The sequence below is a fragment of the Streptomyces acidiscabies genome (assembly GCF_020010905.1).
Lineage (GTDB): Bacteria > Actinomycetota > Actinomycetes > Streptomycetales > Streptomycetaceae > Streptomyces > Streptomyces acidiscabies.
Map to the genome: position 1 here is coordinate 747,960 of NZ_JAGJBY010000002.1, position 461,373 is coordinate 1,209,332.

A 461,373-nucleotide genomic window follows, 5' to 3' on the forward strand; every position below is an offset into this window, starting at 1 on the left:
AGCGCCGTGTTCATCGCCTTCGGTTTGTTCTTCGTCTCGTGGGTGTCGACGACGACGCGCACCCGGGGGTCGCGGGCGGCGGCGCGTTCGGCGACCTCGGTGGTCTCGGGGTCGTCGTGGCCGACGATCACGATGATCTCGAAGTCGGTGTGGGTCGACTCCAGGAGCCGGCGGATGGTGTGGTCGAGCACGGCCTGCTCGTGTCTCGCCGGCAGCAGCAGGGAGAACGAGGTGTGCTGGCCCCCGTCCGGCTGGCCGAAACTCGTCGAGGCGAGCACCTCCGGCGTACGCCAGGCGTGCATCTGCCACCACAGGGTGAAGGCGGCCATCCCGAAAAGGCCCAGCGAGACGGCGGATATGAAGATGGACGTGAACAAGAAAAGATCCCCCCAGATCTCAGTGCCCCCTGTCGCGACGGCGCGTCACATGCGTCGCGTCATGTGCTGACACTAAGTGGAAACTGTGAACGGGGGGAGGTCTTCCGATAAATAGCTTGTTTCAGAGCTGACTTGTTCTTAGCTGCACATATCCGGACACGTGATCTCTTTTTTGGTCGGCAATGATCAAGTGGACTGACCGTTCGGGCCGGTCAGCGCGGTGCGCAGCCGATCGGGGTCGGTCGTCGGAAGATCACAAGTGAAGTTACGGCAGACGTACGCCGTTGCTTCACTTCCCGAAAGTGGCCGGTCGGCGATCAAGGGAAATTCGTCACTGTCCGTCACCCCATAGGCCACAACAGCCCCGGGAGCCGTGGCCAGAAGCGCCTGTCGGTGTAGGTTCTTTCCGGCCGGATCGGTCAACTCCCTTGCCACTACGGCGACTTCGCGCGGTCCGTCGAGGAGTGCCTCCGCTACGGACAGTCCCCAGCCGATGAAGCGGGGGACCCGGGGGCCGAGCGCTTTGACGACGCCGAGTGCTTTTTCGGCTGCGGTGCGGTGGGGTTCGGCTCCCGTGTGGGCCGCGTACGACAGGAGTGCCGACGCCGCCGCCGTCCAGCCGGAGGGGGTCGCGTTGTCCATGGGGTCCTGGGGGCGGCGGATCAACTGCTCGGCGTCCGAGGCCGTGTCGTACAGGGCGCCCGACTCGGGGTCCGTGAAGCGGGCCAGGACGTGGTCCAGGAGCAGGCCGGCGAAGTCCAGCCAGACGCCCTCGGCGGTGACGGCGGCCAGCGCGAGGAAGCCTTCCGCGACGTCGCCGTAGTCCTCCAACACGCCCGCGTTCGCGCCGGGTTGGCCGTCCTTGCTGGTGCGGGAGAGATGGGCGTGGTCGTCGAGGTGGATGCGGACGACGAGGTCGGCGGCGGTGAGGGCGGCCTCGATCAGGTCGGGGCGGTCGAAGTAGGCGCCGGTCTCCGCGAGGGCCGCGATCGCGAGGCCGTTCCAGGCGGCCACGATCTTGTCGTCGCGGCCGGGGGCGGGGCGTTCGGCGCGTTTCGCGAGGAGGCGGGCGTGGATCGAGGCGATCTTGTCCGCGTCGAACACGCCCTCCGTCTGCGGGAGTTGCAGGACCGAGGCGCCTTCCTCGAAGGTGCCGTCCTCGGTGACGCCGAAGTAGTGGGCGGCGAGGTCCGCGTCCTCGCCGAGGGTGTCGCGGAGTTCGGCCATGGTCCACACGTAGTACGCGCCCTCTACGTGTTTCCCGGTGCCGTCGTCGCTGTCGGCGTCCAGCGCGGACGCGAACCCGCCCTCGGGTGTGCGGAGTTCGCGGACCATGAAGTCCGCCGTCTCCAGGGCGATCCTGCGGGCCAGCTCGGAACCCGTCGAGCGCCACAGGTGGGCGTACACGCGGCACAACAGGGCGTTGTCGTACAGCATCTTCTCGAAATGCGGCACGATCCAGTCGCGGTCGACCGAGTACCGGGCGAAGCCGCCGCCCAGCTGGTCGTAGATGCCGCCCCGCGCCATCCGCTCGCACGTGTCCGCCGCCATCTGCAACGCACCCTCCGAGCCCGTCCTCGCGTGGTGCCTCAGCAGGAACTCGATCACCATGGACGGCGGGAACTTCGGCGCGCCCCCGAAACCGCCGCGCTGCGGGTCGTACTCCCGGGTCAGCCCCAGCAGCGCCGCGGCCAGCTCCTCCTCGCCGGGCGGCTGCGCGTCCCCGAACGACAGTTCGCGCTCCCCCAGATCCCGCACGATCTTCCCGGCGACCTCGGCGACCTCGTCCCGGCGGCCGGTCCACGCCTGCCGCACGCCCTCCAGCACCTGCCGGAAGGAGGGCGAGCCGTGCCGCGGCTCGGGCGGGAAGTACGTACCGAAGTAGAACGGCTCGGCGTCGGGGGTGAGGAACACGGTCATGGGCCAGCCGCCCTGACCGGTCGCCGCCTGCACGGCCTCCATATAGACGGCGTCCACGTCGGGCCGCTCCTCGCGGTCCACCTTGACGCTGACGAAGTGTTCGTTGAGGTAGTCGGCAGTGTGCTGGTCCTCGAAGGATTCGTGGGCCATCACGTGGCACCAGTGGCACGAGCTGTACCCGACGCTCAGAAGCACCGGCCGCTCGCTCCGCCGGGCCTCCTCGAACGCCTCGGCCGACCAGGGCCACCAGTCGACGGGGTTGTCGGCGTGCTGGAGGAGGTAGGGGGACGTCTCATGGGCCAGTCGGTTCGGCATGGAGCCATCCTGCCGCAGTGTCCGGCCGCTCGGACGGCAGGCGTGTCCCAGACGGTGACGTCCGGCTTTCCGGTGCTTCTGCTTGGTGCGGTGACGCCGCCGAGGTAGGCGACGCGTTCCTCGCCGGTCATCAGTCAGGAGAGGTCGCCCCGCATCGCGTCAAGCCGTCCTCCAGGCAGGACACGTCCCCGGCCCGCGTGTCGCTCGGAGATTCCGCCTGACTTCCGGTGCGGCCTTCGCCTGGCAGCATCCGCTCACCGCTTGAAGCAGCTGTTCATTCACCGTGCAATTACTCCCCCACCTGGCCTACATGGACACGGCAAGGCCGCTGCCTGCAACTAGCCGGCGCCGATCACTTCCTGTGTGCACACGTCGCACTGCGCGATCCCTTACCACATAGGCCACCCGGACCTCTTGGCTAACTGACGGGTGCCACCTCATCAGAAGCTGCTACATCCCTGACTATTTAAGAGATTATAAGATGATTGCCGGAGAGGTTTAGAGGTTGTCTCATGTGGCGTGATGTTCGTGCGGCATGATGTCGGTCGTGACTGCCGATCTGTCGAAGCGGCTGGTTCCTGATGAACTCTGGGAGCTGGTCGCCCCGTTGCTGCCGTCGTTCGTCGCTCGACCGCAGGGAGGCGGGACCGCTCCGCGTGATGAGCGGGCCGTGTTCACGGCGGTGGTGTACGTACTGACCAGCGGGTGTGCCTGGCGGCACCTGCCGCCGACGTTCGGTACGTCCCCGGCGACAGCGCACCGCCGGTTCACGGCCTGGACCGAAGCCGGCCTGTGGCGCCGGCTGCACCGGGCCGTGCTCGACCGACTCGGCGCCAGGGGTGAGCTGGACTGGACCTCGGCGATCATCGACGCGGCCTCCGTCCGTGCGAAAAGGGGGGATCACTGACCGGGCCGAACCCGGTCGACCGCGGCAAGAAGGGCAGCAAACTGCACGTCCTGTCCGACGCCCAGGGCATCCCGCTCGCCCTCGCGGTGTCCGGCGCGAACCTCCACGACAGCCAGGCGTTCAAGCCGCTGATCCGGGCGATACCCGCCGTCCGCTCGCGGCGCGGACCACGAAGACGACGTCCCGTCAAGATCCGCGCGGACAAGGCGTACTTCTCCGCCGACCACCTGGCCTGGCTCCGTGAACGGGGCCTGGTCCCGCGCATCGCACGTCCGGGCATCGAGTCCGGCGAGCGACTCGGCCGGCACCGCTGGAAGATCGAACGGTCCATCGCCTGGCTGCTCGGCTACCGCCGCCTCACCGTGCGATACGAGCGGAAGGGATCGCACTTCCTCGCCTTCCTCGGCCTCGCAGCCGCCCTGACCTGCTACAAGAAGCTCGCGAAACTCACCACGTGAGACAACCTCTTAATGTAGGTCGCACTTGGAAACCTTGCGAACCACCACCATGGAGGCCGCAAGTGATTGCATCAATTGTGACGGCTGGAGCCGGTATTTTAATTGCGATCATGGCGTACTGGTTGAATCACCGGGGAGAAGTCCAGAGGTCTCTCAGGAAGGAACGGATCGACTGGGTAGGCAGTCAACTCAAAGACCTCTACGGCCCACTTCTTATTTTGGCGGAGATTAACGAGCGGGCATGGCGAGAGTATCGGAGGGCATATTTTCCATCCGATTCGACAGAATCTCCAAGGGGACCACTGGCGGAGTCAATGTCGATGCGATGGCACGTATGGGTTGAGGCAGTATTTGCTCCAAGGGCCCAACAGATAAGGGAAATCATCACTGCGCGCGGAGATCTCATTATCGAAAGAGAGATGCCACCAGTGGTACTCGACTTCTGTGCCCATGCCGCGACATATGATGCCCTACTGGCGGACTGGGATACCGTAGCCGTCAACCATTCCACGCTGATCCGTCATCCGGGAAGCAGCTTCCTGTTGTACGTACGCGAGTCGTACGTCACCCTGAAGGCCGAGCAAGAAGAATTGCTGCAATCGAGCCGACTCGATTAATGAGCCACCAGGTCTTTGGCGGCGACCACATGGGGGAGGAACCGTTCATGAAAGTATTCCTGAGCTGGTCCGGCGAGCGTTCCAGGCAAGTCGCTGAGGCTCTGAAATCTTGGCTGCCGGATGTTATCCAAGAGGTTGATCCGTGGGTCTCGACTCAGGACATCGCCAAAGGAGGCAGAGGGATCAAGGAGATTACTCATGAACTTGCCGCTACAGATTTCGGGATCATCTGCGTAACCCCAGAGAACGAGGCGTCGAAGTGGATCAATTTCGAGGCAGGCTCACTCGCCAAGGAGTTCGAAATTGCACATGTCGTTCCTTTTCTCATTGACATGAAGATTGCAGACCTAACCGGCCCTCTCTCGCAGTTCCAGGCAACCGTCGGAGATAGTCGAGAAGATGTCCGGAAGCTCATTGGGGATATGAACAAGTCGTCAGCAGGACGAGCGGTGGCAGAGGAACGCCTGGAAAGAGCCTTCTCGAGGAGCTGGAGCGAATTGGAGAGCGCGCTACAAGAGGTCCGCAGCGCACCCCCGCGAGAGGGTATGCGGAATTCAGTCGCGAGGTCCGATACGGAGATGCTCGAAGAGATCCTCTTGCTGGTCCGAAAGCAAGAATATCGCCGGACGGATCTAGAAGGAAAGGCGAATCAAGTCGAGGAAAAACTATCGTACAGTCGGCGAATCAGCGAGGACGAGTTCATCGTGGCATCATTTGCGAAGATCGGATGGCAGGTGACTGGGTCCTCACGGGAAAACGGTGGGGTAAACATTACCGCACAGCATCCGGAGGGTAGCAGTACATTCTTGTCGCGTGATTTCATCGAACGTATGGCCAAGTCTTTGGGTATGCGTGTGGTTGTGACAGGGGAGTCGGGGGATGTGCTGATGCGTAGCGGAACCCACTTTTCTTAGCATGTACGCAATTGATTCACCGTTCAAATTTAACCTCCGCAGACATTGGCATCTTCTCTGTTTTCCTGAAGCGTAGGTTTTCGATTTTTTCTTCCCGAACCCACGCATTCCATGCCTTGATGTAAATAGCTACTTGCTCGCGCATTGAATATCGCCGCTTGGAGCTCCTTCTCTGCATGTGAGGGACCTTGAGAAGGGCAAGTCGCGGGTCTCCGACCTCAAGGTTTGCACCCAAGGTTAGCCCATCGATCCAGCTGTCAACCTTCACTGCGGGGGCCGCCTCAGTCGTGACAAAGTATCCCACTGCCGCCCCCGTTTGGCTCGCAAATACGTGCTTGGAAATTTCGCGGCCCACCGCAACAGCTTCTCGGTACATATCGCTGTCCTCGGTGTATGCCGCTAGGATCCGACCGTTCGCGATTCGGGCTCCATTGCCAGTCCAGGGAGAGTCTGGCATGTTCTTGAACAGAAGAACGTGGCGAATGGTGGAGTGAAGCAGAGGGAGATACTTCTCGCCGGTAGCGGAAAGCGTGTCCACACCGCTTCGACGCTTTCCTGTATCGAGGACAGGAAACGCAGTTCTCGGAAGCCCTTCGAATACGTAAATCCACACCGGAATCCCGGCCTTGATGATGGCATTCAAGCGGTGCTGGCCGTCGAGGAGGCATCCCACGTCAAGAGGCCCATCAAGCGCGATTCCCTGGTGCGTTAGCTGCCACTCTCCGCTGACAATTGAATCGGCTAAGAAATCGACTTGTCCCCAATCCAGGCGGCGATTTACCACGGCTCGGGACAGTAGAGTCTCTGCGATCTCAGGAGTGATTTGGATGAGACGTGGCGTGGGTACGCCCTCTGCAACCCCGTTATTGATGATCATTTCAGGATTATATGGACCTTGATGATGTGACGTCACTGAAGATCTCAATTGATCGTTTTCGCACTTTCGTGTTCAAAAATAGAATGCAATAAGCGAGATTGGCGTAGCGGAAGATCTCCAATCAGCCATTTGGTCGCCAAGTGTGAATTGCGCAAGTTGGCCAGTTTTGCCTGACATTGTCTATTTTGTAACAACTGTCACGCGGAGTTGAGGGCGAGGTTGGGCCCTGCCGAAGTCGAGGGTGTAGGTCCGCCCTCAGTCAGCTCGGAATCATCCCGTCTGCACCCGCGGTGAGGGCATGCAACTGACCGGTGAGGGTGGGCTGTTGCAGCAACTGGCCAAGCGGGTATTGGAGTCCGCCCTGGAAGGCGAGATCGTCGATCCCGTCGGTTATGGAGAAGGGTGACCCGGCCAGAAAGGACAAGGGCGCCCGCGCCAAGGCCGAGCTGACTGATGTCGACCCAGCCCAGGGGGTCGGTCTCGGGGCAGGGCTCGATCAAGTTCCGTGAGTGTCCGGGGTGTTGGTGATGCCCAGGATGGCGAGTGCTCGTTCGGGTTCGTGGCGGATGGCGCGGGTGGTCTTGGCGATGTTGTCGGCTCCGAGGATCTTCAGGGTGCCGATGGCGAGGTTGCGGATGGTGGCCATGGCGCGGGGCGTGGTGCCGGCGTGAATGGTCGAGGCGTCCTCGGCGAACGTGACGTCTCGGATGTAGTGGGAGGAATTTTCGATTCCCCAGTGCCCGCGAATGGCGGTGGCGAGGTCGGCGGGGCGGGTTTGGTGGGCGGCGAGGCTGGTGACCGCGTAGACGTTCTCGCGGGTTTCGGGCCGACCGGTGGGCTTGCGGCGGCGGTGGACCCGGATGGCGAGGTGGGCGTGGGGGAAAGCGATGCCGCCGAGGTTGTCGGCGATGGCGCAGGTCTTGATCGAGCGGGACTCGCGGCGGCCGTGGGCGGTGGCGGAGGTGGTGTGCTGGACCTTGATCGACGTCCAGGGCAGGGCGGCGAGCTGGGCGTAGGCGGTGGGCTGGTTGGTCTTGATGACGGCGATGTAGTGGGCCTTCTTCGTCTCGGCCAGCCAGGTGATGTTGGCCTTCACCGAGTGGAGGGCATCGAAGGTGACGACGGTGCCGGCGAGGTCGAGTGGCGCCAGCAGGGGCTTGAAGTGGCGCACTTCGTTGGTCTTCGCACCGACCTCGACCTGGGCAATCGTGGCGACGCGGTCGTGGGTGACCGCCGAGAGCAGGTGACGGCGCGGCGCGGCCAGGCGGGCTGAGCCCCTGAGGGCCTTGCCGTCCACGGCGATGACCTGCCGCGATCGGGCCTCGGGCACTTCCGCGGACGCGGTGATGCGGTGCCGGTCGGCCAGGTAGGCGCCCACAGCCTGGTCCAGGGCGTCGCCGTCAAGTGCCGAAAGAACGCGTCCGAGAGTGACCGGCCTGGGGCTGCGCCGCCAGCCGAGCAGGTGACGGCGTACCCCGAGGGATGCCAGCAGCGAGTTCGTGGCCCGCTCGCCGAACTCGGCGAGCTCGTCGATGCTCTTCGCTCCGCAGACGGCCGCGCAGGCACACACCAGCAAGATCGCCGTCAGCGAGTACCACCGGCCCCGGCGCGAGCGCGGATCCGGAACCGATTCGAGGTAGGGACGCAGGTCAGCGATCCGGTCCGCATCCAGCGGACCCAGCTTCTCCAGCACGGCAGGGATAGGGGAAGATGCAACAGCAGGCACGGGACGTCCTCGTGATCATCTGGCTTCGACACCACAATGATCACGAACCCCCGTGCCTGCTCTGCTGTCCGCCCCTACCGGCCTGATCGCCAACCCTCCACGCAATCACGGAACTTGACGGAGCCCTGGTCTCGGGGGGCAGGTTGTGCGCGGGTTTAAGGCTTGGATCACCTCGCGCAGGCTGGCCGCGCAGATGAGCCGTTCGACCGTGCACCGCGCGAGGGTGAGCCCTTTCCGCAGGAGCGCGGCGTGGATCTCGGGGGCACTGTAGGCGCCGTAGCGGGTGCTCGGCATGATCTCGGCGTCGGTTCTTGAGGGGTCGTAGATCGGCTGGACGCCGAACGCTTCCTCGTACTGGTCGATGTAGGCGACCTTCATCGCGACGGGTGGTCCAGCTCCGCGGCGAAGGAAGCCGAGGCGGATTTCGGTATCGAGTTCGCCCGCTTCAACTCCCGGTTCCCCCCCCCGTTCCAGTTCGGCGATGCGGGCGGCGTCCTGGCTGGTGGTGCTGGGGCGTACGCCTTCGTCGGTCTCGACGCGATTGCCCCAGGTCCCCGCAGGACTTCGGGGTGGATGCCGAGAGGTACGCCGGTATGGCGGATCGCGCGCGTCCGGCCGGCAGGGTCCTCGTCCGTCAGAGGCGTCGCGCGCTGACGGACGAGTTATTCGAAATCAACAGCAGCACAAAGTGCGCCTCTGTAATGATCTGAGCACTTCGAGGCGGGACCGAGCTGGGGGAAGACGCCGATGATCGATTCCACGCTGGGCAAAGGTGAGGACGAGTCTCTGGGGCGAGCCTCCTATCTGATCGAGGGACGGAGAGTGCTGGTCTCCGACCTTGTCAACGCGGGCCTGCTGACCCCTGGGGCGCAGCTCACGTTCTGGCGTAAGCGATCCGGAGAGGCACACCGCGCCCGGGTGACCGAGGACGGCAGGATCGAGCTGAGCGACGGCCAGCGTTTCAAGTCCCCCTCCGCGGCAGCTGCCGCAGCCACGGGGCGAGGCCCTCATGACGGGTGGACGGCCTGGGCACTGGACGACGGCACCCTGCTGGACGTTCTGAGACAGAAGCTCCTGGATACAGTGGCGGAGCTGCCGTCTTCCGGCAACGTCGCGGCGGAGGGCTCCGCCGCCCGGCACGTCCGGTTGAAGAACGCGCGGAGGCAGGCTGACGCCGACACGCCGATCACTCTCACTGTGAGGGATCTGCTGGGCTGGTGGGGGGCATCCCGGCGCGGCTACCTGGTCACCGAGCAGGTAGCCGCCGAATTGGCCAACCACGGTCTGTCCACCGTGCCGGACTTCGAAGCTGTGGGGATCGACGACCGAGTCGCCTTGACCGGACCCTCCGGGGACACCGAGGACGGGGAGGACACGGAGGAGGAAACGGCTGAGCAGGAGCCGGTGGCGGGGCAGGAGCCGAGGGCGACCGGCACATCAGGGCCCACCACCACCTCCGGCGGCCAAGAGGACGAGGATGAGCCGGTCCAGGGGCAAACGGTCGGCAACCTGCCCTCGGCGCTCAAGGGAGTGGTGTCGGTGCCCTCCTCGGCGAGCTTCGAGGAGGCGTTCACAAAGATGCGGCTCAACGGGTACTCGCAACTGCCGGTCCTGAACGGACCCCGGAATCTACGGGGGGCCGTCACCTGGGAATCCATCGCACGAGCGCGCTACGCGGACGCCGCAGCCCCTTTCGCGGATGCCATCGTCGATGCTCACGCAGTCAGCTACGCCGAACACCTGATCGACGTCTTGCCGGACCTGGAGCGGTTCGGCTTCCTCCTGGTCAAGGATCAGATGAATCAGATCGCCGGAATCATCACCGTCGCCGACGTAGCCGCCGAATACGGCGCCACGGCCCGGCCGTTCCTGCTCATTGGTGACCTCGACCGGCAACTGCGCCGGGTCATCTCGCGAACTCTGGAGCTTACCGAGGTGATCACGCTCTGCGATCCGGACGGGCTCCGGAAGCTCACTGCCTTCGACCAGCTGTCCTTCGGGGATTACCAGCAAGTTCTGAGCAATCAGAAGCAGTGGGACAGGCTGGACTGGCCATTGGACCGCAAGGCTTTCACGGCCCGCCTCGACGAGCTACGAGAGATCCGCAACGAGCTGATGCACTTCAACGACAAGGACAAGGCCGGCGATTCGGCGATACCGATGCTCCGCAACATGATCGAACTACTGCGCGAGCATGGCGGCTGAGGCGCAGCGCTCGCCCGACTCCGGAGTCGGGCGAGCGCTGCGACAGAACTGCCTCCCGGCGGGCAGGCGCGGAGTGCCGAAAGCCCACGCTCTGTAATAGATGGTGTCTTACACTGGGGCTATGAAGTCGACCCGAGCCGGAAACACCGAGAACATCTCCGTATCCATGCCGGCTGAACTGGTCAGCGAACTCCGCTCTCGGACAGGCCGGCGCGGCCTGTCCAGCTACATCACCGAGGCCGTCAGACACCAGCTCGCCATGGATGGGCTCGCCGAGATCGTCGCGGCCCACGAGGAAGAGCACGGCGTGCTTACGGAGCAGGAGATCGAAGCGGCTCGTCGCGACCTGTTCGGCGACGAGAACGCCGAGGGTGTCCAGCGAGGCGCTGCGTGAAAGAACAGTCGGCCCGCTCGCTGGTGCTCGACTCCGAGGCGCTCTCTCTGCTCCTGCGCAACGACCGGAGGATGGCAGCTCGCATCGAGGCATCCCGGCAGGCCGGAGTGCCCGTCCTCGTGTCTGTGCTGACCATCGTTGAAGCTGCGCAGGGGAAGACCGACCTGGCGCGCTTGAAGTGGGTGCTCTCCCGGCTGCGCGTGGAACCGGTCAGCCAGGAGGATTCCCTGACCGCAGTGACGCTCCTTCGGGACGCAGGTGGGCTGCACGGGCACAAGTACGCGATCGACGCTCTCGTCGCCGCGCTCGCACTCCGTGCCTCGGCCCCCGTGATCGTCCTGACCTCCGACCGCGACGACTGGTCGAAGCTCTGCGGGAGCCGCGTGATCATCAGAGAGGCGTGAGCACCGGCACGCCCCGTTCCCGGGGTTCCGTGAACGACTCCGGCGACCAGAGCCACGCTCAGCCCGGCTCCCCCCGGAAACTCACCGCCTCCGCCACGATCGCCTCCAACTGCTCATGGTGCGCCCCCTTCCAGTACGCCTTCCCGCACTCCCCACACTGCGCGAACACGTCGTACGAAGCCTGCGTCCCCTCCCGCAGCCGGTCCGCGACCTCCTCCTTCGTCGCCGGCCGGAGCAGCCCGTTGCAGGAGGTGCACCGGGTCCAGGGGGACAGCGTGGGAGCGAACCGCGTGAGCGTCTCGCGGAGCTGCGTGCCGGGCGACGTGTCATAGACGTACGCCCCCGCCCACAGCTCGCGCCGCCGCAGCAGCCCCCGGTCCCGGCTCAGCAGCACGCGTTTCTCGGCCGCCGAGCGGGACGCCAGCGCGGGATCGCCGATGTCCGTCGACTCGTACGCCGTGTCCACGCCCAGCAGCCGCAGCCGCCGCGCGAGGGTGCCGAGGTGGACGTCGAGGAGGAAACGCAGGGGCGCGCCCGGGACCCGCTGGGGCAGGACATGCGCCCGCACCTCCACCGACTCGCCGGGGGAGGGGACGTACGAGGCGGGCACCTCACGGCCGTCCACCAGCAGCGCCCCCACCTCCGTGAGGGGCACTCCGGCGGACTCCACGACGTGGCCCAGCGTCGAGACGCCGTCGATCCTCAGGGTCGTGGTGGCGCGGCGGACGAAGAGGGAGAGGGCGGGGGCGACTCGGAAGTGGATCTGCGGTGCGGTCGTCACCCGGCCAGCATGGATGCGCTCGCCGGTCCGCTCAAGGGGTTTGCTGCCGCATCCCCGGCGGACCCTTCTCCAGTACGTCCATCGCGCGGTCGAGCAGGTCCATCATGTCGTCCTGGAAGTCGTTCTCCGCCCAGTACAGCGTGATCTCCGACAGCCCCGCCATCAGCGACATCGTGTACACCCGGGCCTCCAGGCTGTCCTTGTCCTGACCCGTCCGGGAGGCCACCGCGTCCGCGAGCAGCTTCCCCGTCACCGACATGCTCTCCAGCATCCGGGAGCGTACGGCGGGGACATGGGCGAGGAGGTGGGAGCGCAGGCGGGTGTTCTCGGCCTCCCCCTCCGCGAGCCCCGCTCCGACCGCCAGCCGCATGATGTGCCGCAGCGACGTCATCCACGGCTCGTCCAGCGGACGCTTCGCGAGTTCTGCCAGCAGCAGCGGGTCGAACTCGTCCGTGAGGACGATGTCCTCCTTGGTCGGGAAGTACCGGAAGACCGTGGACGGCGACACCTCGGCGCGTTCGGCGATCTGCTCGATCGTGGTCGCGTCGTACCCCTGTTCCTTCACGAGGGCGTACGTCGCGGTGCGGATCGCCGTCCGGGTCTTGATCTTCTTCCGTTCGCGCAGACCGAGGGGGGAACCGGCGTCTAGGGAGAGGTGTGCCATGTACCTCATTGTCGTGCATCGGCCTGGTCAGGAACCACGTCCGTCGTTGCGGGCGGCTCGGCCTTGGCCCCCGGCAGGAACGCCGCCGCCAGCAGCGCCGCGCCCAGCGCGCAGACGCCGCACACCAGCAGCGCGAGGTTCATGCCATGGACGTACGCACTGTTCGCGGAAGCACCGAGACCGGGAACCCCGGCCTTCTCCGCCACCAGATGCGCCGCTACGACGGACTCCCCGGCCGTGTGCGCGAGGCCGGACGGCAGTCCCGTCACGTCGAGCCGGTCGCGGAAGTCGCTCGCGAGGAGGCTGCCGAGCAGCGCGATGCCGATCGCCGCGCCGACCTGGCGCAGCGTCATCAGCAGCCCCGACCCGCTGCCCGCGCGCTCACGCGGCAGGGCGCCGAGCGCGCCGGTCATGGCGGGGACGACGGAGAAGCCGAAGCCGAGGCCGGTGATGGAGAGCCACAGCGCGGTGAACCCGTACCCGGAGTCCACCGTCGTACGGCTCCCGAGGAGCGCGGAGAACGCCAGCACCGCGAGTCCGGCGCTGACCACCGCCCGCGAGCCGAACCGCTCCACGACGGGTTGCGCGGCGCGCGCGGCGATGAGCAGGCCGCCCATCATCGGCAGCAGCCGTACGCCCGTACCGAGCGCGTCGTTGCCGAGGACGGTCTGGAGGTACAGGGGGAGGACGAACAGCAGGCCGGACAGCACGAACATCACCAGCGTCGCGGCGAGCGTGTTGAAGAGGAAGCCGCGCTGGGAGAGCAGGGACATGTCCAACATCGGCCGGGACATGCCCCGTTCGCGCAGGACCAGGCCCGTGAGGAGTACGGCCGACAGCGCGAACATCGCGACGATCAGCGGGTCGCCCCAGCCGCGCGTCGGGGCCTCGATGATCGCGAAGATCAGGGCGCCGAGGCCGGACGCGGTGAGGGCGGCGGACACGGTGTCGACCTTGGGGGAGGAGGGGTCGTTCGTCTCCGGGAGCAGGAAGACGCAGGCGGCGATGCCGATCGCGGCCATCGGTACGTTGACGAGGAAGACCGAGCCCCACCAGAAGTGGTTCAGCAGCCAGCCGCCGATGATCGGGCCGAGCGGGAGGCCCAGCGAACTGGCCGCCGAGATGATGCCGACGGCTTTCGTCCGCTCGTCCGCGCCGAAGAGGGACGGCAGGACGGACAGCGCGAGCGGGGTGACCAGGGCGCCGCCGATGCCCATGAACGCGCGGGCGGCGATGACCCAGTTGACGTCGCCCGCGAGCGCGCCGACCACGGAACCGGCGAGGAAGAGCGCGAGCCCGACGATCAGCATCCGCCGTCGCCCGAACCGGTCGCCGAGGAGCCCTGCGGGGAGCATCAGCGCGGCGAAGACGACGACGTACGCGTCGGCCATCCACTGCTGCTGTCCGGTCGACGCGCCGAGGTCTCCGGCCATCGTGGGCAGGGCGACGTTGAGGATCGTGAGGTCGAAGCCGAGGGTGAGCATGCTGGCGACGAGCGCGCCGAGGGCCCACCAGCGGCGGGGGTCTGGAGTGACAGTGTCCATGAAATGAGAGTAGCTCTCAAAAGGTGGTTGCTGTCAATCGGGCTTGACTGTCTCTTTGCTTGGAGGTCAGCAGCCGGTGTGCTCGGGTGAGGACGGTGGCGGTGACGACGAGGATGAGGTCGAGGACGGCCAGGGAGGCCAGGGGAGGGAGCCAGATGGCGACCACGCCCGCTGCGGCGAGGACGGCGGCGGCGAGGAGGCGTTCCTTCCAGGCGCCGCCGGCGGTGGTGCCGAAGAACCAGGCGGTGGTGGCGAGGTAGAGGGCGGGACCGCCGAAGAGGAGGAGGGCGAGGCCGGCGGAGCCGTGGCCGGTGGGGTGGGCGATGGCGAGTTCGCTGCCGACGGCGAGGGCGACCAGAGCGGCCAGGACCAGATAGGCGCTGTTGACTCCGAGCCGGACCGACCGGACGGGATCGGGGCTGTTGGCGACGGAGCCGGTGACGACGTCCTCGCCGCCCCCGAAGTAGGCGGCCCACAGGCACACCAGAGCGATGAAGACCGCGGCGGTCGCGAGCACGTTGGGGACGTCGACGGGGGCTTCGGACAGGGTGCGGCCGGCGGTGAGGACGGTTTCGCCGAGCAGGATGATGAAGAACAGGCGGAGGCGTTCGAGCATGTGGTCGGCGTCGAAGGCGAGTTCACGGCCGCTGAGGGTCCGGCCGGGCAGCGGGTGGGCCAGCCAGGTGCCGGTGAGGTCGATCAGGGCCGCGACCGCCCACCACCACAGCCGGGGTCCGGAGCCGGCCGCGGCGCCGATGATCCACAGCGGGGCGGACACCGCCATCCAGACCAGGGTGCGGCGGAAGTGCTCGCGCAGAGCGTCGGTGCGGCCGGCCAGAGCGGTCACGGCGCCCGCGAAGAACAGGATCGCGAGGAGCGGGATCACGAACGCCCAGGCCCGGTCGTCGAAGGCGCCGGGGATCGTGGCGTTCATGAACAGCCCGAGGCCCATGACGATGACGATCATCCACCGGGTGACGTCGCGGTGGACGTCGAGGAGGGTGGCCTCGTAGCTGGTGTAGGCCCACGTGCCGAACACCGCCACCAGCAGGACGCCCGTCTCGGCGGCGCCGCGCCAGGTGAGGTGCTCCAGGAGGTGGTGGGAGAGCTGGGAGACCGCGAAGACGAAGACGAGGTCGTAGAACAGCTCCGACGGAGACACTTCCCGCCGCGGTCTCGACGACTCTGGGACGCTGCTCATGGCTGTCAGCCCTGGTCGGCCGGCTCGGCCGCCAGGTGCTCGGCGTAGAACGGGACGGCCTCGGCGATGGCCTGGTCGACGTACTTGGGGACGTCGTAGAAGTCCATGTGCGTGCCGCCCTCGACGATGCGGAGCTTCTTGGCGGTGCGGGCGCGGCCGTGGAGTTCGGTGGACATCCACAGCGATCCGGCCTCGCTGCCGGCGACGACGAGGAGGGGCTGGGTGAGGAGGTCCTCGACCAGGTGGAAGGCGTCGAAGGTGAAGATCCGCGAGACGCTCTTGGTGAAGAGGAACTTGTTCTTGGCGTTGGGGTGCTGGGCGCGCGGGGTGAGGTAGTACTCGCCGGCCTCCACCAGGTCGCGCGGGGTGTTCTCGTCGGGCTCGGCCGGGACGTAGGGCAGGTAGGTGGGCTCGGCGCCCTGGGAGGCTTCGGCGGTGCGCTGCCGGGCGACGGCCTGGAGGGTGGGGACGGCGGCGGCGTCGGAGTCGGTGCCGTACCAGCCACGGCGGAAGTTGGTGCCGATGTTGACGGCGCTGACGGTGGTCAGGGCCTTGATGCGGTAGTCGGTCATGGCGGCGTTGACGCTGTAGCCGGCGCCGGCGCAGATACCGAGGGTGCCGATCCGCTCGGGGTCGACGAAGTCGAGGGTCTGCATGTGGTCGACGGCGGCGCGGACGTCGTCGACACGGGCGTAGGGGTCCTCCAGGTGGTGCGGCTCGCCGCCGCTGTCGCCCTGGAAGGAGGCGTCGAAGGCGAGGGCGACGAAGCCCTGCTCGGCGAGCTTGCTCGCGTACAGGCCGGCGGCCTGCTCCTTGACGCCGCCGCCGGGGTGGACGACGACGATCGCGGCGTGGCGGGTGGTGCGGTCGAGGCCCTCGGGCAGGTAGAGGCTGCCCGCCATGGTGATCTGGCCGTTGGGGAAGGTGATGGCTTCCATCGTGGTGCTCCTGTGTGGTGCGGTGGTCTCAAGAAGTGCGCAGGTGCGCGAGGTCGTCGCGGACGCGGGCCGGTTCGTCGGCCAGCGGCATGCCGGGGCTGTCCTCGACCGCGTCGAGGGCTCCGGGCTCGTCCGGAGCGGCTTCGGTGAACAGGGCGGTGAAGTCCGTGGTGGCGGGGCCGGGGCCGGAGAAGACCTCGAAAGTCCGGCCGAGCGCGGTGTCGTCGAGGAGCGCTTCGACCAGGAGCGCGCCCAGGACGTCGCGGCCGATGCCGGCCTCGCCGGTGTCTCCCTGCTCGATCCGCAGGTGCGCCCCGCCCTCGCCGGCGTCCAGCCAGCCCGGACGGACGACGGTGTACGGGGCACCGCTGAGGCGGACGAGGCGTTCGGAGCGGCGCTTCCAGTCCAGGGCATGGCCGCTGTCGTTGAAGTGGTGGTCCCGGCGGGTGACGAAGATCGTCGTCTGCAGGACGATCCGCGGGCGGCGGTCGCCGAGCGCGGTCAGTACGTTCGCGACGCCGCCGTAGTCGGTGCGCTCGAAGGACTCGGGGCGGGAGTCGTCGTCCGAGCCGTGGACGAAGATCACCGCGCCGATGTCGGCGACCGCCTTGACGAGGGTGTCCGGGGCGGTGAGGTCGCCGGTCACGATCTCGGTGCCGGCCGGCAGGACTTTTCGGGCACGGGACTCGTCGCGGGCAAGCGCCACCGGGGTCAGACCCCGGGCGGTCGCCGCAGTGACGACGTGACGTCCGGTGCGGCCGGTGGCCCCTACGACGAGGACGCGTTCGATGGCGGGCATCGGCATCCAGCTCCTTCATTACGGAGAAATTTGTGACGTGGAAATCCTGGAACCGGAAATTCGTATCGGTCCGCAAGTGATTCCCGCTCGGTCACATGAAATACGTTCGCACGTGCCGCGTTCCGTCACCAGAGGACACTTTCATCCTCGGAGCGGTCTATCCAGGGATAAAAATATCCCTGACACCGAAGTCGCGTTCGGGTACACACTGGCGACCATGACCACCAGTGCGCGCCGTGACGAACTCGGAGCCTTTCTCAAAGCCCGCCGGGCCGAGCTGAGCCCCGGCGCGGTCGGGTTGCCCGAGACCGGTGGCCGCCGCCGTGTCCACGGGCTGCGCCGCGAGGAGGTCGCCGTGCTCGCCGCCATCAGCACCGACTACTACACCCGCCTGGAGCAGGGCCGTATGCAGGCGTCCGCGCCCGTACTCGACACCCTCGGCCGCGTCCTGAACCTGGACGACGACCAGCGCGCCTACCTGCTCGAACTCGCCGGCCGCCCCGCGGCCTGCCCGCCGCGCCGCACCGCACAGAAAGTGCAGCCCCGCCTGAGAAGGCTCCTCGCCGACCTGGGCACCACCCCGGGAATCGTCTTGGGCCGCCGCATGGACATTCTCGCCTGGAATCCCCTCGCGGCTGCTCTCATCACCGATTTCTCCAAGGTTCCACAAAAGCATCGGAACTATATACGCCTGCTTTTCACCGAACCCGCCATGCGAGAGCTGTACGCCGACTGGGAGAACGTCGCCCATGCCTGCGTGGCCCAGCTGCGCAGGGAAGCGGCGCGCGACTCCGGCAGCCCGCGTCTCGCCGGGCTCGTCGGCGAGCTGTCGGTCCGGGACGCCGACTTCCGCAGCTGGTGGGCCGCCCACCACGTCGCGGCGCGCGGCGTCGGCACCAAGGTCCTGCGGCACCCGGTCGTCGGCGAGCTCACCCTCGACTGGGACACCCTCGCCCCTACCGTCGACGCCGACCAGCACCTCGTCGTCTGGACCGCCGAACCCGGCTCCCCCTCCCACGACGCGCTGCGCATCCTCGCCTCCTGGGCGGACGGGGTCACACTGGAACCATGAACAGCGGCCACGGTGACCCGAAAGAACTGGGCGTCTTCCTCCAGGCCCGCCGGGCCGACCTGGACCCCCTCCAGGTCGGTCTGCCCGACACCGGAACCCGGCGGAGGGTGAAGGGCCTGCGCCGCGAGGAAGTCGCCCAGCTCGCCGCGATCAGCACCGACTACTACACCCGCGTCGAGCAGGCCCGCATGCAGGCGTCCGTTCCCGTCCTGGAAGCCATCGCCCGCGCGCTGCGCCTCACCGGTGACCAGCGCGCCTATCTCTTCGAGCTCGCCGGCCGTCGAAGCGAACCGCCCGCCCGCTCCGGCCGGGAGATCACCGAGCACTGCCGCAGGCTTCTCGACCAGCTCACCGAGTCACCCGCCGTGGTCCTGTCCGACACCATGGACGTCCTGGCCTGGAACCAGCTCGCAGCCGCCCTCCTCACCGACTTCGCACAGGTCCCCGAAGCCGACCGCAACTACGTCTGGCTCCTGTTCAACGACCCCACTCTGCGCGCCCGCTACGAGGACTGGCCCGCAGGCGCCCATGCCTGCGTGGCCTATCTGCGCATGCACACCGCGCACCACCCCGACGCCCCTCGCCTCCAGCACCTCCTGGAACGCATGGCCCCGCATGCCGACTTCCAGCGCTGGTGGCAGAACCGCGAAGTCGCCGTCCAGGGCACCGGCAACAAGATCTTCCATCACCCTGTCGCCGGTACCGTCACCCTCGACTGGGACACGCTGACCAGCTCCACCGCACCTGACCAGCACATCGTCATCTGGACCGCCCCGCCGGACAGCCCCTCGGAAAAGGGGCTCCGGCTCCTGGCAGCGGCACAGACGGAAGCCGTCGTCAGAGTTGTCCGTGCTTGACGGCTTCCAGGAACGAGGTCCAGGGGTCCGCCGGGACGATCACGGCTGGGCCACTGAGGTTCTTGCTGTCCCGGACTGGCACGCCAGGCGCGTAGCCGTCCAAGACCTCAACGCACTCGCCTCCGGCCGCCCCACTGTACGAGGACTTGCGCCATCCACTCAGAGTGGATGCGTCCGATATGCGCTGCTCAGCCATGTTGCCTGTATTCCTTCTCTGTCGCCCTCAGCAGGGCTAGGGATTGCTGGAGCGGTTGGGCTTCGCTCAAGGCAAGAGCGTAGGCTCCTTGAATCTCCTCAACCATGGCGGGGGAGTCATGCACCGTCCCTGTACGCAGGCCCTCGGTATACGCAACGGGTGGCTGATCCGCGAACCACATCAGCATTGCCAGGCCCGCCAGCAACGAGTGCGGTGTACCGAACGGCAGCACGTTGACCCTGATCCGCCCAGACTCGGCAAGCGCCACGATGTGTGCCAGCTGGTCTGCCATGACCCTGGGGCCTCCGACGGGACGCCTGATGACCGCCTCATCCAACAACGCCCATAGTTCCGGGGTCAGCGGGTCCTCCAGCAGCTTGGCCCGCTCAAGCCGTGTCACAACGGCCTTGTGACGCTCATCCTCACTCCGGCGGGGGTATCCGGAGTCAATGACAGACCTTGCGTACTCTTCGGTTTGCAGAAGACCGGGGACGTACGACAGCCCGAAGACACGGATGTTCGTTGCCTGTTGCTCCAACTGCCGCGCACGCTCGAACCAGTCGGGGACGTCACCTTTCTGCCCCGGCCGGAAAGTAGCCAGCACATTCCCCGTACCCAGCGCCTGGTCAAGCCTCTTGGCGTCCTCTTCGCTGGGATAGCGAGTCCCGTTCTCGATCGCCGCGATGTGCGAACGGGACATGATCGCGGCATCCGCCAACTGCTGCTGCGTCCACCCCTTGGCGGTCCGCGCTTCCTTCAACCACTCGCCGTAAGTCGTGGCCATGGCCTAACTCCCGTTTGTCCCGGTGCCGTTGTAACGAGGATGCCAGTAGCGGGACCTACGGAATGGGTCGTTCCCTGAAGAGGAGAAACCTCGACCCTCAGGAGACCAACGGCGATGAACAACAGTACGCCGTACCCCCAGGAATTCATCAAGCCCGAAATCATCGACGCCTGCGACGAATGCAAGGTGTTCGTCGACAAGTGGTTCAGGCACATGATCCGCAAGAACAAGGACTACGACCCCTCCGCCGCCAGCGACGCCGCCGTCCTCTGGAAGATGCACGTCACCAACACCCACCCCGGGAAGTCGAAGTGAGGCACCCGAACGCCCGCGTGACCGCGCTGGGCGAACCCCGCCTCGTCCAACTCCTCGACGGCACCGAAGACTCCGACTGGCGAACCGAGTACGGCGGCACCCTCAACCCCGCGACCGGCAAGGTCGAACTCCCCACCCCGGCCTACACCCCCTGCCCCTACAAGAACTGCCCCGAGTGCGCCCGGGAGGCAACCCGTGGTCACCGCTGAACACATCGGCAAGACCGTCACCGACGGCCAACGCACCGGAATCCTCATGGACTTGATCACCTGGGAGAACCCCGACCTACCTCCCGCCCACCGCCGCTCGCAGCTCATGGCGTACGTCCGCCCCGAAGGCGGCGGCACCGAATGGGACGCGCCCCCGTCCACGCTGGACCCCGCATGAGGACCGTGTGCACCATCGTGGTCGTCCTCGCAGCGCTCATGTGGGTCGTGACCGTCGCATGGATCGTGACGACCTGAACCACCCCCCCCGGACATGACGAAGGCCCACCACCCGCATCCGTCGGGGCGGACGGAAGGAGCGGTGGGCCCGACCCCGTACGCCGTTGTACAGGGCCTCGCCGGTAAGTACCGCGGCCGGTTCGTGACGAACGCGTCTGGTCAGGGACTGATCGGTGAACCGGCCGCGGAGATCATGGAGTTACCCGAGGCGGTTCACCAACGCCTCGTACTCGTCCCAGAGTTCCTTCGGCGTATGGTCGCCGAACGTCTTCAGGTGCGCCGGGACCAAGGACGCCTCCTCGCGCCAGATCTCCTTGTCGACCGTGAGAAGGAACTCCAGGTCGGAGTCGGCGAGTTCGAGCCCCTTCGTGTCGAGGGACGCCTTCGTCGGGAGGACGCCGATCGGGGTCTTCACCCCGTCCGCCGTGCCGTCCAGGCGTTCCACGATCCACTTCAGGACACGCGAGTTCTCACCGAAGCCGGGCCACACGAACCGCCCCGCGTCGTCCTTGCGGAACCAGTTGACGTAGTAGATCTTGGGGAGCTTGTCCGCGTCCTTGTCCTTGGCGACGTCGATCCAATGGGCCATGTAGTCACCCATGTTGTAGCCGCAGAACGGCAGCATCGCGAAGGGATCGCGGCGCAGCTCACCGACCTTGCCCTCGGCGGCGGCGGTCTTCTCGGAGGCGACGTTCGCGCCGAGGAAGACACCGTGGTTCCAGTCGAAGGACTCGGTCACCAGCGGTACGGCGGACGCGCGCCGCCCGCCGAAGAGGATCGCGGAGATCGGGACGCCGCGCGGGTCCTCCCACTCGGGCGCGATGATCGGGCACTGTGAGGCGGGGACGGTGAACCGGGCGTTGGGGTGGGCGGCCGGTGCGTCGGAGGCCGGCGTCCAGTCGTTGCCCTTCCAGTCGGTGAGGTGACCCGGCGTCTCCTCGGTCATCCCCTCCCACCAGATGTCACCGTCGTCCGTCAGCGCCACGTTCGTGAAGACGGAGTTGCCCCACAGCGTCTTCATCGCGTTCGCGTTGGTGTGCTCGCCCGTGCCGGGCGCGACGCCGAAGAACCCGGCCTCGGGGTTGATCGCGTACAGCCGCCCGTCCTCCCCGAACCGCATCCACGCGATGTCGTCGCCGATGGTCTCGACGGTCCACCCGGAGACGGTGGGCTCCAGCATCGCCAGGTTCGTCTTCCCGCAGGCGGACGGGAACGCGGCGGCGACGTACTTGGCCTCGCCCTGCGGCGGGGTCAGTTTCAGGATGAGCATGTGCTCGGCGAGCCAGCCCTCGTCGCGGGCCATGACGGAGGCGATGCGCAGGGCGTAGCACTTCTTGCCGAGCAGCGCGTTGCCGCCGTATCCGGAGCCGTACGACCAGATCTCGCGGGTCTCGGGGAAGTGGGAGATGTACTTGGTGGAGTTGCAGGGCCAGGGGACGTCGGCCTGGCCGGGGGCGAGGGGCGCGCCGAGCGTGTGCACAGCACGCACGAACTTCCCGTCGGTCCCCAGCTCGTTCAGAACGGCCTGCCCCATCCGCGTCATCGTCCGCATCGATACGGCGACGTACGCGGAGTCCGTGATCTCGACGCCGATCGCGGAGAGCTTGGAGCCCAGCGGGCCCATGCAGAAGGGGACGACGTACATGGTCCGGCCGCGCATGGAGCCGCGGAAGACCCCCTGCGTACCCGTGAAGATCTCCCGCATCTCGGCGGGGGCCTTCCAGTGGTTGGTGGGACCGGCGTCCTCCTCCTTCTCGGAGCAGATGAACGTCCGGTCCTCGACCCGCGCGACATCGGTCGGGTCGGAGGCGGCGTAGTAGGAGTTCGGCCGCTTGATCGGGTCGAGCCGCTTGAACGTGCCCTTGTCGACCAACTCCGCACAAAGTCGGTCGTACTCGGCTTCGGATCCGTCACACCAGACGACGCTGTCCGGCTGGGTCAGTTCGGCGATCTCGGTCACCCAGGAGGCGAGCTCCTGGTGAGGGGTGGGGGGAGCCGCGATGTCGCGCGCCACGATTGCTCCTACTGGGACGAGGGTTTTTGTTTGTTGCCCCGTGGGGGCCACGACCCGGACGCTTCACTGAAGGGCGCTCATCCGGTGCCGTCCGCACTCATTTGATCATCCGCCGGGTCAGCGCATCTGTCCAGAGGGCGTCACATATGAGCGGAGTGAGGCTCGCCACGTGTTCGCGCGACCACGGAGGGGAACAGGGGGCTACGAGGATGGGGCGAACGGCGGAATTCTGCGGGTCGGCGGACGCCCTTCCGTGGGGCGCAACGCCCGTGAGAGGATGGCCACTCCGCGCCGGTCATGTTGTCGTACTGACACGTAACTTACGGTTCCGTAGGTACGATTTCGCGTATGACTGCGCCCTCCCTGCCACACCAGCTCAAGCAGCAGGCCCAGCAACTCGCCGAGCCGATCAAGCCGAAGCTGCGCGGCTGGCTGCATCTGGGCATGTTCCCGACCGTCCTGATCGCGGGCCTGTTCCTGACGGCCCTCGCGGACTCGCCGAAGGCCCGGATCGCCTGCGCGATCTACATCCTGACCGCGTGCCTGCTGTTCGGTGTGAGCGCGGTGTACCACCGGGGGAACTGGAGCCCCCGCATGGACGGCATCCTGCGACGGCTGGATCACGCCAACATCTTCCTGATCATCGCGGGCACGTACACGCCGCTGACGATGCTGCTGCTGCCGAGCTCGAAGGGCACGTGGCTGCTGTGGAGCATCTGGGGCGCGGCGGCGGCGGGCATCCTCTTCCGGGTCTTCTGGGTAGGCGCGCCGCGCTGGCTGTACACCCCGTGCTACATCGCGATGGGCTGGGCGGCGGTCTTCTTCCTCCCCGACTTCATGCGCGCGGGCGGCATCGCGGTCCTGGTCCTGGTCATCGTCGGGGGCCTCCTCTACAGCGCGGGCGGCGTGATCTACGGCATGAAGAAACCGAACCCCTCGCCGCGCTGGTTCGGCTTCCACGAGGTGTTCCACTCGCTGACGCTGGCGGCGTTCGTGGTGCATTACGTGGGGATCTCGCTGGTGGCGTATCAGCACGGGTAGACCCCGCACGACTCTCAGGGCCACGGCATTGATGCCGTGGCCTTTTTCATGCGCTCGCGCGATGCGCTAGGAGGTACAGCTGTTCGAGTGCGGTATCTACGCCCTTGGGGTGACCGGGGAGTGTCTGACCTGAAAACAGGTCGTTTCGGTTGTTTCTCTGCTGCGGAGAAGAGTGCCCCCTCGAAAGGTGTCCCATGGTCAAGTCCCGTGTGCTTGCCGCCCTGTGCGGCTCAGCTCTGCTCGCCGGTCTCGTCGCGACCACCCCGGCAGGCGCGGCGCCGGTGGTGAACGTGTGCGGCGGAGCGGTCGCCGACTACACCGGCGTCAGCGGCCTCGACATCGCGTTCACTGGCAGCGCCACCCACAACGGCATCGACCGACCCCTGACCATCACCCCCCAACTGCTCGGCAGCAACCTGGTCAAGGTGGAGATCGCCGGTGGCGCCGGTGACTCCCGCTTCGCCATTGGCAACCTGGAGATCCGCTCCAACGCCTCCGGCCGCGGAAAGATCCTCTTCCCCTCCTACGCCGGACACGGCTGGTCCACGGACCTCTCCTGCACCGGCACCCGGGTCACCCGCATCATCGGCAAGATCGAAGTCGCCGACCAGAGGGACCCCATCGACTTCACCGTCACCCGATGACCTGGGACGCGAAGGACATGACCATGCGAAAGCTCGCCACCACAGCCTTCCTCTCACTGCTCCTCACGGCGCCGACCGCCACCGCCACAGCCGCCACCCACGCAGAGGCGAAGAGCTACAGCGTCCCCACCACGAGAACCGCCCTTCCTTCAGGGACCGCACACCGATCCACCCACCACGCTTGGGACCCTGACGCCGACGCCAACCCCGCCACGGGCGGAAGCGACGGCTCCTGGGGCAGCGGCTACGCCGCCGGTATCGGCGCCGGTACGGGCGGCGGCGAGCTCGGTGGCGCCGGTGGCGGCGGTGGCAGTGGCAGTGGCAGCGGCAGCGGCGGCATCTACTAAGGCTCCTACAGTGGCTACGGCGGAGGCGGCGGCCAAGCGGGCGCCTACTACAGCAGCAGTGACGAAGGGACCTACGGCGGGAGCGGGCGCTACAACGGCTAGTGCCCACGCCCACGAGCGGGATGCCGGGTCAGGCAACGGCCACACCGGCCGGCGCCCGGCATGCCGTAGCCGACCTACTCCGGGACCTCGTAGCTGTGCGGCTCGGCGACCCACGCCGCAAGCTTCGCTCGCCATGAGACCGCCCCCTCTGGACCGGACCCCGTCACAGGGCCGGCGGGATGAGGCCGGAGCTGGCCATCTCGATGAGGTCTTCGAGGTCGTTGCCCGTCTGTTGTCCGGCGAACGCTTCGCGCAGTTCACGTTCGGTCCTGACCGACTCCGACGCGGACGCCGGGTTGGCGATGAGGAGGCCGTTCGGCAGGGGTTTGCCGGTCATGGATTCCCAGATGTCGGACGCGAAGCCGGCGCAGTTGTACGTGGCGAGGTTGTACGTCGCGTCCGTCCTGGCGAACGCCGCGTGGTACCCCAGCAGCACGGCCTCGATCCCGACACGCGCCGTCTTCTGCTCCTTGTCACCCCCGTGCCGGTCGGGACAGACGATCACTCCGGGGACGCTCTGGAGGGAAGGCTCCTGCGGGTAGAACCCGAACTCGGTGGAATCACCGAGCGGGGAGGTCACCTCGATCCAGACGTGCCCCACCGCGTCCTCGTTGCGGAACTCGGCGCTCGTCCAGGGCGCACCGGGGTCGATCTTCGCCTTGACGGTCCAGGGCTTACCGTGTGCTTCCGCCGAGTTCATGCCCTGCCGGATCACGGTTCGCAGCGCCCTCAGGCTTTTGTGGAACGGCAGTTCGGTGTCCTCGACGGTCGCGGTGGCCTCGGAACCCGAGTCGGATTCCGACTCCGAATCGGACTCGAACACCGACCGCGGCTCCTGAGCCGGTGACTCTTCCGGGGGCATGCGCTGGACGGCCGGCAGTGCGGTGGGAGGCTGCTGTCCGCCGCGCACCATGTTTGCCACCGCCGCGTTGCCGACCGCGCGCTGGAGGGACATCAGCGAGGCCGGACCGGTACGGGCGGGAGGCCGGACACGGCCGGGTGCTCCGGTGACCTGCGGTTCTTCGGGGGTACGCGCACGTGCTCTCACCGCATCACCCTCACCCGCGGGCGCCGTCCGGGGGAACAGCCGTCCATCCCTACCTGAAGGCAGCCGCCTTGCACGAAAGGGCGTTCGCGCCATCCCCGAAACAGCGGCAGAGCCACAAAAAGTGGCACCCGGCCCGCGCGTCGCTGCGGGTGCGCGCGGACCGGGGCCGATTCGGGGGCGGACCCCGTGGGGGGGAACTAGTGGACGGCGAGCGCCGCCGTGTGCGCGTCCATCCGCTGCGCCGCGAGGATCGCCGACGTCGTGTCCGCGCGGGACGCCGCCACCAGCAGGGCGCGGCCCGCGAGGGCATGGGCCCGGCGGTGCAGCGACACAGGCGAGTGGCTTGCCGCGTCCGCGTGCGAGCGCAGCGGCACCCGGCCGCCGCGCAGCCGCGTGACCTGGTGGGCCAGGCTGTGCGCCGCCTTCTCCAGGTCCGGCGTCGAGGACTGGGCGCGCAGTTCGTCGGTCACGGCGAGGAGTGCGGACAGGTGGCCCGCGAGCTGGATGTCCAGCTCTTCCTCACGCGTGCGGTGCGGGACGTCGGAGGCGTGCACAGGCGTGCTGTGGACCGACTTCGTACGGATCGGCTCGTACATGAGGATGGCCTCCTGTGCTCTGACAGGAAACCACCCTAGCTTGGATTCTGTCTAAAGTTGGCAGTACTACAGAATCGACGCCCCCCGTCACCGACGGTCAGTGCTGGGCGTACCCGTCGAGGAAACGCCCGATCCGGGTGACCGCGTCCTTCAGATCGGCGGCCGTCGGAAGCGTCACCACGCGGAAGTGGTCCGGCTCGGGCCAGTTGAAGCCGCTGCCCTGGACGACCATGATCTTCTCCCGGCGCAGCAGGTCGAGGACCATCCGCCGGTCGTCCTTGATCTTGTAGACCTGCGGATCGAGGCGGGGGAAGAGGTAGAGCGCCCCCTTGGGGCGGACGCAGGTGACGCCGGGAATCTGCGTGAGCAGCTCGTACGCCGTGTCCATCTGTTCCTTGAGGCGCCCCCCGGGAAGGACGAGGTCGTTGATGGACTGCCGCCCACTGAGCGCGGCGACGACTCCGTGCTGCCCCGGCATGTTCGCGCACAGCCGCATGTTCGCGAGGATCGTGAGGCCCTCGATGTAGGAGTCCGCGTGCGCGCGGGGCCCGGAGATCGCCATCCACCCGACCCGGTACCCGGCGACGCGGTACGCCTTGGACATGCCGTTGAACGTGAGCGTGAGGAGATCGGGCGCGACGGCGGCGGTCGCCGTGTGCGTGGCGTCGTCGTACAGGATCTTGTCGTAGATCTCGTCGGAGCAGACGAGAAGGTTGTGGCGGCGGGCGATGTCCGTGAGGCCCCGGAGCATCTCCTCGTCGTACACCGCGCCCGTCGGGTTGTTCGGGTTGATGATGACGAGCGCCTTGGTGCGGTCGGTGACCTTGCGCTCGATGTCGGCGAGGTCGGGCATCCAGTCGGACTGCTCGTCGCAGCGGTAGTGGACGGCGGTGCCGCCGGACAGCGAGACGGCGGCCGTCCACAGCGGGTAGTCCGGGGCGGGTACGAGGACCTCGTCGCCGTCGTCCAGCAGGCCCTGCATCGCCATGACGATCAGCTCGGAGACGCCGTTGCCGATGAAGACGTGCTCGACGTCGGTCTCGATGCCGAGGGTCTGGTTGTGCATGACGACCGCGCGCCGGGCGGCGAGCAGACCCTTCGCGTCGCCGTAGCCGTGCGCCGTGGAGACGTTGCGGAGGATGTCCTCCAGGATCTCCGGCGGGCACTCGAAGCCGAACGCGGCCGGGTTGCCGGTGTTGAGCTTGAGGATGCGGTGACCTGCCGCCTCCAGCCGCATTGCCTCTTCGAGGACCGGGCCCCGGATCTCGTAACAGACATTGGCGAGCTTTGTGGACTGGATCACCTGCATGTCACGGAGCTTACGGCCCGGTCACCGGGGTAGGGACGTGTTTTGCGCCACGTGGGGGTCAAAGAGGCCCGGCCGAAAACAAGTGCTTGTTCCCAGCGGTGCGGATGTTGATTATGTGCATGACAAACATCTAGCCAGCAGCATCCAGTCACAGAGGGGACCCCCACATGAGAAAGCCTCTCGTCGCCGCGTTCTTCGCCCTGGCCCTGGCCGGGGTGGGCGCGGCACCCGCCGTCGCCGCGCCGGACGCGTCGGCCGCGACCGTAGGGAAGATCGCGACCGCACCCGCGACCGCCGTGAAGGCCGAGGCCGCACCCGCGCTGAAGGCCGTCACCCTCGCCGGGACCGTCGCGCTCAGCAACTGTTCCGGTTCGGTGATCCGCTTCCCGAACTCGCTCGACACCGACCCGGCGCTGGTCATGTCCAACGGCCACTGCCTCACCTCCGGGTTCCTCGACCCGGGCGAGGTCGTCGTCAACCAGGCGTCCAGCCGGACCTTCGGCCTGCTCAACTCGGCGGGCACGCAGGTCGCGACGCTGCGCGCCAGCAAGATCGCGTACGCGACGATGACTGACACGGACGTGTCGATCTACCAGCTGACCAGCACGTACGCGACGATCCGCAACAACTACGGGATCGCGCCGCTCACCGTCCAGAACACGCACCCGACCGTCGGTACGGCGATCACGGTGGCCTCCGGGTACTGGAAGCGGCTCTACAGCTGCAACGTCGACGGCTTCGTGTACCGGCTGAAGGAGGGCGACTGGACCTGGAAGGACTCGCTCCGTTACACCTCCGCCTGCCAGACCATCGGCGGCACCTCCGGCTCCCCGGTCGTCGACCAGGCCACCGGCAACGTCGTCGCCGTCAACAACACGGGTAACGAGGACGGCGCGCAGTGCACCGTCAACAACCCGTGCGAGGTCACCGAGTCCGGCACGGTGACGGTCCGCAAGGGCATCAACTACGCGCAGGAGACGTACCAGATACCGGCCTGCTTCACGACCGGCAACCAGCTCAACCTGAACGCGAGCGGCTGCATCCTGCCGAAGCCGTAACTGTCGTAACTCCGGCTGAACTCGGGGGTGTTCCGTCCCACGGGACTGAGACGGACCGCCCCCGCCGCCGACTAGAAAAACGTCCGTACGTATTCGGCCACCGTGCCGTCCGCCTCCACCACCGGGATGAGCGGCCACTTCTCGAACGTCGTGCACGGATGCGACAGCCCGAGCCCGACCCAGTCACCGACCTCCAGATCCACGCCGGGTCCGGTTTCCAGCCAGGCGTGCTGATCGGAGAGCGCGGTCACCGAAATGCCGTCCGCCGTACGCTCGTCGCTCCCGCGCCGGATCACCTCGACGACCGGCAGCCCGAGGTCGTACGCCACGTCCCGCTTGCCCGCGTTGAGGAACGCCTGGTGCGCGGTGGGCCTCGACACGACCTGCGCCCAGAGCCTGAACGCCGGTTCCAGGGAGCCCTCTTCGGGTACGCGGTTGAAGGGTGTGCGGTCGCGGTAGTGCAGGTGGTCGTGCGTGACGTACGCCCCCGAGCGCAGCAACTTCAGTACGGGCGCCGAGAGTTCGGGCATCTCCGCGAGGACGTCCGTCACCGCGTCGAACCACTCGCTGCCGCCCGCGCTGACGACGATCTCCGGCCCCGAGAAGCGCCCCTCGCGGTCGAAGTCGACGGCCAGCGCGACGAGTTGCCGGGTCCAGTCGCGGACGGCGTCCGCTGTGGCGTCCGGCACCTGAGCCTCGTACCCTGCCACGCCCACGAGTTGGAGCGTGCGCGTCTTGGAGACCGCGTCGGCGACGACCGACGCCTCCGTGCGCACGCCGGTGCGCCCCTCGGGCCCCGCCGCGAGTTCGACGACCACTTCCAACGGGCGTACCGCACCCGCCTCTTGGAGTGCCGCGTCCATCAGCTCGACGCCGCGTACGGAGTCGACGTAGCAGATGTGGCGGAAAGCGGGGTCGGCGTCCTGTTCGGCGGCGAGCCAGCGGAGGGCGGCTGCGTCGACGAGTTCGTTGGCCAGGAAGATGCGGGAGATGCCGAACTTCCGTGCCACGCGGACCTGGTGGGGCATCGCGAGGGTGATGCCCCAGGCGCCGTGGGCGAGTTGGCGGTGGAAGAGGGCCGGGGCCATCGTCGTCTTGCCGTGCGGGGCGAAGGCGAGGTGGTGGCGGGTCGTGTACGACTCCAGGAGCGCGAGGTTGTGGGCCAGGCGCTCGGCGGAGAGGGTGAGGACCGGGGTGGGGAAGCCGCCCGTGAACAGGTTGCGGCGTTCGGCGGTCAGCTCGGCGACCGTACGGCCGTCGGCGTCCGGCGGGAGGCCCTTGAAGCGGTGGTCGAGGCGCTCGGCCGCGAGGCCGGCGAGGGGCTCCGGGGCGCCGGACGTACGGGACAAGGTCACTCCAGGTCGCGGCTCTGTCGTATAACGAAGTCGGGGCCGACTGTGTGCGGCACAGGATCTTCGACCATACTGCCCGCTGTGGAGCAGCGCATAGGACCGAGCAGCAAGCCCCTGGAAGGCGCCGGGTTCGACCCGGCCTTCATCCCCGGGCTCACCTCGCCCGTGGCGGCGAAGCCCTCCGGGGAGACGGCAGAGGAGCCCGAGGACGCGAAGCCCTCGCCGGAAGCGGCGGCTTCGGAGGACGGCGCGAAGCCTTCGGAGGAGGCCGCCGTCGAGACGGCCCTCGACGAGGAGGCTTCCGGCGAAGAGCCTTCCGGCGAAGAGGAGGAGGCGCCCGTCGACGGCCCCGTCTTCGAGGCGTCCGACCGCCGTGCCTCCTTCGTCGCCGACCACAAGGGTGTCCGCCTCGCCCTCGACGACCAGAACTGCGAGTTCCGGTGGGACGAGATCGGCGCGGTCGAGACGGAGACGACCCGCTTCGGCAAGCGGTTCACGATCACCGTCCACACGCCCGACCGCCGCTGGTACCCGATCGAGATCGAGGCCAAGTCCCGTTCCGCGTTCCCCGATTGGGAGCGCGAACTGGACGCCGTCCTCGACGCGTACTTCGAGGACGGCGCCCAGCCGGAGCAGTCTGAAGAGACCGCGCCGGAAGAGACCGAACCGGAAGAGGACTAGCAGTACTGCGCCTGCTTCCCGATCGACCGGTACATACAGTCGGAGTTCTCCAGCAGTTGCAGCACCGCGTCCCGGTTGCGCGACGTCTCCCGCTCGATCACCTCGTCGGGCGGGTAGAAGCCGCCGCCGGACGAGGACGACGGGTACATCTCGAAGGTGAACGAGAAGATCTTGTGCGTGCCCCAGAGGTAGTCGTCGATCGACCCGTCGGTGATGTACAGGTCGCTCGACTGCTCCGGGGTGTACCCGTTGCTCGCGGCCATCTTCTGCCCGACGGCCTTGAACGCCGCGTTGTCGTCGGCGGTCATGCCGGTCGTGGTGTCGGCGTTCGTGTACCCGAACGGCCACAGCACGAGCTGGCTGTACGTGTGGAAGTCGATGTTCGTCTTGATCTGCTGCACCCCGCCGACGACCCGGCTGCGGACGAAGTCGGCGACGACCTTCACCTCGGGCGCGGACTCGGCGGCCGTGCCCCGGTACGTCTCGGAGGACGTCGACCCCGAGGAGCCGCCGCAGCAGCCCCAGCGGTAGTTCCAGTTCCGGTTGAGGTCCGTACCGACCGCGCTGGAACCGGAGTTGGGCTGCCGGTTCTTGCGCCACGAGCGGTACGAGCCGGTGGCGATGTCGTACTCGCCGCCGTCCGGGTTGAGGTCGGGGACGATCCAGATCTCGCGCCCGTTGACCATGTTGGTGATCCGTGAGTCGGTGCCGTACCCGGCGCCGAGTTCGCGGATCAGGTAGAGCGCCATCTCGACGGTGAGGTGCTCGCGCGCGTGCTGGTGGTGCGTGAACAGCACCTCGGGCTCGGCCTCGTCGGTGCCGACGTTGTCGCTGATCTTGATCGCGTAGATGTCCCGGCCCTGGTACGACGTGCCGATGACGCGCTTGCTCATGATGCTCGGGTAGGCCGCGAGCCGCTGGTTGATCTCCGCGTTCATCTCGGCGTAGTTGTGGTAGCCCGAGTCCGCCGAGGGGAAGTCGTACAGCCGCAACTCGTCTTCGGCGAGCCGGTCCGGCGCGGCGCCGAGCGGGGTCACCTCGTACCCGGCCGCCTTGAGCTGCTTGATCTGGTCGCTGCGGCCCGATACGACGACGGCCTCGGAGTCCACCTCGTCGATGCTGACCCCGGCCCGCATGATCGCGGTGCGCACGGGCGCGGTGTTGTTGTGGACGTGGATCTCGTACTGCCGGATGTCGTCCGAGGCGGGGGCGGCCTTGGTGGCGCTGTCCGCCGAGGCGCTGGTCATCGACGCCGAGACGGGGGCGGCGAGCGTCAGCGCGAGGAGGGTGGCGAGTGCGGCGCTGCGTCTGCCTGATCGGGGGTTCGAGCCGCGGATGCGAAGGCGCATGAGGTCTCCTTGTGTCTCCAGTCCGTCCGGATTGTCCGGAGGGGTGGGGGTGGAGCAGGGGAGCTTTGCTGTGTACGTGCTGTGCGGCGTGTCGCTCATGGTCGGGGGTATGGCATGAGCAGGTCAAGAGCGCCTCATGGGTGGACCTCGTGCACGCCCTCTTGCCGTATACGAGACTTTGCGCATCCTTGACGTTCATGGCGGACACCACGGGAAACCCCACGACCCACGCCCCCTCCACCCCCGTTCCACGCAAGGCCAGTTGGCGCCACATCGGACCCGGCGTCGTCGTCGCCGCGACCGGTGTCGGCGCCGGTGACCTGGTCGCGACGCTCATCGCGGGCAGCAACTTCGGCTACACGCTCCTCTGGGCGGCGGTGATCGGCTGCCTCGTCAAGATCTCCCTCGCCGAGGCCGCCGGACGCTGGCACCTCTCCACCGGCCGCACCCTCTTCGACGGCTGGGCGAGCCTCGGCCGCTGGACCCTCTGGTTCTTCGGCGTGTACGCCGTGATCTGGGGGTTCGTGTACGGCGCGGCGGCGATGTCGTCCAGCGCGCTGCCGCTCCAGGCGCTGTTCCCGGACGTGATGGACCTCAAGTGGTGGGCCGTCGCCTGCGGTCTCTCCGGACTGGTCTTCGTCTGGTTCAACAAGTACGCGGTGTTCGAGAAGGTCATGACGGTGCTGGTCGGCGTGATGTTCGTCGTCACCGTCTACCTGGCGATCCGGGTGACCCCCAACATCCCTGACGCCGTCGCCGGGTTGCTCCCGGTCCTGCCCGAGGAGAAGGACTCGGTCCTCAACACGCTCGGCCTGATCGGGGGCGTCGGCGGGACCATCACCCTTGCGGCGTACGGGTATTGGGTCAACGCGAAGGGGTGGACCGACTCCGGGTGGATGAAGGTCATGCGGCTGGACAACCGGGTCGCGTACGTCACGACCGGCATCTTCGTCGTCGCGATGCTGTTCGTCGGGGCGGAGCTGTTGCACTCCGCGAACGTCGCGATCGCCAGTGGGGACAAGGGACTTGTCCAGCTGAGCGACATCCTGGAGGCCGAGTACGGCTCCGCCACCGCCAAGTTCTTCCTCATCGGGTTCTTCGCGACGTCGTTCACCTCGCTGATCGGGGTGTGGCACGGGGTGAGCCTGATGTTCGCGGACTTCGTCTCCCGGGTCAGGGGCGCCGGCGACTCGACCGCCGAGGACATCGCGTCCGGCGTCCGCGAGCGGTCGTGGCCGTTCCGCGCGTACCTGCTCTGGCTGACGTTCCCCCCGATCGTCCTGCTGTTCCAGGGGCAGCCGTTCCGGCTGATCATCCTGTACGGGGTGCTGGGCGCCGCGTTCCTGCCGTTCCTCGCGCTGACCCTGATCTGGCTGCTCAACTCCCGCCGTACGCCTGCGGAGTGGCGCAACGGGTGGCTCAGCAACGGGATGCTGGTGGTGGCCGGGGTGCTGTTCGTGGTGCTGTGCGCGAAGCAGGTGTGGGACCAGCCGTGGTCGGAGTTCTTCTGATCGGAGTTGTTCTGAGCCGGAGCCTTCCTACGGGCGCCACTTCGGGCTGAGGGCGATCGTCCGCAGTTCCTTGATGCTCAGCGCCGGGGTGGTGCGGGTGGCCGGGGTCTGCTGCGTGGCCGCGTTGAAGGCGCTGATCACGACGCGGAAGCCGTCCGTGCGCAGGGTGTCGACCGTCCACATCACGACGCCCGAACCGCCCTTCTCGCCGGGGCCCTGGTGGGTGGCCACGAGGGTGCCGTCGGGGAGGGTCTCGGCGCCGGAGCCGAACAGGTCGTCCTTCACGTCGGCCATGTTGGGCTGGACGTTGATCTGGACGTAGCTCTTGCCCTTGCCGTCGTCGACGACGACGTACGCGAACTCGGGGTCGTTGTCGGGGCTCTTGGTGACGACCTTGAGGTGCTTGGGGAGCAGGGAGGTGAGGGTTTTGCCGACGGTTCCGGTCTGGGCGGGGGGAGTTGAGGGGGCGGGTGTTCCGGGGGTGCTGCCCGCTGTGAGCGCGCGCAGTTCCGCCGAGGACACGAGCTTCGTCAACTGGGCGGGGGAGAGTGGGGGGTTGGGGCGGGTGATCTTCTCGCCCTTTTCCGCGGGGGAGTTCCACTCCGTCACGTTCACGTGCGTGCCGTCCGGGGTCGTCAGGTCCGCGTACCAGACTTTTGTCTCCTCGCGGCGATCCGGGTACTCGTACCCCTGGAAGACGGTGACCTGGGAGCCGTCCGCGAGGCGCTGGGTCGTGCACGCGTCGTTGGGGACCAGGACCGGGTCCGGGCAGCCGTCGGTGCCGCGCGAGGAGGCGGGGCCGACGGAGAGGGAGAGCGCGGCGGCGCCCTTGCCGTCGTCGAAGACGCCGGACACGGTGGAGCCGCTGTTCTGGCCGACGGTGAACGTGCCTTTCGGTAGCAGCTTCTTGAGGATCTCGGTGATGTCCGGGGAGGCGGGGTTGGACGCCGGGGTCGATGCCGCCGTCGTACCCGTGCCGACGTCCTGGGGGGTGTCGCCCGGTGAGGTCAGCAGCGCGCCGCCGACGCCCAGCGCCGCCACCCCGGCCACGCTGCCCCCGATCACCGCGAACCGCTGCCGCAGCCGCCGGGTACGGCCCCGGCGGGCGCCGCCCTCGACGAGTTCCGTGCGGTCGGTGGTGAACGTGTCGCCGGTCTCGCGGAGCGTCTCGGCGAGGTGCCGCTCGAAGGGGTCGTATTCGGGCATGGTGAACCGCCTTGTCGGTCAGTGGAGTTGAACTTCAGAACTTCAGGACTGGCAGGACTTCAGGGCCGCGCGTACTCCCCGATCCCCTCGCCCAACAGCTCCCGCAGCCGCCGCAGCGCCCGCGTACTGCGGCTGCGAACGGCCGCCGACGTCGTATGCAGCACGTGCGCGGTCTCCTCGATCGAGCGGTCCTCCCAGTACCGCAGGACGACCACCGCGCGGTCCTTGGGGGAGAGCCGGCCCAGCGCTTGCAGCAACGTCAGCCGCAGCGGCGCGTCCGTCTCGTCGGTGGCCGGCAGGTCGGGGAACGCGTCCGTCGCGCGCTCACCGCTGCTGCGGCGGCGCCGGTGCGTGAGGAAGACGCGGGTGAGGACGGTCTGTGCGTACGCCGCCGGGTTCTCGGCCTTCGAGACGCGCCCCCAGCGGACGTAGATCTTCCCCAGCGCCTCCTGCACGAGGTCCTCGGCCAGGTACGTGTCCCCGGCCGTCATCAGACACGCCGACCGGTACAGCTGCCCGGCGCGCGCCGCGGCGAACTCCGCGTACTCGTCCGCCCGCGACTGTCTCATCCGTATCCCCCTGCTGTACCGGCGCCCTCTGCCCCTGTCGACGCGGTGGCTCCCGGGAAATGTTTCAAGGAAGGCGCGCACTCCGCTTGTGGAGGGTACGTGGAGGTGAGTTGCGGCGGTTTGGGGGCAGTTGACCGGTGGCGCTCCGGAGAAGAGTTCGTTACCGGCTCACGAAAGCTGTTCTCCCCGTGGTGAGGCGTGGATACAGTGCTGAGGTAGTCACGCAATGAAGTCATCCCGGTGCACCGGAGTAACGCCGGTGGGCCGGGTCGCGGGAATCGGGGAGCTGCGCGTGCCAACTGCCATTGCGGTGACCGGCGCGGGTCTCGCGCTGCCCGCGCAGGACGAGCGGACGGTGCCCGCCGTCGTGCTGGAGGGCATCGAACGCCAGCCGCTGGAGCAGGCCGTGGCCATGGTGCAGAGCGCCGTGGAGAGTTACGGCCATCTCGTCGTCGTCTGCTCCAAGGCCGCCCCCGCCGCCGTCGTCCAACGGCTGTACACGGTCCGTTCGTTGCTGGAGAGCGACCGCATAGCCATCCTCCAGCCCGACCTCCCGCCCCTCGGAATCGCCGTGCTGGCCCGCCAGTTGAGGCAGCTCGCCTCCTGCGACCTGAGCCCCGGCGTCCTCGCGTCGGCGGGACGGCTCCTCACCCACTACATCCACGCCGGAGCCCTGCTCGGCTCGGTGGCCCGCCTGGACCACGTACCGGTCACCCTCACCTCGCACGCCCGCTCCTGGGTCCCCGGCAGCCAGTTCGCCGTACTCGCCCACCCCCAGCCGCAGTTGGTGAAGGCCGGGCCCGGAGTCACCGTCCCCGGGCCCGAGTTCGGTACGTGGCTGCTGCTCGCCAAGGGGCAGCTCCCGTCGGAGTGGGTGACCGAGACCCTCGCCCCGGCCTGGCGTGCGCAGGGCCTGCGGGAGACCCCGCTGCCCGCCGAGTCCGCCGTGTGGTGGGGGACCGGCAAGCTCGTCGAGTTCTGCGCCTATCTGCCGGATCTGTCGGTGCTGTACCAACTCGTCACCTCCGTACGGCAGTCGGTGTGCCACTGGTGCGGTGTCGACGTCATCGGCGACCGCTGCGTGTTCTGCTCCGCCACCCCGCCCCCCGTCCCCGCCGAACCGGTCCGCGCGCTCACCACGGGCGGCCCCCGCCACGCGCTCCCGGCAGGCTAGCCCGCCCCGTCCGCTGGACCCGATCCCCCAACGAGGTTGCACGGCTCATGAACTCCCGTCAGCGCCGCGGCGTGATCCTTCTGCTCCTGTCGGTCCTGTGCGCCCTCGGCGCGTTCGCCGGCGTGCTGTCCGTCGTCGACGACGTCAAATCGAAGGTCGGGCCCGAGGTCGCCGCGTACCAGGTCAAGAGTGACGTGGCGCCCTACACCGCCCTGTCCGCCGGGCAGTTCGAGAAGATCTCGATGCCGAAGCGGTGGCTGTCGGACAACGCCGTCACCGACCTCGCCGCGATCCGCGGCAAGATCGCCGTCACGACCCTCAAGGCCGGCTCCCTCCTCCAGAGCGACATGGTCGTCGACCAGCCCGCGCTGCGGCCCGGCGAACAGGAGGTCGCCATCATGATCGACGCGGCGACCGGCGTCGCCGGGAAGATCACGGCGGGCGCGTCCGTCAACGTGTACGCCACCTTCGAGGGCGCCCGCGACGCCGACCCGGACGTCTCGAAGATCATCGTCACCAACGCGCGCGTCCTGGACGTCGGCAAGCTCACGGCCCTCGAACCCGACCGCGACGACCGCTCCACCGGCCCCACGCAGGCGGTGCCGATCACCTTCGCCCTCTCCACGCTGGACGCCCAGCGGATCACGTACGCCGAGTCGTTCGCGAAGCGGGTCCGGCTCGCCCTGGTCGCGCCCGGCACCGGCACGGCCGTCCCGGAGAAGGACCGCACCTACCAGCTCGCCACGGACAAGTGAGAGGCCGACCATGCCCACGAGGATCCTCCCGGCCGTCGGCGACGCGGACGCGGTCCGCTCTCTCGTCTCCCTGCTGAGCCAGCTGCCTGACGCGGAACCGGTGCCGCCGGTCACCGACTCCACCCAACTCGTCGACACGCTCGCCCGGTTGGCCGCCGAGTCCGTCGACGAGCTGCCCGAGGTCGTCGTCGTCCACGAACGCATCGGCCCCGTACCGGCGTTGGAACTCGTCCGCGAAGTCGCCCTGCGCTTCCCGGCGGTCGGCGTCATCCTCGTCACCAGCGACGCGAGCCCCGGCCTCTTCTCCGCCGCGATGGACTCCGGCGCGCGCGGCCTCATCACCTTCCCCCTCGCCTACGACGACCTCGCGACCCGCGTCCAGGCCGTCGCCCAGTGGTCCACCGGCGTGCGGCGCCATCTGGGCGGCTCCACCGACGTGTTCACCGGCCCCGGCGGCACGGTCGTCACGGTCAGCGGGGCGAAGGGGGGCGTCGGCACGACCCTGACGGCGATCCAACTCGCCCTGGCCGCCCAGGCGTCGGGCCGTACGACGGCCCTGTGTGACCTGGACCTCCAAACAGGCGACGTCGCCTCTTACTTGGACGTCCAGTTCCGCCGCTCGGTCGTCGACCTCGCCGCCATCACCGACATCTCCCCCCGCATCCTCGCGGAGGCCGTCTTCCGCCACGACACGGGCGTGGACCTCCTGCTGGCCCCCGGCGACGGGGAGCGCGGCGAGGAGGTCACCGACAGGGCGGCCCGCCACATCGTCGGCGCCCTGCGCGCCCGGTACGAGGTGGTGGTGGTCGACTGCGGCGCACAGCTCAGCGGCGCGAGCGCGGCGGCGGTGGAAACGGCGGACACGGCGTTGCTGGTGACGACGCCCGACGTGGTGTCCGTCCGAGGCGCCAAGCGAACCGTCCGCATGTGGGACCGCCTCCAGATCCGCAAGGCGGAGGAGACGACGGTGGTGGTCAACCGCCACTCCCGAGCAACGGAAATCCAACCGGCCCTGATCCAAAAAATCACCGGAACAGCCCTGGCGACGACGGCAGTTCCGGCCCACTTCAAGGAGCTACAGGCGGCTGTCGACTCGGGCCGCCTCCACGCCCTGGACCCCAAGGGCTCGGTACGCCAGGCCCTTTGGGCTCTTGCGGGCGAACTCGGCCTCGCCAAAGCCTCGGAGGCACCACAGGGACGCAGGGCGCGCGGCGGGGACCGGGGGTCGGCGGGCCTGCGGCGGCGGAAGGAGTGAGCGCGATGGGACACCGACTCACCGGCGCGACGAGATGCCGGCCCGCCGTTGCCGCGCCACGCCGCCTCACCGGCGATCGCGGCCAAGTCGCCGTCGAGTTCATCGGCATGCTCCCCGTCATCCTCGTCACCCTCATCGCCATCTGGCAGTGCGTGCTGGTCGGTTACACGTACACGCTCGCCGGGAACGCCGCCGACGCGGCCGTGCGGGCGGGGACGGTCGTGGAGCCGGGGGCGCGGCCGGGGGTGTGCCAGGAAGCGGGGACCGAGGATCTGCCGAGCGCCTGGCAAGGGGACGCGGAGGTGGGGTGCACCGGGTCGGGGTTCGTCACCGCCACCGCCACGCTTCATGTACCCGTGCTCTTCCCGGGAGTTCTGTCCCTCCCCTTCGACGTCATCGGACGCGCGGGGGCCGTCGAGGAATGGCACGGGCCCTGACATGAAGAAGCGTCGTGGAGACCGGGGGCAAGTCGCCATCGAGTACCTGGGGTTCCTGCCGATCCTGCTGCTCGTCGGGATGGCCGTCGTCCAGCTGGGGATCATCGCGTACGCGGGACAGCAGGCCGGTACGGCGGCGCGGGCCGGGGCGCGGAGCGAGGCGCGGGAGGCCGGGACGGCGGGGCAGGCGTGCGGGGACGCCGTCAGCAGCTGGCTCGCGGACGGGACCAGCTGCGTGTCCACGAACCTCGGGACCGACGTAAGGGTCACCTCCTCCGTCGCCATCCCGTCCGTGTTCTTCGGGTGGGGCGACTTCGGCCCCGCGCAGCGGACCGCGACCATGCCGAACGACCAGCGAACGGAGTCCCCATGAGCCTCAGGGCACGGATCAACACGCCCGAGGAGAACGGCAGTCGGGGCGAGGACGGCCACCTGGTCGCGACGTACCGCGCGAAGCTCCTGGAGGAGATCGACCTCGCGGAGATGACGTCGCTCGCGGCGGCCGAACGCCGCGCACGGCTCGAACGCGTCCTCGGCCACATCATCAGCCGCGAGGGCCCGGTCCTGTCGACGTCCGAACGCGCCAGGCTGATCAGGCGAGTTGTCGACGAGGCCCTGGGGCTGGGCATCCTGGAGCCGCTCCTCGAAGACGCCTCGGTCACCGAGATCATGGTCAACGGCCCGGACGCGATATTCGTCGAACGCGGCGGCAGGGTCGAGCAGTTGCCGCTGAGGTTCGCCTCGGCGGACCAGCTGATGCAGACCATCGAACGCATCGTCTCCACCGTCAACCGCCGCGTGGACGAGTCGAATCCGATGGTCGACGCCCGCCTCCCCTCCGGCGAGCGCGTCAACGTCATCATCCCGCCGCTCTCCCTCACCGGCCCGATCCTCACGATCCGCCGCTTCCCCCGCTCCTTCACCCTCCACGAACTCGTCGGCTTCACCTCCCTCGACGAGCACATGCTGTTCCTGCTCGCGGGCCTCGTGCAGGCCAAGTTCAACGTGATCGTCTCGGGCGCGACCGGCACCGGCAAGACGACCCTCCTCAACGCCCTGTCCGGACTGATCCCCGAGGGCGAGCGGATCATCACCATCGAGGACTCGGCGGAACTCCAGCTCCAGCAACAGCACGTCGTACGGCTGGAGTCGAGGCCGCCGAACGTCGAGGGCAAGGGCCACATCACGATCCGCGACCTGGTCCGCAACTCCCTGCGCATGCGCCCCGACCGGATCGTCGTCGGCGAGGTCCGCGGCGGCGAGTCCCTGGACATGCTCCAGGCGATGTCCACGGGCCACGACGGCTCGCTCGCCACCGTCCACGCCAACAGCGCCGAGGACGCCCTCACCCGGCTCCAGACGCTCGCCTCGATGTCCGACGTCGAAGTCCCCTTCGTCGCCCTGCACGACCAGATCAACAGCGCCGTGGACGTCATCATCCAGCTCACCCGGTTCGCCGACGGCGCCCGCCGGATCACCGAGATCGCGATCCTCGACAGCCACGGCGGCGAACCGTACCGGCTGGCCACCGCCGCCCGCTTCGACGCCCTGCCGATGTCCTCCGACGGCCGCATCCACGGCAGCTTCCGCTACTTCCCCCTCCCGCGCCGCACCGCCGACCGCCTGTACATGGCGAGCCAGCCCATCCCGCAGGCGTTCGGCGTGGCCCAGACCCCGGCCGAACTCGCGATCCGAGAAGCACGCTAGGCAGGACGACCATGGACCTCGACCAGCTCACCACCCTCACGACGGGCCTGACCGTCCTGTGCCTCACCCTGGCCGTCGCGGGCCTGCACGCGTACGCCACCGGCCGCGCCCAGCGCGCCGCCCTCGTCGACCGGCTCTCCTACACCGGCCAGTTGCCGCCGCCGGGACGCCGCCGCCGCTTCCGCGACCTCGACCGCCGCATCCGCCGCACCGGCCTGGGCCGTTCGCTGGAGCGCCGCCTCGCGACGACCGGACTCGACGTCACCCCGGGCGAGTTCACCGCCTACCTGATCGGCGCGGTCGCCGGACTCTGGCTGGTCACCCAGGCCGTCCTCGCCCCCTTCTTCGGCCCCATCGCCGGTCTCGTCGCGGTCGGTTCGGCCGTTCAGTTCCTCAACTGGCAGCGCCAGAAGCGCATCGAGCGCTTCATCGGCCAACTCCCCGAACTGTCCCGCATCCTGGCCAACGCCACCCAGGCGGGCCTCGCCCTGCGCACCGCGATAGGGATGGCCGCCGAGGAGCTGGAGGCCCCCGCCGGGGAGGAACTCGCCAAGGTCGCCAACCAGTTGGCGGTCGGCCAGTCCATGGACGACGCCCTCGGCGAACTCGCCCACCGGCTCCCCTCCCGCGAACTCGTCGTCCTCGTCACCACCTTGGTCCTCTCCAACAAGGCCGGTGGCCAAGTCGTGGGCGCCCTGCGGAACTTGACCGAGACGCTGGACGAGCGCAAGGAGACCCGGCGCGAGATCCGCACCCAGCTCTCCCAGGTGAACCTCACCGCGTACGCCGTACCCCTCCTGGGCGTCGGGTCGTTGTTCCTGATGGACGGCGTCAAGGAGGGGGCCCTGGAGCGCATGACCGGCTCGCCGCTCGGCCAGGCCGCCGTCCTCATCGCCTTCGGCCTGTACGCCGTCGGCTTCGTCCTCATCCGGCGCATGTCCCGGATCGACGTCTGAGCGGGGGGAGTTGGACATGGCTCTGCTGCTCGCGCTCCTGATGGCGGCCTCCGTGTGGGGCGCCTTCACCGGCATCCGCATGTACCGCGCGGACGTCAAACTGCCCCCCGACCTCGCGCTCGCCCTGGAGGTCGGCGCGACCCGAACAGGCGCGGTGGACTCCGTAGTTGACCGCCTCGGTATGCGGTATGCCCCCGCCGTCCTGCGCCTGATGGGCCCCCGCCTGGTCGCCAAGTACCGCCGCCGCATCGACCTCGCGGGCAACCCCGGCGGCCTCACCATCGACCGCTACGCCGCCCGCCGCGCCGTCTACGGCACGCTGGGAGCCGTAGGCGCCCTGATCTTCTTCCTCCGGGGCAACCCTCTGATCGCCCTGCTGATGCTCGCCTTCGGCGCCGTGTGGACCGAGGTCGGCATCTGGTCCGCGATCCGCGTCCGCAAGGACGTCATCGAACGCACCCTCCCCGACTTCCTCGACGTCCTCGCGGTCGTCGTGAGCGCGGGCCTCGGCTTCCGGCAGGCCCTCGACCGCGTGTCGACCCACTACGAGGGCCCCTGGGCCGACGAGATCCGCATCACCCTGCGCCAGATGGACCTCGGCATGAGCCGCCGCGAAGCCTTCGCGGAACTGCGCCGCCGCAACGACTCCGAGCAAGTCGCCATGTTCGTCACGGCGTTGCAGCAGGGCGAGGAACTCGGCGCCCCCATCGTCGACACCCTGGTCTCCATCGCCAAGGACATGCGCCGCACCGACGCCCAGAACGCCCGCCGCAAGGCCGCCCGCGCGGTCCCCCGGGCCACGCTGATGATCACCACGTTCATGGTCCCGGCGACGATGCTCCTCCTCGGCGCCGGACTGCTGCTGGGGTCGGGCACCGACTTCGGCACGATCACGGGGAAGTAGGCGCCGATATGGGGGTGTTGGGACGAAAGGGGATACTCCGCACGCCGGCTCCCCTCGCTCTCCAGGTCAACGCCCTCCAGGCCATGTCCCGCCAGGTCTTCGGCTTCCGCCTCGCGATGATCGCCCTCGCCGCACCCTCCGCCCTCCTCAACGCCTCACCGGGCGTGGGCGTCCGCCTCGTCGGCACGGCCGTCGTCGTCACCTTCATGGTGTCGTACGCCCTCCTGCGCGACTGGGAACGCTTCGGCCCGCTGCTCCTAAGACACCCCAGCCTGCTGGCAGTCGACACCCTCCTCGGCTCCTTGCTGCTCGTCTCCGCCGGACCCGACACGACCCTCGCCTACGTCAGCGTCTGCACCCCCCTCCTCGCCGGAATCCTCTACGGCTGGCGCGGCGCCGCCTGTTTCGCCTCCCTGCAAGGCCTGATCCTGCTCCTCGTCCATACGACCCTGGCGGCCCGATCCGGCGCCGGGGTCGCCGAACGGCTGCTGCTCCCCGGGTTCTGCGTGATCACCGGCGCGCTCGGATCCGCCCTGCGGGGGCTGATGCTGAGGTTCGGCGAGGCCACCGAGGCGCTCGCCCAGACCCGCGCCCGCCTCGCCGCCGCCGAGGCCGTCGCCGCCGAACGCGACCGGCTGGCACGGGAGATGCACGACTCCCTCGCCAAGTCCCTGTACGGCGTCGCCCTCGCCGCCGAGGCGCTGGCCGCCGGTGCCGAGCAACCCGTGCGTGAGCAGGCCGAGTTGATCGCGGGCGCCGCCCGGCGCGCGGCCGGGGAGTCACGGGAGCTGCTGACCGACCTGCGGGGCGGGGCGGGCGAGGAGCTGGACGTACTCGACGAACTGGCCTCCAGGGCAACCGACTTCGCGTCCCGCACCGGGCTGCCGACCACCTATCGCGCGACCGGTGAGCGCAGCGCCGTACCCGTACCCCCCTTCGTGGCACGGGAGTTGCTCACCATCGCCGCCGAGGCGCTGGACAACGCGCACCGGCATGCCGACGCGAGCCGGGTCGAGGTGAGTGCGGGGGTGCACGGGGACGTCCTGCGCGTCACCGTCCACGACGACGGCAAGGGGCTGCCGCCCGGCACCAGCCTCGACGCGCTGCGGCGGGCCGGGCACTTCGGGCTGCTCGGGATGAGTGAGCGTGCCGTGGCGCTCGGGGCGCGGCTGCGGATCGGGCGGGACGGGCCGGGGACCGAAGTGAGCGTCGAGCTTCGACTCCCGCTCCAGGTGGGACAGTTCGAGAAGGGGGCTGCGTGACGGAAGGGGAACGGCGGATGAAGGTTCTCGTGGCCGACGACAATCCCGTGGTCCGCGCGGGGCTCGCCGCGCTGCTCGGCGGGGCCGGTGGCATGGACGTCGTCGCGCAGGCGGTGAACGGGCGCGAGGCGTGCGAACTCGCCGAGCTGCACCGGCCCGACGTCGTCCTCCTCGACGTCCGGATGCCCGAGGTCGACGGGCTCGCCGCGCTGCCCCGGCTGGTGCGGGTCTCGGCGGTCCTCATGCTGACGTACAGCGGGGAGTCCGAGACCGTGCGGGGTGCTCTGCGGCTCGGGGCGCGGGGGTATCTCGTGCACGGGGAGTTCGGGGTCGAGCAGTTGGTGCAGGCTGTGCGGGATGTGGTGCGGGGGCGGGCGCACTTGACGCCTACCGCTGCCACCGCGGTGCTGGAGGGGCTGTGGGGCCCCTCGGGTGAGAGTGCGACTGCACACGGTGATCTCTCCTCAACTGCCCATTATTCAGGCACTTTCAGCAAAGGACTTTCACAAGTGCAACCACTTGTGGGACAGTCTCCCTCAAGTAGGGGGAGGTTCCGGCTCAGTGCGAGGGAGGCGGAGATCATGGACCTCATCGCGTCCGGCATGTCGAACCAGCAGATCGCCGTGTCCTGTTTCATCAGCGAGAAGACGGTCAAGAACCACATCAACCGGATCTTCGCGAAGCTGCACAGCACGAGTCGTGCCGAGGCGACAGCGAAGTGGCTCGGCATGGCGCCGCCGCCGGTGCGGGGGGTGAGCTGAGCGATGCGCTCCCTTTCTTGGGCCCACATTTGGGCCCCCGGACCCTCGCGATCCGCTTGCCGCGGGGCTTACGCTGCCGCCGAACGCGGGGAGCGCGGCGCTGCGACCGGAGGACAGGGTCATGAGGAATCTGCGGGACGACAAGGGCCAGACCGCGGTGGAGTACCTGGGCATCATCGCCGTGGTGGTGGCGATCGTGCTGGCGATCACAGGGACGGACATCGGGAACACGATCTACACCGCGATCACGGACCAGATCGGCAACGTCGTGGGCGGCTGAACCGGACACGCCGGTCCGGCGACGCGGGGCAGGCCTTCCCCATCTACATCACGGTGGTGGGCGGCCTGCTCCTGCTTGCGTTCGCGTACCTCGCGGTCGGGCAGGCCGGAGCGAAACGGGGTGACGCCCAGGCCGCAGCGGACGCGGCGGCTCTGGCTGCGGCCCAGGAGACCAGGGACCGGCTCGCCGGCGCCTGGGTGGACAACGTCCTCGACCCGGCGAAGTGGGACGACATCTTCCACGGTTCCCCCTGGTACGACGGGTGCGGACGCGCGGCGCAACTCGCCGAGTCGAACGGGGCGAACCTGACCGGGTGCGTCACCCAGGACATGGGCTACACGGTCTCCGTGCAGACGGACGGCACCGTCGGCGACTCGGTCGTACCCGGCACGGAGAACACCCACGCCGTGGCCCACGCCGAGGCCGTGATCAAGTTGCTGTGCTCCTTCGACCCGCTCCCCGACCCCACCCCGACCCCCACTCCGACACCGACCCCCACTCCCACGGGAGACCCCGGCGGCGAGGAGCCTCCGCCGGTCCAACTGCCACAGCTCGACTGTGACGGTGTCGAGTGGCCCCTGGACCCGCAGAACCTCCATCTGCCGGAACCCCAGGACCTCTTCGACGTCCATCTGGTCGACTGAGACGCCACGACTTCAAGGAAACAAGGGGCATGAGCATGCGGTTCACCACGAAGGCCCGCAGGAGCGTGGTCGCACTGACCGTCGCCGCCGGTCTCGCTCTCGGGGCGACCGGATGCGGCGGTGGCGGCGACGACAAGAAGCCCGAGGCGTCGGCACCCGCCTCCAGCGGCAAGAGCGGGTCCGAGCCGAACCCCCAGCAGGGTACGGACGACCCGCCCATCGCGGAGATGAAGGGGACGAGCGGGCTGCTGCTCCAGATCACCACCGCGAGCCGGGACTCCGGCGGCTTCGTCACGGTGAACGGCATCCTCAAGAACGACGGCGGCGAACGCATCACGGTACCGGCGGCAGTCCGCGGGGACGAGACGGAGGTCCTGCGCCACGGCATGTCCCTGGGCGGTGCCACTCTCGTCGACAGCCAGGCCAAGAAGCGTTACTACGTCCTGCGCGACACGGACGGCCGCCCCCTCACCACCACCGGCTTCACCTCCCTCAAAGCCGGCGAGACCCTGGCCGTCTTCATGCAGTTCCCCGCACCCCCCGAGGCCACCAAGGAAGTCACCTTCCAGCTCCCCACCTTCGCCTCCGCCCCCCTCCAGATCACCGGCTGAGCCCGCCCATGACCCGCGCACGCACGACGCTCACCCTCACCGCCACCCTCCTCCTCACCCTCACCACCCCCGCCCACGCCACCGACGACCCCAGCGTCCCCCCGGGCACCGAACCCTCCGCCTCCGCCCCCGTCCAGGTCGACCCCAACGACCCCGACCTCAAGCTCCCGCAGGGCGGCACCCTCGCCACCCCCAAGGTGCTCGACATCAAGCAGGTCGTCGAGGACCAGACCGGCGACGAACGCCGGGAGGACACGAACGCGGACGTCAAGTTCGCGCTCCAGGCCGAGGTTCTCTTCAGCAAGGACAGTTCGACGATCTCCCCCACCTCGCGGTCCCGCATCGCGGCGATCGCCGGGGAGATCAAGAAGCAGAACGCCACCCGCATCAGAGTCTTCGGCTTCACCGACGACCTGGGCTCCTCGGCACATGGCGACGTCCTCTCCCGCCAGCGCGCGAACGCCGTACAGGCGGTCCTGGACGACGAGTTGAACGACGCGAACCTCACGTTCGACGTCCGCGGCTACGGCGAGCAGTACCCCATCGCGGACAACTCGACGGAACAGGGCCGCAAGAAGAACCGCCGCGTGGAGATCACGTTCCCGAGGGAGGGCTGACGACGTTCCCGTCGGCGCAGTTGTTGACGTGATCGCCGACCATGTCCCCGAGGGCGGGCACGACGGCGAGCTCCTGATGACAGACGACACCGGCCGCGAAGTTCCAGTTGTCGGCGGCGCTGAGAGGGCCGGTGTCGGCGTGCGCCGGCGCACCGGCGAGGGCAAGGGCAGCAAGCGGCAGAACCGCAGTAACGATCTTCTTCATGCGTACGACAACGACGCCCCCACCCTCAGGACACGCCCACCACCTCCACCCGGACCCCCGCCACGACCCCCCACCCGGCCATCACCCCCGCCTCCGCCTCCAGCACATGCCGAGCCCGCACCCGAGGCAACCCCAGCCGCCCCGGAACCATCGTCCGCACGGCGAGCACCTTCAAGTCCCGTGACAGATAAGCCACATCAATAGCCATCCGCATCCGGAACGTATGAATCCCGGACGCCGGGGACAACAACAGCGCCCCTTCGACGGACGACCGCCCCAACAACCCCTTCGTACGGGCCCGATACGACGAGGCGACCTCCAACGGCACCTCTGTCGAAGACACCCCGTGCACGACCAGCACCCCGCGCCCGTCCCGCCAGCGTCCCATCACACGCCTCCCGATAAGGAGTTGTAGCCACCCGGCCCCCTGGATAGTAAGTCCCCATGACGATCACCCTCGGTGCCATCCTCCGCCCCCAACTCCCCCCGGAACGCCTCAAGTCGGCCGTACGCCTGGCCGACGAGGCAGGACTGGACGAACTCTGGCTGTGGGAGGACTGCTTCCTGCAAGGCGGCCTCACCGCGGCGGCGGCAGCACTCGCCTGGACGGACCGCGTCCGCATCGGCGTGGGCCTCCTCCCGGTCCCGCTCAGGAACGTCGCGCTGACGGCGATGGAGACGGCGGCCCTGCACCGCATGTTCCCGGGCCGCCTGTCGCTGGCGATCGGCCACGGCGTCCAGGACTGGATGGCCCAGGTGGGCGCCCGCCCCGACTCCCCGCTGACGCTCCTGACCGAGTACACCGGCGCCCTGCGAGCTCTCCTGAACGGCGAACGCGTCACCCGCAAGGGCGTGTACGTCACCCTGGACGACGTGACCCTCGGCTGGCCCCCACAGCCCCCCGCCGAGATCCTGGTCGGCGGCGTAGGCCCCCGCACCCTGCGCCTCGCGGGCCAGATCGCGGACGGCACGGTACTGAACGAGTCGGCCACCCCGGACCGCGTACGCGAGATCCGCGCCGCAGCGAAGACCCCGCACCGCATCGTCGTGTACGTCTTCGCCGCAACCGGCCCCGACGCAGCCCCGCGCCTGGCCCGCGAGCTGGACCACCTCGGCCTGACGGGGGTAGGCGTCGCCGGAGACGCGGAGACGGTGGCAGCGGAGGTACGCCGATACGCCGAGGCGGGCGCCGACACCGTCGTACTCCTCCCGACCCCGGACGAGCCGGACCCGGAGGGCTTCCTGAGGTTCACGGCGCAGGAGGTACGGCCGCTGGTCCCATAAAAAATCAGCGGCACCCCCACCGCTCCCTTGTCACGATCCCCGTATGACTTACGAAGCTCTGGTCGCCGAAGCCGACTTCGCCCCCACCGAAGGCTGGGACTTCTCCTGGTTCGAGGGCCGCGCCACCGAGGCGCGGCCCTCCTGGGGGTACGCGGTCTCCCTGGCCGCCCGCCTGGACGCCGCCGACGCCGCGCTGGACCTGGACACCGGGGGAGGGGAGGTCATGGAGTTCGCGCTGGACCGTACGACGACCCCGCCCCGCGTTCTCGCGGCGACGGAGGCGTGGCCCCCGAACGCGGCGAAGGCGGTCCAACTCCTGCGTCCCCGTGGGGTGGTGGTCGTACGCCCCGGCGAGGACGGCGAACTCCCCTTCCCCGACGCCGCGTTCGACCTCGTCTCCAGCCGCCACCCGGTACGCCCGCCCTGGGCGGAGATCGCCCGCGTCCTCACCCCGGGCGGCACGTACTTCGCCCAACACGTGGGCCACCGCAGCGTGTTCGAGCTGGTGGAGCAGTTCCTCGGCCCCCTCCCGGAGGAGGTCAGCCGCGACCGCCACCCGGACGTCGAGACGGAGGCGGCACGGAAGGCGGGGCTGGAGATCACCGACCTCAGGGCGGAGCGCCTGCGGATGGAGTTCCACGATATCGGCGCGGTCGTCCACTTCCTGCGCAAGGTCGTCTGGATGGTCCCGGGTTTCACGTCCGCCCGGTACGACACGGAACTGAGGGCGCTGCACAGCCGTATCACCGCCGAGGGCCCCTTCGTGGCGTACAGCGCGAGGCACCTGATCGAGGCGCGCAGACCCGTCGCCGCATAAATGGCCGGGAACCGTCGCCGAGCCTCCCCGATCTCCACAGGGTTTCCACATTGTTATCGCGAACAGGTGCCCCGACCCCCCTGCGTCACGTAAATTCAGCCACGGCAATTCGCGCAAGCAAAGCTGCGTGGGCGTCACCGCGCAGTGGAGGGGACCGCGCGGTGACGCCTCCGTCAAGAAGACGCCGCGCACCACGTTCCCCCGTGCGAGGGACCCCGCTACACCCACGTTTTCCGGCCACAAAACCCCCACGAACAGGGCTTCCACCCCCGGAACGGCGTCGCCACCCAACTCCGGAGAGTAATAATTTCGCGCCGATGTGCGCAACATCCCTCACGAAGGGTTATGGTGGAAACCCCCCCTCGGGCCGGTCCGTATCCCCCCCACGGACCGGCCCGTTTTATTGGGCAAGATCGCCGGATGCTTCCTGATCGGCGGCGAGTGGTCCGACTGTCTTTTGTCTTTTAGGGGCGCGGGGCTGTATCGATTTGCGGCTCCGCCGCGTGGGCGCGAGCAACCACACACAACCCGCAGACGCACAACTAAGCACCCCTACCCCCTCGATTAGGCGCCCAACCCCCGCCCCAACTCCCAGTAGGGGTAAGCTCCCCGCCTGCGGGGACCGCCGTCGAGGAGGGGCTGAACATCACGTGATCCTGCGCGACAAACTGCGCGGCCTGCTGGTCAGGCTCTACGCGCGCCGGGTGGAAGGCCACCTCGACCACACCCAGGTGCCCAAGCACATCGGCGTCATCATGGACGGCAACCGCCGCTGGGCGAAGGCGGCGGGCTCATCCACGGTCCACGGCCACCGCGCCGGCGCCGACAACATGTCCGAGTTCCTCGGCTGGTGCGCCGAGGCGGATGTGAAGGTCGTCACGTTCTGGCTCCTGTCGACGGACAACTTCGACCGCCCGAAGGACGAACTGATCCCGCTCCTCGGCATCATCGAGGACGTCGTGAAGACGCTCGCTTCGGACGGCCGCTGGCGGGTCCACCACGTCGGCACGAAGGATCTGCTGCCCGACCAGATGCAGCTGACGCTGAAAGAGGCGGAGCAGGCGACCGAGGACGTCGACGGAATACTGGTGAACGTCGCGATCGGCTACGGCGGCCGGCAGGAGATCGCCGACGCCGTCCGCTCGATGCTCCAGGACGCGCAGGACAGGGGCGTCAGCATGGACGACCTCGCCGAGTCCGTGGACATCGACATGATCGGCCGCCACCTCTACACGAGCGACCAGCCGGACCCCGACCTCGTCATCCGTACCAGCGGCGAACAGCGGCTGTCCGGGTTCATGCTGTGGCAGACCGCGCACTCCGAGTACTACTTCTGCGACGTGTTCTGGCCCGCCTTCCGCAAGGTCGACTTCCTGCGCGCCCTGCGCGACTACGAGGCCCGCCACCGCCGCTTCGGCGGCTGACGGCAACCGCTTTCGAAGCCTCTCACCACACGCGTAACAAGCTGTTCACCAGGACGCCGTGCTTCGCCGTGGCATGACGGCGCAAATTAGAGGGCATAAGCCAAGCAGGTCGACACCCGACCCACGGGTGTCGGATCTCAGCGGACGGCACGGGGCCGTCCGCCCGGGAGGCCCTTTGCACCAGCACGACCGTGCGGTCACGGCACGGACGCAGCAGTGGAGGGCCGGTTCTCGGCCCGTGCAAACGGGTCCTGGACCGGTCCAGCTCCACTCCGTCGCTCCCCGACCTCTTCCGAGGGGGTACGTCCTTCCGTGGTGACCAGCACAAAGCGCCACAAGTCCGACCGGCGCACCTATGTTCTCGACACCAGCGTCCTGCTGGCCGACCCGTCCGCGATGGCCCGTTTCGAGGAGCACGAAGTCGTGCTCCCGATCGTGGTCGTCACCGAACTGGAGGCCAAGCGGCACCATCCCGAACTCGGTTACTTCGCCCGGCAGGCCCTGCGCCAGCTGGACGACTACCGGGTGAAGTTCGGCCGCCTGGACGCGCCCATCCCGATCGGGGAACTGGGCGGCTCGATCCGTGTCGAGCTCAACCACTCGGACCCCAGCATCCTGCCCAGCGGCTACCGACTGGGGGACAACGACACCCGCATCCTGGCGGTCGCGCGCAACCTCCAGGCCGAGGGGTACGACGTCACCGTCGTCTCGAAGGACCTGCCGCTGCGCATCAAGGCGTCCTCGGTCGGCCTCACCGCCGAGGAGTACCGCGCAGAGCTGGCCATCACGGACTCCTCCGGCTGGACCGGAATGTCCGAACTGACGCTGCCGGGCGACCAGGTGGACGTCCTCTTCGAGGAAGGCCATGTGTACGTCCCGGAGGCCGCCGACCTCCCCGTGCACACCGGCCTCACCCTCCAGTCCGAGCGCGGCAAGGCCCTCGGCCGGGTCACCCCCGAGGGCAACATCCGCCTCGTACGCGGCGACCGGGAGGCGTTCGGCATCAAGGGCCGCAGCGCCGAGCAGCGCATCGCGCTGGATCTGCTGCTCGACCCGGACGTCGGGATCGTGTCGATGGGCGGCCGGGCCGGCACCGGCAAGTCCGCGCTCGCCCTGTGCGCGGGCCTGGAGGCGGTCCTGGAGCGCCGCCAGCACAAGAAGGTGATGGTCTTCCGCCCGCTGTACGCGGTCGGCGGGCAGGAACTCGGCTATCTCCCCGGCTCCGAGGCCGAGAAGATGAGCCCGTGGGCGCAGGCCGTCTTCGACACGCTGTCGGCCGTCACGAGCCGCGAGGTCATCGAGGAGGTGACCGCGCGCGGGATGCTCGAAGTGCTCCCCCTGACCCACATCCGGGGCCGCTCCCTGCACGACGCGTTCGTCATCGTCGACGAGGCCCAGTCCCTGGAGCGGAACGTCCTGCTGACGGTCCTCTCCCGGATCGGCGCCAACTCCCGCGTCGTCCTCACCCATGACGTCGCCCAGCGCGACAACCTCCGGGTGGGGCGGTACGACGGGGTCGTGGCCGTCGTCGAGAAGCTGAAGGGGCACCCGCTCTTCGCGCACGTCACCCTCACCCGCTCCGAGCGCTCCCAGATCGCCGCGCTCGTGACCGAAATGCTGGAGGACGGCCAGATCTGACCCGCTTTCGACAGCAGTCCGGCGCCGTTCCGCAAAGGCCGAGAGCCTAGCGGGACGGCGCCGCCGCGTGTGCGCGTTCGCCGAAATCCCTTGCCCCACACGCGATGTGAGCTTTCACACCCAACTCGGAATTGTCATCGGCGGCTTGTTACGGCAGAGTCTCGGTTCTGTCAGGCCCCGCGTACGACACAGCTGTACCCCCAGCGGTTCAGCGCCCCAAACTTCACATACGACGTCGTACGCCGCCCAATCGCCAGAAGGCGCCCCCTCTTACGGGAGGGAGCGCCGGTGGGCCAGCGCTTCCCGTGACCCTTATTCGGAGGCCAGTGCCAAGGGGCACGATCGCGTCCGCCAGGGTCACCGAAGCGGGCGATGCTGGAAGGAAACCGTGTGAGCCGGGTCTCGGTCCGTGGGTTCGCAGTGGCTTCGGCCACCGCGGTCACCGCCGTCGGAAGTGTCGTGGGCGTTGCCTCGGGCAGCGTCGCCGCACCGCAGAGCAACGATGCGCAGACGACGGCGGACGACGCCATTCTCCTCGCGGACATCCCCGTGGGGCAGCAGGCGGAGATCCAGACCGCCTCCCTGACGCAGCAGGCCGCCTACCAGGCCATGGCTGCCGACGAGAGCGCGAAGAAGGGCGCCGAGGAGGCAGCCCGCAAGGCCGCCGCCGAGGTCGCCATCGCCAAGAAGGAGGCCGCCGAAGAGGCGGCGAAGGCCAAGGCGGAAGCCGAGGCCAAGGCGAAGGCAGCCAAGGGCGACTTCCCGGTCCTCAGCTCCTACTCCATCTCGGACATCCAGTCGATGGCCCGCCAGATGGTCGCCGGCGGCCAGTGGCAGTGCTTCTCGAACATCGTCGACCACGAGTCGAGCTGGAACTACCGCGCGGTCAACGCCTCTTCGGGCGCGTACGGCCTGTTCCAGGCGCTCCCCGGGTCCAAGATGTCCTCGGTCGGCTCCGACTGGCAGACGAACCCCGCGACGCAGATCAAGTGGGGCCTGAACTACATGAACGAGCGCTACGGCAGTCCCTGTGACGCCTGGTCGTTCTGGCAGGCGAACAACTGGTACTAGACCCACCGGTCTCTCAACCTTCTACAGCCCCTCCCCGTCCTTAGGGGAGGGGCTGTTGCCCTGTACGGTCTCCTTCGACGCGACTCCCGGGGAGGAGTGGTGGCTGGAACCGGGAGGACCCGGGAAACCCGGGAAAAGGGACGGACACGGATCATGTCGCGAGTGCCAGGGTGGCTCGGCCGGCTCGGCGCCGGTCTCACCGAGATCGGCGAGCGGCTCGACGAGCGGCGCGCGGAGGTCGAGCGGGACGGCGGAGTGCTGGACGAGCCGAAGCCGGAGCCCCGCACGAAGCCGACGGCACCGGACACCGCGCCGGACCCGGAGTCGTACGCCGCTCCGCGCCCCGTACGCCGTCGTCCCCGGCCGCCCGTCCCCCGTACCGACCCCGCGCATGCCGTCCCCTGGGGCGTGCGGGTCGCTGCCGAGGCCGGCTGGCGGCTGCTCGTGCTCGCCGGGACCGTGTGGATCCTCATGCGGGTCATCAGCGCGGTCCAGCTCGTCGTCTTCGCCTTCGTCATCGGCCTGTTGCTCACCGCGCTGCTGGAGCCCGCCGTCGCCGCGCTCAAGCGCCGGGGCGTGCCGCGCGGGCTCGCGACCACCCTCACCGCCGTCCTCGGCTTCGTCGTCATCGGGCTGCTCGGGTGGTTCGTCACCTGGCAGGTCATGGAGAACATCGACGACCTGTCCAACCAGATCCAGTCCGGCATCGACGACCTGCGCCGCTGGCTCCTCGACAGCCCCTTCCACGTCACCGACAAACAGATCAACGCGATCGCCAAGAACCTCCGCGAGGCGGTCGGCTCGAACGCGGACGAGATCACCTCGGCGGGCCTCGAAGGCGTGACGGTCATCGTCGAGCTGCTGACCGGCATCCTCCTCGCCGCGTTCTCCACCCTGTTCCTGCTCTACGACGGCCGCCGCATCTGGGAGTGGACCCTCAAGCTCGTCCCCGCCGCGGCCCGCGAGGGCGTCGCCGGCGCCGGTCCCCGCGCGTGGGCGACGCTCACGGCGTACGTCCGGGGCACGGTCGTCGTCGCCCTCATCGACGCCATCTTCATCGGCCTCGGCATCTACTTCCTCGACGTCCCCATGGCCGTCCCGCTGGCCGTGTTCATCTTCCTGTTCTCCTTCATCCCGCTGGTCGGCGCGGTGGCCTCCGGCGCCCTCGCGGTCCTGGTCGCGCTGGTCACGCAGGGTCCCTTCACGGCCGTCATGACCCTCGCCGTGGTCCTCGCCGTCCAGCAGATCGAGGGCCACATCCTCCAGCCGTTCATCCTCGGCCGCGCGGTCAGCGTCCACCCCCTCGCGGTCGTCCTCTCCGTCGCGGCGGGCGGGATGGTCGCGGGTATCGGGGGAGCGGTGGTCGCGGTCCCGCTGGTGGCGGTGACGAACACGGTCGTCGGCTACCTGCGCAGGTACGCGAGCGAACAGGCGGAGCTGGAGGCGGAGTTCGAGGACGACGACGGGGTCATCCCCGCCGGCCCCCCGCAGGCACCCCCATCGCCGTGAACAACTCCTCGGCGGCCCGCCGGTGTTCGGCGGACACCGATGCGTGCTCCGTCGCCCCGGCCATCCCCAGCAGCGCGTACGCCTCCTCCGAGCGGTACCCGACCGCCGACGCCAGCGCGTGGGCGTGCTCGTGCAGGGCCAGCGCTGCGGTGTGCTCGCCCCGGCGGAGCAGGAACCGGCCGACCAGGTTCTCCACCTTGGCCCGGCGCAGCGGGGAGGCGCTCGAACGGATGCGGGACAGCGCGGCACCGGCGTACTCGTCGGCCTCCTCGCTGCGGCCCAGGCGGTCGGCGACGTCGGCGGAGAGGGCCAGCGTCATCGCGGCCTGACCGGGCTCCACGCTCTCGTCGCACAGGGCGCGCGCCTGCGTCAGGCAGGCGTCGGCGGCCGGGTACTCGCCCAGGCCGGTGTGCGCGAGGGCCAGGTCCGTCAGGGCGACCGACTCGCTCTCGTGCTGCCCGAGTTGGCGGACCAGGTCGACCGCCCGGCGGGCCGACGCGGCGGCCTGCGGATAGCGGCCCCACTGTTCGTACAGCGCGCTGAGAATGGTGAGGCTCTCGGCCTCCGCCCGCGTCGAGCCCAGTTCCCGTTCGAGGGCGACGGCGCTCTCCAGGTGGGCCAGCGCCTGCGGGAACTGTCCGAGCAGGCTCCGGTACAGGCCGAGCGTGCTCTCGCTGTGCGCCTCGGTGTGCCGGTCGCCCAGCCGGACGGCGACGTCGCGGCCCTCCTGGGCGACCTCGATGCCGTACTCCAGGCGGCCGAGCTTCCAGCAGGCGACGCCGAGGTTGGACAGGCTCACCCCGAGGAGTTCGAGGTCGCCGAGGCGGCGGGCGGCGGCGACGGCGGTGCTGCTCAGCTCCGCGAACTCATCCAGATGACCGCGCCCGTTGACGAGGAAGGCCACGTTGCGGGCCAGGCACACGGTGTGGCGGTCGTGGCCGCTGCGCTCGGCCAGGGAGACGGCCGCCAGCAGGGCGGTGTGCTCGCGGGCGAACCAGGCGTGGGCCTGCGCGGTGTCGCGGAGGCCGGGCACGGGCCGGGTGGACGCGCGCAGGCCGGTGGGGCGGGCGGCGCGGCCGGGGAACAGCAGGGCGCAGGCCCGCTCGGTGGCCGACATGTAGTAGTCGAGGAGCCGCTCGACCGCCGCCGCGTCCGGCCCCCGGAGGCTGTGGGCGAAGCTGCGCACCAGGTCGTGGAAGGTGTACAGGCCGATCTCCGGCTGCTGGAGCAGATGGACGTCCAGCAGCAGTTCCAGGATCTCCTCCGCCTCCCAGACGCCCGCCGTGTCCAGCAGCGCCGCCGCCGCGTGCACGTCGATGGCCCCGCCCGGGTGCAGCGCCAGGATGCGGAACGCCGTACGGCACTCCTCGTTCAGCGTCTGGTACGACAGCCGCAGGGTCGCGGCGACACTGCGCTCGCCCAGGCTCAGCTCGTCCAGCCGTCGGGTCTCGTCCCGCAGCCGGTCGGCCAGGTAACGCACGGTCCAGCGCGGGCGGTTGCGCAGCCGGGCCGTCGCGATGCGCAGGGCGAGCGGGAGATGGCCGCACAGCCGGGCGAGTTCCTCGGCGGCCCCGGGTTCGGCGACGACGCGGTGCGCGCCGATGGTCCCGGCGACCAGCGTGGCGCTCTCCTCGGGGGTCATGACGTCGAGCGACATCCACTCCATCCCGTCCAGGTCGACCAGCCTGGCCCGGCTGGTGACCAGTACCAGGCAGCCGGGGGAGGTGGGCAGCAGCTGCCGTACGGTCGCCGCGTCGGCGGCGTTGTCGAGGAGGAGCAGCAGCTTCTTGCCGGTGAGCGCCGAACGCCACAGGGCGGTACGGGCGGCCGTCTCCTCCGGGATGCGGGCGGCCGGTACGCCGAGTGCGCACAGCAGGACGTCGAGAGCGGTCCCGGTGGTGACGGGCTGCTCGCCGGGGGCGTAGCCGCGCAGGTCGATGTGGAGCTGTCCGTCCGGGTAGTCGGCGGCGAGCCGGTGGGCGGTGCGTACGGCCAGGGTGGTCTTGCCGCAGCCGCCCATGCCGTCGATGCCTACGACTCCGGTGCTGGTGCCGTCCGTTGGCCGCGCGAACCGGAGCAGGCGCTGTGACTCGGGTTCGCGGCCGGTGAAGTCCGCGAGGTCGTGGGGGAGGGTGCACGGCGCCTCGGCCGGTGACGGGGGGCTCTCGCGCAGGATGCCCTCGTACACCGTCGCGAGCTGCGGGCCCGGGTCGACGCCCAGTTCCTCGGCGAGGAGTTCGCGGACCCGGGCGTACTCCTCCAGCGCCTCGGCCTGGCGGCCCGCGCGGTACAGGGCGAGCATCAGCCGGCCGCGCAGGGGTTCGCGCAGCGGGTGCTGGGCGATCAGTTCGCGCAGGGCCGGCACGAGCTCGGAGGTCTCGCCCAGGCGTAGGCGCAGGTCGAAGTACTGCTCGGCCGCCGCAAGACGGCGCTCCTCCAGCGCGGTCACGGCCGCCTCGATCACCGGGCCGCCCGCACCGGACAGGACCGGGCCGCGCCAGAGTGCGAGGGCGGCGCGGTAGTCGTGTACGGCGTCGGCGAGCCGGTCCTCGGCGGTCGCGGCCTTCGCCTCGCGCAGCCGGGTGTTGAACTCGCTCAGGTCGAGGCGGCTCCCGCCGAGCACCGCGCGGTAGCCGGGGCCGTCGGTGACGACGGTCTCGCCGCCGATCCTGCGGCGCAGGTCGCCGATGGCCTTGCGGACCTGGTGGACGGCGGTGGCCGGAGGGTCCTCGCCCCAGGCTGCCGCCACCAGGCGGGGGATCGGCAGGACCTTGCCGGTGTCCAGGAGCAGGGCGACGAGGATGCGTTCCTGGATCGGGCCGCTTAGCCGGAGGCGGGTTGTGCCCTCCCAGACCTCCAGCGGGCCCAGGATGTCGAAACGCAGCTGTGCCGCACCGTCCGACGTCATGATTCCCCCGCGCACAGTCCATCTGGCCTCGACAACGTCGGTGATCATAGGCCGGGCGTCAGGAGCTGTGGAGGTCGCAGCCCACGATGTGCGGGCCCCGCGCGCCGAGGACGACCGTCGTACGCGCCGACGGGACCAGAACGGGAGCCCCGTAGGACCTCTCGGGCCTAGAACTGCGGACGGCGGCGGACGAGCGCGTTGCCGCCGACCCCCACGCTGCCGAGCGGGAACCAGCACAACGCCCTATGCCCTCCCTCGCTGTACCCCCACCCCTCGCCCCGACATCCCGCGCCCCCCACGCCGCGCCCCGACATCCCGCGCCCCCCACGCCGCGCCCCGACACCCCAGCCGTACACGCCCGACGCCCCCTCCCCGAAGGACACCGTGACCACCTCGCGAGAACCGTCGCTCCTGCGGCAGCGCCCCTTCCGGCTGCTGTACGTGGGCCGGACCTCCTCCGTCATCGGCGACGCCATCGTGCCCCTCGCCCTCGCCTTCGCCGTGCTCGACCTCACCGGCTCGGCGTCGGTGCTGGGCATCGTGCTCGCCGCGCGGATCGTGCCCACCGTCGCCCTGCTGCTGGTGGGCGGGGTGATCGCCGACCGGGTCGGCCGCCGGAGTCTGATGCTCGTCTGCGACGTCACCCGGTTCTGCTCCCAGCTCCTGCTGGGCACCCTGCTGCTCACCGGGCACGCCTCGATCACCACGATGATCGTGCTCCAGCTGGTCGCGGGCACCGCCGCCGCGTTCTTCCAGCCGGCCGCGACCGGACTGATCGCCGAGGTCGTCGCACCCCGCGACCTTCAGCGGGCCAACGGCATGATGGGCCTCAGCGAGAACACCGCCTGGACGCTCGGCCCAGCCATCGGCGGCATCCTCGTCTCGTTCGTCTCCCCCGGGGCGGCCCTGATCGCCGACGGGCTGACGTACGGGATCAGCGGCGTCGCCCTGTACCTGCTGCGGATGCCGCCCAAGCCGCGCGGCGCGGACGGTCCGGCCCCCTCGATGATCCACGAACTGCGCGAGGGCTGGCAGGAGTTCAGGTCCCGCACCTGGCTGTGGACCCTGGTCGCCTGGTGCGCCGGCTTCCACGTCCTCGTCCTGCCCGCGTGGCAGGTGTTCGGCCCGTCGATCTCCAGGGCCGAACTCGGCGGCGCCCCCGCGTGGGCGGTGATCACCACCTGCGCGGGCCTGGGCTCGATCCTCGGCGGCATTGTCGCGCTGCGGATGCGCCCGCGCTTCATCCTGCGCGCCTCGTTCATCCCGCTGGGCCTCTACGGCCTGCAACTGCTGGCGCTGGCCGCAGCCGCCCCCGTCCCGCTCATCGGCGCCGCCGCCCTGATCAGCAACATCGGCCTGTCGATGTTCAACGTCTTCATGCTGACGGCCACGCAGCAGAACGTGCCGCTGGCCGCGATGAGCCGGGTGAGCGCCTACGAGTGGCTGGGCAGCATAGCCCTGCTGCCGCTCGGCCAGGCACTGATCGGCCCGGCCGCACTGGTCACCTCGCCGACGACGATGCTGCTCGCCGGGGCGGTGTGGATGTTCTGCACGCCGGTGCTGCTGTACGCGGTGCGGTCGGCGCGGAACCTGCGGGCGGCGAGCGAGCCCACACCGGAGGCCCAGGCCGTGGCTGTCGGCTGAGGATCCGTGGGGTGCGCCCGTGGGACTTGGCCGCCCTGCTCCTGCCACCGGGCCGGAACGCGACAGCCGCCGCGCCGGCCGCGTTCATGGCGGGCGCCGCCTACGCGCCGATCGACCCGGCGCAGTCCGCGCGGCGCATCGGCCGGATGCTCCAGGGCTGCCGCCCCGCGCTGTGCCTGTCCGTCACGGGCGACGGCGACGCCGGAGCAGCTCGCGGGCGGCTGGGCGCGGGCCACGGCGCCGCCCCTGGACCTCACGGACCTCCCCGGTCACCGCCTGCGACCTCAACGCGCGCGAGACGGCGGCCGTCGGCCATCAGGCCACCCGGTCGAGATCGCCTTCGGCACTGCCCCGCCCGCACCCGCGCAGCTTCCCGGAGGTCTGCCTGAGCATGAGCACGGCGATACGGAACTCGTCCGGCCACCCCTGTTCCAAACCCGTGACAATAGACCCTGACCTGCGGGAACAACCCCCAGGTCAGGGTCTACACACTCCGCGTATACACACCACGTATACACCGCATGTACAGTCCTCCCCATGTCCATCGGTCACACCCTCCTGGGACTCCTGGAGTCCGGACCCCGTCACGGTTACGACCTGAAGCGGGCGTTCGACGAGAAGTTCGGTCACGATCGGCCGCTGCACTACGGCCAGGTCTACTCGACGATGTCGCGGCTGCTGAAGAACGGCCTCGTGGAGGTCGACGGCATCGAGGCCGGCGACGGCCCCGAGCGGAAGCGGTACGCGATCACCGGTGCCGGCGTCACGGACGTCGAGCGCTGGCTCGCGACGCCGGAGAAGCCGGAGCCGTACCTCCAGTCGACGCTCTACACGAAGGTCGTCCTCGCCCTGCTGACGCACCGCGACGCGGGCGACATCCTCGACACGCAGCGCTCGGAGCACCTGCGCGGCATGCGCATCCTCACCGACCGCAAGCGCAAGGGCGACCTCGCGGACCAACTCATCTGCGACCACGCCCTGTTCCACCTGGAAGCGGACCTGCGCTGGCTCGAACTCACCGCCGCGAGGCTGGAGAAGCTCCGCGAGGCAGTGACCCGATGACCCCGACCACTCAACCGACCCCGATACCAAGGACGGTGGCCCCGTGACCGCTCCCGCCGGCTCCCTCCTCACCGCTGAGGATCTCCGCAAGGCGTACGGCCCCACCCTCGCGCTCGACGGCGCTGAGTTCTCCATCCATCCCGGCGAGGTCGTCGCCGTGATGGGGCCCTCGGGGTCGGGGAAGTCGACGCTGCTGCACTGCCTCGCCGGGATCGTGACGCCCGACTCCGGGTCGATCATGTACGACGGCCAGGAGATGGCGACGATGAACGACGCCCGGCGAAGCGCGCTGCGCCGCTCGGAGTTCGGGTTCGTGTTCCAGTTCGGCCAGCTCGTACCGGAGTTGACCTGCGTGGAGAACGTCGCCCTGCCGCTGCGCCTGAACGGCACGTCCCGCAAGGCCGCCGAGAAGACGGCACTGGGCTGGATGGAGCGCCTTGAGGTGGACGACCTGTCCCGCAAGCGCCCCGGCGAGATCTCCGGCGGCCAGGGCCAACGCGTCGCGGTGGCACGGTCGTTGGTGACGAGCCCCCGCGTCCTGTTCGCCGACGAGCCGACCGGCGCCCTCGACTCCCTGAACGGCGAGCGCGTGATGGAGCTGCTGACGGAGGCGGCCCGCACGACGGGCGCGGCCGTCGTCCTGGTCACCCACGAGGCCCGCGTCGCCGCCTACTCGGACCGCGAGATCGTCGTACGGGACGGCAAGTCGAGGGACATGGAGCGCGTCGTATGAGGAGCACGAGATCGTGGTCCCGGGACCTCGGCATGGGGATGCGGTTCGCGTTCGCCGGGGGCCGCGAGGGCTGGTCGAGGGCGCTGCTGACGGCCATGGGCGTGGGCCTCGGCGTCGCGCTGCTGCTGCTCGCGGCGGCCGTCCCGGGTGCGTTGAGCGCACGGGACGCGCGGGATGCCGCGCGCTCGGACTGGACGTACGACTCCCAGACCGAGGCGAAGAAGGCCGACAACACCGTCCTCGTCGTCCGCGCCGACACGACGTTCCGCGAGAAGGCGGTACGCGGACGCCTGGTCGAGCCGGAGGGCCCGCGCGCCCCGCTGCCGCCCGGCGTGAAGGAGTACCCGAAGACCGGCGCGATGGTCGTCTCGCCGAAGCTGAAGGAACTTCTCGACTCCGGCTCGGGCAAGCTGCTGCGCGAGCGGCTGCCGTACGAGATCGTGGGGACGATCGGCGACCAAGGCATCGTCGGCTCCCAGGAGTTGTCGTTCTACGCGACCCTGCCGGACCTCGCGAAGAAGGCCCCCGACACCCAGGTCATGCGGCTGGACAGGTGGGGACGGGCCGAGAAGCCGTCGACCCAGGCACCCGATCCGATCCTCGTCCTGCTCACGGTCATCGTCATCATCGTGCTGCTGATGCCCGTCGGCGTGTTCGTCTCGGCGGCCGTCCGCATCGGCGGCGAGCGGCGCGACAAACGGCTCGCGGCGCTGCGGCTCGTGGGGTCGGACGGGCTGATGACGCGGCGGATCGCGGCCGGCGAGGCGCTCGCGGGGGCGCTCCTCGGACTCGTGCTCGGCGCCGCGTTCTTCCTGATCGGCCGTGAACTCGCGGGCCGGATGGAGCTGATGGACGTCAGCGTGCAGTCCCGCGACCTGGTCCCCTCGCCGCTGCTGACGCTGCTGGTGGTCGTCGCGGTGCCCGCAGCGGCCGTCGGCGTCACCCTGTTCACGCTGCGCAGCGTCGTCATCGAACCGCTGGGCGTGGTGCGTACGGCGCGTCCCTCGCGGCGCCGCCTGTGGTGGCGGCTGCTGCTGCCGATCGCCGGTGCGGGGCTGCTGTACCCGATGCTCGGCCAGGGCCGCGACGGCGGCGCCTTCAACGAGTACCTCGTCGTCGGCGGCGTCCTCCTGCTGCTGATCGGCGTCACCGCGCTGCTGCCGTGGCTGGTCGAGACGACCGTCGCCCGGCTCGGCTCGGGCGGGGTGGCCTGGCAACTGGCCGTACGGCGGCTCCAGTTGAGCAGCGGTACGGCGGCCCGGATGGTCAACGGCGTGGCCGTCGCGGTGGCCGGCGCGATCGCGCTCCAGATGCTGTTCGCCGGGCTGAGCGGCGAGTACACCGAGGAGACGGGACAGGACACGACCCGCGCCGGGATGCAGGTGTCGGCGAAGTTCGACCAACTCGTCGCCTACGAGACCGCGTTCGGCAAGACCGAGGGCGTGCGGCGGGCCTCCGCGCTCGCCACGGTCTACGTGGGCAACCGGGCGTACTTCAAGCCCGAGAACGAAAGCGGCCGTTACCTCCGGGCGACGATCGGGAGCTGCGAGAGCCTGAAGGAGGTCGCCCAACTGCCGTCCTGCAAGGACGGGGACGTCTTCCGGATCGGCAGGGACGACGGGACCTACGAGAGCTCCGACTACGACGTGGGCGGCAAGGACCAGGGCCTCCTCAAGGCAGGCAGCACGGTCTACTACAACGTGGACGACAACAGCGACGAGGTGGCGCCGTGGACCGTGCCGAGCGGCGTGAAGCCCGCGCGGACCATCGACGACCCCACGGGGGACCGGCGCTACGGGGTGCTGATCACCCCGAAGGCCACGTCGAAGGGGATGGCGAAAGCCGCGTGGGGCAGCGTCTACCTCAGCCTCGACGACTCCGTCCCCGACGCGGCCGACTTCGCCCGCAACACGGCGGCCCGCCTCGACCCGGCGTCCGAGCCGATGATGTGGCACGACACCAAGGTGTCCGAGGAGTACGACAAGATCCGTACGGGTCTGCTGGTCGGCGCGGCCTGCGTCCTCGGCCTGATCGGTGCGAGCCTCCTCGTCTCGCAGCTCGAACAGCTGCGTGAGCGGCGGAAGTTGCTCTCCGCGCTGGTCGCCTTCGGCACCCGGCGCCGGACCCTCTCCCTGTCCGTCCTGTGGCAGACGATGGTCCCGATCGCCCTCGGTCTGATCCTCGCCGCCGTCATCGGCATCGCGCTCGGCGCGATCCTGCTCCGCATGACGAGCCAGAGCATCCATATCGACTGGGCCGGCGTCTTCACGATGACCGGTATCGCGGCGGGGGTCGTCCTGGTGGTGACGCTGCTCAGCCTGCCGCCGCTGCTGAGGCTGCTGCGGCCGGACGGGCTGCGCACGGAGTAACAACTCCGGTTCCCTGTCGGCGCCTTGGGCGGGACGGCGGGGGACCGGTACGGGGCGGCGTGGGGAAACAGGGCCGCCCTCGGGCGAGCGGGCCGTGGGGGCCTGCTCGCCCAACTCCCTTTTACGGCGTCCGCACCGGCAACGCCCGCAGCGACTCCCGCAACGCCGCCGCCAGTTCGCGGTACTCACCCGCCCGCGCCGCCCCCGTCCGCGTCACGAGGGCAATCCGCCGCGAGGGCGCCGGAGTTGAGAACGTCGACACCCGAAGATGCGGATTGCGCGCCGTCTCCACCGTCACCGCCGTACTCGGCAGCAGCGTGCAGCCGAGACCGCCCGCGACGAGTTGTACGAGGGTGGAGAGGCCGGCGGCCGTCGTCGTGACCGGGGTGTCGCTCCGGCCGACCTCGCGGCAGATGTCGAGGGCCTGATCCCGCAAGCAGTGCCCCTCGTCGAGGAGGAGAAGGTTCAGCTCCCTCAACTTCTCCCGGGGGACGTCCCGTTGGCCCCCGAGGGGATGGTCCAGCGGAGTCACCAGGACGAAGTCCTCGTCGAACAGCGGGAGTTCGACCACACCGGGGACGCCCAGCGGGACCGCGAGGAGCAGCAGATCCAGGCGCCCCGTCGTGAGCCCGTCCAGGAGGCTCGTCGTCTGCTCCTCGTGGACCTGGAGGTCCAGCGCCGGGTAGCGGCCGTGCACCAGCTCGATGACCGTGGGCAGCAGGTACGGGGCGACCGTCGGGATCACCCCGAGCCGCAGCGCCCCCGTGAACGGCGCGCGGACCGCCTCCGCCTCCTCCAGCAGCGACCCGACCTCCGCGAGCACCGCCCGCGCCCGGACGGCGATGCGCTCACCCGCCGGGGAGAGCAGCACCTTGCGCGTCGTCCGCTCCAGCAGCGTCACCTCCAGAGCCTCCTCCAGCGCGGCCACCGCCCCCGACAGCGCGGGCTGGCTCATGCCGATCGCCGCCGCCGCGTCCCGGAAGTGCAGGTGCTCGGCGACTGCGGCGAACGCCCTCAGCTGAGCGAGACTGGGCTGGCGCCTTCTGGCCCCGGCATTACCCACGGTCACTGATAACCACCTCCGATCAACACTCCCGAGTGTAGCTATTTCCGTAATTAATGCACCTTGTGCAAGCATCTGCGTCGTCCGACCCTCTCGCTACAAGGAGCGCTCATGCTCACTGTCGGTGACAAGTTCCCCGAGTTCGAACTGACCGCCTGTGTCTCGCTGGAGAAGGGGAAGGAGTTCGAGACGGTCCACCACAAGTCGTACGAGGGAAAGTGGCTGGTCGTCTTCGCGTGGCCCAAGGACTTCACCTTCGTGTGCCCCACCGAGATCGCCGCGTTCGGCAAGCTGAACGACGACTTCGCCGACCGTGACGCTCAAGTCCTGGGCTTCTCCGGCGACTCCGAGTTCGTCCACCACGCCTGGCGCAAGGACCACGACGACCTGCGCGACCTGCCGTTCCCGATGCTGGCCGACTCCAAGCACGAGCTGATGCGCGACCTCGGCATCGAGGGCGAGGACGGCTTCGCCCAGCGCGCGGTCTTCATCGTGGACCCCAACAAGGAGATCCAGTTCACGATGGTCACCGCCGGGTCCGTCGGCCGGAACCCCAAGGAGGTGCTGCGCGTGCTGGACGCCCTCCAGACCGACGAGCTGTGCCCCTGCAACTGGACGAAGGGCGAGGCGACCCTCGACCCCACCAAACTCCTGGCGGGTGAGTGAAGTTGAGCCTCGACACCCTCAAGTCCCGGATACCCGACTACGCCAAGGACCTCCGCCTCAACCTGAGTTCGGTCATCGCCAACTCCGAACTCCCGCCGCAGCAGCTGTGGGGTACGGTCCTGGCGACGGCCATCGCCTCCCGCTCACCCATCGTTCTGCGCGAACTCGCCCCGGACGCGCGGGAGATGCTGTCGCCGGAGGCGTATCGCGCCGCGAAGTCGGCGGCTGCGGTCATGGCGATGAACAACGTCTTCTACCGCACCCGGCACCTGCTCTCGGACCACGAGTACGGCAACCTCCGTGCGGGCCTGCGCATGAACATCATCGGCAACCCCGGCGTCGAGAAGGTCGACTTCGAGCTGTGGTCGTTCGCGGTGTCGGCGATCAACGGGTGCGGGCTGTGTCTCGACTCGCACGAACAGGTCTTGCGCAAGGCGGGAGTTGACCGCGAGGTGGTCCAGGAGGCGTTCAAGATCGCCTCGGTGATCCAGGCGGTCGGGGTCACGCTGGAGGCGGAAGAGATTCTGGGGGACTGAACATACGCGTACGGCGGCCCTGTTGAGCGGGGCCGCCGTAGTGCGTTGGTGTCGACGGCCCAACTCCCCTTCCCGCCAGGAGGGTTACGCCCCGTCCCGGAACCCCGGCCCCGAACCCCCCGCCGACCCCGGCGGCCTCCCCCTGCGCGGCAGCGGCCCCGCACCCCCCGGCAGCCTTCCCGCCTCCTGCAACGCCTTCCGTAACAGGAACTCGATCTGCGCGTTGGCGGACCGGAGTTCGTCCCCGGCCCACCGGGCCAGCGCGTCGTAGACGGACGGGTCCAGCCGCAGCAGAACCTGCTTGCGCTGCGGCCGACGCTCGCCGGGAGAGGGGGAGGAGGTCACTGGTAAAGGGTCCCGGTGTTGAGGACGGGCTGGGGCGCGCGGTCCCCGCAGAGGACCACCATCAGGTTGGACACCATCGCCGCCTTGCGCTCGTTGTCGAGTTCCACGATGTCCTGCTCTGTGATGCGGGCGAGCGCCGCCTCGACCATGCCCACCGCGCCGTCGACGATCTCGCGCCGGGCCGCGACGACCGCGCCCGCCTGCTGCCGCTGAAGCATCGCGGAGGCGATCTCAGGAGCGTACGCGAGATGCGTGAAGCGCGACTCGATGATCTGGACACCGGCGGTGTCGACGCGCTCGCGCAGTTCGACGGCCAGCTTCTCGGTGATCTCCTCGGCGTTGCCGCGCAGGGAGAGGCCGCCCTCGTCGTGGGCGTCGTAGGGGTACTCGATGGCGATGTGCCGGACGGCCGCCTCGGTCTGCGTGGAGACGAACTCCAGGTAGTTGTCGACCTCGAAGCTCGCCTGCGCGGTGTCCTCGACCCGCCACACGACGACGGCGGCCAGCTCGATGGGGTTGCCGTACGCGTCGTTGACCTTCAGCACCGGCGTCTCGTGATTGCGCACCCGCGTCGAGATCTTCGCGCGGGACGAGAACGGGTTCACCCACCGCAGCCCGTCGTCCCGCAGCGTCCCCCGGTACCGCCCGAAGAGCTGCACGACCCGCGCCTCACCCGGCGCGATCATGTTGAGCCCGCAGAGCGTGAAGAGCGCGACGACGGCGATGACGATGCCGCCGGTGATGAGTACGGCCTTGGCGGCGACGGCCGTGACACCGGCCGCCGAGATCGCCGCGCCGATGCCGCCGAACATCCCGAGGAGTCCGAGCGACAGGGCGAGCCCGCCGCCGACGCTGTGCGCCGGAAACTCTCGTACCGGATTGTCCGTCATGGTCTGTTCAGTCATGGGTTGTCCCCCCGAGGCCACTAGCGTTGGTCTAGCTAAGTGATATCACTTTTTCGGCTCGCGGCAACCCTTGGGCGTTCGGAAGCGTCGAAAACGTTGGGGAGGAACGGGTGTGCCCCTGGGGCCCGTTGTGCCCGGGTGCTCATTCTCACGCCCGTAAGAGTCCGCATCGGCGGACCTTTGTCATAGAGAGCGATGTTAGTTTTCTGAGCTGACCTGCCCACCGGGGCTGATCTGCCCCACGGGCACTGGAGTGACTGCCGAGAAGGAAGCGGAGCGAGCGGACTCATGGGACGAGCGGACGACAGACGTGCGCGACAGCGCGGTGGCCGCCGCGCCGCGCCCAGGGAACGCTCGGAGCAGGTGGTCACGGAGGAGCCGCCCGTGGGTCCTTCGTACGAGGCTCCCGGCGCTTCGGAGCCGATACCCGGCGGTCGGGCGGCAGCGCGTCGCGCGGCACAAAAGCACGGTAAGAAAAAGGGTAAGGACGCGACCGGCCCCAAGGGCAAGGACGGCCGCAGCTTCCTGCGCAGGATGTTCACCTGGAAGAAGATCCTGGGGACGTTCCTCGGCGTGTGCCTCCTCGGCATCGGCACCTTCATCGCCGCGTACATGCTGATCGACATCCCGGCCGGGAACGCCGACGCGCTCAAGCAGAGCAACGTCATCCGCTACAGCGACGGCACGGTCCTCGCCCGCGACGGCGACCTCAACCGCGAGAACGTCGCCCTCTCCAAGATCCCGAAGGACGTCCAGCGCACCTTCGTCGCCGCCGAGAACAAGACCTTCTACAACGACTCCGGCATCGACCTCAAGGGCACCGCCCGAGGCATCCTCAACACCGTCGCCGGGCGCGGCGCGCAGGGTGGTTCGACCATCACCCAGCAGTACGTCAAGAACTACTACCTCACCCAGGAACAGACGGTCACCCGCAAGCTCCAGGAGATCGTCATCTCCCTGAAGCTGGACCGCCAGAAGTCCAAGGACTACATCCTCGCCGGGTACATCAACACGAGCTACTACGGCCGTGGCGCGTACGGCATCCAGGCGGCGGCCCAGGCGTACTACCGCGTCGACGCGGACCGCCTCTCCGTCGAACAGGGCGCCTACCTCGCCGCGCTCCTCCAGGCCCCCAGCCAGTACGACTGGGCGGCGGCCACCCCGACCGGCAAGAAGCTCGTCCAGGCCCGCTGGAACTACGTCCTGGACAACATGGTCGGCCAGAAGTGGCTGGACAAGACCAAGCGGGACGCGATGAAGTTCCCGATCCCGCTGGAGCCGAAGCCGGCCGCCGGCAACAAGGGCCAGGTCGGTTACCTCGTCGACGCGGCGAAGAAGGAACTCTCCCGGCAGCTCGTCGCCACCGGCCGGGCCGCCAGCAGGTCCGACGCCGACGCCCTGGTCGACCGCGGCGGCTGGACCATCACCCTCAACATCGACAAGAAGAAGCAGGCGGCGCTCGAAACGTCCGTCAAGGAGCAGCTCACCAGCAAGCTCGACAAGAAGAAGCGCTCCGTGGACGGCGACGTCCAGGCCGGGGCCGTATCCGTCGACCCGAAGACCGGGAAGGTCCTCGCGATGTACGGCGGTACGGACTACCTGGAGCACTACATCAACAACGCGACCCGCACCGACTACCAGCCGGCGTCCACGTTCAAGCCCGTCATCCTCGCCGCCGCGCTCGACCGCCAGGCCAAGACGCAGGACGGCGACACGATCAACGTGAACTCGATGTACGACGGCACCAGCAAACGCCCCGTCGTCGGCAGCCCGATCGGGTTCGCGCCGGAGAACGAGGACGATCAGGACTACGGCCAGGTCACCGTCCAGACGGCGATGAACAAGTCCATCAACTCGGTGTTCGCCCAGCTCGGTGTGGACGTCGGGATGGACAAGGTGATGGACACCGCCAAGGCGCTGGGCATGGACACCGGCGACCTGAAGGCCGTCCCCGCGCAGACCCTCGGCACGATGGGGGCGAGCCCGCTCCAGATGGCGGGGGTGTACGCCACCCTCGACAACCACGGCAAGAAGGTCACCCCGGCGCTCATCGAGGAGGCCGAGTCCTCCACGATCACCATCAAGCCGAACCCGATCGGCGAGCAGGTCGTCTCGCGCGAGTCCGCCGACACGGTCACGTCCGTCCTGACCGGTGTGGTCGACGACGGTACGGCGAAGACGTCCGTGCGGGACAACCCGAACCGCAACGGGCAGAAGGTCGCGGGCAAGACGGGTACGTCGGACGACAACAAGTCGGCCTGGTTCACGGCCTATACGCCGGACCTGGTGACGTCGGTCGGCCTCTTCGGCGAGTCCGCGAAGCCGCCGCACCCGCAGGTCACGCTGACCGGCGCGACCGGGCTGATCCCCGGCAAGGGCCGTATCAACGGTGGTGGTTACCCGGCGCAGATCTGGGCCGACTACACGTTCGGTGTCTCCTCGAAGGTCTCCAAGTTCGACCTGGAGACGACGCAGGGCGCGGCGGTCCAGCCGACGATCACGGCGACCCCGTCCCCGAGCCCGTCGCCGACGCCGTCGCCGTCCAAATCCCCGAGCCCGTCCCCGTCGCCGAGCAAGTCGTCGAGCCCGTCGCCGTCGCCGAGCAACTCCCCGTCCCCGTCCCCGAGTCCAACCCCGAGCAACTCCCCGACACCGACACCGACGGGCGGGGACACGCTGGGAACGGGCGGGGGGAACCCGTTCGAGCCAAGAGAAGGCCAGTAACAAGGGGAAGGCGCCCGGTGCTTGAAAGCACCGGGCGCCTGTCTTGTTCTTTTAGGTTTTTAGGGGCGCGGGGAACTGCGCGAACGCCCCCCACCGGGCGGAAAGCCGAAACTCAACTCCTATTGAGCTCGAACCAAACAACCTTGCCCGTGGAGAGCCGAGTAGCCCCCCACCGCCGAGCCAACTTGTTGACGAGGTACAACCCCCGCCCACCCTCATCGGTAGCCCGAGCGTTCCGCAACCGAGGCAACTGCGGCACATCGTCCCCGACTTCACACCGCAGAACGTCGGTCCGCAACAACCTCAGAGTCACCGGCCGAGACGCATACCGCACCGCGTTGGTGACAACCTCACTCACCAACAGCTCGACAGAATCGCTGAGTTCCTCAAGCCCCCACCGAGCCAAAGCCCTCCGCGCAAGCCGCCGAGCACGCCCGGGTGCCGCATCCTCAGGCTCAAGGAACCAGTACGCGACATCACTGGGCGCAATCCCCTCAAAGCGCGCGGCGAGCAACGCGATGTCGTCGTCCCGGTCACCAGGACCGAGCATGTCGAGCACCTCGTCGCACAACGCTTCGAGCGGCGGCGGATGATCCGGCCCGGTCAACTGCGCGGTAGCGGCCAGCTTCTCGCGCAGCGCCTCTATCCCGGTCCAGACGTCCCGCAGCCGGGACTCCACGAGCCCGTCGGTGTACAGGAGCAGCGTCCCACCGGCCGGCGCGTCCAGCTCGACGGCCTCGAAGTCGACTCCCCCGACTCCGATGGGCGCGTTCGGCGGCACCTTGAGAACCTCGGCCCGGCCGCCGAGGTGCAGCAGGACGGGCGGCGGATGACCGGCGTTGGCGACGGTGATCCGGTGCGATACCGGGTCGTACACCGCGTAGAGGCAGGTAGCCATACGGTCCTGGCCGAGCCGCTGCGCCTGCTCGTCGAGGTGGTGCAGGACCTCCTGGGGCGGGAGGTCGAGCCCGGCCAAGGTCTGGGCGGTCGTACGGAGTTGGCCCATGATCGCGGCGGACGTCATCGAGTGGCCCATGACGTCGCCGACGACGAGGGCGACGCGGCTGCCGGGCAGCGGGATCGCGTCGTACCAGTCGCCGCCGACGCGGGCCGTCTCGGCGGCGGGGAGGTAGCGGGAGGCGAGGCGGACGCCGGTGGGGCGGGGGAGGTGGTCGGGCAGCATGGTGCGCTGCAACTCGTCCGCGATGTACGCCTCACGGCCGTACAGGACCGCCTTGTCGATGCCCAGCGCGCTGTGCGTGGCGAGTTGGGCGGCGACCAGGAGGTCGTCCGACTCGAAGGGGAAGCGGTCGGCGCGGCGGATGAAGACGGCCGCGCCGATCACCCGGCGCCGGCCGCGCAACGGCGCGAGAATCGCGCGCTGCCCGCCGGGGACGACCAACTGGCTGTCCTCGCCGAGGAGTTCCGGCAGCGCCGCACGCGCGGCGGGCGCGTCCGCGAACACCGGGCGTACCCCGCGCAGCACCTCCGCGAGCGCCCCGCCCTGCCGTACCTCGCACAACTCGGCGATCGCGGACGACAGTTCGGAGATCTCGGACGGTTCGGGCAGGGGTGCCGGGATGATGAACCCGGCCTCCGAGTCCTGCTCCTCGGGGATGCGGTCGGTGCGGCGCAGGCGCAGCACGAGAGGCCCGGTGGGGCGTTCGTCGCCGACCGGCAGCGGGTCGCGCAGGTAGACGAGGATCGCGTCGGAGAAGGTCGGCACGGTCGCCCGGCACAGGCCCATCACGATCTCGTCGAGGTCGATGCCGCGCGCGATGCGCCGGGTGGCGGCGCCGACGAACCTGAGCCGGTCCCCGTCGCGCCGCATCGGCGTCGGCTGGCCCGGCGGCAGGCCCTCGCCCTTGCGCCGCTCCTGCGGCACATCGCCGCCCGGCTGCGCGGGGATGGACTCCGGCGAGGGCCGGGGGCGGTGCGCGTCGGGCTCCGCGGCCACCGGCTGTGAGTGCTCGGGGTCCTTGCCCATGTCGCTCGTGTTGCCAGTGCCGCTCGTGTTGCTGGGGTTGTCACCGCCCGGCTCGTACGGCGGTGTCTCCAGTGCCGCGGTGCCCGGCGTGTGCGCCGGGGAACGCAGGAGCGCCCCGCGGGGATCCGCGGGGTCGGCGCCCTGAGGGCGTTCGAAGGAGGTCGGGTGCTCCGTCACGCGTGTCGAATCCGTCCGTCCGGGGCTGCGCGCCGTACGCGCAGTCGGTCCCGCAGAAAATCCGATACCCGGAATACGTGTCCCCGGAACGGGAAACCGGCGTGAGCGCAGGCTGTTTCCGTGCCGGCCGGTGTCGGCTCGCCGCCGCCCGGCCCGGTGTTGCCCTCGTACCCCTCGCTCACGTCCTGCCGCCCCTCGGTGACGTTCGGTCAGACCTGGTGTCTGCTCCGGGAGTTACTGCCGCACTGCCCTTCCGGACGACGATCCTACGGTTGCCGTCCCGGGGCGCATCAAGGGTCTCATGGTGAAGCATGCATGGGGGTCCGGTCCCAGTCCTGCGGCAGAACAGGGACGTTCCAGGACGGATCCGGGCGCCAGCTCTCCCAGCCGTCCCGGTAGGGCGCCCCCCAGGCGCGGATCACCTCCACTGCGGCGAGCCCCGCCGCGCGCACCCGCGCCGCCGCCTCGGGGTCCATCAGCCCGACCCGCTGCGCCTGCGCGAACTCGTCCTCGTCGAGCCATTCCCAACTCCGGTCCGGATGTACGCAGATGTCGAGGAAGTGGTCCTCGGAGTCCACGCCGCCCGCCCAACGGGCCAGCGGCTCCTCCAGATTGACGTACCAGTTCTTGAACTGCCAGCCCGGTTCCCAGAACAGCCACACCGACCACGGCTCGCCGGGCCGTGCGAGCTTCAGGACGCCGGTTCCGAACCAGCGGCCCCGCCGGAGGGTCCGGGGCTTCGTGTACCGCGTCTCCAGCGGCTCCTGGTGCACCGGGGTGCCGTCCGCGAGGCCCGGCTTCACGCACTCCGTGCCGGGCGCGAGCCAGACCGCGAGGAGGTCGGCGTCGTCCCGTACGACGGTGACGGGGCGGGCGATGTGGAAGCCCTCCGAGCCGTTGGCCCGGTAGCGCCACAGGACGGGGGTGCCCGGCGCCCAGCGGAGCGGCGGGGAGCCACCCGTCACCGAACCGTTCACGCTGCTCACCGCTCCCTCGTCTGCCATGACCAGATATTAGGTGCCCAGGCCAATCAGCGCTGTGGCTTCGGTCATGGTTCTCGCGATCTTAAAGCTGCGTCCCCGCTGGTTACGGATGTGTCATCCGCAGGACATCCAGCGCCTCGTCGAGCTGCTCCACCGTCAGATCCCCCCTCTCCACGTACCCGCCCTCGACGACGACCTGCCGGATCGTCTTCCTCTCCGCGAGCGCCTTCTTGGCGACCTTCGCGGCCTCCTCGTACCCGATGTACTTGTTGAGCGGCGTCACCACCGACGGCGACGACTCGGCGTACTCGCGCGCGCGTTCGCGGTGCGCGACGATGCCGTCGACCGTGCGGTCCGCGAGCAGGCGCGAGACGTTCGCCAGCAGGCGGATCGACTCCAGGACGTTCTTCGCGATCACCGGGAGCATCACGTTCAGCTCGAAGTTGCCGGCCGCGCCCGCCGTCGCGACCGTCGCGTCATTGCCCGTGACCTGCGCCGCGACCATCAACACGGCTTCCGGGATCACCGGGTTGACCTTGCCCGGCATGATCGAGGAGCCCGGCTGGAGGTCGGGGAGCGAGATCTCGGCGAGGCCCGTGCGGGGGCCCGACGACATCCAGCGCAGGTCGTTGGCGATCTTCGTGAGGCCGACCGCGATCGTCCTGAGCTGTCCGCTGGTCTCGACGATGCCGTCCCGCGCGCCCTGCGCCTCGAAGTGGTCGCGGGCCTCCGTGAGGGGCAGGCCGGTCGCGCGGGCCACCTCCGCGATCACCGCCGCCGAGAAGCCGGGCGGGGTGTTGATGCCGGTGCCCACCGCCGTGCCGCCGAGGGGGAGTTCGGCGAGGCGGGGGAGCGAGGCGCGCAGGCGCTCGACGCCGTACGTCACCTGTGCGGCGTACCCCCCGAACTCCTGTCCCAGCGTGACCGGGGTCGCGTCCATCAGGTGCGTGCGCCCCGACTTGACGACGTCCGCGAACTCCTGCGACTTGCGGGTCAGGGACGCCGCGAGGTGCTCCAGGGCCGGGATCAGGTCGTGCGTGACCGCCGCCGTCGCCGCGATGTGGATCGACGAGGGGAAGACGTCGTTCGACGACTGGGAGGCGTTCACATGGTCGTTGGGGTGCACGTCCTTGCCGAGGCGCTCCGTCGCCAGGGTCGCGATCACCTCGTTCGCGTTCATGTTGGACGACGTCCCCGAGCCCGTCTGGAACACGTCCACCGGGAAGTGCTCGTCCCACTTCCCCTCGGCGACCTCCCGCGCGGCCCCCTGGATCGCCCGCGCGACATCCGCGTCCAGCACCTTGAGCTCGGCGTTGACCTTGGCGGCGGCTCCCTTGATCCGCGCGAGCGCCTCGATGTGCGCGCGCTCGATGCGCTGCCCGGAGACCGGAAAGTTCTCCACGGCCCGCTGCGTCTGGGCCCGCCACTTCGCGTGCGCCGGGACTCTGACCTCGCCCATGGAGTCGTGCTCGATGCGGTAGTCGCTCATGTCCCGTACAGCGAACGGGGTCGCTCACTTGTTCCTGGCGGGACGGATGTTCACCCGATCCGGTGAGGTCGGCGGCACAGACGGAAGTGGTGTGCCTCTAAAGGCTGCCGTCCGCCGACCCGTTATTCCCGTGCGCCGCTTCCGCCGACCCCGTAATCTCCCTCGCAAGGCGGGGTCGTAGCACAGAGGTAATGCGCCGCGACATCATCTCGGAGGACGCCGGTTCGAATCCGGCCGCCCCGCCCCCTCAGTCGTACGCGTTGCTCATCCGGGAGCCGCCGGAACCGGATTCCCCGGATCGTCGAGCCAGACGGTCTCCGCGTCGGCGGTGACGGTCAGGCCGAACCGTCCGAAGCCGGGTTGCCCCCAGGGCCCCGGCGTTTGCCCGGGTCGTCCGGTTTGATCATGTGATGCCGTAGAGGCTGAGGACGAGGGTGCGTTCGGTGTGGGCTCGGCGGCCGGCGGCGGTGTTGACGTACCCGGCAAGCTTGAGCGCACCGCGGATCAGGTCGCGGACGGCGGCGAGGACTGAGGGCGTGTTGTGGGTCCTGACCTGGGACTTGTCCTCGTTGAAGGTCACATCCCGACACCAGTGGACGGTGTTCTCCACGGTCCAGTGCCCGCGAGCCCATGAAGCGATCTCGGCGGCACTCGCTTCCTCGGCGGGCAGGTCGGTGATGGCGTAGACGGTCTCGCTGGACCACTTCTTCGCTCCGTAGAGACGGCGTCTGCGCTGGATGCGCAGGACCTGGGCCGCGTGGGGAAAGAGCAGGCCGTTGACGGTGACGACCTGGACGAGACGCTGTTCGTGGCGGCCGTGGCCGCGGGCGTCGTCACGGTGGATGACGGGGATCTCCTTCCAGGGCAGGGCGTGGAGCTGACGGGCTTGGCCGCGCTGGTTGTTCTTGATGGTCAGCAGGTAGTGGGCGCCGCGTTCGTGCAGGTAGGTGGCGTGGTCGCGTTGGGCGTGGAGGGCGTCGGCGGTGACGACGGCCCCCTTGAGATCGGCGTCGTCGAGCTGGTCGAGCAGGGGTTGGAACTCGGGGATTTCGTTGGTCTTCGCGCCGATCTCGCGGGAGGCGAGGGTGATGCCGTCGCCGTGCCGGACGGCGGAGAGCACGAAGACGCGGCTGCCGTCCGGGCGCTTCGCACTGCGCAGGCACTTGCCGTCCACCGCGATGGCCCGGCGCCGGGAGCGCACCGGTTCGGCGCGGGCGGCCGCCCGGTGGGCGCGGCGCTGTTCGCGTTCGATGCCGCCGTCGGGCATGAGCGGCTCGGGAGAGTGGGACACCGTGGACAGCAGGGGCCGCAGGTGGTCGTAGCCGGCCGCGCTGACCTCACCGGGATCGAGCCGCCCCAGAACGGTGCGCAAGGTCTTCTCGCTCGGGATCCGGTAGCGGCCGCGCAACGGATGGTAGGGCAGACCGAAAGCGGCCAGTTCCTCAGGCGTCGCACGTCGGCACCACTCCGCCGCCGCGGTGATGGAGTCATGGCCCGCCGGGGTCATCGCACAGACCACCAGGGCCAGCAGCGAGGAGACCCGGTAGCGCACCCCGCACGCCCCGCGAGGATCGGTGACCGACTCGAACTCGGCAACCAGGCCGCGGACTTGGTCTCGCGCGGCATCCGAGCCGAGGGCCTCCAGGCGGGGCGCCGGAGAGACGGGAACGACGGCAGGGGATGATGGAGGAACGAACACGGCACCTTCGTGGATCTTGCAGCGTAGAGAACTCCATGATCCACAGGTGCCGTGTTCATCTGCTTCCGAGGCCCGCCAGCATGATCAACCGGCCCAGGCCGGGGCGATCCGGGCAAACGCCGGGGCCCTGGGGTTGCCCCTGCTCGTTCCACCACCTGTACGCCGATGCGGCTTCGTCCCAGAGGCGGCGCGGCCCCGCTTGCCATACGCGGGCGGGAGAGCCGTCGTGGAACACCGCGCACGCCCATGAGCGGTCGGTGAGTCCGTAGAGCCACACAGGGCGTTTCCCGTCGCGCTTTTCGGCTACGACGTGAACGCAACCCCGGAGACCCACTCCGAGCGCGAACCGGCGCGGATCGAACCGTTCCCCGAGGAATTCGGCTTCCGTGATCGTGGTGGACGACCTCTCGCGGTCTGGGGTGTCGTCGATGTAGTCGGCGTGGACGACGGGCGGGAGCCGTTGTGCCCTCGCCTTCATGAACTCGACGGGGCCGGTGAAGGGACCCGAGGCGCTTTCACCGTCCTCGGCGACCAGCAATCGGACGACGGCGTCGCCATTGCCGTAGTGCGTTCCCCAAGGGGCGACGATGACGCCGCGCGCCCTGCACTGGCGCACCCACGCGAAGGGTACGGAACGGATCCCGCACGTCGCGATGACCTTGTCGTACGGGGCTCCCTCCGGAACCCCCTTGAGCCCGTCACCCAGCACGACCCGCACGGGGAGTACGCCTCGCGCCTGAGCCGCGACTCTGGGGTCGACCTCGATGGTGGTGACGTTCCCGGCGCCGAGGCGGTGCGCCAGCAGAGCCGCGTTCCAGCCGGTGCCGGTGCCGATCTCCAGTACGCGGTGCCCTGGCCGTACGTCGAGATCCCGGAGCATCCGGAACACGACGGACGGCATGGACGCGGATGACGTCGCGACGCTCCCGGGCTCCGGGCCCACATGTGCCCCGTCGTCCCACTGCGTGACCAGGGGGACGTCCGACTCGGCATACCGGCACCAGAGTTCCGGCTCGACCGACCTCGACACGGGCACGCACCTCCCCGTCTCCATGTCGAACGGCCAGACGAGGTCGGGGAGGAACGGGGTGCGGGAGACCGCGGCGAAGGTGTCCGCCCAGTCGGAAGAGAGGGCACCTCCGGCCGCGAGGACACGCCCCAACTCTTCCCAGCTGGGGCTCAACTGACCTGCTTCTTGGGCGGGTTGGGGACACCGGGGCCGCCGTCCGGTTGTCGGTCGGCTGTTCACACCGAGCGGTCGATCTCGAACCAGATGGTCTTTCCGACCGCGTAGTGGTCGTTGACCATGCGCGCGTCGACATGCCAACGGTCGGCCAAAGCGGCCATCGCCAACCGAACGCATTTCGGATTCCTCTTCCAGCTCCACTGCACGGCATCTGAAGCCGGAGATTCCTCCTGAGTGACGTCGGCCATTCGGCCCCCTCGTCCGCCTTGTTGCTGTCCTGACCCACAGTAGTGACGAGGCAGAAGCGCATCCATTGTTATTGGCGTTGCCGGGTAAAAATCATGGACCACTCCGAGAGGAGTTCTCGGCACTCGTCTCCGAAGACGGCATAGGACTTGTATCGGTCGAAGTCGTCTCGGTATGCGTTCACGTCCCTGTGGTCGCGGAGGATCAGCGCTCCCGTGTTGGTCTCGACCTGGACCAGTCGTCGGTCATACACGGTAAAGACGCTCAGCGGAGTCTCGGCGATGGGGTCGACTGTTCCTAGAGGGATTACGCCCAGTCGGATGTTGGGAATACGTGAGACGGACGCCAGTCGGTCGAGCTGCATGGCCATGGCGATAGAGGAAGCCAGCGGCCACCGCACGGCCTGTTCCGTCAGAAGGAACGTGAAGAACTTCGACGAGTCCAACAGGACCTGCTGTCGCTCCAGCTTCTTGGCCACGATCTTGGACATATCGCCCGAGTTCCCCGCGAGGCTCGCCCGTACGTATTCGGGCGTTGCCAGGAGACCCGTAATCATCGTCGGCAGGAAGAATCGGAACTCCACGGTGAGGGATTCGAGGCGGGCCAATTCGTTCTGTTTTTTATCCAACCCACGCCGTTGCGAAGCCCACTGGTCTTGCCATTCGGTGTTGGCCGTGCGGGCCAGCCCGAGTATTTCCTCGGAGACGGGACCGTCGATCCCAAGGGCTTCAATGATCAGCTCAACGTCAAGAACGGTGGGAGTGAGTTTCCCTCCTTCGATGTTGCTGATTTTGGTCTGCGACATGTTGCAGCGCCGAGCGAGCCGGGCCTGAGTCAGCCCGACTCGCTTGCGTTCGCCGCGTAGTGACTCCGCCAGGTCCGTCCTCGACCGACCCAGGGACTCGGGTTCAAAGCTCAAGACCCTTCACGTACTCCTCGAAGGGCACCGAATCGGTCAGCGCAATGTGCTGGTATTCGAAGAACGGGGCCATGCCCCCTCGAATACTTCGCGGCTGATCTGTGCACCGTCCGCCTCGTAGTGCATGAGTACGACTTCTCGAATTTCAGGTAGTCCGTCAGTGGCCGCGTCACGATGTGCACGCGCCCTTGGATGCGGCCTTCTGCGGCTTGTCGGCGCAGCCGGTCGGTGTACTCGTTCGACATAGCTTGGGGGTCGATTCGGGCCCCCGCTTTGAACGCCTCGAACTCGGCTTCTTCCTGCGGCATGAGGTACTGGGGCAGAGTCTCAAGCCTCCACGCTTCCCGCTGGAACCCCTCGAAGCGTGCCGCCCATTCCTCACGGCGTGAACGCCCGGGAAAGGTCGCCCTGGACCACGAACGAGCCGTTGGCTGTGCGGTAGACGTTCGGGCAGTCGTCCTTGCCGCAGGTGCCGTTCCCGTTCCCGGTCAGTCGGGTCAGTTCCTCGCGCGCCATGCCGAAACCCCCTTGCGGTTGGCCCCCGTTGGAGCCTGTGGTCACGACGGTACGAGGGACCGGAATCCTCGTCCATGCGGCAATGCCAATATTCGCGTAGTCGGGTAAATCGAGGCCCCACGGGCAGCAGCAGAGCCCCCGGCGAGTGCCGAGGGCTCTGTGGGTCTATCGGGAGGCGCTCAGCCCAGCCCAGGCCCCCGTACCGGAATCGTCGTGAACGTCGGCGCAGGCGCCGGGTCCTGGAAGAAGTCGTTGCCCTTGTCGTCCACGACGATGAACGCCGGGAAGTCCTCCACCTCGATCTTCCACACCGCCTCCATGCCGAGCTCCTCGTACTCGACGACCTCGACCTTCTTGATGCAGTCCTGGGCGAGGCGGGCGGCGGGGCCGCCGATGGAGCCGAGGTAGAAGCCGCCGTGGCTGTCGCAGGCGGCGGTGACCTGCTGGGAGCGGTTGCCCTTGGCGAGCATGACCTTGGAGCCGCCGGCCGCCTGGAACTGTTCGACGTACGAGTCCATGCGGCCGGCCGTCGTGGGGCCGAAGGAGCCGGACGCGTAGCCCTCGGGGGTCTTCGCCGGGCCCGCGTAGTACACCGGGTGGTCCTTCAGGTACTGCGGCATCTCCTCACCCGCGTCGAGCCGCTCCTTGATCTTCGCGTGGGCGATGTCGCGGGCGACGACCAGCGGGCCGGAGAGCGAGAGCCGGGTCTTGACGGGGTACTTGGTCAGCTCGGCGAGGATCGTGTCCATCGGCTGGTTGAGGTCGATGCGGACGACGCCCTCCTCGTCGGCGGAGAGGTGCTCGTCCGTCGTCTCCGGCAGGAACCGCGCCGGGTCGGTCTCCAGCTGCTCCAGGAACACGCCCTCGGCGGTGATCTTCGCGACGGCCTGCCGGTCGGCGGAGCAGGAGACGGCGATGGCGACGGGGCAGGAGGCGCCGTGGCGCGGGAGGCGGACGACGCGGACGTCGTGGCAGAAGTACTTGCCGCCGAACTGCGCGCCGATGCCGATCTTCTGGGTCAGCTCGAAGACCTTCTCCTCCAGCTCCTTGTCCCGGAAGCCGTGCCCGAGCGCGGAGCCCTCGGTGGGGGCCTCGTCGAGGTAGTGCGCGGAGGCGTACTTCGCGGTCTTCAGGGCGTACTCCGCCGACGTGCCGCCGACGACGATCGCGAGGTGGTACGGCGGGCAGGCGGCCGTACCGAGCGAACGGATCTTCTCCTCCAGGAACTTCATCATGGAGGCCTCGTTCAGGACCGCCTTGGTCTCCTGGTAGAGGAAGGACTTGTTGGCGGAGCCGCCGCCCTTGGCCATGAAGAGGAACTTGTAGGCGCCGCCGTCGGTGGCGTACAGCTCGATCTGCGCGGGCAGGTTGGAGCCGGTGTTCTTCTCCTCCCACACGGTGATCGGGGCCATCTGGGAGTAGCGCAGGTTGAGGTTCAGGTACGCGTCGTAGATGCCCCGGCTGAGGGCCTCCTCGTCGCCCCCGCGCGTGAGGACGTTCTGGCCGCGCTTGCCCATGACGATCGCCGTGCCGGTGTCCTGGCACATGGGCAGGACGCCCGCCGCCGCGATGTTCGCGTTCTTGAGGAGGTCGAGGGCGACGAACTTGTCGTTGGAGGACGCCTCGGGGTCGTCGACGATCCGGCGCAGCTGCGCGAGGTGCGCGGGGCGCAGGTAGTGCTGGATGTCGTGGATGGCCTCCTCGGCGAGCTTGCGCAGCGCCTCGGGCTCGACCTGGAGGAACGTGCGCCCGTCCGGCCCCTCGACGGTGGAGACGCCTTCGGAGGTCACCAGCCGGTAGGGCGTGGTGTCCTCTCCCAGGGGCAGCAGATCGGTGTACGCGAACTCAGGCATCGACGCCCATTCCTCATTCGACGGGGTGGCGGTCGGCGCGGGGGCCGGCCTCCGTTGGCGAGCGCTGTCCAGCGTAGAACCTGCCACTGACAACGCCCCGGTGAGGCAAGGCTTAGTTCGATGATAATGAAAATCCCGTAGGGGTGTCGCGATCTATCGTGTTTCGCTACGCTGCTGTCGTGGACCTTCAGAAGAACACGCCGCCACAGCCCGCCCCGGCCCCCACCGACCTGCGCGCCTCGGACGCCGACCGCGACCGCGTCGCCGACATCCTCCGTGACGCCCTGGCCGAGGGCCGCCTCACGGCCGAGGAGCACGCCGAGCGCGTCGAGGGCGTACTCGCCGCGAAGACGGTCGGCGAGCTGGAGGTGTTCGTCAAGGACCTCCCGGCCCCCGGCCAGAGCCGTACGGCGCCCCCGCCCCGCCCGGCGGGCACCGCACTGCCCGCCGACCCGGACGACAACATCGTCGCCGTCTTCAGCAGTGCCACCCGGCGCGGGCGCTGGCGCGCGGGGCGCCGTATCCACGCGTACGCGGTCTTCGGCAGCGTGGAGATCGACCTCAGCGAGGCCCTGTTCGAGTACCAGCAGGTCGTCGTCAAGGCGTACGCGGTGTTCGGCAGCGTCGAGGTCCGCGTCCCGGAGAACGTCTCGCTGCGCGGGAACGGCGGCGGCATCCTCGGCAGCTTCGAGGTGGACACGATGGACTCCGGCGATCCGGACGCGCCGGTGGTGCATCTGGACGGCTGGGCGGTGCTCGGCAGCGTGGAGGGCAAGCCCCGGCGCGGGCGCCTCGTCGCGGACATTCTCGATCGGGTTCAGCGCAAGGTGGATCGCGGTTTGCACAAACATCTGGACCGTTGACGCTCGTGAAGGGACGGGAAACCCGCGGTTCGGAACTCAGTGCATAGGTGCGCGTACAGCGGGTAGGGCTTGCTGCATCGCCTCTCGCAATCGTCTCTCGCTCGCGAAGCCGTCGTCAGGAGTAGACCGTGCCGCAACCGCCGCATTCGTCCCTGGTAGCTGCCGTTCCGGCCCAGCGGGTGCCCGTGCGGGACCAAGACGCCCCATGGCATACGGAGGCGGTGTGCCGTCGCGACGAGGCCGGGCTGTTCTTCGCCCCCTCCAAGGAGCCCACCGCGGCCCGCCTCTCCCGCGAGGAGGCCGCCAAGCGCGTCTGCGCCCGCTGTCCGGTCATGGTCCAGTGCCGCGAACACGCGCTGCTCCAGCCGGAGCCGTACGGCGTCTGGGGCGGGCTGACGGCGGCCGAGCGCCGCGTCGTCCTCGCGCGCAGGCGCCGCAGGGAGCTGGAGCTGAAGAAGGCGACGCGGGCGGCCGACAACACCCGGGTCGCGCAGGCGGGTTGAGGAAACCCGCTCGCAGGAGCAGGAGAGGGCGTTCCCTGGGGGAACGCCCTCGTTCTTGGTCCCGCCGCTCCTACTTCGCCCGGTCGAAATCCACCGCGCTGTAGGCCCGCAGCTTCCGCAACCGATGCTCGGAGTCGATCCGCCGCACGGTCCCCGACTTCGAGCGCATGACGATCGAGTCGGTCGTGGCCGTCTCCGAGCGGTAGCGGACGCCGCGCAGCAGCTCGCCGTCCGTGATGCCCGTGGCGACGAAGAAGACGTTCTCGCCCGTGACGAGGTCCTCGGTCGTGAGGACGCGGTCGAGGTCGTGGCCGGCGTCCAGGGCCCGCTGGCGCTCCTCCGCGTCCTTGGGCCAGAGCTTGCCCTGGATGACGCCGCCGAGGCACTTGACGGCGCAGGCGGAGATGATGCCCTCGGGGGTGCCGCCGACGCCGAGGAGGAGGTCGATGCCGGTGCCCTCGCGCAGGGCGAGGATGGAACCGGCCACGTCGCCGTCGGAGATCAGCTTGATGCGGGCGCCCGCCCGCCGTACCTCGTCGATGATCCCGGCGTGCCGGGGGCGGTCGAGGATGACGACGGTGACGTCCTCCGGCTTGGCCCGCTTCGCCTTGGCGACCCGCCGGATGTTGACCTCGACGGGCGCGTTGATGTCGACGAACTCGGCGGCCTCGGGTCCGGTGACGAGCTTGTCCATGTAGAAGACGGCCGACGGGTCGAACATCGCGCCCCGCTCGGTCGCCGCGAGGACGGCGATCGCGTTCGGCATCCCCTTGGCCGTGAGGGTCGTCCCGTCGATGGGGTCGACGGCGATGTCGACCTCGGGCCCGGTCCCGTCCCCGACCCGCTCGCCGTTGAACAGCATCGGCGCCTCGTCCTTCTCGCCCTCCCCGATGACGACGACGCCGTTCATCGAGACGGTCGAGACGAGCGTGCGCATCGCGCGTACGGCGGCCCCGTCGGCGCCGTTCTTGTCGCCGCGCCCGACCCACCGGCCCGCGGCCATCGCGGCGGCCTCGGTCACCCGGACCAGTTCGAGGGCGAGGTTGCGGTCGGGGGCCTCGGAGGGGACGTCCAGCTCGGACGGCAAGTGATGGTGCTCGGACACGAGGCGCACCTTTCTGACCGATTCGACGACGGCCGGGGCGAGGTTCTGACTCCTGACTCTAACTCCAGTACGAAAAAATGAGCAGGGGACCCCACGGATGAGCGCGCGGGGCACCTGCGACGATAGGGGGCGTGGCAGGTTCGAACGGCAAGCAGAAGTCGGCCCGGGACATGATCCTCTCCCTGGGGCTCATCGTGGCGGCGGCACTCGTCATCTACCTCTTCATCCCGCACGACGACGGGGAGCCCGACCTCAAGCGGGTCGACTACACGGTGGAGCTGGCGACGGCCCGCCGCGCGGCGTCGTACCCCGTCTCCGCGCCCGTGGGGCTGCCGGAGACCTGGAAGGCGACGTCCGTACGGTTCGACGGCGCGGACTCCGACGCCTGGCACCTCGGCTTCCGCGCGCCCGACGGGCAGTACGTCCAGGTCGAGCAGTCGGCCTCGGCGAAGCGCGACCGGTTCGTGGACGACGCGAGCCAGGGCGCGACGGCGACGGACGTCACCGACGAGATCGCCGGCGCGAAGTGGACCCGCTGGACCGGCGGCCGGTACGACGCACTCGTCCTGACCGGCGCCGACGGCTCCACCACGGTCGTCGCCGGCACGGCCTCCTTCGACCGCCTCGCGGAGATGGCGCGCGCGCTCAAAACGGCCTGACACACGGTCTGACACGCAGAAACCCCCCGGTGATGATCCCGGGGGGTTTCGTTCTGCGGTACGGCGCTGATCAGACCGTCGTGACGACGTCCTCGTACGCCAGGCGCGGCGAGCGCGGGTACGAGGCGCCCTCGGCGGCGTGACCGATGTTGACCACCATCAGCGGGGTGTGGTCGTCGTCGAGGAACTCCCCCCGGACGCCCTCGAAGTCGACGCCGGTCATCGGGCCGGCCGCGAGGCCCGCCGCGCGCACGCCGATGATGAAGTACGCGGCCTGGAGGGACGCGTTCACCTTCGCGGAGCCCTCACGGGCCGGGCGCTCGGCGAAGAAGAGGTCCTTGGCCTGCGGGAACGCCGGGAACAGGGTCGGCAGCTCCTCGTGGAACTCGTTGTCCGCGGAGAGGATCGCGACCAGCGGCGCGGTCGACGTCTTGGCCTGGTTGCCCTCGGCCATGTGCTTCACCAGGCGCTCGCGGGCCTCGGCCGAGCGGACCAGGGTGATGCGCAGCGGCGTCTGGTTGAACGCCGTGGGTCCGAACTTGACCAGGTCGTAGATCGCCTGGATCTGCTCGTCGGTCACCGGCTCGTCCGTGAAGGCGTTCGCGGTGTGGGCCTCACGGAACAGCAGGTCCTGGGCGGTGGGGTCGAGAACGAGAGACATGCGTGGCTTTCCTTAGGTGCGCGTCCGGGTACGGGACGCCGTACCGGTTGACGGGTACGACCGTACGCCACGGAAGTTCAAGGTTCAACCAAATGCCGCGCAGCTCACTCCGCCTCCTCCTCGTCCCCCTCCGCCAGCGCCGCGTCCAGCCGCGCCCGCGCGCCCTCCAGCCAGCGGCGGCACACCTTCGCGAGCTCCTCGCCGCGCTCCCACAGCGCGAGGGACTCCTCCAGGCTCGTACCGCCCGCCTCCAGCCTGCGCACCACGTCGATCAGCTCGTCCCTCGCCTGCTCGTAGCCGAGGGTCTCCTGCTGGGTGTCTGTCATTCCTGTGCTCCCCGCTGCTCCTGTGTCACCCGTACCGTGAACTCGCCCTCGGCGACCCGCGCGCGCAGTGTCTCGTCCGCCGCCACCTCGTCCGGATCGCGGACCACGTGGCCGTCCTGCCGCTGGAGGACCGCGTACCCCCGCTTCAGCGTCGCCGCGGGGGAGAGGGCCACCACGCGCGCGTGCGTGTGCGACAGCTCCGAGTCCGCGCGGTCCAGGACGTGGCCCAGCGTCCGGCGCGAGCGCTCAAGGAGCGACGCCACGTGGTCCTCCCGCTCGGCCACCATCCGGTGCGGATCCTGTATCGCCGGCCTCGCGAGCGCGTGCGCCAGCCCCCGCTCCTCCCGGTCCACGAACCCCTCCACACACCGCCGGGCCCTGCCGCGCAGCATCCGTACGCGCTCCAGCTCCTCCCCGACGTCCGGCACGACCTTCTTCGCCGCGTCCGTGGGGGTCGAGGCGCGCAGGTCCGCGACGTGGTCCAGCAGGGGGTTGTCCGGCTCGTGCCCGATCGCCGAGACGACCGGCGTACGGCACGCCGCGACCGTCCGGACGAGCTGCTCGTCCGAGAACGGCAACAGGTCCTCGACGCTGCCGCCGCCCCGGGCCACGACGATGACGTCCACGGCGTCCATCGCGTCCAGCTCCTTCACCGCCTGGACGACCTGGGTGACCGCGTGCACGCCCTGTACGGCGACGTTGCGCACTTCAAACCTCACGGCGGGCCATCGGTGCCGGGCGTTCTCCAGCACGTCCCGCTCCGCCGCCGACGCCCTCCCGCACACCAGCCCGATCAACTGCGGCAGGAACGGCAGCCGCTTCTTGCGCTCCGCCGCGAACAGGCCCTCACTCGCCAGCGCCTTCTTCAACTGCTCCAGCCGCACGAGGAGTTCACCCACGCCGACGGGCCGGATCTCGGCGGCCCGCAGCGACAGCTGGCCCCGGGGCGCGTACCACTCCGGTTTGGCCAGGACGACGACCCTGGCGCCCTCGCCCACGACATCGGCGACGGCGTCGAACACCTGCCGGAAGCAGGTCACCCCGACCGAGATGTCATGGGAGGCGTCCCTGAGCGTCAGGAAGACGACCCCGGCGCCGGGCCTCCTCGACAGCTGCGTGATCTGCCCCTCGACCCACACGGCCCCCAGCCGGTCGATCCAACTCCCGATGAGCCGCGACACCTCCCCGACCGGCAAGGGAGCTTCAGCGGACGTGTTGACAGCCATGTGCCCGAGAGTATCGGCCGGGACTGACAACGGGGGTGGGCCGTTCGGCTGAGGGGCTGTCGTGGCCGGGTGCGGGCCGAGGACCCCTCAGGCCGCCGTCAGCGCCGCCAGCGCACGCTCCATCGCCGCGTTGAACTCTTCCGGCGTCAGCGGCAGCCGGGACTTGACGTCCCGGCTCCACTGGTCGGCGAGGACCTCGGCGGAGCCCGCCTCGACGCCGTCGAGCGCCGCGTCGGCCAGGTCCGACGGCGCGAGCTTGGCCACCGGCCAGCCCGCGGCCATGTCGGTGTCGGCCAGGCCGAGGTGCACGGCCGTCACGAGCGTGCCCTGTCCGGCGAGCTCCAGGCGGACGCCGTTGGTCATGGCCCAGGCGGCGGCCTTGGCGAGGTGGTAGGCGCCCGCGCCGCTGCCTCCGAACCACGACATCGCGGAGAGGACGTTGACGATCGCGCCCCCGCCGTTCCCGGCGAGCGTCGGCGCGAACTCCCGGATCATCCCCAGGTGGCCGAACACGTTGGTCTCCAGCTCGTGCCGCACCGCGTCCAGTGAGCCGGTCACCAGGTCGGTGCCCGTCTGTACGCCCGCGTTGTTGACGAGCAGTGAGACGTCCGGGGCGGCCTCGGCGGCGGCCCGCACGGACGCGGGATCGGCGATGTCGAGGCGCAGCACCTCGACGCCGGGCAGGTCCACGGTCTCCGGCCGGCGGGCCGTCGCGTAGACCTTGCGGGCCCCGCGGTCGAGCAGGCGCTGCGTGAAGGCGCGGCCCAGGCCGCGGTTGGCTCCGGTGACAAGGGCTACTGAGTTCTCGATGTCCATGCCCGGTACGCTAGAACCTGACGCTGACGTCAGAGGCAAGTAGCGCCGGGGAGAGGATCGCCATGACCGCCACAGAGCCCTCGGCCGAGCGGCTGATCCGCATCGGCGAGGTGGCACGGGGCGCCGGTGTCTCCGTACGCGCGGTGCGCTACTACGAGCAGCAGGGGCTGCTCACCGCGCAGCGCAGCGCGTCCGGCCAGCGCCTCTACCGGCCGGACGCCATCGCCCGGGTCCGCTTCTTCCAGCAGATGTACGCCGCCGGCCTCACCAGCCGCAGGATCACGGAACTCCTCCCGTGCTGGGACGCGGGCCACACCGACGCGGACCAGCGAGCGATGCTGCGAGCGGAACGCGACCGCATCCGGGCGAAGGCGGACGACCTACTGGCCACGCTGGACCGCCTGGACGAGGTCATCGCGGCCACGGACACGCACCCGTAGGGGGAGTCACCAGGGGCCGTCGGCCCCCTTCAGCTCGCGCGCACGCGCTGAGCCCCCAGCACCCCCAACCCCACCGCCAGCCAAATCGCCCCCACCACCAACGCCGTACCCGACGCCTCCACGATCACCGCAACCGTGATCGCCGCCCCCAGCACGGGCACCGCGACATGCCGCCCCCACCTCACCCGCCCGCCCGCGCGGCGCACCGCGAACCAGCCCACCACGCTCGCGTGCAGCAGCGTGAAAGCGGTCAGCGCGCCGATGTCGACGACCGAGACCAGGTGGTCCATGCCGTCGTCGCGGCGGGCGGCCCAGACCGCGGCGGCGAGGGTGATCAGTGCCGAGGTCAGCAGCGCGGGGCGGGGGACGCCCGAGGTGGTCCGGGACAGGGCCCGGGGGAGCCGCCCGTCGCGGGACATCGCGAAGAGGAGGCGCCCGGCGGCGGCCTGCCCCGCCAGCGCGGCGAACGCCGCGCCGATCGCCTTGCTGACGGCGACGAGGTCGTGCAGCCAGGTGCCGACGGACGCCTCCACGGCGTCGTAGAAGGCCGAACCCTGCCGGGAGGGGTCGGCGGACAGCCGGGCGGACGAGAGGGGCTCCAGGAGGGCCACAAGGTACGTCTGGGCGATGAACAGGACGCCCGCGAGGGCGAGGCAGAAGAGCAGGGCGCGAGCCACGCGCGCGGAGCCGCCCGTGACCTCCTCCGCGAAAGAGGCGACCGCGTCGAAGCCCAGGTACGACAGGACGGCGACGGAGACCGCCCCGAGGACGGCGGACAACGCGAACCCACCCTGCGTACCGTCCCCGGTGAACGGCGACAGCCACCCCCGCTCGGCACCGCCTCGCGCGAGGACGACGATCGCTGCTACGACGAACACCAGCAGGACGACGATCTCCATCGCGAGGACGAGGAACCCCACGCGCGCGGCGGCGCGTACGCCCCACAGGTTCAACAGGGTCGTGACGACGACGGCGAGCGCGGTCCACACCCACCGGGACACCTCGGGGACCAGGGAGTTCATCGCGATGCCGGAGAAGAGATAAGCGACGGCGGGGATCAGGACGTAGTCCAGCGAGGCCATCCACCCGGCGACGAACCCGGCCCCGTCACCGAGCCCCACACGCGCGTACGCGTAGACGGACCCGGCCTGAGGGACGACGCGCACCATCTGCGCGTAACTGAACGCGGTGAACGCCATGGCGACGGTGGCGACGACGTACACGAGGGCGACGGCGCCATGGGACTTCGCGTCGAGCGTGCCGTACACCCCCACCGGCGCCATGGGCGCGATGAACAGCAGCCCGTAGACGACGAGGTCACGGAAGCCGAGAGTGCGTCGCAACGACGCCGTATCGACGTCCTTGGGGGTGCCGGTCATCGAGAACCTCCGCTCCCGCGCGCGTAGCGTGCCGCCAGTCTCCCCGAGGAGTGGATCTCCGACCCCTTGGACGCACCCTTACGATGGGACGCATGACCGCTTCGCCGCGCCGCCGTGTCCTGCTCGCCGCCCCCCGTGGCTACTGCGCGGGTGTGGACCGCGCCGTGATCGCCGTCGAGAAGGCCCTGGAGCAGTACGGGGCCCCGATCTACGTCCGGCACGAGATCGTCCACAACAAGTACGTCGTCCAGACCCTGGAGAAGAAGGGCGCGATCTTCGTCGAGCGTACGGAGGAGGTGCCGGCGGGGAACATCGTGATGTTCTCGGCGCACGGCGTCGCCCCCGTCGTCCACGAGGAGGCCGCGCGCGGGCGCCTGGCCACGATCGACGCGACCTGCCCGCTCGTCACGAAGGTCCACAAGGAAGCCGTCCGGTTCGCCAACGACGACTACGACATCCTGCTGATCGGCCACGAGGGCCACGAGGAGGTCATCGGGACCTCCGGCGAGGCGCCCGAGCACATCCAGCTCGTGGACGGCCCGGGGGACGTCGAGAAGATCACCGTCCGCGACGAGTCGAAGATCGTCTGGCTCTCCCAGACGACGCTGTCCGTCGACGAGACGATGGAGACCGTCGACGCCCTCAAGGAGAAGTTCCCGCAGCTCATCTCGCCGCCGAGCGACGACATCTGCTACGCCACGCAGAACCGTCAGCTCGCGGTCAAGCAGATGGGCGCGGAGGCGGAGCTGGTGATCGTCGTCGGCTCCCGCAACTCGTCCAACTCCGTACGGCTCGTCGAGGTCGCCAAGCTCGCGGGCTCGCGCGAGGCGTACCTCGTGGACTTCGCGAGCGAGATCGACGAGGCGTGGCTGAAGGGCGTGACGACGGTCGGGGTCACCTCCGGCGCGTCCGTGCCCGAGGTCCTCGTCGAGGAGGTCCTGGAGTACCTCTCCGCGCGCGGGTACGGCGACGTCGAGCTGGTCAAGGCCGCCGAGGAGTCGATCACGTTCTCGCTGCCGAAGGAGCTGCGCCGGGATCTGCGGGACGAGGCGGCGGCGCTGGTGGCGGAGCGCGGCGGGAGCGGTCCGGAAGCGGCCTGAAGCCGTCTTGACGGCCTCGGCTGGGTGACTGTCAGTGGGCCGTCGTAACGTGGAGCCATGCAGATCTTCGGTGTGGACATCGGCGGTTCCGGGATCAAGGGCGCTCCTGTGGACCTGGACAGGGGCGACCTCGCGGAGGAGCGCCACAAAGTGCTCACCCCGCACCCGGCGACGCCGGACGCGGTGGCCGACGGCGTCAAGGAGGTCGTCGACCACTTCGGCTGGACGGGGCCTGTGGGGCTCACCTTCCCGGGCGTGGTGACCGGCGGATCCACGGTGCGTACGGCGGCGAACGTCGACAAGAGCTGGATCGACCTGGACGCGCGGGCGCTGTTCACCGAGCGGCTCGGGGGGCTGCCGGTGACGGTCGTGAACGACGCGGACGCGGCGGGCGTCGCCGAGGTCAACTTCGGCGCCGGGCAAGGGCGCAAGGGGACGGTCATCCTCCTCACCTTCGGCACCGGCATAGGCAGCGCCCTCTTCGTCGACGGCGCGCTCGTGCCCAACACGGAGCTGGGCCACCTCGAACTGCACGGTCACGACGCGGAGACCCGCGCCTCCAGCAAGGCCAGGGAGGACGGCGAGCTGACGTGGGAGCACTGGGCCCACCGGGTGACCAAGTACCTGGCGCACGTGGAGATGCTCTTCTCGCCGGAGCTGTTCATCATCGGCGGCGGGGTGAGCCGTAAGGCGGAGAAGTTCCTGCCGTACGTCCAGGGGATCACGGCGGAGATCGTGCCGGCGCAGTTGCAGAACAACGCGGGGATCGTGGGGGCGGCGATGCGCGCGGCGGGGTAGCGGGTCAGCGGCCGGGGGACGCCGGGTGCCTTTCTGCCGGGCGGGGCCGGAACCGGCGTACGGCGACCACCACCAGCGCGGCCAGCGTCCCCCCGTACAGCCAGCCCGCCTGCGTCGCCAGCGCCGTCACCAGGCCCATCAGGGTGGCGCCCACGCCGTCGCCGTCGTCCGTGACGAAGACGATGCCGACGGCGAAGGCGATCGGCAGCACGACCGGGGCGGAGATCAGGTCGCCGCGGCGGGTCCAGAGGGCCGTCAGCAGGCAGACCGGCAGGTAGAGCACGGCGTACACGGTCGTGGAGTCGCCGACCAGGAGGTTGACGAGGAGGCCGAGGGCGGTCATCAGGGTGGCGCTGAAGAGGCCGCTGCCCAGGCCGGTGAGGCGGGGGGTGGGGTAGCGGGGGGTGGGGGTCTGGCGGGCGTGGGGGGAGTGGGTGCGGCGGGGCGGGGGTGGCTGCGGGGTCGTGCCGGGGGTGGGAGCGGGGCGGCGGGGGGTGTTGCGGTTCTGGGCGGGGGATTTGCGGCGTACGGCGGCGAGTGGGGGATTGCTGCGTACGGGGCTGGCGTCGCCGTTGCGGCTGGCGCGTACGGGGGCGGGGTCGCCGTTGCGGTTGGTCCGTACGGGAGTTGAGGCACCCTTCCCGTCGGTGTCCTTCCCGCCAGGTGGCCGTTCCCTCTTCGCGGGGCGGGGGACGTCTCCCCTGGGGCCGAGGAGGCTCAGCGCGTCGACGGTCGCCTCGGTGAACTCGTCTGCGCCGGTGCCGTTCGGGCGGGACCTGCCGTTGCCTGCCATGCCGGGCACCTCCACGCGGTCTCGCACCGGGCTGTCACCCACGGACGGGTCGGTGCACTCGTCCACGTTAGGTCGGTTTATGTGGCGAATCCGGTGCGGGACACGCCGTCGGACCGGGCCTGTGCATGCGTTCGAGACGGACGGCGGGGCGGGGACGCGTACCGCTTAGACTGGGGGATCGGCCGGGTTTCCGGGCCGCGCCGGGGTCACCGGCCGGGTCCCACCGCCCCGGCTCCTGGCCCTCCACTCACGGGAAGTCGCAACGTGTCGCTCACGATCGGAATCGTCGGTCTGCCGAATGTCGGCAAGTCGACCATGTTCAACGCCCTGACCAAGAACGACGTGCTGGCGGCCAACTACCCGTTCGCCACGATCGAGCCGAACGTCGGCGTGGTCGGCGTCCCGGACGCGCGTCTCGCGAAGCTGGCCGAGATCTTCGGCTCGCAGAAGATCCTCCCGGCGACCGTCGACTTCGTCGACATCGCGGGCATCGTGCGCGGCGCGTCCGAAGGCGAGGGCCTCGGGAACAAGTTCCTCGCGAACATCCGTGAGTCCGACGCGATCTGCCAGGTCATCCGCGCCTTCCAGGACGAGAACGTCGTCCACGTCGACGGCAAGGTCTCGCCGAAGGACGACATCGAGACGATCAACACCGAGCTGATCCTCGCCGACCTCCAGACGATCGAGAAGGTCCTGCCGCGGCTCCAGCGGGAGTCGCGCATCAAGAAGGACATCGGGCCGAAGGTCGCGGCGGTCGAGGCGGCGAAGGAGATCCTGGAGAAGGGCGACACCCTGTTCTCCGCGGGCATCGTCCAGGGCTCCGGCAACGAGGAACTCCTCCACGACCTGCACCTCCTCACCACCAAGCCCTTCCTCTACGTCTTCAACGTCGACGAGGACGAACTGACCGACGAGGACTTCAAGAACGAGCAGCGCGCCCTGGTCGCCCCCGCCGAGGCGATCTTCCTCAACGCCAAGCTGGAGGCGGACCTCGCCGAGCTCGACGAGGAGGAGGCGATGGAGCTCCTGGAGTCGGTCGGCGTCGAGGAGCCCGGCATGGCGACGCTGGCCCGCGTCGGCTTCGACACCCTGGGCCTCCAGACCTACCTGACGGCAGGCCCCAAGGAATCCCGGGCCTGGACCATCAAGAAGGGCGCCACCGCCCCCGAGGCGGCCGGCGTCATCCACACGGACTTCCAGAAGGGCTTCATCAAGGCGGAGGTCATCTCCTTCGCGGACCTGGTGGAGACGGGGTCGGTGGCGGAGGCGCGGGCGAAGGGGAAGGCGCGGATGGAGGGCAAGGAGTACGTGATGCAGGACGGGGATGTCGTGGAGTTCCGCTTCAATGTGTAGCGGGTGACGTACCGCCACGTCACTGATCTGGCAAACATGCAGGTCAATAGGGGTTCGGCTCTTCGGGGTCGGGCCCCTGGTTTTTTTCCGTGCTGGGATGGTGCCAGGAAACCTGACCCGTCGTCACCTGCCGTCACCCCTACTCATCCCTACCGTGCTGCGGTTGTGCCGGGATGGCGGTCGGCTCCGGTGCCGAGTCCCAGGCGCGGGCCGCAGCGCTTTTCCTACTCGTTTGACACGCTTGGGGTCATGGCTGAGACGACGTACGGCATCGCGGAGGGGCCAGCGACGCGGGTAAACCTGTCGCTGCCGGAGGGGACCGCCGAGGCGATCCGGGCGCGGGTGGGCAAGCGGGAGTTCTCCGCGTACATCGCCGCGGCGGTCGAGCGTGAGCTGCGCGGCCAGGTGCTGGACGAGTACCTGGCGGACTACGAGAACCGTAAGGAGCCGGGCTCCGAGCAAGCCCGGCAGCGGGCGCGGCACGTCTTCGACGAGGTGTTCGCCGAGGAGGCCGAGTGGCCCGCCGCAAGCTGAGTCACGAGGGGACGCTGGTCCTCGGCAGCGGGGGGTTTCGAAGCTGCTCGCCGACGACGAGCAAGTGGTGGCTCTGGTTGCCGAGGCCCGCTCGCGCGGCATGGAGGTCGTTATCAGCGCGCTCACCATCATCGAGGCCGTCCACGCCCGTACGAACATGTCTTGCCTGAACCGGGTGCTTTCCGGACTGCGCGTAGTCCCGGTGGGCGACGAGGAGGCGCGGGCGGCCTCGAAGCTGTTGATGGATGCCGGCTTGCGCGGGCACACCTACGCGATTGATGCGGCGGTCGCCGAAGCCGCGCTGCGACAGCACCGCCCTGTGGTCATGTTGACGGCCCCGGCGATGTGCTGGCTGCTTGGCCGCTGGGAGTGGTGGATTGCAGGCGGTACGGGAGTTGGTGAGCGCGATCAGGCTGCAGACGTTGCGCTTTGACCAGTGGGCGCCATGTCCGACGCCGCCGGGTTCGGCATTCAGGTGCCCGCCCATCTGCCCTGGTCCGCTACGGTGACTCGCATCTGGTCAGGCAGTGCGCGCCATAGCTGACCAGCGTCGACGCCGACGCCGACGGGATTGGCTGGCGACCGCCCAGCTGCTGCTAGAGCGAATCGAGTCACGGTGAGGGCGCGCAGGCTCCGGCCTTGGGAGACGTCGTCAGCCACACCTGCGGCCATTCCCACCTCGTCTTCCTGGAGGAGTTCGACAGCCGCCGGCACTGGCGGCCGTCGAGCAGATGCTGCGGGGCGGGGTTGTAGACGCCTCATCACTTCACTGGTGGGGGTAGAAGTTGGGGCGCTGGTCGACGTTGTCGTAGTAACGGTGGAACACGGGGGTGATGCCGCCGGAGAGCGGGGGGACGATCCAGCTCCAGTCTGCGGATACGGTGCGGCCCTGGCGTTCCTCCTTGGCCAGGTGGGCGAGGAAGCGCCGGGACTCCTCGTGGTGGTCGCTGATCCGGACACCTGCGGCCTCGAAGGAGTGCAGGACGGCGACGTTGAGCTCGACCAGGGCGCGGTCGCGCCACAGGGTTGACTCGCTGGTGGTGTCCAGCTGGAGGCAGGCGGCGACGGCGGGGAGCATGTTGTAGCGGTCCTCGTCGACGAGGTTGCGGGCGCCGATCTCCGTGCCCATGTACCAGCCGTTGAACGGGGCGAGCGGGTAGTCCATCCCGCCGATGCGTAGGCGCATGTTGGAGATGACGGGTACGGCGTGCCAGCGCAGGCCCAGTTCGGCCAGGCGTGGGACGTCGGGGTGGGTGATAGGGACCTCCAAGACCAGCTCCCGCGGCAGCTCGAAGAACCGGGGTTTGTCGTCGGGGGTGTCGATGACCAGGGGCAGGACGTCGAACGGCCCTTGGGGGCAGCCCTGCCAGCCGAGGCGGAGGATGGCCTCGGTGAGGTCGGCGGTGCGCGGGTCACCGAGCACGGTGCCGTCGTCGCGGCGGTAGCCGGCGTACCGGATGAGCTGCTCGTTCCACACCTGCGGGCCGGGCCGGCCGGGGGAGTCCGGGGCGAAGACCGAAATCACCGGCCTGATGCGCCCGCCGTTGGTCGCCTGGCGCAGGTGCGTGCACAAGTGCCGGTGGATCTCATCGGGGGCTGTGGCGTCCCGGCGGTCCAGGACGCGCAGGCTGTTCCAGTACAGGCGGCCGATGCAGCGACTGGAGTTGCGCCACGCGACGCGGGCACCGTACACGAGCTCGGCGGTGGTGTGCCGGTAGGTGCCCGTGGCGTCGATGGCGGCGCGGACCTGCTCCAGGCGCCGGGCGAGCGGGACGGGCTGATCGGACTGCTCCGCGTGGAACTGGCGCAGGAACTCCTCAGCCTCATTTGGATCGGCGACGCCGCAGGACTGCGGCGTCGCCGGTTCCGCCGACGGGACCGGGCCAAGGGACGAATCGGGCCCCAGTGCCGGGCACGCTGTCGGGGACGGGGCGGGCAAGGAAGGGCCCAGAGCGACTTCGGAGGTCACGATTCCTCGCAGGGGAGTAGAGCGCTGACCTCGTCAGCGGAGGCTGAGCGGCAGGGAGCGAAGGGAGCGGAATTCGAGGTTCTCGTTCCAGATCGGCTCGCCCGCCGTCCGGATGCCCGGGAAGCGGTTCAGCAGGGCGACGTAGAACCACTTCAGCTGCAGGGAGATGAGCTGCGCGGCGAGACAGGCGTGCACCCCTTGGCCGAACGACAGGTGCCGAGCGCTGTTGGGACGGTCGAGGTCGAAGTCGTTCGGTCGCTCGAACATGTTGGCGTCCCGGTTGGCCGAGCCCAGGAACAGGGCGAGAGTCTGCCCGGCCTCGATCCGTACGCCGCCCATCTCGACGTCCTTGGCCGCGACGCGCCAGGTGAACTGGTTCGAGGCGTTGTAGCGGAGGACCTCGTTCGCCGTGTTGTCCACGCACGCCTGGTCCGCCAGGAAGCGTTCGACCTGCCGCGGGTTGCGGGCGAACGCGAGCGTGCCGCTGCTGAGAGAGCCCGGCGTCGTGGGCGCGAACAACGCGATGAACACCAGCGCCAGCTGGTGCACGGTCTGTTCCGGCGTGGTCTCGGTCAGGCCGTCCTGGGCGGCTGCCAGGCGGGCGATGACGGTGTCCGGCAGGACCTTGCCCCGCATGCCCTGGAGGAGTTCGGAGGCGTACGTGTGCAGGTCGGTGAGCTTTTCCAGGATTATCTCCTGCGTCACCGGCTGATCCTTCGGACCGGAGTGGTACGTCATGATCGTATTCACGCGCGGGATGAGGAATCCGAGGTCCTCCTCGGGGACCCCGAAGGCGTGCACGGCGGAGCGTACGGGGAGTTCGGCAGCCAGGGCGGGGACGGCGTCGATCTCGGTGGCACCGGCCGGGATGGAAGCGACCAGGTCGTGCGCGACCTTCTGGAGGACTTGGTCGTAGTGCTGGTGCGCGGCACGGGTGAAGCCTGCGCGGACGGACCGGCGTAGCGCGTCGTGGAGCGGCGGGTCCGTGTACATCACCACGTTCTTGGTCCAGCGGTGGAAGATGTTGTCCGGCGGCAGCGGCTGTCCGGGGAACTTCGCGGCCAGCACTTCCGTCCCCCGGTCGGCGGTGAGCCGGGGATCCTTCAGCCCGGCGGCGCAGTCGGCGTACGTCAAGACCGCCCAGGCGTTCAGGCGCTCGACCCAGTGGACGGGGCGGCGCTGGGCCAGGTCGGCGTAGACAGGGTAGGGGTCGGGCACGATGGACGGGTCGGCGAGCGGCGAGGGGACGGTCACAGGGGCTTCCTTGGGGTAGTCGAAAAGGGATGCGGAGCCGGGGATCGCGGCAGGAATTCCGGGATGGGAGGCGAGCCCTCGATCCCGTGGTTGTCAGTCGCGGCGCATACGTGTTGACAGGGCGGGCGGCGCGGCATCGCCGGGCGGGATCTCCGGCGACGGGGCGAGCCCGGCCACGGAGCGGAGGAATCCTGTGGCGAGCGGCGGTGATTCGCAGGTGCCGTTCGGCGCGGAGATCGGCTTCTCCGACGAGGACCTGAGCTACTGCGTGCGAGCAACGGGGCTGCTGGATCAAGAAGCGGCCCACAGGAGAACCACGCTCACATGTGTTGCCTGTCCTGGTGACGGAGGCGCCGTGGCACCGGAATTCCTCTCTCTTGAAGATCGTGCGCCGGCACACCTTCATCATGGATAGGCATCCCCGACGAAATCTTGTCGATCGGTGACTGATCCTTAGCTGTTGGATGCCAGTTCCGCTATGCACCTTTCGATACCTTCGCGGACAGGGGACCTGCGCATGGCGCGAGGTGCCGACGAAAGCTGCCGCACCACGAGGCGCCTTGTCATATCCCGGTAAAGCCGGGAGGGAATTGGAGGTTTTCCCTCGTCCTGACAGCGACTGAGCTTGTGAGGTCGTTGGCGTGAGGGACGGACCGGTTCCGGCGAGGCATCCGTCGATGAGTGGGAAACATACCGGATTTCCTCATTCCGTTTCGATGGTCCGGCTGAGGTGCTCGGAGAGTGGTGAAAGCGGTGCGGGACCGCAGCGGCGACCAGAAGCCTTCCGCCGGGTTGAGGCCGGGTGCGTAGGAGACCAGCCGGTAGCGGGTCGGCCAGTCCTGCCGGGCGATGAACTGCCGCATTCCATAAGCGAGATGAACGTTCAGGATGCCCCGATGTTGCGGCAGGCGGCAGAAGACGAGGCGGCGAGGAAGGTGGCGGTTGCATCTGACCGTATATCTCACGGGTGACGTAGCGTCTGAGACGCCGGATGTCGATGGACCGGCTCAGCCTGGGAACACGCAAGCCGCAGTCCGGCCGCACTTTCCCCGGCCGACCCGCAGACCGGGCTCTCCTGGGTCGAGTTGGTCCGTGCCGTCGTGGCTCGTTCCGCCCTTCTGCCCGGCCCGCCGCCGGGGAAGTCGCCGCTGGTCGCCCTGCACAGGCCGGCGGTCGCGGACGAGGTGTTCCGGACGCGACCGCCGGAACCTTCCGGCCTGAGACCTGGCACCGAAGGCACTCACCGTGTGTATCCGGCCGGGCCAGGCCCTCCGGCTCCGCCGAACCGGCCCACCTGGTAGGCGCCGGCCGGCTGCCGGGTGATGACCAAGGGATCGCCGTGGAGGACCTGTCGGTGGCGGGACTGGCCCGCACGAAGCTGACCAAGTCCGTGCACGACGCCGGGTGGCCATCGTTCCTCAGCATGCTGGAGTACAAAGCGGAACGGTACGGCCGCACCCTGGTCAGGATCGGCCGGTTCACACCGACCTCCCAGACCTGCTCCAGGCCGCGAGGGAGTTGCCGTAGCAGTCGAGATGCGGATCCATGGGGATCCCCTGACCGAGTCGCAGTTACGCCCTACTGACCGCGCAGCCCCGCAACGTGGGACACCGAAGGCTGTGTGATGTGGCGGGAGTTCGCGACCGGCCCGCAGGCGGTCGGCAGTGCATGAGCTGCATGACGGCTGTGCCCAGGGCCATCGATCCGTGCCGCCTAGCCCCGGGCCGCGTAGTGGCACAGCAACGATCGAGAAGGCGGGAACCCTCCGGCTTCAGCCCGAGGTGCAAGTCACATCACCTGGCCAGGAGTGCTCGTAAGTTGCGTGCGTGCCGGTGGAGGCGTCCACGGTGTCCGATGCTTCGCGCAGTGCGGGCACGTCCCGGGTGGGCGACCGAAGAGCGCACGCGAGGAGGTGCGGCGTCGGCACTCCGGTGACCAGGACGCTCCCCTTCGGCCCGGTGGAGTGACCGAGGTGTGTCGTGTGGTGGCGTCTGAGCTGCATGGTGCGGGGGCAGGCCTCCCGTGCCGGGACCGTGCTGACTCGGCTCGTCCACGACCACGTTTCGGGGCCCTGGTCCTTTCTCGGGCCGGGGTGGCGCCGGGAACCCCGTGCCGAACCGTGGGCGACACGTCGTCCCTGCCGCCGTCATGCCCTCGCCGTTTCAGGTGAAACAGTGCTGCTTCCGGTAATCGCGGGGCGACATTCCGTAGGCGCAGCGGAAGTGTCTGCTCAGCATCGCGGCATCCAGCATCCCCCAGTCCGCCGCCAGCTCATTGATCTTCCGGTGCCCCAGGCTCGGATCCCTCAGATCGCATGCGAAACGCTCCAGGCGACGGCGTTTGACATAGCTCATGACGCTTTCCCCGATCGGTCCGAAAACTCGATGTAACTGACGCACCGATATGTTGTGTTCGGCCGCGAGGGTCGCCGGGCTGATCTCGGGGTCGGCCAACTGCCGGTCGATCGACTCCTGAACCGCGATCAGAAGTGGATCGCATCCCCCAGAGTAATGCTTTCCGAGCTCGGCATATGCGATTCGCGTCGCGGAGATCGCCAGGATGCGCACGACCTCCTCCATATACGAGGACAGAATCCCATCGGTTTTCATCATCTCCACAGCCAGGGTATTCAAGAACGAAAAAAGAAATCCGGATCCGGGACCCTTGGCAGCATCCGTCACGATAAAAGTCCCCCGAGGCGACACCGGGAGTCCATCCTTCGCTTCGTCGGCGAAACGCAGTACGAGGAGTCGCGAAGCAACGGGCACATTCATCGAAAAGGGAACGTCGCCGTCCGTCATAACCAGCGTCCCCGCGTCGATCTCCGTACCGTTTCCGGTACCAGCGATGAACGCCATTCCTGACAGTACGCATATGACTGTTCTCTGCGGCGTCAAGGCCGCCTCCGAGTTGATTGCCTCGAACTCGATGACGGCTGGACCGGAATCTATGATCGTCACCTTGACCCCGCCGGCCTTGAAAGATTTTATCTGCATGCCTGAGCTCGACAAAAGGCAGTACCTTGCGCTCGGCGCGTCGGCCGGAAATCGAGTGAAGCAAGATGCTTCCCCCTTCTCGGCTCCGAGCGCGACAAACAGTTCAGAACAGGCCACGGCGAGATCCTCCGCAAGGAACGAACCCAGTCGTTCACCCGCTTAGTTTGATTGAAATTTCAACTACCAGGTCAATCGGGTCTGGCGCCGGAGGCGGGAGAATCCTGGTCACAACCCGCGGGTGCGATCGATGCTCCTCGCGCGCCGCAGACGGGTCAGGTGTGCTGACATTCCGCTGCGGACGTCTCCATCGTGGGTGCGTGGACCCTCGGATCCACGTTGGGTGACTTGCTCACCCGCTGCGTCGACCGAGGGGAGGTGCGATCTGACAGGCCTGTGGCCAGCCGTCTCCGCCGGCTGGCGTCAGGCAGTCACCCGGGTCACTGCATCGCACCGCATAAACGCTCCTGCGCCGGAGTCCGTGGCGACGCCCGAGCGAGCCTCGCTCGCACGGCATGCCGCCGCCCGGGCCAGGGTGGCCGTAACGGTCGCGCCCCGTTTCTCCATGCCGTGGCCAGCGCCTCCGGAAACAGTGCGGAGAGAGAAACTCCGTCGCCGCGATCGGGTTTCCAGGTCTGTCCGAGGCAAATTTGTCCATCAGGTTTTCCTCACTCATCACGAGGCCACGAACGGCCGTAAGGGGAAGGGGCCGTGCGCGTCTTCGCTTACTGAGTCCGTGCGAGTCCGTCACTGCTCATCAGGAGGTGCTGCGCTGTACAAGAGAGCGCTGTGGGAGCGCTCCCGCTTATTGACAGTGCCCTGCGGGTGGCAGTCCAGTCAAGTACCTACTGATTGACCGGAGTTGTGTGTTGGCTCCTGAGGGTGCGCACACAGGAGCATTGTCTTGGCGGGCGGTGCGCAAGCCACCTGCGGGATTGTCGGCGCAGCCGTACGTGCGTTCATCGAACTCGCCCGTTGGGTTTACCTCACCAGCTATCCGCTCAACTGCACTCACTCGCTACGCCGGGGTGGTTGACTGAGGCGACGGCCCGCCGGACGGACGGAGTCGTCGAGCGCGAGCGCTGCCGATGCGGGAAGTCACAGGCAGCTCCCTGCGCTTTCCTCCGGTCGCGGAAGTCTGGTCTTCCTGTGTCGAATTTGTTTGTCGAAATTTTGCGAGGTGGCGGGGGCTGCAGGACCCCGGGCGCGGATCACCACCTCACCGTTGCCCGACCCCGCTGGATCGTCGGCACGTGGCCTCCTCGCAGTAGCTCCCGCTGCAAACGGAAGCCTGGCGTCCAGAGGCAACGACGCGGTCACTGACCGACAAGACTGCGCCGCGGAAACAACCCCATGATGCTTATGTTCCAACGTGCGAGAACCATTCACAGGGGGATTCCCGGTGCTACGACACCTGCTTCATCGGGACGGACAAGACATTCTGAGAACGGTTCTCCTGCAACCGCTTCTCGATCCGGCGGCCCGTCGGCCGCACGCGGTGGCTCGGGTTCTCGTAGGAGAAGCCGGCACCCGTACCCCGTGGCCCCCCGAACCGTCGTCGCTCACCACTCCTGGCGCCACTCGGCCCCACGTAGGCCCGACGTCTTTCCCCTCCCCTGCTTCCGCTTTCCATGCCATCGGCTTGAGCGCGCCCACGGGCGGCTCGACGACAGAGAGGAACGGATACCTGTGTCGCACCTGACCGGTGAAGATCTCCCGGAGGGAGCGCTCGCCACGACGTGGCCGAGTCTCCTCGAAGCGCGGGTGGCCGACACACCTGACGCCATCGCGCTCGTCGCCGGGGACACGGCGCTCACGTACGCGCAGTTCAATGCCCGTGCGAACCGGCTCGCCCGGTGGCTGAAGTACCTCGGCGCCGGGCCGGAGCGGTCGGTCGGGCTGGTGCTGGGCAGGTCCGCGGACTTCTTCCTGTGCGCGACGGCCGTGCTCAAGTGCGGGGCCGCGTACCTGCCGCTGGATCCGAACTACCCCGTGGAGCGACTGTCCTTCATGGCCCGGGACGCAGCACCCGTGGTGCTGGTGACGACGTCGGACGTCCGGGGCGACCTTCTGGGCCAGCTGCCCACCGGCAGCCTCGTGGTACTGGACGACGAGGCCACCGAGGACGTACTGCGCCGTCTGCCGGACCACGACATGGAGGACGGGGAACGTTTGGAGCCACTGCGCCCCGCGAGTCCCGCCTACATCATCTACACCTCCGGCTCCACGGGGATCCCCAAGGGAGTCGTCGTCACCCACCAAGGCGTCGCGAGCCTGATCGCGACCCAGCGTCGTCGCCTCGCCGTCACCGGCGCCTCACGCGTGCTCGCCTTCTCGTCCCCGAGTTTCGACGCCAGTTTCTGGGAGATGTCGATGGCGCTGCTGGCCGGGGCCGCGCTCGTGGTCGGCAGGCCGGGGCGGCTGCTGCCCGACGCCGAACTGGCCGCGTTGATCGCGGACCACGGAGTCACTCATGTCACTCTCCCGCCCTCGGTCGCGGGTGCGCTGGGCCCCGACATGCTGCCTCCGAGCGTGACGCTGGTCGTCGCGGGCGAAGCGTGCCCGGCGGCTCTCGTGCAGCGCTGGCGCCCGCACCGGACGATGGTGAACGCCTACGGCCCGACGGAGTCCACCGTCTGCGCCACCATGAGCGATCCGCTGGCCGACGACGTGGCGCCGCCGGTCGGCCGGGCGGTGGACGGCACCCGGATCCATGTCCTCGACGACCGCCTCGCACCGGTTGTGCCGGGAGCGGTCGGCGAGATCTACATCGCGGGGCACAGCCTGGCACGCGGGTACCTCGAGCGGCCGGGTCTGACCGCGCAGCGGTTCGTGGCGGACCCCTTCGGCCCGGCCGGCAGCCGTATGTACCGCAGCGGTGACCTCGGCCGCTGGACCCGTTCAGGAGACCTGGAGTTCGTCGGCAGGGCGGACGACCAGGTCAAGGTACGCGGCTTCCGTATCGAGCCGGGCGAGATCGAATCCGTCATCGCCGGGTGCCGCGGGGTCCGGCAGGCCGCCGTCGTCCTGCGTGAGGACCGGCCCGGAGAGCCATACCTCGCCGCCTACGTCATACCCGAGAACGCGGCCGCCGACGAGGCGGCCGGCGAGGAACCGGACGGTCAACTCGATGCCTGGCGACGGCTCTACGACGATCTGTACGGCCGAGCCGACACCGCCGACTTCGGCGAGGACTTCTCCGGCTGGGTGAGCAGTTATGGCGGGCGGCCGATCGAGGGGATGCGCGAATGGCGTGAGCAGACCGTGCGGCAGATCCGCGAACTGGCTCCGCGCCGCGTACTGGAGATCGGCTGCGGTTCCGGTCTGCTGCTCTCGCAGCTGGCGGGTGACTGCGAAAGCTACTGGGGCACCGACATCTCCGGGGCCCTGATCGAGCGGCTGCGCGGGCAGGTCGCCGAGCGCCCCGGCCTCGCGGACCGGGTCGTCCTGCATCAGCTCTCCGCCCATGAGCTGGGGAGTCTGCCCAGCGGCGGCTTCGACACCGTCGTGCTCAACTCCGTGATCCAGTACTTTCCCTCAGGCGATTACCTGTTCGACCTACTGCGCGAGGTGTCCCGGCTCCTGGTACCCGGGGGCGCGGTGTTCCTCGGCGACGTCCGTAACCTTCGTCTGCTGCGCACCTTCCACGCCGGGGGGCTGCTGGCGGCGGCCACGCACACCGACACTCCGCAGACGGTCTGCGCGGCGATCGACCGGGCCATGGCGCAGGAGAAGGAACTGCTCGTGGACCCGGAGTTCTTCACGACGGCCGTCGGCGCGCTGCCCGGCATGACGCTGGAGTCGTGCACGCTCAAACGGGGCGGGTACGACAACGAACTCAGCCGCTATCGCTACGAGGTGGTGCTGCGCAAGCATGCCGGGCCTGCCGATGACACCGGGCCCACGGACGACGCGGGGCCGGTCGTGCGACTGCGGTGGGACGGCGAGATGGCGAGCCTGGCCGACGTCGCCGATCGGCTGCGTCGTGGGAAACCGGAGCGGTTGTGCGTCACCGGGATCCCCAACGGCCGGGTGGCCGGCGAGCATGCCGCGACACTCGCGCTGTTCGACCGGCGCCCCCTGCACGAGGTGCTGTCCCTGGGGCAGGCTCCGGCGGGCGTGGCACCGGAGGACCTGCGCCGGCTGGGCGCGGAACTGGGCTACCGGGTCGACTGCACCTGGTCGTCCGAGGACGACGCCCTGATCGACGCTTCCTTCACACGCGCCGGAGCGCTCGTGCCGCGTCCCGCCCCCCGGACCGACGCGGAGCCGGACGGTTTCTCCCCGGCCCGGTTCACCAACAGGCCGGCGTTCGCCCGCCCCGACTCCCAGACGATGGCCTCTCTTCCCGGGCAGGTCGCGGCGAAGCTGCCGGCCTTCATGGTCCCGGAGGTCTTCGTCCCGCTCGACAGGCTGCCGGTCACGGTGAACGGAAAGCTCGACCGCGGCGCCCTGCCCCGGCCGCGGCGCGCCGCCCATGCCTCGGGACGTCCGCCCAGGACCGCCCGCGAGGAGGTACTGGCGGCGATCTTCGCCGACGTACTCGCGACAGCCGACGTCACAGCCGACAGCGACTTCTTCGCCGTCGGCGGCAACTCCCTGCTGGCCACCCGACTCGCCGCCGAGGTCCGGCGGCGCCTGAACACCGAGATGCCGCTGTCGTGGCTGTTCGAGTCGCCCACCGTCGGCGCGCTCGCCGCCCGCTTCGACGCGGGGGACGAGGCCAGGCCGCTGCCCGTGCCGAGCGAGTACGCCTCCGGCAGCACGGCGCCGTTGTCGGCCCAGCAGATGCAGATGTGGCACGAGTACCGCCGAAGCCTGTGTCGCGACATGTTCAACGTGCCGCTGTCGCAGCGGCTGACCGGTGCCGTCGACGCCGAGGCACTGCGCGCCGCCCTCGCCGATGTCGTCACCCGGCACGTTCCGCTGCGCACGCTCGTCCAGGACGACGGCAGCGGTCCGTGTGCGGTGATCACGGAAGCCACCGCGGACGACATCCCATGGACGGAGACCAGGACCACGCCCGAGCGGCTGTCCGAGGATCTCGCGCACGCCGCCCGCCGCCACTTCGACCTCGAGACCGAGATCCCGCTGCGGGCCGTACTGTTCACGCTCGGCCCGGACGAGTCCGTACTGCTGCTGGTCATGCATCACATCGCCGCCGACGGCTGGTCCTTCGGCCCCCTGCTGGAGGACCTGGTCCGCGCCTACCGCGCCCGGACCGAGGGGCGCGCACCACAGTGGGAGCCGCTGTCCTTCGGCTACCTCGACTACGTCGCCTGGCAGCGCCGGCTGCTCGGCGCCACGGACGACCCGAGCGACGTCGCGCTGCGCCAGGCGGAGTACTGGAGGAAGACGCTGCACGGTGCCGACGACAGGCCGGTCCTGGAGACCGACAGCCCGGCGCCGGCCCAGCAGGACTTTGCCGGCAGGTCCCTCGATCTTCCGCTCGAAGTCGGCGGCCACCGGGTGCTGACAGCCGCGGCCCGTGAGCACGGTGTCACCGTCTTCATGATCCTGCACGCCGCGCTCGTCGCACTGCTCGCCCGCAGGGGAGCAGGAGGGGACGTCACCGTCGTGACCGCGGTGGCCGGCCGGACCGACACCCAGTTCGAACCGCTGGTGGGCCTCTTCGCCAACACCTTGGCGCTGCGCACCGACACGTCGGGCAACCCCACCTTCCGCGAACTGCTGGACCGGGTCCGCGTGACCGATCTCGGTGCCTATGCCCACCAGGACCTGCTCTTCGAGCGCCTGGCCGACGTGCCACCGCCCCAGGTGTCACTCGTCCTGCGCACGGTCGCAGCTCCGCCGGCCGACCTGCCGGGCCTCACCATCAGTCCCGGCCCACGGCCGGCGAGCGAATCCGCCCGCTATCCGGTGCTGTGGACCGTGGAGCATCTGGCCTCCGCCGCGGACGGCGGGACGCTGCGCAGCCACATCCAGTACCAGAGCGGGCTGCTGCGCGACGACACGGTCGTCCGGCTCGCCCAGCAGTACGAAGTCGTGCTGTCCCTGTTGTTGAAGGATCCCGATCTCCGCGTCCAGGACCTCCCACTGCAGTGACTCCCAGGGCCAGCCCGTCCGATCCCATCATCTGTGAGGTCCACTCGATGTCCATGCTGCCGCCGGGGCGAAGCCGCACCACGGCCTCGCCCGCCGGGGCCCAGGCCGGCCCCGAGTTCACCCCCGGCCTATGGGGACGGCTCTTCGAAGCCCGTGTCGACGCCGCCCCCGAATCCACCGCGATCAACTCCGCGAGCGAGCGGCTGAGTTACGCCGAACTGAACCGGCGGGCCAACCGCCTCGCCAGGTTGCTCATCGCACGTGGCGCCGGCCCGGAGAGCCTGGTCGGTCTCGCCCTGCCGCGCTCGACCGACTTCGTGGTGGCCGTGGCGGCCGTACTGAAATCGGGCGCCGGCTACTTCCCGATGGATCCGGACTATCCTCCGCAGCGGCTGGCGTTCATGCTCGCCGACGCCGCTCCCATGCTGGTGCTGACCAGGAGTGACATCGAGCCCGAGCTGCCGGCCGAGGCGGCCTCCCGCACGGTGGTGCTGGACGACCCGGCCGTCGTACGGACCCTGGCCGACTGCTCCGCGGCGGATGTGGCGGACGACGAACGCGGCGCCCCGCTCCGGACCCGGCATCCGGCCTATGTCATCTACACCTCGGGTTCCACCGGTACTCCCAAAGGAGTGGTCCTCACCCACCACGGCATCGCCAGCCTGGTGGGCAGCCATGCGCGGGACCTGGGGATCGGGCCGTCCAGCCGGTTGCTGCTCTTTTCCTCGCCGAGTTTCGACGGCGCCTTCTGGGACGTGTCGATGGCCTTGCTCACTGGCGCCACGCTGGTGGTCGCACCGCGTGAACGGCTCCTGCCCGGACCGGAGTTCAGTGCGCTCGCCGCCGAGGAGGGCATCACCCACTTCACCCTGCCGGCCTCCACGCTCGCCGCCCTGCCGGACGGCGCTCTGCCCGCCGGGGCCACCGTCGTCAATGTGGGCGAGGCCTGCAACAGCGAGCTGGTGCGCCGCTGGTCGCCGGGCCGGCTGCTGGTGAACGCGTACGGACCGACCGAATCGACCGTCTCCGCGACCATGAGCGGACCGTTGGCCGGGGCAGGCATCCCGCCCATCGGCCGTCCGCTCTCGGACACCCGCATCCACGTCCTCGACGAGCGGCTCCGGCCGGTACCGCCGGGAGCGGTCGGAGAGATCCACATCGCCGGAGCGGGGCTGGCCCGCGGGTACCTGGGGCGGCCCGCGCTGACCGCCGAGCGGTTCGTGGCCGACCCCTTCGGGACGCCGGGCGAGCGGATGTACCGGACCGGCGACCGGGTGAGGGTGCGTGACGACGGGCAACTGGAGTTCGTGGGCCGGGTCGACGACCAGGCGAAGATACGGGGTTTCCGAGTGGAGCCCGGCGAGGTCGAAGCCGTGCTGCGCGACCATCCCGAGGTCGCGCAGGCCGCGGTGGTGGTCCGGGAGGACACTCCGGGAGACCAGAGGCTCGTCGCCTATGTCGTGCCGGACCACCCGGCCGTGCGGCAGGCCGACGACACCACCTCGGAGCACGTCGAGGAATGGCAACGGCTCTACGACGAGGTCTACAGCGCAGTGGGAGCGCTCCCCCTGGGGGAGGACTTCAGCGGCTGGAACAGCACCTACGACGGCGAGCCCATTCCCGTGCCTCAGATGCAAGCCTGGCGGGACGCCACGGTCGACAGCATCCGTGCCCTGCGACCGCGCCGGGTACTGGAGATCGGCGTGGGCACCGGGCTGCTGCTGTCCCGCCTCGCCGGTGACTGCGAGGCGTACTGGGCCACCGACTTCTCCGCCGAGGTGATCGAGACACTCGGCAAGAAGGTGGACGTCGACCCGGTGCTGCGGGAGAAGGTCCACCTGCTGCACGGTCCCGCACACGACCTCCCCGGCCTCCCCGAGGGGTACTTCGACACCGTTGTCCTCAACTCGGTGATCCAGTACTTTCCGTCGGCCGACTACCTGGTGAGCGTCCTGCGCGAGGCGGCACGCCTGCTGGCGCCGGGCGGCCGGGTGTTCGTCGGCGACATCCGGCACCTGCGTCTGCTGCGCCCGCTGCGCAGCGCCGTCCGGCTGCGCTCCGCCACCCGGCGGGAAGCCTCTGCCTCCGCCGTCCGCGCGGCGGTCGAGCAGGACCTGGTGGATGAGAAGGAGTTGCTCCTCGACCCCGCGTTCTTCGCCGCGGTACCCCGGTGGATCCCGCAGCTCCGCGGGGTACGCACAGCGGTGCAGCGCGGCACGCACCACAACGAACTGACCCGCTACCGGTACGACGCGGTGCTCATCAAGGAGCCGGTGGAAACCGGTACCGCTGCGCCGGACGCGCAGACACTGACCTGGGGCACGGATGTCAGCGGACTGCAGGAGTTGTCCGGCCTGCTGGCCCGCACCCGCACGTCGCTGCTGCTGCGCGGCGTGCCGAACAGCCGGATCCTCGGTGAGGCATCGGCCGCGACGGCGCTGACCACGGCCCGGTCGCTCGACGAGCCGTTGCGGTTGCTGCAAGAACCGGCGGCAGGGATCGACCCCGAGGAACTGCACGCCCTGGGCGGGGGCGCCGGCTGCGAGGTCCACCTCACGTGGTCGGCGCAGGACCCCACGCGACTGGACGCCTGTTTCACACCCGTGGGCGGTGAACCGGGCGCCGTCCCGCTGGCGGAGTCCGCCGACAGCGGCAGGACGTCGCCCGGTGACCACGCCAACCAGCCGACCACGCACCGGACCGGCAACGCCCTGATGGGCAAGCTCCCCGGCTATCTGGCCGCCAGGCTCCCCGCGTACCTGCGGCCCAGCGCCGTGGTACGCATCGCGTCGCTCCCCCTCACCGTCAACGGCAAGCTCGACCGCACGGCGCTGCCCCGTCCCGCCCTGTTCCCGCGGGCTGACGGGCAGGCGCCCCGCACTCCGCGCGAGGAGATCCTCGCCAATCTCTTCGCCGATGTGCTCGGCCTGCCCGGGGTGCCGAGGGACGCCGACTTCTTCGCCCTGGGCGGCAACTCGCTACTGGCCACGCGCCTCGTCGGCCGTATCGCGAAACACCTCGAAGTCGATGTTCCGATCGCCTGGATCTTCGAGACACCGACCGTCGAGGGCCTGGCCGGGCGTACCGCTCCGGCGAGCAGGCTCCGCCCGCTGTTGCTCTGCCGCGACGAGAACCACGCGGCGGTGCCGCTCTCGCACAGCCAGTACGGCATGTGGTTCATCAACCAACTCGGCGGACCCGCGAGCCGGATCTACAACGTGCCGTACTGCCTGCGGATCACGGGCCGGGTGGACACCGGGGCGCTGCGGACCGCACTCGATGACGTCGTGGCTCGTCACGAACCCCTGCGTACCGTCTTCCCCGATGACGGTGACGGCCCCCGCCAACGGGTCCTCGCCCCCGAGGACGCCGCGGTGGTCCTTCATGAGACCGACGCCGCCGAAGACCGTCTGGCCGGCCACCTGGCGCGGGCCGCGGCGGAACCCTTCGAGCTCAGGACGGACCTTCCCCTGCGCGCACGCCTGTTCCGGCACGGACAGGACCGGTACACGCTCCTGCTCCTGATGCACCACATCACCGTGGACGCCTGGTCGCTGGCCCCCCTGACGGCGGACCTGGCGCACGCCTACCGGGCGCGGCTGGGGCAGCGGGCCCCGCAGTGGCAGCCGCTGCCGGTTCACTATCGCGACTACGCCGTATGGCACAACGAGCAAGCAGCCGAGGCGCAGGACCGCGGCAGCGGCTTCGGGCGCCAGCTCGCCTTCTGGGAGCGGACGCTGCGCGGTCTTCCGGTCGAGACGCGGCTGCCGGCCGACCGGAGCCGTCCGGCCAGACCTACCTATCGTGGCGGCACCGTCCACACCCACGTCGAAGCCTCCCTCCATCAGGAACTGCTCAACTGCGCGCGGGAGACGGGCGCGACGCTCTTCATGGTGCTGCACGCCGCGCTCGCGGCACTGCTGACCCGGCTGGGCGGCGGCACCGACATCGTCGTCGGCACCGCTGCCGCGGCGCGCACGGACCCCGCGCTGGACGACCTCGTCGGGCTGTTCGCCAACAGTGTCGTCCTTCGCGTCGACACCTCGGGCGACCCGACGTTCCGCACCCTGCTCGCTCGGACCCGGGCCGTGGACCTCGACGCCTTCACCCACCAGGAGGTCCCGTTCGACCAGGTGGTGGATCGCGTCAACCCGGCACGCCACCCGGCACGTCACCCGCTCTACCAGACGGCCCTCGTCCTGCACGCACCGCCCGGCGACGGCCATCGGGCCGACTCCGTCACCCTCACCCCCGAACCGCCCCCGAACACCGGAACGGCCCGCTTCGATCTGATGTTCAACTGGGACGAGAGCCGGGACAGCGCCGGCCTCGCCCAGGGCCTCACCGGCCGTACCGAGTACAGCTCGGACCTCTTCTCCCAGGAGACAGTCGAACTGCTCCTGGAGCGGTATCTCCTGCTGCTGTCCGCCGCGGTCCGCGACCCGGACGCACGCCTTCACACCCTGGACATCCTCACCGAGCCGGAACGGCGGGCCTTCTCACCACGGCCGTAGCCGTCCGACCCCGAATCATCGCGAAAGCCACCGAAAGCACCGTCAATTCCCGGTGCCGGGCCCTCTTTGCCGACTAGGAGAAATTCACCGTGCCCTCACCCTTCGACGACCATGACGGGCAGTTCCATGTGCTCCGCAACGAGGAAGGCCAGTTCTCACTCTGGCCGAATTTCGCCGACATCCCCTCCGGGTGGCGTTCCGTGAGCGGGCCGAGCCCCCGCGGAAGCGCCCTTGAGTACATCGAGAAGGAATGGACGGACATGCGCCCGGCGTCCGTCCGTGAATGACCCGGCCAATAACATCGAGCGGGGCCACGGGTCGCCGAGAACCGGGCCGTTTACGGCTGGCTCGGCTGGGCGACCGCCGATTCCGAGGACGTGGTGTCCCTGCCGATGGTCTCGTACGGCACCGACGCCGCACCGGCTCCGGTGGTGGTCCCGAAGGCCGGCCGGGGCCGGGCGAAGCGCTTGGGCGGTGCTGGACCGGCTGGGTGGGGCACGTCGGTGCCCCACCCAGCCGAACGCCGGACGACGGAGACGGACTGTCTCGGCGCGATGCTGGAGACCTTCCGGAAACCCGGCGAGTCCGGCGTAGGTGCCGACGAGGGTTCGTGCCTGCCATCGGGTGGGCACCCGGGAAGGAGCGCGCCTGCCACGTGTCGGCTCCGCCGCCATCAAGGGTGACCTCCATTCCGCACCCGTCGCCGGTTCTGTCGTAGACGCCGTCCTCGGCGTGTTCACGGACGGCGGGCGCAGCGGTCACGAGCGTGTGATGGCCGCGTCGACCCGGCCGCGACGGCGTCCTGGCACCTGGACGCGCAGTACTTGTTGGGCAGCCGACCGCGTCGCACGGCACCTACGGCGGATTCACCGAGCCGGACCTGCAGGACTGACGTGAGTACTACCGCGACAACGCCGCCCGGCTCTCCCGGGTCAAGGCGGCCTGTGACCCGGACCGCTTCTTCAGTTTCGACCAGGCGGTATGACGCGAGACGCCGTCACGACGCCGCACGGCCCAGGCCTGCGGTCTTGGAAAGGAAACGACACCATGGAATCTCCGGCCACCCAGGTCGACCCGGCGAACTCGCCGTTGGAGCCCTATCACATCTACCCGGAGGCCAAGTCCTGCCCGGTGGCGAAGGTCGGTCTGTGGAACGGCACGCCGGCGCACGTGTTCTCCGGGTATGAGGATGTGCGGACCGTGCTGCAGGACAGGCGGTTCAGCTCGGACTCGCGCCGACCCAACTTCACCGAACTCACTCCGACGCTCCAGTCGCAGGCCGCGGCACCGCCGTTCGTACGCACCGACAATCCTGATCACCGGCGCCTGCGAGGCACCATCGCACGCGAGTTCCTGCCCAAGCACATCGAGCTGCTGCGCCCCGCGATCCGCGAGATCGTCCAGGGTGTGCTCGACGGGCTCGCCGAGACCGCGCCTCCCCAGGACATGCTCGAGGCCTTCGCCGTACCGGTCGCGTCCGCGACCGTCTTCCGGCTGCTGGGGATTCCGGCCGAGGACCGCGCGTTGCTCACCCGATGCGTCAAGGGCGTGGTCTCGGCGGTGGGGAGCGAGGACGAAGGTGCCGAGGTGTTCCGGACACTCGGCGAGTACATCGGCGGGCTCGTCCAGGACCCCTCCGAACTGCCCGAGGACAGCCTGATCCGGCGCCTGGTGACGGGCCCGTACCAGGAGAAGCAGCTCACCTTCCACGAGACCATCGGCGTGATCCTCATGCTCATCGTCGGGGGCTACGACACGACGGCCAGCACCATCTCGCTGTCCTTGGTGAGTTATGCACTGCAGCCGGAGAAGTTCTCCGTCGTCCACGAACACCCGGAGCGGATACCCCTGCTCGTCGAGGAGTTGCTGCGCTATCACACCGTCTCGCAGCTCGGACTGGGCAGGATCGCCACCGAGGACGTCGAGGTGGGCGGCGTCACGGTGCGGGCCGGCCAGATGGTGGTGGCGGCGCTCCCCCTGGCCAACCGGGACGAGAGTGTCTTCCCGAACCCGGACGAACTCGACTTCGACCGCCCGTCCGTGCCCCATGTCGGCTTCGGTTACGGACCCCACCAGTGCGTCGGCCAGGCACTGGCCCGAGTCGAACTCCAGGAGGCCATTCCCGCGGTGATCCGACGGCTGCCCGGCATGCGGCTCGCCTGCGCTCTGGAAGACCTGCCGTTCCGGCACGACATGGCCACCTACGGCATCCATGAGCTGCCCATGACCTGGTGACCGGGCCTGCCGCGAGGCGAGCACCAGTGTCACGTGCCTACGACGCGTCGGCCGAGGGAGCAGCGCAGCGGGCGGTCATACCGGCGCGCCCGCCTCTCGGCGTCGCTCGAATCCTGGTTCTGGATCACTATCAGTGCCAGGGCCACGGAGGGCCGACAGTGACCCACTTGGTGATCTTCGCCCGAACCTGATCTTGATCTGAGGTCAGGAGGGAGAGGGTGATCTGCGTGGAGGACTGGGCGGAGATTCGCAGGCTGCACCGGGCCGAGCAGATGCAGGTCCGGGCGATCGCGAGGCATCTGGGCATCTCGAAGAACACGGTCAAGCGGGCATTGGCCAGCGACCGGCCGCCGAAGTGCGAGCGTCCGGCCAAGGGCTCGGTGGTCGACGCCGTCGAGGTAGAAGACGGTCCTCGGGGGGCCGTGCTGATTCTGTGCTGACTGGAATCTCTCAGAACCCCGTTTACGCAGGTGAGAGCCTTACTGTTAACGTTCCGGTTCAACGTGTGAGCGGATGAAACAACACCACGTTGCTGATCTGGCAAATATGCAGGTCAGGTGGGGTCGGCTCCTCCGGGGGTCGGCCCCTTTGTCCGACCGCGCAAGCGGCCCTGATGCCGGCCTCGTCGGATGTGTAGCGACGGCTTCACTCTCCGCAGCGTTGCCCGTAAAATTCCTCGCTCAGGGGGGTGACGGGAATTCCCTGGCACGGGAGAGGGCTGAGGCCCTCGATCCTGGGCCCGGGGAAGGCGCGGGGGGCGTGTCCGTGTCCGGTCCGCTCCCGAGGTGACGAGATCCAGGGAACAGTGTGACGACTCCGGGTGCCTTCGGCGGGGGAACCGACCTTGAGCGGTTCAAGGCGAAGCTGGCGGGATGGCGGACGTCCCTGGTCGATCTGAGCGGGCGCAACCGTCTGCTGAACTTCCGGCACACCCGGTCGGCGACCTTGGAGATCTCGTACCCCACGGCTGAGGAGCTGGTCGAGAAGATCGAATCGGGCTGGGACTTCGCCGTTCTCCCCGACGAGGAGCCGGAGCCCGCCGACGGGGAGCCCGGGGCGACCGGCGAGGACTCACCGGCGAAGGCGCTGCCGACCGCTCGGCGCGGCGGGATCGTGACCCAGAAGACCACGAACCCCGCACTCCTTCGCGCGCTGCGCACCCTGCGCGGCAAGTCGACGCAGCTCTTCAACGACTACGGTCTGTGGACGCTGAACCTCGGTGTGGGCATGGTCCGTTGGCGGGAGGACGGAGCGGAGTCCACCAGCGACGCACCACTGGTCCTGCTGCCGGTCCGGATCGAACGGACGGCCGCCGGACGGGTACGGCTCAGGCTCAACGACGACGAGGACGCCAAGTTCAACCCGGCGCTGCGGGTGAAGCTGGAGCAGTTCCACATCGACTGGAGCCTGGTGAGCGACCAGGACCCGCTGGACGTACCCGGAGTGCTCGCCGCCGCGGCCGACGCCGTCTCGGGCAAGAGCGGCTGGGAGGTCTCACCCCGTGTGGTGCTCGCCCTGTTCGCGTCCCACAAGGAGTCGATGTACCAGGATCTGCTGGACAACGAGGCGGACGTCCTCGCCAGCGACCTGGTGCGCGCGGTGGCCCTCGGCCCGGGCGCGAACCTCGCCGCCGACCGTTTCTCCTTCGAGGAACTCGACCTCGACCGCATCGACGAACTGAGCCCGCCGGAGGACAGCCCGCTGGTGCTCGACGCCGACGCGTCCCAGCGTCAGGCGGTGGCCGCTGCCGTGGCCGGCCGCTCCTTCGTGCTGGACGGCCCTCCCGGCACCGGCAAGAGCCAGACCATCACCAACATGATCGCGGGCCTCATGCACGCCGGCCGCAGCGTGCTGTTCGTCAGTGAGAAGGCGGCGGCCCTCGACGTGGTGCTCGACCGGCTGCGTTCGGTGGGTCTTGATTCGTACGCCCTTGCCCTGCACAGTCACAACACGAGCCGCAAGGCCGTGGCCCAGGAGCTCGGCCGCGCCCTGCTGGAGGAGCCCCGAGCACCTCAGCTCTCGCAGGAGGCCGTGTCACAGGTCCGTGAGACACGGCAGGCACTCAGCGGTTACGCCGATGCCATGAACGAGGTCCGTGAGCCGCTGGGACAGACCCTGCACGACGCCATAGGGAGGTTCGGCCGACTGGCCGACGCTCCCGTGGTGTACCAGACCCATGCCTTCCGCGCCGACCGGCTCAGCGCCCGGGACCTGCGTCTGATCGTCGAAGCGACGCAGACGATCGCCGAGGCATGGGAAGCGGTCGCCGATCCGGTCTTCCCCTGGCGGGAGCTCCGTCCCGAAGGGCCGTACCCGCGCCCGGCCCTGGAACAGGCCATCGCCGCACGCGAGGGCCTGGTGACGGCCCTGGCCCGCTACGACGACCTGGCGCCCGGCGCCGGACCGGTGCACGACCGGGCCGGTGTCGAACGGCTCGTCACCCTGATCGGCCTTCTCGATTCCCGCAGCCCCGTACCGGAGACCTGGCTGACCACGGACGACTTCGCCGTCACCGTGAACGACAAGGTCGACGCGTTCAAGACGGATCTGCGCAGAGTGCGGCGCAGCCGTGACGAGGCGCGGGCGGAGGCGGGCGAGCGCTGGTCGGAGCTCTCACGCACGCTGACGTGGGAACCCGACGACGCCGAGCGGGCGTTGGCCATGCTGACGCCGCCCGGCGCCGACCCGGCGGGTCTCACCGAGACACGGGCCCGTGAACTGGCCCGGGAGTTCGAGAACGCGTCGGACAGACTGCGGCGCACACATCAGGACGTCGCGGACCTCGGCACCCGGACCGGTGTCGACGTACCGAAGACGCTCGCGGCCGTACACGCCCTGTGCGACGTCGTCGCCCTCGCAGGTACGGACCACCGACCGCTGGAGGGATGGCTGGCACCGGACGGCGCGGCCGAGGCCGAGAGCGCTGCCGTCGCCGTCGTCGCGGACGCGCTGGACGCGTTCTTCACCCGGCGTGAACAGGTGCTGGCCGCGCGAGCGCTCGCCTCGGCCGAAGCGGGCCCCGGCTGGGCCGACCTGGGATCCGGACCGAGCGCACGGCAACCGGAGAACGAACAGGCACTCGCCGGCCTCGTACCGCCAGGACTGGACCTCACCGGTCTCACCCGCCGCAGGGCCGCCCGACTCGCGGACCGGTTCGAGTCCCTGGCCCGTACGGTGGAGTCGGCCGGACGGCACGCGGACTCGGCCGCGGCGCTGCTCGGCTGTGCCCGCCCGGCGACGACGGCCGCGGCCGACGACATCGCCGCACTGGTCGGGACCGCCACAGCCCCCGACCGGACGCCGGCCGGATGGCTCGACCCGGCCGAACGCGCCCGTTCCCGGTCCGCCGTCGGAGAGATAGCCGATGCGGCACTGAAGCTGGACGCGGCGCAGGCGGCGGCACGAGACACGTTCACACCCCGCACCGCGACCTTCACCGAGCTGCCCGAGGCGGCCCGGCGCCTCATGGACGGGGCCCGAGGCATCGGCGGACTGCTCTCCGGCACCGTCCGGGCCGACCGCAAGCTCGTCGCGGGCCTGACACACAAAGGCTCATGGCACAGCGACCTGTACGACAAGCTGCCGCTGGCCGTCGCCTGGTACACCGCCCGTGCCCGGCTGCGCGCACTCGCCGTGGACCACGCCGACGTACTGGGGCCCTACGCCACCGGCCCGGACGGTGAACTGCCGGACGTGACCGGCGCACGCGAAGCCCTCGCACACGCCGAGACCGTCCACCGTCTCGCGCCGGACACCGTCGCGGACCCCTCCTGCCGCAGCCTCCTCGCCGCACAGTTGGCCCACGGCAGCACTGCCGCCCCGCAACTGCTGGCGCAGGGTACGGAACTCCGTCGCGAACTGTCCGTATGGCAGCAGGAGTCGGACCGGGCGGAGCTGGCGCCGTACGCGACCGACCTCACGAAGCGTCGCCTCGCGGACGTGGCCGGTTGGCTGCGTGCCCACCTGGCCCCGTTGCGCCAGGCGGACCGGCTCGTGGAGACGGTCACGTCCACCGGCCGAGGCGACAGCGACCCGGACTTCGAGCACACGGTCGCCACCGCACGGGCCGCTCTCCTCGCCGCCCACGCCGCACAGCGCGAGACAGCCGCCTTCGCGGCACAGGAGGACACCGACCGCGCACTCCTGGGCCCCTGGTACCGGGCCCTGGACACGGATCCCGCGGACCTGGACACGGACATCGCCGAGTACCACGGGGTGGGACGGCTCCTGCGCTCGGCGCGCGACATGCTCCGCCACCGGCAGGGCCCCGCCACCACGGAACGCGAGCTGCTCGGTCCGTACGCGACACCGGGACGTATCGACACGGCGGCACTGCGAGCCGCCCTGGACGCCGCGGGCACGGTCGCCCGCCTCGTCCCCGAGACCCTGGCGGATCCCGGACGGCGAGCACGGCTGAGCGAGACCCTGGCGGCAGGCCGACAGGTCCCGTACGACCTGCTGCGCCAGGCGGGCACGGTACGTACGGAGCTCGACCGTTGGAGCGAAAACGCGCGTCGGCCGCACCTGGCCACCGTGGCGCCCGTCCTCGCGGAGCGCTCGCTGGACGAGATCGCACTCTGGCTGCGCGTCCACGTGGAGCCCTTCGAAGAAGCGGCCGAGCTTGTGCACGCGGTGGCACGCGTCACCGAGAGACCGGGGGACGGTCTGACTCTCACCGCTGCACGGGCCGCGGTCCGGGCCGTGGCTGATGCCCGTGCGGCGGAAGAGGAGTTCGAGCTGCGGGACGCCGGCCACCGCACTCTGCTCGGCGAGCTGTACCGAGGCGCCGACACAAAGTGGGACACCGTGCGGGACGCGGTCGACTGGGCTCAGAGGGTCCGGCGTACCGCGCACGGCGGCAGCGCCGGTCCCTTGACCGAGGCAGCCGCCCGCACGATGCTGAGCGCGCCCGCCGACCCGTCGACGACGGTGCGCCGCGACGAGTGGCAGCGCCAGAGCGACGTCCTCGCCGACTGCTTCGAGCCGCAGCGAGCAGATCGGGTACGCCGGGAACTGGGGACCTCGCTGTCCTCGGCCGGAGACCTGCTGTCTCGCCTCGACCGTGACCCGTACGGTCCGGAGGCGTGGACTTCCTGCGCGCAGGGCCTGGCCACGCTGCGCGCGTACCGTCTCGACGGGCTGCCCGAACAGCTCGCTCAGCGCGGTGTCTCCGCCGCCGGCTTCCCGTCCGCCGTGGAACGAGCCGTCCTCACCGCCTGGATCGACCATCAGCTCGCCACGGACGCACGGCTCACACCCATGCGGGCCGTGGAACGCGACCAGTTGGTGGATCGCTTCCGCACCGTGGACCGCGACCTCGTCGCGGCGGCCCATGCCGAGGTCATCGCGGCCTGCAACAGTCGTCGCCCGCGCGGTACTTCGATGGGGCCGACGGCGGTGATCCGCAGCGAGGCGGAGAAACAGCGCCGCCACATGCCGGTCCGCGTCCTCCTGGACCGGACACGCCATGTGGTCCACCGCATCAAGCCCTGCTTCATGATGAGCCCCCTGACGGTGAGCCAGTTCCTGCCGTCCGACTTCCGCTTCGACGTGGTCATCTTCGACGAGGCGTCCCAGGTGCTGCCGCAGGACGCCGTCAACTCGGTCTACCGAGGCAGATCTCTGATCGTGGCGGGCGACAAGAAGCAGCTGCCGCCCACGTCGTTCTTCAGCGCGACCTCGGGCAGCGACGAGGACGACGAGTGGGACGACGACGCCGCCGACGGCTTCGAGTCGATCCTCGACGCCTGCAAGGCGAGCGGCGTCCTGCGCAGCCTCTCGCTGCGCTGGCACTACCGCAGCCGGCACGAGAACCTCATCGCCTTCAGCAACCACGACTTCTACTCCGACGCACCGATGGTGACGTTCCCCGGCGCACTGGAGGAGAGCCCGGACGCCGGCGTCGAGTTCTTCAAGGCCCACGGCGTGTACGACCGGGGCGGACGCAAGGACAACCCGGGCGAGGCGGCCTTCGTCGCCCAGCGCGTCATGCACCACTTCGCCACCCGGCCCGGCCGCACGCTCGGCGTCGTGGCACTGTCGAAGCCTCAGGCGGAAGCCATCGAGGAAGCGGTGCAGAAGGCCCGCGCGGCCCGGCCCGACCTGGAACGCTTCTTCACGGAGGACCGCCTCGGCGGATTCTTCGTCAAGAACCTGGAGACCGTCCAGGGAGACGAGCGCGACGTCATCATCCTCTCGGTCGGCTACGGCCCCGACGCGCAGGGCAGGCTGCGGCAGGAGTTCGGTCCCATCAACCGGGAGGGCGGCTGGCGGCGGCTCAACGTGGCCGTGACCCGGGCCCGCCGCCGCATGGAGGTCGTCGCTTCCTTCCACGGCGGTGACCTGCCGGAGAGCCCGAACTACAGCGTGCGCGAGCTGAAGCGCTACCTGGAGTACGCACAGCACGGCCCGCAGATCCTCGCGACGGACGCCGCCGACCCGGACGCACAGCCGGAGAGCCCCTTCGAGGAGGAGGTCGTCGACGTACTGCGCGACTGGGGATACTCCGTGCAGCCGCAGGTCGGCGTCGCGGGCTTCCGCATCGACATGGCCGTACGCCACCCCGCCGCCGTCGGTACCTACGCGCTGGGCATCGAGTGCGACGGCGCCATGTACCACTCCTCCAGGGCCGCCCGCGACCGTGACCGGCTGCGTGAGTCCGTCCTGCGCGACCTGGGCTGGAACCTGCACCGGATCTGGGGCACGGACTGGTACCGCAACCGGCGGGAGGCGATGGCACGGCTGCGTACGGCGGTGGAGGCGGCGTGTGCGCGGGATCCGCACGGTGTGCGGGAGGCGCTGGCTGCGGACTCCGCTGCTGTCGCATCAGCGCCCGGTGGGCATGAGCGGGACACCGAGCCGCCGTCCGGCTCTGCTGTCTCGTACGCGCCGGTCATGGCCGAGGGGCCGGTGTCGTGGAGCCGCCCCTACCGGGACGTGGCGCGGGACAGCCTGGTGGAGCTGAGGGTGCAGGCGTGCCGGAGCCGCGGGTTGCCGTCGGACATCGAGCTCCAGGACCCGGAGGCCGGTCAAGCGGTTGCCGACGTGGCGCTGAGCGTTGTCGACGTCGAGGGCCCGGTCGAGCATGAGGTCATCCTCACGAGGGTTCGGACCGCGTGGGAGATCAGCCGTTCGGGCCAGGTGGTCCAGGACCGCATCGGACGAGCTCTCAGCCGCCTCGCCAGGCAGGGCCGGATCACGCGGGACGGCTCCACGTACGACCTCCCCGGCCGTGACGTGGCGTTCGCCCGGACCCCCACGGCGTCCTGCGAGCGCAAGGTCGGCCAGGTGCCGGCGGTCGAGCGGCGTCTCGTCGTACACAGGATGGTCGAGGAGAGCCCGGGCGTGCCGCGTGAGGAACTGCTGCGTGAGGTGGCGCGCTTCTTCGGATGGTCCCGCCTCGGCTCCGAGATCCGGGACGCGCTGACGGGGGACATCGACGCGCTCGTCGCGGCCGGGGGGTTGGCGGAGCACGGGGGCGGGCTGGTTCTGGCGGACGACGGGACGGAGGGCTGACCGCCGGTGCGGCTCACCCGTCCTGGGCACTGATGGCCAGGGCTGCGGAGGAGACGAGTACCTGAGCGAAGTCGGCGACCGCCGTGCTGTCCAGGCCTGCGAGAACTTCGGCGAGCCGACCCTCCCAGTCGGGACGGAAGACGTAGGCGAGCAGGTACTCCTCCCGGTGCGTGGCCGGGCTGATGCCGAGCAGGGAGTCCAGTCCTGGCGCGGGGAAAACCACGGGGCCCCGGAGGACTTTCCGTTCCGCGGCATCGGGAGCGAACTGGCTCTGGCCGAGCAGCAGAGCGGGATCCACGAGCCGTCCGGCTCCTTCGCACCAGATCGTGACGTGTCCGCGGATCTCCCCGGTCGGCGCGGCCAGCGGAGGGGACTGCCAGTCCGGCAGGTCGAGGGGGGTGCCGTCGGGGTGGATCATCTGCAAGGTCGTGGGGATCAATCGGCATGTCGTACCGAGGGATCGCAGGGCGACCGCGAAGGCCAGGGTGAGGAAGGCGGGAGAAGGCGCGGGCTGTCCGCTCAAGTGGTACGAGGACGCCCCCAGCAGGCCGTACAACGAGCGTGCCTCTGCCGGAGCGTTCCGGGCCAGGGCCACGGACATGCGCCAGGGGAACTCCGAGACCGGGTACGGCCCGCTGCCTGCCGACGGCGCCAGTCGGATGTGGGGAGGTCCGTCCGCACTTGCGGTTTCGGAGGGCTCGTCGTCGGAGTCCTGCGCGAGCAGCTCAAGGAACTGGCGTGCGTTGACCGCGAGGGGCACGTGCTCCTCTCCTGCCTCCTCGAACAGATCCAGGGCCTTCCGCATGAGGGTGCGATGCAGATCCGGTTCTTCGACCGGGTGCCCCAGGAGGTGCCGGGTCCAGGCGAGAATCGCGCGTCGGTGCACAAGGGTGGCCAATATGCCCGGTCCGGCCTCTGTGTGTGCTCTGAGCAATGCCTCGGCCTGGTCGATCAAGGACTCGGCAGCCCGCAGGATCCAGGTGTCGGTGGAGACCCCCTTCTCGTGCTGGTGATCGCTGCCGACCATCAGGGCATGGGCCACCTCCACCAAGTCGTCCGCATGAGTGCGTACGAGGGCGACGGCTGCGAGCTCCGAAGGCCGAGGGATACGAGCGGTGATGGCGAGGGCCTCTTCCAGGCAGCCTGTGGATGCCTTCACGATGGCATCCAGGAAGCGCAGTTTGACGCTCCTCTCAGCTTCCTCCGGGGCGACCCTCCTGGCGTGGTCGATGGCCATGGCCGCGTCTCCCCAGTTCTGGATCCACACGAGCACCTGCACTTGATCCAGCCGGAACCCCAGAGCGGTCGAAGGGAGGACGATTTCGTGTCGTAGGACTGTTTCGAGCCTGGCGTTGGCGCGGGCGATGTCGGCGAAGCGATCCGTCGCCACAGCCGCGCGCATCTCTGCGGAGTGGGCCAGGAGAAGGTGCTCCACATGGCCGGCCGTGAGTTCGTCCGCTCCCTCCAACAACTGCCAGGCGGTCCGCGCGGCTTCCATCGCCTCATTGAACCGGCACTGATTCAGGAGACTTTGAGCCAGAGTGGCTGTTGTCGCGCCCCGCCGGTACACAGGATCGTCGATCGCGGTGTCACTGGCGTGGTCCAGGAACTCCAGGGCCTCGCGTAGGAGCCTTTCACTGCGTGTCAGATCCCCCTGGACGTTCGAGATCGCACCCGCGACATTGGCCAACAGCGCGACGGTGTCGGAGTCTGCGTGACCGCTTCCGAGCACGTGGTGCGCCACGTGGACCGAGTGTTCGATCAGCGTGGCGGCCTCGGCCCATGCGCTCTGCTTCTGGCATTCGACCAGTTGCTTCACCAACTCGTGCTGGAAACGTCCTTGCATCATGTGGACGGCCTCGCTGTCCAACAGCGTGCGGACGATCTCCTGGACAATGCGACGGATCGCCAGCATCCCGTCACGGGAATCGACCAGCGAGAACCTGCGCAGTTCCGCCACCGCGCCGTAGACCGCTGTTCCGGTAGGTAGGCCGAGCGTCGCGAGATGCAGCGGGATGGAGTCCGGTGCCAGCAGGCAGCAGCGAACGAGCAACTCGGCGGCAAGGCGTCGTTCCGAACCTTCGGGCGAGCGTAGAGACTGGGCGATCACCTTTTCCACGCTGAGCGTGACCGTCGCGGTCAGTGTCATTCCCTCCCGGTAGTCGAGCGGTACGAAACCGTCGTCGTCGAACAACCGGGCACCGCAGTTGGCGAGTTCTGCCAGGTAGACGGGGACTGGACAATGCGTCGCGGCGATGTAGCCGATGGCCTGGGCGATGCCGAGCGGGATTCCCTCCACAGCGTCGACCAGCGCGGAGACTTCGGAACTGGTGACGTTCGGCAGGCGTTCACCTGCCCAAACCGTGGCCTCCTCGGTTGTCATCCTCTCTACGACTAGGCCGCCTTCTGATGCGGCCCATGCCGAGTCGCGGGTGGTGATCAGGACGTGCGCGCCTTCGTATGCGGGAAGGAGCGCACGCAGCTGTCCACGGTCCGCGACGTTGTCGTAGACGAGGAGCAGGCGTGTACCGAGGTGTGTAAGACGGCATGCGACCTGGGCGAGGATCTCCACTTCAGTGGCCGGTTCGGCCTCCTGCCGGTCTTCCCCCAGCATTCGCCGGTACGCGGCGAGTACGTCCTCACGTGTGTCCGACGGGATCCACCAGACGAAGTTGTACCGATTCCGGTGCTGGTGGATATAAAGCCGGGCGAGGCTCGATTTACCGATGCCGCCGAGTCCGGATACCACCACAGTGACAGATCCTGTACCCGGTTCCCCCTCGAACCGCTTGTGCAGGGCGGTCAGTTCCTGGTTCCGGCCACGTGCGCCGCTAGTGGAAGGGACGCTGCGGAACAAGGCGTGGCTCGGTCTCGGCCACATATCCGTACGGGTCCCGAATGCCGTCCGGCGTCCGTGGAGCAGCCTTGGAAGTTCATCGAGCCGGATCGTACGTCGTGGGAGCCGACGGTCCCCGGACCGCTGGAAGAGTTCTACGAACAGCGCATTGACAGTGCTGTCCACCTCTGTGGCCATGGAGGCAGGGGACCGCTGCAACAACTCCATACGCGCTTCGTGGAGAATCTGTTCCGACGAACCAATCCGAGTAGCGATTTCCAGCCGCCGCAGGAGCGCGTGATCCTCGGTGGTGAGCGGGACCGGCATGCGAAGACTCGTGCACTCCGCGAGCCACCGGTCCGGATCCGGCTCGCTCCGGGCACGTGTCGCCGCGTCCCGCACCGCCGCACCGGTCTTGTCCACCGGAGCGTCCGAGAGGAACCGCAAGATCGCGGTGCCGTCCGGGTCGGCTTCTCCCCAGCGGCGGGTGAGCCTGATCAGCTCCCGGCCGGACCACGATCCTGGCTCGATCCGGGTCTTCGCCTGGGCCAGCAGGAGCGGCTGCCCCTGCGCGTCGCGCACCTCGAAGTCGATGGCCTCGTCGGCACCTTCCACGCGGAAGGTGTCGGCCTCCGGGAAATGTTCGGGGGCACAGATCAGCTGCAGAAGCGCACATGCGGTCTGGAAGCCCATGCCCCGAGCCGTGTCGGTCCCACCCATGCCGTACCCCCCCTCGATACCGAACGGATCCAGCGTGCCGGACACTACTGACAATCCCGGGCGCACGTGTCGGCGTCCGGGCACCGTGGAGCGGATCAACTCAAGCCGAACGAAGCGATGTTGGGGCCCAAGGTTCGGGGATACGATCATTTCGGGTGAATGTGTTTCTCCGGGGGAGCCCGTGGAGGGCGTGATGGTGACACGGACGTTGAAGCAGCGGCGGGCCGAGGTGACGCGTACGGCGTTGATCCGGGCCGCTGCGGAGATGTTCGGGCAGGTGGGGTTCGAGCGGGCGACCGTCAAAGGGATCGCCGAGCGGGCCGGGCTGACGCTCGGGGCCGTTTACTTCCACTTCCGGAACAAGGAGCATCTCGCGCGCGAGATCGTCGTGTCGCAGGCCCTGTTCGTCGTGCCGCCGCACCCTTCCGAGGGCTTGCAGCACGTCGTCGACCTCACGCTGATGTGGGCCTGCCGGATGCTGTCCGACCCGCTGCTCCAGGCCGGCGCGCGGCTCGTGATGGACCAGGAGAACTTCGTCGCGCCCGAGCAGAACTCGCACCGCCAGTGGGCGGACGTCCTCGTCGAGCACCTGCGCGCCGCCCGCGCCCGCCGCGAACTGAGCCCCGGCGTCGACGTGGAGGAGCTGGCCCGCGTCCTCGTCAACGCCTGCACCGGCGCCCAGATCCACTCCCGCATCGAGACCGAGTACCAGGACCTGCCGGACCGCGTGGAGGCGATCTGGCGCTGCCTGCTGCCGGGGATCGCGACACCGGCGACGGCGGCACGGATCGAGTACGGCGCGGGGCGCGCGGGCGAGGTGGGGTGACCCGCTGTCACCTGTTCCTGACGGGTACCCCCGTGGGATGCGCCCCCTCCGTCAACGGCCCGCTGTCCAGCACCAGTTGCAGAATCCGCGACACGTCCTCCGTGGAACCCCCGCACCCCTGCTCGTCCGCCTCGGGATGGTACGCGCGCTGCCGTGCGCAGGTCTCCGAGCCGGCGATCAGGTGTGCGGCGAGGGCCGTGAGCGTCGACGGGTCGGCGCCGGGCGGGAGTTCGGCGGGGCAGACCGAGGCGAGGCGGTCGCGCAGGGCCGGCTGCCAGGCGGAGTACCAGTTCGGCGGCGTCCACAGGAGCTCGCGGGTGAGGCGGGCGGCGGCCCGTACGGTGGGGTCGTGGTCCAGGAGCCCGGTGAGCGCGAGAGTGAAGGACGCGAGCCAGTCCATGGACGACGCCGGGTGCGCGGGCAGCCCCGTGAGGGCGGCCCGCGTCGTGCTGACCCCCTGCTCGCCGACCGTCCTCGCCAGGTCCTCCTTGGACGCGAAGTGGAAGGTGAGCGCACCGAGCGAGGTGTCCGCGGCCTGCGCGACCCGGGCGAGGGAGGCGCCCTCGTAGCCGTCCCGGTCGAAGACCTCGGCCGCCGCGGCCACCAGAGTCCACCGCGTCCGAACGGCCCTCTGCTGCCTCATGCCGCCCCTCCCTGAACACACACCACCAACAGGACAAACAGCCAGTAAAACAAAATCCTCACTAACTCTAGGCAGCTGCTCCGACGCGGTGTCAGGTTCGGGGAGTTGTCCCGAAAACAAAAAAGCCATTATTCTTTCGTGCGGTCGAGATCTAGAATCCGGCCGAGACTTGTGGCGAATCGCTTGGGGGCAGCGTGGACATCAAGGTACTCGGAACGTTCTCGGTCAAAGTGGACGGCATGCCCGTCCTCCCGGCCGCCCGGCTGACCCGCCAGACGCTGGCGCTCCTCGCCGCCTACCCCGGCCAACTCGTGCCCACCGCGGTGCTCGCCGAGGAAGTCGCCCCCCAAGAGCCGCCCGGCACCGGCAGGTTGGTCGTCCAGACAGCCGCACGGGAGCTGCGCGAGCGGTTCGCCGAGGCGCTGCGCGGCGGCCGGCGCGGAGAGGACCTGCTCTCCGAACTCCCGGGCGGATACCGGCTGGAGACCGGCGCGGGCACCCTCGACACCTGGGACTTCGACCGGTACGCGGGCGCCGGCTACCGCGCGATGGAAGCGGGCGACGCGGAGAGCGCGGCCCGCAGACTGCGCCAGGCCCTCGCCCTGTGGTCCGGCGAGGCGTTCAGCGGCGTGGAGGCGGGCCCACGGCTCCAGTTGAGGATCGACGACCTGGAACGCTCCCGCAGGCGCGCCGTCGACCAGTGGATCGAGGCCGAGCTGCGCGCGGGCCGCGACCGTCAGCTCATCACCGAACTCGTCGCCGTCATCGCCCGGTTGAGGCTGCGCGAGCCGCTCTACGAGCGCCTCCTGGAGAAGCTCCACCCGGGCAACACCTCCCAGACCGCTCTCACCGCGTACTGGCAGCTCCGGCGCGAACACCCGGCCCCGACCGTCGCGGGGGCGTGACGAAGGACGACGCGACAAAGAATGACCGGCATATCCGGATAAAGAAATACGGCACGCAAATAGACCGGGCAGCGGTGGGCCGCCACGGATTTCGGCCGAGCCGCCGCCCGGAGAGCCGGTTTCACGCCACAGGGATTCAGTCCCTCATCCACCCCGCCGCGCCACCGGCCGCGCCTCACTCTACGGACGCCGCACCCCCCGGCAAGAAATGCGCGGGAACAATGTCAAGTCCTCGACCTGATGGACTCCGCCGCACCTGACGTACTGCTCACAGGCCCGTTGGCCGGGGCTCGGCAGCGGCCCAAGAATCCTGGCGAGCCGTCACCCGCATCCCGCGCCGCGCCCCGCGCCGCCGGTTTCCTCCGAGCGCGCCACGGCTCGCCCCGCACCGCAGGCCGTGACCCCTCAGCTCTACGGAGACCCCAGTGGACAACACCCTGCTCGACATCCGGCTGAAACCAGCGCGGCAGCAGCCGGCATGGGACGACCTGGAGCAACTGGAGCGCGTACGCGACGAGTTGGTCCGGCGCCCCGCACTGGTCACGGGAGCGGACGTACGGGCCCTGCGCGCCGCCCTCGCCGAGGTCGCCGCCGGGAACGCCCTGGTCGTCCAGGCCGGCGACTGCGCCGAGGACCCCGACGAGTGCACGGCCGCCCACGTCGCCCGCAAGGCCGCCGTCCTCGACCTCCTCGCGGGCACCGTCAAGATGACCGCGCACCGTCCCGTCGTCCGTATCGGACGCATCGCCGGGCAGTTCGCCAAGCCCCGCTCCCACGACACCGAGACCGTGGACGGCGTCGAACTCCCCGTGTTCCGGGGGCACATGGTCAACTCGCCCGAGTTCGACAAGGACGGCCGGCGGCCCGATCCGCTGCGGCTGCTCACCGGGTACATGGCCGCCGCCGAGATCATGGAGCACCTCGGGCGGCGCGGCGGCATCGAACCGCCCGTGTGGACCAGCCACGAGGCGCTCCTCCTCGACTACGAGATCCCCATGCTGCGCCGCGACCGCGAAGGACGGCTTCTGCTCGCCTCCACCCACATGCCGTGGATCGGCGAACGCACCCGGCAGGTCGACGGCGCGCACGTCGCGCTGCTCGCCGAGGTCGTCAACCCGGTCGCCTGCAAGGTCGGACCCAAGATGAGCGTTCCCGAACTCCTCGCGCTCTGCGAGAAGTTGGACCCCGAGCGCGAACCCGGACGGCTCACGCTGATCGCCCGGATGGGCGCCGGTACGGTCGCCGGCGCGCTGCCCGCGCTGGTTGCCGCCGTACGCTCCGCCGGGCATCCCGTCAGCTGGCTCACCGACCCCATGCACGGCAACACCGTCACCACCGCCGACGGCGTCAAGACACGGCACACCGCGACCGTCGAGCGCGAGATCGTCGCGTTCCAGGAGGCCGTGCGCTCCGCCGGGGGCGTCGCGGGCGGGCTCCACCTGGAGACCACCCCGGACGACGTCGTCGAGTGCGTCGCCGACTCCGGTTGCGCGACCGGGCGTTACACCTCCCACTGCGACCCCCGGCTCAACCCCGGCCAAGCGGTGGCGGTCGCCTCCGCGTGGCACCCTGCGAAGTGAGGAACTCCATGGACGGCATGGCGAACAGGACCGCGCTCGTGACGGGTGCGGCGGGCGGTATCGGTACGGCGATCGTCCACGCGCTCGCGTCCGCGGGGGCGCGGGTCGCGGCGGTCGACCGGGATGTGCGGGAGCTGCTCGAAGTCACCACCAAGCTCTCCACCGGGGGGCTCGACATCGCGCCGCTGCCCGCCGACATCACCGACGAGGACGCGGTACGACGTGTCGTCGACGAGACCGAACAGCGGCTCGGGGGCATCGACTTCCTCGTCAACGCGGCCGGGATACTGCGGCTCGGCACTGTTCGGGGGTTCCGTACGCAGGACTGGGCCGATACCTTCGCCGTCAACGCGACCGGGGTGTTCCATATGACCCGGGCCGTCGTCGACCGGATGATTCCTCGGCGGAGCGGGGCGATTGTCACTGTCGCGTCCAATGCCGCGCGTACGCCGCGTAGTGAGATGGCCGCGTATGCCGCGTCCAAGGCCGCTGCCGCGCAGTTCACCAAGTCGCTCGGGGTGGAGGTGGCTCGGTATGGGATTCGGTGCAATGTCGTGGCGCCGGGGTCTACCGATACGCCGATGCTGAGTTCTATGTGGGCCGATGAGAGTGGGCGGCAGAAGACCATTGACGGGTCGCCGGATGCGTTCAAGTTGGGGATTCCGTTGGGGAAGATTGCTCGGCCGGAGGATGTGGCTGCTGCGGTGTGTTTTTTGTTGTCGGACGAGGCTTCGCATATCACGTTGCATGATCTGACGGTTGACGGAGGGGCGACGTTGGGGGCTTAGGTCGTTGCCGACTGCTGCGCCATCGTGGCTGGTCGCGCAGTTCCCCGCGCCCCTTTAGGTGCGTCAACTGAGCCCCTGTCGAAAGGGAACCCCATGTCTGGTCTGCCTTTTATCCCGCCTTATCCCATGCCCACCGCCGATTCTCTTCCGCCTCGCGTTCCCTCGTGGCGCGTTGATCCTGCGCGGGCCGTTCTGCTGCTTCATGATCTTCAGCGGTATTTTCTTCGGCCCTTTCCCGAAGGGCTTCGCTCCCAACTCATCGGTAATGCCGCCGCGTTGACCTCCTGGGCTCGGGGTGCCTCCGTGCCCGTTGCCTATACCGCTCAGCCCGGCGGTATGACTCCCCAACAGCGCGGGCTGCTCAAGGACTTCTGGGGGCCCGGGATGCGTGTTGATCCCGTTGATCGGGAAGTTGTTGAGCCCGTTGCTCCTCGCGATGGGGACTGGCTGCTCACCAAGTGGCGGTACAGCGCCTTCTTCAACACCAATCTGTTGCAGCGGATGCGCGATGCCGGGCGGGATCAGTTGGTCGTGTGTGGGGTTTACGCGCACGTCGGCGTGCTGGCTACCTGCGTGGAGTCGTACACGCACGACATCGAGACGTTCCTCGTCGCCGACGCCGTCGCGGACTTCGGGGAGGGCGATCACCGGATGGCTCTGGAGTACGCGGCCCGCTGCTGTGCGGTCGTACTGCCGACGAAGGAGGTTCTGGGATGACAACTGATGCTCTGCAAAGGGTGCTTGAGGGAAACGCGGGGCCGTTCGCCGTGTTGTTCCGGCCGGAGACCGCCGGGCCGCGTTCACTGGACGTGCTGCTCGGGGAGGTTCAACTCCCTTCCACGCTCGGTGAGATACCCCTTTCCGGTGACGACGATCGCGGGCCCGGCGCCGAAGTGCTCGTCCTCATCCCCTACCGGCAAGTCGCCGAGCGGGGGTTCGAGAGTCACGACGACGGTGCGCCGCTCATCGCGATGAGCGTCACCGAACAGGAGACCCTGCCGCTCGCCGAGGCGCTCGCGCGGATCCCGGACGCCGGGATCGAGCTGACGGGGGGTCATTTCGACGTCGGGGACGAGGAGTACGCCGAGATCGTGCGGCGCGTCGTCGCGGACGAGATCGGCACCGGTGAGGGCGCCAACTTCGTGATCAAGCGGTCGTTCACGGCCGACATCACCGGGTACGGCGTCCACTCCGCGCTGACGTTCTTCCGCCGCCTCGTCGAGCGGGAGACCGGGGCGTACTGGACGTTCGTCGTGCACACCGGGGAGCGTACGTTCGTCGGCGCGACGCCCGAGCGGCACGTCAGCCTGCACGACGGTACCGCCGTCATGAACCCGATCAGCGGGACGTACCGCTACCCCGAGTCCGGGCCGACCCTGCCCGGCGTCCTCGACTTCCTCGCCGACCGCAAGGAGGCCGACGAGCTGTACATGGTCGTCGACGAGGAACTCAAGATGATGGCCCGGATCTGCGTGGACGGCGGGCGAGTTGTCGGGCCGTACCTCAAGGAGATGGCTCGGCTCGCGCACACCGAGTACTTCATCGAGGGGCGCTGCGAGCGCGATCCGCGCGAGATCCTGCGCGAGACGCTCTTCGCGCCGACCGTCACGGGCAGCCCGCTGGAGAGCGCGTGCCGGGTGATCGCCCGTCATGAGCCGCGCGGGCGGGGGTACTACAGCGGGGTCGCCGCGCTGATCGGGCGCGACGAGCGGGGAGTTCGCACGATGGACTCCGCAATTCTCATCCGTACGGCCGACATTGACGCCGGCGGCCGGGTTCGCATCGGCGTCGGTGCCACGCTCGTACGGCACTCCGACCCCCTCGCCGAGGTCGCCGAGACCCGGGCCAAGGCGGCCGGGCTGGTCGCGGCGCTGGAGGCGGGCGGGCCGACGCGGTTCACCTCGCATCCCGAGGTGCGGGCGGCGCTGGAGCAACGGAACCTCTCCGTCGCCGACTTCTGGCTCGCGGACGGCGCCGCGCAGGTCGGTTCGCGGCCCCGGCTCGCGGGGCAGCGGGTGCTCGTCGTCGACGCGGAGGACACGTTCACGTCGATGATCGAGAAGCAACTCAAGGCGCTGGAGCTGGAGGTGACGGTCCGTCGGTTCGACGAGCCGTACGTCTTCGACGAGTTCGACCTCGTCGTGATGGGCCCGGGGCCCGGTGACCCCCAGGACACCGGGCATGTGAAGATCGCCCACCTCGACGCGGCGGTGAGCTGTCTGCTGCGGGAGCGGAGACCGTTCCTCGCGGTGTGTCTGAGCCACCAAGTCCTCGCCCGGCGGCTGGGGTTGGACGTGGTCCGGCGTGACGTGCCCAACCAGGGCGTGCAGAGGGAGATCGACCTGTTCGGGGTGTCCGAGCGCGTCGGCTTCTACAACACGTTCTCGGCACGGGCGGACCGGGACCGGCTGACTCTCCCCGACGGTACGGAGGTCGAGGTCAGCCGCGATCCCGCGACGGGGGAGGTACACGCGCTGCGGTCGGGGCGGTTCGCGTCGATGCAGTTCCACGCGGAGTCGCTGTTGACGGTGGACGGGCCCCGGATCACGGCGGGGCTGCTCGACGCGTTGGTGGCGGGGCTGCCGGCGCTGGCGTCGTGAGGGGCGGGGCCGATTCCCGGGCGGGGCAGGTGAGTTGGCCCGCCGGTGAGGCTGGGGGGCGGGCCATCGGTGCCCCTGGCCCCGGCTGGCATCTCGCCGGTCCTGGCTGGCATCTCGCCGGTCCTGGCTCGCATCTCGCCGGTCCCGGCCCGCACGTCGCCGGTCCCGGGCGGGCCGATTCCCGGGCCGGGCAGGTGAGTTGGCCCGCCGGTGAGGCTGGGCGGCGGGCCATCGGCGCCCCCGGCCCCGACCGGCATCTCGCCGGCCCCGGCTGGCATCTTGCCGGTCCTGGCCCGCAGGTCACCGGTCCCGGGCGGGCCGATTCCCGGGCGGGGCAGGCGGGTTGGCCCGCCGGTGAGGCTGGGGGGCGGGCCATCGGCGACCCTGGCCCCGACCGGTATCTCGCCGGTCCTGGCCCGCAGGTCACCGGTCCCGGGCGGGCCGATTCCCGGGCGGGGCAGGTGAGTTGGCCCGCCGGTGAGGCTGGGCGGCGGGCCATCGGTGCCCCCGGCCCCGGCTGGCATCTCGCCGGCCCAGGACTGCACGTCGCCGGTCCTGGCTCGGACCTCACCGGCCTCGTCGCGCATCTCACCGGCCCCGACCCGCACCCCACCGACCCCGTCGCCGTCCTCGTCGGCCCCATGGGCGTCGGCAAGTCCACCGTCGGTCGGCTCCTCGCCGTCCGTCTCGGCACCGGGTTCCGGGACACCGACGGCGACATCGTCACCGCCGAGGGCCGCACCATCGCCGAGATCTTCGCGGTCGACGGTGAACCCGCCTTCCGTGCCGCCGAGAAGCGGGCGGTCGTCCGGGCGCTGAACGGGCACGGCGGGGTCCTCGCCCTTGGCGGCGGGGCCGTCCTCGACCCCGGTACGCGTGCTCTGCTCGCCGGACGCCGGGTGCTGTACCTGACGATGGGTGCCGCCGAGGCGGCCCGGCGACTGGACCTCGGCGCCGGGCGCCCCCTGCTCGCCGCCAACCCCCTCGACAAGTGGCGGGAGTTGATGGCCGCACGCCGCCATCTGTACGAGGAGGTCGCCACGGCGATCGTCGCCACGGACCGGCGCACCCCGGACGAGGTGACCGAAGCGGCCCTGGACGCGCTGGAGTTGAAGACCGCCACAACCCCCTTTCGAGGAGCCCCCCTTGACCAGACTCCGCTGGCTCACCGCAGGTGAATCCCACGGCCCCGCCCTAGTCGCCACCCTCGAAGGTCTCCCCGCCGGAGTCCCCATCACCACCGCCGAGGTCGCCGACCACCTTGCCCGGCGGCGGCTCGGGTACGGCCGGGGCGCCCGGATGAAGTTCGAGCAGGACGAGGTCACCTTCCTCGGCGGCGTCCGGCACGGCCTCACCCTCGGTTCCCCGGTGGCCGTCATGATCGGCAACACCGAGTGGCCCAAGTGGGAGAAGGTGATGGCCGCCGACCCCGTGGACCCCGCCGAGCTCAACGGCGTACAGCGCAACGCCCCGTTGACCCGCCCGCGCCCGGGCCACGCGGACCTCGCCGGGATGCAGAAGTACGGATTCACGGAAGCCAGGCCGGTGTTGGAGCGCGCGTCGGCGAGGGAGACGGCGGCCCGTGTGGCGCTGGGCGCGGTCGCGCGGGCGTATCTCCGGGAGACGGCCGGCGTGCAGATCGTCAGCCACGTCGTCCAACTGGCGGGCGCGCAGGCGCCGTACGGAGTCCTCCCCACCCCGTCCGACGTACAGAGACTCGACGCGGACCCGGTGCGCTGTCTCGACGCCGACGCCTCGAAGGCGATGGTCGCCGAGATCGACCAGGCCCACAAGGACGGGGACACGCTCGGCGGGGTCGTCGAGGTGCTGGCGTACGGCGTGCCGGTCGGGCTCGGGTCGCACGTGCACTGGGACCGGCGGCTCGATGCCCGAATTGCCGCCGCCCTCATGGGAATTCAGGCGATCAAGGGCGTAGAGGTGGGCGACGGCTTCGCGTTGGCGGGCGTCCCGGGTTCACAGGCACACGACGAGATCGTGCGCGGGCCGGACGGCGTACGGCGGGCGAGCGGGCGCGCGGGCGGGACCGAGGGTGGGCTGTCCACCGGTGAACTCCTGCGCGTGCGCGCCGCGATGAAGCCGATTGCGACGGTCCCGCGCGCGCTGCGGACCGTCGACATGGCGACCGGCGAACCCGCCGTCGCCCACCACCAGCGTTCCGACGTCTGCGCGGTACCGGCCGCCGGGATCGTCGCCGAGGCGATGCTCGCGCTCGTCCTCGCGGACGCGGTCGCGGAGAAGTTCGGAGGCGACAGTGTTGTGGAGATTCAGCGGAACATTCGTGGATATCTGGAAACCCTTTAACCGACCGCGCCCCGTTTTTCCGTAGAGCTGAATCTGTTTTCCGTAGGGCTGAATCTTCATCAAGTACCCTGTCCTGTCGGCCACTTCGATCGCCGAGCTGACCGTCCGCTGCCGGAGTGTCGCAGAGCGTTGACCGGTGGCCGGGCAGACCTCTACCTTCCGGGAAGATCGCATTTCGAACTACGGGGGATGGGTTGGGTGATGGAGCCGCCGAACACGGACAGTCACATACTCGCCGTACTGGAACTCCTCGCGGAGGACAGCCCGCCGAGCCGCTTCGACTCGCTGCTCGTACGGGCCCGCCGTGAGGGCCTGCCCGACGCGGAACTCGGACGCCTGAGCCGGGCCGTACAACTCGCCCGCGCCCTGCCCGAACGGCCCGGCAGACGCCGGCAGTGGGAGGACGACCTCACCGCGCTCGTCGACACCGCCCGCGACCTGATGGACGCGCCCGACGTCGACGCGCTGCTGCGGACCGTCGCGCGGCGCGCCCGCAGGCTCCTCAGCCTCGACATCGCCTTCGTCGTCCTCACCGACCTCGACGGCGAGATCCGCGGGCACGCGGCCGAGGGGTCCGTCACCGACCTCAGCACCAACGTCGACCTCGTCTCCGAGGGCAGCGTCGGGGCGCGCGTCCTGCGCACCAAATCGCCCGCGTGGACCGCCGATTGCCTCCTCGACCACACCTTCGTCACGTCCAAGGGGCTCGACGAGGCCACCCAGGCGGAGGGGCTGCGCGCCCTCCTCGCCGTCCCTTTACGCGTCGGTGACTCCGCCGTCGGCGTCCTCTACGGCGCCCAGCGCGCCGTACGGCACTTCACGCCCGACGAGATCGGCGCGATGATCCAGTTCGCCGACCTCGCGGCTCTCGCCGTCGACAACGCGCGCCTCCTCCAGCACGCCCGGCACCAGTCCACCGAGCTGGAGCAGGACAACTACCGGGTGCGCGCCGGGCTCGTCCGGCTCCAGGAACTCACCGACGCGTACGGGCGGATCATGAGCCTGCCGCTGGTGGGGGCGAACCTCGCGACGATCGTCTCGGCGGCGGGCGCCGCGCTGGACGGGCGGGCCCGGCTCTTCGATCCCGCCGGGAGGCTGCTGGCGAGCAGCGAAGGTGAGGACGAGGGCGCCGACGGCTTCGCCGGGGCCGGAGTTGGGAGTGCCCGGAGTGGAAGTGGCCCCGGGCGCGGGGGAGTTGCCGGTGCTCGCGGTACCGTCGCCGAGGCCATCCTCGACGCCCACGCCCGGCGGACCACCGTCCGTACCCCCGGCGGGGTCTGGGTCGCGCCCGTCATCGCCGGGGCCGAGAACCTCGGGTACCTCGTCCTCGACCCCGAGACCCCCCTCGTCGGCGCCGACGAGCGGCTCCTCCAACTCGCCGCGCAGGTATGCGCCGTTCAGCTCCTCATCCAGGGCAGCGCCGGCCTCACCGAGGGCCCCCAGCGCGACGAACTCCTCGACGAACTCGTCTCCGCGCCGCCCCGCGCGCCCCGCCGGATCGCCCAACGCGCGCGCCAGCTCGGCGTCGACCTCGACGAGCCGTACGTCCTCGTCGTCATGCGGCCCGAAGGCGGTGACCACGGGCGGGCCACCGTCTGGTCCCTCTCCTACGTCCACCGCATGACCGGCCTCAAGACCGAGCACGACGGCTGCATGGTCCTCCTCCTGCCCGGCACCGACGCGTCCGCCGCCGCGCGGGCCGTCGCGGGGGAGTTGTCGCCGCTGCTCGGGCGGCCCGTGTCCTGCGGGGCTGCCGGGCCCGGGCGGGGGGTCCTTGAGGTGCGGCGGGTCTTCCAGGAGGCGGTGCGGTGTCTGGACGCGGTGACCGCCCTCGACGCGCCCGGTGCCACCGCCGCGCCCCAAGACCTCGGCTTCCTGGGCGTGTTGCTCTCCGACGACCGTGACGTCCGTGGCTTCGTCGACTCCACGATCGGGCCCATCCTCCGCCACGACGAGGAGCACTTCACGGAGTTCGCGGTCACGCTGGAGGCGTACTTCGCGGCGAAGTCCAGCCCCACGGGGGCCGCCGGCGCGCTCCACGTCCACCCCAACACGGTCTCCCGGCGCCTGGAGCGCATCACCGCTCTGCTGGGTCCCGACTGGCAGAACCCTGGGCCCCTGCTGGAGATCCAACTGGCCTTGCGTCTCCACCGGGTTCGGGACGTTCTGCGCCGCTGAAGACCGGGGGGTGGGTCGGGGGTGCGGGGGTGCGGCGAGCCCGTTGCGGGGACGATGGCCGCCCGTTCCCAAGGAAGCCAGCAACCGACTGTGTAAGCAACGGGCTGCGCCGCACCCCCGCACCCCGCTCCCCGCCGTTCGCGGCTGTCCGCCGGTGGGGCGTGGGTAGGGGGTTCTGCGGTGGGGCGGCTTTCGCGTCGGTGCTAGTACGGGTACGGGGGTGAGGGGCCCCAAGCATGCAGGTGCTGGGGGCCATTGTGGGAGTATGGCGAGCGTGTCGGGGTTCGTTCTCAGGCGGCGGTCAGTTGTCGCTTTTAGGGGCGCGGGGAACTGCGCGACCAGCCACAACCCGCCCGCACTCGTCCAACAACCTCACCCCATCGGACATTTGACGTCGTACCGAACCCTGTCGGCGGGGGCTCGGTGCGAAGGCTACAAGTGGGGCGGCATCGTCAGTGCATGGTCCGCTCGTGCCAGCGACATCGCCGTGTGGGCGGCCGATGCGAGAGTCACGTGACGGTGCCAGCCGGGGAACGAGCGGCCCATGAAGTCCCGTAGGCCGCACGGTTCGCCTATCTCCGTGAAGTCCGTTTCCACCCGGCGCGGGAGACGCGTGAGGCGGACCAAGCGGCCCACCGGCGACTCGTTCAGGTTCGTCAACCACGCTGCGGACGGCGGCTGGTTGGGGTCGGACCACTCGCCGAGGAGCAGCATCGGGTGTCGCCGCCCCTGCGCGTCGGGAACCGTCACACGCACCACGGACGCCAGCGCGGAGCGCACCGCGCCGGCGTTGGCCGGGTCGGGCCACGTCACCGGTCGGCGCAGCCCCTTCGTCGCCTCCAGGATCTGCGACGCGCACAGGAGCCCGGCGCGGAAACCGGGAAGCGCACGGTCGGCGACAGCCAGCCGCGTCGCCGCCGTCACCCGGGCCAGCACCGGCACCCCGGCGTCCGTGAGCCGCGTCAGCGTCGCCGCCGTCGTACCGCCCCGGACGTCGAGGACGACCGGCCTGCGCGCGACGCTGCCGTTGCGCTGGACGACCTCCAACACGGCTTCCGCCGTGCACTGTTCGAGGCTCTCGGCGGGCGCTTTCTCCGGGACCTCCGCCCGGTCGCGGCGGCGCCGGTCGCTGACCCAGGGGTCGGTGAGCAGGAGGCGCCAGTGGACGGGCGCGCTGAGCCGTTCGGACGCGTACCAGACGCCGATCGCCTGCTGTCCGGAGAAGAGTTGGCCCAGCTGGGGTGCGAACAGCCGGTCCACGCCGACGGAATGCTCGCCGGCCTTGGGGATGTGCATGGAACGGACGACCCACGCCTGGGCCGGCGCGAGGCGTTCTGTATACGCCGCGAGCGCGGCCCGCATGGGGCGCCAGTCCCACGTGGAGCAGGAGATGAAGTGGTGCAGGCCCTGTTCCGCGCCCGGGTCGCCCAGGTGCGCGGCGATGTTCCGTACGGACTTGCGGCCGCTCGTGGTGAGCAGGCCCTGGAAGTACATCTCGGCCTTGCGCCGCTGGTCCCTTCTGCGGAACGGGGCGAACAGGACCCGGCTCAGGTCGGCGGCCACGGCGTCTACGGCCGGGGCGGGGGGCCGGCTCGTGGACGGGTGGCGTGCGGTCACGGGCCCGGCGCAGGTGGACACAGGCACGACGGTCTCCTCAGCGGTGTGTGGGGGGACAGCTACTGTCGGTCGCTGTCCCAACCGTCTCTTTGGTCACCGCCCTGTAACCAGGTGGGCCCGCTATCGACTTTGGGGCGCCCGGTGGTTGTCCCGGCCCCATGTGCGAAGCCGTGATGACAACGCCGTCAACAATCGGCTTGCACCGCGTCTGCAACGAGCGGTGTAAGTGTTCCCGGACCACACCGGCCGCCCCCGCCCGGGGTCAGCCGCCCGTCCCGCCCCCGGGTGGGGCCGCAAGCGGACGCGGGCCCACCGGACGTCTCGGGGGCGCGCGGTGGGCCACAGAGGGACGGTTCGCCGATGACGCAGGGGAGAGCGGCCGGGCCGGTACGGCTGACCTGCGGAAACGGTATGGGCCCACCTTCGGGGGACGCTCTCCCTGTGGGGCGGGGACAGTGGCGGCCCGCCCGCCTCAGCCCCGCCCCGGAAACTCGTGCCAGTCCGACGGCTCCGTCACCCACCCCGCCATCAGCACCAGCCCCGTCCCCCGGTGCACCGCGAGAAACCCGAAGGGCCGGTCGAAGCGTGCCTCGACCGTTCTGGTGGTCCAGCGGAACCGGGGGACACCGGCCGCCGCAGCGGCGACCAGCGTCACCGCAGCCGCCTCGAACCCCTCCGCGCCGAACCGGGCGACGGCGGACTGCTCGGCCGAACTCACCGCGAGGGGACGGCCGCTGACCCCGGGGAAGTGGCCGTGCGACCTGTCCTGCGCGGCCTTCAGGCCGAACAACTCCGGGGAGGACAACAGATCGTGGCGAGCCGTCAACGCGAACGGCGCGGTCAGGACGTCCAGTTCGGCAGGGTTCGGCTCCGCACTCGGCCTCTCCCGCACCCGCACGCCGGGCCCGGCGTCACCGAGGGCGAGCCGGGAGCCGGGTACGACGGGATGCTCCCCGGCGAGCAGTCCGACGCCGGCCCGCAGCACTTGGGAGGGCGGCAACTCCGGCTCGCCCAGCAGGAGATGGACGTCGAGGGACTCCGTACCGAGAACCCGCACCTCGGTGACGTACCCGAACGGCGTGGACGCGACGGCGAGTTCGTCGAGGGAGGCGGTCACCCGGCGCAGTCCCAGGTACGCGCGGCCGGTCCAGTGCGGCGAGTCCAGGAACGTCTCCCGAAACCGCTCCGCCCACCGCGTCCGCAGCGCGAGCGCACTCGCGAGGACGAGTTCGGTGCCCTGGTCGAGGGTGACCGGCATCGAGGGGATACGACCGCCGGTGTGCTCGCGGGCCCACGCGTCGAGGGCGTCCCGGTCGGCGGCGAGGTCACCGGTGAGGACCCCGCGCGACAGGCCCTCGCCCCACGACTCCCGCAGCTCCAGAGTCCGCCGCGCCCACACTCCGACCGCGCTGTCCACCCCGGCGACGTCCGCGAGCCCGGCGAGCAACTCCCGTGCCAGGGACGCCGCTTGCGAGGCCGGTACCCCCACCGCCGCCGACAGCTCTGAGCGGGCCGCCCCGTCCGCCCCGTCCGCGAGGAACGCCAGCAGCGGCCATACCCCGGCCGCCGAGAAGGCCGTACCGTGCGAGACGTCCACGGCCCCGCCCCACCGCGAGGTGAGCGCGTTCGCCGCCTGTACGGCCGTACGCATACGCGTTTCCGCCCTCGTTTACCGCTCGCTTACGATGCGCTCGCACACCTGTGTGAAAACCGGACCGTCCGAACCAGGAGCACGCTACCCGTGTCGACACCCCCGCCCGGGCCCCAGGGGCCTCAGGAGAACCCGTTCCGCGCCCCGGAGCCGGGACAGGTGCCGGTCGCCGCGCCGGCGCCGCAGGGCTGGGGGCAGGGCTGGGCGCCGGGGCCGTTCCGGCCGGTGCGGCAGGTCAACGGCGTGGCGATCTCCGCGCTCGTGCTCGGCGCGCTGTGCTTCCTGCCCGCCGTCGGGATCGTCCTCGGGATCATCGCGCTCGTCCAGATCAAGCGGCGCGGCGAGCGCGGCAAGGCGATGGCCGTCATCGGGATCGTCCTGTCGTCCCTCGGCCTCGCCCTGTGGCTCGTCGCGCTCACCACGAACGTCGCCCGCGACACCGTCCACGCCATCGAGGACGCCGCCGAGATCACCACCGTCTCCGCGCTCGACACGGGCGACTGCTTCGACCTGCCGCCGGGCGACACGATCAGCTCCGACGTGTACGACGTCGACGAGGCCGACTGCGCGCACCCGCACGACGCCGAGATCTTCGGCGTCGTACCCGTCGACGGCGATGTCTTCCCCGGCCGGGCGAAGCTGCGGGAGATCGGCAACGAGAAGTGCTACGACCTCAAGCTCGGCTACACGATGGACCCGTGGGCCGTGCCGGACGGCACCGACTGGTACACGCTGCTCCCCGAGCGCGACGGCTGGGAGTCCGGCGACCGCGCGATCACCTGCGTGTACGCGCGCTCCGACTTCGGCACCCCCATGATCGGTTCGCTGCGCCGCGACGAGACCAACCTCGACGACCGCCAACTCGCCTTCCTGACGGCCATGTCCGCGATCGACGACGCCCTGTACGCCGAGCCCGAGGACTACCCGGAGGAGGACCTGGCGGCCAACACGGCGTGGGCCGCCGAGGTCCGTGACGCGCTCGGACAGCAGGCGACGGCGCTTCAGTCGCGCTCGTGGTCCGGCGCGCAGCCCGCGCTCGACCTCCTCGTCCGGGATCTGCGCGACGCGCGCGAGTCGTGGCGCAAAGCCGCCGTCGCCGACGACGCGGACGCGTACTACGACGCGTACGACGCCGGGTACGCGTTCGTCGACGGGGCCACGACGATCGGGGCGCGCAGTGCGCTGGGGCTCGCGGTCACCGTGCCCTCGACCGACGACGACAGCGGCCGACTCGACGTCTGAGGTGTGAACGCGGCTATACCGGGAGAAAGTTCCTGCGTAAAGCTCCACCCCGGGTTTTGTCATCACATCGAGTGATTCTCTGGCCTTTGCTTGCATGGAGGAACCCACGGTTGCCAGGCTGTAGCTGTCTGTAAAGCCTGATGGGAGCGGCCTTGTGAGTATCGGTGAGCAACCGGCGTATCTGAGGGTCGCGGGAGATCTGCGCAGGAAGATCGCCGACGGTTCGCTCCCGCCGCACACGCGGCTGCCGTCCCAGGCGCGGATCCGCGAGGAGTACGGGGTCTCCGACACGGTCGCGCTGGAGGCGCGCAAGGTGCTGATGGCCGAGGGGCTGGTCGAGGGGCGCTCCGGGTCGGGAACGTACGTCCGTGAGCGGCCGGTCCCGCGCCGGATCGCCCGCTCCGGGTTCCGGCCGGTCGGGGGCGCCACGCCGTTCCGGCAGGAGCAGGCCGAGGGGGATGTGCGCGGGACCTGGGAGTCCAGCAGCGAACAGGCCGACGCGGACGCGGCCGTCGCCTCCCGGCTCGGGATCGAGAAGGGGGGGCGGGTCATGCGGACGCGGTACGTCTTCCGCGAGGGCGGGCGGACGATGATGCTGTCCACGTCCTGGGAGCCGCTGGCCCTCACGGGGCGCACGCCCGTCATGCTGCCCGAGGAGGGGCCCCTCGGGGGGATGGGCGTCGTCGAGCGGATGCGGGCCATCGACGTCATCGTCGACAACGTCGCCGAGGAGGTGGGGGCCCGGCCGGGGCTCGCGGACGAGCTGGCCGCGCTGGGGGGCGTGCCCGGGCATGTGGTGATCGTGGTGCAGCGTACGTACTTCGCGTCGGGGAGGGCGGTGGAGACCGCGGACGTGGTGATTCCGGCCGACCGGTACCGGGTGGCTTATCACCTGCCGGTCCGCTGAGGGGCCCTTCGGGGACCGGGCGGGGGCGCTCGGTCGAGGTTGTGCGCCCTGTTTGTGTGGGGGTTGGGGTGGGGTTCTTGTGGGGTTTCCCCTCCTGGCGGGCTTGTTGCATGTCTGTTGGTGAAAAGGCGTGTTCGGTGCGTGAAGGTAGGGCGTAGGCTCGGGCATATGCGTAGTGCGGTTTCCTCAGCGGGTGGGGCGTGCGGGAGGGGCGGGGCGCGATGACCGACAACAACACCATCTCCCTGCCCTGGCTGGTCATACGCCAGGACGACAACGGGAACCGGTACCGGGTGGGGCGTTACGCGACCCAGGACGAGGCGCAGAAGATCGCGGACAGCCTGGACGCCGCCGGGCATCGGCAGATGTATTGGGTCGAGCGGGCGGGCCAGCATGGGGATCCCAGCCGCAACTGACCGGCGGGGGCGGGGAGTTGCGCGGGTGGCTCGGGGGTGAGGCGTGTGAAACCCCGGCCCCTTCCCCGGCTCCCGTAGGCTCCCGCGCATGACTGAGCGGATCGTGGTGGTCGGGGCGGCGCTTCTCGACGAGGGGAGGCTGCTCGCCGCTCGGCGCAGTGCGCCGCCCGAGTTGGCCGGGCGGTGGGAGTTGCCCGGGGGGAAGGTGGAGCGCGGGGAGAAGGCCGAGGACGCGCTGGCGCGGGAACTCCGGGAAGAGTTGGGGGTGGACGCGGAGGTCGGGGAGCGGGTGCCGGGGGAGTGGCCGCTTCGGTCGCCGTACACCCTTCACGTCTACGTCGCCCGGCTGCGGCCCGGTTCACCCCGGCCCGCGCCGCTGGAGGACCACGACGATCTGCGGTGGCTGGGGCGGGACGAGGTGTGGGGCGTCGACTGGCTGGAACAGGATGTGGAGGCGGTGCGGGAAGTGGTGGGGAGGATGGGTACGGGGGTGGAGTGAGGCGGGGGTGGGGGTGACCGGCGGTGTGTGTGCCGGAGTGTGGGGGCGGGTGTGCGCCGGGTGGGGTGAAGTGCGCCAAGTCGGGTGGTACCGGGTGTGCGATATCGGGTATGTGGTTATCGAATATCTGAAATCGGACATGGCGTGCATTGCTGTGCTGGGAAGTGATCGGCGTGATCGACACCGAAGGCGACTGCGCCGAGTGGACGTTCCCGGCGGACCCGGGAGCGGTGCGCGGGGCTCGTGCGGTTGTTCGGGGGCAGTTGAGGGGGTGGCGTCTTGAGGGGGTGAGCGATGTCGCGGTGCTGCTCGTCAGCGAGCTGGTGACCAATGCCCTGCGCCATGCGGCCGGGCCGATCCGGGTACGGCTCATCCGTCCCGCCGGGCTCGGTGACGTACTCGTCGTCGAGGTCTCCGATCCGCTGCCCGACCCGCCCCGCGAGCGCGCGGCCCGGCCGGAGGACGAGGGCGGCAGAGGGCTCCAGCTGCTCGCGTCCGCGGCGAACCGGTGGGGTACGCGTCCGGACGCGTCCGGCAAGACGGTCTGGTTCGAACTGGCGGTGTCCGAGTGACCTGCGAAAATGCCGGTGCGGGCGCCTCGTCGGCGGGGTACGTCGGTTTTCGGCCAGGGACTCGTGTCGATCCGGGTGGTTCGAGGGTGTGCCCGCTGGTTAGAAGAGTGGAAGTGTTGGAACGGAACGGTCCAAAAAACGCCTGGGCCGTGCTGTGATCGTGAACACCGTGCCGTGCGGCCCCGTAGTGCTGGATACTGCGGGCAGCCGCCCCTGGTGACCGGTACCGGGCGCGGTGAGCTGGAGGGGACGGTTCGCGTGAGCGAGATACCAGCGAAGGCCACGGAGTCGCACGACGACCCGTCGGACGCCGCAGGCGCCTTCGGCGATGGCGCCTCGGCCGGTGGGACGGGGCGGAGGGACGCCGGGCAGCCGGGCGGCCCGGGCCGCGCTGACGCGGCTGAACCACGCCGGGCGGCTTCCGGCGGTGCCCGGAACGAGGCGCGGGGCGGCTCCGGCGCCGCGCACGGCGAATCTCGCGGGGTCTCCGACGCCGCGTACGGCCAGTCTCGCGGGGCCTCCGACGCCCCAGGGGGCCAGTCTCACGACGCCTCGCGCGGCGGCAGCCCCACCCACTCCAGTGCCTCGCACGGCGACACCCCGGCCCAGCCCCACGACGGCTCCGACGCCTCGCGCGGCAGCACCCCGGCCCGCTCCCGCGACACCTCCACGGACGCCCCCATCCCGCGCCGGACAGGCGCACGCGGCGGCAATCCCACGGGCTCGGGGCCGAACCCCGCAGGCGCCGCGCACGGCGAGCCCGCCGACGGCTCCTCCGCAGCCTCCCGTACGGATCCGGCGGACGACGCCCCGCAGGACGAGCCGCCGGGCGCCACCCGCCCCCGTACCGCCCCCGCGCGCGGCGAGGCCACCGCCGTATCCCCCTCAGCCCTCTCCGACATCCCCCCCGCCGACGCCGTCTGGCAGAGCAACCCCCCGGGGTCCATCTACGACTACATCCGCGTCGCCTCCTTCTCCATCGGCCCCGACGGGCTCGTCGACCAGTGGAGCCTGCGGGCCGAGCAGATTTTCGGGATCGCCGCCGAGCGGGCTGTGGGGCTGGATCCGATCCAGGCGTTCATCGACCCCGACCTGCGCGCGCGCGGGCAGCGGAAGATGGCGGAGATCCTGGACGGGCGGGAGTGGACCGGTGTGGTGCCGTTCAAGGTGCCGGAGAGCGGGGAGCGGGGGCTCGCCGAGGTCTATGTGATGCCGACGACGACGCCGGACGGCGACAGGGCCGCCGTCTGCATCGTCGTCGATGTGAGGACCTTGCGGAGCATCGAGACCGACCTCGCCGCCTCACAGTCGATTTTCGGCCAATCCCCGTTCGGGTTCCTGCTGATCGACCCGGACCTGAGAGTGCGGCGGGCCAACGAACGGTTCGCGTCGCTGTTCGGGGGGACGCCGGACGATCACCGGGGCCGCGGCGTCACGGACTATCTCCAGCGGTCGGAGGCCGAGCGGGTCACCGCGATCCTGAAGCGGGTGCTCCAGACCGGCGATTCGATCACGGACATGCACGTCACGGGCTTCACACCGGACTCGGACGAACGCAGGCACTGGTCGATCAACCTGTACCGCGTGCACAGCGGCAGCGGACGCCCGATCGGCATCGCCTGGCTCGGCATCGACATCACGGCACGCAGAGCGGCGGCCAGGGAAGCGGCTGCGGCCCGCCGCAACCTCGCCCTCCTGAACGAGGCCGGCGCCCGCATCGGCAACTCCCTCGACCTGGAGACGACGGCCCGCGAACTCCTCGACGTGGTCGTCCCCGGCTTCTGCGACCTCGCGACCGTCGACCTCTACCAGGGCCTGCTGGCCGGCGACGAGACCCCGCCCGGCCTCGCGGACGGCAGCGCGGAACTCCGCCGCGTCGCCTTCGCGTCGGCCGTCTCGGACGTCCCGTTCACCGCGACCGGCGGCACGCCGATCCCCGTCGGCGCCGTCCACCACTTCCCGTTCACGTCCTCCCGCGCGGACGCGCTGCGCACCGCACGCCCCCAGCACATCTCCGGCGAGGAGGGCGGCCTCGTGCAGTCCACGCTGGCCGTGCCGATGGTCGCGCACGACACCGTCGTCGGGCTCGCGCAGTTCTCCCGTACGAAGGGGAGCGAGCCGTTCGGCGACCGGGACCGTGACCTGGCGGTCGAGTTGGCGGCGCGGGCCGCCGTCAGCATCGACAACGCGCGGCTGTACCGGCGTGAGCGGGAACGCGCGTTGATACTGCAACGCTCGCTGCTGCCGCCGGGTGACCCGATCGCCTCCGGGCTCGACATCGCCTGCCGCTATCTGCCGGGCAACGCCGCGACGGGGCGCCCCAGCGAGGTCGGTGGCGACTGGTTCGACGTCATCGAACTGCCGGGTCACCGTACGGCGTTGGTCGTCGGGGACGTCATGGGGCGGGGGCTGCGGGCTGCTGTCGCGATGGGGGAACTCCGTACGGCTGTCCGGACGTTGGCGCTGCTCGACACCGAACCCGCCGAGGTTCTCACCGCGTTGGACGAGATCGCGCGCGGGCTCGGTACGCCGGGGGGTGTTCAGCAGGCGACCCGTGCGGCTCGGCGGCCCCGGGAGGCGGACCTCTCCGAGGTGTACCTCGCGACGTGCGTGTACGCGGTGTACGACTCCGTCACTCGCCGGTGCACGTTCGCCAACGCGGGGCATCTGCCGCCGGTGTTGGTGGAGCCGGGTGAGCCTGCGCTCATGCTGGACGTGCCGCCGGGGATGCCGCTCGGGGTGGGTGGGGAGCCGTTCGAGGAGGTTGAAGTCGAGCTGCCTGAGGGGGCGTTGCTCGCGCTGTACACGGACGGGTTGGTCGAGTCCCGTGACCATCCCCTCGATGAAGGGCTCCAGGCGTTCGTGGGGGCGTTGACCGATCCCTCCCAGCCGCTGGAGGACGTCTGCGATCACGTTCTCAACACGCTTGACTCCCACCATGGTGAGGACGACATCGCGTTGTTGATGGCGCGGGTTCAGGGGTTGCCTGCGGAGTCCGTGGGGGACTGGACGTTGCCTCGTGAGCCGAAGAGTGTGGGGCGGGCTCGGGAGTATGCGCGGGCGCAGTTGGTGAGCTGGGATCTTGAACCCCTGGTCGATACGACCGAGTTGCTGGTGAGTGAGCTTGTCACCAATGCGTTGCGGTATGGCGAGGGGGAGATTCGGCTTCGGCTTCTGCTGGACCGGACGTTGGTGTGCGAGGTGTGGGACTCGGGGTTGGTTCAGCCTCGGCGGAGGCGTGCGCGGGATACGGACGAGGGGGGTCGGGGACTGCAACTAGTGGGGTTGCTGTCTGCGGCGTGGGGCTCTCGGCGGACGCCTCGGGGGAAGACGGTGTGGTTCGAACTGCCGCTGCCGGATGGGGACTCGACGCCGGTTGACCCTGCGGAGGCGTTGTTGAGTCTGTTCTAGGGGGTGGGATCGGTTGTGGGGCGGCTGCGGGTCCGTTGTGGCTGGTCGCGCAGTTCCCCGCGCCCCTAAAAGACATGCGGTTGCCGTGTCTTGAGAGTCGCCCGGCGTTCTCGCGCCGCTAAAAGACGTGCGGTTGCCGCGCTTTGAGAGCTGCCCAGCTCCCGCGCGCGCATGCAGCTGCCGCGCCTCAAGAGCTTCCCGCACCCCTAAAACCCTCGTGACTGCCACGCCGGTACGGCTCCCCGCACCCCGCTGCCCCCCCAACGCCGCCCCCACCCGGCCCAATGCAAAAACCCCTTGGCCCAACCGACCCGCTCCGCAAGACTCCGGCGATGCACTCCCCCCGAACCCACCTCACCACCCCCGACCTCGCCCCCCTCACCCACGAAGCCTTCGGAAAGCACCGGCAGCTCCTCCACGCCGAGCGTCTTCGCGGCGGCTCCAAGAAGGGCGTCTACCGGCTTCATCTGGACGACGCCCGCACCGCCATCGCCTACATCTGGTCCCCCGACGAAAACTACTGGGACCACACCCAACCCCCCGACCCCCGGCGCCCGTTCTCCCCAGCCACCGGCCGCGACCTCCTCGTAGCCGCCCACGACCGCCTGACCGCCGTAGGCGTCCGCACCCCGCGCATCCTGTACGTCGGAGCGGACGCCGTCGTAGCCGAGGACGTCACCGGTGGCACCCTGGAGGATGTCCTCCAACGCGACCCCCAGCACCCGGCGTTGGACCGCCTCGCGGAAGCCCTGCGGGTCATGCACGCTCATGAGAATGCGCGGTACGGGAAGGTCGCCCTCGTCGATTCCGGCGGCGTTTCTCATGGGACCTCGTGCGAACAGGTCGTCTACGAAGGGATGTTGAGGGAACTCGACAAGGGTGTTGCGCTGGAGCCGCGGCTCGCCGCCGTACGGGAACCCCTCGCCGAGCGGATCGAGAGCCTTTACGAGGCCGTCCAGCCGCGCAGCCGGCACGCCTTGATTCACGGCGAACTCGGCGCCGATCACGTTCTGTTGACGGAGGACGGCGAGCCGGTGCTGATCGACATCGAGGGGCTGATGTACTTCGACCTGGAGCAGGAGCACGTCTTTCTGAAGCTGAGGTTCGGGGACTGGTACGAGCGCCTGCCGCACCCCGAACTGGACGTCGACAGGCTCAGGTTCTACCGGCTGTGCATGCATCTCAGCCTGGTCAGCGGCCCGTTGACATTGCTGAGGGGAGATTTCCCCAACCCCCGGTTCATGAAGAGCATCGCGGAGCACAATCTGGGAGAGGCGCTGCGTCTCCTGGAAGACGCCCGCTGAAACCGCCGGCCGCAAGCTTCACCGGAAGTTCATACCGGCTTCGCCATCAGGGATCCACGCGTTGGTTGTGCGGCTCATGTGCACGCCCTAGCGTCCACATCTCCGAACTCTGTGAGGGATCCTCCCTGATGCGATCGCTACTCACCAGCAAGGCCGTCCGCCGCGCGCTGCGCCCGGCGGCGGAACTCATCGACCAGCGCATCGAACGGCAGGTCCGCAAGGCCGTGAAGAGCGCGGGCCCGGCGGCAGACATCCAGCGGGAACTGAAGCAGCTCCGCGACCGCCAGCGGCCGATGGAGCTGTTCTTCGACGGCACCGGGCGCGGTGTCTCCCGGATGCCGGGCGGCGAGCACCTCGACAAGGCGATCAGGGAACTGACAGTGGTGACCGGCGACCGCGAGGGCTCCGAGCGGGCCGTCGCGCAGGCGTTCCGGCTGCTCATCGCCGTCGAGGCACTCGGCGTCGGCCGGATCGCGGGCGGCACGATGAACATCGTCGGCAAGCTCTCCGCCGTCCCCCTCCTGGACCCGCCGAACGACGAGATCCTGGAGATCGGCACGCTGTACGGCATGTTCAGCGCGGCCCTGATCCGCATGATGGAGCGCGCGGGCCGCGACCCGCAGCTCACGATCGTCGACCCGCTGGCCGGTACGCAGCTCCAGCCGGGCACGACGATGGGCGACGACGCGACGGGCACGCCGGTGCGCGGCGCGGCCGTCCGCACGAACCTCTCGCTGGCCGGTGCGGCGGGCGCCGCGGCCCGTATCCAGCAGGGCTTCTCCGAGGACCCCGAGGTCCGTGCGCTGGTCTCCGACCGGAAGTACGGCGCGATCATCGTCGACGGCGACCACTCCGCGAACGGGGTCGCGCAGGACCTGGAGTGGGTCGAGGAGATCATCGCGCCGGGCGGGATCGTCGTCCTCGACGACTTCGGTCACCCCAAGTGGCCCGGGATCAAAGAGGCGTTCGACAAGCACATGGCCGGGGAGACCCGGCTCGAATTCCTCGGTTCCGTGGCGCACTCGGGGTACCTGCGGGCGAAGAAGGCCTAAGGGGTCCGGCGGAGGATCTTGTTGCCGAGCCACACCAGCGGGTCGTACTTGCGGTCGACGGCCCGCTCCTTCAGCGGGATCAGCGCGTTGTCGGTGATGTGGATGCCCTCGGGGCAGACCTCCGTACAGCACTTGGTGATGTTGCAGTAGCCGAGGCCGTGTTCGTCCTGGGCCGCCGTCTTGCGGTCCAGGCCGGACTCCTGGGCCGCGTCCAGCGGGTGCATGTCCAACTCGGCTACCCGCATGAGGAATCGGGGGCCCGCGAACGCCGTCTTGTTCTCCTCGTGGTCGCGTACGACATGGCACGTGTCCTGGCAGAGGAAGCACTCGATGCACTTGCGGAACTCCTGCGGGCGGTCCACGTCCTCCTGCATCATCCGGTACTCGCCGGGGCCCACTCCGGCGGGCGGTACGAACGCCGGAACCTCCCTGGCCTTCTGGTAGTTGAAGCCGACGTCCGTCACCAGGTCGCGGACGACGGGGAAGGTCCGCAGCGGGGTGACCGTGATGGTCTCCGTCCGCTCGAACACCGACATGCGGGTCATGCACATCAGCCTCGGGCGGCCGTTGATCTCCGCCGAGCACGAACCGCACTTGCCCGCCTTGCAGTTCCAGCGCACGGCCAAGTCCGGTGCCTGCGTTGCCTGGAGCCGGTGGATGATGTCCAGCACGACTTCGCCCTCGTTGACTTCGACGCTGAAGTCCTCCAGGCCGCCGCCCCCGGCATCACCCCGCCACACCTTGAAGCGGGCCTCGTATCCACTCACTCGTACAGCTCCTCTTCGGCGAGGTACTTGACCAGCTCTTCCTTGTCGAAGAGGGCGAGCAGGTCGGGGCGGATGGGGGTGGTCGTCTCACGGGTCAGGGTGATCTGGTCGCGCTCGGTCAACTCGCCCTCGGGATCGGTGAGTTGGCACAGAAGATTGACGTTGCGCCAGGACCGCTCCATCGTCGGATGGTCCTCACGGGTGTGGCCGCCCCGCGACTCGGTACGCTCCAGCGCCGCCCGCGCCACGCACTCGCTGACCAGCAGCATGTTCCGCAGATCCAGGGCGAGATGCCAGCCGGGATTGAACTGCCGATGCCCCTCGACCCCGGCACGGCGAGCGCGAACCCTCAACTCGGCGAGTTTCTCGAGGGCTTGAACCATCTCGCCCTCACGCCGGATGATGCCGACGAGGTCGTTCATGGCCTGCTGGAGCTCTTGGTGGAGGGTGTACGGGTTCTCGGGGGTCCTCGGCAGGGGCCGGTGGGCCTCCGACGCGGGCCGAACGACGGCCTGCGGGGACGGGGAGACGGCCGACGGGCCCTCCGACACGGCCTCGGCGCCCCCGCCCACCGGCTCGGCTCCGTCTCCCGCCGCTGCGACCCCGGCCCTTGCCTGCGCGACCTCGGCTCCGGCCGCTGCGGCCCCCGAAGCCCCCGGCGTCGCCCTCGCCCCCGAGACCCCCGACGCGCCTGCGTTCGCCCACGTGGTCCCAGCCGCTGCCCCCTCCTCCGTCGGCTCGGCCTCGGCGTCCCCGCCCTCCGGCACGGTTCCGCCTCCCGCCGCTACGGCCTCCGTGTCCGCGTCCCCCGAAGCTCCCGGCGTCGCCCCCGAGACTCCCGACGCGCCCGCGCTCGCCGACGCGGTCCCAGCCGCTGCCCCCTCCTCCGTCGGCTCGGCCTCGGCGTCCCCACTCTCCGGCGCGGCCTCGACGTCCACGCCCGCCGGCATGGCCTCGGCGTCCCCGCCCTCCGGTTCGGCTCCACCTCCCGCCGCTCCGGCCCCGGCCTCCGCGCCCCCCGAAGCCCCCAGCGTCGCCCCCGCCCCCAAGCCCCCCGACGCGCCCACGCTCGCCCACACAGCCCCAGCCGCCCCCTCCTCCGCCGAGAACGGCCGCAGCGCCTCCGCCGCCGCCGCATCCACCGCCCCCTCCTCCACCCCCGGCCGCACCTCCAGGTCGTCCACATAGTTCGCCGCATGCCACCCCGCCCTGCGCCCGAACACCAGCAGATCCGACAGGGAGTTGCCGCCGAGCCGGTTCGAGCCGTGCATTCCGCCCGCGACTTCTCCCGCCGCGAACAATCCCGGTACCCCGCGCGCAGCCGCCGTGTCCGAGTCGACCGCGATGCCGCCCATCACGTAGTGACACGTCGGCCCCACCTCCATCGCCTCGGCCGTGATGTCGACGTCCGCCAGCTCCTTGAACTGGTGGTACATGGACGGCAGTCGGCGCCGGATCACCTCAGCCGGCATCCGTGTCGACACGTCCAGGAAGACCCCGCCGTGCGGTGAACCCCGGCCCGCCTTGACCTCGGAGTTGATCGCGCGGGCCACCTCGTCGCGCGGCAACAGCTCAGGCGGGCGGCGGTTGTTGTCGGGGTCCTCGTACCAACGGTCGCCCTCCGCCTCGGACTCGGCGTACTTCTCCTTGAAGACGTCCGGGATGTAGTCGAACATGAACCGCTTGCCCTCGGAGTTGCGCAGCACCCCGCCGTCCCCGCGCACCGACTCGGTGACGAGGATGCCCTTCACGGACGGCGGCCAGACCATGCCGGTCGGGTGGAACTGCACGAACTCCATGTTGAGCAGCGGCGCCCCGGCGAGCAGCGCGAGGGCGTGGCCGTCGCCGGTGTACTCCCAGGAGTTGGACGTCACCTTGAACGACTTGCCGATGCCACCGGTCGCGATCACGACGGCCGGGGCTTCCAGCACGAGGAAGCGGCCCGTCTCACGGTCGTACGCGAAGACCCCCGACACGCGGCCGTCCGGGGACTTCAACAGCCGTGTCACCGTGCGTTCCTGAAAGATCTTCAGATGCGACTCGTAGTCGCCGGTCTCCTTGTGGTCCTCCTGCTGGAGGCCGACGACCCGCTGTTGCAGCGTACGGATCAGCTCCAGGCCGGTGCGGTCACCGACGTGCGCGAGGCGCGGGTACTCGTGGCCGCCGAAGTTGCGCTGCGAGATCCGGCCGTCCTTCGTCCGGTCGAAGAGGGCGCCCCAGGTCTCCAACTCCCAGACCCGGTCCGGGGCTTCGCGGGCGTGCAGCTCGGCCATCCGCCACTGGTTGAGGAACTTGCCGCCGCGCATCGTGTCGCGGAAGTGGACCTGCCAGTCGTCGCCGGAGTTGACGTTCCCCATCGCCGCCGCGATGCCGCCCTCGGCCATCACCGTGTGCGCCTTGCCGAACAGCGACTTGCAGATCACGGCCGTACGGGCGCCGCGCTCGCGCGCCTCGATCGCGGCGCGCAGCCCGGCACCGCCGGCACCGATCACGACGACGTCCCACTCCTGGCGGTCGACCACGGACATTAAAAGGCCCCACTCACTAGAAGAATCGCGGATCGTCGAAAGCACCGGACGCGACCAGATACACGTAGAAGTCGGCGGCGGCCACACTGATCAACGACGCCCACGCCAGCAGCATGTGACGGTCATTCAGTTTCCCCACGAACTGCCACGCCTTGTACCGCACGGGATGCTTGGAGAAGTGCTTGAGCTTGCCGCCGACGATGTGCCGACAGGAGTGGCAGGAGAGCGTATAGGCCCAGATCAGCCCGATGTTGACGAGGAACACCACCGAACCCAGGCCCATATGGCCCCAGTTGTAGTGCTCGTCGCGGAACGACAGGACGGTGTCGTAGGTGAGGATCCCCGCGACCACCAGAGCCGCGTAGAAGAAGTACCGGTGGACGTTCTGGAGGATCAGCGGGAACCGCGTCTCGCCGGTGTACTTGGCGTGCGGCTCGGCCACCGCACAGGCCGGGGGAGAGGCCCAGAAACCCCGGTAGTACGCCTTGCGGTAGTAGTAGCAGGTCAGCCGGAACCCCAGCGGGAAGATCAGGATCAGGATCGCCGGGGAGATCCCCCACCAGCCCCCGAAAAGCCCGGCGTTGGGCCCCGAACGCATCGGGTCGCAGTTCTCCGCGAGGCACGGCGAGTAGAACGGCGAGACGTACGGCGCCGCGTAGTAGTCGGCGTTCGCGAACGCCCGCCACGTCGAGTACGCGACGAACGCGAGCAGCCCGGCGGCGGTGACGGCCGGCGCCAACCACCAGCGGTCGGTGCGCAGATGGGGTGCGGAGATCGCGGCGCGGGTCGGGGCGCGGACGCCGCCCCGGCGAGGACGAGGGTCTGTACCGGGTTCCGTGTCGGTTGCCAAGGATGACTCCCGTTCGGTGGTCAGGGTCGGTGGCGGTTGCCCACTCCCTCGTCGTCCGAGTCCGTCCACAGGGTGCTGTCGTACGGGGTGTCGGGGATGGGGACCAGGTCGGGACGGCGGGCCGCCGGGCCCGGGGTCGCCTCGCGCAGGAGCGCCAGGCTCTCGCGCAGATGGTTCGTGTCGGAGCGGACCCGGCGCAGCTCCAGCGAGCCGGGGTCGCACTGCTTCTCCAGCCGGCCGAGGGCGCGCACCAGGTCGTCGAGGCAGCGCTGGACCGACGTGAGTTCGTCGTGAACGGACATGACGCGGCCTCACTTCCGTGGGCGGACATGACGTTTCATGCGCCTGCGAGTGTCGCGCGTCACGCCACCCGGTGTGAAGCGCTGTGCACGGATTCGGTGACCGTTGGGGCGTACGGGGGCAGATTTGCGCCGGGGTACAGGACGGGAGGCGCCGCGCGGCGGGGGCGCGAGCTGCCGGACGTACGCCGGAGCGCGTGACGGCGAGGAGCGTGCGCCCCAAAGCAAGCCCCAAAGCGCGCCGTACACACCCGCCCCGTTGCGCCGTGCGAGTGGCCTTCCGCCCCGCCCCCGTCGTGTCGGAAGACCTCCGCGCACCCCGTCCTCTTCAGTGGCGGCGTACGCCCGCCCGTACATCCGATCAAGGGTTGATCGGACTTTACGTCGATCCGCGAGCGCCCCTCCCGCGGAGCCGGAGGTAACAGCGATGTCATACGACGGCGTCAGCACCCGCGCGGTCATGCGCTCGGTCGCCTTCCTCACCGCGGGTGCGCTCGCGGTCCCCCTGCTGAGCGGCTGCGCCGGCGACGAGGAGGCCACCAAGCCCCTCGCCGGCCAGCAGATCGCCGCCGCCGGCCGGGCCCTCGTCGCCGACGGCGGCACCCTGCGCTGGGCCGTCGACGACGTGCCCGACACCTTCAACACCTTCCAGTCCGACGCCGACGCCACCACCACCCGCGTCGCCCAGGCCGTCCTGCCGGCCATGTACCGCCTCGACGCGAACGGCCGCCCGCAGCGCGACGCCGACTACCTGGAGTCCGCGAAGGTCGTCGAGACCGAGCCCCAGCAGGTCGTCCTGTACCGCCTGAACCAGCAGGCCGTGTGGAGCGACGGCCGCGAGATCGGCGCCGCCGACTTCGCCGCCCAGTGGCGCGCCCTGTCCGGCAAGGACAGCGCGTACTGGACCGCCCGCAACGCCGGGTACGACCGCATCGAGAAGGTCGAGCGCGGCGCCAACGACCTCGAAGTCCGCGTCACCTTCAGCCGCCCGTACGCCGACTGGCAGTCCCTGTTCTCGCCGCTGTACCCCAAGGACGTCATGGGCACGCCGGACGCCTTCAACGACGGGGCGCGGCGCAAACTCAAGGTCACGGCGGGGGTGTTCGCGCTCACCGACGTCGACCGCAAGAAGGACGTCGTCCGCCTCACCCGCAACGCCCGCTGGTGGGGACGGCCCGCGAAGTTGTCCGAGATCCGCCTCACCGCCGTACCCCGCGCGAAGCGCTCCGCCGCCCTCGCCGCGGGCACCGTCGACCTCGCCGACATCGACCCCGCCGACGCGACCCGCATCGGCGAGGCCGCGAAGGGCACCGGCGGCCCCCTGACCGGCGCGGGCAGCGGCCGTACCGCCGCGAAGGCGCTGCGCACGGCGATGGCCCAGGCGTCGGCCGCCGCGAAGGCCGAGAGCGACGAGTACGAGGAGGAGGGCACCGACCGCAAGGTCCGCGCCGCCACCAAGCTGCGCCGGGCCATCGTGGCCTGGGAGAAGCAGCAGCAGACCCTCCAGGGCTTCGAGGTCCGCAAGTCCCTGGAGCCCGCGTACACGCAGCTCGCGATGAACGGCGAGAACGGCCCCCTCGCCGACGAACGCGTACGGCGCGCGGTCGCCCGCGCCCTCGACCGCACGGAACTGGCCTCCGCCGTCCTGAACCCCCTCGGCCTCCCCGCCGCCCCTGTCGGCTCCCACCTCGCCCTCTCGGGCCAGGACGCGTACGCCGACGGCAGCGGCGCGCTCGGCGGCCAGGACACGGCAGAGGCACAGGCCCTGCTGACGGACGCGGGGTGGGTGGCCGGGGGGCCGGTGGTCGAGAAGAAGCCGGGGGAGAAGGGGGCGGGGCCGCAGAAGCCGGCGGATTCGGACGGGGGCGGGGACGGGACGTACATCGTGGGGGAGGACGACAAGGCGCCCGCTGAGAAAGCACCGGCCCGCAAGGCCCCCTCGGACGACGCCTCGGTCCGCGCCCAGGACGGCAAGCAGTACGCCAAACAGAACGGCGCCCCCGGCGCGTACGCCCCGAAGGGCACCCCCGCCCCCGGCGGCGCCGCCGGTCCCCTCGCCAAGGACGGCAAGGCGCTCACCCTGCGCTTCGTCGTCCCGTCGGGCCCCGGCTCCGAGTCCCTCCGGGTCGTCGCCGAGCGGATCTCCCGGATGCTCGTCAAGGTCGGCATCCGCACCGACGTCACCAAGGTCCCCGACGAGAGCTACTTCAAGGACCACGTCGCCTCGGGCCAGTACGACCTCGCCCTCTACACCTGGCCGGCCTCGGCGTTCCCCGCGACGGACGCCCGCCCCATCTACTCCAAGCCGGTCCCGGCGGCCGACGGCTCCCTGAACGTCGAGCAGAACTACACCCGGGTCGGCACGGACCAGGTCGACCAGCTCTTCGACCAGGCGATCTCCACCCTCGACGCCGACGAGTCCCGCTCCCTCATCCGCAAGGCGGACTCCCGCATCTGGGCCGCGGCCGGCTCCATCCCCCTCTACCAGCGCCCCCAGCTCACCGCGGCCCGCAAGAACCTGGCGAACGCGGGAGCCTTCGGCTTCCAGACCCCGGTCTTCGAGGACATGGGGTTCTTGAGGAAGGGCGCGAAGGTCTCGCCGTCGCCGTCGGCGGACTGACCCCGCTCATGCGAAAGGCCGGTGCCCCCCGAGAAGGGGGTCACCGGCCTTTTCGCGTCAGGTCAGTTGTGCTTCGCGCGGCTCGCCGTACGAGCGCGGTCGCGCTGGTCCAGGACCACCTTGCGGATGCGGACCGCCTCCGGGGTCACCTCGACGCACTCGTCGTCGCGGCAGAACTCCAGGGACTGCTCCAGCGACAGCTTGCGCGGCGGGACGATCGCCTCGAAGGAGTCGGCGGAGGAGGAGCGCATGTTGGTGAGCTTCTTCTCCTTGGTGATGTTCACGTCCATGTCGTCGGAGCGCGAGTTCTCGCCGACGATCATGCCCTCGTACACCTCGGTGCCGGGGTCGGTGAACAGGACGCCGCGCTCCTGGAGGTTGGTCATCGCGAACGCGGTGACGGCGCCCGCGCGGTCGGCGACCAGCGAGCCGTTGTTACGGGTCGTCAGCGTGCCGAACCACGGCTCGTGGCCCTCGTGGATGGAGTGCGCGATACCCGTACCGCGCGTCCCGGTCAGGAACTCCGTACGGAAGCCGATCAGGCCGCGCGAGGGGACGACGAACTCCATGCGGACCCAGCCGGAGCCGTGGTTGGACATGTTGTCCATGCGGCCCTTGCGGACGCCCATGAGCTGCGTGACCGCGCCCATGTGCTCCTCGGGGACGTCGACCGTCATGCGCTCGACGGGCTCGTACGTCTTGCCGTCGACCTCCTTCGTGACGACCTGCGGCTTGCCGATGGTCAGCTCGAAGCCCTCGCGGCGCATCTGCTCGACCAGGATGGCCAGCGCCAGCTCACCGCGGCCCTGCACCTCCCAGGCGTCCGGACGCTCGGTCTCCAGGACGCGCAGCGAGACGTTACCGACCAGCTCGCGGTCGAGGCGGTCCTTGACCTGACGGGCGGTGACCTTGCGGTCCTTGACGGCCGCCTTCGCGTCGGCGCCCTTGCCGGAGCCGCCGCGGCCGACCATCGGCGAGGTGTTCGTGCCGATCGTCATCGAGATCGCGGGCTCGTCCACCGTGATGAGCGGCAGCGGGATCGGGTTCTCGGGGTCGGCGAGGGTCTCGCCGATCATGATGTCCCCGATACCGGCGACCGCGCAGATGTCACCCGGGCCGGCCTTCTCGGCCGGCTTGCGGGTGAGCGCCTCGGTCATCAGCAGCTCGGTGATGCGCACGTTGGTCATCGAGCCGTCGCGCTTGATCCACGTGACGGTCTGGCCCTTGCGCAGCTCGCCCTGCTCGACGCGCAGCAGCGCGATACGGCCGAGGAAGTTGTCCGCGTCGAGGTTCGTGACGTGCGCCTGGAGGGGCGCCTCCTCGTCGTACTCCGGGGCCGGGACGTGCGACAGGATCGTGGAGAAGAACGGCTCCAGGTTGTCGCTGTCCTGCGGGACCGTGCCGTTCTCCGGCTTGGTCAGGGAGGCGACGCCGTCCCGCGCGCAGGCGTAGACGATCGGGAACTCGATCTGGTCCTCGTCGGCGTCGAGGTCGAGGAAGAGGTCGTACGCCTCGTTGACGACCTCGTCGATACGGGAGTCCGGGCGGTCCGTCTTGTTGATGCACAGGATGACCGGGAGCTTGGCCTGGAGGGCCTTGCGCAGGACGAAGCGGGTCTGCGGGAGCGGGCCCTCGGAGGCGTCGACCAGCAGGACGACCGCGTCGACCATCGACAGGCCGCGCTCGACCTCGCCGCCGAAGTCGGCGTGGCCGGGGGTGTCGATGATGTTGATGGTCACGACCTCCGCCCCGTCCTTGGGGTGGTACTTCACCGCCGTGTTCTTGGCGAGGATCGTGATGCCCTTCTCACGCTCCAGGTCGTTCGAGTCCATCATGCGGTCGTCGAGCGACTCGGCGGCGTGCGCGGCGAAGGCACCGGCCTGCTTGAGCATGGCGTCGACCAGGGTCGTCTTGCCGTGGTCGACGTGAGCGACGATGGCGACATTGCGGATGTCGTGGCGCGTGGCCATAGTGGACGTACTCCCGGAGTATGAGGAAGAGGCCGACGCGTACGTCTGTGTTACGCGGACCCTGCCGGGCGGTCACATGCCACGGCCTCACCCCATCGTACGGGGCTCGGGGACGGGGTGCCTGCGGAGGGGCGGGCGGGGGCCGGGAAAGCCGGGCACCGGTTCTCGACTCTCAGATCTCGCTCAAGTGCCACGAAATCCCCGGAGTCCCGCTGCTGATTTCCTCGCACGGTTCCTCACCAGGACCGTCCGTATGGAGATGGGGGACTTCATGAAGAAGCTGCTGTCCGTCGCCGGCATCACAGGGTTCGTCGCCGCCACGGTCGTGCTGGGCCCGGCCACCGCCGCGAACGCCGCTCCGCTCGTCTGTGAGCCGGGTTACAAGAGCGCCAAGTGGACCAGCGTCAGCCAGGGCTGGGTCATTACGCACGCCAAGCAGGTCAGCATCGCGGCGGATTCGACCGGCACGTACTCCAAGACCGCGACGTACCGGAAGACCGTGACGTCCGGCCGGGAGATCACCACTGGTGTCAACTACTCGGCGAGCTGGGTGATCTCCAGCCTGGACGCCAACGTGTCGGGGACGTTGACGCGCGCGGGGGAGAAGACCAAGGAGACGAGCGAGACGATCACGTTCAACTTCAACCGGCCGGGGACGTACGCGATCTTCAGCGGAGTGAAGAGCGTCACCGGCTACTACACGGCCAAGACCTGCAACTCCCGGGGGACGGGCTGGGGAAGCGTCGGCTACGGCAAGGGACACAGCTGGAGCGTCGACGCCGAGGGTGCCGTGAAGTGCACCGAGAACCCCGCGGCGGGTACGGCGAAGCGGGCCGCGAAGAACGGGTACTGCTGACGCGTGCAGTAAGAAGAGAGTGATGAGGGCCGGGTTCCTTTCGAGGGATCCGGTCCTTGTGCGTACAGGGTTTTCCCTACGACCTGGGCGGGGTTACACGGAGCGATCGCATCGGGGGGCGGCGCGGCGCTATCGTGGCGAGGACGACGGGTCACCTGTCGGGGAACGTCACGTTTTGTTCTGCCCAGTGCGTTGAGGAACTATCTCCGCACTTGTTGGCAAATGATTTTTTTGCGCCAGCGTCCGCTATCCGGACACCTATCGTCGATAGTTGTGTAACAAGTCCGTTTCGCAGGGATCTTTCACCTAGTGCTTTGTCCGGATTTTGGAAGAAGTAGGCCGCAGGTGTGATCGAACCGAGACCTTGCGGGTGTGGTTCGGCCATGGGTGATGGCAGATAGTTAGGCGCGTAGAGCTCGGAACTACGGGTCCACGTCTTCAGGTGGCGTCGGCTCGCGAGCGCAGGGGGCACTCGACTCTTACCGACATCGGTGACGGTGCGATGTCTTGTGCTCTTCTATGCGGTGAACCTAGGGACTCATGAGGAGGAACCCATGCGCGGTGCCAAGAGCGCCAAGTGGGTGGCCATAGCCACGGTTGTGGTACTCGGCGCGACGGCCTGTGGCGGCGGCGGTGACAGCGGCGGCTCCGGCAAGAACGACGGCATCGTCTCGATGCAGATCGGCGAGCCGCAGAACGGCCTTGTTCCGAGCAACACGTACGAGACCGAGGGCGCCCAGGTCATCCACGCCCTCTTCACGGGTCTGACCAAGCTCGACGCCGACAACAAGGTCGTCGACGACATGGCGGCCTCGATCGAGACCAAGGACAACAAGGTCTGGACGTTCAAGCTGAAGCCGGGCTACACCTTCCACAATGGTGAGAAGGTCACGGCCCAGTCCTACGTCGACGCCTGGAACTACGGCGCCAACCAGCAGAACGCGCAGCAGACCAACCCGCTGTTCAACCACATCGAGGGTTGGACCGCGCTGAACCCGGGCGAGGGCAAGAAGCCCGCGACCGACAAGCTGTCCGGCCTCAAGGTCATCGACGAGAACACGTTCCAGGTCACCCTCACCGGTGCGTTCTCCGCGTTCCGCGCGCAGCTGTCGTACACCGCGTTCGCTCCGCTGCCCCAGGCGTTCTTCAAGGACCCGAAGGCGTTCGGCGAGGCCCCCATCGGCAACGGGCCGTACATGATGGACGGCAAGGTCAAGCACAACGAGTCGATCACGCTCAAGAAGTACGACAAGTACCCGGACGCGTCGAAGTACGCGGTCAAGGGCATCGACTTCAAGATCTACTCGAACGCCGACACCGCCTACAAGGACCTGGTCGCCGGCAACCTCGACCTCGACCTCACGGTCCCGAACTCGGGTCTGCCGACGTACAAGAAGGACCTCCCGGGCCGCACGCTCGACGAGTCCGACTCCGGCGTCGGTTACATCGGCTTCCCGCTGAAGTACAACAAGCTCTTCCAGAACAAGGACCTCCGCAAGGCGATCTCGATGTCGATCGACCGGAAGGCGATCGCCGACAAGATCTTCCTCGGCGCGCGTATGCCGGCAGACGACTTCATCAGCCCGATCATCGACGGCTACCGCCAGGGCGCCTGCGGCGACGCGTGCACGCTCGACCCGGCCAAGGCCAAGGCGCTGTACAAGACCAGCGGCGGCATCCCCGGCAACACCCTGGAGCTCGGCTACAACGCCGACGGCGACCACAAGGCGTGGGTCACCGCGGTCGCGAACCAGATCCAGCAGAACCTGGGCATCAAGGTCACGGCCAAGCCGTTCGAGCAGTTCCAGACCATCCTGAACGACCTGGACGCGAAGAAGTACCAGGGCGCGTTCCGCATGGGCTGGAACATGGACTACCCGGACATGGAGAACTACCTCCGTCCGATCTTCTCCACGGACGCCATCGCCAACGGCTCGAACTACGCCGGCTACTCGAACCCGGCCTTCGACAAGCTGCTCGTCGAGGGCGACCAGGCGCCGACGCCGGCCGACGCCATCAAGAAGTACCAGGCTGCGGACGACATCCTGCTCGACGAGATGCCGTACATCCCGATCTACTTCTACAAGATGAACGCCGGCTTCAGCGACAAGATCAAGTCGGTCAAGGTCGCCGGTCACAACGTCCTGTGGGACTCGGTCCAGCTCAGCTAGTACGCAACTGAGCGGTTTCCGACCAGCGCGGACCAGGGTGAGCAGGGGGAGGCGGGTCCTTCTCCTGCTCACCCCGTCTGCCGTCTCCCGTCCTGACGAGCCGTGCCCCCGGCCTCGGACGGATACAGCAACCCCCCTCTGGAGTACCCATGGGCCGATATGCGGCGCGACGCCTGCTACAGGCAATCCCTGTGCTGATAGGCGTCACGTTCATCATCTTTTGCCTGGTCTTCGCTTTGCCCGGCGACCCGATCCAGGCCCTGGCCGGCGAGAAGCGCGCCGACCCCAACATCGCGGCGATGCTGAGAGAGCAGTACCACCTCAACGAACCGCTCTACCAGCAGTACTGGCACTACATCAGCGGCGTCTTCACCGGTGACCTCGGCCAGACGTACAACGGCCGCGAGATCTCGGACATCGTCTCCGAGCGGTTCCCCGTCACGCTGAAGCTCGCCCTCACGTCGTTCGCCATCGAGGCCGTCATCGGCATCGTCGCGGGTATCTTCTCGGCGCTGAAGAAGGGGAGGTTCATCGACAACGTGGTGCTGATCTCCACGCTGGTCCTGATCTCCATCCCCGTCTTCGTCCTCGGTAGCGTGCTCCAGCTGGAACTCGGTGTGAACCTCAAGATCACACCGGTCGCCGGCATCGAGCAGGGCTGGCCGCAGAGCTACATCCTGCCCGCCATCGTCCTGGCCTCGACCTCCATGGCCTACATCGCCCGCCTCACCCGCACGAGCATGGGCGAGACGATCCGCGCCGACTACGTGCGCACCGCGGTCGCCAAGGGGCTGCCCCGGCGCCGGGTCATCGGCGTGCACGCGCTGCGCAACTCGCTGATCCCGGTCGTCACCTTCCTCGGCATGGACCTCGGAGCCCTGATGGGCGGCGCCATCATCACCGAGCGCGTGTTCAACCTGCCCGGTCTCGGCGGCCAGATCGCCCAGTCCGTGTACCTGCGCGAACGGCCCGTCGTGGTCGGTCTGGTGACCCTGCTCGTCCTGATCTACCTGGTGGCCAACCTCCTCGTAGACCTGCTGTACGCCGTGCTCGACCCGAGGATCCGCTATGAGTGAGAAGACGATAGAGAAGCCCTCTGTCCCCGATGAGGCCGCGCTGGCCAAGGAGTTGGAGGCGGAGGAGAAGGCGGCGGCCCGTCAGGCCAGCCTCCTGCGCGACGGCTGGGCGGATCTGCGCAAGCGGCCCATGTTCATCGTCACCATGATCATCATCGTGGCCCTGCTCGCGCTGGCGGTCGCTCCCGGCCTCTTCACCTCTCGCTCGCCGCTGTCCGACGGCTTCTGCCAGCTGGACAACTCCATGAGCGGGCCGTCCTCCGGGCACTGGTTCGGCTACGACGTCCAGGGCTGCGACATCTACACCCGCACGGTCTTCGGTACCCGCACCTCGATCGTGGTCGGCGTCCTCACCACCCTCGCCACCACCCTGGTCGGCGGCCTCCTCGGGATGCTCGCCGGTCTGATCGGCGGCTGGGTCGACTCGGTCGTCTCCCGCATCACCGAGATCTTCGCCTCCCTGCCGCTGATCATCGGCGGTCTGCTGATCATGTCGATCTTCAACGCGGGCAACGTCTGGGGCGTCTCGTTCATCATGGCGATCCTCGGCTGGCCACAGGTCTTCCGGATCATGCGCGGCGAGGTCATCGCGAACAAGTACCACGACTACGTCGCGGCGGCGCGGGCACTCGGCGCCGACTCGAACCGGATCGCGTTCCGGCACATCCTGCCGAACACGCTCGCCCCCGTCATCGTCATCACGACGATGAACCTCGGCGTCTACATCTCCGCCGAGGCCGCCCTGTCCTACCTCGGTATCGGCATCCAGGCCCCCAACATCTCCTGGGGCCTGATGATCTCCGACGCGCAGGACCGGTTCCTCACCTCGCCGCACGCCCTGTTGTTCCCGGCCGGATTCCTCAGCATCACCGTGCTGGCGTTCATCATGCTCGGCGACGTGGTGCGCGACGCCTTCGACCCCAAGATGCGCTAGGGAGGCGTACGTGACCACCATCGATACGACGGACGCAGTCCCGGCTCCCCGGGACGGCCAGAGCAGTGACAGCCCGCTGCTCGAAGTACGTGACCTGCATGTCGAGTTCAAGACCCGTGAGGGCGTCGTCCGCGCCGTCAACGGGGTCAACTACTCGGTGAAGTCCGGAGAGACGCTCGCCGTGCTCGGCGAGTCCGGTTCGGGCAAGTCCGTGACGGCTCAGGCGATCATGGGCATCCTCGACATGCCGCCGGCCAGCATCCCCCAGGGCGAGATCCGCTTCAAGGGCCAGGACATGCTGGTCATGCCCGAGGAGGAGCGGCGCAAGCTGCGCGGTGCCCGCATCGCGATGATCTTCCAGGACGCGCTCTCCTCGCTCAACCCCGTGCTCAGCGTGGGCTTCCAGCTCGGTGAGATGTTCCGCGTCCACCAGGGGATGTCCCGCAAGGACGCCAAGGCGAAGTCGATCGAGCTGATGGACCGGGTGAAGATCCCGGCCGCCGCGGCTCGCGTCAACGACTACCCCCACCAGTTCTCCGGCGGTATGCGCCAGCGCATCATGATCGCCATGGCGCTCGCCCTCGAACCGGACCTGATCATCGCCGACGAGCCCACCACGGCCCTCGACGTGACCGTCCAGGCCCAGGTCATGGACCTGCTCGCGGAGCTCCAGCGCGAGTACCAGATGGGGCTCATCCTCATCACCCACGACCTCGGGGTCGTCGCGGACGTCGCCGACAAGATCGCCGTGATGTACGCGGGCCGGATCGTGGAGACGGCGCCGGTGCACGAGCTGTACAAGCGCCCCGCCCACCCGTACACCCGGGGTCTGCTCGACTCGATCCCGCGCCTGGACCAGAAGGGCCAGGAGCTGTACGCGATCAAGGGCCTGCCGCCCAACCTGCTCAAGGTCCCGCAGGGCTGCGCCTTCAACCCGCGCTGCGAGCGGGCGCAGGACATCTGCCGTACGGAGCTGCCGCCGCTCGTCCCGGTGACCGAGCGGGACGGTACGGAACTGCCCGGCCGCGCCAGCGCGTGCCACTTCTGGAAGGAGACGATCCATGGCTGAGACGACCAAGGCCACCGAGCCCGAGGACGTCAAGCCGGACGTCTCCGTGTCCAAGGAGGCGGCTCCGGCGGACCGGGGGGAACCCATCCTCCAGGTGCGCAACCTCGTCAAGCACTTCCCCCTGACGCAGGGCATCGTCATCAAACGCCAGGTCGGCGCCGTCAAGGCCGTCGACGGGGTCTCCTTCGACCTCTACAAGGGCGAGACGCTCGGCATCGTGGGCGAGTCCGGCTGCGGCAAGTCGACCGTCGCCAAGCTCCTGATGAACCTGGAGCGCGCGACGTCCGGCGAGGTCTTCTACAAGGGCGAGGACATCACCCGGCTGTCCGGCAAGGCCCTCAAGGCCGTCCGCCGGAACATCCAGATGATCTTCCAGGACCCGTACACCTCGCTGAACCCGCGGATGACGGTCGGCGACATCATCGGGGAGCCGTACGACATCCACCCCGAGGTGGCTCCCAAGGGTGACCGGCGCCAGCGGGTCAAGGAGCTGCTCGACGTCGTCGGCCTCAACCCGGAGTACATCAACCGCTACCCCCACCAGTTCTCCGGTGGCCAGCGGCAGCGCATCGGCATCGCCCGCGGACTCGCCCTCAACCCCGAGGTCATCATCTGCGACGAGCCGGTCTCCGCGCTGGACGTCTCCGTGCAGGCGCAGGTCATCAACCTGATGGAGGGCTTGCAGGACGAGTTCGACCTGTCCTACATCTTCATCGCGCACGACCTGTCGATCGTCCGGCACATCTCGGACCGCGTCGGCGTCATGTACCTCGGCAAGCTCGCCGAGATCGGCACCGACGAGCAGATCTACGAGCACCCGACGCACCCGTACACGCAGGCGCTCCTCTCGGCGGTTCCCGTCCCGGACCCCGAGGCCCGCGAGAACCGCGAGCGGATCATCCTCGTCGGCGACGTCCCGTCCCCGGCCAACCCGCCCTCCGGGTGCCGTTTCCGCACCCGCTGCTGGAAGGCCCAGGACAAGTGCGCCGAGGAGATACCGCTCCTCGCGATACCCGAGCGCTTCCAGGGCGAGGACACCCCGGCCGCGCACGACTCGGCGTGCCACTTCGCCGAGGAGAAGGACATCGTCCACGCGGCGTAGTTCTTTGACCCGACCGGTTCCCGGCACCTGGAGTTCCAGGCGCCGGGAACCGGCGTTTTCGGGGGTGCTTCCGTACGGGGCCTTGTCGCGGGCCGGGTTCACGGGGACGCCCAGTGGCACGCCACCTGCGCCTCCCCCGCAGCCCCCAACACCCCCGGATCCTCCGTCCGGCACCTCCCCGCCACCCCCGCCCGCTCCGCCTCCCCGCTCGCCAGCACCGGGCACCGCACCCGGAACCGGCAGCCGCCCGGGATGCGGGACGGGTCCGGGGGCTCGCCGGTGAGGACGACGGGGGTGCCGGGCGCGTCGGGGAGGACCGACAACAGGGCCTGGGTGTACGGGTGTCGGGGCGTCGTCAGGACCTCCTCCACCGTCCCCGTCTCCACGATCCGGCCGAGGTACATCACCGCGACCCGGTCGGCGATGTTCCAGGCGAGGCCGAGGTCGTGGGTGACGACGAGGGCCGCGAGGCCCAACTCCTGGCGCAGGCGCAGCAGGAGAGCGAGGATCTCGCCGCGTACGGAGGCGTCGAGGGAAGCCACCGGCTCGTCGGCCACCAGGAGTTCCGGCTCCAGGACCAACGCCCCGGCGATGACGACCCGTTGACGCTGGCCGCCGGACAGTTCGTGCGGGTAGCGCAGGAAGAACCGCTCGGGAGGCCGCAACCCGGCCCGCGACAAGGCCCCCGACACGGCGGCGCGTTCGTCACCGCCGTACCCGTGGATGCGCAGGCCTTCGGCGACCGCGTCGTAGACGGTGTGCCGGGGGTTCAACGACCCGCTCGGATCCTGGAGCACGAGCTGTGCCTTGCGCCGATACGCCTTCAGCGCACGGGAGTTGTACGCCAGCGGCGCCCCGGCGAAGGTGACCTGCCCGGCACTGGGCCGGACCAGCCCGAGCAGGGCGCGCGCGAGGGTCGTCTTCCCGCACCCCGACTCGCCGACGAGAGCGACGACTTCACCGGCGTGGACGGCCAACTCGACACCGTCGACGGCCCGTACGGGTGGCCCGCCCCGGCGCCCGGGGAAGGTGACGTGGAGGGAATCGGCGGTCAGGAGGGCCACGGGAGGCTCCTTGCGTGGGGACGAGAGAAGGGCACAGGCGGCGGCTGCCTCAGGGGCGCTCGCGCCGGACGGCTGCCTCGCGCACGGCTCACGGCCCGCGGAGCACGCCCCTCGGCGCCGGTCACCACGGGGCGCCGGGCGTCTCCGGGCCCGGTTCGTGTGGGGCTGGTGCCCCGCACCCCCGACCGACCCCACGCGGTTCGTGAGGGGCGCGCACCCGGCACTCCCCGCCCCCGCTCGCGGACAGCCGTCACCCGCACCCCGCGCGAACAACGGCCGACGTCGACCGCCCCCCTCACCGCCCCTCTCCCACCCGCACACAAGCAGCCACCCGCCCCACCCCCGCCCCCCGCAACACCTGGTCCTCCCGCCCACAAACCTCCAACGCCACCCCGCACCGAGGATGAAACGCACACCCACCCGGCAGGTCGGAAGGATCCGGCGGATCCCCCGGCAACCCCCGCGGCGCGAACCGAGCCGCCGGGTCGCCGACCCGGGGGAACGCCGACGCGAGAGCCCGGGCGTACGGATGCCGAGCCCCCTCGAAGACCTCCCGAGCCGGACCCTCCTCCACCACCCGCCCCGCGTACATCACGGCAAGCCGGTCGCACGTCTCCGCGAGGACCGCCAGATCGTGGCTGATCATGATGAGGCTGAGGTCCTCCTCGGCCACCAACCCCTCGATCAGCCGCAGGATTTGAGCCTGGACCATGACATCCAACGCCGTGGTCGGCTCGTCGGCGATGATCAGGTCCGGCGCGCACGCGAGGGCCATCGCGATCATCACGCGTTGGCGCTGCCCACCGGAGAGTTCGTGGGGGTACGAGCGTCCGCGCGCGGAAGGCAGCCCGACCTGCTCCAGCAGCTCACCGGCCTTGCGCCGAGCGGCAGTTGGCGTCACCCCGCTGTGCAGGACGATCGGCTCGGCGATCTGGTCGGACACGCGGTGAACGGGATTGAGGGAGTGCATAGCGCCCTGGAAGACGATGGACGCCCCGGCCCAACGGACGGCCCGCAGCCGCCCCCAGTGCATCGCGAGAACATCCTCACCGTCCAGCAGGATCCGCCCCTCGACCCGTGTCCCGGCAGGCAGCAACCGCAGCAGCGCAAGGGCGAGGGTCGACTTCCCGCACCCCGACTCCCCGGCCACGCCCAGCTTCTGACCAGGCGTCAGATCAAGGTCGACGCCCCGCACCGCCGCGAACCCACCCGCGTACGTCACCCGCAGATCCCGTACCTCAAGGACGCTCAACGCCCCACCCCCAGCCGGGGATTGAGCACGGACTCGACCGCGCGCCCGCACAGCGTGAACGCCAGCGCGACGACGGCGATGGCGATGCCGGGCGGCACGAGGTACCACCAGTCGCCCGCACTCACCGCGCCGGCCTCCCGGGCCTCTTGGAGAAGTCCGCCCCAGGACACGACAGTTGGATCTCCCAGTCCGAGGAACGCGAGGGTCGCCTCCGCGAGGATCGAGGACGACACCATGAGCGTCGTCTGCGCGAGCACCAGCGGCATGACGTTGGGCAGGACGTGCCGGACCATGATGTGCCCGTGCCCCCCGCCGAGCGCGGTGGCGCGCTCGATGTACGGCCGTGACTCGACCGCCAGCGTCTGCGCGCGCACGAGACGGGCCGTCGTCGGCCAGGAGGTCACCCCGATCGCGAGGATCACCGTCCCGAGGGACCGGGACAGGACGGTCGCGAGGGCGATCGCGAGGACCAGCGCCGGCATCACGAGGAACCAGTCGGTGACCCGCATCGCGACGGTCGCGTACGCGCCCTTGAAGTGCCCGGCGGTCACCCCGATCAGCGTGCCGATGGTCACCGAGAGGACCGCCGCGAGCAGCCCGACGAGCAGCGACACCCGCGAGCCCCAGAGCACGAGGCCGAGCAGATCGCGGCCGTAGCGGTCGGTGCCGAGCCAGAACTCGCCGCTCGGGCTCTCCAGGGGCTGCCCGGGGGCGTCGGTCACGCCGGTGACGTCCGCGCCGACGGTCAGGGGAGCGGTGAGGGCGACGAGCGCGAACGCGATCAGGGCGGCGAGCCCCAACAGGCCCGCGCGGTGCGTGCGGTAGGTGTTCCAGAAGCGTACGGCGCCGAGGCGTCGCCGCTGCCAGGCCATGGTCGTCATCGGGCGGCCACCCTCGGGTCGAGCAGCGGATAGACGAGGTCGGCGACGGTGTTCATGACGATCACCGCCGAGGCGAAGAAGAGGAACAGGCCCTGGACCAGGGGGAGATCGGGGACGCTGAGCGCCTGGTAGAAGAGCCCGCCGAGGCCCGGCCAGGAGAACACCGTCTCGACCAGGATCACCCCGGCGACGGTCCGGCCGAGGTTGACGAAGACGAGGGTCACCGTCGGCAGCAGCGCGTTCGGCACGGCATGGCGGCGCCGGACGACCGCGTCCCGAAGTCCCTTGGCCCGCGCGGTCGTCAGGTAGTCGCTGCCCATCTCGTCGAGCAGCGCGGACCGCGTCACGAGCAGCGTCTGCCCGTACTCGACGGCGACGAGCGTGACGACGGGCAGCACCAAGTGGTGGGCCACGTCCAGGACATACGCGAACCCCTCCTCACCGCCCGTCTCCATCCCGCCGGTCGGAAACAGGCCCGGGATCGGACCCGCCCCGACCGCGAAGACGATGATCAGCAGCAGCCCCAGCCAGAACGACGGCACCGAGTAAAGGACCAGCGCCAGACCGGTGTTGAAGCGGTCGCCGAGTCCGCCGTGCCGCCAGGCGGAGCGGGTGCCGAGGGCGATGCCGAGGACCGTGTAGAGGATGAACGCCGTCCCCGTGAGCAGCAGCGTGTTCGGCAGGGCCTCGCCGATCTTGTCGACGACCGGCGTCCGGAACTGGTACGACGTCCCGAGGTCACCGGTCAGCGCCTTGCCGCAGTAGTCCGTGAACTGCCGCCACACCGGCAGGTCGAGCCCGAACTCCCTGCGGTACTGCGCGAGTTGCTCCGCCGACACCGGCCGGCCCCCGGTCATCGTCTTCACCGGGTCGCCCGGGATCAGCCGGAACAGGAAGAACCCGGTGACCAGTACGGCGAGCAGCGAGACGACCGCCCCGCCCACCTTGCCCGCGCCGTACCGGAGATACCCGCTCGACGCCCTTGGTCTGCGCGCCTCCCCGACGACGACGGCAACCGTGTCGCTCACTCCCGGTCCTCCGCCCCCGCGCGCCGCCGCAGCCCGAGGAACACCCCGGCCCCGGCCAGCAGCACGGCCCCGGCGACGATCCCGGCGATCGCCCCGCCGGACATCCCCGACGAGGACGTGCCGGACGACGCAGCCGGCACCGCCGACCACCAACTCCAGTACCCGTCCTGCCCGTAGATGTTCCCGGCGGCCTTCGGCATCGTCTCGATGGAGGCGATCTGGTCGGTGCGGTACGCCTCCACGGAGTTCTGGTACGCCATGACGTTCATGTACGCCAGGTCGTACAGCCGCGACTCCATCTGCCTCACCAGGTCGGCGCGCTTGGCCGGGTCGTACTCGGCCAACTGCCGTGCGTACAGGGCGTCGTACTGCTTGTCGCAGATGAAGTTGTCGGTCGCGCCGGTGTCCTTGGGGGTCGCGGGCAGGGCCGCGCAGGTGTGGATGGAGAGGACGTAGTCCGGGTCCGGGTTGACCGACCAGCCGTCGAAGGCGAGGTCGTAGGTGCCGGCGAGCCAGGGGTCGGTGACGTTGTCCAGGCAGTCGAGACGGACGCCGATGCCGAGCTTGTCCCACCACTCCTTGAGGTACTGGCCGACTGCCTTGTCATTGGGGTCCGTCGCGTGGCAGAGGATGCGGTACGTGATCGGCTTGCCGTCCTTGCCGAGGCGGCGGCCGTCCGCGTTCTTCTTGTAGCCCGCCTGGTCGAGGAGTTGGGCGGCGCGCTCCGGGGCGTAGAAGAGTTTCTGGGCGGGGGAGGGTTTCCAGTAGTACTCGATGAAGCGGGGCGGGATGTAGCCCTCTCCCTCCACGGCATGGCCCTGGAAGACCTTGTCGATCAGCGCCGTGCGGTCCACCGCGCGGAAGAGGGCCTGGCGGACGCGCTGGTCGAGGAGGGAGGGGTGGCCGTCGCCGAAGCGGGTGCCGTCCTTCGCGCGGGCGCCGGGGTTGACGGCGAGGGCGTAGAAGCGGCGGCCGGGCGCGTCGTTGACCTTGATGTTCTTCTGGGTGGAGAGCGACTTCGCCTGCGCCGGGGTGAGGTTGTTGACGAAGGAGACCTCACCCTTCTGGAGCGCCGCGACCGCCGCGTCACCGTCCTTGTAGTACTTGAGGAGGAGCTCGTCGAACTTCGGGGCGCCCCGCCAGAAGTCCTTGTTCGCCTTGAGGCGGACGTAGCTGTCGGCCTTGTAGTCCGTGATGACGAACGGGCCGTCGCCGACGATCGGGAACGACTTGTCGTTGTTGAACTTCGAGAAGTCGCCGACCTTCTCCCACACGTGCTTGGGGACGATCGGCATGTCCAGGGCGGTCATCGTCGCCTGCGGACTCTTCAGTCTGACGACCAGCTCGGTCGGCGTCGGGGCCGTCACCTGCGCAAAGTTCGTGACGTAACTCCCGTTCGCGGTGGCCGCCTTGGGGTCCGTCATCATCTTCGTGAACGTCCATGCCGCGTCCTCGGCGGTGACCCGCTCGCCGTCCGACCACTTGGCGTCCGAGCGGATCGTGTACGTCCACGTCAGCTTGTCGGGGGAGGAGGACCACTTGGTCGCCAGGCCCGGGATCGCGTGCGCGTCGGCGGGGTCGTAGTCCGTCAGGTACTGGTACGTGAGGCGCAGGAGGCTGGTGCTGACGAGGCGGGTGGCGAGGAAGGGGCTCAGGGAGTCGACGCTCTGGGCGACGGCGATGGTGAGTACTTTCGTATCGTCCTTCGCGTATGCCTCAGGTACTGCGGGCAGGAGCAGGGACGCGGTGAGGGTGGCGGCCGTCAGAAGGCGCCCGGGTCGGTTCATCGCACATGACCTCGCTTCACACGACTCGCACAGGGACCGGTTGTCGGACGGTGTACCAGGGCGCGGAAGCCGCCGTCAACGATGCGTGCACCCCGTGTGGCCTGCGGAAACGCGGCGTTGATCGGATTGTCGTACGGCAATGGTCGAGACCGGTGAAGCGTGGCTGGTGAAACGTTGACGGCTCGCCGGTGACCTCACCGGCGAGCCGTCTCACTTCACTGTCCCGTCAGGACTACTTCCACTCAAGGCCCCAGACGTTGCTGTCCTTCTTCACCGGCGCGGTGATCCACTTCGACCAGAGCTTCTTCTCGATGTACTTGCAGTGCGCGTCGTAGTGGTACGCGTACTTCGACGCGAGGAACTTCTTCGACTCGTGGAACATCGTCATGCGGACCTTGGTCTTGCCCGCCTTGTTCTTCGCCGGGATCGTGTACGACCAGCTGCTCGACTTGGTCCAGGTCTTGCCGACCGTGACGCTGAACGAGGCGCTTGCCTTGGCGAAGATGACACCGGCCTCGGTGCCGAGGGTCGCGGTGCCGCTCGCGTTGACGGCCGCCGTCGTCGTCTTGTTGTACGTGAGGGTGCCGCCGAGGTTGTCGTACATCCAGTCGCTGTGCAGGTTCGAGGACTGACGGACCGTCGACTTGTTGGTGATCGTGTACCGGGTGCCCGCGTCGGGCGGGCAGGCGGCGGAGGCGGTGCCCGCCGAGACGGCCACGACACCGCCGGCGAGGATGGCGGACGCGATGACGGAGCTGGCGATCTTCCGCACGGAATCGGTTCCCTTCGATGAGCGGTTCACCGGCGGCGGTGGTCCGGGTCGCAGGGCCCGGCGCCGTGGCGAGGTGAAGGTTGGCCGGAGGGCGGGCGGGGTGACAACCGGGTTGTGCGGGAGGGGAGTTGGGGGAGGGGTTGACAGGGCGTCGGGGGCGCTCGGCAAAACGCCCATAGTGTCGACGGGGGTGGTGGAGTTGTTGGCTTTATCGCCGATTTACCCCTATGTCTGAGCCGAATAATGTGACCTGGTTCACATCTTGGAGGTGTATGCCTTCCTCGGTATAAACCCCCTCCGGAATGGTTCCCTCCGGTGAACCTCAAGATTTGCCCAAACGAGGAACCACCCCCCGCGTCGAGGGTGTCCCCTGGGCATCGGCGCTCACTGCTTCGGCGCCGTCACCACGGGGAGATGAAGAAACATGGTCGTCCAGACCGAAGAACCACGTATCCAGCACGCCACCCGCGCCGACTCCGGCTGGGACTGCCTCGGCACCCCCCTCGGCGCCGCGGTCAAGGCCCGCCGCGTAGAACTGGGCCTCACCCAGGAGCGTCTCGCCGCCCAGGCCGGCATGAGCCAGGGCGCCCTCTCCCGCCTCGAACGAGGCAGGGCCGTCCCCACCCTCCCGCTCCTCGAACGCCTAGCCTCCGCCATGTCCGCCAACCTCCTCATCGCGCTCTCCCCGACGGGAACGGTCCAGGTGGCGTTCCGGACGCCGGGCACCCAGACGCGCCGCACCCTGCCGACGGGACGCCTGGCCGGAGTGCGCTGACCGCCGCGCCGGCGCCGTACGGGGTGGAAGTTCCGTACGGTGCCGGCGCACCCGGCGTGCGACCTGTGGCGCACCCTCCGTCCCGCAAACGGACGCCCTAAATGTGCTGTATGTCCAACCTCTGGCGATAGTGGCCGGTAACGGACAGTGCCCGCCGCCCCCGACAAGGCGCGGACAGACGCAGTGCACAGAGGGAGGCATCCATGCGTGGAGCCACGCACGCCAAGTGGGTCGTAGGGGCGGCGGCGGTCGCCCTGGTGGCGACGGGATGTGGCGGGGACGACAACGGCGGCGGGGGCGGGAGCGGCGGCAGCGGCGGGGTGCTGACCGCGTCCTGGGGCGACCCGCAGAACCCGCTGGAACCCGCCAACACCAACGAGGTGCAGGGCGGGAAGGTCCTCGACATGACCTTCCGGGGGCTCAAGCGGTACGACCCCGAGACCGGCAAGGCCAACGACATGCTGGCCGACAAGATCGAGACGACGGACTCGCAGAACTTCACGGTCACCGTCAAGGACGGGTGGACGTTCAGCAACGGCGAGAAGGTGACCGCGAAGTCCTTCGTGGACGCCTGGAACTACGCGGCGAGCCTCAAGAACAACCAGAAGAACGCGTACTTCTTCTCGTACATCGACGGCTTCGCCAAGGCGCACCCCGAGGACGGCAGCGCGCAGACCGCCGACACGCTCTCCGGACTGAAGGTCACCGGCCCGCTGACCTTCACCATCAAGCTGTCGCAGAAGTTCTCGACGTTCCCGGACACGCTCGGCTACAACGCGTTCGTCCCGCTGCCGCAGGCGTTCTTCACCGACCACGCGGGCTGGCTGAAGAAGCCGGTCGGCAACGGGCCGTACCTGATCGACTCGTACACCAAGGGCTCCCAGATGGCCCTGAAGAAGTGGGACGCCTACCCCGGCGCCGACAAGGCCCAGAACGGCGGCGTCACCCTCAAGGTCTACACCGACAACAACACGGCGTACACGGACCTGATGGCCGGCAACCTCGACCTCGTCGACGACGTGCCCGCGGCCCAGCTGAAGAACGTCAAGAGCGACCTCGGCGACCGCTACCTGAACACCCCCGCCGGGATCATCCAGACCCTCGCGTTCCCGTTCTACGACAAGAACTGGAACAAGGCGGGAGGCGAGAAACTCCGGCAGGGCCTGTCGATGGCGATCAACCGTGAACAGATCACGGACACGATCTTCCAGAAGACCCGTACGCCCGCCACCGACTGGACCTCCCCGGTGCTCGGCGAGACCGGCGGCTACAAGGCGGGCCTGTGCGGCGACGCCTGCAAGTACGACCCCACCGAGGCGAAGAAGCTGATCCAGGAGGCCGGCGGGCTGCCCGGCGGCCAGGTCAAGATCAGCTACAACGCGGACACCGGCTCCCACAAGCAGTGGGTCGACGCCGTCTGCAACTCCATCAACAACGCGCTCGGCAACGACAAGGCGTGCGTCGGCAACCCCATCGGCACCTTCGCCGACTTCCGCAGCCAGATCACCCAGCACAAGATGTCCGGTCCCTTCCGCGCCGGCTGGCAGATGGACTACCCGCTGATCCAGAACTTCCTCCAGCCGCTGTACTACACCAACGCCTCCTCCAACGACGGCCTGTGGACCAACAAGGACTTCGACAAGCTCGTCGACCAGGCGAACGCGGAGACCGACACGGGCAAGGCCGTCGGCGACTTCCAGAAGGCGGAGGAGGTCCTGCGCGACAACATGGGCGCCATCCCCCTCTGGTACCAGAACGGCAGCGCCGGCTACTCGGACCGCCTCTCGAACGTCAAGCTCAACCCGTTCTCCGTACCGGTCTACAACGAGATCAAGGTCGGCTGACCCGTCATGGGACGCTACGTCGTCCGGCGCCTGCTCCAGATGGTGCCCGTCTTCGTCGGCGCCACGCTGCTGATCTTCCTCATGGTCAACGTGATGGGCGACCCCATCGCCGGCCTGTGCGGCGACCGGCAGTGCGACCCCGCGACCGCGGCCCAGCTCAAGAAGGAGTTCGGCCTCGACAAGCCGGTCTGGCAGCAGTACCTGACCTACATGGGGAACGTCTTCACCGGAGACTTCGGTACGGCGTTCAACGGCCAGAAGGTCACCGAGCTGATGTCGACGGCGTTCCCCGTCACGATCCGCCTGACGATCGTCGCCATCCTCATCGAGATCGTCGCGGGCATCGCGCTCGGCGTCGTCACGGGGCTGCGGCGCGGCAAGCCGATCGACACGGCCGTACTCCTCGTCACCCTCGTCGTCATCTCCGTCCCCACCTTCGTCACCGGTCTGCTGCTCCAACTGCTGCTCGGCGTCGAGTGGGGGTGGATCAAACCGTCCGTCTCCACGGACGCGCAGTTCGGCGAACTCTTCGTCCCCGGGCTGGTGTTGGCGTCCGTCTCACTGGCGTACGTCACCCGGCTCACCCGGACCTCCATCGCCGAGAACCGGCGCGCCGACTACGTCCGTACGGCCATCGCCAAGGGGCTGCCACGGCGGCGGGTCGTCGTCCGGCACCTGCTGCGCAACTCCCTCATCCCCGTCGTCACGTTCATCGGCACGGACGTCGGGGCGCTCATGGGAGGGGCGATCGTCACCGAGCGGATCTTCAACATCCATGGCGTCGGATACCAGCTCTACCAGGGGATCCTTCGCCAGAACACGCAGACGGTCGTCGGTTTCGTGACCGTGCTGGTGCTCGTCTTCCTGGTGGCGAACCTGCTCGTCGACCTCCTGTACGCCGTACTCGACCCGAGGATCCGCTATGCCTGAACCCCAGGAACCCGAGGGGGTGATCGCCGGGACCGGGATGGGCGCGGCGATGGACCTCGCGGTGAGCGAGGGCGCCAGCCTGGAGGGCGGCCCTCAGGGGCCTGCCGAGAAACCCCGTTCCCTGTGGTCCGACGCGTGGCGCGACCTGCGCCGCAACCCCGTCTTCATCCTCTCCGCGCTCGTCATCCTCTTCCTGGTCTTCGTCTCCCTGTGGCCGTCGGCCATCGCGTCGGGGTCCCCGCTCAAGTGCGACCTCGGCAAGGCCCAGCAGGGCTCCTCCGGCGGCCATCCCTTCGGGTACGACGGGCAGGGGTGCGACGTCTACACGCGTACGGTGTACGGCGCGCGCACGTCCGTCGCCGTCGGCGTCCTCGCCACTCTCGGCGTCGCCGTCTTCGGCAGCGTCCTCGGCGGTCTCGCCGGGTTCTTCGGCGGCATCTGGGACTCCGTCCTGTCCCGGATCACCGACATCTTCTTCGCGATTCCGGTGGTCCTCGGCGGGCTGGTCCTGCTGTCCGTCGTCACGAGCAACACGATCTGGCCGGTCATCGGCTTCATGGTGCTGCTCGGCTGGCCGCAGATCTCCCGCATCGCCCGGGGTTCGGTGATCACGGCGAAGCAGAACGACTACGTCCAGGCGGCGCGGGCCCTCGGCGCCTCCAACTCCCGCATGCTGCTGCGCCACATCGCCCCCAACGCGGTCGCCCCGGTGATCGTGGTGGCGACGATCGCGCTGGGCACGTACATCGCGCTGGAGGCGACGCTCTCGTACCTCGGCGTCGGCCTGAAACCCCCGAGCGTGTCGTGGGGCATCGACATCTCGGCCGCTTCCCCCTACGTCCGCAACGCCCCCCACGCCCTCTTGTGGCCCTCCGGCGCCCTCGCGATCACGGTCCTGGCGTTCATCATGCTGGGCGACGCGGTGCGGGACGCCCTTGATCCGAAGCTGAGGTGAGGGGCGGTGAGGTGGGCGGGTGCGGATCGCGTCCGACGGTGCCGGGAGTTGCCGGTCCGTTCCGGGGGCGGGTGGGGGGCTGGGTCCGGGCCGGGCGATGCGTACCAGGACGGCGCGACCTGCGTCCGGCAGCCACGGGCGGCGGGGGTTCGCGTTGGTGGCGGGCGGGGTGCCTGGGCTGGGCGTGGCGGTACGTACCCCGTCGGCGCGGGCCGGGTTCGGGGGCGCTGTGCGGTGCGGCTCCGGGGTCGGCGTGCGGGTTCGGACGGTTCTACGGGGCTCGCGGTCGCGGGGCGCGTGGGGCGGGGGCGGGTGGGTGACGCCGGGGGCGGGCGGGACGGTATGTACGAGGCCGGCGCGCCGAGAGTCCAGTGGCGCCGCATGCCGTGCGCTTGCCTCGGGGTCGGTGCGCGGGGGCTGTGTACGCCGCTGGTGTCGTCCGCGTTCGGCGGTGCCGTGTGTCGGGGGTGGCGTGTTGCGCGGGCCCGCGCGAGCTTCGTACCCCGTCCGCTTCCGGTGGCCGTTTCGCCTGCTCGGTCTGCGGTTCCGGGCCTCGGTGTCCCGCGCTCCGTTCCTCCCCCTCCCGGTCCCACCCCCCTCGTCCCTGTTCTGTCCGTCTCCGTCCGAAGCTGAGGTGAAGCGGCGTCATGTTGCTCGAAGTGCGTGATCTGCATGTGGAGTTCCGTACGCGGGACGGGGTCGCCAAGGCGGTCAACGGGGTGTCCTACGGGGTGGAAGCCGGGGAGACGCTGGCCGTGCTGGGGGAGTCGGGGTCGGGGAAGTCCGTGACCGCTCAGGCGATCATGGGGATTCTCGATGTGCCGCCGGGACGGATCGGTGGGGGCGAGATCCTGTTCCAGGGGCAGGATCTGCTGAAGCTCAAGGAGGAGGAGCGGCGGAAGATCCGGGGCGCGCAGATGGCGATGATTTTTCAAGACGCGCTGTCTTCGCTCAACCCTGTGCTGACCGTGGGGGATCAGCTGGGGGAGATGTTCGAGGTGCACCGGGGAATGTCCCGGAAAGACGCCCGCGCCAAGGCCGTCGAACTCATGGACCGGGTACGGATTCCCGGTGCCAAGGAGCGTGTACGGCAGTACCCCCACCAGTTCTCCGGCGGCATGCGTCAACGCATCATGATCGCCATGGCGATGGCCCTCGAACCCGCCCTGATCATCGCCGACGAACCCACCACCGCCCTCGACGTCACCGTCCAGGCCCAGGTCATGGACCTGCTCGCGGAGTTGCAGCGCGAGTTCAACATGGGCCTGATCCTGATCACCCACGACCTGGGGGTCGTCGCGGACGTCGCCGACCGGATCGCCGTCATGTACGCGGGCCGGATCGTCGAGCAGGCACCGGTGCACGACATCTACAAAGCACCGGCTCACCCCTATACACGCGGACTGCTCGATTCCATCCCCCGTCTTGATCAGAAGGGCCAGGAGCTGTACGCGATCAAGGGATTGCCGCCCAACTTGATGAACATCCCTACGGGTTGCGCGTTCAACCCGCGCTGCCCGATGGCTCAAGACGTCTGCCGGACGGATGTACCGCCCCTGCACGACGCCGGCGAACACCGCACCAGCGCCTGCCACTTCTGGAGGGAGTGCCTCAATGGTTGATTCAACAGTTGAGCCGATCCTCGAAGTCACTGGACTGGTCAAGCATTACCCGTTGACTCAAGGCATCCTGTTCAGAAAACAGGTCGGTGCGGTCAAAGCGGTTGATGGTGTTGATTTCGCCGTCAACAGTGGAGAGACCCTCGGGATCGTAGGGGAATCGGGCTGCGGCAAATCAACTGTTGCCAAGATGCTGGTCAATCTTGAGCGCCCCACCGAAGGAGCGATCAAGTACAAGGGCGAGGACATCACCAAGCTCTCCGGCAAGGCGCTCAAGTCGGTGCGCCGGAACATCCAGATGGTGTTCCAGGACCCGTACACGTCGCTCAACCCCCGCATGACCGTCGGCGACATCATCGGCGAACCGTACGAGATCCACCCCGAGGTGGCGCCGAAGGGCGACCGGCGCAGACGGGTCCAGGACCTCCTGGACGTGGTCGGCCTGAACCCGGAGTACATCAACCGCTACCCGCACCAGTTCTCCGGCGGACAGCGCCAGCGCATCGGCATCGCGAGGGGCCTGGCGCTGCGCCCGGAGGTGATCGTCGCGGACGAACCGGTCTCGGCGCTGGACGTCTCCGTACAGGCACAGGTGATCAACCTGCTGGAGCGCCTCCAGAGCGAGTTCGACCTGTCGTACGTGTTCATCGCGCACGACCTGTCGATCGTCCGGCACATCTCGGACCGGGTCGGCGTGATGTACCTCGGCAGGATCGTGGAGATCGGCAGGGACGCGGAGATCTACGACCACCCCACGCACCCGTACACGCAGGCGCTGCTGTCGGCGGTCCCGGTCCCGGACCCGGCGGCGAGGGAGCACAGGGAGCGGATCATCCTCTCCGGCGACGTGCCGTCCCCCACGAACGTCCCGTCGGGATGCCGCTTCCGCACACGCTGCTGGAAGGCGCAGGAGAGATGCGCACTGGAGGTCCCGCTGCTGGCGATCCCGGCGGAGTTCAGGGACGTCAGAGGCCCGGCTGCACACGACTCGGCGTGCCACTTCGCGGAGGAGAAGCAAGTGGTTCCACCGGAAGACGATCAAGGAAATGCGCCCTGAAATCAACCCAAACGCACAGCAAACGCGTTAACGCGCAGGCAACTTTCCCGACCCGGTTCCGATATACGGACGCTCCAAGCTGAACAGCGTACGGCCGTGCGGGTGCCGTAAACGGGCCGGGAGCGCCATGTCTCCCGGCCCGTTGCCGTACCCGCCTCAGCCCTGGGACAACCCCAGCGACCGCCGCAGGAAGTCCAGTTGGAGCCGCAGCAGGTTCTCCGCGACCTCCTCCTGGGGCGTCATGTGCGTGACCCCCGACAGCGGCAGCACCTCGTGCGGGCGGCCGTCGGCGAGGAGGGCCGACGACAGGCGCAGGGAGTGTGCGACGACCACGTTGTCGTCCGCGAGGCCGTGGATGATCAGCATCGGCCGGTGGGCGGGAGCCGCGTCGACCAACCCGGCGTCGTCCACGAGGGAGTTGCGCCGGTAGACGTCGGGCTGCTCGGCGGGGTGGCCGAGGTAGCGCTCCTGGTAGTGGGTGTCGTACAGGCGCAGATCGGTGACGGGCGCCCCGACGACGGCCGCGTGGAAGACGTCGGGTCGGCGCAGGACGGCGAGCGCGGCCAGGTAGCCGCCGAAGGACCAGCCCCGGATCGCGACCCGGCCCAGGTCGAGCGGGAACTCCCCGGCGAGCGCGTGGAGGGCGTCGACCTGGTCCTCCAGGACGACGGCGGCGAGCTCGTCGCGGACGGCCTTCTCCCAGGCCGGCGACCGCCCCGGCGTCCCGCGCCCGTCGGCGACGACGACCGCGAACCCCTGGTCGGCGAACCACTGCGAGGTGAGGTGGGGGTTGTGCGCGGAGACGACGCGCTGGCCGTGCGGACCGCCGTACGGGTCGAGGAGCACCGGCAGGGGAGTGACACCGTCATGGTCCCGGGGCATGAGCACGGCGCACGGAATCCGGCGTGCGCCCCCCTGGGTGAGCCGAACGCGCGGGGACAGACCGGGATCTTCGGCGTACGAGGTGACGGTCGCGACGGGCTTGCCGTCCCGCAGGACGCGCGCGACGGACCCGGGGCGCTCCAGGGTCGCCGACACGAGGACCGTGACGTCCCCCGAGCGCACCGCCGAGTGGACGCCGGGCTCCTGCGAAAGGCGCTCCACGCCCAGCTCGTTGACGCGGTAGACGTGCACCTCGCCGGTCTCGGGGTCGGCCGCCTCCTCCCCGGCGGAGGCCGACACGAGCACGTCGTCGCCGGAGACGTCCAGGACCGCTCGCACATGCAACTGCGCCGCCGTCAGCGGACGTTCCCCGACAGCCAGCACGCGCGCGCCGCCCTCGTCGGCGATGCGGACGAGCTGTCCGGAAGGGCTCCAGCAGGGCACGCCGGGGAAAAGATCCAGCCAAATCCGATCTTCGTCCGCGTGCACCATCCGGGTCGCCCCGGAGTCGGTGTCGACGGCCAGGTACAACTGGCTGCGCTGGTCGCGCGCTTGTACGAGCAGCAGCGGCGCACCCGCCGCTGACCAGTGCACACGCGCCAGGTACGGGAAGCGCGCACGGTCCCAGACGACCTCCGTGCGGGACCCGTCGAGGCCCAGCGCGAACAGGCGTACGATCGCGTTCTCGGTGCCCGCCTGGGCGTACGGAATGTGCCGTGGCTCACGTTCCGGATGGGCCGGGTCCGAGATCCACCAGCGCTTCACCGGCGTGTCGTCCACACGTGCCACGAGCAGCCGGTCCGCCTGGGGCGACCACCAGAACCCCCGGTGCCGGTCCATCTCCTCGGCGGCGATGAATTCGGCCAATCCGTAGGTGACGGACGCCGATTCGGGTTCGGCGAGCGCGCGGTCGCCGTCGCCCTCCACGCCGACGACCCGCAGGGCACCGCCCGCGACGTACGCGACGTGCCTCCCGTCGGGTGCCGGACGGGGGTCGATCACCGGTCCGGCGACGGGCAGCGCGCGTGTCGTACAGGCCCGCAGATCGGCCGTGAAAAGCCGCCCTGACAAGGCGAAAGAGGCCAGCTCGACGGCCGCGTCGGTGGCGTATCCGACGATGCCGGCGCCGCCCTCGCGGGTGCGTTCGCGGCGGGCGCGCTCCTCGGGCGGAAGGTCCTCGCCGGCGCCCCCGAGAAGGGCGACGGGATCGGCCGCGAGGCGCTCGGAGCCGTCCGCCGGATCGAGGACCCACAGGGCGTTCGCACGGTCCGTACCGGAGGGCGAGCGCAGGAACGCGACACGTTCTCCGCCCGGCGCGGCGCTGAACGAACGCGGCGCGCCGAGGGTGAACCGCTGGGTACGGGCGTGCCGCCGGGGGAAGGAGTCGGCGGGAGAACCGCTCTCGATGGTCATGTCCCGACCCTACGAGGCATGTTGGCCGCGCGCCCCCTTGCGCGTCCGTGCGCCGAAGGATGCGCGCATATCCGTAGCTATGATCACTACCGCTGCGTGGGTATGAACCTGCTGGCTGTTGTATGGATTTACACGTTCTCCCGCTCTGTTCCCCTGGTACCCGGGTTCTTGGAGGTGAGCCGCCGTGGCACTCTCGATATCGGCGGTGGTGCTGCTGGCGATCGTCGTCTTCTTGCTGGTCAAGAAGTCGGGCTTGAAGGGCGGTCACGCCGTCGTGTGCATCCTGCTCGGTTTCTATCTGGCGTCTTCCACGATCGCCCCGACGATCAGCGATCTCACGACGAGCGTGGCGAGCATGATCGGAGACCTCAAGTTCTGACTCTGATGTCCGCCTGCCCGGATCGGCGCTGATCAGTCCTGTCCGTTTCGAGAGCCTCTGAGGGATCACGTTCCGGTCCCTCGTAGGCTGACCCCATGACGGATCTCCCCTCCCGCCGGCTCCTCCTGGTGCACGCGCACCCGGACGACGAGTCGATCAACAACGGCGCGACCATGGCCCGGTACGCGGCCGACGGCGCGCGGGTGACGCTGGTCACCTGCACGCTGGGGGAGCGCGGCGAGGTCATCCCGCCCGGACTGGCCCACCTGTCCGGCGCGGCCCTCGGCGCGCACCGCCGCCAGGAGCTGGCCGACGCGATGCGCGCGCTCGGCGTCGACGACGTACGCCTGCTCGGCGGGGCCGGGCGCTACGGCGACTCCGGGATGATGGGGACCGCCGACAACGACGACCCCGCGTGCTTCTGGCAGGCGGACGTCGAGACGGCCGCAGGGCAGCTTCTCGACGTCATCCGCGAGGTACGGCCCCAGGTGCTCGTCACGTACGACGAGAACGGCGGCTACGGCCACCCCGACCACATCCAGGCGCACCGCGTCGCCATGCGCGCGGCCGAACTCGCCGACGCCGAGGGCGTACCCGTCGCGAAGGTCTACTGGAACCGCGTCCCGCGCGCGGTCGCCGAGGACGCGTTCGCGCGGCTGGAAGAAGACCTCCCGGCGCTGCCGTTCGACAAGGCGGGCGAGATCGCCGACGTCCCCGGAGTCGTCGACGACCAACTGATCACCACGGCGATCGACGGCGGACCGTACGCGGACGCAAAGGCGACCGCCATGCGCGCGCACGCGACACAGCTCGAAGTGGAGCCCGAGGGGCGGTACTTCATCCTGTCGAACTACCTCGCGCAGCCGTTGTTCACGACGGAGTACTACCAACTCGCGCGCGGGGAGTGTGGCGAGAGCGCTCAGGGCCGCGAGACCGACCTCTTCGCCGGGCTGGAGGCCTGAATGTCGATCGACCTCGCCCAGCCCCTCAAACCCCCGTCCGCGGCCCGGATCGTGGCCTACGTCGGCCTCCTCCTGCTCGGCGCGGCGACCGGTGCCGCCGGTTCCCTCGTCCAGGCGGGCTGGTTCCCCGGCGGGCTCCTGCTCGCGCTCGCCGGAGCCGCGGGACTGTTCCTCGGCGGCGCGCGGGCGACCGGCACGCGCGCGGGGGCCGTCGCTCCCGCCGCCGGGTGGATGATCGCCGTCGTGCTGTTGACGGCCGGGCGTCCCGAGGGCGACTTCCTGTTCGCGGCGGGCGGCGGCTCGTACCTCTTCCTGCTCGGCGGCATGGCAACGGCTGTGATCTGCGCCACCCTTGGCGCCGGGAGGCAACCGATCGGCCCCGACGCCCGACTTGGGAAGTGACGTACCACTTCGCCGTGGCATGAGCGTGCGTATCCCGTGTGGGTTTCCCCGGCGCTCGTGGGATCGGTGGCGGAAGTGGCCAGTATGGTGGTGCGCGCCGCCGAGCTGCCCGTGAGGTCGTGGCGGGCGGCGGAGCCAACCTGGAGAAGCCTGCCTTGAGTCGTGAAACTGACACTCCGTCCTCCGGGCCCACCAACGGGCGCGGGGGAGCCGCGTACCCGTCGGGTACACCGCCGTACGGGACGCCGATGGTGTCCGACGGCGGTGCGGACGCGGGCCGTTCGGCTGCCCAGCCGGAGGAACGCAAGACCGAGACCACGGTGACGACCCGGATCCGCATCAACATCCCCGGATCCCGGCCCATTCCGCCGGTCGTCGTGCGCAAGCCCGTCGGCGAGGGAGAGGGCGACGAGCCGGCCGCCGAGCCGCAGCCGTCCGTCCCCGCGCAGGCCACCGAGGCGCCCGCGCCCGAGGCCGCCGCCGAGAAGAACGACTGGTTCGCGCCGCGCCGATCCTCGGGCCCGAAGACCAACGGCGCGGGGATGCCCGGCGCTTCGTCCGGTACGAACGGCGGACAGCCGTCCGCCCCGGGTACCGCTCCCGGTACGGCGGGTGCACGACCGGCGGGAGGCGCCATAGGCGGCGCCCGCCCCGGCGGCGTGGTCGGCTCGATGTCCGCCCCCGGCAAGCGCCCCGGCGGCACCAACGGTTCCGGTCTGCCCGGCGGCGCCACCGGCGGCCCCGTCGCGCCCGGCCACGGCGGCGGCACCGGCTCCTTCGACGTGACCGAGGTCCTCGCGGCGACCACCCCGCGCGCGAGCGCGCCGGAGCCCACCCGCGACGACCTGCCGTACTTCGCGGAGCCCGAGAGCAGCACGACGGCCCAGCACGACTTCTCCGACCAGCACAACTTCTCCGCCCCGAACGGCGGTTACCCGGACCCGAACGCGCCCACGGGACCCACCGCGGGCCCGGTGACCGGCGGTGCGGCCGTCCCCCAGGCGGGACTTGGCGCCCCCGGCACGGCTCCCGGACCCGGCGGCCCCGGCCTGATGAACGGCCTGGCCACGCCCGGCGCTCCCGGCACCGGGCGGCTCCCCGGCGGCGGACTGAGCGACGACACGGCGATCCTGACGCCGCAGAAGCTCGTCCCGAACCCGGGTCCGAACGGCTTCCGGCCCGGCGGCCCCGGCCCCGAGGGACCCTCCGGGCAGACGCTGACCAGCGGCATCCCGGTCGTCCCCCCGGCCGGCCAGAGCGCCCCGCCGAAGCAGACGGCGCCCGCGAAGGGCAAGAAGCAGAAGAAGGGCCGCAGCAAGCTGCCCCTGCTCGCCGGCCTGGTCGTCGTCGCGGGCGCGGGCGTGTACGGCGCGGGCCTGCTGCTGAACCACTCCGACGTCCCCAAGGGCACCACCGTCCTCGGCGTCGACATCGGCGGCTCCACGCGCGACCAGGCCGTCCAGAAGCTCGACGACGCCTTCGGCACGCGCGCGCTGAACACCAAGCTCCAGCTCAAGGTCGGCGACAAGCAGGTCACGCTCCACCCCGACCAGGCGGGCCTCCAGTTCGACATCCCGGCGACCGTCGACTCCGTCGCCAAGAGCGACTACAACCCGGTCTCCGTGGTCGGCGCGCTCTTCGGACAGCAGCGGGTCGTCGAGCCCGACATGCCGGTCGACGAGGAGAAGCTCCAGGCGGCCCTGGAGAGCGCCTCCGGCGGCTCGGCAGGCTCCTCGGACGGCACGATCACGTTCGAGGACGGCAAGGCCGTCGCCGTCTACGGCAAGCCCGGCCAGGGCATCGACGCCGCCAAGGCGCTGCCCGCCGTCGAGGAGGCCTACCGCAAGCAGGTCGAGACCGGCGCCGCGGCCCCGGTCACCGTCCCGACGACGACCAAGCAGCCGACGGTCTCCAACGCCGAGGTCGACCGGATGATGAAGGAGTTCGCCGAGCCGGCGATGTCGGAGCGGGTCACCATCCAGGCGCCGAACGGGAAGGGCCTCCAGTTCGGCTCGAAGTCCCTGCCCAAGATCATCAGCTTCAAGGCGGTCGACGGGAAGCTCGTCGACACGTACAACCTCGAAGCGCTCCAGGAGATCTACGGCTCGACCTTCGCCGGGGTCAAGGTCACCACGGCCACCGGCAAGCGCGACGTCCTGCCGCAGGACGTGGTCAACGCCCTGCGCAAGGCCCTGGTCGGCAAGACGACCGCGGAGCGCACCGTGACCATCGAGACCGACCCGAGCTGACCTGCGAGGACATTCGTACCGGGGTGCCGCATGACAGAAGTCATGCGGCATTCCGTACGTCCGACACTGTGCGTGACGAGGTCCGCGAAGCGACCATGGACGCATGACAACGACAGCTTCGGTGGTCGCGTTCGACCAGGTCAGCAAGGCGTACGGCGAGGTCCGCGCCGTCGACGGACTGACTCTGGACCTGCGCCCGGGGGAGACCGTGGCGCTGCTCGGGCCCAACGGCGCGGGGAAGTCCACCACACTCGACCTCCTGCTCGGCCTGAAGACCCCGGACAGCGGCAGCGTCCGCCTGTTCGGTACGACGCCGCGTGAGGCGATCGTCGCCGGGAAGGTCGGCGCGATGCTCCAGAGCGGCGGCCTGATGGACGAGGTGACGGTCGCCGAACTCGTCCGCCTCGCCTGCGACCTGCACCCCCGGCCCTACCGCCCGGCCGACGTGATGGCCCGCGCGGGCATCACCGCCATCGCCGACCGCAAGGTGAACAAGCTCTCCGGCGGCCAGGCCCAGCGCGTCCGCTTCGCCTTCGCCACGGCCGGCGACAGCGACCTGATCGTCCTGGACGAACCGACGACCGGGATGGACGTCACGACCCGCCAGGGCTTCTGGGCGACCATGCGCGAACAGGCCGACCAGGGCCGTACGGTCCTGTTCGCCACGCACTACCTGGAGGAGGCGGACGCGATCGCCGACCGCGTCCTGGTCCTGCACCGGGGCCGCCTCCTCGCCGACGGCACGGCCGCCGAGATCAAGGCCAAGGCGGGCGCCCGCCGCATCTCCTTCGACCTTGAGGGCGAGATCCCGCAGACCCTGCGCGACCTGCCCTTCCTCACCGCGCTGGACGTTTCGGGCCGCACGGTCCGCATCCAGTCCACCGACGCCGACGCGACCGTCCACGCCCTGTACGGCACCGGCCTCTACCCCAGGAACCTCGAAGTCACCGGCCTCGGCCTGGAGCAGGCGTTCGTGGCGATCACCGAAGCCGAGGAGGCTCGCACCCGATGAACAGTCTGATCCGGCTCGAACTGTCCCGCGCCCTGCGCAACCGCAAGTTCCTGTTCTTCTCGGTGATCTACCCCGCCGCCCTGTTCCTCCTGATCGCGGGCAGCGCGAACACCAAGGACAAGGTCGACGGCACGGGCCTCACCCTCCCGACCTACATGATGGTCTCCATGGCCTCCTTCGGCGCCCTCACCGCCGCCCTCACCGGCAACAGCGAGCGCATCGCCAAGGAGCGCGAGAACGGCTGGACACGGCAGCTGAGACTGACCACGCTCCCCGGCCGGGGCTACGTCCTCGCGAAGACCGCCAGCGCGGCCGTCGTGAGCCTCCCGTCGATCGTCGTCGTGTTCGCCGTCGCCGCCCTCGTCAAGGACGTACGGCTGGACGCCTGGCAGTGGATCGTCCTCACCGCCGCGATCTGGGCGGGCAGCCTCGTCTTCGCCGCGCTCGGCGTCGCCCTCGGCTATGTGGCGACCGGCGACGCGGTCCGCCCGATCACGATGATCACCTACTTCGGCCTGTCCATCCTGGGCGGGCTGTGGATGCCGACGACGACGTTCCCCGGCTGGCTCCAGGACGTCTCGAAGTGGGTCCCCACCCATGCGTACGCCGCGCTCGGCCGGGCCATCGAACAGAGCGAGATGCCGCACGCGACGGACGTCGCCGTCCTCGCCGTGTTCTTCGTCCTCTTCACGGGCGGCGCGGCGTGGCTGTACCGGAAGGACACGCTGAAGGCGTGAACACCGTGAGCGCGACGAACGACGGCACCGAGCGGCCCCAGCTGATCCCGCTCGGCCAGCCGATGGCGGGCAGGCGCGACCTGTGGCGGCGCAAGGTGCTGTGGATCGGCATCTGGCTGGTCTTCCTCAGCTCCCCGGTCCACGACCTGCTGACCGGCGACCACACCACCGCCGGCACGGCCGGCGGCTGGCTCGGACTCGGCGCGTTCGTCGCCGTCTACCTCTCCCTGCTGTTCCGCAACATGGGCGAGGCACCTTGGCCGACGGTCCGGGTCGCCTCCCTGATCGGCTTCCTCGCCGTCCTCGCGACCGTCCTCGCCCTCACCCTCGGCTCCGCCTGGCTCGGCCTGTACTGCTACGTCTCCGTGTCCTGCGGCATCGCCCTCCCGCTGCGCGCCGCGTACTGGGCGGTGCCCGGCACGGGCGCGCTGATGATGCTGGTCGGCCTGCGCGCGGGGCTCTCCGACGCCGGGGACCTGCTGATCCTCGTCCTGCTCATCGGGTTCGCGATGACCGGCGTGAGCCAGCTCGTGCGGACCACCATCGAACTGCGCCGGGCCCGCGCGACGGTCGCCCACCTCGCCGCCAACGAGGAACGCCTGCGCCTGGCAAGGGACTTGCACGACCTGCTCGGTCACTCCCTCTCCCTGATCACCCTCAAGAGCGAGCTGGCCGGGCGGATGCTCCCCGGCCACCCCGACAAGGCCGCCGCGCAGGTCGCCGACATCGAGCAGGTCAGCCGGCAGGCCCTCGTCGACGTCCGGGAGGCCGTCACCGGCTACCGCAGGCCCCGGCTCGCCGCGGAACTCGCGGGCACGCAGGTCGCGTTGACGGCCGCCGGGGTGGAGGTGCGGCTCCCGGTCGACGTTCCGCTCGACGGGGTGTCCGAGGACAGCGAGTCCGCGCTCGCGTGGGCGCTGCGCGAGGCGATCACCAACGTCGTCCGGCACAGCGGGGCGAGCCGGTGCGGCGTCGACCTCGTCCGGCGTCAGACCCTCGACGGGCCCCTCCTCGAACTCGTCGTCGAGGACAACGGCTCCGGCGGCTCGCCGGGCACGCCCGGCAACGGGCTGACGGGGCTCACCGAACGCCTGGAGAAAGCGGGCGGCACGCTGGAGACGACCGGCACGAAACACGGCTTCCGGCTCGTCGCCCGCGTCCCCGTAGGATCCGCCCCATGACCCGCACGATCAAGGTTCTCCTCGCCGAGGACCAGTCGATGGTCCGTGAGGCCCTCGCCGCGCTCCTCGGCCTGGAGGACGACATCGAGGTGATCGCCCAGGCGGCACGCGGCGACGAGGTTCTGCCGACCGCCCGCGCGCATCCCGGCCTCGACGTCGCCCTCCTCGACATCGAGATGCCGGGCGCGACGGGGATCGAGGCGGCGGCGCAACTGCGGGGCGAGTTCCCGGGTTTGAAGCTGGTGATCCTCACGACCTTCGGCCGCCCCGGCTATTTGCGCAGCGCGATGGAGGCGGGGGCGGACGCGTTCCTGGTCAAGGACGCCCCCGCGGCGCAGCTCGCGCAGGCGATCCGCAAGGTCCTCGCGGGCGAGCGGGTCATCGACCCGACGCTGGCGGCGGCGGCGTTGGCCGATGGCGCGAACCCTCTCACCGACCGCGAACGCGAGGTGCTTCGCGCGGCGGCCGAGGGCGGGACGAACGCGGAACTCGCTACGGAGTTGCGGTTGTCGCAGGGGACTGTCCGCAATTACCTCTCGATGGCGATCCAGAAACTGGCGGCGAGGAATCGGGTGGAGGCGGTGCGGATAGCTCGGGAGAAGGGGTGGTTGTAGGGGAGGGGGATGTGGGGTGGGTTCGGGGGTGGCTTCCCTGCGGGCGCGGGCGGATGGGGTGGGTGCCGGGCGGCGGCTGAGGTGAGAGGGCGGGGCCTCTGGCGTGTGTGGTGGGACGTGGGGTGGGTGCTGGGCATGGCTGGGGTGAGGGTTTGGGCCGGTGTGCGCGGCTGGGGGAGGGGTGGGTGCCAGGTGGCGGCTTGGGTGAGGGGGCGGGTCCATGTACGCGACCAGACGCGGGGTGGGTGCAAGGAACCAGGGGCGGCGTTCGGGTGTGGGGCCCGTTCGTGTCCAGCGCCAGGGGGACGGCCGGGTGCGGAGTTAGGGACGCGGCCGGGAGTCGGGGCCGGGAGTGACTCCCTGGCCCCGACTCCTCCGTCCCGGCTTCCGGCGTGTACCCCTACACGATGCCGTTCCGTGCCGCCCTGTCCGGCAGTTCCTTCGCCAGTGCCGGGGTCAGGCCCAGCGCCAAGAACGTCACCGGGGGCCTGCCGTTGCGGGAGAGCACGAAGCGGTTGAACGTCGCGCCGGCCGCGAAACCGGCGGATCTGTTCAGCGTGGTCACGTCGCTCCAGGCGACCGCGTCGCGTACGCCGCCGAGGAGGTTCGTGATGACCAGGCCGCCGGTGTAGAGGTAGCACCGGCTGAGACCGAACCGGGCCGACAGCAGGCGCCAGGCCAGCCGGAGGCCGTACGCGACGAGGACGACGGCCAGAGTGACGGTGGTCTTGAAGAGCGCGTTCGGCGGCTTGTTGACGACCTGTAGGACGACGATCAGTGCGGCGAGGGCCAGGCCCAGCCGGCGGAACATCTGGAGGACCGCGCCGATCGGCCCGGCGACGGGGTGGTTCCCGCAGTGCCGGCCGAGGCCGAGATCGATGGGCTGGCGCATGGTCACGTCACCTTTCACGGGGAGTACGAGGGGTACGAGGGGAAGGGGTACGAGGAGGAGGAACCCGGGAGTTCCCGGCCCCCGGCTCCGCGCACGGCGTACGCAGCACCGCCGCCACCAACCCCGCGAGCAACCGCGCACGCGGCACCATCCACCCCACCTCGACATGCTCTCCGTCCGCATGCGCACCCCCGCCGACCGCACCGAGTCCGTCCAGCGTCGGACAGCCCACGGCCGCAGTGCAGTTACCGTCCGAGACCCCACCGACGGCGACACCCCGAGGAGGCTCCTGACCGAGCCCCGCGGCGACCAGAGCGGCGAGGGCGAACAGCTCGCCGGAGGCTTCCATGGGCGGACGCCCCCCGAGCCCCAGCACTTCGACCCGCGCGCCGGGCGTCCGAGCGGTGAGCCCCCGCATGAGCGCGTCGACACGGCGGTACTCGTCGAGGTCGGGAACACGCACGTCCACGGAGATCCGGGCAAGGTCGGGCACGGTGTTACGGGACGTGCCGGACGACAGAAGGGTGGGCGTCACGGTCGTACCCGCAAGAACGCCACCGCCCCCGCCCTTCGCGCAGACGACACTGGCGCTAACCCCGGTCTCTGCGCTGATGACTCCGGCTCTGACCTCGGTTTCCGCGCGGACGCCCTCGGTCCCGGCCTCGGACCTCGCGCTGACAGCCCCGGCCCCGGCCCCACCCTCCGCGCTGATGACTCCGGCCCCGGTCTCCGTGCCGACGGCACTGGCTCCGACTCCGGCCTCGTGCCTTGCGCTGACGGCCTCAACCTCGGCCTCCGAGTCGACGCCCCCGGCCCCGGCCCCCGCGTCGACGATTCCGGCCCCGGCCCTGGTCTCCGCATCGACGGCTCCGACTCCGGACCTCGTGCCGATGATCTCGACCTCGACCCGGGCCTCAGCCTCCGCGTCGATGACTCCGGCCCCGGCCTCGCACCTCGCGCCGACGGCCCCGACCTCGGCTTGGGCCTCCATGCCGATGCCCCTGCTTCCACCCCCAGGCTTCGCGCGGCCGGCCCCGACCTTGGCCCCGGCCTCCGGGCCGACGATCCCGGCGCTGGCTCCGGTCTCCGCGCCGACGGCGCCAGCCCCGACTCCGGCCCTCGCGTCGATGACCTCGGCCTCGGTCCCACCTTCCGCGCCGATGACTCCGGCCCTGGCCTTGGCCCTCGTGCCGACGGCCTCAACCTCGGCCTCCGTGCCGATGCCCCCGGTCCCGCCCCCAGACTTCGCGCTGACGGTCCCGGCCTCGGTCCCGGCCTCGCCTCTCGTGCCGACGGCCTCAACCTCGGCCTCCGTGCCGATGCCCCCGGTCCCGACCTCAGACTTCGCGCCGACGGCCCCGACCTCGCCCCCGGCCTCCACGTCGACACCCCCCTCCCCACCCCCCATCCCCGCAACGGCCAACACCAAATGCGCCGCCTCCACCGCCGCATTAACCCCCCTCCCCGGCTCCACCCCCGCATGAGCCGCCCGCCCCCGCACCACGACCTCGTACCGAGCCGCCCCCTTCCGTGCCACCTTCAGTGCACCCCCGTCCCCCGCCGCCTCCAGCACGAACGCGGCGTCGGACTGCCGGGCCTCCTCCTCGATCAGTTCCCGTGACGTGTTCGACCCGACCTCCTCGTCGCCGTTGACCAGCACGCACACCCCGTCGAGGGACGGGAGAGACGCCAGCGCGTGGAACATCTGGACGAGCCCGGCCTTCATGTCGAGGACGCCGGGTCCCCGGGCGACCCCGTCGGTCACCGACCAGGGCAGCCGGCGCAGCGACCCGACGGGCCACACCGTGTCGTGATGCCCCAGCACCAGCACGCGCGGAGCCCCCGTCAACTCCCCGAACCGCCACCGCAGATGACTCACCCCACCGATCACGATCGTCTCCGGCGGAGCGCCCAGCAGCCGCGCACCCACCGCCCCGACCACCTCCGCACTGCGCCGCACCGCCGCATGGTCACCGGAGAAGGACTCGCACAGCACGAGTTCCCGCAGATCGTCGAGCATCGTCGTCAACAGCACGGTTCCCCCTGGGAGTTGGCGTACGACCGACGCTAGGACCGGACGAGACATTCCACCAGCGACTAGATTGCATGGGATCGATGAGCCTCAGGAATACCCAGGAGGACCGGTGTTCGAGATCGACGCGCTCAAACTGCTCGTGGCCGTGGCCGAGACGGGCTCCTTCACCGGCGCCGCCGCCCGCCTCGACTACACGCAGTCCGCGGTGTCCCGCAGGATCGCGACCCTGGAACGCCAGGCCGGAGGCCCCCTCTTCGACCGCCTCCCGAGAGGCGTACGGCTCAACCCCGCCGGCCGCTCCCTGCACCACCACGCCGTCGAGGTCCTCGCCCGACTCGCCCGCGCGGAACGGGAGTTGGCCGTCCTGTACGCGGGAAACGGTGGCCTCCTGCACGTGGGTGCCTTCGCCACCGCCAACATCTCCCTGGTCCCCGCGGCCCTCCGCGCCCTCCAGGAGACCCGCCCGGACGTCGAGATCATCGCCGTCGAGGGCCCGACAGACACGCTGATGCACCGCCTCGCGGACGGCACGCTCGACCTCGCGGTCGTCAGCGACTACCCGTACGGCCTCCCCTCGGCCGACGGCGTCACGACGACGCCCCTGTGCGCCGACGACCTCCTCGTCGCCCTTCCGAACACCCACCCCCTGGCCGCCGAGGACACCGTCGACCTGCGGGAACTCCGCGACGAACCCTGGGTCCAGAACGCGTACGGCGACCGCCCCACGATGCTCGCGGACGCGTGCGCGCGGGCGGGGTTCAGCCCCCGGAAGGTCATCCGCATCGCGGAGTGGGCGGGCAAGTTCGGGTACGTAGCGGCAGGACTCGGCGTCGCACTGGTCCCGTCGCTGGCGGCCTGGGCGGTCCCCACGGAACTCGCCCTACGCCCCCTGACGGACCGCACGCTGCGACGTACGGTCCATGTGGCCCTGCCGACGAGACCGCTCCAGGCAGCCCTGGAACTACGGGAGTTGCTGCGGAACACGGACCTCGGCCGGCTCACGGGACGCGCGGGGTGAACCAACGCCTCTGAAAATCAGCCCAGTTCGACAACGCCCCGAGGAAACCAGCCCAGTTCGCCAACACCCCCATGAACCCGCTCAGTTCAACAACGCCCGCGCCCCCAACGCCTCCCCCCGAACCTTCTCCGCCGCCCCCTCGTCAACCGCGCCCACAACCTCCGCGTACCCCTCCAACTCCAGCGCCCCACCCAGATAATCCCCCCGCTGCACCAGCAACTTCCCCCGCTCGTACCGCAGTTGCGCCGGATGCGAAGGCAACAGCAACCCCAGCTCCACCGCCCACAACGCGTCCCCGCTCCGCTCCAACTGCCCGCCCGCCCAGGCCCGTACGTTGTTGAGGATCCGCGCCACCACGGCCAGCGGATCGGCGGCGCCCACCTCCCGCGAGGCCGACCGGGGCCCGCCCTCCATGACACGCCCCCCGTCGAAGGGGTCCGCGACGACCCGCTCGGCACGGCTCCCGAACCCCACGACGAAGTGACCGGGCGCGGCGATCCCGTACACCGGAGCCCCCGCACGCCGGGCGACCTCGATCCAGACGACCGACAGCAGGATCGGCAACCCCCGTCGGCGTTCCAGGACTTGGGGGAGGAGAGAGGAGCCGAGGCGCTGATAGTCGGACGCGTCGCCCCGGAATCCGTACCGCTCGCCCAGCAGTACCCGTACGGCCTCGGCCCATGCGCGGGCGCCGCCGGGCCGGTACGGCAACTCCCCGGCGAGGCGGTCGAGTTCGACCTGAAGGGCGTCCAGGTCGGAGGGTCCCAGCGACGGGTCCGCCTCCGCGCCGATCAGGAAACACAGGGTCGCGAGGTCGGGCCGCTCGGCGCGGGCCTCCTCGGCGAAGAGCCGCCGTACCTCGCCGGGCGGATAGCTCACGCCGGCTCCCGGTAGTGGTGGTAGGAGTGATGGACGGCGAACCCGAGCCCCTCGTACAGCGCGAGCGCACCGGAGTTGTCGGCCTCGACCTGAAGCCAGGCAGCCGAGGCCCCCTCCTCCAACGCCCGCCCGGCAAGCACGGCCATGACATCGCTCCCGAGCCCCTCCCGCCGCCGAGCAGGATCAACCTCGACGGCGGAGAACCCGGCCCACCGCCCATCGACGACACACCGCCCGATGGCGACAACACTCTCCACGCCACCTCCGGCGGCACTCCCCGAGACATCTGGCGCGGCATCCCCCACGGGACCTCGCGAGGCATCTCCGGCAGCGCTCACCGAGGCATCCCGCCCGGCATCCCCGCCACCGCTCCCCACACCGTCCGGCCCGGCACCTCCCACGGCCCCCCGCCCGGCATCCCCGGCCCCGCTCCCCACGGAATCCGGCCCGGCATCCCCGCCGACGCCCCGCTTGACACCCCCGCCTCCCTCTCCCGACCCGCCCCCCACAGCCGCGAACCACACCGAAGGCCCACTCCCCAGCACCCGCAACGCCACGTCACTCACCCCCTTGCGCTGATACCGCCCCAGCCAAGCCGCACCCGCCTCCCGCGACAGCACAACCTCCGCCCGCACCCCCCGATCCGCCAGCGCCGCCAACCCCCCGACCATCACCCGAGCGGTCACCTCCCGCACCCACCCCCGAGCCTCCAACTCCCCGCACAGCGCGTCCCCGTCCCCGACCTGGACGTACGCCGGCAGCCCCCGCACCCCGTACCACTCCCGCACCACCCGCAACGCCTCGTCCAGCGGCACCCCCGGATCCCCCAGCGGCAGCACGGAGTTGGCCCGGCGGGTGAACCCGGCGGCGGCCCGCAGCTCCCAATCCCCGAGCGGCGAACTCTCCACCGGCAGCCAGGAACGCGCGGCGACCCGCGAGAGTTCCTCGTACGAAGTCGCAGGCACCCGGCGGCGGGCGGGAGTCGCGGGGACGACCTTGCCCGCGACGAGGGACGCTGCGGGAATCCGCACCGCGATCCCGTCCCGGCGAGTGATCACGACCACACCGTCGTCCCATGATGTGAGAACACCCACCGTGTCGGTGAATTTCCCCTCCGTCACGACGGGGTCGGAAATTCGCCGTACGGAGACGCGTTTGCCCACATCAGCAGCCGTAATGCGAACTTTGAGCCGACCTGCGCCTCGGATTTCCACGAGTCCGTCCACCCCTCCTGTTCGGATCATGCCCAAGAACGGAGATACTAGGTGGCGGGCATCGACGACGCCGCGCTCCCGCGCGCCAGGCGGCGGAGCCTGAGGCAGGCCCGCCAGCGCCCTATCGAGGAGGAACGACAGCGTGACCTACGTCATCGCGCAGCCTTGTGTCGACGTGAAGGACAAGGCGTGCATCGAGGAATGCCCGGTCGACTGCATCTACGAGGGCTCACGGTCCTTGTACATCCACCCGGACGAATGCGTCGACTGCGGTGCCTGTGAGCCGGTCTGCCCGGTCGAGGCGATCTTCTACGAGGACGACACTCCGGAGGAGTGGAAGGACTACTACAAGGCGAACGTCGAGTTCTTCGACGAGCTGGGCTCCCCGGGTGGCGCCAGCAAGCTGGGCCTGATCGAGCGGGACCACCCGTTCGTGGCCGCGCTGCCGCCGCAGGCCTGACCCCACGGGCCCCAAGCACCGTCGCCTCGGTCCCCTCCAGGGGCCGAGGCGTTTGCCGTACCAGAAAGTGAGCGTCCCGTGTCCCTCGCCGACCTTCTCCCCGCGTTCCCCTGGGACAAGCTGGCCCCCTACAAGCAGACGGCCGCCGCGCACCCCGACGGCATCGTCGACCTCTCCGTGGGCACGCCGGTCGACCCCGTCCCGGACCTGGTCCAGCAGGCATTGATCGCCGCCGCCGACTCCCCGGGCTACCCCACGGTCTGGGGCACGCCCGCCCTGCGCGACGCGATCACCGCCTGGCTCGGCACCCGCCTCGGCGCACGCGATGTCACCCACCACCACGTCCTGCCGATCGTCGGCTCCAAGGAGCTGGTGGCCTGGCTCCCGACCCAACTCGGCCTGGGCCCCGGCGACAAGGTCGCCTACCCGCGCCTGGCCTACCCCACCTACGAGGTAGGCGCGCGCCTGGCTCGCGCGGACTACGAGGTCTACGACGACCCCACGTCCCTCGACCCCACGAACCTCAAACTCCTCTGGCTCAACTCCCCTTCGAACCCGACCGGCAAGGTCCTCACGAAGGAAGAGCTGACCCGCACGGTCGCGTGGGCCCGAGAGCACGGCGTCCTGATCTTCTCGGACGAGTGCTACCTCGAACTGGGTTGGGAGGCGGACCCGATCTCGGTCCTCCACCCGGACGTCAACGGCGGTTCGTACGAGGGCATCGTCTCGGTCCACTCCCTGTCCAAGCGCTCCAACTTGGCGGGCTACAGGGCGGCGTTCCTGGCGGGCGACCCGGCGGTCCTGGCCCCCCTGCTGGAGATCCGCAAACACGGCGGCATGATGACGTCGGCCCCGACACAGGCGGCGGTGATCGCGGCACTGGGCGACGACAAGCACGTACAGGAACAACGCGAACGCTACGCGGCACGACGTACGGCGCTACGGGACGCGCTGCTCGCACACGGCTTCCGCATCGAACACAGCGAGGCAAGCCTCTACTTGTGGGCGACGAGGGACGAGTCGTGCTGGGAAACGGTGGCGCACTTGGCGGAGTTGGGCATTCTGGTAGCGCCGGGGGACTTCTATGGGGAGGCAGGGGCAAGGTTCGTAAGGGTTGCGCTCACAGCAACGGACGAGCGCATCCAAGCGGCGGTTGCCAGACTTACCTAGGGGCGCGGGGAACTGCGCGAGAACCCACCACGACCCGCAGACGACAACGGAGCCCAGAGTCAAACACCCTCTGGGCCCCGCGAGTTCAAGAAGTCTCAGACCCCCAAGGGAAGCCCCTTCAACGGCAGCGTCTCCGCCCCCTTCGTGAGGGAGTCAGTCGGCAGCCCACCCTTGGTCGTGGACTTGGCAGTCTCCCCCACCAACTCCCCCGAAGCCCCGGCAGTAGCCCCCGCAGCCTTGGACGCCGGAGGAGTCACCTTCTTAACGGCCTGCCCCCCACTCTTACCGACAACAGGAACCGCCTGCCCAGCAACCTTCGCCCCGTTCTCCCCGGCGGTGCTGGTAGCTCCCTCGGTCGCCGCATCGAGCGTGTTGGACACACTGGCCGTGTCGAGCGAGGTCAACCCACCAAGGCCAGGCACAGGAGCAGCCGGCGCGGCACTGGCGGAGCCGGCCACACCGACCCCGGCTGCCGCCCCCGCAGCGACGAGCAGCGCGGCACGGGCGATCCGACGGGTCAGGGGAAGGGAGGACATGTCGCTCCTACAAGCTGGTTCGGACTCTGACGCCGTGAGAACAGCCGTAGCCCCCAGGAAGGTTGCGGATCGGCAACGTAAAGACTTGGTAATGCGTCGCATTATCGGCTGTGAACACCCCGGGCGGCGTACCCCTCGCACTACTGACCGGTGATGATCCGCACGGACTTCTCGCGATCGGCGCGCGTCCCGCTGACCGGCTGCCACTGGCTGTCGCTGTTCCCGGCGACCCAGGTCCGCCCGGCGTAGGTGACGCGCTGGATGTGCAGCGCCGAGGAGTTGGCGACAGCCCAGTGCGCGAGCTGCCACCCCCGCTCGGGCACGGACCGCCCGGCGGAGGCCGTGTCGCCGACGACGGGGAGCGCGACGGTCTCGCCGCCGCTTATCGCCGTCGGCCCCTCGGACTGCGTACTCGCCGTGGACGTCGCCGCCGTCCCCTGGACCGCGTCGCGCCCGAAGTCCCGTACGAGGGCGGCCCGTACGGCGCTCTCGCCGGTCGCGGTGACGGTCGCGTCGGGCCGCCCCGTACACGTCAGGGTCGCGGCGGACCGCCCGGTGAGGGCGGCGGCGAGGACGGTCGCGTCGGGTTCGTGCTTGGCGTACGCGTCCGGGTAGCCGCTGCGCTGGACGCGCTGCGCGGCGACCGTGAGGGGGAGGTCCTCGTAGTCGCGGACCTTCTTGAGGTGCTTGTAGAACTCGCCCGCCGAATACGCCGGGTCCTGCACCTCCGCCTCGGTGCCCCAGCCCTGCGAGGGCCGCTGCTGGAAGAGGCCGAGCGAATCCCGGTCGCCGTGCGCGAGGTTGCGCAGCCCGGACTCCTGGAGCGCGGTCGCCAGCGCGATCGTCACCGCCCGCTCAGGCATCCCGAGGTTCGTGCCGACGGCCGTGATCGTCGCCGCGTTGACGGCCTGCTCCGGCGTGAACTCGTACGTCTTCCCGCCCTTCTGGGCGGCGGCGACCCTGCACCCCGGGTCACCGGTCCCGCCGGTGATGTACTGCACCACCACATAGCCCGCGACGGCGAGCAGGACGACGACCGCGGCCAGGGAGCGCAGCAGGCGGCCAGGGCGCTTGGAGGAGGGGGACGGGGCTGACACGCGTACAAGGTACTGGAGAGTACGGTTGCGCACGGGCCAGGTGGGAACACTGGTCCGATTGGTTGGCGCGTTAGGGTCGACACCATGGCCGACACCCCGCTTGACCTCACTCTGGATGCCGCCGCGCTCACCGCGCGTCTCGTCGACTTCCCCTCCGAGAGCGGTACGGAGGAGCCTCTCGCCGACGCGATCGAGGCCGCCCTGCGCGCGCTGCCCCACCTGACGGTCGACCGTTACGGCAACAACGTCATCGCCCGTACGGGGCTGGGTCTGCCGGAGCGCGTCATCCTCGCCGGCCATATCGACACGGTCCCGATCGCCGACAACGTCCCCTCCCGCCTCGACCCCGACGGGACCCTCTGGGGCTGCGGCACCTGTGACATGAAGTCCGGGGTGGCGGTCCAACTCCGCATCGCCGCAACGGTCGTTGCTCCCAACCGCGACCTGACCTTCATCTTCTACGACAACGAGGAGGTCGAGGCCACCCGCAACGGCCTCGGCCACGTCGCCCGCGCGCACCCCGAGTGGCTGGCCGGGGACTTCGCGGTGCTCCTGGAGCCGTCCGACGGCCAGGTGGAGGGCGGCTGCCAGGGCACCTTGCGCGTCCAGCTCCGCACGAAGGGCGAGCGCGCGCACTCCGCCCGCTCCTGGATGGGCGCCAACGCGATCCACGCCGCCGCCCCGATCCTGGCCCGCCTCGCGGCGTACGAACCCCGTCGTCCCGTCATCGACGGGCTGGAGTACCGCGAGGGGCTCAACGCGGTCGGGATCAGCGGGGGAGTGGCGGGGAACGTCATCCCGGACGAGTGCGTGGTGACCGTCAACTTCCGGTACGCGCCGGACCGCAGCGAGGACGAGGCGCTCACGCACGTCCGTGAGGTGTTCGCGGACTGCTACGAGGAGTTGACGGTCACCGACCACAGCCCCGGCGCGCTCCCCGGCCTCTCCCACCCCGCCGCAGCGGCCTTCGTCGAGGCGGTCGGCGGCAAGCCGATGCCGAAGTTCGGCTGGACGGACGTCAGCCGCTTCTCCTCGCTCGGCGTCCCCGCCGTCAACTACGGCCCCGGCAACCCCCTGTTGGCCCACAAGCGGGACGAACGCGTCGACACGGCCGCGATCCTGCACGCCGAGGAACGCCTGCGGAACTGGCTGACACGCTGACGTCCCCCGCCCGTAACCCCCGCGGATCTAGGCTGAAGTACGGAAACACCAGCAAGTGAAGGGAGCGCACATGACGGTCGAGGGAACCCCCAAGCCGGAAGAGCAGCGTCTGGGGCCGGTTCTGCGCAGGCGCTCCCAAGTCACGGCGAGCACGACGGACCAGCGCCTCCTCGACGCCGGCGGCCCCTCGGACTGGGTCCACACCGACCCCTGGCGCGTCCTGCGCATCCAGTCCGAGTTCATCGAGGGCTTCGGCACGCTCGCCGAACTCCCGCCCGCGATCAGCGTGTTCGGCTCCGCCCGGACGAAGCCGGACTCCCCCGAGTACGAGGCGGGCGTCCGCCTCGGCCACGCCCTCGTCGACGCGGGCTGGGCGGTCATCACGGGCGGCGGGCCCGGCGCGATGGAGGCCGCCAACAAGGGCGCCTGCGAGGCGGGCGGCATCTCGGTCGGCCTCGGCATCGAGCTGCCCTTCGAGCAGGGCCTCAACCCCTACGTCGACATCGGCCTCAACTTCCGCTACTTCTTCGTCCGCAAGATGATGTTCGTGAAGTACGCGCAGGGCTTCGTGGTCCTCCCGGGCGGCCTCGGCACCCTCGACGAACTCTTCGAGGCCCTGACCCTGGTCCAGACCCAGAAGGTGACCCGCTTCCCGATCGTCCTCTTCGGCACGGAGTACTGGGGCGGCCTGATCGACTGGATCAGGAACACGCTGGTCGCGGAGGGCAAGGCGTCGGAGAAGGACCTGCTCCTCTTCCACGTGACGGACGATGTGGACGAGGCGGTGGCGCTGGTGTCGAAGGAAGCGGCGCGCTGAGCTACTGACCTGGGGCGGCGGCGTGGCTCATGGCCGCGCCGCTCCCGCCGGGACTCTTCGCCAACGGGCACCCCGTCCCCACCCGCGCCTCCAACTCCGCTCGCAGCGCGGCCAGTTCCGCCATCCGCGCGTCAACCACCGAGATCTTCTCGGCGAACAACGCGGACAACGCCTCCGCCGAGTCCTCCGCCGCTCCCAACTCCGCGCCGTGCCGCGCGATCTCGGCGAGCGAGAACCCGAGCGTCTGCGCCGTCCGCACGTACCCCAGCCAGGGAACGGTCTCGACGGGGAAGTCCCGGTACCCGTTCCCGAGCCGTCGTCCCGCGACGATCCCGACCTTCTCGTAGAACCGGATGGTGTCCCGCGACATCCCCGTACGCGCGGCGAGTTCCCCGATCCGCATCTCAACCCCCGTTGCAGACTCCGGACTTGACCTTGGACAGTACTCCACTGTCTACGGTCCCCCCATGTCTGTCTCCCACCCCGGGTACCTCCGCCTGGTACGCGTCAGCGCCTGGTACGACCTCCTGATCACCGCGGGTTTCGCCACCCCCTGGACCTACCACCTCACCCACGCGGCACTCTCCTCCCTGGGCACCACCCTGCACCTGGGCCCGCTACCTCCCACCACCCTTCTCCAGACCCTCTACGCCAACCTCATGGCCTCCGTGGTCATCATCTGGTCCGTCCTGCGCATCCGCCACACCCTCCCCGTCCACGGCCTCTACGACGGCGCGGCGCGCGTCCTGTTCTCCACCTGGCTGGCGTACGCACTGGCCCACGGCATCAAGGTCCTGTGGCTGTTCCTGCTGGTGGAGGCGGCGTTCGGCATCGCGCAACTCCTGCCGTGGCGCCACGCGCGCACCGAGGTGCGGGTCGCCGGAACGCCGTCCTCCGTCACTCGATCCTGACCCACCTCACGCCAACCCCCGCCGCGCGACCGCCGGTTCACGGTGCCCGGCGATCGACGCCACCATGTCGAGCACCTGCCGCGTCTCCGCGACCTCGTGGACGCGGTAGACCTGCGCCCCCAGCCACGCCGACACCGCCGTCGTGGCCAGCGTCCCGATCAGGCGTTCCTTCACCGGCCGGTCCAGCGTCTCGCCGACGAAGTCCTTGTTGGACAGCGAGACCAGGACCGGCCAGCCGGTGGCGGTCATCTCGCTCAGACGCCGCGTCGCCTCCAGGCTGTGCCGCGTGTTCTTGCCGAAGTCGTGGCCGGGGTCGATGAGGATCGACTCGCGGGGGACGCCGAGAGCGGCGGCGCGTTCCGCCAGGCCGACGGTCACGTCGAGGATGTCGGTCATGACGTCGTCGTACGCGACCCGGTGAGGCCGTGTACGCGGCTCAGAGCGTCCGGCGTGCGTGCAGACCAACCCCACCCCGTACCGCGCCGCAACCTCCGCCAGACCCGGGTCCACGCCTCCCCAGGCGTCGTTCAGAAGATCAGCGCCGGCCTCGCAGACCGCCTCGCCGACGGACGCGCGCCACGTGTCGACGCTGATGACCACCTCGGGGAACCGGCGCCGGACCTCCGCGACGAAACCGACCGTCCGGCGGGCCTCCTCCTCGGCGGTGACCTCCTCGCCGGGCCCCGCCTTGACGCCGCCGATGTCGACGATCGCGGCACCCTCGGAAACGGCCTGCGCCACGCGCGCGAGCGCGGGCTCGTCGGCGAAGGTCGCGCCCTGGTCGTAGAAGGAGTCGGGCGTCCGGTTGACGATCGCCATGATCACCGGTTCGTGCGGACCGAATTCACGCCTGCCCAGCCTGAGCATCCCCTGTGACCTCTCCTAGTACATGCGGGACATCCGCCGCCTGAGACCCTAACTGTCAGACCCGCATGGCACGATCAGGGACAAGACACGTCCGACGTTCGAGCGGGGCCCGCCGATGGTTATGTTCTTGTTCCTGGTCATCGCGCTCGCCGTGGTGGTCGCCGCGGTGACGCTCGCCGTGGTGGGCGGCGGGGAGGGTACGGGCCCGCTGCCGGAGGAGTCGCCGCAGCGGCTGCACGACCCGCTGCCGTGGGACCGCCCGGTCACGCGGGCGGACGTCGACAGCCTCCGCTTCCCGCTCGCCGCGCGCGGCTACCGCATGTCGGACGTGGACGACGCGCTGGGCAGACTCGCCGCGGAACTCGCGGAGCGCGACGCCCGGATCGCCGACCTGGAGGCCGCGCTGACGCCCCCGCGCGTGTCCGTCGAGAAGGCCGCCCCGGAGGACACCCAGTGACCGACGCCCTCGCCGGTCCGGACGGCGTCCCGCGCTGCCCCTGGGCGCTCTCCACGCCGGACTACGTCACGTACCACGACGAGGAGTGGGGCCGCCCCGTCCACGGCGACGACGCCCTCTTCGAGCGCCTCAGCCTGGAGGCGTTCCAGTCGGGCCTCTCCTGGATCACGATCCTGCGCCGCCGCCCCACCTTCCGTACGGCGTTCAGCGGCTTCCGGATCGCCGAGGTGGCCGCGTTCACGGACGAGGACCGTACGCGCCTGCTGGCCGACCCCGGGATCATCCGCAACCGCGCGAAGGTCGACGCGACGATGGCCAACGCGCGCGTACTGGCCGACTGGACGCCGGGCGACCTGGACGAGCTGATCTGGTCCCACGCGCCGCAGGAACCCCGCAAGCCGCCGAGGACCCTGTCCGACGTACCCGCCGTGACGGACGAGTCGAAGGCGCTGGCGAAGGAGCTGAAGAAGCGGGGCCTGAGGTTCGTGGGACCGACGACGGCGTACGCGCTGATGCAGGCGTGCGGGCTGGTCAACGACCACCTGGAGGACTGCGGCGCGCGGGGTTAGCGCCCCACGTACTTCGGCTTCTCCTTGTTGACGAACGCCGTCACCGCGATCCGGTGGTCCTCCGCCGCGCCCGCGCGGGACTGCAACTCGTCCTCCTTGTCGAGCGTCTCCGTCAACGAGTGCGTCAACCCGAACGCGACCGACTCCTTGAGCGCGGCGTACGCGACGGTCGGCCCCTCGGCGAGCGCGCGGGCCACCTTCAGCGCCTCTTCCCGCAAGGAAGCCGCGGGGACGACCCGGTTGGCGATCCCGAGGTCCAGCGCGTCCTGCGCACCGATGTTGCGCGGGAACAGCAGCAGGTCCATCGCCCGGGACGGCCCCACCACGCGCGGGAGCGTCCACGAGATCCCGGAGTCGGCGGTGAGCGCGACCCCCGCGAACGACGTGTTGAAAGAGGCCGTGTCGGCGACGATCCGGTAATCGGCGGCCAGCGCGAACCCGAACCCGGCACCGGCGGCGACCCCGTTGACGGCGACGACGACCGGCTTCGCGGCACCCGTCAGCGCGCGCGTGATGGGGTTGTAGTGCTCGCCGACCGTGCTCATCACGACGTCCGACCCCTCGGCGAGCAGCCCGATGTGCTCCTTGAGGTCCTGGCCCACGCAGAACGCGCGCTCCCCGGCGGCGGTCAGCAGGATCGCGCGTGCGTCGGGATCGCTCGCAGCGGACTCGACGGCATCCCGCAGCGCGACCTTCGTCGCGACGTTCAGCGCGTTCATCGCCTCCGGACGGTTCACGGTGATGATCGCGAGCCCATCGGTCACCTCGTACAGCACGCTGTCGGCCATGGAGTTGTCCCCTCCGCATCGAAAAATAACGTCGCCAGGGACACAGCATGGCGGAGTCCGCCGTCCGAGGACCGGACGGAGCGTGTGACCTGCGTCAAAGAATACGGCCCTGTTCTCGGACGGCCTAACGCGGCGAGGCGGCGCAGTATCGCAGCCACACCGCCGAATTGGGTGGTTTTGCTCAGGCGCGTTGCCCAAGCGATGCCGTCCGAAGTTGGTCATCGGGTCCTGAGATGCGGGATAATGGCTTGGAAGCAATGTGTTCGATGCCGGTGTCGCGTGTCCCACGCAGGACCGCGCGGTGCCCTCTCCAGGGGCCGTCGGCTTTGACGGTTGAGCTGGTTTCAGGAAGGGGAACGAGCATGGCGGCCATGAAGCCGCGGACGGGCGACGGCCCGCTTGAGGTGACCAAAGAGGGGCGGGGCATCGTCATGCGCGTTCCGCTCGAAGGCGGCGGGCGGCTCGTCGTCGAGCTGACCCCAGACGAGGCCACAGCGCTCGGAGAGGCCCTCAACAAGGTCGTCAGCTGATCGCAACAAGCAGCCCCTTACGACAGTCCCGGCATCGCGTGCGGCGCCGGGGCTGTCGTTTTCACCGGGCGGGTACGTCGCTCAGCGCTTGACCGCGCACAGCAGCCCGTCGCCCACCGGCAGCAGCGACACCACCAGCTCGGTGCTCTCGCGCACCGTGCGCAGCAGCTCGCGCACGCGTACGACCTCCGTCGGCTGGGGACCGGAGTCGACGGTACGGCCGTTGGCGAACACGCCCTCGAAGACGACCAGCCCGCCCGGCCGCAGCAGGCGCAACGATTCAGCTAGGTAGTCCAGCAGCTCCAGCCGGTCGCCGTCGCAGAAGACGAGGTCGTAGCCGGAGTCGGCGAGACGCGGCAGGACGTCCAGCGCGCGCCCGGGGATGAACCGCGCCCGGTTGCTGGCGAACCCGCACGCGCGGAAGGCCTGCCGGGCGAACTGCTGGTGCTCAGGCTCGGGGTCGACGGTCGTCAGGACGCCGTCGGGACGCATGCCGTGCAGGAGATGGAGACCGGAGACGCCGGTGCCGGTGCCGATCTCGGCGACCGCCTTCGCGTCGACCGTGGCGGCCAGCAACCGCAGCGCGGCGCCCGTGCTGGGCGACACCGAGCGCAGCCCTGCCTCACGGGCCCGGTCGCGGGCCCAGAGCAGCGCGTCGTCCTCGGCGGCGTAGGCGTCGGCGAACGCCCAGCTTGCCTGCCGGTTGCCGGTAATGACCCTCTCCTGTTCCCCATGATGTGCCTCGGCGTGACTGTATCCGCTGCGGGCGGGAACCCGCAGATGGGACCGCGCGTTTGAAGGGGTGGGAACGGTGATGGGGGGACACAGTTGGATCACGGCGGCGGGTGGCGCGGCGAGTTCGGACAGACGCAGTTGTATGAGCCGTGTCAGCCCAGATCAAATTCAGGTAAAACCGCTTATCCGGAGCTAACGGGCGAGGTGGCTATGGTAGGGGCTCCACTGGACACCACCAGAGCCGACAGGGGAGGTGCGGCCCAGTCTGTGGATCGGGGAGGAGTGCTCCGGCGCTTTCTCGGATCGGCGGGCAGGCCGAAATCCGTGAACGACACCGCTGACCGCAACCACGCCGGCGACTACGCCCAGACCGCGACCTTCTCCACCGACGCGGACGGGCAGGCGTGGACTCCGCCCACGTGGGAGGAGATCGTCAGCACGCACAGCGGACGTGTCTACCGCCTCGCCTACCGCCTGACGGGCAACCAGCACGACGCCGAGGACCTCACGCAGGAGGTCTTCGTCCGCGTCTTCCGCTCCCTGTCCACCTACACGCCGGGCACCTTCGAGGGCTGGCTCCACCGCATCACCACCAACCTCTTCCTCGACATGGTCCGCCGCAAGCAGCGCATCCGCTTCGACTCCCTCGGGGACGACGCGGCGGAACGGCTCCCCAGCAAGGAGCCGAACCCGCAGCAGCTCTTCAACGACGCCCACTTCGACGCGGACGTCCAGCAGGCGCTGGACACCCTCGCGCCCGAGTTCCGCGCGGCCGTCGTGCTGTGCGACATCGAGGGGCTGTCGTACGAGGAGATCGCGGCGACCCTCGGCGTCAAGCTCGGGACCGTCCGCTCCCGGATCCACCGGGGGCGCTCCCAGCTTCGCAAGGCTCTCGCGCACCGCTCCCCGCAGGCCCGCGAGGCCGAGCGGCGGCGGACGTTCATGGCCCGTGTCCCCGTCCTGGGGGGAGGGGGCGCGACCGCGTGAGTGGACTCGGTGGCTCCAGGCCCAAACCTTCCGTGAACCACGCGGAACAGCATCTCGGTGACCGGCTCTCCGCCCTGGTGGACGGAGAGCTGGGCCATGACGCGCGCGAGCGTGTCCTCGCGCATGTCGCTACCTGCGCGCAGTGCAAGACGGAGGTCGACGCACAGCGCCGCCTCAAGGGTGTCTTCTCCGAGGTGGCTCCTCCGACTCCGTCCGAGAGTTTCCTCGCGCGCCTTCAGGGGCTGCCCGGGGGTGATGACTCCGCGAGCGGAAGTCCCCTCGGGGGCGGCGGGCTCCTCGGCGGTGAGCGGGGGGCCAGATTCGGGTCCAGAGGCTTCGCGGGGCTCGGCGGGGGCTCCGGTGCGCTCGGTGGCGGCAGAGGGTTCGGCGGGTCTTCGGGGGTTCTCGGAGGCGGGGGTTCCGTCTTCGGGGCACGGGCCGGGGAGCCGTTCGAGTTCGGATATCTGCCGGACGACGGGCATGGGGGACGGGGGCAGGGCGCCGACGCTGATGGGCGGGCCCGGGATGTTGCCGCGTCTGTGAGGGCTGCCGGTGACGCTGCCGCGTCCGTGCGGATCTCCGGGGACGCCGCCGCCTCTGTGCGGGGTTCCCGTGGTGCCGTTTCTCTCGGTGACACCGCCGCCGCGTTCTCCGCCTCCGTCGCCGAGAAGGGGTTCCGGGTTCATCCCGTCGGGCGGCACGAGGAGCGGTCGCGGAGTCTGCGGTTCGCGTTCGTCGCCGCCGGGGCCGTGTCGCTCGCGGCGATCGCGCTGGGCGGGGTGACCGGGTCGGCGCCGATCGACCAGACGACCGAGGCGCGGGGTGGAGCGGGGAGCAATGTGACGCCGTCCAGGGCTGCGGGGGCGGCCGTTCCTGACGGTTCCTCTCGGCGCCGGTCGGCCGGGCCGCTTCTCTCGCAGGGGGGCCAGGGTGTGCTGCGGAACACTCCCGCCGCTCCCACGGAGGTGGCCGCGCCGCTGCTGCCGGGGATTCCTACGCCGGTGTCCGCGCGGCACGAAGAGGCGTTGCGGGCGTTGACCGCGCCGGTTGTCGCGGGGGCGGCTGCCATGTCGCCGCTGATACGCCCGCTGTCGGTGAGCTGGCCCACCACCCCGGGGCTGCTGTCTCCTGACGCCACGTCCATGCCTTAGTTCTTTCCGCGGGCGTGAGTCGGTGCGGTCGGCCGGAACGTGACAACAGGGCCCGGGGCGACCTGGTTGAATCCCAGCGGGAACCCGTGTCCATGCCATCCCGGCCGGACGCGCAGACAACGTCCGACCAGCCGCCCGACGCGTCCGGCTCCGGTCGGCTGGTGGGGAGAGCATGGACGGGAAGCCGAGTGAACGCCGGGCTGGGGAACCTGTCGAGGGGGCGGCGGCTTTGGGGGATATGGGGGGTTCCGGGGTGCTGTCCGTCGGCGAGGACGGCGGTGACTTCGAGCTTGCTCGGCCTGAAGAGGGGCGTGGGGATGACGAGTTGAGGGAGCCGGAACGGCCGGTGGTGTCGTTGGTGAAGGGGGACGCCGGTCAGTCGGACGCCGGAGCCGCGCCGCGTGCTGTTGCCGGAGCCGCGTCGGGTCCCGTCGTAGAGGACGGGTCCGTCGAGAGCGCGCCGCGTGATGGCGCGGGCTGTGCCACGGAGACGCCCCCAGGGTCGGCGCCGGACGCCCACAGGGCCGTCGTACCCCAGTCGTCCCCCGGCGTCGTGTCGGACGCCCGCGCAGCCTCCGCACCCGAACCGCCCCTCGCGGAAGCGCCGGACGCCCCTCCGACCCCCGCCCCGCAGCCCCCCTCGGAAGCCACGCCGGACGCGCCTGCCACCCCCGTACCCGAGCCGCTCCTAGATGCCGTGCCGGGCGGCCACGGGACCCCCGTACCCGAACCGCCCCTAGATGCCGCGCCGAGCGCCCCCGACACCCCCCTCCACACCCCCGACGCCTACAGCACACCCCCCTACGGCCACCCAGGCCCCTGGGCCCCCGCCCCTCCCGTCCAGCACCCCGGCACCGCCCAAGGCGACCCCTGGGCCCGGTACGACCCCTGGGCCCCCTCCCCCCTTCAGCAGACCGGCGAGAGCGTTCCCAGTGAGCGGCAGCGGAAGCGGGAGTGGCGGAAGGGGATTGTCGCCGGGGCCTTGTTGCTGGCGCTCGTGTCCGGTGGGGTCGGGGGTGTTGTCGGGGTGCGGTTGGAGCGGCACGGGATCGGGGGGATCGAGTTGCCGCAGGCCCCGCCCGAGCCCCCGGGGAGGGACGCCGACAGTGTCGCCGGGATCGCCGCGCGGGCGCTGCCGAGTGTGGTGACGTTGCACGTGAAGGGCGGCTCGGAGTCCGGGACGGGGACCGGCTTCGTGCTCGACGACCTCGGATACATCCTCACCAACAATCACGTGGTCCAGCCCGCCGGGAGCGGGGGAGACATAACCGTCGTCTTCAATGGAGGACAGGCAGTCAAGGCGGAGATCGTCGGACGGGACGCCGGATACGACCTCGCCGTCGTGAGAGTCAAAGGCGTACGGAATCTGACCCCCCTCCCGCTCGGCAATTCCGACGGAGTCCAGGTCGGTGACCCCGTCGTCGCGATCGGCGCCCCCTTCGACCTCTCCGGCACCGTCACCTCCGGCATCATCAGCGCCACGGAACGGCCGATCACCGCAGGTGGGGACGGGAGCGACGTGTCGTACGTGGACGCGTTGCAGACGGACGCGCCGATAAACCCCGGGAATTCCGGAGGACCCCTGCTGGACGCGCGAGGGCGGGTCATCGGGATCAATTCGGCGATCCGGTCGGCGAACGGGTCGGACACCGGAACGGGACAGTCGGGGTCGGTGGGACTCGGTTTCGCCATTCCCGTCAACCAGGGAAAGCGGATCGCCGAGGAACTCATCAGGAACGGCCGCGCGACGCACCCGATCATCGGCATCACCCTCGACCTCGCGTACACCGGCGACGGCGCGCGCGTACGGACGGACAAGAGCGAGGCCGGTCCGCCGGTGACCGTCGGCGGCCCCGGGGACCTCGCCGGGATCGAACCCGGCGACGTCGTCACGGAGGTCGACGGCAAGCCCGTGCACTCCAGCGACGAGCTGATCGTCAAGGTCAGGGCGCACCGGCCCGGCGACGAACTGCGCCTCACCGTCGTCCGCGGGGGTAAGACGATGAGCCTCTCGCTGGTGCTCGGGAGTGCCGGAGGGTGAGAAAAGGGTGCGGGCGGGAACTGACAGAAACCTCACAGGTGACCGGCGCGCACCCTTACCCCTGGGCAAACATCCCGGAAAACGTCCCGGCCGGGGCGGTGAGGAATGCTCCGGGCGGTACCGGTTCGCCAGGTGTGACAGGTACCGTGGACGCGGCCCGGTCCACGGAAGAACCCGCCGGTACCGCGGAGGGCCGAGGACCGCGGACATCGCAAGGAGCTTCAGGTGTTCAATGACATAGGACCGCTTGAGCTGGTGACCCTCGCCGTCCTGGCCGTGCTCATCTTCGGTCCGGACAAGCTCCCCAAGGTCATCCAGGACGTGACGCGGACGCTCCGCAAGATCCGTGAGTTCTCGGAGAGCGCGAAGCAGGACATCCGTACGGAGCTGGGCCCCGAGTTCAAGGACTTCGAGTTCGAGGACCTCAACCCCAAGACGTTCATCCGCAAGCAGCTGGACAACGATGAACTGGGGCTGAAGGAGATCCGCAACGGCTTCGACCTGAAGTCGGAGATGGCGGAGGTCGCCGACGCGGTGCACAGCACGGCCGAGGCCACTCCGGTGTCGCCCGCGCCCACCGCGGCCGTCGACATGACGAAGCCCGATCTCGCGAAGAAGGCGGACCTCACGAAGAAGCCCGACACCGACGAGCGACCCCCCTTCGACTACGACGCCACCTGATCCGTACGCCCGGCCGGATATGCTGCCGAGTTGTTGTGCGGACCTGACGCGTGCGCCCGAAGGGGGGCGGGCCGTACGGGTCCGCCGAGAGCGAGGAGGCGTCCGGTCACATGGAGACGACGAGTCGAGCGGTCGCGCAGGCGCCGGTCGCGGAGGGCGGACAACCCGCCCCCGCCGTCCGGCGCACCGTGGACGGCTTCCTGGAGGCGCCCTTCCCCTGGTACGGCCTCGACGAGGCGTACACGGGGCGCCGGTGGCTGATGCAGGTCGGTACGGCCGCCGACGGCGCGGTCGAGCACGGTTCCATCGGACACGGCGACGAGCCGTCCGTCCGCCACGAGACCGCCGGTGAGGACCGGGGCAAGTTCGCGGTCGTCGTCACGGTCGCCGCGAACCCGTCCCGCCGCAGCGCCGACGGCACCGGGCTCCTGGAGGCCACCTCGGTCTCCTCCGCCGCCTGGCTGGCCGGCGTGGGGCTGCTGTCCTTCACCTGGCCCGGCCAGATGGACCACAGCCTGCGCGACGACTGGCTGGAGCAGCAGACGGAGACGGCGTGGGTCCTCGCGGACGACCTCGCCGGCGACGACTGGTCCACCCTGACCCTCCCCGTGGACGGGGTACCCACCCCGTTCCACTACCGCGAGTCGGAGTTCGGCTGGGTCCTCGCCGGGTCGACGCAGCAGGGGGTGCACCTCGGGGCGTACGGACGCGGGATGAGCGCGTACGGCCTGGGCTTCTCGACGGTGAAGGACATCGCGGAGTACGCGTAAACGGTCACGGCACGGACCCCGCGCGAGGTCCGTGCCGTATTCGGGGGAACTCAGAACTTGTTGCGCGGCGTGATCCCCAGCGACAGCCCCGAAAGCCCTCGCTGCCGTCCGCCGAGCTTCTCCGCGATCCCCCGCAGCGCGGCGCCCGCCGGGCTGTCCGGGTCGGTCAGGACGACCGGCTTGCCCTCGTCGCCGCCCTCGCGCAGGCGGACGTCGATCGGGATGGAGCCCAGCACCGGGACCGTGGCGCCGGTCGTCCGCGTCAGGCCGTCCGCGACCGTCTGGCCGCCGCCCGTGCCGAACACGTCGACCATCTCGTCGCAGTGCGGGCAGGGGAGGCCGGACATGTTCTCGACGACGCCGACGATCTTCTGGTGGGTCTGTACGGCGATGGAGCCCGCGCGTTCGGCGACCTCGGCCGCCGCCTGCTGAGGCGTCGTCACGACCAGGATCTCGGCGTTGGGGACCAGCTGGGCCACCGAGATCGCGATGTCGCCGGTGCCCGGGGGCAGGTCCAGGAGCAGGACGTCCAGGTCGCCCCAGTACACGTCCGCCAGGAACTGCTGTAGCGCCCGGTGGAGCATCGGCCCCCGCCACACGACGGGCGCGTTGCCCGGCGTGAACATGCCGATGGAGATGACCTTCACGCCGTGCGCGGACGGCGGCATGATCATGTTCTCGACCTGGGTCGGACGCCCGTCCGCACCGAGCATGCGGGGCACCGAGTGGCCGTAGATGTCGGCGTCGACGACCCCGACCTTCAGCCCGTCGGCGGCCATCGCGGCGGCGAGGTTCACCGTCACCGACGACTTGCCGACACCGCCCTTGCCGGAGGCGACCGCGTACACGCGCGTGAGGGAGCCCGGTTTCGCGAACGGCACCTCGCGCTCGGTCTGCCCGCCGCGCAGCGCCGTCGCCAGCTCCTTGCGCTGCTCGTCGCTCATCACGTCGAGCGTGACGTCGACCCGCGTGACGCCGTCGAGCGCGGAGACCGCGTCCGTCACGCGCTGCGTGATCGTGTCCCGCATCGGGCAGCCGGAGACGGTCAGGTACACGGTCACCGCGACCGCGCCGTCCGAACCGATCTCCACCGATTTGACCATCCCCAGCTCGGTGATGGGCCGGTTGATCTCGGGGTCGTTCACCGTCGCCAGTGCCTCGCGCACCGCGTCTTCGCTAGCCATGCCTGAAGTGTAAGGCGCCTTACAGAGCCTCTCGGCGGTCGTTCACATCACGCACAGGTGACCGTTCCGCCGGGAATACGCCCTGCCCGTCCAGCTCCTTGACGAGGTCCTGGAGCTCCGACCTGATCCAGTCCCGCGTCGCGACCTCTCCGAGCCCGATCCGCAGCGCGGCGATCTCCCGGGTCAGGTACTCGGTGTCCGCGATCGACCGCTCGTTCTGCTTGCGGTCGAGTTCGAGGTCGACCCGCGCGCGGTCGTCCTGCCGGTTCTGCGCGAGCAGGATCAGCGGAGCGGCGTACGAGGCCTGCAACGACAGCATCAGCGTCAGGAAGATGAACGGATAGTTGTCGAACCGCAGATCCTTGGGCGCGAAGATGTTCCACAGCACCCACAGGATGATGACGACGGTCATCCAGACGATGAACCGGCCGGTCCCCAGGAATCGCGCGATCCGCTCCGACAGCCGCCCGAACGCCTCCGGGTCCCACTCCGGCAGGAACCGCCGCCGCTGCGGACGGGGCTGGTCGAGCCGTACGCGCGGGCGCGTACCGGTGGTGGTCTTCTCAGGCGCCATCGCTGACCGCCCCCTCCCCGGAGTCGAACTCCGTCTCCCGCCAGTCCTCCGGCAGCATGTGGTCCAGCACGTCGTCCACGGTCACCGCGCCGAGCAGCGACCCCGACTCGTCGACGACGGGCGCCGCGACCATGTCGTACGTCGCGAAGAACCCGGCGACGACCGGCAGCGCGGCGTCCGGGTCCAGGGGCCGCAGGTCGTCGTCGATGATCGAGCCGACGAGCGTGTACGGGGGGTCGCGCAGCAGGCGCTGGAAGTGGACCGCGCCGAGGTACTTGCCGGTCGGCGTCTCGTCGGGCGGGCGGCAGACGTACACCTGCGCGGCGAGCGCGGGGGAGAGGTCCGGTTCGCGGATGCGGGCGAGCGCGTCGGCGACGGTCGCGTCCGGACGCAGCACGATCGGCTCGGTCGTCATCAGGCCGCCCGCCGTGTGCTCCTCGTACGTCAGCAGGCGCCGCATGTCCGCCGCGTCGTCCGGCTCCATCAGCGACAGCAGCCGCTCCTGGTCCGCCTCCGGCAGCTCCGCGAGGAGGTCCGCCGCGTCGTCCGGGTCCATCGCCTCCAGGACGTCCGCCGCGCGCTCCTCCTTCAGCTTGCCGAGGATCTCGATCTGGTCGTCCTCCGGCAGCTCTTCGAGTACGTCCGCGAGGCGGTCGTCGTCGAGAGCCGCAGCGACCTCGCCGCGCCGCTTGGCGGAGAGGTGGTGCAGGACGTTCGCGAGGTCCGCCGGGCGCAGCTGCTCGAACGTCGCGAGGAGGTTCTCGGCACCCTGGCCCTCCTCCTCCAGCGAGATGCCGTCGATGGCCGCCCACTCGACGGTCACCGTCTCGCCCTTCGCCCTGCGGAACGTGCTCGCCGGTTTCCCCTTGCGCAGGAAGACGCGGCTCACCTCCCACTCGCGGCGGGACGGCAGCTGGTGCACCGACAGGTCGAGGACGGTCGCCTCCTCGCCGGTCTCCGCAAGCGTGACGCGGAGGTCGAGGAGCTCGCCGAAGACGAGGCGCTCGGTCGGGCGCTGCTCGAAGCGGCGGACGTTCAGGACGCCGGTCGTCAGGACCTGGCCCGACTGCACGCCGGTCACCCGCGTCATCGGCAGGAAGACACGGCGGCGCGTCGACAGCTCGACGACCAGGCCGAGGAGCCTCGGCGCTCTGCGGTTCGTGCGCAGCATGACGACCAGGTCGCGGACGCGGCCGACCTGATCGCCGTTCGGGTCGAAGACGGCGACACCGGAGAGGTGCGAGACGAAGATCCGGGGGGCGCCGGCTGCCATGACTGGGGTTCCTTCGCTATGGTCCGGAATGTCGGCTCGGGAGGGCTTAAGGCTAGCCCGTCCCGATCGGATACGCGCTGGTGAGGGGTACGGAAGGACCGCGTCCGCCGGGTCTTCGCGACCCCGGTACGCTGCCGTACGCCGTCCCTCACGTTCACGTCGAAAGCGAGCGTCTTTCGTGACCGCATCCTCTCCGGCCCGCACCCGCACCGCGCTGCTCGGGGCGGTGTGCGCGCTCGCCCTCGGGGTGAGCGGGTGCGGTGGCGAGGATCCCGACGCGGGGACGAACGGGGTGGGGAAGCTCGGCGCGGACAAGATCCAGGACCGGGCGAAGACGGCGGCGGCCGGGGTCGACGCGGTGCGGCTCGCCGGGACCGTCGTGACCAGTGGGCGGACGTACCGTCTCGACATGCGGCTGAAGAAGGACGGGGGCACGGGGTCGGTCTCCTCGCAGGGGACGACCTTCCAGCTCCTGCGCGTGGGCGAGGCGCTGTTCCTGAAGGCCGACGCCGGGTTCTGGAAGCAGGACAGCGACGCGACGGACGCGGCCGGCAAGCTGGACGGCAAGTACGTCAAGATCCCGGCCGGGGATCCCTCGTACACGAAATTCAGCGGCTTCACGGACAAGGACCTCCTCCTCGACGGCTTGCTGACCCTGCACGGGTCCCTCTCCAAGGACGGCCATCACGAGCAGGCGGGTACCCGCACGATCAGAATCACCGGCGACAAGGGCTCCGGCGGCACGCTGGACGTCTCGCTGAAGGGCGAGCCGTATCCCCTCCTGCTCCAACGGGCGGGCAGCGCGGGTTCGTTGGCGTTCTCGGCGTGGGGGCAGGACTTCACGCTCGCCGAGCCGTCCAAGGACGAGACAGTGGACTACGGGAAGCAACTACCGGCTTCCTAGCGGGGGTTCTTCCGCTTCCTGAACAGCAGCCTCGGTACGGCTGCCGGGATCGGCTGCCTCGTCGTCGCCGGGGTCGGGAGGGGGCTCGCCGCCAGGTCGCCTTCCGGCGTCGGGAGTGTCTCCCCCGTCGGTTCCAGGCGGAGCAGTCTGCACTCCCTCGCCCAGCGTTCCAACACCGCCTCGCCGTCCGGGGCGTTGAGGCGTTTCGTCTTCAACTCCGTTGCCGCCGCCGCGTATTCGTCGGTGCCCGGTTCCAGGCGGACGACCCTCGCCGTCCAGGTGACCAGCCGGCCGCCCTTGTCCTTGCTGCGGACCGTCACCTCCGCCGTGCCCCCGTCCGCCAGCCCCGGCAGGGGCTGTTCACCGGGGCCGTCGCCCAGGAGGTGCGCCGCGCCTTCGTGCCAGGCGTGCCACAGGGGGCGGGCGGGAGCGTCGGGACCCTTGACCCAGATGAGGCCCGACTTCTTCGTGGCCTCTTCGACGAGGGCCCGGTCCAAGGGGTCCAGGGGGGACGTCATGACGTCACCTTAGAGCCAGCCGTTGCGCTTGAGGGTGCGGTGGATGCCGAAGCACATGGTCACGATGATGGCCATGACCATGGGGTAGCCGTACTTCCAGCGCAGTTCCGGCATGTGGTCGAAGTTCATGCCGTAGACGCCGCAGACCATGGTGGGGACGGCGATGATCGCGGCCCACGAGGTGATCTTGCGCATGTCCTCGTTCTGGGCGACGGACGCCTGCGCGAGGTTGGCCTGGAGGATGGAGTTCAACAGCTCGTCGAAGCCCAGGACTTGCTCCTGGACGCGGGCCAAGTGGTCGGCGACGTCGCGGAAGTACTTCTGGATGTCGGGGTCGATCAACCGCATCGGGCGCTCGCTCAGGAGCTGCATCGGACGCAGCAGCGGAGACACCGCCCGCTTGAACTCCAGCACCTCGCGCTTGAGTTGGTAGATCCGGCTCGGGTCGGTGCCACGCGGCGAGCCGTTGCGGCCCGGCGAGAAGACGTCCGTCTCGACCTCGTCGATGTCGTCCTGGACGGCGTCGGCGACGGCGATGTACCCGTCCACGACATGGTCGGCGATGGCGTGCAGGACGGCCGAGGGCCCCTTCGCGAGCAACTCGGGGTCGTCCTGGAGCCGGTGGCGCAGGGCGCGCAGCGAACCCTGCCCGCCGTGCCGGACGGTGATGACGAAGTCCTTGCCGGTGAAGCACATGACCTCGCCGGTCTCCACGACCTCGCTGTTCGCGTCGAGCTGCTCGTGCTCGACGTAGTGGATGGTCTTGAAGACGGTGAACAGGGAGTCGTCGTACCGCTCCAGCTTCGGCCGCTGATGCGCCTGCACCGCGTCCTCGACGGCGAGCGGGTGGAGCCCGAACTCCCCGGCGATACCCGAGAATTCGGCCTCGGTCGGCTCGTGCAGCCCGATCCACACGAACCCGCCGTCGCGCCGCACCTGACGCATCGCCTCGTGCGGGGTGAGGGACCGGTCGAACTGCACCCGGGCGCCGTTCCGGTAGACCGCGCAGTCGACGACGGCGGACGGCGTCGCGGGGTCGCGCGTCGTGTCGTACGGGCCGGTCAGGATGGTGTCCTTGTGGACCTTGCGCAGGGACGTGACACGGGACGGGCGGACCACGGCGGCACGCAGATCGCGGATCATGGACATGGCAGGGCTCCTTCGCATCGTTGGCCAAAAGGCCACGCCGACGGGTGGAACTGCCCGGAATGAGGACGTCCTGAGCGCTGAGATGTTTCGCACGTCCACAAAGCGGGGAGCACCGCACCGTCGCGGCGGCTTACTTCAAGGAGATGAAACGAAGTGCTCTTCCGCGTGAAGGACGCTGAGAAGCGGGATCGGCCGTCTACGGACGACAGCCGGGTTCGATCGCGTCAGCGGCGGGAAGAGCGAGTGGTACTGCACGGGTGACTTCGATCCATGACAGCCCCACCTCCTCCGGCCGGTCCCTCGTAAGGGAGATCCAGGTCGTCCGGACTTGATACGCGTGCTTCTGCAAGCTGCCCAGAACGACTTGGCCAGAGTATCAGCAGCCAGAAGTGTCAAGGTGCTGCTTTGCCCCGTACTGGCGAGTTCTATGCTCGCGACATGGTTGATGTTCTCCCTCTGGTCGAGGCCCGGTTGCACACCGCGCTGGGTGAGCCGGACGCGCGCGCGGCGGTCACCTTCCTCGGCACCGACCGCGTCGAGGTCCTCCGCTTCCAGCAGGGGGACGGCATCGTCCGGTACGCCACGCTCGGCATGTCCGCGCACCCCATGACCGACCCCACGGGCATGCTCGCCGACCCTCTCAAGGGCCCCCGCGCGGAGCTGGTCCTCTCGGTGCGAGGGGGTCTCGCCGACACCGACAAGGTGCTCCGCCCGCTCGCCGTCCTCGCCGCGTCCCCGCAGGTCGAGGGCGTCGTCGTCGCCCCCGGCGCCTCGCTGGACGTCGGCGAGCCCCTGTGGCCGGACGCCCCCTTCACCTCCGTACTCGTCGCCGAACCCGGCGGTCTCGTCGAGGACCTCGAACTCGACGCCCCGCTCGACCCCGTGCATTTCCTCCCCCTCCTGCCGATGACCCCCAACGAGGCCGCGTGGAAACGCGTGCACGGCGCGCAGGCGCTCCAGGAACGGTGGCTGACGAACGGGACGGACCTCCGGGACCCGGCCCGGAGATCCGTCCCGCTGGACTGACCTTCGTACGTGACGTCGGGGTGACTCAACTCACCGTCAGCTCGCGAAGACCGTGACCGAATCCTGCGTCGCGTGCGCGGTCTCCCGCTCCTCGGCTTCGTGCGTCAGCGCCTTGCGCCGTACGACCACAACTCCCGCCCCGATCACGGCCGTCACCGCCGCCACCACGAACGGCATGTGGATGTCCGACCACTCCTCGATCTTCGGCGCGAAGTACGGCGCCGCAGCCGCCGCGAACCAGCGGACGAAGTTGTAGCCCGCGCTCGCCACCGGGCGCGGCGCGTCCGAGACGCCGAGGGCCAGCTCCGTGTAGACGGTGTTGTTGACGCCGATGAACGCGCCGGACAGGACCGTGCAGACGATCGCGGTGACGTGGTCGCCGTATCCGAGCAGCAGGACGTCCGCCGCGAGCAGCACCAGAGATCCGCCGAGCACCTTCAGTGAGCCGAACCGGGCCTGGAGGCGCGGGGCGACGACGACCGAGAACAGGGCGAGCAGCAGGCCCCACGCGAAGAACACGGCACCCGATTTGTACGGCGTCATGTCGAGGGCGAACGGGGTGAAGGCCAGGACCGTGAAGAACGTGTAGTTGTAGAAGAACGCCGAGACCGCCGCCGACGCGAGGCCGCCGTGGCCGAGGGCCTTCAGGGGGTCGAGGATCGAGGTCTTCGTCGCCGGCTTCGGCTGCTCCTTCAGGAACACGGTGACGCACAGGAAGCCGACGGCCATCAGGAACGCCGTACCGAAGAAGGGGTAGCGCCAGCTCGCGTCGCCCAGGAGCGCGCCGAGCAGCGGGCCGCAGGCCATGCCGAGGCCGAGCGCCGACTCGTACAGCAGGATCGCCGCCGCGCTGCCGCCCGCCGCCGCGCCGACGATGACCGCGAGGGCCGTCGAGACGAACAGGGCGTTGCCGAGGCCCCAGCCCGCGCGGAAGCCGACGAGTTCGGCGACCGAGCCGGAGGTGCCGGCCAGCGCCGCGAACAGGACGACCAGGGCCAGGCCCAGCAGCAGGGTCTTCTTGCCGCCGATCCGGCTGGAGACGTAGCCCGTGATCAGCATCGCGAACGCCGTGATCAGGAAGTACGACGTGAACAGGAGGGAGACCTGACTCGGCGTCGCCTCCAGGCCCTTGGCGATCGACGGGAGGATCGGGTCGACCAGTCCGATGCCCATGAACGCGACGACCGAGGCGCCCGCCGTCGCCCACACGGCCTTCGGCTGCTTCAGGAGTCCGCCCGCGCCCGCGTCGAACGGGTCTGCGCTGTCGTCCTTCATCTCCTGTGTCCCTCCCGGTACGGATGGTTGGTGTTTACACATACTAAGTTAGGTCGGCTAATTAATGCAAGCTACATCTACTTGGGCGGGCTCGGCTTCCCGGATGGGTGATCGCGGCTTGACGCGGGCCGGGGAGGGTAGGACCGTTGGGCCCTATGAGGGGCGAACCCAGTTGCCCGAAGTGTGGTGGCCGGGTCAGGGCGCCCGGTCTCTTCGCCGATTCCTGGCAGTGCGCTGACCATGGCACGGTGCATCCGGTCCAGCCCGTGATCCCGCCCAGCGTCGAGGCGCTCGGCGTGGTGGTGCACCGCACCCAGGTGCCCTTGTGGATGCCGTGGCCGCTGCCCGTGGGGTGGCTGTTCACGGGGGTCGCGTGCGCCGGTGACGACCGCAGCGGGGGGCGCGCCACGGCCGTCGCCTGCACGGGTCCCGGGCCGCTCGGCGGCCTCGGCGAGCTGATCCTCGTCGCGGAGGAGCTGGGGGTGGGGCTGGGGGCGCGGTACGCGGGCATCGACGGGCCCGACCCCGGTCCGCATCTGGACGTCGAGAAGCCGCCGCAGGTGAAGGTGCTGGCCGCGGGGCGGCCTACGCCGTTGTGGCATGTGGCCGAGGCGCCGGATGACCGGGCGGTTTTCGCGGGGGAGGCGCTGGGGGTGTGGCTGTGGGCTGTGGTGTGGCCTGAGCAGTCGGGGATGTTGATGTACGACGAGCTGGTGCTGACGGATCTGCGGGATGCGGGGGCGGAGGTGGAGATGGTGCCTTGTGGGGCGCTGTCGCCGAGGTTGTTGGGGCCGTGAGGGTGTTTGTAAGGGGTGTCCTGAGATTTGAGGTGTGACAATCGCACCCTTCGGGACGGTTATTCTTAGGTCACCCTCGTCCCGTCAGTCACCCGTCTGGAGTCGTCCGTGCGCATCGACCTGCACTGCCACTCCACCGCCTCCGACGGTACGGACACCCCCGCCGAGCTGGTCCGCAACGCCGCTGCCGCCGGGCTCGACGTCGTCGCCCTCACCGATCACGACACGTCCCGCGGGTACGCCGAGGCCATCGCCGCGCTGCCCGAGGGGCTGACCCTCGTCACCGGCGCCGAACTGTCCTGCCGCATCGACGGCATCTCCATGCACATGCTCGCCTACCTCTTCGACCCCGAGGAGCCCGCGCTCCTCGCCGAGCGCGAACTGGTCCGCGACGACCGGGTGCCCCGTGCGAAGGCCATGGTCGTGCGGCTGCGGGAACTCGGCGTCGACGTCACCTGGGAGCAGGTCGCCCGCATCGCCGGGGACGGGTCCGTCGGGCGTCCCCATGTGGCCGCCGCCCTCGTCGAGTCCGGCGTCGTGGGCTCCGTCGACGCCGCCTTCACCGAGCAGTGGCTCTCCGACGGGGGCCGCGCGCATGTCGCCAAGCACGAGACCGACCCCTTCGAGGCGATCCGGCTCGTCAAGGCGGCCGGTGGAGTGACCGTCTTCGCCCATCCCGGCGCCAGCAAGCGGGGGCTGACCGTCCCGGACGCGGCGATCGCCGAGATGGCCGCTGCGGGGCTTGACGGGATCGAGGTCGATCACATGGACCACGACCCCGAGACTCGCGTCCGGCTGCGGGGGTTGGCCCGTGAGCTGGGGCTGCTGGTGACCGGCTCCAGCGACTATCACGGCAGCCGCAAGACGTGCGTGCTGGGGGAGTACACGACCGACCCCGAGGTGTACGGGGAGATCACGCGGCGGGCGTGGGGGGCATTTCCGGTGCCGGGGGCCGGGGGAGTCTGAGGCCGGCCGGGGTTCGCGGTTTCGCCGGGCGCATGAGCCTCACCGCCCCGGCCTGTCGACGCCCCACCCTCCCTCTCCTCTTTCCGTCAACTCCCTCAAGGCTGCTCCACCCATGTTCGACGTTGCCGTCTTCGGCTCTCTCTTCCTCACCCTTTTTGTCATCATGGATCCCCCCGGGATCACACCGATCTTCCTCGCGCTCACCTCCGGCCGGGCCGCGAAGGTGCAGAAGCGGATGGCGTTCGAGGCCGTGTGCGTCGCCGGTGGGGTGATCACCGTGTTCGGTCTGCTGGGCCACCAGATACTTGACTATCTGCATGTCTCGGTGCCCGCATTGATGATCGCGGGCGGTCTGTTGCTTCTGTTGATCGCGCTGGACCTGTTGACGGGGAAGAGCGACGAACCGAAGCAGACCAAGGACGTCAATGTGGCCCTCGTCCCGCTGGGGATGCCGCTGCTGGCCGGCCCGGGGGCGATCGTGTCGGTCATCCTCGCCGTGCAGAAGGCGGACAGCGTCGCGACGCAGGTCTCCGTCTGGTGCGCGATCCTCGCGATCCACGCCGTGCTGTGGCTGGTGATGAGGTACTCGCTGCTGATCATCAGGTTGATCAAGGATGGAGGCGTCGTGCTGGTGACGCGCCTCGCCGGGATGATGCTGTCGGCGATCGCGGTACAGCAGATCATCAATGGAGTGGTACAGGTGATCAACGCATCGTGAACCTGCTGCATACATCGTGAACCTGGTACATACACAGAGCCCCCGTACGGTGTTGGCACCGTACGGGGGCTCTGAAGTGTGGTGTGCTCGCGTGTTATGACGCCGAGCGGTCTGCCGGGCGGATCCAGAGTCGCTGACCGATGGCGGCAGCGTCCTGCACGATCCGGTTGACGGAGGCGGCGTCCACGACAGTGCAGTCCACGGGCGTGCCGTCGACGTCGTCGAGTCGCAGGATTTCGAAGCGCATGGGCTTCTCCCTTCGTCGGGTGTCCTCCTGAGGAGAATCGCTGTTACATGAGGATTCAACGGGACTCGTGTTACAAACATTCCCTACGCTAAGGAAATTTTTCGAACAGCTAACTACCAAGCGGTAGCGAAGACTGAACGGGATCGGTTGTGTTCGCTGCGTGACCGGCGGGACAATGGGGAGGATGAGTGACGACCTCGGGCCCCTCGTGGACCGCATCGACCGTACGAACGACCTGCTCAGACGGGTGCTCGCCGAGGTGGCGAAGACCCCTTCGACACATGCGATCTTCGTCGACGCGGGGTATCTCTACGCCGCGGCGGGCCGTCTGGTCGCCGGCACGGAAGACCGCAGGTCCTTCGACCTCGACGCGGAGGGCCTCCTGGAGGCGCTCATCGACCGCGCGCGCCAGGTCTTCGCGGACAGCCGGCTCCTCAGGGTCTACTGGTACGACGGCGCGAGACGCCGCATCCACACCGCCGAACAGCAGTCGATCGCGGAGCTTCCCGACGTCAAGGTTCGTTTGGGCAACCTCAACGCGAACAATCAGCAGAAGGGCGTTGATTCATTGATCCGTACAGATCTCGAATCCCTCGCCCGCCACCGCGCGATCAGCGACGCGGCCCTCCTCGGCGGCGACGAGGACCTCGTCTCGGCGGTCGAGGCCGCGCAGGGCTACGGCGCGCGCGTGCACCTGTGGGGGATCGAGGCGCCGGAGGGCCGCAACCAGGCGGAGCCGCTGCTGTGGGAGGTCGACAGCCAGCGCACGCTGGACCTCGAATTCTTCAAGCCGTACGTGTCGCGCCGCGCCGGCATCTCGTACGACGGGCCCGCCGCGAACCGGCCCACGCGCGAGGACGTTCGGTTCGTGGGGGCGCAGATCGCGGCGAAGTGGCTGGTGGAGCGGGGGCGCGAGAGCCTCGCCGAACTCCTGCCGGGGCACCCGTACCTGCCGGGTTCCGTCGACCAGGATCTGCTGGTCGAGGCGGAGGGCATCCTGCAGTACTCGCTGCGGGGGCAGGCCGATCTGCGGCGGGCGCTGCGGGACGGGTTCTGGGAGCACGTCCAGACGCAGTACTGATTCCCGGGCGGGCAGGGCTAGTTGGGCTCGCACGCGAGGTCGTCCGCCTGGTGGTGCACCGGGTTGTCCGTCTGACGCGTGCCGTGGTGTGCGCTCTGGTGTGTGTCCCAGAAGTCCGCCAGCGCCTTGGCAGTTGACGCCGGCTGATCCTGGTTCGGCGAGTGGTCCGCGCCCTCGATCACCGTACGGCGCGCGGAGAGCCGTACCGCCATCTCGTCCAGCAGAGGTACCGGCCAGGTGTCGTCGGTCGAACCCGACAGGACGTGGAACGGCAGGGCCAGCGCGGCGAGTTCGTCCACGCGGTCCGGTTCCGTGCACAACTGGCGTCCCGTGGCGCGGAGTTGGGCGGGGCTGTGCCCGGTCCAGCGGTCCCTCATCAACTCCGGTGTGCCGAAGCCCTTCGTCGGTCCGCCGACGTCCTCCGGCGGCCCCATCGCCACGATCACCTCCCACACCTCCGCCATGCTCATCACGGCCAGCGCCTCGTGCAGCATCGCGACGCGCTGCTTCTGCGAGTCGGAGATCTCCGCCGGGCCCGACGACATCAACGTCAGGCTGCGGAAGGGGACTTGGTCGAGCAGCGCCGCCGCCCGCGCGACCTGCCCGCCCATCGAGTGCCCCAGCAAGTGCACCGGCCCACCGAGGGATCGCGCCTGCGCGAGGACGTCTCTCGCCAACTCGCCCTGTGCGTACGGAGTTTCGTCCACCTCGGGCCCGTACGACTGGTACTGCCCCCGGCCGTCCACAGCGACCGTCCGATACCCCCGCGCCGCCAACGGCCCCTGGAGGAAGTGGAAGTCCTCCTTGCTGCCGGTGAACCCGGGGAGCAGCAGGGCGACACCCCGGTAGGGCACGGTCGCGACGGCGGGCGTGTCGATCGCCGCGAAGTCGCCGCGGGGCGTGCGGAGGGTGAGGGGGCGGGCTGCGGGGGGCAGGGGGAAGGTCACTTGGGGAGGGTATCCGGGGGAGGAGGGGAAGACCGGGCTGGGGGAGTCCCCTCGGGAACGCCGACGGCCCGGCCCCGTGAGAGAGGGGCCGGGCCGTCGGCGTTTGTTCGTTGCTGCTCAGCCGTCCGTGGGCTCCACGGCGGCGGCCTTCCGCGTGCGGCGCGGCTTCACGACCGGCTCCTCCGTCGCCTGCGCCGGGATCTCGGCGGCGGTGGCCGCCTTCCGGGTCGTACGACGGCGGGGCTTGGCCTCCTCGACGGCCTCGACCGGCGCCTCGGAGGGGGCGGCCGTCTTCCGAGTGCGGCGCGGCTTGGTCTCGACGGCCTCGGCCGTGTCGACAGCGGCCTCGGCGGCCTTGGTGGCGGCCGTCTTGCGCGTCCGGCGCGGCTTGGCTTCGACGACAGCTTCGGCCGTCTCCACCGCTGCCTCGCCGGCCTTGGTGGCGGCGGTCTTGCGGGTCCGCCGGGGCTTGGTCTCGACGGCCTCGGCCGTGTCGACAGCGGCCTCGGCAGCCTTCGCGGCGGCCGTCTTGCGCGTCCGGCGCGGCGCGGCTTCAACGGCTTCGGCGGGAGCCTCAGCGACAGGCGCGGCTTCGTCGGCCTTGGTGGCAGCCGTCTTACGCGTCCGACGCGGCTTCGCCTCAACGGCCTCGACGACAGCCTCAGCGGCCTCCACAACGGCCTCGGCGGCCTTGGTGGCGGCGGTCTTGCGGGTCCGCCGGGGCTTGGTCTCGACGGCCTCGGCCGTGTCGACAGCGGCCTTCGCGGCGGCCGTCTTGCGCGTACGGCGCGGCGCGGCCTCAACGGGAGCCTCGACGACAGGCGCGACCTCGGCGGTCTTCCGCGTACGCCGAGGCTTGGCCTCGACCACGTCGACCACCGCTTCGGCAGCCTCCACCGGAGCGGCAGCGGCCTTGCGGGTGCGACGCGGCTTGGTCTCGACGACCTCGGCCGCGACGGCCTCCACCACAGCCTCGGCGGCAGCCTTCCGCGTACGGCGCGGCTTCGCCTCGACGGTCTCCACGACAGCGGCAGCCGTCACCTCGGGCGCGGCGACCGGCGTCGACTCCTTACGCGTGCGCGTACGGCGACGCGGCGCCCCCTCGGCCGTCTCCACGGCGACCTCGGCAGCGACCGGCGTCGTACCGGCGGCCGACTCGCTCTCCACCACGGACGCGACGGGCTGCTCGTCACCCCTACGCGTGCGCGTGCGGCGACGCGGCTGGCCCTCGGCGGTCTCGACCGCGACCTCGGCGGCCGGCGCCTGCTCGGCGGACGGCGTCACCGGCGTCGTGACGGCCGACTCCTGCGCCCCACTGCGCGTACGGCGGCGACGGCGCGGCGTACGACCGGCCGGGGCCGTCTCCTCGACGGCGGCCGGCTGCTGCTGCACGACGGGCGCGGCGCCCTGCTCCAGCGGCGAGCCGTTGCGCGTACGGCGACGGCGGCGCGGCGTACGGGACGGGCGCTCGGACTCGGCCTCGACGGGCGGCGCGGACTCGCCACGGCCACCACGGCGGTCACGGTCACGGTCGCCGGAGCCGCCACGGCGGTCCCGGTCACTCCGGCCGCCACGGCCACGGCTGCGGCCACCCGGCTCGCCCAGGTCCTCCAGCTCCTCCGCGTCGAGCCCCGCGCGCAGGCGCTCGGAACGCGGCAGGACACCCTTCGTGCCCGCCGGGATCTTCAGGTCCTCGAAGAGGTGCGGGGACGTGGAGTACGTCTCCGGCGGGTCGTTGAAACCGAGGTCCAGCGCCTTGTTGATGAGCTGCCAGCGCGGGATGTCGTCCCAGTCGACGAGCGTGATCGCCGTACCCGACGCGCCCGCGCGACCGGTGCGGCCGATGCGGTGCAGGTACGTCTTCTCGTCCTCGGGGGACTGGTAGTTGATGACGTGGGTGACGTTCTCGACGTCGATCCCGCGCGCGGCGACGTCGGTGCAGACCAGCACGTCGACCTTGCCGTTGCGGAACGCGCGCAGCGCCTGCTCGCGCGCGCCCTGGCCGAGGTCGCCGTGGACCGCGCCGGAGGCGAACCCGCGGCGCTCCAGCTGCTCGGCGATGTCGGCGGCCGTGCGCTTGGTGCGGCAGAAGACCATCGCGAGCGCGCGGCCCTCGGCCTGGAGGATGCGGGAGACCATCTCGGGCTTGTCCATCGAGTGCGCGCGGTAGACGTACTGCGCGGTGTTCGCGACGGTCGCGCCCTCGTCGTCCGGCGACGTCGCGCGGATGTGCGTCGGCTGCGACATGTACCGGCGCGCGAGGCCGATGACGGCGCCCGGCATGGTGGCCGAGAACAGCATCGTCTGACGCCGCGCGGGCAGCATAGCCATGATCTTCTCGACGTCGGGCAGGAAGCCCAGGTCGAGCATCTCGTCGGCCTCGTCGAGGACCAGGCACCGGACGTGCTTGAGGTCGAGCTTCTTCTGGCCCGCGAGGTCGAGCAGGCGCCCGGGGGTGCCGACGACGACGTCGACGCCCTTCCTGAGGGCCTCGACCTGCGGCTCGTACGCGCGACCGCCGTAGATCGCCGTCACGCGCACGTTGCGGACCTTGCCGGCCGTCAGCAGGTCGTTCGTCACCTGGGTGCACAGCTCGCGCGTGGGGACGACGACGAGGGCCTGCGGAGCGTCTGTGAGCATCTCTGGGGCGGCGCGGCCCGCCTCGACGTCGGCGGGGACGGTGACGCGCTCCAGGAGCGGCAGGCCGAAGCCCAGCGTCTTGCCGGTGCCCGTCTTGGCCTGGCCGATGATGTCCGTGCCGCTGAGGGCGACAGGGAGGGTCATCTCCTGGATGGGGAAGGGATTGATGATGCCGACGGCTTCGAGGGCCTCGGCGGTCTCGGAAAGGATTCCGAGATCTCTGAACGTCGTAGTCAGGGTGCTGCCTCTTCTGTGTACGCGGTGCGAGGCGAGCGCGGGGGTCTTTGGCAGACCGTGCCGGGGGACGTCGGCGGCCTTACGGACCAGCCGTAGGGCACGGGACCTCTGCCGACGCTCTAGCGCTCGTACCGCTGAGGGTCCCTCCGAACGCCGTACGCGATGTGCCGTACGGAACAGGAGGGCTGTCGGGTCGGAGCCGATCGGGCCAGCGACCGGGCATCCTCATACATGGGCCTGCGAGGTACACGAGGTACCAGCAGGCGCATTACCACCATACCCCGGAATCGTGCACATGTGATGGCCGATCGGGTCACGTCCTGGTTCTCACAGGGTTCGGCCAGGGTCCGGTCCCCGCAGCTGTACGGCCGCGACCCCGCCTGGCGGCGGACTATTGTGCGTTTCATGACGACGTCTGACCACGCCAACGAGTCCGCCGAAACCCCCGAGCACACCGGCATCGCCGCCCAGAACTGGGACCAGGCCGCCACCGAGCCGCAGTACCGGGCCGCCGTCGTGGACCTCCTCGGAGCGCTGGCCTACGGCGAGCTCGCGGCGTTCGAACGGCTCGCGGAGGATGCGAAGCTCGCGCCCACCCTCGCGGACAAGGCCGAGCTGGCGAAGATGGCGTCCGCCGAGTTCCACCACTTCGAGCGGCTGCGCGACCGGATCACCGAGATCGGCGCGGAGCCCACGGACGCCATGGACCCGTTCGTCGCGGCCCTCGACGGCTTCCACCGGCAGACGGCGCCCTCCGACTGGCTGGAGGGGCTCGTGAAGGCGTACGTCGGTGACTCCATCGCCAGCGACTTCTACCGGGAGGTTGCCGCGCGGCTCGACTCCGACACACGCGCGCTGGTGCTCGCCGTGCTGGACGACACCGGTCACGCCGGGTTCGCCGTCGAGCGCGTGCGCGCGGCCATCGACGCCGAGCCGCGCGTTGGCGGGCGGCTCGCGCTGTGGGCGCGGCGGCTGATGGGGGAGGCGCTGTCGCAGTCCCAGCGGGTGGTGGCCGAGCGGGACGCGCTGTCGACCATGCTGGTCGGCGGGGTGGCCGACGGGTTCGACCTCGCGGAGGTGGGGCGGATGTTCTCGCGGATCACCGAGGCGCACACGAAGCGGATGGCGGCGCTGGGACTGGCCGCCTGAGGGGCGGCCGTCTGGAAGGGTGTCCGGGGGCGCGGGGAGTCATCCGCGCCCGCGTGGGTGTCCCGGCCGTTGGTGTCCCCGCCGTGGGTGTCCCGGCGTCACGCCGGGATCGATCGCTCCCGCAGGCGCCCCGCTGACGGGCGCAGCAGCAGCGACAGGGACGCCGTCGCCACGACCACCGCTCCCAGCAGGCTCGGCAGCAGGCCCGAGGCGAACGCCGTGTGCGTGACGAAGTCGCCGAACAGGGCTCCGGCCGTGCCGGTCGTCAGGACCAGGGAGGCGGCCGGGAGACGGTGCGGGAGGCGGCGGACCGCTGCCCACGCGAGTGCCAGACCGAGCATCGCGGAAGCGAGCGCTTCGAAGATCATGTGGGTCCCTCCCGTACGGCCGTCCCGTGCACCAAGGTCGTAGCCGTCATACCCGTGACCTGCGGAATGCAATCCTCCCCTGTGTGGGAGATGTGCTCCGTCCGTGAAGAAACGATCAAGGGCCCGGCGACTGTCACCAGTCGCCGGGCCCTCGCCGTGCATGTGCCTTACGCGCCGAAGCCCACCTTGCGCGGGGCCGGCTCGCCGAGCTCCACGTAGGCCAGACGGTCCGCGGGGACCAGGACCTTGCGCCCGTGGTCGTCCACGAGGCTGAGCAGCGACGACTGGCCCGCCAGTGCCTCGGCCACCGCCCGCTCGACCTCCTCGGCACTCTGACCGCTCTCCAGAACGATCTCGCGGGGTGCGTGCTGCACGCCGATCTTGACCTCCACGGCTATGTCCCTCCGACGGTCAGTGAGTGCGCGGGCGTCCGCGCCGTACGCTGCACACATTAGCCCGGCGGGGCGACGGACACGGCGCTGGCCACCCACGCCAGGAGCGAACACCGTCCGGGAACAAAAACGCGAGCCGTGACGTCAGTGGGTTTCCGTGCCGGACTGTTCCGTGCCGTGCTGTTCCACCCCGTGCAGCGGGAACCCGGCGATGCCGCGCCAGGCGAGCGAGGCCAGCAGCTGGACGGCCTGGTCGCGCGGGACGCTGCGGTCGCTGTGCAGCCACGAGCGGGCGACGACCTGGGCGAGCCCGCCGAGCCCGGAGGCCAGCAGCATCGACTCCGCGCGCGAGAGGCCCGTGTCCTCGGCGATGACGTCGCAGATCGCCTCCGCGCACTCGTTCGCCACCTTGTCGACGCGCTCGCGCACGGCCGGCTCGTTCGTCAGGTCCGACTCGAAGACCAGCCGGAAAGCGCCGCCCTCGTCCTCCACGTACGCGAAGTACGCGTCCATCGTCGCGCGCACGCGCTGCTTGTTGTCGGTCGTCGACGCCAGCGCCGTGCGCACCGCCTGGATCAGCGCCTCGCAGTGCTGGTCGAGGAGCGCGAGGTACAGGTCGAGCTTGCCCGGAAAGTGCTGGTAGAGCACCGGCTTGCTGACGCCCGCGCGTTCGGCGATGTCGTCCATGGCGGCCGAGTGGTAGCCCTGTGCCACGAACACTTCCTGGGCGGCGCCCAGCAACTGGTTCCGCCGGGCACGGCGCGGCAGGCGCGTGCCTCGCGGGCGCGTAGCCTCAGTCTGCTCGATGGCTGTCACGCCGCCTCCCAAAGTTGTCCACATGCGGTGTGCTGTGCTTGGCCGCGTCGCCATCGTACTTTTCGGTAACCGTGGTGTGCGCGGTGCGAGCGCAGAATTTCACGGACCGGGGCAGTGGGAAAAGCCGCGCAGAAGTGACACGAGGGGTTTCGGCCCGGCACGTTCCGGGCATACGAGGCGCTCTCGGCGGCCGTCCCGGAGGTGGCCGGCCGACTCAGCGGTAGTCGTCCTCGTCCTGCGCGACCACCCGGGCCTGCTCCAGCAGGTCCCCCTCGGCGGCGCGGGTCGGGTCCGCGTCCTCCAGGGAGTCGTCCTGGCGCGGGGTCAGCTCCGCGCGCTGTTCGGCGGCGTCGTTCTCGGGGGCCTCGACGTCGGTCTGCTCGTCGCGCTGTCCGTCGTGCTCGAAGGTGTCGGGATCCGTGGGGTCGACGGGGTCGGTGGTCATGACGGGTCTCCCTTCCGCTGGGGTTCGCGTCCACCGGGGTCCGGGTGAGGCCGATGGGCCAGGGTGATGCCGAGTCCCTTCCGAGCCTAGGAGACGTCCCGCGCGGGTGCCATGCCGCGCAGCCGGCGCGGGCGCGCGTGACGTCCGCCGACCGGTCGCGTTCCTGCGTGATCGGTTCCGTTCCCCCTTTGTGCGTTCCGTCACGCCTTCTGTGACGGCGATCGCGTGTAAGGGGGTGTGATCCTCTCGTAACATTGCCGCATGTCTTCGACCGAGGTGCCAACTCCGCCGCCCGTCAACGCCTTTCCCCAGGTGTTGCCCGTCCGGGTCGCGGAAGGCGAGCGCCTGAGGTCGGTGCGGCTGCCCGGGGCGACGCTCACGGTCCGTTCCCGGCCACCCGCGCGCGCGGGGCTGCCTCCGGCGCTGTACGTCCACGGCCTGGGCGGTTCCTCGCAGAACTGGTCGGAGCTGATGCGGAGCCTGGAGGGCGACGTCGACAGCGAGGCCGTCGACCTGCCGGGCTTCGGCGACTCTCCGCCGCCGGACGACGGCAACTACTCGGTCTCCTCCCACGCGCGCGCGGTCATCCACCTCCTCGACTCCTCGGGGCGCGGCCCGGTGCACCTGTTCGGCAACTCCCTGGGCGGCGCGGTCTCCACGCGCGTCGCGGCCGTCCGGCCCGACCTGGTCCGCACGCTCACCCTGGTCTCGCCGGCCCTCCCCGAGATCCGCGTCCAGCGCACCGCCGTCCCGACGGGACTGCTCGCCGTGCCCGGAGTGACCGCCCTGTTCACCCGCCTCAGCCGCGACTGGACGCCGGAGGACCGCGTCCGGGGCGTCACGGCGCTCTGCTACGGCGATCCCGCGCGCGTGACGCCGGAGGGCTTCCAGGCCGCCGTCGAGGAGATGGAGCGGCGGCTGCGGCTGCCGTACTTCTGGGACGCGATGACGCGCTCCGCGCGCGGGCTCGTCAACTCCTACACCCTCGGCGGCCAGCACAACATGTGGCGCCAGGCCGCCCGCGTCCTCGCCCCCACGCTGCTGGTCTACGGCGCCCGCGACCAGCTCGTCGGCTACCGCATGGCCCGCAAGGCCGAGCGCACCTTCCGCGACTCCCGGCTGCTGTCCCTGCCCGACGCCGGGCACGTCGCGATGATGGAGTACCCGGAGGCCGTCGCCGCCGCCTTCCGGGACCTCCTCGCCCAGACCGCCGACGCCGACACCGGGAGCTGAGGCGCGTGGGACGGCACAGCCGACGGGGGCCCGCGCCGAAACCGGCGAAGAAGGGGGCGGAGGCCGCGCAGGGCGGGGTTCCCGCCGATGGCGCGGCTTCCCCGCGCGGTGCGTCTCCCTCGCAGGAGGGTTCCGGGGAGCGGCCTCCGCTGCCCACGCGCAACTCCGAGGCGTCCTGGCACGAGAGCGGGGCGCCCTCCGCCGGGCCCTATCGCGGGAACGGTGCGCCCCAGGGGGGTGTTCCTCAGGGGACGCCTCCCTACGGTTTTCCCCCGCTCGACGGGACGCCCGCGCGCGGGTTCCCCTCCGTGCGCGGGGGGCATCCCGAGCAGCGGGAGGCCGGGGGCGGCTGGGGTGCGCTGGGGGAGGGCGGCGCGGGGCGGCCGTCCGTCGTGCCGAGGCCGCGGGTGGGGGGTGGACCGCGGCGGGAGTATCTGGACGCGTTCGGGGATGGGGCGGGTCAGGTGGACGGCGGCGGTCATGCCGTCAATGCCGTCAATGTGGTCAACAGGTCCGGTCGTATGGACACGGCCGTCCATATGGACGTCGATCTCATTGACCAACTTGATCGACGTGACCGACTTGACGATGTTGATCGAGGTATCGACCACCCATCGACACCGCTCAACCCGGTCGACCCGATCAACCCCGACAGTGACGCCGAGACCCCGGCCCCGACGAAGAGCGCCAAGGGCCGCGCCTTCACCGGCATCGCCGCGGCGGCCGTCACCACCGTCCTCGCCGTGGTCGTCGCCGGACAGGTCACCGACGACGGCAGCGACGACACGGCCCGCACCGAGTCGCAGAGCGAACGGTCCACGCAGGCGGGCGGCGCGGCCGGCGTCGTCCCGAGCCCGTCCGTGCCGGCGGACGTGAAGCCGCTGTCGTACGACGAGAAGATGGCCGTGAAGTACCCGCTGGCCGCGGACCTCAAGGGGTCCGGGAAGTTCGACGCGGTGCCAGGGGTCGACAAGGCGCCCGGGAAGGGCCGGAAGTACACGTACCGGGTCGACGTCGAGCAGGGGATGGGGCTGGACGGCGGGCTGTTCGCGCAGGCCGTGCAGAAGACCCTGAACGACAACCGGAGCTGGGCGCACAACGGGGCCCGTACCTTCGAGCGGATCTACAGCGGACGGCCGGATTTCGTCATCACGCTCGCGAGTCCCGGCACCACCGCGTTCTGGTGCGACAAGTCCGGCCTGGACACCACGCAGGACAACGTGTCCTGCAACTCCACCGCCACCGAGCGCGTGATGATCAACGCGTACCGCTGGGCACAGGGTTCGCAGACGTACGGCGACCAGATGTACCTGTACCGGCAGATGCTGATCAACCACGAGGTGGGGCACCGGCTCGGGTACGGGCACGAGACGTGCGACAAGGACGGCGACCTGGCCCCCGTCATGCAGCAGCAGACGAAGTTCCTGGTCTTCAAGGGGATCCACTGCCGACCCAACCCCTGGGCGTACCCGGGCAGTTGACAAACGACTCATAAGTCACGTTGACATGCGCACCGATTTTCGTTCATATTTCTGCCCATGTGGTCTAGTCATGCTGTCTCCAGCGCAGCCATCGAGCTCGCGCTCATCGGCGTGACCGCGCTCTGTGTAGCCGACATCCACTGTTGCTGACGCCCCGCCCTCATGCGTGCGCGCGTCGGATCCCCAGCCTTATGTCGTGACCAGGGTCACTTTCCTTCGACTCTCCGCCGCCGGGGCAGACGTTTGTCCGCGATCGTCTCACTCCTCGTCAATTCGTCTCGAATATCGGGACGACTGTCGAGATGCGGGACGATCCGATCAACTCGGTCCACTGAATCAACCTCGCAGTCAACACAATCAGCCCGGTCAACCCGACCGGTCCGGTCAATCGAGAGGCCCCCACCGATGCGTCAACCGTCCGTCATAGCCCGCCGCGTGGCCGCGGCGTCCGTCACCCTGGTCGTGGCAGCGGGTGTCGCCGCCTGCGGGCCGGACGACAACGACGCCAAGGGCTCCTCCGGTGCCGACGCAACGCCGCACAAGGGCGGCACCCTCTCGGTACTCAACGCCAACCCCCAGAAGAACCTGGACCCGGCCCGCCTCTACACCTCCGGCGGCGGCAACGTGCCGTCCCTCCTCTTCCGCACACTCACCACCCGCAACCGCGAGAACGGCGCCGAGGGCGCGAAGGTCGTCCCCGACCTCGCCACCGACACCGGCCGTCCCAACAAGGACGCGACCGTGTGGACGTACACCCTCAAGGAGGGCCTCAAGTACGAGGACGGCACCGCGATCACGACCGCCGACATCAAGTACGGCATCGAGCGCTCCTTCGCGCCCGAGCTGTCCGGCGGCGCCCCTTACCTGCGGGACTGGCTGGTCGGCGCCGCCGGCTACCAGGGCCCCTACAAGGACCCCAAGGGCCTCGCGGCGATCGAGACGCCGGACGCGCGGACCATCGTCTTCCACCTGAACAAGCCCGAGGGCGAGTTCCCCTTCCTGGCGACGCAGACGCAGTTCGCGCCGGTCCCGAAGGCCAAGGACACCGGCACCAAGTACGTCGAGCACCCCGTCTCGTCCGGCCCCTACAAGGTCGTCACGAACGAGAACAACGGCGAGCACGTCGTCCTGGACCGCAACCCCAACTGGTCGGCCGCGACGGACGCCGAGCGCAAGGCGTACCCGGACAAGATCGACGTACGCTCCGGCCTCGACTCCGCGGTGATCAACCAGCGGCTGTCCGCGTCCCAAGGGGCGGACGCCGCCGCGGTCACCACGGACACCAACCTCGGCCCGGCCGAACTCGCGAAGGTGACCGGCGACAAGAACCTCGCCTCGCGCGTGGGCACCGGTCACTTCGGCTACACGAACTACATCGCCTTCAACCCGAAGGTGAAGCCGTTCGACAACCCGAAGGTCCGCCAGGCGATCTCCTACGCCGTCGACCGCTCCTCCGTGATCAACGCGGCCGGCGGCTCCGCGCTCGCCGAACCCGCCACCACCTACCTGCCGAACCAGAAGTCCTTCGGCTACACGCCGTACGACCTCTTCCCGGCCGGTGCGACGGGCGACGCCGCCAAGGCCAAGGAACTGCTGAAGGAAGCGGGCTTCCCGAACGGGCTGACCGTCACCCTGACGCACTCCAACGACAAGAACCCCGAGACCGGCCCGGAGATCGCGACCGCGATCCAGGACGCGCTCAAGAAGGCCGGCATCACCGTCAAGCTCCAGGGTCTTGAGGACAACGACTACTCCGACACGATCCAGAGCGTGAAGACCGAGCCGGGCCTCTTCCTCGCCCACTGGGGCGCCGACTGGCCCTCCGGCGGCCCGTTCCTCGCCCCGATCTTCGACGGCCGCCAGATCGTCACGGACGGCGCGAACTTCAACTCCGCCCAGCTGAACGACAAGTCGGTCAACGACGAGATCGACGCGATCAACAAGCTGACCGACCTCGACGCCGCCGCCAAGCGCTGGGGCGCCCTCGACAAGAAGATCGGCGAGCAGGCGCTGACCGTCCCGCTGTTCCACCCCGTCTACAAGCGGCTCTACGGCAAGGACATCAAGAACGTCGTGATCAGTGACTGGACGGGTGTCCTGGACATCTCGCAGGTCGCGGTCAAGTAGTCGATACACACAATCAACGACGATCAAGCAATCAACATGAGTCAGGCACTCCACGCCACCCAGGCCCCCGGGACGGACACCGCCGTCCCGGGGGCTTCGGGTGCCCGTCAGTTCTGGCGGCGGCTGCGCGCACAGCGTGCCGCCATGGTCGCGGCGGCTGCCGTCGCCCTGCTGGTCCTGGTCGCGCTCGCCGCGCCCCTCCTCACGGCCCTGGAGGGCCAGGACCCCACCACCTACCACCCCGACCTGGTCGACTCGGCGCGCGGCGGCGTGCCCGTCGGCTCCTTCGGCGGCATCAGCGCCGACCACTGGTTCGGCGTCGAGCCGCAGACCGGCCGCGACCTGTTCGCCCGCCTCGTCTACGGCGCCCGCGTCTCCCTCGGCGTCGCGCTCGCGGCGACCGTCGTCCAGGTCGTCCTCGGTGTCGTCGTCGGCGTCACGGCCGCGCTCGGCAGCCGATGGGTTGATCAACTGTTGAGCCGGATCACGGACATCATCGTCGCGATGCCGCTGATCATCATGGCGCTGGCCCTGCTGGCCGTCGTACCGGACAGCTTCCCGCGCCCGGTGCTCGTCTCGTTCGTCATCGGGTTCGTCGCCTGGGGCACGATCGGGAAGATCGCCCGCGCGCAGACGCTCAGCCTGAAGGAGCGCGACTACGTCGCCGCCGCCCGGCTCAGCGGCTGGAGCACCTGGCGCATCGCGCACCGCGAACTCCTCCCCGGGCTCGCCGCGCCGGTCATCACGTACGCCGCGCTGATGGCGCCCGCCAACATCGCCATCGAGGCCGCTCTGTCGTTCCTCGGCGTCGGCGTCAAACCGCCCACCCCCTCCTGGGGACAGATGCTCACCTCCGCCAACGTCTGGTACCAGACCGCCCCGCAGTACCTGCTGCTGCCCGCGGGCGCCCTGTTCGTCACGGTGCTGGCCCTCATGGTCCTCGCCGACGGCGTCCGCACCGCCCTCGACCCGCGCGCGGCATCGCGCCTGCGCGTGGGGACGGGCCGCAAACAGGAGGCGAAGGCCGAGACCACCAAGGGGGTCGAGCAGTGAACGGCCTCATCGGATTCCTCCTGCGCCGCGCGGTCGGCGTCGTCCTCACGCTGATCGCCCTCTCGGCGGTCATCTACGTGGTCTTCTACGTCACCCCGGGCAACGTCGCCCAGATCACCTGCGGCCCGCGCTGCTCGCCGGAACAGGTCCGCCAGGTCGCCGAGCAGCTCAAGCTCGACGACCCGCTCTACCTGCGCTACTGGGACTTCCTCCAGGGCATCGTCGTAGGCCACGACTACTCGACCGGCACCTCTGTCGAGCACTGCTCGGCGCCCTGCCTCGGCATGTCGTACCAGACCGGCCAGCAGGTCACCCAGACGATCCTCGGCAAGCTCCCGGTCAGCCTGTCGCTGGTGTTCGGCGCGATGGTGCTGTGGCTGATCCTGGGCGTCGGCACGGGCGTGCTGTCGGTGTGGCGGCGCGGCCGGTTCACCGAGCGCGCGCTGACCGGCGTCACCCTCGCCGGGATCGCCATGCCGGTCTTCGTCATCGGCCTCCTGCTGATGATCGTCGTCTGCGGACAGCTCGAACTGCTGCCGTTCCCGCAGTACGTCAACTTCTCCGACGACCCCGAACAGTGGGCGTGGAACCTCCTGCTGCCGTGGCTCACCCTCGCGCTCGCGGAGGCCGCCTACTTCGCGCGCCTGACGCGTACGTCGATGCTGGAGACGCTCGCCGAGGACCACATCCGCACCTTCCGTGCGTACGGCGTTGGCGAGCGGGCGATCATCGGACGGCACGCCCTGCGCGGCGCGCTCGCGCCGGTCATCGCCCTCAACGCCAACGACTTCGGCAGCGCGGTGGGCGGCGCGGTCCTCATCGAGACACTGTTCGGACTGCCCGGCATCGGCCAGGAGCTGGTCCACGCGGTCAGCGTCGTCGACCTCCCGGTCGTCGTCGGCATGGTCCTGGTCATCGGGTTCTTCGTGGTTCTCGCCAACGCCGTCGCGGACGTCCTGTACGCGGTGGCCGACCGGAGGGTGGTGCTCGCGTGAGCCTCGTGGAAGTCAGTGACCTCACGGTCGAGTTCGGCGCCCTGAAGGCCGTCGACGGCCTCTCCTTCACCCTCCGGGCGGGCGCTGCGCTCGCTCTGGTCGGCGAATCGGGCTCCGGCAAGTCCACGGTCGCCTCGGCGCTCCTGGGCCTGCACAGGGGCACTGGAGCGCGTGTGGGAGGCTCCGTGACCGTCGCCGGGACGGCCGTCCAGGACGCCTCGGACGACGAGCTGCGGCGGCTGCGCGGCGGGAAGGCGGCGATGGTCTTCCAGGACCCGCTGTCGTCCCTGGACCCGTACTACGCGATCGGCGACCAGATCGCCGAGGTGTACCGCGTGCACACGCGTGCCACGAAGCGTGCCGCACGCGCGCGTGCGGTCGAGGTCCTGGAACGCGTAGGCATCCCCGACGCGGCCCGCCGGTCGCGGTCGCGCCCGCACGAGTTCAGCGGCGGCATGCGCCAGCGCGCGCTCATCGCGATGGCCCTCGCCTGCGAACCGGACCTGCTGATCGCCGACGAGCCCACCACCGCCCTCGACGTCACCGTCCAAGCCCAGATCCTCGACCTGCTGCACACGCTGCGCGAGGAGACCGGCATGGGCCTCCTGCTGGTCACCCACGACGTCGGCGTGGCCGCCGAGAGCGTCGACGACGTCCTCGTCATGCGCCACGGCAGGCTCGTCGAGCACGGCACGGTCGGGGACGTCCTCCGCGCCCCGAAGGACGCGTACACGCGCGAGCTGCTCGGCGCCGTCCCGCGCGTGGACGTACGCCGCACGGTCTCCGGGGCGACCGACGACGTCGTCCTCGAAGCCACCGGCCTGCGGCGCGAGTTCGGGCGCGGCAAGAAGGCGTTCACGGCCGTCGACGGCGTCTCCCTGACCGTCCGCCGGGGCGAGACCCTCGGGGTCGTCGGCGAGAGCGGCAGCGGCAAGACCACCCTGGGACGCATGCTGGTGGGCCTCCTGAAGCCCACGGCCGGCGAGATCCGCTACGACGGACACGCGCACACGCGCGTGGACCCTGCCGTCCAGATGGTCTTCCAGGACCCCGTCTCCTCCCTCAACCCCCGCCGCACCGTGGGCGAGTCGATCGCCGACCCCCTGCGCGCGCGAGGCGAGAAGGACGAGAAGGCCATCCGCGCGCGGGTGACGGAGCTCCTGGAGCGCGTCGGCCTCGAAGCGGGCCACTACGACCGCTACCCGCACGAGTTCAGCGGCGGCCAGCGCCAGCGCGTCGGCATCGCCCGCGCGCTGGCCGCCGACCCGCGCGTGATCGTCTGCGACGAACCCGTGTCGGCGCTCGACGTCACCACGCAGGCGCAGGTCGTCGCCCTCCTGGCCGAGCTCCAGCGCGAACTGGGCCTCGCGCTCGTCTTCGTCGCCCACGACCTCGCCGTCGTCCGCCAGGTCAGCGACCGGGTGGCCGTCATGCGGCAGGGCCGGATCGTCGAGGAGGGGCCCGCCGACGAGGTGTACGACGCGCCGCGCGAGGACTACACGAAACAGCTCCTGGCGGCCGTACCGGCGCTCGATCCGGGCGTCGCCGCGCGCAGGCGCGCCGAACGGCGGGAGCTGGCGGCGGCCTGAGCCGACCGAGCGCCCCAGGGTGTCACCCTGGGGCGCTTTCATATGATTTTCGGCCCGTCGGTCGGTGACCGTGTGATCCCTTAGCGCGACAGAACGCGACCCGCACGGGAAAGTTACGACCGTTCACCCCTTTTGGTGGTGCGACGGACAACCGTCCACCACACCACCGCCTTGTCCGCATACGTTCTTCCCGCTGTGAGCCGTCGGGTCAACGACGGCTCCCTGAACGGGAGATCGGGGGTGCGCTCGTGCGCATCGGACTGCTGACGGAGGGTGGCCGGCCGCATCTGGGCGGTGACGCCGGACTCTGGTGCGACCGGCTCGTGCGCGGGCTCGGGCAGCACGAGTTCGCCGTCTACACGCTTCACCCCGACGACCCCTGCGACGACGGCATCGTCCACGGCCGCCGCGCACGCGGGCGCTTCCTGGACGCGTACGGCGAACTGGCCGCCGCCATCTGCTCCGCGTCCCCCTCCACCGCAGAGGCGGACCGTTTCGGCAACGCGCTGTACACACTCGCCGAACTCGCCCGCGACGAAGGCGGCCTGCCCGGCGCGCTCCGCTCCGAACGGGCCGTACGCACCCTGGAACGCGCCTGTCGCGCGCCGGGCGCCCGCCCCGCCGCCCACGAGGCCCGCGTTCCCGACCTGCTCGCCGTCGCGGACCGCCTGGAACGGGCCCTGAGGCCCCTGTCGCTGCCCTGGTACGACGAGGACACCCTCGGGGCCGTCGACCTCTGCCACGCGGCCTCAGGCGGCGTCGTGGCCCTCCCTGGGCTCCTCGCCGGGCACTTCTTCGGGGTGCCGCTCGTCGTGACGGAGTACGGGGTGCGGTTGCGGGCGCAGTACCTCGAGAGCGCGGAGAGCGCGAGGAGTGCGGAGAGCGCGAGGAGTGCGGAGGGGGAGGGGAGTGGGGGAGGCGCGCGCGAGGGAGACGGTCCTCACCGCGCGGGTGCCCCCGTACGCGCCCTGCTCGCCGCCTTCCACGGGCGGCTCGCCGCCGAGGTGTACCGCGGGGCGGCGCGGATCACGCCCGGCAACGCGCACGCGCGCCGCTGGCAGGAGCGCTGCGGCGCCGATCCGGCCAAGCTGCGCACCGTCCACCCCGGGCTCGACGCCCGCCCCTTCGCCGAGGCCGGCGAGGCGCCCGACAGCGCCGACCCGCGCACCCTCGTGTGGGTCGGCCGGATCGAGCCCGCCAAGGACCTGGTCTCCCTCCTGCACGCCTTCGCCGAGGTCCGCAGGCAGGAGCCCGGCACCCGGCTGTGCGTCGTCGGCACGCCCGCCGACGCCGAGGGCGCCGCCTACCTCGGCCACTGCCGCGCGCTGGCCGCCCAGCTCTTCCCCGACGAGGCCCCCGGCTCCTACGCCGTCGGCGACAACCCCGTCTCCTTCGAGGAACCCGGCGGACCCGAACTCCCCGGCGCTGCCGAGGCGTACGCGGCGGGCGCCGTCGTCGTCCTCTCCAGCGTCGTCGAAGGGTTCCCCGACGGGCTCGTCGAGGCCATGCTCTGCGGGCGCGCCACGGTCTCCACCGACGTCGGCGCCGTCGTCGAGGCGATAGGCGGCACCGGGCTCGTCGTCCCCCCGCGCAATCCGCGGGCGCTCGCGGAGGCGTGCGTGGCGCTCCTGCGCGACCCCGAGCGCCGTGCGCGCCTGGGTGCGGCGGCGCGTGCGCGTGCGCTGGAGCTGTTCACCGTCGAGCAGAACGTCGCGGCGTTCGACGCGATCTATCTGGACGTCGTGTCCCGGTGCCCCGTCCGGCGTGTCGTGGTCGGCGAGGACGGGGAGCCGATGCCGTTCGGCGTGCCCGCGGAGGCGCATCTGGCGGGGCGGTGGACGGGGCGCCGGGTGCCGGGGTGGGCGGTTGCGGGGGGCGAGGCGTTCGAGGCGGCTGGGGGTGCCGGTGAGGGCACGGTTGTTGAAGGCGGGGCCTTCGAGGACGCGGTCTTCGAGGGGGCCGGAGCCGTAGGCGGGGCCGGGGTCTGCGGGGGCGCGAGGGCCGGGGCGCGTGCGGCCGTTCAAGGGACGGCTGCGGCGCGGGCCGAGGGCACCTCTCGGAGCGACGGGAGCTGCGGGGCGTACGCCGTGCCCGTGGGGGTGGGTTCGGGGCCCGTGTGTACGGCGGTTTCGGTGGTGGAGGGGGTCCTGTGAGCGGGGTGGAAGGGCTCGACCGGCCCGGGACACCGGGGAGTCCGGGAGCGTGGGACGAGCGATCGCTGGAGTGGACCGGGCGCGCGCCGGGGGAGCCGGGGCGTACGGCGCTGGGCGAGTCTCCGGCGTTGCGCGAAACCGTCGTCGCCACAGGGCCTCGGCGTACCGGCGTCGACCCCGTCAAGGCACTGCTGCACCGCCACCGGGAGCTGTGCGAACGCGCGGTGGACCCCCTGGAGATCGCCGCAGGACTGGAGGCGCAGGGGTTCACCGACCGGGACGCCGCGCGGCTGCGCCACCGGGACGTCTTCTCGCTCGCCGAGGAGATGTACGCGCGCGTGCCGAGGGAGAACACCGCGACAGAGCAGGCGCCTTCCAAACGCTTGCCCTCACCCGCCCGCCCCGCGTGGGCGCTGCTCAGCCTCCTCCCGGGCGCCCTGTGCGCCGCGACGGTCGCCGGGCTGCACCGCACCTCCGGCGCCGAACGGCAGGCCGTCCTCGGCGTGGGCGTCCTCGCCGTCGCCCTCGCGCTGCGCGCCGTACTGCGCCACGGCCCGCTGAGCCCGCGCCGGCGCCCCCGCCCGGTGCCGCACCGGACCACCTCGGCGACCTGCTGGCTCCTGCTGTACGCCGCTGTCGGCGACGGCTTCCTCGCCGCGACCGTCACCGGGGGCCCCGACGGCCCGCCCGGACTCACCCCGGACGCCCCCTGGCCGCTGACCCCCGCGCCCCTGCTGACCCTCGCCCTGGCCTGCGCGCCCGCCGCGTACTGCGCCCACCTCCTCGCCGTCCGCGCGGGCCGCAGGGTGTGCGGCAGTCGAGGCATGGAGGAGTTCGCCAGAGCCGTACGACCGCTGCTGCTCGGCACGGTCGCCCTGTACACGGCCGCCCTCACGGGCCTCACGGCGCTGTGCGGCGCGCTCCTGGGCGAACCCGCCGAGTACGCGCGCGTGGTCCCCCTCGGCCTGCTCCTGTTTCTTGCCCGCCTCCTCACGATCCACGGCTTCACGCACGCCCCCGCCGTCGTCCTGTCCGCCGCTGCCGCCGCCCTGGCCCTCGCGCCGGCCACCGTCCTCGCGGGCCGCCTCCCCGGCTGCGACGCCCTGTCCGTCCCGGTCGACACACTGTTCACCGCCTGGGGCCCCGCCGCGCTCCCCGCCCTCACCGCCACGGCCGCCGCCGCGACCCTCCTGATCCACACGGCCCGCACCCTCACGAAGGCATCGGCCCACGCGCGGACGGACCGGCCGTGCTGAGCGCCCGCCCGGCGAACCCGGCACTCGCACGCTGCACCACGGCAGCCGCACCCAACTCCAGCGTTCCGGACGCGTCGTTCCCCTGTCCGCCGTACGGCCGCGCCGGTGTCGGCCGTGTCATGGCGGCCGGACGGCGTCTCGCCCCCGTGCACGGCCCTCGTCGGCCGCCCCCCACGCGCGTGGCGAGCGCGCCCCACCACCCCGCCGCGGGCAACCGCACCACCCTCGAAGGAGAGACCAGATGACCACGCCTCGACCCGGAGCGACCCGCTCCCTGCACTTCCTGGGGGCGGCGCGATGAGGGTTCTGCTGATCGGAGCCAACGGATACCTCGGCCGGTTCGTCGCGGACCGGCTGCTCGCCGACCCGGCGGCGCAGCTCACCGCGCTCGGACGCGGGGACGACGCCGACGTGCGGTTCGACCTCGCGTCCGGCAGCCCGGGGGCGCTGACGCGCTTCCTGGACGCGGTCCACCCCCAGGTCGTCATCAACTGCGCGGGCGCCACGCGCGGCGGCGCGAAGGAGCTGATCCGGCACAACACGGTCGCCGTCGCCACCGTCTGCGAGGCGCTGCGGCGCAGCGGCTGCGGCGCGCGCCTGGTGCAGATCGGCTGCGGCGCCGAGTACGGCCCGAGCCAGCCCGGCTCGTCGACGGCGGAGGACGCCGTCCCGCGCCCCGGCGGCCCGTACGGCGTGAGCAAGCTCGCCGCGACGGAACTCGTCCTCGGCTCCGGCCTCGACGCGGTCGTGCTGCGGGTGTTCTCCCCGGCCGGCCCCGGCACGCCCGCGGGGAGCCCGCTGGGCCGCCTCGCGGAGGCGATGCGCCGCGCGATGCAGTCCGGCGACGGCGAGCTGAAGCTCGCGGGCCTCGCCGCGCAGCGCGACTTCATCGACGTCCGGGACGTCGCCCGCGCGGTGCACGCCGCCGCGCTGTCCGCCGCGCAGGGCGTCATCAACATCGGCTCCGGCCGCGCCGTACGCCTGCGGGACGCCGCCGCGACCCTCGCGCGGGTGGCCGGGTACGGGGGCGCGCTGCACGAACTCGACGTCCCCCCGGGCCCGATGCGGGCGGCCATCGGCCACCCCCGGCACGAGCACGACCCCGCCGCGCCGGTCGCGTACCCGTACCCGGACGGCTGCGGGAGCTGGCAGCAGGCCGACGTGCGCACCGCGCGCGACCGGCTCGGCTGGCGGCCCCGGATCAACCTGGAGGAGTCCCTCGCGGACATCTGGATGGAGGCCGCGTGCCGCATGTGACCGGGGCGAGCACCGGGGTGCGCACCGGCTTCGGCGTCCCCGGGTTCGCGCATCCCCTGCTGGCGCCGGGCGAGTGGGGCGAACTCGCCCGCCCGGGCACGCCGTTGCACTGGGCCGTCCTGGACGTCGCCGACGGCCCCGGGACGCGCCCCGACCCGCACTGCCTGGAGACCGCCGGCCGGCTGCGCAACGCGGGCGTGCGCGTCCTGGGCCGCCTCGACGCCGTCCATGGCACCCGCGCGCGGGGTGACCTCCTCGACGACGCGGGCCGCTACGCGAGCTGGTACCGGGTCGACGGCTTCCTCCTGGACCGCTGTCCCGTCGAGCGCGCCGGCCTCGCGGGCACGGGCCTGCTGGCCGTCGCGCTGCGGGAGTTCGCCGACGACGCCCACCTGGTCCTCGGCCACGGCACCCACCCGCACCCCGGGTACGCCGAGCACGGCGACCAGCTGGTGACCTTCTCCGGGGCCTGGAGCGACTACCGCTGGTCGCAGGTGGCGGAGTGGACGGCCGAGCATCCGCCGGAGCGCTTCTGCCACTTCGTGCACGGCGTGCCCCGCGGGCATCTCGACGAGGCTCTGCGGGTCGCGCGCTGGCAGGGCGCGGCGACCATCTGGTTCACCGACCGTTCCGACCGGGGCGGCCGGGACGACCCCTGGGAGACCCTGCCCGGCTACTGGGACGAGATCGTCTCGCGGATCGGAACAGGTGTCTCGGAATGAAGAAGTGCGTGGCAGTGTTACGGGGAGAACAACTGTAGTGATTGACCGACCAACGGAGTCCCCGTGTCGCTGCCACCCCTGGTCGAGCCGGCCGCCGAGCTCACCGTAGACGAGGTCCGCAGGTACTCCCGCCACCTGATCATCCCCGACGTGGGGATGGCCGGGCAGAAGCGGCTGAAGAACGCGAAGGTGCTCTGTGTCGGCGCCGGCGGCCTGGGCTCGCCGGCGCTGATGTACCTGGCCGCGGCCGGTGTCGGCACGCTGGGCATCGTCGAGTTCGACGAGGTCGACGAGTCCAACCTCCAGCGGCAGATCATCCACAGCCAGGCCGACATCGGCCGCTCCAAGGCGCAGTCCGCGCGCGACTCCGTCCTCGGCATCAACCCGTACGTGAACGTGATCCTCCACGAGGAACGGCTCGAAGCCGAGAACGTGATGGACATCTTCAGCCAGTACGACCTGATCGTCGACGGCACGGACAACTTCGCGACCCGCTACCTGGTCAACGACGCGTGCGTACTGCTCAACAAGCCGTACGTGTGGGGCTCCATCTACCGCTTCGACGGCCAGGCGTCGGTCTTCTGGTCCGAGTACGGCCCCTGCTACCGCTGCCTCTACCCGGAGCCCCCGCCGCCGGGCATGGTCCCCTCCTGCGCCGAGGGCGGCGTCCTGGGCGTGCTGTGCGCGTCCATCGGCTCCATCCAGGTCACCGAGGCCATCAAGGTCCTCACCGGCACCGGTGAGCCCCTCGTCGGCCGCCTGATGATCTACGACGCCCTGGAGATGCAGTACCGCCAGGTCAAGGTCCGCAAGGACCCGGACTGCGCGGTGTGCGGCGAGAACCCGACGGTCACCGAACTCATCGACTACGAGGCGTTCTGCGGCGTCGTCTCCGAGGAGGCCCAGGAGGCCGCCCTCGGCTCGACGATCACCGCGAAGCAGCTCAAGGAGTGGATCGACGAGGGCGAGAACATCGAGATCATCGACGTCCGCGAGCAGAACGAGTACGAGATCGTCTCCATCCCGGGCGCGAAGCTGATCCCGAAGAACGAGTTCCTCCTCGGCACCGCCCTGGAGTCGCTGCCCCAGGACAAGAAGATCGTCTTGCACTGCAAGACGGGTGTCCGCAGTGCGGAAGTCCTCGCCGTCCTGAAGTCGGCCGGCTTCTCCGACGCCGTCCACGTCGGCGGCGGCGTCATCGGCTGGGTCAACCAGATCGAACCGCACAAGCCCGTCTACTGAGACCGCTCCCGCTCCCCGACGGCGGGGGTCTCGCCCACCATGCGTGGGGGAGACCCCCGCCGCCGTCATGAGCAGACCTTTCCGTCCCGCGGCACCGTGCCGTCCAGCAGGTAGGCGTCCACCGTCGAGTCGACGCAGTCGCTGCCGCTGCCGTACGCGCCGTGTCCCTCGCCCTTCCAGGTGAGCAGCACCCCGACCTTCTCGCCCAGCTCGTCGGCCATCTTGCGCGCGCCCTCGTACGGGGTCGCCGGGTCGCCCGTGTTGCCGACCAGCAGGATCGGGGCCGCGCCCGCCGCGCTCACCTCCGGGGTCTCGTACTGGCCGGCCACCGGCCAGTCGTGGCACCAGCCCGCGCTGTCCCAGGCGAGGTACGGGCCGAAGACCGGGGAGATCCTCTCGAACTCCGGGAGGACCTTCCGCGTCTCGTCCGCCGTCGGACGCTGCTTGTCGTCCAGGCACGAGATGACCCGCTGGGAGTGGCTCGACGTCCCGTAACGCCCCGAGGAGTCGCGCTCGTTGTAGGCGTCGGCGAGCACCAGCAGGCCCGAGCCGTCGCCGTCCTGAGCCTTCTCCAGCGCGCGGGTGAGGCTCGGCCAGGCGGACTCGGAGTACAGCGGGGTGACGATGCCGGTGACCGCGAGCGTCTGGGTGAGCCTGCGGCCGGAGGACGCCGACAGCGGGTTCGCGTCCAGTCTCTCCAGCAGGTCCGCGATCTTCCGGGTGCCCTCCTCGGGGTCCTGCCCGGTCGACTTCAGGTAGTTGTCGAGCGCCAGCTGGAAGCCCTGGGCCTGGTTGCGGGCGTGGCCCACCGCGTCGGCGGCCGGGTCGACCACCGCGTCCAGGACCAGCCGGCCCACGTTCTTCGGGAACAGGTGCGCGTAGACACCGCCGAGTTCGGTGCCGTACGAGACGCCGAAGTAGTACGTCTTCGCGTCGCCCAGGACCTGGCGCATCAGGTCCATGTCGCGGGCCGTGTCGGTCGTCGACACGTGGGCCATCAGCTCACCGGCCGCCTTCTCGCAGCCCTGTCCGAAGCTGTCCGCGTCCTGGAAGAACGCCCGCTCCTCGGCGGGCGTGTCCGGCGTGGCGTCCACGGTCTCGGCGGCGGCGATCTCCTTGTCGTCGCGGCAGCGCACGCCCTCGCTGCGGCCCACCCCGCGCGGGTCGAAGCTCACCAGGTCGTAGCGCTCGCGCAGCGCGGTGTAGTCCGGGGCGAACGACGGCAGGGAATCGACGCCCGAGCCGCCGGGGCCGCCGAAGTTGAACAGCAGCGAGCCGATCCGCTCGTCCGCCGATCCGCTCGACTTCGTCCGCACCAGCGCGACGTCGATCATCCGCCCCTTGGGCTTCGACCAGTCGAGCGGCGCCTTCATCGTCGCGCACTGCCACGCGCCGCCCGGTGCCGAACTCCCCGTGCAGCGCCGCCAGTCGAGCTTCTGTCCGGTCAGACGGGTGGGGAGCCCGGACGCCGGGGGAGCGTCCGACGCCGGCGCCTTCCCGCCGTCGTCCGCCTTCTCCTTCGACCCACTGCCGCACCCGGCCACCACCAGCGCCACGACCGCTCCCAACGCGGCCCACCGTACGATTCGCGCCATCGCGCACCCCCCGCTTCCGCGCCGCCCGATCCGTGCGTCGAACGGCTGTGCAGCCATCGTAGGGGGAGCAAGCAGACGCTGTGTCAGCCTGTGGATAACCCTGTGACCTGCGGTTTCAGCGGGGGCAGACGGTTCCCGCCGCCGGGACCTTCCCGTCCAGCAGATAGCCGTTCACCGCGGCCTGGACACATTTGTCCTTGCTGTCGTAGGCGCCATGTCCCTGGCCCTTGTACGTCAGCTCGACCCCGACCCCCTTGCCCAGCGCCTCCACCATCCTGCGAGCACCCTCGTACGGCGTCGCCGGGTCGCCGGTGTTGCCGACGACGAGGACCGGAGCCGCGCCGGGCGCGCTCACGTCGGGGTGGCCGGCGGCGCCGGGAACGGCCCAGCCGGTGCAGCTGACCATGCCCCAGGCGAGGAAGTCGCCGAAGACGGGGGAGGCGGCGCGGAACCCGGGGAGCCCGCGCTCGACGTCCGCCGGGGTGTAACGGGGCTTGTCGTCGGCGCAGTTGATGGCGATGTTGGCGGCGGTCATGTTGCTGTACTCGCCGTTCGGGCTGCGGCCGTTCATCAGGTCCGACAGCAGCATCAGGACCTTGCCGTCACCCTCGTACGCCTGCTCCAGACCTTCGGTCAGGTACTCCCAGAAGTCCTTCGAGTACAGGGCCTGGGCGATGCCGTTCGTGGCGGCGGTCTGGGTCAGCACGCGCGGGAAGTTGCCCGGCAGCGGCTTCGCGTCGAGGCTCTTGAGCAGCCCCGCGATCCGGTCCTTCACGCCCTGCGCGGTGTCGCCGACGGGGCAGTCCTCCGTCTGGGAGACGCAGTTCTCGGCGTAGTTGTCCAGGGCGAGCTGGAAGCCCTTCGCCTGTCCCAGGGCGCCCTGTTCGGAGGTCTGCGTGGGGTCGACGACCGCGTCCAGGACCGCGCGGCCGACGTTCTTCGGGAACAGGTGCGCGTAGACGCCGCCCAGCTCGGTGCCGTACGAGATGCCGAAGTAGTACAGCTTGTCGTCGCCCAGGACCTGCCGCATGAGGTCCATGTCCCGGGCCGCGTCGGTGGTCCGTACGTACGGGAGCATCTTCCGGGAGTTCTTCTCGCAGGCCGCGTTGAACTCCTTGGTGGCGGCGAGGAGTCCGGCGCGTTCGGTGGCGTCGTCGGGGGTCATGTCCTGCTGGAAGTAGGCGTCCAGCTGCCGGTCGTTCTCGCACTTCACACCGGCGCTGCGGCCGACCCCGCGCGGGTCGAAGCTCACCAGGTCGTACCGGGTGCGGAGCTTGTCGTAGTCCGCGCCGAACGACGGCAGAGTGGTCACGCCCGAGCCACCCGGGCCGCCGAAGTTGAACACCAGCGAGCCGATCCGTCCGCCCGCGTCACCACTCGCCCGCGCGCGGATCAGCGCGATGCCGATCGTGTCCCCGTGAGGCTTCGACCAGTCCCGTGGCGCCCGCATCGTCGCGCACTGCCACGTCCCTCCGTCCGGCAGCGGAGACGGCACGTTGCCCCCGCCCTCCGCCTGCGAAGGCGCCGGACAGTCCTTCCACCCCAGCTTCTGCCCCGCAGGCTCTTCCTCCCCGGCCCCACCCCCACAGGCCGCCATCAGGGACGACAGCAGCACAACGCCGGAGACCAACACGACGGAACGTTTCGCCATGATCCCCATCCTGCTGCCGGGCCCTCCCCCGCGCGCGTGGCGCGAGCCGTACGAGGGACCGGGACAGTTCGCCGGTCATCCGGCGCGTGCGCGCGTCGGGGGCTTCGGTGTCACCGGCTCCCTACAGCGCGCCCTTGCGGGACAGGTGGTTGAAGACGATCCAGCCGGGGAGGACCGGGAGCCAGAGGGTGAGGAGGCGGAAGAGGAGGACGGCGGGGGCGGCCACCTCCTTGGGGAGGCCCACGGCGATCAGGCCGACCGTGAGGGTGGCCTCGACCGCTCCTACGCCGCCCGGCGTGGGCGCGGCGGAGCCGAGCGCGTTGCCGGCGAGGAAGACGACCGCGACGCTGGCGAGGCTGATCGACGTCGACTCGTTGCCGAACGCACGGATCGAGGCATCGAGGCACATCACGAAGCAGGCGGTCAGCAGGAGCATGCCGCCGATGCCGGTGACGAGCTTCTGGGGCCGCTGGAGGATGTCCAGCATGCGCGGGACGACACCCGCGAACAGCGACCGTACGCGCGTGGCGACGAACTTCCGCAGGAACGGCACCGACGTCACCACGAGGACGAGTACGGCGACCGTCAGCAGCCCGGCGATGACCGTTCGGGACGGCGTCAGCGACGGCGTCTTCTCGATGCCCGTCAGGTAGCCGAAGGACAGCAGCATGACGATGTGGCAGCCCAGCCCGAAGAGCTGCGAGGCACCCACGCTGGCCACGGCGAGCCCCGGCCGCACCCCCTGCCGCTGGAGGAACCGCGTGTTGAGGGCGACCCCGCCGACCGCGGCCGGCGCGACGATCTTCACGAAGGACCCGGCGACCTGCGCGGCGACGGTCCGCGGGAACGGCACCCGTTCCGGCACGAACCCCAGGAGGCTCATCGCCGCGGCGACGTAGCTGAGCGCGGAGAACGCCACCGCGGCGGCCACCCAGCCCCACTCGGCGTTGGAGATCAGCGGTCCGAACTCGATGTGGGTGAGCTGTGTCAGCAGGAAGTACGCGCCCAGGGCGCCCGCCATGAAGCTCAGCAGCGTGCGCGGGCGCACCCGCTCCAGGCGGGCCGGTTCGACCGGCGCCTGCGGGCGGATGAGCAGCACCTCGTGCCGGATCTGGGTGAGGAGGTCGTCCTCGCGCGCCTCCTCCACCGCTTCGTCCATGGCCCGCTTCTCGGCCCGTGCCTCGGCCTTCAGCGTCTTTTTGGCGGCTTTTCCGGAGGAGACCGGCTCTGGTTCCTCAGCGGCCTCCGGACGGGCCTGCTTGGCCTGTCTGGACGCCTCCAGGACGGCGTCCCGCTCACGCTGCGCCTGCTCCCGGGCCAGCCGGCGCAGCGTGGAGCGCGTGGAACGGGTCAGCGCGATCGGCTGGAGCATCGGCAGGCAGTCGGCGACCGCGTCCGGACCGAGCACGCTCACCGCCGAGGCCACCGCCCGCTCCGCGCCCACGCGCAGGCCGAGGGTCGTCACCAGTTGGGCGATGTCCATGAGCAGCAGCAGGGAGCTCGCCGCGATCTCGCCGCCGCGCAGATCGGTGAGGATCACCGTGCCGGAACGATCCACCAGGATCGCGTCCCCCGCGAGCCTGCGGTGCGCGATACGCCGCGACTGGAGCGCGCGCACCTGATGCCACGCGTTGTGCAGCACCTCGTCGGTGATCTCCGCGTCCGCCAGTGAGTCCAGCGTGCGCCCGCCGGTGTGCTCGTAGACCAGCATCACGGCGTCCGGGCCCAGCTCGGACATCGCGATCAGCTTGGGCGCGTTCGCGCCGGCAGCGATCGCCGCGTACGCCAGCAGCGCCTCCTGCTCCAGCGCCTGCCGCAGCGACTGGAGGCTGGAGCGGGTCGCGAAGCCGCGCAGCGCCAGATTGCGCCACGCGCGGTAGAAGAACCCCTGCGCCTGCTGCTCCCGGTCGACGACCGTCACGTCCAGCGGCGCGCCGTCCTCCAGGGTGACGAAGTAGCGCCGCCCGCGGTCGCTGTCCCCGGACTCCGTCGCCTCCACGCGCGCGGCGCTCACCGGCCGGAAACCGACCGTCCTGAGGCCCGCCATCAGCGTGCGCCCGGTGGGCCGGACGTTCGGCGAGCCGACCGCGTACAGCGTGCCGTAGGCGACGCTCCAGCCGATCAGCACCGTGAGGATGATCGAGAAGGGGGTCGTGTAGCCGGTGACGAGCATCGACAGCGCGTCGAGCAGCAGCACGATCCACAGCACCGCGCGCCAGCGCGGCCGGCGTGACATGCCCACGGCCGACATATAGGCGATGACCGGCGCGAGATAGCCGTGCACCGGGTCCGTGAGGGCGTGGATGTCACCGGGGGAGGGCTGGGTGAGCGCGTCCCGGATGGAGGCCGGGGCGCCCTTGGCGACCCACAGGTCCATGGCGAGCGTCACCCCGTGCGCGAGGACGGCCGCCAGGACGCCGTCGGCGATCCGCAGCCCGTCGCGCTTGACCAGCCGTTCGATCGCGAACGCGACCGGCACCAGGAGGATCGCGATGCTGGACGCCAGCCCCGCGATCTTGATCAGCAGGTCGGGCGCCTGGCCGGTGCCCTTGTTGATGTCCTGCTCCAGGCCGGAGGTCGTGCCGTGCGCGAACGCGGCGATCGCCAGGAGCACCACGATCGCGAGGACGCCCGCCAGGAGCCGCATGAGGTCCGAGGGACGGTGCACGCGCGCGGGGAGCAGCGGTTCGTCGCCCTCCACCTCGTCCACGTGCGCCACGTCCGCGTACTCCTTCGAGCTCCCGCGCGCGGGCGGTTCGCCTGTGTCCGGGCGCGATGCGCCGTCAGAGGTGCCCTCCGCGTCGTCGGAATGCACACCCTGCTGCTTCATCGTCTCTTCTTGATCTCGTATCACCGGTCACCGCCCGCACGATGGTGGCATGCCCGACCGACATCCGGTGATGTCAGGGTGCGAACGCGGGGCGCACAGTCTGCCCGAAGCGTCCTTCCGGGGCGAGGTCCACCGAGCGTCACGGGCCCGTCGCATTGTCGGTGCGGTGCGGCAGGATGGGGCGGATGAGCGAGCAGAGCCTTCCCGACGACGCCCGCGCGGAGTACACGGACGCGCTGCCCGAGTACGCCGAGCGGGTCCTCGACGTCACCGAGCTGATCCCGCCGGGCCGGGTCATGACGTACGGGGACGTCGCCGAGTGGCTCCAGGAGGGCGGCCCCCGGCAGGTCGGGCGTGTCATGGCCCTCTACGGGGGCGCCGTGCCGTGGTGGCGCGTCGTGCGCGCGGACGGCGCTCTGCTGCCCGGACACGAACTGCGGGCCCTCGATCACTACCGTGCGGAGGGCACCCCGCTCAAAGCGGCGGGCGCCGCCGCTCAGGGGCATCTGCCGCGCCTCGACATGAAGCGGGCGCGCTGGGACGGCGGCGGCGCGGACGGGCACACCTGACAGCTTCCGCCATCGCGGGAACCCTCGAAGGACCCGTGCGCCGTTCGGGTGAACCGGGGCACGCCCGGAGCATGACGTACGTTCGAGGGGCAAGGGGCGTGTGAGCCGTACGAGGCGCACGGGACCGACCGGAAGGCCCTCACCGGGGCCGGCTCCCGGCGTAGCGTCGGCCGCACACGTCCCCCTCATCCCGAGACCACCGCCCGGCACGGACGGACGGCGGCGAACCAGCACACCCACCAGGACCGGCGAACCACGTGAGCACCTCTCCCTCCACCGGGCGCCTGCCGCACCCCCAGGTACGGCAGGGGACCCGTGGCGCCTACCGACTGGTGCGCACCCCTCCGGCCCGCGAGGCTCCCCCTCGTCTGGACGCCGCGCAGCGCGCCGTGGTTGACCACACCACCGGCCCTCTGCTGGTTCTCGCGGGTCCCGGCACCGGCAAGACCACCACCCTCGTCGAGTCCGTCGCCGCCCGCGTCGAGCGCGGCGGCGACCCCGCGCGGATCCTCGTCCTGACGTTCAGCCGCAAGGCCGCCGTCGAGCTGCGCGACCGCATGGCCCTGCGCATGGGCGCCTCGCGCGCACCCCAGGCGACCACCTTCCACTCGTTCTGCTACGCCCTCGTGCGCGCCCACCAGGACAGCGAACTGTTCGTGGAGCCCCTGCGGCTGCTCTCCGGCCCCGAGCAGGACGTCACCGTCCGGGAGCTGCTCGCCGGCCAGCTCGACCTCCAGCGCCTCGGCCTCGCGCACGTGAGCTGGCCCGACGAACTGCGCGCCTGCCTCACCACGCGCGGGTTCGCCGACGAGGTCCGCGCGGTCCTCGCCCGCAGCCGCGAACTCGGCCTCGGCCCCGAGGCCCTGACCGCCTTCGCCGACCGCATCGGCCGCCCCGACTGGCGCGCCGCCGCCGTCTTCCTCGCCGAGTACCTCGACGTCCTCGACCTCCAAGGGGTCCTCGACTACGCCGAACTCGTCCACCGCGCCGTCCTCCTCGCCCAGCGCCCCGAGGCCGCCGCCCACCTCGCCGCGCGCTACGACGCCGTCTACGTCGACGAGTACCAGGACACCGACCCCGCGCAGGTACGGCTCCTGCGCGCGCTCGCGGGGGACGGCCGCACCCTCGTCGCCCTCGGCGACCCGGACCAGTCGATCTACGCCTTCCGGGGCGCCGACGTGAACGGCATCCTCGACTTCCCGCACACCTTCCCGCGCGCGGACGGCACCCCCGCCCCCGTCGAGGTCCTGCGCACCTCGCGCCGCTCCGCCGCCCGCCTGCTGACCGCCACCCGCCTGCTCGCCCAGCGCATGCCCCTCACCCGCCTCCCCGCGGACAAGGCCCGCGCCCACCGCGCCCTCGCCCCCACGCGCGAGGGCGGCGGCGTCGAGGTGTACACGTACCCGACGACCGGCACCGAGCTCGACAACATCGCCGACATCCTGCGCCGCGCCCACCTGGAGGACGGCGTCCCCTGGCGCGACATGGCCGTCCTCGTGCGCGCGGGCACCCGTTCCGTACCCGCCCTGCGCCGCGCTCTCAGCACCGCAGGCGTCCCCCTGCACACCGACGGCGCCGACGTCCCGCTGCGCCACGAACCGGCGGTCGCCCCCCTGTTGACGGCCCTGCGCGCGGTCGCGACGGCGGAGGCGACGAGCCGTACGGACACCACGGCCGACCCGGACACCGAGCCCGCTGAGCCCGCTGAGCCGCCCGTCTGGCTCGACACCGAGACCGCCCTCACCCTCCTCGCCTCGCCCCTCGCCGCCATGGACGCCGCCGACGTCCGCCGCCTCGGGCGCGCGCTGCGCGACGAGGAACGGGCCGGCGGCAACCCGCTGCCGCCGCCCTCCGACGACCTGCTCGCGCGCGCGGTCGCCGAACCCGAACGACTGGTCGCGCACGACCGGGCATACGCGCGCGGCGCACAGGACCTCGGGAAACTGCTCGCCAAGGCACGCGCGCGCCTCGCGGACGGCGGCACCGCCGAGGAGGCGCTGTGGGAGCTGTGGGCGCGCACGTCCTGGCCCGGCCGGCTCGCCAAAGCCGCCCTGCGCGGCGGCGCGGCGGGACGCAACGCCGACCGCGACCTCGACGCCGTGTGCGCGCTGTTCGCGACGGCCGCCCGCGCGGAGGCCCGCACCGGCGGCCGGGGCGCCCTGAACTTCCTGGAGGAGCTGGAGGCCGAGGACATCGCGGCCGACACCCTCACGCGACGCGTCGTACGGCCGGACGCGGTGCGCCTGATGACGGCGCACCGCGCCAAGGGCCTCCAGTGGCGCCTGGTCGTCGTCGCCGGCGTCCAGGAAGGGCTGTGGCCCGACCTGCGCCGGCGCGGCTCCCTGCTGGAGGCCGACCGCATCGGCCGCGACGGACTCGCCGAACCGCTCACCCCGGGCGCGCTGCTCGCCGAGGAACGCCGCCTGTTCTACGTTGCCGCCACCCGCGCGAGCGAGCGCCTCGTCGTCACCGCCGTGAAGGCGCCCGCCGACGACGGCGATCAGCCCTCCCGCTTCCTCACCGAACTCGGCGTCGAACCCCAGGACGTCACCGGCCGCCCCCGCCGCCCCCTGTCGGTCCCCGCGCTCGTCGCCGAACTGCGCGCGACGACGGTCGACCCGCGCGCCTCCGACACTCTCAGGGAGGCCGCCGCGCGCCGCCTCGCCCGCCTGGCCGCGCTCGCCGACGAGGACGGCCGCCCGCTGGTCCCCGCCGCCCACCCGTACCGCTGGTGGGGCATGTGGGACCGCACCGAGAGCAAGGTCCCGCTGCGCGACCGCGACCAGCCCGTCGTCCTGTCCGGCAGCGCCCTCGACCAGCTCGCCAACACCTGCGCCCTCCAGTGGTTCCTCGGCCGCGAGGTGAAGGCCGACGCGCCCGCGACCGCCGCCCAGGGCTTCGGCAACGTCGTCCACGTCCTCGCCGACGAGGTCGCCTCCGGACGGACCCCCGCCGACCTCGACGTCCTCATGGAGCGCCTCGACTCCGTGTGGAACGGGCTCGCCTTCGACGCGCCCTGGAAGTCCGACCAGGAGAAGCACAACGCGCGCGTGGCGCTCGAACGCTTCCTGAAGTGGCACGTGCTCGACCGCGCGGGACGCACGCCCGTGGCGAGCGAGCACGACTTCGACGTCACCCTCGAAGCGGGCGAGTACGAGGTGCGCATCCGCGGCCAGATGGACCGCGTCGAGACCGACACCGACGGCCGCGCGTACGTCGTCGACTTCAAGACCGGCAAGCAGACGCCCACCTCCGCCGAGGTCGCCCGCCACCCCCAGCTCGCCGTCTACCAGCTCGCCGTGCGCGAGGGCGCCGTCGACGAGGTCTTCGACGGCGTACGGCCCGAGGCGGGCGGCGCGGAACTCGTCCAGCTCCGCCAGGGCGCCGCCCGGCGCGACGGCGGCGACACGCTGCCCAAGGTGCAGGCGCAGGAGCCGCTGTCCGGCGAGTGGGTCGGCGACCTGCTCGCCACGGCCGCGGGCAAGGTTCTCGACGAACGCTTCACCCCCGACGCCGGCCAGCACTGCACCCACTGCGCGTTCCGGGCGTCGTGCAGCGCGCGGCCCGAGGGACGGCACGTGGTGGAGTGAGCGCACCTCAGGTGAGCGCACCTCATGTGACCGACCCCACCACCCCTCCCACCTGCGCATCTCCCGTCCCACCCGTCGATTTGTCCTCCGTTGTCAGTGCCGCCCACTAGCCTTCCCCGCATGTCCTCCCGCATCACCGACCCCGAGCAGCTCAAAGAGCTCCTCGGCATCCCCTTCACCCCGGAGCAGACGGCCTGCATCACGGCGCCGCCCGCCCCGCAGGTGATCGTGGCCGGGGCGGGGTCGGGCAAGACGACCGTGATGGCCGCGCGCGTGGTGTGGCTGGTCGGCACCGGACAGGTCGCCCCGGAGCAGGTCCTCGGCCTGACGTTCACCAACAAGGCGGCCGGGGAACTCGCCGAACGCGTCCGCAAGGCACTGGTCAAGGCGGGCGTCACCGACCCCGACCCGGTCGACCCCGACAACCCCCCGGGCGAGCCGGTCATCTCGACGTACCACTCCTTCGCGGGCCGCCTGCTCACCGACCACGGCCTGCGCCTCGGCCTGGAGCCGACGTCCCGCCTGCTCGCCGACGCGACCCGCTTCCAGCTCGCCGCACGCGTCCTGCGCGAGGCCCCGGGCCCCTACCCGGCGCTCACCCGCTCCTTCGCCGACCTGACCGCCGACCTCCTCACGCTGGACGCCGAACTCGCCGAACACCTGGTGGACCCGGACGACCTGCGCGCGTGGGACGCCGACCTGCTGACGGCCCTGGACGGCGCGAAGCTCAGCAACGCCGACCTGCGCAAGGTCCCCGAGACGGCCGCCGCCCGCCGCGACCTCGCCGGACTGGTCCGCCGCTACCGCACCGCCAAACGCGACCGCGACCTCCTCGACTTCGGCGACCAGATCGCCCTCTCCGCGCGCCTCGCCGGCGTCCCCGAGGTCGGCCGGATCCTGCGCGAGGAGTTCAAGGTGGTCCTCCTGGACGAGTACCAGGACACCTCCGTCGCCCAGCGCATCCTCCTCGCGGGCCTCTTCGGCGGCGGCACCGGCCACCCCGTCACCGCCGTCGGCGACCCCTGCCAGGCCATCTACGGCTGGCGCGGCGCCTCCGTCGCCAACCTCGACGACTTCCCCGAGCACTTCGCGCACGCGGACGGCCGCCCCGCCGCCCGCCAGGCGCTCAGCGAGAACCGCCGCAGCGGCGGACGCCTCCTCGACCTCGCCAACGGCCTCGCGGAGCCCCTGCGCGCCATGCACGCGGGCGTGGAGGCCCTGCGCCCGGCCCCCGGCGCCGAACGCGACGGCACGGTCCGCTGCGCCCTCCTGCGCACTCACGCCGAGGAGACCGACTGGATCGCCGACTCCATCGCCCACCTCGTGAACACCGGCACGGCCCCCGGTGAGATCGCCGTCCTGTGCCGCACGGCGACCGACTTCGCCGAGATCCAGGGCGCCCTCGTCGCGCGGGACGTCCCCGTCGAGGTCGTCGGCCTCTCCGGACTGCTGCACCTCCCCGAGGTCGCCGACCTCGTCGCCGTCTGCGAGGTCCTCCAGGACCCCGGCGCCAACGCCTCCCTGGTCCGCCTCCTCACCGGCCCCCGCTGGCGCGTCGGCGCCCGCGACCTCGCCCTCCTGGGCCGCCGCGCCCGACGCCTCGTCACCCACGCGCGCGTGGACGACGACGGCGACCCCGACCGGCGCCTCGCCGCCGCCGTCGAGGGCACCGACCCGGCCGAGGTGATATCGCTGGCCGACGCCCTGGACACGTTCCTGGACGGCACCGGGGACGACGACGGCCTGCCGTTCTCGCCGGACGCGCGCGTGCGCTTCGCCTACCTCGCCACCGAACTGCGCGACCTGCGCCGCTCCCTGTCCGACCCGCTGATGGACGTCCTGCACCGCGTCCTCGCCGTCACCGGCCTGGAGGTCGAACTGTCGGCGTCCCCGCACGCGCTCGCCGCCCGCCGCCGCGAGACCCTGTCGAACTTCCTCGACGTCGCCGCCTCCTTCACCGCCCACGACGGCCAGGCCACCCTCCTCGCCTTCCTCGCCTTCCTGCGCACCGCCGCCCAGTACGAGAAGGGCCTCGACAACGCCCTCCCCGGCGGCGAGAACACCGTCAAGGTCCTCACCGCGCACAAGTCCAAGGGCCTGGAGTGGGACGTCGTCGTCGTCCCCGGGCTCGTCGACGGCACCTTCCCCAGCGCCAAGGGCCGCGAGAAGTGGACCGCCCAGGCCAAGGTCCTGCCGCACGCCCTGCGCGGGGACGCCGACACCCTCCCGGACGTCACCAGCTGGGACGCCAAGGGCATGAAGGCGTTCCACGAGGACATGAAGGACCACCAGCACACCGAGGAACTCCGCCTCGGCTACGTCACCTTCACGCGCCCGCGCAGCCTCCTGCTCGGCTCCGGCCACTGGTGGGGCCCCACCCAGAAGAAGCCCCGCGGCCCCTCCGGCTTCCTGACCGCCCTGTACGACCACTGCGCCGCCGGACACGGCGAGATCGAGGCGTGGGCCGACGCCCCCGAGGACGGCGAGGAGAACCCCACCCTCCAGGACACCACCGCCGACCACGCCTGGCCGCTCCCCCTCGACGACACGGCCCTGCGCCGCCGCCGCGCCGCCGCCGACACGGTCCTCACCCACCTGGACAACCCCACCGCCCTGCACGACCCCCACGCCCACGAGGACCCCGACTGGCCCCCGCCCCCGGACGACGACGACCCCTACGACCCCCGGTACGACGATCCGGAGCCGTACGACGAGACGGTCCCGTACGACGCCCCTCACGCCCCCACCCCCCGCCCCGCCCCCACCGTCCCCCACCAGACCACCCCCCTCACCCCGGAGGACGCCCGCACCATCGCCTCCTGGGACCGCGACCTCGACGCCCTCACCGGCGAACTCCTGCGCGCGCGCAGGGCCGTCACCGACGTCCCCCTCCCGGCCGTCCTCACCGCCTCCCAGGTCATGCGCCTCGCGGAGGACCACGACGGCCTCGCGCAGGAGCTGGCTCGCCCCATGCCGCAGCCGCCGAAACCGGCCGCGCGCAGGGGGACGCGCTTCCACGCCTGGGTGGAGGCCCGCTGGGAGGCGCTCACCCTGCCCCTGCTGGAGCCCGAGGAACTGCCCGGCACCGAGGACGCGGAGATCGACGACGAACGCGACCTGGAGGAGCTGAAGGAAGCGTTCGAGCGCACCGCGTACGCGCACCGCACGCCCCACCGCGTGGAGGCCCCCTTCCAGCTCTCCCTCGCGGGCCGCGTCGTACGGGGCCGTATCGACGCCGTCTACAAGGAGGGCGACGGCGCGACGGCGTCGTACGAGATCGTCGACTGGAAGACCCACCGGGAGCGGACCGCCGACCCCCTCCAGCTCGCGCTGTACCGGCTCGCGTGGGCCGAGCAGGAGGGTGTGCCCGTGGAATCCGTCACAGCGGCGTTCCTCTATGTGAGGACCGGAGACGTCGTCCGGCCCCCCGAGCTGCCCGGAAGGGCCGCTCTGGAGCGGATTCTGCGGGGTGCGAAGGCCACCGGGGAGCCCCTGGCGGAGGTCCGGGCGCCCGGCGACGATGTCGGTGCGGCCGGATAGGCTCGTGGACATGAGCCAGCCCATTGACAGCGCCGTCAGTGATGTCAGCGCCGTCCGCGCGTACATCGAGGAGCACCGGGCCGCCTTCCTCGGCGACCTCGCCGAGTGGCTGCGCATCCCCTCGGTCTCCGCCCAGCCGGAGCACGCTCCCGACGTCCGCCGCAGCGCCGACTGGCTCGCCGCGCAGCTCACCACGACCGGCTTCCCGGTCGTCGAGGTCTGGCCCACCCCCGGCGCCCCCGCCGTCTACGCGGAGTGGCCCGCGGACGACCCCCAGGCCCCCACCGTCCTCGTCTACGGCCACCACGACGTGCAGCCCGCCGCCCGCGAGGACGGCTGGGACACCGACCCCTTCGACCCCGTCGTCCGCGAGAACCGTCTTTACGCGCGCGGGGCGGCCGACGACAAGGGACAGGTGTTCTTCCACACCCTGGGCGTGCGCGCCCACCTCGCCGCCACCGGCCGCACGGCCCCGGCCGTGCACCTGAAGCTGCTGATCGAGGGCGAGGAGGAGTCCAGCTCCCCGAACTTCCGCGCCCTCGTCGAGGCCAACGCCGGCCGGCTCGCCGCCGACGCGGTGATCGTCTCCGACACCGGCATGTGGGCCGAGGACACCCCCACGGTCTGCACCGGCATGCGCGGCCTCACCGACTGCGAGATCCGCCTGCACGGCCCCGACCAGGACATCCACTCCGGCTCCTTCGGCGGCGCCGTCCCCAACCCGGCCACCGAGGTCGCCCGCCTCGTCGCCGCCCTGCACGACGAGCACGCGCGCGTGGCGGTCCCCGGCTTCTACGACGGCGTCGTCGACCTCACCGACGAGGAGCGCGCCCTCTTCGCCGAGCTGCCCTTCGACGAGGAGCGCTGGCTGCGCACCGCGCACTCGTACGCCGCCCGGGGCGAGGCCGGCTACAGCACCCTGGAGCGCGTCTGGGCGCGGCCCACCGCCGAGGTCAACGGCATCGGCGGCGGCTACCAGGGCGCCGGCAGCAAGACGATCGTCCCCGCCTCCGCGTTCGTGAAGCTGTCGTTCCGGCTCGTCGCGGGACAGGACCCCGACACCGTCGAGAAGGCCGTCCGCGCGTGGGTCGCCGGTCAGGTGCCCGCCGGGATCCGCTGCGAGATCGACTTCAGCCCCGCCACGCGCCCGTGCCTGACCCCGCTCGGCCACTCCGCGCTCCAGTCCGTCGTCCGCGCCATGGGACGCGCCTTCGAGCAACCCGTCCGCTTCACGCGCGAGGGCGGCTCCGGGCCCGCCGCCGACCTCCAGGAGGTCCTCGGCGCCCCGGTGCTGTTCCTGGGCATCTCCGTCCCCTCCGACGGCTGGCACGCGCCGAACGAGAAGGTCGAACTCGACCTGCTCCTCAAGGGCGCCGAGACCACCGCCCACCTGTGGGACGACCTCGCGCGCACCTGGCGCCATGCGCCCTGACACCCGACCGCACCCGCCCCTGCCGTACGTCCCGCCGAACCAACCGCTGCACCGGGGGAGTTGGAAGTACCCGTGACCACCTGGACCGACCCGAACGCCGACCGGCCCGTGTCGCTCACCGCACCCAGCGGCATCGACCGCGCCGCCCACCACCGGCTCGACGAGGCGTGGCTCGCCGCAGCGTGGAGCCACCCCACCACCCGCTGTTTCGTGGTCTCCGACGGACAGGTCCTCATCGACGAGACGCCCGACGGCCGGACCGAACTCGTCATGACGCCCTCCTTCGAGGCACCGCTCACCGAGGCGCACCGCTACTTCCTGGGCGCCGACGAGGACGGCGTCAGCTACTTCGCCCTCCAGAAGGACGCCCTGCCCGGCCGCATCGACCAGTCCGCGCGCCCCGCGGGCCTGCGCGAGGCCGGCCTGCTGCTGTCCGCGCGCGACGTCGGCCTGATGGTCCACGCGGTCGGCCTGGAGAACTGGCAGCGCACCCACCGTTTCTGCTCCCGCTGCGGCGAACGCACCGTCATCGCCGCCGCGGGTCACATCCGCCGCTGCCCGGCCTGCGGCGCGGAGCACTACCCGCGCACCGACCCGGCCGTGATCATGGCCGTCACGGACGACGAGGACCGCCTCCTGCTCGGCCGCCAGGTCCACTGGCCCGAAGGGCGCTTCTCGACGCTCGCCGGGTTCGTCGAGCCCGGCGAGTCCATCGAGACCTCCGTGCGCCGCGAGGTCTTCGAGGAGGTCGGCGTCACCGTCGGCCGCGTCGAGTACGTCGCCAGCCAGCCCTGGCCCTTCCCGTCCAGCCTGATGCTCGGCTTCCTCGCGCACGCCACGTCCACCGACATCGACGTCGACGGCGACGAGATCCACGAGGCCCGCTGGTTCTCCCGCGACGAACTGTGCGCCGCCTTCGAGTCCGGCGAGGTCCTGCCGCCCTACGGCATCTCCATCGCCGCCCGCCTGATCGAACTCTGGTACGGAAAGCCCCTGCCGACCCGCAACTTCATCTGAGCGGGCGAAGACACGGCGAAGAACAGAAAAGAGGGGCGGCCCCGATGAACCGGGACCGCCCCTCTCGCGCGTCCGCGCTTACGCGCCGACCTTCTGCTTGACCTGCGCCAACGACGGGTTCGTCAGCGTCGAACCGTCCGGGAACAGCACGGTCGGAACCGTCTGGTTCCCGCCGTTCGCCTTCTCGACGAAGGCCGCGGAATCCGGGTCGTGCTCGATGTTGATCTCCGTGTACGCGATGCCCTCGCGGTCCATCTGCTTCTTCAACCGCTGGCAGTAGCCGCACCACGTGGTGCTGTACATCGTCACAGTGCCCGGCATGTCTCTCGCGCTCCTTCGGCGGGTCGGGGAAGTCTGCTCGCAGAGGGGGAACGTACGTGAATCCGTCACCATTCCCGTTCTCGGCGTCACCCTGACGTGACACCCGACGCACTTGTACGACAATCGGGTCCCGCCTGTGGATAACTTTTTCGCCCGTCTCCGCGGACCTGGCAGCATGGCGGTGTGACAGCAGCAACGCACTCCCCTCTCTTCCCGCAGGCACCGGACTCTGCCGACGCGGTGCTCGAAGGGCTCGACCCCGAGCAGCGCGAGGTGGCGACCACCCTGCGCGGCCCGGTGTGCGTGCTGGCCGGCGCCGGCACGGGCAAGACCAGGGCGATCACCCACCGCATCGCCTACGGGGTCCGCGCGGGCATGCTCCAGCCCTCCAGCGTCCTCGCCGTCACGTTCACCAACCGCGCGGCGGGCGAGATGCGCGGCCGGCTGCGCCAGCTCGGCGCCCAGGGCGTCCAGGCGCGGACGTTCCACTCCGCCGCCCTGCGCCAGCTCCAGTACTTCTGGCCGAAAGCGATCGGCGGCGCCCTGCCCCGCCTCGTCGACCGCAAGTTCCAGCTCGTCGCCGACGCCGCCCTCTCCTGCGGACTGCGCCTCGACCGGGGCGAGCTGCGGGACGCCACGGCCGAGATCGAATGGTCCAAGGTCACCCAGACCGTCCCCGCCGACTACGCGCCGGCCGTCGCCAAGGCGGGCCGCGACGCCCCCCGCGACCCCGCCGAACTCGCCCAGGTGTACGCCGCCTACGAGAACCTCAAGCGCGAGCGCGGCGTCATCGACTTCGAGGACGTCCTGCTGCTGACCGTCGCCGTCCTCCAGGACCGCCGGGACATCGCCGACCAGGTCCGCGCCCAGTACCAGCACTTCGTGGTCGACGAGTACCAGGACGTCAGCCCCCTGCAACAGCGCCTCCTGGAGCTGTGGCTCGGCGACCGCGACGACCTGTGCGTGGTCGGCGACGCCAGCCAGACCATCTACTCCTTCACCGGCGCCACCCCCGACCACCTCCTCGACTTCCGCACTCGCCACCCCGGCGCGACCGTCGTCAAACTGGTCCGCGACTACCGCTCCACCCCCCAGGTCGTCCACCTCGCCAACGGCCTCCTCGCCCAGGCCAGCGGCCGGGCCGCCGACCACCGGCTCGAACTCGTCTCCCAGCGCGCCCCCGGACCCGAACCGGCCTACACCGAGTACACGGACGAACCCGACGAGGCCGAGGGCGCCGCCCGCCGCATCCGCGAGCTGCTCACAGCCGGTGTCCCCGCCGCCGAGATCGCGATCCTGTTCCGCACCAACTCCCAGTCCGAGACGTACGAACAGGCCCTCGCCGACGCCGGCATCCCCTACCAGCTGCGCGGCGCCGAGCGGTTCTTCGACCGGCCCGAGGTCCGCAAGGCGACCGCCTCCCTGCGCGCCGCCGCCCGCTTCGGGGGCAACGACTCCGCGCTGGACGACGCCGTGGACCTGCCCTCGCAGGTGCGTGCCGTCCTCTCCGGCGAAGGGTGGACGACAACGCCCCCGGCGGGCTCCGGGGCCGTCAGGGAGCGCTGGGAGTCCCTCGCCGCCCTGGTCCACCTCGCCGGTGACTTCACCGCCGCCAAGCAGGACGCCACGCTCGCCGACCTGGTCGCTGAACTCGACGAGCGCATGAACGCCCAGCACGCCCCGACCGTCCAGGGCGTCACCCTCGCCTCCCTGCACTCCGCCAAGGGCCTGGAGTGGGACGTCGTCTTCCTGGTCGGCGTCGCCGAGGGCATGATGCCGATCACCTACGCCCGCACCGACGAGCAGGTCGAGGAGGAACGGCGGCTGCTCTACGTCGGCGTGACCCGCGCGCGCGAACGGCTCCACGTCTCCTGGGCGCTCGCCCGCTCGCCCGGAGGCCGCGCCAGCCGCCGCCCCTCCCGCTTCCTCGACGGCCTGCGCCCCGGCTCCGGCAGCGCGGCGGGCCGTACGGCCGCCTCGGGCGCCTCCGGGGGCGTCGAGCGCGGCACCCTGAAGGCCGCGACGGGCCGGGCGGGCGCCCTCGGCCCGTCCCCCCGGCGCCAGCGCACGCCGGCGCGCTGCCGGATCTGCGGGCGCACATTGACCGACGGCGGCGAGCTGAAGCTCCTGCGGTGCGACGACTGCCCCTCCGACATGGACGAGGGCCTCTACGAGCGGCTGCGCGCCTGGCGAGAGGTCCAGGCCAAGCACACCGGACAGCCCGCTTTCTGCGTCTTCACCGACAAGACGCTGGTCGCCATCGCCGAGGCCGCCCCCGAGGAGCCGGGCGATCTCGCGTGCATCCCCGGCGTCGGCCAGCGCAAGCTCAACCGGTACGGCACCGACGTGCTGGCCATCTGCGCAGGTCAGGACTGTGCGGGAGAGGAAGGGGAGGGCTGATGCGAAGTCGTCGAAAAAATAGTTTGCGCATGCCCCGGCAATCCCCATAGGTTCTTAGACACCGGGGACGGCGGCCTTCTCGAAGGCCCCTGATCCGTGTTGTACTTGCGTATCCGCCGGACCGGTTTCATCCCCGGTCCTTGAGACGCCGAGAGGAGGCGATTCCAGTGATCATCAACAAGACCCGCTTCACCAGCACCGTCAAACTGACCGATCCCTCGGTCGTCTCCGTGTGCATCCTCGGCGCCTCGAACCCGGGCACCGGTCTGTCCGGCCTTCGCGCCGGCCGGTCCGAGTCGCTCTCCGTCGCCCCCGCGAGTGTTCCCACCCGCGACGAGCGACCGATGAAGGCACTGGAAGCAGTAGAGGCAAAGGCCCGGTCCTATGCCTTTGCGGCAGCCGGTGCCGGAAACCCGAAGCAGACGACGCACCACCACCAGATGTGGGCCTTCCGCGGGCCAGATCCCTGGAGTGATCCAGCCTGATCGACGATCAGGCCGGCGCCTTCAGGGCCGCGGAACCCCATCCGGGATCCGCGGCCCTTCTGTTTGTCCCCACACCGGGGACGGACAGCCGAAGGAGCCTCGGGACGACAAGCCGACACCGGCCCAACAGGGCCGGTCCGACAGACGAGGAAGACGAAACCGTGCAACTCGAAGCGCACGAAACGTCCGTACCGCCTTCCGAAACGATCCCCCCGCCCGGTCTCCAGGAGGACCCCGCCTTGACTCCCCTCACCGCGCTCACCGCGCTCGACGACGCCATCGAGAACCTCGGCGTACCCGTTCCCTGCCGCTCCTACGACCCGGAGGTCTTCTTCGCCGAGTCGCCCGCGGACGTGGAGTACGCGAAGTCCCTCTGCCGTACCTGCCCCCTGATGGAGGCGTGCCTCGCCGGGGCGAAGGAGCGGCGTGAGCCCTGGGGTGTCTGGGGTGGCGAGCTGTTCGTGCAGGGCGTCGTGGTCGCCCGCAAGCGGCCTCGTGGCCGTCCGCGCAAGAACCCGGTCTCAGCATGAACATCACCGGAACCATCGACCGCCCCCTCACGCACGACCCCCAGAAGCAGGCCCCGATGAAGCCGTCCGCCAGTGAGCCCGTGGGCTCCGCGAACACAGACGTCATTACCAGCGGCGCGAACGACTCGCGCCAGAACAGGAACCGAGAGATGCAACTCATCCCAGAAGCCTTGGCTCGTGCGCATATGCATGAGCGCATGCAGGAGGCCGAGCGGGAGCGGCTGGCCGCTCGCGTGGTCGCCGCGCGGCGGATGCAGCGTCGTGCGGAGCGGGCCTCGCGGCGCGCTCGGCGGGCGATCGCCATGGCCGTCATGCAGTAAGGCGTACACACCGTACGACTGAGGTTGTTCGTGGGGCCGGTCCGGTTTCGGGCCGGCCCCTTGTGGTGGGTGGAAAAAAGGGGGGGTGCCTGTGGAGGCCGGTGGGCGGGTGCGGGTTCGTTGTGGTTGTTCGCGCCCGCGCGGCGGCAGCCGCATGTCAGACACAGCCCCGCGCCCCTGAAAGAGCGGGTTGCGGGCGGTTGTGAGGTTTTACGCCGTTATCGTCAGGAAATGAGCGATCCTTCCCCTGACGGTCAGTCCGACGTTCCGGTTGCCTGCACCCGGTGTGGTGTCCCCGCTGGTGACCCGCCGCCGCTCACCTGGACCTGTTCCGTCGAGAGCGGTGAGCGGCGGTACTTCTGTGACTCCTGTGGGCGGGAGAATCTGTGGGCTATTGAAGGGCGGTTGGATTCGGCTTGGTGGTGAAGCCGGGGAGCCACTCCTCCAGTTCCTCGCGCAGGTGGACCGTCGCGTTCAGCTGGCACAGGACGCCGATCGTGCTGAGGGTGACGCGGTGGATCAGGAGGTACGACGGCGGGAGGTTCAGCTGCTTGCCGAGCTGGTGCGCCGGTGAGCGGGGGTCGGCGATGCGGGCCGCCTGGGTGCGGATCCAGGAGCGGGTGAACGTGAACTCCTCCGCCTGGACCGGCTCGATGATGGGGAGCAGGTAGTCGAGGATCGCGTCGGGGTCCAGGTCGATGGAGTCCTTGACGAAGCCCTCCGTGCGCAGGTGCTCGTAGACCGCGCCCGCGTCACCCGCCAGGGTCATGCGCAGCGCCTCGCCTATCGGCCGGGGCAGCCCCCCGGGCAGCCGGTCGACGGTGCCGAAGTCCAGGACGCCCAGGCGCCAGCCGTCGCCGTCCGGGACCAGACGGAAGTTGCCGGGGTGCGGGTCGGCGTGCAGCAGGCCCGTGCGCGCGGGGCCCGAGAAGAAGAAGCGCGCGAGAAGCTGACCGGCCCGGTCGCGCTGCTCCGCCGTACCCCCCGAGATCACCTCGGACAGCGGCACGCCCTCGATCCACTCGGTGATCAGGACCTGGTCGGACTGGTGGACCACGGTGGGTACGACGATGTCGGGGTCGTCGGTGAACTCCTGCGCGTGCGCGCGCTGGGCGGTCGCCTCCAGGGCGTAGTCCAGCTCCTCGGAGACGCGGTCGCGCAACTCGGTGATCAGCGGCTTGACGTCCATGCCCGGCACCAGGGGGCCGAGGAGACGGGCGAAGCGGCTGAGCTGGTTCAGGTCGGAGAGCAGGGCCTCGCCCGCGCCCGGGTACTGGACCTTGACCGCGACGTCACGGCCGTCCCGCCACACCGCGCGGTGGACCTGGCCGATCGACGCGGCAGCCGCCGGCTTGTCGTCGAACTCCAGGAACAGGTCCTGCCAGTTCGCGTCCAGGTGCTCCGCCAGCACCGCGTGCACCGTGCGGACCGGCATCGGCGGGGCCGCCTCCTGGAGCTTCGTCAGGGCCGCGCGGTAGGGGCCCGCGACGTCCTCGGGGAGCGCCGCCTCGAAGACCGACAGGGCCTGGCCGAACTTCATCGCGCCGCCCTTCAGCTCGCCGAGGACCTTGAAGAGCTGGTCGGCCGTGCGCTGTTGCAGCTCGCGGCCGACGATCTCCGCCGACTCGCCCACGATCCTCTTACCCAGGCCCCAGGTGGCCCGGCCGGCGATGCCGAGCGGGAGCGCGGCGAGCTTGGCGGTGCGGGTGACCGCCTTGCGGGGAAGATCAGACATGCGCCCTCCAAGTACCCACCGGCCGCGCCGCGTTCGCCGGACGGAGTGACTCTTTCGAATGCCGTTGCCCAGCCATTGTCTCGTGCGCCCCTGTGTCCTCGACGGGGTGTTCCTCAACAGAGGGAGAAGCTTCGGCAAGAAGGACCCGGGAGGGCCCTTCGGGGTTCCCGGCGACGGCTGCTCCGCACGCGCACTCCGGGTGCGCCTCGATCGTCCTCGCCCGCCACTGGAGCGCCGGGGTCGAGATCTCCCAGCGGGTGCTGTGGGCCGGTGCGGTCTGGCCGTCGAGGAACGCCAGGGCGTGGCCGGCGGCGAGGCCCGCGACCGTGGTGGCCAGGGCGAGGTCGCAGGGGAGGGTGGGGCGGCGGTGGCCCGAGCGCCACTGGGCGAGGAGGCGCAGCCACGCCGGATCGGCGTCGCAGCGGGACTGCTGGAGGCAGCCCGCGCAGGCCGTCTCGCCGGGGAGGACGAGGGGGCCGACCATGCCGGTCGCCTCCACCACTCCGGCGTACAGGTGCGGGGTGCCCGAGGCGATCAGGGGTTCGGCGGTGGCCGGGTCCGGCGCGTACACGCCGACGTCGTCGCGCGGGGTGAGGATCACCAGGCCGAAGCCCGGCTCGGGGCCGGGTTCGCGGGACGGCGGACGGTCGGGGGACGCCGCGCGCACCGCACGCCGGGCCGCGTCGCGGCGGGGCTCGCCGATCGCGCCTGCGGGCAGGCCGCCCGGCGCCACGTCACCCGGCTCCACCCGGCCCTCGTCGGACACCTCGACCGTGCCGACGCCCGCCCCCGACAGCAGCGCGGCCAGCACCGTGCCGACCCTGCCCGCGCCCCGCACCCGCACCCGCGCACGGCGCCGGGCCGCCAGCAGCCGCATCGCCTCGCCGGGCTCCGGGGTGAGCAGCGACAGCGCGGCCAGGTCCGGGCCCAGCCGCTCCAGGGCCTCGCCCCGGCGCCGCAGCGCGTCCGCCTCCGGCCCGCCCCCGCGCGCGTCGTCCAGCAGCCCCGCCCCGGCCAGCCCCCGCACCAGCCCGTCCACATGCCCCTCCGGCAGGTCCCGCCTGCGCGCCTCCTCCCGCAGCAGCGGCAGCCCCCGCGTGCCGTCCAGCAGATCGAGGAACCCTTGCGTGGCGCTGTCCAGCGGCCCCAGCGTCAGCGCATGCGCCGGGGTCATCCCGAACTGCACGGTGCTCAGATCCCGCCACCCGCGCCGCAACGCCGGCTTCACCCTCGGATGCACAGCCACCACCCCCGTCGTCGTCATGGCCCCACGGCCTCGAAACCCGGGCCGTGCGCCCCGGAGCACGCGCCCCGGCGGACCGCCCCGAGCCCCACGCCCCGAAACCCCGGAACCACGGCCCCGGAGCCCGGCCCGCACAGGCCCCGGCTCCTCGCCGGAACCCTCGCCCCGGCCGTCACCCTCAGCATGCCCACCCCCACGAAAACTCGCCGAAAGTTATCCACAGGTAACGGCATCAGTCGTACAAGTCGGCCGCTCGGGGCACCCGGATGCCACGGGAAAGACACCGAACCGTCCCGGAGTCAAGACTTCTTCCGTGTGCAGCGGGTAACGTCAGGGCGTGTCCGCCGACCCATTGCACGCCGGAACATCACAGCGCAGCACGACGAATCCGCCGCAGAGCGGCTCGAAGGCGAGTGCGATCGAGGTCCGCAGGAGCGCCCGGCGCCGCCGGACGGTCTCCGCGTACCGCGAGGGCGACCGCACCGTCGTGCTCATCCCTGCCCGGATGTCCGAGGCCGAGGAGAAGCGCTGGGTGACTGTCATGCTCGACAAGCTGGCCGCCCAGGAGAGCAAACGGGTCCTCGGTGACGCCGAGCTCTCCGAGCGCGCGCAGCGGCTGTCCGCGCAGTACTTCGACGGGCGCGCGCGGCCCAGCTCGGTGCGGTGGGTGACCAACCAGAACACCCGCTGGGGCTCGTGCACGCCCGCGGAGGGCAGCATCCGGCTCTCGCACCGGCTGAAGGGCATGCCGGAGTACGTCATCGACTACGTCCTCCTGCACGAGCTGGCGCATCTCCTCGTACCCGGCCACGGGCCCGACTTCTGGCGGCTGCTGGAGGCCTACCCGCGCACCGAACGTGCGCGCGGGTACCTGGAGGGCGTCGTCTCCGCCGACCGGCTCCCGCATCTGCCGGGCGCGCGCGGGGAGTGACGCGGGGCGCGTGCCGTGTACCGGGTCTGTACCGACTTCCTGCGATGTCGGAGCCAGCGGTTAGCCTGGCGCGAACGAACTCGCATTCGGGAGTGGGGGACGGTCGTTGCACATGCCCAGGGAATTCCAACGCGGCCACAAGGCCAAGGTCGGCGATCTGACGGCGGGGACGGATCTGTACGTGGGGGTACAGATCTCGGCGCCCGGCCTGGCCTTCGACATCAGCTGCTTCGGACTGGACGCCGACGAACGGCTCTCGGACGACCGGTACTTCGTCTTCTTCAACCAGCCGAAGTCCCCCGAGGAGTCCATCCAGCTCCTCGGTGAGCAGGCCGGGGACACGGAATCCTTCCGGGTGACCCTGGACCGTGTCCCGCCGCAGATCCAGAAGCTGTCCTTCACCGCGACGATCGACGGCGACGGCCGGATGTCGCAGATCGCCCCCGGCTACCTGAGGATCGTCGCCGGCGGCGAGGAGGTCGCGCGGTACGCCTTCGACGGCTCGGAGTTCTCCACCGAACGCGCGGTGATGCTCGGCGACTTCTACCTCAAGGACGTCTGGCGGTTCGCGGCGGTCGGCCAGGGCTTCGACGGCGGCCTCGACGCGCTGCTGAAGAACTTCGGCGGCGAGGTCGCGGAGGAGGAACCGGCCCAGGCGCCCGAGCCCCCGGCCGAGGCCCCCGCCTTCGCCCCACCGGCCTTCGCGCCCCCGGCGGCCCCGACGACGGCCGCCGTACCGCCGCAGGCACCTGCCCCGGCGGCTCCGGCCCCCGCGCCCTCCTTCGGCACGCCGGTCCCCGCAGCCCCGCCCGCCCCGGCGCCCGCGCCTTCTTTCGGCGCTCCGGCTCCCACCACACCCCCACCGGCCCCCGCGCCCGCCTTCGCCCCCCACGCCGCCCCCACCATTGCCGCCGGCCTCCACACCCCACCCGCCAGCACGATCCCGCCCCCGCCCACCCCCACGGCGCCCGCACCCCAGGGTGGCCCGTTCACCCCGCCGGGGACGACGCCTCCCGGCGCTCCCTTCGGCACCCCGGGCACGACACCCCCGGCGGCGCCCTTCGGCCAGCCCGGCACGACACCTCCCGGTGCCCCCTTCGGCACCACCCCACCCCCCGGCGCCCCCTTCGGCGCCCCCACCTCCCTAGCCCCCGTACCCCCCGAAGCCGGCCTCCGCGCAGTCCTCACCAAGTACGCCGAGGCCCCCGTGGGCGACCGCTGGACCGAGCAGAACCCGGAGCTCGTGCGGGCGACCCTCACCAAGGGTGCCAACATTCTCGCCAAACAGGGCAGCATGGTCGCCTACCAGGGCGACATCGACTTCGCCCACAAGGGTTCAGGACTCCTCGGCAAGCTGACGGGACAGCTCACCGGCCAGGGCATGAGCCTCATGCGCTGCTCCGGCGACGGCGAGGTGTTCCTCGCGGACGAGGCGAGCCGCCTCTTCGTGATCCGCCTCCAGGGCGAGCAGCTGTACACGTCCGCGCGCGGGGTGCTCGCCTTCGACGAGGCCCTCGACACCGAGGTCCGCCGCATCGAGGGCGTGGGCCTGCCCGGCGGCGGCCTGTTCAGCATGCTGTTCTCCGGCACGGGCGCGGTCGTCGTCAAGACCCGAGGCGTCCCCGTCGTCCTCCCGGTCGGCCCCGCCACGTACGTCGACGGCAACGCCGTCATCGCCTGGTCCGCGGGCGCGCAGGCGGTCACCACGACCTCGCTGCGCCTGCGCCGCTCCGGGTACGCCCGGCAGAGCGCGGAGGCCGTCAACCTCCAGTTCCGGGGCGCCCCCGGCAACTTCGTCGTCGTCCAGCCCTTCGAGGTGTGAGGCAGACCGTGGACCTCCAGACACTCAACGCGCAGCAGCCCGCGACGGCCGGCGTACGGATGAGCGTGCACAGCTCCAAGACGCTCAAGGTCACCATGGTCACCGGCCAGGACCTGTACGCGAAGGCCGGCTCGATGATCGCGTACGACGGGTACGTCCAGTTCGACGGCGCCCCCGCGACCCTGCGGCGCAACGCCGAGGAGATGGTCAGCGGCGAGGGCGGGCGGCTGATGCTGTGCCGCGGCGACGGCGAGCTGTACCTCGCCGACTACGGCGGCGACGTACTCGTACTCCATCTCAACAACGAGGCGATCTCCGTCAACGGGCCCACCCTGCTCGCCTGCGACGCCTCCCTCGATCTCAAGATCGAGCCGGTCAAGGGGCTCGCCAAGCTCTCCGGGTCCGGGCTCACGAACCTCGTCGTGCGGGGGACCGGGTGGGTCGCGCTCGTCAGTCGGGGGGTACCGATCTCTCTCGACTGCGCCGAGCGGGAGACGTACGTCGATCCCGACGCGCTGATCGCCTGGACCGACGGGCTCGACATGAAGGCCAAGCGCACGATCAAGGCGGGCGCGCTGATCGGGCGCGGTAGCGGGGAAGCCTTTCAAGTCGGCTTCAAGGGGCAGGGGTTCGTCGTCGTCCAGCCCAGCGAGGACACCGGCGACCGATTCAAGATCCGGGGCTGAGGGGAGCCACGACAGACATGCACAGCACACTCTTCGCGCACATTCCGGTGGAGTCCACCGAGCGCTACACCCTCCAGAACCCGCAGCTCCTCAAGACGGACGTCGCGCGCGGGCGCGGGGCGATTCTTGCGCGGCAGGGGGCCATGGTCGCCTTCGAGGGCGACGTCCAGTTCGACAGTCAGTACCGGGACCGGGGGTGGCGCAATGTCGAGCGGATGACGGGGGAGCGGCTCGAACTCATGCGGTGCAAGGGGAGCGGGGTTGTGTATCTCGCGAACTTCGCTCAGCACCTGCACATCATGGAAGTGGGGCGGGGGATCACCGTCGACTCGTCGTCCGTGCTTGCGTTCGACGGGTCCCTCAATGTCGGGATCGTTGCGATCGACAGTGCGGTTGAGGTGGCTTCTGCCGGGGCGTACAACCTTGAGCTTGCCGGGGATGGGCAGGTTGTCGTGATGACGTCCGGGGAGCCGTTGGTGCTGGAGGTCGAGCCGGGGAAGAACGTCTGTTGCGACTCCGATGCGGTGATCGCCTGGTCGACTTCGCTGCGTACGCAGTTGCAGGCGCCGACGTCGACTTCTGCGGTTTGGCGGCGGCGGGGGTCTTCCGGGGAGGGGTGGGAGATGCAGTTCTCCGGGAGCGGGCATGTGCTGGTGCAGCCGAGTGAGTTGTTGCCGCCGCAGCATTTGCGGACGTCCGGGGTGTTGGGGCAGTTCGGGGTGGGGAGTGGGGGGCTGAGCGGGAACTCGTTGGGGGGTAGTCGGAACTAGCGCCTAGGGGGGTGCCGCGGAGGGTTGTGGGGCGGGTGCGGGTGCGTTGTGGCTTGTCGCGCCCGCGCGGCGGAGCCGCACATCGATACAGCCCCGCGCCCCTAAAAACCCGATGCTCACCCCGAAAAATCCGAGCCCTCCCCGCGTGTGTAAGGGGCGGCCCGCCTTGTGGGCGCCCCTTACTCCTTACACCGCCAGCCTTCTCCTTGTTTCCTCCAGCAGGCGTACTACCGAATCGTCCGCCACCCCCGCCACCTCCTCGTACGAGAACCACCGCAGGTCCAGTGACTCGTCGCTGATCTTCTCCACCGCCCCCTCCGGAGCCACCGCCGCGTACTGCACATCCAAGTGCCACGCGCACGGCGTCAAGTGGCGGTCCAGCCTCACCGGGCCGCCCGGCAGCAGCCTCAAGCCCTCGATGCCGGACTCCTCGACGCCCTCGCGGAGCGCCGAGGCGGACAGGCTCGTGTCGGACGGCTCGCAGTGGCCCCCCATCTGGAGCCACATGCGGAGCTTTTTGTGCAGGGTCAGCAGGACCCGGCCGCGCGCCGGGTCGATGACCAGCGCGCTGGCCGTGATGTGGCCGTCCGCGCAGGACTTCCACATGCCGTCCGGGTGGGAGGCGAGGTGGGACAGGTAGGTGTCGCGCAGGTCCGGCTGGGCCTCGTATCCCTTGAGGACCGAGGCCGCGTCGTCGTGCAGGGTCACTCGGTGTCGTCGTCCTTGTCGGTGGAGGGCTTCTTCTTCAGGTCGGGTCCGCTTTCCGCGGCCTCGCCGAGCAGCTTGTCCAGCTCGGAGAAGTCGAGCTGCTCGCGGTGGACGAAGCCGTCCGGGTCGTCGAGGTCGGTGGCGGTGGGGAGCATGTCGGGGTGGGCCCACAGGGCGTCACGGCCGTCGACACCGCGCGCGTCCGTGAGGGACGCCCACAGGCGGGACGCGTCACGCAGGCGCCGCGGGCGCAGCTCCAGGCCGATCAGCGTGGCGAACGTCTGCTCGGCGGGGCCGCCCGAGGCGCGACGGCGGCGCAGGGTCTCGCGCAGCGCGTCCGCCGAGGTCAGCCGGGGTTTCGCCGCCGCGTGCACCACCGCGTCGACCCAGCCCTCGACCAGGGCGAGCGCCGTCTCCAGACGGGCCAGCGCCGCCTTCTGCTCCGGCGTGTCCTCCGGCTGGAACATGCCCTGCTGGAGCGCGTCCTGGAGCTGCTCGGGGTTCTGCGGGTCGAACTGGCCGACCACGTCCTCCAGCTTGGCCGTGTCGACCTTGATCCCGCGCGCGTAGCCCTCGACCGCGCCGAACAGGTGCGACCGCAGCCACGGCACGTGCGCGAACAGCCGCTGGTGGGCCGCCTCGCGCAGCGCCAGGTACAGCCGGACCTCGTCCTTCGCGACGCCCAGGTCCTTGCCGAACGTCTCGATGTTCACCGGCAGCAGCGCGGCCTTCCCGGCCGGGCCCAGCGGCAGCCCGATGTCCGTCGAGCCGACGACCTCGCCCGCGAGCACGCCCACGGCCTGCCCGATCTGCGTGCCGAACATGGCACCGCCCATCGAGCGCATCATGCCGATCAGCGGGCCCGCCATGGCCTGCATCTCCTCCGGCAGGACGTCACCCATCGCCGCGCCGACGCGCTCGGCGACCGGGTCCACCAGCTCCTTCCACGCGGGCAGCGTCGCCTCGACCCACTCCGCGCGCGACCACGCCACCGCCGTACCCGCGCCGGACGGCAGGGACGTCGCGTCGTCGAGCCACAGGTCCGCCAGGCGCACCGCCTCCTCGACCGCCGTACGCTCCGCCGCGCCCACGCTCGCGTCCTTCACGCCGTCCTGCGTGCCCTGCGCGACCGTCTGGCGGGCGATCTGCTTCGCCATGTCCCAGTTCACCGGGCCGCCCTCGTACGACAGCATCTGCCCGAGCTGCTGGAACGCGGCCCCCAGGTCACCGGGGTTCATGGAGCCGAACATCGCGGCGAGCGGGTTGTCCCCGCCCGGACCGCCGAAGCCGCCGGCTCCGAGGCCGAATCCGAACGGGTTGGCCGGTCCCTGACCACCACCGCTCTGGGGGTCCTTCTTCTTGCCGTCGCCGTCCTCCGGCTCCTCCGGCGGAAGGCCGAATCCGAATGGGGTGTCACTCACGGGGTTCCTCGGCTGGTAAGGCCACCGGTCTCCCGACCGGCGGCGCGGCTGCCCTGCAACACCACCCAGCGTAGACACCCGGGCCCGATCGGGCCTCGGTGCTCCGCCGACTCGCGGCCTGCGGCAGGATGGAGCCACCTGGTACGTACGCGTCATCCGCGCCGTATGCCATGACAACCGCTGGAGACACCTGGTGAGTTCCCCAGATCCGCAGGTTCGCGCAGCGCGAAACCGCTCAACCGGCGCGGCCTCGCGCGGGCCCGTCGTCGCCGTCACCGGCGCGGCGCACGGGGTGGGCGCGCTGCTGACCGAGCGGCTCGCCGCGTCCGACGAGATCAAGCAGGTCGTCGCCATCGACGAGCGGCGGGGGGAGTGCGACGACGCGACGTGGCATGTCCTCGACGTGCGTGATCCGGCGATCGCGGAGAAGTTGCGGGGGGCCGATGTCGTCGTCCATCTCGCGCTGGATCTCGATCTCGGGTCCGATGGCGCCGCCCGTACGGCGTACAACGTGCGGGGTACGCAGACCGTGCTCACCGCTGCCGCCGCTGCGGGGGTTCATCGGGTCGTGCTGTGCACCTCCGCCATGGTGTACGGCGCTCTGCCTGACAACGAGCTGCCTCTTGCCGAGGACGCGGAGTTGCGGGCCACCGCCGAGGCCACCGGGGTCGGGGATCTGCTGGAGATCGAGCGGCTTGCCCGGCGGGCGCCCCGTGCTCATCCCGGGCTCAACGTCACCGTCGTGCGGCCCGCCACGCTCGTCGGTGGCACCGACACCGCCCTCACCCGGTACTTCGAGTCGCCCCGGCTCCTCGTCGTCGCCGGGTCGCGGCCCGCGTGGCAGTTCTGCCATGTCGACGATCTGTGTGCGGCTCTGGAGTACGCCGTTCTGGAGAAGGTCGAGGGGGAGCTTGCCGTCGGGTGTGACGGGTGGCTCGAACAGGAGGAGGTCGAGGAGCTGAGTGGGATTCGGCGGATGGAGTTGCCGTCCGCGGTTGCTCTTGGGGCGGCTGCTCGGCTGCATCGGATCGGGCTGACTCCGTCGCCTGCCGGGGATCTCGCCTACACCATGTATCCCTGGGTGGTCAGTGGCAGCCGGCTGCACGCTGCCGGGTGGCGGCCTCAGTGGAGCAACGAGGAGGTTCTGGCTGAGCTGCTTGAGGAGGTTGCTGGGCGGCACACCGTCGTTGGGCGGCGGCTGGGGCGTAAGGATGCGACTGCTGCGGGGGCTGCGGGGGCGACGGTTGCGTTGCTGGGGGCGGCTGCTGTGGTGCGGCGGGCTCGGAAGGCTCGGCGGCGGGTCTAGTACGGGGGGTGCGGGCCCCAAGTTGTTTTCGCCCCCGCCGCCCCTACCCGTCCCATCCTCAAGGGGCTCCGCCCCTTGGACCCCGGGGTGGGTGGGGGAGGTGGGGGCGGCATTCTGTGGGTGGGGGGTGATCGGCCCTGAAGGGGCCTCGTCCTCAAACGCCGGACGGGCTGAAAAAATGCTGGGCGCCCTTTTCTCCGTCCTGTTTCCACGAGGCACCACTCCATGAGGACCACTCCATGAGGGACCATTGGGCCATGGCTGATGTTTCTTTTGATCATCCCGGGGAAGTTGGGGCTGCTGAGCCCGTTAAGTTGGTTGCTGTTCGCGGGGAGGCTTTGTCTCTCGATGAGGTGTTTCGGGCCGTGGGGGACGATGCCGCCGGGGGGATCTCCCTGTTTGTGGGGACCGTTCGGGATCATGACGGAGGGGTTGGGGTTGAGGCGTTGGGGTACTCCTGTCATCCCAGTGCCGAGAGCGAGATGCGGCGGGTTGCCGAGAAGGTTGTCGCGGAGTTTCCTGTGCGGGCGCTCGCCGCTGTGCATCGGGTGGGGGAGTTGGAGGTGGGGGATGTTGCCGTGATCGTTGCTGTGGCTTGTGCTCATCGGGCTGAAGCGTTCGCCGCCTGTCGCAAGCTCATCGACGATCTCAAGCACGAGGTGCCCATCTGGAAGCAGCAGAAGTTCTCCGACGGGACCGAGGAGTGGGTGGGGGCCTGCTGAGGCTCGGGTTGCGTAACCGGCTGCCCCGCGTGAGCGTTGTGCTGATCAGTCAGTCCGGGGTCGGGAGGTCGTACATGGGGGCGCTCGCCTGGTTGGTGATCCCGCTGCTCGCGGCGGTCGGCGCGGGGGTGTGGGGCGGCTGGGTCAACCGCACGCGCAAGGCCCGCAGCGACGGCCCCGAACTGGACGGGTACGCCCGTTTCCGCGCGGCGATGGAGCGGCCGATCCTGCGGGACGGCGATTTCCGGTACGCCGGGTTCGAGGACGCCCACCGGAACGTCGCCGCCGACACCTTCGACGAACCCCCGCTGACCCTCGAAACCACCGCCCCCCAAGGGCCCACACCTGACGGGCCCGCCCTGACGATGCACTGACAGCCCCGTCCCGTACTGTCGACCCATGCCACGCCGCACAGCGACGATGCTCGCCTCGACCCTGATGCTGATCGCCCTCCTGTGCGTGGGGGTGTTCGTCAAGGTGCCGTACGCCGAGATGTCACCCGGTCCGACGGTCAACACGCTGGGGGACCACGACGGGGAGCCGGTGCTCCAGATCTCGGGGCACAAGACGTATCCGACGTCCGGGCACCTCAACATGACCACCGTCCGAGTGACCGGCGCCGACTACCGGATGAACCTCGTCGAGGCCGTGTACGGCTGGCTCGCGCACGACAACAAGGTCGTCCCGCACGACACGCTGTACCCGGACGGCAAGACGGAGCAGCAGTCCACGCAGGAGAACGCGGAGGAGTTCAGCCAGTCCCAGGAGAGCGCGAAGGTCGCCGCGCTGAAGGCGCTGAACATCCCCGTGCAGTCGTGGGTGATCGTCTCGACGGTCGTCAAGGGCTCCCCGGCGGAGGGCAAGCTGCACGCCGGGGACGTCATCAAGGACGTGGACGGGACGGCCGTAAAAGAACCCGGTGACGTCGCGAAGCTCGTGACGAAGCACAAGCCGGGCGAGGACGTCGTGTTCACGATCACCCCGGCGAAGGCGCAGGAGACCGCGCAGAAGTCCGGCAAGACCGCGACGGCCACCCAGAAGGTCACCATCAGGACGGCGGCCTCGGACGACACCGGCCAGAAGCGCGCCATCGTCGGGATCTCGGCGGGGACGGACCACACGTTCCCCTTCAGCATCGACATCAAGCTCGCGGACGTCGGCGGACCGAGCGCCGGTCTGATGTTCTCCCTCGGGATTTACGACAAGCTCACCCCGGGCAACCTCACCGGCGGCAAGTTCGTCGCGGGCACGGGGACGATCGACGACGACGGCAAGGTCGGCCCGATCGGCGGCATCGAGCTGAAGACGGTCGGCGCGCGCGACAAGGGTGCCCAGTACTTCCTCACCCCGGCCGACAACTGCGCGGCGGCGGCGAAGGACACGCCGAGCGGCCTCACCCTCGTCAAGGTCGCGACCATCAAGGACGCGCTCGGCGCGCTGACGGACATCAGGGAGGGCAAGACCGACGCCCTGCCCAAGTGCACGACCAAGAACTGACGGAGGGTGCCCTCTGCCAAGAAGGGCACCCTCACCGTCGTAGAAGTAAAGAAATCAGTCCTCGAACGTCGCCGACAGCGCCTCCGCGAGGCCCGGCACCAGTGCACCCCCCGTGAGAACCTCCGTCGCCGCGTCCTTCTCGCGCAGGCGCAGCGCCGAGTCGCGGGTGCCGTCGCGCAGGACCGCGACGGTCATGCGGACCTCCTGGCGGTCGGGGTGCGCCGCGACCCACTGCGCGAGCTTCTTCTCGTTCAGGTTGGACGGGACCTGGGCCTCGGCGGACGGCGGCAGCATCAGGCGTTCGACGGTCAGCGCGCAGCCGGTGACCGCGGCCGGCCAGGCGATCGTGGCGAGGAACTCGTCGAGCGGCCGGCCGGCGGGCACCTCGTCCTGCTCGATCGGGGTGAGACCGGCGGTCTCGGGCGCGTCGTCGAGGCCGAGCTGGGCCGCGATACGGGGTTCCTCGCGGCGCAGGCGCGCGGTGTCGACGAGGGCGAAGAGGCGGGCGGGCTGGTCCCAGCCGAGACCGGAGACGTACTCGTCGATCTCCAGTACGGCCCGGGTGAGCGGGTTCGCCGCCATGGGAGTGTTGGACATGGTCACAATCCTCTCTTGTTCGTGACCTGAATCGGGAACCGAGTAAACGGTGAGTAAGTTGCATAGGTGTGGGCCCGCGATCATCGGGGGTCACGAGGGGTCGGCGAAAACGCGGGCCTGAGGGATCGACAGCGAACTTCGAGGTGCCACCTTGGCTTTCCAGATGCCGGACCGCGGCGGAGGCCCGACGGGGCCACGGATCAGAGTGGGCCGCCCGTCCAGGCGAGCCAGGACCCTGCTCCTGACACTGGGCGTGCTGGCCGTGCTCGGCATGGCGTTCACCATGTTCGCCGGGTTCTGGACCGACTGGCTCTGGTACCGGTCGGTGCATTACTCGTCCGTGTTCACCACCACCCTGTGGACCAAGGTCGGGCTCTTCTTCGTCTTCGGCCTGCTGATGGCCCTGGCGGTCGGCTTCAACATCTGGCTCGCGCACCGCCTGCGCCCGCCGCTGGCCGCCATGTCGGCCGAGCAGCAGAGCCTGGACCGCTACCGGATGGGCATCGCGCCGTACAAGAAGTGGCTGCTGCTCGGGATCACGGCCCTGGTGGGCCTGATCGCGGGCGCGTCGGCCTCCGGCCAGTGGCGTACGTGGCTGATGTGGGTCAACGGCGTGTCCTTCGGCAAGAAGGACCCCCAGTTCCACCTGGACGTGTCGTTCTTCGCGTTCGACCTGCCCTGGTACCGCTTCCTGCTCGGCTTCGGCTTCGCGGCGACGATCATCTCCCTGATCGCGGCGGCGCTCACCCACTACCTGTACGGCGGACTGCGCGTCACCAGCCCCGGCGCGCGCGCGACGGCGGCGGCCACCGGCCATCTGTCGGTGCTGCTCGGCATCTTCGTCGCCCTGAAGGCGGTCGCGTACTGGCTCGACCGGTACGGACTGGCCGTCAAGTCCAGCGACTTCAAGGCCACCGACAGCTGGACGGGCCTTCGGTACGTCGACGCCAACGCCTACCTCCCGGCGAAGACGATCCTGTTCTGCATCGCCGTCATCTGCGCCCTGCTCTTCTTCGCCACCCTGTGGCGGCGCACCTGGCAGCTCCCGGTCATCGGCTTCGGCCTGATGGTCCTCTCGGCGATCCTGATCGGCGGCCTGTACCCGGCGATCGTGCAGAAGTTCCAGGTCCAGCCGAACGAGCAGGCCAAGGAAGCCCCGTACGTCGAGAAGAACCTGAAGGCGACGCGCGAGGCGTACGGCATCGACGACGCACAGGTCACCGAGTACTCCGGCAAGCCGGCGGCGACGGCCAAGACCAAGCTGCGCTCCGACGCCGCGGCGGCGGCCAGCGTCCGGATCATGGACCCGAACATCATCTCGCCGACGTTCCAGCAGCTCCAGCAGATCCGGAACTACTACGCCTTCCCGACCAACCTGGACGTCGACCGCTACACCAAGGACGGCAAGGACCAGGACACGGTCATCGGGCTGCGCGAGATCAACCTCGACGGCATCCCGAAGAAGAACTGGATCAACAACCACTTCCGCTACACCCACGGGTACGGAGTGGTCGCGGCGCAGGGCACCTCGGTCGACTCCGAGGGCCGGCCGGTGTTCACCGAGTCCGACCTGCCGTCCACGGGCCAGCTCGGCGAGTACCAGCAGCGGATCTACTACGGCGAGCGCACGACGACGTACTCGATCGTCGGCGGCCCGCAGAAGGAGATCGACTACTCCGACGACAGCGGCGAGAAGACGACCAGCTACACCGGCAACAGCGGCGTCAACCTCTCCAACCCGGTCAACCGGGCGGCGTACGCGGTGGCCTTCGGGGAGCCGCAGATCCTGTACTCCGGCGCGATCGGCGAGGGCTCGCGGATCCTCTACAACCGCACGCCCAAGGAGCGCGTCGAGGCCGTCGCCCCCTGGCTGACGATCGACGGCGACGCCTACCCGGCGGTCGTCAACGGCAAGATCCAGTGGATCGTCGACGCGTACACCACCACCAACGGCTACCCGTACGCCTCCCGTACGACGCTCGGTGACACGACGGCCGACTCGCTGACGGCGGCCAACAACTCGCGCGCGGTGGTGGCCCAGCAGAACCAGGTCAACTACATCCGCAACTCGGTGAAGGCGACCGTCGACGCGTACACCGGCCAGGTCAAGCTCTACCAGTGGGACACCCAGGACCCGGTCCTCAAGACCTGGATGAAGGCGTTCCCGGACACGGTCGAGCCGCGCGGCGCGATCTCCAAGGACCTGATGGACCACCTGCGCTACCCGCAGGACCTCTTCAAGGTCCAGCGCGAGCTGCTCACCCGCTACCACGTGAAGGACGCGACGACGTTCCTCAGCGGCAGCGAGGTCTGGCAGGTCCCGGACGACCCGACCAACAAGTCGGGCGACGCGGTCCCGCCGTACTACCTGAGCCTCAAGATGCCCGACCAGAAGGCGCAGGCGTTCTCGCTGACGACGACGCTCACGCCCAACGGCCGGGACAACCTGAGCGCGTTCATGGCGGTCGACGCGGAGGCCGGAACGGCGGACTACGGCAAGATCAGAATCCTGAAACTGCCGACCAGTACGACCGTCGACGGACCCAAACAGGTCCAGAGCCAGTTCAACTCCGAACAGGACATCGCCGAGTCGATCCGCCTCCTGAGAGGCGGCGACTCCGAGGTCGAGTACGGCAACCTGCTGACCGTCCCGCTCGACGGCGGACTGCTCTACGTGGAGCCGGTCTACGTACGCGGCGGTGGACTCAAGTACCCGCTGCTGCGCAAGGTGCTGGTGACCTACAACGGCAACACCGCGTTCGAGGACACCTTGGAGGCGGCGCTCGACAAGGTCTTCGACACGCAGACCCCGCCGCCGGTCACACCACCTGGTGAGGACGACGGGGGCGGCGGTACGACCCCGCCTCCGCCGACCTCGTCCAACCCGACGGTCCAGCAGGCCCTCCAGGACGCGCAGAAGGCGTTCACCGCCGGCCAGGACGCCCTCAAGAAGGGCGACTGGGAGGCGTACGGGCAGGCCCAGAAGGATCTGGAGTCCGCGCTCAAGCGGGCCGAGGCCGCGCAGGCGGCGGTCAAGCCGTCTCCGGCGGCCAGTCCCAGTCCGAAGCCAAGTCCCAGCTCCTCCTAGGGGCTTGAGCAGGTCGGAGGCTCCCTCCGCGCCGTGGTACGGTTGTCACAACACGGCGCGGGGTGGAGCAGCTCGGTAGCTCGCTGGGCTCATAACCCAGAGGTCGCAGGTTCAAATCCTGTCCCCGCTACTGAAGGCGAAGGCCCGGATCCTACTAGGATCCGGGCCTTCGGCGCGTCTTGGAAAGAAAATGGGTTTGATGTGTCTCTCTGTGGGCATGTCGACAAAACGCTGAAGTGACCTCACTGGCTGCGGTATACCAGATGTAACTCGGTTGCAGGTGGTGCGACGATGGACGTTATGGGGGACAAGGGAACTCTGTACGAGACAGGGCGAATTGCGCGGCCTTCGGGTGAGGCTTCCAGCGAGGCCGAAGAAGCGGCCCCGGACGAGACGGGGGAGGCCGCCGAGGAGGCGCGCCTGTGGCTCGCGGCGGAAGGCGGCGACACCGAGGCGGCCAGTGTCCTCGGTGCGCGGCTGCTGCGGCGCGGTGACCTGGACGGTGCGGAGCCCCGGCTGCGTGCGGCCACGGCCGCCGGGGACCGGGCCGCCGCCAACAATCTCGGAGTCCTCCTCCATCAGCGCGGGTACGCCGACGAGGCCGCCGGATGGTGGCGGATCGCCGCCGTCGCCGGGTCCTCGGCCGCGGCGCACGCACTCGGGCGCCACCACCGCGAGCGGGGGGACGAGCCCGCCGCCGAGTACTGGCTGCGCCAGTCCGCCGAGCAGGGGCACACGCTCGGGGCCTACGCCCTCGCCGACCTCCTTGAGCACCGGGGGGACGCCGGGGCCGGCAAATGGCTGCGCGTCGCCGCCGAGCGCGGGCACCGTGAGGCCGCCTACCGGCTCGCCCGCGGGCTCGACCGGCCCGGCAGCGGGGGGCTCCTCGGCGAGCGGAGCGAATCCAGCGCCGAGGCCGAGCAGTGGTACCGGCAGGCCGCCGCGCGCGGGCATCTGCGGGCCGCGCTCCACCTCGGCGGGATCCTGGAGCGGCGCGGGGAGGCCAAAGAGGCCGGGCGCTGGTACCTCATGGCCGCCAAGGACGGGGACGCGCGGGCCGCCTGCGCGCTCGGGTTCCTGCTGCGCGACGCCGGGGACGTCGAGAACGCCGCCATCTGGTGGCTGCGGGGGGCCCAGGACGGGGACGGGAACGCCGCGAACGCGCTCGGTGCGCTGCATGCCGAGCGGGGGCAGAACCAGACCGCCGAGCGGTGGTACCGGGCCGCCATGGACGCCGGGGACATCAACGGGGCCTACAACCTCGGGCTGCTCTGCGCCGAGCAGGGGCGGGTCGCCCAGGCCGAGCAGTGGTACCGGCGGGCCGCGTACGTCGGGCATCGGGAGGCCGCCAACGCGCTCGCCATTCTGCTGCTGCGCAACGGGGACGCGAGCGGGGCCGAGCCGTGGTTCTCCAAGGCCGCCGAGGCCGGGAGCGTCGACGCCGCCTTCAACCTCGGGATCCTGCATGCCGGGCGTGGGGAGGAGGATGCCGCGCTGCGGTGGTACGAGCGGGCTGCTGCCGCCGGGCACACCGAGGCCGCGCTCCAGGTGGGGATGGCTCGGCTCCGGGAAGGGGACGAGCAGGCCGCTGAGCGGCATCTGCGGTGTGCTGCGGGTGGGGGGAGTGCTGAGGGGGCTTATCGGCTGGCGGCTCTTCTCGACGCTCGTCGGCCTGCCGTGTCCGCGCATGAGCTGGGGGAGCCTGTTCGGGAGAAGAGCGAGTGTGAGGAGTGGTACGAGCGGGCCGCGTCCCAAGGGCATCGGCGGGCTCAGGTGCGGGTGGGGATGCTGGCTGCTGGGCGGGGGGACGTTGTCGAGGCGGCTCGGTGGTATCGCGCTGCTGCTGAGGCGGGGTCGCGGAATGGGGCCTTCAACCTTGGGCTGCTGCTGGTTCGGGAGGGGAGTGAGCCTGAGGCGGTGGTGTGGTGGCAGCGGGCGGCTGCTGCTGGGCATGGGCGGGCTGCTCTTCGGCTTGCGCTGGTGTGTGCGCGGAGGGGGGAGCTGGTTGAGGGGCAGCGGTGGGCTTCCCGGGCGGTGGAGTTGGGGCCGGGGGAAGTGGGGGAGCGGGCGGCTCGGTTGCGGGATGCTCTGCGAGAAGAGTTGAGTGCGTGATTTTTTTCGCCCCCGCCGCCCCTACCCGTCCCATCTCTGGGGGCTGCGCCCCCAGGCCCCCCGCTTTCGGCCCGAAGGGCCTCGTCCTCAAGCGCCGGACGGGCTGGATGTGGCTGAGCTTTGGGGGAATCGATTTGCCTCTTCGGCTACCCCTCGCGTAACGTTGTGTTCACGACGCGGGGTGGAGCAGCTCGGTAGCTCGCTGGGCTCATAACCCAGAGGTCGCAGGTTCAAATCCTGTCCCCGCTACTGATGACGAAGGCCCGGGTCCTGGGAACAGGATCCGGGCCTTCGGCGTGTTTGGCGGGACCGCCTTTAAGGCTTTGCGCAGTTTGGGCAGACGCCCTTGTACGTGACCTCTACCGCCTCGATCGTGAAGCCGAAGCGTTCCGTCGTGGGGAGGTCCGTGAGGGGGTTGCCCGTGGGGTGGACGTCGCGGATGGTGCCGCAGTGGGCGCAGACCAGGTGGTGGTGGGGGCGGTGGGCGTTGGGGTCGTAGCGCTTGGCCCGTTTGTCCGTGGTGACCTCCAGGACCTCGCCCAGGGTCACCAGCTCGCCCAGCGTGTTGTAGACCGTCGCCCGGGAGATCTCCGGGAGTTTCGCCACCGCTCGGGAGTGGACTTCGTCGGCCGTGAGGTGGACGTGTTCGCCGTCGAGGACTTCGGCCACGACGCGCCGCTGTGCGGTCATGCGCCATCCGCGTCCGCGCAGCCGCTCCAGAAGGTCACTCATGTTGTCCAGATTAACAGCCGGGTGCCGTTTTCCGAATAGGTGTGACTTTGGAAGCTGGCTTGACTTGGAATAAGTCCAAGATAGGATCTGGAATGAGTTCGGCGGGCGGCTGGAGGCCGTGGTCCAGGCCCTGCACGGTCGCTCCAGCACTGGACCGCTCGCCGAGGCCGGTGGGCCGGTCCCTGCGGGGGGCGGCCCATCTGTCATGCCGGTACGCGCACCTCCTCGGGCACCCAGCAGCGCACGATGTCGCGGACCGAGACGATGCCGGCGGGCTCGCCGCCGTCGAGGACGACGAGGTGCCGGAAGCCGCCGCGGGTCATCGCGAGGGCCGCCTCCTCCAGGGACATCGAGGGCGTCGCGAAGACGACGTCGGTCGTGGTGTGCGCGTGGGCGGGCTCGCGGTCGGGGTTCTGGCCGAGGCCCACGGAGTTGAGGATGTCGCGTTCCGTGAGGATGCCGATGTTGCCGGCGTCCGGGTCGAGGACGACGGCCGCGCCGACCCGGCGGGCGGACATCAGGGCGGCGGCCTGGCGGAGGGTGTGGGCGGGGCCGATGGTGAGGACCGTCGGGGTCATGGCTTCGTGGACGAGCATCGAGAGGTGACCTCCTCCTGTGATCCCCGAAAGTGCGGGGATTCACAAGTGCACAAGTGGGGGCGCCCTCAGCGTCGCAGGTAAAGCGGGGGTCAACAAGGGGGCGCGCGACGCCCATTGAGGGCGTGCGCGCTCAGATGTGCCGACGGCCTAGCGCTGGTTCAGGTACCCCAGGAGTTCCTCGTGCAGCAGCCCGTTCGACGCCGCCGCGTTTCCGCTGTGGGGCCCCGGACGGCCGTCCAGACCGGTGAACATGCCGCCGGCCTCCTGCACGACGATCGCCGGCGCCGCCATGTCCCACAGCGACAGCTCCGGCTCCGCGCACAGGTCCACCGCGCCCTCGGCGACCATCATGTACGACCAGAAGTCGCCGTACGCGCGCGTGCGCCACACCTCGCGGGTCAGGTCCAGGAAGCCGTTCAGGGTGCCGCGGTCCTCCCACCCGGAGAGCGAGGAGTACGCGAACGACGCGTCGGAGAGGTCGGCGACCCGGGAGACGTGCATGCGGGACGCCGAGGAGAGGGAGCGGCCGGTGAACGCGCCGTGGCCCTTCGCCGCCCACCAGCGGCGGCCCAGCGCGGGGGCGGAGACCAGGCCGACGACCGGCTGGTAGCCGCCCTCGGACGCCTCCGTCAGCGCGATCAGGGTCGCCCAGACGGGGACGCCGCGTACGTAGTTCTTCGTACCGTCGATCGGGTCGATCACCCAGCGCCGGGGGCCCGTCCCCTCCAGGCCGTACTCCTCGCCGAGGATCGCGTCCCTCGGCCGCGCGCGCTGGAGGTGGCCCCGGACCAGTTCCTCGGCCGCCTTGTCGGCCTCGCTCACCGGGGTCATGTCCGGCTTCGTCTCCACCTTCAGGTCGAGCGCCTTGAAGCGGGCCGTCGTGGCGGCGTCGGCCGCGTCGGCGAGGACGTGGGCGAGGCGGAGGTCATCGAGGTAGTCCGGCATGGGGGAACGGTATCCGCCGAGGTGACGGCGGGGCCATGCGCGGGGGCACGGGGCGGTTGCGGGTTGGTGTCGGTTTTCCGGTGACGCGTTCCCGCCGTATCGGGACGCGGGCTATTGACAGTGGTCCCGGCCGCGTCAAATGTGTGCGGCAGAGTTGCTCGGCCCAGGGAGGCGACGATGCCCTCAGCGCGGGAGTCTCTGCTGGACGCCGCTTTCGCGGCGCTGGCGCGGCGGTCGTGGTCGACGGTGCGGATGGTGGACGTGGCCGCGGCGGCCGGGGTGTCGCGGCAGACGCTCTACAACGAGTTCGGCAGCAAGGACGGGCTCGCGCGGGCCCTCGTGCGCCGCGAGGCGGACGGCTATCTCGCGGGCGTCGAGCGGGCGTTCGCGGAGGAGGGCGACGTGAGCGAGCGGCTCGCCCTGCTCGCCGAGTGGACCGTCGCGCACGCGCGGGAGAACCCCCTCGTACGGGCCATGCTCACCGGCTGCTGGAGCGAGCGGCTGCCCGCGCCGCCGCTCAGGGCGGTGCTGTCGGCGACGGCGGTGCCCGCGCAGCGGCGGGCGGACGGGGCGCTGCCCGCGCCGGGGGACTTCGTCGCACACGTACGGGAGCGGTCGCTGGCCGTGCTGGTTCCGGCCGGGACCGGGAAGGGGGACGCCGACGAGGTGGTGCGCGGCGCGGAACTGGCGGTGCGGCTGGCGCTGTCGTGTGTCGCGGCGCCTGCGGGGGAGGGGGGCGTCAGGGAGCTGGTGGCGGGGGCGCTGAAACAGCTTTAGCGGTGCCTCCCTTGACCGGCTTCCTCAGTGCGCCGACCCCGACAGCTGCAACCCGATCACCCCGACGATCACGAAGCTGATCGACACGAGCTTCAGCACCGAGACCAGGTCCCCCAGGAAGATCATCCCGTAGATCGCGGTCCCGGCCGCCCCGATCCCCGTCCACACCGCGTACGCCGGACCCACGTCCAGCTTTCTCAGCGCGAGCGTCAGCAGCCCGAAGCTGCCCAGCGCGAACGCCGCGAACGCGATCGTCGGCCATAGACGCGTGAAGCCGTGGGACAGCTTGAGACACACCGCGAAACCTGTTTCGAGCAGTCCGGCCACGACGACCAGCAGCCATGCCATGTGCTGTCCTCCCGTTTTGGTGTCACGTTCGGTCACGTTCAGTCGGGGTCGGTGCGATTGTGCACTTACCGGACTCAGGTACACACAAACAACACCCAGGTCAGGGACGTGTCCTGAGGGACTGTCAGTCGCCTTCCGTACGCTCGCGCGTCGACAGCAGCCGGCGCAGCGAGTACAGGCGTGCCTGGTCCGCGTGGCCCTCGGCGACCCACGCGTCCAGCGCGCAGTCCGGTTCGTCGTGGCTGCACGCGCGCGGGCAGTTCGCCGTCCCCTCCTCCAGGTCCGGGAAGGCGTGGATGACGCGGGACGGGTCGATGTGCGCGAGGCCGAAGGAGCGGATGCCGGGGGTGTCGATCACCCAGTCGTCGGCGCCGTGCAGCGGGAGCGCGAGGGCCGACGTCGTCGTGTGGCGTCCCCGGCCGGTCACCGAGTTGACGTGGCCCGTCAGGCGCCGCTTGTCGGCCGGCACCAGCGCGTTGACCAGGGTCGTCTTGCCCACGCCGGAGTGGCCGACGAACGCGGTCGTGCGGCCGGTCAGGAACTCCCGTACGCGGTCCGCCGCGTCGCCGTTCTCCAGCTCCTCGCGGTTCGTGACCACGTACGGGATGTCCAGGGCGCCGTACAGCTCCAGGAGCTTGTCCGGGGGGGCCAGGTCCGACTTGGTCATCACCAGCAGCGGTTCCAGGCCGCCGTCGTACGCCGCCACCAGGCAGCGGTCGATCAGGCGGGGGCGGGGTTCCGGGTCCGCGAGCGCGGTGACGATCGCCAGCTGGTCGGCGTTGGCGACCACCACGCGTTCGTACGGGTCGTCGTCGTCCGCCGTGCGGCGCAGGACCGAGGTGCGCTTCTCGATGCGGACGATGCGGGCCAGGGTGTCCTTCGCGCCCGAGAGGTCGCCGACGAGGGAGACCCGGTCGCCGACGATCGCGGCCTTGCGGCCCAGTTCGCGGGCCTTCATCGCGAGGACCGTGCGGTCTCCGACCAGGCAGGTCAGGCGGCCCCGGTCGACCGTGAGGACCATGCCCTCGGCCGCGTCCTCGTGCTTGGGGCGGATGTTCGTACGGGGGCGGGTGCCCTTGCGGTTGGGGCGCGAGGGGATGTCGTCCTCGTCGGTGTGCTTGCCGTAGCGACGCATGATCGTCAGTTCCCGAGCATCCCGGTCCACATCTCCGGGAAGTCCGGGAGGGTTTTCGCGGTCGTCGCCACGTTCTCGATCTCGACGCCCTTCACCGCCAGGCCGATGATCGTGCCGGCCGTCGCCATGCGGTGGTCGTCGTACGTGTGGAACGTGCCGCCGTGCAGGGGCCTCGGGCGGATGTGCAGGCCGTCCGCCGTCTCCGTGACGTCGCCGCCGAGTTCGTTGATCTCCTTGGTCAGGGCCGCGAGGCGGTCCGTCTCGTGGAGGCGGAGGTGGGCTACGCCGCGAAGTGTTGACGGGGAGTCCGCGAGGGCGGCCACCGCCGCGATGCCGGGGGTGAGTTCGCCTACGTCGCCCAGGTCCACGTCGATGCCGTGGACCTTGCCCGTGCCGGTGAAGGTCAGGCCCTCGTCCGTGAGGTCGCAGGAGCCGCCCATCGCCGTGAAGATCTCCCTCAGGGCGTCGCCCGGCTGTGTGGTGCGCTTCGGCCAGTCCGGGACCGTGACCTTGCCGCCGGTCACCAGGGCCGCCGCCAGGAAGGGCTGGGCGTTCGAGAGGTCCGGTTCGATCGTCAGGTCTCTGCCCAGGAGGGCGCCCGGGGTCACCCGCCAGACGTTGCGTTCGCCGCCTGCCTCCGGGGTGTCCACCTGGGCGCCGGCCGCGCGGAGCATGTCCACGGTCATGCGGATGTGGGGGAGGGAGGGGAGGGTCGTGCCGGTGTGGCGTACCTCCACGCCCTGGTTGAAGCGGGGGCCCGAGAGGAGGAGTGCGCTGACGAACTGGGACGAGGAGGAGGCGTCGATCTCCACGGGGCCGCCGTCCAGGGCGCCGCCGCCGTGGACTGTGAGGGGGAGGGCGCCTCGTTCGTCGTCGTCGATCCTTGCGCCGAGGGTGCGCAGGGCGTCGATCACTCCGTGCAGGGGGCGTTCGTACGACCTCGGGTCGCCGTCGAACCTGATCGGGCCGTTGGCCAGGGTGGCTACGGGGGGGAGGAAGCGCATGACCGTGCCGGCGTTGCCTACGTCCACGGTTGCCGGGCCCCTGAGGTCGGTGGGGAGGACGCGCCACGCTTCACCGGTGCCGTCCGGTCCGACCCCTTCCTCGATCCCTACGCCCATTGCCCTCAGCGCGCCTGCCATGAGGAGGGTGTCCCTCGACCGCAGGGGGCGGCGCAGCCATCCCGGTTCGCTTGCCAGCGCGGCTAGTACCAGGGCTCGGTTGGTGACGGACTTGGACCCCGGCACGTGGACCGTCGCGTCGACGGCTCCGCTCGCGGTGGGGGCGGGCCAGTGGGCGGTGTGGACGGGGTTCTGCGGCATGCGTTCACTTTAGTCGGCGGTGGGGATTCGGGTCTGCGGTGGTGGTCGGGTGCGGGTTCGTTGTGGCTGGTCGCGCAGTTCCCCGCGCCCCTGAAAAGACATGGTTGCGGTTCGAGGGTTGGGTGCGGCGCCGTTGTGGCTGGTTGCGCAGTTCCCCGCGCCCCTAAAAAAGAGGTGGTTGCGGTCCGGGGGTTTGTTGCGCCCGCGCGGCGGTAGCCGCAAATTGATACAGCCCCGCGCCCCTAAAAAAGAGGTGGTTGCGGTCCGGTGCTCGTCGCGCCCGCGCGGCGGTAGCCGCAAATTGACACAGCCCCGCGCCCCTAAAAGACGTGGTTGCGGTCCGGTGCTTCGTCGCGCCCATGCGAGCCCCTGCGGGGCCGCATCACCTGTCGGGGTATGCCGTGTGAGAGCCCCCCGCCTCACAACCCCAGCAGCCACCTCCCCCCACCCAGCAACGCACACAGCGACACCGTATGGAACAAGAACAGCCACAACCCCGCCGGCACATGCGTCAGCCTCGACAGCTGGTCCGCGTCCGACTCCCCCGCTCCTCCCCGCCTCCTCTTCGCCTGGAGCTCGAACGGTGGCCTCACCCCTCCCAGCAGCAGGAACCACACCACCGCGTACGCGAACGCCGCCTGGACCTGGGGGCCTGCCAGCCAGGAGACCAGGAGGAAAGCGCCGCCTGAGAGGACCACCGTCAGGACGCCGTACGCGTTGCGGATCATTACCAGCATTGCGACCAGGAGCGCCGTTGCTACCCATAGGAGCAGGGTGATTCGGCCTGCGCCCAGCAAGGAGGCGCCGCCCAGGCCCAGCAGGGACGGGGCCGTGTAGCCCGCCGCCGCTGTGAGGATCATGCCTATGCCGTGCGGCTTGCCTCGGCTCAGAGTTAGGCCGCTTGTGTCCGAGTGCAGGCGTATGCCTGTCAGGGTGCGGCCCGTGAGGAGCGCGATCAGGCCGTGGCCTCCCTCGTGCGCGATCGTGATCGCGTTGCGGGAGATGCGCCACAGGTTGTGGGGGATCACTATCGCCAGGGCGGCTGCGGCTGTGGCCAGGACCACCCAGAGGTCGGGGTCGGGCTGGAGTCCGGTGACTCGGTCCCACAAGGTGTCCATAGGTGGCGGGGGCTCCCAACGCTCGTACGGGGTCTGGCAGTGTGGCACGTATGTGCGGACGGTATGCGGCCAGTCGTGGACCCGAGGATCTCGCAGGAATCTTTGAGATCGAGAAGATCGAGCCGGAAGAGGCGTGGGCGCCGGATTTCAACGTGGCGCCCACGAAAGAGGTGTACGTCGTCCTGGACCGTCCGTTGAAAGACGCGGCGGACCGGCGCCCGGTTCGGCAGCTCCGTACGGTGAAGTGGGGGCTCGTGCCGGCGTGGGCGAAGTCGCCCGAGGGTGCCGCGCGGATGATCAACGCGCGGGCCGAGACCGTGCACGAGAAGCCCTCGTTCCGGCGCGCGTTCGCCACCCGGCGCTGCATCGTCCCGGCGGACGGGTACTACGAGTGGGTCACCGCCAAGGAGGAGCGGGAGCTGGAGGTCGAGGGGAAGAAGAAGCGGCCCCGCAAACAGCCGTACTTCGTGTCGCCGGCCGACGGGTCCGTGTTCGCGATGGCGGGGCTGTACGAGTTCTGGCGTGACCGTACGCTGCCCGACGAGCACCCGCTGGCCTGGTGGGTGACGTGCTCGGTGATCACGACCGAGGCCGAGACCACGCCCCTCGCTCTCGCCCCGGCCGAAGGGCCCGGCACCCTGGCCGAGATCCACCCCCGTATGCCGCTGATGCTGACGCCGGACCGGTGGGACGCGTGGCTGGACCCCACGACGACCGGCCTCGACGACCTCGTACCGATGCTGACGCCCCCGCCGACCGGCCTGATGCGGGCGTACCCGGTGTCGACGGCGGTCAGCAACGTCCGCAACAACGGCCCGGAGCTGCTGACGGAGCTGGAGGGGCCGGAGGAGGGCACACTCTTCTGACATGACCACCCAGCTCGTCCCCACCGACGCGGGCGACGCCCGTATCACCTGGCACCCGGCGAAGACCCCCCGCCTCGTCCTCGCCGTCAGCCACGGCGCCGGCGGCGGCATCGAGGCCCGCGACCTCCAGGCACTGGCCGCCGCCCTCCCCGCCCACGGTGTGACCGTCGCCCTCGTCGAACAGCCCTGGCGGGTCGCCGGCAAGAAGGTCGCGCCGGCTCCGAGAACCCTTGACGTCGGGTGGTCCGGCGTCTGGGGTGCCGTAGCCGCCAAGAACCTCCCCGTCATCGCCGGGGGCCGCTCCGCCGGCGCCCGCGTCGCCTGCCGTACGGCGAAGGACCTGGGCGCCGCAGCCGTCCTCGCACTCAGCTTCCCCCTCCACCCGCCCGGCAAGCCGGAGAAGTCCCGCGCCGGGGAGCTGCTCGGCGCGGGTGTGCCGACGCTCGTCGTCCAGGGCGGGAACGACCCCTTCGGGAAGCCGGCGGAGTTCCCGGCGGGGGAGTTCGGGATGGTGGAGGTTCCGTACGGGGATCACGGGTTCGCCGTGCCGAAGCGCAGCGGGGTCACGCCGGAGGAGACCGTGACGGTCATCACGGACGGCGTCCTCCGGTGGATCGGGACGCTCGGGAATGTTGAGTCCCGTACGACTGTTGAGGCAGACACAGGACGTTGAGAAGGCCGTAAGAGAGGGAGTCCGCCGCATGGGTTCGACCATCTGCCCGAACCGCTCCAGCCGTGCCGACCTGGACTGGACGGTGCTGCATGCGGCGAGGACCGCCCAGATTCCGGGGGCGGGAGGAGCGGGTCGTCGTCTATCCTCCGATTCTGGTGGCACCGGTCTCGGTGCTGCCTGGAATCTTGAGGAGGTGGGTCCGGTCACCGGTACCGACGCAGGGACCGAACACGGCCAGGCGGAGCAGCCCGAGGGCCGGGGCGTGAACGAGTCGACCGCGGAGCGCAGCGCGCGCTTCGAGCGGGACGCGCTCGAATTCCTCGACCAGATGTACTCCGCCGCGCTGCGGATGACCCGCAACCCGGCGGACGCGGAAGACCTCGTGCAGGAGATGTACGCCAAGGCGTACGCGTCCTTCCACCAGTTCCGCGAAGGCACGAACCTGAAGGCGTGGCTGTACCGGATCCTCACGAACACGTTCATCAACTCGTACCGCAAGAAGCAGCGCGAACCCCAGCGCTCCGCGGCCGAGGAGATCGAGGACTGGCAGCTCGCGCGGGCCGAGTCGCACATGTCGACCGGACTGCGCTCCGCCGAGTCGCAGGCGCTCGACCACCTGCCCGACTCGGATGTGAAGGAAGCGCTCCAGGCGATTCCCGAGGAGTTCCGTATCGCCGTGTATCTCGCGGACGTCGAGGGCTTTGCGTACAAGGAGATCGCCGACATCATGGGGACACCCATCGGTACGGTGATGTCCCGGCTGCACCGGGGCCGGCGCCAACTGCGCGGCATGCTGGAGGACTACGCGCGTGAGCGCGGACTCGTCCCGGCCGGCGCGGGGGAGTCGAACGAAGCGAAAGGCTCGGGTTCATGAGCTGCGGAGACGCCCACGAGACGGACTGCTCCGAGGTTCTCGATCATCTCTACGAGTACCTCGACAGCGAGATGCCTCTCGGGGACCGGGACAAGTTCCAGGTCCACTTCGACGAGTGCTCGCCGTGTCTGGAGAAGTACGGGCTCGAACAGGCCGTGAAGAAGCTGGTCAAGCGCTGCTGCGGCCAGGACGACGTGCCGGCCGACCTCCGGGCGAAGGTCATGGGCCGGATCGATCTGATCCGGTCGGGGCAGGTCGTGCCCGACCATGACGTCACGGCCGCACCTCAGGAGACCTGAGAAGACACTCAGGAGACCCGAGAAGCCACCATTCACTCGAATGGGGTACTACCTCTGGTTACCCCTTCCGCCCCGTCCGCCCGTCCCTAGGCTTCCCGTCCGTGGAGGCTATTGCGGGGCGGGCGCGGGTGTTTGTCGGGGCGGTCGTTCTGGTAGCCGGCGTGGTGTGTGTGCCCCTGCCCGGTAAGACTCCCTGGATCGCCGTCGGGTTGCTCGCGGTGGTCCACGGAATCGGGGAGCGGGTCGTCAAAGGGGCTTTCCACCCCGTGCTCCTGGCCGCCGTGTTCCTGCTGCCTCCTCCCGCCGCAGCCCTCGTGCCCCTGCCCGGCGCCCTGTGCGCGTCCACGAGCTGGGTGCGCCGCGTCTGGCGGGGAGCCTCCGGGGCCGTCACCGTCTGGGCGGCGGGGTCGGTGCACTGGCGGCTCGGGGGGCGGGACGCCGTGGTCGCGCCGGAGTTTCCGTACGCCCTGGTGCCTGCCGCCGCCGCTGTGCTCGTCTACTGCCTCGTACTGATCGTCCTCGACAGCGGAGTGCGCGTGCTCGCCGGGGAACCCGTGCGGCGGCCCGCGATCTGCCGGGCCCTCGCTCCCCTCGCCGTGCACGGGCTCGCCGGGCTGATGATGGCCGTGCTGTGGCGCAGCCCGTACGGCCCTGTCGCCGCGCTGCTCGTGCTGCTGCCGATGTGCGTGGCCTGGTGGGTGTTCGCCCAGGTGCACCGGGAGCGCGCCGCCCACAGCGCGACCATCCGCGCGCTCGTGCAGGCCGTCGACATCAAGGACGAGTACACGCGCGGGCACAGCGAACGCGTCGGGCAGGCGTCCGTGATGATCGCGCGGGAGCTGGGCATGGACGAGGAGCGCGTCGAGCTGATCCGGTTCGCCGGGATCCTGCACGACGTGGGCAAACTCGGCGTCCCCACACGGCTGTTGAGGAAGGACGGGCCGCTCACCCCCGAGGAGCGGCGCGTCATCGAGCTGCACCCCGAGTACGGGCACGAGATCACCCGGGGGATCGCGTTCCTCGGCGAGGCGCGCTCCGCGATCCTCCACCACCACGAGCGGTTCGACGGGGGCGGCTACCCGTACGGCCTCGCCGGGTACGGCATCCCCGAACCCGCCCGCATCGTCGCCGTCGCGGACGCCTTCGACGCGATGACCTCGACCCGGTCGTACAGCAGGGCACGGCCCGTGCCGGTCGCGCTGGAGGAGCTGCGGCGGTGCGCGGGGGCGCAGTTCGACCCGCGGATGGTGGAGGCGCTGGGGCGGGCGCTGGAGCGGTGGGGGTGGCATCCGGTGGTGACGGCGGAGGAACCGGTGTGCACGGCGGCCCCGGCCATGAACGTCACACAAAAAGAAGCCACGCAGAAAGACGTCACACACAAAGCGGTACGCCCGTGAGGCCCCGCTCCCTCCTGCACGCCTCCGCCGCCCTCGCCGTAGCCGCCTCCCTGGTCCTCACCTGCGCCGATGGCCTCAAGGACGCCCCCACCGTCCTCGCCTTCGCCGCCCTGATCGCCCTCGGCGAAGCCCTCCGCTGGAGCGGGCCCGGCGTCCGGGACATGGCCCCCCTCGGCGCCGCCGCCTCCCTCGCGTACGCGCTCCTCGGGGACGACGCCGGCGCCCCCACCGGGCACGGCGCCGCGCAGGTCGTCGCCGTGGTCGCCGTCGCCTCGCTCATCGGGAACGTGCCGCACATCGCGCGCGGGCGCGGCAGCGTCGCCGACCACCTCGTACGCCGCCTCCTGTCCGTGGGGTTCGCGGCGCTGTGCTTCCAGCCCCTGTTCAACCGGGGTGTCCTCGCGGACGGCCCCGGGTACGCCGTCCTCCTGCTGGCGCTGCTCGTGCTGACGGCCCTGTGCGACGCGGTCGTCGCGGCGGCCCTCGCGCACGCGCGCACGGGATGGCCGTACGGGCCCCTCCTGCGCGACGAGCTGCGCGCGGTGCCCGGCATCGGGTCGGCCGTGTGCGCGACCGGCGCGGTGACCGCGCTCGCGGTGGCCGTCGTCGGGCTGTGGGCGCTGCCCCTGTTCTGCGTGCCGCTGCTGCTGGCGCAGGTCGCGCTGCGCCGGTACGCGGCCGTACGCGCCACCTACCGGCAGACCATCGCGTCCCTCGCGCGGGCCACCGAGATCGCCGGGTACACGCCCACCGGGCACGCGCACCGCGTCGCCGCGCTCTGCCAGGCCGTCGGCCGGGAACTGGGGCTCACGGAGGCCGAGTCGACCGTCCTGGAGTACGCCGCGCTGATGCACGACATCGGCCAGCTCAGCCTCGTCGACCCCGTCCCCGAGGGCGCGACCAGCGGCCTGCCGCCCGAGGAACAGCGCCGGATCGCGCTGCTCGGCGGGGCCGTCGTACGGCAGACCGGCGCGGGCGCGCAGGTCGCCGCCGTCGTGGAGCGGCAGGCCGACCCGGGCGCCGACCAGCCCCGGGCCGCGCGGATCGTGCGGGTGGTCAACGCGTACGAGGAGAAGGCGCGCGCCTCGGGGCCGCTCAGCGCGCTGGAGGAGCTGCGGCTCGGGACGGGCGACCGGTACGCGCCCGAGGTCGTCGCGGCGCTCGCGCGGGTGCTGTCCGGCGATCGGGGCGGGCTGTCATACCCCGGCCGTCCCTGGGTAACCCATGGGTAGGGAGCGCCCTTCCGGTCGTACGTGGTTTGATGCGATGAGCAGAGGGTGTCAGGGGAACTGGCGGGTGGTGATGTGAGGATCTTCGGCAAGGGACGGCACCGGCCCTCCGCCTCCTGGCGGCAGGCCACCGATCGCGCGTTCACGCTGATCGGCGACGGGCGGTACGAGGACGCGGGAGCGCTCCTGACCCGCGCGGCCGATCTGGAACCGTGGCTGTCGGAGTCCTGGTTCAACCTGGCCCTCCTGCACAAGTTCCGGCACGACTGGGAGCAGGCGCGGGCCGCGGGCCTGCGCGCCGTCGCCCTCCTCGACCGGGACGCGGGCGCCCCCGACTGGTGGAACGTCGGCATCGCCGCGACCGCCCTCCAGGACTGGCCGCTGGCCCGCCGCGCCTGGCAGGCGTACGGACTGGACGTGCCCGGCGGCTCCGGCTCGCTGGCCGAGCCCGTCGGCATGGACCTCGGCAGCGCCGCCGTACGGCTCTCCCCCGAGGGCGAGGCCGAGGTGGTGTGGGGGCGGCGGCTCGACCCCGCGCGCGTCGAGGTGCTCTCCATCCCGCTGCCCTCCTCCGGGCGGCGCTGGGGCGAGGTCGTCCTGCACGACGGGGTGCCGCACGGCGAGCGGACCACCTCCGCCGGGCACTCCTACCCGGTCTTCGACGAGATCGAGCTGTGGGCGCCGTCGCCGGTGCCGACCTGGGTGGTGCTCCTGGAGGCGGCGACCGAGGCCGACCGGGACGCGCTCGAACAGCTCGCCGCCGATGCCGGGTTCGCCGCCGAGGACTGGTCGTCGTCCGTGCGGCTGCTGTGCCGGACGTGCTCCGAGTCGCGCATGCCGTCCGACGAGGGCGACGGGGAGCACCTCGACCCCCACGACCACAGCGAACCGGGCCAGCCGGGGCCGCTCGGCCATCGGACCGACGGTCAGCTGTGGGTGCCGGAGCGCGAGTGCGGCGTGGCCGCGCCGGCTTCGCTGGTGGCGGGGCTGCTGGACGGTTGGGTCGCGGACAGCCCGGACACACGGGACTATCGGGACGTCGAAGAGGTCTGCTGAACCGTTTTGCCACAGTGGACGGCGCCGGTGGTGCCGTGCGCCTCCCTTTAGGCTGTACCCGCAGATTTTTCTTCAGGTTGCAGGAAGGCTTACGTCGTCATGGCGCAGCAGGACACCGATCAGCAGCACGCGGGCGTGCTCCCCGTGGACGACGAGGGCTTCGTCATCGACACCGAGGACAACGAGGCGCGTGAGGCCGCCTACCGCGAGCGCGGCACCTCGCTGCCCATCACCGTCGTCGGCAACCCGGTGCTGCACAAGGAGTGCGAGGACGTCACCGAGTTCGACGACGCCCTGCTGAAGCTCGTCGACGACATGTTCGCCTCGCAGCGCACCGCCGAGGGCGTGGGCCTGGCCGCGAACCAGGTCGGGGTCGACCTGAAGGTGTTCGTCTACGACTGCCCGGACGACGACGGGGTCCGCCACACCGGCGTCGTCTGCAACCCGAAGCTCGTCGAACTCCCCGCCGACAAGCGGCGCCTGGACGACGGCAACGAGGGCTGCCTGTCCGTGCCGACCGCGTACGCGGAACTCGCCCGCCCCGACTATGCCGAGGTCACCGGCCAGGACGAGCGCGGCAACCCGATCAAGGTGCGCGGCACCGGCTTCTTCGCACGGTGTTTGCAGCACGAGACCGACCACCTGTACGGCTACCTCTACATCGACCGCCTCTCCAAGCGGGACCGCAAGGAGGCGCTCAAGCAGATGGCCGAGAACGAGCCCCGCTACCCCGTGGTCGCCAACGACTGACTCGCACCCCCTGACGACGCCCGGCCGATACCCCCTTCGGCCGGGCGTCGTCCGTATGTGCGTCGCACGTTCGATCGCCTAAGCGCATCTTTTGATCCATAACCGGTCACGAGAGGTGGAATCTCGGCATTCCGGGGTGGTGAAAGAAGCAAATCCGTTCCCAGAACGGTCAGTTGTGGTGCTGAATGGGAAGAGCGGGGATACGCAACGGCGCACGCCCGGCACAGCGGGAGGGGTGTGTGCGACAGGCGGCCGAGAGGGGTTGTTCGTGCCAGCTTTCCCACACAGCACCACATACAGCAGGACCGGTGCCGCACAGGGTGCCGCAAACCGCGAGCCGGGTACCGGCCAGGCGCCCGCGGTTCCGCCGTCGCTCAGTCTGCCGGTCGTCGAGGCGGAGTTTCCCCGGCTGAGGCATCCGTATTGGCCACAGCTCCAGCGGAACACCCGGCGCTGGCTGCTGGAAAAGCGGCTCATGCCGCCGGACAAGGTCGCGGAATATGCCGATGGCCTGTGCTACACGGATCTGATGGCGGGCTACTACCTCGGTGCCCCCGACGCGGTCCTCCAGGCCGTAGCCGACTACAGCGCCTGGTTCTTCGTCTGGGACGACCGCCACGACCGTGACATCGTGCACGGCCGCACCGCGTCCTGGCGCCGCCTGAAGTCCCTGCTCCACCAGGCCCTCGACGCCCCGGCGGCCCACCTGCACCATCAGGACCCGCTGGTCGCGGGCCTCGCCGACAGCGTCCTGAGGCTCTACGGCTTCCTGCCCGAGAGCTGGAACGCCCGCTTCGCCCGCCACTTCCACCAGGTGATCGACGCGTACGACCGGGAGTTCCGCAACCGCGTCGAGGCGCGGGTCCCGCCGGTCGAGGAATATCTCGCCCTCAGGCGCCTCACCTTCGCCCACTGGATATGGACGGACCTCCTGGAACTCGCCGCCGGAACACAACTCCCGGACGCAGTGCGGAAACACCCGGCATTCCGGCGGGCCGCGCTCCTCAGTCAGGAATTCGCCGCCTGGTACAACGACCTCTGTTCGCTGCCGAAAGAAATAGCGGGCGACGAGGTACACAATCTCGGCATCAGTCTCATCGTTCACGAAAGGCTGACCCTGGAGGAATCCGTCGAGGAACTCAGGCGCCGGATCCTGGAATGCATCGCCGATTTCCTCGCCGCCGAACGGGAGACGCGCCGGTACGCGGACGGGATCGGCGACAAGGAAATCCGCGACGCCGTGCTCGCCTGCCTCGCGAACATGCGGAACTGGTTCGGTTCCGTCTACTGGTTCCACCACGAGTCCGGCCGCTACATGGTCGACAGCTGGGACGACCGGTCCACACCCCCTTATGTCGACAACGCGCCGGCGGGAGAGAAATAGATGACCCTCGAATCGGTACGGCCGGCCCCCGTGGAGGCACCCCTCGCGGGCGGCGGGCTCCCCCTCCTCGGCCACGGCTGGAAACTGGCCCGCTCACCCCTCGCGTTCTTCTCCCAGCTGCGCGACCACGGGGACGTCGTCCGGCTGAAGCTCGGCCCGAAGACGGTGTACGCGGTCACCTCGCCCGAGCTGATCGGCGAGGTCGCCCTGAGCCCCGACTACATCATCGCCGGGCCCCTGTGGGAGTCGCTGGAGAGCCTCCTGGGTAAGCAGGGGGTCGCCACCGCCAACGGGCCCCTGCACCGGCGCCAGCGGCGCACCATCCAGCCCGCGTTCCGGCTCGACGCGATACCCGGGTACGGGCCCGTCATGGAGGAGGAGGCGCGGGCCCTCGTCGAGCGGTGGCGCGGCGCGGGCAGCCTCGACGTCACCGCCGAGTCGTTCCGGGTCGCGACCAGGATCGCCGCGCGCTGCCTCATGCGCGGGAGCTACATGGACGAGCGCGCCGACCGGATCTGCGCGGACCTCGCGAGCCTCTTCCGCGGTATGTACCAGCGGATGGTGGTCCCCCTCGGACCGCTTTATCGCGTGCCGCTTCCGGCCAACCGCGAATTCAACCGGGCGCTGGCCGATTTGCACCTCCTCGTCGACGAGATCGTCGCCGACCGACGGGCCTCCGGGCAAAAGCCCGACGATTTGCTGACGGCTTTGCTGGAGGCGGTCGACGAGAATGGCGAACCCATCTCGGAACAGGAGATCCACGACCAGGTCATCGCGATACTCACCCCGGGCAGCGAAACCGTCGGGTCCATGATCATGTCGCTGCTCCTGGTGCTCACCGAGTACCCCGAACACGCCGACAAGATCCGGGCCGAGGTGAAAAACGTGGCGGGCGACCGGCCCGTGGGATTCGACGACGTCCGCAGTCTGCCGTACACCGGGAATGTCGTCGTCGAGACCCTGCGCCTCTATCCGGCGGTATGGATTCTGACCCGCCGGGCGGTGGTCGACACCGCTCTGGGCGGATACGACATTCCCGCCGGCGCCGACATCGTCTACAGCCCCTACGCGGTCCAGCGCGACCCCCGCTCCTACCACTCCGCCGAACTCTTCTCCCCGGACCGCTGGCTCCCCGGCGGCTCGGAGGAAGTCCCCAAACACGCGATGAGCCCCTTCAGCGTCGGCAACCGCAAATGCCCCAGCGACCACTTCTCCATGGCGGAGATGACCCTCCTCACCGCCGCGATGGCCACGGCGTTCCGCTTCGAGGAGACCCCGGGCTCGGACTCCCGGCACCGGATCGGCATCACCCTGCGCCCGAGGGACCTGCGGCTGCGGCCGATCGCCCGCTGAACACGACGGCCCGGCACTCGGGGGAGTGCCGGGCCGTGTGACGGGACGCGTCAGGTCAGAAGTCCTCGTCCAGGTCGACCGTGCCCTCCACGGCGACCTGGTACGCCGACGGGCGGCGCTCGAAGAAGTTCGTCAGCTCCTGGACGCCCTGGAGCTCCATGAAGGAGAAGGGGTTCTCGGAGCCGTAGACCGGGGCGAAGCCCAGGCGGACCAGGCGCTGGTCGGCGACGCACTCCAGGTACGCGCGCATCGACTCCGTGTTCATGCCCGGGAGGCCCTCGCCGCACAGGTCACGGGCGAACTGGAGCTCGGCCTCGACGGCCTCCGCCAGCATGTCCGTGACCTCCTTCTGGAGGGTCTCGTCGAAGAGGTCCGGCTCCTCCTTGCGGACCGTGTCGACCACCTCGAAGGCGAAGCTCATGTGCATCGTCTCGTCGCGGAAGACCCAGTTGGTGCCGGTGGCCAGGCCGTGCAGCAGGCCCCGGCTGCGGAACCAGTAGACGTACGCGAACGCGCCGTAGAAGAACAGGCCCTCGATGCACGCGGCGAAGCAGATCAGGTTCAGCAGGAAGCGGCGGCGGTCGGCCTTCGTCTGGAGGCTGTCCAGCTTCTCGACCTCGTTGATCCACTTGAAGCAGAACTCGGCCTTCTCGCGGATCGAGGGGATGTTCTCGACGGCGGCGAAGGCGGCGGTGCGGTCGTCCGGGTCGGGCAGGTAGGTGTCGAGCAGCGTCAGATAGAACTGGACGTGCACGGCCTCCTCGAAGAGCTGGCGGCTCAGGTACAGCCGCGCCTCCGGGGAGTTGATGTGCTTGTACAGCGTCAGCACGAGGTTGTTCGCGACGATCGAGTCACCCGTCGCGAAGAACGCCACGAGCCGCCCGATGAGGTGCTGCTCCTCGGGGGACAGCTTCGCGAGGTCCGAGACGTCCGAGTGGAGGTCGACCTCCTCGACGGTCCACGTGTTCTTGATCGCGTCCCGGTAGCGCTCGTAGAAGTCCGGGTAGCGCATCGGGCGAAGCGTCAGCTCGAAGCCGGGGTCGAGCAGGTTCTTCTGGGCTTCGGTGGTCATTACTGGCATGCCTCGCAGGACTCGGGGTTTTCGAGGGAGCAGGCGACCGCGTCGGGGTCGGGGGTGGCCTGCACCGGGACAGAAGCCTGGGCCGCGCGCGCGATCCGCGTCGCCGGGCGCGAGCGCAGGTAGTACGTCGTCTTCAGCCCGGACTTCCAGGCGTACGCGTACATCGAGGAGAGCTTGCCGATCGTCGGCGTCTCCAGGAACAGGTTCAGGGACTGCGCCTGGTCCAGGTACGGCGTACGGGCCGCCGCCATGTCGATCAGACCGCGCTGCGGGATCTCCCACGCCGTGCGGTACAGCGCGCGGACGTCCGCCGGGATCCAGCCGAAGTCCTGCACCGAGCCGTTGGCCTCGCGCAGCGCCTCACGGGTGCGGGCGTCCCACACGCCGAGGTCCTTGAGGTCCTGCACCAGGTACGAGTTGACCTGGAGGAACTCCCCGGAGAGGGTCTCGCGCTTGAACAGGTTGGAGACCTGCGGCTCGATGCACTCGTACACACCGGCGATGGACGCGATGGTCGCGGTCGGCGCGATGGCCAGCAGCAGCGAGTTGCGCAGGCCGGTCGACGCGATTCGCTCGCGCAGCGCCGCCCAGCGCTCCGGCCAGGTGAACTCGACGCCGAAGTGGTCGGGGTGCAGCACGCCGCGGGCCGTACGGGTCTTCTCCCAGGCGGGGAGAGGGCCGGACCGCTCGGCGAGCGTGGCGGACGCCTCGTACGCGGCGAGCATGATGCGCTCGGCGATCCGCGTCGACAGCTCCTTCGCCTCGGGCGAGTCGAAGGGGATGCGCAGCTTGAAGAAGACGTCCTGGAGGCCCATCGCGCCCAGGCCCACCGGGCGCCACCGGGAGTTGGAGCGGCCCGCCTGCTCGGTCGGGTAGAAGTTGATGTCCACGACCCGGTCGAGGAACGTCACGGCCGTACGGACGGTCTCGTCCAGCCGCTCCCAGTCGATGTCCTGGGAAGCCGGGTCGACGAACGCGCCCAGGTTCACCGAACCCAGGTTGCAGACGGCCGTCTCCCCGTCGTCCGTGACCTCCAGGATCTCCGTGCAGAGGTTGGAGGAGTGGACCACGTGGCCCGGCTCGGCGGTCTGGTTCGCCGTACGGTTCGCGGCGTCCTTGAACGTCATCCAGCCGTTGCCGGTCTGCGCGAGCGTGCGCATCATCCGGCCGTACAGGTCCCGCGCGGGGATCGTCTTCTTGGCGAGCCCCTTCGCCTCCGCCGCGCGGTACGCCGCGTCGAACTCGTCGCCCCACAGGTCGACCAGCTCGGGCACGTCCGAGGGCGAGAACAGCGACCACTCGGCGTCCGCGTTCACCCGGCGCATGAACTCGTCCGGGATCCAGTGCGCGAGGTTCAGGTTGTGCGTACGGCGGGCGTCCTCGCCCGTGTTGTCCCGCAGCTCCAGGAACTCCTCGATGTCGGAGTGCCAGGTCTCCAGGTACACCGCCGCCGCGCCCTTGCGCCGCCCGCCCTGGTTCACGGCCGCGACACTCGCGTCCAGCGTCTTCAGGAACGGCACGATGCCGTTGGAGTGCCCGTTCGTGCCCCGGATCAGCGAACCCCGGCTGCGGATACGGGAGTACGACAGGCCGATGCCGCCGGCGTGCTTCGACAGGCGGGCGACCTGGTGGTAGCGGTCGTAGATGGAGTCCAGCTCGTCCTTGGGAGAGTCCAGGAGGTAGCAGGACGACATCTGCGGGTGCCGGGTGCCGGAGTTGAACAGCGTGGGGGAGGACGGGAGGTAGTCCAGGCGGCTCATCAGGCGGTACAGGGCCGCGACCTCGTCCAGCGCCCGTACGGTGTCGTCCTCGGCCAGGCCGGAGGCGACCCGGAGCAGGAAGTGCTGGGGCGTCTCGATCACCTTGCGGGTGATCGGGTGACGCAGCAGGTAACGGCTGTGCAGGGTGCGGAGGCCGAAGTAGCCGAAGCGGTCGTCGGCGGCCGGGTCGAGCAGGCCGTTCAGCGCGGTCGCGTGCAGCCGCGCGAACTCCGCCGTGCGGTCCGCGATCAGGCCCTCGCGGTGGCCCACGGAGACCGACTCCGTGAACGTCGTCACACTCTGCGAGGCGGCCTCCGCGCGGATGCTGATCGTCAGCAGGCGCGCGGCGAGACGCGAGTACGCCGGGTCCTCCGAGATCAGGCCCGCGGCGGCCTCCGTCGCCAGCTCCCGAAGCTCGGCCTCGTCCGCCCGCGCGGAACGGCCCCGCAGCGCCGCGGCGGCGACCCGGCCGGGGTCCGCGTCGGGGAGGTCGGCGGTCAGCTCCGTCAGGGTCCGCAGCAGCGCGGTACCGGGACCGTCGGTTCCGGTCTCGACCGCCTGGACCTCTGAAACGGGTTCGGCTGGCGCGATGGTCACGTGAGGCTCTCCCTCGCTCGGCAAGGGGCCTTCGCGGGGGGGCATGGGGCAGCACGGACGCACGACACGTACGCGTACCCGGCCCACTCCGCGAGGCCCGGACGTCAGGGCACGCCGAGCCGTTGCTGTGCACGGCTGGCGCTTGCTGCCGACAGGTCCTCGGACTGACTCCTGCGCGCGTATGCGCACAAGTACACCGTTGCGGGACAGTTCCGGATTCCCACCGGATTCCCCTGCGGCGACAGCGAGCATGAGCATACATCTAGTGCCGGCCTGTCAGGTCACCCCCAGATGTTGTGTCGCGTCGGCTTCGGAGCGTCAACTGTTGGGTGGGGAGTGTGAACTCGGGAGTGTCGGGACGAAAGGACTGCGGGCCGCCGAGGGGGGTTCCCTTGGCGGCCCGCTGCGGGTCCGTCGTGGTTGCTCGCGCAGTTCCCCGCGCCCCTGGAAGGTGCGCTTCGCGCGACCTTCCAGGGGGGCAGCTAGTGGGCCGCTCCCGACGTCGCCGGGGGGAGTTCCGTCTGTACGCCCGGGTCTCCCGCGTCCGCCGTGTAGTCCGACGGGCTCGTCTCGTCGATCCCGTCCGGGGCCTTCGCCGCTCGCAGGATGAACGTCAGGACCACCGTCACCGCCACGTTCAGGACGAACGCCGTGAGGCCGATGTAGCCGATCTCGCCGATGCCCGGGATTTCCTTCGAGCTGCCGCCGAAGTGCTTCTGCGTGGGGGAAGCCACTCCGTACGCCGCGATCGTGCCGTACAGCATGCCCACCGCCCAGCCGCCCAGCAGGGCCCAGCGGTGGAACCAGCGGGTGAAGAGGCCGCCCACCAGCGCCGGGAACGTCTGGAGGATCCAGATGCCGCCCAGGAGCTGGAAGTTGATCGCCACCGTCTTGTCCATGGTGAGGACGAAGGCAAGGGCGCCCACCTTCACCAGCAGGGAGACCAGCTTGGAGACCTTCGTCTCCTGCTCAGGCGTCGCGTCGGGGCGGATGAAGTCCTTGTAGATGTTGCGGGTGAAGAGGTTGGCCGCGGCGATGGACATGATCGCGGCCGGAACCAGCGCCCCGATGCCGATCGCCGCGAACGCCACGCCCGCGAACCAGTCCGGGAACATGTCCTCGAACAGCTGGGGGATCGCCAGCTGGCCGTTCTTCACCTTCACGCCCGCCGCGATCGCCATGAACCCGAGCAGCGCGAGCAACCCCAGCATCAGGGAATACAGCGGCAGGATCGTCGTGTTGCGGCGGATGACGTTGCGGCTCCGGGACGACAGCGTCGCCGTGATCGAGTGGGGGTACATGAACAGCGCCAGCGCGGAGCCCAACGCGAGCGTGGCGTACGTCCACTGCCCCGCCTCGGCCGGCACGAGCCCCCCGGCCTTCGCGGCGGTGTACTTCTCGCTGGCCGACGCGAAGATGTCGTCGAACCCGCCGAGCTTGATCGGGATGTAGATGATCGCCACGGTGATCACGATGTAGATCAGCGTGTCCTTGACGAACGCGATCAGCGCCGGCGCCCGCAGCCCCGAGGAGTACGTGTACGCGGCCAGCACGCCGAAGGCGATCAGCAGCGGCAGGTCCTTGACGAACCAGTTCGTGTCCTCGCCCCCGCCGACCCCCATGACGTCCAGCACCGCCTGGATGCCGACGAGCTGGAGCGCGATGTACGGCATCGTCGCGAGGATCCCGGTCACCGCGACCGCGAGCGACAGCCCCTTGGACCCGAACCGCCCGCGCACGAAGTCGGACGTGGTGACGTACCCGTGCTTGTGCGAGACGGACCACAGCCGGGGCAGGAACGTGAAGATCAGGGGGTAGATGAGGACCGTGTACGGCACGGCGAAGAACCCGGCCGCCCCGGCCGCGTACACGGCTGCCGGAACCGCGACGAACGTGTACGCCGTGTACAGATCCCCGCCGAGCAGGAACCAGGTCACCCAGGTCCCGAACGACCGCCCGCCGAGCCCCCATTCGTCGAGGGAGTCGGTCTCGGCCCGGCGCCAGCGCGCCGCGAGGAACCCCATGACGGTGACCGCGAGGAAGAAGAAGATGAAGACGCCGAGCGCGACGCCGTTCACGCCGTCGTTCACTGCGACGCACCCCCCTTGCGGGCGCGCTGGTCACGCTGCCACAGCTTGTACGCGGTCATGGTCAGCGCGGTCGAGATGAGGACCCACAGCATCTGGTACCAGTAGAAGAACGGGATGCCGATGAACCGCGGGTTCACATCGGCATACGACCCGACCCACAGCAGCGCCACGAAGGGCGCGAACAGACAGACGGCGATGACGACGCGCACCGGCGTCACCACCGCTTCCTCTGCCTTCGGTGGGGTCTCTGACATCGGCGGCTCCGTCCCCTCGCTGAGATCACCAGTGATCACCACTGCAATGCGCAGGCAATCTAAGTGACGGATAAGCGCAGCGGAAGCCCTGCTGACGGATCGTCCTGAAGCTGTGTCGCGCCGTTGCTAGTCGACAGGCCGCTTGAGCCGTGCCACGAACTTGTACCGGTCCCCCCGCCACACCGACCGCACCCACTCCACGGGCTCCCCCCGCAGGTCCAGGGAGTGCCGGGACAGCATGAGCATCGGCAGCCCCACGTCCGTCCCGAGGAGCCCCGCCTCGCGCGGCGTCGCGAGCGCCGTCTCGATGGTCTCCTCGGCCTCGGCGAGCCGGACGTCGTACACCTCGGCGAGGGCGGTGTACAGGGACGTGTACTTGACGAGGGACCGGCGCAGGGCCGGGAAACGCTTGGCGCTGAGGTGCGCCGTCTCTATGGCCATCGGCTCCCCGTTGGCCATCCGCAGTCGCTCGATGCGCAGGACCCGGCCGCCGGACGCGATGTCGAGGAGCTCGGCGAGCCGGTCGTCGGCGGTGACGTACCCGATGTCGATGAGCTGCGAGGTCGGTTCGAGCCCCTGCGCGTGCATGTCCTCGGTGTACGAGGTCAGTTGGAGCGCCTGGGACACCTTCGGCTTCGCGACGAACGTGCCCTTGCCCTGGATGCGTTCGAGCCGGCCCTCGACGACGAGTTCCTGGAGGGCCTGGCGGACGGTCGTCCGGGACGTGTCGAACTCCGCCGCGAGCGTGCGTTCCGGCGGGACGGCCGTACCGGGTGCCTGCGTCTGGGTGATGTCCAGCAGATGCTTCTTCAGACGGTAGTACTTGGGCACACGCGCGGTACGGACGGTCGCTCCACCCTCGTTCTCCGCACTGCTGACGTCGGTGCTCATGGCCTGCCTTCCCGGCTCGCACGGGCCGACCTCCCGTCGGCCGCGGCTCACATCGTGGCACGGGATCGTGTGTACGGGTGCCCGTACGGCCAGGTCGGTTCCGGTCTCGGCCGGTAAGAACTCCCTGCGTACGGCGTCCCGGCCCTTGACACGGCCCTTGGTCCGGTCCAAGCTCGCGATGCTGGTCTACACCATTCGGAGGGTGGCCTTGGCGGAGACGACTGTGACCCGGGACGCCCTCGCCGTCCTCCAGCCCGGCTTCACCGGGACGACCGCCCCCGACTGGCTGCTGCGCCGCCTCGACGAGGGCCTCGCCGCCGTCGGCCTCTTCGCCCGCAACATCGCCGGTCCCCGGCAACTCGCCGACCTCACGGCCGAGTTGCGCAAGGTCCGGCCGGACGTGGTGATCGCCGTCGACGAGGAGGGGGGCGACGTCACCCGCCTCGAAGCGCGCCGGGGGTCCTCCTTCCCCGGCAGCCTCGCGCTCGGCGTCGTCGACGACACCGGCCTCACGCACTCCGTCGCCGCCGAGCTGGGGCGCCGGCTCGCCGAGTGCGGGGTCACCCTCGACTGGGCGCCCTCCGCGGACGTCAACACCGACCCCGACAACCCCGTCATCGGCGTACGCTCCTTCGGCGCCGACCCGGCGCTGGTCGCGCGGCACACCGCCGCGTACGTCGCCGGGCTCCAGTCCGCCGGGGTCGCCGCCTGCGCCAAGCACTTCCCCGGGCACGGGGACACGTCCGTCGACTCCCACGAGTCGCTGCCGCGCATCGACGTGCCGTACGAGACGCTGGCCGCCCGCGACCTGCCGCCCTTCCGCGCGGCCGTCTCCGCCGGGGTCCGCGCGATCATGACCGCCCACATCCTCACCCCCGCCCTGGACCCCACCCGCCCCGCGACCCTCTCCCGCCGCACCCTCGACCTCCTGCGCCACGACCTCGGCTACGACGGCCTGATCATCACCGACGGCATGGAGATGCGGGCGGTGGCCGACACGTACGGCGTCGAACGGGGCGCGGTCCTCGCGATCGACGCGGGGGCGGACGCGATCTGCGTGGGCGGGGGATTGTCGGACGGCGAGACGGTGATCCGCCTGCGGGACGCCCTGGTGACCGCGGTCCACACGGGAGACCTCGCGGAGGAACGGCTGGCGGAGGCGGCGGGGAGGGTACGGGCGCTGGCGCGGTGGACGACGACGGCCACGCGGGCCCACTTGGCCGCGAACCCGGGCATCGGCCTGGAGGCGGCTCGAAGAGCGCTCCGGGTGACCTGCCCGGAGAACCTCCCGCTGATGGCGCCCCCTTACGTCGCCGCCTTCACCCCGCTGGCGAACATGGCCGTGGGCGACGAGACCCCGTGGGGCCTGGCCCCGGCCCTGGCCGAACTCCTCCCCGGCACCGGCACCGGCACGTTCACGGGCCTTGAGGCGGGCCGCGAGGCCCTGTCGGCGGCGGCCGACCGCCGGATCGTCGCCGTGGTCCGCGACGAACACCGCCACCCCTGGATGTCCACGGCCCTCACCACCCTCCTCGACGCCCGCCCCGACACGGTCGTCGTGGAAATGGGCGTCCCCCACGCCACCCCCCGAGGCGCGGCCCACATCGCGACGTACGGCGCGGCGAGGGTGTGCGGCTGGGCTGCGGCGGAGGTGATCGCGGGGGTGCGGGGCGCTTAGGGGACCTTCTCAGATCCCCTGCCACTCCGGCTTGTTGTCGAACGTGTGCCGGAAATAGTCCGCCAGCTTCAGCTTCGACGCCGCCGCCTCGTCCGCCACGATCGTCGCGTGCGGGTGGAGCTGGAGCGCCGAGGCGGGGCAGATCGCTGCCACGGGGCCTTCGACGGTGGCCGCCACCGCGTCCGCCTTGCCCTCGCCCGTGGCCAGGAGGACCAGGTGGCGGGCCTCCAGGATCGTGCCGATGCCCTGGGTGATGACGTGGTGGGGGACCTGGGCGATGTCGTCGTCGAAGAAGCGGGCGTTGTCGACGCGGGTCTGCTGCGTGAGGGTCTTGATGCGGGTGCGGGAGGAGAGCGAGGAGCAGGGCTCGTTGAAGCCGATGTGGCCGTCCGTACCGATGCCGAGGAGCTGGAGGTCCACCCCGCCGGCCTCCGCGAGCGCACGGTCGTACGTCGCGCACGCCGCCTGGATGTCGTCCGCCGCGCCGTCCGGCCCGAGGAAGGCGGACATCGGGATGCCGAGCGGCGTGAGGACCTCGCGGCGCAGGACCGAGCGGTAGGACTCGGGGTGCTCGGCGGGCAGTCCCACGTACTCGTCGAGCTGCGCTATCCGTACGGCGGAGACGTCCGCCCCGCCCGCGCGGACCCGCGCCGCGAGCGCCTGGTAGACCGGCAGCGGAGTGGACCCCGTGGCCACCCCGAGCAGGGCGTCGGGCTTACGGCCCACCAGCCGCGCAATGGCCTCGGCGACGAGCTCCCCGCCGGCGGCGGCGTCCGGGACGATCACAACTTCCACGCTGGCCTGCCGTTCTGAGGACGATCCGAAAAGGACATGTGGTTTAGACCACTCTAATCTAGCCGACCCCTTCCGGCCTCGGGGGTGTCGTCCGTCTGTCGGTCCGCTGAACATCCGCCGGAATCCGCCCGGGGACCGCCGAAATTGCCCCGCCGATCAGTCCCCCCACGGGAACCCGCACAGGCTAGGCTGCGTTGGAACGTGCAGAGCGTTCGACTCATTACGGCTTCCGCTCTCCCCGCACAGGAGGGCGGACCGAGGACCCGGTGCTCTCTGCCCTGACTGCTCCGGTTCCTCACCTTTCGGCCGATCGGGACCGCACACCCCGTGGCCGGGATTGCTCCGGGCTGCGGTGCCGCGAGGGTTGAGGGTCCCTCCAGGCGCCGCGGCCCGCGGGTGTTTCCGGGGGCATACTCCCGGGCGCTCCCCGGGTATGCCGTGACGATGGGATTCAGCACATCGTACGAACGCCGTATTTCAGCCAGCGACAAACCGGCGGGTACGCTCGCCCATGTGCCCTCCATGAACGAACTCGTACGCCAGCACACAGCCCTGGACGACTCCGACCTGGAGTGGCTGCACCTGCTGGTCTCGGAGTGGCAGCTGCTCTCCGACCTCTCCTTCGCCGACCTGGTGCTGTGGGTCCCGACGAGCGACGGCACGCGGTACGTCTCGGTGGCGCAGATGCGCCCCAACACGGGCCCCACCTCCTATCAGGACGACATGGTCGGCCACCTGGTTCCCCGCGGCCGGCGCCCGCTGCTCGACGTCGCCCTCGACGAGGGCCGTATCGTCCGCGAGGGCGACCCGGAGTGGCGCGAGGAGGTCCCCGTACGGGTCGAGTCGATCCCCGTACGGCGTGAGGGCCGCGTCCTCGGTGTCATCGCGCGCAACACGAACCTGCTGACCGTCCGCACCCCGAGCCGTCTGGAGCTGACCTACCTCCAGAGCGCCTCCGACCTCGCGCAGATGATCGCGGCGGGCGCGTTCCCGTTCGCCGGCCAGCAGATGGACATGGACGCCGCGCCCCGCGCCGGTGACGGCCTGATCCGCCTCGACGCGGACGGCATCGTGCAGTACGCCTCGCCGAACGCCCTCTCCGCGTACCACCGCATGGGCCTCGCCTCCGACCTCGTGGGCCACAACCTCGGGCTGACGACGGCCGAACTCGCGCCCACGCGCGGGCCGGTGGACGAGGCGCTCGCCAAGGTCGCGAGCGGCTGGGCGCCCCGTGAGTTCGAGGTCGAGGCGAACGACGGGGTGATCCAGTTCCGCGCGATCCCCCTCAAGCCCAAGGGCACGCGCATCGGTTCGCTGGTCCTGCTCCGGGACGTGACCGAACTGCGCCGCCGCGAGCGGGAGTTGATCACGAAGGACGCGACCATCCGGGAGATCCACCACCGGGTGAAGAACAACCTCCAGACGGTGGCCGCCCTGCTCAGGCTCCAGGCCCGCCGGATCGAGTCCGAGCGGGGGCGCGAGGCGCTGGAGGAGGCGGTGCGGCGGGTCGGGTCGATCGCCATCGTCCACGAGACGCTGTCTCAGAACCTGGACGAGCGCGTGGAGTTCGACGAGATCGCCGACCGGGTGCTCGCGATGGTCGCCGAGATCTCGCCGGGCAAGGTGACCGGGCGGCGCACCGGGCGGTTCGGGATTCTCGACGCCGAGGTGGCCACGCCGCTGTCGATGGTCCTCACCGAGATCCTCCAGAACGCGCTGGAGCACGGCTTCCGCGAGGGGGAGACCGGGACCGTCGAGGTGACGGCCGTGCGCGGCGGCACGACGAAGGACGCGCGGCTGCTCGTCACCGTCCAGGACGACGGGGTGGGGCTGCCCGAGGGGTTCGACCCGCAGGTCTCCGGCAACCTGGGGCTCCAGATCGTACGGACCCTGGTGGAGGGGGAGTTGGGGGGCAGCTTCGACATGGTGCCGGGGCCCGAGGGGGGTACGCGGGTGATCCTGGACGTGCCGGTGCGGGCGCAGAAGTGACGGCCGCCGGACAGCAAAGAGCCCCGGACCCATGCGGGCCGGGGCTAGTGCTCCCTGCTGCGGTACTCGTGCATGTGGTGCAAGTCGTACTGAGCGCTTGGGGGTACTGCGCGCTGCGGTTCGGGGGCGGGAGCTGCGTACGTGCTGTACGCGCCGCCAACCTCAGGCTGTTTTCCGCGGGGCGGACGGGTCAGGCGGTGGCCTGACGGGCCCGGTTGCGGGCGGCGCGGCGCTTCATCGCACGACGCTCGTCCTCGCTGAGACCACCCCAGACGCCGGAGTCCTGACCGGACTCGAGCGCCCACTGCAGACACTGGTCCATGACGGGACAGCGGCGGCAGACGGCCTTGGCTTCCTCGATCTGCAGCAGCGCAGGACCGGTGTTGCCGATGGGGAAGAAGAGCTCGGGGTCTTCCTCGCGGCAAACGGCGTTGTGACGCCAGTCCATGGCTGCTACCTCTCCTTGGGTGTTACGTGCAGGTTGCTTGTGAATGTGAACGCTTTCACGAATCCCTCAACAAGGGAAGGGCCACCAGCCAGATACGCCTGGCGCGGTCCTGGTGTCGTGAAGAGGGGTTCCGGTGATCAGTGGATGCCGGTGTTGCGGGCTGTCCCGATCGCCACGTAGAGACTCGCAAACCTCAGCGGCGGATACAACCCCTTCTGGAAAGTTTTTTTTGATTCCTCGGTGTCGACTGGGTCACAGCCGTACTTCCAAGGGGTGGACCCTGGCCTAAACGTTCGAGTGAAAGGACTTCCGCCCTTTCTGCTCACACAATCACACGCAGTGCCCGGCGTACGCCTGTGAACGTCACGCTGGTTCGCAGTCCGAGGTGGTCTCCGTCCATCTGGAGCGGGAGTGGCACCTTCGAATGCAAGGTGAACTGGTCCACGTCATGGAGGGAGACCGCGTGCTTGCCCTGGGGGCCCTTCTCGGGGGACGAAAGGAGCAATTGGGTCGCATACCGGGCAAGTGCGGGGCCGGACAGGCGGCTGAGACCCAGTACGTCGAGGGCAGTATCGAACGAGGCCTTAGGTGACGCGTACACCGGGCGATTGCCCAGATAGGTCCACGGAGCCGTGTTGCAGACTATGGACATCACCAAATCGGTCACGGGTTCTTCTCCGGCCCGTTCGAGGGTGATCGTTCCGTGTCGCCGGTGCGGTTCTCCGAAAAACTGACGGAGTGCCTGCTGAAGGTAAAGAGCGTGTGTGGATTTCCTTCCACGTTCCCGTTGTTGCTCCACCCGGCCGATGACTTTCGCGTCGAATCCCAGGCCGGCGTTGAAGGTGAACCACCGTGCGGGGACGGCCTCGTCCTCCGTCCCCGGGGTGCCCGACGCCAAACCCAGGCCCACGGTCCGCTCGCTGCCCTGCCGCAGCGCGTCCAGCAGGGCGCCGGTCGCCTCCACGGGGTCGTTCGGCAGGCCCAGGGCTCTCGCGAACACGTTCGTCGATCCGCCGGGGACGACCGCGAGGCCCGGCAGCCGCTCGGGGTCGGGGCCGCCGGTGAGGAGGCCGTTCACGACCTCGTTGATCGTGCCGTCGCCCCCCAGTGCGACGACCAGATCGATGTCCGAACTCGTCGCCGCCTGCCGGCCGAGGTCCCTCGCGTGTCCGCGGTACTCCGTGGTCACCGCTTCCAGCTTCATCTCGCTCGCCAGCGCGTGGATCAGGACATCGCGCGTACGCGCACTCGTAGTCGTCGCCGCCGGATTGACCACAAGAAGTGCACGCATGGATTGCAGCGTACCTACTGGGTGGTACCGGGCACAGGTCGAGGTAGGGGAGGGGTAAGAGATCAGGACGTGAGTCTCGACACGGGGCGGGGGCGTGTGGAGGTGGACGGGGGGCGTGCGGGTGGGCGGGTGCTTCGGGGGACCGGGGTTCCGACGCGGGGAGCCGTGCCTCGGGGGCGGCCCGATACGCTTCAGGCGTGAGCAGTGAAAAGGCGCCCAAGCCCTCCCGGAACCCCGACGCGGCGGAGGGGACGGCCCCCACGGCCCCCACGGCCCCCACGGCTCCCACGGCTCCCGACGGGCCCCGGCCCCGCAGGCTGACGTACGCCGCTGTGCTGGCCGGTCTTGAGGGCGTGGCGTTGCTGGCGGGCGGGGTGTGGATGCTGGTCGTGGGCGTCAGCGGGGACGCGGACGACCGTCAGGGCGCGGTCACCGGAGGGATCACCCTCGCCGTCCTTGCCCTGCTGCCGCTGCTCGCCGCGCGGGGCCTGCTGAACCGCCGCAGCTGGAGCCGGGGCCCCGCCGTGGTCACCCAGGTCATGGCCCTGCCGGTGGCCTACAACCTGCTCCAAGCCGACAGCGTCGCCATCCCGGCGGGGATCGCCCTGGGTGTCGTGGCGATCGTGGCCCTGGTCCTGCTGGTCAACCCCGAGACGACCCGGGCCCTGGGGATCCGGGGCCCGGGCAACGCTCAGGAATAACCCTTACTCCTCCACCAGCAGCTTCTCCCGGAGCTGGGCCAGGGTGCGGGCCAGCAGGCGGGAGACGTGCATCTGGGAGATGCCGACCTCCTGGGCGATCTGCGACTGGGTCATGTTGCCGAAGAAGCGCAGCAGGAGGATCCGCTTCTCCCGGGGCGGGAGGTCCTCCAGCAGGGGCTTGAGGGACTCGCGGTACTCGACGCCCTCCAGCGCCTCGTCCTCAGCGCCCAGGGTGTCCGCCACCGCCGGGGACTCGTCGTCCGTGTCGGGGACGTCCAGGGAGAGGGTCGAGTACGCGTTCGCGGACTCCAGGCCCTCCAGGACCTCCTCCTCCGAGATCGCCAGTTTCTCGGCGAGTTCGTGGACCGTGGGGGAGCGGCCGTGGAGCTGGGAGAGCTCGGCGGTCGCGGTGGTCAGCGACAGGCGCAGTTCCTGGAGGCGGCGCGGGACGCGGACGGCCCAGCCCTTGTCGCGGAAGTGCCGCTTGATCTCGCCGACGACCGTCGGGGTCGCGTACGTGGAGAACTCGACGCCGCGGTCGGGGTCGAAGCGGTCCACGGACTTGATGAGCCCGATCGTGGCGACCTGGGTCAGGTCGTCCAGCGGCTCGCCCCGGTTGCGGAACCTGCGCGCGAGGTGTTCGACGAGCGGCAGATGCATCCGCACCAGCCGGTTGCGCAGCTCCGCGTACTCGGGACTGTCGTCCGCGAGGCCGCGCAGCACGACGAAGAGTGCCCGCGCCTCGCTGCGGTCCTGATGACCATGTGGCACGGCGGCCACGCCGCCCTGCTGATCGTCTCGCTCGTGCTCGCTCATCGTCCCGCCCGTCGCCCTTTGTCGAGCCGTTCTCCCGGCCCGGCCAGGGGTGCCCTGCGCACCGTCCCGCTCCCGCCCTTCGCCGCCCGGAGTGTGCTCCTCCGGATGCGGCCGGGCCTGTTCGGGAATGCCGTCGACGCCGTCCGCCGTCCGCCGCAGGAAGCCCTCCTCGGTCGGCAGGCGCGCGCCCCGCTCATCGCCTTGCACCGGCCCGTCCCCGTCCCTCACGCCGGCCCGGGGCCCGCGCCGCGCTGTTTGTAGAGGCTGATCGAGACGGTCTTGTCGTCGTCGACGGCGGAGGACACCTTGCCCGCGAGCGCGGACAGCACGGTCCACGCGAACGTGTCCCGCGCGGGTGCGTGGCCGTCCGTCGTCGGCGCGGAGACGGTCACCTCCAGCGAGTCGTCGACGAGGCGGAACACGCAGCCGAGCACCGAACCGGGCACGGCCTGCTGGAGCAGGATCGCGCACGCCTCGTCCACCGCGATGCGCAGGTCCTCGATCTCGTCCAGGGTGAAGTCCAAACGGGCCGCGAGGCCGGCCGTGGCCGTCCGCAGCACCGACAGGTAGGCACCCGCGGCCGGCAGCCGGACTTCCACGAAGTCCTGGGTCGCGGGCTCGCCTGCGATCTGGGACACCCTCACCTCCAAGGTGGTACAAGCTGTTCGGGCCGAGGGTCGTCGCCCCCCGGAGTAACGCGAAGTGTGGTGCAGCGGTGACGCTATCGCGCTCACCAGCGTCCTGTCCCGGGACCCCGACCCCATGGCGTCACTCACAGTAAAACTCTGAATACGCTCCGTGTCTAGGGGGTCCGCGGGCCCAAATCGGAAGAGCGCGCGCCGGGTTGACGTACCCCGGCATCAGACTCTCGAACCGTACCCGCTCCCGATCACACCAGGACGTGATCCACGAAGCACCACCGCCAGTCCTCGCCGGGCTCGAACGTCCGCATCACCGGATGGCCCGTCTCGTCGTGGTGGCGCGTAGCGTGCCGGCCGGGTGAGGTGTCGCAGCAGCCGACGTGCCCGCACGTCAGGCACAGACGCAACTGCACCGGGTGGGTACCGTCGCGCAGGCACTCCGGACACGTCTCGTTCAGCGGCGTGGGATCCGGGTGCGGCAGCGTGTCCGCGTGCGTGCACTGTTTCATGATTGCCAGGTTACGACGGCCGTACGGACGACCGCGCGGAAAAACCGAGGAACGAGGGTGGGCCCGACATGGATGTGATGCCGCTGCTCCTGCTGGTGGCGGGCAGCGCCGCGTTCGCGGCGGCGGCCCGCCGTACGCCCGTACCCGCGCCCCTGCTGCTGGTCGCGGTCGGCCTGGTGGTGTCGTACGTCCCCGGGGTCCCCGACTACACCCTCGACCCGGACGTCGTCCTCCCGCTGCTCCTGCCGCCCCTGCTGTACACGTCCGCCGCCGACAGCTCGTACCTCGACCTGCGCGCGCAGGTACGGCCCGTCGCGCTGCTGTCGGTCGGGTACGTGCTGTTCGCGACGCTCGCCGTCGGGTGGGCCGTGTACGAGCTGGTCCCGGGGATGCCGCTGACCGCAGCGCTCGTCCTGGGAGCCGTCGTCGCGCCCCCGGACGCCGTCGCCGCCACCGCCGTCGCCCGGCGCGTGGGGCTGCCGTCGCGGATCACGACGATCCTCCAGGGCGAGTCCCTCCTCAACGACGCGACCGCGATCACCGCGTACAAGGTCGCTGTCGCCGCTGCCGTCGGGGAAGGCGCGTCCTGGGCGGGCGGGATCGGGGAGTTCCTGCTGGCCGCCGTCGGCGGGACCGTCGTGGGGCTCGTCCTGATGGCGCCCCTGCACTGGCTGCGCACCCGCCTCAAGGAACCCCTCCTCCAGAACACGCTCTCCCTGCTGATCCCCTTCGTCGCGTACTCCACCGCCGAGCAGTTCCACGCGTCCGGGGTGATCGCCGTCGTCGTGGTCGCGCTGTATCTCGGCCACCGCGCGTGGGAGGTCGACTTCGCCACCCGGCTCCAGGAGCACGCCGTGTGGAAGATGGTCGCCTTCGTCCTGGAGTCCGCCGTCTTCGCCCTCATCGGCCTCCAGCTCCCGGTCGTCCTCAAGGGGCTCGACGAGTACGACGGTGCCGACGCCGCCTGGTACGCCGTGGCCGTGTTCCTCGTGGTCGTCGCCGCGCGGTTCCTGTGGGTGTTCCCGGCGACCTTCCTGCCGCGCCTGCTGTCCAAACGCATCCGTGAGCGCGAGGACAATCCGACCTGGCGCGGGCCCGTGGTCATCGGGTGGGCCGGGATGCGCGGGGTCGTCTCGCTGGCCATCGCGTTCTCCGTGCCGCTGACGCTCCACCACAGCGAAGAACCGTTTCCCGAACGGGACCTGGTGCTGTTCCTGACGTTCACGACCGTCATCGGGACGCTCGTCCTCCAGGGGGTGACGCTGCCCCCGCTGATCCGGCTCCTGAAGTTCCCCGAGGCGGACACGCGCGCGGCGACCCTCGCGGAGGCCAACGCGCAGGCGCAGGCGTCCCGCGTCGCCGAGCAGCGGCTCGACGAGCTGCTCTCCGACGAACGCAACGCGCTGCCGCCGCCGCTGGCCGACCGGCTGCGGTCGGTCCTGGAGCGGCGTCGCAACGCCGTGTGGGAGCGGCTGGGGCAGGCGAACCCGGTGACCGGGGAGAGCGTCGACGAGACGTACCGGCGGCTGTCGCGGGAGATGATCAGCGCGGAGCGGGAGATGTTCGTGCGGCTGCGGGACGGTCGGTACATCGACGACGAGATGTTGCGGACGTTGCTCAGGCGGCTGGATCTGGAGGAAGCGGCGGCTTATCGGGAGGCGGAGTGAGGGCTTCCTGTACGCGCGCGTGGGTGTCCAGGGCGGCGGCGCGTTCGTCCGGGAGGGCGTCGTCGGGGAGGGTCGCCAGGACAGCGAGGGCCTCGGCGGAGAGGTGTTCGGCGGCCTCGTAGCGGTCGGTGAACAGCAGGTAGAAGCGCGCCTGTGCGTCGAGGGCCCACAACAGCTCGTCCGTGCCCTCGCCGGTCTCACGGAACACTCTGCGCAAGATCTGCGCGGCCTTGGTGTACACGCGGAACGCGACCGGCGGACTGCTGACGGAGATCAGCGACCGGGCCTGGAGGCGGAAGGCCGAGCCGAGCAGGAGCAGGTGTTCGCGGCCTTGGTCACGTACGAGTACGCGGGCCGCCGTGACGGCTTCGTCCGCGGCTTGCCGGCTCTCCGCCCCCTCGGTGAGATTGGCCAGGACAAGGAGGATCTCCACGTAGTCCGACAGGTGGGCCTCGGGACGGACACGGGCCAGCGGGCGCCGGACGGACAGGTCCTCCCGGGCGGCCTCGACCAGTGCGGGTTCGTCGTCGAGAGCCGCCAGGATCTGCACCATGTGGTCCAGCGTGGAGGCCAGTTCCGCGAGGTAGGCGTCCGGTTCCTCCTCGGCGGCCGACCTGCGCACCCGCAGCGACTCCTCGGCCGTCCTGAGCGCCCTCTCCGGATCGCCCGCGCGGTACTGGTGCCGGGACAGCGTGCTGAGTGAGCGGGCGAGGCTGGGGAGCAACTGCGGGTGACGGCCCGACAGTTCCCGCCGCAGGGCGACGGAGTCCCGCGCCCGCTCCAGCGCCTCGCCGAGCCGGCCGCAGTCGGCGAGGCCGTAGGAGAGGTTGTTCAGCGTCGCGGCGACGGCCTCCGTCCAGACGTCGGGCTCCTCCGAGTCCGGCACCCTGGACAGCTCCCGGAGCGCTTTCTCGCCCTCGGTGACGGACTCCTCCGGCCGCCCGAGCGAGTTGAGCTCACGGGACCGCTGGCCCAGCAGCGCCCCCCGCAGCCACGCCGGGGCGTCCGGGACGCTGTCCAGGAGGGCCAGCGCCGACACCGTGGTCTCCAGCGCCTTCGCGTGCTGCCCGGCGGCCACGAGGCGTCCGGCGAGGTTGTGCAGCGATCCCGCGCGCGCGAGCGGTGAGCGTTCCTCCCCCAGGTCCACCAACAGCTGCTGGAGCCGCACACTCCACGACACCAGCGCCTGGCTCAGAAATGGCATCCGATTGGCCAGCTCCACCAACTGCTCGTCCGGCATCAGCTCTTCGTCCAGGATCACCTCCAACGCCCCCACCAGCACCGCAGGTTCCGCACTGCGCCGCACCGCCCCCAGCAACCGGGGCGCCAACATCCCCGGCGCCGCGCGCACGGCGTCGTACACAACCCCCGCGACGCCCTCCACGCGCGCGGACGCACGACTGAGCACCAACAGGGCGTTGATCATCTCCTCGTTGTCCAGGACGCCGATCAGCCGCAGGAAGATCTCCGGCTCGTCGGCCACGCGCGTGCCCACGAGGTACTCGCCCAGCGGGTCGGGTTCCAGCACACCCCAGTGCGCGGCGCCCCCCTCCGGCCTCGGGTACAGGTCCCGCAGCCAGTCGGCGACAGCCCGCCGTACCGCCTCCGGCTGATCCCCGACGCGCGGCACGTGCGCGAGGACGGCGTGGGCGCGCTCGCGCGGGACGGGGCCGACGAGGGTGGCCGTGACGACGGCGTTGCGGAGGGCCGCTTCGCCGAGGGCGTTCAGCGGGGCGTCCCGGGAGGCGGTCTTCCAGTACGCCGCCTCGTGCCGCAGGAGCGTGTCCTGGGCCGCCGTCCCTGCCGAGGGGGCCAGGAGGCTCGCCAGGGCCGCCATATGGATCTCCAGGACGGTCCTGGGGGGCCTGGCGGGCGCCTCCCCGGGTGCGGGTGCCACTGGCAGCCCCAGAGCCGCCACACCGCGCGCCAGGTCCGTCACGGCCGTACGGAACACCTCGCGCGCGTCCGCGCCCAGGGACTCCGTGCCGGTGATGGACCAGCGGCGAGCGTTCTCGGCGAGGTCGGCCGCCTCCGGGCCGTGCGCGCGGAGTTCGTCCCACCAGCGGCCCTGCGCGCGGGCGATGAGGAGGACACGCACGCGCGGGCGCCGGGCGACGATCTCCAGGAGGGCGCCGAGTTGGCCGACGCGGCTCTCGGCGTAGTCCACGACGAGCAGCACGGGCGCCGTCGTCGAGGCGAACAGGGCGTCCGGTACGGCGCTGCGCGCCAGGTGGACGACGGCGTGCCGGGAGGCGGCGAGGCGGTGGCCCAGTTCCCGTGCCACCCGGGACTTGCCAGCGCCGCCCGCGCCGGTCAGCAGGGCGAGGGAGACGCCGTCGCCGTCCTGGCACCAGGCCGTCAGCTCGGCGAGCAACTCCGTGCGGCCCGTGAAGCGGACCGTCTCCGCGCGCGGGTGCAGCAGGAGGGCGACGGAGGCGGGGACCAGGGGCGCCGAGGGCTGGGCCCGGTCCGCGAACTCGGCGGGCTCCAACTGGGCGTCCTGGCCGGTGTGTTCACGCAGGAGGTCCCGGAAGCCGGGGTCGGCGAGCAGGACGTACGCCGGGACGGCCTCCAAGCGGCTGTGCTGCCAGTCGGGGAGGTCGGCGACGGCCACGCCGACCAGGAGGTCCCGGCACCAGACGGCGCCGCCGGACAGGCCCGCCCAGGGGGAGGCGCCTTCCGGCGGGGTGCCGGTGAGGTTCAGGACGTACCGGTCGCGCTCCACGGCGTCCAGCGGGTCCAGTTCGCCCCGGAAGGGACGCGACCCGACCTGGTCACCGGGGCCCGCGGCGAAGCCGAGGAGGGTGACGCCGGCCGGCTCCGACGTGACCAGCGTCCCCCAGCGCACCGGTTCGACGCCCGGGAGGACGTCCTCGTCCGCGAGGAGCAGCGCCGCGTCGTAGTGCCGGTCGAAGCGGGACCAGACGACCTCGCAGCGTACGGCGGGGGTGCGGGGCGTGCGGACCGTCGCGTGCGTGCGCTCGCGCAGGACGTGGGCCGCCGTGAGGACCAGGCGCGGGGCGAGGACGAGGCCCGAGCCCTGGCCCGCCGCCTCCACCAGGGCGGCCCGGAGCCGGTCCGGCACGGCTCAGCGGCCGAACGCCGAGTCCAGGGCGCCGGCCTCGGGCGGATGCTCGTTGCTGATCAGCAGCGGGTTGCCGGAGGCGTCCTTGGGCGTGAGGACGAACTTCACGCGGTGCGTGTCCTGCTTGCCGACCTTGCCGCTGACGTCCGCCGACACGACCGCGCTGAAGATCCGGCTCACCCCGACCTTGGCGGTGGCCTCCTTGGTCAGCGTGAACGCGAACTCCAGCTCGATGGGCCCCACTTCGAAGGAGAGGCCGCTCGTCGCGCCCGCCGTCGCCGCACCGAGCAGCTCGTCGCGCAGCGCCTGGACCGCCTCGCCCACACCGATCTCGTCCGCCACAGGTTCCCCCCTGATCGCCGGTCAACTGGCTCACTGTACGGCCGTCGGATCAGCCGGGGAACGGGGTTCCCGTGATCACCGCCGCGAGTGTCGTCCCGCGCGGGAAGGCGCCTTCGCGGGTCAGGGTGACAAGTCCGTACAGCAACTTGGCGACATAGAGACGCTCCACCGGCAGGCCGTGCCGGTCCTCGAAGTCCCGGGCGAAATCCTCCAGTTCGGGGGTGGTGCGGGCGTAGCCGCCGAACGGGAAGCGGTGGTCCAGGTGCCAGTTCGTGAACTCCCGGCCGAACGCCTCGCGTTGGAGGGCGCGGATCTCCTCGGTGAGGAAGTCGCCCTTCAACACCGGGACGCCCAGCGCGTGTTGGCCCGGGGCGAGGCCGGCCGCCAGGCCCGCCAGGGTGCCGCCCGTGCCGCAGGCGACCGCCGCCACGTCGACACCGGCGAGCTCCTCGCCCAGGGCCCGGCAACCGCGTACGGCTGCCGCGTTGCTGCCGCCCTCGGGGACGACGTACGCGTCCTCGGCGTCCGCCTCGCGGAGGATTCTCGCGAGGGTCGCCGGGTTGGACTTGTGGCGGTACGTCGTGCGGTCGACGAAGTGGAGGCGCATGCCGTGGGCCGTGCAGTGGGCCAGGGACGGGTTCAGGGGGCGGGCGGCGAGTTCGTCGCCCCGGACGACGCCGATCGTGGAGATGCCCCGGGCCGCTCCGGCGGTGGCCGTCGCGCGGAGGTGGTTGGAGTAGGCGCCGCCGAACGTGAGAAGCGGACGGCCGGACGCCGCTTCGAGGTTCGGGGTCAGTTTGCGGTACTTGTTGCCGATCAGGGTGGGGTGCAGGAGGTCGTCGCGTTTCAGCAGGAGACGGACGTCGTGGCTGGTGAAACGTTCGTCCCGGGTTTCCTGGAGCGGGGAGGGCAGGGGCACCCGGTCATTGTCGAACACCGTTCGGTGGAACGTGCCCCTTCCCACTCTTGCGATGATCCATTCCCGCTCTTTCGTGTAATACCACTACCGGCTCAGCTGCGGAAAGCTTGCCCGCGAGATGAGTGCCCGGCACACCACGTGCCGGTGCATGTAGCGGGAGGGCAATCCACATGTCGGTAGGCGAAGAGATCCGCACCGAAGAGGGCGCGCCGCAGCAGAGCCTCGGAACGGCCGCGGCGCGGAACCTGGCCACCACCACCAAGTCCGTTCCGCAGATGCAGGAGATCAGTTCCCGCTGGCTGCTGCGCACGCTGCCGTGGGTCGACGTCCAGGGCGGCACGTACCGGGTGAACCGGCGGCTCACGTACTCCGTCGGCGACGGCCGCATCACCTTCGTCAAGACCGGCGACCGCGTCGAGGTGATCCCCGCCGAACTGGGCGAACTGCCCGCGCTGCGCGGCTACGAGGACGAGGCGGTCCTCACCGAGCTCGCCTCGCGCTCCCGCCAGCGCGAGATCGGCGCCGGGGAGGTCATCGCCTCCTTCGGCAGCTCGAACGACGAGGTGTTCATGCTGGCGCACGGCCGCGTCGAGAAGGTCGGCACCGGCCCCTACGGCGACGACCAGGTCCTCGGCGTCCTCGCCGACGGCGCCTACTTCGGCGACGAGGCCCTCCTCGACGACGACGCGATCTGGGAGTTCACCGCCCGCGCGGTCACCGCCTGCACCGTCCTCACCCTGTCCCGGCAGGACTTCCAGCAGGTCGCCGAGCGCGGCGACTCGCTCCGCGCGCACCTGAGCGAGCTGCGCTCCATCCCCGCGCAGAACACCAACAAGTACGGCGAGAAGGCCGTCGACCTCGCGGCCGGCCACTCCGGCGAGCCGGACATCCCGCACACGTTCGTCGACTACGACGCCTCGCCCCGCGAGTACGAACTCAGCATCGCCCAGACCGTGTTGCGCATCCACTCGCGCGTCGCCGACCTCTACAACCAGCCGATGAACCAGACGGAGCAGCAACTCAGGCTCACCGTCGAGGCGCTGAAGGAGCGCCAGGAGCACGAGCTGGTCAACAACCGGGAGTTCGGGCTCCTCACCAACTGCGAGTACGACCAGCGCATCCAGCCCCACGACGGCGTGCCCGGGCCCGACGACATGGACGAGCTGCTCAGCCGCCGGCGCGGGACCAAGCTGTTCCTCGCGCACCCGCGCGCCATCGCCGCGTTCGGGCGTGAGCTGAACAAGCGCGGGCTCGTGCCCGAGACCATCGACATCGAGGGCAACCGCATTCCCACCTGGCGCGGCGTGCCGATCTACCCCTGCAACAAGATCCCCGTCACCGAGGCCCGCACCAGCTCCATCATCGCCATGCGTCTCGGCGAGAAGGACCAGGGCGTCATCGGGCTGCGGCAGTCCGGGCTGCCCGACGAGATCGAGCCCAGCCTGTCCGTGCGGTTCATGGGCATCAACGAGCAGGCCATCATCAAGTACCTCGTCACCGCGTACTACTCCGCCGCCGTCCTCGTCCCGGACGCCCTCGGTGTCCTGGAGAACGTCGAGGTCGGTCGTTGGTGACCCTCCGTCCCGCCGTGTGTGCCCGCCCTTCGGGGCGGGTGCGCACGTGACCCTTCAGGCCGGGGAAGTGGCCCACGAGGCCGCGCTCATCCTGGAGCGCGCCCGCGCCGACGTCGATCCCCAACTCCGGTTCGCCGTCGACTCGTTGCCGCCCGAGATGCGGCGGGTCGCCCGGTACCACTTCGGGTGGCAGGACGCGGAGGGGCGGGCGGTCCACGGGAACGCGGGCAAGGCGATACGGCCCGCCCTGGTGCTGGCCGCGGCCGAGGCGGTCGGGGGGACCGCCGGGCGTACGGCCGCCGTTCGGGGCGCCGCCGCTGTCGAACTCGTCCACAACTTCACGCTGCTCCACGACGACGTCATGGACCGTGATCCCACGCGCCGGCATCGGGCCACCGCGTGGAACGTCTTCGGCGATCCCGACGCGATCCTCTCCGGGGACGCGCTCCAGGCTCTCGCCTTCCAGCTCCTCGCCGGGGACTCCCATCCCGTCGCCCTTGCCGCCGTCGGGCGGCTCGCGGCCTGTGTCATCGAGCTGTGTGAGGGGCAGCAGGTCGATACGGCCCTCGAACGCCGGGATCCCCGTGAGGTCGGGCTGTCCGAGGTGCTGCGGATGGCCGAGGCGAAGACCGGGGCGCTGCTCGGGTGTGCCTGTGCGATCGGGGGGTTGTACGGCGGGGGGTCCCTTGAGGTGGTCGAGTCCCTTGACGCGTTCGGGCGGCAGGCCGGGCTTGCGTTTCAGCTCATCGACGATGTCATCGGGATATGGGGGGATCCGTTGCATACCGGGAAGCCTGCGGGGGCGGATCTGGCGGCTCGGAAGAAGTCGTTGCCGGTTGTCGCGGCGTTGACCTCCGGTGGTTTGGCGGGGGAGGAACTGGCCGCGCTGTATTCGGTGCCGTATGTGGCGGGGGATCTTGAGCGGACGGCTCTCGCTGTGGAGCGGGCCGGGGGGCGGGACTGGGCTCAGATCGAGGCTGCGGATCGGATGGGGGTGGCGTTGGGGGAGTTGGCTCGGGCTGTGCCGGATCCGGAGCGGGCGGGAGGGTTGTTGACGTTGGCCGAGTTTGTTACTCGGCGGAGTAGTTGAGGGGGTTGTCGGTTGGGTGCGGGTTCGTTGTGGCTGGTCGCGCAGTTCCCCGCGCCCCTGGAGATGCGGGCCCCTGCGGGGCCGCATCCACGGGGGTGGTTGGTCGCGCCCGCGCGGCGGTAGCCGCACATCAGATACAGCCCCGCGCCCCTGAAATGCGGGCCCCAGCGGGGCCGCATCACGGGGCGGTAGTCGCGCATCAGATACAGGCCCGCGCCCCTGGAAGATGGGTGCTTCGCACCCGGTCTTCCATCGGACCAGGTCCCGCACATCCCCACGGTGTGCGGGGCCTGTTTTATCGTGGCGGCATGTCTGAGACCTCGTCCTATGTCCTGCATCTGACCGAGCGTGCTCTTTGGGAGGAGGCTCAGGAGCGGGAGCTCTATGAGTGGTCCACCCGGGGGCGGACCCTTCAGGAAGAAGGGTTCGTGCACTGTTCGACCCGGGAGCAACTCGCCGGTACCGCCGCGCTCGTGTACGGCGATGACGACGTCGATCTCGTGGTGCTCGTGATCGATCCGGCTCGGCTTGGGGTGCCGGTGAAGTATGAGGGTGGGTTTCCGCATGTCTACGGGGCCGTTCCCGTGGGGGCGGTTGTGGATGTCGAGGTGTGGGGGTGAGGCGGTGGGGCGTCGGGGTGTGGCTTGCCCTTGTCGTCGTCGGGGGTGGGGTGACCCTCTGGCTTCAGGATTCGGCTCGGCCTCCTATGCACATGGGGTGGTACGACGCGAGGTCCACGCCGGCCCCCTAGCCCCTCGGCAGGCCGCCCGTCTCCGCGTCCCGCCCCGTCAGGCAGTACAGGCCGTCGTCGGGGTCCCTCATCACCGTCCAGTACGGGAACTCGGCCACCGTTCGTGCTCCCAACTTCTCGTGGTGGGAGCGGACTTCCGGGATGTTCGGGGACGCCGCGAAGTCCAGGTGTGCGGTCAGGGGCTGTTCCTGGGTCGTGCGTTGGAGGAGGACTCGGATGGGGAGGCCGGGGGGTGGGGTGAGGACGTGGAACTCTGGGAGGGAGCCGGGCGTTGAGGTCCATGTGGGGAGCAATGCGGTGAAGAAGGCTGTTTCTGAGGCGTAGGTGGATGGGGGGATGTCGATGCTTACCTGGTCCAGGCGGCTCGCGGAGTGGACCGGGGGGCGGGTGGATTCGCCTTGCCAAGGGACCGCGCAGAAGAGCTGGCCCGCGGGGGAGCTGAGTACGGCCCACGTGGTGTGGTCGGCGATCATTCGCGCTCCCAAGTCCACCGCACGCGCGGCGAATTCGGGTACGTCCGTCACCGCGAAGTCCAGGTGCGCGCCGCCGGGTCCCTCGGCGACCGTCTGGAACTTGAGACACGGGTCGTACCCGTCGGGCGGAAGGAGCGTCGCGAACTCGGCCTCGTCTCCCCGGGGTTCGGACAGGCGCGTACCCGTCACCTTCGTCCAGAAGTCGGCGGACGCCGGAGAGGGGCGGTCGATGAAGGCATAGGTCCAGCGGACGTCGCTCATACCGGTCGCTCCATGAAGCGCAGAAGGTTGCCCGCCGGGTCACGCAACGCGCAGTCGCGGACGCCGTACGGCTGGTCCGTGGGGTCCTGGAGGAGGTCGTAGCCCGCCTCGCGGACGCGGGACGCGAGCGCGTCGCAGTCCGGGGTCGCGAAGATCGCCCCGCGCAGCAGGCCCTTCGCCAGCAGGCGGTTCAGGGACTCGCGGTCGGCGGCGGAGGCGTCGGGATTCGCGTCCGGGGGTTCGAGGACGACGGAGACGTCGGGCTGGAGCGGCGAGCCGACGGTCACCCAGCGCATCCCTTCGTACGAGACGTCGTTACGGATCTCCAGCCCCAGCACGCCGACGTAGAAGTGCAGGGCCTTGTCGTGGTCGTCCACGGCGATGAAGCACTGGTGGAGTTTCAGGTCCATGCCGGTCAGCTTAGGGACGGCGGCGGCGTTTCGGCCTGGTGTACGTCCGGGCAACGCACGGCGGGATCACCGCGCTCTCCTCGTGCGACCGCGCCCGGTACGCGCTCGGCGTCTCCCCCACCAACTCCGTGAACCGCGAGCTGAACGACCCCAGCGACGTACACCCCACGGCCATGCACACCTCGGTCACCGACAGATCCCCGCGCCGCAGCAACGCCTTGGCCCGCTCGACCCGCCGGGTCATGAGATACGCGTACGGCGTCTCCCCGTACTCGGCGCGGAAGCTGCGCTGGAAGTGCCCCGGCGACATCAGCGCGGTCGCGGCGAGCACGGCGATGTCCAGCGGCTCGGCGTACTCCCGGTCCATCCGGTCCCGGGCCTGCCGCAGTCGCACAAGATCCTCGACGCTCACCATGCCCGCCAGCATGGCACGCGGCGCGTTCACTCTCCTGGCCGAGGCTTTGCCTGGGGTTCGCCCGGGATTGGCCTGCGCTTGTTTGCATGGGGGAATGGATCACATCACGTTCCTGGTGGCGGTGGTCATCGTCACGGCGCTGGCCTTCGACTTCACCAACGGTTTTCACGACACGGCCAACGCGATGGCGACGTCCATCGCGACGGGCGCGCTCGGACCGCGTACGGCCGTACTCATCAGCGGCGTCCTGAACGTCGTCGGCGCGTTCCTGTCGACGGAGGTCGCGAAGACGATCTCCGGCGGGATCGTGGACGACACGCTCGTCACGCCGGGGATGATCTTCGCCGGGCTGGTCGGGGCCATTCTCTGGAACCTCATGACCTGGCTGGTAGGGCTGCCGTCCAGCTCCTCGCACGCGTTGTTCGGCGGGCTGATCGGCGCGGTGTGGGTCGGCGCGGGCGAGCACGGCGTGCACTTCGACAAGGTCGTCGAGAAGGTGCTCGTCCCGGCGGTCGCCTCCCCGGTCGTCGCCGGGGTCGCGGCGCTCGGGGCGACGTATCTCGCGTACCGGATCACCGAGCGGGCCAAGAAGAAGCCGGTCGAGAAGGGGTTCCGGTACGGGCAGATCGCCTCCGCCTCCCTCGTCTCCCTCGCGCACGGCACGAACGACGCGCAGAAGACCATGGGCGTCATCACCCTCACGCTGATCTCCGCGGGCGCGCTCGGGCACGACGCCGGACCGCCGGTCTGGGTCATCGCCTCCGCGGGCCTCGCGATCGGCCTCGGCACGTACCTCGGCGGCTGGCGGATCATCCGGACGATGGGCAAGGGGCTGACCGAGATCCAGTCCCCGCAGGGGTTCGCGGCCGAGACCGCGTCCACGGCCGTCATCCTCACGTCCGCACACCTCGGGTTCGCGCTCTCCACGACCCAGGTCGCCTCCGGGTCCATCCTCGGCGCCGGGCTCGGCCGCCGGCTCGCGGAGGTCCGCTGGAGCGTCGCGGGCAAGATGGTCGTCGCCTGGCTGGTCACGCTGCCGGCCGCCGCGCTCGTCGGGGCCGTCGCCGCGTACGCCGTCAAGCACGGCGGGAACTTCGGTACGACGGTGGTCGCGCTGATCGGCGTCGCCGTCGCCGGGGGGATCTTCCTCGCGTCCCGGCGCAATCCCGTTCACGCGAGCAACGTCAATGACGCGCACGAGGTCACCTTGCGCAGTGAGGCGCCGGCGCACGTCGGCACGGCCGCCTGAGTCTTTAGGAGACACCTGATGCATCTCAACTGGAGTGCCCTCGGCCAGGTCGCCGTGGTCAGCCTCGGCGTCACCGTCGCGGTGGTCGTCGTCTTCAGCCTCGGCGTCCTCGGCCTCGCGCGGGGCCCGGAGGAGGGTTCGGCGGACGGCACGGCGACGGTCGCCGGCCGGGTCCAGGCGGGCCTGTGCTTCCTCGCGTGCGCGGCTGTGGTGGCGTACGGGATCTATCTGATCGTGCCGCAGTTCCACTGAGGGGTTGCGGGGTACGGCGGTTCGGGCTTCGGCTCGGGCCGCCGTTGTCGTACGGGGCTGCTCAGGGCTGCGCCGCCAGGCGAACTCCCAGGCCGATCAGGAGAGTTCCGCAGAGGCGTTCCATGCGGCGGCGGATCTGGGGGCGTTGGAGGAAGCCTCCCGCGCGGCCGGCGAGCCAGACGAGGGGGGTGTACCAGATGAGGTCCATGGCGGCCCAGATCACCGCCAGCGCGAGGAGCAGGGGGAGCGCGGGGGCCGAGGAGGGGACGAACTGGGGGAGGAAGGCGATCGCGAAGACCCCGGCCTTGGGGTTGGCGAGGTTCGTGACCAGGCCCTGGACGAAGGCGCGGCGCAAGGAGGGTGAGGCGGCGGGCGGGGCCTGCGCCGGGGCGGCGTGGAGGCGGCGGGCCTGCCACAGGGCCCGGGCGCCCATCCAGACCAGCACCACCGCGCCGGCGATCCGGATCGCGTCGTACGCCAGCCGCGAGGCCAGCAGCAGCGCCGAGAGGCCGAAGGCGGTGGCGAGGCCCCAGACCAGGACGCCGCACTCGTTGCCGAGGACCGTGGCCATGCCGTAGCGGCGGCCGTCCGTGGCCGCGCGGCGCAGGATGACGATCGTGCTCGGGCCGGGAACCATCGAGACGAGGAAGGCCGCGCCCGCGAACGCGGCGAGAGAGGTCAGCACAGCGGCAGTGTCCCCGGCGGGGAACCGGATGGACAGAGGGCCTCCTCCCGCACATGATCGGGCACATGATCAGAAACGCCACCGTGGACGACGTCGCGGACATCCGCGCCATGATCCGTGAACTCGCCGAGTACGAACGGGCGGTGGAGCAGGCGACGGCCACCGAGGAGCAGCTTCGGGAGGCGCTGTTCGGGGCGGAGCCGGCGGCGTACGCATTGATCGCCGAGGACGACGGGACCGGCGGAGTCGTCGGATACGCCCTGTGGTTCCCCCGCTTCTCCACCTGGACCGGGACCCGGGGCCTGCACCTGGAGGACCTCTACATCCGCCCCTCCGCACGCGGCGGCGGCCACGGCAAGGCCCTGCTCGCGGCGCTCGCCGCGATCTGCGTGAGCCGGGGGTACGAGCGCTTCGAGTGGTGGGTCCTGGACTGGAACGAGCCCGCCATTGCCGTATACAAGTCCCTCGGCGCGGAGTTCCTGGACGAGTGGCGGATCTGCCGGCTGAGCGGTGCGCCGCTGGAGGAACTCGCCGCATCTGTCTGAAAAACGACCGCACCCGGCGCCCATGAAAGGCGGCCGGGTGCGGTCGGGGAAAAGCTGAAAGCCTGTGGTCAGGCCTTCTTCGTCTCCCAGAAGATGCGGTCGATCTCGGCGATGAGTTCGAGCGCCTTCTCGCCGGTCTTCGGGTCCGTGGACGCCTTCGCGGCCGAGAGGGCCTTGAGGGTGTCGTTGACCAGGACGTGCAGCTCCGGGTACTTCTCGAAGTGCGGGGGCTTGAAGTAGTCGCTCCAGAGCACGGACACGTGGTGCTTCGCGAGCTCGGCGCGCTGCTCCTTGATGACCACGGCGCGGGCCTGGAAGTGCGGGTCGTCGTTGGCGGCCATCTTCTCCTGCACGGCCTTCACCGACTCCGCCTCGATGCGGGCCTGGGCCGGGTCGTACACGCCGCAGGGCAGGTCGCAGTGGGCGCTGACCTTGACCTTGGGGGCAAACAGGCGGGAAAGCATGGAGCGTTCCTTCCTCGTGATCGTCTTCTCAAGTGGGAGATTACTCCCTGAGGGACGGCTTTTCGCGGGCGCCCCCGGGGGCTTAGGACCAAAGTCCGGGGTGACACTGGACCCGCGGAGGACATATCCAGGGGAGGTGCCGGCGATGCCGGAGCTGTCGCGGGAGGCAGGAGTGGAACGCGGAAGGGCGGCCACGCCGTTCGGACTCGCCGAGGTCACGGGGCCGTCCATGGTGCCCACGCTGCGCCACGGCGACCAGCTGGTCGTGCGGTACGGCGCGAAGGTGCGGGCCGGGGACGTCGTCGTCCTGCGCCACCCCTTCCAGCAGGACCTGCTCGTCGTGAAACGGGCCGTGGAGCGCCGGGACGGGGGGTGGTGGGTCCTCGGGGACAACGCGTACGCCGGCGGCGACTCCACGGACTACGGGACCGTTCCCGACGACCTCGTGCTCGGGAAGGTCCTCTTCCGGTACCGGGCGGTCGAATCCGGTCAGCGGTCGCCGGTCGCGCTCGCGCGCTGGGCGCTCACCGCCGTACGGCCCGTGCTGTCCGACCGGTCGGCCTCCAGGCGTTTGCGGGCGCGGTAGGCCGCCACGTTCGCGCGGGTCGCGCAGCGGTCCGAGCAGTAGCGCCGGGAGCGGTTCGTCGACGTGTCCAGGTACGCGTTGCGGCACGGTGCCGCCTCGCACAGGCCCAGGCGGTCCACGCCGTGTTCCGTGAGGTGGAAGGCCAGGCCCATCGCCGCGATCGCCGCGTAGCCCGCCGTGGCGTTCGACGGGTGGTCCGCGAGGTGCATGTGCCACAGCGGGTTGCCCTCGTCGTCCCGGAAGTCGTGGCCCGAGATCTGGGGGCTCACCGGGAACTCCAGGAGCAGGGAGTTCAGCAGGTTCACGGCGAGGGGCTCGTCCTTCGCGTCCGCCGCGTCGAACACCGCCCGCAGGCGGGCCCGTACGGACCTGAAGCGGGTCACGTCCGCGTCCGTGACCCTCCTCGCCGCCTCCTGGCTGCCGCCGAACAGGTCCCTCACCGCGTCGACCGAGGTCAACGCGTCCTTGTTGCGCGCCGGTTCCTCGGTGTTCACCAGACGTACGGCGTAGTCCGAGTAATAGGCCAGTTCCACTTGTAGTCCTTACGGAGGCGTTCTATCGTCGTCGTGGGCTCGGTCGGTAATGGCCGGTTGCCCTTACAGGGTATTACGTACGCGGGGAGGGTTCATGAGTACCGTCGACATCACCGACTGGGCCGGGTGGCAGCGGAGCTGGGACCGGCAGCAGGAGTGGTACCTGCCGGACCGGGAGGAGCGGTTTCGGGTCATGCTCGACATGGTCGAGGCTTTTGCCGGTACGGCGCCGCGTGTGCTCGACCTCGCGTGCGGGACCGGGACCATTACCGCGCGGCTTCTCGAACGGTTTCCCGACGCCGTGTCCACCGGTGTCGACCTCGATCCCGCGCTGCTCGCCATCGCGCACGGGACCTTTGACGGGGATGCGCGGGTGACGCTCGTCGAGGCGGACCTCCACGATGCCTCGTGGGTCTCCCTGCTGCCCTATGACTCGTACGACGCCGTCCTCACCGCGACCGCGTTGCACTGGCTTCGGCGGGGGCCCCTGGAGGCGCTGTACGGGCAGCTTGCCGGGCTGCTTCCCGAGGGTGGGGTGTTTCTCAACGCCGATCACATGGTCGATGAGTCGACTCCTCGGATCAATGCGGCGGAGCGGGCGCTGCGGGGTGCTCGGCAGGGTGCCGCGAAGGACTCCGGCGCCGTTGACTGGGCCTCGTGGTGGGAGCTTGCCGCCGCCGATCCTGTGCTCGCCGGGCCCACCGCTCGGCGGTTCGAGATCTATGGGGAGCATGCGGAGGGGGACACGCCGTCCGTGGAGTGGCATGCCGGGGTCCTTCGGGGGGCCGGGTTCGGGGAGGTGCGGGGGGTGTGGTGCTCGCCTTCGGACACGTTGCTGTTGGCGTTGCGGTGAGTTAGTTTTTCGCCCCCGCCGCCCCTACCCTCCCCCAAGCTCTTCGAGCAGGGGGGACCCCCACATCCCCAAGGGGTGCTGCCCCTTGGACTACCCCGCCAGGGGCTCTGCCCCTGGACCCCGTTCGGCCCTGAAAGGGCCTCGTCCTCAAACGCCGGACGGGCTGAAATGTGGGGGCCGTACGTGTGTACGGCCCCCCTTTTTTTCGTTACAGCACCTTCGACAAGAACGACTTCGTTCGTTCGTGCTGGGGGTCCGTGAGGACGTCCCTTGGGTTGCCTGACTCGACTACTACGCCGCCGTCCATGAAGACCAGGCTGTCGCCTACCTCCCTGGCGAAGCCCATTTCGTGCGTGACTACCACCATCGTCATGCCCGATTCCGCCAGGTCCCGCATGACGTCCAGGACGTCGCCCACCAGTTCGGGGTCCAGGGCCGAAGTGGGCTCGTCGAAGAGCATCAGTTTCGGGTCCATTGCCAGAGCCCGGGCGATGGCTACGCGTTGTTGCTGGCCGCCTGAGAGTTGCGAGGGGTAGTTGGCTGCCTTGTCCGCCAGGCCGACTCGGTCCAGGAGTTGCATCGCCCGGTCCTTGGCCTGGGACTTCGCTGTGCCTCTGACCTGGATCGGGGCTTCCATGATGTTCTCCACCGCCGTCATGTGCGGGAAGAGGTTGAAGCGCTGGAAGACCATGCCGATGTCGCGCCGCTTGAGCGCGACCTCGCTGTCCTTCAGCTCGTACAGCTTGTCGCCCTTCTGGCGGTAGCCGACGAGTTCGCCGTCCACGTACAGGCGGCCGGCGTTGATCTTCTCCAGGTGGTTGATGCAGCGGAGGAAGGTGGACTTGCCGGAGCCGGAGGGGCCGATGAGGCAGAAGACCTCGCCGGACTTCACCTCCAGGTCGATGCCCTTGAGGACCTCGACGGGGCCGTACGACTTGTGCACGCCCTCGGACTTGACCATGGAGGTCACGCGGCACCTCCCTTGGGGCGGCCGAGGCCCAGTACGTTGACCTTGATCTTCTGGAGCGGCGTCGGCGGGAGCTGGCGCGAGGAGCCGCGCGCGTAGTACCGCTCGATGTAGTACTGGCCGACGCTGAACACCGAGGTGAGCAGCAGGTACCAGGCCGCGGCGAGGAACAGCATCTCGGCGGGTGCGCCGGAGGTCTGCCCGATGTCCTGGGCGACCCGGAACAGTTCGCTGTACTGGACGACCGACACCAGCGAGGTCGTCTTCAGCATGTTGATGACCTCGTTGCCCGTCGGCGGCACGATCACGCGCATCGCCTGCGGGATGACGATCCGCCGCAGCGTCTTCGACTGGCTCATGCCGAGCGCGTGGGACGCCTCGGTCTGGCCCTCGTCCACCGCGAGGAGGCCCGCGCGGCAGATCTCGGCCATGTACGCGGCCTCGTTGAGCCCGAGCCCGAGCAGCGCCGTCAGCAGCGGCGTCATGAAGCTGGACCAGTAGTCCTTGTAGATCGGCCCGAGGTTGATGTACTCGAAGACCAGGCCCAGGTTGAACCAGACGACGAGCTGCACCAGGACCGGCGTACCCCGGAAGAACCAGATGTAGAACCACGCGATGGACGAGGTCACCGGGTTCTTGGAGAGCCGCATGACGGCGAGCAGGATGCCGCCGACGATGCCGATCGCCATCGAGAGGACCGTCAGGAGCAGCGTCTTGCCGACGCCCTCGACGACCCGGTCGTCGAAGAAGTAGTCCGGGATCGCCCCCCAGTTGATCTTGCCCTGGGAGAAGGCGTAGACGATGCTGCCCAGCAGCACCAGGGCGACCACGGCCGCCACGTAGCGGCCGTAGTGACGGACGGGGATGGCCTTGATGGCCTCGGGGCCGGCCGGCGGGGTGTCCGCCGGGCCGCCGTCCGTCTTGTCGATGTCAACAGTCACAGGTGTTGCCTCTCAGCGCCCGTTCCTCCGGGTCACTTGCCGGCATTGACGGTGGCCTGGGTGACGGCACCGGAGGGGACGCCCCACTTGGCGAGGACCTTGGCGTACTCGCCGTTCTTGATGATCGCGTCCAGCGCGGCCTTGACCGCGTCGCGCAGCTGGGTGCCGGTCTTGCTGAACGCGATGCCGTACGGCGCCGCCTCGACCTGCTCGCCGACGAGCTGGAAGTCCTTGCCGCCGCCGGACGTCTTCACCGCGTACGCCGCGACGGGGAAGTCGGACGAGCCCGCGTCCGCGCCGCCCGCGCGCAGGCGGGTCTGGGCGTCCTGGTCGCTGTCGAAGGACTCCATGGCGATGCTCTTGCCCTTGGGACACTTCTTCGTCTCGGACTTCGCGAGGTCCTCGGAGACCGTGCCGCGCTGCACGACGATCTTCTTGCCGCAGAGGTCGGCCCAGGTCTTGATGCCCTGGTCCTTGCCCTTGGGGGTGTAGATCGAGACGCCGGCCGTGAAGTAGTCGACGAAGTCGACGCCCTCGCCGACCTTCTTGCCGGAGTCCGCGTCGATGCCGTTCTGGCGGTTCTTGGTGTCGGTCATCGCGGACATGACCAGGTCGTAGCGCTTGGCGCGCAGACCGGTGACGAGGGACGTGAACGTGCCGTTCTCGAACTCGAACTTCACGCCGAGCTGCTTGCCCATCGCGTCGGCGAGGTCGGGGTCGATGCCGACCACCTTGCCGGAGCTGTCCTTGAACTCGACCGGCGCGTACGAGATGTCCGAGCCGACCTTGATGACGCCCTTGGAGCGGATGTCCGCGGGCAGCTTCGCGGCGAGCGGGGCGGACGCGGACGTGTCGGACGAGGACGAGTCCGCGCCCTTGTCCTTGTCCTTCGTCTGGTCACCGCACCCGGTGAGGATCAGCGCGCCCGCGACCGCGAGGGAGCCGACCGCGGCCAGACGGGTGCGCGCGGTGGTCGTACGGCGGGTGGTGCTTGCGGTCATCGTGGGTTCCTCCGGCGGATGGATGGAGTTGCCGATCGTGCGGGCACGGTCGACGGAGTCGGCCGTACTCCAGGACGGTGAGCGCTGCCGATGGGTTCGGTGGCGCCTGGTCGCGTCTACACACACCTTCGAGTGTCGCGACCTCGTGTGATTACGGCATCTTGCCATTCGGACCATGCCGTGCACGCGGGAACCGATGTCAAAATCGGATAACGGGCGGTCCGGAAGAAGCGTCGGTCCGCGCCGCCGTGGCCGGTCCTGGCCGGATCATCTGCTGGAATGGTCCGTTCCGTCCGGAAGATCTTCTGCGTATCTCAGGATGTGGAACCGGACCGGCTGGGTTTTCGAGGTTGTCAAGAGTTGTTCTTGAGCTTGTCCGTATATCACTGCATGAGTCATGTCACTGGGATATGACCTCCGGAGCGGGATGTAGAGCGTCGACAGATCGAGGCATGTGACCTTGCACGGATCCGACTCGTGCGGGGTGCGGTCCGTCGAGTACAAAGGTTGTTCTACACCCCTCATCCGGGGCTCAAGGGCGCGTGTGCGGCGTGCTCGTCGCGTACTGGTCTGGTCTGGCGTCACCGCCGTGGGTCGTACGCGGTCCCGCCCGCTCCTCAATCAGGGGCGGCCACCCTCAAACATGAACGCGTAAGGGGTACGACACATGGCAGCGGAGATCGTCAATCCTCGCAGCGACAGCACGGACGACGCCTTCGATCCGGCTTTCGCGCTGCACCGGGGCGGGAAAATGGCCGTTCAGGCCACCGTTCCGATCCGTGACAAGGACGACCTGTCCCTGGCCTACACGCCCGGCGTCGCCCGCGTGTGCACCGCCATCGCCGAGAATCCGGAACTCGTCGACGACTACACGTGGAAGTCGTCCGTCGTCGCCGTCGTCACCGACGGTACGGCCGTCCTGGGGCTCGGCGACATCGGGCCCGAGGCCTCCCTCCCCGTGATGGAGGGCAAGGCCATCCTCTTCAAGCAGTTCGGCGGCGTCGACGCGGTGCCGATCGCGCTGGCCTGCACGGGCGTCGACGAGATCGTCGAGACCGTCGTGCGGCTCGCGCCGTCCTTCGGGGGCGTCAACCTCGAAGACATCTCGGCGCCGCGGTGCTTCGAGATCGAGCGGCGGTTGCAGGACGCGCTCGACATTCCCGTCTTCCACGACGACCAGCACGGGACCGCTGTCGTCACGCTGGCCGCGCTGCGGAACGCCGCTCGGCTGAGCGGGCGTTCCATCGGTGAGCTGCGTGCGGTCATCTCCGGCGCCGGGGCCGCTGGCGTCGCCATCGCGAAGATGCTCGTCGAGGCCGGGATCGGGGACGTCGCCGTCGCCGACCGGAAGGGGGTCGTCTCCGCCGATCGCGACGACCTCACCGACGTCAAGCGGGAGCTTGCCGGGTTCACCAACAAGGCTGGGCTGAGTGGGTCCCTTGAGGACGCGCTCGCCGGGGCCGACGTGTTCGTCGGGGTGTCCGGGGGGACGGTGGCCGAGTCCGCCGTTGCTTCCATGGCGCCCGGGGCGTTCGTGTTTGCCATGGCCAATCCCGATCCCGAGGTTCATCCCGAGGTTGCGCACAAGTACGCGGCTGTTGTGGCTACGGGGCGGTCCGACTTCCCCAACCAGATCAACAATGTGCTGGCGTTTCCGGGGATCTTTGCGGGGGCGCTTCAGGTGCGGGCTTCTCGGATCACCGAGGGGATGAAGATCGCTGCGGCTGAGGCGTTGGCGGGGGTTGTCGGGGATGACCTCGCTGCTGACTATGTGATTCCGTCGCCGTTCGATGAGCGGGTTGCGCCGGCGGTTACGGCGGCTGTTGCGGCTGCGGCTCGGGCGGAGGGTGTTGCTCGCAGGTGAGTTGTGATGGCCCCGTCTGATTGGCGGGGCCATTGCTTTCCCGCGGGGCCTGCCAGGGGGTGGGCCGGGCGGGGTTCGTTGTGGTGGGTTCTGTTGAGTTCCGGGTGCGGGTTCGTTGTGGCTGGTCGCGCAGTTCCCCGCGCCCCTTGGGGGGGCGATGATGCTCACCTTCGTTTGCAAGTAGGTGTGTGTCACATCGCCGGGGCGTGTTGTTCCCCTCTTTTTCTCCCTATCGTCTAACCCATGTTTGCTGCCTACGCCGCCCGCATCGATCGTGATCAGCCGCTCAACGGGCTGGAGTTGGGGGAGCGGCCGGCTCCTGTGGCGCCGGCCGGGTGGAGTGTTGTCGATGTGCGGGCCGCCTCGCTCAATCATCACGACCTCTGGTCCCTGCGGGGGGTCGGGCTGGGGGAGGACAAGTTGCCGATGATTCTGGGGTGTGATGCCGCCGGGGTCGATGCGGACGGGAACGAAGTCGTTCTGCACTCCGTCATCGGGCAGACCGGGCACGGGGTCGGGCCCCGGGAGCCTCGGTCGATTCTCACCGAGCGGTATCAGGGGACGTTCGCCGAGCAAGTCGCCGTGCCTACCTGGAACTTGCTGCCCAAGCCCAAGGAGCTGTCCTTCGCCGAGGCCGCTTGTCTGCCCACCGCCTGGCTCACCGCCTATCGGATGCTGTTCACCAACGCCGGGGTTCGGCCCGGGGATTCGGTGCTCGTGCAGGGGGCCGGGGGCGGGGTCGCGACCGCGGCGATCGTGCTCGGGAAGGCGGCCGGGCTGCGGGTGTTCGCCACCAGCCGGGACGAGGCCAAGCGCAAGCGGGCCGTCGAGCTGGGGGCCGTCGAAGCCGTCGAGCCCGGTGCGCGGCTGCCGCAGCGGGTCGACGCCGTGATCGAGACCGTGGGGGCCGCGACCTGGTCGCACTCCGTCAAGTCGCTGCGGCCCGGCGGGACGCTCGTCATCTCGGGGGCCACCAGCGGGGACCGGCCCTCGCACGCCGAACTGACCCGGATCTTCTTCCTGGAGCTGAAGGTCGTGGGGTCGACGATGGGGACCAAGGACGAGCTGGAGGACCTGCTCTCCTTCTGCGCCGCCACGGGCGTACGGCCGGTGATCGACGAGGAGTTGCCGCTGGACCGCGCGCGGGAGGGGTTCGAGCGGCTGGAGTCGGGGGAGCAGTTCGGGAAGATCGTGCTGACTCGGGGGTGACGGGTCGTTGAGGGGCGGGTCCGGGTGGGCCCGCCCATTTTTCGTGCCGGTGATGTCAACTTTGGTTGACGGCCGTGCGGTGTCAATGTAAGTTGACACGCATGACCGAAGCTACGGATCTCGCGGCGCGGGCCGGGGATCGTGACCCCAGGGTCGGACTGCGCGCCGTCGTCGCCCTGCGCAGGCTGCTGGAGCAACTGGAAGCCGTGCAGGTGCGCAGCGCGCGGGTGCAGGGGTGGTCGTGGCAGGAGATCGCCACGGAACTCGGCGTGAGCAGGCAGGCCGTGCACAAGAAATACGGGAGGCAGTGATGTTCGAACGCTTCACCCAGGACGCCCGTGACGTGGTGCGCGGCGCCGTCGACCGGTGCGAGGAGTCCGGCGCGCGGACCGTCGCCGTCGAGCACCTGCTCCTCGCGCTCCTCGAACGGGAGGGCAGCCGCGCGTCCTTCGCCCTCGCCTCACTCGGCGCCGACCGCTGGCGCGACTCCGTACGGGAGGAACTCGCCGACGCCCGCCGCCGGGCCGGCCTCTCCCGCGCCGAGTCCGACGCGCTCGCCGGACTCGGGATCGACGTCACCGAGATCGTGGCGCGGGTGGAGGAGGCGCACGGTGTGGGGGCGCTGTCCGGGGACGTACGGGACAAGGGGTGGTGGAGCGGGCGGCGGTCCTTCGGGCGGGAGGCGAAGGATGTGCTGGAACGGTCGCTGCGTATCGCTGTCGCTCATCGGGACCGGCATATCGGGGACGAGCACATCTTGTTGGCGGTGACTGTTCTGCCGGGGGTGGCGGGGGAGGTGCTGGCGGATCAGGGGGTTACTTATGAGGCGGTGACCCGGGTGTTGTACGGCGGGGGTGAGTTGCGGGCGGGGTGAGGGGGCCCGCTGCGTTCGCGGGCCCCTTCTTTCATGCCTTCGGCTGCCTCAGGACTGCCTCGATGTGGGCCGCCGCCGTGGACAAGTGGTGGCGGGTCTCCCGGAGTTGGTCCGGCGTGACGCCGTGGTCGCGGGCCGCGTCGCGGATGTCGTCGCGGAAGCGGTCGAGGAGGCGGTCGAGGTCGCGGGCGGGGTTGTCGGTGGGGGGTTCGTGGGTCCAGGAGGGCTCGTACTCGAACGGGACGTCCTCGGCGGTGGTGTGGTGGTCCGAGGTGGCAGTGCCCTCCCGGGAGGGTGTGCCCGCGTCGAACGTGAAGCCCAGGTCCTTGCCGAAGCCCTTCCCGAAGTCCTTGCCGAAATCGCCGAACTCCTTGGCCAGTTCGGTCAGGCCCTCGCGGACGCCGGTCGGCCAGTCGCCCCGGGAGAAGTGGTCCTGCACCTGCTCCTGGACCCGGCGGGCGATGCGCTGCACCTCCTCCTGGGCCTGCGCGCGGGCGTGGTCCTGCGCCTCCTTGGCCAGGCGGCGGGCGCGCTGGGCCTCCTCGCGGGCGCGGCGGCTCTCGTCCTTCGCGCGGCGGGCCTGGTCCTTCCAGCCCTGCTTGACGCGGCGCATCTCCTCCTTCGCCGCCTGCCACGACTCGTCGTCCTCGCCGCCCTTGGCGTGGAAGGCGCCGCCGTCGGTGCCCTCGCGGGCCTGTGTCGCCGCCGCGCGCATCTCCCGGCGGAGGTCGCCGGCCGCGCCCCGGACGTCCGCCCGGATCTCCGCCGCCAGCTCGGCGACCGACTCGCGGATCTCCAGCTCCAGGTCGGCGAGTTCGCCGCTGCGGTCGGCGAGTTCGGCGCGGCCGGCGTCGGTGATCGCGTACACCTTGCGACCGCCCTCGGTGGTGTGGGTGACCAGTCCCTCGGCCTCCAGCTTGGCGAGGCGGGGGTAGACCGTGCCGGCGGAAGGGGCGTACAGGCCCTGGAAGCGTTCCTCCAGGAGGCGGATCACTTCGTAGCCGTGGCGCGGGGCCTCGTCCAGCAGCTTGAGCAGGTAGAGGCGCAGGCGGCCGTGGGCGAAGACGGGGGGCATGTCAGAGCACCTTCTTGTCGGTCGGGCCGCCGGGGGTGTCGCCGGTGGGGGAGGGGGCGGGGTCGGTGGGGGTGGCCGGGGAACTCTGGGGGGTCGAGGGGGAGTTGGCGGTGGCTGGGGTGGCTGGGGTGGCTGGGGTGGCTGGGGTGGCTGGGGTGGCTGGGGTGGCTGGGGTGGCTGGGGTGGCCGGGGTGGCTCGCGGGTCCGCCAGGTCTGCCGGGTCCGCCGGGTCTACGGGGGTGGAAGGGTCCCGAGCATCTCGTGGGTCTGTCGGGTCCGCCGGGTCTGTCGGGTCTATGGGGGTGGAAGGGGTCCGGGCGTTTCGGGGGTCCGCCGGGTCTGTCGGATCGAAGAGGGCGCGGGCATCAGCCGGGTCCATCGGGTCCACGGGGTCGGAGGCGTCGAGGGCGTCGGCCGGATCCGCCGGGTCCGCCAGGTCCACGGGGTCAGAGGGATCGTGGGCGCTAGCTGGATCCGCCGGGTCTACGAGGTCCGAGGGGGCGTGGGTGTCAGCCGGGTCTACGAGGTCTGAGGGGGCGCTGGCGTCTTGGGGATCTGACGGGGTCTGCGGGTTCCGGGTGTCCCGAGCGTCCGACGGGTCCGAGGGGTCACCGGCGTCTCGGAGGTCCGGTGTGTCCTGGAGGTCGGCGGCATCCCTCGGGTCCCGGGGGTCGGGGGAGGTCGGGGTGTTCTGGAGGTCCTGGAGGCCCTGGGGGTCGGGGGTGTCCGGGGCGTCCTGGGGCTTCCATGTGCCGGTGCCCTTCGTCCCGTCCGTCTCCGCTGTGCCGGTGCCCTTCGTCCTGTCCGTCTCCGCTGTGCCCGTACCGTTCGTCCCGTTCGCCCCCGCAGGACCCTGCGGCCATGCGCCGTCCTCCGTGGGCGGCCTGCGCAGGAGGGCGATCGAGCCGGAGACCGTTGTCGCCTTGAGGCGGCCGTTGCCGTTGCCCAGGCGGCCGGTGATGCGTTTGGCGCCCCACTGGCCGCTGACGCGGAGGTCCTCGAAGGCGTTGGAGACCTTGCCGCTGGTGGTGTTGGCCTCGACCGTCGCGTCGGCCGGGTGGGGGAGGCGGATGGCGATCTCGCCCGAGACGTTCGTCAGGGAGACGTCCGTGGGGCCCGCCGTCGGGTCCAGGTCGACGATCATCGAGCCGCTCACCGAGTCCGCCTTGACGGAGGAGCCCGCCTCCACGACCGTCAGATCCCCGGAGACCGAGTTGAAGCGCAGGTCGCCGGTGAGCGCCTGGGCCTCCACGCCGCCGGAGACCGTCTCCGCGCGGACCGGCCCCGAGAGGCCCACCAGCGTGATGTCCCCGGTGACGCCCTGCACGCTCGCGCGGCCGTCGATGCCGGAGACCACCGCCGCCGCGCTCACCACGCCCACCGCGACCCGCGTGTCCGTCGGCACCGCCAGGGTCACCACCGCGTGCCGACGCCAGCCCTTGCGGTCGAACCACTTGAGGAAGCCCTTCCAGGGCAGATCCTCGTACGTCACCGTCAGGACGCCGTCCCGGTGCGTCACGATCAGGGGCGGGCCCTCGATCGCGGAGACCTCCAGACGGGGGGAACCTTCGTCGGTGCCCACGACGTTCACCGCTCCGGAGACCAGCCGGACGCTCAACTCCCGCACCGGTTCGTCGAAGGAGAACTTCTTCAGTTCGGACACAGACCACTCGGGCATGACGCTGACCCTCCTCCTCGACGACACGCCATATCGCGTCTTCTACCCTTCACGATATATCGCGCTCCCGTGGAGTCAAGACATATCGAGACACTCTTTCCGGTGACTCCCCCCGCCCAAAGGTGACGAATTGTCCTACGGTGTGAGCATGTCGCCGACCGAACAGCCCGGCGCGCTGCTGCTCTGCCGGGCCGAACCCGACGCCGTCGCCCCCGCCGCGCACCTGCTGCGCGAACGCATGCTGCTGATGCGCGCCGGGGCCGAGTGGAGCGTGCTCGTGCCCGAGGGCACGCCCTGGCAGGACGGCGGCGAACCCGTCGACCGGGTCCTCACCGGCTGGGCCGCCGCCCTCGCCATCGGCGCGCCCTGGCCCGTCCTCGCGCTGTGGTGGGACGCCGACCGCTCCGGCTGCGCGCTCGCCTCCGGGTTCCGGCGGCCCGTCGGCTACGACTGGCTCGCGGACGGCACGCCCGCGGGGGAGGACGAGGCGATGCGGACGTTCGCCTCGCGGCTCGGGCTCGACCCCGTCTTCGACATGCAGTCCCTCGAAGAGCTGACCCGGGCCGACCCCGCCGCCGACGCGCGCGGGCGCCTGCGCGGGCTGCTCGCCGTCCTCACGCGCGCGGGCGTCGCGCTGCCCGCCGGGATCGTCCCCGGCGAGAGCGCCGACCGGCTGCGCCGTGCCGCCCTCGACCGGGGCGACGTCCAGCGCGTCGAGTGGGGCGGGTGGCGGGAGACCGTGCGCGCGGAGATCGACGCCGTCGAGCGCAGCCCCCTCGGGCCCTGGCTGCCCTGGACCGGCAGCCCCCGCGCGCGTGCGCTGGCCGTCGCCCAGGTCGGCCTCGGCCTGCCGCTCACCCTCTGGGGCGTACGGCGCCGCAGCGCGGGCTGGACCGCTGCCGGGGCACTGCTGCTCGGGCACGGGGTGCTGGGGCTGGTGCACGACGTGGGGCGACCCCGGGCCTGACGGGAACCGGCGGGCGGTGCCGGTCGTTACGAGGGGAACCGGGCGGGTTCGTCTACTCGTCGTCCTCGTCGTCCAGACGGGCCAGCCAGGTCGCGAGACGTTCCACCGGTACCTCGAAGTCCGGGTTGAGATCGACGAAGGTGCGGAGCTGTTCGGCCAGCCACTCGAAGGTGACCTCCTCCTCACCGCGCCGCTTCTCCAGTTCCTCGATGCCGCGGTCGGTGAAGTACATGGATCGTGCTCCGTGGGTGGGTCGTCGGGGTTGGGAAGTGCCACCGGGGGAATGAGCTTGTTTCCCACGTGCGGCCCGCGAGGGGGCCGTGGGGGCACAGGGCAAGGATAGGCCGCCGGTCCTGGCGTCGGGCGGGCGGCAGCAGGGGGAACACGGCAGCGGGGGGAGCGCCATGAGCCAGGAGACCGAGCGGGCGGGACAGGATGTGACGCGCGTCGCACGCGTGGCGCTGCCGGACGGCACGCCCGTGTGGGCGCGGATCTCCGGTCCGGGGGAACTGCGCGCCCCCTCCGCGCCACCGGGCCAACTGTCGTACAGCGACACGGGCTTCACCGAACGCGTCGAAGCCGGCGTCGAGAGCCTCCACTCCCTCATCACCGGCGTCGCCCACTCCCTCGCGGGCCCACTCCGCGCGGTCCGCCCCGACGAGGCCAGCATCGAGTTCGGCATCGAACTCACGGCCAAGGCGGGCAAGGTGGTCGGGCTGCTGGCGGACGGGGAGGCGAAGGCGGCGATCACGGTGACGCTGACGTGGGGCGCGGGTGGGCCCCCGGACCAGACGACTCCCGCCGCCGACCCTCCGGGAACGCGGCCCGGGGACGACGCACCGCCCACACCGCCGGGCACTCCCCGCCCCGCCCCGGGCGACACCACCTCACCGACGAACGGCAGCCCGGGCGACGCCCCGCGTGCGCGGGCGGGCGGCGCTGCTGCGGGAGCGGTGGGCGGGGAGCTTGGGGAGCAGGCAGGGGGCATGCGCCAGGAGCGGACGGGCGGTGCGCCCTGCGCCTCGGCGGGAGCGGGGGGAGTTTCCTTCGCTTCGGTGCGTGGTGCTCTTTCGGCGTCGGTGAGCAGTAGGTCGGCCGTGTCCGGGGAGCGCGTGCCAGCAGGTGGTGTGCCGTGCGCATCGGTGCGGGACCTGTCTTCCGTACCGGTAACCGGTGGTGCTGCTTCCGCGTCCGTTCTCAGTGAGCGTCCCGTCGGGCGCGTGAGGGGGGCCGCCGTGTTGGAGCTGGTGCGTGGTGGGCGTGCTGCTCCAGGGTTCCCGCCCGAGCCGTGTGGCGCTCCGAGGGCTGTGCCCGCGCTGTCCGGTCGCTCTGCGGCGGACGTCACCCGCACTCCCGTGTTTCCCGGCGCCGCGAGACACGTCGCCGGTGTCCCTTCCGAGCCGCTTTCCCCGGCTCCCTCCCCCGCCCCTCCGGCGTCCCTTCCCGCACCCGCCGCACCCCCCTCCCCGCAAGCCGCAGCCCGTTCCCCCCGCCCGCACGATGCCCCCGTTCTCCCCCTCTCACCCCCGGAGGGCGTCGCATCGGGCGGCGCGTCGGGGCATGGGGGCGGTGGGGGTCGGCGTGGTCGGGGGTGGCTGTGAACGGGGGGCGCGTCGGGGGCGCGTCGGACGGTGGGGATGCCGCCCGGCGTGCACTGCGTGGACTCGTTGTCGCGGCTACCGTGCGCATTCACCGCGGTGGGGGCGGGTATGAGATCGATGAGGTCGACAGTTTTCTGGGAAGCGGGTTCTTCGTCGCACCCAACTGGGTGCTGACCTGCGCACATGTCGTCGGCGCCGGGGAGGGGGGCGAGGTCGTGGTGGTCTGTCGGAGCTCGCCCGGCACGGAGGCTCGCGCGGTACGCGGGCGGGTCGCCGCGACCGTGCCCGAGCGGCCCGCGCGGATGCCCGCGTCCGGTAACTGGCCCGCCCCCGACCTCGCGCTCGTACAGCTCGCCGAACCGGTCGACGACCACGAGTGCGTGTACGTCTCCGAACGCCCCGCCGCCTACTTCGGCGAGGGCCGGGTGCTGTACGCGGGCTGGACCGTCAGCGAGGGACGCCTCCAGGTCCTCGACGGCACGCTCTCCGTCCAGGGCACGATCGGCGGCTGGAACTCCGACGTACAGATGCGGCTCGGCGACAACGACCTGCCGTACGGGGTGTCGGGCGGGCCGGTGATCGACCTCGCGCGCGGGGAGGTCATCGGCGTGCTCAAGGCGCGCTCGGACCACCGTCCGGGCGGCACTTCCACCGGCATCGAGCAACTGCGCACGCTGCGGGTACCTGCCGGGGAGATCACCGCCGAGCACGACGACCTGTACCAGGCGGTGTTCCACGCGCACGACCGCTACCACCGGGACCGCCAGCGGCATCCCTCTGCGCGCGCGCAGACCTGGACGGACGTCCAGGGCAGCCTCGGCGCGCGGCCGGGCCGTACGCTCAGCCCCGACGAGCGCGTACAGCTGCTGGGCCGGCTCGCCGACCTCCCGCCGCCCGCGAGCACGCGCGCGCTGCTCGACATCCTGGACTCCCTGCCGGACCTCCAGGGCCCGCCGCCGCTGCCCGCGCCGCGCGGCTGGCGCGACGGGCTGGGCACGCTGTACGAGAGCGCGCGCGACGACGGCGCCCTCGAACTCGTCCTCGACTACGCGATGCGCGTCCTGGCCGCCGACCGCCCCTTCACCTCCGCGACCACCCCCGATGCCGAGGAATCCCTCTGGTCCTGGATCTGGCAGTCCGCGGGCCGCCTCCCCGGCCGCTACCGCGCGGGCCTCGCGGAACAGCACATCGACCGCCTGCGCCACCGCGAACGCCGCGTGCGCGAGAACGGCCAGGGGGGTACACCGAGGCCCGCCATGGACACGCGGACGGGCACGGGAGGGGGGTTCGGGACCGCGTTCGGACCGGGCCCCGGAACGGACACCCCGGCCGGCACCGAGACCGCGCACGACGCGTCCGGCGTCGGTACGGTCTCGTCGTCCGGTGCGGACACCGCGTACGAAGCCGTCGGTACGGTCTCACCGCCCGGTGCGGACACCCCGTACGGAACCGTCGCCCCCCTGACCACCCCCGCCCCACCGCACCCCAACGGCACCCCGGCCCCTGTCCCCGGAATCCCCGTCCAGCCCTCCCGCGCGCAGCAGGCTCGCCCCCGCCCCGCCGTCCTCCTCGAAATCCTCCCCCGCCCCTGGGAGCCCGACCGCTGCGACTGGACGGTCTCGGTGCTGCACGCGGACGGTGGGGCCGATCCGTTGCCGGGGGAGGAGCGGGCGCGGATCGTGGAGTTGCCGGGGCGGATCGCGGGGACTCTCGCGGAGGCGTTCCGGCGGTGTGACGAGCCCGGGCGGCCGGCGGTGCTGCAAGTGGCCGTGCCGCATGTGCTGTTGGGGCTGGACGTGGACGCGTGGCGGCCGGTGCCGGAGGAGGAGCCGCTCGGGGTGGCGCGGCCCGTGGTCGTGCGGGTCGCCGACCGGGAGCAGCTCGTCGACGACATGGAGGCGATGGAGGCCATGGAAGGGGAGTGGTTCGACGCGCAGGAGGAGCGCGGCGCGCGCTGGCGCTGGCTGCACGCGCACCGCGCGCAGGCCGAACTCCTGGACTGCGACGACGGGTTGCGGGTACCCGTCCCGACGGTGGAGAAGCTGCGCTCGCTCGCGTACGGCACGGTCCCCGTACTGTGCCGGTACGGCGACCACCGGTACGAGGACGACGCGGCGGCGCTCGCGCGGATCGTGCACGGCGGGTACGGCGTCGCCCTGTGGCGGCGCGGGAGGGCCCGCCCGGACACGGTGTGCGGGGAGTTCCACCGGGGCAGCGTCGACGAGATCGCCCGCCCGCCGAGCGCGGCGCGCCTGCCCGAGGCCGTCCACGACCTCAGGGTGCGGTTGGGCGAGGGCCGCGGCGAGACGTTCTGGGCGGCCGGCGTGGCCCTGCTGTACGACGACCCGACCCAACCCCTGCCGGGGACGGGCGAGTTGCTGGAGGCGCCGTGATACGGCACAGGCTCTTACCAGCTGTCCGCCCGCATCGATACCGTGAGCACGGCCGCCCGGGGAGTGGACGAGTGACGAGGACCGGATCATGACGGAATCCAGTGAGTGGCTCATCTACCGGGGCGCGGGGGAACCGCACGACGGCGTCGAGCGGCTGCCCGCGCCGCCGCCCTGGCGGGACTTCGCGGGGCGGGACACGCCGGGCGAGGGGTCGGAGGACCGGCGGCTCGGGGCGCACCGGCACCTTGCCGAGCTGCACCGGCCCGGCGCGGAGGAGCTGGAGATGATCAACGCGGCGCTGTACCTGCGCCGCCCGCTGCTGGTCACCGGCAGTCCCGGCGCGGGCAAGAGCACGCTCGCGCACTCGGTCGCGTACGAACTCGGTCTCGGCAACGTCCTGCGCTGGTCCATCGTCAGCCGCTCCGCCCTCCAGGACGGGCTGTACCACTACGACGCCATCGCGCGCCTCCAGGACGTCCAGATCGCCGCGCAGGGGGGCTTCGGGAAGGCGGCGGGGTCGCCGGGGGCCGTCGAGGGGATCGGGAGCTACATCCGGCTCGGGCCGCTCGGTACGGCGCTGCTGCCGTCCGCCACGCCGCGCGTGCTGCTCATCGACGAGCTGGACAAGAGCGACATCGACCTGCCGAACGACCTCCTGAACGTCCTGGAGGAAGGGGAGTTCGCGATACCGGAGCTGGAGCGGATCGCCGACCGGCTGCCGGACGGGGAGGCGGAGGTACTCACGGCGGACGGGGTGAAGGTCCGCGTCAAGGACGGGCGGGTACGGTGCCGGGCGTTCCCCTTCGTCGTCCTCACCAGCAACGGTGAACGCGACTTCCCGGCCCCCCTGATGCGCCGCTGCATCCACCTGGAGCTGGGCCGCCCCGACCACAACCGGCTCGCGAACTTCGTCCGCGCCCACCTCGGCGACGAGGCCGCGCGCTCGGGCGACGACCTGATCACCCACTTCCTGGAGCGCTCCCGCAGCGAACTCCTCGCCGCCGACCAGCTGTTGAACGCGATCTACCTCACGGACGCCGCGGCCCCACCGAGCCGCGACCGCCTGGCCGACCTCCTCATCCAACGCCTCGACCGCCCGAGGTGACCCCCGATGCCCGAAGCGACCCCCCGCCACGGCCCGGACGACACCCCTCACCCCGACACGCCCCGCTCCACCCCCGACGGCGCACCTGAGCCCGGACGAGCAAGCGGCGACGACCTCACCGCAGGCGCAGGCGTGGGAGCGACACCCGCCCCCGACGCCGCCCCGCCCGAGCCTGCCACCGTCCCCGGCGCGGCCCCGCCCGAGCCCGCTGCGGCCTCTGCCGCCGACGCCACTCCGCCCGAGCCCACCCCCGCCACCACCCGGCCCGGTCCAGATGCCGCCGAGTCGCCCGAGCCCGCCCCCGCCGCCCCGCCCGGCCCCCTCCCCGGCGACGAGCCCACGGCATCAGCCCGCACGCCCGACGACACCCCCGCCCACCACACCCCCGCCTTCGACCCCCTAACCGAGCTCATCACCCGCCTCCGCGCCGCCGGACTGGACCCCGACCAGCGCCAGTTGAGCGACGCCCTCTGGCTGGCCCGCTTCACGCGGCGCCCCGCGGCGCAGGACGCCCCCGAGGGGGCCGTGCCCGAAGGACCCGGCCCGATGGGGGAGTTGGCGGCCGGGCCCGCCCCTGCCGATCCGCCCGCCCTCGCCGCCGCCGAGGTTCAACGGCCCCCCAAGCGTCCGGTGTTGGACGGTCAGGTCAGCCTCTACCCCCTGCCCCGCAACGCGTCCAAGGCCCGTGCCGGTGCGCTCGACATCGGTGTTCCCGCTGCCCCTGTTCTCCCCGCCCCCCTCGAACTCCAGCGCGCCCTGCGCAGGTTGCAGGGGTACCGGAGCCCGGCGCCGCCGCTGAAGACGGCCCTCGACGAAGCCGCGACCGCCGAACTCAGCGCGCAGGCAGGCGGGTTGATCCTCCCCGTGTACCGGGCGGTGACCCGCAGGGACGCGCGGCTGCAACTGGTCCTGGACGCGTCCTCGTCGATGCGTGTCTGGCACCGCATGTTCGAGGAACTGGAGCAGGTCTTCGGCCAGTTGGGCGCGTTCTCGGACATCCAGGTGAGCTTCCTGCACCAGGGCCCCGACGGCGAGCCGACGGTGAGCCGCAGCCCCGAGGCACAGGCCGCGCCGCTGAACTCGGCGGAACGGCTGAGCGACCCGACGGGCCGCAGGATCGTGATCCTGGTGAGCGACTGCGCGGGCCCCCTGTGGCACAGCGGCCGGGCGCACCGCCTGCTCCACCACCTCTCCGGACAGGGCCCGGTGGCCGTCCTGCAACCCCTCCCGCAGCGCATGTGGGCCCGCACCCGACTCCCGGTCACCTTCGGCGAGTTGAGCCGCGCGGAGACCTTCGGCGGCGCCCTGCGCGTACGGACGGCCGGCGAGGTCCGCAAGCCGGGCGCGCTGCCCGTACCGGTGCTGCCGCCCGAGCCGGTCGCGCTCGGCGCCTGGGCGCGCCTCCTGTCGGGCGCCGGCTCGGGCCCCGTACCCGGCGCGGTCGGCTGGGTCCGCGCCGACCAGCAGCCCGCCCCGCCCGCCCGCGCGGACCGGCGGCGTACGGCGCTGGAGCGGGTCAGCCGGTTCAGCGCGAGCGCCTCGCCGACCGCCGGACGCCTCGCCGTGTACCTCGCCGCGGCCCCCCTGTGCCTGCCGGTGATGCAGCTCGTGCAGCGCACGATGCTCCCCGGCTCAGGCCCCGCCGAACTCGCCGAGGTCCTGGTGGGCGGCCTGGTCGGCAGGGCCGGCGAGGATCTCGACGGAGACGGCGCCCAGTGGTACGAGATCGAGCCGGACGTCCGCGACGCCCTCCTGTCGAGGCTGGGGCGCGACGAGGCGATGCTCGTCCTCAAGCACACCTCGGAGTACATCGAGCAGCGTTTCGGCAAGGGCGGCCCCAACTTCCCGGCCCTCGCGCTGGCCCAGTTGGGCGACGGCGGCGCGGGACGGCCGTACGCGCCCGGCGACGACGACAGCGCCGCCCCGCCCGTGCCGCAGCCGTTCGCCGAGGTCGCCGCGCGGGTGCTCAGGCGGTTCATGCCGCTGCCCCCGCACTACGAACAACCCGGAATCGGAGCGGTAGTTGAGCGCCGGACCCACCCGGTCGTGGTGCGCGCCCGCACGCTCATCGGACGCTTCGACCGCGAGGGCATGATCCAGGACGCCATCGACGCCGTCCAGTTGCTGCGCGGCGCCACCGAGCGCGACGAACAGGCCGCCACCGACCCCGAGTTGTGGGCCGAGTACGCACACTGCACGCTGCGCCTGTGGGAGGTGCAGGGCGGCGACGACCTCCTGCGCCAGGCCGAGGCCGCCGCCGAACGCGCCGTCGCACACCCCCGCGCCCTGCACGAACGCGCCGTCCTCGCCCGGGTGTTGCACGCCTGTGCCGGGGACCGCAGACGGCGCGGCGACCTGGCCGGCGCCCTCGACCTGCTCTCCCGCGCCGACCGCGAGTACGCCGTCGCCTGCGCCGCGCCCGGCCTCGGCGAGAGCGAGGCCCTCAAGCTCACCCTGGAGCGCGTGCGCGCCCTGGAGGAGCAGTGGCGGCTCGGCGGGGACAGCGCCCTCCTCCAGGTCTCCGTCGGCATGCTGGAGGCGTTCGCCGACGTCTGGCCCGACCGGCGCACCCGCCCGCCCGAACTCCCCCTCGTGCACGGCCGCGTCCTCCTCCTGCTGTCCGGCGCCACCGCCGACCCCGACCAGGCCCGCCGCTACGCCGAACAGTCCGCCCGCTCGCTGACCGCCGCCCTGGAGACCAGCCCCGAGCCCGACACCCCGGACGAGATCCGCGCCCGCGTACGGATCCTCCTGGACCTCATCGACGCACTGCTCGGCGCGGGCGGCCCACTGGACGACGTACAGGGCCGCGTCGACGAGGCGCTCGCCGTCGTCCGCGAACAGGCGCAGCGCGCCGCGCTCGCCGTACGCGCCGGACGGGTCGCCGTCGCCCGGTACGGCGAGTCGGGGCTCGCCGCCGATCTGGAGCGCGCCGCCGGGCACTTCGACCGGGCCGCGCAGCGCGTGCCCCGCGACTCGCCCGCGCACGCCGACGTCCTCGCCGAGTGGGGCGAGGCGCTGCTCAGGCTCGCCGCGGCCGGTGACCGGTACGTGCTCTCGCGGGCCATCCGTGTCCTGCGCGACTGCCGCATGGAGACCTCGGCCGGCAGCACCCGCCTCGCCCACCGGCTCCTGCTCCTGGGCCGCGCCCTGATGCTGCGCTACCGCTCCCGGGGCGACCGCGTCGACCTGCGCGAGGCCGAACACCTCTTCGGGCTCGCCGCCGACGAGGCCGACGACCCGCTGCTCGCCGCGCACTGCCTTCTCGACCTCGGGCAGGTCCAGTACGAGGCGTACCGCAGCCTGCTGCGCCCCGCCCGCCTCGACCTCGCCGTCGACGCCTTCCGCGACGCCGCGCAGGCCGCCCGCGAGGCGGAGGCGACGGCCGGTACCGAGCGGCGCCGCCAGGAATGCGTCCGTACGCGCGCGCAGGCGCACCACTGGCGGGGTATGTCCTATGAGGCGGCCACCCGGCCCCGCGCCGCCCGCGAGGCGTACCGCGCGGCGCGGGCCGAGTGGGCGCGACTGCCCGAGGACAGCGTCGTCCCGGACACGCCGACACCGCAGGAGACCGCCGAGCGCCTGGCGGCGCTGGAATGACTGAGGGGCACCCGTGAACCACGACGACCTGCCGGATCTGCTCTCCCTCGACCTGGAGGACCTGCGCCGCGTCGACCATCCCGTCCTGCGCGAACTGGTCGACGAACTACGCGACCGCGCAAGCCGCCCCCGACAGGCCTTCTGGGTCTTCGACAGCGCGATGTGACCTGAATCTTTCGGTCGATTCCCGCCGCTGAACCGGCCAGATCCGGGGTACGGGGGTGTGTGCGGGGGTCGATCGCGGGCATACGCGGTGATGTGCCGTCGCACGCACACATGGGGGGTGGCGAGTGATCGGACAGACGGCTGCCCGCCCGCACGTCACGGTTCCGTTCCGGCAGTTCATCGTCAAGGTGCACGGCCGCTGCAACCTCGCCTGCACCTACTGCTACCTCTACGAAGGGCCCGACACCACCTGGCGTACCCGCCCCGCGCGCGCCTCCGCCGACGTCCTCGACCGCACGGCCGACCGCATCGCCGACCACGCGCGCACCCACCAACTCACCGGGATCTCCCTGGTGTTGCACGGCGGCGAACCCCTCCTCGCGGGCGCCGGCACCCTCGCCCGCTTCACCGGCCTGGTCCGCGCACGCGTGCCGTACGGCTGTGCCGTCGACGCCGTTGTCCAGACCAACGCGACCCTCCTCACCCCGGCCCGCCTCGCCGTCCTCGCCGCCGCCGGCATCCGGGTCGGCGTCAGCCTCGACGGGGGCACCGCCGTGCACAACACGCGCCGCGTCGACCACGCCGGACGCCCCTCCTGGCCCGCCGCCGCCCGGGGCACCCGGCTCCTCGCCGAGCGGTTCCCCGAGGCGTACGGCGGCATCCTGACCGTCGTCGACCCGACGCTCGACCCCGTGGGCACGTACGAGTCCCTCCTCGAACTCCGGCCACCCGCCCTCGACTTGCTGCTTCCGCACGGCAACTGGTCAGCCCCGCCCGACCGGTTGGGGCGGTACGGGGAGTGGCTCTGCGCCGTCTTCGACCGCTGGTGGGACGCCGGGCGGCGGGAGACCCGCGTACGGCTCTTCGAGGCGTGCGTCGCGCTGCTGCTCGGCGGGAGCGCGGGCGGTGAGCGGCTCGGGCTCGCGCCCTTCGACGCGGTCGTCGTCGAGACCGACGGGACCATCGAGCAGGTCGACGCGCTCAAGTCCGCGTACGACGGGGCCGCCCGGACCGGCCTCGACATCTTCCGGCACCCCTTCGACGAGGCCCTGCGCCACCCCGCGGTCGCCGAACGGCAGGCGGGGGAGCGAGCGTTGGCGGGGGAGTGCCGGGCCTGCCCGCTGCTGCGCGTGTGCGGCGGCGGCCACTACGCCCACCGCTACCGGGCCGGCGCGGGCTTCCGCAACCCCTCCGTCTACTGCGCCGACCTCCAGCTCTTCATCCGCCACACCGCCCACCGCGTCACCGCCGCCGTACGGGGTGAGGAGCACGTGTCATGACCCTCTCCGACGAGGCGATCACGTCCCTGGGCCGCACGCAGGCGGACCCCGCGACGCTGGCCGCCCTGGTCCGGGACCAGCACAACCGGCAACTCGTGGTGGTGCGCGCGGTGTTGGACGGGGCGGGGGAGTCGGGAGGGGTACGGGAGGCGTGGGAGCTGCTGACACGGGCGGACCGGGAAGGGGGCGGGACCTCCCGGGACCGTCTCCTCCACCCCCTCACCGGCTCCTGGGCCTGGCACGCCCTCCGAGCCCTCGACTCGCCCGGAATCCAGGGCAGTCTGGACCATCTGAGCGCCCTCGCCGCCGCCTGCGCCGTGCGGGCCGGGGTCGACTTCTCGCTCCGGGTCACCGCCCACGACGGGCTGCTCTTCCTGCCGTCACTCGGTGCGCTGCGGGGCGATGGGGATGCCGAAGTGGCGTACAGGGACGGCCGGTTGGTGATCCGGCGGAAGGGCGAGGCCGACGTCACCGTGCACCCCGAACCCGGCATCGGAGCCTGGTCCGCGTCCCGCGCCTGGATGCCCGCGCACGCCCTGCTGGGACTGGCGCCCGGCGCCCCGCTGGTCCCCCTGGAGGATCTCGACCCCTACCGCACCGACCGTTCGCCGTACCCCGGCGGCGAGCCGCTGACCCTGGACGACGCCGGGCACAAGCAGTGGGCGCACGTATGGTCCGGCACGGCCGCGGCGCTGCGGGCCGGTGGCGAGCACCGGGTGCGGGAGGCGCTGGCCCTGCTGAAGTGCCTCGTCCCCCTCGCCCCGCCTCCCGGCGCCGCCGGACACGCCACGTACAGCGCCACCCGGCGTGAGGCGTTCGGGGCGCTGCTCAGCAGCACGCCGCAGAGCCCGGTCGCCTTCGCCGCGACCCTCGTGCACGAACTCCACCACGCGAAACTCTCCGCGCTCTCCGAGCTGGTGACACTCCATCAAGCGGGCCCGCAGGAGCGGTACTTCGCCCCCTGGCGCCAGGACCCGCGCCCCTTCGACGGCCTCCTCCAGGGCGCCTACTCCCACCTCGCGATCGCCGACTACCACCAGCACCTGGCCGAGACCGACCCCGCGCACGGCGAGACCGCCTGGACCGAGCAGGCCCGCTGCCACGCGATGGTCGGCGCGACCCTGCCCGCCCTCGTCGGCTCGCCCGATCTCACCGCGCGAGGACGCCTGTTCGTGGACGCGATGGCCGCCACCTGGGAGCACATGCCGCCCGCCCCCCGGGGCCAACGGGCGCGCGCCCAGGCGTACGTACGCGCCGCCCGCACTCTGTGGACGCAACGGCACGCCGCCCACCGGCGTCCGAACGAGTGAGGGGACGGTGCACGGTTGAGGAAACACCCGCGCGGACACCGTCCGTTGAGCGAAGATCTCCGTGCCCAGGCGCCCGCTCCCCGGCTTCCGGGACCTTACGGGTGGCGCGCCGAGGTCCTACGATTTTTTCCTGGAACGACGCGCTGGAGGCCGCCTTGTCTGGAGCCCGCACACCGGTCAGGTCCACCGAGAGGGGGACCGCACGGCCGACCGTCACGATCAGCTACGCGGGTTTCAACCGGGCCTGGGCCGCCTGGATCGCCGACCGCCTGGAGCGCAACGGCGTCCGGGTCGTGCTGGTCCGCTGGGACGCCCCGCCCGAGGTGCCGCTCCCGGACCTGCTGCGTGACCTGATGCTCTCCGAGGGCCGCATCCTGGTCCTGGTCAGCGAGTGGTACTTCCAGCTCGGCCCGCGCAGCCACGAGGAGTGGAACGCGGCGCTGCGCGAGGTCGTCGCCCCCGACCCGTCCCGGTTCGTCGCCGTCTCCCTCACCAACGCCTCCCTCCCGCAGGCCGTGACGGTCCTCGCTCCGGCGGGCCTCACCAACCTCGGCGCGGACGAGGCCGAGCGCCGCCTCTTCGACCGTCTCGACCTGCCGTACGACCCGGACGCGAACGGCGTCGACGGCCGCCGGGGACCCCGCTTCCCGGCCGCGATGCCGGACGTCTGGGGCGGCGTACCCCGCCGCAACACCCGCTTCACCGGCCGCGAGCCCGTCCTCAACGACATCCACCACATCCTCCAGAGCGCCGAGCCCGGCGCGGGCGTCGTCACCCTGCACGGCATGTCCGGCGTCGGCAAGACGCAGCTCGCCACCGAGTACGTGTACCGGTTCGGCTCGCAGTACGACGTCGTCTGGTGGGTCAACGCCGAGAAGCGCGTCACCTACCGCCGCTTCCTCGCCGAACTCGCCCCCAAGCTCGACCTCCAGGCGGGCCAGGAGTACGGCGAGCGGCTGCGCGCCGTCCGCGACGCGCTGCGCCGGGGCGAGCCGTACTCCCGCTGGCTGCTCGTCCTCGACGGCGCCGACGAACCCGAGCAGATCTGGGACCTCGTCCCCAACGGCCCCGGGCACGTCCTGATCACCTCCCGCAACCCCGAGTGGGCCGAGCACAACAGCCGGCTGGTGGAGATCCCCGTCTACTCCCGGGACGAGTCCGTCGCGTTCGTGCGGCGCCGCGCGCCCCGGCTCACCGAGCAGGAGGCCGACCAGCTCGCCGACGCCCTGGAGGACCTGCCGCTGCTCCTCGACCAGACCGCCGGCTGGCTCAACGACTCCGACCTGTCCGTGCGCGACTACATCGCCCTCCTGGAGGGCGGCATCGACTCCGACGTCGTCAAGGTCTCCGCCGACTTCCCCGTCGCCTTCCAGACCGCGTGGTCGATACTGCTGAACAAACTCCGCGACACCGTCCCCGAGTCCGTCGACCTGCTGCGGCTGTGCACGTTCTTCGCGCCCGGCTTCATCCCCGTACGCCTCCTGCGCGACCTCCCGGGCGACGAACTCCCCGAACAGGTCGCCGGGTTGGTCAACGACCCGCTGCTGTGGAACAAGGCGATCAACCAGCTCCGCCAGTACTCCGTCGTGCGCCTGGAGTCCCACGAGGTAGGCCTCGACGAGGCCACCACCGGCGACTCCCTGTACCTGCACCGGATGGTCCACCAGATCGTCCACAAGGACATGCCGGAGAACGACCGCGCCGAGTTCATCGACGTCGTACGGCGCGCCCTCGCGCTCGCCGACCCGCGCCGCCCCACCGACACCCGGATGTGGCCGCTGTACGCGGAGATCGTGCCGCACCTGAAGTACGCGGACGTCCTGCGCACCCGCGACCCCGAGGTGCAGCGGCTCGTCCTCAACTGCCTGCGCTACATGTACATCTCCGGCGAGTACCGGGCCGGCACGAAGCTCGCGCGGCGCGCCATGAAAGCGTGGAGCGAACTCCTCGGCGCGACCCACCCGCGGATCTGGGACCTGTCGTACCACTACTCCAACCTGCTGCGGGCCGGCGGCGACTACGCGGGCAGCGAGCTGCTCAACCGCACCGCCGTCGACCACCTGCGCGAGGAGCGCGGCGTCCAGGACCTCGAACACCTGCGGGCCGCCAACGGCCTCGGCGGCGACCTGCGCGGGCTCGCCCGGTACGAGGAGGCGCTGGAGCTCTCCCAGTGGGTCCTCGTCGCCTACCGCGACCTCCTCGGCGAACAGGACTCCCGCACCCTCAACTCCCTCAACAACGTCGCCGTGTCCCTGCGCCTGCTCGGCCGGTACGCCGAGGCCCTCGACACCGACCGCAGGGCCTGGGAGGCCCGCCGCAACCTGCTGCGCGCCCGCCACACCTCCACCCTCAACTCGGAGCTGGGGTACGCCCTCGACCTGCGCCTGCTCGGCCGGTACGCCGAGGCCGAGTCCGTGCAGGCCCGCAACGTCGACGAACTGCGCATCGTCATGGGCGACGACAACCCGCAGACCCTGTACGCCGAGCACAACCACGCCATGTGCCTCTACCGCGGCGGCAACCGCGAGGCCGCAGGCCCCCTCTTCGCGAGCATCCTGGAACGCGTCGAGCGCGTCCTCGGCGAGTCCTCCCCGCGCACCCTCATCGCCGCCATCGCGCAGAGCTGCTTCATCCGCGAGCACGGCGACATCGACCAGGCGCGCGAACTGAGCGAGGCGGTCGTCGCCCGGTACGAGGAGACGCTCGCCGACAGCCACCCCTTCCTCGCCGGCGCCCGCGCCAACCAGGCCCTCGTCCTGCGCAACGTCGGCGAACGCGACCACGCCCACGCCGTCCTCGAACAGGCCCTCACCGACATGACGGCCACCCTCGGCGACCGGCACCCCTGGACGCTGGGCGTCGCCCTCAACGCCGCCGCGCTGCGCAACCTCGTCGGCGACCCCGAGTCGGCGGAGATCCTCAGCCGCGCGACGGTCCTGGGCGCGACGGAGTTCCTCGGCCGCACCCACCCCCTCACCCTCTCCACCCGGATCGCCCACGCCGCCGACCTGCGCAACCTGCGCGACCGCAGGCAGGCCGAGAAGGTCGAGCAGGAGGCCCTCACCGACTTCGAGGCGACCCTCGGACGCCAGCATCCGCACACGATCTCGGCGCGCTCGCGGGTGCGGCCGTACTGGGACTTCGAGCCGGTGCTGACGTGATGTGAGACGCGAAGAAGCCCGGCCCTTCGAAGAGGGCCGGGCTTCTTCATGGCGCTACCGCACGAGACTTACGCCTCGAACACCTCACGCACCAACTGCTCCTGCTCCGCCTGATGCCGCTTCGACGAACCCACGGCCGGCGACGAGCTGTGCGGACGCGAGATCCGCCGCAGACGCTCGCCGTGCGGGACATCCGCGCCGACCGCCAGGTCCAGGTGGTCGATCAGGTTGAGCGCGATGAACGGCCAGGCACCCTGGTTCGCCGGCTCCTCCTGCGCCCACAAGTACTTCTCGGCGTTCGGGTACTTGGCGATCTCGGCCTGGAGCTCCGCACCCGCCAGCGGGTACAGGCGCTCGATCCGGATGATCGCCGTGTCCGTGATCCCGCGCTTCTGCCGCTCGGCGTCGAGGTCGTAGTAGACCTTGCCCGCAGTGAAGACGACCTTGCGGACGGCGTTCGGGTCCACCGAGGCGTCGCCGATGACCGGGCGGAACTGCCCGCTCGTGAACTCCTCCGCCTTCGACGCCGCCGCCTTCAGACGCAGCATCGACTTCGGGGTGAAGACGACCAGCGGCTTGTGGTGCGGGTTGTGCGACTGCCAGCGCAGCAGGTGGAAGTAGTTCGACGGCAGCGTCGGCATGGCGACCGTCATGTTGTTCTGCGCGCACATCTGGAGGAACCGCTCCGGGCGGGCGGACGAGTGGTCCGGGCCCTGGCCCTCGTAGCCGTGCGGCAGCAGCAGCGTGACGCCGGACGTCTGGCCCCACTTCTGCTCGGCGGACGAGATGAACTCGTCGATGACGGTCTGCGCGCCGTTGACGAAGTCGCCGAACTGCGCCTCCCACATGACGAGCGCGTCCGGGCGGGCCAGCGAGTAGCCGTACTCGAAGCCCATGGCCGCGTACTCGGAGAGCAGCGAGTTGTAGACGTTCAGGCGGGCCTGGTCCTCCGAGAGGTAGTTCAGCGGCGTGAACTCCTCGGCGGTCTCGCGGTCGATGATGACCGCGTGGCGCTGGCCGAACGTACCGCGCTGCGAGTCCTGACCGGCGAGCCGGACCGGCACGCCCTCCAGGAGCAGCGAGCCGATCGCGAGGGTCTCGCCCATGCCCCAGTCGATCGTGCCGTCCTCGACCATGGCCGCCCGGCGCTGGAGCTGCGGCAGCAGGCGCGGGTGGGCCGTGATGTGGTCCGGGATGTTGACCTGCGACTCCGCGATCCGCTTGACGGCCTCGGTGGAGATCGCGGTCGGCGTGGCGACCGGGAACCCGTCCTGCGGGTCGGAGGAGGGGCCGGCGGGGCCCTGCGCGGTGGCCTCGCGGACCTCCGTGAAGACCTTCTCCAGCTGGCCCTGGTAGTCCTGGAGGGCCTGCTCGGCCTCTTCCAGGGTGATGTCGCCCCGGCCGATCAGGGACTCGGTGTACAGCTTGCGCACCGAGCGCTTCTTGTCGATCAGGTCGTACATCAGCGGCTGCGTGAACGCCGGGTTGTCCGACTCGTTGTGGCCGCGGCGGCGGTAGCACAGGAGGTCGATGACGACGTCCTTGTTGAACGCCTGGCGGAACTCGAACGCGAGCCGCGCGACGCGGACGACGGCCTCGGGGTCGTCGCCGTTCACGTGGAAGATCGGCGCCTCGATCATGCGGGCCACGTCGGTGGCGTACATGGAGGAGCGCGACGACTCGGGGGCCGCCGTGAAGCCGACCTGGTTGTTGATGACGATGTGGACCGTGCCGCCGGTGCGGTAGCCGCGCAGCTGCGACATGTTCAGGGTCTCGGCCACCACGCCCTGGCCCGCGAAGGCCGCGTCGCCGTGGATCGCGACCGGCAGGACCGTGAAGTCGGTGCCGCCCTTGTTGATGATGTCCTGCTTGGCGCGCGAGACACCCTCGACGATCGGGTCGACCGCCTCCAGGTGCGAGGGGTTCGCGACCAGGCTGACGGTGATCTCCTCGCCGTCCAGACCGGTGAACGTGCCCTGCGCGCCCAGGTGGTACTTCACGTCGCCGGAGCCGTGCATCGACTTCGGGTCGAGGTTGCCCTCGAACTCGCGGAAGATCTGCGCGTACGACTTGCCGACGATGTTCGCCAGCACGTTGAGCCGGCCGCGGTGGGCCATGCCGATGACGACCTCGTCGAGGCGGGACTCGGCCGCGCTGTCGATGACCGCGTCGAGCAGCGGGATGACGGACTCGCCGCCCTCCAGGGAGAACCGCTTCTGGCCGACGTACTTGGTCTGGAGGAACGTCTCGAAGGCTTCCGCCGCGTTCAGGCGGCGCAGGATGCGCAGCTGCTCCTCGCGCTCCGGCTTGGAGTGCGAGCGCTCGATGCGGTCCTGGATCCACTTGCGCTGCTTCGGGTCCTGGATGTGCATGAACTCGACGCCGGTGGTGCGGCAGTACGAGTCGCGCAGCACGCCGAGGATGTCGCGCAGCTTCATCAGGGACTTGCCGGCGAAGCCGCCGACCGCGAACTCCCGCTCCAGGTCCCACAGGGTGAGGCCGTGCTCGGTGATGTCCAGGTCGGGGTGCTTGCGCTGCTGGTACTCCAGCGGGTCGGTGTCGGCCATGACGTGGCCGCGCACCCGGTAGGAGTGGATCAGCTCGAAGACGCGGGCGGCCTTCGTGACGTCATTGTCGTGCGAGGCGTCGATGTCGCGCAGCCAGCGGATCGGCTCGTAGGGGATCCGCAGGGACTTGAAGACGTCGTCGTAGAAGTCGCTCTCGCCGAGCAGCAGGTTCGCGACGATGCGCAGGAACTCGCCGGAGGCGGCGCCCTGGATGACCCGGTGGTCGTAGGTCGACGTGAGCGTCATGACCTTCGAGATGCCGAGCTTGTTCAGGGTGTCCTGGGAGGTGCCCTGGAACTCCGCCGGGTAGTCCATCGAGCCGACGCCCATGATGACCGACTGACCGGGCATCAGACGCGGCACGGAGTGGACGGTGCCGAGGCCGCCGGGGTTGGTCAGGGAGACCGTGACGCCGGTGAAGTCGTCCATCGTGAGCTTGCCGTCGCGGGCGCGGCGCACGATGTCCTCGTACGCCTGCCAGAACTCGAAGAAGCCGAGCGTCTCGGCCTTCTTGATGCCGGCGACGACGAGCTGGCGGTCGCCGTTGGCCTTCACCAGGTCGATCGCGAGGCCGAAGTTGATGTGCTCCGGCTTGACCAGGGTCGGCTTGCCGTCCTTCTCCGCGAAGGAGTAATTCATGGCCGGCATGGCCTTGATGGCCTGCACCATCGCGTACCCGATGAGGTGCGTGAAGGAGATCTTCCCGCCCCGGGCGCGCTTGAGGTGGTTGTTGATGACGATGCGGTTGTCGAAGAGCAGCTTCACCGGGACCGCGCGCACGGACGTCGCCGTGGGCACCTCCAGGGAGGCGTTCATGTTCTTCGCGACGGCGGCGGCCGGGCCGCGGAGGGTCACGAGTTCGGGGCCCTCGGGGGCTTCCTTGGCAGGAGCGGCGGGCGCGGCGGGGGTCGTCACGGGAGCGGCCTTCGGCTTCGGAGCGGGTGCGGGCGCAGGGGCTGCGGCGACGGGCTCAGGGGCCGGTGCCGGGGCCGCGGGTGCCGCGGGAACGGGAGCAGGGGTGACAGGTGCCGTGGGCGTGGTGGTCGCTGCGGCCCCCGCGGCCACAGTGTCCGCCGCAGCCGGGGCGGCGGTCTCGGCAGCCCCCGGCTTGTAGTCGGCGAAGAAGTCCCACCAGGCCCGGTCTACCGAGTTCGGGTCCTGGAGGTACTGCTGATAGATCTCGTCGACAAGCCACTCGTTCGGTCCGAAGGCGGCGGCGGGATTCGTACCCGTTCGGTCCGCTTCGGTCGAGGTGCTCGATCCGTTACTGGGGGACTGTGACGACACGGCGGCAACCGCCCTCTTCCGCTTCACAAGGTGATGGACAGCGGGAATAAAGGCTACGCCTCCAAGACCGAGAAGGAGAGGCCGGGCCGCCGCATCGTCGTGTAAGTCACATCGAACGCCGTGTTTCATCGCCGGAAATGGCGGGAAACAAGCGGGGTTCCGCCCGAAACGGCTTCTCTTCGTCCACAACGACGCTGGTCCGGCACCTTTACTGCCCGACGATGATCGAACTGTACGTCAACCGCCGACGCGGGACTCCCCCGGAAGGATGACGAGAATCCGGCATCCCCGCTCCGATTCGGCCACTCCGATCCGGCCCCCGTGCAGATCGACGGCCCAGCGCGCGATCGCGAGACCGAGCCCCGTACCCCCGTCGCTGCCCGGCCCGTGCGGGCGGCGTACCGAGCCCCGGTTGAAGCGCTCGAAGACGCGGTGCCACTCGGAGCGCGGGATGCCCGGACCCTCGTCCAGGACCTCCAGCTCCAGCGAGTCCGGCAGCGAGCCCCGGCGTGCCTTCAGCGTGACGCGGCCGTGCGGCGGGCTGTGCTTCACCGCGTTGTCGATGAGGTTCGCGACGACCTGGTGGATGCGCTCGGGGTCCGCGTGCGCGGTCAGCTCGGGCGGCGAGACGTCGAGGTGGAGGTGGACGTCGGAGCGGGTGTGGTTGCCCGAGCCCGAGGCCATCCCCGCGCGCGCCGAGGCGACCATGTTGGCCTCCTTCAGCACGCCGGAGAGATACGGCCACACCTCGAAACGCCGCTTGCGCAGCGGGACGACGCCGTTGTCCAGGCGGGACAGGTCGAGCAGCGTCTCCACCAGGCGGCCCAGGCGCTCCGTCTGCTTCAGGGCCGTGCGCATCGTCTCCGGATCGGCCTCGGCGATGCCGTCGACCACGTTCTCCAGGACGGCGCGCAGGCCCGCGATCGGGGTGCGCAGCTCGTGCGAGACGTTCGCGACCAGCTCCTTGCGCTGCTGGTACTGCGCCTCCAGCTCGTCGGCCATGACGTTGATCGTCTCGGCCAGGTCGCCCAGCTCGTCGCGGCGGTTCTCGCGGACCCGGCGCGTGTAGTCGCCCTGCGCGATGGACCGCGCGACGAGGTTCATCTCGTCCAGCGGCGCGGTCAGCGAGTGCGCCACGAACTGGGTGATCAGCAGCGTCGCGATCATCGAGAAGACCATGATGAAACGCAGCTCGGTCTTCGTGTGCACCGCGATCATCGAAAGACCGGTCGTGATCAGCACAGAGATGACGACCAGCGCCCCGAGCTTGGTCTTGATCGAGAACGGCCGCATACCCGCCCAGGGCTCCCCTCTCGGCCCGCCGTCCGGCCCGGCGCTCATGGCGTCGGGGTCTCCAGCGCGTACCCGACCCCGTGCACGGTCCGGATGCGTTCGGCGCCGATCTTCCGGCGCAGCGCCTTGATGTGGCTGTCGACGGTACGGGTGCCGGAGGCGTCCGCCCAGTCCCAGACCTCGGCGAGGAGCTGCTCGCGGGAGAGCACCGCGCGCGGGGTGTTCGCCAGGCAGACCAGGAGGTCGAACTCGGTGGGCGTCAGGTGCACGTCCTCCGAGCGGACCCGGACCCGGCGCTGTGCGTGGTCGATCTCCAGTTCGCCCAGGCGCAGGATGCCCGAGCGCGGGGTCGCGGCGGCGATGGCGGCCCGCTCGACCCGCCGCAGCAGGACGTGCACGCGCGCGGCCAGTTCCCGCATGGAGAACGGCTTGGTCATGTAGTCGTCGGCACCGACGCCGAGCCCGACCAGCATGTCGGTCTCGTCGTCCCGGGCCGTCAGCATCATCACCGGGACGGGCCGCTGGGCCTGCACGCGGCGGCAGACCTCCAGGCCGTCGAAACCCGGCAGCATGATGTCGAGAATCAGCAGGTCCGGCTGCCATGCCTCGGCCGTGTCGACCGCTGCCGGACCGTCTCCGGCCGTTTGCACGAGGAATCCCTCGGCGCGCAGTCGGGCCGCGATGGCGTCGACGATCGTCTGGTCGTCCTCGACGACCAGGACGCGGCGCTGTGCGCCCGGGGTAGCCGTCGTCGTGCCGCTCTGCGAGGTGTGTGTCTGCTCCATCGCCCGCCCCTGAGGTGCTTTCCGGAATCCGTGGGGTGATCCCATGTCTGCGCATGACTGCGACCGACGCATGAATGATCGGCGTCAGGTGAGCAGAGTACGGGGAGTCACCATCGCTTTGCTATCCAGGCCGGACGGCAAGATGGACGACGTCCGGAACGCCTCGGGCAACAGCGACCTCTTCGGTACGCACCCCCCGGAACCCGGCATTCCAGAGGGTTCCCTCGAAGTCGGGCGAGGGCTGCGCGGACCATACGGCGAGTACCCCGCCCGGTCTCAACACCCGGGCGCAGCCTGCGAGTCCGGCCGGGCCGTACAGGCTGTCGTTGCCCTCGGTGACGGTCCAGTCCGGGCCGTTGTCGATGTCCAGGCACAGCGCGTCGAACGTGTCCGATGTCTCACCGAGGAAATCCAGCAGGTCGGTGACGACGACGTCCGTGCGCGGGTCGTCCAGCGCGGCTTCGGATACGGCGGCCAGCGGGCCGTCCGTGTGCCAGTCGACGACCGCGCGCTCGCGCTCCACGACCGTGATCCTCGCCCAGTCCGGGTTCGCGGCGGCGTGTGCGAGCGAGAACCCGACGCCGAGTCCGCCGATGAGGAGCGTGGGGCGGGTGGTGTCTTTGTCGAGTGTTTGCCACGCGGCGTCGATGAGCAGGCGTTCCGAGCGGCCGTCCGACGTATCCATCAGGAAGCAGCCGTTGGCGATGATCTGGAGGAGGGCGCCATGTCTGCGGAGCACCACTTCGCCGTAGGGGCCCTCCCGGCGGTCCAGGACCTCCGGGGCGTCGTATAGGGGGGTGTGCACGGAGGGTGACAGCTGCGGTGGCGTCGGTTGCGGCATCGGCCCATCCTGGCACTCGGGGCACCCGGGGCCGACGGAATTTCACCGGCCGGGGCCGCGTTCGGGGTGAGTGTTTGTTTGAGAGCTTGCTGAGAATCCGCTCTTACGTGGTCTGAGTCACAGACAGCGGGGGTGTGGGGCGCGAAAGGTGTAGCTGAAACGGAAGGAGCGCCTCACGGTGGAACGTACCGAGACGGCTGAAGCTGGGGAGTTGTCGGTTCCCGGGGCGCTGCTGGACGGGGTGCCGAGACAACGGCCGCGCGTCGCGGAGCCGGTTGTCTCCGCGCCGGTGGTTCAAGCGCCGGTGGTCCAGGACGTCTCCGTCCGGCCCTTTCCCCGCGTGTGGCGGCTGCTGCCCACGCCCACCGGTACGCCGTTCACCTTCTGGTACGCCGTGCTGCTCGCCGTCACTTCGTACGTCGCCGACAACGCCGATCCCGACTGGGTGGACGGCGTGCTCCAGGCGTCCAGTACGGATGTCACGCATCTCGTGCAGGCGCCGGTGCTGGTGCTGGTCGCGAGCGCGCTGTGGGTGGCCGGGGGGCTCGGGTCGCCGTTCGTCGCCGTCTTCCTCCTCGTGCTGACCGTCCTTGAGCGGCGTATCGGGGGGCTGCGGACCGCCCTCGTCTTCCTCGCCGGGCACGTCGTCGCGACGCTCGCGACCGAGCTGCCGGTCGGGCTCGCGGTCCTTGCCGGGCGGCTGCCGGACAGTTCGCTGCACCGGTTCGACTACGGGATCAGCTTCGGGGTCGCGGCGAGTGTGGGCGCGGTGGCGGGGCTGCTGCGGCCGTGGGTGCGGTGGCCGGTGCTGGTGCTGTTCGGGGGGATGCTGCTCCAGGATCTGGTGAATCTGACGGATCCGGTGAGCAATTGGGGGCATCTGATCGCGCTGGGTGTGGGGGTCGGGGTGTGGCCGTGGGTGCGGAGGTGGAGTGCGGGGGGAGCGCGGCGTACGGCGCTTGCCGTTTGAGTGTTCCTGAGAGGCGCGGTTCTTGAGAAGGCTCAGTCCTCGTGGATCACCGTTCCGTCCTCCAGCAGCGTCGGGTGCATCTTCGACGGGCCGTACTGGTCGACGTCCGAGGGGCGGGGTGTCTCGGGGCCGTCCGGGCCCATCCGTACGACCCTCTCGACGCGGCACACGCGGAAGTGGCGGCCCGCGACGGTCGCCTCGTCGGCCCGGCCCGCCGAGCGGAACTCCTCGGCGCCCGCGGCGTACTCGGCCCTGAGGGCGTCGTCGTCGCGGTGCATCAGCGGCCAGTACCGGGTCATCGCCTGGTACAGCCAGCGCCGCGCCTCGTGCGGGGTCGCCTTCGGGGAGCTGCACGCCGTCCACCCCTTCTCGTCGCGCTCGACGATCGCGAAGCCGACGGGGAGGCGGACCAGGTCGGGGTGGGTGGTCACCGCGCGCCGCGAGTCGTCCTGCGCGTCCGCGGCGAAGCGGGTCCCGACGTAGCTGAACTCCCTGAGGCCCAGGCGCAGGGCGCTCGCCATCGGGCCCTCGTCGCGGGTCGGGTCCAGGACGAAGCCGACGTCCGGGGAGGGGCCGTCCAGCGCGTCCCAGTCGAGGTCGGCGGGCTCGGGGTCGGTCGGCCTCGGCGGCTCCAGGCCGTACTCGCCGCTCCGCGCGAACTCGTCGCCCCGGACGATCCGGTAGCGGACGCCGAGTGCCTCGACCTCGTTCGCCGGCTCCTTCTCCAGGACCGATACGGCGGCGATCAGCGCGCGGCGTTCGGCGGGGTCGTCGGTGTCGTCCTTCGCGGCGAACCAGAGGTGGGAGTGGAGTTCGTCGCGGGCCATCTGCGGCATGCCGTCCACCAGCGCCGTCTTCACCCGCCACCGCCCCTCGCCCTCCCGTACGGCCACCCCGAACACCGGGCCCCGCAGCGCCAGCAGGGGATACCGCCGCGACGCCTCCACCGCGTCCGCCTCCCTCACCCACGCGACCGGGTCGTCCCGCCGGACCAGCTCCGCGTGCAGCTCGTCGATGTGTCGCTTCCAGTCATCGGTCATGTGCGCATTGTGGTCGCGGCGGGGGTGCGGAACGGGGGGAACCGGGAAAGTGGGGGCCTTTGTTCGACCTGGCCGGAACGGGTGCGGGTCGCCGTTGCCCGCGGACCGGTACCGAATCCGGTCCGGGTGTTGTTGTCGTCAGCGTTGGTCCACTGACCTGCGGAATCCCCGTGATCGCTCACGGCGAACACGGAGCCGGGAACATTCGGTGGCTCACATGCATTGAGTCGGCATAGCTCAACTTGACTGCCGAAGGGGAGATCATGGCTTCGTCGTCCTCAACGCTCACTCTGCCCGTGCTGCCGCTCGACGGCGAGGTCGTTCTGCCGGGCATGGTTGTTCCGTTGGATCTGAATGACGCTGATGTAAGGGCCGCCGTGGAGGCGGCGCAGGCCGCCGCGCGGACCGAGTCCGGGAAGCCGAGGGTGCTGATGGTGCCCCGGGTGGACGGGAATTACGCGGGGACCGGTGTGCTCGGGACCGTGGAGCAGGTCGGGAGGCTTGCCGACGGGGATCCCGGCGCGCTGATCCGTGGCCGGGCGCGGGTGAAGATCGGGGCCGGGACCACCGGACCCGGCGCCGCGCTGTGGGTGGAGGGGAGCCGGCTCGACGAGACGCTGCCCGACCCGCTGCCGGGGAGCGTCACCGAGCTGGTCAAGGAGTACAAGGCGCTGGCCACCGCGTGGCTGCGCAAGCGCGGTGCCTGGCAGGTCGTCGACCGGGTGCAGGCCATCGACGACGTGTCCGCGCTGGCCGACAACTCCGGATACTCCCCGTTCCTGACCGTGGACCAGAAGGTCGAGCTGCTGGAGACGGCCGACCCGGTCGCCCGCCTCAAGCTCGCGACCCAGCAACTGCGCGACCACCTCGCCGAGCAGGACGTCGCCGAGACGATCGCGAAGGACGTCCAGGAGGGCGTCGACAAGCAGCAGCGCGAGTTCCTGCTCCGCCGCCAGCTGGACGCGGTCCGCAAGGAGTTGCGCGAGCTGAACGGCGAGACCGAGGGTGAGGAGTCGGACGACTACCGCGCCCGCGTGGAGGCCGCCGACCTGCCGGAGAAGGTCCGCGAGGCCGCCCTCAAGGAGGTCGACAAGCTGGAGCGGTCCAGCGACCAGTCCCCGGAGGGCTCCTGGATCCGCACCTGGCTGGACACGGTCCTCGAACTCCCGTGGAACGAACGCACGGAGGACGCGTACGACATCCAGGGCGCCAAGTCGGTCCTGGACGCCGAGCACGCGGGCCTGGAGGACGTGAAGGAGCGGATCACCGAGTACCTGGCCGTCCGCAAGCGGCGCGGTGACCGGGGCCTGGGCGTCATCGGCGGCCGGCGCGGGGGCGCCGTACTGGCCCTCGTGGGGCCGCCCGGCGTCGGCAAGACCTCGCTGGGCGAGTCCGTCGCGCACGCGATGGGCCGCAAGTTCGTCCGCGTCGCCCTCGGCGGCGTCCGGGACGAGGCCGAGATCCGGGGCCACCGGCGTACGTACGTCGGCGCGCTGCCCGGGCGGATCGTCAGGGCGATCAAGGAGGCCGGGTCGATGAACCCCGTCGTCCTGCTCGACGAGATCGACAAGGTCGGCTCCGACTTCCGGGGCGACCCGGCCGCCGCCCTCCTCGAAGTCCTCGACCCCGCGCAGAACCACACCTTCCGCGACCACTACCTGGAGGTCGAACTCGACCTGTCGGACGTGGTGTTCCTCGCCACGGCCAACGTCCTGGAGGCGATCCCGGAGGCCCTGCTCGACCGGATGGAACTGGTCCGGCTCGACGGGTACACGGAGGACGAGAAGGTCGTCATCGCCCGCGACCACCTGCTCCCGCGCCAGCTGGAGCGCGCGGGCCTGAACACGGACGAGGTCACCCTCGACGAGAGCGCGCTGCGCAAGCTCGCCGGGGAGTACACCCGTGAGGCCGGGGTCCGCACCCTGGAGCGGTCCATCGCGCGGCTGCTCCGCAAGGTCGCGGCGCAGCACGAACTGGGCGATCGGGAGCTGCCGTTCACGATCCGGGACGAGGACCTGCGCGCGCTCATCGGGCGCCCGCACCACGTGCCGGAGTCCGCGCAGGACCCCGCCGAGCGCCGTACGGCCGTCCCGGGCGTCGCGACCGGGCTCGCGGTGACCGGCGCGGGAGGCGACGTCCTGTTCGTCGAGGCGTCCCTCGCGGACCCGGAGACGGGCGCGGCGGGCCTCACCCTGACCGGGCAGCTCGGGGACGTGATGAAGGAGTCCGCGCAGATCGCGCTGAGCTTCCTGCGCTCGCGCGGCGCCGAGCTGGAACTGCCGGTCGGCGACCTCAAGGACCGGGGCGTGCACATCCACTTCCCGGCGGGCGCGGTCCCCAAGGACGGCCCGAGCGCCGGCATCACGATGACGACCGCGCTGGCCTCGCTGCTCTCCGGACGGCTGGTCCGCACGGACGTGGCGATGACCGGTGAGGTGTCGCTGACCGGGCGCGTGCTGCCGATCGGCGGCGTCAAGCAGAAGCTGCTGGCCGCGCACCGGGCCGGGGTGAAGACCGTCATCATCCCCAAGCGCAACGAGGCCGACCTGGACGACGTCCCGGCGGAGGTGCTGGACAAGCTCGACGTCCACGCCGTCACGGACGTACGGCAGGTCCTGGAACTGGCGCTGACGCCCGCGACCAACGGGGCGGCGTCGGAGGTTCCGGTGGCGGCGTGACGGGCGTCGCCGGATGAGTGGAGGCTCGGGTTCCCCTTGCGGGGGGCCCGAGCCTTCGCGCATCGAACTGGACCCGTCCCCTGACAAGCCCCCTACGCCGACCTGCGAAATACTGTCCGAACTGCGGCGATGAGCCGAGCGGACGACAGGGAGCACCGAAGTGAGTGACGACGGGAACGGCGGCGTCGTGGGAGGGGCCGACCGGGAGTTCCTCTCGCTGGAACGGGAGCTGACCGTGTTGCTGCGGCGGGCTCGCGCGAACCAGGGCGAGATGGCCCGCGAGGTGCACCCCGACCTGGAGCCCGCCGCGTACGGGCTGCTCGTACGGCTGGAGGAGACCGGGCGGCGCCGGGCCACCGAACTGGCCGCGTACATCGGCGTCGGCAAGGCGACGATGTCCCGGCAGCTGCGGGCGCTGGAGGAGCTGGGCCTCATCGCCCGCGAGCCCGACCCGGCGGACGGCAGGGCGTGGCTCGTCGAGCTGACGGAGGAGGGGCGCAGCCGGGTGAGCCGGGTGCGTGAGGCGCGGCGCGCGATCTACGTGGCGCAGCTCGCGCACTGGGACCGCCGGGAGGTCTCGGAACTGGCGCGGCTGCTGGCGGAGTTGAACCAGGTGATGGAGAAGTAGAGCCGAGGGCGCCCTTGTCGACGCCCGGCGCTACAGCTCCACGTACACCGCGCTCGCGTCGTCGTGCGTCTTGCTGCGCCGCAGGAACACCCGCGCCTCCGCGTCCGCCGTCTCCAACTCCCGTACGCGGGAGACGAGTCCGTGTGCCCCCGCCTTGCGGGCGTACGTCATGAGGTCCGCCCAGCCGCCCTCGTGGAACTTCTCGGTCCAGCGGGTCGCGCCGTCCGTGAGGCCGAGCAGGGAGCGGACGTCGGGGCGCGGGGCGCGGCCCGTCACCGCGCGCGTCGCCACCGATGGGTCCGCCGCGGCCGTGAAGAAGCCGCCCTCCTTGTTGCGGGCGCGGGCGTCGGTGACCTCGTCGGAGACGAGGAGTTCGCGGGGGAGCCGGGCGAGGCGGTCGTCGAGGACCGGGGTGACCGTGCCGCCGGGGGACTCCAGGAGGAGCGCCGCGTCGGACAGGACCAGGTACTCCACGGCCTCGGCACCCCACCGCGCGAGCGCGACCGTCGCCTGCGGCGTACGCGGGTGAGAAAGGTCACAGGTTTGTGAATGGGAGGTCGCGGTTCGGTGGATCGCCCGGGACAACGCCTCCTCCAGCGGAACATCCAGGAGGGAAACGGTCAGTTCGGTCAGCGCCCCACCGAGCCGCGCGGTGTACCAGGGCACCGTGTGGACGCACCCCGTCGGACCGTGCGGCGGCGTCACCCCGTCCAGCACGACGAGTACGCCTCCCTGCCCGGCTGCGGGAACGCAGAGCGCGGCGAAGTCCTCGTTGGGGCGGGCCGGATCGCCCGGCTCGGACACAAGTTCCGTACGCATGGGGCCAGTCTGCACATACCCGGGTGTACGGCGCCCGAACGGCTCGCGATGATCGCCCCGTTGGCGTTTCCTCGCAGGTCAGGCGGGTGATTTGGGTGGTAATCGAGCCCTTGGGGAATACGTGGCGGCGAATACTGCCAAAGCCCGGCGCCCGCGTCCAACCGACGGGCCGCAGAGGGAACCCGCACGCGCCGGCGGAACTTGCCCGCCAACTCCCCTCCGATGTTCACTCCTTCGGGTGGCGGGTCAGGTGATGAGCGCTTCCCGCCCACCGGCACTGGGAGGGTCGGGGACCGTACCGGTTGTGCGCTGTTGTTGACCGAGCGTCATCCGGTCCCATGGGTACACGAGTTACAGGAATGCGAGCACCGGTGCAGAAGACGCGGCCTGGGCGCACAGAACAGTCGGCTTCCGGGGCAGGTTCGCCCGCCGGTGCGGCTTCGGGTGTGCCCGTCGGCAAGGGTCGGCCGACCCATGTGCGCAACCGGCTGATCATCGCCGTGGCCGTGGTGGCCGCCGCGATCGGCGCGGCCGGTACGCCGTCCGTGCTCGCGCTCTCCGCCGAACTCAAGGACTCCCAGGAGCTGGTGACGCTCGCCGAGCGCACCCAGGAGGCGCTGGTCCTCGCGCACTCCCTCGCCGACGAGCGCGACCAGGTCACGGCGTACGTCGCGACCGGCCGCGACAAGGAGAGCGCGCCCGACACGCAGGTCACCGCCCGCGTCGACCGGCAGCTCACCGACCTGCGAGCCGCCGGGAACCTCCCCGCCGCCGTCTCCGGCATCGCCGCGATCCGGGGGAACGCGCTGGACGGGAAGAGCACGCCGCTCCAGGCGCACGAGGCGTACTCGAAGACCATCACCGAGCTGCACCGCCTCGCCGAACAGCTCGCCCAGCAGACCCCGCCGCGCGCGGGCGCGGGTGCGTACGCCCTCGCCGAGCTCGACTCCGCCGTCCAACAGGCCGCCGCCGCCCGGGGGTTGCTGGTCGCCGCGCTCGACGTGCCGGTCGACGACGGCTACGACACGTCCGGCGCCGCCGAGGTGCGCGACGCCCTCAGCGCCGCCGCCCAACAGGCCCGGCTGCGCTCGGACTCGGCGCTCGCGGACTTCCGCGAGACGGCCCCGCAGCGGATGGTCGACGCGTACGACTCGACGGTGACCGGGGGCGAGAACGACTCCGCCGAGCGGTACTTGACCCGGCTCACCGACCAACCTGTCCTCGGCGACGACGACTTGAAGGCCACGCCGGCTGCGGTGGACGCGGCTCTGTCCGCCCGCATCGAGCTGATGCGCGGCGTCGAGGCGTCCCTCTTCGACCGCCGTACCAAGGAACTTGAGACCCTCCGCGACGACGACGTCACCGGGCTCGAACTGCGCGTCGCGCTGCTCGGGGCGCTCATGCTGGTCGCCGTCGGGGTCGCCACGGGGATGGCGCGCAGCCTCACCCGGCCGCTGTCCGCCGTACGCCGGGGGGCCGGGCGGCTCGCCGAGGCGGAGGAGCCCGGCGCCGAGGAACCCGTCAAGTTCACCGGCCGCAACGACGAGTTCGCGCAGGTGGTGCGGTCGATCAACGTGCTGCACGCGCACGCCGCCGGGCTGCACGAGCGGATCGGCACGCTGGAGGCCGACCGCAAGCACCTCGTCGGGCAGCGGCAGAAGATGGCCGACGCGCGCGAGGAACTCCGTACCGAACTCGCCTCGGTCACCGGGCAGTTGGAGCGGCTGCGGGCGTCCATCGGGTCCACGTTCGGCACCCTCTCGCTGCGGACCCTCGGGCTCATCGAGCGTCAACTCGCCGTCATCGAGGGGCTGGAGGAGCGCGAGCAGGACCCCGAGCGGCTCGCGACGCTGTTCAAGCTGGACCACTTCGCCACCGTCATGCGGCGGCACAGCGAGAACCTGCTCGTCCTCGCGGGGGCGGAGCATGTGCAGCAACATCCCGGCCCCGTCCCGCTGGTTGACGTCGTCCGTGCCGCTGTCTCCGAGATCGAGCGGTACGACCGGGTCCGGATCTCCTCCCTTCCCGCGCACGCCCACATCGCCGGGTTCGCCGCCGACGATCTCTCCCATCTGCTCGCCGAGTTGATGGAGAACGCGACCTCCTTCTCGCCGCCCGACCTGCCCGTCGAGGTCTCCGGCTGGCTCCTGGAGAACGGCGACGTCATGCTCTCCGTCCAGGACGAGGGCCTCGGCATCGAACCGGCCCGCCGCGACGCTCTGAACACCCGCCTCGCCGAGTCCGACCCCGAGGTGCCGTTCGAGGACAAGGACGAGGAGGGGCTCGGCCTGTACGTCGTCTCACGGCTCGCGGGGCGGCACGCGGTGCGGGTGCGGCTGAGGGGGCAGAAGAAGACGCCCGGGACCGCTGCGGTCGTCGTCGTCCCCACGGCCGTACTGTCCCCGGCACCGGCCGGCGCCGTACCGTCCTCCACACCGGGCGCGGTCCCGGCCGGGGTGACGCTGCCGGGTGCCGACGCCGAGGTCAACTCGCATGTCATCGGGGGGCGTTCGCGGGGCAAGGACCTTGCGGTGGAGCTGGCGGAGAGGGCGATACGGGCGGCGGGGGGTGGGGTTCCCAGCGAGGGGGAGGTTGCGGCGGGGGGTTCTTCTCGGGCGGACGGGGGTGTCGGGGGCGAGGGTGAGACTGAGGCCGGTGACGCGGAGAGCGGGGTTGCCGGGGCCGCCGAGGCGGGGGCCGTTGCCGAGGGCGGGGAAGCCCTTGAGGGCGAGGCTGGGGCGCGTGGTGAGGCCGTCGAGGTGGAGGGCGGGGGTGTCGAGGCCGGGGGAGTTCTCGGGAGCGACGCCGGGGACGAGGGCGATCGGGGGGAGGTGCGGGAGGAGGCGGTTACGGCCGCTTCTCCGGAGGACCCCGCTTCGCCGGAGGAGTTCGCCGCTACGCCTCTCGGGTCCGGCGAGGATGCTGCGCCTGCCGAGTCCAGTGACCGCGTCGAGCATGCTGCTGCTGCCGAACCTGGTGATTTTGCTCCGCGCGCCGATTCTGCCGAGCTGCGTGAGCCGGTCGGGAGTGAACCTTCCGAACTCGGTGAACTTTCAGAACTTGGTGAACTTTCGGAACGCGCCGATTCTTCGGAATCCGGTGAACTTTTGGAATCCGGCGAATCTTCAGAACCCGGCGAATCTTCGAAATCCGGCGAATCTTCGGAACTCACCGAACTTTCGGAACCTGCCGAACCCCCCGTCTCGTCCGAGACGACCATGGCCCTCTTCCTTCCCCCGGCGCCACGAACCGTCGACGACCCGCGCATCGACTCCGGCCCGCGCCCCGGCGTCGACCCGAGCGCCGGGGCCGTCGCTCACCCGGAACCCGCCTCGCACCCCGAGTCGGCGGAGCACTCCCGTGCCGAACCCGTCGAGCAGGTCACCGAGAAGGGGCTCCCCAAGCGGACGCCCAAAGTGACCGCGCCCGAGCAGGTCGTCCGGCCCCGGGCGGGCGGCGGCGTCGATGCCGAGGCGCTCAGGAAGAAGCTCGGCGGATTCCGGCGGGGGGCCGTCGCCGGGTACCGGGACGCCGAGTCGGAGCTCGCCGAGGAGACGGCCGCAGGGGAACCGCCCTCGAATGAGGGGGTAGTCGAGCGTGGGACGTATGGACATGCGGGGGACACCACGGGGGGCACCGTCGAGGAGGCAAGCAGTTGACCGCGCCCGGTACCTTCGGCCTGAGCAGTGAAGCCCGTAACCTGCACTGGCTGTTGAACAACCTCGTCGAGGAGGTCCCCGGCATCCAGTCGGTGGCCGTGGTCTCCTCCGACGGCCTGTTGCTCCTGTCCTCCGACCCGGGCGCCAACGCCCAGGCCAAGGAGGAGAGTTCGAGCAAACCGGCCGGACCGAGAGGCTCGTCCGCCGACCTCGCCACGATCGTCTCCGGCATCGGCAGCCTGACCCTCGGTGCCGCCCGCCTGATGGACTTCGGCGGCGTGAAGAACACGATGGTCGCGATGGACGACGGCAGCCTGTGCGTGATGTCGATCAGCGACGGCTCCCTGCTCGGCGTGCACGGCGACACGGACTGCGACATGAGCACCGTGGCGTACCACATGGCCCTGTTCGTCGGCCGCGTCGGACACGTCCTGACCCCCGAACTCCGCACGGAACTACGGAAGTCGCTGGAGGCGGAAGGAGGCGCGCGATGACCAGGAACCAACTCCCGGTACGCGGCGCCGGCCGCCGCCCGGCCCGCGTACGGCCGTACTCCCTCACCGGCGGACGCACCCGCTTCGGTCACGTCCTCCTCGTCGAGACCTTCGTCGCGGCGCTCGAAGCGCCCGAGGAACACAAGGAGTTGACGAACCGTCAGGACGACTTCCGCGGCCTCCCCGAGCTGGCCGCGATCGTCGAACTGTGCCGCCGCATGCGGACCGTGGCCGAGATCGCCGCGCTGCTGCGCATGCCGCTCGGCGTGGTCCGGGTCCTGCTGAGCGACCTCGCGGACCAGGGAAAGATCCGGGTGTACGGCACCGGTACCGCCCACGGTACGGGCCGTCCCGACCGCGCTCTGCTGGAAAGGGTGCTGAGTGGACTCCGTCGTCTCTGATCGCGTCCCCGGATGGGGAGTTGACGAGGACGAGAACCTGAAATCCTGGCAGACGGACCGCAGCCGCGCCCCCGTCGCCACGAAGATCGTCGTCGCGGGCGGCTTCGGCGTCGGCAAGACGACGCTGGTCACGGCCGTCTCGGAGATCACCCCCCTCCAGACGGAGGCCCTGATGACACAGGCGTCCGCCGCGACGGACGACCTGAGCGCCACCCCGCAGAAGCTCACGACGACCGTCGCGATGGACTTCGGCCGCCTCACCCTGGACGACGACCTGGTCCTGTACCTCTTCGGTACCCCCGGGCAGAAGCGCTTCTGGTTCATGTGGGACGACCTGGTGCGCGGCGCCCTCGGCGCGGTGATCCTCGCCGACACCCGCCGCCTGAAGGACTGCTTCCCGGCGCTGGACTACTTCGAGAGCTGCGGACTGCCGTACGTCGTCGCCGTCAACCACTTCGACGGCACCGAACGCTTCGAACCGGACGACGTGCGCGAGGCCCTGACGATCCCTCAGAAAGTGCCGGTCGTCGTCATGGACGCCCGCCGCCGGATCGCCGTCATCGACACCCTGCTCTCCCTGGTGACGCACGCGCTCGACGAAACACCCGAATAGGAGCGACTCCCCGCATGCGGAAGATACTCGTCGTGGGGGCCGGCCAGTCCGGCCTCCAGCTCGCCCTCGGCCTCCAGAAACACGGCTACGAGGTCACCCTGATGTCCAACCGGACGGCGGACGAGATCCGTTCGGGCCGCGTGATGTCCACGCAGTGCATGTTCCACACCGCCCTCCAGCACGAACGCGACCTCGGCATCGACTTCTGGGCGAGCCAGGCACCCCGGATCGAGGGCCTCGGCGTCTCCCTCGCCGCCCCCGGCTCCTTCGACCCCGGCCCCTCCCAGCGCGCGATCGACTGGCTCGGCCGCCTCGACGGCTACGCCCAATCCGTGGACCAGCGCGTGAAGATGGCGGGCTGGATGGAGACGTTCGCCCAGCGCGGCGGCCAACTGGTCATCCACGGCGCGGCAGTCGGGGACCTGGACTACTTCTCCCGTACGTACGACCTCGTCCTGGTCGCCGCCGGCAAGGGCGAACTGGTGTCGATGTTCGCCCGCGACCCCGAACGCTCCCCGTACACCGCCCCGCAACGCGCCCTCGCGGTCGCCTACGCCCACGGCCTGGGCCCGCGCCCGGAACACCCCGACATGGAGGCCGTCCGCTGCAACCTGGTACCCGGCGTGGGGGAGTTGTTCGTCATGCCGACGCTCACCACCTCGGGCCGCGCGGACATCCTCTTCTGGGAAGGCGTACCCGGCGGCCCCGTCGACGCCTTCGACGGCGTCAAGGACCCCGCCGAACACCTGGCGCTCACCCTTGAGTTGATGAAGACGTTCCTGCCCTGGGAGTACGACCGGGCCAAGGGTGTCGAACTCACCGACGCGGGCGCGACGTTGGCGGGCCGCTACGCCCCGACCGTGCGCAACCCCGTCGGGCAGCTCCCCGGCGGCGGACTCGTCCTCGGTGTCGCCGACGTCGTCGTCGCGAACGACCCGATCACCGGCCAGGGCTCCAACTCGGCCTCGAAATGCGCGGCTTCGTACCTCTCCGCCATCCTCGACCACGGGGAGAAGGAGTTCGACGAGGAGTGGATGCGGTCCACCTTCGAGCTGTACTGGGACACCGCGCGGCACGTCACGAAGTGGACCAACGCGATGCTCGCGCCGCCGCCGGAGCACGTCGTCAACCTCCTTGGCGCGGCAGGGCAGTTGCAGCCCGCGGCCGACCGGTTCGCCAACGCGTTCAACGACCCGGCGGACTTCGAGGGCTTCTTCTACGAGCCGGAGCGGACCGCCGCGTACCTGTCGTCGCTGGCCTGAACCAGCGTGGGGTAGTCCAGGTATCCCGTCTCGCCGCCCGTGTACATCATCAGGGCGTCCCGCACCTCGTTGAGCGGGGCGCCCTGCCGGATGCGGGCCACGAGGTCGGGGTTCGCGAGGAACGCGCGGCCCAGGGCCACCAAGTCGGCGCCGGCCGCGAGGAGTTGCTCCGCCGCGCGCTGTCCGCCGTCGGCGGGGACCGTCGCGCCCAGCGCCGGGTTCCCGATCAGCGTGCCCGGCCACAGGGCGCGCAGGCGGGGGAGCAGGGGGTGGTCGTGGTTCATCGTGGTCAGGTGCAGGTAGGCGAGGCCGTCGCCGGACAGGGTCTCGACCAGGGCCGGGTAGAGGGTGTCCGTGTCGGTCTCCGCGATGCCGTTCACGGTGTTTCCCGGGGAGATCCGCAGGCCCACGTTCTCCGGGCCGATCGCCTCGGCGACCGCGCGGGTGACCTCTACGGTGAACCGGACGCGGTTCGCCGCCGGGCCGCCGTACTCGTCCGTGCGGGTGTTCGTGTTCGCGGCGAGGAACTGGTGCAGGAGGTGGCCGTTGGCCGAGTGGACCTCCACGCCGCTGAACCCGGCGGCCAGCGCGTTGCGGGCGGCCCGGGCGAAGTCGGCGACGGTTTCCCGGATGCCGTCCTTCGTCAACTCCCTCGGGATGAGCGAGGGTTGGCGTCCTGTGGGGGTGTGGACCGGCTCCGGGAGCGGGATCGGTGAGGGGGCCACGGGGACGTACCCGCTGGTGTCCGGGTGGCCCACCCGGCCGCCGTGCTGGAGTTGCAGGAACATCGTCCCGCCCGCCGCGCGCACCGCGTCCGTCACCCTGCGCCAGCCCTCGATCTGCTGGTCCGTGTGGATGCCGGGGATGTTCGGGTACGTCTGGCCCGTCGCGTTCGGGGTCGTCGCCTCCGCGATGATCAGGCCAGCCGAGGCGCGTTGCGTGTAGTACTCGGCCATCATCGCCGACGGGACGCCGTCGGGTTCCGCGCGGTTCCTGGTCAGCGGGGCCATGGCCAGGCGGTGGGGGAGGTGGCGTTTCCCCAGGTGGGTGGGGGTGAGGAGAGGGGTTGTCGGTGCCATGCGGGTACCGTAGAACCTGACATTGATGTCAGATTCAAGTGGCTCTCAGGTAGGGGAGGTGGGGTACGGGTGCGGATCGGGGAGCTGGCTCGGCGCAGTGGGGTGAGTGAGCGGTCGTTGCGGTACTACGAGCAGCAGGGGTTGCTGGTCGCCGAGCGGACGCCGGGTGGGCATCGGGAGTTCGGGGAGTGGGCGGTGGATCGGGTGATCCGGGTGCAGGCGTTGTACGCGGCCGGGCTGAACAGTGCGACCATCGGTCGGCTGCTGCCGTGTATGCGGGATGCGGACGGGGGGCCGAGTGCGGTGGCGGACGGGAAGCTGGTGGAGGAGCTGGTGGCCGAGCGGGCTCGGATCGATCGGCTGATCGCTGAACTGGCGTTGTCCCGTGAGGTGTTGGACGAGGCGATCGGGGCGGCTGCCGGGGAGTGAGGGGCCCGTCACGTGGGTCTCACCGCTCCCAGTACCGGGTCGGTGGCGATGGGGGTGACCTTCACTTCTCCGCCCGGGCCCGGCGCCTGGACGACCTTGCCCTTCCCCACGTACACCGCCACGTGCGTCGCCTCCGGGTAGTACAACACCAGGTCCCCTGGACGGAGTTGCTTCAGCGGGATCCTCGGCAGCCTTGCCCACTGCTCCTTCGCCGTACGGGGGATCTGCGCGCCTGCGTGTCCCCAAGAGCCTGCCGCCAGGCCCGAGTTGTCGTACGCGGTCGGTCCCGCCGACCCCGTTTCGTACGGTTTGCCCACCTGGTCCATCGCGTAGCGCACCGCCTCTTCGCCCTCCGGCGAGGTGGGGGAGTCGGTTCCGGTGAGGTCGTTGTCCGCGAGGAACTTCCGTTGGCGGTCGTCGACTTGGGTGCGTTCGAGGAGGGCGAGGCGGGCGAGTTGGTCCGGGGTGAGGGTCGCGAGGAGTTTCTGTACGGCGTCCAGGCGGGTGCGGACGTCGTCCCTGGCCTTCTTCTTGCTTGCGGTGAGGGCGAGTTGGGTGTCCAGGGCGGTGCGGGCGGTTCGGGTCACGGTGTTGCGGCGGTGTTCGTCCTGGGCGAGCCGGGTGGTCGCGGATGCGCGGTCGCGGGCTAGCTGGGTGATGATGTGGCCCTCGTCCAGGGCGTGTTGGGGGTCCTTGGCGAGCAGCAGCCGTACGTAGGGCGAGATGTCGCTGTGGGACTGGTACTGCTGTCTGGCCAGGCGGCCTGCGAGGTCTCGGCTGTCGTCCAGGGCGAGGCGTGCGTGGGCGAGGTCGGCGTCCAGTTTCGCGACCTCGGCTTTTTTCTTCTTGAGCCGTTCCTCGGTCGCGTTGTATACCTCGGTCGCGGACTCGACCTCTCGGTACACCCGCTGAAGCTCCGTCAGCAGTTCGGTGACTGTGCGCTTGGGTGGTTCGGGTGCGCCCAGGGCGACGGCTGGTGCGAGGGTGACCTGTGCCACGAGTCCCGCCGTACAGACCAACCGCAGCAACCGTCCTGACATGCCGTCACCTCCACCGGGCCGGCGTTTCCGCCCCGCAGGGTGAGCATCGAGGCTGGGGCCTGTCGGCGCGCTGGGGGTGAGCGGTTCGGCGCAATGGCGTCACCCGTGGGCGTCATGAGGGGTGTGGTGTGAGTGGGTGGCGAGTGCAGGTGGGTGAGTGCGGGTTCGTCGTGGCTGGTCGCGCCCGCGCGGCGGTAGCCGCATATCGATACAGCCCCGCGCCCCTGAGGTGCGATGGGGTAGCTGTGCTTCGTCAGGTGCGGGTGCGTTGTGGCGGTCGTGCCCTCGCTGCGGTAGCCGTACGTCGGTACCGCCCCGTCCCCAGTCCGACTGCCCAGGTGCCCTCAGCGTCGTACCTGCGCAGCCCCCTGCAAGGGCCCGTGTCTCAGTCCAAGCAGAACTCGTTGCCCTCGATGTCCTGCATCCCGATGCAGGACTCGTTGAACTCGTCGGCCAGCAGGACGCGTTCGCAGACCGCGCCGAGGGCGATCAGGCGGTCGCGTTCCGCCTCCAGCGCCGCGAGGCGTTCCGCGCCTACCAGGCCCGTGCCCGCGCGGACGTCCAGGTGGACGCGGTTCTTGACGACCTTGCCTTCCGGGACGCGCTGGAAGTACAGGCGGGGGCCGGCGCCCGTGGGGTCCATGGCGACGAAGCTCGCGCCCTGGCGTTCGGGCGGGAGGGTGCGCTCGTAGTCGGCCCAGGTGGCGTAACCCTCAGGTGGGGGCGGTATGACATACCCCAGTACCTCGCACCAGAAGCGGGCGACCCGCTCGGGCTCGTGGCAGTCGAAGGTGACCTGGACTTGTCTGATCGTAGGCATCGGCGGCACCTTAGCAAGGCCGTGAGCTGCACCGGGAACGGTTTTCCCCCGCTCACCCCGCGACCCCGCCAGCCCCTCCTTCGTCCCTCTTCTCCGGCTTGGACCAGGGCCACCGAGGCTTTGAGGACCCACTCTTGCCGTCGGGGTCGTACTCGTACTTCCACCCGGTAGGCACACCGAGCCGCTTACTGTGCCCTCGGGGCACCCGCCGATAGACGAGCACAACGGGAGCCCCACCCGCACTGTCGGGCACGGGGATGCGGTAGGTCTTGGGCGGATGTCCGGTAGGCCCGAGAAGGACGGGAAGGGAACGCCCGTCCATGGGCCCACCTTCGAAGGGAGTGTTCTGACTCTTCACGGAACCAGTCTCAAGCACACCCACCCCAAGGGCACGCGCCGCCCCACCACCCGCACTCGACGAAGCACAGTCCCCCCACTCACCCAGGGGCGCGGGGCTGTGTCTATGTGCGGCTGCCGCCGCGCGGGCGCGACCAGCCACAAGGCACCCGCACTCGACGAAGCTCAGTCACCCCCACCCACCCAGGGGTGCGGGGCTGTGTCTATGTGCGGCTGCCGCCGCGCGGGCGCGACCAGCCACGACGAGCCCGCACTCACCCACCTGCACTCGCCCCCCACTCACCCCACCTCACCCCCTCCCCGCAACCCCCTCCAACACCCCCGCCGTCTCCGCATCCCGCCCCGCCGTCACCGTCAGCACCGCCACGAACTGCTCCACCAGCCAGTCCCGCAACTCCGCCAGAGGCGGCTGCTTCCCCTCGTCCAGCCAGATCAGCGACGCCGCCTCCACGGCAGTGATCCACATCCGCACGGTCATCCGCAGCCGAGGCCCGGGGTCGGTGACGTCCAGGTGGCGATAGATGTGCTCCGCCGCAGCCCGCCGCACCTCATCGACAGTCGCCGTCGTCCGCGACGTCTCCACCACACTCCCGCCCTGCAACAACGCACTGAACCCGGTGTCATGCCCGTCCACGAACCCGAGATACCGATCGAGCGCCCGCCCGAGCCGATCGAGAACCGGCCCCTCCAGGGGCTCGTCGAAACACTGCTGAAGCTCCTCCGCGGCGGACCGCAGAGCCGCTTCGTACAGTTGCTGCTTCCCACCAGGGAAGTACCGGTAGACGAGCGGCCGTGACACCCCCGCCGCCTCGGCGACATCGTCGAGGGACACCTCCTCGGGAGCCCGGTGCGCGAAGAGCGTGAGCGCGGAGTCGAGAAGCTGACTGCGCCGCTCCTCGACACTGAGACGACGGTAGGCGGGTACGGCGGGGGGCGGCATGACGTGCAGCTTGACGTGCTCCCCGGCCTAAAGTCCAGGGACTCCGGCCTGGGCCGTCTGTCGGCCCTTCCGGTGGCTTCCTGCTTCACGGCGCTGTGCGGGCACGTGTGCCCGTCTTACCGGCGCTCCACAGGCGTTTCGTGTCTCCGCCCGCCCGGCGGCGACGATACGGCGTCCCTCGAAGAGGACATTGCGGCCCGCGTTGTGGTCGCGGTCGTGCACGGTGCCGCACGCGCCGCACGTCCACTCCCGGACATGCAGCGGCTTGGGTCCGCCCCTGAACCCGCAGGCCGAGCAGACCTGCGAGGACGGGAAAGCACGGCCCACCTTGGCGAACGTGCGGCCGTACCGGGCCGCCTTGTACTCCAGCATGCCGGTGAACGCGGACCATCCCGCGTCGTGCACGGACTTGGCGAGCCGGGTGCGGGTCAGGCCGGACACTGCGAGGTCCTCCACGTACACCGCTTGGTTGTCGCGGATGATCTGTGTGGATGCCTTGTGGTGGAAGTCCCGGCGTTGGTCGGCGACCTTGGCGTGCTGACGTGCGACTTTAATGCGGGCCTTGGCCCGGTTCTTGGATCCCTTGGTCTTGCGGGACAGCTCCCGCTGGAGGCGCCTGAGTTTCTTCTCGGCCCGGCGCAGGAAGCGTGGGCTGGCGATCTTCGTCCCGTCGGACAGCACCGCGAAGGCGGACAGGCCGAGGTCGATACCCGTGTCGGTCTCCACGCCGGGGAGGATGTCCGGTTCGGTGTCGACGACGAAGCTGAGGAAGTACCGGCCGCAGCTGTCCTTGGTGACCGTCAGGGACGTGGGCGCGGCCGGGAGCCGACGCGACCACGTGACCTTCAGGTTGCCGACCTTGGCCACATACACCGTGCCGTTCGCGTGGAGGCAGAAGGCGTTGGTGTTGAGACGGACCGACTGCCGGGTGTCCTTCTTCGACTTGAAACGGGGCGGGCCGACCTTGCGGCCCTGCCGCTTGCCTTTCACCGAGTCGAAGAAGTTCTTGTAGGCAGTGTCCAGGTCCCGCAGGGACTGTTGCAGGACGACCGCCGACACCTCGGCGAGCCAGGCACGCTCCTCGGTGCGCTTGGCCTGGGTGATGCGCAGCCGGGACAGCTCGGCCGACGTCACGTACGGCAACCCCGCCGCATGCGCCTTCTTCCGGTCGCGCAGGCAGTCGTTCCACACCACACGCGCACACCCGAACGCGCTGGCCAGCGCACGGCGCTGCGGGACGTCGGGGTAGGCCCGGTAGTTGTAGCGGAGCTGCATGTCCACCACGCTACGCACACAGATCACGCACGGTACACCGAAGATCGAAATTGATCGATAATTTGTTCTATTTTCCGTATCTGGCTGCCGAAGCATCCGCCCCAAGGCGCGCGTCAGAGCAGTCGTGAGATGCATTCATCCTCAGCGTGAACGCCGGGGCCTTCTGCAAGGAGCCCGGTAACCGTTCGTCCCTCTCGGGTATGAGACGGCGAACCCTCAGGCCAGCAGCCCCGAGGACCGCCACAGCCGCCGCCCGACACCCCGCAGTACGCCGATGTCGTCGAGGAACTCGGTCAGCCGCCCGGCGCCCTTCTGCATGACCTCCCGCCGGTGCCCGCTGACCCGCACCTGCTCGACGGCCTCCCGCCGGTCGAGCCCGACGTTGGTGTACACCTCGGGGTTGACGAAGGCGACGGAGAACACCCGCGCGAACTCCCCGGACGTCACGCGCGTGAACTCCCGCGACCAGCGCGGAGCGGTGAGCATCTGCCGCCGCAACTCCTCGCGGGCGTACCGCACATGGCGCGCCTCCTCGACGACGTGGATCCGCGTCACCCCCCGGACCAGCGGCTGCACGCGCTCGTCGGGGAACGTGAGGCGCTGCATCCAGTCGAGCACCTCCTCCCCGAGGAGCGTCGCGGTGAACGAACCCGGCGTCGTGGAGATGGTCTTGAAGACCCGCCCGAGGTTGTGGTGCGCGCGGCTCACGGGGTACCAGGGGGTGTCACCCCGGGTGACGAGGCGCGCGAACATCTTGGAGTGCCGGCACTCGTCCTCGATCTCGGTGAGCGCGTACCGCACGTGCGCGCTCGTCGCCGCCTTGTCGTAGATGTGCCGCACCAGCAGCTGCATGAGGATCAGCTCGAACCAGATGCCGAGCGAGGCGAGCGCGGCGGCCTCGTGCCGGGAGAGCAGAATGCGCTGCTCCTCGCTCATCCGCCGCCACATCGGGGTGTCGTACAGGGACACCAGCTCCGGCGGCCAGAACCACTTGCCGTCCTCGAAGGGCGCGTCCCAGTCGAGTTCCTTGTCCGGGTCGAACGAGTGCTTCGCGGAGGAGGCGAGGAGACGTTCGGCCACCTGCTCGCGGTCCTTGAGCAGCCCGAGGGCGTCCCGCGGCCCGTCGTCGGCGTCGGCGTCGGTCTCTGTGAGGGTCGTCATGGCACTTATGAGACTGCTTGTCAGCAAGGCCGTCAATCCCCCGTGCGGTACTTCTCGGCTACCCGTCTACGCCCCAGGAGGTACGCGCACACCTCCGGTCCGGGTAGTCCCCCAGGTGGAGTACGGTTCTGGCGTGTCCACGCCTCCGCCGCCCCAGGGGCCGTACGGCCCGCAGCAGCCGAACCCGTACGGCCAGCAGCCGCCCGCAGCGCCGGGACCGTACGGGCAGCCCGCGTACGGGGGCCCCTACGGGCAGCCGCAGCAGACCCCCTACCCAGGTACCCCGTACGGCCAGCAGCCCTGGGGCGCCCCCGCGATGCCGCCGCCCCCGCGCAGGCGCCGCACCGGTCTCATCCTCGGCATCGTCGGCTCCGTCCTCGTCCTGCTCGTGGTGGCCGTCGTCTCCCTGGTCGTCGTCGGCAGCTCCGACAAGGGGTTCCCCGAGGCCAAGTACCAGCTGACGCTGCCGAAGACGCTGCTCGACGGGAAGTACGCGTTCGCCCAGGACATGTCCGGCACGCTGGGCCGGCAGATCGAGCGCGAGAGCGGCGCCTGGAACGCGCGCGACGTGAAGGCGAAGGTCGGCCAGTACGACGTCGGCGGCGACCAGACCAAGGGCAGCCTGGTCATCTCCGGCATGTACGGACGCTTCAAGGACACCGCCGCCTCCCGCGCCAGCATGATGAAGGGCGTCGGCCAGGCCGACAACGCGAGCATCGCCGTCCCGCCCAAGGACTTCGACCTCCCCGGCGCCGACACGACGATCACGTGCGAGGTCGTCGCCCAGGAGCAGCTCGGCACGAAGCTGATGTACCCCGCCTGCGCATGGGTGGACGGCAACACGGGCGCCACCGTCGCGGAGGTATCAGCACAGACGGTCACCCAGAAGGCGGAGGACGTCGACCTGGAGGCGGCGGCGAAGACGACGCTGAAGGTCCGCGAGGAGATACGGCAGCCCCTCTGAGGTACGGGGGGTACGGGGCTAAGCCCTCACACCCCGCACCCCAACTCCTCCGGCAGCTCCCGCGCCACCGACTCGTGCGCCCCCGCCGCGAACGACGTCCGCAGGGTGAACGCGTACGGCGTCGGCCCGTTCGCCCGCAGATGCAGCAGCCGCGCCTCCGCCTCGGCGACCGTCGGCCGGTGCCCGACGGGAACCCACCACAGCGCGGTCATCGCCTCCACGACCTTCTCGAACCACTCCCGTCGCCGCTGGAGCAACTCCCGGTGCTGCCCTTGGTACATGAACGCCGTCAGCACGTCCGTGTCCTGCCACACCGACATGTTGATGATGAGCCACTCGTCCCCGAAGACCTGGATGTCGGTCGCGTCCCCGCCGTCCGACTGCAGCCGCCACACGAACCCCCGCGCCGCGTCGGCGTCCGCGTTGACGGGTTTGAGCGCGTCGACGAAGTCCTTCAACTCCGGTGAGTCCAAAGGGAATTTGAGGCGGGAGATGTTCACCTGGGCGAGTTCGTAGGAGGCCATGACCGAACGTTAGGTCGGGAGCCGCGCCGGGGAATACCCCCGTCTCACGACGTGAGCACGGCCTCCATCACGGCCCGTGCGATCGGCGCCGCGACGTCCCCGCCGCTGATGTCGCCCCGGTCGGCCGACCCGTCCTCGACGACCACGGCGACCGCGACCCGGGGCTCGATGTCCCGCTCGCCCCGCGCCCACGACACGAACCAGGCATACGGCGTACCGGAGTTGCCGACGCCGTGCTGTGCGGTTCCGGTCTTGCCGCCGACGGTCGCCCCGGGGATCGCCGCGTTGGTTCCGGTCCCCTCGCGCACGACGTCCTGCATGAGTTCCCGCAGCTGCAAGGCCGTTGAGGGGGCCATGGCCTGACGAGCCGGACGGGAACCGGAAGTCGACACCGTCGCCCCGCCCTTCCGCGTCGTCCGCTCGACGAGGTACGGCGTCCGCACCTGCCCCCCGTTCGCGACGGCCGCCGCGACCGTCGCCATCTGGAGCGGCGTGGCCCGCGTGTTGTACTGCCCGATGGACGACAGCGCCAACTGCGCCTGGTCCACGGTCCGGTCGAAGGTGGACGCCGCGACCGCGAACGGGATGCGCACACCGGGGTCGTTGAACCCGAACGCCTCCGCCGTCGCCACCATGTTCCGCACCCCCACCCGCACCCCGAGCTTCGCGAACACGGTGTTGCAGGACCACTGGAAGGCGGCCCGCAGCGGAGCGTCCTCGCACCCCGACCCCTCGTTGGTGAGGCTCGTCGTCGTCCCCGGCAGCGTGTACGGCGCGGGCGAATCGGTCGCCGCGTCAAGGTCGTTGACGACTCCGGCGTCCAACGCGGCAGCCGCGGTCACCACTTTGAAGGTCGACCCCGGCGGATACGTCTGCCGTACCGCCCTGTTGAGCATCGGCTGGTCGGGATCGGCGTTCAGCCGCGCCCAGGCCCGGCGCACGGCGGCCCCGTTCCCGGAGAGCGCGGCGGGGTCGTACGACGGGGTCGACACCAGCGCCAACACCCGCCCCGTGGACGGCTCGACGGCCGCGACCGCGCCCTTCCGGTCGCCGAGACCCTCGTAAGCCGCCCGCTGCGCACGGCGGTTGAGGGTCGTGACGACCTGGCCCCCGGCCGGGCGGGCCCGGGTGACGCCGTCGATGAGGGGGAACGAGGACAACGCCGGATCGGCGCCGGAGAGTACGGGGTCCTCGCTGCGCTCCAGGAGCGTCGTCCCGTACCACTGCGAGGAGAACCCCGTCACCGGCGCGTACAACGGCCCGTCCCGGTACGTGCGTTCGTAGCGGAGCTGCTCCCCGGTGTCCCGGGAGCCGGTGACGGGGGAGCCGTCGACGAGGATGTCGCCGCGCGGTTTCGCGTAACGGGCGATGTCCGCGCGGCGGTTGGCCGGGTTGTCGTCGTACGCCGGAGACTGGACGACCTGGACGCGGGCCGCGTTGACGAGGAGGGCGAGCAGGAGGAGGCAGGAGAAGACGGCGGCGTGGCGGATGTGGCGGGTCATGCGGAGGCCGCTCTTCAAGGACCCCTCGTTGTCCTTCGGCCGCACCGGACTCCCCTTGTCTCTCACCCGAGTTGCCGCCCTCGTCACCGGGCCGTCCCCTTCCGTGCCGCGTGGCTCAGCCGGATCAGCAGCGCCACGATCGCCCAGTTGGTGACCACCGAGGAACCGCCCTGCGCGAGGAACGGCATCGCCATCCCCGTCAGCGGAATCAGCCCGGTCACGCCGCCCGCGATGACGAACACCTGGAGCGCGACGATCGAGGCGAGTCCGACGGCCAGCAGGCGGCCGAACGGGTCGCGCAGCGCGAGGCCCGCGCGGTAACCCCGCTCCACCAGCAGGCCGTAGAGGACGAACAGCGCCGACAGGCCCGCGAGCCCCAGCTCCTCGCCGGCCGTCGCGAGGATGAAGTCGGACTTCGCGGCGAAGCCGATCAGGACGGAGTGGCCGAGCCCGAGGCCGGTGCCGAGGACGCCGCCCGCCGAGAACGCGAAGAGGGACTGGGCGAGTTGGCCGGGACCGAGGCCCGCGTCGATCGACGCGAACGGGTGCAGCCAGTCCTCGACGCGGCTGTGCACATGGGGTTCGAGCGCGCTCACGGCGACCGCCCCGAACGCCGCGAGCAGCAGCCCGACGGCGATCCAGCCGGTGCGGCCGGTCGCGACGTACAGCATCACCACGAACAGGCCGAAGAACAACAGCGAGGTGCCCAGGTCGCGTTCGAGGATCAGGACGCCGACGCTGATGAGCCAGATCGCGACGATCGGCCCCAGCACGCGGCCCGTTGGGAGCTGTACGAACCAGATCCGGCGGCCCGCGTACGCGAGCGCCGTGCGGTTGTCCGCGAGGTACGCCGCGAAGAACACCGCGAGCAGCACCTTCGCGAACTCCCCCGGCTGGATGGAGAATCCGGCGATCCGGATCCAGATCCGGGCCCCGTTGACGGCCGGGAACAGCACCGGCAGCGTCAGCAGCGCGAGGGCGGCGGCGACACTGACGTACGCGTACCGCTTCAGGACCCGGTGGTCGCGCAGCGCCAGGACCACGAAGGTGAAGAGGGCAACTCCCGAGGCGGACCAGACGAGTTGGGCCGGGGCCGCGTGCTCTGTCGGGGTCTCCAGGTCGAGGCGGTGGATGAGGACCAGGCCGATGCCGTTGAGCAGGACGCCGATCGGCAGCAGCAGCGGGTCCGCGTACGGGGCGCGCAGCCGTACCGCGAGATGCGCGCACAGGGCGAGCGCGCCGAGCCCGGCGCCGTAAGCGGCGGCGCCGGGCGGGATCGCGCCGGTCCGCGCCAGTCCCACGGCGCAGTAGCCCGACACGCAGAGCAGGACGGCGACGACGAGCAGGGAGAGTTCGACGCCACGGCGCCGGGGGAGCCGTACGACCGCGTCGGCCGCGGCGATCCCGATACCGGCACTCGTCATGTCCGGAACCTACCCAAATGGTGCTCCTGCTTCTCGTGGGCCCGGTCTTAGCACCAGCGCGGCGCCGGGCCGATGTTGTCGATGTAGCGCGCGGCACCCCAGGCCCAGGTGCCGTCGGTGAGCAGGTACCACAGGGGGTTGCCCTGGATGGACTGGCCGGAGGTCTTGCAGAAGATCGTCACCACCTCACCCTGGGGAGCTACGCGGATGACCGCGCTGCCCCGGTTCGGCGCGCTGCGCAGCACGAGTCCGCCGTTCGCCGTCACGACGCCCTGGTACAGGCGCGGGTTGTCGTGGTGGTGGTGACCACCTTGCCCCCAGTTGTCCCGGGGGCCGCCGCCGTCCCAGTCGTCGTTCGCGGCGGCCGGTACGACGGCGGCGGCGAGCGCGAGGGCGGCGGTGGCACCGGCTATGCCGAGGCGGGTGAGGGTGGAGCGCATGGCGGTTCCTCCGGGAGAGGGGCGGGTCCGGCCCAGGCCGGGTATTAGCGGACTAACGCCACGGTAGGGGTGAAAAGGGGTGGACTGCCTTTCAGGTTGCGCCAGTCGGGGACGGCCCCGACGGCAGCGTCAGCGTCGCGACGGCCCCGCCGGCCGGCGCGTTCCCGAACGCGAGCCGCGCGCCCAGCGCCCCCGCCTGTCCCACCGCGATCGTCAGCCCCAGCCCGTGCCCGCGCGCGCCGCCCTCCGTACGGAACCGCTGGGGCCCGTGCAGCACCAGGTACTCCGGGTAGCCCCCGCCGTGGTCCCGGACCGTCACCACCGGCCCGTCCACCGTCACCACCACCGGCTCCGAACCGTGCTGGTGCGCGTTCGACACGAGGTTGCCGAGCACCCGCTCCAGCCGCCGCCGGTCCGTCTCCACGACCCGGTCCTCGACGACGACGACCTCCGCCGACCCGCCCGACGCCGCCGTGACCCGGCGCGCCAGGGCCCCCAACTCGACCTCGCCGACGTCCAGTTGTTCCCTGCCGGTGTCCAGGCGGGAGATCTCCAGGAGGTCCTCCGTGAGCGTCCGCAGCGCGGCGACCCGGTCGCGGACCAGCTCCGTCGGGCGGCCCGGCGGCAGCAGTTCCGCCGCCGCGTGCAGGCCCGTCAGCGGGGTGCGCAGCTCGTGCGCGACGTCCGCCGTGAAGCGCTGCTCGCTCAGTAGCTTGCCCTGGAGCGAGGCCGCCATCCGGTCCAGCGCGGCGGCCACGGCGGCGACCTCGTCCTGCCGCGACTCCTTCGCGAGCGGGTCGTCGACCCGGGCGTCCAGGTCGCCCGCGCTGATCCGGCGCGCGACCTGCGCGGTCGCCTGGAGGCGCCGGGTCACCCTCGCCACCGCCACCGCGCCGACCAGCAGTGTCACGCCGATCGCCAGGCCCGACGACCACAGGATCGCGTTGTCCAACGCCTCGATCGTGCGCGCCTGTTGGCCGTACTCGACGGCCACCGCCAGCGCCTTGCCGCCGGCCGCCGGGCCCGCCGCCCACATCAGCGGGCGGCCCCGGTAGTCCGCGACCATCGTGCCGCGCTCGCCCGCCGCCGCCAGCGCCTTCAGCTCCTTCGGGAGCCCGTCGGGGTCCACGCTCGCGTTCGGCGCCAGCGCGTCGCCCGCCTCGTACGCGTCCGTCGCGTCCGCGAGTTTCGACAGCGCGACGTCCCTCGACTGGCCGACCGTCTGGTTCGTCACCTGGACGTGCACGAGGACGCCGAGCATCGTCGCCAGCGCGCAGCACATCACCGTGATGAACGCCGCGGCCTTGAAGGCGAGGGTGCGGGTCCAGCGGGGGTTGCGGATGAGGCGCGGGGGGCTCATGCGGGGCTCGTGGGACTAGGGGGGTACGGGTAGTACGGGACCGGCGCCAAGGTCGGGAGGGGAGCCTCGTACATGTCGTCGTCGTACGCCCCGGGTACTACGTACGCGACCCCCGCCCCGGTCGTCGTCGCCGACGGCAGTGGCTGTGGGGTCGCGGAGGGCATGCCGTGCCGCTTTCCGCTCGGCTCGCGTCTGCCGTCCGTGCGGAGCATCTCGTCGTGGGTCAGGAGCATCGCCTTCTGCTCCGCGTCCCAGGTCCACTGGAGGCGGTACTCGTAGTCCGCGAGGTCCGAGGGGGAACGGATGATCACCGACCGGCCGGCCAGCTCCACCGCGCTGACCGCGTCCTCCCAGGCCATCACCTGCACGAGGCGGTGCGACTCCACGGTGTAGACGCGTACGGCGGTGAGGTCGCCGGGGCTCAGCCGGAACCCGAGCGTGAGGTCGGGCTTCCCGTCGCCGGTGAGGTCCCGGTAGTAGGGCTGTAGTACGGGGCACGCGCCCTTGCCGGCCGTCCCGCACGCGCTCATCAGCCGGTTGGTATCACGGTAGGGGGCCTTCGCTCCCGCGTAGTCGCTCGGGTCGGAGTCGATCTCCGCCCGTACGACCGTGACCGGGTTCACCCGGCGGATGTCGTCCCCCGGTACGGTCACCCCCTGGACCACGTGGGTCTCCGCCTCGTCCAGATCCCATGCCGGGCTCGACGCGGGCTTGATCTGCGGCCACAGCCGCTCCGGACTGTTCGCCGTCGAGGTCGGCCCCGCCCCACGCAGCCCACCGGCATCACCGCACCCCACAGCCGCCGCCCCCACCAGGGCGACGACGAGTACGAGACGAAGACGCCGGGCGAGACTCAAGGGACTCCTGCATGCCGCACTGAACACTGATCCCGTTCACCCTATTCGTACGGAAGTCCTTTTTGCGTACTGGACTGGACCAAGGGTTGGGCAAGAGGGGAGGCGAAGGAGGGGCGCGGCAGGATGGAGGTATGGGCGAAGGGGCTGGCGAGTATGTGATCGCTGCGGTGCGGGACAGCGCCGAAGCGGCCGAGGTGCGCGGTGGCTCGTTGGGCTTGTCCGCGGATGCGGCTGCGGATGTCGCCCGTCAGGTCGAGCACGGGCCGATCACCGAGGAGGAGATCCGCGCTGTGCGGGATCGGCTACGTCATGGACCGTGCTCAGTCCTTCACTCCGCAGCGCCGGGCGAGAGTCTTGAGGCGTTCCAACTCCCGTTTCGCCGCGTCGGCATGGGCGAGGTCGAGGGCCGATTCCGCTCGCGCGGTGATGTAGAGGACGTCTTCACGGGTCGCCGTGTCGAGACCGGGGGTGCCACGGAACCGGCGTCCCAACACCCGCAGTAGGAGTCCGACGTGATCGAGGGGGAGCCCAAGTCGGGTCGGCCTTCTGGACTCTGTCGGGCATCTCCGCGAACTGCCTTCGGGCCCAGGTGAATTCGCCGTCCTCGGTGGCCTCCAGCAGGGAGTTGAGGGCCTCGCGGACTTGTGGATCGTCCCCGGTCGAGGCCGCCAGGTACCCGGCCCGCACGTCGTACGCCTTTCTCGACTCGGCGTCCTGGAACACCTCGTACGCGTCTGTCGAACCCGCACCCTCCGATGATCGAACCGTTCGTCAGCCCCCGGCGGAAAGGCCGTGCTGAAACGATTACTCAGTTCTTCATTCGGCCAGCTCCTCCAGTAATCGGGCGGTCGACAGGCCCGCCAGCAGGTACTCGACGAACAGTTCGTTGTGCAGCGCCCACGGCGAGCGGTGGGCGCGGATCAGGCGGATCGCCTCCTCCGCGCCGTAGCCCCGGCGTTCCAGCGCGTGGGCGACGACCAGGCCGGAGCGGTTGTAGCCGTGGTAGCACCGCACTAATACCCGGCGCCCTTCGTCGAGTGCCTCGCTCGCCGCTCGGGCGAGGCGGATGACGCCGGCGAGCTGGGTGCCGTCCAGGGGGCCGTCGGGGATGTCCCAGATGTGGTGCTCGATGCCCGCGTCGGGGCCGTACCCCGGTAACCGCAGCAGCGTCTGCACCAGGTCGAACTGATCGCGTACGACGGCCCGTTCCACATGCCCGGAACGGCCCCGGAACTCGTGTCCGCCCATCCACAGCCCGGGCACGATCTCGTTCCACGGACTGTCGGGGGCGGGTACATCGGGCTGCTTCCTGCGGGTCCGCAACAACGCCTCCCCAACGCGCGCTCGCAAGGAGTACCTCGGAGGTATTACGGGACGTGTGCATAGAGATCTGCCACTGGCCTGCCCAACTCGCGCCAAAGGTAACCGCCTTCTTGCCCCTGGCGTACCGGTCCTGTTCCCATGGTCCCTGGGGTGATGGCGCATGACCGCACTGCGCGTCGTACCGGCCTGGCGTCACGGCCAGGAGCGGCTCTACGTCTGTCTGGCCGACGGAAGGAACATCGCCTGGTACGACCGTGAGGCCGCCAGGGTCAACCTGCTGAGTGACGACCGTAGAACTGAAGTACTGGACGCGCTGGCCCCCTTCCTCACCGGCCCGGTGACGGTCGGCCCGCCCCCCGTACCCACCCCCGCCGAACTGGCCCTCCTCGCCCTCCACCCCGACGACGACCTCGCCCCCAACCGCCCCGGCGAGGCCCTGCTGATCGCCCTCGACCGGACCCCGTCGGCAGGCTCGCGCCTGCGTCCCGACCCCCGCCGCCGGGCCCTCGCCGCCGAGCAGGCGGTCGGCGACGCGCTCGACGCCCTCGACGGCGCCGGCTGGCACACCCTCCACTCGGTCCCCCTGCCCGGCGGCGACCGCCTCCACCACCTCGCGATCGGCCCCGGCGGGCTGTACGCCGTGCACTCCCTGTACGCCCGCAAGCAGCGCGTCCTCGTCGCCGACCCGCACATCACCCTGGGCCGCCGCGACGCCCAGCCCCTCCTGCGCCGGGTCCGCGCGGACGCTGCGCGGGCGTCGTACGCCCTGACCGCAGAGGTACGCCCCGTACTCGCCCTCGTCGGCGCGACCGAGGTCCGGGTCACGGCTCCCCTGCGAGAGGTACGGGTACTACGGGACGACGCGTTGCCCGAGCTGGGGCGGCAGGGCGGGGTGCTGAAGCCGGCGGATGTGGAGGCGCTGCACGCGATGGCCCGGGACCGGGGGACGTGGGGGAGGGTATGACGTACCTGAGGTGTACGACTGGGGAGCTACCCCTCAGGTAGTCGTCCTGCCCGGCTCGCCTCGAACAGCGGTGCCAGCAGGTCCCCGTACTCCTCCACCCTCCGTACGACGTCCCCCGCGCGGAACACGAGGTCGTCCCGGCACCGAGCCACCTCCTCCCAGCTCACCGGCGTGGAGGCCGTCGCCTCCGGGCGGGCGCGGAGGGTGTACGGGGTGGCCGTCGTCTTGCGGGCCGCGTTCTGGCTCCAGTCGACGAAGACCTTGCCGGGGCGCAGGGCGCGGGTCATGCGGTGGACGGCGAGGTCGGGGAGGGCGGCCTCCGCCTCGACGGCGAGCTGTCTGGCGTACGTACTCACCTGATCGGGTGACGCGTCGCGGACCGGCGCGAGGAGGTGCAGGCCCTTCGCGCCGGACGTCTTCGCGTACGCCTCGATGCCGTCTGTCGCGAGCCGGTCCCGTAGCCACAGGGCGACCCGGCAGCACTCGGCGATGCCCGCCGGCGCGCCCGGGTCGAGGTCCAGGACCAGGCGGTCGGCGCGGTCGGGGCGGGTCACCGTCCACTGGTGCGTGTGGAACTCGGCGACCAGGTTCGCCGCCCAGATCAGGCTCGGCAGGTCCTGCACGACGACCATCCGTGCGGCCCCGTCCGACCGTGTGACCTGCGCTTTCGTGACCCACTCGGGGGTGCCCGGCGGGACGTTCTTCGTGAAGAAGACCTGGCCCGCCGCGCCGTCCGGGTAGCGCAGGAACGAGACGGCGCGGTCCCGCAGGTGCGGCAGCAGGACGTCCGCGATCGTCGCGTAGTAGTGCAGCACCTCGCCCTTCGTGAAGCCGTCCGCCGGGTACAGCACCTTGTCCAGGTTGCCGATCGTGAGCCGCCGCCCGGCCACGGAGGTGATTGGCGTCATACGATAAGAATCACGCAAAGCGGTGCGAAACGGGATGGAAGGATGCCGAACGTGCGATCCATATGGAACGGCGCCATCTCCTTCGGCCTGGTCAGCATCCCGATCAAGCTGGTCAACGCGACCGAGAGCCACTCCGTCTCCTTCCGGCAGATCCACGCCGAGGACGGGGGTCGGATCCGGTACCGCAAGGTCTGCGAGCTGGAGGACCGGGAGGTCGCCACTGCGGAGATCGGGAAGGGGTACGAGGAGGCCGACGGGACGATCGTCCCCATCACCGACGACGACCTCGCCCACCTGCCGCTTCCCACCGCCCGCACGATCGAGATCGTCGCCTTCGTGCCGGCCGACCGGATCGATCCGCTTCAGATGGATACGGCGTACTACCTCGCCGCGTCCGGCGTGCCCGCCGCCAAGCCGTACACCTTGCTGCGGGAGGCGCTCAAGCGCAGCAACAAGGTCGCCGTCGCCAAGTACGCGCTCCGGGGGCGGGAACGTCTCGGCATGCTGCGGGTCGTCGGGGACGCCATCGCCATGCACGGGTTGCTGTGGCCGGACGAGGTCCGCGTGCCCGAAGGCGTCGCGCCCGAGACGGAAGTCACCATCCGTAAGGAGGAGTTGGACCTTGCGGACGTTCTGATGGACACGCTGGGGGAGGTCGACCTCGATGACCTCCACGACGAGTACCGCGAGGCGCTGGAGCAGTTGATCGCCGTGAAATCCTCCGGCGAGCCCCCGTCCGAGACCCCTGCAACTCCCGCTTCCGCCAAGGTTCTTGACCTCATGGCGGCGCTGGAGAAGAGCGTGAACGCGGCGAAGGCGTCGCGCGGGGAGGAGGCGGAGGCGGATGCGGGCGCGGAGGTCAAGCAACTCCCGGCCCGCAAGAAGGCGGTGGCGAAGAAGACGGCGCCGAAGAAGAGAACGCCCGCGAAGAAGACGACCACCCGGAAACGGACGGCGTGATCACATCACGGACGACTGCCCTCCGCACCGGAAACCTTCTTGCGCCCCCACACGAGGCACCCCCACCGGACCAGAACGCCCACCCCCAGCGAGACGATCACGGCACCCCAGTCGATGACGTGCGGCAGCCCTGGAAAGAACGCGAAGAAAGCCACCCCGACCACAACTCCCGCAACGAACCCACCCACTCCAACCCGCCGCAACCAGACACCCTGCCGCTCGCTCACAACACCCCTCATTTCGTGATGTGGTGACACTGACTCACCCGCCGCACTCCACCGACATACAGATGCGCGCACGCCCTGCCGTAACGCGGCAGCGTCTGAGGGGAGTTGTTCCGCATGGGGTCGATCTTGCACTCACTGTGCGTAACACCGCGTGAGGTTCGGTAGACCTTGTTGTCCGTGTCGGAATACGTGAAGTCGATCCGCCAATTACAGAACCCACTGCTGAGCGCCCCGACAAACGCGCAGTCCACCCCGGCGTTCTGATACGTGATCCTCCGCCCGCTCCCCTTGATCGCATGCGTGAACATGCACCCGGTCGGCACCTTCACGGTCATCCCGCCCACGCTGTACTCGAAGGTCCGCACCGGGGCCGTCCCCACGGCCGTGGCATGGGCCGACCCTGGCAGGCCCAGGGCGAGCACACCCCCTGCGGCGAGCCCGGCGACAACCCGCACGACACGTTCCCTGACCACGACACCCCTCCCGTCGAATATTCCGCCCGCATTTACCAGGCGGCCGTCCAGGACAACCGGCACAGATCGAAAGCGGTTACAGGAACAGCCGCGAAGTCACCGCACCGAGCGAGCGCGAACCACGAACCACGCACCCCCGGGCGGGAGTTCACCGCCCAGCAGGGGTGGGCCGGTCACCTCGTCCGTCGCGAGGCCGTACGGGGTGTCGAAGGCCCGGCGTACGGCTGTCGCGGCCTCCCCGATCTCCGTCGTCCGCAGGACCAGTTCACGCAGGGAGCGCAGGACGGCTACGAAAGGGACCGAGGGTTGGTCTCGCCGTGCAGCCAGGTGTCCAGGGGGTGGGGTCAGTTCAGGTGAGTGATGAAGGCGCGCCAGGTGTGAGGGGTGAAGGTGAGGACAGGGCCGGTGGGGGTCTTGCTGTCGCGGACCGGGGTGAGGGTGGGGAGGTTCGTGGCGACCTCGACGCACTCGTTGTTTCCGCCGCTGTAGGTACTGCTGCGCCACATCGCGCCCGACAGATCCGGCGTGCTGTGGCGTGTGTTGCTCATGCTCTGTGCTCCTTGGCCCTGCGTCGAATGATGGCGCGGGATTCCACCGGAGAGAGCGCGGACGTGCGAGCGGCGTCGAACAGATCTTGGTAGCGGGTGACTTCCGCCTCCCGCTCCAGCCACATGGAGCCGGTCGGGTTGTCCGCCAGCACCACGTCGAGCGCTGCCTCCTCAGGGAAACCCAGCACAACGTACGGGCCGAACATACTCGCGTGCGCTCCGCGCGAGAAAGGCAGGACCTGGATCGTCACGTTCGGATGTTCGGAGACGGTCAGGAGGTGCTCCAACTGCCCCTGCATCGCCTGGGGCCCGCCGACCTGCTGGAGGAGGACGGCTTCCGACAGTACGGCCCACAGGTTCAAGGGGGAGTCACCGGTGAGCCGTTCCTGGCGGGCGAGGCGGACCTGGACGAACTTCTCGATCTCGTCCGCGGTCTGCCACTGGCGTGAGGCCACTGTCACGGCACGGATGTACTCCGGGGTCTGGAGCAGGCCGGGAACGAGCTGCGCCTGGAACGTGCGGATCTCGCCCGCCATGGCTTCCAGGGCGATGTAGTCGCGGTAGGTGTCGGCCAGTACCGAACCGTACTGGTTCCACCACCCCTGCCTGCGGCGACGGTTGGCCTTGCGGGCCAACGAGCTGAGCCGGTCGCGGAGTTCGGGGTCCGTGGCCTGGTACGCGTGCAGCATCGCGATCAGGTCCGGGAGACGAACCGCCACCCGGCCGTTCTCGATACGGCTGATCTTCCCCTTGGTGCAGTCGAGGGCGTCGGCCGCCTGAGTGGTGGTCATTCCCGCGTCCTCGCGCAACCGGCGTAGCTCATCACCGAGTTGGCGGCCGAGCACGGTGGAGGGGTTGGGGGAGGTGGTCTTCGCAAGCATGGCAACACCTTTAGCAGAGACCCGAGTTCGGCGTGGTGCGTTAACTCGAAAGGTGGAACATCGGGCCCATCTTATTCGGCAACGTTGCAGATTCGAGTGGTGCACCTCCATGCTGCTGGTGATGGACACGGACGTCCTCCTTGAGGACGCCGGTCGAAAGCCGACCTTCAGGGAGCGTCATGGCAGAGAGTCCGGACCCGAACGAAGTCACCTTCCGCATGTCCCGCACGACCCGCACCGTCCCCCGATCCCGAGCCGCCCTCCACGCCGTGCTCAGTGACTGGCGTGTCGGTCAAGACGTCCTGGAGACAGCCGAGTTGGTGCTCTCCGAGCTGGTCACCAACGCGCTGCGGGCGAAGGCACCGTGGGACCGGCAGGTCGGTGTGAGGATTGCGCGGCTGTCGGCCGACGGACTGCTGCGGCTGGAGGTCAGCGACGCGGGCTCAGGCAGGCCCGAGGTCCAGCAGCCCGGCGACGAAGAGACCTGCGGGCGTGGCCTGTTGCTCGTGGACGCGTTGGCCCACCGCTGGGGAGTCGCCGAGCGGGAAGGCGGTATCGGCAAGACCGTCTGGGCCGAGGTGAAGGCGTCGGACATCGTGGCCGAGCCCGAGGGCAGGGAGGTCGCGGCGGTCACGGTGCGGGTCGGGCAGTACGTACGGGTGTGGGGGCGGTGGCACGCCGTTCGTACGGTGCGTACGGAGCCGTTCGCCACCGGCGGGCTCGCCGTGCTGCTGGGGCTGGACGACGGTCCGGCGCTGCGCGTGCGCGCGGACGAGCCGTTCATGGTCCGGGACGGCGGCGTGCCTTCCGCGCGGGAGGAGTGAGGAGCGGGCCGCTTCCCGCTCCCGCGCGGCCGTAGAAGAACTCACCGCCACTCGACCGCCGACGACGAACGCCCCGCACTCTCCCCGGCCACCTACACCTCACCACGAGTGAGACCCGGCCGAACCACCCTCCCGACTCGGGCCACGACAAAGGCCCGGCCACCCCGAAAGGCAGCCGAGCCCAGTCACTCGCCCTCAGCCCAGCGCCCTCACCGTCCGCCAGTCCAACGGCTGCACCACCTTCACCGGCGCATTCGTGTTCGCCTGCGACGGGTAGTACACCTTCACCTGACCGTCCGCCCCGAACCGCGCCCAGATATCCGGCACCCCGTCCTTGTTGACGTCGGGTATGCCCAGCGCCGTCGAGACGTTGGCCTCCGTCCAGCTCGTCCCGTACGCCACATCCCCGTTCAGCGAGGCCGCCGCTGTTTTCAGGGAGTCCAGCGCGACACTCCCCGCCACCGACCCCGGCTTGCCGTGACGGACGTACATGTTGCCGTTGTCCAGGTTCCGCCAGAGCAGGTCAGGCACGTCGTCCGCGTTGATGTCCGCGATGTTGACGATGTCCCGGCGAGCCCAGGCATCCGCGTTCATCAGCGTCGCCGTCTGGAACTTGCCGCCGGTGTAACCGGAGAGGACCCAGTACGTCAGCCCCGAGCGCAGCGCGATGTCAGGGAGCCCGTCGCCGGTGATGTCGCCGATCGCCTTGAGCTGGATCCAGGTGGAGGGGGCCGGGGCGTTGGAGGGGAGGAAGATCTTCAGGCGTTTGCCTACGTCGAAGCTGCCGTATCCGTCCCCGGGGTAGAGCCAGAACCCCCCGTCGGGCGTCACCGCGAAGAGGTCCGTGACCCCGTCTCCCGGGTACGCGTCCGCGTAATGCGTGATCAACGCGGCCTTGCCGGTCGACGCGTTGTACCAGTGCCCCGCAGGGTTCAGCGTCCCGTCCGACGTGTACGCCGCGTCGAGGCACTCATTCAACTCACCCCCCTCATCCCCCACACAGTTGATCAGCTTCCCGTCCGCATCCACGACGAGCAGGTCGGGAAGCGCGTCCCCGGTGGTGTCGCCAGGTGCGTCGCCGATGTCCCGCGGCGGCAGGTAGAAGGTGTAGTTCGTCGTCTTGCTGGGGTTCCCGACGGAGTCGTACGCGATGACGTTGAGCGTGTTGGGCCCCGCGTGCTTCGGCGTCAGGTCGGGGACCGTCGACACGCCCGCCGTCGGCGTCGGCGCGTCCTTCCAGTTCAGGCCGTCCACCGCGTAACGGAACTTCGCCGCGCCGGACGACGTGAACGTCACCGCGCCCGGCTTGCCGAACTTCACCGTCGCCCAGGTCGCCCCGTCGTCGGTGGCCGCGAGGAACACCTCGCTGTCCACGTCCGGCGGCGGCGGAGCCGAACCGTCCACGGTGAGCGTGCAGTTGCCGCTGGCCGGGTAGTACGCGGAGCGCCCGTCACCGGAGTCCTCCGCGCGCACGTTCCAGTAGTAGACGCCCTTGTCGACGAGCGAGCTCGACGGGATCGTCAGCGTCGCCTTGCCGGACGCCACCGTCACCAGCGTCCCCGCCGGCACCGCCGCGTCCTTCTTCCAGAACCGGAACCGCAGCGCCGACAAGTTGCCGTCCGGGTCGGTGGACTTCGCCGAGAGGACGACGTTCGTCTTGCCGATCGTCCGGCCCGCCGCAGCGGTGCTGCACGTGCCGCCGGGCGCGCTGGACACGCTCGAAGGGACGGCCGGGTCACGGTTGTAGGTGACATTCATCTCCGCGGACGTCGCCTTGAACTTCCGCCACGTCTGCGTGTCGCTCTCGCTGGTCGCGCGCATCCCGAAGGTGATGTTGGACCAGCCCTTGTCGGCACCCGTCTGCGCGGCCGTCCGGACGTTGAACTCCTCATAGTCGTCAGGGCAGTCCGCCGACGACCAGCCGTGCGCGAACGACTTCCGCTGGATCTCGTCCGACCAACTCGGCTGCTTGTTCCAGGTCGTTCCCGACGAGATCGACCCCGTCAGCCAGAACTGGAACTCCCGCTTCGTGCACGACCAGGAGTGGTTGTTCAGCACCGTGAACGTCGCCTTGCTGACCGACGCGCCCTTCAACGAGGTGCTGTAGTTCATCCGCCAGAACGAACGCGCCGTACCGTTCGTGTCGTTCTCCCGCCCGACCCGCGCATCCGAGGTCCCCGAGCTGAAGTTGGTCCCGTTCCAGAAGCTGGAGTTCGGGTACGGCTTGTACGCCACCGTCCAGGCCAGCCACCCCGAGTTGAGCGGCGGGTCGACGAAGAGCGGGAAGCGTACGGCGGGGTCGTCGAGCAACCCCGTGTCGGCAACGCGGAGTTCGAGCCGCGCGTCCCGCGTCCCGTCCCCGGCCAGCCGCACCGGCGTCGGCGCCTGCCGCGCACCGGGCTCGATCCCGCTCAGCCCCGACAGTTTCAGGACATCGGCGGGGGACGCCACGGACGTACGAGCGACCTCGCCGACCGGCAACTCGGGGTCACGCCCGCTGGAGTCCCACGCGAACGGCGTCGGAATCGACCCGACTTCGCGGCGCGAGGCGTCCAGCACGAGGACTCGGCCCGCGCCGGCGTCGTAACGGAAGGAAGCTGTAGGCGACTTCAAGCCGTACGACACCGTCGCGAGCGACGCGGCCGACGTACGGCCCTTCACGATCAGGAGCTGCGCGAGCCCGCCCTCCTCACGCGCGACGAGCAACAGGTCGACGCCGGGCAGGACTTCGGAGTACAGCGCACGCGGCCCGTCGAGCACGGGCTCGGGCAGCGCGCCCGGCCAGGTGTAAGTGACGGTGTGCCCCGCGAGAACGGTCTCGGCGAGGAAGGAATCGACGCCGGTCAGCGGCTGACGTGCGTACGAACGGTCAGCCCGCGAACTCCCCATAGCCGATCCCGCCGAGAACCGCACCGGCACCACCGGATTCACCGGCCGCACCCCGTCCCCGACCACCCGCAGCCGGTTGTCGACCGCAGCCCACTTCCCCTGCGCATTCCGAGCCCGCACAGGCAACGCGTTGATCCGCGTCCGCAACCCCCCACCCGGCTGAGCCCACGTCATCTCCGTGGCAGTGGTCGCCGTATCGACGACCACCTCCTTACCGGTACGCCGGGCCTCGGCCGCAGCGGCGTTCTCGTCGCGAGGCCCGGTGCCGGCGGGGCGTGCGTCAACAGGCGTACGGGCAGCGGGAGTCGACGGCTCCGACCCCTGCCACCAGGGCAGCAGTGCGGCGGTCAGCGCGGCCAGCACCAGGCCGAGGGTGAGGGTGAGCCGGGTGCGCGTGCGCACGAAGGGGCTGAGAAAGCGGGGCGGCGCGGACACAGCGGTCTACTCCCGTGTGGTCCAGGCGGACATGGGCGCGCACACGATCACACGGTTCCCATGGATCGTCCACATATGAAGATTTTATAAAGCTGTGATGAAGGCTTGAAAAGACCCTTACCGCGCTCTTACGTGCCAGCCGTGCGTCGATCTGGCTGGAAATCTCCTGTGACGGACATCTCAAGGGGACCCCATCCGTCCACTTCGACCGGCTTGATCCCTGCGCGGTTCATGTCAGAAGGTGCCGAGCACATCTGTTGTTGCATCACCTGGGTGGAGTCGACGCGTATGCGTGCTCAAGGTCCACGACGGCGTCGGCGGCTCGGCCGCGTGGCGACCGTCCTCCTGCTGTCCTCGACGTTGACGGTGACGACCCTGTCCGCCGAGGCGTGGGCGGTACCGCCGGCCCCGGACGCGACCCGCAGCGTCGACCTCCCCGACCTCCCCGAGAGCACCGCGCTGGCCGGTGACGAGGAGGCCGTCAAGACGATCACGACCGCGCCCGAGGTCCCGGTCGACCCGTACGCGCCGACCGCCGTCACCCCGTGGACCGAGGACAGCGGCACCGCGACGATCACGACGGGCACCGCGCCCGGCACCACGCTCCCCGTCGAGGACCTGCCCATCGCGGTCGGCGTCCCCGAGGGCGGCGACCCGGCGGCGCTGGCCGGCACCTGGAAGGTCGAGTTGGCCCCGCCGACCACCTCGCAGGACGCGGGAGTGTCCGGCCTGGTCATGCGGGTCACCCCACCGGCCACCGCCGACCCCGCAGCCCAGGTCGCGCTAGCCGTCGACACCACGGCGTTCGCCGACCTGTACGGTCCCCAGGCCGCCGACCGCTTCGGCCTGATGCTGCTCCCGAACTGCGTCCTGGACGCCCCCGGCACCGGCGACTGCGCCCCCGAGGGCACGGCGACGATGTCCGGCAAGCGGGAGGACAAGGCCGAACGCCTCTCCAGCACGGTCGAAACGGTCCCGGCGTCGAAGGCCCCCACCCGCACGACGGCGGCGAAGAAGGCGACGACCAGGAAGATCCTCTCGGGCTCGGTCCCGGTCGCGGAACTCCTGCCGGGCGACAGCACGGGGACGACGGGAACGGCCGTACGGACGGCGGCGCTGAAGGCTGGCGAGGCGCAGCGAACCGGCGGGACCCGGCAGACCGGCGACACCCAGGCCGCGCGCACCGCCACCGCCCAGCAGACCACCACCGCCCTCCCCGCCGTAGACGCCTCCGCCCCCCAGGTAATCGGCGCCCTGGACACCGGCTCCTCCGCCTCCGGCGACTACACCGCCTCCCCCCTCCTCTCCTCCGGCTCCTGGTCCTCCGGTTCCTCCTCCGGCGCCTTCACCTACGGCTACCAGGTCCAGGTCCCGGAATCGGCCGGCGGCCTCACCCCGAAAGTCGCGCTGAGCTACAGCTCCCAGACCGTCGACGGCCGCACCTCCGCGTCGAACAACCAGGCCTCCTGGATAGGCGACGGCTGGGACTACGCCCCCGGCTCGATCACCCGCACCTACGCAACCTGCCGCGAGGATTCCAAGAAGGACGGCTCGAACAACAAGACCCACCGCACGGCCGACCTCTGCTGGGGCTCGGACAACGCGACCCTCTCCCTCGGCGGCACCACGACCGAACTGGTGTGGGCGGACGGCAAGTGGACGACGGCGAACGGCGACGGCGCGATCGTCCAGCAGATCCGTGACGACTCGACGGGCAACGGCGCCTACAAGGGCGAGTACTGGATCGTCACCACCCGCGACGGCACCAAGTACCACTTCGGCAGGCACAAGCTCCCGGGCGCCCCGAGCGGCACGGTCACCGACTCCGTCCTGACGGTCCCGGTGTACGGCAACCACAGCGGCGAGGACTGCTACCAGTCCGAGTGGAAGAACTCCGCCTGCACGCAGGGCTGGCGCTGGAACCTCGACTACGTCGAGGACCTCCACGGCAACGCCATGTCCCTGTGGTGGAAGAAGGAGGACAACTACTACGCCCGCAACTTCAACTTCAAGGACCCGGTCAAGTACGACCGGGGCGGCTGGCTCGACCACATCGACTACGGCCAGCGCAACGCGCTGAACAGCATCTTCACCAACCCGGCGACCTCCCGGATCACCTTCGCGGTGGCCGAGCGCTGCATCGACACGGCGACCCTGAAGTGCACGGACACCAACTTCGCCGACAAGGACCCCGGCAAGTACCGCATCTGGTACGACACCCCCGCCGACCTGCGCTGCCAGTCGAAGAAGATGTGCTGGAACGCGGGCCCGTCGTTCTGGACCCGCAAGCGCCTGACGTCGATCTCCACCGAGACCCAGCGCGCCGCAGGCTCGACGGCACGCCAGCCGGTCGACAAGTACACGCTGACCCAGAACTTCCCGGTCCTGAAGACGGGCCCGAACACGGCGCTGTGGCTGGAGTCCGTCCAGCGCACCGGCTACGACCCGGCGGGCGCGAGCACGGCCCTGAACGCGGTCCGTTTCGAGTCCAACGCCGAGGACATGCCGAACCGCGTCAAGGACGACGCACGCCCCGGCTTCTCCCGCCTGCGCGTCGGCCGCGTCATCAACGAGTACGGCGGCGAGACCGTCGTCTCGTACAAGACCCCCGAGGGCGACTGCAAGACCGGCACCGGCCTCCCCGGCAAGGCCGACAAGGCGGCGCTGAAGGCCAACACCCGCCTGTGCTACCCGTCGTACTGGAACCCGGACCCCGAGGTCGAGGACATCGACTGGTTCCACAAGTACGTCGTGGACACGGTCGAGGAACTCCCCAACGTCGACGGCGCGTTGGCCACCCGTACCGAGTACCAGTACAAGAACCCCGGCTGGAAGCTCGCCGAGGCCGAGTTCACGAAGAAGTCGACGCGGACGTACTCGCAGTTCGCGGGCTTCGAGCAGACCTCGGTGATCACGGGCGCCGACGACGACAAGATCGGCAGCAAGAAGTCCAAGTCCGTCACCCGCTTCTTCCGGGGCATGGGCGACGACGTCCCCGTCAAGGACATCACCGGCGCGGAGATCGCCAAGGACCGCGAGCCGTTCGCGGGCCGGATCGCCGAGGAGCTGACGTACACCAACGCGGACGACGCCGACACCGACTGGCTCTCCCGCTCCGTCACCGTCCCCGAGGCCACCGTCCTCGCGACCCGCACCCGCGACGACGGCCTCACCCCTCTGAAGGCCTGGCGCGTCACCGAACCGGAAGAGGCGGCCTACACCCGCTCCTCCGGCACCGGCGACGACACCCGCACCCTGCGGACGGTCCGCACCTCCACGACGTACGAGCCGACGTACGGCCTGCCCACGCAGGTCGAATCCCTCGGCGACACCGGCAAGACCGGCGACGAGTCCTGCACCAAGCTGGAGTACGTCCACCAGACGGCGAAGAACCTGATCGGCCTCTCCAAGCAGGTCCTGGTCTCCCCGACCACCTGCGCCGCCGCCGACTTCACCAAGCTGTCGACCTTGAGCGGCGGCGTCCGCACCGCCTACGACGGCCAGGCGTACGGCGCCGCGCTGCTCGCCGGCACCCTCGGCGAGGCCTCGCAGACCTGGTCGCTGAACGGCGACGGCACCGACTTCCAGACCGACGGCCGTACCGAGTTCGACGACTACGGCCGCGTCGTCAAGCGGTTCGACCCGGACAACAAGCCCTCCTCGATCACCTTCGACCCGCCGACCGGCCAGGTCTTCACGGTCACCGAGACCAACGCGGCCGGCCACTCCCAGATCCAGACGCTGGAGCCGGGCCGGGGCACCTCGCTGAAGACGACCGACGCGAACAGCCTGGTCAGCGAGGCGAGGTACGACGCGCTGGGCCGGATGACCGAGGCGTGGGCGGCGGGCCGTACCCCGTCCGCCTCGGCGGTCCCGGACTTCCGCGCCGTCTACACGATCCCGAAGTACGACGAGGACAACCCGGACCGCAAGCCGCCGTACATCACCACCTACGCGCGCGGTCACGACAACAAGATCGAGACCTCCGTCACCCTGTACGACGGCCTCGGCCGCGAGCGGCAGACGCAGGAAGAGGCCGACGGCGGCGGTCACTTGATCACCGACACCCTCTACAACAGCTCCGGCGAGGTCTGGCAGACGAACAACGCCTACCTCACCCGCGACGCGAAGCCCGGCGAGCTGTTCCAGCCGGAGAGCGACCTCGCGGTCCGCAACATCACCCGCTACACGTACGACGGCCTCGGCCGCGTCCTCACCGAGACCCCGGTCCTGCGCGTCACCGACCCGCTGACCGGCGAGTCGTCCTCCGAGCCGGTCGCCGAGAAGGCGACCCGCTACGAGTACGGCCAGGACTGGTCGAAGGTGATCAACCCGGTCGGCACCTCGTCCTACCGCGTCTTCACCGACGCGCTCGGCCGCACCTCCCGCGTCGACACCTTCAACCCGCAGGCGCCGAACGGCTTCACGTCGATGCGGTACGCGTACAACCGCGACGGCCAGCAGCAGTCGGTGACCGCCTCCACGGACACCGCGCACCCGTGGTCGTGGACCTACGACCACCGGGGCCGCCAGCTCACCGCGACCGACCCGGACACCGGTACGACGAGCACCAAGTACGACGCGCGCGGGCGGGTCCTGACCACGACGAACGCGCGCGGCACGGTCTGGAACGGCTACGACCTGCTGTCCCGGCCGACGGAACAGCGGGACGGCTCCTCTGATGGCAAGCTGCTCGCGTCCTTCGAGTACGACAAGGCCCCCGGCGGCAAGGGGATGCCGTACGCGGCGACCCGGTACACCGGCGGCGAGGCGTACACGCAGAAGGTCGACGGCTACACCAAGGACTACCAGCCGACGTCCACCACGCTGACCCTCCCGCAGTCCGTCAAGGACGCCTGGGGCCTGGACCTGGAGTACCGCTCCGAGTTCTCCTACACCGACACCGGCATGCTCCAGGAGGCGACCCTCCCCAAGGCGGGCCGCTTCGACAAGGAGACCCTGGTCGTCCGCTACAACGAGGACGGCAAGCCCCTCTCCCTCTCCGGCAAGGACTGGTACGGCTCCGAGACCGAGTACGACGCCTACGGCCAGGTCCTGCGCTCGACGCTGGGCGCGCAGCCGTACCGGGTGTGGACCCAGTCGACGTACGACGAGTCCAGCGGCGAACTCGCCGAACAGGCCGTCTACCGCGAGCAGACCGGCGACAAGAACGTCGTCTCCGGAAACCTCGTCTCCCGCCGCACCTACGCCTACGACCCCTCCGGCAACGTCACCTCGATCAACGAGAACGCCGCCGGCAAGGCGACCGAGCGCCAGTGCTTCACGTACGACCCGCTGGGCCAGCTCAAGTCGGCCTGGACCGCGTCGGATCAGTCCTCCTGCGTCGGCCCGAAGAAGTCCGACGGCACGCTGAACGTGACGGCGGGCGCGGACAACTCCGGCTACTGGCAGGAGTACGAGTACGACCTGGCCGGCAACCGCAAGACGCTCACCGAGAAGAACCTCACCGGCGACGCGACCAAGGACGCCGTCACGTCGTACGCGTACGGCAAGGCGGACGGCAGCCAGCCGCACACGCTGACCAAGGTCTCCAAGACCTTCAAGACGCCGCAGGGCGCCGAGGTCAAGGCGGAGGCGGAGCGCGTCTACGAACTCACCGGTGAGACCAAGTCCGTCACCTCGCTCCAGAACGGCGACAAGCAGGAGCTGGCCTGGACGTACGACGGCAAGGTCGAGCGGATCACCGGCGCGGGGACGGGCGGCAAGACGCCGTACGTCGGTCTCGCCGACAAGTGCCTCGACCTGAAGAGCGGCATCACCGGCACCGACCAGCCGCTCCAGCTCTACTCCTGCAACATGTCGGCCGCGCAGAACTTCCGCTTCTCGCCGTCTCCCGGCACGGACGCGGACAAGGGGACGCTGAGCGTCTACGACGACTGGTGCGTCCAGCCGGTCGGCAACGTGGTCGGCATCCGCAAGTGCGACGGCACCGCCGCGCAGGAGTTCAAGCGCAACACCGCGGGCCAACTGCTGTACGGCACGCTGTGCGTGGCGGTCAAGGACGCGCTGTCGACGAGCGGCACGCCGATCGTCCTGGCCACCTGCGACGCCTCTCGCGCCGAGCAGAAGTGGGCGGCGCAGAACGACACGCGGTACGTGTACGGCCCCGACGGCAACCGCCTGCTGGCGATCAAGGGCAAGCAGGCCACGCTGTTCCTGGGCGACACCGAGGTGACGGTCGCCTCGGGCGGCGCGCTGCTCAACACGCAGCGCACGTACTCGGCGCCCGGCGGTTCGGTGATGCGGTACGCGTACGGCCTCGGCGCCGATGTCCTCGTCGCGCTCGCCGGGGACCATCAGGGGAGTGCGTACGTCGAGGTCGCGCTGAACAGTACGAACTCGGTGCGGCTGCGGAAGCAGGACCCGTTCGGGAACCAGCGGGCGGCGGGCACGGTCGGTGTGAACGTGCAGACGCACGCCGGGTTCCTGGGCGCGACACGTGACGACGCGTCGGGGTACCAGCCGCTCGGTGCGCGGTTGTACGACCCGGTGGTGGGGCGGTTCCTGTCCGCCGACCCGGTGCTCGACCTGAACGACGTGTTGCAGTCCAACGGTTACTCGTACGCCCACAACAACCCGGTGACCATGTCCGACCCGACGGGCCTGGCGATCAGCCTCACGGCGTCGGAGCGGGCGGCGGCGCTGGTGGGCGCGGGCCTCTCGGCGGCGCAGGTCGCGCAGGCCCAGTCGATGATGGGCAAGTCGCTGACCTCGGTGATCCTCGCGGTCGCCTGGGAGACGCTCAAGGACTTCATCGGCATCAACGACGCGATGGCCTGCTTCGGCGGGGACATGTGGTCGTGCGGCAGCCTGATCATCGGGGCGATCCCGTGGACCAAGCTGGGCAAGATCCCGTCGGTCCTGAAGGCGGTCAACCGCACGATCAAGGCGATCGAATCGTTCCGCGCTGCGAAGAAGGCAGCCGAACTGGTCCTGAAGGCGGCCAAGGCAGCGGAATCAGCGGCCTTGCGCGCCAAGAAGGCGGCGATCGAACGGGCCAAGAAGGAAGCGGCCCAGAGAGCCAAGAAAAAGGCGGCGGAACAGGCGAAACGCACGGCTGACGCGGCTGCGGCACGGGCGAAGAAGACGGGGAACGCGGCGCAGAAGCAGGCGCAGGCGAAGGCGGCGCCCAAGGTTTCCACGGTGAAGTCGTCCGGGGGCGGCGGGTCGGGGTCGAAGCCGGGCGGCAACTCCGGCGGGTCCTCACGGGCCAGCGGAGGCTCCAGCGCGGGCGGCGGTTCCGGTAAGGCCGGGAGCGGCGGAGGCGGCGGTTCGGGAGGCGTACCCAGCTCACGCGGTGACGCCGGGGGCCGTGCCCCGCTCGTCGACGTCGACCAGGCGCCGGCCAACTGGAACCTGGACGACCGGCTCGCCGAGGTCGAGGCGCGCGTCCCGACGTACGCGGTGTTCGGGTCCAGCGCCAGCACCCGCAGCCGTACCTACGTCGGCGCCGTCAACACCCGTACCGGCGACTCCGTCTGCGCCTCCTCCGGCGGCGGCTACTGCGCCGAGGGCAACGCCCTGCTCGCCCTCGGCGGCAACCCGGACGAGGTCGTCTTCACGAATGCGGTTACCTTGGCCCGGGACTCCGGACGAGCCTGGACGGCCGTTCTGAAGAAGGTCTGCGTCCGATGCCAGGCCGACTATCCCGACCGCGAGGGCAACTTCGTACCCGGCATCCAAGGGGAGCCGGGCGGGCCGTGGGGAGATTGACGGTGAGCCTCTTCGAGACCGAACTCGGGAAGGTCGACTGGGAGCGGATGGAGTGCGGCTGCGGTGAGAGCGCGGCGCACCTGCCGGGGCGGATCAGGGAACTGGCGAGCCTCGACGAGGAACACGGCGAGGCGTTCACCACCTCTCTCCACGACCACGTCATGACCCCGGCGGACGGTCTTCTGCCGGTGTCGGCGGCGTTCGTTCCGGTCGCGTACGCCGCCCTCGCCGGGGCGCTGTCCGAACCCGCCCGGCGGGAGCTGCTCGGGTGGATCCTCCGTATCGTCGGCCCTGCGGTCGACTCGGACGACGACGTGGCCTCGGCCTGCGTCGAGGCCGCCCGCGAGGGCCTGTCGCTCCTGTACTCCGAGGTCGCCCAGGGGCCCTCCGAGGCGGGCGCGGCGTACGCCTTCGAGACGCTCCTGCTGATCGAGGACGACCTGGACCGGCTGCGGGCGGCGCAGGCGGCGGCGGGGGAGCGGCTGCCGTGGGATCTGCGGTCGGAGGAGATCTGACGCCGGTCCGGAAGACGGAAGGGGCCCCCGGGAGATTTCTCCCGGGGGCCCCTTACTTGTACGGGTGTCAGCCGATCGACCTCACCGATCTCCAGTCCGCCGACAGCACCACCTTCACCGCCGCGTTCGTGTTCGTGCGGCTCGGGTTGTACAGCCGGATCTGGCCGTCCGTCGCGGACCGTGCCCAGATGTCGGGGATGCCGTCGCCGCTGACGTCGGGGATGCCGATGGCGGTGGAGACGGCGGACTCGGCCCAGCCGGTGCCGTACGCGACGTCCTGGCCGCCGAGCGAGGTGGAGCCGAGCTTGAGGGATTCGAGGTCGACGCTGCCGGTGACGGGACCGGGCTTGCCCTGGCGTACGGACATGGCGCCGTTGTCGAGGTTACGGAAGAGCAGGTCGGGCGTCTTGTCGCCGTTGATGTCGGCGACGTTGACGATGTCGCGGCGCGCCCACGCGTCGGGGTTCATCATCGTGGCCGTCTGGAACTTCCCGCCGGTGTAGCCGGAGAGGACCCAGAAGGAGCCGCCCGAGCGCAGGAAGAGATCGGGGAGCCGGTCGCCGGTGATGTCGCCGACGGCCTTGATCTGGGTCCAGGCCGAGGGCGCGGGTACGTCGGACGGCAGGATGATCCGGATGCGCTTGGTGACGTCGAAACTCCCGTACCCGTCCCCGGGATAGAGCCAGAAGGTCCCGTCGGGGGAGACGGCGAAGAGGTCGGTGATGCCGTCACCGGGGTACGCGTCGGAGAAGTGGGTGATCAGCGCGGCCCTGCCGCTCGCCGCGTCGTACCAGTGCCCGGCGGGGTGCAGCGCGCCGCCGGTGGTGTACGAGGCGGGCATGCAGCCCTGGAGCTCACCGGCCGGCAGCCCGACGCAGGTGAAGAGCTGGCCGTTGCCGTTCACATGGAGGATGTCGGGGAACTCGTCGCCGCTGACGTCACCGGGCTGGTCGCCCGAGCCGTTGGGCGGGACGTAGAAGCCGTAGTTGGTGACCGCGCTCTGGTTGCCCGCCGCGTCGAGGGCGTACACGTTCAGCCAGTTGGGCCCGGTGTGCTGGGGCTTCAGCGCGCTGTCGGTGAACGCGTTGCCGACCGCGTCCACGGTCTTCCACCACAACCCCTCGATGCCGTACCGGAACTTGGCCGCACCCGGGGAGGTGAAGGTGACCGCCCCGGTGTTGCCGAACGTGACCTTCGCCCAGGTCTGCCCGTCGCTGGTCAGCTCGGGGAACACCTCGCTGTCGACCGTCGGCGGCGGCGGTGCCGACGCGTCGATGGTCACCGCGCACCGGTTGCCGCTGGGAGGCGGGTAGTACCCGGACACCAGCCCGCCGGAGTCCTCCGCGCGGACGTCCCAGAAGTAGACCCCCTTGTCCGCGAGGTTGGCCGCCGCGATGGTGATCGACGCCTTGCCGCTGGACAGGCTGGTGACGAGGGTCCCCGCCGGGACGGCGGCACCGGATTTCCACATCCGGAAGCGCAGCCCCTTGAGGTTGCCGTCCGGGTCGGTGGACTTGGCGGACAGGACCACGTTGGTCTTGCCGATCGTCGCCCCGGCCGCGGCGGTGTTGCAGGTGCCGCCGGGAGCGCTGGTCACGCCGCTGGGGGTGGCCGGCGGACGGTTGTACTCGACGGTCAGCTGAGCCGTGCGAGCCTCGAACTTGCGCCAGGTCTGGGTGTCGCGCTCACTGGTCGCGCGCAGCCCGAGGGTGAGGCTGGCCCAGCCGGCGTCCGCACCCTTCTGCGCGGCGGCCTTGATGTCGAACTCCTCGAAGGCGTCGGGGCAGTTGCCGGCCTGCCAGCCGTGCGCGAACGACAAGCGGTCGAGCTCGGTGGTCCAGCCCGGCTGCTTCTTCCACGTCGTGCCCGACGAGATCGCCCCCGTCAGCCAGAGCTGGAACTCCCGCTTCTCGCACGACCAGGAGTGGTGGTTGCGCACTTTGAAGGACGCCTTGCTGATCGTCGCGCCCTTCAGCGAACTGCTGTAGTTCATCCGCCAGAACGAACGGGCGGTGCCGCCGGTGTCGTTCTCGTGCCCCACCCGCGCGTCGGAGGTGCCGGTGCCGAAGTTGGTGCCGTTCCAGAAGCTGGAGTTGGGGTGCGGCTCGTAGGCCACCGTCCAGGCTGCCCAGCCCGGGTGGATCGTCGGGTCGACGAACACCGGGAAGCGGGCCTCGGGATCACTGAGCAGCCCCGTCTCGGCGACCTTCACCTCGATCCGCGCCGCCCCCGTCCCGTCCCCGGCCAGCGCCATGGGGGCCCGCGCCTGCCGCGCACCCGGCTCGATGCCGTTCAGCCCGGACAGCGCGAGGACCTCCTCCGGCGACGCGACCGAGTCGCCCGGCGCGTCCGGGTCCTCGGGCAGCTCCGGGTTCCGCCCGCTGGAGTCCCACGCGAACGGGGTCGGCACGGACCCGATCTCCTTGCCGGAGCCGTCCAGCACCGCCACCCGCTGCGCCGACGCGTCGTACCGGAAGACGGCCGTGGCCGACTTCAGCCCGTACGACAGCGTCGCCAGCGCCGGATTCGCCGCGGCCGTACGGTCCTTGACGATGAGGAGCTGCGCGAAACCGCCCTCCTCGCGGGCCACCAGCAGCAGGTCGATGCCGGGCAGCGCCTCCGAGTACAGCGCGCGCGGACCGCTGAGCACCGGCTCGGGCAGCTCGCCGGGCCAGGTGTAGGAGATGGCGTGACCGCCGATGACGGTCTGCGCCAGCACGGTGTCCTGACCGGCCGCCAGAGGGGTTCGCGCGTACGACCGGTCCGCCCTGTCCTGCCGCGTCCCGGCCGAGAACAGCAGCGGCACCACCGGGTTGGCGGGGCGTACGCCGTCGGCGGTGCGCCGGAGCCGGTTGTCGATCGGCGCCCAGCGGCCCTCGGCGTTCTTCGCGCGCCGGGGGAGCGCCGCGACCTCCGTGCGCATCCGGCCGTCGGGCAGGGCCCAGGTCAGCTCGGTGGCGGTGGTCGCGGTGTCGACGGCCACGGCCTTGCCGGTACGCCGCGACTCGGCCACGGCAGCGGCCTCGTCCCGTGGGCCGACCTCGGCCTTGCGGGCGTCAACAGGCCCCCGGGCAGCGGGAGTCGGCGGATCGTCGGGGTGCCACCAAGGCAGCAGGGCGACAGTCAGGGCGGCCAGAACCAGGCCGATGGCAAGGGTCAGCCGGGTGCGTGTACGCACGGACCACTCCCGTGTGAACCAGGACGGATGGAGACATGTGCGCCGACACGATCACACGGTTCTCACCGTTCGTCCACGAATGAAAATTTTATGAATCCGTGATGGAGGCTTGGTGAGCGCTTTACCGGCGCTTTTGTGTCCGGTTCGGCACGCTCGGTGACGGATTCACCCGTGACGCAAGTCTCAAACGTACGGTTTTCCTCCACTTTAAAGGCCTTGATCTCTGCGGTGCTCATGCCAGAAGGTCCTGATCAGCTCTGTTGTCTGCATCGCCTGGGTGGGGTCGACGCGTATGCGTGTGCGATTGCGTTCTCAAGGTCAAAGACGGCGCCGCGTTCAAGTGGCGACCGTTCTGCTGCTGTCCTCGGTCCTGACCGTGACGAGCCTTAACTCCGAGGCGTGGTCGGTGCCGGCGCCCGGCATGACCAGGGCGATCGAGCTGCCGAAGCTGCCGGAGACCGATCCCCTCGACGGCGACGAGGAGGCGGACAAGAACCTCACGACCGCGCCCGAGGTCCCGGTCGACCCGTACGTGCCGACCGCCGTCACTCCGTGGACCGAGGACAGCGGCACCGCGACCATCAAGGCAGACACCGCCCCCGGCACCACCGTCCCCGTCGAGGACCTCCCGATCGCGGTCGGCGTCCCCGAGGGCGGCGACCCGGCGACGCTCGCCGGTGCCTGGAAGGTCGACCTCGCCTCACCGGCCACGTCCCAGGACGCCGGCGTCTCGGGCCTGATCATGCGGGTCACCCCGCCCGCGACGGCCGACCCCGCAGCCCAGGTCGCGCTCGCCGTCGACACCACCGCGTTCGCCGACCTGTACGGCCCCCAGGCCGCCGAGCGCTTCGGCCTCACCCTGCTCCCGGACTGCGTCCTGGACGCCCCCGGCACCGGCGACTGCGCCCCCGAGGACGGCGTCACGACCATGTCGGGCACGGCCGAGGCGCAGCCCGAGCGGCTGTCCAGCGAGGTCGAGGAGGTTCCGGCGGCGGACGCTCCGGCGAGGATCACCGCCGCGAAGAAGGAGACCACCCGCACGATCCTGACGGGGTCGGTGCCGGTCGCCGAGCTGCTGGCGGGCGCGGAGACCTCGACCACGACCGGCGCGTCGATCCGGACCGCCGGGTCTGCGTCCGGGTCCGGGTCTGCGTCCGCGTCGGCCGACAGCGCCGGTGCGACTGCCGCGTACAGCTCCCGCGCCCTTGCCGGCACCGCCGGCGCGGCTGTCACGTACGGCTCCGCCGCTGCGGCCGAAACCGCCGGTGCGGCTGCGCGGGACACGTCCGCAACCGCGTCCCGCACGGCTGGGAAAGCAACTCCGGCAGCCGGGAAAGCGACCACGGTCGCTGGGAAAGCAACCCCGGCCACCACGCCCCGAACCACCTCTACCACCACCCCCGCCACCACCGTCCTCCCTGCCGTAGACGCCGCAGGCCCCCGCGTCGTAGGCGCCCTAGACACCGGCTCCTCCACCTCCGGCGACTTCTCCGCCACCCCCCTCCTCTCCTCCGGCTCCTGGTCGGCGGGCTCCTCCTCGGGCGCCTTCACCTACGGCTACCAGCTCCAGGTCCCGGAATCGGCGGGCGGCCTCACCCCGAAGGTCAGCTTCGGCTACTCCTCCCAGACGGTCGACGGCCGCACCTCGGCCACCAACAACCAGGCGTCCTGGATAGGCGACGGCTGGGACTACGCCCCCGGCTCGATCACCCGCAGTTACGCAACCTGCCGCGAGGATTCCAAGAAGGCGGGCTCGAACAACAAGACCCACCGCACCTCGGACCTGTGCTGGGGCTCGGACAACGCGACCCTCTCCCTCGGCGGCACGACCACCGAGCTGGTGTGGGCGGACGGCAAGTGGACGACGGCGAACGGCGATGGAGCCGTCGTCCAGCAGATCCGCGACGAATCCACCGGGAACGGCGCCTACAAGGGCGAGTACTGGATCGTCACCACCCGCGACGGCACCAAGTACCACTTCGGCAAGCACAAGCTCCCCGGCTGGTCGAGCGGCAAGCCGGTCACCGACTCGGTGCTGACGGTCCCGGTGTACGGCAACCACAGCGGCGAGGACTGCTACCAGTCCGAGTGGAAGAACTCCGCCTGCACGCAGGGCTGGCGCTGGAACCTCGACTACGTCGAGGACGTCCACGGCAACGCCATGTCCCTGTGGTGGCAGAAGGAGGACAACTACTACGCCCGCAACTTCAACTTCAAGGCACCGGTCAAGTACGACCGCGGCTCCTGGCTCGACCACATCGACTACGGCCAGCGCAAGGACGCCGACGGCAGCGTCCTGGACACCCCGGCGACCTCCCGCGTCACCTTCTCCGTAGCGGAACGCTGCCTGCCGAAGGACGGCGTCTGCTCCGATGCCAACTTCGCCGACAAGGACCCCGGCAAGTACCGCATCTGGTACGACACCCCCGCCGACCTGCGCTGCCAGTCGAAGAAGATGTGCTGGAACGCGGGCCCGTCGTTCTGGACGCGCAAGCGCCTGACGGCCGTCACCACCGAGACCCAGCGCGTCGCCGGTTCCACGGCCCGGCAGACGGTCGACAAGTACACCCTCGCCCACGACTTCCCGGTCCTGAAGACGGGCCCGAACACGGCGCTGTGGCTGGAGTCGGTGCAGCGCACCGGCTACGAGCGGGGCGGCGCGAGCACCACCCTCAACGCGGTGCGCTTCGAGTCCAACGCCGAGGACATGCCGAACCGCGTCAAGAAGGACAAGCGTCCGAGCTTCTCCCGCCTGCGGATCGGCCGCGTGATCAACGAGTACGGCGGCGAGACCGTCGTCTCGTACAAGAACCCCACCGGCGAGTGCGCCACGGGCACCGGCCTCCCCGGCAAGGCGGACACCGCCGAGCTGAAGGGCAACACCCGGCTGTGCTACCCGTCGTACTGGCACCCCGACCCCGAGGTCGAGGACATCGACTGGTTCCACAAGTACGTCGTGGACACCATCGAGGAACTCCCCAACGTCCCCGGCGCGTTCTCCACGCAGACCGCCTACCAGTACAAGAACGCCGGCTGGAAGCTCGCCGAGGCCGAGTTCACCAAGAAGGCCACCCGTACGTACTCCCAGTTCGCGGGGTTCGAGCAGACCACCGTCATCACCGGCAGCGACCAGCCGTCCATGGGCAGCAAGCGCTCCAAGGCGGTCACCCGCTTCTTCCGGGGCATGGGCGACGACGTCCCGGTCAAGGACATCACCGGCGCGGAGATCGCCAAGGACCGCGAGCCGTTCGCGGGGAGGATCGCCGAGGAGCTGACGTACTCCGAGGCCGGCGACGCGGACACCGACTGGCTCTCGCGCAGCGTCACCGTCCCCGAGGCCACCGTCCTCGCGACCCGCGCGCGCGACGACGGCCTCACCCCGCTGCGGGCCTGGCGCGTCACCGAGCCCGAGGAGATGGCGTACACCCGCTCCTCCGGCACCGGCGACGACAAGCGCACCGAGCGGGTCGTGAAGTCGACGACGACGTACGAGCCGACGTACGGCCTGCCCACGCAGGTCGAGTCGCTCGGCGACACCGGCAAGACCGGCGACGAGTCCTGCACCCGCCTCGAATACCTCCACCAGACCGGCAAGAACCTGATCGGCCTGAGCAAGCAGGTTCTGGTCTCCCCAACTACCTGTGCGGCGGCCGACTTCGCCGACCTGTCCACCCTGAGCGGCGCCACCCGCACCGCCTACGACGGCCAGGCGTACGGCGCCGCGCTGCTCGCCGGCACGCAGGGCGAGGCCTCGCAGACCTGGTCCCTCAAGGGCGACGGCTCCGGCTTCCAGCCGAACGGCCGCTCCGAGTTCGACGCGACCGGCCGGGTCGTCAAGCAGACCGACCCCGACGGCAATTCGGGCACGATCGCCTACGACCCGCCCACCGGCCAGGTCTTCAAGGTCACCGAGACCAACGCGGCCGGCCACACCCAGATCCAGGAACTGGAGCCGGGCCGGGGCACCTCGCTGAAGACGACCGACGCCAACGGCCATGCCAGCGAGGCGAAGTACGACGCGCTCGGCCGCCTGGTCGAGGCGTGGGGCGCGGGCCGTACCCCGTCCGCCTCGGCCGTGCCCGACTTCAAGGCCGTCTACACGATCCCCGAGTACGACGCGAACCGCGAGAACCGCAGACCGCCGTACGTCACGACGTACGCGCGCGGCCACGAGAACCGCGTCGAGACCTCCGTAACTCTGTACGACGGCCTGGGCCGTGAGCGCCAGACGCAGGAAGAGGCCGACGGCGGCGGCCACTTGATCACCGACACCCTCTACAACACCTCCGGCGAGATCTGGCAGACCAACAACGCCTACTTCACCCTCGACGCGAAGTTCGGCGAACTCTTCTCCCCGCTCGCCGACACCGTCGTCCCCAACATCACCCTCTACACGTACGACGGCCTCGGCCGCGTCCTCGCCGAGACCCCGGTCCTGAAGGTCAAGGACGCGCAGACCGGCGAGGCCACCTCGAAGCCGGTCGAGGAGCGGGCGACCCGCTACGAGTACGGCCAGGACTGGTCGAAGGTCATCAACCCGGCCGGCACCTCGTCCTACCAGGTCTTCACCGACGCGCTGGGCCGCACGTCCCGCCTCGACACCTTCAACCCGCAGGCGCCGAACGGCTTCACGTCCACGCGGTACACGTACGACCGCCACGGCCGCCTGACCAAGGCGGTCAACTCGGCCCAGCCGAACAGCCCGTGGAGCTGGACCTACGACAACCGGGGCCGCCAGGTCACGGCGACGGACCCCGACACGGGCACCACGCGGACCGAGTACGACCACCGCGACCGCACGCTGAAGACGGTCACCCAGCGGGCCACCGTCTGGAACGGCTACGACACCCTCTCCCGCCCGACCGAGCAGCGCCTGAACGACGACAAGGGCACCCTGCTCGCGTCCTTCGACTACGACAAGGCGCCCGGCGGCAAGGGGATGCCGTACGCGGCGACCCGGTACACCGGCGGTGAGGCGTACACGCAGAAGGTCGACGGCTACACCAAGGACTACCAGCCGACATCCACGACGCTGACGCTCCCGCAGTCCCTGAAGGACGCGTGGGGCCTCGACACCACGTACAAGTACGGCTACACGTACACCGACACCGGCAGCCTCCAGGAGGCGACCCTCCCCAAGGCCGGCCGCTTCGACGCCGAGAACCTGGTCGTCCGCTACAACGAGAACGGCAAGCCGCTCTCCATCAGCGGCAAGGACTGGTACGGAGCCGAGACCGTCTACGACGTCCACGGCCAGGTCCTGCGCTCGACGCTGGGCGCGCAGCCGTACCGGGTGTGGACGAGCGCCCTGTACGACGAGGCCAGCGGGGAGTTGACCGAACAGTCGGTCCACCGCGAGGGCAAGGCCGACACGGCGGTCGTCCCCGGCAACCTGGTGTCCCGCCGGACGTACGGCTACGACCCGTCCGGCAACGTCACCTCGATCCGCGAGAACGCCGAGGGCAAGGCCGCCGAGCGCCAGTGCTTCACGTACGACCCGCTGGGCCAGCTGAAGACGGCGTGGACTTCAGGTGATTTGTTGTCCTGCGTCGGCCCGAAGAAGTCCGACGGGTCCCTGAACGTCTCGGCGGGCGCGGACAGTTCGGGCTACTGGCAGGAGTACGAGTACGACCTCGTCGGCAACCGCACGAAGCTGACGGAGAAGAACCTCGCCGGTTCGGCGGAGCTGGACGCGGTCACGTCGTACACCTACGGCAAGACGGACGGCAGCCAGCCGCACACGCTCACGAAGGTGTCGAAGAAGTACCGGGCCGCTGCTGGTGGCCCCGAGGTGACGGCCGAGGCGGAGCGCCTGTACGAACTCACCGGTGAGACCAAGTCGATCACGTCCGTCCAGAACGGTGACAAGCAGGAGCTGGCCTGGACGTACGACGGCAAGGTCGAGCGGATCACGGGTGCGGGGACGCGTGGTCGCACGCCTTATGTGGGGCTCGCGGACAAGTGCCTGGACCTGAAGAGCGGTGTCACGACCGCCGGTCAGCCGATCCAGCTGTACTCCTGCAACGGCACGCCGGCGCAGCGCTGGAGCTTCGCGGTGGCCGCTGGGCAGGCGGACCCGAACCGGGGGACGTTCAGGATCTACGACGACTGGTGCGCTCAGCCTGCGGGCAGTGCGGCGGGGTCGGCGGTCCAGCTCCAGAAGTGCGTGACGGGAGCCTCCGCGCAGGAGGTGAAGCGGACCACCGCCGGTCAACTCGTGCACGTGGCTTCGGGGTTGTGCTTCGCGGTGAAGGACGCTTCGTCGGCGAACTCGGCGTTGATCGTGCTGGCGGCGTGTGACGCGGCTCGTGCGGAGCAGCAGTGGGCGGCGCAGAACGACACGCGGTACGTGTACGGGCCCGACGGCTCGCAGCTCCTTGCTGTCAAGGGGAAGCAGGCGACGCTGTTCCTGGGCGACACCGAGGTGACGGTCGCTGCGGGGGGTGCGCTGGTCAACTCGCAGCGGACGTATTCGGCGCCGGGTGGGTCGGTGATGCGGTACGCGCAGGGGTCCAGCACGGAGTACCTCGTCGCACTCGCCGGGGACCATCAGGGCAGTACGTACGTCGAGGTCGGTCTCGACGGCTCGATGCCGGTGCGGGTACGCAAGCAGGACCCGTTCGGGAACCAGCGCGGTGCCGGCACGGTGGGGGTGGACTTCCAGTCGAACAAGGGGTTCCTGGGGGCGGATCGGGATGATGCGTCTGGGTTCCAGCCGTTGGGGGCGCGGCTGTACGACCCTGTCGTGGGGCGGTTCCTGTCCGCCGACCCGGTGTTGGACCTGAACGATGTGTTGCAGTCCAACGGGTATTCGTACGCGCACAACAACCCGGTGACGATGTCGGACCCGACGGGGTTGTCGATCAGCCTGACGGCGTCGGAGCGGGCGGCGGCGTTGGCGGGGGCGGGGTTGTCGCCGGCGCAAGTCGCCCAGGCGCAGGCGATGATGGGGAAGTCGCTGACGTCGGTGATCCTCGCGGTGGCGTGGGAGACGCTGAAGGACTTCATCGGCATCAACGACGCGATGGCGTGCTTCGGCGGGGACATGTGGTCCTGCGCGGGGCTGATCGTGGACGCGATCCCGTGGACCAAGTTCGGCAAGATCCCGTCGGTACTGAAGGCCGTCAAACGCACGATCAATGCGATCGAGTCGTTCAAGGCGGCGAAGAAGGCGGCGGAGCTGGTCCTGAAGGCGGCGAAGGCCGCCGAAACAGCCGCTCTGAACGCCAAGAAGGCGGCGATCGAGAAGGCGAAACGGGAAGCCGCACAACGGGCGAAGAAGAAGGCGGCGGAACAGGCGAAACGCACGGCCGATGCGGCTGCGGCGCGAACGAAGAAGACGGGCAACCCGGTCCAGAAGCAGGCTCAGGCGAAGGCTGCGCCGAAGGTTTCCACGGCGAAGAGTGCTGGCGGGGGTTCCGGGAAGAGCGGCGGCTCCAAGCCGGGGGGTAACTCCGGGGGGTCCTCGCGGTCCGGTGGCGGGTCGAGTGGGGGCGGAGGCTCGGGCAAGGCCGAGGGTGGCTCCTGCTCGATCAGCAACAGCTTTGTCCCCGGCACCAAGGTCCTGATGGCCGACGGCTCCACCAAGCCGATCGAGAAGGTCAAGGCCGGCGACAAGGTCATCGCCACCGATCCCGAGTCCGGCGAGACTCAAGCTCAGACGGTTACGGCCGAGATCAAGGGCAAGGGCCTCAAGCACCTCGTCAAGGTCACGATTGACACCGACGGGAACAAGGGCACCAAGACTGCCTCGATCACCACGACTGACGGACACCCGTTCTGGGTTCCCGAGCTCCGGAAGTGGGTCGACGCCACCGACCTGCAGGCTGGGCAGTGGCTGCGGACCGGAGCGGGGACACTTGTTCAGGTCTCGGCTGTGGAGCGCTGGACCAACTCAGGGGTGACGGTCCACAACCTAACCATTGGTGATGTTCACACGTACTACGTGTCGGCGGATGTAACCCCGGTTCTTGTCCACAACTGCGGGTCAAGCACTGAGCACACCAGGATGTACGTTGCAGGCCGTCCGGGTGTGGATGACAGCCCACAAGACCCCCTTCCCGAGAGCGCAGTGATACACAGGGGGGGAAGTCTCCAAGACGGCAGCCATGCTTACGTGGTGATGCCGGGGGGGTCAGTCAGAGCTTTTCACCAAGACAGCGCATTTGACGTCCAAATATGGGCAGGGCATACAAGTCTCTCTGGAGGTGCGCCTGTGATTATGGCCGGTGAATTTACCGTATCGAATGGTTCTATTATTGAATTTACCAACTTCTCCGGCCATTATCGGCCGGGCGGGTCTGGAATGGAGGCGGTGGCGCGCGATGCTCTGGGTAGGAGTGGGTTTAATTTGAGTGGAGCGATATGGAATCCTTGGAATTTTGAGTAAAATCTCTCGCCTCCCTTGTCTGTGCAGGCGGGCTAGGGAGGCGAGAGTCTAATTATGACTCTTCTGATCCCAGGGCCCGGGCAAAGTCGATCAGTCGCCGAAGATCTTCGTCTGCCAGTCGACTTGCGATTGAAACCAGTTCGCCGATCTCCTTTGCGTTTCGATAGGATCTGGGCGGGGTTGAGGTGGGTTTCGCTGCGAGGTTGGCGATTGTGAGCAAATCTGCTTCGGATATCTGCAATGCTGGCGCGATATCCTTCATTGTTTCCGGTGAGGGTTGAATTTTCCCGTGAAGCAATTGCAGGATGGTGGATTGGGAGAGGGCTGATGCCCGGCTAACGGCCCCAGGGGACAGCCTGCGGTTGTCCATCAGGCCCTGCAAGATGTCAGCGAAGCGTTGAGTCACCCTTGTAGCTTACTAAGTCCGTCAAGCGCGGTATATTATTCTGGCGGAACTTCTGTGGGAGGCTCAGGGTAGTGATGACGGTTACGTCGACTGTGGCAAATGAGTCGTCGGTGCCGTTGTTGGTTTGGGTGAGCTCCTTGCTGGAGTTGCTGGTGACTTGGCATCGGATTCGACCCGGTTGTGGAGGGCTGCAAGTGGACCCTGATCCAAAGTCTGTTCGAACGCCTCCATGACTGTGCCTCGGGCTATTTGGATTCGCTGACCAATCGAAATGAGCCCTTCGCTAACAGCTTCGCCGGAAATGTGCTTAGATCGGTGGAGGCTGGGGATAAGATTTCCGGCTGCCATCAGTTCGAACGCGGTGCTGCAGTCTGGCTCTCCATGCATTTCTTCCTCAGCTTCGCCCGCAAGTACGGTCTCCGGTCCTGCGGTGCTCTGCGCAGTTCCTTTACCTGCAACCTCGGTTTCCTCCTATTGGATTTCCTGCTTGACTAACGAGCGTCACGCGGCGTTATGGATGGAAAAATTCCTTGTGAATTATCACCATCGTTTTGGCTTCTGGGATCGCCAGTTCCGCGGGTGAACAATGCACTTACTAGAGGGGCCTCGGTGCTGTAAGGCGTGGCCTTACAGAGAAATCGCCTCGGCGAGTTCCGTCAGCGTGACGACCCGGAAGTCCTGGAGTCTCCGGACCATCTGTGACGCGAGGTACCAGGGCAGTGCCGGATGGCCGTAGGGGAGGAAGTCGGCGGTGTGTGGTGTGGGTTGGATGCAGGGCTCGATCAAGTTCCGTGAGTGTCCGGGGTGTTGGTGATGCCCAGGATGGCGAGTGCTCGTTCGGGTTCGTGGCGGATGGCGCGGGTGGTCTTGGCGATGTTGTCGGCTCCGAGGATCTTCAGGGTGCCGATGGCGAGGTTGCGGATGGTGGCCATGGCGCGGGGCGTGGTGCCGGCGTGAATGGTCGAGGCGTCCTCGGCGAACGTGACGTCTCGGATGTAGTGGGAGGAATTTTCGATTCCCCAGTGCCCGCGAATGGCGGTGGCGAGGTCGGCGGGGCGGGTTTGGTGGGCGGCGAGGCTGGTGACCGCGTAGACGTTCTCGCGGGTTTCGGGCCGACCGGTGGGCTTGCGGCGGCGGTGGACCCGGATGGCGAGGTGAGCGTGGGGGAAAGCGATGCCGCCGAGGTTGTCGGCGATGGCGCAGGTCTTGATCGAGCGGGACTCGCGGCGGCCGTGGGCGGTGGCGGAGGTGGTGTGCTGGACCTTGATCGACGTCCAGGGCAGAGCGGCGAGCTGGGCGTAGGCAGTGGGCTGGTTGGTCTTGATGACGGCGATGTAGTGGGCCTTCTTCGTCTCGGCCAGCCAGGTGATGTTGGCCTTCACTGAGTGGAGGGCATCGAAGGTGACGACGGTGCCGGCGAGGTCGAGTGGCGCCAGCAGGGGCTTGAAGTGGCGCACTTCGTTGGTCTTCGCACCGACCTCGACCTGGGCAATCGTGGCGACGCGGTCGTGGGTGACCGCCGAGAGCAGGTGACGGCGCGGCGCGGCCAGGCGGGCTGAGCCCCTGAGGGCCTTGCCGTCCACGGCGATGACCTGCCGCGATCGGGCCTCGGGCACTTCCGCGGACGCGGTGATGCGGTGCCGGTCGGCCAGGTAGGCGCCCACAGCCTGGTCCAGGGCGTCGCCGTCAAGTGCCGAAAGAACGCGTCCGAGAGTGACCGGCCTGGGGCTGCGCCGCCAGCCGAGCAGGTGACGGCGTACCCCGAGGGATGCCAGCAGCGAGTTCGTGGCCCGCTCGCCGAACTCGGCGAGCTCGTCGATGCTCTTCGCTCCGCAGACGGCCGCGCAGGCACACACCAGCAAGATCGCCGTCAGCGAGTACCACCGGCCCCGGCGCGAGCGCGGATCCGGAACCGATTCGAGGTAGGGACGCAGGTCAGCGATCCGGTCCGCATCCAGCGGACCCAGCTTCTCCAGCACGGCAGGGATAGGGGAAGATGCAACAGCAGGCACGGGACGTCCTCGTGATCATCTGGCTTCGACACCACAATGATCACGAACCCCCGTGCCTGCTCTGCTGTCCGCCCCTACCGGCCTGATCGCCAACCCTCCACGCAATCACGGAACTTGACGGAGCCCTGGGTTGGATGCCGTTGGGGCCGTAGCCGTACGGGGTGCCTAGGACTCCGTGGAGGCGTGGGGTGGGGACGAGGAGGATGTTGGGGGTGCCGGTGAGGGCGGGGCAGAGGGTGGTGGCTGTGCGGGTGTGGCGGGGGCAGACCGGGGGTTGGGTGGTGTGGAGGGTGGTTGCGCCTGGGGGGAGTTCGCCGGGGGAGGTTAGGAAGATGAACCCCTGCGGAGTGCGTGCGGGTTGGGCGCAGATCTGGCACAACAGGCGTTGCATGCAGTCGCGTTGACGCGCGGGGTGGACGAGTTTCCACTGGGGTTTACCGATGGGGAGGCCATTGCTGCCGACCTGTTGTGAACAGCGGGCCCAGAGCACGCCGTTGAGGTCCCGGTCGTCGGGGAGTTCGGTGCGGTAGCCGAGGCGGAGGCGGCCGTCGGGGCCGTACACGCCCCGCAGGGACGAGTGGGGCGCGGGCGTCTCGCCCTCACGGCAGGTGATGTACGGGACGATCCTCACGCCGACCCCCGTACGCGCAACCCGCAGCACACGTCCTTGCCACCGACCGTTGCCTCGGCCCGCCACCACTCGGTGAGCGCGGACACGAGCAGCATCCCCCGCCCGGACTGCGCGTCCCAGTCGGGTTCCTTGACGACGGGGAGGACGCGGGAGCGATCGCTGACGGTGATGCGCAACTCGTCGCCGTAGTACTGGAGTACGAGGAGGGCGATACCCCCGGCGTACCGATGGACGTTGGTGAGCAGCTCGGTGACGACCTCCAGCGCGTCGTCCAGGACGGCGTCAAGTCCCCATAACCGAACGTGGGACCGGACGACGCGGCGAACCCAGTGCAGTTCCTCGGGCTCGACGAACAAGGGCAACCGGAACTCCTCGTACGCGTCCTGCGCGTGTTCGACCATGCCGCCTCCAGACCGCTCCCGCCTGTGCGTACGTGTCGAACGCGCGTTACGTGAAGGCGAGTTGAACTGACAGAACTTTGCTGTAACCAACAGGCTGCCCCCGATGAGTACTTGAACGCAACCTACTTGGGTGCAATGTTGGAGCGAAGGGGTGATTGGAAAATTGACTTGGCATATTCGGCCACTTGGAGGGGAGTTGTACGGCACACTGGACGCCGACCTACGCGGTAGAGAGGTGAAGATGCCCGCACACCTGCGACCAACTGTGCGACGACGTCGACTTGGAGCTGAGCTCAAACGCCTGCGCGAGGCGGCCGGCGTGAGCATGGACGACGCGGGCGAGCACATCGACGGCGACAAGACGAAGATCTCGCGCATCGAGAACGGCCGTCAGGGCATCCGACCCCTGGAGATCAAGGCGCTGTTCGACAGGTTCGGCGTCGAGGACGAGAAGCTCAAGACCGCGCTCCTGACACTCGCCCGCGAGGCCAAGCGCAAGGGGTGGTGGCAGCAGTACGGGGACACGCTCCGCCCTGACTTCCAGGAGTTGCTGGCTCTGGAGTGGGACGCCGCGAGGATCCACACCTTCCAGGCCATGGTCGTACCCGGTCTGCTTCAGACGAGCGCGTACGCGGAAGCCATAAACCGAGGTACCAGCAGGCGCTCGACGGAGGAGGAGATCCAGAACCTGGTCCGGCTTCGGATGGAGCGGCAGAGCATCTTCGAGCGCGAGGAGCCGCCGCAGTACCTCTGCATCCTCGACGAAGCCGTGCTTCACCACGAAGTCGGCGGTTCCCTCGTCATGGCGGGACAACTTCGACGGTTGCTCGAAGTGGGAGAGCGGCCAGGGCTGTCCGTGCAGGTGGTTCCGTACGCGCAGGGTGGTTACGTCGGTCTCGAAGGGCCGTTCACCATCTACTCGTACCCGGAACACATGGCTCTGGACGTCGTGGGACTCAACTACCTCGACGGAGCTCTCTACTTGGAGGAAGATGGTTCTGTCGAGAGGTATCGCAGGGCCTTTGACCAAGTGCGTGCCGCCGCTCTATCGTCTCGGCAGTCCATGGATCTGATCTCGCAGCTCGCGCGGGACTTCGAGGCGAAGTAAGAGGCACTGTCTGATGATGCGGTACGACCTCCCGGCGGACCGTTGGGCCAAGTCCTCGTACAGTGCTGACACCAGCGGACAGTGCGTGGAGTACCAACTCGTAGGCGCTGAGCACGTCGCACTGGGGGACTCGAAGGACCGCACGCGAGGCGCCTTCGTCTTCCCGACGGCCGCTTGGAGTTCGTTCGTCCGCGCGGTGAAGCGTGAGGTCCTCCCGGGCGCGTGACCGCTGATGCGGGATGACTGTGATGCGGGACTTCGAGAGAAGCTAAGAGGAAACCGATGATCCGCAGGAACCTCCCGACCGACGGCTGACGCAAGAGCAGCTACAGCGACGGAGGCAATGCTCAGTGCGTCGAGTACCTGCGCCTCGAACCCGATGAGATCGCCATCCGCGACACGAAGGCACCCGCGCGGGGTGCCTTCGTCTTCCCGGCGCTCTGCTGGACCTCGTTCGTCGACGCCGTGAAGCACGAGAACCTCCCGCGCACCTGACCCCATGAACACCCCGGCCCGGCACCCCATCCCCGTACGCCGAGGCCGCCTCCGCCAAGCCGCGGCAAGCCTCGAACAAGCCACCGGCACCCACGTACAGATCATCGGCGGAACCCTGCTGCTGTCCCCACCCCGAACCGCCGAACACGCCGCCCCCCTCATCGCCCTGCGCGACACCCTCCGCCCCCAACTCCCGCCCCCGCACGAAGCCTTCAAGAACGTCTCCGTCCCCATGCCCGGCGACCCGGACGACTACGCGACCCCCGACCTGACCATCGGCCCCCGCGCCTTCAAGGACGACGACGGCCGGCTCCTGGACGCCGACGCGGTCGAACTCGCCGTAGAGGTCATCTCCCCGAGCGAACGACTGAAGGGCATCAACGAGAAGACAGCCTGGTCCGCGTCCCCCGCTTGTTGCAGATCGCCCCGAGGACCGGCACATGGTCGCTGTTCGGCCGCCCCGGTGAGGGCGAGTACCGGAGCGTAGTACACGGCAAGTACGGCGAGACGGTACCGCTGCCCGCGGAACTCGGCGGCGAGCTGGGTACGACGGGCCTCGGGCTGTACGGCCCCCGCGGGACAGGGACCAGCGGCACTCATGAACCCCGCCGAGTGGAAGCCCGTCACCACCGCAAGCTCCTGAGTGAAGCAGCGGAGGACAACCCTGAGTGCGGCCACCTTACGAGGACGCTGAACTGGCCCGCGAACTCGGCCAGTTCGTCTACGACCCGCGTACCGCTCCCGGCCTGTCCCGGACGGAATCCGCCGAGCGTCACGGCATGAAGGAGACGCGGATCCCCGTATCGAAGGCGGAGGCGCCACCGTCCCTCCAGGCACGTGCCCTCAACGCCGGCCTCACCGAGGACGACGAAGCCCGGACGTCACCCCCCCCACGCCTCCATCAACCGCTCAGGCCCGTACGTCCCCGCAAGCCCGTCGACAGAGAACCCGGACCGCGACACGGCGACCAGGGGAGTCCCCGCGTCCGCGCCGGGAACAGCCAGCGCGTCCCGCGCCAACGCGGCCAGCGCCCGCTGGTCGAACGCCCCGTGCTCGTACCACTTGACCGACCCGACGAACCCGATCTCCCGGGCCGGCGCCCGGTCGGCGCCCACCAGATCGACCTCGGGATTGTTCGTACGAGGCCACCAGCCACCCACTTCGCGCACCTGCGGCCACGTCGAGTCGGGCAGCAGCCGCCCCAGCGACTCCCGTACGACGGGCTCGATCGCCCGGCCGCGCCACGAGGCCCACCCGCGTTCGACCGCCTCGGCCACGATCCGCCCGCGCCCGCGCTCGATCTCGGGGATTCCGCGTTCGAGGAAGGCCAGCCAGAACCGGAGGTAGGGGTCGGCGACGCGGTAGCGGCGGTCGCGGTCACCGGCGCGGACGGACAGCGGCGTGTCGACGGCGACGAGCCGCTTGTCGGCGAGGGTGCGCAGGACGGGGTTGAGCGAGCCGGGCGGCAGCGGCCGATCCATGGCTCCGGCCTTCGCCGCGATCGTCCCGAAGGTCCGCTCACCGCTGCCGATCACGGACAGCACGTGCCGGGCCTGGAGCGAGGTCGGGAACTCGGCGGCCAGTGCCCGCTCGCCGGAGACGAGGAGGGGGGAGGTGGGGTCGTCGAAGGCACGGGAGAGGAAGCCGGCGCGGCTCTCACCCTCCCGCCACTCCTGGCAGACCAGCGGCAGACCGCCGGTGATCAGGTGCGCGTCGAAGGCGTCGGCGGCCGGGAGCCCGGTCATCGCCATGACCTCGGCGGGGGAGAGCGGCGCGAGGACCATCTCCACGCCGCGCTGGTGGAAGGGGCGGCCGTACGCGGAGAGCCGCTCCATCATCGCGAGATCGCTGCCGATGAGGACGAGCAGGACGGGCTTGCGGCTCAGCACCCGGTCCCACACCGTCTGCAGGGTGCCTTCGAGTACGGGGTCGCCTTCGAGCATCCAGGGGAGTTCGTCGAGTACGACGATGCTGGGGGCGTCGTCCGGAAGCACCGCCGCGAGCTGGCGCAGGGCGGTGTCCCACGCGGCGACGCCGGTGACACCGGCGAGGAGTCCGGTGTCGGGCAGCGAGGAGTGCCGGACCTCGTCGAGGAACCGGGTCCGCTCCCGGTCGGCGCTCTCGCCCCGGGTGGCCTGGTGGACCACGTACGGCACCTGGGCGCGCTCACAGAACAGGTCGACGAGCCGCGACTTCCCGACCCGGCGCCGGCCGCGCAGGAGCAGGGCCCGGCCGCGCTGGTCGCCGCGCCCGGCGCGCACCCAGGCGAGGTGGCGGTCGAGGAGGGCCAGCTCGGTGGTGCGGCCTACGAAGCCTGGCATGGGTCACCCTCCGTGGTTACTCGTAATGAACTTACTCAAGTGAATCATAGTAAGTCAGATATGAGCTTCCCCTCTGTCCAGCCCTTTCTCAAACCCCTGCGCAAACTCTGTTGACGGCGGCGATGTTACCGGTAACATCGCCGCGTCGGAGGTTGTGAGAACCGTCCCCACATCGACGTGGGCCGTCTTCTGGAGGTCGTGTGCCCGATCCTGCCCGCCTCCAGCGGCGTGCCCCACGAGTCCCCTCGCGCAAGCATCCCCTCAGCTCCGAAAGGACCCTCCATGTCCGCCCTGAGTACTACCCCCACCTCGTTCGAGCTCAACGGCGAGCCCTTCCGGATCATCTCGGGGGCGCTGCACTACTTCCGGGTGCACCCGGACCAGTGGGCGGACCGCCTGCGCAAGGCGAGGCTGATGGGCCTCAACACCGTTGAGACGTACGTGCCTTGGAACCTGCACCAGCCGGAACCAGGGACGCTGGTGCTGGACGGGCTGCTGGACCTGCCACGGTTCCTGCGGCTCGCGCACGCCGAAGGGCTGAAGGTGTTGTTGCGGCCGGGCCCCTACATCTGCGCGGAATGGGACGGCGGCGGCCTCCCGCACTGGCTCATGTCGGAGTCGGACGTCCAACTCCGCAGCAGCGACCCGAAGTTCACGGCGATCATCGACCGCTACCTCGACCTCCTCCTGCCCCCGCTGCTCCCGCACATGGCCGAGTCCGGCGGCCCGGTCATCGCGGTGCAGGTGGAGAACGAGTACGGCGCGTACGGCAACGACGCCGAGTACCTCAAGTACCTTGTGGAGGCGTTCCGTTCACGCGGCATCGAGGAACTCCTGTTCACCTGCGACCAGGTGAACCCCGAACACCAGCAGGCCGGCAGCATCCCCGGCGTCCTGTCCACCGGCACCTTCGGCGGAAAGATCGAGACCGCGCTGGCGACCCTGCGCGCGCACCAGCCCGAAGGCCCGTTGATGTGCGCCGAGTTCTGGATCGGCTGGTTCGACCACTGGGGCGGCCCGCACCACACTCGCGACACCGCGGACGTCGCCGCCGACCTGGACAAACTCCTCGCGGCAGGCGCCTCCGTGAACATCTACATGTTCCACGGCGGCACCAACTTCGGCCTCACGAACGGCGCCAACCACCACCACACGTACGCCCCCACGATCACGTCGTACGACTACGACGCACCCCTTACCGAGAACGGCGACCCGGGCCCGAAGTACCACGCGTTCCGCGAGGTCATCGCCAAGTACGCGCCGGTACCGGAGGAGTTGCCCACCCCCTCGGCCAAACTTCCCGTCACCGAGGTCGAGTTGACCGAACGGGCCCCGCTGCTGCCGTACCTGTCCGAACTGTCGGGCCGGACCGTACGCACCGAAACCCCCATCACCGCCGACGAGTTGGGGATGCGGGCCGGATACGTCCTGTACCGCAGCAGCCTGCCGAAGAACGGCCTCGGCGTGCTGCGCTTCGAGGGCGGCGTGGGGGACAGGGCCCAGGTGTACGTCGACGGCGCGCCGGTCGGCGTGCTGGAGAACGAGCGCCGCGAGACCAGCCTCCCGGTCCAAGTACACCGCAGGGGGGCCGTGTTGGAGGTGCTCGTGGAGAACATGGGCCGCGTCAACTACGGCCCCAGGATCGGCGCCCCCAAGGGCCTGCTCGGCCCGGTCACGTTCGACGGCATGCCGGTCACGGGCTGGGAGTGCCGCCCGCTCCCGATGGACGCCCCCCTCGGCGCCGCGCTGTACGCCGACGCGGAGACCGAGGCGTGCGCCGAACCCGCCTTCCACCGGGGGACGTTCGAGGTCACCGACCCCGCCGACACCTTCCTCTCCCTGCCGGGGTGGACGAAGGGCCAGGCGTGGGTCAACGGCTTCTCGCTCGGCCGGTACTGGAACCGGGGCCCGCAGCAGACCCTCTACGTCCCGGGCCCCGTCCTGCGCCCCGGCGCCAACACGCTGATCGTGCTGGAACTCCAGGCGAACACGACGAACCGCGCGCACCTTGTCGACGCGCCCGACCTGGGCCCGAAGGGGCAGTGAGGCCAGTGAGTTCAGCGGCATCGGAAAGTTCAGTAAGGCCAACTGCCCCCGTGACACACCAACTTCACCTCCCGTCCCCGCCCACCCCACCCCGCACCAACCACCTCCCCTTCTCCGACGCCCCCGGCGTCCCCGACCCCATCGAGGTCACCAGCCGCTGGCTCACCCGGGGCGGCAAACCCTGGTTCCCGGTCTCGGGCGAGTTCCACTACTCCCGCTACCCGAACGCCGGTTGGGAGGAGGAACTCCTCAAGATGAAGGCGGCGGGAGTCACCGCCGTCGCCTCGTACGTCATCTGGATCCACCACCAGCCGACCGAAGCCGCCCCTCGCTTCGACGGCGACCTCGACCTCCGCCGCTTCGCCGAACTCTGCGCCCGCCACGGCCTCGACTTCATCCCCCGAGTCGGCCCCTGGTCCCACGCGGAAGTACGCAACGGCGGCCTCCCCGACTGGGTCCTGGCCCGCACGGACGCCACCCGCACCGACGACCCGGCGTATCTCGCCGCCGTACAACCCTGGTTCGAGGCGATAGCGGCCCAACTCGACGGCCTGCAAAGAGCGTCGGGCGGCCCGATCGTCGCGATCCAGATCGAGAACGAGCTGTACGACCAGCCGGGCCACCTGCTCACCCTCAAGCGGATGGCCCAACAGGCGGGCATGGACGCGCCGTTGTGGACGTCCACCGCCTGGGGAGGAGTCCAGCTCCCCGGGGACGAGCTGATGCCGTTGTACGGCGGCTACCCCGAGACCTTCTGGACCGAGGCCGACGGCGGCTGGCCCGACACCTGCCGCAAGCACTTCTTCTTCACGCACCAGCGGGACGACGAAGGCATCGGCGCGGACCTGCGCCCGACGACCGTACGGGGCGTCGACTCGGCCGTGTACGCCGAGCGATTCCCTTGGGCCACCTGCGAGTTGGGCGGGGGGATGGCGGTCGCCTACCACCGCCGCCCGCGCGTCGACGCCGCCGACATCGGGTCCCTCGGCCTCACGAAGATCGGCTGCGGTTCCGTCTGGCAGGGCTACTACATGTTCCACGGCGGGACCAACCCGGGCCCCGGCCTCCAGGAGTCCCACGCCACCGGGTACCCCAACGACCTCCCCGCCCTGACCTACGACTTCCAGGCACCGCTGGGGGAGTACGGCCAGTACCGCGACGCGTACGACGAACTCCGGCTCCAGCACCTGCTGTTGGCGGAGTTCGGGGAGCGCATCGCCCCGATGGAGTCGGTGCTTCCGTTGGAGGCGCCGACGGGGCAGCACGACATGGAGACGCTGCGGTGGGCCGTACGGACCGACGGGGAGTCCGGGTTCCTCTTCGTCAACAACCACCAGCCGCACGGGGAGTTGGCCGAGCATCCCGGCACGACGTTCACCGTCGGCGGGCTGACCTTCCCGAGCGAGCCCTTCACGGTTCCTCAAGGTGCCTATTTCTGCTGGCCGTTCAGGATGGAGTTCGGCGGGCTGCGCGTCGAGTGGGCCACGGCTCAGCCCGTGTGCACGGTCCAGGACGGCGGCCGTACGGTCCTCGTGCTGGCCGCGACCGAGGGGGTGCCGGTCGAAGTCGCGCTCGGCGGGGGTGTCGCGGTGAACGCCATGCCGGAAGGAGCCGCGGTCGGACCGGCGTTCGACGACGGGAGCGGCGTACTGATCACCGGCATCCGGCCCGGCACCGGCGCGTGGATCGAGGCGGAGAACCTCGACGAGGAGCCGATCGCCTTCCTCGTCCTCGACGCCGCCACCGCCCGCACCGCCTACAAGGGCTTCGCCTGGGGCGCCGAGCGGCTGATCCTCTCCGCCGAGGGCGTCGTCCTCGACCAGTACCGCGCCGAGGTCCGGCTGCACGGCCGTACCCCGCACAGCGCGGACACCGTCTCCTTCGCCGTCCTCCCCGCACCGGAGCGGCTCCCGAAGGGGGAGGCGCTGAGCGAGGCGCGGGACGGGGTACTGACGCGGTACACCCTGTCCGATGCCGGTGACCCGGCCCCCGTACCGGCCGTCGACCTTGTACGCCCTGCGGGTGACCCGCCCTCACCCACGACCGGCGTACTCCAGCGGGCCAGTGCCCCCGGGGACGAGTGGTACGAGCGGTCCGCCGCCGAGTACCGCGTACGCGTCCCCGCACACGACCGGCACGGCGTCCTGCGGCTCCACTGGCACGGCGACGTGGCCCGGGCGTACGTGGGGGAGCGGCTCGTCGCCGACCAGTTCTCCTCCGGCAGGCCCTGGGACATCGGGCTGGAGCTGATACCTGAGGGGGAGGAGCTGACGGTACGGGTACTGGCGTCCGACCCGTCCGCGCGGGTGTACCTGCCGGTGGAGCGGGAGGAGGGCGCCGGGATCCGGGGCGCGGAGATCGTCACGGCGAGGGTCTGGACGGTGGGCTGAGAGACCGGCGCCGCCGCTGGGAGACCTGAGGTGTACCCGCGTACTACTTCAGAGCTACTCCCGTCAGACCCGTACGGCCCGTAGTACCTGAGAGCTACGGGCCGTACACCCCCTACGACCCGTAGTACTCCGGAGCCACCCCTCCACCCACCCCCGTCCTATCCTGTGAATCCGTCGGCCACCCCAGCGCCGGCGACCCCGGGCCTCGGAATCGAGTGGGCCGGGGGACGGCCGAGGGAAGAAGCACCCACCATGACGAGAGGCGCTGCCGGGAACCCGGGGACGAAGGGAGGCGGGCGCAGCCGGCGGAACTTCGCGGGGAACCGGCCGGTGATGGAGGACGTCGCGCGGCTCGCCGGGGTCAGCAAGCAGACCGTGTCGCGGGTGCTGAACGAGAACCCGGCGGTCAGGGCGGAGACCCGCGAGGCGGTGCGCGCGGCGATGCGGACCCTCGGCTACCGGCCCAGCCGCAGCGCCCGCTCGCTCGCCAGCGGCCGTACCCGCATGCTCGGCGTGATCTCCTTCGACGCCGCCCGCTACGGCCCCGCCTCCACCCTTACCGCCGTCAACACCGCTGCGCAGGAAGCCGGTTACCTCGTCAGTTCCATCGCGCTCGACACCGCCGACCCCGACACGGTCGTCGAGGCGGTCGAGCGGCTCTCGGCGGAGGGCGCGGACGGCGTGATCGCGATCGCTCCCCAGCTGTGGATGGCCGCCGCCCTCGCACAGGCGCACCTCGACATGCCGCTCGTCATCATGGACAACGACCTCGGCGACGGCACCCCCATGATCACCGCCGACGCGCACACCGGCGCCCGCAAGGCCACCGAGTACCTCCTCTCCCTCGGCCACCCCACCGTCCACCACGTCGCCGGCCCCACCGGCTGGACCTCCGCGAGCCGCCGCGCGGAGAGCTGGGAGGCTGCCCTCAAGGCGGCCGGCGCCCCCGTCCCCGAGCCGCTCGTCGGCGACTGGAGCGCGGACTCCGGGTACGACCTCGGCCGGCAGCTCGCCAAGAACCCCGAGGTCACAGCCGTCTTCGCGTCCAACGACCAGATGGCGCTCGGTATCCTGCGTGCCCTGCACGAGGCGGGCCGCCGCGTCCCCGAGGACGTCAGCATCGTCGGGTACGACGACGTCCCCGAGGCCGCGCACTACCTCCCGCCGCTCACCACGATCCGTACGGACTTCCAGGAGATCGGCACCCGCTCCCTGCACGCCCTCCTCCACCGCATCGAGGCGGGCCCTACCCCCGAGGTACCCCCCTCCGTAGTACCGGTGGACCTGATCGTCCGCGAGAGCACGGCCCCGTACCGACGGTGAGGAGAGGGCGCCAGGGGCACGGCGCGTAGTCCTTCAGGGTTAACCGGGTACGACCCGCGTAGGCCCCGCGCAACCCCTAGACTCCTTACGGCCGTTGATCCGTACTCCGCACCGGAAGGCACCGACATGCGCCGCACCGCGATCAGCACGACCGTCCTCGCCCTCACCTTCCTCGCCGTTCCGGCGACCGCACAGGCCAACACGGAGTGGCCGAGTGCCGCCTCCACGGGCACGAACGTCCCGATCAAGGTGACGCTGACCGTGCAGGGCCCCGACGGACTCCTCTTCAAGGGCAAGGTCAGGACGAAGGGCCACGACGTCACCCCCGTCACGGGCGGCACGCACAAGTGCGACGGCACGAACGCGGGCGCCAACCCCTCCCCGGTACCCACCCCGACGGCGGCCCTGGACGACGCGGCCCGCGCCAACGGCTTCACCTGGGACGGCACGTGGTACGCCTCGTTCGACGACTACTTCGTGGAGACCATCAAGAACGTCAAGAGCGACGCCACCGCCTACTGGAACATCTCCGTCAACGGCACCTCGACCCCCGTCGGCGGCTGCCAGTTCAAGCTGAACCCCGGGGACGCGGTGGCGTTCACCTGGACCACTCTCTGAACTCCCGCACCGGGAACGACTCGGGACCCCATGGGGAACGCCCTGCGGCACCATCGGTGACATCCCGGCAGCGGGACGAACGCCGACGACACTGGGGGACAGCGATGCGCACGAGCACTCCGCGGAACAAGGCGGCCATGGCGACCGTGACCGGCCTGGCGGCCCTCGCCATCGGAGCGCTCGCCGTCACGCACCCCGCCCACACAGTCCGCGCGGACGACAGAGGGCCGGGCTTCACCGGCTCGGTCGTCCTCGCCGACGACCGGGGCCCCGGCAACGCACGGTACTGACACGAACGGTCGCTACAGGACCGCGAGTTGCCGGTAGCAAAGAGGGGGCGGGCTGTCCGAGAGGGACGGCCCGCCTTCGTCGTCCGTACACCGCGTACACCACGTATGCCCCACGCGCCGCTCGGGCCGACTTGGTCCGACGCTGACCGAACGCGCCGCTCGGTTCGACGCGCGCCGCTCGGTTCGACGCGCGCCGCGCGGGTCGGCGCCGCCACGCCCGCCACGCGCGCCCGCGGCGCCGGCCACACGCACCGCATAGGCCGACGCCCGCCACCCCCGCCGAGTGGGCCGACGCCCGCCCTCACATCCCCCGCCCCACCTCCAAAACCCCCATCGCGTCGAACAACTCCCCAGCCGCAGCCCGCTGTTCCGCCGCCGCCCCCAGATCCCCGAGCGCCGCCATCACCTCACCCATCCCCGCCGCAGCCCGGGCCGTCTCGATCCGGTACCCCAGCGTCGACGCGAGCTGATGCGCCCGCCGGTGCAGCTCCAACGCCCGCTCGGGCTCCCCCTGGAGCCGCCGAACCACCCCCACCGCGTTCGCAACAGCCGCCCGCCGCAAGGACGTTCCCCGCGACGACACCAACTCAAGGGCCTGGTCGGCGAATTCGCGTGCCTCCCGCTCCTGCCCCCGCCGCTGGCACAGCAACGCCCAATGCGCGTGCACCAGTGCGACGTTCCCCGGCTGGAGACTCTCGTCGCACAGTTCGAGCGCCTGCGCGAGGCACACCCGCCCCCGCTCGGACTCCCCGAGCCCGAGATGGGCCAGCGCCAGCCAGGTCAACGAGGTGATCTCGTTGCCCCGTTCACCGAGCCGCCGGTTCAACTCCGTCGCCCGCGCCGCGAGTACGGCGGCCTGCGCGTACCGCCCGCTCCAGGTCAGCACGGAACTCAGGTTGGCCAGCGCCTCCGCCTCCATCCGCGCGGACCCCAACTCCCGGTGCAGCGCGATCCCTTGCTCCAGATAGGCACGGGCCCGCTCGAAGTTCCCGAGCGCGCTGTGCAGCAGCCCGAGCACATCGAGACAGAACGCCTCGGTCGCCCGGTCTCCCCCCTCCAGCCCGAGCGCCTCCCCGGCAGCCTCGATCCCGTCCTGGAACGCCCCCAGCCACCAGTGCGCGATCCCCAGATTCCCGAGGCTCACCCGCAGCAGCAACGGATCCCCGAGCACCCGCGCCGACGCCACCGCACCCCGCGCGGCAGCACCGAACTCCTCATGTCGCCCAAGGAGGTTGAGGCAGAACATGAGATTCCGGCTCAGCACGACGGTGTCCCGGTGCAGCCCCGCGACCCCCGCCCGCTCCACCACCGCCCGCAACGCGTCGTGCTCCCGCCGGAACCACCCGAGCGCCTGCTCGGCCGTCACGAACTCCGGTACCCGCCAGGCCGGTTGATCGGTGTCCGCCTCGTACCGCGTCCGCCCCGGGAACAGCGCGTCGCAGGCCGCCTCGGTCGCGGCGACGTAGTACGACACGAGCCGCCGCAGCGCCCCGGCGCTGTCGTCCTCGTCGCCGCGCAGCCCCAACGCGTAGGTGCGCACGAGGTCGTGGAAGCTGTAGAGCCCCATCTCCGGCTGGTCCAGGAGGTGGATGTCGAGGAGGTGCTCCAGGATGTCCTCGGCCGTACGGACGCAGCCGTCGAGCAGCGCGGCGACGGAGTGCACGTCGAGCGTGGACCCGGGATGCTCGGCGAGCAGCCGGAACGCGGCCCGCCGGGGCTCCTCCATCGCCTGGTACGACAGCCGGAGCGTGGCCTCCACGCTCCGCTCGCCGGTGCTGAGTTCGTACAGCCGGCGCGTCTCGTCGGCGAGCCGGTCGACGAGGTACTGGAGGGTCCAGCGGGGCCGGTTGCGCAGCCGGGCGGCGGTGATCCGCAGCGCCAGCGGCAGCCCCCCGCACAGCTTCACGAGCTGCTCGGCGGCCTCGGCCTCGGCGGCGACGCGGTCCGCGCCGAGCGTGCGCTCCAGCAGGGCGGTGCTGTCGGCGGGGGAGAGGAGTTCGAGGGAGAGCCACTCGGCGCCGTCCAGGTCGAGCATCCGCATCCGGCTCGTGAGCAGGACCAGACACCCTTCTGACGCGGGCAGCAGCGGGCGGATCTGCGCGGCGTCCACCGCGTTGTCGAGGACCAGCAACAGGCGCCGTTTCGCGGAGAGTTGCTGCCAGAGGGCGAGCCTGCGCTCGATGCCCTCGGGCATCCGGTCGTCCGGTACGCCCAGGCTGCGCAGCAGCGAGTCGACGACCGGACCGGCCTCCTGCGGCTTCTCGCCGGGACTGAACCCCCGCAGATCGACGAAGAGTTGGCCGTCCGGGTACTCCTCGGCGAGCCGGTGCGCGGTGTGCACGGCGAGCGCGGTCTTGCCGCTGCCGCCCATGCCGTCCACCCCGACGAGCCGGGCCGCTCCCCGGCCCGGGGTCCGTCCGGCGGTGACGATCCGCTCCAACTCGGCCTGCCTGCCGGTGAAGTCGGGGAGGTCGTACGGCAACGTCCTCGGTGCCTCGGCCGGTTTGGCGTCCGGAGCCGGACCGACGGCCACCGCACCGGCGGCCGACGGCTCGGACGCCGCGCCGGACGCCGTCGAACCGGCCGCCGCCGTACCGTTCAACGCCCTGCGGACCGTCGGCGAACGCGGCGCCACCTCCGGACTGTCGCGCAGGATCGCCTCGTACAGCCGCGTCAGTTCCGCCCCCGGATCGATCCCCAGCTCCTCGACGAGCAGCTCCCGCACCCGCGCGAACTCCTCCAGCGCCTCGGCCTGCCGCCCCGACCGGTACAGCGCCAGCATCAACTGGCCGCGGAGCGCCTCCCGCAGAGGATGCGAGGCGATCAACTCGCGTAGAGACCCCACGAGTTCACCCGCCTCGCCGAGTTCGAGCCGCAGCTCGTGGTACTGCTCGGCGACCGCCATGTGCCGCTCCTCCAGGGCGGCGGAGGCGGCGGCCAGCAGCGACCCGCCCGCACCCGCGAGGACCGGACCCCGCCACAGATCGACGGCGGCCCTCAACTCCTCGATCGCCTCGGTGAGTTGCCCGGCCGCCGAGGCCTCGCGGGCCCGGCGCGTACGGTGGTTGAACTCGTGCAGGTCCAACTGGTCGTCGGCGAGGACGGCCCGGTAGCCGGTGCCGTCGGTGAGGATCAGGTCCGCGCCGCCCGGGATCCGGGTGCGCAGCGCCGCAACCGCCTTGCGGACCTGGTGAGATGCGGTCTGTGGCGGTTCGTCGTCCCAGGCGGCGGCCACCAGCCGGGAGACCGGGACCATCCGGTCCGGTTCGAGCAGCAGGGTGACGAGCACCCGCTCCTGGGTGGGACTGCCGAGTTTCAGCCGCCGGTCGCCGTGCCAACCCTCAAGCGAACCAAGGATGTTGAAGCGGACGTCTGCTGGTTTCCCATACGCCACGTACCCTCTCCCAGCCCCCGTGTTCCGCTCCGCTTCGGAGCGGAGAAGAACGGATTCATCTTAGTTCCGCGCCGGTGTTCCGTGCGATTGTCGGGCAGGGAGAGGCTGGTGTGGTTCAACTGGGTGGATACTTTGGGAGGTTCAGGCCTGAACCGGCATTCCCGGGCCGACCGTCCCACGGCCTCGGTGCCGGCTGTGTCACGGCGTCTCGGCCAGCCGGAACCCGATCGCGTAGATGGGCTTGTCGTACCACCCGTGCCGCCGGGTGCACCGCGTGAGATCCCCGTACCGCGTGAAACTTCCGCCCCGGGCAACCCGGTAGGACCCCCGCGTCAGCAGCAGGTCGTCCGGCTCCGCCACACCCCCGGGATATCCCACGTAGTCGTCCGCGACGAACTCCTCGACGTTCCCGGCGACATCGTCGAGCCCGAACGGACTGCGCCCCGCCGGATAGATCCCCACCGGCGTCGTCCTGAGCGGCCCCGCCTCCACGGTGTTGGCGCACTCCGTCCGGAACCCCTCGCCCCACGGGTACTCCCGCCCGTCCCCGCCGGACGCCGCGTACTCCCACTCGGCCTCCGACGGCAGCCGGAACTGCCGCCCGGTACGCCGCGACAGCCACGCCGCGTACGCGTCCCCGGCCTCGGCGGGCACCCCCCACACGGGATGGTTGGCCAACTCCCGGGGAAACACGCCGAATTGCCAGGACCCCGGCAGCCACTGCGCCTGCGTCTCCGCCAGGAACACCTGGTACTCGCCGTTCGTCACCGGATACCGGCCGATCCTGAACTCCGCGATGTCGACGTCGTGTCGAGGCGCCTCCTTGGCGATCCACTCCTCCAGCACGCCCACGTGGGACCACCGCCGGGCCACCCCGGCGACCAGCTCCTCCGCCAGCCCGATGGTCACCTTCGCAGCCGGTATGTCCACCAACTCCGGCTCGAACACCCGGAGTCGGGGATCACCGAGCAGGGCGAGCAGCGTCCCGGCCGCGTACCGCCGCTCGTACGGCTCGTGCGCGGACCCCGCGACGACGGCGAGCGTCTGCGGCGACGCCGCCAGCAGCTCGCCGTCGAACTCCGGCTCGGGACCGCGCCGTACGAAGGACTCCGGGAGCCCCATCGCGGCGCGGTCGGCGAGTTCGTTCGGGTTCACGCCTCGGTCCCCGGAACCTCGTACACCTGCCCGTCGTACGAACCGGCAAGGAACACACCCGCGTCGGTGTCGTACGTCAGCGACGAGATCCCCGACGTCGTGGGGCGGCGGACGGCCGACCACGCACGCGAGTCGGTGTCGAAGACCGCCACCAGGCCGTTGTACGACCCCGTCGCCACGTACCGTCCGTCCGGCGAGGCCGTCACGCACTTGATGGAGTGGTCGTGGGGCGTGGAGTGCGAGGTCGCCGAGGCGCCGTCCCACAGGCGCAGCACCAAGTCCCGGCTCACGCTGGCGAATTGTCCGCCCGGCAGTGCGGCGCAGCCGTTGGCGATCCGGTCGTGCGCCGCGTCGGCCCGCGCGAGTTCGGCGAAGTCGGCCGTGGCGAACCAGGACGCGGCGGCGTCGGCGCACACCGAGAAGATCTGCCCGTCGGAGACGGCGACCCCCTTGACCGCACCCGCGTGCAGCGGAAGCGTCGCCTCGTGCTTGACGGCGCCGTCCGGCCCGACGGAGAACACCAGCCCCTCACCCGTGTACGCCCCGAGGACGACGTGCGGCACGCCGTCCCGCTCGAAGGCGGCGCCGCAGTTGAGCGGCGAGCGGTGCTGATGGAGGACCTCACCCGTCAACGCGTCGAAGACCGTGCCCATTTGGCCGCCGCTGAACACCCGCCCGGCGACCGGCGTGAGGAAGTTGCACAGGCTGCCCGTCTCGGCGACCGGGACGCCGTCCCGGCGGAGGATTCCCGCGTCCCCGATGGTGAGCCGGGCCCCCTCGTGCACGGCGACCGCGTTCACACCGTGCGTCGGCTCGACGTGGTCGAGGTCCCAACTCCCGCTGCCGATGCGGTGGATGGCGTACGACGAGCCGAACGTCGCGAAGACCAAGGTGTCTTCGTCGAGGAAGGCGCAGGAGCGGGGCCACACGTCGGCCGGGAAGGTCGACGCGGCGACCGGCCGCAGCCCGTCCGTCACGTCCCACACCCGCATCGTGCGGTCGTAGCTCAGGCTCACCATCCGCCCGTGCGCGGCGTCCAGGACGAGCCGCTTGATGCCGGCCTCGTGCGCGTGGTGCGTCGCCGTGCCCTCGCCGCGCAGCTCGACGATCTCGCCCTCGTCGTTGCCCGCGAACACCGTGCCGTCCGGCGTCACCGCGAGCGTGTCCGTCTCGACGTCGCCGAGATCCGTGTCGGAGACCAGGCCGCCGGTCGCGATCGACCAGCGCTTGATTGTGCCGTCGTCGCTGGACGACACCAACTCGTCGCTGCCGTACGCCCATTCGACCGAGATGACGTCGGCCGTGTGCCCGGTGAACGTGTGCAGCAGGACGCCCGAGAAGTCGTACACCCGCACCCGGTGGTCCCGCGACGCCGTCGCGATCAGCGGCTTGACCGGGTGGAACGCCGACATCTCGACGTCGTCCTCCTGGTCGGAGAGGACCGCGAGCAGCTTCAGGTCCGGCACCGACCACAGCCGGGCCGTGTAGTCGCTGGAGGAAGAGACCAGGTGCTTGCCGTCGGGGCTGAACGACACCTGGTTGGCGAGGTGGTCGTGGACCGCGCGGGCCAGCGCCCGCCGCGTCGCCACGTCCCACAGGACGAGCTGGTTGTCGTAACCGGCGGTCGCCACGAACCTGCCGTCGTGGGCCGCGATTCCGCTGATCGGGCCGTTGTGGCGGATCACAGGGCAGACACCTCCAGGGAGTTGGGGTTCGGTACGGGCAGGGTGTGGCCCGCGTGCCGGGCCTTCGCGTCGAGATAGCGGCTGTTCTCCCCGGTCAAGTACACGCCGGTGGGCACCCGTTCGACGACCTCGATGCCCAGCTCCGTCAACTGCTCGGCTTTGTCGGGGTTGTTGGAGAGCAGCCGGATCCGGGTCAGGCCCAGCGCGCGCAGCATCTCGGCCGCCGCCGTGTAGTCGCGCTCGTCCTCGCCCCGGCCGAGCAGCCGGTTCGCCTCGAAGGTGTCGCTGCCGCGGTCCTGGAGGACGTACGCGTCGAGCTTGTTGTACAGGCCGATCCCGCGCCCCTCCTGGCGCAGGTACAGCACCGCTCCCCCTTCCCCGGCGACGAGTTGGAGCGCCTCCTCCAGCTGCGGGCCGCAGTCGCAGCGCGCCGAGCCGAAGACGTCACCGGTCAGGCACTCGCTGTGCAGCCGGACCAGGGGGACCGTGCCGAGCGGCACCGGGACCACCACGGCCACGTGCTCCTGGTGGTCGGCGAGTTCGGTGAAGGTCACCAACTCGGCAGCGGTGCCGGCCCTGTTGAGGGTGACCTGGACCCGGGCGCGGATGCCCGGCGAGGTGTCGCGGGTGGCATCGCTGCCCAACCCCTTGTTGTTGCCGTCGCTCATGCCGGGACGGCCTCCTCTCGGGACGAGGTGTGCGGGGAAGGCGCCCACTGCCGCCAGGTCCGCCACAGCCAGAGCAGACCGGCGAGCTGTACGGCGCCGAAGGCGAGGAACACGGCGGAGGAGCCCAGGAGTTCGGCCAGCGCGGGCACCACGAGGGGACCGGCGAGGATCGGCAGCCCCAGCACCAGGTCGACGATCCCGCCGACCCGGCCCAGCGCGTCCGCCGGCACGAACTTGAACACCATCAGGTCGCTCGCCACGCTGAGCGCCGCCTGGAAACCGAACATCACGACCATCGCCGCGACGAACACGTGCACCGAACCCGACGCCATCAGCAGCAGCGCCGCGCCCATGCCGACCGTCCCGACCAGCGTGATCGCCCGGAACGGGAACGTCTTGCGCTCGGAGACGAGGATCGTCCCGAGCACCCCGGCGATCCGCACCCCGACCAGCACCAGGCCCACCGCGCGCGGCGACAGATCCCAGTCGTGCTGGAGCCGGAACAGCGACAGCGTCATGGTGCCGGTGGTGCCGACCACCAGCATCGGTACGAAGACGAGGATCGCGTGCAGCAGGACGGGCGCCCGCCGCATGACCTGAACGCTCTCCAACAGGCCCTTGATCAGTCCGACTTGGGCCGGGCCGCCGGGCTCGACGCGCGGTGGGTGCACGCCGACCAGCCACACCACGATCGGCGCGAAGAACGTCAGGACGTTGAACCAGAGCAGCCCCTTGTACCCGACGACCAGCAGCGCGGCGCTGACCAGCAGCGGGCCGACCACGTTCGTCACCGTGTACAGGCTGCCGAGGCTCGCCCGTGAACGCACCGGATTCTCCGGGAACATGTGCGCGACGCCGGTCATCCAGCCCATCCGGTACCCGGCGCCGCCGATCTGCACCAGCGCCCCGAACACGAACAGCGGCCAGACGGGGGCGTCTTCGGCAAGTCCCGTCAGATTCAGGGCAATTGCCGCGGCGGCCTGCACGAGCAGGCCCGGGACGACCAACACCCGTGCCCCGTAACGGTCCACGACCGCGCCGAGCACCGGCGCCAGCAGCAGCGTCGCCGGGGTCAGCACCGCCAGCAGCGACATGATCGCGAGGGACCCGGTGCGTTCGTACACGAACAGGGGGAGGGCGACGGTGTAGACGGCCTCCCCGATGTTGTTGACGACATTGCCGGTCGCGAAGATCTGGAACCGCCGGTCCCGCCAGGGGGAGGGCTTCGCCTCGTCGAGGCCGGGAGCCGACAACGGGCCGGGTGCGGCGGTGAGTTCGGGTCCGTCCGCCGGGCCGGGGGCGGGCACGGGTCCATCGGTCCTGCGCACGCCCTCGCCCCTTTCCGCATCGCTCTTGCTCACGGCCTCGCCTCCTGTGGGTGCGGTTCGCTCACGGCATCGTCTTCTGCCGGGGCACGATCAGGTCGCGTACGCGCGTCAGTGGGGCCTTGCGGTCCTCGGTGGCCGTCAGGAAGACCCGGATCCAGCCGCCCCGGCCGCCGACCAGCAGCACCTGCTGTCCCTCGTCCCCGAACGGCACCGCCGCGAGCGCCTTCGCGAAGTCCGGCAGATCCTCCACCAGGGCCGTGATCTCCGTCGACTCCCGCTCGTACACGGAGAGTTGGGCGCCGTACGACACCGCGTACACCGTGTCGCCGAGGAACGCGCCGTTCTCGACGGTGTTGTCCAGCAACTCCGTCCAGCGGTGCGTCACTTCACCCGTCAGCAGCGAGAGGCGCTTCACGCCGTTCTCGCCGGTGATGATCAGGTGGTCGGCATCCTCCGCCCACATCCGCTTCGGGTACTCCTCGGTGTTGAACTCCCGCAGCACCGTGTCCCCTTCGGCCGGGTACACGCTCACGAGGCCGGTGCTGGAGGCGATCACCCGCTCGCCGGACGGCAGGTAGCAGCCCGCCCACGCGGAGGCCCGGCCGATGTCGATGCGGGCGATCAACTCGCCGGTGCGCGCGTCGAGTTCGTCCACCCCGTCGTTGTGGCAGGCCAGCAGCCGGGAGTGGTCCGCCGACCCCGACACGGTGTGCGCGAGCGCCGCGAGCCGGTGGCGCCACAGCTGCGTGCCGTCGCGGTCGGTGCGGAACACCCACTGGTCGCGGGTGACGCCGGCGTACCCGCCGGGGAGCGGGACGACGCGGCGCGTGAAGCCCATGCCGTGCACGTGGTGCGCGCGGGTCGCGAGGTACGGCTCGCCCAGGTTGTCGGCGAGGACGGCCAGCACGGCGACGCCGTCGTCCGTCGCGACGTACAACTCGTCCGACTCCAGGGCCGGTTGGATGTCCCACACGCACTGCCGCCGGAACGGGGCGCGGGCCAGCGTCGTCGTGCCGTCCGCGCTGAGCCGGCGCAGGTCGCCGTCCTGGGTCAGCGTGTAGATCGAGCCGTCGTCGTGCACGGCGAAGTCCGTGAGCTGGTGCGCGAATCCGGTGACCGTCGAGCCGACCTTCAGCTCCGGCGCGCTGTTGTCCAGCAGGTGCAGCACGCCGTCGAAGCCGCCGACGTACACGGTCCGGTGGTCCGGCGAGAACGCCAGGAACTCCACATCGTCGCGGGCCAGCAGGAGTTGACCGGTGACGTTGCCCTGCGCGTCCAGCGTCAGCACGCCGTTCGCGATGTTGTTGTTCTCGTCGACGCCGTCGTCCTGCGTCGCCCAGAAGCGGTCGTGCAGCGGGTCGTACAGGATGCGGTGGATGTTCCCGCCGTCCGCCTGTACGACGGTGGGGAAGTCCAGGGTCTCCAGGTCGCCGAGGAACACGCGCCCGGCCTTGTCGGACGCGGCGTCGATGCTCGGGTGGTCCTGGCAGAACCACTCCAGCGGCACGTGGCCCGCGAAGTTCGGCTCGATGCGCTCGACCGCGAACGTCTCCAGGTCCAGCACCGCCATCTGGCGGTACCCGTTGTTCATGTAGACCTTGCCCTTGTGCACCGTGATGCCCCGGCTCATCACCGGCGACGGCTCCTCGCCGTCCAGCAACTCCCCACGATTGGCGGTCCGGTCGGCATCGAGCACGTCGATGAGCTCCAACGTGTCAAGTCGCCACCGCAGCAGGGTTCCCCGCTTGTCGCGGCCCACCACCCAGCCGTCGGCCGCGGTGATCGTGTACACGGGCGCGTGCCCGGCGGCGACGGTGCCGGTCGGCGCGGGCGAGGAACGCAGAATGCGCAGGTCGTCGTCCAACAGGTGGATACGGCCGGTGATATCGGCGGCCAGCAGCCCGGCTCCCGGTACGTGCACGATCCGTACGACGCGGTCGGTCAACTCCATCTCAGGCTCCTTCAAGGGGTGTTCGGGATCTCGGGGGGCGGCCGTGGTGCCGGGTACAGCCGTGGCGGGCACCGCGCGAAGCGCCGTGCCCGCCACGGAGAAGAGACGTCGCCCTAGAGGGCGGACTTGCGGGAGCTGACGCCCCGGCGAACCGGCTTGCGGATCATGGCAGTACCTCCTTCACGCGTTTCGTAGGGACGGGGGAGTGCGACCTCAGGCAGACACGGCCTTACGGGCGCTGACACCACGGCGAACCGGCTTGCGGATCATGGCTGTTCCTCCTTCCCTGCCCTAGAAGAAACGGAGGACGGTCCTCAGACCGCGGACTTGCGGGAGCTGACGCCCCGGCGAACGGGCTTACGGATCATGGCGGTACCTCCTCCCACGACTTGTTCTCGCCGCCGTCTCCCGGCGACACCCCAAAGGTGCCGCGCACCCTTACCGAACGGGTCCCGATGCGTTCCCCGCCGGGGGAGGGAGGGATCCCACCCAGATCAGCCCGCCAACTCCCCTACCCGCCCCGCGAGTTCCAGCGCCCCCTCCGCCGACTCCGCCCCCAGCACCACCTGCCCCCACCCCCCGGACACCGCGACCGCCACCGCGTACCGCCCCGCCCGTACCGGCGCCACATCCCGCCCGGCGAGCACCTCGAACGCGTCCCGCACCGGATCCCGCCCCGCGGCCACCCGCACCAACCCCGCCACCACCTCCTCCGCGACGACGGTCCGGCACCCGGTGGTGACGGGCCCCCGCGGCGTCAGCACGACGAACGTGTGCGCGGGCCCGTACTGGTACCCGGCGAGATCGAGCAACGAGCCCACGGCGGACCGTAACGTCGCCGCGACACCCCCACCAACCGGCGCGGGAAACAACACCCCGTACGGCGTCTCGACGCTGATCCCGACGACGCGATGCATCCCGTGCACGCTCAACGTGTCGACCCGGAACAGCTCCCCACCCCCCGAACCCCCCACCCGCGCAAGCCCGTTGACACCCCCCGCCCGCCGCACCGCCGCCACGTCCCCCAACAACCGCACCGCACCGGCCGGATTGACACACAGCCCCGCCTTCTCGGCCACCCCGACCGCCTCCTCCAACGCGGCCTCGTCCCGGAAGTCGACGACCATCAACCGCTCGGAAAGATCCGCGAGTTGACCCCCCGGGGGACATCGCCCCGCATCGCACAACGACCACACCCGGAACCCCGCCGCGCCGGCCGCCCGCACGACCTCCACGGACGGTCCGACGAGCAGGATCCGGGACTGCCGGGACGGTTCACTCATGACGACGACTTTCGCGAAGAGTTGAGGAGAAGAAGGCACGTACAACGACGGCAAAAGCCGGGCCCGGACGCCGACTTGCCGTCCGTGCCCGGCCATGGACCGGTGAGGGGATCGAGCGATAACAGAGGTCAGACGGCGATCGAGGCGGCACCCCGCCCGGCCGCCTCCAACGCGGCCCGCACGAGACTCTCCAGCTCGGCCAGCACCCCAGGGTCCTCGAACTCCCCCTCGATGGTGACCAGTTCCTCCGCATGGGCGACAGCCACCGGCGGATGCTCCACGACCAGGGCCCCCGCATGCCCGAGCACCTCGACCAGCCCGGCCTGAGCGTCGACGGCTCCCCGGGGCCCGGGCGAGGCACTGACGACAGCCACGACCCGCCCGTCGAGGCAGCTCTCCCCGTAGGGCCGCGACAGCCAGTCCACGGCGTTCTTCAACACCCCGGAAGAAGCCCCGTTGTAGGACGGCGTACTCATCAACACCACATCCGCACCGGCCACTTGCTCCCGCATCCGCACCACAGCCTCGGACCCGTCCACCGCGTCCAAGTCCTCGTCGTAGAACGGCAGTTCCCCCGGTCGCACGACCACGGCCCGCACCCCACCGAACCGCTCCGCCACGATCCGCCGCACCGTCGCGACGACAGCCGAGTTGTACGACCCACCCCGAACACTCCCGGACATAAGCACAATCTCGGTCACTTCACCCTCCCTCTCAGCCCGAACGATTCCCCCGCACCCTAAAAACCCCGGATTCCGATCCGTTCCCGGTCCGGTACCGCCCTTCGAGTCCTGAGCCTGCGGTCAAGCTAGCGCGCCACGAACGTGAGTCTGACGGGACGTTGCGATGACATCATCGATGCGACACCTCGGGCACTTGATACTCGGCTCTTACCGCTCTTGATCCCAGACCAGACCAGACCCTTTCGGCGTCAGCAGCAGGCATGAACCGAGAGTCTCCACGCATGAGCCAAAACGCGCCAGGCGGATCCGGAACAGACCGGATCCGCCTGGCGCGGCCGTGCTTTCGCGCTGTTCAGTTTGGTCGAACGGTGCTCCTCAACGCGAATGCCTCGGCTTCGGCCTCAGTCACCCTCACCGAACAACTCGGTCTCGTAGAACCGCTGTGCTGTCGGGCGGACTGGCTTCCACCCATGAGTGCACCGCACGGTCGAGAGTGAGCCGGGGGTCGGTATGGGTACCGGACGGGGCCTGCGTCGCCGCCGGGGAGGCCAGGTCGCTTTGATGCGTCGATCGTGTACAGATCGGCCAGAGGCGCGTCGGATGTGCTTTCGGTGCGTGCTCATGGACTACTCCCTACTCGGATTGGGGGGTGCGGAAAACGGATCCGCGCACACATGAACTCGGATGAGTTGCTGCCGCTTCCAGGCGCACCTGGTTACTTGTCCGATGCTTCACCGGGCTGATCGGGCGGCATGACCACAGTGGCAGATCTGATGTGGCAGGGCCAACTCTTGGGTGTTAGCCGAACGTTAATCTCTTCGCCGAACCCCGTGGCATGCTTTCTCTCACTTGCTGAGCGCGGCGTCAGTCGCAGGCATGAGGGGTGGACGCATGGAATTTCGTGTATTGGGTCCGGTGGTGGTTATGGAAGCCGGCGTCATGGTCGAGGTGAGGTCGGCGAAGGCTCGCGAACTTCTGGCCGTTCTTCTGCTGGCACCCGGACACCGTGCTTCGCACTCCCACATCACGCGATGCCTGTGGCCGGGAGAAGAATCGAACTCGAATCGAATTCGGCAGATCTTTCATCAACTGCGGCGGTCTGTTCCAGGGGTTGTCGTGGACCGGAATGAGCCAGGCTATGGCCAGATTTGCGTCGCTCCTCAAAGCGTCGACTGCGTTCGGTTCCTGGAACGGAAGCGTGCCGCGGAAAACACGGTGAACCCCGCGGAGCGTCTCGCATCACTTCGCGCCGCGCTCGCCGAGTACCGGGGAACACCTTTGGAGGACATGCCTGGAACCGGGTTCGAACGTGAGAGGGCTGCACTCATGACTGAGTTGAGGGAAGCTACAGCAGCCTGCGTCCAAGCGGAGCTGGAGTGCGGCGAGACACACAGCGCGCTGGACCGAGTCACTTCCGCGCTGACCAGCTGGCCGGACAACGAGAATCTACTCAGGCTCAACATCGCCGCCCTGCAAGCTCTCGGCAAGGAAGACGAGATTGAGGAGCTGCTTGCCTGTTGGAGACGGCAGTCGGGGCGTCCGACGTTCCATCTGCTGCTGGCGGACGGCACAGAAGAAACGCGCCGAGGCGGGACTGACATGAAGGCCACGCTCCCCGCCAAGTTACGTCAGCTTCCGGTGCGACCTGCTGTTTTCGTGGGTCGGCAGTCTCAACTGCATCAGTTGAGCAGGGCTGTTCTGGGCCAGACTGCGGGCTGCAGCCGAATCGCTGTCGTCTCGGGCATGCCGGGTGTTGGAAAGACCGGTCTCGCTGTGGAGGCGGGGGCCAGACTTGAGCAGCACTTCCAAGACATCCTGTACGTGGATCTCGGAGGATTCTCAGGAGGGGAACCGGAGCACTCCGGGGCCATTCTGGCCAGATTCCTCAACGACCTCGGTGCCCGTTCCAAGACTCCGACCATGGACGGCTTGGTGTCCGCCTACCGCTCCAAGCTCGCCGAACGCACGGTACTGGTGATCCTGGACAACGCACGAGACGAACACCATGTCCGCCCTTTGCTCCCCGGCGACGCTGGAATGAGTGCTGCGATCGTCACGAGCCGTCTACGCATGGACGGTCTCTTGATCAAAGAACGAGCCTGTCTCGTCGACCTCACTCCTCTGGAAATCCCCGCTGCTGCTGAGCTGTTGCGGAGGCAGGTGGGTGAGGACCGCATGCGAACCGTAGTTCCGTTCATCGACGATCTCGTCGGATACTGCGGCGGACTGCCGTTCATGCTGGCGCTTGTCGCAGCGAGGATCGTCCTCCGCCCGGCACAAGCTCTCGGCAGCATCGTCCGAGAGCTACGTGACGACAGCACCAGATCAAACTTCTTGGATCTCGGACCGAAGGATTTGAGTATCCGTCTGCAACTGGACGCGTCCTACGGACTGCTCTCGACGCAGGCCGCAAGACTCCTCTGGCAGCTGGCGGTTCACCCGGGCCCGACGGTCAGTTGGACTGCCTTGCGCGCATTCGAACCGACGAGCGGCTTCGTCGTGCGGGCGGTTGACGACTTGGTGCGGATGAGCCTGGTGACCGAGGAACCGACTGGTGAGCGTTATTCCCTCCATGACCTGGTCCGTGTCTATGTCACGGAAAAGGCTGAGCAGCAGGACGACGAAGAGCGCGAGCTGTTGATCGACCGAGTTTTGTCCTTTCTCCTCCACAACGCGTGGGCCTGCGACCGTAAGCTTGATTCGGGCCGCCGTCTCCCGATCGGGGAGGCGGACGGTATAGACGTCGTTGCCCCTTCCGACTCCGCAGAGGCGATGAAGTGGTTCGACACCGAGTATTCGACTCTGACAGCCGCGCTCAGACTTTCCAAGAAGCATGGCCGCGACCGGTACACGTGGCTGCTCGCGATGGCCATGGTCACATTTCAATGGCGTTCCGGCCGTCATCTGGACGCGCTCAGATATCTGACCTTTTCCCTCCCCGCTGTCGAACGGGAGGGCGGACCTGCTGACATTGCGATGGTTCTCCGAATGCTCGCCGGCACTCACCGGAGCCTGGGAGATTCCACCCAGGCAGCCAGGGAGCTACGCAGGGCGGTAAGTCTGAGTGAAGGCTGCGACGACCTTGCCGGTATTTCTATGGGGGGATATCTGCTGGGAGTTCTGCTGCGTGAGGGAGGTGCACCTGGTGAAGCGTTGGAACACTTCACTGCTTCTCTGGCTGCCTTCGAGCAGCTTGGTGATGTGCTAGGCCGCGGTGTAGCGCTGAGTGGCATCGGAAATTCCTTGTACGACCTGGGGAAGTATGAGGAAGGTTTGAATTATTGCCTGTCTTCTTTGAATGTGCTGGAGCGTACGGAGGATGTCAACGGTCAGGCATATGCGCTGTTCAGCCTGGGACGCATCAGGGTGGCTCGGAGGGACTACGGAGAAGCCATAACCGACCTTGAGCGTGCTCTTGTTCTGTATCGGTTCCTCTCCTATGGAAGTAGGGCGGCCAGAACACTGGTCTGGCTTTCGGAGGCGTTGCAGGATGCGGGCCGGATGGCAGAAGCGATGGACGCGATCGAACAGACCCGCTCGGAGTTGGAGAAGCTCGGTGAAAGTGACCTAGATGCCGCGATGGAGCGACTCCGTAACCTGCCGTGATGTCTGGCCGATCCGTGCTTCAAAGTTGTGGTGCCAGGCGCCTGTAAGGGAGTGTCGGATCGGGACGAGGCGCCTTCGGTGAAGGATGAGATCCCGGCTTGGGTAGCGACGAGTGCAGGAGGCTCAGTACTTCAGCAGCTCCGTTCGGCCGTTCCTCTGGATTTATGGCGACCATGGATATTCCAAGAGACCACAATGGTTTGGGGAGGATCCCCGAAAAATTACTGGGAAATGGAGGAGGTGTTGATTTGAAAGGGTACTCCAGGTCGCTGTATGGCAATTTCGAGGTGGCCATCTTGAATAGTAGGGCACCTAGCGCGAAGATGTCTGCTCTCGCAGTTACTTGCACTCCTTCGATGAACTGTTCAGGTGCTGAATACAGTTGGGTGCCACGTGGCTCAACATTTTTCGAATCATTCTTGATGGCAATTCCGACGTCCAGTAGTCGAATTCGTCCGTCGGGTTGCAGCATTACGTTCTTCGGAGTGATGTCACGGTGTATGTACTTCTTTTCGTGTAGTACATGGAGGGTTTCGCAGAGCTGTGCAATGACCGAGACTGCCGAATCCGTCGGCACCGGATGGTGGTCCTGGATCCAGGAGTCGAGCGTGACTCCGTCAATCAGCTCCATGACGAGAAACTTGCGTTCGTTGTTTCCGTGTGATCCGATATCAAAAATCTCGGGCATTCCTGGAACTTCCAGCATGGCATGGAGATTGCCGTATTCGGTAACTATGTCATTGCCGTATGCGGTGTAGGTTTCGGTGGATTCCGTGACCCGGGCGAGCTGAAATTTTACTACAACCTTCCGCTGGAGTTCCCTGTCCCACGCGATGAAGGTCTCGCCCTCTCCTCCTTCGCCAAGCTTCCGAACCAGTTGGTAACGATTCTTGAGGAGGGTTCCAGGGATCACTTATTCGCTCCATGTGTAAATCGAAACCCAGCCGGTTCGTTCGAGAACCTTGGGAGAGAGGAAACGAGGGAATTATGATAGCAAGTTGGCCGCCTGACGGGCTCGTCGGAGGTTCCGGCGTCATCCACATACGGCTGGGAATGTTCGGCCCGGAGCGGTACCGGTGCCCGGCATCGGACGCGTTGAAGGCGCGGGGGATGCGACCGCGCGATCGAGGAGCAGCGAAGCCAGAAGCGCTGGAGACCTTCACCAACAGCCCGTTCATGACGGCTGCCGACATGCTTGAGCGGCCGGCAGACTTTCCGTCCGAGGGCCGTCGACGCACTCCTCTCCACGATGGTCTGCAGCTGTGGACTGAGCACGCGCTGCGGATGTACCACAAGGCGTTTCCACCCGGTGGGGAATTACGCCTGGCGCAGAAGGCGTGGGCTTATCGGCATCTTCGGCCAGCTACTGACGTCGAGGGCGCCACGCTCTACCGGATCACGGCCTGGGGACGTTGCTTCGAGTCGGCTGACGGGCGCCTGCGTGAACTGCGCCTGCCGGTCACCCGTCTGCGGGAACGAAGCGATACCGAGCGTGCGGTGGCCGCGTTGGTCGCAGCTGAGGGTGAAGGCGATCCTCGGGTCGAAGAGGTCAGGGTTGTTCAATTCGCCTTGTCCGATGGTCGCCCAGCCCCGGTGTTCGAGGGAAGCCGTGCACAGGCTCTGGCTGAGTACCGGGAGTACGGAGCATCGGCAGTCCGCGCCCTGCCGGACAATCAGGAATACCGGCCCGGAAGTGCCTGCGTCTCATGTGCTGTGGCGAGCGTGTGTCCTGCCCTGCCTAAAGCCGAAGGACTGCTGGGTGTGGCCGACCGCGGTCGCCCGCGTCGTAGTTGGTCCTCGACGACAGGCCGAGGACACGCCAAGTGCCCGGCGCGTGGCCATCTACGTAGCCTGCGGCTTCCGTTGAACGATGAGGTGGAGCGGAACGCCGCCGCCGAGCGAGGAAGAGCGGTCCACGACTTCCTTGCGGAAAGGCACGGTCGTTTGCCCGCAGTACCGTGCACTTCTCGGATCCCCGCAGACTGGGTGCCCAAGAAGTATCAACTCCCCGATGAAGAAATACGGTTGGGCGCTGAACTGCTGCGTCACCACGCTGAGGTGTGCCCGCTGAGAGTGGCCGGAGCACAGTCTGAGATCCGGATCGAGCCTCGGCTGGTGTTCGACGACACCGCTGCTGACCTACTGGTGCTGACGGCTCCCGACCTGTTTGAGGGGCCACGAAGTTTCCGGACAGGCACCCAATAGTGTTGTCCTGAACAAGGAGACGAGGAAGAAGTGGCGCCACCCAGTAAATACTCGCCGGAGTTCCGCGAGGAAGCCGTCCAGATCGCGTTGAGGTCAAGCAAGACGATCTCCGAAGTCGCCCGGGAGCTTGAGGTGAACTCGGAGACGCTGCGCGACTGGGTGAAGAAGCACCAGAGGCAGCACGAACCGGCACCCGATGCGGAACTGACGGTGAGCGACCGTGCACGCCTGAAGGAACTCGAACGACGCAACCGTGAACTGGAGATGGAAAACTCCTTCCTGAAAAAATGCGCTGCGTACTTCGCGAAGGATCCCCGGTAGCAAGCAAGTACGAGTTCATCGACGAGATGCGACTCGACACCGGGAAGTACGCATACAGCGTCGAGTTCATGTGCGGCCGACTCGGCGTCTCCAGATCCGGCTACTACGACTGGCGATCCCGCCCGGAATCCGCGACAACCCAGCGGCGCGAAGAACTGAAACTGCTCATCCGGAAAGCCTTCGACATGTCCGACAGCACCTACGGGCACCGGCGCATCCAGGCCCAGCTGCACCGCTGGGGCGTCGCCGCGGGCGCGGAGCTGGTCCGCCGGCTCATGCGCGAACTGGGCCTGGTTCCCTGCCAGCCACGCCCGAAGAGGTTCAGCCTCACGCAGGCTGCGGCCGGCCGGGTGCCGGACCTCGTCGGCCGCGACTTCACCGCGGACGCGCCAGGCGAAAAGCTCGTCGGCGACATCACCTATATCCAGACCGGGGAAGGCTGGCTGTACCTCGCAACAGTCATCGACTGCTGCACGAAGGAAGTCATCGGCTACGCGATGGACGACCATTACCAAACCCCACTGATATCCAGAGCGATCCATAACGCGGCACGGAACAGGAACCTCTCGACCAGCGCGATATTTCACTCGGATCGCGGAAGTAACTACATGTCAGCCGAGTTCGGGAGGACTCTGGAACACTTCGGGCTCCGCAGATCTGCAGGCCGCACCGGGATCTGTTTCGACAACGCCATGGCCGAATCATTCTTCGGTGCCCTGAAGAACGAGCGCGTATCCAGGGTGACTTACCTGACCCGCGAGGCCGCCAGGCAGGACATCACTCGCTACATCGAATTCTGGTACAATCACAAACGCCTCCACTCGGCAGTGGGTTACCGCCCGCCGCGTGAAGTCCACGCCGAGTACGAGAAGTTGCGAATCGCCGCGTGAAATAGACAGTCAGAAGCCTGTCCGGAAAACGTGAGACCCCTCAGTTGTACCGGGATGCTGGAGCCTGGGTATGGCGTGAGGTCAAGACTTCGGGCAGCGATCGCCACCGCCACGACGTGCTGAGCACATACCCTCAACTGGCTCTGGCCGTGAAGATCCTGGGTGATGGCCTGCTGGCCGGGGCCCCGGTGGGGGGCCGGGTCGAACTGGAACTGCTGTGCCCTGGCGGGGTCGACTTGCGCACGCTCGACCCCTCCGCGCCGCAGACCCGTGCCGCTGCTGAGAAGGTGCTGCGGGAGCAAGTGTCGGGCTGGCACGCGGAGACCCTGTTCAAAGCGGTGCCCAGCGCTGAATGTGCCACTTGCGAGGTGGCCCGATGGTGCTCGGCGCGACCGTCACAGGACCAGGTGCCGAAGGCGCCGAGTCGGTGACCGAGGAGGAGAGAGCGGGGACCGATCTGCTTGCCGCTGTCGCCCGCGGAGTGATCGAACTGTCCCGGGCAGATCAAGCGGTGACGTTTCGCCTCCCCTATCCGCCGAGAATCCAACTCGCCCTGGACCGCGTGGTTCTGGCGGGACTGACTCGCGACAGGCCTGTGCCCGGCAGTGTGCCTGAGCTGTTGGCATGGTGCCGGGACAAGGATCTGGCCGACTGGTGGCCGCTGAAGTTGCCGGACAACTTTCTGACCGCGGGCGCAAGGCTTGTTCATGCGGTGGGGAACGAGGCCACCCGGACCTGTGCGGAACTGGCCTCCTACGGTCCCGACGGCTTCCTGGAGGGCGAAGCGGAAGAGGTCCTGGCCATCCTCGCCGATGCATGCGGTACGGAGGAGCGGTTCGCGGCTTGTCGTGACTTCCTGATCAGGCGGCCGGTCATCCTTGAGTACAACCCGATCGAGTTCCTCAAGCCTGCTCTGGCCCATACCTGGAAGTTGGTGCAAGGAATTTATGGTCCTGTACCTGATCGTTTCAGGGTTCACCGCATGGTGTACCGCTGTGCCGGATGTCTGCTGCTCGCGAAGCCGGTGACAGTCGATACGTCCTGGTGCGAAGGCGGCTGCCGACCTGGCGAACGCGTGCTCGAATCAACGCGGCAGCCTGAACAGACCTGCGTGCTGCCCTTGGGGCTCCGACTGTTTCTGTCTCTTCCCGGTCGTACGGAGCTGACGGTCCGCTCTCGTTCAGCTCGCCGGACACATCTGTTCCGGCAGCGCACGGGACTACACCGTTTTGTCAGCCACGATGGATCGACGCGTGCCTTTCAGGTCCACGACCGTGAACAGCCGGTGCTGGCCGCGCTGAGTGCTGCCGAGACCGTCGCTGGGCTGGACGTACCCCTGGATGTCGTGATCCCGGACGAGGCGGCGAACGGCCCTGGGTACCGGGAGGCGTTCGGGAGGGCACTTCCAGACGGCGTGAAGATCCGTCTCCTGTCCGTCAGCGAGTTCACAGCGCCGCGTCAGGAAGGTCTTGAGGAAGGCGAACATGCGTAGCACCGATCTGTCCCTGACGGAGGTGACGGAACTACTGGCGTCGGCCGCTCCAGAACTGAAGAAGGAGAGACGCGTCTCGCTGTGCGAGATTGAAGTAGGGCTCTTTCTCCAAGAGAGGGTCACACCCGGCGCCCCGGCCCGCGATGCCTGGGTCCTGTTCAGCGGCTACCCCTTTGCGAAGGCATGGGGAGCCGTGGACGAGGAAGGACAGCAGACTCTCCGAACAGCCAGATACACCCTGTGGACGTGGGCCCGCCGCCGTGCGTGGACCGATGCGCTCAAGGAATATCAGCAGCTTGATCGCCATCTAAGAGCTTACGAGATCGGCGACCTCGACGCCCCGGCTGTCCGTCGTCCTTCGCTGTCAGTGGCGCCGGACCGCTGGCGGACGTATCAGCGGCTCCTGGACAGAGCGCCCGAGTTCGCCGGACAACCACTGGCCTTCGCCAAACCAGGCCTGCACGCGTTTCCTCTTGGCAGACACCTCGGAACTGTCAGTCTGCCCGGGCAAGTTCCGTTGCCGCCGAGGGGACACGACCTCGCGGCCTGGCCGGTGAACGAGGGAGTGAGGGGTCTCACGTTTTCCGGACAGGCTTCTGACTGTCTATTTCACGCGGCGATTCGCAACTTCTCGTACTCGGCGTGGACTTCACGCGGCGGGCGGTAACCCACTGCCGAGTGGAGGCGTTTGTGATTGTACCAGAATTCGATGTAGCGAGTGATGTCCTGCCTGGCGGCCTCGCGGGTCAGGTAAGTCACCCTGGATACGCGCTCGTTCTTCAGGGCACCGAAGAATGATTCGGCCATGGCGTTGTCGAAACAGATCCCGGTGCGGCCTGCAGATCTGCGGAGCCCGAAGTGTTCCAGAGTCCTCCCGAACTCGGCTGACATGTAGTTACTTCCGCGATCCGAGTGAAATATCGCGCTGGTCGAGAGGTTCCTGTTCCGTGCCGCGTTATGGATCGCTCTGGATATCAGTGGGGTTTGGTAATGGTCGTCCATCGCGTAGCCGATGACTTCCTTCGTGCAGCAGTCGATGACTGTTGCGAGGTACAGCCAGCCTTCCCCGGTCTGGATATAGGTGATGTCGCCGACGAGCTTTTCGCCTGGCGCGTCCGCGGTGAAGTCGCGGCCGACGAGGTCCGGCACCCGGCCGGCCGCAGCCTGCGTGAGGCTGAACCTCTTCGGGCGTGGCTGGCAGGGAACCAGGCCCAGTTCGCGCATGAGCCGGCGGACCAGCTCCGCGCCCGCGGCGACGCCCCAGCGGTGCAGCTGGGCCTGGATGCGCCGGTGCCCGTAGGTGCTGTCGGACATGTCGAAGGCTTTCCGGATGAGCAGTTTCAGTTCTTCGCGCCGCTGGGTTGTCGCGGATTCCGGGCGGGATCGCCAGTCGTAGTAGCCGGATCTGGAGACGCCGAGTCGGCCGCACATGAACTCGACGCTGTATGCGTACTTCCCGGTGTCGAGTCGCATCTCGTCGATGAACTCGTACTTGCTTGCTACCGGGGATCCTTCGCGAAGTACGCAGCGCATTTTTTCAGGAAGGAGTTTTCCATCTCCAGTTCACGGTTGCGTCGTTCGAGTTCCTTCAGGCGTGCACGGTCGCTCACCGTCAGTTCCGCATCGGGTGCCGGTTCGTGCTGCCTCTGGTGCTTCTTCACCCAGTCGCGCAGCGTCTCCGAGTTCACCTCAAGCTCCCGGGCGACTTCGGAGATCGTCTTGCTTGACCTCAACGCGATCTGGACGGCTTCCTCGCGGAACTCCGGCGAGTATTTACTGGGTGGCGCCACTTCTTCCTCGTCTCCTTGTTCAGGACAACACTATTGGGTGCCTGTCCGGAAACTTCGTGGCCCCTCAGAGAGTCCCTGTCCTTCGCCTGGGACGACCTCAAAGCCACGGCGGCCCGCATGGACTCGATCAGATTCGAGAACTGGACCGGACGTCTGGATGCGATCCGTCTGTTTGTCCGTCGACCCGCGGGATTCAAGTCGGCGAAGGCTTTCGAAGTCGCGGGTATCCAGCATCTGCTCGGGATCGTCGGTGCCGGCAAGAGCACGCTGCGGGATGTGCTGACGGTCAATCTGGCGGAACGGAACCGGCGAGTGACTGTGGTGGTCGGCGATGTCGTCGAACTTCTCAAACTGGTCCAGATGTACAACACCTACCTGCCCGGAACCGCAGCTCCGGTGCTGGGTGCGGCCGGGCGGGAACAGCATGCCGAGCGTCTTCACCGGAGGCTGGCAGGCCGAGGGGAACGCAATCTGCTCGCTCATGACGACCGAGGGTTCGGGTACCTGAGTACGTCCTGTGCCCTGAACGCTCTGCGGCATGCACAAGGGCAGCCCGCCGATCACCTTCTGGCCTTCGGTGAAGCACCGTGCACCCGGCTTCAACGCCCGAATCCTGGCGGCTACTCGGAGGATCTCTGGAGCCGGAGGGCAGTGGCCTGTCCGCTCTGGACGGCCTGTCCACGCCATCGCAGCGCTCGCGAACTGGTCGACGCGATCATCTGGGTTGCCACTCCGCCCAGCCTGGTCGACTCGAAAGTGCCGCATCCACAGAATCGTGAGCACATCCGTTACTTCGAACTTGCCTGCCGTCGCAGCGATCTGGTGATCGTCGACGAGGCGGACCGTGTCCAGATGCAACTGGACCGGATGTTCGCACCGGGCATTCCGCTCCTCGGAGGCGGCCCGGACACTCGGTCCTTCCTCGATGAAGTCAATCAACATCGCATCCGCGAACTAGCGGGTGCCGGCCGGATCCAACTGTCCGACCGGGATGTGGAGAACTGGTCGGCCGCAGTCAACACCACTCAGACCGCGGCCGACCGCCTGGTCGCCATGCTGGTGAGTGACTCTGATCTGCGCAAGTGGGTCAGAACCGGATACTTCAGTGCGGGAAGGCTCCAACAGTGGTTGCTCGAAGAGCGGTATCCCCTACCCGAGGATCAGGACGGCATCGAGCCTGAGAACTCTGGGTCTGCCAACGAACAGCTCCACAGAAAACGACGGCGAGAGCTCTCTGAAGTTCTCGACGCCTTCCGTGACAACCCGTTCGGTGACCGCCGTACGGCCACCGGCATCGGTACCGAACTCACGGGGCTGACAGGCGAACTCCTGCACACCAACTACCGGGCGCGTACCCGCGAGCGTCTCAGAGAAGTGATCTGCTCACTGCTCGACCTGGACGGGCTGCTGGAACCCACCGAGAAGGGCCGCGAGCGCTACGCAGAACTCCGAGATCTGGCTGAGGGAGATCAGGGACAGTCCACGACCCGGCAGCCTTCGGACCGTGCGACGCCGAAGCGCCGGGAGACGAAGCGCCGAAAGACGAAAAGCCGCCTCCCCGAGGATCCGGAGGTATGGGTCAAACTGCTGATGATCCGCTTCGAGTTCACCCTGCTCCTCAGCGCTCTGGAACCCAGACTCGCCCTCATCAACGCCATGTGGCCACGCGTCTCCTCGGCGCTCAACCTGGGCTTCAACGAGATGTATCGCAGGCCGCCTGACTACGGCCCCATGGTGCCGGAGGCGCCCATGGGCAATGTGATCGGCTTTCAGTTCCTGCTGGAGGGCGGCCCGGACCAGGGCGGAGTGCGAACCGGAGAACTGAGGTTCTTCCGTTGCAGCGGAGTCGGCCGGGAGCTCCTTCGCGCCATGCCCGGCCTGCCCACAGTGGACGGACATCCCGGCACCAATGTCCTACTGATGTCCGGCAGCAGTTGGGCCGGAAAGTCCAGCCGTTACCACATCCCTGTGGACATCGGCGTGATCATTGAGCCTGATCCGCGGGAGCTCGACCAGATCGCCGAACAGAGTGAGTTCCGCTTCGAATTCATCCGCTACCGCTGCGACTGCCGTGCCGCGTGCGAATGCCACGAGCGTGACGATGCGCAACGACTCTCCGGAGAGCCACTCGATCAGAGGGCCGACATCCTGCGCCGGATGGTCACGGTCCTCGGGGACAACGCCACCGGGACGAGCCGTCTCCAGGAGGAACTGGGGCTTCTCCCCGAGAGCCGTCGGCACATCTTGCTTCTCGTCGGCAGCTACGAGGAGGCCAAGGTCGTGGCTGACACTCTTCACACCCTCAACAAGCGCTGGCAGGACAGGGTTTACCGGCTGGTCTCCGACGACGACCCGGACGCCGGCACCGGGACGGACGACGATGAGTACCGCGCACCCGTGCTACGGCGAGGAGACGTGGAGAACCTGGCTAACACCAGAGCCGAGATCCTGGTCGCCCCCCTGCTGGCGGTGGAACGCGGACACAACATCCTTGATGTCGACCGACGGCACGCTGCCATCGGGTCGATCTACTTCCTCGCCCGGCCCAACCCTCGCCCTGACGACCTTGGTCTCGCGGTGCACGCGATCAACGACTGGATCGTACGGGCCCGTGGAAGCGGGGATTTCGATGGCTGGGTGCGAAGTGAACCCAGCCTGGCACTCGGTGCCCGCAAAGTCAGAGACCTCGCTCGCGCCAAGTGGTTCCGGGTTCTCGCACGAAGCATGGCCTGGAAAGGGTTGGGCGAAGACCGGGAGAGCGTGACCTGGGACCTGCTCGTTCTGATCTGGCAGGTGATCGGTCGCTCGGTGCGTGGTGCGGTACCCACGCGGGTCGCTTTCGTCGATGCCGCCTTCGCACCCAAGCTGGCCGTCGGCCAGCCGACGGACGAGCCGGACAGCCCGGATACCAGCCTTCTGCACAGCATCCACGCCGTGCTCAAGCCCTACTTCACTCAAGGCACCGGGGTCATCGAGTACGACCGGCATATCGTCCGGGCCCTCTACCGGCCCATGTGGACCGCTCTCGACCGTTGTCTCGCCCCCTATATCGAAGAACAGCCCACTGACGAAGGAGAGCCCTTGTGTACGACCTGATCAGGATCACTGCCTTTGAACCGGATCCGAACGCTGGTCCCTGGACGGAGCGATACCGTGTGATCGGCTTCCCTGACGAGTGGCGGGACGAGTTCATGGACCTCTACCGACGCCAGTGGCGGCGCGCTGAACAGCCATTGGGGCTGCCGATCAAACAACTCAACGCCCTGCTGCGATCCACGGCCCCGGGCCTAGTCGCGACAGGCCGCGGAGCAGGAAGCAACTCCCGGATCCCCTGGTTCTATGCGTCGGATGAGATGCCGTCCGAACTGGTCACCCCGCTGCTGGCCTCCTGGGTGATGACTCTGCCGCCCTCTACGGACTCCGACCTTGAGCGAGTGGCTGATCATCAAGCAGCTCTGGACCGAGCACTGATGCTGATCGACCAGCACAGCCCGAGTTGGCGGCATGAGACCGTGGATCTCGCTGCATCCGAGCCTTCTCCGGGAGGTACGGCGCAGCCCGACCGAAGGCTGTATCACCTGCTGCCCGAGTGGATCGGTGCCAGACTTGCGGCTCGTACGCTCAGATTCGGCGGTGTCGACCTCTCTTTCCGCCAGGTCACCCGGGACCAAGGGGTCGAACTGGTCAGCTGGCCGCCCCGGAAGTACGTCCGTGGGAAACGGACGTGGTACTACTCGGCACTCCTGACCGTCACCGTGCAGACCGTTCCGTTCGCGGCGCGGTTCCGAGTGCACGTCTCGTACGGGATCCGTCGCTGGGAAACCCGGTCTCCGGTGTCCCTCCCGGAGGGACGAGGCGCGACCGTTCTGCTGGACGCACCGCTGCCCTGGCCCGGAGCCCACGGCCCACGGCGTCGTCTCACCACCAACTCTCTGGCTTTCGACCGTGGAATCGGCGGGCTCTCCTGGAACCGGCACAGTCTCATTGACCTCTTGCCGCAACTGGACGTTCTACGTGCGTACCCCAAGCCGGACGAACTCGTCGCTGAAGCAGCCGACTGGATCGACGGCCAGGGCGGAGTGGCGGCCGGCATCCTGTACAGCACGGCGATGGACAAACACGGCGTCGGCGCCGGACTCATGCCGCTTGAGCGTTCGCTGCTCGATCACTGGGTGGAGGAAGCCCTCCACCCTTTTTTGCGCCGAGTGCCTGACCACGAGCGTGTGCACCAGAAGCTCCGACCGGTCCTGCTGCCGACCTCGTCGACGAAAGATCAGGACGTACTCCAGCAACGTGCGCGACAACGCGCACGATCCCGGCGCGACGCAGTACTTGCGACGCTCGAAGGCAAGCCGCTGCGGGTGGACCTGCTCTGGCAGACGGAGGAGACTCGGGACGCTCTGCTCACGGCTCTTTGCGGATGGCTGGGGCTCCCGGTGCACGCGGACGTCCCCGACGGAGAACACCGATGGAAGCTCGGAGACTTGCATCTCCAGATCCGGGTCCGCTCGCTGGAAGGCCTCGGTGCACCTTTGGAGATCCCTCGTACGCCAGGATGGTCACGAGCTCAGAGGCTGGCAGGAGCCGTGCGTGAGCGCGCCGCTCTGACGGCGGACCGCCTCGGCCCTGGCGCTGATGGAGTCGGTTTGGCATTTGTGGAGACTCTGGGGCCCAAGCGGTTTCAGCGGAAGCCGGATTCCGACCCGAAAGTGGCGCTGCGGCACGGCTGTGCCAAGGCTCGTCGAGTGAGTCAGTTCATCGTCGTGCCGGAAGACGCCGAAGGCCCGCTCGCGATGCGGGCAGGCTCCGTAGTGGC

General features: G+C 70.0%; 385 protein-coding genes, 2 tRNA genes, 10 pseudogenes and 1 riboswitch (2 of these 398 running past the window's edge). Of the genes and pseudogenes, 225 read left to right on the forward strand and 172 right to left on the reverse strand.

Going from position 1 to position 461,373, the window contains the following annotated elements; genetic code table 11:
* Positions 1-377 carry the beginning of a glycosyltransferase gene (locus J8M50_RS30440; protein ID WP_010356838.1) on the reverse strand. 880 nt of this gene lie to the left of the window's left edge, so the window shows 377 of its 1,257 coding nt (coding positions 1-377); the start codon lies at positions 375-377; its stop codon lies off the left edge, out of view.
* Positions 378-563: 186 nt separating this feature from the next.
* On the reverse strand, positions 564-2,612 hold the full coding sequence (locus J8M50_RS30445) for a thioredoxin domain-containing protein (RefSeq protein ID WP_010356839.1): 2,049 nt from the start codon (positions 2,610-2,612) through the stop codon (positions 564-566).
* Positions 2,613-3,150: 538 nt separating this feature from the next.
* Here J8M50_RS30445 and J8M50_RS30450 point away from each other — a divergent pair.
* The 3 genes from J8M50_RS30450 to J8M50_RS30460 all read left to right on the forward strand — a co-directional run bounded on the left by J8M50_RS30450 (position 3,151) and on the right by J8M50_RS30460 (position 5,508).
* Positions 3,151-3,977 (forward strand): IS5 family transposase gene (locus tag J8M50_RS30450; RefSeq protein WP_370516800.1). Its coding sequence is split into 2 segments (ribosomal slippage): positions 3,151-3,507 and positions 3,510-3,977, totalling 825 coding nucleotides; the frame shifts between segments, so codons are not numbered across the junction.
* A gap of 62 nt (positions 3,978-4,039) precedes the next feature.
* Complete coding sequence (locus J8M50_RS30455; RefSeq protein ID WP_141655673.1) at positions 4,040-4,594, forward strand: hypothetical protein; 555 nt, start codon at positions 4,040-4,042, stop codon at positions 4,592-4,594.
* Positions 4,594-5,508: a TIR domain-containing protein gene (locus J8M50_RS30460; RefSeq protein ID WP_075662165.1), complete on the forward strand. Its 915-nt coding sequence runs from the start codon at positions 4,594-4,596 to the stop codon at positions 5,506-5,508. The genes J8M50_RS30455 and J8M50_RS30460 overlap by 1 nt, the downstream gene beginning before the upstream one ends.
* Before the next feature lie 16 nt (positions 5,509-5,524).
* Here the strand turns inward: J8M50_RS30460 and J8M50_RS30465 are convergent, their stop codons facing one another.
* Entirely contained in the window at positions 5,525-6,385 is an 861-nt protein-coding gene (locus tag J8M50_RS30465; protein WP_010360706.1) for a hypothetical protein, read from the reverse strand.
* Positions 6,386-6,671: 286 nt separating this feature from the next.
* On the opposite strand from J8M50_RS30465, the pseudogene J8M50_RS30470 reads away from it, so the two are divergent.
* Positions 6,672-6,855: pseudogene (locus tag J8M50_RS30470) on the forward strand (IS256 family transposase); the annotation flags it as partial.
* Between the two features lie 26 nt (positions 6,856-6,881).
* On the opposite strand, the gene J8M50_RS30475 reads toward J8M50_RS30470, so the two are convergent.
* Positions 6,882-8,078, reverse strand: coding sequence for an ISAs1 family transposase (locus J8M50_RS30475; RefSeq protein ID WP_079187963.1), 1,197 nt, complete (start codon positions 8,076-8,078; stop codon positions 6,882-6,884).
* 138 nt (positions 8,079-8,216) lie between these two features.
* Positions 8,217-8,489 carry a hypothetical protein gene (locus tag J8M50_RS30480; protein WP_010361119.1) on the reverse strand — a complete coding sequence of 91 codons (273 nt, stop codon included), beginning with the start codon at positions 8,487-8,489 and terminating at the stop codon, positions 8,217-8,219.
* A 369-nt stretch (positions 8,490-8,858) separates the two neighbouring features.
* Here J8M50_RS30480 and J8M50_RS30485 point away from each other — a divergent pair, with 369 nt between their 5' ends.
* The 3 genes from J8M50_RS30485 (at position 8,859) to J8M50_RS30495 (ending at position 11,114) form a co-directional block, all read left to right on the forward strand.
* Positions 8,859-10,316, forward strand: coding sequence for a restriction system modified-DNA reader domain-containing protein (locus tag J8M50_RS30485; RefSeq protein WP_010352692.1), 1,458 nt, complete (start codon positions 8,859-8,861; stop codon positions 10,314-10,316).
* A gap of 121 nt (positions 10,317-10,437) precedes the next feature.
* Positions 10,438-10,710, forward strand: coding sequence for a hypothetical protein (locus J8M50_RS30490; RefSeq protein WP_010352693.1), 273 nt, complete (start codon positions 10,438-10,440; stop codon positions 10,708-10,710).
* Entirely contained in the window at positions 10,707-11,114 is a 408-nt protein-coding gene (locus tag J8M50_RS30495) for a PIN domain-containing protein (RefSeq protein ID WP_010352695.1), read from the forward strand. The genes J8M50_RS30490 and J8M50_RS30495 overlap by 4 nt, the downstream gene beginning before the upstream one ends.
* A 58-nt stretch (positions 11,115-11,172) precedes the next feature.
* On the opposite strand, the gene J8M50_RS30500 is transcribed toward J8M50_RS30495, so the two are convergent.
* The 6 genes from J8M50_RS30500 to J8M50_RS30525 are packed head-to-tail and all read right to left on the reverse strand — an operon-like array spanning position 11,173 to position 17,041.
* Positions 11,173-11,895, reverse strand: a complete 723-nt coding sequence (locus J8M50_RS30500; RefSeq protein ID WP_010352696.1) for a Mut7-C RNAse domain-containing protein — start codon at positions 11,893-11,895, stop codon at positions 11,173-11,175.
* Positions 11,896-11,926: 31 nt separating this feature from the next.
* Positions 11,927-12,559: a TetR/AcrR family transcriptional regulator gene (locus J8M50_RS30505; RefSeq protein ID WP_010352697.1), complete on the reverse strand. Its 633-nt coding sequence runs from the start codon at positions 12,557-12,559 to the stop codon at positions 11,927-11,929.
* 5 nt (positions 12,560-12,564) lie between these two features.
* Positions 12,565-14,103, reverse strand: a complete 1,539-nt coding sequence (locus tag J8M50_RS30510) for an MFS transporter (protein ID WP_010352698.1) — start codon at positions 14,101-14,103, stop codon at positions 12,565-12,567.
* Between the two features lie 16 nt (positions 14,104-14,119).
* Positions 14,120-15,265 (reverse strand): low temperature requirement protein A, encoded by a 1,146-nt coding sequence (locus J8M50_RS30515; RefSeq protein WP_010352699.1) that lies wholly within the window; start codon positions 15,263-15,265, stop codon positions 14,120-14,122.
* Positions 15,266-15,309: 44 nt separating this feature from the next.
* A complete protein-coding gene (locus J8M50_RS30520) occupies positions 15,310-16,242 on the reverse strand; it encodes an alpha/beta hydrolase (protein WP_010352700.1) in 933 nt (310 codons plus the stop codon).
* A gap of 28 nt (positions 16,243-16,270) precedes the next feature.
* Complete coding sequence (locus J8M50_RS30525) at positions 16,271-17,041, reverse strand: SDR family oxidoreductase (protein WP_029183714.1); 771 nt, start codon at positions 17,039-17,041, stop codon at positions 16,271-16,273.
* Between the two features lie 217 nt (positions 17,042-17,258).
* Here J8M50_RS30525 and J8M50_RS30530 point away from each other — a divergent pair, with 217 nt between their 5' ends.
* Together J8M50_RS30530 and J8M50_RS30535 are read left to right on the forward strand one after the other, a co-directional pair.
* Positions 17,259-18,113, forward strand: coding sequence for a helix-turn-helix domain-containing protein (locus J8M50_RS30530; protein ID WP_010352702.1), 855 nt, complete (start codon positions 17,259-17,261; stop codon positions 18,111-18,113).
* Positions 18,110-18,970 (forward strand): helix-turn-helix domain-containing protein, encoded by an 861-nt coding sequence (locus tag J8M50_RS30535; RefSeq protein ID WP_010352703.1) that lies wholly within the window; start codon positions 18,110-18,112, stop codon positions 18,968-18,970. The genes J8M50_RS30530 and J8M50_RS30535 overlap by 4 nt, the downstream gene beginning before the upstream one ends.
* On the opposite strand, the gene J8M50_RS30540 is transcribed toward J8M50_RS30535, so the two are convergent.
* Both J8M50_RS30540 and J8M50_RS30545 read right to left on the reverse strand, forming a co-directional pair.
* Positions 18,951-19,166, reverse strand: coding sequence for a DUF397 domain-containing protein (locus J8M50_RS30540; RefSeq protein WP_010352704.1), 216 nt, complete (start codon positions 19,164-19,166; stop codon positions 18,951-18,953). The two genes, J8M50_RS30535 and J8M50_RS30540, sit on opposite strands and share 20 nt — an antisense overlap.
* Positions 19,159-19,950, reverse strand: a complete 792-nt coding sequence (locus J8M50_RS30545) for a helix-turn-helix domain-containing protein (protein ID WP_223786353.1) — start codon at positions 19,948-19,950, stop codon at positions 19,159-19,161. Before J8M50_RS30545 ends, J8M50_RS30540 begins: the two co-directional genes overlap by 8 nt.
* A 114-nt stretch (positions 19,951-20,064) precedes the next feature.
* Here J8M50_RS30545 and J8M50_RS30550 point away from each other — a divergent pair, with 114 nt between their 5' ends.
* From J8M50_RS30550 to J8M50_RS30560, 3 genes are read left to right on the forward strand one after another with little or no spacing between them, the layout of a single operon-like run.
* Positions 20,065-20,265 carry a hypothetical protein gene (locus tag J8M50_RS30550; RefSeq protein WP_010352706.1) on the forward strand — a complete coding sequence of 67 codons (201 nt, stop codon included), beginning with the start codon at positions 20,065-20,067 and terminating at the stop codon, positions 20,263-20,265.
* Complete coding sequence (locus J8M50_RS30555; RefSeq protein WP_010352707.1) at positions 20,262-20,474, forward strand: hypothetical protein; 213 nt, start codon at positions 20,262-20,264, stop codon at positions 20,472-20,474. Before J8M50_RS30550 ends, J8M50_RS30555 begins: the two co-directional genes overlap by 4 nt.
* Positions 20,461-20,652, forward strand: coding sequence for a hypothetical protein (locus J8M50_RS30560; protein WP_010352708.1), 192 nt, complete (start codon positions 20,461-20,463; stop codon positions 20,650-20,652). The genes J8M50_RS30555 and J8M50_RS30560 overlap by 14 nt, the downstream gene beginning before the upstream one ends.
* 258 nt (positions 20,653-20,910) lie before the next feature.
* On the opposite strand, the gene J8M50_RS30565 is transcribed toward J8M50_RS30560, so the two are convergent.
* Positions 20,911-22,725: a phosphoenolpyruvate carboxykinase (GTP) gene (locus J8M50_RS30565; RefSeq protein WP_010352709.1), complete on the reverse strand. Its 1,815-nt coding sequence runs from the start codon at positions 22,723-22,725 to the stop codon at positions 20,911-20,913.
* Between the two features lie 348 nt (positions 22,726-23,073).
* Between J8M50_RS30565 and trhA the strand changes: the two genes are divergently transcribed.
* The 3 genes from trhA (at position 23,074) to J8M50_RS30580 (ending at position 24,757) form a co-directional block, all read left to right on the forward strand.
* The gene (gene trhA / locus J8M50_RS30570) at positions 23,074-23,766 is read left to right on the forward strand and encodes a PAQR family membrane homeostasis protein TrhA (RefSeq protein WP_010352710.1); all 693 of its coding nucleotides are present in this window, start codon (positions 23,074-23,076) and stop codon (positions 23,764-23,766) included.
* Positions 23,767-23,960: 194 nt separating this feature from the next.
* On the forward strand, positions 23,961-24,410 hold the full coding sequence (locus J8M50_RS30575; RefSeq protein WP_010352711.1) for a hypothetical protein: 450 nt from the start codon (positions 23,961-23,963) through the stop codon (positions 24,408-24,410).
* Positions 24,407-24,757: a hypothetical protein gene (locus tag J8M50_RS30580; protein WP_010352712.1), complete on the forward strand. Its 351-nt coding sequence runs from the start codon at positions 24,407-24,409 to the stop codon at positions 24,755-24,757. Before J8M50_RS30575 ends, J8M50_RS30580 begins: the two co-directional genes overlap by 4 nt.
* Before the next feature lie 265 nt (positions 24,758-25,022).
* Here the strand turns inward: J8M50_RS30580 and J8M50_RS30585 are convergent, their stop codons facing one another.
* From J8M50_RS30585 to J8M50_RS30595, 3 genes are all read right to left on the reverse strand, one after another.
* A complete protein-coding gene (locus J8M50_RS30585) occupies positions 25,023-25,907 on the reverse strand; it encodes a hypothetical protein (protein WP_141655570.1) in 885 nt (294 codons plus the stop codon).
* A gap of 197 nt (positions 25,908-26,104) precedes the next feature.
* Entirely contained in the window at positions 26,105-26,503 is a 399-nt protein-coding gene (locus J8M50_RS30590; RefSeq protein ID WP_010352714.1) for an SCO4983 family protein, read from the reverse strand.
* 97 nt (positions 26,504-26,600) lie between these two features.
* Positions 26,601-27,812 (reverse strand): pyridoxal phosphate-dependent aminotransferase, encoded by a 1,212-nt coding sequence (locus J8M50_RS30595; RefSeq protein ID WP_010352715.1) that lies wholly within the window; start codon positions 27,810-27,812, stop codon positions 26,601-26,603.
* A gap of 167 nt (positions 27,813-27,979) precedes the next feature.
* Here J8M50_RS30595 and J8M50_RS30600 point away from each other — a divergent pair, with 167 nt between their 5' ends.
* A complete protein-coding gene (locus J8M50_RS30600) occupies positions 27,980-28,870 on the forward strand; it encodes a S1 family peptidase (RefSeq protein WP_010352716.1) in 891 nt (296 codons plus the stop codon).
* 71 nt (positions 28,871-28,941) lie between these two features.
* Here the strand turns inward: J8M50_RS30600 and J8M50_RS30605 are convergent, their stop codons facing one another.
* Positions 28,942-30,225 carry a type III PLP-dependent enzyme domain-containing protein gene (locus J8M50_RS30605; protein WP_010352717.1) on the reverse strand — a complete coding sequence of 428 codons (1,284 nt, stop codon included), beginning with the start codon at positions 30,223-30,225 and terminating at the stop codon, positions 28,942-28,944.
* A 78-nt stretch (positions 30,226-30,303) separates the two neighbouring features.
* Between J8M50_RS30605 and J8M50_RS30610 the strand changes: the two genes are divergently transcribed.
* Complete coding sequence (locus J8M50_RS30610) at positions 30,304-30,903, forward strand: hypothetical protein (protein ID WP_010352718.1); 600 nt, start codon at positions 30,304-30,306, stop codon at positions 30,901-30,903.
* Here the strand turns inward: J8M50_RS30610 and J8M50_RS30615 are convergent.
* Entirely contained in the window at positions 30,900-32,252 is a 1,353-nt protein-coding gene (locus J8M50_RS30615) for a M14 family metallopeptidase (protein ID WP_010352719.1), read from the reverse strand. The two genes, J8M50_RS30610 and J8M50_RS30615, sit on opposite strands and share 4 nt — an antisense overlap.
* A 197-nt stretch (positions 32,253-32,449) precedes the next feature.
* Here J8M50_RS30615 and J8M50_RS30620 point away from each other — a divergent pair, with 197 nt between their 5' ends.
* Positions 32,450-33,763, forward strand: coding sequence for an Nramp family divalent metal transporter (locus J8M50_RS30620; protein ID WP_010352720.1), 1,314 nt, complete (start codon positions 32,450-32,452; stop codon positions 33,761-33,763).
* 27 nt (positions 33,764-33,790) lie between these two features.
* Here the strand turns inward: J8M50_RS30620 and J8M50_RS30625 are convergent, their stop codons facing one another.
* Together J8M50_RS30625 and J8M50_RS30630 are read right to left on the reverse strand one after the other, a co-directional pair.
* Positions 33,791-34,969: a hypothetical protein gene (locus tag J8M50_RS30625; protein WP_010352721.1), complete on the reverse strand. Its 1,179-nt coding sequence runs from the start codon at positions 34,967-34,969 to the stop codon at positions 33,791-33,793.
* Positions 34,970-35,028: 59 nt separating this feature from the next.
* Positions 35,029-35,538, reverse strand: a complete 510-nt coding sequence (locus J8M50_RS30630) for a SigE family RNA polymerase sigma factor (protein WP_010352722.1) — start codon at positions 35,536-35,538, stop codon at positions 35,029-35,031.
* Positions 35,539-35,848: 310 nt separating this feature from the next.
* Between J8M50_RS30630 and J8M50_RS30635 the strand changes: the two genes are divergently transcribed.
* The 14 genes from J8M50_RS30635 to J8M50_RS30700 all read left to right on the forward strand — a co-directional run bounded on the left by J8M50_RS30635 (position 35,849) and on the right by J8M50_RS30700 (position 46,901).
* Positions 35,849-36,712, forward strand: a complete 864-nt coding sequence (locus J8M50_RS30635; protein ID WP_040836025.1) for a hypothetical protein — start codon at positions 35,849-35,851, stop codon at positions 36,710-36,712.
* Between the two features lie 47 nt (positions 36,713-36,759).
* A complete protein-coding gene (gene cpaB, locus J8M50_RS30640; RefSeq protein WP_010352724.1) occupies positions 36,760-37,467 on the forward strand; it encodes a Flp pilus assembly protein CpaB in 708 nt (235 codons plus the stop codon).
* Between the two features lie 10 nt (positions 37,468-37,477).
* Positions 37,478-38,722, forward strand: coding sequence for a CpaE/TadZ family protein (locus J8M50_RS30645; RefSeq protein WP_010352725.1), 1,245 nt, complete (start codon positions 37,478-37,480; stop codon positions 38,720-38,722).
* Positions 38,723-38,727: 5 nt separating this feature from the next.
* Positions 38,728-39,159 (forward strand): TadE/TadG family type IV pilus assembly protein, encoded by a 432-nt coding sequence (locus tag J8M50_RS30650; protein ID WP_010352726.1) that lies wholly within the window; start codon positions 38,728-38,730, stop codon positions 39,157-39,159.
* A 1-nt stretch (position 39,160) separates the two neighbouring features.
* Positions 39,161-39,532 carry a TadE/TadG family type IV pilus assembly protein gene (locus tag J8M50_RS30655; RefSeq protein WP_010352727.1) on the forward strand — a complete coding sequence of 124 codons (372 nt, stop codon included), beginning with the start codon at positions 39,161-39,163 and terminating at the stop codon, positions 39,530-39,532.
* Positions 39,529-40,866, forward strand: a complete 1,338-nt coding sequence (locus J8M50_RS30660) for a TadA family conjugal transfer-associated ATPase (protein WP_010352728.1) — start codon at positions 39,529-39,531, stop codon at positions 40,864-40,866. The genes J8M50_RS30655 and J8M50_RS30660 overlap by 4 nt, the downstream gene beginning before the upstream one ends.
* An 11-nt stretch (positions 40,867-40,877) precedes the next feature.
* Positions 40,878-41,822, forward strand: coding sequence for a type II secretion system F family protein (locus J8M50_RS30665; protein WP_010352729.1), 945 nt, complete (start codon positions 40,878-40,880; stop codon positions 41,820-41,822).
* Positions 41,823-41,838: 16 nt separating this feature from the next.
* A complete protein-coding gene (locus tag J8M50_RS30670) occupies positions 41,839-42,726 on the forward strand; it encodes a DUF5936 domain-containing protein (RefSeq protein ID WP_010352730.1) in 888 nt (295 codons plus the stop codon).
* 8 nt (positions 42,727-42,734) lie between these two features.
* A complete protein-coding gene (locus tag J8M50_RS30675; protein WP_010352731.1) occupies positions 42,735-43,988 on the forward strand; it encodes a sensor histidine kinase in 1,254 nt (417 codons plus the stop codon).
* 17 nt (positions 43,989-44,005) lie between these two features.
* The gene (locus tag J8M50_RS30680; protein WP_010352732.1) at positions 44,006-44,749 is read left to right on the forward strand and encodes a response regulator; all 744 of its coding nucleotides are present in this window, start codon (positions 44,006-44,008) and stop codon (positions 44,747-44,749) included.
* 121 nt (positions 44,750-44,870) lie between these two features.
* On the forward strand, positions 44,871-45,029 hold the full coding sequence (locus J8M50_RS30685) for a Flp family type IVb pilin (RefSeq protein WP_010352733.1): 159 nt from the start codon (positions 44,871-44,873) through the stop codon (positions 45,027-45,029).
* Positions 45,026-45,673: a pilus assembly protein TadG-related protein gene (locus J8M50_RS30690; RefSeq protein WP_029183723.1), complete on the forward strand. Its 648-nt coding sequence runs from the start codon at positions 45,026-45,028 to the stop codon at positions 45,671-45,673. The genes J8M50_RS30685 and J8M50_RS30690 overlap by 4 nt, the downstream gene beginning before the upstream one ends.
* 29 nt (positions 45,674-45,702) lie before the next feature.
* Complete coding sequence (locus J8M50_RS30695) at positions 45,703-46,284, forward strand: hypothetical protein (RefSeq protein ID WP_010352736.1); 582 nt, start codon at positions 45,703-45,705, stop codon at positions 46,282-46,284.
* Positions 46,285-46,292: 8 nt separating this feature from the next.
* Positions 46,293-46,901: an OmpA family protein gene (locus tag J8M50_RS30700; RefSeq protein ID WP_010352737.1), complete on the forward strand. Its 609-nt coding sequence runs from the start codon at positions 46,293-46,295 to the stop codon at positions 46,899-46,901.
* Here J8M50_RS30700 and J8M50_RS30705 read toward each other — a convergent pair.
* A complete protein-coding gene (locus tag J8M50_RS30705; RefSeq protein WP_010352738.1) occupies positions 46,879-47,106 on the reverse strand; it encodes a hypothetical protein in 228 nt (75 codons plus the stop codon). The two genes, J8M50_RS30700 and J8M50_RS30705, sit on opposite strands and share 23 nt — an antisense overlap.
* Before the next feature lie 25 nt (positions 47,107-47,131).
* On the reverse strand, positions 47,132-47,494 hold the full coding sequence (locus J8M50_RS30710; protein WP_010352739.1) for a DUF192 domain-containing protein: 363 nt from the start codon (positions 47,492-47,494) through the stop codon (positions 47,132-47,134).
* Positions 47,495-47,550: 56 nt separating this feature from the next.
* Between J8M50_RS30710 and J8M50_RS30715 the strand changes: the two genes are divergently transcribed.
* From J8M50_RS30715 to J8M50_RS30740, 6 genes are all read left to right on the forward strand, one after another.
* The gene (locus J8M50_RS30715; RefSeq protein WP_010352740.1) at positions 47,551-48,390 is read left to right on the forward strand and encodes an LLM class flavin-dependent oxidoreductase; all 840 of its coding nucleotides are present in this window, start codon (positions 47,551-47,553) and stop codon (positions 48,388-48,390) included.
* Between the two features lie 43 nt (positions 48,391-48,433).
* A complete protein-coding gene (locus J8M50_RS30720; protein WP_010352741.1) occupies positions 48,434-49,207 on the forward strand; it encodes a methyltransferase domain-containing protein in 774 nt (257 codons plus the stop codon).
* Positions 49,208-49,857: 650 nt separating this feature from the next.
* A complete protein-coding gene (locus J8M50_RS30725) occupies positions 49,858-50,631 on the forward strand; it encodes an isoprenyl transferase (protein ID WP_010352742.1) in 774 nt (257 codons plus the stop codon).
* 312 nt (positions 50,632-50,943) lie between these two features.
* The gene (gene phoH2 / locus J8M50_RS30730) at positions 50,944-52,269 is read left to right on the forward strand and encodes an RNA 5'-3' helicase PhoH2 (protein ID WP_010352743.1); all 1,326 of its coding nucleotides are present in this window, start codon (positions 50,944-50,946) and stop codon (positions 52,267-52,269) included.
* 390 nt (positions 52,270-52,659) lie between these two features.
* A complete protein-coding gene (locus J8M50_RS30735; RefSeq protein ID WP_010352744.1) occupies positions 52,660-53,340 on the forward strand; it encodes an aggregation-promoting factor C-terminal-like domain-containing protein in 681 nt (226 codons plus the stop codon).
* 153 nt (positions 53,341-53,493) lie between these two features.
* Complete coding sequence (locus J8M50_RS30740; protein WP_010352745.1) at positions 53,494-54,849, forward strand: AI-2E family transporter; 1,356 nt, start codon at positions 53,494-53,496, stop codon at positions 54,847-54,849.
* Here the strand turns inward: J8M50_RS30740 and J8M50_RS30745 are convergent.
* On the reverse strand, positions 54,809-57,757 hold the full coding sequence (locus J8M50_RS30745) for an AfsR/SARP family transcriptional regulator (protein WP_010352746.1): 2,949 nt from the start codon (positions 57,755-57,757) through the stop codon (positions 54,809-54,811). The two genes, J8M50_RS30740 and J8M50_RS30745, sit on opposite strands and share 41 nt — an antisense overlap.
* A 384-nt stretch (positions 57,758-58,141) precedes the next feature.
* On the opposite strand from J8M50_RS30745, the gene J8M50_RS30750 reads away from it, so the two are divergent.
* From J8M50_RS30750 to J8M50_RS30765, 5 genes and pseudogenes are all read left to right on the forward strand, one after another.
* Positions 58,142-59,401, forward strand: a complete 1,260-nt coding sequence (locus J8M50_RS30750; protein ID WP_010352748.1) for an MFS transporter — start codon at positions 58,142-58,144, stop codon at positions 59,399-59,401.
* An 11-nt stretch (positions 59,402-59,412) separates the two neighbouring features.
* Positions 59,413-59,523 (forward strand): annotated as a pseudogene (locus J8M50_RS50195) (hypothetical protein); the annotation flags it as partial.
* 415 nt (positions 59,524-59,938) lie between these two features.
* Positions 59,939-60,463, forward strand: coding sequence for a PadR family transcriptional regulator (locus J8M50_RS30755; RefSeq protein ID WP_010352749.1), 525 nt, complete (start codon positions 59,939-59,941; stop codon positions 60,461-60,463).
* 43 nt (positions 60,464-60,506) lie between these two features.
* Positions 60,507-61,196, forward strand: coding sequence for an ABC transporter ATP-binding protein (locus J8M50_RS30760; protein ID WP_010352750.1), 690 nt, complete (start codon positions 60,507-60,509; stop codon positions 61,194-61,196).
* The gene (locus J8M50_RS30765; RefSeq protein ID WP_040836029.1) at positions 61,193-63,565 is read left to right on the forward strand and encodes an ABC transporter permease; all 2,373 of its coding nucleotides are present in this window, start codon (positions 61,193-61,195) and stop codon (positions 63,563-63,565) included. Before J8M50_RS30760 ends, J8M50_RS30765 begins: the two co-directional genes overlap by 4 nt.
* Before the next feature lie 121 nt (positions 63,566-63,686).
* On the opposite strand, the gene J8M50_RS30770 is transcribed toward J8M50_RS30765, so the two are convergent.
* The gene (locus J8M50_RS30770) at positions 63,687-64,634 is read right to left on the reverse strand and encodes a LysR substrate-binding domain-containing protein (RefSeq protein ID WP_010352752.1); all 948 of its coding nucleotides are present in this window, start codon (positions 64,632-64,634) and stop codon (positions 63,687-63,689) included.
* A gap of 105 nt (positions 64,635-64,739) precedes the next feature.
* Here J8M50_RS30770 and J8M50_RS30775 point away from each other — a divergent pair, with 105 nt between their 5' ends.
* Both J8M50_RS30775 and J8M50_RS30780 read left to right on the forward strand, forming a co-directional pair.
* A complete protein-coding gene (locus J8M50_RS30775) occupies positions 64,740-65,294 on the forward strand; it encodes a peroxiredoxin (RefSeq protein ID WP_010352753.1) in 555 nt (184 codons plus the stop codon).
* Positions 65,295-65,296: 2 nt separating this feature from the next.
* Positions 65,297-65,830 (forward strand): alkyl hydroperoxide reductase, encoded by a 534-nt coding sequence (locus tag J8M50_RS30780; RefSeq protein ID WP_010352754.1) that lies wholly within the window; start codon positions 65,297-65,299, stop codon positions 65,828-65,830.
* 84 nt (positions 65,831-65,914) lie between these two features.
* Here the strand turns inward: J8M50_RS30780 and J8M50_RS30785 are convergent, their stop codons facing one another.
* Positions 65,915-66,175 (reverse strand): type II toxin-antitoxin system antitoxin, encoded by a 261-nt coding sequence (locus J8M50_RS30785; protein ID WP_010352755.1) that lies wholly within the window; start codon positions 66,173-66,175, stop codon positions 65,915-65,917.
* On the reverse strand, positions 66,172-67,080 hold the full coding sequence (locus J8M50_RS30790) for an SPFH domain-containing protein (RefSeq protein ID WP_010352756.1): 909 nt from the start codon (positions 67,078-67,080) through the stop codon (positions 66,172-66,174). The genes J8M50_RS30785 and J8M50_RS30790 overlap by 4 nt, the downstream gene beginning before the upstream one ends.
* 288 nt (positions 67,081-67,368) lie before the next feature.
* On the opposite strand from J8M50_RS30790, the gene J8M50_RS30795 reads away from it, so the two are divergent.
* On the forward strand, positions 67,369-69,804 hold the full coding sequence (locus tag J8M50_RS30795; protein WP_040836031.1) for a transglycosylase domain-containing protein: 2,436 nt from the start codon (positions 67,369-67,371) through the stop codon (positions 69,802-69,804).
* 112 nt (positions 69,805-69,916) lie between these two features.
* Here J8M50_RS30795 and J8M50_RS30800 read toward each other — a convergent pair whose 3' ends face one another.
* The 10 genes and pseudogenes from J8M50_RS30800 to J8M50_RS30845 form a co-directional block, all read right to left on the reverse strand.
* On the reverse strand, positions 69,917-71,968 hold the full coding sequence (locus tag J8M50_RS30800) for an ATP-binding SpoIIE family protein phosphatase (RefSeq protein ID WP_059045947.1): 2,052 nt from the start codon (positions 71,966-71,968) through the stop codon (positions 69,917-69,919).
* A 299-nt stretch (positions 71,969-72,267) separates the two neighbouring features.
* The gene (fomD, locus tag J8M50_RS30805) at positions 72,268-72,972 is read right to left on the reverse strand and encodes a cytidylyl-2-hydroxypropylphosphonate hydrolase (RefSeq protein ID WP_075661224.1); all 705 of its coding nucleotides are present in this window, start codon (positions 72,970-72,972) and stop codon (positions 72,268-72,270) included.
* An 82-nt stretch (positions 72,973-73,054) separates the two neighbouring features.
* Positions 73,055-74,440, reverse strand: a complete 1,386-nt coding sequence (locus J8M50_RS30810) for a class II fumarate hydratase (protein ID WP_010352760.1) — start codon at positions 74,438-74,440, stop codon at positions 73,055-73,057.
* 403 nt (positions 74,441-74,843) lie between these two features.
* Positions 74,844-76,139 (reverse strand): ISAs1-like element IS1629 family transposase, encoded by a 1,296-nt coding sequence (locus tag J8M50_RS30815; protein WP_006378747.1) that lies wholly within the window; start codon positions 76,137-76,139, stop codon positions 74,844-74,846.
* 55 nt (positions 76,140-76,194) lie between these two features.
* Positions 76,195-77,301: a methyltransferase domain-containing protein gene (locus tag J8M50_RS30820; RefSeq protein ID WP_223786461.1), complete on the reverse strand. Its 1,107-nt coding sequence runs from the start codon at positions 77,299-77,301 to the stop codon at positions 76,195-76,197.
* 83 nt (positions 77,302-77,384) lie between these two features.
* Positions 77,385-77,573, reverse strand: coding sequence for a hypothetical protein (locus J8M50_RS30825; RefSeq protein WP_223786354.1), 189 nt, complete (start codon positions 77,571-77,573; stop codon positions 77,385-77,387).
* Positions 77,574-77,641: 68 nt separating this feature from the next.
* Positions 77,642-78,490, reverse strand: coding sequence for a helix-turn-helix domain-containing protein (locus J8M50_RS30830; protein ID WP_029183720.1), 849 nt, complete (start codon positions 78,488-78,490; stop codon positions 77,642-77,644).
* A pseudogene (locus tag J8M50_RS30835) lies at positions 78,480-78,870 on the reverse strand (DUF6879 family protein); the annotation flags it as partial. The gene J8M50_RS30830 and the pseudogene J8M50_RS30835, both read right to left, overlap by 11 nt.
* On the reverse strand, positions 78,869-79,006 hold the full coding sequence (locus J8M50_RS30840; RefSeq protein WP_010352763.1) for a hypothetical protein: 138 nt from the start codon (positions 79,004-79,006) through the stop codon (positions 78,869-78,871). The pseudogene J8M50_RS30835 and the gene J8M50_RS30840, both read right to left, overlap by 2 nt.
* A gap of 179 nt (positions 79,007-79,185) precedes the next feature.
* Positions 79,186-80,859 carry a fumarate hydratase gene (locus J8M50_RS30845; RefSeq protein ID WP_010352764.1) on the reverse strand — a complete coding sequence of 558 codons (1,674 nt, stop codon included), beginning with the start codon at positions 80,857-80,859 and terminating at the stop codon, positions 79,186-79,188.
* Positions 80,860-81,038: 179 nt separating this feature from the next.
* Here J8M50_RS30845 and J8M50_RS30850 point away from each other — a divergent pair, with 179 nt between their 5' ends.
* Positions 81,039-81,722, forward strand: a complete 684-nt coding sequence (locus J8M50_RS30850; protein WP_010352765.1) for a DUF1707 SHOCT-like domain-containing protein — start codon at positions 81,039-81,041, stop codon at positions 81,720-81,722.
* 128 nt (positions 81,723-81,850) lie between these two features.
* Positions 81,851-82,225 (forward strand): WhiB family transcriptional regulator, encoded by a 375-nt coding sequence (locus J8M50_RS30855; protein WP_040836034.1) that lies wholly within the window; start codon positions 81,851-81,853, stop codon positions 82,223-82,225.
* A 70-nt stretch (positions 82,226-82,295) separates the two neighbouring features.
* On the opposite strand, the gene glpX is transcribed toward J8M50_RS30855, so the two are convergent.
* Positions 82,296-83,330, reverse strand: coding sequence for a class II fructose-bisphosphatase (glpX, locus tag J8M50_RS30860; RefSeq protein WP_010352767.1), 1,035 nt, complete (start codon positions 83,328-83,330; stop codon positions 82,296-82,298).
* Positions 83,331-83,461: 131 nt separating this feature from the next.
* Here glpX and J8M50_RS30865 point away from each other — a divergent pair, with 131 nt between their 5' ends.
* Positions 83,462-83,989, forward strand: coding sequence for a DUF4245 domain-containing protein (locus J8M50_RS30865; protein ID WP_010352769.1), 528 nt, complete (start codon positions 83,462-83,464; stop codon positions 83,987-83,989).
* Positions 83,990-84,059: 70 nt separating this feature from the next.
* Here the strand turns inward: J8M50_RS30865 and J8M50_RS30870 are convergent, their stop codons facing one another.
* From J8M50_RS30870 to J8M50_RS30885, 4 genes are all read right to left on the reverse strand, one after another.
* Complete coding sequence (locus tag J8M50_RS30870; protein ID WP_010352770.1) at positions 84,060-84,650, reverse strand: malonic semialdehyde reductase; 591 nt, start codon at positions 84,648-84,650, stop codon at positions 84,060-84,062.
* Positions 84,651-84,754: 104 nt separating this feature from the next.
* Entirely contained in the window at positions 84,755-84,976 is a 222-nt protein-coding gene (locus J8M50_RS30875) for an exodeoxyribonuclease VII small subunit (RefSeq protein ID WP_010352771.1), read from the reverse strand.
* Positions 84,973-86,202, reverse strand: a complete 1,230-nt coding sequence (xseA, locus tag J8M50_RS30880) for an exodeoxyribonuclease VII large subunit (protein ID WP_029183721.1) — start codon at positions 86,200-86,202, stop codon at positions 84,973-84,975. Before xseA ends, J8M50_RS30875 begins: the two co-directional genes overlap by 4 nt.
* Before the next feature lie 87 nt (positions 86,203-86,289).
* Positions 86,290-87,018, reverse strand: coding sequence for an SDR family oxidoreductase (locus J8M50_RS30885; protein WP_010352773.1), 729 nt, complete (start codon positions 87,016-87,018; stop codon positions 86,290-86,292).
* Between the two features lie 62 nt (positions 87,019-87,080).
* On the opposite strand from J8M50_RS30885, the gene J8M50_RS30890 reads away from it, so the two are divergent.
* Positions 87,081-87,458 carry a MerR family transcriptional regulator gene (locus J8M50_RS30890; RefSeq protein WP_010352774.1) on the forward strand — a complete coding sequence of 126 codons (378 nt, stop codon included), beginning with the start codon at positions 87,081-87,083 and terminating at the stop codon, positions 87,456-87,458.
* Between the two features lie 29 nt (positions 87,459-87,487).
* Here the strand turns inward: J8M50_RS30890 and J8M50_RS30895 are convergent, their stop codons facing one another.
* Complete coding sequence (locus J8M50_RS30895) at positions 87,488-88,837, reverse strand: APC family permease (RefSeq protein WP_010352775.1); 1,350 nt, start codon at positions 88,835-88,837, stop codon at positions 87,488-87,490.
* Positions 88,838-88,920: 83 nt separating this feature from the next.
* Here J8M50_RS30895 and J8M50_RS30900 point away from each other — a divergent pair, with 83 nt between their 5' ends.
* Positions 88,921-89,937 (forward strand): 4-hydroxy-3-methylbut-2-enyl diphosphate reductase, encoded by a 1,017-nt coding sequence (locus tag J8M50_RS30900; protein WP_029183722.1) that lies wholly within the window; start codon positions 88,921-88,923, stop codon positions 89,935-89,937.
* A gap of 57 nt (positions 89,938-89,994) precedes the next feature.
* The gene (gene ppgK, locus J8M50_RS30905) at positions 89,995-90,735 is read left to right on the forward strand and encodes a polyphosphate--glucose phosphotransferase (RefSeq protein ID WP_010352777.1); all 741 of its coding nucleotides are present in this window, start codon (positions 89,995-89,997) and stop codon (positions 90,733-90,735) included.
* 4 nt (positions 90,736-90,739) lie between these two features.
* Here the strand turns inward: ppgK and J8M50_RS49805 are convergent, their stop codons facing one another.
* On the reverse strand, positions 90,740-91,528 hold the full coding sequence (locus tag J8M50_RS49805) for a DUF6542 domain-containing protein (protein WP_308010572.1): 789 nt from the start codon (positions 91,526-91,528) through the stop codon (positions 90,740-90,742).
* A 264-nt stretch (positions 91,529-91,792) separates the two neighbouring features.
* Here J8M50_RS49805 and ychF point away from each other — a divergent pair, with 264 nt between their 5' ends.
* From ychF to J8M50_RS30925, 3 genes and pseudogenes are all read left to right on the forward strand, one after another.
* Entirely contained in the window at positions 91,793-92,881 is a 1,089-nt protein-coding gene (gene ychF, locus J8M50_RS30915; RefSeq protein ID WP_010352780.1) for a redox-regulated ATPase YchF, read from the forward strand.
* 249 nt (positions 92,882-93,130) lie between these two features.
* On the forward strand, positions 93,131-93,415 hold the full coding sequence (locus J8M50_RS30920) for a hypothetical protein (protein ID WP_010352781.1): 285 nt from the start codon (positions 93,131-93,133) through the stop codon (positions 93,413-93,415).
* Positions 93,397-93,848 (forward strand): annotated as a pseudogene (locus J8M50_RS30925) (hypothetical protein). Before J8M50_RS30920 ends, J8M50_RS30925 begins: the two are co-directional and overlap by 19 nt.
* 333 nt (positions 93,849-94,181) lie before the next feature.
* Here J8M50_RS30925 and J8M50_RS30930 read toward each other — a convergent pair.
* Positions 94,182-95,354, reverse strand: a complete 1,173-nt coding sequence (locus J8M50_RS30930) for a nitric oxide synthase oxygenase (RefSeq protein ID WP_013000941.1) — start codon at positions 95,352-95,354, stop codon at positions 94,182-94,184.
* A gap of 63 nt (positions 95,355-95,417) precedes the next feature.
* The gene (gene txtE, locus J8M50_RS30935) at positions 95,418-96,638 is read right to left on the reverse strand and encodes a 4-nitrotryptophan synthase (RefSeq protein ID WP_010352784.1); all 1,221 of its coding nucleotides are present in this window, start codon (positions 96,636-96,638) and stop codon (positions 95,418-95,420) included.
* Positions 96,639-97,959: 1,321 nt separating this feature from the next.
* Here txtE and J8M50_RS30940 point away from each other — a divergent pair.
* A pseudogene (locus J8M50_RS30940) lies at positions 97,960-98,223 on the forward strand (zinc ribbon domain-containing protein); the annotation flags it as partial.
* A 577-nt stretch (positions 98,224-98,800) separates the two neighbouring features.
* Here the strand turns inward: J8M50_RS30940 and txtR are convergent.
* Positions 98,801-99,751 carry a cellobiose-binding transcriptional regulator TxtR gene (gene txtR, locus J8M50_RS49810; RefSeq protein ID WP_223786355.1) on the reverse strand — a complete coding sequence of 317 codons (951 nt, stop codon included), beginning with the start codon at positions 99,749-99,751 and terminating at the stop codon, positions 98,801-98,803.
* A 1,569-nt stretch (positions 99,752-101,320) separates the two neighbouring features.
* Between txtR and txtA the strand changes: the two genes are divergently transcribed.
* The 7 genes and pseudogenes from txtA to J8M50_RS30980 all read left to right on the forward strand — a co-directional run bounded on the left by txtA (position 101,321) and on the right by J8M50_RS30980 (position 119,961).
* Entirely contained in the window at positions 101,321-105,697 is a 4,377-nt protein-coding gene (gene txtA, locus J8M50_RS30950; protein ID WP_010350605.1) for a thaxtomin non-ribosomal peptide synthetase TxtA, read from the forward strand.
* Positions 105,698-105,744: 47 nt separating this feature from the next.
* A complete protein-coding gene (gene txtB / locus J8M50_RS30955; RefSeq protein WP_010350604.1) occupies positions 105,745-110,211 on the forward strand; it encodes a thaxtomin non-ribosomal peptide synthetase TxtB in 4,467 nt (1,488 codons plus the stop codon).
* A gap of 89 nt (positions 110,212-110,300) precedes the next feature.
* The gene (txtH, locus tag J8M50_RS30960) at positions 110,301-110,498 is read left to right on the forward strand and encodes a thaxtomin biosynthesis NRPS accessory protein TxtH (RefSeq protein WP_010350602.1); all 198 of its coding nucleotides are present in this window, start codon (positions 110,301-110,303) and stop codon (positions 110,496-110,498) included.
* Positions 110,499-111,118: 620 nt separating this feature from the next.
* Positions 111,119-111,196: pseudogene (locus tag J8M50_RS30965) on the forward strand (BBE domain-containing protein); the annotation flags it as partial.
* A 62-nt stretch (positions 111,197-111,258) separates the two neighbouring features.
* Positions 111,259-112,446, forward strand: coding sequence for a thaxtomin biosynthesis cytochrome P450 TxtC (txtC, locus tag J8M50_RS30970; protein ID WP_010350601.1), 1,188 nt, complete (start codon positions 111,259-111,261; stop codon positions 112,444-112,446).
* Positions 112,447-112,664: 218 nt separating this feature from the next.
* Positions 112,665-112,844: pseudogene (locus tag J8M50_RS30975) on the forward strand (helix-turn-helix domain-containing protein); the annotation flags it as partial.
* A 409-nt stretch (positions 112,845-113,253) separates the two neighbouring features.
* The gene (locus J8M50_RS30980; protein WP_010350599.1) at positions 113,254-119,961 is read left to right on the forward strand and encodes a DUF3320 domain-containing protein; all 6,708 of its coding nucleotides are present in this window, start codon (positions 113,254-113,256) and stop codon (positions 119,959-119,961) included.
* Between the two features lie 13 nt (positions 119,962-119,974).
* Here J8M50_RS30980 and J8M50_RS30985 read toward each other — a convergent pair whose 3' ends face one another.
* A complete protein-coding gene (locus tag J8M50_RS30985) occupies positions 119,975-123,562 on the reverse strand; it encodes an NB-ARC domain-containing protein (RefSeq protein ID WP_010350598.1) in 3,588 nt (1,195 codons plus the stop codon).
* A 148-nt stretch (positions 123,563-123,710) separates the two neighbouring features.
* On the opposite strand from J8M50_RS30985, the gene J8M50_RS30990 reads away from it, so the two are divergent.
* Positions 123,711-124,343 carry a ScbR family autoregulator-binding transcription factor gene (locus J8M50_RS30990; protein WP_040835299.1) on the forward strand — a complete coding sequence of 211 codons (633 nt, stop codon included), beginning with the start codon at positions 123,711-123,713 and terminating at the stop codon, positions 124,341-124,343.
* 7 nt (positions 124,344-124,350) lie between these two features.
* Here the strand turns inward: J8M50_RS30990 and J8M50_RS30995 are convergent, their stop codons facing one another.
* The gene (locus tag J8M50_RS30995; protein WP_010350596.1) at positions 124,351-124,986 is read right to left on the reverse strand and encodes a TetR family transcriptional regulator; all 636 of its coding nucleotides are present in this window, start codon (positions 124,984-124,986) and stop codon (positions 124,351-124,353) included.
* 239 nt (positions 124,987-125,225) lie between these two features.
* On the opposite strand from J8M50_RS30995, the gene J8M50_RS31000 reads away from it, so the two are divergent.
* From J8M50_RS31000 to J8M50_RS31035, 8 genes are all read left to right on the forward strand, one after another.
* Positions 125,226-125,891 (forward strand): AfsR/SARP family transcriptional regulator, encoded by a 666-nt coding sequence (locus J8M50_RS31000; protein ID WP_141655527.1) that lies wholly within the window; start codon positions 125,226-125,228, stop codon positions 125,889-125,891.
* 425 nt (positions 125,892-126,316) lie between these two features.
* The gene (locus tag J8M50_RS31005; protein ID WP_010350594.1) at positions 126,317-127,471 is read left to right on the forward strand and encodes a 3-deoxy-7-phosphoheptulonate synthase; all 1,155 of its coding nucleotides are present in this window, start codon (positions 126,317-126,319) and stop codon (positions 127,469-127,471) included.
* A 17-nt stretch (positions 127,472-127,488) separates the two neighbouring features.
* A complete protein-coding gene (locus J8M50_RS31010; RefSeq protein WP_029183395.1) occupies positions 127,489-128,259 on the forward strand; it encodes a 2,3-dihydro-2,3-dihydroxybenzoate dehydrogenase in 771 nt (256 codons plus the stop codon).
* Between the two features lie 93 nt (positions 128,260-128,352).
* Positions 128,353-128,976, forward strand: coding sequence for an isochorismatase family protein (locus tag J8M50_RS31015; protein ID WP_010350592.1), 624 nt, complete (start codon positions 128,353-128,355; stop codon positions 128,974-128,976).
* Complete coding sequence (locus J8M50_RS31020; RefSeq protein ID WP_040835298.1) at positions 128,973-130,859, forward strand: anthranilate synthase family protein; 1,887 nt, start codon at positions 128,973-128,975, stop codon at positions 130,857-130,859. The genes J8M50_RS31015 and J8M50_RS31020 overlap by 4 nt, the downstream gene beginning before the upstream one ends.
* 641 nt (positions 130,860-131,500) lie before the next feature.
* Positions 131,501-132,037, forward strand: coding sequence for a shikimate kinase (locus tag J8M50_RS31025; protein WP_050987116.1), 537 nt, complete (start codon positions 131,501-131,503; stop codon positions 132,035-132,037).
* Positions 132,006-133,181: a chorismate synthase gene (gene aroC / locus J8M50_RS31030; protein WP_010350588.1), complete on the forward strand. Its 1,176-nt coding sequence runs from the start codon at positions 132,006-132,008 to the stop codon at positions 133,179-133,181. Before J8M50_RS31025 ends, aroC begins: the two co-directional genes overlap by 32 nt.
* A gap of 201 nt (positions 133,182-133,382) precedes the next feature.
* Positions 133,383-135,359, forward strand: coding sequence for a helix-turn-helix domain-containing protein (locus J8M50_RS31035; protein ID WP_010350586.1), 1,977 nt, complete (start codon positions 133,383-133,385; stop codon positions 135,357-135,359).
* A gap of 432 nt (positions 135,360-135,791) precedes the next feature.
* Here the strand turns inward: J8M50_RS31035 and J8M50_RS31040 are convergent, their stop codons facing one another.
* A complete protein-coding gene (locus tag J8M50_RS31040; protein ID WP_422397594.1) occupies positions 135,792-136,976 on the reverse strand; it encodes an IS701 family transposase in 1,185 nt (394 codons plus the stop codon).
* A gap of 472 nt (positions 136,977-137,448) precedes the next feature.
* Positions 137,449-138,627, reverse strand: coding sequence for a serpin family protein (locus J8M50_RS31045; RefSeq protein ID WP_010350583.1), 1,179 nt, complete (start codon positions 138,625-138,627; stop codon positions 137,449-137,451).
* A gap of 90 nt (positions 138,628-138,717) precedes the next feature.
* Between J8M50_RS31045 and J8M50_RS31050 the strand changes: the two genes are divergently transcribed.
* The 8 genes from J8M50_RS31050 (at position 138,718) to J8M50_RS31085 (ending at position 148,030) form a co-directional block, all read left to right on the forward strand.
* Entirely contained in the window at positions 138,718-139,869 is a 1,152-nt protein-coding gene (locus tag J8M50_RS31050) for a DUF4190 domain-containing protein (protein ID WP_029183393.1), read from the forward strand.
* 154 nt (positions 139,870-140,023) lie between these two features.
* On the forward strand, positions 140,024-140,776 hold the full coding sequence (locus J8M50_RS31055) for a GntR family transcriptional regulator (RefSeq protein WP_010350581.1): 753 nt from the start codon (positions 140,024-140,026) through the stop codon (positions 140,774-140,776).
* 221 nt (positions 140,777-140,997) lie between these two features.
* Positions 140,998-141,192 (forward strand): SPOR domain-containing protein, encoded by a 195-nt coding sequence (locus J8M50_RS31060; protein WP_010350580.1) that lies wholly within the window; start codon positions 140,998-141,000, stop codon positions 141,190-141,192.
* An 88-nt stretch (positions 141,193-141,280) separates the two neighbouring features.
* The gene (locus J8M50_RS31065; RefSeq protein WP_010350579.1) at positions 141,281-141,691 is read left to right on the forward strand and encodes a (deoxy)nucleoside triphosphate pyrophosphohydrolase; all 411 of its coding nucleotides are present in this window, start codon (positions 141,281-141,283) and stop codon (positions 141,689-141,691) included.
* Positions 141,692-141,855: 164 nt separating this feature from the next.
* On the forward strand, positions 141,856-142,263 hold the full coding sequence (locus J8M50_RS31070) for an ATP-binding protein (protein ID WP_029183392.1): 408 nt from the start codon (positions 141,856-141,858) through the stop codon (positions 142,261-142,263).
* A 216-nt stretch (positions 142,264-142,479) separates the two neighbouring features.
* Complete coding sequence (locus tag J8M50_RS31075) at positions 142,480-145,674, forward strand: SpoIIE family protein phosphatase (protein WP_010350577.1); 3,195 nt, start codon at positions 142,480-142,482, stop codon at positions 145,672-145,674.
* 332 nt (positions 145,675-146,006) lie between these two features.
* Positions 146,007-146,978 (forward strand): phosphotransferase, encoded by a 972-nt coding sequence (locus J8M50_RS31080; RefSeq protein ID WP_010350576.1) that lies wholly within the window; start codon positions 146,007-146,009, stop codon positions 146,976-146,978.
* Between the two features lie 128 nt (positions 146,979-147,106).
* Complete coding sequence (locus tag J8M50_RS31085; RefSeq protein WP_010350575.1) at positions 147,107-148,030, forward strand: class I SAM-dependent methyltransferase; 924 nt, start codon at positions 147,107-147,109, stop codon at positions 148,028-148,030.
* On the opposite strand, the gene J8M50_RS31090 is transcribed toward J8M50_RS31085, so the two are convergent.
* The 4 genes from J8M50_RS31090 to J8M50_RS31105 are packed head-to-tail and all read right to left on the reverse strand — an operon-like array spanning position 148,027 to position 152,477.
* Positions 148,027-148,797 carry a succinate dehydrogenase/fumarate reductase iron-sulfur subunit gene (locus J8M50_RS31090; protein WP_010350574.1) on the reverse strand — a complete coding sequence of 257 codons (771 nt, stop codon included), beginning with the start codon at positions 148,795-148,797 and terminating at the stop codon, positions 148,027-148,029. The two genes, J8M50_RS31085 and J8M50_RS31090, sit on opposite strands and share 4 nt — an antisense overlap.
* The gene (locus tag J8M50_RS50430) at positions 148,794-151,325 is read right to left on the reverse strand and encodes a fumarate reductase/succinate dehydrogenase flavoprotein subunit (protein WP_010350573.1); all 2,532 of its coding nucleotides are present in this window, start codon (positions 151,323-151,325) and stop codon (positions 148,794-148,796) included. The genes J8M50_RS31090 and J8M50_RS50430 overlap by 4 nt, the downstream gene beginning before the upstream one ends.
* A gap of 16 nt (positions 151,326-151,341) precedes the next feature.
* A complete protein-coding gene (gene sdhC / locus J8M50_RS31100; protein ID WP_010350572.1) occupies positions 151,342-152,175 on the reverse strand; it encodes a succinate dehydrogenase subunit SdhC in 834 nt (277 codons plus the stop codon).
* A 20-nt stretch (positions 152,176-152,195) separates the two neighbouring features.
* On the reverse strand, positions 152,196-152,477 hold the full coding sequence (locus J8M50_RS31105; RefSeq protein WP_010350571.1) for an Rv0250c family protein: 282 nt from the start codon (positions 152,475-152,477) through the stop codon (positions 152,196-152,198).
* Positions 152,478-152,901: 424 nt separating this feature from the next.
* Between J8M50_RS31105 and J8M50_RS31110 the strand changes: the two genes are divergently transcribed.
* A complete protein-coding gene (locus J8M50_RS31110) occupies positions 152,902-155,094 on the forward strand; it encodes an ABC transporter family substrate-binding protein (protein ID WP_010350570.1) in 2,193 nt (730 codons plus the stop codon).
* A gap of 62 nt (positions 155,095-155,156) precedes the next feature.
* On the opposite strand, the gene typA is transcribed toward J8M50_RS31110, so the two are convergent.
* Entirely contained in the window at positions 155,157-157,064 is a 1,908-nt protein-coding gene (gene typA / locus J8M50_RS31115) for a translational GTPase TypA (RefSeq protein ID WP_010350569.1), read from the reverse strand.
* A 253-nt stretch (positions 157,065-157,317) separates the two neighbouring features.
* Between typA and J8M50_RS31120 the strand changes: the two genes are divergently transcribed.
* From J8M50_RS31120 to J8M50_RS31145, 6 genes are all read left to right on the forward strand, one after another.
* A complete protein-coding gene (locus J8M50_RS31120; protein WP_010350568.1) occupies positions 157,318-157,920 on the forward strand; it encodes a hypothetical protein in 603 nt (200 codons plus the stop codon).
* A gap of 554 nt (positions 157,921-158,474) precedes the next feature.
* Positions 158,475-160,091: a peptide ABC transporter substrate-binding protein gene (locus J8M50_RS31125; protein ID WP_010350567.1), complete on the forward strand. Its 1,617-nt coding sequence runs from the start codon at positions 158,475-158,477 to the stop codon at positions 160,089-160,091.
* A gap of 149 nt (positions 160,092-160,240) precedes the next feature.
* On the forward strand, positions 160,241-161,167 hold the full coding sequence (locus J8M50_RS31130; RefSeq protein WP_029183391.1) for an ABC transporter permease: 927 nt from the start codon (positions 160,241-160,243) through the stop codon (positions 161,165-161,167).
* A complete protein-coding gene (locus tag J8M50_RS31135; RefSeq protein WP_010350565.1) occupies positions 161,160-162,101 on the forward strand; it encodes an ABC transporter permease in 942 nt (313 codons plus the stop codon). Before J8M50_RS31130 ends, J8M50_RS31135 begins: the two co-directional genes overlap by 8 nt.
* A 10-nt stretch (positions 162,102-162,111) precedes the next feature.
* Positions 162,112-163,170: an ABC transporter ATP-binding protein gene (locus J8M50_RS31140; RefSeq protein WP_010350564.1), complete on the forward strand. Its 1,059-nt coding sequence runs from the start codon at positions 162,112-162,114 to the stop codon at positions 163,168-163,170.
* A complete protein-coding gene (locus J8M50_RS31145; RefSeq protein ID WP_010350563.1) occupies positions 163,163-164,272 on the forward strand; it encodes an ABC transporter ATP-binding protein in 1,110 nt (369 codons plus the stop codon). Before J8M50_RS31140 ends, J8M50_RS31145 begins: the two co-directional genes overlap by 8 nt.
* Before the next feature lie 98 nt (positions 164,273-164,370).
* On the opposite strand, the gene J8M50_RS31150 is transcribed toward J8M50_RS31145, so the two are convergent.
* The 6 genes from J8M50_RS31150 to J8M50_RS31175 form a co-directional block, all read right to left on the reverse strand.
* Positions 164,371-165,336: an oligopeptide/dipeptide ABC transporter ATP-binding protein gene (locus J8M50_RS31150; RefSeq protein ID WP_010350562.1), complete on the reverse strand. Its 966-nt coding sequence runs from the start codon at positions 165,334-165,336 to the stop codon at positions 164,371-164,373.
* 295 nt (positions 165,337-165,631) lie between these two features.
* The gene (locus J8M50_RS31155) at positions 165,632-166,588 is read right to left on the reverse strand and encodes an ABC transporter ATP-binding protein (RefSeq protein WP_050987111.1); all 957 of its coding nucleotides are present in this window, start codon (positions 166,586-166,588) and stop codon (positions 165,632-165,634) included.
* Positions 166,585-167,469 carry an ABC transporter permease gene (locus J8M50_RS31160; protein ID WP_010350560.1) on the reverse strand — a complete coding sequence of 295 codons (885 nt, stop codon included), beginning with the start codon at positions 167,467-167,469 and terminating at the stop codon, positions 166,585-166,587. Before J8M50_RS31160 ends, J8M50_RS31155 begins: the two co-directional genes overlap by 4 nt.
* Entirely contained in the window at positions 167,466-168,497 is a 1,032-nt protein-coding gene (locus J8M50_RS31165; protein WP_010350559.1) for an ABC transporter permease, read from the reverse strand. Before J8M50_RS31165 ends, J8M50_RS31160 begins: the two co-directional genes overlap by 4 nt.
* Positions 168,494-170,284 (reverse strand): ABC transporter substrate-binding protein, encoded by a 1,791-nt coding sequence (locus J8M50_RS31170; protein ID WP_010350558.1) that lies wholly within the window; start codon positions 170,282-170,284, stop codon positions 168,494-168,496. The genes J8M50_RS31165 and J8M50_RS31170 overlap by 4 nt, the downstream gene beginning before the upstream one ends.
* 232 nt (positions 170,285-170,516) lie before the next feature.
* Positions 170,517-171,056, reverse strand: a complete 540-nt coding sequence (locus tag J8M50_RS31175) for a hypothetical protein (protein WP_010350557.1) — start codon at positions 171,054-171,056, stop codon at positions 170,517-170,519.
* Between the two features lie 424 nt (positions 171,057-171,480).
* On the opposite strand from J8M50_RS31175, the gene J8M50_RS31180 reads away from it, so the two are divergent.
* From J8M50_RS31180 to J8M50_RS31205, 6 genes are all read left to right on the forward strand, one after another.
* Positions 171,481-171,831 carry a helix-turn-helix domain-containing protein gene (locus tag J8M50_RS31180; RefSeq protein ID WP_010350556.1) on the forward strand — a complete coding sequence of 117 codons (351 nt, stop codon included), beginning with the start codon at positions 171,481-171,483 and terminating at the stop codon, positions 171,829-171,831.
* A gap of 203 nt (positions 171,832-172,034) precedes the next feature.
* Entirely contained in the window at positions 172,035-173,675 is a 1,641-nt protein-coding gene (locus tag J8M50_RS31185) for a peptide ABC transporter substrate-binding protein (RefSeq protein WP_010350555.1), read from the forward strand.
* 6 nt (positions 173,676-173,681) lie between these two features.
* Positions 173,682-174,605, forward strand: a complete 924-nt coding sequence (locus tag J8M50_RS31190; protein ID WP_010350554.1) for an ABC transporter permease — start codon at positions 173,682-173,684, stop codon at positions 174,603-174,605.
* Positions 174,598-175,560, forward strand: a complete 963-nt coding sequence (locus J8M50_RS31195) for an ABC transporter permease (protein ID WP_010350553.1) — start codon at positions 174,598-174,600, stop codon at positions 175,558-175,560. Before J8M50_RS31190 ends, J8M50_RS31195 begins: the two co-directional genes overlap by 8 nt.
* Before the next feature lie 647 nt (positions 175,561-176,207).
* A complete protein-coding gene (locus tag J8M50_RS31200; RefSeq protein ID WP_010350552.1) occupies positions 176,208-177,182 on the forward strand; it encodes an ABC transporter ATP-binding protein in 975 nt (324 codons plus the stop codon).
* The gene (locus J8M50_RS31205) at positions 177,175-178,236 is read left to right on the forward strand and encodes an ABC transporter ATP-binding protein (RefSeq protein ID WP_029183390.1); all 1,062 of its coding nucleotides are present in this window, start codon (positions 177,175-177,177) and stop codon (positions 178,234-178,236) included. Before J8M50_RS31200 ends, J8M50_RS31205 begins: the two co-directional genes overlap by 8 nt.
* Positions 178,237-178,392: 156 nt before the next feature.
* Here J8M50_RS31205 and J8M50_RS31210 read toward each other — a convergent pair whose 3' ends face one another.
* A complete protein-coding gene (locus J8M50_RS31210; RefSeq protein ID WP_010350550.1) occupies positions 178,393-180,531 on the reverse strand; it encodes a S9 family peptidase in 2,139 nt (712 codons plus the stop codon).
* A gap of 184 nt (positions 180,532-180,715) precedes the next feature.
* On the opposite strand from J8M50_RS31210, the gene J8M50_RS31215 reads away from it, so the two are divergent.
* The 8 genes and pseudogenes from J8M50_RS31215 (at position 180,716) to J8M50_RS31250 (ending at position 188,067) form a co-directional block, all read left to right on the forward strand.
* Positions 180,716-180,910, forward strand: coding sequence for a hypothetical protein (locus J8M50_RS31215; protein ID WP_010350549.1), 195 nt, complete (start codon positions 180,716-180,718; stop codon positions 180,908-180,910).
* Between the two features lie 95 nt (positions 180,911-181,005).
* On the forward strand, positions 181,006-181,872 hold the full coding sequence (gene mshB, locus J8M50_RS31220) for an N-acetyl-1-D-myo-inositol-2-amino-2-deoxy-alpha-D-glucopyranoside deacetylase (protein ID WP_010350548.1): 867 nt from the start codon (positions 181,006-181,008) through the stop codon (positions 181,870-181,872).
* A complete protein-coding gene (locus J8M50_RS31225; protein WP_010350547.1) occupies positions 181,873-182,274 on the forward strand; it encodes a DUF6113 family protein in 402 nt (133 codons plus the stop codon).
* A 155-nt stretch (positions 182,275-182,429) separates the two neighbouring features.
* Positions 182,430-184,523 carry a hypothetical protein gene (locus J8M50_RS31230; RefSeq protein ID WP_029183389.1) on the forward strand — a complete coding sequence of 698 codons (2,094 nt, stop codon included), beginning with the start codon at positions 182,430-182,432 and terminating at the stop codon, positions 184,521-184,523.
* 166 nt (positions 184,524-184,689) lie between these two features.
* A pseudogene (locus J8M50_RS31235) lies at positions 184,690-185,535 on the forward strand (ABC transporter ATP-binding protein); the annotation flags it as partial.
* Entirely contained in the window at positions 185,532-186,272 is a 741-nt protein-coding gene (locus J8M50_RS31240) for an ABC transporter permease (RefSeq protein WP_010350544.1), read from the forward strand. The pseudogene J8M50_RS31235 and the gene J8M50_RS31240, both read left to right, overlap by 4 nt.
* A 62-nt stretch (positions 186,273-186,334) precedes the next feature.
* On the forward strand, positions 186,335-187,453 hold the full coding sequence (locus tag J8M50_RS31245) for a sensor histidine kinase (protein WP_050987114.1): 1,119 nt from the start codon (positions 186,335-186,337) through the stop codon (positions 187,451-187,453).
* Positions 187,450-188,067 carry a response regulator transcription factor gene (locus J8M50_RS31250; protein WP_010350542.1) on the forward strand — a complete coding sequence of 206 codons (618 nt, stop codon included), beginning with the start codon at positions 187,450-187,452 and terminating at the stop codon, positions 188,065-188,067. Before J8M50_RS31245 ends, J8M50_RS31250 begins: the two co-directional genes overlap by 4 nt.
* Positions 188,068-188,467: 400 nt before the next feature.
* Here the strand turns inward: J8M50_RS31250 and J8M50_RS31255 are convergent, their stop codons facing one another.
* Together J8M50_RS31255 and J8M50_RS31260 are read right to left on the reverse strand one after the other, a co-directional pair.
* Positions 188,468-188,959 (reverse strand): hypothetical protein, encoded by a 492-nt coding sequence (locus J8M50_RS31255; RefSeq protein WP_029183387.1) that lies wholly within the window; start codon positions 188,957-188,959, stop codon positions 188,468-188,470.
* Between the two features lie 7 nt (positions 188,960-188,966).
* On the reverse strand, positions 188,967-190,979 hold the full coding sequence (locus tag J8M50_RS31260; RefSeq protein WP_223786462.1) for a M20/M25/M40 family metallo-hydrolase: 2,013 nt from the start codon (positions 190,977-190,979) through the stop codon (positions 188,967-188,969).
* 124 nt (positions 190,980-191,103) lie between these two features.
* Between J8M50_RS31260 and J8M50_RS31265 the strand changes: the two genes are divergently transcribed.
* On the forward strand, positions 191,104-192,012 hold the full coding sequence (locus tag J8M50_RS31265) for a LysR family transcriptional regulator (protein WP_010350539.1): 909 nt from the start codon (positions 191,104-191,106) through the stop codon (positions 192,010-192,012).
* 81 nt (positions 192,013-192,093) lie between these two features.
* On the opposite strand, the gene J8M50_RS31270 is transcribed toward J8M50_RS31265, so the two are convergent.
* Together J8M50_RS31270 and J8M50_RS31275 are read right to left on the reverse strand one after the other, a co-directional pair.
* Positions 192,094-192,891, reverse strand: coding sequence for a transglutaminase family protein (locus tag J8M50_RS31270; protein WP_010350538.1), 798 nt, complete (start codon positions 192,889-192,891; stop codon positions 192,094-192,096).
* A complete protein-coding gene (locus J8M50_RS31275) occupies positions 192,888-194,105 on the reverse strand; it encodes a GNAT family N-acetyltransferase (RefSeq protein WP_029183386.1) in 1,218 nt (405 codons plus the stop codon). Before J8M50_RS31275 ends, J8M50_RS31270 begins: the two co-directional genes overlap by 4 nt.
* Positions 194,106-194,247: 142 nt before the next feature.
* Here J8M50_RS31275 and fdxA point away from each other — a divergent pair, with 142 nt between their 5' ends.
* Both fdxA and J8M50_RS31285 read left to right on the forward strand, forming a co-directional pair.
* A complete protein-coding gene (gene fdxA / locus J8M50_RS31280) occupies positions 194,248-194,565 on the forward strand; it encodes a ferredoxin (protein ID WP_010350536.1) in 318 nt (105 codons plus the stop codon).
* A 78-nt stretch (positions 194,566-194,643) separates the two neighbouring features.
* Positions 194,644-195,735, forward strand: a complete 1,092-nt coding sequence (locus tag J8M50_RS31285) for a bifunctional succinyldiaminopimelate transaminase/glutamate-prephenate aminotransferase (protein WP_010350534.1) — start codon at positions 194,644-194,646, stop codon at positions 195,733-195,735.
* Between the two features lie 95 nt (positions 195,736-195,830).
* On the opposite strand, the gene J8M50_RS31290 is transcribed toward J8M50_RS31285, so the two are convergent.
* Positions 195,831-196,271: a hypothetical protein gene (locus tag J8M50_RS31290; RefSeq protein WP_010350533.1), complete on the reverse strand. Its 441-nt coding sequence runs from the start codon at positions 196,269-196,271 to the stop codon at positions 195,831-195,833.
* 140 nt (positions 196,272-196,411) lie between these two features.
* Entirely contained in the window at positions 196,412-197,368 is a 957-nt protein-coding gene (locus J8M50_RS31295; RefSeq protein ID WP_040835310.1) for a VldE C-terminal domain-containing protein, read from the reverse strand.
* A gap of 84 nt (positions 197,369-197,452) precedes the next feature.
* Between J8M50_RS31295 and dapE the strand changes: the two genes are divergently transcribed.
* Together dapE and J8M50_RS31305 are read left to right on the forward strand one after the other, a co-directional pair.
* Positions 197,453-198,529 (forward strand): succinyl-diaminopimelate desuccinylase, encoded by a 1,077-nt coding sequence (gene dapE / locus J8M50_RS31300; protein ID WP_010350531.1) that lies wholly within the window; start codon positions 197,453-197,455, stop codon positions 198,527-198,529.
* A gap of 70 nt (positions 198,530-198,599) precedes the next feature.
* A complete protein-coding gene (locus tag J8M50_RS31305; protein WP_029183385.1) occupies positions 198,600-199,346 on the forward strand; it encodes an LOG family protein in 747 nt (248 codons plus the stop codon).
* Position 199,347: 1 nt separating this feature from the next.
* Here the strand turns inward: J8M50_RS31305 and J8M50_RS31310 are convergent, their stop codons facing one another.
* Positions 199,348-199,749 carry a MerR family transcriptional regulator gene (locus J8M50_RS31310; protein WP_010350529.1) on the reverse strand — a complete coding sequence of 134 codons (402 nt, stop codon included), beginning with the start codon at positions 199,747-199,749 and terminating at the stop codon, positions 199,348-199,350.
* 64 nt (positions 199,750-199,813) lie between these two features.
* Between J8M50_RS31310 and J8M50_RS31315 the strand changes: the two genes are divergently transcribed.
* Positions 199,814-200,257 (forward strand): hypothetical protein, encoded by a 444-nt coding sequence (locus J8M50_RS31315; protein WP_010350528.1) that lies wholly within the window; start codon positions 199,814-199,816, stop codon positions 200,255-200,257.
* A 6-nt stretch (positions 200,258-200,263) separates the two neighbouring features.
* Here J8M50_RS31315 and folP read toward each other — a convergent pair whose 3' ends face one another.
* Positions 200,264-201,124 (reverse strand): dihydropteroate synthase, encoded by an 861-nt coding sequence (gene folP / locus J8M50_RS31320; protein WP_010350527.1) that lies wholly within the window; start codon positions 201,122-201,124, stop codon positions 200,264-200,266.
* Positions 201,125-201,245: 121 nt separating this feature from the next.
* Between folP and J8M50_RS31325 the strand changes: the two genes are divergently transcribed.
* Positions 201,246-201,581: a DivIVA domain-containing protein gene (locus J8M50_RS31325; protein ID WP_010350526.1), complete on the forward strand. Its 336-nt coding sequence runs from the start codon at positions 201,246-201,248 to the stop codon at positions 201,579-201,581.
* Positions 201,578-202,150 carry a DNA-3-methyladenine glycosylase I gene (locus tag J8M50_RS31330; RefSeq protein ID WP_010350525.1) on the forward strand — a complete coding sequence of 191 codons (573 nt, stop codon included), beginning with the start codon at positions 201,578-201,580 and terminating at the stop codon, positions 202,148-202,150. The genes J8M50_RS31325 and J8M50_RS31330 overlap by 4 nt, the downstream gene beginning before the upstream one ends.
* On the opposite strand, the gene chcB is transcribed toward J8M50_RS31330, so the two are convergent.
* Positions 202,147-202,938: a 2-cyclohexenylcarbonyl CoA isomerase gene (gene chcB / locus J8M50_RS31335; protein ID WP_010350524.1), complete on the reverse strand. Its 792-nt coding sequence runs from the start codon at positions 202,936-202,938 to the stop codon at positions 202,147-202,149. The genes J8M50_RS31330 and chcB overlap by 4 nt on opposite strands.
* 362 nt (positions 202,939-203,300) lie before the next feature.
* Between chcB and J8M50_RS31340 the strand changes: the two genes are divergently transcribed.
* Complete coding sequence (locus tag J8M50_RS31340) at positions 203,301-203,468, forward strand: DUF3117 domain-containing protein (RefSeq protein ID WP_010350523.1); 168 nt, start codon at positions 203,301-203,303, stop codon at positions 203,466-203,468.
* Between the two features lie 81 nt (positions 203,469-203,549).
* On the opposite strand, the gene J8M50_RS31345 is transcribed toward J8M50_RS31340, so the two are convergent.
* Positions 203,550-204,248 (reverse strand): O-methyltransferase, encoded by a 699-nt coding sequence (locus J8M50_RS31345; RefSeq protein WP_050987113.1) that lies wholly within the window; start codon positions 204,246-204,248, stop codon positions 203,550-203,552.
* 237 nt (positions 204,249-204,485) lie between these two features.
* Between J8M50_RS31345 and sigE the strand changes: the two genes are divergently transcribed.
* The 5 genes from sigE to J8M50_RS31370 all read left to right on the forward strand — a co-directional run bounded on the left by sigE (position 204,486) and on the right by J8M50_RS31370 (position 209,833).
* Entirely contained in the window at positions 204,486-205,190 is a 705-nt protein-coding gene (sigE, locus tag J8M50_RS31350) for an RNA polymerase sigma factor SigE (RefSeq protein ID WP_063133272.1), read from the forward strand.
* 32 nt (positions 205,191-205,222) lie between these two features.
* Positions 205,223-206,341 (forward strand): zf-HC2 domain-containing protein, encoded by a 1,119-nt coding sequence (locus J8M50_RS31355; protein ID WP_010350520.1) that lies wholly within the window; start codon positions 205,223-205,225, stop codon positions 206,339-206,341.
* Between the two features lie 172 nt (positions 206,342-206,513).
* On the forward strand, positions 206,514-208,382 hold the full coding sequence (locus tag J8M50_RS31360) for a S1C family serine protease (protein ID WP_223786358.1): 1,869 nt from the start codon (positions 206,514-206,516) through the stop codon (positions 208,380-208,382).
* Positions 208,383-208,607: 225 nt separating this feature from the next.
* On the forward strand, positions 208,608-209,063 hold the full coding sequence (locus J8M50_RS31365; protein WP_029183383.1) for a sec-independent translocase: 456 nt from the start codon (positions 208,608-208,610) through the stop codon (positions 209,061-209,063).
* 110 nt (positions 209,064-209,173) lie between these two features.
* On the forward strand, positions 209,174-209,833 hold the full coding sequence (locus J8M50_RS31370; RefSeq protein ID WP_010350517.1) for a hypothetical protein: 660 nt from the start codon (positions 209,174-209,176) through the stop codon (positions 209,831-209,833).
* A 50-nt stretch (positions 209,834-209,883) separates the two neighbouring features.
* On the opposite strand, the gene J8M50_RS31375 is transcribed toward J8M50_RS31370, so the two are convergent.
* The 3 genes from J8M50_RS31375 to J8M50_RS31385 are packed head-to-tail and all read right to left on the reverse strand — an operon-like array spanning position 209,884 to position 212,864.
* On the reverse strand, positions 209,884-211,017 hold the full coding sequence (locus J8M50_RS31375; RefSeq protein ID WP_010350516.1) for an Mrp/NBP35 family ATP-binding protein: 1,134 nt from the start codon (positions 211,015-211,017) through the stop codon (positions 209,884-209,886).
* A gap of 19 nt (positions 211,018-211,036) precedes the next feature.
* Positions 211,037-211,591: a DUF1003 domain-containing protein gene (locus tag J8M50_RS31380; RefSeq protein ID WP_010350515.1), complete on the reverse strand. Its 555-nt coding sequence runs from the start codon at positions 211,589-211,591 to the stop codon at positions 211,037-211,039.
* Entirely contained in the window at positions 211,581-212,864 is a 1,284-nt protein-coding gene (locus J8M50_RS31385) for a magnesium transporter MgtE N-terminal domain-containing protein (protein ID WP_010350514.1), read from the reverse strand. Before J8M50_RS31385 ends, J8M50_RS31380 begins: the two co-directional genes overlap by 11 nt.
* A 178-nt stretch (positions 212,865-213,042) precedes the next feature.
* Here J8M50_RS31385 and J8M50_RS31390 point away from each other — a divergent pair, with 178 nt between their 5' ends.
* Complete coding sequence (locus tag J8M50_RS31390; protein WP_010350513.1) at positions 213,043-213,768, forward strand: hypothetical protein; 726 nt, start codon at positions 213,043-213,045, stop codon at positions 213,766-213,768.
* On the opposite strand, the gene J8M50_RS31395 is transcribed toward J8M50_RS31390, so the two are convergent.
* Together J8M50_RS31395 and J8M50_RS31400 are read right to left on the reverse strand one after the other, a co-directional pair.
* A complete protein-coding gene (locus tag J8M50_RS31395) occupies positions 213,765-214,286 on the reverse strand; it encodes a hypothetical protein (protein WP_010350512.1) in 522 nt (173 codons plus the stop codon). The two genes, J8M50_RS31390 and J8M50_RS31395, sit on opposite strands and share 4 nt — an antisense overlap.
* A 9-nt stretch (positions 214,287-214,295) precedes the next feature.
* Positions 214,296-215,435: a magnesium and cobalt transport protein CorA gene (locus J8M50_RS31400; protein ID WP_010350511.1), complete on the reverse strand. Its 1,140-nt coding sequence runs from the start codon at positions 215,433-215,435 to the stop codon at positions 214,296-214,298.
* Positions 215,436-215,873: 438 nt separating this feature from the next.
* Between J8M50_RS31400 and J8M50_RS31405 the strand changes: the two genes are divergently transcribed.
* Positions 215,874-216,461, forward strand: a complete 588-nt coding sequence (locus J8M50_RS31405) for a suppressor of fused domain protein (protein WP_010350510.1) — start codon at positions 215,874-215,876, stop codon at positions 216,459-216,461.
* 36 nt (positions 216,462-216,497) lie between these two features.
* Here J8M50_RS31405 and J8M50_RS31410 read toward each other — a convergent pair whose 3' ends face one another.
* Positions 216,498-217,736: an MFS transporter gene (locus J8M50_RS31410; protein ID WP_010350509.1), complete on the reverse strand. Its 1,239-nt coding sequence runs from the start codon at positions 217,734-217,736 to the stop codon at positions 216,498-216,500.
* Positions 217,737-217,891: 155 nt separating this feature from the next.
* On the opposite strand from J8M50_RS31410, the gene J8M50_RS31415 reads away from it, so the two are divergent.
* The 3 genes from J8M50_RS31415 (at position 217,892) to J8M50_RS31425 (ending at position 220,217) form a co-directional block, all read left to right on the forward strand.
* Complete coding sequence (locus J8M50_RS31415) at positions 217,892-218,533, forward strand: DUF6758 family protein (RefSeq protein WP_010350507.1); 642 nt, start codon at positions 217,892-217,894, stop codon at positions 218,531-218,533.
* 108 nt (positions 218,534-218,641) lie between these two features.
* Complete coding sequence (locus J8M50_RS31420) at positions 218,642-219,499, forward strand: PHP domain-containing protein (protein WP_010350506.1); 858 nt, start codon at positions 218,642-218,644, stop codon at positions 219,497-219,499.
* Positions 219,500-219,611: 112 nt separating this feature from the next.
* Positions 219,612-220,217: a MarC family protein gene (locus J8M50_RS31425; protein WP_010350504.1), complete on the forward strand. Its 606-nt coding sequence runs from the start codon at positions 219,612-219,614 to the stop codon at positions 220,215-220,217.
* 94 nt (positions 220,218-220,311) lie between these two features.
* On the opposite strand, the gene J8M50_RS31430 is transcribed toward J8M50_RS31425, so the two are convergent.
* A complete protein-coding gene (locus tag J8M50_RS31430; protein ID WP_010350503.1) occupies positions 220,312-220,464 on the reverse strand; it encodes a DUF8834 family protein in 153 nt (50 codons plus the stop codon).
* A gap of 184 nt (positions 220,465-220,648) precedes the next feature.
* Here J8M50_RS31430 and J8M50_RS31435 point away from each other — a divergent pair, with 184 nt between their 5' ends.
* The gene (locus J8M50_RS31435; protein WP_010350502.1) at positions 220,649-221,545 is read left to right on the forward strand and encodes an NYN domain-containing protein; all 897 of its coding nucleotides are present in this window, start codon (positions 220,649-220,651) and stop codon (positions 221,543-221,545) included.
* A 17-nt stretch (positions 221,546-221,562) separates the two neighbouring features.
* Here J8M50_RS31435 and J8M50_RS31440 read toward each other — a convergent pair whose 3' ends face one another.
* Both J8M50_RS31440 and J8M50_RS31445 read right to left on the reverse strand, forming a co-directional pair.
* Positions 221,563-222,492 (reverse strand): alpha/beta fold hydrolase, encoded by a 930-nt coding sequence (locus J8M50_RS31440; protein WP_010350500.1) that lies wholly within the window; start codon positions 222,490-222,492, stop codon positions 221,563-221,565.
* A gap of 117 nt (positions 222,493-222,609) precedes the next feature.
* A complete protein-coding gene (locus J8M50_RS31445; protein ID WP_010350499.1) occupies positions 222,610-225,276 on the reverse strand; it encodes a DEAD/DEAH box helicase in 2,667 nt (888 codons plus the stop codon).
* A gap of 489 nt (positions 225,277-225,765) precedes the next feature.
* Here J8M50_RS31445 and J8M50_RS31450 point away from each other — a divergent pair, with 489 nt between their 5' ends.
* Positions 225,766-226,518, forward strand: a complete 753-nt coding sequence (locus tag J8M50_RS31450; RefSeq protein WP_029183382.1) for a ferritin-like fold-containing protein — start codon at positions 225,766-225,768, stop codon at positions 226,516-226,518.
* A 98-nt stretch (positions 226,519-226,616) separates the two neighbouring features.
* Here J8M50_RS31450 and J8M50_RS31455 read toward each other — a convergent pair whose 3' ends face one another.
* From J8M50_RS31455 to J8M50_RS31470, 4 genes are all read right to left on the reverse strand, one after another.
* Positions 226,617-226,886 (reverse strand): hypothetical protein, encoded by a 270-nt coding sequence (locus J8M50_RS31455; protein ID WP_010350495.1) that lies wholly within the window; start codon positions 226,884-226,886, stop codon positions 226,617-226,619.
* Positions 226,887-227,053: 167 nt separating this feature from the next.
* Positions 227,054-227,278: a DUF3107 domain-containing protein gene (locus J8M50_RS31460; protein WP_010350493.1), complete on the reverse strand. Its 225-nt coding sequence runs from the start codon at positions 227,276-227,278 to the stop codon at positions 227,054-227,056.
* 144 nt (positions 227,279-227,422) lie between these two features.
* A complete protein-coding gene (locus J8M50_RS31465; RefSeq protein ID WP_029183381.1) occupies positions 227,423-228,094 on the reverse strand; it encodes a TetR/AcrR family transcriptional regulator in 672 nt (223 codons plus the stop codon).
* A gap of 214 nt (positions 228,095-228,308) precedes the next feature.
* Positions 228,309-228,539, reverse strand: a complete 231-nt coding sequence (locus J8M50_RS31470) for a hypothetical protein (protein WP_010350490.1) — start codon at positions 228,537-228,539, stop codon at positions 228,309-228,311.
* Between the two features lie 261 nt (positions 228,540-228,800).
* Between J8M50_RS31470 and J8M50_RS31475 the strand changes: the two genes are divergently transcribed.
* From J8M50_RS31475 to moeZ, 13 genes are all read left to right on the forward strand, one after another.
* Positions 228,801-229,772: an alpha/beta fold hydrolase gene (locus J8M50_RS31475; RefSeq protein ID WP_040835281.1), complete on the forward strand. Its 972-nt coding sequence runs from the start codon at positions 228,801-228,803 to the stop codon at positions 229,770-229,772.
* Between the two features lie 5 nt (positions 229,773-229,777).
* Complete coding sequence (locus tag J8M50_RS31480) at positions 229,778-231,253, forward strand: DUF3152 domain-containing protein (protein ID WP_075692856.1); 1,476 nt, start codon at positions 229,778-229,780, stop codon at positions 231,251-231,253.
* 57 nt (positions 231,254-231,310) lie between these two features.
* Complete coding sequence (locus J8M50_RS50210; protein WP_319060891.1) at positions 231,311-231,403, forward strand: Ms4533A family Cys-rich leader peptide; 93 nt, start codon at positions 231,311-231,313, stop codon at positions 231,401-231,403.
* A 255-nt stretch (positions 231,404-231,658) separates the two neighbouring features.
* Entirely contained in the window at positions 231,659-233,380 is a 1,722-nt protein-coding gene (locus J8M50_RS31485) for an ABC transporter substrate-binding protein (RefSeq protein WP_010350487.1), read from the forward strand.
* Between the two features lie 36 nt (positions 233,381-233,416).
* Positions 233,417-234,433, forward strand: coding sequence for an ABC transporter permease (locus J8M50_RS31490; RefSeq protein ID WP_010350486.1), 1,017 nt, complete (start codon positions 233,417-233,419; stop codon positions 234,431-234,433).
* Entirely contained in the window at positions 234,430-235,428 is a 999-nt protein-coding gene (locus J8M50_RS31495; RefSeq protein ID WP_010350485.1) for an ABC transporter permease, read from the forward strand. Before J8M50_RS31490 ends, J8M50_RS31495 begins: the two co-directional genes overlap by 4 nt.
* Positions 235,425-237,017 (forward strand): dipeptide ABC transporter ATP-binding protein, encoded by a 1,593-nt coding sequence (locus tag J8M50_RS31500; RefSeq protein WP_010350483.1) that lies wholly within the window; start codon positions 235,425-235,427, stop codon positions 237,015-237,017. Before J8M50_RS31495 ends, J8M50_RS31500 begins: the two co-directional genes overlap by 4 nt.
* A 248-nt stretch (positions 237,018-237,265) precedes the next feature.
* Entirely contained in the window at positions 237,266-239,170 is a 1,905-nt protein-coding gene (locus J8M50_RS31505; protein ID WP_010350482.1) for a glycosyltransferase, read from the forward strand.
* The gene (locus J8M50_RS31510) at positions 239,167-240,426 is read left to right on the forward strand and encodes a hypothetical protein (RefSeq protein ID WP_010350481.1); all 1,260 of its coding nucleotides are present in this window, start codon (positions 239,167-239,169) and stop codon (positions 240,424-240,426) included. Before J8M50_RS31505 ends, J8M50_RS31510 begins: the two co-directional genes overlap by 4 nt.
* Positions 240,420-240,671, forward strand: a complete 252-nt coding sequence (locus J8M50_RS31515; RefSeq protein ID WP_141655525.1) for a hypothetical protein — start codon at positions 240,420-240,422, stop codon at positions 240,669-240,671. The genes J8M50_RS31510 and J8M50_RS31515 overlap by 7 nt, the downstream gene beginning before the upstream one ends.
* Positions 240,672-240,723: 52 nt before the next feature.
* Positions 240,724-241,683, forward strand: a complete 960-nt coding sequence (locus J8M50_RS31520) for an NAD-dependent epimerase/dehydratase family protein (protein ID WP_010350480.1) — start codon at positions 240,724-240,726, stop codon at positions 241,681-241,683.
* On the forward strand, positions 241,671-242,405 hold the full coding sequence (locus tag J8M50_RS31525) for a spherulation-specific family 4 protein (RefSeq protein WP_029183380.1): 735 nt from the start codon (positions 241,671-241,673) through the stop codon (positions 242,403-242,405). Before J8M50_RS31520 ends, J8M50_RS31525 begins: the two co-directional genes overlap by 13 nt.
* A 63-nt stretch (positions 242,406-242,468) precedes the next feature.
* The gene (gene moeZ / locus J8M50_RS31530; protein WP_010350478.1) at positions 242,469-243,647 is read left to right on the forward strand and encodes an adenylyltransferase/sulfurtransferase MoeZ; all 1,179 of its coding nucleotides are present in this window, start codon (positions 242,469-242,471) and stop codon (positions 243,645-243,647) included.
* Positions 243,648-243,712: 65 nt separating this feature from the next.
* Here moeZ and J8M50_RS31535 read toward each other — a convergent pair whose 3' ends face one another.
* From J8M50_RS31535 to J8M50_RS31545, 3 genes are all read right to left on the reverse strand, one after another.
* Positions 243,713-245,242, reverse strand: a complete 1,530-nt coding sequence (locus tag J8M50_RS31535) for an alpha/beta hydrolase (RefSeq protein ID WP_010350477.1) — start codon at positions 245,240-245,242, stop codon at positions 243,713-243,715.
* 115 nt (positions 245,243-245,357) lie between these two features.
* The gene (locus J8M50_RS31540; RefSeq protein WP_010350476.1) at positions 245,358-246,902 is read right to left on the reverse strand and encodes an alpha/beta hydrolase; all 1,545 of its coding nucleotides are present in this window, start codon (positions 246,900-246,902) and stop codon (positions 245,358-245,360) included.
* 112 nt (positions 246,903-247,014) lie between these two features.
* Positions 247,015-249,723 carry a lysylphosphatidylglycerol synthase domain-containing protein gene (locus J8M50_RS31545; RefSeq protein ID WP_010350474.1) on the reverse strand — a complete coding sequence of 903 codons (2,709 nt, stop codon included), beginning with the start codon at positions 249,721-249,723 and terminating at the stop codon, positions 247,015-247,017.
* 185 nt (positions 249,724-249,908) lie between these two features.
* Here J8M50_RS31545 and J8M50_RS31550 point away from each other — a divergent pair, with 185 nt between their 5' ends.
* The 5 genes from J8M50_RS31550 (at position 249,909) to nudC (ending at position 259,871) form a co-directional block, all read left to right on the forward strand.
* A complete protein-coding gene (locus J8M50_RS31550; RefSeq protein ID WP_010350473.1) occupies positions 249,909-250,292 on the forward strand; it encodes an MGMT family protein in 384 nt (127 codons plus the stop codon).
* 257 nt (positions 250,293-250,549) lie between these two features.
* The gene (locus J8M50_RS31555; protein WP_059046972.1) at positions 250,550-253,882 is read left to right on the forward strand and encodes an ATP-dependent helicase; all 3,333 of its coding nucleotides are present in this window, start codon (positions 250,550-250,552) and stop codon (positions 253,880-253,882) included.
* A gap of 120 nt (positions 253,883-254,002) precedes the next feature.
* Positions 254,003-257,422 carry an ATP-dependent helicase gene (locus J8M50_RS31560; RefSeq protein ID WP_010360090.1) on the forward strand — a complete coding sequence of 1,140 codons (3,420 nt, stop codon included), beginning with the start codon at positions 254,003-254,005 and terminating at the stop codon, positions 257,420-257,422.
* A gap of 10 nt (positions 257,423-257,432) precedes the next feature.
* Positions 257,433-258,854: a dipeptidase gene (locus J8M50_RS31565; RefSeq protein WP_040838568.1), complete on the forward strand. Its 1,422-nt coding sequence runs from the start codon at positions 257,433-257,435 to the stop codon at positions 258,852-258,854.
* 72 nt (positions 258,855-258,926) lie between these two features.
* Positions 258,927-259,871: an NAD(+) diphosphatase gene (gene nudC, locus J8M50_RS31570; protein WP_010360087.1), complete on the forward strand. Its 945-nt coding sequence runs from the start codon at positions 258,927-258,929 to the stop codon at positions 259,869-259,871.
* Positions 259,872-259,949: 78 nt separating this feature from the next.
* Here the strand turns inward: nudC and J8M50_RS31575 are convergent, their stop codons facing one another.
* Positions 259,950-260,192, reverse strand: coding sequence for a mycoredoxin (locus J8M50_RS31575; protein WP_010360086.1), 243 nt, complete (start codon positions 260,190-260,192; stop codon positions 259,950-259,952).
* 183 nt (positions 260,193-260,375) lie between these two features.
* Between J8M50_RS31575 and J8M50_RS31580 the strand changes: the two genes are divergently transcribed.
* The 4 genes from J8M50_RS31580 (at position 260,376) to J8M50_RS31595 (ending at position 263,927) form a co-directional block, all read left to right on the forward strand.
* Positions 260,376-262,592, forward strand: a complete 2,217-nt coding sequence (locus J8M50_RS31580; protein ID WP_079076485.1) for an ATP-dependent DNA helicase UvrD2 — start codon at positions 260,376-260,378, stop codon at positions 262,590-262,592.
* Positions 262,593-262,759: 167 nt separating this feature from the next.
* Positions 262,760-263,077 carry a hypothetical protein gene (locus tag J8M50_RS31585; RefSeq protein ID WP_010359718.1) on the forward strand — a complete coding sequence of 106 codons (318 nt, stop codon included), beginning with the start codon at positions 262,760-262,762 and terminating at the stop codon, positions 263,075-263,077.
* A gap of 161 nt (positions 263,078-263,238) precedes the next feature.
* Positions 263,239-263,607 (forward strand): WhiB family transcriptional regulator, encoded by a 369-nt coding sequence (locus J8M50_RS31590; protein WP_010359720.1) that lies wholly within the window; start codon positions 263,239-263,241, stop codon positions 263,605-263,607.
* Positions 263,604-263,927 (forward strand): putative WhiB-interacting protein, encoded by a 324-nt coding sequence (locus J8M50_RS31595; protein ID WP_010359722.1) that lies wholly within the window; start codon positions 263,604-263,606, stop codon positions 263,925-263,927. Before J8M50_RS31590 ends, J8M50_RS31595 begins: the two co-directional genes overlap by 4 nt.
* Positions 263,928-264,318: 391 nt before the next feature.
* On the opposite strand, the gene J8M50_RS31600 is transcribed toward J8M50_RS31595, so the two are convergent.
* Entirely contained in the window at positions 264,319-265,662 is a 1,344-nt protein-coding gene (locus J8M50_RS31600; protein WP_010359723.1) for an ABC1 kinase family protein, read from the reverse strand.
* Positions 265,655-266,902, reverse strand: coding sequence for a TOMM precursor leader peptide-binding protein (locus J8M50_RS31605; RefSeq protein WP_223786463.1), 1,248 nt, complete (start codon positions 266,900-266,902; stop codon positions 265,655-265,657). The genes J8M50_RS31600 and J8M50_RS31605 overlap by 8 nt, the downstream gene beginning before the upstream one ends.
* Before the next feature lie 340 nt (positions 266,903-267,242).
* Here J8M50_RS31605 and J8M50_RS31610 point away from each other — a divergent pair, with 340 nt between their 5' ends.
* The 4 genes from J8M50_RS31610 (at position 267,243) to J8M50_RS31625 (ending at position 271,114) form a co-directional block, all read left to right on the forward strand.
* Positions 267,243-267,836, forward strand: a complete 594-nt coding sequence (locus tag J8M50_RS31610; RefSeq protein WP_010361145.1) for a M48 metallopeptidase family protein — start codon at positions 267,243-267,245, stop codon at positions 267,834-267,836.
* A 112-nt stretch (positions 267,837-267,948) separates the two neighbouring features.
* Positions 267,949-269,658 (forward strand): TerD family protein, encoded by a 1,710-nt coding sequence (locus tag J8M50_RS31615; protein WP_223786359.1) that lies wholly within the window; start codon positions 267,949-267,951, stop codon positions 269,656-269,658.
* Between the two features lie 8 nt (positions 269,659-269,666).
* Entirely contained in the window at positions 269,667-270,344 is a 678-nt protein-coding gene (locus J8M50_RS31620) for an AIM24 family protein (protein WP_010353658.1), read from the forward strand.
* Between the two features lie 17 nt (positions 270,345-270,361).
* Positions 270,362-271,114, forward strand: a complete 753-nt coding sequence (locus J8M50_RS31625) for an AIM24 family protein (RefSeq protein ID WP_010353657.1) — start codon at positions 270,362-270,364, stop codon at positions 271,112-271,114.
* A 186-nt stretch (positions 271,115-271,300) separates the two neighbouring features.
* On the opposite strand, the gene J8M50_RS31630 is transcribed toward J8M50_RS31625, so the two are convergent.
* Both J8M50_RS31630 and J8M50_RS31635 read right to left on the reverse strand, forming a co-directional pair.
* Positions 271,301-271,822, reverse strand: a complete 522-nt coding sequence (locus J8M50_RS31630; protein WP_010353656.1) for an NUDIX hydrolase — start codon at positions 271,820-271,822, stop codon at positions 271,301-271,303.
* Positions 271,819-273,243 (reverse strand): zinc-dependent metalloprotease, encoded by a 1,425-nt coding sequence (locus J8M50_RS31635; RefSeq protein ID WP_010353655.1) that lies wholly within the window; start codon positions 273,241-273,243, stop codon positions 271,819-271,821. Before J8M50_RS31635 ends, J8M50_RS31630 begins: the two co-directional genes overlap by 4 nt.
* 193 nt (positions 273,244-273,436) lie before the next feature.
* Here J8M50_RS31635 and J8M50_RS31640 point away from each other — a divergent pair, with 193 nt between their 5' ends.
* The 4 genes from J8M50_RS31640 to J8M50_RS31655 all read left to right on the forward strand — a co-directional run bounded on the left by J8M50_RS31640 (position 273,437) and on the right by J8M50_RS31655 (position 276,768).
* Positions 273,437-274,549, forward strand: a complete 1,113-nt coding sequence (locus J8M50_RS31640) for an SDR family oxidoreductase (RefSeq protein ID WP_010353654.1) — start codon at positions 273,437-273,439, stop codon at positions 274,547-274,549.
* A gap of 257 nt (positions 274,550-274,806) precedes the next feature.
* Entirely contained in the window at positions 274,807-275,271 is a 465-nt protein-coding gene (locus J8M50_RS31645; protein WP_029183846.1) for a molybdenum cofactor biosynthesis protein MoaE, read from the forward strand.
* Between the two features lie 29 nt (positions 275,272-275,300).
* Positions 275,301-275,645: a hypothetical protein gene (locus J8M50_RS31650; RefSeq protein WP_141655583.1), complete on the forward strand. Its 345-nt coding sequence runs from the start codon at positions 275,301-275,303 to the stop codon at positions 275,643-275,645.
* Between the two features lie 25 nt (positions 275,646-275,670).
* The gene (locus J8M50_RS31655) at positions 275,671-276,768 is read left to right on the forward strand and encodes a YlbL family protein (protein ID WP_010353651.1); all 1,098 of its coding nucleotides are present in this window, start codon (positions 275,671-275,673) and stop codon (positions 276,766-276,768) included.
* A 54-nt stretch (positions 276,769-276,822) separates the two neighbouring features.
* Here the strand turns inward: J8M50_RS31655 and J8M50_RS31660 are convergent, their stop codons facing one another.
* Complete coding sequence (locus J8M50_RS31660) at positions 276,823-277,365, reverse strand: PPA1309 family protein (protein WP_029183845.1); 543 nt, start codon at positions 277,363-277,365, stop codon at positions 276,823-276,825.
* Between the two features lie 163 nt (positions 277,366-277,528).
* On the opposite strand from J8M50_RS31660, the gene J8M50_RS31665 reads away from it, so the two are divergent.
* The 4 genes from J8M50_RS31665 (at position 277,529) to J8M50_RS31680 (ending at position 282,814) form a co-directional block, all read left to right on the forward strand.
* A complete protein-coding gene (locus tag J8M50_RS31665) occupies positions 277,529-280,453 on the forward strand; it encodes a UPF0182 family membrane protein (RefSeq protein WP_063133270.1) in 2,925 nt (974 codons plus the stop codon).
* A 56-nt stretch (positions 280,454-280,509) separates the two neighbouring features.
* Positions 280,510-280,583: transfer RNA gene (locus J8M50_RS31670), tRNA-Met, on the forward strand.
* Between the two features lie 161 nt (positions 280,584-280,744).
* Positions 280,745-282,565: a tetratricopeptide repeat protein gene (locus J8M50_RS31675; RefSeq protein WP_010353648.1), complete on the forward strand. Its 1,821-nt coding sequence runs from the start codon at positions 280,745-280,747 to the stop codon at positions 282,563-282,565.
* Positions 282,566-282,740: 175 nt separating this feature from the next.
* Positions 282,741-282,814 (forward strand) — tRNA-Met (locus J8M50_RS31680).
* Positions 282,815-282,880: 66 nt separating this feature from the next.
* Here J8M50_RS31680 and J8M50_RS31685 read toward each other — a convergent pair.
* The 3 genes from J8M50_RS31685 to hisN form a co-directional block, all read right to left on the reverse strand.
* Positions 282,881-283,297: a Fur family transcriptional regulator gene (locus J8M50_RS31685; protein ID WP_010353647.1), complete on the reverse strand. Its 417-nt coding sequence runs from the start codon at positions 283,295-283,297 to the stop codon at positions 282,881-282,883.
* A gap of 203 nt (positions 283,298-283,500) precedes the next feature.
* Positions 283,501-283,893 (reverse strand): CBS domain-containing protein, encoded by a 393-nt coding sequence (locus tag J8M50_RS31690; RefSeq protein ID WP_010353646.1) that lies wholly within the window; start codon positions 283,891-283,893, stop codon positions 283,501-283,503.
* A gap of 150 nt (positions 283,894-284,043) precedes the next feature.
* Complete coding sequence (hisN, locus tag J8M50_RS31695) at positions 284,044-284,841, reverse strand: histidinol-phosphatase (protein WP_010353645.1); 798 nt, start codon at positions 284,839-284,841, stop codon at positions 284,044-284,046.
* Between the two features lie 177 nt (positions 284,842-285,018).
* Between hisN and J8M50_RS31700 the strand changes: the two genes are divergently transcribed.
* Positions 285,019-285,618 carry a TetR/AcrR family transcriptional regulator gene (locus tag J8M50_RS31700; RefSeq protein ID WP_010353644.1) on the forward strand — a complete coding sequence of 200 codons (600 nt, stop codon included), beginning with the start codon at positions 285,019-285,021 and terminating at the stop codon, positions 285,616-285,618.
* Between the two features lie 24 nt (positions 285,619-285,642).
* On the opposite strand, the gene J8M50_RS31705 is transcribed toward J8M50_RS31700, so the two are convergent.
* From J8M50_RS31705 to J8M50_RS31720, 4 genes are all read right to left on the reverse strand, one after another.
* Positions 285,643-285,966: a DMT family transporter gene (locus J8M50_RS31705; RefSeq protein ID WP_010353643.1), complete on the reverse strand. Its 324-nt coding sequence runs from the start codon at positions 285,964-285,966 to the stop codon at positions 285,643-285,645.
* A 124-nt stretch (positions 285,967-286,090) separates the two neighbouring features.
* Positions 286,091-287,101 (reverse strand): ribosome small subunit-dependent GTPase A, encoded by a 1,011-nt coding sequence (gene rsgA / locus J8M50_RS31710; RefSeq protein ID WP_010353642.1) that lies wholly within the window; start codon positions 287,099-287,101, stop codon positions 286,091-286,093.
* Positions 287,102-287,106: 5 nt separating this feature from the next.
* Positions 287,107-288,423 carry a 3-phosphoshikimate 1-carboxyvinyltransferase gene (gene aroA, locus J8M50_RS31715; RefSeq protein WP_010353641.1) on the reverse strand — a complete coding sequence of 439 codons (1,317 nt, stop codon included), beginning with the start codon at positions 288,421-288,423 and terminating at the stop codon, positions 287,107-287,109.
* 419 nt (positions 288,424-288,842) lie between these two features.
* A complete protein-coding gene (locus tag J8M50_RS31720) occupies positions 288,843-289,541 on the reverse strand; it encodes a M50 family metallopeptidase (protein ID WP_010353639.1) in 699 nt (232 codons plus the stop codon).
* Between the two features lie 50 nt (positions 289,542-289,591).
* Between J8M50_RS31720 and J8M50_RS31725 the strand changes: the two genes are divergently transcribed.
* The 10 genes from J8M50_RS31725 (at position 289,592) to J8M50_RS31770 (ending at position 299,422) form a co-directional block, all read left to right on the forward strand.
* The gene (locus J8M50_RS31725; protein ID WP_010353637.1) at positions 289,592-290,407 is read left to right on the forward strand and encodes an SOS response-associated peptidase; all 816 of its coding nucleotides are present in this window, start codon (positions 289,592-289,594) and stop codon (positions 290,405-290,407) included.
* Position 290,408: 1 nt separating this feature from the next.
* On the forward strand, positions 290,409-291,080 hold the full coding sequence (locus J8M50_RS31730) for an alpha/beta hydrolase family protein (protein WP_010353636.1): 672 nt from the start codon (positions 290,409-290,411) through the stop codon (positions 291,078-291,080).
* Between the two features lie 193 nt (positions 291,081-291,273).
* Positions 291,274-291,954 (forward strand): RNA polymerase sigma factor SigR, encoded by a 681-nt coding sequence (gene sigR, locus J8M50_RS31735; RefSeq protein WP_010353635.1) that lies wholly within the window; start codon positions 291,274-291,276, stop codon positions 291,952-291,954.
* On the forward strand, positions 291,951-292,253 hold the full coding sequence (gene rsrA / locus J8M50_RS31740) for a mycothiol system anti-sigma-R factor (RefSeq protein WP_010353634.1): 303 nt from the start codon (positions 291,951-291,953) through the stop codon (positions 292,251-292,253). The genes sigR and rsrA overlap by 4 nt, the downstream gene beginning before the upstream one ends.
* Positions 292,254-292,354: 101 nt before the next feature.
* Positions 292,355-293,650 carry an HD-GYP domain-containing protein gene (locus tag J8M50_RS31745; protein WP_050987220.1) on the forward strand — a complete coding sequence of 432 codons (1,296 nt, stop codon included), beginning with the start codon at positions 292,355-292,357 and terminating at the stop codon, positions 293,648-293,650.
* Positions 293,647-294,882, forward strand: a complete 1,236-nt coding sequence (locus J8M50_RS31750; RefSeq protein ID WP_010353630.1) for an HD-GYP domain-containing protein — start codon at positions 293,647-293,649, stop codon at positions 294,880-294,882. The genes J8M50_RS31745 and J8M50_RS31750 overlap by 4 nt, the downstream gene beginning before the upstream one ends.
* 72 nt (positions 294,883-294,954) lie before the next feature.
* On the forward strand, positions 294,955-295,935 hold the full coding sequence (locus tag J8M50_RS31755; protein WP_010353629.1) for a tetratricopeptide repeat protein: 981 nt from the start codon (positions 294,955-294,957) through the stop codon (positions 295,933-295,935).
* Between the two features lie 99 nt (positions 295,936-296,034).
* On the forward strand, positions 296,035-296,685 hold the full coding sequence (def, locus tag J8M50_RS31760) for a peptide deformylase (protein WP_010353628.1): 651 nt from the start codon (positions 296,035-296,037) through the stop codon (positions 296,683-296,685).
* A gap of 268 nt (positions 296,686-296,953) precedes the next feature.
* Positions 296,954-298,069 (forward strand): terpene synthase family protein, encoded by a 1,116-nt coding sequence (locus J8M50_RS31765; protein ID WP_370516622.1) that lies wholly within the window; start codon positions 296,954-296,956, stop codon positions 298,067-298,069.
* Positions 298,070-299,422 (forward strand): bifunctional albaflavenone monooxygenase/terpene synthase, encoded by a 1,353-nt coding sequence (locus J8M50_RS31770; protein ID WP_010353625.1) that lies wholly within the window; start codon positions 298,070-298,072, stop codon positions 299,420-299,422.
* 55 nt (positions 299,423-299,477) lie between these two features.
* On the opposite strand, the gene J8M50_RS31775 is transcribed toward J8M50_RS31770, so the two are convergent.
* From J8M50_RS31775 to J8M50_RS31795, 5 genes are all read right to left on the reverse strand, one after another.
* Positions 299,478-300,494 carry a ribonucleotide-diphosphate reductase subunit beta gene (locus J8M50_RS31775; protein WP_010353624.1) on the reverse strand — a complete coding sequence of 339 codons (1,017 nt, stop codon included), beginning with the start codon at positions 300,492-300,494 and terminating at the stop codon, positions 299,478-299,480.
* Positions 300,494-302,860: a ribonucleoside-diphosphate reductase subunit alpha gene (locus J8M50_RS31780; RefSeq protein ID WP_010353623.1), complete on the reverse strand. Its 2,367-nt coding sequence runs from the start codon at positions 302,858-302,860 to the stop codon at positions 300,494-300,496. Before J8M50_RS31780 ends, J8M50_RS31775 begins: the two co-directional genes overlap by 1 nt.
* A 133-nt stretch (positions 302,861-302,993) precedes the next feature.
* Positions 302,994-303,118: riboswitch (cobalamin riboswitch) on the reverse strand.
* 224 nt (positions 303,119-303,342) lie between these two features.
* Positions 303,343-304,950, reverse strand: coding sequence for a monocarboxylate uptake permease MctP (mctP, locus tag J8M50_RS31785; RefSeq protein ID WP_010353622.1), 1,608 nt, complete (start codon positions 304,948-304,950; stop codon positions 303,343-303,345).
* Positions 304,947-305,204: a DUF3311 domain-containing protein gene (locus J8M50_RS31790; RefSeq protein WP_029183843.1), complete on the reverse strand. Its 258-nt coding sequence runs from the start codon at positions 305,202-305,204 to the stop codon at positions 304,947-304,949. The genes mctP and J8M50_RS31790 overlap by 4 nt, the downstream gene beginning before the upstream one ends.
* Before the next feature lie 126 nt (positions 305,205-305,330).
* Positions 305,331-306,095 (reverse strand): GntR family transcriptional regulator, encoded by a 765-nt coding sequence (locus J8M50_RS31795; protein WP_010353620.1) that lies wholly within the window; start codon positions 306,093-306,095, stop codon positions 305,331-305,333.
* 178 nt (positions 306,096-306,273) lie between these two features.
* On the opposite strand from J8M50_RS31795, the gene J8M50_RS31800 reads away from it, so the two are divergent.
* Positions 306,274-307,773 (forward strand): glycoside hydrolase family 3 protein, encoded by a 1,500-nt coding sequence (locus J8M50_RS31800; protein WP_029183842.1) that lies wholly within the window; start codon positions 306,274-306,276, stop codon positions 307,771-307,773.
* A gap of 9 nt (positions 307,774-307,782) precedes the next feature.
* On the opposite strand, the gene nagB is transcribed toward J8M50_RS31800, so the two are convergent.
* Complete coding sequence (gene nagB / locus J8M50_RS31805) at positions 307,783-308,568, reverse strand: glucosamine-6-phosphate deaminase (protein WP_010353618.1); 786 nt, start codon at positions 308,566-308,568, stop codon at positions 307,783-307,785.
* A 522-nt stretch (positions 308,569-309,090) separates the two neighbouring features.
* On the opposite strand from nagB, the gene J8M50_RS31810 reads away from it, so the two are divergent.
* Complete coding sequence (locus J8M50_RS31810) at positions 309,091-310,557, forward strand: sensor histidine kinase (RefSeq protein ID WP_010353617.1); 1,467 nt, start codon at positions 309,091-309,093, stop codon at positions 310,555-310,557.
* A 190-nt stretch (positions 310,558-310,747) separates the two neighbouring features.
* Here the strand turns inward: J8M50_RS31810 and J8M50_RS31815 are convergent, their stop codons facing one another.
* Positions 310,748-311,005 carry a WhiB family transcriptional regulator gene (locus J8M50_RS31815; RefSeq protein WP_010353616.1) on the reverse strand — a complete coding sequence of 86 codons (258 nt, stop codon included), beginning with the start codon at positions 311,003-311,005 and terminating at the stop codon, positions 310,748-310,750.
* 322 nt (positions 311,006-311,327) lie between these two features.
* Positions 311,328-312,296 (reverse strand): diacylglycerol/lipid kinase family protein, encoded by a 969-nt coding sequence (locus J8M50_RS31820; protein ID WP_010353615.1) that lies wholly within the window; start codon positions 312,294-312,296, stop codon positions 311,328-311,330.
* 317 nt (positions 312,297-312,613) lie between these two features.
* Here J8M50_RS31820 and J8M50_RS31825 point away from each other — a divergent pair, with 317 nt between their 5' ends.
* Positions 312,614-312,997, forward strand: coding sequence for a hypothetical protein (locus J8M50_RS31825; RefSeq protein ID WP_063748071.1), 384 nt, complete (start codon positions 312,614-312,616; stop codon positions 312,995-312,997).
* A 3-nt stretch (positions 312,998-313,000) separates the two neighbouring features.
* Here the strand turns inward: J8M50_RS31825 and J8M50_RS31830 are convergent, their stop codons facing one another.
* The 3 genes from J8M50_RS31830 to J8M50_RS31840 form a co-directional block, all read right to left on the reverse strand.
* The gene (locus J8M50_RS31830) at positions 313,001-314,041 is read right to left on the reverse strand and encodes an RNA polymerase sigma factor SigF (protein WP_040836416.1); all 1,041 of its coding nucleotides are present in this window, start codon (positions 314,039-314,041) and stop codon (positions 313,001-313,003) included.
* A complete protein-coding gene (locus tag J8M50_RS31835; RefSeq protein WP_010353612.1) occupies positions 314,038-314,451 on the reverse strand; it encodes an ATP-binding protein in 414 nt (137 codons plus the stop codon). Before J8M50_RS31835 ends, J8M50_RS31830 begins: the two co-directional genes overlap by 4 nt.
* Positions 314,452-314,702: 251 nt before the next feature.
* Complete coding sequence (locus J8M50_RS31840; RefSeq protein WP_010353611.1) at positions 314,703-314,963, reverse strand: UBP-type zinc finger domain-containing protein; 261 nt, start codon at positions 314,961-314,963, stop codon at positions 314,703-314,705.
* 68 nt (positions 314,964-315,031) lie between these two features.
* Here J8M50_RS31840 and J8M50_RS31845 point away from each other — a divergent pair, with 68 nt between their 5' ends.
* Entirely contained in the window at positions 315,032-316,630 is a 1,599-nt protein-coding gene (locus J8M50_RS31845; protein WP_010353610.1) for a Na+/H+ antiporter, read from the forward strand.
* Here the strand turns inward: J8M50_RS31845 and J8M50_RS31850 are convergent.
* The 3 genes from J8M50_RS31850 to J8M50_RS31860 are packed head-to-tail and all read right to left on the reverse strand — an operon-like array spanning position 316,581 to position 320,976.
* Positions 316,581-319,715: a tetratricopeptide repeat protein gene (locus tag J8M50_RS31850; protein WP_010353609.1), complete on the reverse strand. Its 3,135-nt coding sequence runs from the start codon at positions 319,713-319,715 to the stop codon at positions 316,581-316,583. The genes J8M50_RS31845 and J8M50_RS31850 overlap by 50 nt on opposite strands.
* 3 nt (positions 319,716-319,718) lie before the next feature.
* Positions 319,719-320,057: a trypco2 family protein gene (locus tag J8M50_RS31855; RefSeq protein ID WP_010353607.1), complete on the reverse strand. Its 339-nt coding sequence runs from the start codon at positions 320,055-320,057 to the stop codon at positions 319,719-319,721.
* Positions 320,058-320,106: 49 nt separating this feature from the next.
* Complete coding sequence (locus J8M50_RS31860) at positions 320,107-320,976, reverse strand: 1-aminocyclopropane-1-carboxylate deaminase/D-cysteine desulfhydrase (protein ID WP_100216759.1); 870 nt, start codon at positions 320,974-320,976, stop codon at positions 320,107-320,109.
* A 170-nt stretch (positions 320,977-321,146) separates the two neighbouring features.
* On the opposite strand from J8M50_RS31860, the gene J8M50_RS31865 reads away from it, so the two are divergent.
* The 3 genes from J8M50_RS31865 (at position 321,147) to J8M50_RS31875 (ending at position 324,260) form a co-directional block, all read left to right on the forward strand.
* Positions 321,147-322,550 carry a family 2B encapsulin nanocompartment shell protein gene (locus J8M50_RS31865; protein ID WP_010353605.1) on the forward strand — a complete coding sequence of 468 codons (1,404 nt, stop codon included), beginning with the start codon at positions 321,147-321,149 and terminating at the stop codon, positions 322,548-322,550.
* 16 nt (positions 322,551-322,566) lie between these two features.
* Positions 322,567-323,640 (forward strand): family 2 encapsulin nanocompartment cargo protein polyprenyl transferase, encoded by a 1,074-nt coding sequence (locus tag J8M50_RS31870; protein WP_010353604.1) that lies wholly within the window; start codon positions 322,567-322,569, stop codon positions 323,638-323,640.
* A 308-nt stretch (positions 323,641-323,948) separates the two neighbouring features.
* Positions 323,949-324,260, forward strand: coding sequence for a DUF952 domain-containing protein (locus tag J8M50_RS31875; protein WP_010353603.1), 312 nt, complete (start codon positions 323,949-323,951; stop codon positions 324,258-324,260).
* 127 nt (positions 324,261-324,387) lie between these two features.
* Here the strand turns inward: J8M50_RS31875 and J8M50_RS31880 are convergent, their stop codons facing one another.
* The 3 genes from J8M50_RS31880 to J8M50_RS31890 are packed head-to-tail and all read right to left on the reverse strand — an operon-like array spanning position 324,388 to position 325,950.
* A complete protein-coding gene (locus tag J8M50_RS31880; RefSeq protein ID WP_010353602.1) occupies positions 324,388-325,125 on the reverse strand; it encodes a VOC family protein in 738 nt (245 codons plus the stop codon).
* On the reverse strand, positions 325,122-325,535 hold the full coding sequence (locus J8M50_RS31885) for a VOC family protein (protein WP_010353601.1): 414 nt from the start codon (positions 325,533-325,535) through the stop codon (positions 325,122-325,124). Before J8M50_RS31885 ends, J8M50_RS31880 begins: the two co-directional genes overlap by 4 nt.
* Positions 325,536-325,545: 10 nt before the next feature.
* Complete coding sequence (locus J8M50_RS31890) at positions 325,546-325,950, reverse strand: helix-turn-helix transcriptional regulator (protein WP_040836432.1); 405 nt, start codon at positions 325,948-325,950, stop codon at positions 325,546-325,548.
* Positions 325,951-326,044: 94 nt separating this feature from the next.
* On the opposite strand from J8M50_RS31890, the gene J8M50_RS31895 reads away from it, so the two are divergent.
* Both J8M50_RS31895 and J8M50_RS31900 read left to right on the forward strand, forming a co-directional pair.
* On the forward strand, positions 326,045-327,199 hold the full coding sequence (locus J8M50_RS31895; RefSeq protein ID WP_010353599.1) for an inorganic phosphate transporter: 1,155 nt from the start codon (positions 326,045-326,047) through the stop codon (positions 327,197-327,199).
* 18 nt (positions 327,200-327,217) lie between these two features.
* Positions 327,218-327,451, forward strand: a complete 234-nt coding sequence (locus J8M50_RS31900) for a hypothetical protein (RefSeq protein WP_010353598.1) — start codon at positions 327,218-327,220, stop codon at positions 327,449-327,451.
* Between the two features lie 61 nt (positions 327,452-327,512).
* On the opposite strand, the gene J8M50_RS31905 is transcribed toward J8M50_RS31900, so the two are convergent.
* Complete coding sequence (locus J8M50_RS31905; protein ID WP_010353597.1) at positions 327,513-328,136, reverse strand: LysE family translocator; 624 nt, start codon at positions 328,134-328,136, stop codon at positions 327,513-327,515.
* Between the two features lie 65 nt (positions 328,137-328,201).
* Between J8M50_RS31905 and J8M50_RS31910 the strand changes: the two genes are divergently transcribed.
* Entirely contained in the window at positions 328,202-328,681 is a 480-nt protein-coding gene (locus J8M50_RS31910; RefSeq protein WP_029183838.1) for a GNAT family N-acetyltransferase, read from the forward strand.
* A gap of 68 nt (positions 328,682-328,749) precedes the next feature.
* Here the strand turns inward: J8M50_RS31910 and sodN are convergent, their stop codons facing one another.
* Positions 328,750-329,145: a superoxide dismutase, Ni gene (gene sodN, locus J8M50_RS31915; RefSeq protein ID WP_010353595.1), complete on the reverse strand. Its 396-nt coding sequence runs from the start codon at positions 329,143-329,145 to the stop codon at positions 328,750-328,752.
* A 145-nt stretch (positions 329,146-329,290) separates the two neighbouring features.
* Between sodN and sodX the strand changes: the two genes are divergently transcribed.
* Positions 329,291-329,731 carry a nickel-type superoxide dismutase maturation protease gene (gene sodX, locus J8M50_RS31920; RefSeq protein WP_029183837.1) on the forward strand — a complete coding sequence of 147 codons (441 nt, stop codon included), beginning with the start codon at positions 329,291-329,293 and terminating at the stop codon, positions 329,729-329,731.
* Here sodX and J8M50_RS31925 read toward each other — a convergent pair.
* The gene (locus tag J8M50_RS31925; protein WP_010353593.1) at positions 329,635-330,264 is read right to left on the reverse strand and encodes a CGNR zinc finger domain-containing protein; all 630 of its coding nucleotides are present in this window, start codon (positions 330,262-330,264) and stop codon (positions 329,635-329,637) included. The two genes, sodX and J8M50_RS31925, sit on opposite strands and share 97 nt — an antisense overlap.
* A gap of 94 nt (positions 330,265-330,358) precedes the next feature.
* Between J8M50_RS31925 and J8M50_RS31930 the strand changes: the two genes are divergently transcribed.
* Positions 330,359-331,117: a class I SAM-dependent methyltransferase gene (locus J8M50_RS31930; protein WP_010353592.1), complete on the forward strand. Its 759-nt coding sequence runs from the start codon at positions 330,359-330,361 to the stop codon at positions 331,115-331,117.
* 208 nt (positions 331,118-331,325) lie between these two features.
* On the opposite strand, the gene J8M50_RS31935 is transcribed toward J8M50_RS31930, so the two are convergent.
* From J8M50_RS31935 to J8M50_RS31945, 3 genes are read right to left on the reverse strand one after another with little or no spacing between them, the layout of a single operon-like run.
* Positions 331,326-332,087 (reverse strand): amino acid ABC transporter ATP-binding protein, encoded by a 762-nt coding sequence (locus tag J8M50_RS31935; protein ID WP_029183836.1) that lies wholly within the window; start codon positions 332,085-332,087, stop codon positions 331,326-331,328.
* Complete coding sequence (locus J8M50_RS31940; RefSeq protein ID WP_010353590.1) at positions 332,084-333,025, reverse strand: amino acid ABC transporter permease; 942 nt, start codon at positions 333,023-333,025, stop codon at positions 332,084-332,086. The genes J8M50_RS31935 and J8M50_RS31940 overlap by 4 nt, the downstream gene beginning before the upstream one ends.
* Positions 333,026-333,057: 32 nt before the next feature.
* Entirely contained in the window at positions 333,058-334,026 is a 969-nt protein-coding gene (locus tag J8M50_RS31945) for an ABC transporter substrate-binding protein (protein ID WP_010353589.1), read from the reverse strand.
* A gap of 667 nt (positions 334,027-334,693) precedes the next feature.
* On the opposite strand from J8M50_RS31945, the gene J8M50_RS31950 reads away from it, so the two are divergent.
* The 4 genes from J8M50_RS31950 to J8M50_RS31965 all read left to right on the forward strand — a co-directional run bounded on the left by J8M50_RS31950 (position 334,694) and on the right by J8M50_RS31965 (position 337,973).
* Complete coding sequence (locus J8M50_RS31950; RefSeq protein WP_010353588.1) at positions 334,694-335,890, forward strand: NAD(P)-dependent malic enzyme; 1,197 nt, start codon at positions 334,694-334,696, stop codon at positions 335,888-335,890.
* Between the two features lie 243 nt (positions 335,891-336,133).
* Positions 336,134-337,099 (forward strand): zinc-binding dehydrogenase, encoded by a 966-nt coding sequence (locus tag J8M50_RS31955; protein WP_010353587.1) that lies wholly within the window; start codon positions 336,134-336,136, stop codon positions 337,097-337,099.
* 101 nt (positions 337,100-337,200) lie between these two features.
* The gene (locus J8M50_RS31960) at positions 337,201-337,410 is read left to right on the forward strand and encodes an RNA polymerase sigma factor sigma-70 region 4 domain-containing protein (protein WP_010353586.1); all 210 of its coding nucleotides are present in this window, start codon (positions 337,201-337,203) and stop codon (positions 337,408-337,410) included.
* Positions 337,410-337,973 carry a Clp protease N-terminal domain-containing protein gene (locus tag J8M50_RS31965; protein ID WP_010353585.1) on the forward strand — a complete coding sequence of 188 codons (564 nt, stop codon included), beginning with the start codon at positions 337,410-337,412 and terminating at the stop codon, positions 337,971-337,973. The genes J8M50_RS31960 and J8M50_RS31965 overlap by 1 nt, the downstream gene beginning before the upstream one ends.
* A gap of 31 nt (positions 337,974-338,004) precedes the next feature.
* Here J8M50_RS31965 and J8M50_RS31970 read toward each other — a convergent pair whose 3' ends face one another.
* Positions 338,005-339,048, reverse strand: a complete 1,044-nt coding sequence (locus tag J8M50_RS31970; protein WP_010353584.1) for a PadR family transcriptional regulator — start codon at positions 339,046-339,048, stop codon at positions 338,005-338,007.
* 763 nt (positions 339,049-339,811) lie between these two features.
* Positions 339,812-340,726 (reverse strand): annotated as a pseudogene (locus tag J8M50_RS31975) (DUF4097 family beta strand repeat-containing protein); the annotation flags it as partial.
* 148 nt (positions 340,727-340,874) lie between these two features.
* Between J8M50_RS31975 and J8M50_RS31980 the strand changes: the two are divergent.
* A complete protein-coding gene (locus tag J8M50_RS31980) occupies positions 340,875-341,693 on the forward strand; it encodes a hypothetical protein (RefSeq protein ID WP_010353580.1) in 819 nt (272 codons plus the stop codon).
* Between the two features lie 52 nt (positions 341,694-341,745).
* On the opposite strand, the gene J8M50_RS31985 is transcribed toward J8M50_RS31980, so the two are convergent.
* Complete coding sequence (locus tag J8M50_RS31985; protein ID WP_003992906.1) at positions 341,746-341,925, reverse strand: DUF6104 family protein; 180 nt, start codon at positions 341,923-341,925, stop codon at positions 341,746-341,748.
* A gap of 172 nt (positions 341,926-342,097) precedes the next feature.
* On the opposite strand from J8M50_RS31985, the gene J8M50_RS50215 reads away from it, so the two are divergent.
* The 8 genes from J8M50_RS50215 (at position 342,098) to fxsT (ending at position 356,308) form a co-directional block, all read left to right on the forward strand.
* Positions 342,098-343,294 (forward strand): CU044_2847 family protein, encoded by a 1,197-nt coding sequence (locus tag J8M50_RS50215; RefSeq protein ID WP_372462334.1) that lies wholly within the window; start codon positions 342,098-342,100, stop codon positions 343,292-343,294.
* Positions 343,295-343,374: 80 nt separating this feature from the next.
* A complete protein-coding gene (locus J8M50_RS31995) occupies positions 343,375-345,687 on the forward strand; it encodes a VMAP-C domain-containing protein (protein WP_010353579.1) in 2,313 nt (770 codons plus the stop codon).
* 88 nt (positions 345,688-345,775) lie between these two features.
* The gene (locus tag J8M50_RS32000) at positions 345,776-346,792 is read left to right on the forward strand and encodes an AAA family ATPase (RefSeq protein ID WP_010353578.1); all 1,017 of its coding nucleotides are present in this window, start codon (positions 345,776-345,778) and stop codon (positions 346,790-346,792) included.
* A gap of 6 nt (positions 346,793-346,798) precedes the next feature.
* Positions 346,799-350,392 carry an SAV_2336 N-terminal domain-related protein gene (locus J8M50_RS32005; protein ID WP_010353577.1) on the forward strand — a complete coding sequence of 1,198 codons (3,594 nt, stop codon included), beginning with the start codon at positions 346,799-346,801 and terminating at the stop codon, positions 350,390-350,392.
* Positions 350,393-350,405: 13 nt separating this feature from the next.
* A complete protein-coding gene (gene fxsA / locus J8M50_RS32010) occupies positions 350,406-350,558 on the forward strand; it encodes an FxSxx-COOH cyclophane-containing RiPP peptide (protein WP_063748069.1) in 153 nt (50 codons plus the stop codon).
* A gap of 124 nt (positions 350,559-350,682) precedes the next feature.
* The gene (locus J8M50_RS32015) at positions 350,683-351,837 is read left to right on the forward strand and encodes an FxsB family cyclophane-forming radical SAM/SPASM peptide maturase (protein WP_010353576.1); all 1,155 of its coding nucleotides are present in this window, start codon (positions 350,683-350,685) and stop codon (positions 351,835-351,837) included.
* Positions 351,834-353,147 (forward strand): aKG-HExxH-type peptide beta-hydroxylase, encoded by a 1,314-nt coding sequence (locus J8M50_RS32020; RefSeq protein ID WP_010353575.1) that lies wholly within the window; start codon positions 351,834-351,836, stop codon positions 353,145-353,147. The genes J8M50_RS32015 and J8M50_RS32020 overlap by 4 nt, the downstream gene beginning before the upstream one ends.
* A 155-nt stretch (positions 353,148-353,302) precedes the next feature.
* A complete protein-coding gene (gene fxsT / locus J8M50_RS32025; RefSeq protein WP_010353574.1) occupies positions 353,303-356,308 on the forward strand; it encodes an FxSxx-COOH system tetratricopeptide repeat protein in 3,006 nt (1,001 codons plus the stop codon).
* A 68-nt stretch (positions 356,309-356,376) separates the two neighbouring features.
* On the opposite strand, the gene J8M50_RS32030 is transcribed toward fxsT, so the two are convergent.
* From J8M50_RS32030 to J8M50_RS32045, 4 genes are all read right to left on the reverse strand, one after another.
* A complete protein-coding gene (locus J8M50_RS32030; RefSeq protein WP_010353573.1) occupies positions 356,377-360,162 on the reverse strand; it encodes a multifunctional oxoglutarate decarboxylase/oxoglutarate dehydrogenase thiamine pyrophosphate-binding subunit/dihydrolipoyllysine-residue succinyltransferase subunit in 3,786 nt (1,261 codons plus the stop codon).
* Between the two features lie 237 nt (positions 360,163-360,399).
* Complete coding sequence (locus tag J8M50_RS32035) at positions 360,400-361,503, reverse strand: sensor histidine kinase (protein ID WP_029183833.1); 1,104 nt, start codon at positions 361,501-361,503, stop codon at positions 360,400-360,402.
* Positions 361,500-362,240, reverse strand: coding sequence for a response regulator transcription factor (locus J8M50_RS32040; protein WP_010353571.1), 741 nt, complete (start codon positions 362,238-362,240; stop codon positions 361,500-361,502). Before J8M50_RS32040 ends, J8M50_RS32035 begins: the two co-directional genes overlap by 4 nt.
* A 121-nt stretch (positions 362,241-362,361) precedes the next feature.
* A complete protein-coding gene (locus tag J8M50_RS32045) occupies positions 362,362-363,081 on the reverse strand; it encodes a spermine/spermidine synthase domain-containing protein (protein ID WP_010353570.1) in 720 nt (239 codons plus the stop codon).
* Positions 363,082-363,259: 178 nt separating this feature from the next.
* On the opposite strand from J8M50_RS32045, the gene J8M50_RS32050 reads away from it, so the two are divergent.
* Positions 363,260-364,051, forward strand: a complete 792-nt coding sequence (locus J8M50_RS32050) for a rhomboid-like protein (RefSeq protein WP_010353569.1) — start codon at positions 363,260-363,262, stop codon at positions 364,049-364,051.
* 32 nt (positions 364,052-364,083) lie between these two features.
* Here the strand turns inward: J8M50_RS32050 and J8M50_RS32055 are convergent, their stop codons facing one another.
* A complete protein-coding gene (locus tag J8M50_RS32055) occupies positions 364,084-365,091 on the reverse strand; it encodes a DUF5954 family protein (RefSeq protein WP_010353568.1) in 1,008 nt (335 codons plus the stop codon).
* Between the two features lie 263 nt (positions 365,092-365,354).
* Between J8M50_RS32055 and lon the strand changes: the two genes are divergently transcribed.
* Positions 365,355-367,769 carry an endopeptidase La gene (gene lon, locus J8M50_RS32060; protein ID WP_010353567.1) on the forward strand — a complete coding sequence of 805 codons (2,415 nt, stop codon included), beginning with the start codon at positions 365,355-365,357 and terminating at the stop codon, positions 367,767-367,769.
* Positions 367,770-367,929: 160 nt separating this feature from the next.
* Positions 367,930-368,397 carry a MarR family winged helix-turn-helix transcriptional regulator gene (locus J8M50_RS32065; RefSeq protein WP_010353566.1) on the forward strand — a complete coding sequence of 156 codons (468 nt, stop codon included), beginning with the start codon at positions 367,930-367,932 and terminating at the stop codon, positions 368,395-368,397.
* A 30-nt stretch (positions 368,398-368,427) separates the two neighbouring features.
* On the opposite strand, the gene J8M50_RS32070 is transcribed toward J8M50_RS32065, so the two are convergent.
* On the reverse strand, positions 368,428-369,216 hold the full coding sequence (locus J8M50_RS32070; RefSeq protein WP_010353565.1) for a protein phosphatase 2C domain-containing protein: 789 nt from the start codon (positions 369,214-369,216) through the stop codon (positions 368,428-368,430).
* A 359-nt stretch (positions 369,217-369,575) separates the two neighbouring features.
* On the opposite strand from J8M50_RS32070, the gene J8M50_RS32075 reads away from it, so the two are divergent.
* The 5 genes from J8M50_RS32075 to J8M50_RS32095 are packed head-to-tail and all read left to right on the forward strand — an operon-like array spanning position 369,576 to position 375,645.
* Entirely contained in the window at positions 369,576-372,875 is a 3,300-nt protein-coding gene (locus J8M50_RS32075; protein WP_078480762.1) for a sensor histidine kinase, read from the forward strand.
* The gene (locus J8M50_RS32080; RefSeq protein ID WP_010353563.1) at positions 372,872-373,369 is read left to right on the forward strand and encodes a roadblock/LC7 domain-containing protein; all 498 of its coding nucleotides are present in this window, start codon (positions 372,872-372,874) and stop codon (positions 373,367-373,369) included. The genes J8M50_RS32075 and J8M50_RS32080 overlap by 4 nt, the downstream gene beginning before the upstream one ends.
* Positions 373,366-373,770, forward strand: a complete 405-nt coding sequence (locus J8M50_RS32085; RefSeq protein WP_010353562.1) for a DUF742 domain-containing protein — start codon at positions 373,366-373,368, stop codon at positions 373,768-373,770. The genes J8M50_RS32080 and J8M50_RS32085 overlap by 4 nt, the downstream gene beginning before the upstream one ends.
* On the forward strand, positions 373,751-374,383 hold the full coding sequence (locus J8M50_RS32090) for a GTP-binding protein (protein ID WP_010353561.1): 633 nt from the start codon (positions 373,751-373,753) through the stop codon (positions 374,381-374,383). Before J8M50_RS32085 ends, J8M50_RS32090 begins: the two co-directional genes overlap by 20 nt.
* A gap of 14 nt (positions 374,384-374,397) precedes the next feature.
* Entirely contained in the window at positions 374,398-375,645 is a 1,248-nt protein-coding gene (locus tag J8M50_RS32095; protein WP_010353560.1) for a styrene monooxygenase/indole monooxygenase family protein, read from the forward strand.
* Here J8M50_RS32095 and J8M50_RS32100 read toward each other — a convergent pair.
* Positions 375,600-376,724, reverse strand: a complete 1,125-nt coding sequence (locus tag J8M50_RS32100; protein WP_010353559.1) for an alkene reductase — start codon at positions 376,722-376,724, stop codon at positions 375,600-375,602. The two genes, J8M50_RS32095 and J8M50_RS32100, sit on opposite strands and share 46 nt — an antisense overlap.
* A gap of 69 nt (positions 376,725-376,793) precedes the next feature.
* Here J8M50_RS32100 and J8M50_RS32105 point away from each other — a divergent pair, with 69 nt between their 5' ends.
* Positions 376,794-377,153: a MerR family transcriptional regulator gene (locus J8M50_RS32105; RefSeq protein ID WP_010353557.1), complete on the forward strand. Its 360-nt coding sequence runs from the start codon at positions 376,794-376,796 to the stop codon at positions 377,151-377,153.
* Positions 377,154-377,161: 8 nt separating this feature from the next.
* Here J8M50_RS32105 and J8M50_RS32110 read toward each other — a convergent pair whose 3' ends face one another.
* The 6 genes from J8M50_RS32110 to J8M50_RS32135 form a co-directional block, all read right to left on the reverse strand.
* Positions 377,162-378,193 (reverse strand): C40 family peptidase, encoded by a 1,032-nt coding sequence (locus J8M50_RS32110; RefSeq protein WP_010353556.1) that lies wholly within the window; start codon positions 378,191-378,193, stop codon positions 377,162-377,164.
* A gap of 385 nt (positions 378,194-378,578) precedes the next feature.
* Positions 378,579-379,013: a VOC family protein gene (locus J8M50_RS32115; protein ID WP_010353555.1), complete on the reverse strand. Its 435-nt coding sequence runs from the start codon at positions 379,011-379,013 to the stop codon at positions 378,579-378,581.
* Positions 379,014-379,065: 52 nt separating this feature from the next.
* Complete coding sequence (locus J8M50_RS32120) at positions 379,066-379,371, reverse strand: DUF8847 domain-containing protein (RefSeq protein WP_075661182.1); 306 nt, start codon at positions 379,369-379,371, stop codon at positions 379,066-379,068.
* 288 nt (positions 379,372-379,659) lie between these two features.
* Positions 379,660-380,310 carry a TetR/AcrR family transcriptional regulator gene (locus tag J8M50_RS32125; protein ID WP_010353554.1) on the reverse strand — a complete coding sequence of 217 codons (651 nt, stop codon included), beginning with the start codon at positions 380,308-380,310 and terminating at the stop codon, positions 379,660-379,662.
* 27 nt (positions 380,311-380,337) lie between these two features.
* The gene (locus J8M50_RS32130; RefSeq protein WP_040836426.1) at positions 380,338-381,585 is read right to left on the reverse strand and encodes an RNA-guided endonuclease InsQ/TnpB family protein; all 1,248 of its coding nucleotides are present in this window, start codon (positions 381,583-381,585) and stop codon (positions 380,338-380,340) included.
* Between the two features lie 216 nt (positions 381,586-381,801).
* Positions 381,802-382,746, reverse strand: coding sequence for an AurF N-oxygenase family protein (locus J8M50_RS32135; RefSeq protein WP_010353552.1), 945 nt, complete (start codon positions 382,744-382,746; stop codon positions 381,802-381,804).
* A gap of 133 nt (positions 382,747-382,879) precedes the next feature.
* Here J8M50_RS32135 and J8M50_RS32140 point away from each other — a divergent pair, with 133 nt between their 5' ends.
* Positions 382,880-383,710: a membrane protein gene (locus tag J8M50_RS32140; RefSeq protein WP_029183830.1), complete on the forward strand. Its 831-nt coding sequence runs from the start codon at positions 382,880-382,882 to the stop codon at positions 383,708-383,710.
* Positions 383,711-383,736: 26 nt separating this feature from the next.
* Here the strand turns inward: J8M50_RS32140 and J8M50_RS32145 are convergent, their stop codons facing one another.
* From J8M50_RS32145 to J8M50_RS32185, 8 genes are all read right to left on the reverse strand, one after another.
* Complete coding sequence (locus tag J8M50_RS32145; RefSeq protein WP_010353550.1) at positions 383,737-384,234, reverse strand: DUF3291 domain-containing protein; 498 nt, start codon at positions 384,232-384,234, stop codon at positions 383,737-383,739.
* A 44-nt stretch (positions 384,235-384,278) separates the two neighbouring features.
* Positions 384,279-385,736 (reverse strand): peptidoglycan D,D-transpeptidase FtsI family protein, encoded by a 1,458-nt coding sequence (locus J8M50_RS32150; RefSeq protein ID WP_029183829.1) that lies wholly within the window; start codon positions 385,734-385,736, stop codon positions 384,279-384,281.
* Positions 385,737-385,819: 83 nt separating this feature from the next.
* Entirely contained in the window at positions 385,820-387,160 is a 1,341-nt protein-coding gene (locus tag J8M50_RS32155; RefSeq protein ID WP_010353548.1) for an FtsW/RodA/SpoVE family cell cycle protein, read from the reverse strand.
* 47 nt (positions 387,161-387,207) lie between these two features.
* Positions 387,208-387,600, reverse strand: coding sequence for an SH3 domain-containing protein (locus J8M50_RS32160; RefSeq protein WP_010353547.1), 393 nt, complete (start codon positions 387,598-387,600; stop codon positions 387,208-387,210).
* A gap of 91 nt (positions 387,601-387,691) precedes the next feature.
* Positions 387,692-388,960 (reverse strand): ATP-binding protein, encoded by a 1,269-nt coding sequence (locus J8M50_RS32165; protein ID WP_010353546.1) that lies wholly within the window; start codon positions 388,958-388,960, stop codon positions 387,692-387,694.
* Positions 388,957-389,817 (reverse strand): hypothetical protein, encoded by an 861-nt coding sequence (locus J8M50_RS32170; protein ID WP_010353545.1) that lies wholly within the window; start codon positions 389,815-389,817, stop codon positions 388,957-388,959. The genes J8M50_RS32165 and J8M50_RS32170 overlap by 4 nt, the downstream gene beginning before the upstream one ends.
* Positions 389,818-390,137: 320 nt before the next feature.
* A complete protein-coding gene (locus J8M50_RS32180) occupies positions 390,138-390,308 on the reverse strand; it encodes a hypothetical protein (RefSeq protein WP_223786505.1) in 171 nt (56 codons plus the stop codon).
* A 325-nt stretch (positions 390,309-390,633) separates the two neighbouring features.
* Positions 390,634-391,140: a protein-tyrosine phosphatase family protein gene (locus J8M50_RS32185; protein ID WP_010353543.1), complete on the reverse strand. Its 507-nt coding sequence runs from the start codon at positions 391,138-391,140 to the stop codon at positions 390,634-390,636.
* Positions 391,141-391,300: 160 nt separating this feature from the next.
* Here J8M50_RS32185 and J8M50_RS32190 point away from each other — a divergent pair, with 160 nt between their 5' ends.
* On the forward strand, positions 391,301-392,104 hold the full coding sequence (locus J8M50_RS32190; protein ID WP_010353542.1) for a nuclease-related domain-containing protein: 804 nt from the start codon (positions 391,301-391,303) through the stop codon (positions 392,102-392,104).
* A gap of 26 nt (positions 392,105-392,130) precedes the next feature.
* Here the strand turns inward: J8M50_RS32190 and ligD are convergent, their stop codons facing one another.
* Complete coding sequence (gene ligD / locus J8M50_RS32195) at positions 392,131-393,012, reverse strand: non-homologous end-joining DNA ligase (RefSeq protein ID WP_010353541.1); 882 nt, start codon at positions 393,010-393,012, stop codon at positions 392,131-392,133.
* A gap of 51 nt (positions 393,013-393,063) precedes the next feature.
* Here ligD and ku point away from each other — a divergent pair, with 51 nt between their 5' ends.
* Positions 393,064-393,972, forward strand: a complete 909-nt coding sequence (gene ku, locus J8M50_RS32200; RefSeq protein WP_440986327.1) for a non-homologous end joining protein Ku — start codon at positions 393,064-393,066, stop codon at positions 393,970-393,972.
* A gap of 235 nt (positions 393,973-394,207) precedes the next feature.
* On the opposite strand, the gene J8M50_RS32205 is transcribed toward ku, so the two are convergent.
* The 3 genes from J8M50_RS32205 to J8M50_RS32215 form a co-directional block, all read right to left on the reverse strand.
* Positions 394,208-394,672: a hypothetical protein gene (locus J8M50_RS32205; RefSeq protein ID WP_010353537.1), complete on the reverse strand. Its 465-nt coding sequence runs from the start codon at positions 394,670-394,672 to the stop codon at positions 394,208-394,210.
* Between the two features lie 344 nt (positions 394,673-395,016).
* Positions 395,017-395,220: a DUF397 domain-containing protein gene (locus tag J8M50_RS32210; RefSeq protein ID WP_010353536.1), complete on the reverse strand. Its 204-nt coding sequence runs from the start codon at positions 395,218-395,220 to the stop codon at positions 395,017-395,019.
* Complete coding sequence (locus J8M50_RS32215; protein ID WP_029183828.1) at positions 395,217-396,101, reverse strand: helix-turn-helix domain-containing protein; 885 nt, start codon at positions 396,099-396,101, stop codon at positions 395,217-395,219. The genes J8M50_RS32210 and J8M50_RS32215 overlap by 4 nt, the downstream gene beginning before the upstream one ends.
* 179 nt (positions 396,102-396,280) lie before the next feature.
* Between J8M50_RS32215 and J8M50_RS32220 the strand changes: the two genes are divergently transcribed.
* The gene (locus J8M50_RS32220) at positions 396,281-396,925 is read left to right on the forward strand and encodes an ATP-binding protein (protein ID WP_010353534.1); all 645 of its coding nucleotides are present in this window, start codon (positions 396,281-396,283) and stop codon (positions 396,923-396,925) included.
* Positions 396,926-397,120: 195 nt separating this feature from the next.
* Here the strand turns inward: J8M50_RS32220 and J8M50_RS32225 are convergent, their stop codons facing one another.
* On the reverse strand, positions 397,121-400,249 hold the full coding sequence (locus J8M50_RS32225; RefSeq protein ID WP_010353533.1) for a DNRLRE domain-containing protein: 3,129 nt from the start codon (positions 400,247-400,249) through the stop codon (positions 397,121-397,123).
* A gap of 288 nt (positions 400,250-400,537) precedes the next feature.
* Here J8M50_RS32225 and J8M50_RS32230 point away from each other — a divergent pair, with 288 nt between their 5' ends.
* Complete coding sequence (locus J8M50_RS32230) at positions 400,538-407,983, forward strand: ricin-type beta-trefoil lectin domain protein (protein WP_223786361.1); 7,446 nt, start codon at positions 400,538-400,540, stop codon at positions 407,981-407,983.
* A gap of 2 nt (positions 407,984-407,985) precedes the next feature.
* On the forward strand, positions 407,986-408,498 hold the full coding sequence (locus J8M50_RS32235; RefSeq protein ID WP_010353531.1) for a hypothetical protein: 513 nt from the start codon (positions 407,986-407,988) through the stop codon (positions 408,496-408,498).
* A gap of 67 nt (positions 408,499-408,565) precedes the next feature.
* On the opposite strand, the gene J8M50_RS32240 is transcribed toward J8M50_RS32235, so the two are convergent.
* Entirely contained in the window at positions 408,566-411,676 is a 3,111-nt protein-coding gene (locus J8M50_RS32240) for an FG-GAP-like repeat-containing protein (RefSeq protein WP_010353530.1), read from the reverse strand.
* Between the two features lie 62 nt (positions 411,677-411,738).
* Positions 411,739-411,912 (reverse strand): hypothetical protein, encoded by a 174-nt coding sequence (locus tag J8M50_RS32245; RefSeq protein ID WP_158002799.1) that lies wholly within the window; start codon positions 411,910-411,912, stop codon positions 411,739-411,741.
* A 104-nt stretch (positions 411,913-412,016) separates the two neighbouring features.
* Here J8M50_RS32245 and J8M50_RS32250 point away from each other — a divergent pair, with 104 nt between their 5' ends.
* Positions 412,017-420,065: a polymorphic toxin-type HINT domain-containing protein gene (locus tag J8M50_RS32250; protein ID WP_010353529.1), complete on the forward strand. Its 8,049-nt coding sequence runs from the start codon at positions 412,017-412,019 to the stop codon at positions 420,063-420,065.
* Positions 420,066-420,117: 52 nt separating this feature from the next.
* Here the strand turns inward: J8M50_RS32250 and J8M50_RS32255 are convergent, their stop codons facing one another.
* From J8M50_RS32255 to J8M50_RS32275, 5 genes are all read right to left on the reverse strand, one after another.
* Positions 420,118-420,471, reverse strand: coding sequence for a helix-turn-helix domain-containing protein (locus J8M50_RS32255; RefSeq protein ID WP_199849239.1), 354 nt, complete (start codon positions 420,469-420,471; stop codon positions 420,118-420,120).
* A gap of 627 nt (positions 420,472-421,098) precedes the next feature.
* Entirely contained in the window at positions 421,099-421,257 is a 159-nt protein-coding gene (locus tag J8M50_RS32260) for a hypothetical protein (RefSeq protein WP_158002798.1), read from the reverse strand.
* Positions 421,254-422,450 carry an ISAs1 family transposase gene (locus J8M50_RS32265; RefSeq protein WP_079187963.1) on the reverse strand — a complete coding sequence of 399 codons (1,197 nt, stop codon included), beginning with the start codon at positions 422,448-422,450 and terminating at the stop codon, positions 421,254-421,256. Before J8M50_RS32265 ends, J8M50_RS32260 begins: the two co-directional genes overlap by 4 nt.
* A 73-nt stretch (positions 422,451-422,523) precedes the next feature.
* Positions 422,524-423,114, reverse strand: coding sequence for a hypothetical protein (locus tag J8M50_RS32270; RefSeq protein ID WP_141655634.1), 591 nt, complete (start codon positions 423,112-423,114; stop codon positions 422,524-422,526).
* Entirely contained in the window at positions 423,111-423,515 is a 405-nt protein-coding gene (locus J8M50_RS32275) for an ATP-binding protein (RefSeq protein ID WP_010358145.1), read from the reverse strand. The genes J8M50_RS32270 and J8M50_RS32275 overlap by 4 nt, the downstream gene beginning before the upstream one ends.
* Before the next feature lie 241 nt (positions 423,516-423,756).
* On the opposite strand from J8M50_RS32275, the gene J8M50_RS32280 reads away from it, so the two are divergent.
* The 4 genes and pseudogenes from J8M50_RS32280 (at position 423,757) to J8M50_RS32295 (ending at position 425,605) form a co-directional block, all read left to right on the forward strand.
* A complete protein-coding gene (locus J8M50_RS32280) occupies positions 423,757-424,623 on the forward strand; it encodes a helix-turn-helix domain-containing protein (RefSeq protein WP_029184406.1) in 867 nt (288 codons plus the stop codon).
* Between the two features lie 13 nt (positions 424,624-424,636).
* Entirely contained in the window at positions 424,637-424,849 is a 213-nt protein-coding gene (locus J8M50_RS32285) for a DUF397 domain-containing protein (RefSeq protein ID WP_010358143.1), read from the forward strand.
* A 101-nt stretch (positions 424,850-424,950) separates the two neighbouring features.
* Positions 424,951-425,118, forward strand: a pseudogene (locus J8M50_RS32290) (DUF397 domain-containing protein); the annotation flags it as partial.
* A gap of 4 nt (positions 425,119-425,122) precedes the next feature.
* Positions 425,123-425,605 (forward strand): Uma2 family endonuclease, encoded by a 483-nt coding sequence (locus J8M50_RS32295; protein ID WP_010358142.1) that lies wholly within the window; start codon positions 425,123-425,125, stop codon positions 425,603-425,605.
* Positions 425,606-425,999: 394 nt separating this feature from the next.
* On the opposite strand, the gene J8M50_RS32300 is transcribed toward J8M50_RS32295, so the two are convergent.
* Positions 426,000-427,439, reverse strand: a complete 1,440-nt coding sequence (locus J8M50_RS32300; protein WP_010358141.1) for an ATP-binding protein — start codon at positions 427,437-427,439, stop codon at positions 426,000-426,002.
* 282 nt (positions 427,440-427,721) lie between these two features.
* On the opposite strand from J8M50_RS32300, the gene J8M50_RS32305 reads away from it, so the two are divergent.
* The 5 genes from J8M50_RS32305 to J8M50_RS32325 all read left to right on the forward strand — a co-directional run bounded on the left by J8M50_RS32305 (position 427,722) and on the right by J8M50_RS32325 (position 434,106).
* The gene (locus tag J8M50_RS32305; RefSeq protein ID WP_010358140.1) at positions 427,722-429,485 is read left to right on the forward strand and encodes a beta-galactosidase; all 1,764 of its coding nucleotides are present in this window, start codon (positions 427,722-427,724) and stop codon (positions 429,483-429,485) included.
* A gap of 50 nt (positions 429,486-429,535) precedes the next feature.
* On the forward strand, positions 429,536-431,875 hold the full coding sequence (locus J8M50_RS32310) for a beta-galactosidase (protein WP_010358138.1): 2,340 nt from the start codon (positions 429,536-429,538) through the stop codon (positions 431,873-431,875).
* A gap of 252 nt (positions 431,876-432,127) precedes the next feature.
* Positions 432,128-433,198: a LacI family DNA-binding transcriptional regulator gene (locus tag J8M50_RS32315; RefSeq protein WP_040837870.1), complete on the forward strand. Its 1,071-nt coding sequence runs from the start codon at positions 432,128-432,130 to the stop codon at positions 433,196-433,198.
* A gap of 126 nt (positions 433,199-433,324) precedes the next feature.
* Positions 433,325-433,816, forward strand: a complete 492-nt coding sequence (locus J8M50_RS32320) for a DUF4430 domain-containing protein (RefSeq protein ID WP_010358136.1) — start codon at positions 433,325-433,327, stop codon at positions 433,814-433,816.
* A gap of 104 nt (positions 433,817-433,920) precedes the next feature.
* Positions 433,921-434,106, forward strand: coding sequence for a hypothetical protein (locus J8M50_RS32325; protein ID WP_059048241.1), 186 nt, complete (start codon positions 433,921-433,923; stop codon positions 434,104-434,106).
* A 301-nt stretch (positions 434,107-434,407) separates the two neighbouring features.
* On the opposite strand, the gene J8M50_RS32330 is transcribed toward J8M50_RS32325, so the two are convergent.
* The 8 genes from J8M50_RS32330 to J8M50_RS32365 form a co-directional block, all read right to left on the reverse strand.
* Positions 434,408-437,500 (reverse strand): AfsR/SARP family transcriptional regulator, encoded by a 3,093-nt coding sequence (locus J8M50_RS32330; RefSeq protein ID WP_107396423.1) that lies wholly within the window; start codon positions 437,498-437,500, stop codon positions 434,408-434,410.
* A 198-nt stretch (positions 437,501-437,698) separates the two neighbouring features.
* Positions 437,699-438,655 (reverse strand): formylglycine-generating enzyme family protein, encoded by a 957-nt coding sequence (locus J8M50_RS32335; RefSeq protein ID WP_010358134.1) that lies wholly within the window; start codon positions 438,653-438,655, stop codon positions 437,699-437,701.
* Positions 438,652-440,340 (reverse strand): WD40 repeat domain-containing protein, encoded by a 1,689-nt coding sequence (locus J8M50_RS32340; protein WP_010358133.1) that lies wholly within the window; start codon positions 440,338-440,340, stop codon positions 438,652-438,654. The genes J8M50_RS32335 and J8M50_RS32340 overlap by 4 nt, the downstream gene beginning before the upstream one ends.
* Positions 440,337-441,008 (reverse strand): GTP cyclohydrolase II, encoded by a 672-nt coding sequence (locus J8M50_RS32345; protein WP_010358132.1) that lies wholly within the window; start codon positions 441,006-441,008, stop codon positions 440,337-440,339. The genes J8M50_RS32340 and J8M50_RS32345 overlap by 4 nt, the downstream gene beginning before the upstream one ends.
* Positions 441,005-442,369: an MFS transporter gene (locus J8M50_RS32350; RefSeq protein ID WP_078481243.1), complete on the reverse strand. Its 1,365-nt coding sequence runs from the start codon at positions 442,367-442,369 to the stop codon at positions 441,005-441,007. The genes J8M50_RS32345 and J8M50_RS32350 overlap by 4 nt, the downstream gene beginning before the upstream one ends.
* Positions 442,370-442,397: 28 nt before the next feature.
* A complete protein-coding gene (locus J8M50_RS32355; RefSeq protein ID WP_010358130.1) occupies positions 442,398-444,287 on the reverse strand; it encodes a WD40 repeat domain-containing protein in 1,890 nt (629 codons plus the stop codon).
* Positions 444,288-444,781: 494 nt separating this feature from the next.
* Positions 444,782-445,570, reverse strand: a complete 789-nt coding sequence (locus J8M50_RS32360; protein WP_010358129.1) for an ATP-grasp domain-containing protein — start codon at positions 445,568-445,570, stop codon at positions 444,782-444,784.
* Between the two features lie 128 nt (positions 445,571-445,698).
* Complete coding sequence (locus J8M50_RS32365; RefSeq protein WP_010358128.1) at positions 445,699-446,271, reverse strand: NADPH-dependent FMN reductase; 573 nt, start codon at positions 446,269-446,271, stop codon at positions 445,699-445,701.
* A gap of 873 nt (positions 446,272-447,144) precedes the next feature.
* Here J8M50_RS32365 and J8M50_RS32370 point away from each other — a divergent pair.
* Positions 447,145-449,859, forward strand: a complete 2,715-nt coding sequence (locus J8M50_RS32370; RefSeq protein WP_223786362.1) for an AfsR/SARP family transcriptional regulator — start codon at positions 447,145-447,147, stop codon at positions 449,857-449,859.
* Positions 449,860-449,878: 19 nt separating this feature from the next.
* Here J8M50_RS32370 and J8M50_RS32375 read toward each other — a convergent pair whose 3' ends face one another.
* Positions 449,879-450,772, reverse strand: a complete 894-nt coding sequence (locus J8M50_RS32375) for a serine/threonine protein kinase (RefSeq protein WP_010358126.1) — start codon at positions 450,770-450,772, stop codon at positions 449,879-449,881.
* Positions 450,773-450,969: 197 nt separating this feature from the next.
* On the opposite strand from J8M50_RS32375, the gene J8M50_RS32380 reads away from it, so the two are divergent.
* The 5 genes from J8M50_RS32380 (at position 450,970) to J8M50_RS50225 (ending at position 455,434) form a co-directional block, all read left to right on the forward strand.
* Positions 450,970-452,064 (forward strand): hypothetical protein, encoded by a 1,095-nt coding sequence (locus tag J8M50_RS32380; protein ID WP_141655632.1) that lies wholly within the window; start codon positions 450,970-450,972, stop codon positions 452,062-452,064.
* 30 nt (positions 452,065-452,094) lie between these two features.
* Positions 452,095-453,275, forward strand: a protein-coding gene (locus J8M50_RS32385) for an IS3 family transposase (RefSeq protein ID WP_107116120.1) whose coding sequence is annotated in 2 segments (ribosomal slippage) — positions 452,095-452,359 and positions 452,359-453,275 — 1,182 coding nt in all. Because the reading frame shifts where the segments join, the coding sequence is not laid out codon by codon here.
* Positions 453,276-453,319: 44 nt separating this feature from the next.
* Positions 453,320-453,706, forward strand: coding sequence for a PD-(D/E)XK nuclease family protein (locus tag J8M50_RS50220; RefSeq protein WP_075661173.1), 387 nt, complete (start codon positions 453,320-453,322; stop codon positions 453,704-453,706).
* Positions 453,652-454,767, forward strand: coding sequence for a pPIWI_RE_Y domain-containing protein (locus J8M50_RS32395; protein ID WP_141655686.1), 1,116 nt, complete (start codon positions 453,652-453,654; stop codon positions 454,765-454,767). The genes J8M50_RS50220 and J8M50_RS32395 overlap by 55 nt, the downstream gene beginning before the upstream one ends.
* Positions 454,760-455,434: a pPIWI_RE_Z domain-containing protein gene (locus J8M50_RS50225; RefSeq protein ID WP_158002857.1), complete on the forward strand. Its 675-nt coding sequence runs from the start codon at positions 454,760-454,762 to the stop codon at positions 455,432-455,434. Before J8M50_RS32395 ends, J8M50_RS50225 begins: the two co-directional genes overlap by 8 nt.
* Here J8M50_RS50225 and J8M50_RS32405 read toward each other — a convergent pair.
* Positions 455,377-456,557 (reverse strand): IS3 family transposase gene (locus tag J8M50_RS32405; protein WP_107116120.1). Its coding sequence is split into 2 segments (ribosomal slippage): positions 455,377-456,293 and positions 456,293-456,557, totalling 1,182 coding nucleotides; the frame shifts between segments, so codons are not numbered across the junction. The two genes, J8M50_RS50225 and J8M50_RS32405, sit on opposite strands and share 58 nt — an antisense overlap.
* A 117-nt stretch (positions 456,558-456,674) precedes the next feature.
* Between J8M50_RS32405 and J8M50_RS32410 the strand changes: the two genes are divergently transcribed.
* Both J8M50_RS32410 and J8M50_RS32415 read left to right on the forward strand, forming a co-directional pair.
* On the forward strand, positions 456,675-459,653 hold the full coding sequence (locus J8M50_RS32410) for a hypothetical protein (RefSeq protein WP_159060613.1): 2,979 nt from the start codon (positions 456,675-456,677) through the stop codon (positions 459,651-459,653).
* On the forward strand, positions 459,641-461,373 hold the 5' portion of the coding sequence (locus J8M50_RS32415; RefSeq protein ID WP_075662304.1) for a pPIWI_RE module domain-containing protein. 982 nt of this gene lie beyond the right edge of the window; only the first 1,733 of its 2,715 coding nucleotides appear in the window; its start codon is at positions 459,641-459,643; its stop codon lies off the right edge, out of view. Before J8M50_RS32410 ends, J8M50_RS32415 begins: the two co-directional genes overlap by 13 nt.

Excerpts from the sequence above, each read along its gene's own strand:
- dapE (WP_010350531.1), top strand. The coding sequence starts at position 197,453 with ATGGCCGACACCCCGCTTGACCTCACTCTGGATGCCGCCGCGCTCACC.
- J8M50_RS30445 (WP_010356839.1), bottom strand. The coding sequence starts at position 2,612 with ATGCCGAACCGACTGGCCCATGAGACGTCCCCCTACCTCCTCCAGCAC.
- J8M50_RS30700 (WP_010352737.1), top strand. The coding sequence starts at position 46,293 with ATGACCCGCGCACGCACGACGCTCACCCTCACCGCCACCCTCCTCCTC.
- J8M50_RS30520 (WP_010352700.1), bottom strand. The coding sequence starts at position 16,242 with ATGGAAGCCATCACCTTCCCCAACGGCCAGATCACCATGGCGGGCAGC.
- J8M50_RS31660 (WP_029183845.1), bottom strand. The coding sequence starts at position 277,365 with ATGTCCAACACTCCCATGGCGGCGAACCCGCTCACCCGGGCCGTACTG.
- trhA (WP_010352710.1), top strand. The coding sequence starts at position 23,074 with ATGACTGCGCCCTCCCTGCCACACCAGCTCAAGCAGCAGGCCCAGCAA.
- J8M50_RS31955 (WP_010353587.1), top strand. The coding sequence starts at position 336,134 with ATGTTTGCTGCCTACGCCGCCCGCATCGATCGTGATCAGCCGCTCAAC.
- J8M50_RS30655 (WP_010352727.1), top strand. The coding sequence starts at position 39,161 with ATGAAGAAGCGTCGTGGAGACCGGGGGCAAGTCGCCATCGAGTACCTG.
- J8M50_RS30705 (WP_010352738.1), bottom strand. The coding sequence starts at position 47,106 with ATGAAGAAGATCGTTACTGCGGTTCTGCCGCTTGCTGCCCTTGCCCTC.
- J8M50_RS30795 (WP_040836031.1), top strand. The coding sequence starts at position 67,369 with ATGGGACGAGCGGACGACAGACGTGCGCGACAGCGCGGTGGCCGCCGC.
- folP (WP_010350527.1), bottom strand. The coding sequence starts at position 201,124 with ATGCTCAGGCTGGGCAGGCGTGAATTCGGTCCGCACGAACCGGTGATC.
- J8M50_RS50210 (WP_319060891.1), top strand. The coding sequence starts at position 231,311 with ATGTGGTCTAGTCATGCTGTCTCCAGCGCAGCCATCGAGCTCGCGCTC.
- J8M50_RS31890 (WP_040836432.1), bottom strand. The coding sequence starts at position 325,950 with ATGGTGAGCGTCGAGGATCTTGTGCGACTGCGGCAGGCCCGGGACCGG.
- txtC (WP_010350601.1), top strand. The coding sequence starts at position 111,259 with ATGGAATCTCCGGCCACCCAGGTCGACCCGGCGAACTCGCCGTTGGAG.
- J8M50_RS32275 (WP_010358145.1), bottom strand. The coding sequence starts at position 423,515 with ATGGTCGAACACGCGCAGGACGCGTACGAGGAGTTCCGGTTGCCCTTG.
- J8M50_RS31225 (WP_010350547.1), top strand. The coding sequence starts at position 181,873 with ATGTCGATCGACCTCGCCCAGCCCCTCAAACCCCCGTCCGCGGCCCGG.
- J8M50_RS31340 (WP_010350523.1), top strand. The coding sequence starts at position 203,301 with ATGGCGGCCATGAAGCCGCGGACGGGCGACGGCCCGCTTGAGGTGACC.
- J8M50_RS32295 (WP_010358142.1), top strand. The coding sequence starts at position 425,123 with ATGAACACCCCGGCCCGGCACCCCATCCCCGTACGCCGAGGCCGCCTC.
- J8M50_RS30680 (WP_010352732.1), top strand. The coding sequence starts at position 44,006 with ATGAAGGTTCTCGTGGCCGACGACAATCCCGTGGTCCGCGCGGGGCTC.
- J8M50_RS32370 (WP_223786362.1), top strand. The coding sequence starts at position 447,145 with ATGGAATTTCGTGTATTGGGTCCGGTGGTGGTTATGGAAGCCGGCGTC.
- J8M50_RS31430 (WP_010350503.1), bottom strand. The coding sequence starts at position 220,464 with ATGCGCTTCGAAATCCTGCGACTCGACGACGTCGACGGCACGCCCGTG.
- J8M50_RS31815 (WP_010353616.1), bottom strand. The coding sequence starts at position 311,005 with ATGGACTGGCGTCACAACGCCGTTTGCCGCGAGGAAGACCCCGAGCTC.
- J8M50_RS32045 (WP_010353570.1), bottom strand. The coding sequence starts at position 363,081 with ATGCCGCAACCGACGCCACCGCAGCTGTCACCCTCCGTGCACACCCCC.
- J8M50_RS31665 (WP_063133270.1), top strand. The coding sequence starts at position 277,529 with ATGCCGGACCGCGGCGGAGGCCCGACGGGGCCACGGATCAGAGTGGGC.
- J8M50_RS30900 (WP_029183722.1), top strand. The coding sequence starts at position 88,921 with ATGGGACGCATGACCGCTTCGCCGCGCCGCCGTGTCCTGCTCGCCGCC.
- J8M50_RS32165 (WP_010353546.1), bottom strand. The coding sequence starts at position 388,960 with ATGAGCCCCCCGCGCCTCATCCGCAACCCCCGCTGGACCCGCACCCTC.
- J8M50_RS31195 (WP_010350553.1), top strand. The coding sequence starts at position 174,598 with ATGCCTGAACCCCAGGAACCCGAGGGGGTGATCGCCGGGACCGGGATG.
- J8M50_RS30995 (WP_010350596.1), bottom strand. The coding sequence starts at position 124,986 with ATGAGGCAGCAGAGGGCCGTTCGGACGCGGTGGACTCTGGTGGCCGCG.
- sodN (WP_010353595.1), bottom strand. The coding sequence starts at position 329,145 with ATGCTTTCCCGCCTGTTTGCCCCCAAGGTCAAGGTCAGCGCCCACTGC.
- J8M50_RS31185 (WP_010350555.1), top strand. The coding sequence starts at position 172,035 with ATGCGTGGAGCCACGCACGCCAAGTGGGTCGTAGGGGCGGCGGCGGTC.
- J8M50_RS32155 (WP_010353548.1), bottom strand. The coding sequence starts at position 387,160 with ATGACGAGTGCCGGTATCGGGATCGCCGCGGCCGACGCGGTCGTACGG.
- J8M50_RS30630 (WP_010352722.1), bottom strand. The coding sequence starts at position 35,538 with ATGAGACAGTCGCGGGCGGACGAGTACGCGGAGTTCGCCGCGGCGCGC.
- J8M50_RS31960 (WP_010353586.1), top strand. The coding sequence starts at position 337,201 with ATGACCGAAGCTACGGATCTCGCGGCGCGGGCCGGGGATCGTGACCCC.
- J8M50_RS50215 (WP_372462334.1), top strand. The coding sequence starts at position 342,098 with ATGAGCCAGGAGACCGAGCGGGCGGGACAGGATGTGACGCGCGTCGCA.
- J8M50_RS31550 (WP_010350473.1), top strand. The coding sequence starts at position 249,909 with ATGAGCGAGCAGAGCCTTCCCGACGACGCCCGCGCGGAGTACACGGAC.
- J8M50_RS31475 (WP_040835281.1), top strand. The coding sequence starts at position 228,801 with ATGTCTTCGACCGAGGTGCCAACTCCGCCGCCCGTCAACGCCTTTCCC.
- rsgA (WP_010353642.1), bottom strand. The coding sequence starts at position 287,101 with ATGCGTCGCTACGGCAAGCACACCGACGAGGACGACATCCCCTCGCGC.
- chcB (WP_010350524.1), bottom strand. The coding sequence starts at position 202,938 with ATGGCCGACAGCGTGCTGTACGAGGTGACCGATGGGCTCGCGATCATC.
- J8M50_RS31015 (WP_010350592.1), top strand. The coding sequence starts at position 128,353 with ATGTCTGGTCTGCCTTTTATCCCGCCTTATCCCATGCCCACCGCCGAT.
- J8M50_RS31880 (WP_010353602.1), bottom strand. The coding sequence starts at position 325,125 with ATGAGCGACGTCCGCTGGACCTATGCCTTCATCGACCGCCCCTCTCCG.
- cpaB (WP_010352724.1), top strand. The coding sequence starts at position 36,760 with ATGAACTCCCGTCAGCGCCGCGGCGTGATCCTTCTGCTCCTGTCGGTC.
- J8M50_RS31770 (WP_010353625.1), top strand. The coding sequence starts at position 298,070 with ATGACCCTCGAATCGGTACGGCCGGCCCCCGTGGAGGCACCCCTCGCG.
- J8M50_RS32360 (WP_010358129.1), bottom strand. The coding sequence starts at position 445,570 with ATGAGTGAACCGTCCCGGCAGTCCCGGATCCTGCTCGTCGGACCGTCC.
- J8M50_RS31520 (WP_010350480.1), top strand. The coding sequence starts at position 240,724 with ATGAGGGTTCTGCTGATCGGAGCCAACGGATACCTCGGCCGGTTCGTC.
- J8M50_RS30505 (WP_010352697.1), bottom strand. The coding sequence starts at position 12,559 with ATGGCACACCTCTCCCTAGACGCCGGTTCCCCCCTCGGTCTGCGCGAA.
- J8M50_RS31470 (WP_010350490.1), bottom strand. The coding sequence starts at position 228,539 with ATGACCACCGACCCCGTCGACCCCACGGATCCCGACACCTTCGAGCAC.
- J8M50_RS31985 (WP_003992906.1), bottom strand. The coding sequence starts at position 341,925 with ATGTACTTCACCGACCGCGGCATCGAGGAACTGGAGAAGCGGCGCGGT.
- J8M50_RS31560 (WP_010360090.1), top strand. The coding sequence starts at position 254,003 with ATGTCCTCCCGCATCACCGACCCCGAGCAGCTCAAAGAGCTCCTCGGC.
- J8M50_RS31685 (WP_010353647.1), bottom strand. The coding sequence starts at position 283,297 with ATGAGTGACCTTCTGGAGCGGCTGCGCGGACGCGGATGGCGCATGACC.
- J8M50_RS32020 (WP_010353575.1), top strand. The coding sequence starts at position 351,834 with ATGACCCTCTCCGACGAGGCGATCACGTCCCTGGGCCGCACGCAGGCG.
- J8M50_RS32040 (WP_010353571.1), bottom strand. The coding sequence starts at position 362,240 with ATGGAGCAGACACACACCTCGCAGAGCGGCACGACGACGGCTACCCCG.
- J8M50_RS31875 (WP_010353603.1), top strand. The coding sequence starts at position 323,949 with ATGTCTGAGACCTCGTCCTATGTCCTGCATCTGACCGAGCGTGCTCTT.
- J8M50_RS31020 (WP_040835298.1), top strand. The coding sequence starts at position 128,973 with ATGACAACTGATGCTCTGCAAAGGGTGCTTGAGGGAAACGCGGGGCCG.
- J8M50_RS31370 (WP_010350517.1), top strand. The coding sequence starts at position 209,174 with ATGGAGACGACGAGTCGAGCGGTCGCGCAGGCGCCGGTCGCGGAGGGC.
- J8M50_RS32245 (WP_158002799.1), bottom strand. The coding sequence starts at position 411,912 with ATGAGCACCGCAGAGATCAAGGCCTTTAAAGTGGAGGAAAACCGTACG.
- J8M50_RS31545 (WP_010350474.1), bottom strand. The coding sequence starts at position 249,723 with ATGAAGCAGCAGGGTGTGCATTCCGACGACGCGGAGGGCACCTCTGAC.
- J8M50_RS31865 (WP_010353605.1), top strand. The coding sequence starts at position 321,147 with ATGTCGGTAGGCGAAGAGATCCGCACCGAAGAGGGCGCGCCGCAGCAG.
- J8M50_RS31800 (WP_029183842.1), top strand. The coding sequence starts at position 306,274 with ATGCTGGTCTACACCATTCGGAGGGTGGCCTTGGCGGAGACGACTGTG.
- J8M50_RS31435 (WP_010350502.1), top strand. The coding sequence starts at position 220,649 with ATGAGTGACGACCTCGGGCCCCTCGTGGACCGCATCGACCGTACGAAC.
- J8M50_RS31810 (WP_010353617.1), top strand. The coding sequence starts at position 309,091 with ATGAACGAACTCGTACGCCAGCACACAGCCCTGGACGACTCCGACCTG.
- J8M50_RS30810 (WP_010352760.1), bottom strand. The coding sequence starts at position 74,440 with ATGAGCGACTACCGCATCGAGCACGACTCCATGGGCGAGGTCAGAGTC.
- J8M50_RS32110 (WP_010353556.1), bottom strand. The coding sequence starts at position 378,193 with ATGTCAGGACGGTTGCTGCGGTTGGTCTGTACGGCGGGACTCGTGGCA.
- J8M50_RS31120 (WP_010350568.1), top strand. The coding sequence starts at position 157,318 with ATGGAGATGGGGGACTTCATGAAGAAGCTGCTGTCCGTCGCCGGCATC.
- J8M50_RS31410 (WP_010350509.1), bottom strand. The coding sequence starts at position 217,736 with ATGAAGGACGACAGCGCAGACCCGTTCGACGCGGGCGCGGGCGGACTC.
- J8M50_RS32220 (WP_010353534.1), top strand. The coding sequence starts at position 396,281 with ATGGCAGAGAGTCCGGACCCGAACGAAGTCACCTTCCGCATGTCCCGC.
- J8M50_RS31795 (WP_010353620.1), bottom strand. The coding sequence starts at position 306,095 with ATGAGCACCGACGTCAGCAGTGCGGAGAACGAGGGTGGAGCGACCGTC.
- typA (WP_010350569.1), bottom strand. The coding sequence starts at position 157,064 with ATGGCCACGCGCCACGACATCCGCAATGTCGCCATCGTCGCTCACGTC.
- J8M50_RS30825 (WP_223786354.1), bottom strand. The coding sequence starts at position 77,573 with ATGGCCGACGTCACTCAGGAGGAATCTCCGGCTTCAGATGCCGTGCAG.
- J8M50_RS31190 (WP_010350554.1), top strand. The coding sequence starts at position 173,682 with ATGGGACGCTACGTCGTCCGGCGCCTGCTCCAGATGGTGCCCGTCTTC.
- J8M50_RS31700 (WP_010353644.1), top strand. The coding sequence starts at position 285,019 with ATGCCCTCAGCGCGGGAGTCTCTGCTGGACGCCGCTTTCGCGGCGCTG.
- J8M50_RS30745 (WP_010352746.1), bottom strand. The coding sequence starts at position 57,757 with ATGACGTCGGACGGTGCGGCACAGCTGCGTTTCGACATCCTGGGCCCG.
- J8M50_RS30620 (WP_010352720.1), top strand. The coding sequence starts at position 32,450 with ATGGCGGACACCACGGGAAACCCCACGACCCACGCCCCCTCCACCCCC.
- J8M50_RS31360 (WP_223786358.1), top strand. The coding sequence starts at position 206,514 with ATGGACGGGAAGCCGAGTGAACGCCGGGCTGGGGAACCTGTCGAGGGG.
- J8M50_RS30580 (WP_010352712.1), top strand. The coding sequence starts at position 24,407 with ATGACCTGGGACGCGAAGGACATGACCATGCGAAAGCTCGCCACCACA.
- J8M50_RS31260 (WP_223786462.1), bottom strand. The coding sequence starts at position 190,979 with ATGCTCGACGATCTGCGGGAACTCGTGCTGTGCGAGTCCTTCTCCGGT.
- def (WP_010353628.1), top strand. The coding sequence starts at position 296,035 with ATGGCGCAGCAGGACACCGATCAGCAGCACGCGGGCGTGCTCCCCGTG.
- J8M50_RS32355 (WP_010358130.1), bottom strand. The coding sequence starts at position 444,287 with ATGGAGTTGACCGACCGCGTCGTACGGATCGTGCACGTACCGGGAGCC.
- J8M50_RS30920 (WP_010352781.1), top strand. The coding sequence starts at position 93,131 with ATGGCTGAGACGACGTACGGCATCGCGGAGGGGCCAGCGACGCGGGTA.
- J8M50_RS32150 (WP_029183829.1), bottom strand. The coding sequence starts at position 385,736 with ATGACCCGCCACATCCGCCACGCCGCCGTCTTCTCCTGCCTCCTCCTG.
- J8M50_RS32320 (WP_010358136.1), top strand. The coding sequence starts at position 433,325 with ATGCGCCGCACCGCGATCAGCACGACCGTCCTCGCCCTCACCTTCCTC.
- J8M50_RS32055 (WP_010353568.1), bottom strand. The coding sequence starts at position 365,091 with ATGACCGATGACTGGAAGCGACACATCGACGAGCTGCACGCGGAGCTG.
- J8M50_RS31290 (WP_010350533.1), bottom strand. The coding sequence starts at position 196,271 with ATGTCCTCCCTTCCCCTGACCCGTCGGATCGCCCGTGCCGCGCTGCTC.
- J8M50_RS31950 (WP_010353588.1), top strand. The coding sequence starts at position 334,694 with ATGGCAGCGGAGATCGTCAATCCTCGCAGCGACAGCACGGACGACGCC.
- J8M50_RS31895 (WP_010353599.1), top strand. The coding sequence starts at position 326,045 with ATGGATCACATCACGTTCCTGGTGGCGGTGGTCATCGTCACGGCGCTG.
- J8M50_RS30720 (WP_010352741.1), top strand. The coding sequence starts at position 48,434 with ATGACTTACGAAGCTCTGGTCGCCGAAGCCGACTTCGCCCCCACCGAA.
- J8M50_RS31380 (WP_010350515.1), bottom strand. The coding sequence starts at position 211,591 with ATGGCGCCTGAGAAGACCACCACCGGTACGCGCCCGCGCGTACGGCTC.
- J8M50_RS31305 (WP_029183385.1), top strand. The coding sequence starts at position 198,600 with ATGACGGTCGAGGGAACCCCCAAGCCGGAAGAGCAGCGTCTGGGGCCG.
- J8M50_RS30885 (WP_010352773.1), bottom strand. The coding sequence starts at position 87,018 with ATGGACATCGAGAACTCAGTAGCCCTTGTCACCGGAGCCAACCGCGGC.
- J8M50_RS31110 (WP_010350570.1), top strand. The coding sequence starts at position 152,902 with ATGTCATACGACGGCGTCAGCACCCGCGCGGTCATGCGCTCGGTCGCC.
- J8M50_RS30845 (WP_010352764.1), bottom strand. The coding sequence starts at position 80,859 with ATGCCTGAGTTCGCGTACACCGATCTGCTGCCCCTGGGAGAGGACACC.
- J8M50_RS30600 (WP_010352716.1), top strand. The coding sequence starts at position 27,980 with ATGAGAAAGCCTCTCGTCGCCGCGTTCTTCGCCCTGGCCCTGGCCGGG.
- J8M50_RS31965 (WP_010353585.1), top strand. The coding sequence starts at position 337,410 with ATGTTCGAACGCTTCACCCAGGACGCCCGTGACGTGGTGCGCGGCGCC.
- J8M50_RS30535 (WP_010352703.1), top strand. The coding sequence starts at position 18,110 with ATGAACAGCGGCCACGGTGACCCGAAAGAACTGGGCGTCTTCCTCCAG.
- J8M50_RS31130 (WP_029183391.1), top strand. The coding sequence starts at position 160,241 with ATGGGCCGATATGCGGCGCGACGCCTGCTACAGGCAATCCCTGTGCTG.
- J8M50_RS31540 (WP_010350476.1), bottom strand. The coding sequence starts at position 246,902 with ATGGGGATCATGGCGAAACGTTCCGTCGTGTTGGTCTCCGGCGTTGTG.
- J8M50_RS31970 (WP_010353584.1), bottom strand. The coding sequence starts at position 339,048 with ATGCCCCCCGTCTTCGCCCACGGCCGCCTGCGCCTCTACCTGCTCAAG.
- J8M50_RS31600 (WP_010359723.1), bottom strand. The coding sequence starts at position 265,662 with ATGTCTGATCTTCCCCGCAAGGCGGTCACCCGCACCGCCAAGCTCGCC.
- J8M50_RS31790 (WP_029183843.1), bottom strand. The coding sequence starts at position 305,204 with ATGTCAGAGACCCCACCGAAGGCAGAGGAAGCGGTGGTGACGCCGGTG.
- J8M50_RS32130 (WP_040836426.1), bottom strand. The coding sequence starts at position 381,585 with ATGCAGCTCCGCTACAACTACCGGGCCTACCCCGACGTCCCGCAGCGC.
- J8M50_RS30530 (WP_010352702.1), top strand. The coding sequence starts at position 17,259 with ATGACCACCAGTGCGCGCCGTGACGAACTCGGAGCCTTTCTCAAAGCC.
- J8M50_RS30550 (WP_010352706.1), top strand. The coding sequence starts at position 20,065 with ATGAACAACAGTACGCCGTACCCCCAGGAATTCATCAAGCCCGAAATC.
- J8M50_RS32100 (WP_010353559.1), bottom strand. The coding sequence starts at position 376,724 with ATGGCACCGACAACCCCTCTCCTCACCCCCACCCACCTGGGGAAACGC.
- J8M50_RS30615 (WP_010352719.1), bottom strand. The coding sequence starts at position 32,252 with ATGCGCCTTCGCATCCGCGGCTCGAACCCCCGATCAGGCAGACGCAGC.
- J8M50_RS30490 (WP_010352693.1), top strand. The coding sequence starts at position 10,438 with ATGAAGTCGACCCGAGCCGGAAACACCGAGAACATCTCCGTATCCATG.
- J8M50_RS30645 (WP_010352725.1), top strand. The coding sequence starts at position 37,478 with ATGCCCACGAGGATCCTCCCGGCCGTCGGCGACGCGGACGCGGTCCGC.
- J8M50_RS31720 (WP_010353639.1), bottom strand. The coding sequence starts at position 289,541 with ATGGACACCTTGTGGGACCGAGTCACCGGACTCCAGCCCGACCCCGAC.
- J8M50_RS31135 (WP_010350565.1), top strand. The coding sequence starts at position 161,160 with ATGAGTGAGAAGACGATAGAGAAGCCCTCTGTCCCCGATGAGGCCGCG.
- J8M50_RS31080 (WP_010350576.1), top strand. The coding sequence starts at position 146,007 with ATGCACTCCCCCCGAACCCACCTCACCACCCCCGACCTCGCCCCCCTC.
- J8M50_RS31415 (WP_010350507.1), top strand. The coding sequence starts at position 217,892 with ATGAGGGGCGAACCCAGTTGCCCGAAGTGTGGTGGCCGGGTCAGGGCG.
- J8M50_RS31490 (WP_010350486.1), top strand. The coding sequence starts at position 233,417 with ATGAGTCAGGCACTCCACGCCACCCAGGCCCCCGGGACGGACACCGCC.
- J8M50_RS30990 (WP_040835299.1), top strand. The coding sequence starts at position 123,711 with ATGGTGACACGGACGTTGAAGCAGCGGCGGGCCGAGGTGACGCGTACG.
- J8M50_RS32280 (WP_029184406.1), top strand. The coding sequence starts at position 423,757 with ATGCCCGCACACCTGCGACCAACTGTGCGACGACGTCGACTTGGAGCT.
- J8M50_RS31615 (WP_223786359.1), top strand. The coding sequence starts at position 267,949 with ATGCCCAGGGAATTCCAACGCGGCCACAAGGCCAAGGTCGGCGATCTG.
- J8M50_RS31625 (WP_010353657.1), top strand. The coding sequence starts at position 270,362 with ATGCACAGCACACTCTTCGCGCACATTCCGGTGGAGTCCACCGAGCGC.
- J8M50_RS31060 (WP_010350580.1), top strand. The coding sequence starts at position 140,998 with ATGACCGACAACAACACCATCTCCCTGCCCTGGCTGGTCATACGCCAG.
- J8M50_RS31930 (WP_010353592.1), top strand. The coding sequence starts at position 330,359 with ATGAGTACCGTCGACATCACCGACTGGGCCGGGTGGCAGCGGAGCTGG.
- J8M50_RS31775 (WP_010353624.1), bottom strand. The coding sequence starts at position 300,494 with ATGACCACCGAAGCCCAGAAGAACCTGCTCGACCCCGGCTTCGAGCTG.
- J8M50_RS30870 (WP_010352770.1), bottom strand. The coding sequence starts at position 84,650 with ATGTCTCTCGTTCTCGACCCCACCGCCCAGGACCTGCTGTTCCGTGAG.
- J8M50_RS31565 (WP_040838568.1), top strand. The coding sequence starts at position 257,433 with ATGAGCCAGCCCATTGACAGCGCCGTCAGTGATGTCAGCGCCGTCCGC.
- J8M50_RS31595 (WP_010359722.1), top strand. The coding sequence starts at position 263,604 with ATGAACATCACCGGAACCATCGACCGCCCCCTCACGCACGACCCCCAG.
- sodX (WP_029183837.1), top strand. The coding sequence starts at position 329,291 with ATGCCGGAGCTGTCGCGGGAGGCAGGAGTGGAACGCGGAAGGGCGGCC.
- J8M50_RS31645 (WP_029183846.1), top strand. The coding sequence starts at position 274,807 with ATGGCTGATGTTTCTTTTGATCATCCCGGGGAAGTTGGGGCTGCTGAG.
- J8M50_RS31455 (WP_010350495.1), bottom strand. The coding sequence starts at position 226,886 with ATGATCTTCGAAGCGCTCGCTTCCGCGATGCTCGGTCTGGCACTCGCG.
- J8M50_RS32345 (WP_010358132.1), bottom strand. The coding sequence starts at position 441,008 with ATGAGCGACGGCAACAACAAGGGGTTGGGCAGCGATGCCACCCGCGAC.
- J8M50_RS31900 (WP_010353598.1), top strand. The coding sequence starts at position 327,218 with ATGCATCTCAACTGGAGTGCCCTCGGCCAGGTCGCCGTGGTCAGCCTC.
- J8M50_RS31065 (WP_010350579.1), top strand. The coding sequence starts at position 141,281 with ATGACTGAGCGGATCGTGGTGGTCGGGGCGGCGCTTCTCGACGAGGGG.
- J8M50_RS31170 (WP_010350558.1), bottom strand. The coding sequence starts at position 170,284 with ATGAACCGACCCGGGCGCCTTCTGACGGCCGCCACCCTCACCGCGTCC.
- J8M50_RS30650 (WP_010352726.1), top strand. The coding sequence starts at position 38,728 with ATGGGACACCGACTCACCGGCGCGACGAGATGCCGGCCCGCCGTTGCC.
- ligD (WP_010353541.1), bottom strand. The coding sequence starts at position 393,012 with ATGACGCCAATCACCTCCGTGGCCGGGCGGCGGCTCACGATCGGCAAC.
- J8M50_RS32115 (WP_010353555.1), bottom strand. The coding sequence starts at position 379,013 with ATGCCTACGATCAGACAAGTCCAGGTCACCTTCGACTGCCACGAGCCC.
- J8M50_RS31535 (WP_010350477.1), bottom strand. The coding sequence starts at position 245,242 with ATGGCGCGAATCGTACGGTGGGCCGCGTTGGGAGCGGTCGTGGCGCTG.
- J8M50_RS30465 (WP_010360706.1), bottom strand. The coding sequence starts at position 6,385 with ATGATCATCAATAACGGGGTTGCAGAGGGCGTACCCACGCCACGTCTC.
- J8M50_RS32215 (WP_029183828.1), bottom strand. The coding sequence starts at position 396,101 with ATGCTTGCGAAGACCACCTCCCCCAACCCCTCCACCGTGCTCGGCCGC.
- J8M50_RS32070 (WP_010353565.1), bottom strand. The coding sequence starts at position 369,216 with ATGCGTACGGAACTTGTGTCCGAGCCGGGCGATCCGGCCCGCCCCAAC.
- J8M50_RS31035 (WP_010350586.1), top strand. The coding sequence starts at position 133,383 with ATGGAGCCGCCGAACACGGACAGTCACATACTCGCCGTACTGGAACTC.
- J8M50_RS30875 (WP_010352771.1), bottom strand. The coding sequence starts at position 84,976 with ATGACAGACACCCAGCAGGAGACCCTCGGCTACGAGCAGGCGAGGGAC.
- aroA (WP_010353641.1), bottom strand. The coding sequence starts at position 288,423 with ATGCCGCAGAACCCCGTCCACACCGCCCACTGGCCCGCCCCCACCGCG.
- J8M50_RS31405 (WP_010350510.1), top strand. The coding sequence starts at position 215,874 with ATGGTTGATGTTCTCCCTCTGGTCGAGGCCCGGTTGCACACCGCGCTG.
- J8M50_RS30710 (WP_010352739.1), bottom strand. The coding sequence starts at position 47,494 with ATGGGACGCTGGCGGGACGGGCGCGGGGTGCTGGTCGTGCACGGGGTG.
- J8M50_RS32380 (WP_141655632.1), top strand. The coding sequence starts at position 450,970 with ATGCGACCGCGCGATCGAGGAGCAGCGAAGCCAGAAGCGCTGGAGACC.
- xseA (WP_029183721.1), bottom strand. The coding sequence starts at position 86,202 with ATGGCTGTCAACACGTCCGCTGAAGCTCCCTTGCCGGTCGGGGAGGTG.
- J8M50_RS31845 (WP_010353610.1), top strand. The coding sequence starts at position 315,032 with ATGGATGTGATGCCGCTGCTCCTGCTGGTGGCGGGCAGCGCCGCGTTC.
- J8M50_RS30510 (WP_010352698.1), bottom strand. The coding sequence starts at position 14,103 with ATGGACACTGTCACTCCAGACCCCCGCCGCTGGTGGGCCCTCGGCGCG.
- J8M50_RS31655 (WP_010353651.1), top strand. The coding sequence starts at position 275,671 with ATGCCACGCCGCACAGCGACGATGCTCGCCTCGACCCTGATGCTGATC.
- J8M50_RS31445 (WP_010350499.1), bottom strand. The coding sequence starts at position 225,276 with ATGACCCTCCCTGTCGCCCTCAGCGGCACGGACATCATCGGCCAGGCC.
- J8M50_RS31385 (WP_010350514.1), bottom strand. The coding sequence starts at position 212,864 with ATGGCAGCCGGCGCCCCCCGGATCTTCGTCTCGCACCTCTCCGGTGTC.
- J8M50_RS31250 (WP_010350542.1), top strand. The coding sequence starts at position 187,450 with ATGACCCGCACGATCAAGGTTCTCCTCGCCGAGGACCAGTCGATGGTC.
- J8M50_RS31885 (WP_010353601.1), bottom strand. The coding sequence starts at position 325,535 with ATGGACCTGAAACTCCACCAGTGCTTCATCGCCGTGGACGACCACGAC.
- J8M50_RS31145 (WP_010350563.1), top strand. The coding sequence starts at position 163,163 with ATGGCTGAGACGACCAAGGCCACCGAGCCCGAGGACGTCAAGCCGGAC.
- J8M50_RS31210 (WP_010350550.1), bottom strand. The coding sequence starts at position 180,531 with ATGACCATCGAGAGCGGTTCTCCCGCCGACTCCTTCCCCCGGCGGCAC.
- J8M50_RS31325 (WP_010350526.1), top strand. The coding sequence starts at position 201,246 with ATGTTCTTGTTCCTGGTCATCGCGCTCGCCGTGGTGGTCGCCGCGGTG.
- J8M50_RS30755 (WP_010352749.1), top strand. The coding sequence starts at position 59,939 with ATGTCCATCGGTCACACCCTCCTGGGACTCCTGGAGTCCGGACCCCGT.
- J8M50_RS30525 (WP_029183714.1), bottom strand. The coding sequence starts at position 17,041 with ATGCCCGCCATCGAACGCGTCCTCGTCGTAGGGGCCACCGGCCGCACC.
- J8M50_RS32230 (WP_223786361.1), top strand. The coding sequence starts at position 400,538 with ATGCGTGCTCAAGGTCCACGACGGCGTCGGCGGCTCGGCCGCGTGGCG.
- J8M50_RS31025 (WP_050987116.1), top strand. The coding sequence starts at position 131,501 with ATGGGCGTCGGCAAGTCCACCGTCGGTCGGCTCCTCGCCGTCCGTCTC.
- J8M50_RS30540 (WP_010352704.1), bottom strand. The coding sequence starts at position 19,166 with ATGGCTGAGCAGCGCATATCGGACGCATCCACTCTGAGTGGATGGCGC.
- J8M50_RS30665 (WP_010352729.1), top strand. The coding sequence starts at position 40,878 with ATGGACCTCGACCAGCTCACCACCCTCACGACGGGCCTGACCGTCCTG.
- J8M50_RS32210 (WP_010353536.1), bottom strand. The coding sequence starts at position 395,220 with ATGAGCAACACACGCCACAGCACGCCGGATCTGTCGGGCGCGATGTGG.
- J8M50_RS31820 (WP_010353615.1), bottom strand. The coding sequence starts at position 312,296 with ATGCGTGCACTTCTTGTGGTCAATCCGGCGGCGACGACTACGAGTGCG.
- J8M50_RS31910 (WP_029183838.1), top strand. The coding sequence starts at position 328,202 with ATGATCAGAAACGCCACCGTGGACGACGTCGCGGACATCCGCGCCATG.
- J8M50_RS30460 (WP_075662165.1), top strand. The coding sequence starts at position 4,594 with ATGAGCCACCAGGTCTTTGGCGGCGACCACATGGGGGAGGAACCGTTC.
- J8M50_RS31105 (WP_010350571.1), bottom strand. The coding sequence starts at position 152,477 with ATGTCCGTTCACGACGAACTCACGTCGGTCCAGCGCTGCCTCGACGAC.
- J8M50_RS30685 (WP_010352733.1), top strand. The coding sequence starts at position 44,871 with ATGAGGAATCTGCGGGACGACAAGGGCCAGACCGCGGTGGAGTACCTG.
- fomD (WP_075661224.1), bottom strand. The coding sequence starts at position 72,972 with ATGGCAGACGAGGGAGCGGTGAGCAGCGTGAACGGTTCGGTGACGGGT.
- J8M50_RS32410 (WP_159060613.1), top strand. The coding sequence starts at position 456,675 with ATGGACTCGATCAGATTCGAGAACTGGACCGGACGTCTGGATGCGATC.
- J8M50_RS50225 (WP_158002857.1), top strand. The coding sequence starts at position 454,760 with ATGCGTAGCACCGATCTGTCCCTGACGGAGGTGACGGAACTACTGGCG.
- J8M50_RS31240 (WP_010350544.1), top strand. The coding sequence starts at position 185,532 with ATGAACAGTCTGATCCGGCTCGAACTGTCCCGCGCCCTGCGCAACCGC.
- J8M50_RS31180 (WP_010350556.1), top strand. The coding sequence starts at position 171,481 with ATGGTCGTCCAGACCGAAGAACCACGTATCCAGCACGCCACCCGCGCC.
- J8M50_RS31010 (WP_029183395.1), top strand. The coding sequence starts at position 127,489 with ATGGCGAACAGGACCGCGCTCGTGACGGGTGCGGCGGGCGGTATCGGT.
- J8M50_RS30840 (WP_010352763.1), bottom strand. The coding sequence starts at position 79,006 with ATGGCGCGCGAGGAACTGACCCGACTGACCGGGAACGGGAACGGCACC.
- J8M50_RS32285 (WP_010358143.1), top strand. The coding sequence starts at position 424,637 with ATGATGCGGTACGACCTCCCGGCGGACCGTTGGGCCAAGTCCTCGTAC.
- J8M50_RS31485 (WP_010350487.1), top strand. The coding sequence starts at position 231,659 with ATGCGTCAACCGTCCGTCATAGCCCGCCGCGTGGCCGCGGCGTCCGTC.
- J8M50_RS30715 (WP_010352740.1), top strand. The coding sequence starts at position 47,551 with ATGACGATCACCCTCGGTGCCATCCTCCGCCCCCAACTCCCCCCGGAA.
- J8M50_RS31315 (WP_010350528.1), top strand. The coding sequence starts at position 199,814 with ATGTCTGTCTCCCACCCCGGGTACCTCCGCCTGGTACGCGTCAGCGCC.
- J8M50_RS32160 (WP_010353547.1), bottom strand. The coding sequence starts at position 387,600 with ATGCGCTCCACCCTCACCCGCCTCGGCATAGCCGGTGCCACCGCCGCC.
- J8M50_RS32305 (WP_010358140.1), top strand. The coding sequence starts at position 427,722 with ATGTCCGCCCTGAGTACTACCCCCACCTCGTTCGAGCTCAACGGCGAG.
- J8M50_RS30890 (WP_010352774.1), top strand. The coding sequence starts at position 87,081 with ATGACCGCCACAGAGCCCTCGGCCGAGCGGCTGATCCGCATCGGCGAG.
- J8M50_RS32125 (WP_010353554.1), bottom strand. The coding sequence starts at position 380,310 with ATGCCGCCCCCCGCCGTACCCGCCTACCGTCGTCTCAGTGTCGAGGAG.
- J8M50_RS31045 (WP_010350583.1), bottom strand. The coding sequence starts at position 138,627 with ATGCGTACGGCCGTACAGGCGGCGAACGCGCTCACCTCGCGGTGGGGC.
- J8M50_RS30595 (WP_010352715.1), bottom strand. The coding sequence starts at position 27,812 with ATGCAGGTGATCCAGTCCACAAAGCTCGCCAATGTCTGTTACGAGATC.
- J8M50_RS32395 (WP_141655686.1), top strand. The coding sequence starts at position 453,652 with ATGGTGCTCGGCGCGACCGTCACAGGACCAGGTGCCGAAGGCGCCGAG.
- J8M50_RS31690 (WP_010353646.1), bottom strand. The coding sequence starts at position 283,893 with ATGCTCGTCCACGAAGCCATGACCCCGACGGTCCTCACCATCGGCCCC.
- J8M50_RS30625 (WP_010352721.1), bottom strand. The coding sequence starts at position 34,969 with ATGCCCGAATACGACCCCTTCGAGCGGCACCTCGCCGAGACGCTCCGC.
- J8M50_RS31000 (WP_141655527.1), top strand. The coding sequence starts at position 125,226 with ATGCCCGTCCTCCCGGCCGCCCGGCTGACCCGCCAGACGCTGGCGCTC.
- J8M50_RS30670 (WP_010352730.1), top strand. The coding sequence starts at position 41,839 with ATGGCTCTGCTGCTCGCGCTCCTGATGGCGGCCTCCGTGTGGGGCGCC.
- J8M50_RS32085 (WP_010353562.1), top strand. The coding sequence starts at position 373,366 with ATGACCAGGAACCAACTCCCGGTACGCGGCGCCGGCCGCCGCCCGGCC.
- J8M50_RS30775 (WP_010352753.1), top strand. The coding sequence starts at position 64,740 with ATGCTCACTGTCGGTGACAAGTTCCCCGAGTTCGAACTGACCGCCTGT.
- ppgK (WP_010352777.1), top strand. The coding sequence starts at position 89,995 with ATGCAGATCTTCGGTGTGGACATCGGCGGTTCCGGGATCAAGGGCGCT.
- J8M50_RS31575 (WP_010360086.1), bottom strand. The coding sequence starts at position 260,192 with ATGCCGGGCACTGTGACGATGTACAGCACCACGTGGTGCGGCTACTGC.
- txtB (WP_010350604.1), top strand. The coding sequence starts at position 105,745 with ATGTCCATGCTGCCGCCGGGGCGAAGCCGCACCACGGCCTCGCCCGCC.
- J8M50_RS31675 (WP_010353648.1), top strand. The coding sequence starts at position 280,745 with ATGGACGTTATGGGGGACAAGGGAACTCTGTACGAGACAGGGCGAATT.
- J8M50_RS32000 (WP_010353578.1), top strand. The coding sequence starts at position 345,776 with ATGACGGAATCCAGTGAGTGGCTCATCTACCGGGGCGCGGGGGAACCG.
- J8M50_RS32035 (WP_029183833.1), bottom strand. The coding sequence starts at position 361,503 with ATGAGCGCCGGGCCGGACGGCGGGCCGAGAGGGGAGCCCTGGGCGGGT.
- J8M50_RS31945 (WP_010353589.1), bottom strand. The coding sequence starts at position 334,026 with ATGACCGCAAGCACCACCCGCCGTACGACCACCGCGCGCACCCGTCTG.
- J8M50_RS31245 (WP_050987114.1), top strand. The coding sequence starts at position 186,335 with ATGGCGGGCAGGCGCGACCTGTGGCGGCGCAAGGTGCTGTGGATCGGC.
- J8M50_RS31425 (WP_010350504.1), top strand. The coding sequence starts at position 219,612 with ATGTTCGACGTTGCCGTCTTCGGCTCTCTCTTCCTCACCCTTTTTGTC.
- J8M50_RS32075 (WP_078480762.1), top strand. The coding sequence starts at position 369,576 with ATGCGAGCACCGGTGCAGAAGACGCGGCCTGGGCGCACAGAACAGTCG.
- J8M50_RS31725 (WP_010353637.1), top strand. The coding sequence starts at position 289,592 with ATGTGCGGACGGTATGCGGCCAGTCGTGGACCCGAGGATCTCGCAGGA.
- J8M50_RS30545 (WP_223786353.1), bottom strand. The coding sequence starts at position 19,950 with ATGGCCACGACTTACGGCGAGTGGTTGAAGGAAGCGCGGACCGCCAAG.
- J8M50_RS32315 (WP_040837870.1), top strand. The coding sequence starts at position 432,128 with ATGACGAGAGGCGCTGCCGGGAACCCGGGGACGAAGGGAGGCGGGCGC.
- J8M50_RS31400 (WP_010350511.1), bottom strand. The coding sequence starts at position 215,435 with ATGTCCATGATCCGCGATCTGCGTGCCGCCGTGGTCCGCCCGTCCCGT.
- J8M50_RS30765 (WP_040836029.1), top strand. The coding sequence starts at position 61,193 with ATGAGGAGCACGAGATCGTGGTCCCGGGACCTCGGCATGGGGATGCGG.
- J8M50_RS30480 (WP_010361119.1), bottom strand. The coding sequence starts at position 8,489 with ATGAAGGTCGCCTACATCGACCAGTACGAGGAAGCGTTCGGCGTCCAG.
- J8M50_RS31730 (WP_010353636.1), top strand. The coding sequence starts at position 290,409 with ATGACCACCCAGCTCGTCCCCACCGACGCGGGCGACGCCCGTATCACC.
- J8M50_RS30695 (WP_010352736.1), top strand. The coding sequence starts at position 45,703 with ATGAGCATGCGGTTCACCACGAAGGCCCGCAGGAGCGTGGTCGCACTG.
- hisN (WP_010353645.1), bottom strand. The coding sequence starts at position 284,841 with ATGCCGGACTACCTCGATGACCTCCGCCTCGCCCACGTCCTCGCCGAC.
- J8M50_RS30575 (WP_010352711.1), top strand. The coding sequence starts at position 23,961 with ATGGTCAAGTCCCGTGTGCTTGCCGCCCTGTGCGGCTCAGCTCTGCTC.
- J8M50_RS30660 (WP_010352728.1), top strand. The coding sequence starts at position 39,529 with ATGAGCCTCAGGGCACGGATCAACACGCCCGAGGAGAACGGCAGTCGG.
- J8M50_RS32325 (WP_059048241.1), top strand. The coding sequence starts at position 433,921 with ATGCGCACGAGCACTCCGCGGAACAAGGCGGCCATGGCGACCGTGACC.
- J8M50_RS31395 (WP_010350512.1), bottom strand. The coding sequence starts at position 214,286 with ATGACGTCCCCCCTGGACCCCTTGGACCGGGCCCTCGTCGAAGAGGCC.
- J8M50_RS30590 (WP_010352714.1), bottom strand. The coding sequence starts at position 26,503 with ATGTACGAGCCGATCCGTACGAAGTCGGTCCACAGCACGCCTGTGCAC.
- lon (WP_010353567.1), top strand. The coding sequence starts at position 365,355 with ATGGCTTCGTCGTCCTCAACGCTCACTCTGCCCGTGCTGCCGCTCGAC.
- J8M50_RS31375 (WP_010350516.1), bottom strand. The coding sequence starts at position 211,017 with ATGGCTAGCGAAGACGCGGTGCGCGAGGCACTGGCGACGGTGAACGAC.
- J8M50_RS30790 (WP_010352756.1), bottom strand. The coding sequence starts at position 67,080 with ATGACTGAACAGACCATGACGGACAATCCGGTACGAGAGTTTCCGGCG.
- J8M50_RS30740 (WP_010352745.1), top strand. The coding sequence starts at position 53,494 with ATGTCGCGAGTGCCAGGGTGGCTCGGCCGGCTCGGCGCCGGTCTCACC.
- J8M50_RS31200 (WP_010350552.1), top strand. The coding sequence starts at position 176,208 with ATGTTGCTCGAAGTGCGTGATCTGCATGTGGAGTTCCGTACGCGGGAC.
- J8M50_RS30485 (WP_010352692.1), top strand. The coding sequence starts at position 8,859 with ATGATCGATTCCACGCTGGGCAAAGGTGAGGACGAGTCTCTGGGGCGA.
- J8M50_RS32300 (WP_010358141.1), bottom strand. The coding sequence starts at position 427,439 with ATGCCAGGCTTCGTAGGCCGCACCACCGAGCTGGCCCTCCTCGACCGC.
- J8M50_RS32095 (WP_010353560.1), top strand. The coding sequence starts at position 374,398 with ATGCGGAAGATACTCGTCGTGGGGGCCGGCCAGTCCGGCCTCCAGCTC.
- J8M50_RS32005 (WP_010353577.1), top strand. The coding sequence starts at position 346,799 with ATGCCCGAAGCGACCCCCCGCCACGGCCCGGACGACACCCCTCACCCC.
- J8M50_RS31085 (WP_010350575.1), top strand. The coding sequence starts at position 147,107 with ATGCGATCGCTACTCACCAGCAAGGCCGTCCGCCGCGCGCTGCGCCCG.
- J8M50_RS31160 (WP_010350560.1), bottom strand. The coding sequence starts at position 167,469 with ATGACGACCATGGCCTGGCAGCGGCGACGCCTCGGCGCCGTACGCTTC.
- J8M50_RS50430 (WP_010350573.1), bottom strand. The coding sequence starts at position 151,325 with ATGTCCGTGGTCGACCGCCAGGAGTGGGACGTCGTCGTGATCGGTGCC.
- J8M50_RS32145 (WP_010353550.1), bottom strand. The coding sequence starts at position 384,234 with ATGGCCTCCTACGAACTCGCCCAGGTGAACATCTCCCGCCTCAAATTC.
- J8M50_RS31705 (WP_010353643.1), bottom strand. The coding sequence starts at position 285,966 with ATGGCATGGCTGCTGGTCGTCGTGGCCGGACTGCTCGAAACAGGTTTC.
- J8M50_RS31310 (WP_010350529.1), bottom strand. The coding sequence starts at position 199,749 with ATGCGGATCGGGGAACTCGCCGCGCGTACGGGGATGTCGCGGGACACC.
- mshB (WP_010350548.1), top strand. The coding sequence starts at position 181,006 with ATGACGGATCTCCCCTCCCGCCGGCTCCTCCTGGTGCACGCGCACCCG.
- J8M50_RS49805 (WP_308010572.1), bottom strand. The coding sequence starts at position 91,528 with ATGGCAGGCAACGGCAGGTCCCGCCCGAACGGCACCGGCGCAGACGAG.
- J8M50_RS31840 (WP_010353611.1), bottom strand. The coding sequence starts at position 314,963 with ATGAAACAGTGCACGCACGCGGACACGCTGCCGCACCCGGATCCCACG.
- J8M50_RS30675 (WP_010352731.1), top strand. The coding sequence starts at position 42,735 with ATGGGGGTGTTGGGACGAAAGGGGATACTCCGCACGCCGGCTCCCCTC.
- rsrA (WP_010353634.1), top strand. The coding sequence starts at position 291,951 with ATGAGCTGCGGAGACGCCCACGAGACGGACTGCTCCGAGGTTCTCGAT.
- J8M50_RS32190 (WP_010353542.1), top strand. The coding sequence starts at position 391,301 with ATGACCGCACTGCGCGTCGTACCGGCCTGGCGTCACGGCCAGGAGCGG.
- J8M50_RS30895 (WP_010352775.1), bottom strand. The coding sequence starts at position 88,837 with ATGACCGGCACCCCCAAGGACGTCGATACGGCGTCGTTGCGACGCACT.
- J8M50_RS31980 (WP_010353580.1), top strand. The coding sequence starts at position 340,875 with ATGTCGCCGACCGAACAGCCCGGCGCGCTGCTGCTCTGCCGGGCCGAA.
- J8M50_RS31125 (WP_010350567.1), top strand. The coding sequence starts at position 158,475 with ATGCGCGGTGCCAAGAGCGCCAAGTGGGTGGCCATAGCCACGGTTGTG.
- J8M50_RS32135 (WP_010353552.1), bottom strand. The coding sequence starts at position 382,746 with ATGACGACCCTCACAGAGACCGACGCCGACGCCGACGACGGGCCGCGG.
- J8M50_RS31205 (WP_029183390.1), top strand. The coding sequence starts at position 177,175 with ATGGTTGATTCAACAGTTGAGCCGATCCTCGAAGTCACTGGACTGGTC.
- J8M50_RS31255 (WP_029183387.1), bottom strand. The coding sequence starts at position 188,959 with ATGCGCCAGCCCATCGATCTCGGCCTCGGCCGGCACTGCGGGAACCAC.